The following is a 456,215-nucleotide window of genomic DNA, read 5'->3' on the forward strand; positions in this document are numbered from 1 at the left end:
AATTGAGACCGCAAAAGCCGGTCCATCGCTCGCCGTCATCGGTTGCGGTTACTGGGGCGCAAAACACATCCGTGTTGGCCACGATATCGGCGCAAGGGTGTCGATGGCCGCCGACATGCGGTCTGACAGACTGGAATACGTGAAATCACAGTATCCCAATGTCGCTGTTTCGCGTGATTTCGATGCGATCCTGAATAGCTCGTCTGTCGACGCGGTGATTATCGCGACCCCCGCCGTGACGCACTTTGAGCTGGCGCGGGCAGCGCTCCAGGCCGGAAAGCACGCGCTCGTCGAGAAGCCGTTGGCCATGACGAGCGCGCATTGCCGCGAACTGATTGCGATAGCCGAAGAACGGAATCGCGTGCTGATGGTCGGGCACACGTTCGAGTACCATCCGGCGGTGGGTGTCATGCGCCAGATGATCCGAAGCGGCTCTCTCGGCGAGCTCTACTACATCGATTCGCGGCGCCTGAATCTCGGTCTCTACCGGCCCGATGCCAATGTCCTTTGGGATTTGGCGCCGCATGACCTCTCGATCATCTTCTTCCTGCTCGAGGAGGTTGCGCACAACATCGGCGCTTGGGGTTGCGCGCACGTTCTGCCGGATGTCGAGGATGTCGTTTACGCCAAGTTGGGCTTCAAGAGCGGGCCGACCGCCCATGTGCATGTGTCATGGTTGGACCCCGTCAAGGTGCGCCAGATCACGGTCGTCGGCAGCGATGCGATGCTGGTGTTCGACGATGTGGAGCCGTCCGAGAAGGTTCGCGTTTACCAGAAGCGCTTCAGGCCACGGATCAACGGCGATTCATACGCCGACTTCCAGTCGGCCTACCATCATGGCGATGTTCATATCCCCGCGATATCCAGCAGCGAGCCGCTGAAGCTCGAGTTGCTCGATTTTGTCAACGCAATCAAGACCGGGACGCAGCCCGTTGCGAACGGTGCGCATGGCCTGCGCGTCGTCGAAGCGCTCGAAGCTGCATCGGACTGTCTGCGGCTCAACCAGGAGCACCGTGGCAACGGAACACGTCAACCGGCGTTTCTGCGGCGGAACGCGTCGGCGGGGGCTGCGGAAATTGTCGTTAGATGAAGCCTTGCGATGGAAGGCGAGCCCGCGGGAATCCGTTAAGCGGGTGCTTGACATCGCTGTGAGCGTCTCCGCGATCCTCTTGCTGGCCCCGTTCCTTGTCGCGGTGTGGGTCGCGATCCGCCTCGACAGTCCCGGGCCGGCGTTCTTTTGCCAACGCCGGGTCGGACGATACGAGAAGCCATTCAATTGCTTCAAGTTCCGGACGCTTCGTCACAAGGCCGACGAGAACGTCCATCGCGACGCTATTCGCAGGGTTTGGGCGAAGGAGGTTCTCTCGAACGACCCTGATGCCCCATATAAGCTGACAGATGATCCTCGCGTGACGCGCGTGGGGCGGGTGCTGCGGAGAACCAGTATCGACGAGCTGCCGCAACTCCTCAACGTATTGCGAGGCGAAATGAGCATCGTCGGTCCGCGGCCCGCGATACCTTATGAACTCGAGTACTTTCGCGACTGGCATCATCAACGTCACATCGTGAAGCCCGGCATCACCGGACTTTGTCAGGTTCGCGGCCGTGGTCGCCTGGGCCCGGACGCGATGCTCGAGATGGACGTCGAATATGCAATGAACTGGACCTTGTGGACCGACCTGAAGCTGATTGCCCTAACGGTTCCCGCGGTGCTGCGGGGCCACGGTGCTCGATGAGATTCTCGGGCAATGGATATGGAATCTGGTGAGGTTTGAAAAATGAAAATTCCGTTCGTAGATCTCAAGGCACAATATGCGACGCTAAAGGATGAGGTGGCCGAGGCGATTCGAGGCGTTCTCGAATCCACGCAGTTCATCGGCGGCGAGGCAGTTGCTTCGTTCGAACGAGATTTTGCTGCTTATTGCCAGGTGCCCTATGCGCGCGGTGTGGCGAGCGGCACGGACGCGATTCATCTGGCGCTGCGGGCGTTGGGTGTTGGCCATGGTGACGAGGTGATTACAACCGCCCATACTTTCATCGCCACGGCCGCGGCGATCGTGGCGGCAGGAGCGCAGCCGGTATTCGTCGATATCGATCCCGATACCCACACCATCGATCCGAGGATGATCGAGCGGGCGCTGACAAGCCGCACGAAGGCGATCGTTGCGGTCCATCTGTTTGGTCAGCCGGCTGACATGGGCCCAATCAAGGACATCGCACGACGGCGCGGCCTCTTCGTGATTGAAGACGCGGCCCAGGCGCATGGAGCGGAGTATCAGGGGATCCGAACCGGGGCGCTCGGCGATGTAGCCTGCTTTTCGTTTTATCCGGGGAAGAACCTCGGTGCATATGGCGATGGAGGAGCGGTCACCACCAACAGTGCAGCGATCGCCGAGCGGATCGAACGGTTGCGCGACCACGGTCGAACCACCCATTACAACCACGCCGAGGTCGGGTTCAACAGCCGGCTCGATGCTCTCCAGGCCGCAGTTCTCCAGGTCAAGCTCCGACGCCTGGATGAGTGGAACGACAATCGGCGGCGGGCCGCGGAGTGGTACACCGCGGAGTTGAGACACTCGGGCATCAAGACGCCGTTCGTCCGAACGGGATCCACGCACGTCTACCATTTGTACGTGATCACCACGGACGAACGGGACGCAATGCGCAAGAGGCTCGACGAGGTCGGCGTGGCGAGCGGAATCCACTATCCGTTGCCATTGCATCTCCAGCCTGCGTTCGCCTATCTCGGCTACAAGCAGGGCGATATGCCGTGCAGCGAAGCGATGGCCGCTCGATCATTGTCCCTACCCATGTTCCCGGAGCTCACGCGCGACCAGGTGCGCGGCATCGCCGCGATTGTGCGTGGTGTTGCGGAGCGCGAAAGCCACCAGGAACCGCAGCGGAAGCCCGTCGCGATGCACGCCGACGGCGGGAAGGCGTGACGATGAACCGAATTAGCGCACGGGCGGTGGTCGAGACCGAGGCGATCGGTGCGGACGTGACGATCGCTGAGTTCGCCGTGGTGCGGTCAGGTGTCACGATCGGCAACAGGGTGGTCATTCACCCGCATGTCGTGATCGAGAGTGGCGCGAGAATAGGGGACAACGTCGAGATATTCCCGGGAGCCTATATCGGGAAGGTGCCCAAGGGGGCCGGCGCATTGTCGCGGGCTCCGCATTTTGAGGCATGGATCGATATCGGTGCCGATTGTTCAATCGGACCGCATGCGGTCATTTTCTACGACGTCTCGCTCGGCGCGGGGACCTTGATCGGTGATGGCGCCTCGATCCGTGAACAATCGCGGATCGGCTCGAAGACGGTTGTCGGACGTTACGTTACGGTCAATTACAATACGCGTGTTGGCGATCGCGTTCGTGTGCAGGATCATACCTGGCTGGCCGGCAATATGACGATCGAAGACGACGTGTTCATATCGGGCTGCGTCGGCACGTCGAACGACAACGCGATCGGCCGGAACGGCTACGATGGCTCGCCGATGCTCGGGCCCACCATCGCGCGCGGCGCGGCGATCGGCGTGGGAGCCAACCTCCTGCCGGGTGTCAGAATCGGTATTGGCGCTATCGTCGGCGCCGGCGCGGTGGTGACGAAGGACGTGCCTGACAACACGCTCGTGACGGGCGTCCCCGCGGAAATTCGACGGAAGCTCAACGGGGCCGGCGGCACTGCCGAAGCCTCAAGGGAATAATCGTGAGGATCCTCTGTGTCACCAATATGTATCCGAGCCCGGAGCGACCAGGGTCCGGAGCCTTCGTGTACCAGCAGGTAGAGCAGCTGCGTCGGTTCGGCCATACGGTCGACGTGATCAATATTGTCGGGTCCCAGTCGAAGCTGAACTATCTGAAGGGCAGCTTTGATGTCATGCGAATGACCGGCGTGACGACATACGACATCGTCCATGCGCACTACGGATATTCGGCCTATCCCGCCATGTTTCGGTTGCGGGCGCCGCTCGTCATCACGCTGCACGGGACCGATGTACTCGGGAATATCCTTGAAAGGCTGTCGACGCGGCTTGTCTCGCATTTCGCCGATGCCGTTATCGTCGTGTCAGAGGAGATGCGGAAGTGGATTCCCGGAACCGTGATTCCCTGTGGGGTCAACCTCGACGTATTCAGGCCGTACGACCGCAACGAAGCGCGAGCACGGCTGCAGTGGCCCAACGATAAATTCGTCGTTCTGTTTCCGTTTGATCCGACACGCCCTGAAAAGCGATATGATCTGGCGAGAACGTCAGTCGACCGACTGGTGCAGGAGGGCGTCGACGCGCAGTTGATGACGGTCACCAATGTGCCGAACGAGGATATGCCCTGGTATTACAGCGCGGCAAACGCCCTGCTTCTCAGCTCGGATTATGAGGGGTCACCGACCTCCATCAAGGAAGCTCTCGCGTGCAACCTTCCGGTGGTGTCGACCAATGTCGGCGACGTCCGTGAACAGCTAAATGGCATCGCGGGGACGTGGATATGTCCGCCGGACGCCGGCACGATTGCGCGCAGCCTTCGAGAGGCCTTTGATTGGTCGCTGAACGGCGAGTTTCAGGGGCGTGCGGCAGTGGCGAGATACGACCAGGCGCTCACCGTGGAGCGAATCGTCGGAGTATATGCCGACGTCCTGTCGAACTTCAGGGCAAGTACGGTAGGCAGGCGTTTGCTACGGAGCGGACGATAGCAATGCGCTTCGTGGAGAAAACGTCGTCGCCGGGATCATCGCTTCGGCCGGCGGAGGCGTGCGGTCATGGTTCTTACGGTGAGCTAGAGTGAAGCAGCTCCTCACGAACAGCGTAATCGAAATTGCCCGTTGGTCTGGCCTGATGCCGGCCGTCCGCAAGATCCTTGCTGGCCGGGCGGCTATCCTGATGTTCCATGAGATCCAGCAGGATGGACGCTCGGAATTGATGACCGGGACTTCAGTCGGCCTCTTTGAATACTCGCTCAATTGGCTCAGGCAAGAAGGCTGGGAGATTGTGAGTCTGGCGACATCTCTCGAGCGTTTGGCGTCGGATTCCGGGACGGGCGGCCGCTATGCGGTGCTTACCTTTGACGACGGCTACCGGGATAACGTCGCGACCGCGCTTCCAATCCTCGAGCGATACAACGCTCCGTTCACGATCTACGTTCCCACTGGCGCTCCCAAGCGGACATTGCAGGCGTGGTGGCTGGGCTTGCGTGAAATGTTTCGCTCAGGCGACACGGTAACGATCGACGCGATGGACAGGCGATTTCATTGCCCGCGGCTGCGCGAAAAGATAGCGGGCTTGAACGAGGTCACTGAGTGGATCCATCAGGATTATCACCGGATCGCAACGCTTGCTCCAACGTTCAACAAGGCAGGTTTGTCATTGTCGGCCTTGAATGAGGCATACTTTCTGGATGAGCGCGAGCTTCAAGACCTGGCGCGGCATCCTCTCGTGTCAATCGGCGGGCACACCGACTCGCATGCCGTCTTATCGTGCCTTGATAGTGAGACCGCACGGGCCGAAATGGCAGATAACCGCCGCTATCTGGAGCAGTTGCTGCAGCTTCCGGTTCAGCACTTTGCTTACCCTTACGGTGACTCCAAAGCATGCGGCCCCAGGGAAGCGGGCCTTGCAAAGGACATCGGCTTTTCAACTGCGGTGACTACCCGGCATGGGCAATTGTCGGATCTCAGATCAGATCATTTTACGCTTCCTCGTATCGGCGTCGGCGGGCCATTCGATACGACAGCCAGGTTCGAGGCGCGCATCAGCGGCATTCAGTCGGCAGCTCACATGCTGTTGGGGTCCCAACGTTGAATGTAACGCCGAACCAATCACTGCGAGGTGGCCTGAATCAGGTCACTCGGGAGGGCGTTGAGATGCGCATATTGCACGTTATCGAACGTCTTGGCCCGGGAGGAAAGGAACGACAAATCGTCGAGTTGCTGAAAGGCCTTGCCGCTCACAGTGACATAAGATCATTCGTCGCTGTTATGGACAAGGACGAGGTTCGCCTCGAGATTGACCGCGAACACGCGCAAATCATTCAGCTCTCTCGCAGAGGCAGAAAGGATTTGCGCCTTTTCAAGAGCCTCTACGAACTGGTCACGGACCTGAAAATCGATATCATCCACTCGTGGGGCTCGATGTGCTCCATCTATGCAGCGCCGGTTGCGAAAGTGTGCGGTACGGCTTTCGTAAATGGGTTCGTGCGGGATGCGCCGGCGCATATGACGCTGCGGACTGAGGGGTACCTGAGAGGCAAGCTGACGATCCCGTTTTCGGACGTTGTCGTTGCCAACTCGTATGCGGGCCTGGCTGCCTACGGTATTCCCGAGCGCAAGGGTCTTTGCATCTACAACGGGTTCAGTCCTGAAAGGGTCTCGAACCTAAAGGATAAGACCGAGCTTCGCAGCAATCTGGGGATTGTGACGCCCCACATTGTCGGGATGGTCGCTAACTTTACGCCGAGAAAGGACTATGAAACCTTCGTTGAGATGGCATGCGGCATCTGCCGTCTAAGGGACGACGTCACTTTTTTGGCTATCGGTAGCGGTGGAACGCTGGAGCAGGTGCGCGACAGCATCCCGACTGAACATTCGCCGCGCATAAAGCTTCTGGGGCGGCGGAACGACATAGAGAGCATCGCCAATCTCTTCACTGTCGGCGTTCTCACCACCAATAGCCATTTGCATGGGGAGGGTATTTCCAACGCGATAACCGAGTGCATGGCATTGGGTAAGCCAGTTGTGGCAACAGACGATGGCGGCACTTCTGAATTGGTTCTGGAGGGCCAGACCGGATTTCTTGTGCCGAGCCATGACGCCGGCGCCTTGACCGATCGCGTGCTCAAGCTGCTCGACAATGCTGAACTCGCCGATCGTTTTGGTGCCGCAGGACGTCGGCGCGTCGAAACAGCATTCTCACTGGATGCGATGTGCGATGCATATCTCCGCCTTTATCGGAAAGTGGCGCGCAAGGGATCGCGCGCGACATGGCAAGGCGCGACCACGAGCGATATGGTCGATTGATCGTTTGGTCGTTCGATCTCATTCCTGGCAACATGATGTGCGATTGGAGTTTTGCCGGATGAGTAGTGATAGTCATTTCGGTTGAGCCACCTCCAGGGCAACGTGTGATGCTGCCCACGTCGTTCGCTCGCGTCTGGCCGAGCCCCAGTCGTCGCCTTGGGCGTTCAAATCGGTTCCGGAACGGAATGCCTCGCCAGAGTTTCCAGACTCGACGGCTTGAAGGCTCGCAGGAACAGCTCCAGGTTGGCCAGAGACCAAAGCACCTTTTCGTGGTTTTGACGGCGGGCGAGATGCTCGTTGACCAACTGCCTCAAGACATCCTTGTCGCAGAATGATGCCACACGGGCACCGTCGCAAACCAACAAATCGGAGATAAATTCGCGATGGGGACCGCGAAACCACTCCTCGATTGGCACGCGGAATCCGATTTTCTTGCGCGTCAGAGTCCCCGGTGGAAGAGTGTGCTGCATCGCTGCTCGCAATACTGACTTGCCGCCGCTCCGACCGACCAGGAAATTGTCCGGAAACCGCGCCACAAGCTTGGCGAGACTGGTGTCCATGAATGGCATCCTGCCCTCAATTGAACCTGCCATCATCATTCGGTCCGCACGTTCAAGGAGGTTGTCGGGTAGCCACGACGTCTGATCGAAGAACAGCGTGCGCCGGACATTCGACCCGACGGCCATCGAGAAAGGATGGGAATCCGGCGGCGTTACGGGCAGGGGGCGTCCGATAATGCGATCCCGTTCGTTAAGGGATACTCCGCCAAACCAGAGTTGCATCCGGCTCGGCCAATCCCGCTCGCCCGCTGCATTAGACAGGACCTTGGCGCGACGCATATCGTACGGGAGTGCACGCATTGCGGGCGATATGATGCGGTCGTGAATGGCCTGCGGAACCAGCCGTTGGTAGAGCTCGATCCACAACTCGGCTCGATGCTTGGGATAGCCGCCCAGAAGTTCGTCTGCTCCTTCTCCGGTAAGGACCATTTTCACCTTGCTCGCCGCCATATGCGACAGCATCATAACCGGAATATCGGCCGGTTCGGCCGCTGGGGCGCCACGACGCAGCACAGCGGTCGGCCAGCTTTTCAGGAAGTCGTGCGGCTCCAGCACGATCTCCTCGTGATTGGTGTCGAATTGACGAGCTATGGTGCGGGCGTGATCGAGCTCGGAGTAGCCGGCTTCACGAAAGCCAACCGAGAACGTGCGCACGCGCTCAGAGCTATGGCGGACCATGGCGGCCACAACCGCGGACGAATCGATGCCGCCAGACAAGTAGGCTCCAAACGCAACGTCACTCCGCATGCGAATTCGTACGGCATCATCGAATGTCGCCTTGAACATCCGGACTGCCTCGCCGAAGTCCGTGATGTCAGGCTCTGCCGATGCCAGCGGTGGTACGAAATACCGGGTGATGTTTGTGCGTCCTTCGCGCCACACCAGGTGGCAGCCCGGGGGAAGCTTGCGTACGGCTTGAAAGAACGTCCTGGGGCCGGGGACATACCGATTGAGCAGATAATGCTCGATGGCATGCGGGTCGATCCGGGTATCCATGCCCGGGAACTTGAGCAGGGGCTCGATTTCCGACGCGAACAAAAGGCCTGAGTTCTCGGCGATGAAGAGCGGCTTCTTGCCGAACGGGTCGCGCGCGAGAACAAGCTGTTGGGTCCTCGCATCCCATAGTCCGAACGCGAACATGCCACGGAACCGCTTGATCGAGTCCAGTCCCCAAGCCCGGTAGGCTTCGATCAGCACTTCCGTATCGGAGGACGTGCGAAAAGCATGTCCCAGTGAGACGAGTTCCTCGCGCAACTCAACGTAGTTATAGATCTCTCCGTTGAATACGAGCCCGATCGCGCCATCAGCGCTCCACATCGGCTGGGCTCCGCCCTCGAGATCGATGATCGAGAGACGCCTATGCCCCAAGCTGACCTGATGGTGCCCGCCGGCAGTGTCGCCTTGCCAGTAGCCAGCGCCGTCGGGGCCCCTGTGCTTCATGAGGTTGGTGAGGCGGACAAGGGTCTCGTAATCTTGCCGGTGCTTTCCCCGAAGTGCCCAGCCCAAAATCCCGCACATGGCCCCTGCCAGCTTCTTGTTTCCGGACAATGCTGTGGCCACGGATGTCCCTCAATGGGGCAAGCGGGTTAATCCTTGGAGATTGCGTCATCATGTCCTCTCGACTTGCTCGCGAGGTGGCGCGCGCATCACGCGACGTGCGGCGTTCAGCCAGCATGGGGAGTCAAGCTGCTGAAATTCAGCACTCGGGCCCGTCAGCGGCCAAGGCGGCATGCGTGCCCGGACTACTTGGCCATTCCTTTTATGGCTGTCTTCCTGTGACGATGCGGAGCGTTGCCGATGCGAGAGGCGGTCGACTGCGGCGGGCTGCTGGAGCGCCCGACCATTCGGATCTGGTCACCAATCCTGGTCGTCAATTGCTTGATGTGAGCGACCTGTGTCTCGGCCTTCACCAGCTTCGGAATTGACAGCTTACTCATCCGAAGAGAATTCCCAAGCTGCGCAGCACGCTGACACTTTGCATCGGCAAGCTTGGTCACCTGCGGCCATGTGCAGGAAGGGCTGCATTCGTCGGGATCAGGGATCGCTCACGATGGCGAGCGCCTCATTGGCAATATCAGTGGAGAACTTTTTTGCTCCTGCTGTGAGGATCACGCTGAATTTAGCTGCAACGGCAAACACATATCGCAGGCGCCGGCCGGTTGGACGTTTCAAACTATCGCCATCCTAAATAACTTTTTTTGCCATACTCCCTAATTAACCACCGACTCAGCAGTTGGGGATGGGCGATTCGCACTGCATTGGAATGTGCGCGCAGTTGATCCTGTGATGCATTGAAATCCGCTCGTGGCGCAAGGCGTTGCGAGCGCGTGGTATGTCGCGCGCCTTCGCGATGCGCGGCCGTAAATTCCCTTGTACGCGTCAAAGAGAAGCATCTCTTGACCCATGGAGGCCTGAATTGGATACGACCGGGACAATTACATCGTTTTCTTCCGCACCGATGACGAGGTTTTCGATCGGTGGCGACAGCTACGGAGTGCAGGATGCGAGCACGAGCTACAGCCTGACCAATCCTGACCCACAAACTCTGCGCTTCGAAGTCAAGCAGGGTGATTATGCCTGGTACGATAGCTCATCTGTCGATCGCTCGGAGGTTTCAGGCGTTAACAACATTCCCGGCGGCACTCCCATCGCCTTGAACTATCAGTTCATGGTGGAGGCAAATGGCGCCAACGGGTCATTTACGAATACGGCAGATGGCTGGTTCATCGTCGGCCAGATGCACAATGATGACTGGTCGAGCGGCGTGGGCACCTCGCCGCCGTTCGCGATCCAGCTTGTCGGCAATCATCTGCAGATTGTCGCCAGATATGTCCAGCCGGGTCAGGACCCGAGCAACGGGGCTGGCAACGTGCAGATGCTCACGCTCTGGACCGATCCCAATCCGATCCAGACGGGCGTGTACAACAACATTCAAATACAGGCCGACGTTTCGAACACCGGTGGCGGCTATTTGAAGGTCTCGATCAACGGGACACAGGTTGTGAACTACAGCGGCCCCTTGGGTTATGGGCAGGCCACCAATTGGGAATACGGAATCTATCGGTCGTCGGCGCCCGAGACTGTCGCGGTCGATTACCGAAATATGACGCTGTTGACGGGGGCGGCGGCGACGTCGACGCAGCCGACGACACCGACACAGCCGACCACACCGACCACGCCCACCACCCCGAACGTCGCGCCGACAGTGACGCAGGCGTCCGCTTCGCCGGGGACCGGGACCGAGCATGTCGGCGATGTCGTCACGTTGACCCTCACCTTGAGCGAAACCGTGACCGTCACAGGTACGCCGACGCTGTCGCTCAATGATGGTGCCAGCGCCACCTATGTTGGCGGCTCCGGGACAAATACGCTCACCTTCCAGACGAAGGTCGCGTCGACTGATACGAACACCTCGGCGCTCGCCATCACCGGCGTCAATCTCGCGAACGGCGCGAGCATCAAGGATTCCGGGGGGCTTGCCGCCAATCTCTCGGGTGCGGTGAAGACATTCTCCGGTCTTCAGATCTCGAACACGCCCATCATGCCGACGCAGCCAACCACACCGACGACACCAACCACGCCGACAACTCCGTCGACGCCGACGGTGACTACGCCGGTGCTCTCCGTCGCGGACAGCTCGCTATGGGTCGCCGGCAGAGGCGGTCACGTCGATCTGGGGACAACGCTGTCCACGACCGATCCCAACGATAAAATCAGCCTGAACATCAAGGGGCTGCCGAAGTATGAGACGATCACGACCGGCGATGGCACGACGTTCAGGGGAGGCGACATCACTCTGAGCTCTGCGCAGGTCGCCAGCGGATTGACGCTGACATCGTACTACCGGGGCAATGCTCATCCGGTCGCGACTCTTACCCTGACCGCGAGCGCCACCGACCCGGTGACCGGCGCTGTGACGTCGGCGACGCCACAGACCATCACCGTCACGGATCCTCGGCCGTCCGCAACCTCAGGGAGCACGGCAAACCAGGGCCATGGGCTGCACCATCACCTTGGGTCGGGCAGCAGCACGCTGGCAGCTACCGTGCCGCAGACCACCTCCTTGGCGAATTACGATACGGCCAAGGGGTCCCATGCGAGCCATAGCTTCGCGCTGCTGAACCAGTATCTGGCGGGTGGCTCTGGTCGGGTCGACGGGGGGCAGATCGCGGCAGCCATTTCGAATGGCACCGCCTGGATGCAGAACTCGTTCCTGACGAAGCCGCACCACTGACGACCTGCCGCACCCGGGCACCTTGCGCCCGGGTGCGGCACCGTCAATTTTTGGGACGTCACGCGGCAAAGTGGTCGGCCAGCAGCCGCGACGGGGAGGTTGAAAAGCCAATCCGCAACGGAGGGTTGCCGGCTGCCGCCGATTGACGGACAATCGCCGTAAGAATTCTGATTCGATAGTTCGTTGTGAGCGTAAAACGCCTGAGTTTAGGTCAGTTTCCGGGCACAACTTGCATGTGTATAAATCCACAATTCGAAAGTTTTTTCGCCATTTTTGCTCGTTAACCAACCTGCTCAGCCAGTCGGGGGGGCAATTTCAATATCCCGTCGCGCTGAAATCTCCTCGCGGTTCGAGGCCCTAACGCTCTGATGATTGCTTGCGCCGTTTTGGCTGCAAGCACGCGTATGTCGCGTATCCTCGGATAGGCGTCATTGGAATTCCATGTGCATGCAAAGGACCACAAACGCAGGCGGTAGCCGCGAAGGGTAGAGTAACGAAATGGCGATCCAGAACGGAAATGCCCACGCAACTCCAGATCTAGGGTTTCGAGCGCTGGCTCTGTTCCTGCGCCTTCATGGCGTGAACACCGAACCCGATCAGCTCCGCGATCGTTGCGGAGACGATGGGATAGGCATCCGCGGAATGCTTCGTTGCGCGCGCGAATTCGGGGTCAAAGTCCGTGCGACAACAATGGATTGGCCGCGGCTGGCGGGCATCCAGCTGCCTGGCATCGCTTCGCTGCATGACGGCGGATTCTTGCTTCTGGGAAAAATCGAGGACCAGGTAGCGCTTGTGCTGCACCCCACCTCGTCGCATCCGCGGCGGATGACGCGTGCGGAATTTGAGGCGATCTGGGATGGCGGCTTGATCTCGCCCGGCTCACAGAGCCTCACACACGGCGCACGTCATGCGATTACCGACATCGGGGCTCGAGCAGTTGGTCTCGGTGCCGGCCTGATCCGCCACACCGGTGGCCTGCTGACGCATGTCCGCGACGGCTTGGCAAAGGCCCGCGATACCTTGTTGACGAAGGCGTCCGGCATGCGGGCGCGCTTTGCCGCTTCCGGCGATGTTGCGAACGAGACCGCGGATACCGGATCCCCGGCTGCGAGCGCCGATCCCGACGACGTCGACGAATCCGGGCTCATTGCGCTCGCGATCTTGCTGCGTTGCCACGGAATTGCTGCCGACCCCGCCCAAATCCACCACCGGGTTGGCGCGGCGCGCCTCGGCGTTACTGAAATCTTGCGCTGCGCCAAGGAGTTCGGACTCAAGGCAAGGGTGCAGCGGACCAGTTGGGACAGGCTTGCAGTCACGCCGCTGCCGGGAATTGCACTGCTGCGCGACGGCAGCTTCCTGATTCTCGGCAAGCTGATCGACGGCAAGCTTCTCGTTCAGCGCCCGTTGTCTCCGCGCCCTGAAACCCTTTCCCAGGCCCAGCTCGAGGCCATCTGGGATGGTGGCCTCATTCTGATGGCCCGGCGCGCCAGACTGACCGATCTCGCGCGACGCTTCGATATCGGCTGGTTCGTCGGCGCCATGCAGAAGTATCGCCGCCTGCTCAGCGAGGTGCTGGCGGCGTCGTTCTTCCTTCAGATCTTCGCCGTTGTCTCACCGTTGTTCTTCCAGGTGGTCATTGACAAGGTGCTGGTGCATCGAAGCATGAGCACGCTCGATGTTCTGGTCATCGGCCTTGTCGTGCTGACTGTGTTCGAGGCCATTCTCGAGACACTGCGCGTCTATCTGTTCGCGCATACGACAAACCGTATCGATGTCGAGCTCGGTGCCAGGCTGTTTCGCCATCTGATGGCGCTGCCGATCGCCTATTTCCAGACGCGCCGCGTCGGGGATTCGGTGGCACGCGTCCGGGAGCTGGAGAATATCCGCCAGTTCCTGACGAGTTCGGCGCTCACGCTGGTCATCGACCTTCTTTTCACGGTCATCTTCCTTGTGGTGATGTTCTACTACTCGACGACGTTGACCTGGATCGTGCTCGCGTCCTTCCCATTCTACATCGGCATATCGGCGGGAGCGGCGCCGCTGTTCCGCGCACGCCTCGATGAGAAGTTCAATCGCGGCTCCGAGAATCAGGCCTTCCTGGTCGAGAGCGTCACCGGCGTCGAGACCTTGAAGGCCATGGCGGTCGAGCCACAGATGCAACGCCGCTGGGAAGAGCAGCTCGCCGGCTATGTCGCCGCAAGCTTCCGCGTGCTCAGCCTGAACAACACGGCGAGCCAGGCAGTTCAGATGATCAACAAGCTGGTCATCGCCGCGACCCTTTACTTCGGCGCGCGGCTGGTCATTGGTGGGGAGCTGACCGTCGGCGAACTCGTTGCGTTCAACATGCTGGCCGCGCGCGTCAGCACGCCGGTGCTGCGGCTTGCACAGGTCTGGCAGGACTTCCACCAGGCCCGTCTGTCGATCGATCGTCTCGGCGACATCCTCAACACCATTCCGGAGCCGAGCTTCACTCCGTCCCGCGCGGCTTTGCCGCCGATCCGCGGCCAGGTGAGGTTCGAGCACGCGACTTTCCGCTATCGCATCGACGGCCCTGAGGTGCTGCACGACGTGTCGTTCAGCATCGAGCCGGGCCAGGTCATCGGCATCGTCGGCTCGTCGGGGTCGGGCAAGAGCACCGTCACCAAGCTGATCCAGCGTCTCTATGTTCCGGAGAGCGGACGCGTGCTGGTCGATGGCGTCGACCTCGCAATGGTCGACCTGAGCTGGCTACGGCGCCAGATCGGCGTCGTGTTGCAGGAAAACGTGCTGTTCAACTGCACGATCCGGGACAACATTGCACTGACCGATCCGACCATGTCGATGGAACGTGTCATCGAAGCAGCAATGCTGGCCGGCGCGCACGACTTCATCCTGGAACTGCCCGAGGGTTACGACACCATCGTGGGCGAGCGCGGCAGCAGCCTGTCTGGGGGACAACGCCAGCGTATCGCAATCGCGCGCGCGCTGATCACCGACCCGCGCATCCTGATTTTCGACGAGGCGACCAGCGCGCTGGACTACGAAAGTGAGCGCGCGATCCAGCAGAACATGAGGCGGATTTCCGCCGGCCGGACCGTGATCGTTATCGCTCACCGGCTGTCGACTGTACGTAATGCCGACCGGATCATCACGCTCGAGCATGGCCGCATCGTCGAGGACGGCAGCCATGATGAGCTGATCCAGACCAACGGCCGTTACGCCAATCTTCATTACCTGCAGGCCGGTATCCATGACATCCGCTAGTCGCAACATCGTCCCGTTTCCGAGACGCGAACTTCGGCGCCGGGAGCACGAGCTGGCATTTCTGCCGGCGGCGCTCGAAATCGCCGAGTCGCCGCCGTCACCGATCGGGCGTGCGATCGGAGCGAGCATCATCGCGATGTTCTGCATTGCGCTGCTGTGGGCGACGCTCGGCAGCGTTGATATCGTCGCCACGGCGACCGGCAAGATCGTGCCCGGCGGCCGCACCAAGCTGATCCAGCCGTTCGAGACGGGTGTGGTCCGCGCGATCAAGGTCCGCGACGGCCAGAGCGTCAAGGCCGGCGACGTTCTGATCGAGCTCGACCCGACGATGACAGAGGCCGACCAGGAGCGCCAGAAGAGCGATCTGCTTGCGGCCGAACTCGACGCAGCGCGATTGCGGGCGGCACTTACAGCCGATCCGCTCGCCGCTTTCCGTGCTCCGCAGAACGCAAGCGCCGCCGAGATCGAGATGCATCGCCAGTTCCTGATCAGCGAGCGCGCCGAGCAAAATGCCAAGCTTTCCGAAATCGAGCGGCAGCAGGGGCAGAAGGAGGCGGAGCGGGAGACCACATCGGCGAGTGTTGCCAAGCTGGAAGCTACCATTCCCGTGCTGCAGGAGAGGGTCGATATCCGCAAGGGCCTCGTCGAAAAGGCACTGGCTTCCAAGGTCGTCTATCTAACCGAGTATCAGGAGCTGGTCGCCATGCAGCAGGATCTTGTGCTGCAGAAGAGCCGGCTGCGCGAAGCCGATGCGGCGATCGCGCTACTGAAGGAAACCAAGGAAAAGGCTGCCGCGGAGTATCGTCGCGCGACCTATGACTCACTTGCGAAGGCCGAGCAGAAGGCCGCCAGTGCGGCGCAGGAGGTGATCAAGGCGGACCGGCGCACGAAGCTCCAGCGTCTGACCGCGCCAGTCGATGGGGTCGTGCAGCAGCTTGCCGTTCATACGGTGGGCGGCGTTGTGACCCCGGCTCAGGCGCTCGCGGTGGTGGTCCCCAGCGAAAGCCAGCTCGAGATCGAGGCCATGCTCTCCAACCGCGATATCGGATTCGTCCATCCGGGGCAGGAGGCGGAGATCAAGATCGATACCTTCAGCTTCACGCGCTACGGACTGCTTCACGGCGACGTGCTCAGCGTGTCGACGGATGCCATCACGCGCGACAGAACGCAGGGGTCGAATGACCGCGCATCGGGCGCCACGATGAGCAGCAGCGAGCCGAAAGGTCAGGAGCTGGAATATGCCGCGCGCGTGTCGCTCGACCGGACGCACATGCAGGTGGAGGACAAGCTCGTCAAGCTCGGCCCGGGCATGGCGGTGACGGTCGAGATCAAGACCGGTACGCGCAGGATCATCAGCTACCTGCTCTCGCCGCTGGCGAGGTACAAGCAGGAAGCGTTGCGGGAACGGTAAGCAGCCGTCTTGCTTGGGCGAGGCCTTGTGCCGCCGGACTAAGCCGGGCGCCACGCAGGCCCAATGCGGATGTTGGAAAGGCCCGGATCGCCAGTGATGCGATCCGGGTCGGCACATCGCCGCCCAGATGTGGCAAGGCCCTGAGGCAACAGCTTTGCGGTCGTCGTTGAGCGGTCCAGCGACCAGGCATTCTCGTCTGCGGGCAATCGAGGCGGGGCCTCATCCACCATCCCGGAGATCACTGGATCTGTTCGGACACCCCTGACACATGGACGCGGCGTGAGGTATCCGCCGCCGACCATCTCTGCGCCACGCCGGGGCCACCGCGCTCCACCGGGACGTCCGTCGGCATCGTCCGCCGTATACCGATCACACTGCCGCTCTGAGGGCGCAACTCGGCGCTTACTTCCAGGCAGCCTCTCAACGCATTCTGGTTACTTCGGATGGTGCGCTGTTCAGCTAGCGAATTCAATGCCACTGTTGGGCATTTCAGTTCAATGCAGGCGCTGATCGTCGCGGGATAGATCGGCCAGCATGCGGAAGGGTTAATCACCTTGTGCGGCTTCGTTGGCATATTCGAATTTACAGAGTCGTTTGAATCGGCGCGCAGCCGGGCACTGGAGATGGCAAAGACGGTTAGGCACCGTGGCCCGGACTGGAGTGGCATTTATTCCAGCGAACGCGCGATGCTCGCGCACGAACGCCTTTCCATTGTCGACGTAGAGCACGGCGCCCAGCCGCTTCTCGACCTCACCGCGGGGCGGGCGCTGGCTGTGAACGGAGAGATCTACAATCATGTCGCTCTGCGCGACGCACTGAAGCGGCCGCACGCCTGGAAAACGAAATCAGACTGCGAGATTATCCTGTATCTCTACGACGAGTACGGACCAGCTCTGTGCAAGATGCTGAGTGGCATTTTTGCGTTTGCCCTCTTCGACGAACGTACCGGTGATTTCTTCGTCGCCCGGGACCACATCGGTATAGTGCCGCTTTATATTGGATGGAGCGGCGACGGCGTAACTTATGTCGCCAGCGAAATGAAAGCGCTTGATCCGGTGTGCGAGACGATCCAGGAGTTTCCGCCGGGACATTACTATAACGGCAAGGCCCGCGAATTCGTCAGATGGTATGATCCTGAGTGGGCGCATGCATTTCCAACCAAGAAGGTGTCGCTGCACGAGCTCCGGACTTCACTCGAGACCGCAGTCAAACAGCAAATGATGTGCGATGTGCCTTACGGGGTACTTATTTCTGGTGGGCTCGATTCCTCGCTCATCGCAGCGCTCGCAGCACGACACCGCTTCAAGCGGATCGAGTCTGGAGAGACCGAAGAGGCCTGGTGGCCAAGGCTACACTCGTTCTCCGTGGGTTTGGAAAATTCACCCGACATGAAGTATGCGCGAAAGGTGGCGGCTCACATCGGCACGGTCCATCATGAAGTTGTTTTCACGGTGCAGGACGGATTGGACGCGTTGCCCGATGTCATCCGGCATCTGGAAACCTTCGATGTCACCACCATTCGTGCTGGCACGCCGATGTATCTCATGGCGCGCAAGATCAAGGCAATGGGCATCAAGATGGTGCTGTCTGGAGAAGGCGCTGACGAGGTATTTGGCGGCTATCTCTACTTCCACATGGCCCCATCGGCAGAAGAATTCCACGAGGAGACTGTTCGAAAGCTCTTTGCGTTGAGCAGGTACGATTGCTGTCGCGCGAACAAGGCAACCGCTGCCTGGGGGGTGGAAGCCCGTGTGCCCTTCCTGGACAAGGAATTCCTGGATTACGCGATGTCGATAAACCCGGCCGAAAAAATGTGCCCCGGCGCGAAGATCGAAAAGGGCATATTGCGGGAAGCTTTTACCGACCTGTTGCCGCAGGAGATCTTGTGGCGTCAGAAGGAGCAGTTTTCGGACGGAGTGGGGTACAGCTGGATTGAGTGCTTGCGGAATCATGCCGAGGGTAAAGTCTCGGATCAGATGTTCGCAGAGGCGGGTAAGCGCTTTCCGAAGCAAACGCCGACCTCGAAAGAAGGCTACTTCTATAGAACCATCTTTGACAGCATTTTCAAGAATCCGACGGCCTGCCTAACTGTCCCCGTCGGTCCCTCGATCGCGTGTTCGACGCCGACCGCGTTTCTCTGGTCCCAGCAATTTGCGAGTATGGATGATCCATCCGGAAGGGCAGTGAAGGGCGTACACATCGAGGCCATTGATAACATGTGAGCAGTCGGCAACTGCGGCCGCGAAGGCGCCGCCCGGGCCATCAGGCTGCTGCGGACCAGGCTGAGGGGATCGCGGCCTCCACGACAGCGTCGGTCCGAACTCGGCGGCCAGTGCGCCTGCACGAGCCTCTATGGCTGGATCTGGACGCCTGGACCGGGAGCAGACCGCGATCTTCCCATGTGCCTGGCAGTTCGGAAGGCGCCGCGGCCAATATCTCAATTTGCGTTTGCTGCCCCGAAGAGCCGCAGCTTCTTTTTTGGAAGGTTCATAGCGATCGTTCGCAGCGTTCGTTTGGCATCGCGGAGCTTGGCCTCGATGTGGCGTTCTGGACCGTCTCTGCCAATTGCGATCCACTTCATCGCATACTCGCTGTTTGCAAGATGGGCCTTGTGTCCAGCCCCACCAGCCAGGAAGTCGTAGCCGCTTTCCCCGCGTGAGATGCTGTCCTCAATAGCCAGCACGTGGCTCACGAGCCCGGGCTTAATGCGGCCATCGCTCTCGTAAAGAAAGCCGCTTTGGTAGTTCAGGACACGGCCGTCATGCACGAAATTGTACACGACCCCGATCGTCTGGTCGCCAACCAGCGTCCGTGAGATGCGGACCGCTCCTGTGGGAATCCCGCGCGCGATCAACTCCTCGTGGAACGGACGGAAGCCCGGATTGGCGAAAGCCCCTTTGCGCCCCCATCGCGACCGATGAAAGTCGCTCAGCAAATCGAACGCAGCCAGGGCCTCCGCCGTCGTTTCCATGATCCGGAATTCAAGGGGGCCTCGTTCGGCGTACAACCTCATGGCACGGCTCACGGCCTGGCGCGTACTGCGGCCCAGTGTGGCGCGGTAATCCTTCTTTTGCTCACGGGCCTTGGCGAAATCAACCCATAAGGCCGTATCGGCCTGCTTCACCTCGCTAACGAGCCCAGCCTTGCCCGCGGCGCGGCAAGCGGCCAACTCGAGGTCCGCATCAATTCCGGAGAGCACCAGCTGATCCGCGCGGCGCAAGCGGGACGTCAAAGCGTCGAGACCTGCCGGAATAATGGTGTCCGGTTGTTCTGCAAGGATACTATTGCACTCGATGAACAGCCGGTCGAAGCGGGTATCTCCGGATTCATTGAGCAGCCAGCGTGCCCGCGCATGCGGCCCAAGTCTCCAGGCTCTCCGCCGGCAGATGATCGCCAATCCGACGATCTTGCCTGACGACCGAGCTACGAGGACATGCGGTTGCGTGCCATCCGGAATATGCCGTAGCCAGGTGCCGATCCAGAGCCAGGACAAGAAGAACGAGTGAGTGGCCCGAGCTTCGAGCTCCTTCCACGCGGTTTCAAGCCAGGCAATGCTCTCCAGAGCCTCCAGGCTGACATCGGTGACGGCATCAGGCATGCTCATTCTTGTTCAACGCCAGAGGACCGCAAGCGCGCTTTGATGAGAGAACAAGGATCGTGCTGCAATGATCGCGCATAATCCCATGATCGGGCGGGCCTGCTCACACACGAATCCTTCTGGCGGCCACGCCATTGGGCGTCTGTGACCGTCGCCTCGGCCGGGCGGATGGCGGTACTATATCTGGAATTCGACCTATGTGCGGACCCTTTCTGGTTACCCACTCCTGCGACTTGTGCCTTCGGCGCGACTGTGCCGAGGGAGGCTGTGACCGGCCAGCTTTCGGCTGGCGCCGGCGCTCCGACTTTGACTGCGCCCTCTCACCGTGACCTGCCATGTCTGCCCGTTACGTGCTGCCAGCGGCGGCGCGGCCGGCACGATACGCTCGGGCGGCTATCGCGCTTCGATCGCGCTATTTCCGCAATTGTGAGATAGAACGACTACGATGGTCGGGATAGAGCCTGGACCGATGCCAGGAACGCTCCGAGCTGCTCGACCAAATCCGCGGCGATCGACTTGTCGACCATCAGAATTGTGGTGCCCGGTGTTTTGTCGGATGACCAGGCGCCCTGAGCGGAGATCGCAGCATGATCGGAACGGACCTTCACAAGCACGCGAACTCTCTCTACGTTGAGACGCTCGCCGACGAGATTGGTTCCTTCCACAGAGCCGCCAGCAGTTTGCCTGCCGACTGCGACGGGCGAGACCTCTAGTATCGCCTGGGCCAACCAGATCGCATGCTTGTAGGGAATCGTCCAAATTGCCGAGCCATGATCGGCGTCAACGTCGACTCTAAATGCCAGTCCGTCATCGGAAGTCTCAATCCCGCGAAAACCCGTGATGGTTTGTCGGTCAAGCGTGCCGTCTCGATTGGTCAACGCGGGCCTCAATTTTGCTTTCGCGATAGTGAGCGTTGCTATTCCGAATTCAACCTGTTTTCGAGTGAGCTGATCGCTCCGTAATTGGGCGGGACCGTCGCTCCCTAGGCTGGAGCGGCGATCCCTTATCGCACGATAAGTTTGGCCGGGGTGTGGGTGTCCGCCAATCCGCACGACTGAGGACACGGTAAATCGGCAAATGCCTGCGGCAAATTGCCATTCTGAACTAGTCCTAACTAAGAGGTTCAACAGGACGTAGCCTCTTGGGGCAAAGGTATTAGCGCGCTGCAAAAATTGCGAAATCCTGGTGACGAAATTCAAGGGAGAGACGTAAAGTCATTGGTCGAGGTTGACCGCTACAACCTCCGAAGCCCCATAGCCCCAGCCCCCCTGAACTAGGGCTCCCCGCGCCACGGACGTCGCTGCTTGGTCCACCGTGGGCGCATTTTGACCCTGGCGACGCCCGCGAGGATCCAGTCGTCGCCTGGCCGCGACAATGAAGAGGCCGCCAAGTGAGGCGACCTTACATTCCCGCGCAAATGCAGCTTTCAACCACTCCAGCACGATGGCTGAAATACGGACAGCGCCCCGCTCGGTGCTGTCCAAGTTAGGTCACTCGCACGAGCGGATTAGGCCATTGGCGCACCATCATTGGAACAACAATACCCCGTGTAACTCCGACGGGGTGAGTTCAGGCCCTAAGCCTTGCACCCCGGTAACGGCCCCGGTCTATCGCCCAGATCGGGGCTGTTTCTTTTCGGCGGAGCAGCGGCGTAGCCGCCCATCGCGGCATGTGCACGCTATGGGCGTCGAATTCTCTCCATCGCGGGCAAAGGGGCGGCATCTGCAGAAAGAGAGAGCAGGGGCGTGGGGCTGGTCGGCTCCGGCTCCAATTGGCTCGCAGCGCAAAGCTGCGTCGCCGGCTTCGAATTGGTCGCGGCGCCTCGATCGTTAGTAGAAGCGCAATCTTTCTCCCGCAGCATCGTTCAAATTTGCATTGGTTATTGATGGGCTCGGAAATGATTACTTTTCCCGACAGGCGAAAGTCTGTGCGTAATCCATCGCTGGACAACGCCTTGATCAGGTTTGGTGACTTGGCGCTGTGCTGTATCGTTGGTGACATCACGGAGAACGGTGCGGCGCTGAAGGCGGATGATCCGCCATCACCTCTTCCCGACCATTTCACGCTGATCGTTCCACCTAGCAAGACTTACTCGTGCAACGTCGTTTGGCGAAGAGGTGCATGGGTTGGTGTCGTGTTCGTTACTGAATGAAGCGAGCAACCACGACTTCAGATATCCTGGGCAATTTGCGGAGAGCTGACAGCGCCGCTCGTCTCAGCAAAGGCAGTCATGCCAGCCAGAGGCTGAGGTAGGCGCGACCAACGTAGGTGATGAAGCCTCGGCATAGAGTACCGGGCGGAACCAAATGAAGAAGGCCGCCAAATCAGGCGGCCTTACCCTGCAGTCCTAGGATTGGTTTCCGACATTCAATTGGGCGCTAGTCCCGGCGAGGACAGCCTGCCGCTCAAATGTGCACTTGTCTCTGCGTATCGGGCGAGCTTTAGCAGCGCTTCCTTGGCTGCACACGGGGCAAGGGCTGCGGCCTCGTTCCGCAACTCTCTAGCTCGCTCTGCGAGCCGTGCCTCGAGAGTATCCCTCTGAACCACGCGTTGGCGTAATTGTCCCATGCGCTTTCCCTCGACAGGTCCCCACCCGGAACTTACGATTCCAAGCTTTAACAGCGCGTAAAAGCTCCCCTGGAGGAAGGCGTTCTGTGACGCCAAGACGGCGCCAAGAGGGCACCAAATGGGATAAATTGCGAATTGCCTGGCAAAGCACAGATTTTGCTGAAGGCCGAGGGGGAGGGGGCGAGCGCTACACGTCTCCGGACCTTTCAAGCCAGCTAAATGTCTCTGTTCTGATACGGCATCTGGCGGTTGAGAGCGTGCTCCATGACCCAGCGAGTCATTCCGGCGCGGGAGTTGTCGTTTTCATGCCGAATCAAGCGTCGCTCGCGCCTGCTTTGAATTACGATACCCGGGCGATGGAGTTCGTTACACATGGGTGTGTCGAACTCGCAACGTCTCAATAGTTTCGCTGGGTATCGGACGTGTTTGGGCTTCACGTCGTTGCTAATTCATCGTCTAATGATGACGGACCTTCGGCGGCGATTTTATTTCCAAGACGTTCATTTGAGATCGGGTCCAGGAGGTCGCTGTCCAGCGCCAGCGGCCTCTTCGTTTTGCTTCATTGAATTGCAAAGGACCGTCCGATGCCGATACAGGTGTGGGCCGTTGCCGCTTCGATCGGCTGGACAGCCGTTGTGGGCACGATGCTGCTGTATATGATTTTCGGCCCCGGCTAGTTCGACGACGCTGCGATGGGTCGCGTTACTGGTGTACGACCGTCGGCAGGGGGCACTACCGCGACATGGCAGTGTGTGGATCCCGCTCTTGAGCTTGCTTCAGCGCTGGCACCGGCCAAAATGCTCAGGCCTCTCGATTATCCGCGGAATTTTAGCCTAACGGCAGGCATGGGCCGTGCTTCTCATTGTCGCCATGCTAGCTCATTTTTTTCGCCATACTCCCTAATTAACCAATCAAGCCTAGCAGTCGGGGGGCAATCCCACTGCAACGATATGTGTTGGCGGTCACCGCGATACATCGGAAGTCTGCTCGCGGCACAAGGTGTTGCGAGCATGTGGTATGTCGCGCGCCTTCGCGATGCGCGGCAGTGGAATTCCCTTGTAAACGTCAAAAGAGAAGAATCTCTGCGACCCACGGAGGTCTGAATTGGATACGACCGGGACAATCACATCATTTTCGTCCACACCGATGACGAGGTTTTCGATCGGTGGCGACGTCTACGGAGTGCAGGATGCGAGCACGAGCTACAGCCTGACCAATCCTGACTCACAAACTCTGCGCTTCCAAGTCCAGCAGGGTGATCATGCCTGGTACGACAGCTCATCCGTCGACCGCTCCGAGGTTTCAGCCGCGGTCAACATTCCCGGCGGCACTCCGCTCAACTTGAATTATCAGTTCATGGTGGAGGCAAATGGCCCAAATGGGTCATTTGCGAATACCGCAGATGGCTGGTTCATCGTCGGCCAAATGCACAATGATGATAACGCGAGCGGAGTGGGCACCTCACCGCCGTTTGCGATCCAGCTTGTTGGCGATCATCTGCAGGTTGTCGCCAGATATGTCGCTCCGGGTCAGGATCCGAGCAACGGGGCCGGTAACGTGCAGATGCTCACGCTCTGGACCGACCCCAATCCAATCCAGACGGGTGTCTATAACAACATTCAAATACAGGCCGACGTTTCGAACACCGGTGGCGGGTATTTGAAGGTCTCGATCAACGGGACACAGGTCGTGAACTACAGCGGTCCCTTGGGTTATGGGCAGGCCACCAATTGGGAATACGGGGTCTATCGGTCGTCGGCGCCCGAGACCGTCGCTGTCGATTACCGAAACATGACGCTGTTGACGGGGGCGTCGGCGACCGTCACGTCGCCGTCAACTCCGACACAGCCAACCACACCGACCACGACCCCAACTACGGTCACCAGCCCGACCACCATTGTCGCGCCTGCTGTAGCACAGGACACCACTTCGCCGGCGGCCGCGATAGCCGCCCCGGCGGCAGCCGTTACAGCGGCCGACCCCAGCGCTCTAGGCGCCATGGGAGCCATGGGAGCTATGGGAGCCATGGGAATGGCGCCGACGTCGGCGTCCGGTTGGTCGACGCCAACGACCGGCGTACCCACTGGAAGCCCGGCAGGCCTGGATCTTACGCGTTTTGGATTTGACGCCGGTACGCTGGCAACCGCCGCGCCGCAGACGACCAGTTGGTGGGGAGATCAAGGCACGGCCGCCGCATCTCAGGCAAGCAACAGCTATGCGCTGCTGAACCAGTATCTGGCGGGTAGCTCGGGTGGGGCCAATGGCGGCATGATCGCTGTAGCGATGAGTGGCCCTGCCTGGACACAGAACTCGTTCCTGACCAAGCCTCAGAGCTAAAGGACTGCCGGTCCGCGCGGGGTTTATCTGCGCGAGGCCGGTTCTCCTACGCGGCGCCTCAGGCAAATCGGCCGTTCTTGGCCCAACGGGTTCGCATGTGAGACCCGCTCTCGCGGTCTTGCCCGTGATCTTTTTGCGTACCACAGGCCGGCCCGATGTCCGGCCTGTGTCACTTGGCCCTGGTGAAGCATTGGTCGTCGATCTTCTCGATGTCGATCCGCTCGTCCCGACGGGCTCGAATGTTCGAGAGTGGGGTGGTCGCGCCGGCGCGAGCGGTCCCTGAAGCGTTCTTCAGTTTTTCGCGAGGCGAAACAGCAAGGGCCGGGGGCGATACTGAAGCAAAACGTTTGCCGGCGACCGCAGCAAGTGAAGCGCGTTGCCCAACCGTCCAGCCTCGTTGTTCGGCGTCCTTCAGTGCGGATCTTCGATTACCAAAATGAGTACCGCATATTAGGTCAGCAAAACTTCCCGAAAGCAGTCAAACCTCGCTGCTGACCTGGAGCATCCCTGGAGAGGACTGTGGATCGGCTGGCTATCATCGCACTCGCGATCGTAATCGCGGGGCTTCTGAGCGGCGGCGTCTATTCGGTGTCGAGTTCAGGCCTCAGCACTGCAATAGTCATCAATCGCTTCACCGGCGCAGCGTGGTCGTGCAGCGTCGTTTGCGAACTCATCGAAACACGCCGGAATTCAAAATGAGGCATTTTGGCCTCGACGCGCGCATGATCTGCTGCGCCAGGCACGCCGGACTGATTTCGCCGATGCGGAGAGCTTACACGTCATCGTAGGTTGGGGCGCGGATCTGGGCTGGGGCCAGCGTCTTGACAGGTCTGGCCTAAATCACGAGGCAGGTTATGGCTCAACCTGAGAACGGCATAGCCGCGCCTACGGCGGTCGCTGGCTCGTTTTATCACCGGACAGACAATTCCTTCGGGAAACGTTGGTTGTGGCCATTGGCTGCCTCCGCAAGAGAGACGATAAGCCGTTCCTCGACAAGACCGACGACAACGTATCCTCAAACCACGCCGAACTGTCCTCGGCTTTCAGGAGGGCCCCGGAAGAGGGACGCTCGGCAGGACCAAGCGGCAGCGCGAGGCCGCCGCCCCGGGCGGTCTGGAGGCGACACGGCCGGCCTGTCAGGCCGCTGTACCGCGCCTGCACCCGACGACCCCGCGGAATCCGGCGTGGTGACGACTATTCGGGTCCCAGAGAGGCTCTTGCCATCTAGCTGCCGCGATAGCCGTTCGGGTTCTGCATCTGCCAGCGCCAATGATCTGTACACATCTGTGTCAGTGATCGCCTTGAGGTCCAGCCCAGCAGATTTTTGGCGAGCGTCGGATCCGCGTAACAGGTGGCGACATCGCCGCTCCTGCGTTGGTCAATCACATACGGAACTGGCCGGCCACTCACGGTCTCGAACGTCTTGATCACCTCCAGGACGCTGCTGCCGCTTCCTGTTCCGAGATTGACGGTCAGAATGCCGGGGTGTCTCAGCTCGCTCAAGGCGCTCAGATGTCCGGATGCAAGATCGACGACATGAATGAAGTCGCGGATGCCGGTGCCATCCGGAGTATCGTAGTCATCTCCCCAAACTTGCAGCTTCTCACGTCGCCCGATGGCGACTTGCGCCACAAGCGGCAACAAATTGTTGGGCACGCCGAGCGGGTCTTCTCCGATAAGCCCGCTTTCGTGTGCGCCAACGGGATTGAAGTAGCGCAGGATGGCGATCCGCCAATCGCTGTCGGACCGATAGAGATCCCTTAGGATCTCTTCGACAAAATACTTTGTGCGACCATACGGATTTATTGGTCCTACGGGATGTTTCTCGTCCAGCGGCAGGTATGCGGGCGTGCCGTAAACCGTTGCGGACGAACTGAAGACCAGCGTTTTCACATCGGCACGCGACATCGCCGACACGAGCCGCATCGTCCCCACGACGTTGTTTTGGTAATACGTCATGGGTTGAGTGCCGGACTCACCGACCGCCTTGAGCCCGGCGAGGTGAATGACCGCGGTCACGCCGTGGGTGCGCAGGATCTCGTAAATCGCGTCCTCATCGCAGATATCGATCTGCCGGAATACGAGCGATCGCCCGCAGATGGCCTGTACCCGTTCGAGCGATGCGCGATTGCTGTTGCAGAGATTGTCGACCGCAACGACATCCAGCCCGGAGTCGAGTAGGGCGACCGCAATATGGGACCCGATATAGCCGGCGCCTCCGGTCAACAGGATCATTCTGATTCCATTTCCATTCCGCGTCTGCCCGCGAAATCTGAGATCGCGACGACGACTCCAGCCCGTGGTGACAGACCGAAATCAAGACGATACGCGCACGATCACCGGGGATTTGTAGTTGTAGTTGTAGTTGTCCTGGCAACGCCCGCGTCAAGCGTTTGCGCTGACACCAAAGCGGCCGGCACCAATGGTGCCGATCGCCACATCGATGAATGCCGCATCCAACGATGTGGCACGGACTTCAGCTCGAGATATCCGGCTATTTCCGCAGTCGGATCGCCCCGTCGGCCTTCGAACCAATATCCTTGCGGGCGTGGCCGTTCGTAAGAGGCACTTCGAAGAAGTTCACCGCATGGTCAATTGAACCGAGCGGCGCGGGCCGGCCTGTCCTCGCGATTTTGGGAAGTTCTCGCTTCGGTGGGAGGAGGCGCTCGGTTGCGTCAGCGGCCGGGTACGCCGTCCCGCTTGATGGCCGAGCTGTAGGTCGATGGTTCAGCCCCCAGATCGCCGCCTGTGTTCTGTTCTGAACACGAATCTTGCGGAGGATCGCCTTGATGTGAACCTTCACCGTAGCTTCCGCGATGTCGATCTTGCGTGCGATGCACTTGTTGGAATCGCCTTCGATCAGACACTGGAGAATGGAGATTTCTCGCGGCGAAAGCTGCTGTGCGAGCCTACCATCCGCGTTCGCCGTGGCATGACTATAATCGAGGCGTGGAGGGACACCGTCCGCGTCACGCTTTTCGGCATCAAGAGCCGACGTCAAGAAGTCGGTCGGAAATACCGTTCCGCCCATCATGACGAGCTCGATGGACTTGATGAACGCATCGCAGTTCATCACGTCGATGAAATATCCGGTGACGCCGGCTCGGATCGCAGCAGTCAACTCGCTCAGTCGATAGTGATCTGCGACGACAGCAATGCGTCCATCCGCGTGACGGCGCTTGAAACACTCGATCTGCTCGATCGTAGGGCCGAAATCGTCGCCACTGTGAACGACCAGGAACAGTGCCGGACAGACTGAACCGCTCCCGACATTGACCTTGCCAGACAAATCGTCTGCATCGGAAATTGAAGGAAAGACTTGAAAATTTTCGGAATTTAGAATTCTGGCGAGACCTTCTTTCCGAAGACTGCTTTCACCACCAAGCACAATAGAAAAAGAATATTGTCGTCTCATGGAACTCTCCTGGACGCTACAAAAAATATGAAACAGGCTCATCGGTTTAACCCGACTCGTTTCTTGGATGGCTTGCCAAGCCAAAACAGCCGACGCATTGAAAATTGCTTCTTCAAATTCCGGTCGCTTGGGCAGAAATTTGGGGCGAAAAAAGCCCTAAGCATGCGTCAAAAGATTTACTAACATTAGATGCTAATCCCCAATATCCCTATATACCGTTGGTTATAGACATTCCTTGGGATGCCGCCCGTAATATCACGCCCGTGTTTTGACGGAGATTTGTCGAACAACGCTCGCTTAGGGCGGCGTCGATACTAAAATGCTATTTAAGATTGTAAGACTGCCGGAATTCGGCCTAGTCGCGATGAGAAAATTTGACTTGAATGCCTCAAATTGAAGTAGCTTGGGAGGATATTGGGGTGCCGATTTGAACTGGGGGGACCGAGGATTGGCCGAAAATGCATTTCAGTCGTGTGGTCATTGCTAGCAGATATCCCGTTGTTTTACTGGGTCTGAACTGTCTGCTGGAAGCAGAACGTGATTTCAGGGTTGCTGCTCGATGCAGCGATAGTGCGAGTTGTTTGAATGCAATTCGCGCGCTCGTGCCCGATATCGCCATTTTGGACATATCGATGCCTGACATTTTTGGGCAGGCATTGCTCGATATCGCAAATTCCCGGACTCCTGCTGTTCGGCTCGTGTTCCTCGCAACCTCCGTTGAGGATCGCGACCTCACCATGTTGGCGGAAGTGGGCGCCTTTGGTGTTATCCTGAATGACGAGGAGCCCGAAACTCTTCTCCAGACATTGCGGCAAGTCGCGGACGGCCACAGGATGCTGCCTGCGCCTTCGAGCGAGGTCGCCATCTCTTCTGGGCAGTCCGCGATTTTGGAGAAGCATCTTGCCGTGCTGACGGACCGGGAGCGTCAGATCATGCGTCTGGTATCGGAGGGATTGTCAAACAAGGAGATTGGCCGTCGTTTGAAGGTAACTGACGGCACCATCAAGGTTCATCTCCACCACATCTTTCGCAAGCTCGAGATCGGCAACAGGACAGCTCTTGCTACGCTCGCGGTCTCATACGCTGGGCAAAGCGGCCTGCCTTCCGATTAGCACGCAAGCTTTTTGACTTAGGGCGATATCAACCGACCTGGCGCTCGGGTGCGCAGGGTATTGGATGAGCGGTGACGGGAAGCACCGCTTCGCCGCATGAGTCGCGCTTGACTGTCGATGGCGCCATTCAACGTCCATCGCATCGGAACTGCTCCCTCGCGGGCACGCTTTGTCCCCAGGGCATGCCCCAAATGGGCCATGTCGGGATCGATAGGGTCTTTCCGCAGTGACTAGCCCAAGACAGACGTTCATCGAGACAGACGTTCATCGAGACAGCGCGCGAACTCCGTCGGCGCGAAAATTAGGCAGGAAGCCAAAGCGTACGAACGTCAGGGGGCCTAGGTCTTTTGATGTAGCCCATCCATACTTCTAAATATCCATCAGGGCTCCTTGTTTTCGCACCTACGTGATTGTTCAATCGAAGAAATCCGCGTGAACGGGAGCTGCCGCTCCAGAAAGAATGCTCCGGTGCGCACGAGCGCTCCTGCGATCGGAATCCAGGTATGACGCTTGACTGGCCTGAGCTCGACCTTACCCGACTTTCCGGCGCGGGCGGGGCCGACGGTCGTGGTGCGTCGGCTTTGAGCCAGAATTTTCATGTTGCCTTGGCCCGCTCGGGGCCTCGATTGTTGCAGCCCGCCGAATTCGACGTCAGTCAGACTCTTGTCGAGCCAGCAGCGTCCCTTCCAAGCTTTCTTGATAAGGCAGCTGAGCCGAGGGCCGGGATCATCGTGCCGGTTCTCGAGGATGATGGCTTGGAGGTCCTCGCATGCATGCTCGATGTGAAGCACGACATCATTCGCGGGCTAGGCGCCTTCCTCAACGAGGCGGAGCGTAGGCGCGGTGAAGGATTGAAGTCGGAGCGGGATCGCCGCCGCTTTATTGTTTCCCGTGGACAGCTGCGCCAGATCCTTGCTTCCAGGTTAGGAGTCTCGCCGTCCGATGTCGAACTGGAATACGGACGGCTGGGTAAACCCCAGCTCTCGCACCGCATGCCTTCTCGCAATTTGCACTTCAGCGTCTCTCGATCCGAAGATCTGGCAGTCGTCGCGCTCTCGACCGGGCAAGAGATCGGAGTGGACATCGAGGCAGTTCTCCCCGTGCCCGAAGCGGACGAGATCGCCGCGCTGTGCTTTTCCGCCTCCGACTACGAGTCTTATGCCGCCCTCGGTCCGGACGACCAGCTGGAAGGCTTCTTTCGGCGTTGGACCCGGCTGGAGGCCATTTCCAAGGGCCTGGGATGCGGCTTGGGATACCCCAGCTCTTGGGATGAAAAGGATTGGGTTGTCCGAAGTTTCGTACCTAAAACGGGGTATCTCGGGAGCGTGGTTGTTCGGAAATGAATGGTCGTCCGGACTGGAGCTTCCGCGATGTAATCATTCACTAGCGGGGAGCCCAGCCCACTTGTTGGAAAGGCATGCAAGTTCATTCCAAGCCGCGCTTGTTCGAGATGCCTCGCGGTCGCAGTCGAGAATACGGAAATAGCCTATGCAAGCGCAGGTGACGCAGTTTTCGGAACTGCTCGCAGACCTCGCGGTCAAGGACATCAAGGTCTGGGTCGAGGGCGATCGGCTCCGGTGCAGCGCACCGGCCGGCGCGATGACGGCCGAGCTTCGCGATCAATTGCAGGGGCGAAAGGGTGAGATCATCGCCTTTCTGAACATGGCCACCGCCGCGGCCACACAGCAGCCTGCAATCATTCCCCTGCAGTCGCGCGGAACGCGCACGCCCATTTACGCCGTACCGGGGCATGTCGGAGCACCGTTCTCATTCTCGGACCTGTCGAAGCACCTGGGTGGCGATCAACCGTTCTATGCACTTCAACCGCCTGGCTTCGACGGAGAGAGCGAGCCAATGGACCGCGTCGAAGATATCGCCGAGTACTTCGCTGGCCAGATCGTTCAGTATCAGCCGGTCGGTCCGTACATCATCGCTGGATACTGCTCCGGCGGTCCCACAGCCTTCGAACTGGCCAAAATCCTCAAGAAACGCGGGGCGGCGGTTCCGTGCGTCGCCCTCTTTGGTCCACTTCATCCCGCCACCCATCAGGAATTGCTGCGTTTGCTGTACTTCTCTGCCTGGGGGACGATCCGATCGGTCCGGAGATCGATGGCGAAGTTGCCGACATTTGGCGCTCGTCTCCGATATTTCGGCAGTCGCCTCCGCGAGCGCGCCTTCATGCCCCTCGTTCGCAAGGAGCCTGTCACGACAGATCCGGTGCTAGCCAGCAGAGCTCTGCTCAAATCCACGGCGATGGCGGCATTTCGGCGGTACACTCCGACTCCGTATTCGGGCCGTGTGTGCATATTCCTTCCGAACAAGGCCTGGCTGCGATCGGGCGCAGCACCTCATCGATGGCGGCTCGTGGCGCCCGATGCTGAATTTTATTTCGGCCCCGAGGACTGCGACGAAGTCTCCATGCTGGAAGAGCCTGACGCACCTGCCGTCGCAGAACTTTATCGCCGGGCAACTCAGAAGCTCAGAGATTGACGTGATCCGATTTTTAAACTTGCCGGATGGGAGCGCATTTCATGAATGAGGTCCTGCCTATCGTGGCGGAGAGCGTGGCGCTTCCTCCGCTGCAAGATGCCGATCATCGGGCGCTCGTCGTCGATTACAACGCCACGTCGGCGCGTTACCCATCGGACAGGACAATCATCGATCTCTTTCATGATCAAGTGACGCTCAGTCCTGATGCTGAAGCGATCCGCTTTGGCGATGCCATGCTGACATATCGGCAGCTCGACGAACGCTCCAACCAGATGGCCGCGCATCTGGGCTCACAGGGCGTGGGGCCGGGTCGGATCATCGTTGTCTTCATGGAGCACTCCATCGAAGTCGTCGTCGCGATCCTGGGTGTCCTCAAAGCCGGCGCAGCCTATGTGCCAATTGATGCGGCGACGCCGAAAGGACGCATTGCGACAATCCTGAAAGACATTTCCAACGGGACCGGTGGGCAAACGCCGGTGGCGATCACTCAGGCGCGTCTGCAATCCGCCATCTCGCCGGAGCTTGCCGACATTTTCGTGCTCGATGCCGATTTCGGCTCGATTTTGGATCAGCCTGCCTCGGCCCGACCGTCCGCCGCCAAGTCGAACGGCGTCGCCTACATCATCTTCACTTCAGGCTCGACCGGCACTCCCAAGGGCGTCGAGATCGAGCATCGCAGCCTCGTGAACTACATCTGGTGGGCCGCGCGGGTGTACAGTGCCGGCCAGCCGCTCGCATGGCCACTCTTCTCGTCTCTTGCGTTCGACCTGACCGTCACAACGCTCTTCGCGCCACTCATCACGGGCGGCCGGATCGTGGTCTATCTTGGTGATCCGGGGGTGAAGAACATGGTCGTGCTCAAGGTGGTCGACGACAATGCCGTCGATATCATGAAGCTGACACCGGCGCATCTTGCGATGATCCGCGACCGCAATCTTGAGGCCACGAGATTGCGCAAGTTCATTGTAGGCGGGGAGGACTTCAAGACCGAGCTGGCCCGCGACATCACCAAAGCCATCCCTCATCCTGTCGAGATCTACAACGAGTACGGACCGACCGAAGCCACAGTGGGCTGCATGATTCATCGGTTTGACGTAGACCAGGATCGCTCTGCATCGGTGCCGATTGGCGTTCCGGCTGCTAATGCGGGAATTTACGTCCTCAGCAAGGAATATCGGCCGACCGGCCCCAACGTCATCGGCGAGATGTTCATCGCAGGCGATGGTCTCGCGAGAGGTTATTTTAATCGCCCCGACCTGACCGAGGAGCGCTTCCGCACGGCTACAGATCCTCGAGATGGCTTTTCGAGGCTGCGGCTGTACAAGACCGGCGATCTTGCCCGCTGGAGCTCGGAAGGGCGCCTGGAATTTCTCGGCCGCGCGGATCATCAGGTGAAGGTTGGCGGCACGCGTATCGAGCTGGGTGAGATCGAAGCGCGGCTTCTCAAGCAGCCCCATGTTCAGGAATGCGCGGTCGTTGCCATTCCCGCTCCAGTGGGAAATGCTGAGGAGGGCGCAATCACGCGACTTGTAGCCTACTATGTCTCCTCGAAACCTCTGACCGTGCCGGAGCTGCGCGCCCACCTCGCCGAAGAACTCCTGGAGTCCATGATTCCGGCGCACTATGTCTGCCTCGAACGGATGCCGCTCACGTCCAACGGCAAGATCGACCGCTCCTCGCTTCCCGAGCCGACGGCGGATAGCATTCAGCCGGCGCACGAGTTCGTCGCCCCATCAACAGAGACCGAGAAGACCTTGGCTGCCCTGTGGTGCAATCTCCTCAAGGTCAAGTCGATCGGACGGTACGACAACTTCTTCGACCTGGGCGGGGAGTCGCTCCTGGTCGTGAGAGCGGTGGCGCGCATGCGAAAGATCTTCGGCGTCGACGTGCAGCTCCGCAACCTGTTCGAGCGCCCGACCGTGGCCGAACTGGCGGAAGTGATCGACGGGATGCGCTGGGTGGCCGATTCCAGAGCTGCTTCACTCTCGGGCGGACCGCGAGAGGAAATCGAACTCTAGTCGATCGGAAGGTCCGCAAGTGGTTGCAAGGGCACCGATACGGTCTAGACCTCGAGCGTTGGGCTCATAGCGGAGCGGACGAAGATGATGGACAAAGCTTGGGTATCGGCGCAAGGACCGGAGCTGCCTTGGGCGGCGGCGGAATATGAGCTCTTACGGGACCAGGTCCGCCGCTTTGTCGAGGAGGAAATCAAGCCCTGTGCAGATCGCTGGGAAGAGGAGGGCGGCGTTCCGCGTCCGGTCCTGCGTCGGATGGGCGAACTTGGCTTCTTCGGCATCCGCTATCCGGCCGAGTACGGCGGTGCCGAGATGGACGCGGTCGCATCGACGGTCTTCGCGGAGGAACTCGGGCGCTCCACCTATGCCGGCGCCGCGGACGCAATGCTGGTCCATGCCGAGATGGCTTCCGGTTATGTCTTTCACGACGGGACCAAATCCCAACGGGCTCGGTGGATGCCGGGCATTGTGAGCGGCGAGGTGATCACCGCGATCGCCATCACGGAGCCGGATGCGGGCTCGGACGTGAAGGCCATCCGCACGCGCGCGCGCCGAGACGGCGACTCCTACCTGCTCGATGGTACGAAACTGTACATCACCAACGGCGTCTGCGCGGATCTCTACTGTGTTGCGGCCAAGACTGATTCCGCGGCAGGGAGCAACGGGATCACGATGTTCCTCGTCGAGAAGGGCACGCCAGGCTTCAGCGTGGCTCGCGAGCTGGACAAGCTCGGCTGGCGCTCCTCCGATACGGCCGAGCTCGTCTTCGATGGCTGCCGCATTCCTGCCGAGAACGTGCTCGGCGCGGAGGGGCAAGGCTTCTACTCCATCATGCGCAACTTGCAGAACGAGCGCCTGGTCCTCGCCGCCATGGCTATCGGGATGGCCGAGGCGGCGATCGATATGACCCTCACTTACGTGAAAACGCGTCGCGCATTCGGAGGCGTCCTTTGGGACATGCAGGCGATCCGCCAGCGTCTTGCGATGCTCTCTGCCAAGATGGAGGCAAGCCGCGCGTTTCTCTATGCCACCGCCTGGCGCATGGCGGCGGACGACGACTGCATGCGCGAGATCTCGATGTTGAAGGCCATCTGCGGCGAACTCGTCAACGAGGTGGTGTATGCATGCGTGCAGTTCCACGGCGCCATGGGCGTCATGCGGGAGAGCCCGATTGAGCGCATATCGCGCGACGCCCGCATCCTCTCCATTGCCGGCGGCGCGACGGAGGTGATGCTGGATGTGGTCGCGTCAATGTCGTGAGCCTGATGCGGAAGAGTGGCATATCTGAACGTTCGTGGTGATGAAGCAGTAAATCCTCTGCAACATTCGCACTGACCGCAATTGGGCTTCGAACCCGACGGGCGTCTGGCCGATCACCCAGTCTGATATCCGAGGCGGCGTCTGCGCACTGTCTTCGGACAGGTCGACCACAGTGCATTCGCCTAATGGGATACGAGGACTGGAATTTTGGAGGACCGCAGCACGGACTTGGTTGTGCCGCCAAGAATGAACTCCAGCCACATCGGGTGCGAGTAGCCACCCATCACCAATAGGTCATAACTAGCCTTTTCTGTCTGTTCGCGAAGCGCTGCAGCTTCGTCGCCGGTTTCGATTGCGACTGGTTCTAGCGAAATTACGCCGTAACGAGCGAGGTGTTCCCTCAACTGGTTGGTGTCCTCAGCTTGTTGCGCGGCCGGCGACGGATTGATGGTTATGATCTCAACGGAGCCGGCCAGACCCAACAGCGGTAGTGCATCGTGGACCGCCCTGACGGCCTCGCGGCTTCCATCCCAGGCGATGCCAATGCGCGCGAACTGACACGGTCCGACATTCGCGGGCACGACAAGCACCGGCCGGCCGCAATGCACGACGACCGAGTGAGCAATCGGCAGGGGGTGAGAGACGTGGGGCCCCTGCCGATCATGCTGGCCAAGGATCACCAAATCGGCGTAGCGCGCCCTGTGGCCGATCCCCTGAACAATATCGCCCTCCGCCGCGAACCAGCGAGCGTCTATCGGGCCCATCGCTGTTTCGTCTGCAAAGATCGTTTCTGCGCAGCATGCATCCTCGGCGAGCGTACGCGCTAGGTTGGCAACCGCCTGGTCCAGCTGGCTGGGCTTGTACAGCGGCTCAACATCCGGAGGGGGCGTGACATGCAGCCCGGTCAGCCGGGCTCCAGCGCCACGCGCCAGCCCGATGGACAGCTGAAGCCGTCTGCGGCCAGCTTCGTTGCCATCGATATGCACTAGCAGGTCCCTAAGCATGTCCTGGCCCAGGTGACGAATTGACACAATAACGGAGGCGAACCCTTTCAAATTGCGACAAATCAAAAGTTCGGCCACCACGCGGGTCGCTCTTCCCGTGGACCTCCGGCCCCGAGCAGCCGTAGATGACTCGTATTCATCAGCTTGGCTGTATGGTACGGGTGTTGAAGCCCCCGCAAGACTCAGGTTGTGGTCGTTGAAAGCCCGACGGCGCTGCATATGCGGCGAATGAGATCGCAGCACTATTGGCAATCTCGTCGGCCGCGTTCATTGGAGATCGGGCGAGCGGGCAACTCTGAACGTCCCAATGACCGCATGGCCCATCGCGTCATTTGCCAGTTGCACACACGCGGTCGGTATCGGAGCGGAGCGGACGTTGACGGAGATTTATGAGTACGCGCCCTAATTGTCGCCGAGCCATCGGCCAATTTCTCTAGATCCGACGACGCGTTTTGGCTGGTGCGGGTTGATCGTTCCGGCCGAAAGGCCTTTGACACGCCGGTCCTGCGCCAGCGTCCTGGTGAACTGCTTTGCTTCCTGCTCGGATTTGAAGGTCGTAGTCCTTCGCGCATGCCTTTCGGGTGGAGCGTCGCGTTCGTCAACGAAGGAGACGTACCAGACGTGATTTTGCGTCATGTGGCGACCTCCGAGATTGGGTCCAGGTGCGAAAACAGGGCTCTGCCAACCTAAAGCGAGTCGGTGGCCGGGTTCACGGATAAGGGAGGAAAATACGGCTTCCGTTCAAAGTGTCCCTAGGGTCTTTCTAAGTAATTCTTCTGAGCAGCAGGTTTTCAGGCCGCCCGGGACGACATGGGGCATGATTGACTTCGGCCTCCGCGCTGATGGCCTTCCTTTCGCGCTGCAAGCAGCGTTCCTCCATGGGTTCGCGCGTCCACCGTCATCATTCTCCAAACCACAAGGTCGATGGCCGTCCAAGACGAGCCGCGAGGCGCCGGCACGCAATATCGATCGCGATGTTGCGAGGTGTCTTGCCGGCGATGTACTCGACGAAAATGCGGGTGCACGATGTCGGCCTCGGCCTCGATGATCTCTAACTCGCTCGGTTTTGCCGACGGCGGTGGGAATGCTCGATCGCCGGCGTCGCGCCCGTCGCGGATCACGCGTTCAAGCCGCGCGACGCCGCGGCAGGACCGGGAGCCGCAACCGCCGATACTCACGATTGACAGGCAATTATTACATGTATAAAAATATGCAAATTCATATAATATGAGATGCCCGAATGGACGCGCATCCGCTCAAGCTCAGAGTGCAGTCGATCGTTGCGGAGACGTCGGTCATTCGCAGCGTCGTGTTTGGCGTGGAGGGCGGTGCCGTGCCGGAGTGGCACGCGGGTGCGCACATTCGCGTGTTGCTGCCGGGCGGGGCAGACCGGCCGTATTCGCTGATGGCATTGCCGGACCTGCCTGAAGGCGCCGTTGCGCTGGGGGTGCTGCGCGAGGAGACGTCGGCCGGCGGCTCGCAGTTCATGCATGCCCTTAAGGTCGGCGACGTCGTCAGCGCGACCGCGCCGGTCAACAATTTCAGTCTTCACGAGGGCGCCGCGCCGGCGTTGCTGTTTGCCGGCGGCATCGGGGTTACGCCGATCCTGTCCATGGCGGCGGTGCTGAAGGCGCAGGGAACCTGGTTTCGCCTGCACTATGCCGGGCGAATGCCCGGGCTGCTGGCGTTCCTGCCGCAGTTGCAGGCGATCTGTTCAGACGGCCTGGCGGTTCATTACGACAGCGATGCGTCCCGCCTCGATATCGCGGCAGCGGTTGGCGATGCGCCCGCAGACGCCCACGTCTATGTCTGCGGGCCTGCCGGCATGATTGACGCGGTGAAGACAGCGGCGCTAGCCAGGGGCATCCCGGCAGACCGCATCCATTTCGAGCTGTTCAAGGCGGAGCCGGCCGGTTCCCCGAACCAGCCGTTCGAGGTCGAGCTCAAGTCGACGGGGCAGGTCATCACGGTCGCGACCGATCAGAGCATCATCCAGGCGCTGGAAGCGGCAGGGCTCGACGTGCTCTATGATTGCCGGCGGGGCGATTGCGGCATCTGCCAGTGCGGCGTGATCGCAGGCGTGCCCGATCATCGCGACGTCATTCTCAGCGACGACGAGAAGGCGTCCAACAAGGTCATGCAGATCTGCGTGTCGCGTGCGAAGTCGGACCGGCTGGTGTTGGATCTCTGAGAGGAGGCAAGAGGCGCCATGGCGAAATACGGAAAGAATCCCCGCGCGATCGGCGGGCTTGTGCGCGACGCCGAGGTGCATCGCGATGTCTATATCGATCCCGAGGTGTTCGAGCTCGAGATGGAGCATCTGTTTCCCAACAGCTGGATCTATGTCGGGCACGCCAGCCAGTTGTCGAAGGCCGGCGATTTCATCACCGCCAATATCGGCCGGCAGCCGGTGGTGGCCAGCCGCCATACCGACGGCTCGATCCACCTGTTCTACAATCGCTGTCCGCACAAGGGCGTCAAGATCGCCTCCGAGCCGTGCGGTAATACCGGAAAGTTCTTCCGCTGTCCCTATCATGCCTGGTCGTTCAAGACCGACGGCTCGCTGCTCGCGATCCCGCTGAAGAAGGGCTACGAGGGCACCGGCTTTACCGACACCCAGGCCAACGACGGGCTGTCGCGGATCAAGAACGTCGTCGTCTACCGGGATTTCATTTTCGCGCGCCTGAGCGAAAACGGCGTCGGCTTCGAAGACTATTTCGGTGAAAGCCTCTCGACCATCGACAACATGGTCGATCGTTCGCCGGAGGGGAAGCTGGCCGTCGAGGCCATGCCGATCCGCTACATGCACACCTGCAATTGGAAGATGCTGGTCGAGAACCAGACCGACACCTGCCATCCCATGGTGGCGCATGAGAGCTCGGCCGGCACCGCCATCAAGGTCTGGCAACGCGAACAGGGCGATTCCACCGAGAAGCCGATGGCGGTGCAGCTCTATGGGCCGTTCATGAGCCCGTACGAGTTCTACGAGCAGAGCGGCATCCGGATCTGGCCCAACGGCCACGGCCATACCGGCGTCGCCAATTCCATCCATTCGAACTATTCGGACGTTGAGGGCTATCTCGGCCAGATGGTCGCGGCCTATGGCGAGAAGCGGGCCCACGAGATTCTCGGAGAGGTCCGGCACAACACCGTCTATTTCCCGAACATCATGGTCAAGGGCGCGGTGCAGATCCTGCGCAATTTCATCCCGATCGCGGTGGACAGGACGCTGGTGGAGAGCTGGGTCTATCGTCTGGTCGGCGCGCCCGACAAGCTCTACGAGCGTGCGCTGATGTACAATCGCTTCATCAACGCACCGACCTCGATCGTCGGGCACGACGATCTCGAAATGTATGAGCGGGCCCAGGAAGGGCTGAAGTCGAACGGCAATCAATGGGTCAATCTGCGCCGGCTCTACGAGAGCGGCGAGGAGCCTGACGTCACCGCGGTGATCAACGGCACGTCGGAGCGCCAGATGCGGAATCAGTTTCATGCCTGGGCCAAATTCATGACCGTGGACATGGACCAGCCGGTCGAGGCCGCGGAATGATCAGCGAAAAGACCATCACCGATTTCATCTATCGGGAAGCCGACCTCCTCGACACCATGCAATGGCAGGCGTGGCTCGACCTGTTCCACCCGGAAGGGCGCTACTGGATGCCGCTGGAATGGCAGCAGCAGGATCCGGTGCTGCAGCCGTCGCTGATGTACGAAGACCTGTTGCTGATGAAAGTGCGCATCGAGCGATTGGCCGGCGAACGCACCTTCAGCCAGAAGCCAAAGAGCCGCTGCCATCATCTGCTGCAGGCGCCGCAGATCCTCGCGTGCGACCCGGCGGCCGGCATATTCAAGGCGCGGACGTCCTTTCTCTACACCGAGACGCGCGGCGACACGCTGGAACGCTTTTCCGGATGGGCGTCGCACGATCTCGTTCAAGTCGGCGATGACCTCAAGATCAGGCTCAAGCGCATCGACCTCGTGAATTTCGACGCGCCGTTCGGCAATATCCAGCTTTTCATGTGAGTGCGCCTTGACCACAGCGACCACCGTCTACGCCCGCTTTCGCGAGATCGCCCTCCGCCGGGGAGAAGCCTGCTTTCTCAACGTGCTGCCCGAGACGGCCGATATCTACGGCATCGCCGCCGGCGAGATCTCGTATCGCGCCATGTTTGAGCGGGTGGAGCGCTGGCGCGCGGCGTTCGCTGGCCACGGCTATGGCAGAGGCCATCGGGTCGGGCTGCTGCTGCAGAACAGGCCGGTCTTCGTCGAGCTGTGGTTCGCCTTGAACGCGCTCGGTGTGTCCGTGGTGCCGATCAACCCCGATCTGCGGGTCAGCGAGCTCGAATACATCATCGCGCATTCCGAGATGAATGCCGCGTTCGTCCTCGCCAAACGACGCGACGAGGTCGAGACGGCGGCACGCCAGGCCGGCCGGCCCATTCCGGTTGCGACCGACAGCGGCGAGATTCCGGCCCCGTTCGGCGGCGCGCGGCCGGCGAACGCCGGCGACGGTTTGAGCGAATGCGCGCTGCTCTATACCTCGGGGACGACAGGCCAGCCCAAGGGCTGCGTGCTGACCAACACCTATTTCCTGTATTCCGGAGACTGGTATCGCGATGTCGGCGGATTGATCGATCTCAGGAACAATGGCGAGCGCATGATCACGCCGCTGCCGCTGTTTCACATGAACGCGATGGCGGTGTCGCTGATGGCGATGCTGTCGGTCGGCGGCAGCCTGACGATGCTCGATCGCTTCCATCCGCGAAGCTGGTGGAAATCGGTGCGCGACAGCCGGGCGACCTGCCTGCATTATCTCGGCGTCATGCCCTCGATGCTGATGAGCGCGCCGCCGACGCATGAAGATCGCGCGCACACCGTGCGGTTCGGCTTCGGCGCCGGCGTCGACAAGCTGCTCCACGCGCCGTTCGAGGAGCGCTTCGGTTTTCCGCTGCTCGAGGCCTGGGCGATGACCGAGACCGGAAGCGGCGGCGTGATCGCCGCCCATGTCGAGCCGCGCAAGATCGGCACAAGCTGTTTTGGACGTCCGGCGCCCGAAGTCGACGTGCGGATCATCGACGACGGCGGCAACGATGCGCCGGTCGGAACGCCGGGCGAGCTGTTGGTGCGGCGGGCGGGGGATGATCCCCGCTACGGATTCTTCAGCGAGTACCTGAAGAACGAGGAGGCCACCGCCGAGGCCTGGAAGGACGGATGGCTGCATACCGGAGATATCGTGTCGCGCGATGCCGATGGCGATCTGCATTTCGTCGATCGCAAGAAGAACGTGATCCGCCGCTCCGGCGAGAACATCGCCGCGGTCGAGGTCGAATCCGTGCTCAACCGCCATCCGGCGATCCGGCAGGCCGCGGTGGCGGCGACACCGGATCAGGTGCGCGGCGACGAGGTCGCGGCTGTCATCATCGCGGAGCAGCCGGGGGCCGACCGCGCGCTCGCCGAGGACATCGTGCGCTGGAGCCTGGAGCAGATGGCCTATTACAAGGCGCCGGGCTGGATCTCGTTCGTCGAAAAACTCCCGCTGACCGCGACCGAGAAGATCCAGCGCGCCGGATTGAAGGAGTTCGTCGCGAAGCTGATGCGCGATGGCGCGTTCTTCGATCTTCGCGACCTCAAGCGGCGGCAGGAGTGATCATGAGCCAGACCCGCACCACACTCATCACCGGAGGCAATTCCGGAATCGGCGAGGCCTTGGCGAAGAAACTCGTCGGCGAGGGACAGCGGGTCGTCTCGGTCGGCCTCGAGAAGCCGGACTGGACGCATGATCTGCTGAGCGCCTATCGCGCGGACTTGACCAGCATCGCGGAGACCAGGGCGATTGCACAGGAGATCCGCCGGGATCATGCGGTCGATTGCCTCGTGCACAATGCCGGAATCATCCTGCCGAATCTGCTGGCCGACGCGAAGCCGGAAGACATCCTGACGCTGGCGCAGCTGCATCTGGGCGCACCGATGCTGCTGACCCAGGCGGCGATGGAAGGGATGCGTTCACGGAAGTTCGGGCGGATCGTGTTCGTGAGCTCGCGCGCCGCGATGGGCGCGGCCACGCGCTCGGCCTATTCGGCCACCAAGGCCGGCGTGCACGGCATGGCGCGGACATGGGCGCTGGAGCTGGCATCGAGCGGGATCACGGTGAACGTGGTCGCACCGGGTCCGATCCTGACCGACAATTTCTGGGGCGTCATCCCGAAGGACTCCGAGCAGCAGGAGAAGATGGCACGCAACGTTCCGGTCGGGCGGCTCGGCTCACGCGAGGACGTGGCGCACGCGATCCGCTTCTTCCTCGACGAGCGCTCCGACTTCGTGACCGGACAGGTGCTCTACGTCTGCGGCGGCACCAGCCTTGCCGGCCTCAGTCCATGACCGCGTGCGGATCAGATCTGATTCTGGCGGATGTTCTCGACCATCTTGGCCAGCACGCGGGCGCACACCTCGATCTCGTCGGGATCGATACCGACGGTCAGCCGGTCGTAATTTTTCTCCATGATCGGCCAGATCTTGCGCAGCAGGGCCTCGCCGTCCGCCGTCAATCCGACGACGCGGCGACGCTGGTCTTCCTCGGCGATCTCGCGCTTGACGAGACCCGATGACACCATCGACTCGACCATGCGGCTCGCGGTCGACTGCTCGGTGACCGCCAGCACGGCGATCTCGTTGACGGTCAGGGTCTTGTAGATGAACAGGACCGACAACGTCCGGAACACGACGTTGTTGATGTTGTGCTCGCTGAGATCGCGGTTCTGATCCAGGTTCCAGCGATTGGCGAGCCGGTTGAAGAGATAGGGAATGTAGCTTTGCAGCTGGTCCCGTGTCCGCGGTGGACCGGATTTCCATCTGCTCCTGGAGTCTTTGGCCATTATGTCCTGCGACCCTGCTTCTTGCTTTCGCTGCCAAGTTTCGAGGAGAGGGACCGCAACACCGACAGTGCAGTCTCCAGCTCCTGGGCGGGAATATTTTCAAGCCGTTCGCTGAGATGCCGCTTGTGCACGTCAGCCGCCTTCCTGAACAGTGCTTCGCCTTTCGGCGTCAGGCGCACGATGAACGACCGGCGGTCCTCGCTCGACATTTCCTTGCTGATCAGGTCGTCGGCCAGCAGTCGCTGCACCAGGCCCGAGACGTTGCCGCCGGACACTTTCAGGTTCTGCGACAACTGCCCGAGCGCCATTCCGTCCCTGTAGCGATCGAGCTGAGCCAGCACGTCGAACTTGGCCAGCGACAAGCCGAACTCCGAGCTCAGCATGGAATTCAGCGACGCAAACAGCTCGCCGTGCAGGGACAGCAATTGCAGCCAAAGCCGGGTTTCAATCTGCCCGAATACGGGAGCCGTGCTCTCCTTGAGTGCTGCCGGCATCATGCAAAACTCTTGATGGTCTGGATCACGCCGTCGAGCTCCTTGCCTTCGCTGTCCTTCAGCGCGGCCTCCCGCAGTCGGCGCGCCCAGTCGGCGGCATCGTCACGCGGTGCGACCAGTCTGATCGCGGCCAGCGTCTTGTCGAATTTCGACAGGCCGCGGCTGTGGGTGTCGGAATAGCCTTTGACAAGGCGCCGGCATTGCAGGACCTCGACGCCCAACTGATAGTTTGCTCGCACCGCCTCTGTCGCGGCGTTGAGCCATTGGTCCCGATGAGCGGTTTCGATGGCGTGACGCAGCGAGCGGCGGCGTATGCCGCGGAGGCCGCCGACGACATAGAGCGCGAGGAACCAGGGCAGCGAGTAGGTCCGCACCCGGCGCCCCTTGTTGACGCGCCGATCGAGCCAGCCGAGGAGGCGCGGCCTGGCGCCAAGCCAGCGGCCAAGGCCCACTGGGAGCATGCCCATGACCTCTTCCATGCGGGGATGCATGAACTCGGTGGTCTGCAGCACCTGATCCTGCGACAATTCGAGCTCGTCCTCGATCCGCGCGCGGCGGCTGGATCTGGTCTTGAGGTCGGCAACGCGGATGACGTCATCATAGGCCATGGCGTTGGCGAGATATTTTGCGGCGGCCTGGGTGAAGGCAAAATCTCGCCCGGCGCCACCGCAGCTCCGATCGGCGGCGTGGAGCTTGCCGAGGATGTCGAGATATTCATCGCCATAGGCGACGTCCTGGAAATCGACGACCTTCTTCAGCCCGGCGCGGCCCATGGCCTGCACGGCGTCGGGCAACTCTTGCGTCAACCGCGCGGCGAGGCCGGCAAGACGGGGATCCAGAGCTGCCGGGGAGGGAGCGGTGTCAGCCGCCTCCGATTGGGCCGGCGGCACCGGGTCGGGGGATTTCGACTGCACCCGGTCAAACGCAGCCTCGAACGCGCGGACGCTGGCTTGCGCGCCTTTGTCGCCGGCGCGGATGACGTCGAGATAGCTCTCGCGGCTGAAGCTCAGCACGCCGGCGCCTGCGAGCGCGCCGAACATCGCAGCCGAGATCACGCTGCCATTGGCGATCGCCAGCGCGTTCATGTCGAAGATGATCTCGGTCTTGGCGGCGATTCCGATGGCGCCGGTCACCGCCTCCCCGTCGGCGATACCGTTGCCCGGCGCAATCTTCTCGCCGATCGCGAACGTCCGGTGATTGGATGCGATCAGCGTGGTGCGATCCGGCGTCACCAGGCCGCGCAGGATCGAGCGGCCGGCTTCCATGAATTCCGCCGCCATCACTACGTCGACGTCGCCGGGCGTCGGCATCAGCGACAGGATCGGCTTGCGGCCATCGAGCGGCGGCATCGCCTCGATATAGTAGATCGTGGCGCCGGTGCGCTGGGCGACGCCGGGCACCGAGGTCGACTGCGCGACCCAGCCATGGTTCTCGGCGAGCTGGACGATCCAGTCGGTGAGGACGCCGCCGCCCTGGCCACCCATCGCGACGATCGCGATCGAGATCGGCCGCTCGGTCGCGTCACCTGCGGCAGGAAGCGCCAGCTGGACCGTCTCGTCTCTCATGACAAGGCTCTCATGCCAAAGCCTCGAGCGCCGGACGCCGGCGATCGCGCCGCCGCTGCAGCCAGCCGATCACGGCCATCGCGACCCTGGATTTGAACTTGTCCCAGCCGGTCGGATTGTGAATGACGTCGGCGCGATAGAATGAGGGACACAGCACCGCTGCGTCCGCGACCTCGCCGCAATTGCCGCAACCGACGCAGGAATTGTCGATGGCCGCAACGGGATCGTCGCGCAAGGGATCATCGAGCTGCTTGACCGAGAGCGACGGGCAGCCGGAGAGGCGGATGCAGGCGTGGTCGCCGGTGCAGACGTCCTCGTCGACGCCGAAGCGTTCCTTCACAGTGCGAACGCCGTCCTTGATCGCCTTGCTGATCTGCGGCTTCACGCGGCGCTGCTTGTTCAGCATGCATTCGGAGGACGCGACGATGACCTTCGGGCCTTCCTCCTTGGTCGTCAGCGCTTCCTTCAGCGTGTCGCGCATCCGGCCGACATCGTAGGTGCGATCGATCTGCCGGACCCATTGCCCGCCGATGCCCTTCACGGCCTGCACGATCGAGTTGTTGGTGTTTCGCCGCTTGCTCGTCGCGCGCGACGACAGGATGTCCTGACCGCCGGTCGCCGAGGTGTAGTAATTGTCGACGATGATGAAGACGCCGTCATGCTTGTTGAAGACGGCGTTGCCGATGCCGCTGGTCAGCCCGTTGTGCCAGAAGCCGCCGTCACCCATCACGGCGATCGAGCGCTTGTCGGCCTTGACGTTGAAGGCCGAGGTCGAGGCCGGGCCAAGGCCAAAGCCCATGGTCGTCGCGCCGATGTTGAACGGCGGAAGAATCGAGAACAGGTGACAGCCGATGTCGGCGGAGACGTGGTGCAGGCCGAGCTCGCTCTCGACCAGCTTCATGGCGGCGAAGATCGGCCGCTCCGGACAGCCGGTGCAAAGCCCGGGCGGACGCGCCGGCACGACGTGCTTCAGCTTCTCGACCTCGGGGTGGTTGAGCACGGGGCTCGCGTCAGGCGCCGGCGGCCGATTGCCGAGCAGCCTCGGCTCGGTCTTCTCGATGAATTCGCGCACGCCGCCGAGCAGCACCTGCGCGGTATAGTCGCCACCCATCGGCAGCACGTCCTTGCCGTGGATGCGCGCCTGGATATCTCTGCGGCGTAGCACCGTGTTGATCGCCTGCTCCAGATATTCCGGCTGGCCTTCCTCGACGATCAGGACGGCGTCCTTGTCGAGGCAGAACTCGGCGACCTCGGTGTCGATCACGGGGTAGGTGACGTTCATGACGTAGAGCGGAACCTGCGTGTTGCCGTAGGCATCGGACAGCCCGAGATATTGCAGTGCGCGGACGACGTTGTTGTACATCCCACCCTGCATGATGATGCCGACCTTGCCCTGCTTCGGCCCCATCCATTCATTCAGCCTGTGGTCGCGGACGAAGTTGATGGCTGCGGGCATCCGCGTCTTGATCTTCTCCTGCTCATGCTCGTAGGCCGCCGGCGGCAGCACGATGCGGCCGACGTCGCGCTTCGGATTGTTCAGGGCGTCCTTGATGGTGTGAGCCGGCCTGACATTGTCCTTGCAGGCAAAGCTTCCGTGCATGTGACAGGCACGGACGCGCACCTCCAGCATGACCGGGGTGTTCGAGACCTCCGAGAGCTCGAAGCCCTTCTCGATCAGGTTGACGATGCATTCATGGTCAGGGCGCGGATCCAGCAGCCAGATCTGCGATTTCATCGCAAAGGCATGGGTACGCTCCTGCATGATCGAGGAGCCTTCGCCGTAATCCTCGCCGACGATGATCATCGTGCCGCCGGTGACGCCGCCGGAGGCGAGGTTGGCCAGCGCGTCGGAAGCAACATTGGTCCCCACCGTCGACTTCCACGCGACCGCGCCGCGCAGCGGATACATCACGGAGGCAGACAGCATCGCCGCCGCCGCCGCTTCATTGGCGGAGCTCTGGAACACGACGCCGAGATCGTCGAGCACGTCCTTGGCGTCGGCCAGCACGTCCATCAGGTGCGAGATCGGCGAGCCCTGATAGCCGCCGACATAGGCGACGCCCGATTGCAGGAGTGCCTTGGTGATGGCGAGGATGCCTTCACCGCGGAAGGTGTCGCCGTCGCCGAGCCGGAGATCCTTGACCTCACGAGCAAAAGACCGTTCAGCCATTGCACCCTCCAGAAATATGCGATAGCATACGTTTACATGTAAAGTAAGTCAAACGCTGCGCCCCGATTATGAGCCGGCGACAGGGTAGGGCCAATGCTGAAGCTGCCGCGCTTTAGAGCCGCCGCCGTCCAGGCTTCACCTGTCTATCTCAACGCCAGCGCGACCGCCGACAAGGCCGCCTCACTGGTGCGTGAAGCGGCGGCGAACGGCGCGAAGCTGGTCGCATTCCCCGAAGTCTTCGTGCCCGGCTATCCCTATTGGAACTGGATCACCGATCCTGTCACGGGCAGCGCCTGGTTCGAGAAGCTCGTCAAGGCGTCGGTGCTGGTGCCGGGTCCCGAGATCGACATTGTCCGCAAGGCGGCGCGCGATAGCGGGTGCTACGTCGTACTCGGCGTCAACGAGCGCAGCCCGGTGTCGCTCGGCGCAATCTACAACACGCTGGTCTTTATCGGCCCGGACGGAGCGCTGCTCGGCAAGCACCGCAAGCTGGTGCCGACCTGGGCAGAGAAGCTGACCTGGACCGGCGGCGACGGGTCGAGCCTGCGCGTCTATGACACCGAGATCGGGCGCCTCGGCGGGCTCGCCTGCGGTGAGAACACCAACACGCTCGCGCGCTTCGCGCTGCTCGGGCAGGGCGAGCTGGTTCACGTCGCGAGCTATATCTCGCTTCCCGTCGCGCCGCCGGACTACGACATGGCGGAGGCGATCAAGTTGCGCGCCATTGCTCATTCCTTCGAGGGAAAGATCTTCACGATCGTTTCCTGCTCGACCGTGTCGGAGGAGATCATTGCGGCCATGGAGAGCGTCGTCCCTGACGCGCGGGCGCGCCTGCAGCGCAAGTCGAGCGCGTTCTCCGGCGTGATCGGACCGGACGGCCGTCTCGTCGGCGAGCCACTGATCGACGATGAAGGCATCGTCTATGCCGATATCGACCTCGAGCGCTGCATTCAGCCAAAGCAGATGCATGACATCGTCGGGCACTATAATCGGTTCGACATCTTCGATTTGCGGGTCAACCGCCGTCCGCAGGCGCCGCTCGGCCTTGCGGAAGGCGAGCGTCTGGCGGCTGATGCCGCGGAGCAGGCGAACTTCGTCTCAATTCCAGGCAGGACGGAATGATGGGACGTGTCGATCCAACGACGCCTCCTCACCGTCGTCCTGGCGAAAGCCAGGACCCATTACCCCGAATGGTCATTGTCGAGCGATCTGCGTCCACGATCCCTTTCACAATTGAATGCGGTGGTTATGGGTCCTGGCCTTCGCCAGGACGACAGTTTTGGATGTGGCGACAGGAGTCGATTTTCCGACGCCACGAATCGCGAACTCTCCTCACCGTCGTTCTAGCTTCCGCCAAGACGACGATGTTACGCAAGGACCCACAGCTGTCATCGCCCGGCCTGTGCGCAATTGCGCACATGGACCGGGCGATCCAGTACGCCGCGGCCTCTCGGCTCAAGCACAGACGTCTCTGGAATACTGGATCACCCGCTTTCGCGGGTGATGACACCGCGTGGTGCGGCAACTTGAATCGACAGCCAGCTTCACCGTCGTCCTGGCGAACGCCAGGACGATAGTCCCATGCATGTGGCGACAGGACGTCATCAGATAAGACTTGAAGGACAGGATGGGTGAAAACGTCATCGGCCGGGCCAACGTCGAGGATACCCCGGAGCTCAAGGCCTACTACAAGGACCTCGAGAAGTTCGAAGCGGCCGCGCTGTGGACGGTCGCCAACCAGATCGAGCCGTGGCAGCCGCAATCGGCGTCCGTTCCCGTTCTCTGGCGCTATAGCGATCTGCGTGAGCACGTACTGCGCTCGGTGGAGCTCGTCTCGCCGGAGAAGGCGGGACGGCGGGTGATCTATCTCAACAATCCCGGTCGCCGCGACGTGTCGGCCGCTGTCGGTTGGCTCTATTCAGGCTTGCAGGTGATGCACCCGGGCGAAGTGGCGTCGGCCCACGCGCATTCGGCCTCCGCCCTGCGCTTCATCATGGAAGGGACGGGCGCCTACACCATCGTCGATGGCCACAAGATGACACTCGGCGCGCGGGATTTCGTGCTGACGCCGAACGGCACCTGGCACGAGCATGGCGTCGAGGGAAACGGCTCGGTCTGCATCTGGCAGGATGGGCTCGACATTCCGCTCGTCAATGCGCTGGAGGCGAATTTCTTCGTCGTGCACCCGAAGATCCAGCAGGAGGAGTCGGGCTATCCCGTCGACGACATGACCAAGACCTGGGGCAATCCCGGTCTTCGGCCGGCGGGTTCGCGATGGTCGAACGGCTATTCACCGATGTTCAAATATGAGTGGGAGCCGACTTACGAGTCGTTGCGAAAGTATGCCGCCGCGACCGACGGATCGCCCTATGACGGCATCCTGATGAACTATGTCAATCCGATCACCGGCGGACATGTGATGCAGACCATCGGCGCGAGTATGCAGTTGCTGCGGCCGGGCGAGACCACCAGGTCGCACCGGCACACCGGAAGCTTCGTCTATCAGGTCGCCAAAGGACACGGCTACTCCGTGATCGGCGGTAAGCGGTTCGAGTGGCAGGAGCGCGACATTTTCTGCGTTCCTTCCTGGGCTTGGCATGAGCACGGCAACGCCTCGGCGAGCGAGGACGCTTGCCTGTTCTGCTTCAATGACCTGCCTGTCATCGAAGGGCTCGGTCTCTACCGTGAAGAGGCCTATGGCGACAATGCCGGCCATCAGCCGGTCGCGGCCTGACATTTCCCCGCAGAATTCAACCCGAATAATCGGATCAAGCTCTCATGCGTCTTGTTACCTACACCTTGGGCTCCGGCGGCGCCCGGCTTGGGGTTGTCGTCAACGGTTTGGTTGTCGATGTCGAGCGTCTCGGTGCGTCCCGCGGTCTGGTCTGGCCGGGCGATATGCTCTCGTTGATCGATAACGCCGTCACCTTGCTGCCGGCGTTGAAGGAATATCTGGACAGCGCCAACGGGGCGCTGCCGGTCGGCGCCGCCGTTCCGCTCGAGGACGTCAAGCTGCAGGCACCGATCCCGCGCCCGCGCAAAAACATCTTCGGGATCGGGCTGAACTATCGCGCCCATGTGGTGGAGTCCGCCAAGAGCCTCGACACCGACAAGGATCTGCCGAAGCAGCCGGTGGTGTTCTCCAAGCCGCCGACCGCCGTGATCGGACCGGGAGCGGCGATCCAGCACAATGCCCGCATCACCCGGCAGCTCGACTGGGAAGTCGAGCTCGCCGTCATCATCGGCAAGACCGCGACGCGCATCCCGGTCGAGAAGGCGATGGATCACGTCTTCGGCTATTCCGTGATGATCGATATTTCCGCGCGCGACAATCGTCGCGCCGGGCAGTGGATCTTTTCCAAGGGCATGGACACCTACGCGCCGTTCGGCCCCTGCATCGTGACCGCGGATGAGATTCCCGACCCGCATGATCTCAGGCTTTGGCTGACCAAGAACGGCGTCGTGAAGCAGGACTCCAACACCAAATACATGATCTTCGACATTCCGGCCCTGATCTCCGACATCTCGTCCGGCATGACGCTCGAGCCCGGTGACATCATCGCGACCGGAACGCCCGAAGGCGTGGGCGCCGGCATGAGCCCGCAGGAATGGTTGTGGCCCGGTGATGTGGTCGAGGCGGGCATCGATGGCGTCGGCGTCATCCGGCACCCCGTTGTTGCGGTCTGATGACGCCATTCTCGTTCGATCGCGAGCTGAGGTTCGGGGATTGCGATCCATCGGGGATCGCCTATTTCCCGTCCTACCTGAACATCCTCAATGGCGTGGTCGAGGAGTTCTGGGCTGTGATCGGATTTTCCTGGCCGGAGCTGATCACGATCCGCAGGATCGGGACCCCGACCGTGCATCTGGCCTGCGACTTTTCGCGGCCGTCGAAGTTCGGCGACCACCTGACGTTCGGTCTGCGCATCGTTAAGATCGGCCGCGCCTCGCTCGATCTGGCGCACGTCGTGACGGGAGCCGATGGCGTGCGCTGGCGCGCGCGCCAGATCCTTGCCGCGACGTCGCTGGTCGATCATCGCGCGATTCCGTGGCCCGACGACGTTCGTGCTGCGCTCGAGCTGCATCGCCAAGCAGACGAAAACACGCAGGTGGTGTCGCTATGATCTCGCTGTTCATGACGTTCTCCGATCCGAAAGGCGAGCGGCGAATTCACGCAGGCGATCTTGCGGCTGCGGCTGCCATGGTGGGGTCTACTCCGGGGATGGCCGAAGGCCTGCTGTTTACGCCGCTGGAGCAATTGGTCGATCATCCCTACAAGGCTGACGGGACCGGGCCGGTGTTTGCGCTCCAACTGCGTTTTCCGAACCTGTTTGCGTGCGAGGCCGCGATGGATCGCGGTGGCGTGCTCGCAGGTCTTGCGGCAGGTCGCGGACTGCCGAGCCTTGCCGGATTGGACGTGACGCATCAGGCGATGGTGACGCGCGTCTTTCCGGTCGACGCCGCCACGCATGCGAACGGCACGGTGATGCCGTGCAGCTACCTCGTGCATTATCCCGGGCCGGCCGACGATATGAATGCCTGGAATTTGCATTACCTGGAGCATCATCCGTCGATCATGCGGACCTTCCCTGACATCCGCCAGATCGAGATCTACACGCGCATCGATTGGGTCGACCGGCTGCCGTCGCGGCGGGTCGAGTACATGCAGCGCAACAGACTGATGTTCGACAGCCCGCAAGCTCTTGCGCTCGCGCTGAGCTCCGACGTGATCAAGCGCATGCGCGCGGACTTCGTCCGGTTTCCGCCGTTCGCGGGCGGCAACAAGCATTTTCCGATGCTGACGAGGATCGTCCCGACCGGGGAGATGGGCGAGGGCGGAACGCCGCGATGATGGCATCGTAGCGAGAACATTGGGCGCGGATCACCGCTCGGGGGCAGCCCACCTCTGGACACTGACATCCGCCAGCGCCTCGAATATAGCCGGCGTGCGTTCCAGGCGGGCGATCGTTCGCGCGCCTTCGAGGGCGGCTACCAATGCGGCTGCGGTAGAGGATGCGCGCGCGGGAGCGAAACCGCACCCTCTGAAATGCTCCGCAACAATCTCGGTCGAATCAACAAATCCGCGCGCTACCCGTTTGGTCAGCTCAGCGTCGAGCGCGGGCAGCTCATTCGCCAGATTTTGCATGAGACATCCGTACTGGAAATCTGAGGCGACCATTTCGGCCGCGAATGTGCTGAAAATCTGATGAACGAAATTCAGAGCATCGCCCGTCGTATTCGCCGAGATATTCCGCAATACCGCGATTCTAGCCGCAACGTAATGATCGATTGCTTCCTCTGCGAGCTGTGCCTTGCCCCGTGGAAAGTGAAAGTAGAACGATCCTTTGGGCGCACCGCTTTCTGCAATGATCTGGGTCAATCCAGTCGCCGTGTAGCCTTGGATGCGAAACAGTCGTTCGGCGGTGGCAATCGCGCGAGCGCGGGCGTCAGTCTTGCGTGGCATGCCGTGAACGTAACACGTTCTGCTTGACGCTTCTATGGCGATTGCCATACTATGGTGATCACCATAGTAGGAAATCCGGTGATGCCCCTCGGCCAAGCGCCTGCACGCGGACGGTGCGTTCCGTCATGAGTCATCCAGTTGGTTTCAAGTCATCGGCGTCCCGACGAGCCGTCCTGGCGATGGGCGCGGCCGGCCTGGTTGCGGCTTCGCTTCGACCGGCCCGTGCAAACCCCATAGGAGGAACTGATTTGATCACATCAGCATATGGCGATGGAACGCTTCCCAAGGGGGTCCGCTCGCGCATGATCCATGGGGTCAACGGCCTCGATGTCCATATTCTCGAGGCCGGCTACGAAAGCCCCGGCCGGCCGCTCGCGCTGCTTCTGCACGGCTTTCCGGATTTGGCTTACGGCTGGCGACACCTGCTCCCGCTACTTGCTGAGGCCGGGTACCATGTGGTGGCGCCCGACCAGCGGGGTTTTGGCCGCACCACCGGTTGGGTGAACAGCTATGATGCCCCGCTAGAACCGTTCAGCCTCTTGAACATGACGCGTGACGCCCTCGGATTGGTTTCGGCGTTGGGGTATCGGCGCACGGCCATGCTCGTCGGGCACGACTTCGGCTCGCCCGTGGCGGCTTATTGTACGCTGGCGCGACCTGACGTCTTTCCCTCGGTGGTGCTGATGAGCGCACCGTTCCCCGGTCCGCCGGCGTTTCCTTTCAACACTGCGGAAAGCGAGGCATCGTCGGTCCAACCGAACACTGAAAATCAAAAGTTGGCGGCCGCGCTGGCGGCGCTCGATCCGCCGAGAGAGCATTACCAACAATACTTGAGCACACGGGGGGCGAACGATGACATGTGGCACCCCCCTCAAGGTCTACATGCGTTTCTTCGTGCATTCTTCCACGTCAAGAGCGCTGACTGGCGGGGAAATAAGCCGCATCCGTTGAAGGCGCGAACCGCCATCGAACTTGCACAAATGCCCACCTATTACGTCATGGATCTTGGCAAGACGATGCCCGAGACCGTTGCTCCATTCCACCCTTCCGCCGCCGAGGTCCAGGCCTGCAAATGGCTCACCGAGCCGGAACTTGGCGTGTACACCGAGGTGTATGGCCGCACCGGGTTTCAAGGCGCTTTGCAGGCTTATCGCGTCTATTCCGATCCTGACCTGAACGCTGAGCTGCGCCTGTTTTCGGGCAAGACGATCGATGTCCCGTCGCTCTTCATCGGCGGGAAGAGCGATTGGGGCACCTATTCGGCGCCGGGCGCGGTCGATCTGATGAGGACGAAGGCGGCAGCGCGGATGGACGGCATCGAGCTGATCGACGGCGCCGGTCACTGGATCCAGCAGGAGCAGCCGGTTCGGCTCAGCACGCTCCTGCTCGCCTTCATGAAGGAGGTGGGCGTGCGCAGCGCCGGGCCGACAAGCCATTGATGTTGCTGTTGCCGACTACTGTGCATGGGGTTGTTTTCGATGTTTTTGGTGTGCGGCTCGCCGGGGCCGACCCAAACTGGACTCAGTGTCCGCCGAGATAGGCGGTGATTAGCCGGGGATCGTGGATCAGATCCTTGGCAGGGCCGGACTGCACGATCTCGCCGGTCTCCAGCACGTAACCATAGTCGGCGGTCTCGAGCGCGGCGCGGGCGTTCTGCTCGACCAGCAGGATGGACACTCCCAAATCGCGCAGTGACGCGATGGTGCGAAAGATCTCGCGCACGATCAGCGGTGCGAGGCCGAGGCTGGGTTCGTCGAGCATCAGCAGCGCGGGCTTGGCCATCAGCGCGCGCCCCAGCGCCAGCATCTGGCGCTCGCCGCCGGACAGCGTGCCTGCGGCCTGGCGTTGCCGCTCCTTCAGCCGGGGGAAGCGATCATAGACCTCGTCCAGCGTCTGTCGGACGCCGGAGCGGTCGCGCAGGCTGTAGGAGCCGAGCAGCAGGTTGTCGGCGACCGACATGTCCGAGAACAGCTCGCGCTTCTCCGGAACCAGGCAGAGCCTGCGCTCGACGCGATCCTCGACGGACATCTTACGGATATCGCTGCCGCGGAATGCCATGCGGCCACGCGATCCGAGCAGCCCGATGGCGGCCATCAGCAGCGTGGTCTTGCCGGCGCCATTCGGGCCGATCACGGTGACGATCTGCCCCTCGTCGACCGACAGCGAGACGTTGCGCACGGCTTCGACGTTGTCGTAGCAGACGGTCACGTCGGTCATGGAGAACATCTCGCTCACGCGACGCCCCCGAGATAGGCCTCTTGAACCCGCTCATCGCTGCGGATCGCGCTTGGGACGCCCTCGCAAAGCTTGGAGCCGAAATCGAGCACCACGATGCGGTCGACCAGCGACATCACGAACTCCATGTCGTGCTCGACGATGAGGATGGTCAGGTGATCCGCGCGCAGCGCGCGGAGCAGCTCCGCGAGTCTAAGCTTTTCCTGGCGGCGCAGGCCCGCGGCCGGCTCGTCCAGCACCAGCAGGGCGGGATCAGCGGCGAGCGCGCGCGCGATCTCCAGGATGCGCTGGTTGCCAAGGGGAAGATTGCCGGCGAGCTCGAACGGCTTGTCGCCGAGCCCGACGCGCTCGAGCTGCATCAGCGCCTCGTGCCGGGCGCTGGCTTCCTCGCGCTGATTGAGGCGAAAGGCGCCGGCGAACAGGCCGGTGCGGGTTCGGCTGTAGGTGCCGAGCATGACGTTCTCCAGCAGGTTCATGCGCGGCCGCAGCTTCACATGCTGGAAGGTCCTGGCGACGCCGGCCTTGGCGATGCGGGATTGCGGATCACGCGTGATCAGGCGTCCCGCAAAGACGATTTCGCCCTTGTTGACCCGCAGCGCGCCGGTCAGGCAGTTGAACATCGTGCTCTTGCCGGCGCCGTTCGGACCGATGACCGCAACAATCTCGCCGGACCTCACCTCGAAGCTGACATTGTTGACCGCGACGAGGCCGCCGAACCGGCGCTCGGCGCCATCAACCTTCAGAAGAAGCTCGCCCGGTACCGGCTGCGGACGGCGCGGCAGCGGCGGCGCCGGCTGCGGCCGCTCGCGCCTGGTCTTCGGCAGATAGCGGGCAATGGAAGGGACGATACCCTGCCGCGCCCATTGCAGGAACAGGATGAACAGCGCGGAGAAGGCAACGATCTCGAGCTGACCGGATGCGCCCTTGGCGATCAGCGGCAGATAGTCCTGCACGCTGTTCTTGAGCAGGGTCACGATGGCGGCGCCGACGACACCGCCAAGCAGGCTGCCCGCGCCGCCGACCATCGTCATCATCAGATACTCGATGCCCATGCTGGCATCGAACGGACCCGGGCTGATGAAGCGGCTCATATGCGCGTAAAGCCATCCGGAGAGCGAGGCCAGGAATGCCGCGATCACGAAGGTCACGAGCTTGATCCGGAAGGCGTTGATGCCGAGGCTCTCGACCAGCGTATTGCCGCCGCGCAGGGCCCGCATGGCGCGGCCGAGCCGCGAGTCCAGGAGATTGTAGCCAAGCAAGAGCACCAGGGCGACGATGCCCCAGATCAGATAATAGATCTGCGCGCTGGAGACGAGCGCGAACGAGCCAACAGTGATCGGCGGGATCGACGAGATGCCGTTGAAGCGGCCGAGCCCCTCGACATTGCCGAACAGGAAGCCGATCGCAAGGCCCCATGCGACGGTCGAGAGCGAGAGGAAATGGCCCTGCAGGCGCAAGGTGACGACGCCGAGGATGGCTGCGACGCCGCAGGTCAGCGCTACCCCAAACAGCAGGCCGAGCCAGGGCGATTGCCCGTTCAGGGCAGAGACCCACGCCGTCGCATAGGCCGCGATGCCGACGAACGCAGCCTGTCCAAACGACACGATGCCGCCGACGCCGGTGAGGAGCGCCAGGCCGATCGCGACCAGCGAATAGATGCCGATATAGTTCATCAGCGTGATGCTGAACGGGCTCAGGACGAGGGGCGCGAGTGCGAGGCACGCCAGTGCTGCTGCCGAAGCGAGCTGAACATGGAAGCGCGTCATTCCTCGATCTCCTCCTCGGAATGCAGCGAGGCGAGGGATCGCCAGATCAGAACCGGGATCAGCAGCGAGAACACGATCACGTCCTTCAAGGCACTGCTCTGGAAGGATGCGAAGCTCTCGAGGATGCCGACCCCGACCGCGCCGATCGCGGCACCGGGATAGCTAGTCATGCCGCCGACGATGGCGCCGACGAACGCCTTGAGTCCGATCAGGAAGCCGGAATCGTAGAACACGGTATTCACCGGCGCGATCAGGATGCCGGATACGCCGGCCATCAGCGAGCCCAGCAGGTAGGCGATGGTGCCGGCCCGCGCCGGCCGGATCCCCATCAGCCGCGAGCCGGTCCGGTTCACCGCCGTGGCGCGGAGCGATTTGCCGACCAGCGTGAAGTCAAAGAAGAGATAGAGGAGGCCGCTGAAGACCAGCGCTGCGATCACGATCAGCATGGTCTGGCCCGAAATCAGGACGCCGGCGAACTCCGTCGAGAACGACGTCAGCGGTTCGGTCCGGACTCCCTCGGGGCCGAAGAACAGGAGGCCAAGGCCGACCAGCGCGAAATGCAGCGCCACGGAGACCGTCAGCAGCAGGAGCACGGTGCCGTCGGCGATCGGGCGGAAGACGATCCGGTCAAGCAGAGGGGCGATCGGCGTGATCAGCATCAGCGCGAGCACGAGCCGGACGGCGAGCGGCGGGTCCATCCGTATGGTGAGCCAGGCGATGCCGACCACTGCCAATGGAACGGCGAGATAGAACAGAAGCGCACGTGGCAGCAGGCGAAGCTCGCCATTGCGAATGAGCGAAATGATCTCGATCAGCGTCGCAAGGCACGCCAGCACCACGACCAGCGCGCCGGTTCCCGGAAAGCGCTTGGCATCGAGGGCGGCAAGCGTCAGCGCGGTGAAGGCGGCGATGTCGCCGAACGGAATGAAGATGACCCGTGTCACCGTGAAGATGAGCACGGTTCCGATCGCGACCAGCGCGTAGACCGCGCCGGTGGCGATCCCGTCGATCGCAAGGATGGCCGCGATGTCGCTCGTCATTGAGACGCCGTTCCCCCGTTCTGACCGCCGGCCATCTTCCGCTTACGGCGCGTACTTCCAGGCGCCGCCGGTCAGGCGGACCACCACCAGCGAGCGCTCGTCGACGCCGGTGACTGCACCTGGTTTGAAGTTGTAGACGGCATGCACGCCGGGCAGTTCCTTGGTGCTGAGGATGGCGTCTCGCAGCGCCGTGCGGAATTCCGTCGTCCCGGGCTTCGCGGTCTTGAGCGCCCGCTCGGCGGCGTTGGCAAAGATCAGCCAGGCATCGAAGGAGTAGGCGGAGAATCCGTCGGTGGTCGGAATGTTGTGGGTCTTCTGGTAGACCGCGCGGAAATCGAGCGCGATTTTCTTGGCGAAATGCTCGTCCGGAAGCTGTTCGGCCACGATCACGGGGCCGGCGGAGACCTGAATGCCCTCGGCGGCCTTGCCACCGACCGTGACGAAGTCCGGATTGACCAGCGCCACGGTGCCGTAGGTACTGCCCTTGAAGCCGCGCTCGGAGAGCGTGATGAGCGGCAACGCGCCTTGCGTGCCGGAGCCGCCGATCAGTACCGCGTCGGGACGTGCGGCCATGACCTTGAGGATCTGCGCGGTCACCGAGGTATCGGTGCGGGCATAGCGCTCGTTGGTCTGGACCTTGATGTCGTCGATGGGCTCGGCGGCCTTGGCCCCGTTGTAGACGAGGTCGCCCCACGCATCGGAGAAACCGATATAGCCGATGTTCTTCATGCCGTCGCGCTTCATCCGGTCGGCGACGATCTTGACCAGGAGCGAAGCCGGCTGCGGCACGGCGACGACCCATTGCTCCGGCGAGTCCGGTAGCTTGCCGACCGGTGAGATCGAGATCATCGGCACTTTCAATTCGCTGGCGACGGCCGCCATGGCGATGGTCGAGGGGGTCGTCGCGGTGCCGATCAGGAGGTCGACCTTCTCCTCCTCGACGAGCTTGCGCGCGTTGCGCGTCGCGGCCGACGGATCGGAACCGTCGTCGAGCTGGATCAGGCGGATGGTCTCGCCGTTGATCGTCTTCTTGTATTCATAGGCGGCATTGATGCCGCGCCCATAGGGGATGCCGATCGACGCGCCGTTGCCGCTCAGCGAGGTGACGAAGCCTATCGTGATGTCGGCTTGCGCAGCCGGTGCTGCGAAGACGCCGGCGACAAGCGCGAGTAAGCCCAGGGTTTTCTGCCGCATTTGCGTTGTCCTCCGTTGATGCTGGATACGAATGTCTGGAAGCCGGGCAGGAGCCCGAGCTGTGCACGAACCGATTGAAGGCATTGCTGCAGCGCCAGACGCCGGGCGCGGCGAGAGGGAAGTTCGCTTGGCCGGGGCGTCAGCGGCCATGGCGAGATGTGCCGCTCGAATAGCGGGCGGGTCTGCGGCAACCGGCGTGCATCTGTCGAAGCCAAAGAAGGCGAATGCCGCAGCCGCGATGCGCGACCGGCGATGTTGCTGCCGGCCATTCGGGCCCGACGATAGTCCACGCGATTGAGTTTCTCAAAATCGGTGCCCTGCAACATCATCGCCATGGCCACCGGCATGGACCGATGGTCGATTACTTAAAGCCTAAAGTATTCTCCGTGGCGCCGTCAACACGTGTCGCAGGGCTGCCAGAAAAAAATGTTGCTGCATACAATTCCGTCAGAGTGCGCCATTTCCTTCATCGCTTTGTCTTGGAAAACGGACCTTCTTGGTGCGACGAAGAGGCCCCCTTGGCGGGCCCCGCCATGCGCATTTGACGCGTCAATTAGTTTATGGTTGAAATATCTCTGTCGGCAGGCCGACAGCCGATGCTCCCGTCACCGTTTGAGGAGAAGGGCGATGCGCATCTTCTGGCAGAGTTTCGTCGATGCGAGCGTGAACGCGCCCTATATGGCGCGGCTGTCGGAGTACCTGAACAAGATCGCCGCGCCCGGTACGACGGTTCACGTCGAGGGCATTTCACCGCCGGATCGGGAGTTCGGCCGTCTTGCCGAATTGCGCTGCGCCGTCCAGGCGATCGACAACGGCATCGCGGCCGAAGAGGCCGGATTCGATGCCTTCGTGATGGGCCATTTCCAGGATCCGGGACTTTATGAACTCCGCTCGACGCTCGACATTCCCGTGATCGGGACCGGCGAGGCGACGCTGCTCGCGGCCTCGCAACTCGGCCGGCGCCTCGGCCTCGTGACGCTCGATCCAGTCTTCGAGGTTTGGCACTACGAGCAGGCCGAACGTTATGGCCTCGGTGATCGCGTCGTCCATGTGACCGGCCTCGGCTGCAAGCCGGAGGATTTCGCGGCTGCGTTCGCTGGCGATCAGGCAGCCCACGCCCGGATGATCGAGGATTTTCTGGCCTGTGCCCTTCCGCTGGTGGAGCGCGGCGCCGACGTGGTGATCCCTGCCGGTGTGCTGCCGGGCCTCTTGATCGGGCGTGAGCACGGTCTGAAGGTCGGGCACGCGCCGGTCGTGAACTGCGCAGCGGTGGCGTTGAAGAGCGCCGAGATGTGGGTACAGCTCAGGCAGCTCAACGGCACCGAGCCGAGCCGCGGGCCGAGCTTCAGGCGTGCCAGTGCACTTGCACGTGACGATTTCCGGTCGATGCTCGCGCGCAACAAGCGTTAGCGCCCGAACAGCCGACCAGCTTGGAGAGCCAGATGTGACGAGACCCGAGAAGGTGACCCTGTTCGAATACGACTCGTGGCAGTATCGATATGAAGCTGACGGTGATCTGAGGCGGGCAGGCAAGGCAGGCGGCTGGTGAAAAATTCGCTGCGCACACCGTATGACGGCATCGTGATGGCGGCTCCCGTCACGATCCCCTATGCGCGCTATTCCATCGAGAGCGCGCAATGGTGGATCGGCCGCGCGCTGAGCGCGCTGGTCGCGCGGGCGGGCATCAAGGCTTCCGACATCGACGGTCTGTGCGTCTCCAGCTTCACCATGGGGACCGACAGCGGGATCGGACTGACGCAGCATTTCGGGCTGTGCGTCAGATGGCTGGACACGATCCCGCTCGGCGGTGCCAGCGCCATCGCGGCGTTGCGCAAGGCGGCGCGCGCAGTGCAGGCACACGATGCCGACATCGTGGCTTGCGTCGCCGGCGATACCAACCACGTCGATTCCTTCCGCCTCACGCTCGAGAATTTTTCGCGCTTCAACCAGGACGCGGTCTATCCCTATGGCGCAGGCGGCGCCAATGCGAGCTTCGCGCTGATCGCGCGCAACTACATGCGGACGTATGGCGTCACGCGCGAGGACGTCGGCAGGATCGCGGTCGCCCAGCGCGCCAACGCGCTACGAAATCCGCATGCGCTGATGAAGGCGCCGCTGACGATCGAGCAGTATCTGGCGGCCCGTCCCATTTCCGACCCCATTCACCTGTTCGATTGCGTCATGCCCTGCGCCGGTGCCGAGGCCTTCCTTGTGATGCGGGACGAGACCGCGGCATCGCTTGGCTTGCCGGCTGCACGATTGCTGTCGACGATCGAGCGGCACAACGCCTTCGCCGACGATCCGATGCAGGTGTGTGGCGGCTGGGCGATGGATGTCGGTGAACTCTACGCGATGGCCGGCGTGAAGCCTGACGATCTCGATATCGTCCAGACCTATGATGACTATCCGGTCATCACGATGATGCAGTTCGAGGATCTCGGCTTCTGCAACAAGGGCGAGGGCGCGGCTTTCGTTCGTCAGCACGATCTGACGGTTGACGGCGACTTTCCGCACAACACCTCGGGCGGCCAGCTCTCGGCAGGGCAGGCCGGCGCCGCCGGCGCTTATCTCGGGCTCGTCGAAGGATTGCGGCAGGTTCTGGGCGAAGCCGGTCCCACGCAGGTGAAGGATGCAAAGCTCGGTTTGGCCTCGGGCTTCGGGATGATCAACTATGACCGCGGCCTGGCCTCGGGCGCCGTGATCTTTGCAGGGCCCGCGCGATGATCGATCCGATCGAGCCACCCCGACGCAAGAACCCGCTGCTGCGGACGCGACTTCCCGCGTCGCCGCCGCGGGCGCGCAGCAGGACATCGCACGGGTTCACACGCGCCGCCGCCGAAGGACGCTTCATGCTGCAGCGCTGCGAGGTTTGCGGTGCCTTCGCCTATCCGGCACGCGAGGCGTGCCCCGCCTGCCTGTCGGCGGGTCTGGTGTTCGTCGACGCGCCGCGCCGCGGCGCGCTGCTGGCCGAAACGACGGCGCGGGTGCCGAGCGACGTCTATTTCCGCGAGCGGGCGCCCTGGCGGATTGGTCTCGTCAAGATGGACTGCGGCCCGACGATGGTGGCGCATCTGCATGCCGACTGCGTCGAAGGCGCGCCCGTCTTGATGTCGTTTCAGCTCGACAAGAGCGGTCAGGCGGTGGCCTTTGCCCGACCTGAGGGGGAGACTCGCAACATGGCAGACGACAGGCAGTGGCGGGAAATGACGGCTGATCCGAAATTCCGGCGTGTGCTCGTGACCAACGGCCGCAGCCTGATCGGCCAAGAGGCCGTTGCAGCGCTGAAGGCCGCGGGCGCAAAGACGGTGTTCGTGGGCGTTGCCGAAACATGGCGGCCGTTTGCCGGCGAGCAGCTGTTGCGCGGACAGCAGGGGATCGAACTCGTGACGCTCGACGCGGCCGACGAAAAGTCGGTGACCGATCTTGCGGCCGACATCGGCGGCAAGGTCGATATCCTCGTCAACACGACGGAATATGTGCGGCCCGGCGGTCTCCTTGATCGCAGAGGCACGAGCATCGCGCGGGACGAGATCGACCAGGCTTATCTCGGCTTCATCAACCTCGCGCAGGCCTTTGGTCCCGCGATGCGGATGCGGGGTGCGGACGGCGTCAACAGCAGTGCCGCCTGGGTCAATATCCTGTCGGTCCATGCGCTGGCGAACTGGCCCGCTTTCGGCGCCTATTCGGCATCGCAAGCCGCTTGCCTGTCGCTGTCGCATTGTCTTCGCGCGGAAATCAGGCCCGGCGGCGTCAAGGTGCTGAACCTGTTCACGGGGCCTGTCGACAACGAGTGGTTCCAGACGGTGCCGCCGCCCAAGGTCGCGCCGCGCGCCGTGGCACAGGCGATCGTGTCCGGGCTCAGAGGCGGACTCGAGGAGATGTATGTCGGAGACGTCGCCGAGGAAATCAGGCAGCGTCTTGCCGCCAATCCGAAGGCGCTGGAGCGCGAGCTCGACAGATAAGATCAGGATTTCAACCAAGCGGGAGGACGTGACGATGCAAAGCAAGAATCTCCTGGAGCTCGCAGGTGCGGTTTCCTCCGGCGCGGTGCGCGTCGTCGATCTGACCTTCACGCTCAGTCCGGATTTTCCGGTCATCGTGCTGCCGCCGGAGTTTGGCCAGGCAGCTCCGGTCCGGATCCAGGAGATTTCACGCTATGACGGTCGCGGTCCGGCCTGGTACTGGAACAACGTGACCTTCGGCGAGCACACCGGCACGCATTTCGACGCGCCGATTCACTGGTTCACCGGCAAGGATCTGCCGAACAATGCCGTCGATACGATGCCTGCGAAGGACATGATCGCTCCGGCGTGCGTCATCGACTGCTCGGCCGGCGCAGCGCAGGACCCGGATTTCCTGCTGACCGTTCCGCTCGTCGAAGCCTGGGAGGCGAAGCACGGGCGGATTCCCGAGCGGAACTGGGTTCTGCTGCGCACCGATTGGTCGAAGAAGGGCTGGCGCGACTACGCCAACCTCAGGGACGACGGCGCGCACACGCCGGGCCCGAACGCGGCTGTCATGAAATGGCTGGTGGAGGAGCGCGGCATCATCGGCTTCGGCACCGAGACGATCGGCACCGACGCGGGGCAGGCCGGCCATTTCGAGCCGCCTTATCCGGCGCATCACTTCCTGCACGGCGCCGGCCGGTATGGCCTTCAGTGTCTTTGCAATCTCGATCAGCTTCCTGCCACCGGCGCCGTCATTGTCGCTTCGCCCTTGAAGATCCAGAACGGTTCCGGCAGCCCGCTGCGCGTGATCGCACTGGTTTCGGCGAACTGAAGCGAGCGGATGGCGCTTGCCGGATAGAAGAAACGCAAATCAAGAAAGACAGGTGCCATGATCTCGATGAAGACCCTGCTGGCTTCGGCCGTGCTGCTTGTTGCCTTTCCGCAGGTCGGGCAGGCGGAGATCCTAGTCGGATTCGTCACCGGCCTCAGCGGGCCGGTGTCGTCGATCGGGATCCCGAACGCAAAGGGACTGGCGGCCGGTGAAGCCTATATCGGCGAAGTCGGCGGTGAGAAGCTCCGCGTCATCCAACTCGACGACGCTTCCGATCCGACGGCATCGGCGCGCAATGCGCGCAAGCTCGTCGAGCAGGAGAAGGTCGACATTCTGATCGGCACGTCGGGCGCGCCGCAGACGCTGGCAATGGCGACTGCCGCAATCGAGATGAAAACGCCGATGATCGCGGTCTCGCCGATCGCGCCGGTGCCGCCGGGCGATGGCGGGCCCTGGGTCGTGCAGACGCCGCAACCGACACCGCTTCTGGTTCAGGGCATCGTCGACCACATGAAGGCGCGCGGGTTGAAGACCGTCGCGTTCATCGGCTTCTCCGATGCCTTCGGCGACCTCATGTACGATTCGTTGTCGCAAAGCGCCAAGGCGGCCGACATCAAGGTGATCGCCAACGAACGATACGCTAGGTCGGATTCATCGGTGACCGCCCAGGTGCTGCGCGCGTTGGCGGCCCACCCCGACGCCATCATGCTCGGCGGCACGGGAACGCCGGGTGCGCTGCCGGTGATCGCCTTGTCGGAGCGTGGATACAAGGGACCGCTCTACGGCAACCACGGACTCATCAGCGCCGATTTCCTGCGGCTGGCCGGCAAGGCCGCCAACGGAATCATCTGCCCGACCGGGCCGGTGACCGCGGCCGAGCAGCTGCCCGCCAGCAATCCGATCCAGAAGGTTGCCTTGGCGTTCCGCGCGGCCTTCGAGAAGGCGAATGGCGAGGCGCCGACCGACTCGTTCTCATCCTATTCCTTCGACGGCTGGCTGGTGTTCGTCGATGCGGCCAAGCGCGCGCTGGCGACCGGCGCCAAGCCGGGCTCGCCGGAATTTCGCACCGCGCTTCGCGAGGCGCTGTTCACCACCAAGGAACTGGCCGGGACGCAGGGCGTCTACTCCTACACGCCGGCGGATCGCCACGGCGTCGATGCGCGTGCGCGGATACTGGTTCAGATCGAGGACGGGAAGTACAAGCTGCTGCCCTGATTGAGCGGCATTGCGCCGGAGCGCGACGTGCAATGTGGGATCGCGAGGCGGCCGGCATTCGGGTTCGGCGCTAGCCGCAGCATCAGCTCACGGCTTCTGCATCGCATCCCTGACGGCGCCCTTGAGCTCGTCGAGCTCGCTGGTCAATCCATCGAGTCGAGCAGCCGGGAATCCCGCCAGCAGCTCGGCCAGCCATGAGCCATGGCTCTTGGCCATGCGCCGGAAGGCCTTGCGGCCCTCGACCGTCATGCAAACGATCTGCACGCGCCGATCCAGATTGGAGGGTGTGCGGGTGATGTAGCCGTCCTCGACCAGACGATCGACGATGGGTGTGAGATTTCCGGCGGAGACCATCAGGCGCTTCGGCAGCTCTCCCAGCACCAATCCACTCGGCTCCCGGTCAAGCTGGGCCAGGACGTCGAAGCGCGGCATCGTGAAATCGAATTCCTCGCGGAACCGGCGTCGCAGCTCGCCCTCGATCAGGGTCGTGCAGGCAAGCAGCCGAAGCCAAAGCCGTGTCTGAGCCCGGTACTCGGCCTCCTGATCGACCCCGCTCTTGGGCGAAACAGGCGGGGACTCCTTCGCGACTGCCAAATCAAATCTCCTGCGGCATCCGGCCCCGCTGAAGGCGACGACCTCGATGTCGCCTACAAGATAGTTCGTGCCAAAAGTAAATTCAAGGTTCGTTCAAGGCGCCGCGAGCCCGCTTGCCGATGCAACGGAATTTGCGGAGCTTGGCGCTCCGAAAGGCGATCTCCGCGGGTTTTCAACATGCGCCTCGGCGATCCTTTGGTAGCAGTAATACTTTATACTTAAAATAAATGAGAAGTCGGTGACTTGCGAGCGGAACCGGCGTGCGCGCCCGCGTCCTAGCGCAGCTGCGCTTGAGTCCAAGACGGGTTCGGTCCGGTAGGTCTATCTGATGGCAACGAAACGTCGTCGGGCAGCAGTTTGTCGTCCGGCTCGACGACAGCGCGGGCGGCATCGGGGGCGAAGCGCACACATGCGATTCAGTGGACGAACGGCCTTGGTCACGGGTGGTGGCACCGGAATAGGGGCGGCCGTTGCACGGCGGCTTGCGTCGGAGGGCGCCAACGTTGCGGTCATGGGGCGGCGGCGGGAGCCGCTGCAGGCGTTGGCCGACGAGACCGGTTGCTTTGTGGTGCAGGCTGACGCTGCCGACAGCGTCGCCGTACGGGCAGCCTTGACGGAGATCCACGGCAAGTTCGGCAAGGTGGATATCCTGATCGCCAATGCCGGAGGCCACGGCGTCGGTCCGACAATCTCGATGACCGACGAGACGTGGTCGCTGGCGACCCGGCTCAATCTCGACACAGCCTTTGTCTGCGCGCGCGAAACCCTTCCCGATCTGATCGCGCAAAAAGGCGCCGTCGTGGTTGTTGCCTCGATCGCCGGCCTGTTCGCGGGCCCCGATGCGGCCGGCTATGTGACGATGAAGCACGCCTGCATCGGCTTCGGCAAATCGCTGGCGCGCGACTACGGCCGCAAGGGTGTGCGCACCAATATCGTCTGTCCTGGCTGGGTCGCGACAGCGATGGCCGACGAGCAGATGCAAGTCGTCGTCGAGAAGCACGGGCTCGCTTCGATCGAGGAGGCCTACCGGCTGGTCACCAAGGATGTACCGCTTGGCCGCCCGGCAACATCGGAGGAGGTCGCAAACGTCATCTGCTTCCTCGCCTCGGATGAGGCGTCGGCCATGAATGGTTCCATCCTGACCGTCGATGGCGGGGCGGCCGTGGTCGATTTGCCGACGTTGGCATTCGTCGAGTGAGCGGGAGACAAGAGATGCAGGGCAACGACAGACCCGCTGATTGGAAGAATTTTGATGACTTCGCCGCGGGTATCGCAACCAACCGGCTGCCGATCACGGATGCGCTCGCCGGCCAGCGCCTGACGATCACGTTGAAGGACGGCCGTGCCATCGACTTGGTTTTTGCTTCAGTCGATCGGCTCGAATGGCGCGAGGGCGAGGCGACCGGTACGGACTGGTACGAGGCCATCAACGTGGCGCCCGACGTGGTCTTCATCAACGTCACCTTTGCCGCGCGTGCGACTGAGGATGAAGCGTTCATCGTCAACACCGGGACCCGCCGGGTGCTGTCGATCCGCGAGCGCGTCCGCGCCGTCGGCGAATCTCCGGGAGAACCGCGGGTTGCGCAGGTCTACACGCCGGGTGTCGTCGGCGATCCCGCGATTCCGCCGGCGGGTTTCGAGCCGGCGCCATCGCGGGATCTGGTCGGGATGACGGCCCATTACGAATACAGTCCGCAGCACCTTTACGAGCACGTCTATCTCAGCTCGCAGCGCTATGCCTGGCAGAATCTGGTCGGCGTCCAGCGCGGCCATGGCGACGTCGACCTGACGACGACCTACAAGTTCGATCACAACCAGTACGTCTTCGGATTCCGCGAGTTCATCATCCCGGTCGCGTCGATCTTCTTCTACAACTGGGATGCCATGCGCTCGACCGGAAAATTCCTCGGCGTGACGAGCGAGGGCCGGGTCGAGAACAAGCCGGCCGGCGCCTTCATCAAGATCAAGTCCAGAACCAGCTACGACCCCGGCAAGGAGCCGGTGTAATCATGGGAGCAGCGACGTGAGCCGGAACTACGACGCGATCAAGGCGCATTATGCCGGATCGGATCGCGGTGATCTTGCCGCCATGATGGCGCCGATCACCACCGAGACCAGGTGGACCGAGATGGCGGGTTTTCCTTATGCGGGAACCTATGTCGGCCAGGACGCCATCATCGCCGGTGTGTTCAAGCGCATTGGTGAGGAGTGGACCGGCTACACGTTCACGCTCGAGAGATTGATCGACGGCGGCACGACGATCGTCGGGATCGGAACCTATTCCGGGCACTACAAGCCGACCGGCAAGGCAATGCGCGCTCGTGTCGTGCATGTCTGGGACGTGGATGAGGGGCGGGTGGTGCGCTTCGAGCAGTTCACCGACACAAGGCTCGTCGCTGACGCGATGAGGTAACGGGGCGACCGCGTGCGCCGGGGCTGGGAGGCATCGGTCACTCGGCGCACGCGGGCTTCGGGCACACACATTGCTCGTTTGTGTCCTAGGCCGACTGCGTTCGAGTCCAAGACGCGCCGGATCGTGCCCGCCTAGTATCGAGATCAATTCGGCCGAACAACGCGCCGCTATTGCATTGCACGGCGCGCAAGGGGACGCGCGGCGGAACAACGAAACCCACGCGACATCTGGGGTATGGAGGGGAACGCATGAAATCGAGACAGACGATTCTGGCTGCCGTCATCGCAATGCTCGCGGTCTGCATCGGCAGCGCTGCCTACGCGGCTGATCCAAAGTGCGGTGCCAACACCGGCAAGGCGGCGACCGGCGAGCCGATCGTCGTCGGCGGCATCGTCAGCATCACCGGGCCGGACAATTTCAGCTCGTCGGGGCTCGCCGCGGCGGCCTATTTCAAGTGCCTGAATGCCAATGGCGGTGTGAACGGCCGCCCGGTCAAATATCTGCTCGAGGACGACGCCTGGAATCCGGAGCAGTCGTCGCAGGTCGCGGGGAAGCTGATCCGTGACCAGAAGGCGGTCGCGCTGGTCGGCAACATGAGCTTCGTCGATTGCGGCGCCAATCAGGGGATCTACGAGAAGGAAGACATCATGGTGATCGCTGGCGTCGGCGTGCCACGCGATTGCTTCTTCCAGAAAAACTATGCGCCGACCAATGCCGGCCCGCGCGTCAGCAACACCAAGGCCGTGATGGATGTCGCGCGGACCTATCCCGGCAAGATCAAGCGCGTGGTGTGCATCGCGCCGAACATTCCCAATGTCGGTGAGTGGTCCTGCACCGGCGCGGTCGCCTGGATCAAGAAGCAGGGTGGCGACGGCAAGATCATCGCGTTCGATCCGGGCTCGCTCGATGCGACCTCGATCGTGCTCGAAGCGATGGCGTTCAAGCCTGACGTGATCAGCGTCGGCACGCCCAAGGGGCTGGCGGTTCCGATCTTCGCTGCGGCGGAAGAGCAGGGGCTGGCCGACAAGGTGCATTTCGCAGGTCCGGCCTCGCTCTACAATCCGGACTTCCCGCACGCGATCGGCAAGTACTGGGACGGCAAGGTCACGGTCGACATGGAGCTGAATGCCGCCACTGCCGGAACGCCGGATACGCAGAATTGGCTCGCGGTGCTGGACAAGTATGGCCAGGCCTCCGATCCCCGGGATACCTTCTCGCAGGCCGGCTACCTCGCCGCACGCGTCACGGCGGAAACCCTGCTGAAGATGGATCCGGCCAAGATCGACCGTGCCTCGGTCACGGCTGCGCTGCGCAACGTCAACCGGTTCGAGAGCGACATGTTCTGCTCGCCCTGGTACATCGGCTCGGGACCGCGTCACAACGCCAACCACGCAGGACCGGTGTCGCAGGTCAAGGACGGCAAGCTGGTGCCGAAGCCGGTCTGCATCGAATCGGAAGATCCCGAGCTCGACGACGTGCACGCCTTCGAGAAGACGATCGGCATCGCGAAATAGACAATGCCCGATTTCACGCCCTTTCTCGTTGCGGGCCTCGCGACGGCCGCCACCTACGTACTCTCCGGTGTCGGCATCGTGGTGCTCTACCGGGCATCCGGCGTGGTCAACTTTGCCCAGGGCGCGGTCGGCGCCCTGGCCGCCTTTATCTCCTGGTCGATCGTCGAGCGCGGCGGTCCGGCCGAATGGTCGTGGATCGGCGGGATCGCCGCCGCGGTCGCGGTGTCATTCCTCTATGGCCGCGTGATCGCACCCCGGCTCTCCTATTCGGATCCGATCATGCGCGCCGTTGCGACGCTCAGCTTCGCACTCATTCTGTTGGGGTTCATGGGATATGTCTGGGGCGAGGCACCGCGCAGGCTTCGGCTGCCGACCGACACGATGAGCTTCGACCTGATGGGCGTTCGCGTCACGATGACGCGCGCGGTCGCATTCGCGCTCGGCTTGCTGGTCACCTGTGCGGTGATGGCATTTCTCTCCTACAGCCGCGTCGGCCTTCAGATGCGGGCGCTGGCCAGCAGCCGCGAGCTCAGCGCGATGCTCGGCGTTCGCGTGTTCCGCGTCGATGGCTGGGCCTGGGTGATCTCCGGCGCGCTGGCCGGTGTCAGCGGCGTGCTGCTCGCCGATCTGCAGCGGCTGAGCGGCCAGGCACTGACATTCGCCGTCATTCCGGCGATCGCCGCGGCAGTGGTCGGGCGTTTCGCATCGCTGCCGGCGACCGTTGCGGGTGGCCTCGCAATCGGCGTCTGCGAAGCGCTGCTGACGCCGGTGCCGATTGTCGGCCCGTTCCGGACCGCGGTGCCGTTTCTGTTTGCGGTCGGCGCGCTGCTGTGGATGCAGCGCAAGGTCGTCTTCGTGTACAGGTGAGCTGACGTGACCGATCAAAGCCTGGAGGGAGCCCCGCCCATTCGTGCCGCCAGAGTTCCGCTCCGCGGGATCGCCCTCGGCGTGGCCGCGCTGATCGCCCTGTATGTCCTGCCGGACGCGCTGAGCAATTATTGGCTGCGCACGTTTATCTCCGCCGCGGCGCTGACGATCGCAAGCCTCAGCGTCAGCGTGCTGTTCGCGCAGGTCGGCATGGTGTCGCTGGCGCAGTTCGGCCTGCTAGGCGTCGGCGGCTGGTTCGCGCTGCGTGTCTCCCACGGCCTCGGCGTGCCGTTCGAGATCGCGCTGCTCTCCGCGGGCGTCTCGGCGGCGCTGGTCGGGCTGATCGTCGGGCTTCCGGCGCTCCGCATGCGCGGGCTTTATCTCGCGATCATCACCTTGATGATGGCAGGCGCGATCCAGGTGCTGATCAGCGCATTCGGTTTCCCGGACGGCGGACCCGGTATCCTCGGCAAGAGCACCGGCGCGCGGCTGATGATGGTGCGCCCGTTCGTCGCGCAAAGCGATGAAGCCTATCTGCGCTACGCGATCGTCGTCACCATGCTGTGCTATCTGCTGGTGCTGGCGCATATTCGCGGGCGGCCGGGCCGCGCCTGGGCCATGATCCGCCGCAGCGAGGTCTGCGCACTCGCCGGAGGCGTCGACATCGTGGCCTACAAGGTGTGGGCCTTCGCGCTGGCCGGTTTCCTCGCCGGCGTCGCGGGAGCGGTGCTTGCCGGCGGCGTCGGGCAGCTCGACGGCAGTGCGTTTCCGGCGAGCCAATCGATCATGCTGTTCGCACTGACGATCGTCGGCGGCGCCTATTCCTGGTTCGGTCCGATCATCGCCGGGCTGATGTTGCGCGCCTTTCCGGCGCTGCTCAACGATTTCCGCGTCGACGGCAATATCGCGACCATGGTGTTCGGCATTGGACTGCTGCACGCCCTGATCACTGCGCCGCACGGCATCGCCGGCCAACTGTCTGACCTGGCCGGGCGCCTGCGCCGGGCCTTGCGTGGCGAACGAAAGGCCGGTCCATGATCGAGATCGACGATCTGACGGTGCAGTTCGGCGGCGTGCGTGGCCTGAGCGAGCTGACCGCACGTCTGCCCGAGCCGGTCACCGGCCTGGTCGGGCCGAACGGCGCCGGCAAGACGACGCTGATCAATGTCCTGTCCGGATTTGTGCGCCCCACCACGGGACGGGTCGGCATCGACGGCCAGGACCTGAGGGGCATTGCGATTCACAAGCGGGCCGCATTCGGAATTCGCCGCACGTTTCAGAATGAGCAGGTGGTCGAGAACCTCACCGCGGCCGATAACATCAATGCCTTTCTCGACAATGTGCCGACCGATGGGCAGCCGCGCGCTGCGCTGGTTGCGCAAGCGCTGGAGTTCGTCGGCCTTGCCGCCAAGGGCAACGTGCTCGGCCGCGACCTCAACGCCTATCAGCGGCGGATGCTGGAGATCGCCCGCGCCATGGTCGGCCGCCCGCGGCTGATCATGATGGACGAGCCGGGCGCGGGCCTCGCCCAGCATGAGAGCGATCATCTGCGCGACGTCATCCGGCAGCTTCACGGCCATTGCGGGGCGCAGGTGCTTTTGGTCGACCACGATGTCGACCTGATTTCGGCGACCTGCACGGCAACGCTGGTGCTCGATTTCGGCTCCGCGATCGCCTATGGGGCGACGGCAAGCGTGTTGGCCGAGCCGAAGGTCCGCGCGGCCTATCTCGGTGTTCTGGAGGATGCGACGTGAGCGCCGGCCTTACAGTGCGGGGCCTCGATCTCGCCCGCAGCGGCAAGGCGGTCCTGCGCGGCATTGATCTCGCGCTCGCGCCTGGCCGGATCATTGCGCTGCTGGGCGCGAATGGCGCCGGCAAGAGCAGTCTCGTTCTGGCGATCGCGGGCGTCCTGCCTGCGACCTCGGGCGAGATCACCCTCAATGGCCGCTCGATCAAGGGCTTGCGGCCGGAGGCCATTCGCGCGAGCGGGCTGGCCGCGGTCCCTGAAGGACACCAGGTCCTGAACGAGCTGAGCGTCGAGGACAATCTCAAGGTCGCCGCCAGCCATCTGTCGCGCGCCGAGATGAGATCGGCGATCGATGTTGCGCTCGGCACCTTTCCCGAATTGCGTGAACGCCTTCAGGCCAGGTCAGGCAATCTGTCCGGGGGACAGCAGCAGATGGTGGCGCTTGCGCAGGCGATCATTGCCAAGCCACGCTATCTGCTCGCCGACGAGTTGTCGTTCGGTCTCGCCCCCGTTGTCGTTGCTCGACTGGTGCCGGTGTTGCAGGACCTGGCCGCGCAAGGCATCGGCGTGCTGCTGATCGAGCAGTTCACGCACATCGCCCTCAAGATCGCCCATGCGGTCTATGTCATGGAACGCGGCAAGATCTGCTTCTCCGGTGAGCCGCGGCAATTGATCGACAATCCTGCCATCCTGCACAGCGCCTATCTCGCATGAGCAAGCCGTCGCTGGGCGACCGCTGGTCGCGGCGCGATGCCCGCTCTCCATGCCGGAAAGCCGTTGACACGGCAAAGGAGGTGCTTAACATGTTATCAAAAGCGCCGCCCGACGGCGTTTCCCAGGGAGGAGCGCATGCAGCTCCAGGAGTTTAGCAGCTGGACTCCCGAAGTCTGGGGACAGCCGCCTTTGGAGGAATGGAGGGACAAGCTCCGGTCCGTGTGCGGACGGTTCAATCCGTTCGGCCAGGAGGAGCGCGGCTTCGTCAATGGCGGCGTTGTGCTGCGCGACGCCGCAGGGATGGAGATCGTCCAGGTCGCAACCGACGTCGACGTGGTTCGCCGCGCCGAGCGCGACATTCGCCAGGACTATGGCGAGCACTTCTTCCTGCTGGTTCAGTTGCAGGGGGTGTGCGGGGTCGAGCAGCAAGGGCATCAGAGCATCATCTCGCCCGGCGACTGCATCCTGGTGGATTCCTCGTTGCCGTCGAATTTCTTCTTCAACGGCCAGTTCAGCAATCATCTGTCGGTGCATCTGCCGCGGCAATTGCTGCTGTCGGAGAAGCCGAACGATTTCGAGGTGTCACGGCGGCTCGGCGCCGAGGACCCGATGTCGACAATGCTACGGGCATTGGTTGCCAAGATGTTGCAGCTGCCGTCGAGCCACAAGCGGTCCGGCGAATTGCGGCAATTGCTGCTGCAGGCGACCCGGCAGGCGTTCGCCGCGGATTCGCCGGACACCCCGCTCTGTCCGAAGGAGCGGGCGTCCGGCCGGCTGGAATTCGCGCGGGCGCTGGTGGACCGCCATCTCACGGCGGAGTGGCTGACCGCGCAATGGCTCGCCAATCGTCTCGGCGTCTCGATGCGCACGTTGCAGGAGGATTTCAGCGCGGTCGGAACCACGGTCACCAGCTTCATCCGCGATCGCAGGCTGCGGCTGGCCAAGGATCGCCTGCTGGAACGGCGGCGCGGCTCTGACGGCGGCACCATCGCCGAGATCGCCTATTCGTCCGGCTTCAACGACATTTCCTATTTCAACCGCTGCTTCAAGCGGGCCTTCGACTGCTCGCCGACCGACGTCACGCGCCGATAGCCTGCTGCGCTCCCGTCCAAGCGAAACCGCGCTCCTTTCCAAGACATTGGCCGTGCGATGGCTTTTGCTGAAGCCAGTCGTTGTCGCGAGGAGAAGATTGCATGCAGCGCTGGAGCTTGCTTATCGACGGGCGCCGGATCGAAACGGATCGTTTCCAGGACGTCCTCAACCCGTCGACCGGCGCCGTCGTCGGCGGAATGCCGCTCGCGGCTGCGTCCGATCTCGACGCCGCGGTTGCGGCCGCCTCCAAGGCGTTTGAAATCTGGAAGGACCGGCCCGATGCCGAGCGTGCCGACGCCTGTCGCACGATCGCCGATACGATCGAGCAGCATGCCGAGGAGCTCGCGCGGCTCCTGACGCTCGAACAGGGCAAGCCGCTGAACGGGTTAGGTTCGCGCTTCGAGATCGGAGGCGCCGTGGCCTGGACACGCCATACCAGCGGTCTGTCGCTGCCGGTGGAAGTCCTGCAGGACGGTGCCGAAGGACGGGTCGAGCTGCACCGCAAGCCGATCGGTGTCGTCGGTTCGATCACGCCGTGGAATTGGCCGGTCATGATCGCGTGCTGGCATATCATCCCGGCGATCCGCGCCGGCAACACCGTGGTCATCAAGCCGTCGCCATTGACGCCGCTGAGCACGATCCGTCTGGTCGAGCTGATCAATGAGAAACTGCCGCCGGGCGTGGTGAATGTCGTCACCGGCGACAACGAGATCGGCAGCCTGATGTCGGCACATCCCGGAATCGGCAAGGTGACGTTTACGGGATCGACGGCGACCGGCCGCAAGATCATGCAGAATGCGGCGAGCAGTCTGAAGCGCCTGACGCTCGAGCTCGGCGGCAACGACGCCGGAATCGTGCTGCCGGATGCCGACCCGAAGAAGATCGTCGAGGGGCTGTTCTGGGGCGCATTCATCAACGGCGGGCAAACCTGCGCGGCGCTGAAGCGGCTTTATGTCCACGACAGCCTCCATGACGAGCTGTGCCGCGAGCTCGCGGCCTATGCGAAGCAGATCGTGGTCGGCGACGGTCTCTCTGAGACCTCGACACTTGGCCCGGTGCAGAACCGCCGGCAGTTCGAGATCGTCTCGGCTTTCGTCGACGAGGCGCGCAAGAAGGGCGGTCGCGTGCTGGTCGGCGGCGACCCATCCGGTGGCCCTGGTTACTTCTATCCGGTGACGCTGGTTGCCGACGTCGATCACGGCTGCAGGCTGGTGGACGAGGAGCAGTTCGGGCCGGCTCTGCCGATCATCCGTTATTCCGACGTCGAGGATGCGATTGCCAAGGCCAATGCAAGCGCGATGGGGCTCGGCGGCTCGGTCTGGGGGACCGACCTCGCGCGTGCGAAGGCGGTCGCGCAACGCATCGAATCCGGATCGGTCTGGATCAACAAGCACGGCGCCATTCAGCCGAACGCGCCGTTCGGCGGCGTCAAGCAGTCAGGCTTCGGCGTGGAATTCGGGGTCGATGGGCTGAAGGAGTTCACCACGGTCCAGACCGTGTTTGTTTAGCCGGGGGAACAGGTCGGAATCGGCCGCGTCGTAGGGAGTGACATGCAGGAGTATGACTATATCGTCGCCGGCGGCGGCTCCGCAGGCTGCGTGCTGGCGGCCCGCCTGTCTGAAGATCCGCGCAATCATGTCTTGCTGGTCGAGAGCGGACAGCGCGACACCGACCGGTTCATCCATATCCCCGCGACCTTCTTCAAGGTGCTCGAGAAGGGACGTGATGCCTGGGTCTATGCGTCCGAGCCCGAGCGGGGCCTGAACGGGCGCCCGTCGATCGTACCCCAGGGGCACGTCCTCGGTGGCGGCAGTTCGGTCAACGCGATGGTCTACATCCGGGGATCGCGGCGGGATTACGATACATGGTCGCAGATGGGATGCCGCGGTTGGAGCTACGATGAGGTGCTTCCGGTTTTTCGCGATCTTGAAGCCAACCAGCGGCTGTCCGGCGAATATCATGGCACGAGCGGCAAGCTCAATGTCTCCGATCGTGCCTACGGTCATCCATTGTCCTGGGCGTTCATCCGCGCCGCGCAGGAGGTCGGCATCCCCTACAACGAGGATTTCAACGGCGCGCGCCAGGAGGGCGTCGGCTTCTACCAGACGACCACGAGCCGCGGCCGCCGCCGCAGCGCCGCCGAAGCCTTCCTGCGCGAAGCAGAGCGCCGCGCCAACCTGACCATCAGGACCGCAACGCGTGTCCACAAGGTGGTGTTCGAAGGCAAGCGGGCGAGCGGTGTGCTGCTCGAGGACGGTTCGACCGTCAAGGCGCGGCGCGAAGTGATCCTGACCGCCGGCGCGCTGGCGACACCGAAAATCTTGCAGCTGTCGGGGATCGGACCCGCTGCGCATCTGCGCGAACATGGAATCGAGATCGTTTCCGACCTGCCCGGGGTCGGCGAGAATTACCAGGATCATCTCGAGGCGACCGTTCAGTGCGAGACGAAGGATCCGATCTCGATATTCGGCGAAGACAGAGGCGTTCGCGCCGCATCGCACATGATGCAGTACTTTCTGACCAAGACCGGGCTGCTGACATCGACGGTGGTGGAGTCCGGCGGCTTTGCCGATACCGCCGGAACCGGCGAACCGGATATCCAGTTTCACGTCTTGCCGACGTTCAACGGCTTTGCAGATCGGCCGTCCGAGCCCGGGCACGGCATCTCGATCGGCCCCTGTGTCCTGCGCCCGCAGTCCCGTGGAACTGTTCGCTTGAGATCGCCGAATCCGGCCGACCCGGCGCTGTTCGTTGCCAATTCGCTCGCAGAGCGAGCAGACGTCGATACTCTCGTGCGAGGCGTCCAGCTTGCCATTCGCATTTCCGAGGCGCCATCGCTGGCGCGTCTAATCAAGCGGCGCGCTCTGCCAAAGCCCGGCGTGGAGCACGACGTCGATGCGCTCGCCGACTATGTCCGCGCGATCTCGAAGACCGTGTTTCACCCTTCCGGAACGGCGAAGATGGGCGCCGCCGGCGACCCGATGGCGGTTGTCTCGGAACAGCTTCTGGTGCGTGGCGTCGAAGGCCTTCGGATTGCCGACGCCTCAATCATGCCGCGGCTCGTCTCCGGAAATACCAACGCACCGACGATGATGATCGGCGAGCGGGCGGCCCGCTTCATCCTGGGAGAGGCGGACTTGACAAGAGCCTCCTGAGACAGTTGGGGTCCGTGTCGCCGAGCACGCGGACGAATGCGCCGCGGTCGAAACAGGCGTCGGCGCATCCGCGCGCGCAGCCCGGAGCTGTCCGGCGCGGCCTCGATCTCGACCGCGCCGAGCAGGTCGAGGGCAGAGCGCAATCTGCTTCCGGGACAGCATCATTGGACATCCTCCGGGCGACGCGCCGCTATGTGTGCGCTGCGCGTGCACTGGCAGGTCAAAACGGGTACAAGCGTGCGCAAATTCGGCCTAGTCTGAAGCGCACATGTTTATGGGCATCCCCTGAATTCCAAGGTAACTCGTTGAAATCGCAAGATTATCGCTTTTCCGTGGCCCCGATGATGGACTGGACCGACCGGCATTGCCGGGTCTTCCATCGTCTGATGTCGCGGCGGGCGCGGCTTTATACGGAGATGCTGACGACCGGCGCCATCATCCACGGCGACCGGGTGCGGCTGCTTGGCTTCGATGCCAGCGAGCATCCGGTGGCGCTGCAGCTCGGCGGTTCCGATCCGCGCGATCTGGCGGCCGCCGCGCAGATTGGCGAGGACTTCGGCTATGACGAGATCAATCTCAATGTCGGCTGCCCGTCCGATCGTGTGAAGGACGGCCGTTTCGGCGCCTGCCTGATGGCGGAGCCCGCGCTGGTCGCCGAGGGCGTTGCGGCGATGAAGCGCACGGTGAAGATTCCTGTCACGGTGAAGTGCCGGATCGGCATCGACGACCAGGATCCGGAAGTCGCGCTCGATACACTGGCGCGCGGCGTGATTGCCGCGGGCGCAGACGCGCTCGTCGTGCACGCGCGCAAGGCCTGGCTCAACGGATTGTCGCCGAAGGAGAACCGCGACATTCCGCCGCTCGACTACGATCGCGTCTATCGCCTCAAGGCGGCGCTGCCGGAGGTGCCCATCATCATCAACGGCGGCATCACGAGTATGGCCGAAGCGAAGCAGCATCTGGCTCATGTCGATGGCGTGATGCTGGGGCGGGCGGCCTATCAGGAGCCGTGGCGGCTGCTGACAGTCGATTCCGAGCTGTTCGGTGAAACGCCACCGCACGCCACGATGAAGGACGTCTTCGCGGCGATGCTGCCCTATATCGAGCGGCAACTGGTCGAGGGCACGCGGCTGCATTCGATCACGCGCCACTTCGTCGGTGCTTTCCACGGCGTGCCCGGCGCGCGCGCCTTCCGCAGGCATCTCGCTGAGAACGGCGTTCGGCCGGGTGCCGGGACCGACGTGCTGCGCGATGCGATCGCACGCGTCGACGACCGCGCGCCTGCGGCGGTCGCGGCCTGAGGTTATTGCTTGCGCTGACGCCGCACGACGTCTTGTGCGACCTTCAGGAAGTTGAAGAGGTGCGGCATCCGGTTGTCGCGCCGGTAGTTCAGCGACAGCGCGGTGCCGGGATTATGTCCCTCATAGGCGCGATAGGCGACGCCGGGGCGTTCCGCTTGCGAGACGGATTGCGGCACCAGCGCGATGCCGACGCCAACCGACACCAGGCTGATCGCGGTCTGGTAATCCTGGGCCAGCACCTGCGATTTCGGAATGAAGCCCTCTTCGAGGCAGATGTTGAGGATATGGTCGGCGAAGCTCGGGCGCGGCTTGCGCGGGTAGAGCACGAAGGTCTCGGCCTTCAGCGCAGCCAGCCGCGTGACCTGCTGTTCGAGCAGCGGCGAGGTGTCGGACAGCGCGAGGATCAACGGCTCCTGCAGCAGTGGCTCCGACTTCAATTCCTCGTCGTCGAGCGAGGGCCGGGCGACGGCGATATCGATCTCGCGCTGGATCACGGCGCGCTTCTGCTCGGCGTTGTTCATCGCCGACAGCGCGAGCTCGACGTCAGGGTAGGCCGAGCGAAACGCCTTGATCACGTTGGGCAGCACGCCATAGGTCGCCGATCCGACGAAGGCGACACGCAGGTGTCCCGAAAAGCCTTCGCCGATCCGCTTGATCTCGCGGTGCGTCCGATCGAGCCGCTCGAGCACATCGCGTGCACGTTCCAGCAGAACGCTGCCGGCCTGGGTCAGTCGGATCTGGCTTCGGCTCCGGTCAATGAGCACGACGCCGAGATCGCTTTCCAGCTGCGCGATCTGCCGGCTGAGCGGCGGCTGGGCGATCGCTAGCCGTGATGCGGCGCGGCCGAAATGCAATTCCTCGGCGACGGCGACGAAGTAGACCAGTCGCCTCAGATCCATGACGTCGTCGCGATCGGTCACGGTCAGCCGAACGTTTGTCCGCGCGCTTCCGCGGAAGCTGCGGGAAAGGCCTGCCAGGTTTGATATCGCGTGGTCATCGGCGCACGTTCGAGACGGTGGTTCCAGTGCGAAGACTGAGCGTGGGTCTCTGGATTGTCAATTGTCCGCGGGGACGACGCCACCTGGCTAGTCCTTCCGGGCGAAGGCGCGGATCTTGTCCTCGTCGACCTCGACGCCGAGGCCCGGGCCATCGGGCACGCAGATCTCGAACGCGTCGAATCTGATCGGGTTGACGACGAGGTCTTCCACGAGGATCCGCGGACCAAAATGCTCGCTTCCCCATTCGAGCCTGGGCAGGGTGGCGAATGCGGCGAGGTGCGCGGCCGCGCCGATGCTGCTCTCCAGCAGGCAGCCGCCGTAGAGCTCGAGGCCGTGCGCGCCGGCGACCGCGGCGGCTCGCTTCATCTCGAACAGGCCGCCGCTCTTCACGAGCTTCAGCGAATAGACGCTGCCGCAACCCATCGTGGCGACGCGGGCGATCTCCTCCTTGGTGAAGGCCGCTTCGTCGACAAGCAACGGGATGGAGGTGCGCGCCGCTACACGCGCCATGGTTTCCAGCTGCAGCGCCGACACCGGCTGCTCGACCAGAGCGACGTCCAGTTCCTCCAGCGCGGGCATGAAGCGGATGCATTCGGCTTCGGTCCAGCCCTGGTTGACATCGACGATCAGGCGCACCTCGTCGCCGAGGCCGGCGCGCAGCGTCTGCAACCGCTTCAGATCGGCCGGTGGGCGGTTGAAGCCGAACTTGATCTTGAACTGGCGGTGTTCGCGGCGGCGCAGCTTCTCCTTTGCTTCCTCCAGCTCCTGTCCGCTGTCGCCGGAGGCCAGCGCCCAGATCACTTCCATGCGCTGGCGAACCGCACCCCCGAGCAGCGCGCTGGCGGGGAGGCCGAGCGTCTTGCCGGCGGCGTCGAGCAGGGCGGATTCGATCGCGCCCTTGGCTGCGAAATTGCGGGTCGCGGCCTTGCTCATGCGCAGTGCATTGGCTTCGAAGGCGAGGGCTGGCTGCCCGAGCAGCGCCGGCGCCAGGTAATTCGTGACCGCGGCCTTGATCGATTCCACGCTCTCCTCGGCCCAGCGCGGCCCGCCGAGCGTCGAGGCTTCGCCGATCCCCGTCACGCCGTTGTCGAGCAGCACGCGCACCAGCACGTAGCCCTGATGCGTGACTTCCGTGTTCGAAAGCTTGTGCCGCCGGCGGGTCGGCGCTTCCACGATGGTGGCGCGGATACTGCGGATCGCAGTGTCCCTCGCGAGGCTCCGCACTTGCTCCACGGGCTCGGCGATTTCGATCACGGCACGACTCATAGGTCCTCGCAGGTCAGTTCAAGGTGAACCCTGCCGGGCTTTCCAGGCCTAGCAGGGCGTGGTGCGTATCACTCGGCCGCGACGAGGCGCTCGACCGCCGCCTTCTTGAGCTTGAAGTCGAAATCGAGAACGAGATCGGTGTCGGCGCCGGCCGGTGCCTTGGCGAACTTGCCGATCAGGCTCTGCTTCACGGCGAACACCGAGTCGTTGTCGAGATACTTGGTCTCGGAATCGTAGATCTGCGAGATCAGCGATTGATAGCCGTCCTTCGAGAGCATGAAGTGGATGTGACCCGGACGCCAGGGATGGTGGCCCATGTATTTCAACAGTTCGCCGCCGGCGCCGTCATAGGGGATCGGGTAGGGCTCGGGACGGAGCGCAACGAAGGCGTATTCGCCGTTGGCATCGGTCGTGAACCGTCCGCGCAGATTATAGGCCGGCTGTTCCGGATCCTGCAGATCGTACAGACCGTTCGGAGCATCTTCCCAGACGTCGATGGTAACGCCCTCGATCGGCCGGCCCGCGGTGTCGCTGATGCGCCCGCTGACCTTGACGGTCTGCGCATTGTCGAACGTCTTCTTGATGATGGAGGCGCCCTTCGGCAGCACCGGCGGGTTCTCCCGGTAGAACGGCCCGAGCACGGTGGACTCGCTCTCGCCGTCGGTGACCCGGTGGTCGAGCATGTCGACCAGCACCTCGACGCCGAGAATGTCGGCGATCAGGATGAACTCGTTGCGCTTCTCGTCCGAGATGTCGCCGGCGCGCCGCAGGAATTCGCAGGCGGCGAACCACTCGGCAAAGGTCAGGTCGACCTCCTTGCAGAAGGCGTGCATGTGGCGGATCAGGCTCGTCATGATCTGACGGTTGCGATCCGGAATGTCGTTCGAGAGCGCGGCGATCACGTGGTCGGTGATGGTGTCCTTGTTGACGTTCAGCATGGTCGTTTCCTCCTTTTCTTGCAGTTTGGATCAAACTTGCATCCCCGTTTTCGGGAATATCTTCTGGCGGTCTCACCAGACAAATTCGTAGGCAGCATTCTCCAGCATCGCGGGCGCGGGGTGCGGGTCGGCCAGGCCGCCGAAGCGGCCGCGGCAGAACAGCAGCGGCTTCTTGCCGGGCTCCAGCGACATCTCACGGACATGGCCGAGGAAGATGGTGTGGTCGCCTGCGACGATCTCATCGGCAAGATCGGTCACGAAGTACGCTGCTGCGTTGGCGATGACGGGCAGCTCGTTGCGGCGCTCGAAGACGTCGCAGAGATCGAGCCTGGGCTTGCCCGCGAAATGCCAAGCAAGATCCTCCATTCCCTCAGCCAGAATGCTGACTGCGAAGCGGCCGGTGTTCTGGATGTTGCAGAGCATCTTCGCGCTTTTCGCGATCGAGATCGCGACCAGCGGCGGATCGAGCGAGACCGACATGAAGGCATTGGCCGTCATGCCGTGGTCGCGTCCCTCGCAATGCGTGGTGATGATGGTGACGCCGGTGCCGAACTGGCCACAGGCATTGCGCAGCTCGCGCGGATCGATGGCGGTCATGGGCTGATGACCTCGAGTTGGGCCAGGCCGGATCGATTGGCAGGTGACGCGGTCACGCTGTCCCGCCAGTTTTCCAGCGCCGACGCGGCCGCTGCAAGGCCGGATCGCCGAAGCGTGCGGATCCGGCTGCTGGAGACGATCTCGCCATTGCCGCAGCGCACCGGCGGCAGGATGCGGGTGTCGAAGTGGCGCCGCAGCAGCTGCGCGGTGCCGCCCTTGCAGGACCCGAAGCGGAAATCCTCGCCGACGATCACTTCACGCGGCTGCAGACGCTGCAACTCGGTGAGGAAATCGGCCGCGGTGCGGCGGACGTAGATCTGGTTGAAATCGGCGATGACGACATGATCAGGTGCGAATGTTGCGATGCGCTCGAGCTTTTCGTTGAGCGAGATCAACGCCTCGGCCTGGCCGAAATACACCTTCGGCGGTGGATCGAAGGTGTAGACCACGGCCGGAACGCCGCGGCGTCGCGCTGCCGCAATGGTCTGCCGGAGCAGTTCCTGGTGGCCGCGGTGGACGCCGTCGAACGCGCCGATGGTCACGACGCAGGCGTCGAGGGCCAATTCGCCATCGCGATGAAAAGCGACAGCGGCGCCGTCAAAATCCTTGCCCAGACCTTTGCCCAGATCCTTGCCCATGGCTCGCTCCGGTTTTCGCTCCCTTGCCGTGCTGCGCGATTCTTGCGTCAGCTGCGGCATTGCGTCGGCTGGACGATCGTGCGCCGTCCGGTCCGTGCCACCAGAGTCATAGCCCGAGCCGCGGCGGTTCGCGCGGTATGGTGTGATACCTTTCGCCCGCTCAGGGTGAGCGCGTAGCTTTTCCGCCGATGTCACGCCGACCAAGAGCGTGACGGGATGGTCCGGGCCGGTGTGGCAACGCCCGCCGGTCCCACGACACAAGCGGAGGAGAAACCCATGACTACAGCAGCTGCCTTGCGGGCCGATGCGCCTGCGTCAACCACCAGCGTCTATACCGGCGCGGAATTCCTGGACAGCATCCAGGATGGCCGGGAAATCTACATTTACGGCGAGCGCGTCAAGAACGTCACCCAGCATCCCGCCTTCCGCAACTCGGCGCGGATGGTGGCGCGCTGGTACGACCGCTTTCACGAGAAGAAGGATCAGATCGGCGTCCTGACCGATACCGGCTCCGGACAGTTGACCCATCCGTTCTTCCTGGGCTCGCGAACGGCCGACGATCTGATCAAGGGCCGCGACGCGATCGCCGAACTGCAGAAGGTTGCGTATGGCTGGATGGGCCGCTCGCCGGACTACAAGGCGGCGTTCCTCGGGACCTTGGGCGCGAATTCGGGCTTCTATGGCGAGTACGCAGGCAATGCGAAGAGGTGGTATGCCCGGACCCAGGAACGGCTCGACTTCTGGAATCACGCCATCGTCAACCCGCCGATCGATCGCGATCGCGCGATCGAGGACGTGCGCGACGTCTTCATGCATGTCGAGAAGGAGACCGATGCCGGCCTGATCGTCTCGGGCGCGAAGGTGGTTGCGACCGGCTCGGCGCTGACGCACTACAATTTCATCGCCCACTACGGCATCCCGATCAAGGACAAGTCGTTCGCGCTGATCTTCACGGCGCCGATGGACGCCAAGGGCGTCAAGCTGATCGCTCGCTCGTCCTACGAGTTCACGGCGGCCGCGACCGGCTCGCCGTTCGACTATCCGCTGTCGAGCCGCTTCGACGAGAACGACTCGATCCTTGTTTTCGACAAGGTGCTGGTGCCCTGGGAGAACGTCTTCATCTATGGCGACGTCGACAAGATCAACCAGTTCTTCCCGGCGTCGGGCTTCATCCCGCGGTTCACGCTGCATGGCGTGACGCGGCTGGCCGTCAAGCTCGACTTCATCGCCGGCCTGTTCTCGATGGCGGTGGAGGCGACCGGATCGAAGGATTTCCGCGGCGTGCAGACGGCGGTGGGCGAGGTGATCGCTTGGCGCAATCTGTTCCACGGCATTTCCGATGCGATGGTGAAATCGCCGATCGCCTGGCAGGGGACCGAGGGCTACAATCTGCCCAACCTGAATTACGGGCTGGCCTATCGCGTGTTCGCCCCGATGGCCTATCCGCGGATCAAGGAGCTGATCGAGCGCCACGTCGCGAGCGGCCTGATCTATTTGCCGTCGAGCTCGGCCGACCTCGAGAGCGAGGCGATCCGGCCTTATCTCGACCGCTTCGTGCGCGGCTCCAACGGTTACGCTGCGATCGACCGGATCAAGCTGCTCAAGTTGCTCTGGGACGCGATCGGCTCCGAGTTCGGCGGCCGGCACGAGCTCTACGAGCGCAACTACGCCGGCAATTACGAGAACCTTCGCGTCGAGACGCTGATGGCCGCGAGCGCCACCGGCGACCTCGGCGCCATGCAGGATTTCGTGCGCAATTGCATGAGCGACTACGACGTCTCCGGTTGGACGGCGAAGGATCTTATCAATCCCGATGACATCAACCTCGTCAGCCGCGGTCTGGTGCAGGGCTGATTACAAGGCTGACGACAGGGCTGACGATCTGGTAGACCGAGCACTGGAGCCGCCGCGATCGCGTGGCGGCTCCATTCCGTTTTCGCGCTACCGCTTCATCGCTTGCAAGGAGAGTTGATCATGCTGTTTCACGTCGAAATGGACGTGCGGATTCCGCACGATCTCCCGGCCGAAAAGGTTGATGCGCTGAAGCAGGCCGAGCGTGCCCGCGCCATGGAGTTGCAGCGCACGGGGGCCTGGCGCCATCTGTGGCGGGTGGCCGGACGCTACGCCAATGTCAGCATCTTCGACGTATCCGGCGCGCAGGAATTGCACGACATCCTGTCTGGCCTGCCGCTGTTTCCGTTCATGGAGATGAAGGTCACGCCGCTATGCCGGCATCCGTCGTCGATCCACGACGACGACCGCTAGGGCTAGTCGACAACCGTGCGCGGGCGCCGGTGACGGGCCGGGGTGTTGATGCTGCCGGTGACGTCCGGGTATCCGGTGAGGCTCAGCGTGTCGGAGCGGACCCCCCAGCTTTCGAGCCGGTCGAGGAAGCTCATGCCGAGCAGGTTGGTCTTCATCTGCCCGCGTTGCACCACGAGCGCCGGCACCGATTTCTCGACCAGCTTGCCGACCGCGAGACGGTCGAGCGTCAGCCGCGCCGCCTTGGTGTGACCGCCGGCGGTCTCCAGGTCGACATTGTATTCGAGCATGTCGGTCGGCAGCCCGATCGCCTTGGCGGTTTCCCAGGTCAGCACGACCGAGGTCGCGCCGGTGTCGATCACCATCGGCGCGCTGACGCCGTTGATCTTGGCGCGGAACGCGAACTCGCCGCCCTGGCTGCGCGCAATCTGCACCGCGGGGGCAGGGGCGGAGGCCGGCGCGGCGATGCTGTGGCCGAAGATCTGGGTCAGATTCTGTCTGGCGCGCGCGATCTGGTCGGGATCGCCGTACGTGACAACGGCGCCCGCGGTTGCCATCAGCAGTACGATGACAAGGAGGATGCGGGTCACGGTGCGGCTCCGGTCGCTCCGGTGGTCACGCGCGCTTCGGACGCGGCTCCATGCGCTCGAGCCCGGCCTCGGCCATCCGCGCCGGCAATGTCGTCATGACAGACAGCCGCTCCGCGCGGTCCATCTTGTGCCAGCGTGCGATCTCCGGGAGCGTGCGACCACAGCCGAAGCAGAGCTTCGTCCTGGGGTCGATCATGCAGACTGCGATACACGGCGTTTCTGAGCTCATTCTTCAACTGTTGAACCGTTTCAGCCGCCGGTGCAAGTCGGTCGAATCGGGATGCGCCATCACGCCCCGGCTTTTTGTCGCGAGCATGGTCTTGGCGCGAACGCCTCGGATTCATTGGCAGCGAAAACCGCGTCACCCGCGACATGCTCTACAATCCGGTGCCGGCACTCATGATGGACTTGCGGCGCACACGTTTCCGGTCGGCGCCCATCGAGGGCTCGGCGGGCTCCGGCTGCATCGGCGGCGCTTCTTCCGTCATCGGCGCCAGCGCGCTCATCACCCGCTCCGGCGGCAAGGTCACGATCACCTCGGTGCCGATGCGCAGCTTCGATTTCAGCGTGAAGGTGCCGCCATGCATGTCGATCAGGCTCTTGGCGATCGGCAGTCCAAGGCCCGCACCCTGTTCCGCCGACTTGATCGAGTTGGAGCCCTGGCCGAACGAGGCCAGCACGACCGGGATCTCGTCCTCGGCGATGCCGCTTCCGGTGTCCTTCACGCTCAGATATTGCCCGCCCGACGCGGTCCAGCCGACCTTCAGCCAGATCTCGCCGCCCTGCGGGGTGAACTTGATCGAGTTGGAGAGCAGGTTGAGCACGACCTGGCGGATGGCGCGCTCGTCGCCCCAGATCCTGGGCATGCCATGCTCGAACACCTCGTGGATGGTGATGCCGCGGCTGGAGGCGCGCAGCTTCAGCAGATGGTGGCAGTCGGCGACGACATGCACCAGCGCCACGGCCTCTTCGTTCAGCTCATAGCGGCCGGCCTCGATGCGCGACAGGTCGAGGATCTCGTTGATGAGATTGAGCAGGTGCACGCCGGAATTATGGATGTCGGCGGAATATTCCTTGTAGACCGGCACCGCGTGCGCACCAAAGATCTCGCTCTTCATCACCTCGGAGAAGCCAAGGATGGCGTTGAGCGGCGTGCGCAGTTCGTGGCTCATCTGGGCCAGGAAGCGCGACTTGGCGACGTTGGCGGATTCGGCGCGGTGCCGCGCCTCGTCGGAGATCGCCTTGGCCTGTTCCAGCTCGCCGATCAGCGCGTCCTTTTCGGCGCGGGCCTCCAGCGTCGCCAGCGTGGTCGAATGCAGGCGATGGGCCAGCAGCGCGAAATAGCCTTCGGCGGCAAGCGCGAGCAGCGCCAGCACGTAATTGTCGAACGCGCCGTTGAGCACGAGGTCGAGCGCGATCCCGACCGTCACCGGAACGGTCGCCGCGAGTGCTGCGATCGGCAGGCTTGCCGCCAGCATGCTGGAGACCGCGATCACCAGCAGCATCAGGAACATCATCAGCGTGTTGGAAGAGAGATCGCGCCCGGCGGGGTGGATCAGGATCGCGGTCCAGCACAGGCCGTACAGCAGGTCGAGCAGCACGAAGCGCGTCCGCCATTTGCGGGTCACCGCGACCGAGGTGGGTTCGGCGAGGAAGCGGGCGCAGCTGCGGATGATGGCGAGATGGACGCCGAGGATGCCGACCGTCCAGGCGCCGGCCACGATCGGCTTCATCCAGAGGCCAAACAGGACGCCGGTTGCCACCACGAGCAGCATCACGACGTAGGACGCCGAGATCCGGGTCTGGGCATACTGCCGGAGCAGTTCGGCGTCGAACGCCGGGCGGGTTCCACTGGTTGACGTTAACCGATCCCGCGCCTCACGCACCCGCTGCGCTGCGACGCGCCGGCTGTTCACCGGCGCCGTCACCTGAGGTCCTGCCGGAAGTTGTACAACCTCAGGCTTTTCTGCGGGATTACTCATCAACAACACAAATCCTGCCCGCGAACCGCGCGGGCTTTTTGCATTGTCTATCTGTGACGCCAATTCATTAAGCGTTACCTTAAAGAGCTAAAGAAAAGCGTTAACCGGAGGTTAAATTAACTGTTGCGCTGGGCGCCGCGCCGTTGGTCCGAGGAGAGCCACGGCTTTCGAGGACTGCAACGAAAGGCGGCATGTTTCGGCATACAGCTATTGCGTGACCGCCTGTGAACCCCAGACGCTGGCCACGTCCACATGATTTCGGAATAATGGAAATGTGCGCCTGATTTGCCCGACATGTCAAGTTGCCAAATCGAATGCCGGCGGCGGGCTACTTTGCATGGGGTTGTTTTCGATATTTTGGCAGCGCGCACCTTCTAAGGGGAATGCTCCTTCGCGAGACGACGCTGCATGGCACGGTGGCCCGCCGACGCGGTTCACCGTGCCAATGCGAGGAGCTAGCGCTGCAGGCGCGCGAGCAGGCTCGACGTATCCCAGCGCTTGCCGCCCATCTTCTCGACCTCGGCATAGAATTGGTCGACCAGCGCGGTGGCGGGGAGGGTGGCGCCGTTGCGGCGGGCTTCCGCCAGCGCAATCGAGAGGTCCTTGCGCATCCACTCGACCGCGAAGCCGAAATCGTACTTGCCCTCGTTCATGGTCTTGTAGCGGTTTTCCATCTGCCAGGACTGCGCTGCTCCCTTGGAGATGGTTTCGATCACGGCGGCGACGTCGAGGCCGCTCTTCTTGGCGAAGTGGATGCCCTCGGACAGGCCCTGCACGAGGCCGGCGATGCAGATCTGGTTGACCATCTTGGTCAGCTGGCCGGCGCCTGCCGGTCCGAGCAGCTTGCACATCCGCGCATAGGCGCCGGTGATAACAGGCTCGGCGCCAGCGTAGGCGTCTGCGCTGCCGCCGCACATCACCGTCAGCACGCCGTTCTCGGCGCCGGCCTGGCCGCCCGACACCGGCGCGTCGACGAACTTGAAGCCGGCCTTGGTGGCGGCGGCATCGAGCTCGCGGGCGACCTCGGCGGAGGCGGTGGTGTGGTCGACGAAGGTCGCGCCCTTCTTCATGCCGGCAAAGGCGCCGTCGGGGCCGATGGTGACCGCGCGCAGGTCGTTGTCGTTGCCGACGCAGCACATCACGAAATCCTGGCCTTCGGCGGCGGCCTTCGGGGTCGGCGCCGTCTTGCCGCCGAACTTGTCGGCCCATTCCTTCGCCTTCGCCGCGGTCCGGTTGTAAACGGTGACCTCATGGCCGCCCTTTTTCACGAGGTGTCCCGCCATCGGGAAACCCATTACGCCGAGACCGAGGAAAGCGACTTTAGCCATGTCTGTTACCTTGTGATTTGCCGTGGTGATCGCCCTTGAGACCGCCGGAAAACGTCGCGGCGGGCAGGGCATTCCGTCCATGGAAGGGAGCCGCACCATACCCCCTGCGCAGCGGAGGGCAACGGCTTCGTTGGATGGCAGACCCCGGTTTTGTGCTAGGATCGCCCGACCAAAGAACCTCACAAAAAAGGGAGTGTATCGCATGGGCATGAGCGTCGGTGTGCTCGATCATTTCAATATCCGGACCCGGAATCTCGCCGCCACGGTGCGGTTCTATGAGGACATTCTGGGCCTGGAAAAGGGGGCGCGGCCGAACTTCGCGTTCCCCGGTGCGTGGATGTACAGCGAGGGCAAGGCGGTCGTGCATCTGGTCGATATTTCCGCGACCGACGAGGCACAAAAGCCTGACTCGGGCGTCGTCCATCACGTCGCCTTTGCCAGTCAGGGCTTTGACGGGATGCGGAAGCGGCTTCAGTCCAAAGGCATGGAATTCGACTCGCGCCAGGTTCCCGGCGGCGATCTCTGGCAGATCTTCGTCAACGACCCCAACGGGGTCATGATCGAGCTGAACTACGAGGCCGCCAAGGAAGGCGGCGCCGCAGCGCCGGCCGAGCGGCGGGACGACGTCGGAGCGAGGTAGCCTTTTGCGCTGCAACGCTCTATGGGAGGTCTCTTGAACTTTCCGGGAGATGCGCGGTGAGCGTGACGCAGCAACAGGTTCTCGATTGCCTTGCCAAGGTGATGTCGCCGCGCGGCACAGCCTTGACCAACGCCAATGTGCTGTCGGCGATCGCGGTCACCGACGGCAAGGTGTTCTTCTCGATCAATGTCGACGCCGCGGAAGCCCGCGCCTGGGAGAGCGTGCGTGCGCAGGCCGAGAACGCCGTGCGCGCCATTCCCGGTGTCAGCGTCGCGATGATCGCGCTGACCGCAGAGCGCAAGGCCGGCGGTGCGGCGCCTGCGCCGCGGCCGGCCGGCGGTGTCCAGCCTGCGTCCGCGCACCGTCATCCGCACCCGCCTGGTGCGCAATCGCCGATGGCCCGGCAGGCCGAGATCCCCGGCATCTCAGCCGTCATCGCGGTTGCCTCCGGCAAGGGCGGGGTCGGCAAGTCGACCACCGCGCTCAACCTTGCGCTCGGTCTGCGCGACATCGGCCTGCGCGTCGGGCTGCTCGACGCCGACATCTACGGCCCATCGGTGCCGCGGCTGACCGGCATCCGCGAGAAGCCGAAGCTCAACGACGACAAGAAGATGATCCCGCTGCAGCGCTTCGGCCTGTCGATCATGTCGATCGGCTTCCTGGTCGAGGAGGACACCGCGATGATCTGGCGCGGGCCGATGGTGATGTCGGCGATCACCCAGATGCTGCGCGACGTCGTCTGGGGCACGCTCGATGTGCTGGTCGTCGACATGCCGCCCGGCACCGGCGACGCCCAGCTCACGCTGGCGCAGAACGTCCCGCTTAAGGGCGCCGTCATTATCTCGACGCCGCAGGACCTCTCGCTGATCGACGCGCGGCGGGGACTGGCGATGTTCAAGAAGGTCAATGTGCCGGTGCTCGGCATCGTCGAGAACATGAGCTATTTCCAGTGCCCGCATTGCGGCACGCGCTCGGACATCTTTGGCCATGGCGGCGCCCGCCACGAGGCCGAGAAGCTCGGGGTGCCGTTCCTCGGCGAGATCCCGCTGCATATTGCCATCCGTGCCGCCTCCGATTCCGGCAACCCGGTGGTCGAGAGCGAACCGGACGGCCCGCACGCGGCGATCTACCGTGCGATCGGCAGCAAGGTCCGTGAGCAGCTGCAAGGCGTCATCGCCGCCGCCTGAGCCCGCGCTGTTGTCCCGGTCTGCCGGTGGGCTTCAAAGGCCGGGATCCGGGCGGCCTTTCTTCACAGGCCTGTCGCCCTGGGACGATTGCTGAATCGCGTCCGGCCTGTATGTTTGTCCAGCACTGGCCGAATCGTACCGCCGTGCCGTCAATTGAAGGCGGGCACGGGTAGCCGTAATGCGGGGAGGGGCCGTGAGGCGACCAGCGACATGGCAGCATCACGCGAAGCAAACAAGCAACGCCGCAAGCATCTGACGCGGGAGAAGCGCGAAGAGGCCTCCCGGGCGGCGTTCAACCTTGCGAAGAAATCCGACTCGATCGGCGAGGCCGCGATCGCGATCGCCAAGACCTTTGGCGTCAGCAAGACGACCGCGCAAAGCTGGATCCGGCGTGGGCGGCATTTGGCCGATAAAGCCAAGAAGGCGCGAGAGGCGACGCGGCGCTGATTGCCACGGAGCCCGGTGGCTGAGTGCCGGCCGGGCGGCCCGCACGCGGCGATTTACCGCGTGACGGCGGCGAGGTCCGCGAGCCGCTGCAAGCCGTCGTCGCCGCCGCCCGAGCCAGCATTTTCCGGTAGATTTCCCGCATCATCAGACTTTCGTTTAATTGGTGCGGTCATGCCATTGTCGCGTTTCCGTGAGGCCGTCATCCGTGTTAAAGGGCCGACCCAGAGCGTCCCGGCTGGCCTCAAGCCTCCTGCCGGAGAACTGCTTGCGGTCACTGGGAAACGCCCCTCAAGGAGAAGCCTTACGATGAAGCGTCGTGATTTTTTGAAAGTGTCTGCGGCCGGTGCTGCCGCGACGGCGGTTGCCGCGCCGGCGATTGCGCAGTCCTCGCCTGAAATCAAATGGCGCCTGACCTCGAGCTTCCCGAAGTCGCTGGACACCATCTATGGCGGTGCCGACCAGGTGGCGAAGTATGTCGCCGAAATGACCGACAACAAGTTCCAGATCCAGGTGTTTGCGGCGGGTGAGATCGTCCCCGGCCTGCAGGCGCTGGACGCGACCTCCAACGGCACGGTCGAGATGTGCCACACCGTGTCCTACTACTATGTCGGCAAGGACCCGACCTTTGCGATCTACGCGTCGGTGCCGTTCGGCCTCAACGCCCGCATGCAGAACTCCTGGTGGTACCAGGGCGGCGGCGAGGCGCTCGGCAACGAGTTCTTCAAGAAGTTCGGCGTGATCGGCTTCCCCTGCGGCAACACCGGCACCCAGATGGGCGGCTGGTTCCGTAAGGAGATCAAGACGGTCGCCGATCTCTCCGGCCTCAAATTCCGGATCGGCGGCATCGCCGGCCAGGTGCTGCAGAAGGTCGGCGTGGTGCCGCAGCAGCTTGCTGGCGGCGACATCTATCCGGCGCTGGAAAAGGGCACCATCGACGCCGCCGAGTGGGTCGGTCCCTATGATGACGAGAAGCTCGGCTTCCAGAAGGTCGCCAAGTACTACTACTATCCGGGCTTCTGGGAAGGCGGCCCGACCGTGCACGCCTACTGCAACCTCGAAAAGTGGAATGCGCTGCCGAAGAACTACCAGGCGATCCTGACCAACGCGACCGCCAACGCCAACACCTGGATGGCTGCGCGCTACGACATGCAGAACCCCTCGGCGCTGAAGCGGCTGGTTGCCGGCGGCACGCAGCTGCGTCCGTTCACCAACGAAGTGCTCGAGGCCTGCCTCAAGGCGACCAACGAGCTGTGGGGTGAAATCTCGGCCAAAAATGCCGACTTCAAGAAGTCGATCGACGCCATGCAGGCGTACCGTTCCGACCAGTATCTGTGGTGGCAGGTCGCCGAATACACCTTCGACAGCTTCATGATCCGCTCGCGCACCCGCGGCTGATCGCACTCCGAGCGTTCGCGAGAAGAGAACGCGCCAAGAGCTTCGAGCTAACAAGAGCTTCGACTTAAGTAGCCCGGCCCCCGCAAGGGGGCCGGGTTTTTTGCGTCTGGCATTCGCCGAGGGGATGTTCCATGCTCGCGTCCGAAGCCTCGGCACGAAGGCGGGCGCGTGATCGGTCACCGGTCATGACGGCAAAGAAACGCAGCGCGACGATCGCAAGCAGTCGACGCTCGGACAAACACAATCATACAGGGTGGGATTCAAATGAAGCGCAGAGATTTCATCAAGGTCACGGGTTTAGGTGTCGCAGGCGCGGCAACGGTCGCAGCTCCCGCGATCGCGCAGTCGATGCCTGAGCTCAAATGGCGCCTGACGACAAGCTGGCCGAAGTCGCTCGACACGTTGCACGGCGGCGCCGAGCTGATGGCCAAGGCGGTCGGTGAAGCCACCGACAACAAGTTCCAGATCCAGACCTTTGCCGCCGGCGAGATCGTGCCCGGCCTGCAGGTGCTCGACGCCGTGCAGAACGGCACGGTCGAGATGGGGCACACCGCGCCCTATTACTATTTCGGCAAGGACCCGACCTTCACCTTCGGCTCCTCGGTGCCGTTCGGCCCCAACATGCGGCTCAATCAGGCCTGGTTCATGCTGGGCGGCGGCAAGGAGCTGCTCAACGAGTTCTACAAGAGCTACAACGTCACCTCGCTGCTCGCCGGCAACACCGGCTGCCAGATGGGTGGTTGGTTCCGCAAGGAGATCAACAGCGTCGACGATCTCAAGGGCCTCAAATTCCGCATCGGCGGCTTTGCCGGACGGGTGATGCAGAAGCTCGGCGCGGTGCCGCAGCAGCTCGCCGGCGGCGACATCTATCCGGCGCTGGAAAAAGGCACCATCGATGCGGCCGAGTGGGTCGGTCCCTATGACGACGAGAAGCTCGGCTTCTACAAGGTCGCGCCGAACTACTATTTTCCCGGCTGGTGGGAAGGCGGCCCGATGCTGGTGGCGATGATCAACCTCGACAAGTGGAACGCGCTGCCGAAGCACTATCAATTCGTGCTCGAGCAGGCCGGCCATCTCGCCAACAACTGGATGATGGCGCGCTACGACCAGGCCAACCCGCTCGCACTGAAGAAGCTGCTCGCGGCCGGCACCAAGCTGCGCCCATTCCCGACTGCGGTGATGGAAGCGTCCTTCAAGGCCGCCAAGGAGCTGCATGCCGAGGTTTCGGCGACCAATGCCAATTTCAAGAAGGTCTATGACTCGCTGACGACGTTCTCCAACAACGGCTATCAGTGGTTCCAGGTCGCCGAAGTCGGCTACGACAATTTCATGGCGCGCCACTCTCAGGCCTGACGCCACTGACCTTCAGCGCAAGCAGAACCCCGGGGCAAAGCTCCGGGGTCTTTTGCTGGGAGCCAGCGAGGGGCCCGCCAAACGAATGCTTTTCGGCACGATTCATGCTAGCATTGCTCAGGAGCGTGAATCAGGGCGCCATATGCGTTTCCTCGGTCTTATCCTGCGGACGCTGTTTCTGACCCTTGTGGTGGTCATCACTGCTCGCGTCGCAAGCCCGCAAAACGAAACCATCTGGTCGGCCTACGAGACGCCATCGGATCTGTTTCGCATCATCCTGGGCGCCGCGGTCTGCCTTTTCGTCGCCGTCCAGATCTTCAGGTATTCCAGAGATCCCGCTGATATGCGCAGGTGGGTCGTGATCGGGGGCGCCGCGGTGCCGTTGGCGTTGGTTTGCGCGGTCGTCATCTGGTAGGCGCGGTCGCTGATCGCGTCGGCCCAGAAATCACCGTGCAAGCCCCGTCGATCAAAATGGAAACGGCAATGAGCGCACGGGAAGGCGGCTTTCGAAGCTCAATCCGGTGGCCGGTCCGGTCCGGTAATGGCCGTTATAGTGCCCTCCATTTGGGCAGTAATTCGGATCCTGACGCTCCTGATCGTCGATTGTCCGGCGATAGCTTCGCTGCTGATAGCGCGTCTGCCAGCAATGGCAGTTCTGGTCACAAGCGAGTCGTGCCCGAACGACGCTTGCGGGGCCTTGCGGCGACAGCCGCGTGACCTGAACAGGCGCAGCGCAGGCTACCGACGCCATCATGGCACCGGCCGCAGCGATGAGAAGCAGACGCGTTGTATTTTTCATATGGGTCTCATCGAGCCGATCAGCGTGAATCCCGGAAGCCAATTCAATTGCCGGAGCGTGCCGCTATTTCCTTGGCGATCGCTTTAGCGGCGATGCTGGAGGCGTTGATACGGCAGCCGGCGTCGTGCGAACCACCGGGTTCTTCTGCTCGTTGGGACCGCCGAGATTGCTTGGCTTTTTCGGACCGCCGACCGCGCTTTGTGCGGCCGCGGATCCCGCAGAGACCGCAAGGAGAACTGCCGCCAGGATGAGCATGTTTTTCATTCGTCGGTTCCTCCAGTCAGTAGCCTCGTACGGCGCTTCTCAGCGGGCGGGCGGCCCGTTTTCGCTGACGCGCTGCGGGGCGCTGGCGGGTAAATCCTCCAGGGCACATTTGCGCCAATCGTCGGATGTGCAGTTGATCGGCCAGCCGCCGCCAAGCGCCATGAAAAGGGCGGCGCTGTCCGAGAGGCGCGTCGCCTGCGCCTGCACGCGGACCACCGCCGCCGTCAGATAGACCTGCTGGGCATTGAGCACGACCACCTGATTGACTTGCCCGAGAGCAAGCTGCTTCTGAATGATGTCGAGACTGGCCTTGGCGGCGAGCTCGGCCTTGACGGCAGCCTGCAAGGCGCGCGCGTCGGCCTGCAGGCTGCGCAGGGCGTCGGCGACGTTCTGCATCGCCGTGACGACAGCCTGGCGATAGAGCGCGTCCGCCTGGTCCACCGCGGCCTCGGCGGCCTTCTGCTTGTGATACAGCGTCAGGCCGTCGAACAGCGGCTGCGTTGCGCTCGCCGCGATGACGTAGAAGCTGGTCCCCGGCGTGAACAATTCGGCCAGGCTGAAGCCGGCGGCGCCGGCATTGCCGGTGATCGTGATGTTGGGCAGCCGCGCCGCGATCGACACGCCGACCTGGGCGTTCGCCGAGTGCAGCAGCGCTTCCGCGGCCCTGACATCCGGACGCTGGGCGATCATCTTGCTCGGCAGGCTCACCGGCAGGTGTGCGGGAAGCACCAGGCGGTCGAGCGTGAACTTCTGCAGGATTTCGTCGGCCGAGAATTGCCCGGCCAGCGACGTCAGCAGGTCGCGCTGAACGGCGAGCTGCTTTTCGAGCGGCGGCAGCAGTTGCTCGGACTGGGCCAGCGCGGCCTCCTGCGCCAGCACGTCGACCTGGGCGGCGCCGCCCGCGTTAAACTGGTTCTTCACGATCTCCAGAATGCCGCGTTCGATCTTCACGACGCGCTGGATCGCGGCAATCTGGCCGCGAAGCGATGCTTCCTGGATCGCCGCGGTGACGACGTTGGCCGTCAGCGTGAGGTAGGCCGCTTCCAGCTGGAACAGTTGTTGCTCGGAAATCGCGTCGAGACTCTCGACGGCGCGAACATTCTGGCCCCAGATGTCCGGCACGAAGCTGACGTTCAATTGCGCGGTGTGAAGCGAAAATACCGAGGGCGACTGGCCGCCCGGGCCCGAACTCGATGCGCCGGAAATCTGCTGCTGGGCGGGCGTGTAATTTGCGCCGAGCTGCGGGAAGAACAGCCCGCGCTGCGCCAGCGCGTTGTATTGCGCAATCCTGATCGACGCCTCGGCCGCCTGCAGGGACGGGTTGTGCTCGACCGACATCTTGATCAACTCGTCGAGCGGCCTTGAGCGAAATGCCGTCCACCACCGCAGCGACACGTCCTCTCCGCTGACGAAGTGCTGCTTGGGCACGCTAGGACCCCCGGCACTTGTGCTGGGGGAAGCCAGCTTTTCCGGCGTGTAGCGATCGACGTCAGGGGCGGGCGGCGGCACGAAATTCGGGCCGACGGCGCAGCTTGCCAGCAACAGCCCGGCGGCGCCGGCGCCAAGCACCGGAGGCATGGCGCGCCTTCCGCGCCGCGCGAGCGCGGCAACAATCCTTGCGACGATCCCGGACATCAGGCGCCCCCTTCATGCGCCGCTTCGGGCGGTGCCGTGGCAGCCGCCTGGTCGGGAGAGGCGACAGGCTCGCGCGACAGGAAGATCTTGCGCAGCGCAGGCGCCACGATCAGCAGCAGCAGCGGGCCGATGAACATGCCGCCGACCACCACGGTCGCGAGCGGACGCTGCACCTGGCTTCCAATGCCGTGCGATAGCGCCGCCGGAAACAGGCCGACGCCCGCGGACAGCGCGGTCATCAGCATCGGCCGCATGCGCTGCTCGGCGCCGTTGAACACCGCCTCCGCGATGCTCATGCCCGAGGCTCGCAATTCGCGGAAATAGGTGATGTTGAGGATGCCGTCCATGACCGCGACGCCGAACAGCGAGATGAAGCCGATCGCGGCCGAGATCGAGAAATCGAGCCCGGCGAGGTACAGCGCGATCAGGCCACCGCCGACTGCGAAGGGTATGCCGGCCAGCGCCAGCAGGCTGTCGCGCAGCGAGTTGAACAGGCTGTAGAGCAGCACGAAGATCAGCAGCAGCGTCACCGGCACCACGATCATCAGGCGCGCCTTGGCGGCTTCGAGATTGTCGAATTCGCCGGACCAGATCATCCGGTAACCGGTCGGAAGGTGCACGGCCTCGGCGACGCGCGTCTGTGCCTCCGCCACCGTGCTGCCGAGATCGCGGCCGCGCACGCTGAACTTGATCGGGATGTAGCGCTGGCTGCGCTCGCGGTAGATGAACGACGCACCGGTATCGAGCGAGATGTCGGCAAGCTCGCTCAGGGGGATGTAGGCGTTGGTGCCGGACGACGTCTGGTAGGCCACCTTGATTTCGCGCACCTCGTCGATGCTCTGGCGGAACTTCGGATCGAGCCGCACCACCACGCCGAACTGCCGGTCGCCCTCCAGCACCGTCGTCGCGCTGGTGCCGCCGAGCGCCGCCTGGACCACGGTCGTCACGTCGCCGGTATTGAGACCGTAGCGCGCGGTCTTCTCGCGGTTCACCTTGATGTTGAGGTTGGGCTGCCCGACCAGATGGAAGATGCCGAGATCGGCGACGCCGCGGATCTTGGCCATCTCCTGCGAGACCTTGGTCGCGAGCTGTTCGAGCACGGCGAGGTTGGGGCCGATGATCTTGACCGAGTTCGCGCCCTTGACGCCCGACAGCGCCTCCTCGACGTTGTCCTGGATGTATTGCGAGAAGTTGAAGGTGACGCCGGGCAGTTCCTCGTCGAACTCCCGCTGCAGTTCCTCGGTCAGCTTCTCCTTGGCCAGGCCGGGCGGCCACTGGTCGAACGGCTTGATCGGCGCGAACAGCTCGACATTCGAGAATGGAGAGGCGTCGCTGCCATTGTCGGGGCGCCCATGCTGCGACACCACCGTGATGATCTCAGGGTGACGCAACAGGATCTCGCGCATCTTGCGGGTCGGCTCGGTGCCTGCGTCGAGCGACATGGTCGGCGGCATCGAGGCGCGGATCCAGAAATTGCCTTCCTCGAGCGCGGGCAGGAACTCGCTGCCGAGCTGGCTCGCAGCAAGGCCGCTCAGTCCGAGGAAGATGATGCCGGCTGCGACCGCGACCCTCAGATGCGTCAGCGACCAGCGCAGCACCGGCGTGTAGGCCTTGCGCAGCGAGCGCACGATGATGGTTTCGGTTTCCTCGATATGCCGCGGCAGCAGCAGCGATGCCAGCACCGGCGTCACGGTGAATGTCGCCAGCAGCGCGCCGGCGAGCGCGTAGCCGTAGGTTCGCGCCATCGGTCCGAAGATCTGGCCTTCGACGCCCTGCATGGTGAACAGCGGCACGAACGCGGTCACCGTGATGGCCGCGGTGAAGAACACCGCCTTGTCGACCTGCAATGCGCTGACGAAGATCATCCGCAGCCGCTCGGTCCAGCCCGGCGCGGGTTGGCCGTTTCGCGTCGTGGGATCGCCACCCCAGTATCCCTCGGCGAGGTTTTGCAGCACCCGGAGCCGGTTCTCCGGACTGGACTGGAAGTTGCGGAAGATGTTCTCCATCATGATGACGGCGGAATCGACGATGATCCCGAAGTCGACGGCGCCGAGCGACAGCAGATTGGCGTCCTCGCCCTGCAGCACCAGGATGATGATCGCGAAGAACAGCGCGAACGGGATGTTGGCGCTGACGATCAGCGCGCTGCGCAGGTCGCCCAGGAAGACCCACTGGATCACGAACACCAGCAGGCAGCCGAACATCAAGTTGTGCAGCACGGTGTGGGTCGTGACGCTGACCAGCGAGGTGCGGTCGTAATAGGGGACCACTTTGACGCCGGCAGGCAGGGTGCCGTCGCTGTTGATCTTGGCGACTTCCTCCTCGACCTTTGGCACGATGTCGTTGGTGTGCTGCGTGCGTCCCATCACGACGATGGCTGCGGCGACGTCGTCGTTCCTGTCCTTTCCGGCGATGCCGAGCCGCGGCACATAGCCGACTGAAACCTTGGCGACGTCCTTGATCTGGATCGGCAGTCCGTTGGATTGGGTCAGGACGACGTTCTCGATGTCCCGGACCCGGTAGCCCTTGGTGATGTCGTCATCGCCGCCTGAGTTGATCAGGCCGATGCCGCGGATGTTGACGGATTGCTGGCCGATCGCGATCTCGCGGCCGCCGACATTGATGTTCGCGTTGCCGAGCGCGCTGATCAGCTGCGGCACGGTGATGTTGTAGGCTTCGAGCTTGGCGAGATCGGCGTCGACATTGAACTGCTTGGTGGTGCCGCCCCAGGCATTGATCTGCACCACGCCTGGAAGCGTCATCAGCCGGCGGGCGACGACGTAATCCTGCAAGGTCCTGAGATTGGTCAGGCCGAAATTCGGCGGACCGACGAGCTGGTAGCGGTAGATCTCGCCAACCAGGCTGGACTGCTGGATTTGCGGGATCTGATTGCCGGGGAGCTGGACGTTCTGCGTGAGGTTGTTGGTGGCCTGCGAGAGCGCGAAGTAATAGTCGACGCCGTATTTGAAGGTGACCCGCACGAACGACAGGCCGTAGAACGAGGTCGAGCGGATGTTGACCACGCCCGGCGTCGAGTACAGCCCGACCTCCATCGGGATCGTATAATACTTCTCCATCTCCTCGGCGGAGAGGCCGGCGGCCTGTGCCGTGATCTCGAGGATGACGGGCGCCGGGTTCGGATAGGCCTCGATGTTCAGCTTGGTGAACGCGGCGAATCCGGCGGCGCAGAACACGGCGAGGCCGAGCACGATGACGGCGCTTCGGGTCAGACCGAATTGAAGGAGGCTCTTGATCAAGGTGCTGCACTTACTCTTGAGCGGACGAGGGCGCGGTCAGCGTTGCGGCTGGCGCGCTAGCCGGTGGCCGCGTTGGCGAACTTGTTGCTGAGGAAGATCGCGCCGGTGGAAGCGACCTTCTCGCCGGCTGCGAGGCCGCTGAGGATTTGCCGCCAGCCGTCCTGCTCCATGCCGATCGTCACCGTGCGGCGGTCGAACTTGCGGCCGTCGCTCGTGACCCACACCGTCATCGTGCCGTCGCCCTCGCGCACGATGGCGTCCAGCGGAACGCTCACCGACAGCTTTGGCGGTTCGGTTTCGATGGTGAAGCTCGCAAGCATGCCGGCGCGCAGCTTGTGCTGGGGATCATCGATCACCGAACGCACCAGCTGGCGGTGCGAGTTCGGATCGATGTTGAGGCCGAGCGTCGTCACGCGGCCGCGAAACACCTCATTCGGATAGGCCGGCACCCGCACCTCGACCGGTTGGCCGATCCGGTAGGCGGGGGCATCGGTCTCGATCACATTGGCGACCATCCACATCGTCGAGATGTCGGCCAGCGAATAGGGCGCCGGTGCGTTGCCGGGCTGCACAAAGAGTCCCGGCGCGGCGTTGCGCGCAATGATCCGGCCGGAGATCGGGCTCGGCACCACCAGGATGGAATCGACCTTGCGGTCGGCGACGATGCGGTCGATCTCGGCGTCGGTCTTGCCGAAGATGCGCACCGCGTCGCGCCCGGCCTTGTAGTTGCCCTCGGCGGTCTGCTGATCCGACGTCGCCTGGTCGACGTCCTTCTGCGCGCCGCCGCCGGTCTTCAGCAGCTGCCTGACCCGGGCCAGCGTCCTGGTCTGCAGTTCGAGCACGCCGGCCGCGGCGAGCAGCGACGACTCGGCCTGCAACAGATCGGGGCTGTCGATCGTGAACAGCCTGTCGCCCTTCGCAACCTCGTCACCGACATTGAGCGGCGTGTCGACGATCCTGCCGGGATTTGATGTAAACGCCTGCACCAGCATGTTCTGATTGAAGTCGATCGAGCCGACCGCGTTCTTCAGGGTCCGGAACGAACGCTGCTCCGCGGCCATGGTCTTCAGGGAGGCCGCCTGCTTGTCGCTCAGCGCGACGTATTGCTGCTCGACGTTGACGTCCTGCGGCGCGGTCTCCTGCGCGGCCTTGGCGTTCACGACACCATCGGCGCGCGTCGTGAGCCACGCGCCGGCGAGAAGCGCCGCCAGCACCGGCATCGCCGCAAAGCCCATATACTTCATTCGAAATGACATCGCCCGCCGCCAATACTGCATGAAAGTCTCGCGCGAGAGACGAGGTCCTGCCGCATGGCGGGCCGTCGTCCGATCTCCCGGTGAGAGCAGATGAACGATTATCAGGGCTAGCTGACGCCAGCCTTACATTTGCCCTTTCAAGAGCGCGCCCGGCGCGCGAATTTGATTGCGGCGGGGGCCGGTTTATCTATTTTGCGTGGGGACGGGAGCGGTCGCGCATAGCCAAAATATAGCGCGTTAGCGGCAATCCGGGCGTTGTGCTTAGATGCGTATCGTTTGCACATCGGGATTGCTCAACGCGCGATCTGTTGCGGAATTGTCGCTTGGCTGGCGCATCGCAACAAGGTGTGCGATCGGAAGACCGATCGAATGAAAACAGGACTGCTGCGATGCGCCTTCTGATCGTCGAGGACAATCTCGAGCTCTCGCGGCTGCTCGCGAGCGGGCTGGTGGTGGCGGGATATGAGTCCGATATCGTCAACAGCGTTGCCGAGGCGCGTGATGCGCTGCGCAGCGTCACCTATGCTGCCATGATCCTCGATCTCGGTCTGCCTGACGGTGATGGCCTGTCGGTGCTGTCGGAGCTGCGCCGCAAGACCGACCCGCTGCCGGTCCTGGTGTTGACCGCGCGCAACGGCCTGCAGGATCGGGTCAACGGCCTGCGGAGCGGTGCGGACGATTATCTGGCGAAGCCGTTCGCGCTGGAAGAGCTGGTGGCGCGGCTCGAAGCCATCCTGCGCCGGCCCGGCCAGCTGCTCGGCTCGTCGCTGAAGCTCGCCAATCTGGTCTACGACACCGAGAGCAAGCAGGTATTCGTCGACGGTGCTCCGCACGTCTTTTCCGCGCGTGAAACCTCCGTGCTCGAGATCCTGCTGCGGCGGCAGGGGCGGGTGGTACCGAAGAAGAATGTCGAGGACCACATCTTCGGTCTGTCGGGCGAGGTCGCCTCGAATGCGGTCGAGGTCTACGTGTCGCGCCTGCGCAAGCTGCTCACCGAGCACCGCGCAAAGGTCATCATCCACACCATTCGCGGCGTCGGCTATCTGATGGCGGAGGAGAAATAGGGGTGTTCCGCTTCACGTCGCTGACCTCGCGGATCGTGTTCCTGCACATCGTGGCGGTCGCGGTCGCCGCGATCTTCCTGCCGCTGCTGCTGCTGTGGTTGCTGAATTCGGAGATCAACCAGCTACATCGCGAAGCGATGCGCGATCAGGCCGCCGATCTCGGCCAGAACCTCGTGGTCGATTCCGCCGGCAAGGTACAGCTCAACCTGCCGGACAGCCTGAGGGGGCTCTATTCCGACGCCTATGGGCGCTATCGCTACGACATCTACGATGCCGACGACAATCTGCTGTTTTCGTCGCATCGCGGAGCGCCGCGACTGCCGGCCTTGGCCGACCGGATTTCCGGCGCCAGCGCCACCAAGCTCGTCGGCGGCCAGACGCTGCGCATCCAGGTCGCCGAGGACCTGTCGCATCGCGACGTCATCATCGATGACATCGTTTCCAACTTCTTTCGGCGGGTCGGCTGGATCACCATCCCGATCCTCCTGATCCTGCTGGCGACCGACATCCTGATCTTCCGCCGCGCCGTGATTCCGCTGCTGCGGGCTTCGGAGGAGGCCAGGAGCATCGGACCGGCCAGGACCGACATCCGTCTGCCGACGGAGGGGATTCCGAGCGAAATCCTGCCGCTGGTGACCGCCGTCAACCAGGCCTTCGATCGTCTGGAGGACGGGTTTCACGTGCAGCGCCAGTTCACCGCCGATGCCGCGCACCAACTGCGCACTCCGCTTGCGATCCTGAGGACCCGGATCGAGACGCTGGATGTAGCCAGGGGGACCAAGGAGCTGCATGCCGACATCGAGAGCATGAGCCGTATCGTCAGCCAGCTGCTCGAGATTGCCGAGCTCGATACGCTGGTGCTGGACCCCGGCGAAACCGCGGATCTGCGCGCCGTGTGCGCCGAGGTGGTCGGCTCGATCGCGCCCTATGCGCTGGCGCAGCAGAAGGACATCGCGCTGCGCGGCACCGACGGTCCGGTGCGGGTCAAGGGCAATGCCGAGATGCTGCAGCGGGCGATCTTCAATCTGGCGGAGAACGCCATCAAGTACACGGCAGACGCGACCTCGGTCGATGTCGAGGTGCACGAGGACGGTTCGGTGCAGGTGCGCGACTGCGGGCCAGGGATTGCGCCGGCCGAGCAGGGCCTGGTGTTCCAGCGCTTCTGGCGCGGCGATCGTCAGCGCCAGCGCACGGACGGGGCGGGGCTCGGGCTCTCGATCGTCCGCGGCGTCGTCGACGACCACGACGCGACGATCAAGGTCGAGAACCTGCCGTCGGGCGGTGCCCAGTTTACGCTGAGCTTCCGCCTCGCCAGGGCAGAGCCGGCGACCGCGTGAGAGGCTCGGCCTGCGGCACCTGTCGTGCCGCGGGCCGGCCGGCTTACTTCAGCTTGCCGTCGGACAGGTCCATGATCATGCGCGCGGTCAAATACAGACGCGGCACGATGCTGTTGATCTGCACGTACTCGGCATCGTTGGAGTGTGCACCGAAGCCCGAGAGGCCCATGCCTTCAACCACGGCTCCCTTGGTCTTGAGGGCGGCAAACGCAGCGTCGGTGCCGCCGCCCGTGGCCCGCTCGGCCACGTTCAGCGGCATGCCGAGTTCCTGATAGATCGTCTTGCCGTGGCCGGCCACGCGGCGCGAGGCGTCGTTGGCTTCGAGCGGCGGGCGGCGTACCTCGAACTTCACGTCCACCTTGGAATCGGGCAGCAGACGGTTCTTGATCTTGTCCTGCAGCGCCGTCTCGAGTTCGTCGAAGTCGGACACCTTGAGCGCACGCGCGTCGGCCTGCGCAGTGGCTTCGGCGGGGATCACATTGCGGTTGGTGCCGGACTTCGAAACCGTCCAGTTCAGCTTGAGGCCCTGCTCGGGCTTCGACAGGTCCTTCATCTGCAGCACCTGGTGTGACAGCTCATAGAGCGCATTCACGCCGCCTTCGGGCCTCGCGCCCGCATGCGACGACTTGCCATGCACCGTGAGGTAGGCCGAGCCGATGCCGCTGGTGGCGAGGCGGAGCGTGCCGCTGGCGTCGCTACCTTCGAACGAGAACACGGCATCCTGCTCCGCGGCGACGCGGGTGATGGTGCTGCGCCAGCCGGGCGAAGAGATCTCCTCGTCGCCATTGATGAGCACCGTGAGCGTGCCGTAATCCTTGAAGTTCAGCTTCTGCAGCAGTGCGACGCCGTGGATGATGGTGGCGATGCCCTGCTTGTCGTCGGCGATGCCGAGGCCGTAGGCCTTGTCGCCATCGACGCGGAAGGGTTGGTCCTTCAGCATGCCCCTGAGATACACCGTGTCCATATGCGCGATCAGCATGATTTTCGCGCTGCCCGTGCCCTTGAAGACGGCCTGCACTGCAGGGCCGATCTTCTCCGGCGTGTCGTCCAGCCGGTAGATGTCGGTGGTCTGCAGGATGTCCACCGCGCCGCCGAGTTCTTTGAGCTGGCCGGCGATGCGCGCGGCGATCTGGTTGAGGCCTTCGATGTCGTTGCTGCCGGATTCGATCTGCACGAGGTCGCGCAGGGTGTCGAGCAGCGGCTGCTGCTCCTGTTGCGCCAGTGCGCGAATGTCGGCCGCCGGCGCCGCGTGTGCTGTGGCAGCGGCAAACGCCAGGCTGAGGGAAGCGATGAGCGGGCGAACGAACGAGCGGGCGGGATGCGATTGGGGCATGGCGGCGGTCTGTGAGTTGGAGGGCGATCCGTATCCCCGCGTCTTCACAGGACTTGACGCCGCCGTCAACGGTTCCAGCGTGCCCCGCTTCCGCAAGGGCACGCTGAAGAAGCTGGGGCCGGTTACTGCTTCGGTTGCCCGAAATCGAGCGGCGGCAGTTCGATCTGCGGCACCTCGATCTTGACCTTGTTGAGGTCGACATCGAGCGGCTTGTCGAGCAGTCCGGTGACGACGACCGGGAATGCGATCACCAGCGCCACCATGATCGCCTGCAGCCCGATCCAGGGCATAGCGCCCCAATAGATGTCGGAGCTCTTCACTTCCTTCGGCGCCACGCCGCGCAGATAGAACAGCGCGAAGCCGAACGGCGGATGCAGGAACGAGGTCTGCATGTTGACGCAGAGCATCACGCCGAACCAGATCAGCGCGGCGTCGGGGCCGACCACCGGCGCCAGCACCTTCTGCGCGATCGGCGCGATCATCGGCAGGATGATGAAGGCGATCTCGAAGAAGTCGAGGAAGAACGCCAGGAAGAAGATGAAGAGGTTGATGAAGATCAGGAAGCCCCAGACGCCGCCGGGCAGCGAGGTCAGAAGATGCTCGAGCCAGACGCCGCCGGAGACGCCGAGGAACACCACCGAGAAGCAGGTCGAGCCGATCAGGATGAAGGTGACCATGCAGGTGATGCGCATGGTGGTCTCGTAGCCCTGTTTGATCAGGTCGCGCAGGTCCGGAATCTTGACGGCCTCGAGGCAGATCCAGACCACCGCGAGATAGGTGATCGCGAACGCGAGTCTGAAGATCAGGTTCTCGCTGTAGAGCATCGCGATGATGGTGCCGATGCCGCCGGCGATCACGCCGACGATCAGCACCTTGCGCCCGGTCGCGCTGAAATCCTTGTGGTGGATGGCGGCGAGCACGATGGCGCCGACCGCGCCCATGGCGCCGGCTTCCGTCGGGGTCGCAAGGCCCATCATCATGGTGCCGAGCACGACGAAGATCAGCACCGCGGAGGGGATGATGCCGAGCAGGCACTTCTTCCACAGCGCCCAGCCGGTCAGCGTGCGCGCATCGATCGGCACCGCGGGCACATGGCTCGGCTTGAAGATGCCGAGCAGGAAGGTGTAGCCGGCGAACAGCAGGATCTGGAACACCGACGGGCCCCAGGCGCCGAGATACATGTCGCCGACCGATTTGCCGAGCTGGTCGGCGAGCACGATCAGGACGAGAGAGGGAGGAACAAGTTGCGTGATGGTGCCGGAGGCAGCGAGCACGCCCGTGATGTAGCGGATATTGTAGCCGTAGCGGATCATCACCGGCATCGAGATCAGCGCCATGGCGATCACCTGCGCTGCCACCGTGCCGGTGATGGCGCCGAGGATGAAGCCGACGATGATCACGGAATAGCCGAGGCCGCCGCGGATCGGGCCGAACAGCTGGCCCATCGAATCCAGCATGTCCTCGGCAAGCCCGCATCTCTCCAGTATCGCGCCCATGAAGGTGAAGAACGGGATCGCGAGCAGGAGCTCGTTGGACAGCACGCTGCCGAAGATGCGGCCCGGGATCGCCTGCAGGAAGTTGAGGTCGAAGAAGCCGAGATAGATCGAGAGAAACCCGAACGACAGGCCGACCGCGGCGAGCGTGAACGCCACCGGATAGCCGATCAGCATTGCAATGATCAGGCCGCCGAACATCAGTGGCGGCATCATCTCCAGCGTAATGGTCATTGCGTCGGCCTCTCGTACTTCGCGTCGATCGTCACATAGCCCTGCAGCGCGGCGATCCGCTTGATCACCTCGGAGACGCCTTGCAACGCGAGCATCACGAAGCCGGACGGGATAACGAATTTGATCGGCCAGCGCAGCAGACCGCCGGCGTTGCCGCTCATCTCGCCGACCGCGTAGGCTTGGTGGAAGAACGGCCAGGACAGATAGGCGAGCAGCAGACAGGAGGGGATCAGGAAGAACAGGGTGCCGATCAAGTCGAGCCAGAGCTGGCCGCGTTCGGACAGCATCAGATAGAGGATCTCGACGCGGACATGCTCATTGCGCTTGAAGGTGTAGGAGGCGCCGAACATCACGAGGATCGCGAACATGTACCACTGCGCCTCGAGCCAGCCGTTCGAGGAGTAGCTGAACGCGTAGCGGATCATGGCATTGCCGGCGCTGACCAGGCAGGCGAGCAGGACGAGGAGGTTGCAGACGTATCCGATCTTCTCGTTCAGTCGGTCGATGGCCTGACTGAGTGCCAACAATGGGCGCATCACGATCTCCACGGCCGCGCGATCTGCGCGCCGAATATCTTTTCAAGCATCATCTGGCCGCCGCACGCACGCGCACGGAGCCACGGCTCACCTTCAGGAGCAGTTGCAAACGTTCATCCTCCCCCGAAATCCGCTTCCGCCGTTGTTAGGTGCTCTTGGCTACCGGATCGTCAGCAAGTGCCGACAGGGGGCAGCGGCCTATCCGGCCGGGCGAGCGTGAAAGCCGGGGCACCAAATCAGCGCCGTCGAACGCCGTCAATCGGAAAATGGGCAAATTGACGGCGCGGCAAATCGTTGTCCCGCCTTGGTAATCGGGGGACGGCGCAGGCGTCGGCAGCGGGCTTTGAACTAGCCGCCGGTGACGCTCATGTGGCGGCTGACGCTCGGGCGATTGTGGCGGCGGTCGATGATGAAATCGTGCCCCTTCGGCTTCAGCCCGATCGCCCGGTCGATGGCCGCCGACAGCAGATCGTTGTCGTCGGAGGCGCGCAGCGGCCGGCGCAGGTCGGAGGCGTCCTCGTGGCCGAGGCAGGTGTGCAGCGTGCCGGTGCAGGTGATCCGCACCCGGTTGCAGGATTCGCAGAAATTGTGGGTCATCGGCGTGATGAAGCCGAGCTTGCCGCCGGTCTCGGCGATCCGGACATAGCGGGCAGGGCCGCCGGTGTCGTCGGCAAGATCGGTCAGCGTGTAGTGCTTCTCGAGCCGCGCGCGCAGCAGCGACAGCGGAACGTACTGATCGATGCGGCCCTCGCCGATGTCGCCCATCGGCATCACCTCGATCAAGGTCAGGCCCATTCCCTTGCCATGCGCCCATTCCATCAGCGCGGGAATCTCGTCCTCGTTCATGTTCTTCAGCGCGACCGCGTTGATCTTGACCGCAAGGCCGGCCGATCGCGCCGCCTCGATGCCCGACAGCACCTTGTCGATGTCGCCCCAGCGGGTGATGGCCCGGAATTTTACGGGGTCGAGCGTGTCGAGCGAGACGTTGACGCGGCGCACGCCGCAATCGGCCAACTCCTGCGCGAAGCGCGCGAGCTGCGAACCGTTGGTGGTCAGCGTCAATTCGTCGAGCGCGCCGGTCGAAAGATGGCGCGACAGCGAACGCACCAGGCCCATCACATTGCGGCGGACCAGCGGCTCGCCGCCGGTGAGGCGGATCTTGCGTACGCCCTTGGCGACGAAGGCCGAGCACAGGCGGTCGAGCTCTTCCAGCGTCAGCAGATCGGCCTTCGGCAGGAAGGTCATGTCTTCCGACATGCAGTAGAAGCAGCGCAGGTCGCAGCGGTCGGTGACGGAGACGCGCAGGTAACGGATCGTCCGGCCGAACGGATCGGTCATCGGACGAAACAGCGTGTCGGAATGCGCCTGCGTGGATCCGTTCATTCAACCCGAGCCTTCAAGCCAAGCCTTCAAGCCGAGACCTTAACTCAAGACCTCAACTCAAGTCTTGAAATGTGTCCCTGTGTGCGGAGCCGAGCTCGGCTCCAGGCCCACAATCTATGCACGTTGGCGCGCCGTCACAATGCGTCCGTAAGGATGATCCGCAACATGCAACGCTGATCGCGCGCGATAGGTGAGACAGATCGCGCGATGCATGATCGCAATCGCCGATGTGTCTCCACGAAATACAAAAACCCGGCTTTGGGCCGGGCTCTTGTGCAGTGCAATCTCGATCAAACGCGCGCAGCGTTGCGCATCAGCGTGTGGGCGCGGCGGCCGGCGGCGGTGCCGCGCTCGGAGCAGGGAACGCCGCGTCCGGAGCGGCAGGAGCCGCAGCGGCAGCCGGCTTCGGCTTCTTCTTTTTCGGCCGCATCGCCTTATGCCCGCGCGGCGGCGGGCCGGCGGGCTGCAGCTCGGCGAACACCGGGCTCGGATCGAGCGTCGTGGTGGCCGGGCTGGTGAAGTCCCCCGGCGAGCGGGTGACCGTCACCGGTACCGTCGCCGGCTGGAACTTCGGCATGTTGAAGGTGACGGTGAAGTTGGCCTCCGGCGCCGGGATCGACACCGAGCAGGGCGTCTTGCAACCCGGTCCGATCGAGGTCACGGCGTCGGCGCCTTGCGGTGCCGAATCCAGCTGCACCTGCATCGGCGGCGGTGCCGACTTGAACGAATCCAATGAGAACGAAGAGCAGCCGGCCAGGCTCAGCCCGGCGGCCGCAATCACGATGATACGACGCATGATCCACACTCTTACTGCGGCAATCAGCCACAATCCCCGGGCCGACCATAGGAGCGTCGGAACAGAGGTGCAACAGGGGGAGGTCTGCTCGTTAAAGGATGGTTAACGAAAAATTCGCACGGAAAAATATTGCCAAGCAATATCAATGCGTTGCGGAAATCTTATGCGCCGCCGAGGCTGGCGACGGCGTCCGGCAGATCGCGCATATGGCTGATCAGCCGGTCCGGCTTCAGCTCGGTCATCGGGACGTCGGTGTAGCCGAAATCGACGCCGATCACCGGAACGCTGGCGCGCCGGGCGACCCCGACATCGGGACCGGCATCGCCGACCATGATGGCGCCGGGCAGCTTTCCGCCGGCGCGCGCGACGGTCTCGCGCAGGAACGCCGGATCGGGCTTGGCGACGCCGAATGTGTCCTGGCCGCAGATCGCGGCAAAGCGCGGCGTCAGGCCGAGCCGGTCGAGCAGCAGCTTCGATAGCCATTCCAGCTTGTTGGTGCAGACCGCGAACCGATGGCCCTTGGCCCCGAGCCGGTCGAGCGCGGCTTCGAGCCCGTCGAACGGGCGCGAGCCGTCGGCGATGTGCTCGGCGTAATAGTCGATGAAATCCTTGGTCAGGCGATCGAGGTCCGCGAGGCTGACCACGCGTCCGTCCACCTCGAGCCCGCGCTCGAGCAGCTTGCGCGCGCCGGCGCCGATCATGTTGCGGGCGGCCGACAGCGGCACCGGCCGCAGACCCTCGCGGTCGAGCACATAATTCAGCGCGCTGATCAGGTCAGGCGCGGTGTCGACCAGCGTGCCGTCGAGATCGAACACGATGATGGGGGGAGAGGAGGCGGACATCACGCTTTTGGCTATCGGGCCGCGCGCCGCGATGCAAGAGTAGATGTCGGCGCGTCATGAAATTGGGGGGCCGGGATGCGGGAACTCGCGGGAAAGGCCGCTTTTGTCACCGGAGGAGCCAGCGGAATCGGCCTCGCCATGGCAACCGCGTTCGTCCGCGAGGGCATGAAGGTGATGCTCGCCGACATCGAAACCGGCGCGCTGGACAAGGCCGTCGATGCGCTGCGGGCCGGCGGCGCGGACGTCCATGGCGTGGTCTGCGACGTCGCCGATCCCGCAAGCGTCGACCGTGCGGCAGAGGCATCGTTCCGCGCCTTCGGCAACGTCCATGTCGTCTGCAACAATGCCGGCGTCGCGGGTGGCGGCGGCATCGACCAGATCTCGGTCGACGACTGGCGCTGGGTGATCGACGGCAACTTGATGGGCGTCGTGCACGGCATCAGGAGCTTCCTGCCGCACATCCGCGCGCACGGCGAGGGCGGCCATATCGTCAACACCGCCTCGATGGCCGGCATGAATGCCGGGCTCGGCGTCAGCCCTTACTCGGCGACCAAATTCGCCGTCGTCAGCCTGTCCGAAGGGCTTTCGGCGCAACTGAAGCCGCTGGGGATCGGCGTCAGCGTGCTCTGTCCGAGCTATGTGCGGACCCGGATCGGCGAGAGCGAGCGCAATCGCCCGGCGCAGTACGGGCCGCCCCGCCAACTCGATCCTGGAAGCCCGATGGCCGCTGTCGTCGCCGAGATCGCGCGCCGCCTGGAAGCCGGTCTCGATCCGGCGTCGGTTGCCGCCCGCGTGCTGGCCGCGATTCACGACGACCAGCTCTATGTTTTCACCCATCCCGGGATGCGGGCCGAGGTCGAGGACCGTTTTGCGGCGATTTTGGCCGCGATGGATGCCGTTTCGGCCTAAAGACGGGCCCGGATGGCGCTATTCCTGCCCGTGAATCGAGGCTAGATATGCGCCCGCCGGGCCGCCCGATGGCGCGCCCGTAACGGACAACCGAGGGGCTATCGGCCGTGGACATGGACGCACTGAAACGCCAGGCGGCGGCGCGCGCGCTCGAAGAGGTGCGCGACGGCATGAAGCTCGGGCTCGGTACCGGGTCGACCGCCAAGCATTTCGTCGAGCTGCTCGGCGAGAAGGTCCGATCAGGCATGAAGGTGATCGGCGTGCCGACCTCGGAGGCGACCCGGGCGGACGCGATCCGCTGCGGCGTCCCGCTGACCACGCTGGACGAGGTCGATCATCTCGACCTCACCATCGACGGCGCCGACGAGATCGACCCCGCGCTCAATCTGATCAAGGGCGGCGGCGGCGCGCTGCTGCGCGAGAAGATCGTGGCGGCCGCCAGTGATCGCATGATCGTGATCGCCGACGACAGCAAATGGGTCGAGGTGCTCGGCCGCTTTCCGCTGCCGGTCGAGGTGATCCCGTTCGGGCTCGCCGCGACAGAGGCCGCGATGGCGCGGGCGTTCGCCGAGGCCGGCGTGTCCGGCCAAATGATCATCCGTAAGGGCAAGGACGGTCACGTTTTTGTCACCGATGGCGGCCACTGGATCGTCGATGCCCATCTCGGCCGGATCGGCGACCCGCCGCGTCTCGCCGGTTTGCTCAGCATGATCCCGGGCGTGGTTGAACATGGCCTGTTCATCGGGCTTGGCAGCGTCGCCGTTCTGGCCGGCGCACAGGGAATTCGGGTTGTTGAACGGCGCTAACGCCGCAAGCAAGGAGACTTGGAATGAAGCGTTTTTCGGGACTTTTGTCGGCAGTGGCCCTGGCGGCTGGCCTCGCGCTCGCGGCCGCACCGGCCATGGCGCAGCAGCAGCTGCCCCCCATGCCCAAGGTCAAGCAGTCGACCCCCGCGGCGATTGCGGCTGCCAAGGAAATCCTGACGATGAAGAACGTGGCGGTGATGTATTCCGGCGCCGTTCCGGGCATCATCGAGAAGACCAAGACCGGTCTGCTGCAGCAGTACTTGAACTACCAGAAGGATCTCGACGAGGTGGCGCTGGTCGTCGCCAAGCAGTTCGCGGGCGGCGAGAAGGAGATCGGCGAAGGCATGGCGCAGATCTACGCCGCCGAGTTCACCGAGCAGGAGCTTAAGGACCTCGTGACGTTCTACAAGACCCCGCTCGGTCAGAAGCTTTTGACCGCGGAGCCCACGGCAATCAACGGATCGCTGCAATATATGCAGCAGTGGGCGCAGCAGTTTGGCGTGATCGTCAACGGCCAGTTCAAGGCCGAGATGAAGAAGCGCGGCAAGGACATCTAAGAGTCTTGTCACCTCGCCCCGCTTGCGGGGAGAGGTCGACACGTAGTGCCGGGTGAGGGGGACTCTCCGCGAGTCGGATTCGTGGAGGCGGGCCCCCACCCCAACCCTCTCCCCGCAAGGGCGGGGCGAGGGAGAAGGAAGAAAGAGGGTTGCCATGGCCGAGTTTGACGTCGACCTGTTTGTCATCGGTGGTGGTTCGGGCGGCGTTCGTGCCGCCCGCATCGCCGCCAACTATGGCGCGAAGGTCATGGTCGCCGAAGAGTACCGGATGGGCGGCACCTGCGTGATCCGCGGCTGCGTGCCGAAGAAGCTGTTCGTGATCGGCAGCCATGTCCACCAGGAGATCGAGGACGCGGCCGGCTTCGGCTGGAGCATCGGCCAGGTCTCGTTCGACTGGGCGACGCTCGTCGCCAACAAGGACAAGGAGATTGCCCGGCTCGAGGGCGCCTACACCACCAATGTCGAGAAGTCGGGCGCCAGGATCGTCAAGACCCGCGCGGTGCTCGAGGATGCCCACACCATCAGGCTCGCCACCGGCGAGAAGGTGACGGCGAAATACATCCTGATCGCCACCGGCGGCGCGCCCAATCACGGGCCGGCGGTTCCCGGCATCGAGCACGTTATCTCCTCCAACGAGGCGTTTCACCTGAAGGAGCTGCCGAAGCGGATCGTGATCCAGGGCGGCGGCTACATCGCGCTGGAATTCGCCGGCATCTTTGCCGGCTACGGCTCCGACGTGTCAGTAGTCTACCGCGGCGACAACATCCTGCGCGGCTTCGACGAGGACGTGCGCAAGCATGTCCGCACCGAGATGGAGAAGCGCGGCATCACCATCATCACCGGCTGCACGGTGGCGAAGATCGACAAGCACGGCCGCGATTTCACCACCCATCTGTCCAACGGCTCGAGCATCGCCTCCGACCAGGTGATGTTCGCGATCGGCCGGCATCCCAATGTCAGGAGTCTCGGGCTCGAGGCCGCCGGCGTCGCCATCAATCCCGCCAATGGCGGCATCCAGGTCGACGGCTGGTCGAAGACCTCGGTCGACAACATCTACGCGGTCGGCGACGTCACCCACCGCACCAATCTGACGCCGGTCGCGATCCGCGAGGGCCATGCCTTCGCCGACACTGTGTTCGGCAAGCGCCCGGTGCAGGTCGACCACGCGACGATCCCGACCGCGGTGTTCTCGCAGCCGGAGGTCGGCACCGTCGGCCTCACCGAAGAAGAGGCGCGGGCGCAGTACAGCCACGTCGACATCTACAAGACCGATTTCCGCCCGATCAAGGCGACGATGTCCGGCCGCGACACCCGCGTGCTGATGAAGCTCGTGGTCGACGGTTCGAGCGACCGCGTGCTCGGCTGCCACATCGTCGGCGATGCCGCCGCGGAAACGATCCAGGCGATCGCGATCGCCGTGAAGATGAAGGCGACCAAGGCCGATTTCGACGCCACCGTCGCGCTGCACCCGACCGCGGCGGAGGAACTGGTGACGATGCGGACGCCAACCGCGCGCCACGTGCGTCAGGCCGCGGAGTAGGGCGCGCCACCGGGGTGTTCCTGCGTCCCGGAGGGAGAGCTTCCGATGTGGTTTCTGGCGCTCTTGCCGATCATGCTCGCGGCGCCGGATCTCGCATTTGCCGAGGACGCCGCATTCAAGGTCGGTGTCACCACGCGCGATTTCATTCCGGCCGAGCCTTACGACTGGCGCGGCGCCAGCGCGCATGTGCTCCGCGCCGTGATTTGGTATCCGGCTGCAGCTGATGCGCACGAGCAGCCGCAATGGATCGGGCCACGCCTCGTCCCGCTGGTCAGCACTGGACGCGCCGCGCCCGACGCGGCGCCGGCAGAGGGGCCACCACGTCCGCTCGTTCTGCTGTCGCATGGCTTCGGCGGCATCGCGACCGATCTCGCCTGGCTCGGCGCGGGGCTTGCGGCGCACGGCTTCATCGCCGTTGCGGTCAACCACCCCGGCAACAATCGATCCGAGGACAGGACGGTCGACGGTTATGCGCTGAAGTGGCTGCGCGCCGTCGACCTCAGCCGGGTGATTGACGCCATGCGCACCGACCGGACCTTCGGCGACCGGATCGACCCGGCGCGGATCGGCGCTCTCGGCCATTCGTACGGCGGCTACACCGTCATCGCCATCGCCGGCGGCATCACCGATCCGGAGCGGACCGAGGCTTTCTGCCGCTCGCCCGCCGCTGACGCGTTGTGCACGTCACAGTCTGGCGCGACGGAGTTGCGCCAGCAGAGCGCGATGCGCCTGACCACCGATCCCGATTTCCGGCAGCGCTACAGCCTTGGTGGCCAGTCCTATCGCGATGAGCGCGTTCGCGCCGTGTTCGCGATGGCGCCGGTGCCGGTGCCGGCCTTCACGCCGGAGAGCCTTGGCGCCATATCGATCCCGGTCGCGATCGTCGCGGGAAGCGCCGACGAGATCACGCCGCCGGCCTCGGGCGCCGAGGCGCTCGGCAAGGCTATTCCCCATGCGACGCTGAAGCTGTTTCCGCACGCGGGCCACTTTGTCTTCTTCGACACCTGTACCGCGGTAGGGCGTCTGGTGATCGGGGCGGTCTGCCGCGATCCCGATGGCGTCGACCGCGAGGCGGTCCATGCCGAGACGATCGGCCTTGCGCTCGATTTCTTCACCGCAAGCTTGCGCTGAGCAGCCGCGGTGGCCTGGTGCGGATCTGGCGATCGGGAGCCGGGGAACGAGCCTGCCTGAAAAGTCCAACGCCGCCCGCTTAAAATACATGCGAGCGGCGTTGTCTCTAGCCCCAGGAAGGTCATTGCAAAATCCTGATAACCTTAAGTCTGTAGAAGCGCGCAAAGGTTTCATACCTCAGAAGGGGTAGGTTGCTTCCGCAAGACCGGCGCACTGCCGACGGCCGCTGCTGGTGCCGGGGAATTAGGGCACCTTTGTTGACGTGCATATCCACTGGGGACTTTTCCCCTTGGGCCGCTCTTCGCGCGCGCTCAAATCAGATCGAGCTTCCGGCAAACGGCCTGTGCAGCGACGCTTGTGCACAGATGGCGCGCCATGGACAGCGCAGCGATCTCGCGCGCCTTGGAACCTTGCGCTATGCTGGCAGTTCCACTCCAAACAGTTTGATGTCTCAAATTGAGGGAGCCGCCCATGACAGGCCCAACCGAGCAGGAGATTCGGACCCGCGCCTACGAATTGTGGAAGGACGCCGGTGAACCGCCGGGCCAGATGGATCAGCTCTGGTACAAGGCCGAACGGGAACTGCTGGCGCGCAAGGCCGCCAACGGCGAAGCGCCCTGCGGAATGAACGGACACAACGGGCCGACGACGTATCCGGAGAAGTTGAGGGGCGTGCATTGAGTGTGTCGCGCGGCTGAGCTAACGAGCCCGGCAAGCTGGCCCGGACCCGGAGGCATCATGAGCGACGCGATCGACCTTTCGCAGAAACTATCGACATTCTCCGATCACTGGTCGCCGCGCACCGTCGCGCAATTCAACGCCTGCGACGTCATGGTGGTGAAGGTGCAGGGCGAGTTCGTCTGGCACAAGCACGACGACACCGACGACTTCTTCCTGGTGCTGAAAGGCGTGCTCGACATCGAGCTGCGCGATCGGACAGTGACGCTGCATCCCGGTCAGATGTACATCGTGCCGAAGGGCGTCGAGCATCGGCCCGTCGCGCGGGAAGAGGTGCATCTGTTGCTGATCGAGCCGACGGGCACGCCGAACACGGGCGATGCGGCGACGGCGGCGGCGCGGAAGGTGGTGTGAGGCGGTCGTCTAGAAGCAACTTGTCCCGAGCGCCCTAGTAGATGCAAGCTCCTTACGTTTTATGCGTTTGCGTCGTAAAGTTCATGCGCAAGCACGCGGACATCCCCGGTTGCAGAATCTCCTAGGTCCTTCAAATAATCTAAGAACTCTTGCGGATTGCTCAGCGAGAAGATGCGAGCCTTGAAGTTGAGTTCGTCTCGGAGACGCCCCTGTCTCAACAGGGAAGCGCACTGCTTATCTACGAACATTGCGTCTACGTAGGGGGCATAAGTCGATATTGCGGAGAAGTCATTCAAGATGCTGGCGTCCATTTCTGGACGCTGCCCAGAGGAGATTCGCCAGCCGAGCGCGGCGAACAGGTAAGCGAAGATTCTGTGTGCTGGCTGGTGCTGATTCCCGGGCCAATCCAAAAATCTAAGTACTTCGCTGAATGCGTCTTTCGCAGGTACACCATTGCGTGCGAACAGCTCAGTCAACTCCCTATATCGGCTGATCAATCCAAAGCGCATATCCAAAACGCTTGTCGGATCATTCGATGCAAATGCTGCCTGCGTCTTCGCTATCTGCTCCCTTAAGGCTTGCCTCATTGCTGAGCCGTAGCTCGATAGCTCGTGCTTTAACAGATCATCGAACGTCGGCCGGGCGCGCACCCAGCCATCAGCTAGCTGCTTGAGGCTTGCCTCGGCGATCGCTTTGTCTTGTCGGAGTCCCGGCGCGAACATCGAATAATTGGTGTTTACGCTGATGTGATAGACAGGCAGCCACGCGTTGCGTGTCCCCAATATGACTTGGTCGACGTCTGTGCTCATCGTCGGCCGCGTGTCGCCCTTCAGAAACGCCCTCGCGAACTCCCACTCTTGTCGCGCGGCAATGGCATCGGTCCTCTCGAAAGACGTTTCCCCGCTGAACATTTCGTGTGCGAGTCGCAGGTCTTCCGGGGAATGCCAGACAATCGTCTCATCTGAGTGAAGGTTCGACGCCGGAAATATTACCTGCTGCCTCAGGTAGGCTAGATTTCCGAGTGAGTAGCAATCCTGCCAGAATTGTTCATGAGGGGCACCGGGCCTCCGCTTTTTGGCTTTGGTCTTGTAGAGTTCGCTGACCGCAAACTGATCAAGATAAATGACACGCTTCTCAACGGCGGGGAGCACCTCGCTATGCGAGTATCTGCACTCACTACAACGTTTCGTCACGGAGTTGCGACCGACAGAAAGGGTGCCGAATGACTCTCCTTTGCAGCGAGGACATTTCCGAAACGGTGGAAGTTCAAACATGGTGCTTTCTTGTGACGCGTATCCTGGGCGACGGTCTCTTGGGGGCGTGAGGCAATCCGTCTCCGAATAACTTAACGCCGAGTGGTTCCGCAGCTATGCAAAACGGATTCCCAGCGATTCTGTATTGCCGTTGCATATATCCTAAAGCGTATCCTAAAGCGGGCGACAGGGTCCTGCGCCAAAGCACGAAATTCCCTAACCCAATCAACGCGATCACCTCTGTCCAGTCCTCGTGCGGAAAATATTCCGCTTGGCGTTTGACCCAACTCAGATGTTCAATTGGCCCGTCTCACCCGATCGAGGGGCGCTGCGCATCGTCAGGAGTGTTGCGGTGAGATGCGGTGGACGCCGGGCATGCGAGAGACGACATGCATGCGAGGCGGACGGCGAAATCGTGTGGTCCTGACGCCCTAGCGGCAGGTGTCCTCGTGCAAGACGCGTTGCGTCATGCACGGGCGGTGACAAGCAAGCCCAGTCTCGCCGGGGAGAGCACGTATAAGCCGTAACCCATCGCGCAGGGAAAGCCGGGATGTTTCCGGTGACACCTGTGGTCCGACCTCCGGTGCTTTTGTTGCACCGGACCCATGGGTGCGATCGGCACCCGGCTTTCCCTGCGCCCTCTGTTTCGAGAGAGCGCGAAACGAAGAGCAGAGCTCGGACGGATCGTGTCGCGAGAATGCGGAGCTGTGTCCCCACGCACATCTGTCATCGCCCGTGCATGCGGGCGATCCAGTACGCCGCGGCCTCTCGGTTCAGCAATGACTGCCTCTGGAATACTGGATCGCCCGGTCGAGCCGGGCGATGACACCGAGATGAGGTCCGCAATAGCGGTGTGTCGTATCGCGCGGGAGCCATCCTCATCGTCGTCCTGGCGAAGGCCAGGACCCATTACCCCAAATCTCAATTATTGCGCGACGCTGGGGCGGCGTTCCCGTTCACAATCGAATGCGGTGGTTATGGGTCCTGGCTTTCGCCAGGACGACGGATGGAGACGATCGCGCCTATCCCTCCGCCTCGAGCCACTCCGCGGCGCCGCGCCACAGGGCGTCGCGGTGTTCGCTGCGGAAGAAGCCGAAATGGCCGATCGCTTTCGCGCCGGCATCCGCGGGGCGGATCGAGATGATTTCCGGCGTGATCGACGTGAAGGCGGAGCACAGCAGCTCGACCGCCGGCCGCGTCGCCCAGGTGTCGTCCGTGACGACAAGCGCGCGGAGCTTGCCCTTGAACTTCGGAAAATTTTCGCGCGCTGCGAGCGCCGGATCATCGAGCAGATAGCGCTCGCGCATCACCCAGCCGCGCCATTGCTCGAACACGCCCCGCGGCAGGTCCATGCCGAGGCCGGCCCAGCCGGGCACATAGCCGAGCGTGCGCGCCAGCGGCAGGCCGATGCCGTTCATGAAGGCGACGACGCGGTAGCGCTCGGGCGAGGCCATCAGCTTCCAGGTGGCGGCCTGCGAGGCGACCAGCAGTGCGCGCGGAATTTCAGCGTTGTTGGCAAGGAGCCCTAGGTGGTGTGGACACTTATCGCATCCATAAGACGATGGCTGCGAGAGTGACGACGGCCAGGTAATTTCGGGCGGTCTTTTCGAAGCGGGTTGCAACGCGGCGGAACTGCTTGAGCTTTGAGAAGCAGCATTCGACGAGATGACGCTGGGCATAGAAATGCTTGTCGAGTGGATATTTGAGCGCGCGTGACGGGTTGTTGGGGATCACTGCGAGCGCGCCTTTGGCGGCGATAGCTTGGCGCAAGTGATCGGCGTCATAGGCCGTATCGGCCATGACGACCTCGGCGGATAAGCCTTCGATCAATGCGGCGGCTTGCGGTGCATCGCCCTTCTGACCTGCGGTGAGCTTGAACCGCACCGGACATCCCAAGCCTCGAACGGCCATGTGTATCTTGGTGCTCAGGCCGCCGCGCGAGCGGCCGATCGCTTGATCTTCCGCTTGATCTTCAGACCCCCCTTTTTGGCGCCGGCGGCGTGCTGATGCGCCCGAACAATGGTGGAATCGACGATCAGATATTCGAAGTCCGGATCATCGGACATCGCCTCGAAGATCCGCCACCAAACACCCTTGATGCTCCATCGACTGAAGCGCCGGAACACGCTGTTCCAGTCCCCAAACACCTCCGGAAGATCGCGCCAGGGAGACCCCGTACGCACGATCCACAGCACACCTTCCACGAACATCCGGTTGTCGCGCCCGGTGGAGCCCTTCTGATCGGGGCGCCCTATGATCAGCGGCGCTATCCGCTCCCACGCCGCGTCGCTCAATACCAAACGGTCCATCACACCCAAGGCGGCCTCCCCAAAAGCAGCCTTGAATCTGATTTGCTCCTAAAAGGGAACCCTTAGAGTCCACACCACCTAGCGCCTGGCCGCCGAAGGAGTGGCCGACATAGGCGAAGGGCAGATCGCGGTAGCGGTCGCGCATCCAGCTCACCGCGGCGGTGGTGTCGAGCGCGGCCCAGTCCGCCATCGTGGCCTTGAAGCCGGCCAGCGACTTCGGCTTGTTGAGGCCGGTTGCCGCCATTGGCCTCGAGTCGCCGGTGCCGCGGTAGTCGTAGGTCAAGACCGCCGCGCCGCGGCGGGCCAGATAGCCGGCAAAGCCGCGATAGACCTTGCGGGGCACGGCGGTCGCCGAGTTGATCAGGACGGCGTGGCGCTTCCTGCCGCGCGGCAGGAACAGCGTCGCGGCGAGCGGATAGCCGTCCGCGGCCGGCACGACGATGTCGTCGCTAAAAACGTCGTCCAGCGCTGTGGCGGCTGCGGCAATTTCCCTGGCATTCATGGTATGGTCCAGCAAATGCGAATTCGTATTTTCCTGCAAGAGTTTGACGGGATTGCAGGAATCCTTCTAGCGGCGGGGCGGGCGGCTGTGTATAAGCCCACCTTTCCCGTCGATTAAGTCGCGGTTTTTGCTCAGGAGTTGACCTCATGTCCGAGCGGTGGACACCCGATAGCTGGCGCGCCAAGAAGGTGCTGCAGGTGCCCGATTATCCCGATGCCAAGGCATTGGCCGATGTCGAGGCCCAGCTTGCGACCTTTCCGCCGCTGGTGTTCGCGGGCGAGGCGCGCAACCTGAAGAAGGCGCTGGGGCGGGTCTCTGCCGGCGAGGCCTTTCTGCTGCAGGGCGGCGACTGCGCCGAGAGCTTTGCCGAGCACGGCGCCAACAACATCCGCGACTTCTTCCGCGTGCTGCTGCAGATGGCCGTGGTCATGACCTATGCCGGCGCGCTGCCGGTGGTGAAGGTCGGCCGCATCGCAGGCCAGTTTGCAAAACCGCGCTCGTCGCCGACCGAGAAGCAGGGCGATGTCGAGCTGCCGAGCTATCGCGGCGACATCGTCAACGACATCGCCTTCACGCCGGAAGCGCGGATTCCCGATCCGCAGCGCCAGCTGATGGCCTATCGCCAGTCCGCGGCGACGCTGAACCTGCTGCGCGCCTTCGCGACCGGCGGCTTCGCCAATCTCGGCAGCGTGCATCAATGGATGCTCGGCTTCCTGAAGGATTCGCCGCAGTCCCGCCGCTACAAGGAGCTGGCCGACCGCATCTCGGACGCGCTGAATTTCATGCGCGCCTGCGGCCTCGACCTCGAGAGCCATCCGGAGCTGCGCGCCACCGATTTCTACACCAGCCACGAGGCGCTGCTGCTCGGCTACGAGCAGGCGATGACGCGGGTCGATTCCACCACCGGCGACTGGTACGCGACCTCCGGCCACATGATCTGGATCGGCGACCGCACCCGGCAGCTCGATCACGGCCATGTCGAATATTTCCGCGGTATCAAGAACCCGATCGGCCTGAAATGCGGTCCGTCGCTGAAGCCGGACGAGTTGCTGAAGCTGATCGACGTGCTGAACCCCGACAACGAGCCGGGACGCCTGACGCTGATCAACCGCTTCGGCGCCGACAAGGTCGGCGACCATCTGCCGGGCCTGATCCGCGCCGTGCAGCGGGAAGGCCGCAAGGTGGTGTGGTCGTGCGATCCGATGCACGGCAACACCATCACCTCGACCTCCGGCTACAAGACGCGGCCGTTCGACCGCGTGCTGTCGGAGGTGAAGGCGTTCTTCCAGATCCACGCCGCCGAGGGCACTCATGCCGGCGGCGTGCATCTGGAGATGACCGGGCAGGACGTCACCGAATGCATCGGCGGCGCCCGCGCCATCACCGATGAGGATCTCAACGACCGCTACCACACGGTCTGCGATCCCCGCCTCAACGCCGAACAGTCGATCGACATGGCCTTCCTGATCGCCGAGCTGCTGAAGCAGGAGCGCGCCGGCAAGGTCAAACCGATACCGGCGGCCGCTGGGTTGTGATTTGGGGGCCGTGACTTGAGGGCAGTGACTTGCTGAGGTTCTGGCGAGCCACCATCAACTCGCGCAACGGGCTGGCCTTCGCCATTCGCTCGGAGCAGGCGATTCGCGAGGAGGTGGTGGCACTGGTGCTGTCGGTGCCGCTGGCCTGGCTGGTCGGCGCCACCGTGATGCGGCGGGTCGAGCTGATCGCGACCGTGGTGCTGGTGCTCGTGATCGAGCTGCTCAACACCGCGATCGAGAAGCTCGCCGACCGCCTGACCATGGATCACGATCCGCAGATCGGACGGGTCAAGGACATGGGCTCCGCTGCCGTCGGCGTCGCGCTTGTGATGGCCGGGCTGTTCTGGCTGTTCGCCCTCGCTGAGCGGATGGGTGCGTTCTGAGCATGATCCGGAAAAGTGGGAACCGGTTTTCCGATCAGATCATGCTCAAGGAGCAGGAGTCGTGAGCGCCAACAAAGCGATCAAGCTTGCGGTGATCGGACGTGGTCTGATCGGGTCGGCGGCCGCGCGACACCTGAGCAAGATGGGCCATGAGGTCACGCTGATCGGGCCCGATGAGCCGGCAGATTTCTCGCAGCACAGCGGCGTTTTCGGCAGCCACTACGATGAGGGCCGCATCACGCGCGTGTACGATCCGCAGCCGTTCTGGCGGCAGATGAACCGCGCGGCGATCGCGCGCTATGGCGAGATCGCAGCGGAAAGCGGTGTCGAGTTCTACCGCGAAGCCGGTGCGCTTCACATCGGCGATCGCGAGACCACCGATGTCGCATCGGTCGGCAAGGTCTGCGCCGAGGAGAGGATCGCGTGTGAAGCCTATCAGGATGCGGCGCTCGCGGAGCGGTTTCCGTTCCTGAAATCGACGGCAGGAATGCTGGGCTATTTCGAGCCGCGCAATGCCGGATACATCTCACCGCGCCGCCTGGTCCGGGCGCAGACCATCGCGGCGGAGCGCGCAGGCGCCCGGATCATCGACGAACCAGCGCTCGGGATTTCGGAAAGCGGCTCCGGTGTGACGATCCGGACGCGATCGGGCAGTGTGGAGGCCGAGCGTGTGCTGGTTGCGGCCGGTGGGCACACCCAATCGCTGCTCGGCCGATCGCTGGGCTTTACCGTCTATGCGCGGACTGCGGCGCTGTTTCGGCTCGGTGCGGCGGAGGTGCAACGCCTGGCCGGCATGCCGTCGATGCGCTGTCTCGGGCCCAAGGGCGACAATCCCTACATCCTGCCGCCAATCCTCTATCCGGATGGCCAGACCTGGCTGAAGCTCGGCGGCGATCCGGTCGATCGTGCGCTCGAGAGCGAGGCTGAAATCAAGGACTGGTTCCGGTCGGGCGGATCGGTTGACGTCGCTGACCGGCTGCAAAGCCAGATCCTTGACCGCATTCGCGACCTCAAATTCGAGGAACGCCGCGTCGTGCCCTGCATGACTACGTTCGGCGACACCGGCTTGCCCAGCATCGGACCGCTTTCCGAGCGGGTCACGGTCGCATTCGGCTGCTATGGCAAGAGCGCGAAATGTTCGGACGAATTGGGTCGGCTGGGTGGCATGGCGCTGCTCGGCGAGGTGAGGGCAGAACTTGCACCCTGACCGGCGCCTCAGATCCCAGTGCGATTTCTGCAATCGCACCATGATCGGACGACCATTGCAGTTTGCCGTTGTGCGGGACAACATAAAGCTATGAGCGAACAACAGATCAAGATCACCCTGGCGCAACTCAATCCGACGGTCGGTGACGTCACCGGCAACGCCGCGAAAGCGCGTGCCGCGCGCGAGAAAGCGAAGGCCGATGGCGCCGACCTCATGGTGCTGTCGGAGCTGTTCGTCGCCGGCTATCCGCCGGAGGATCTGGTGCTCAAGCCGGCGTTCCAGTCAGCCTGCCGCGCCGCGATCGAGGAACTGGCGCGCGAGACCAAGGATGGCGGCCCGGCGATGCTGATCGGCACGCCCTGGGTCGAGGACGGCAAGCTCTACAACGCCTGCGCGCTGCTCGACGGCGGACGTATCGCCGCGCTGCGCTTCAAGGCCAACCTGCCGAATTACGGCGTGTTCGACGAGAAGCGGCTGTTCGCGCGCGGCCCGGCATCGGGCCCGGTGACGGTGCGCGGCGTGCGCATCGGCGTGCCGATCTGCGAGGACATCTGGCTGGAGGAATCCGAAGACTACGAGAACGTCGTCGAGTGCCTGGCCGAGACCGGCGCCGAAATCCTGATCGTGCCGAACGGCTCGCCCTATGCTCGCGACAAGACCGATCTCCGCCTGTCGATCGTGGTGGCGCGCGTCACCGAGAGCGGGCTGCCGCTGATCTATCTCAATGAGATGGGCGGCCAGGACGAGCTGATCTTCGACGGCGCCTCGTTTGCGCTCAATGCCGACCTCACCGTGGCGGCGCAGCTTCCGGCGTTCGAGGAGAACATCACGACGCTGACCTGGCGCAAGACCGCGGACGGCTGGCGCTGCAACGGGCCGATCACGCCGCAGCTCGAGGGCGACAAGGCCGACTACGCGGCCTGTGTGCTGGGCTTGCGCGACTACGTCCGCAAGAACGGTTTTCCCGGCGTGCTGCTCGGCGTCTCCGGCGGCATCGACTCGGCGCTGTGTGCGGCGATCGCGGTCGATGCGCTCGGCGCCGACAAGGTGCGTGGCGTCATGCTGCCGTTCCGCTACACCGCGCAGGTCTCGCTCGACGATGCCGCCAAGCTCGCCGCCGCACTCGGCATCCGCTACGAGATCCTGCCGATTGCCGACGCCGTCAACGGCTTCGAGACGATCCTGGCGCCGGTGTTCAAAGGGCTGGAGCGCGACATCACCGAGGAAAACTTGCAGGCGCGCGCCCGCGGCACGCTGTTGATGGCGATCTCCAACAAGACCGGCGCCATGGTGGTGACGACCGGCAACAAGTCGGAAATGTCGGTCGGTTACGCCACGCTGTACGGCGACATGAATGGCGGCTTCAATCCGATCAAGGACATCTACAAGACCGAGGTGTTCCGCCTCTCGAGCCTGCGCAATGAATGGAAGCCGGACGGCGCGCTCGGGCCAATGGGCGAGGTGATCCCGGTCAACATCATCATCCGGCCGCCGACGGCCGAATTGCGCGAGAACCAGACCGACCAGGATTCGCTGCCGCCCTATGAGGTGCTGGATGCGATCCTCGAGCGGCTGGTGGAGCGCGAGGAGCCGCTGGCGACCATCATCGAGGCCGGTTTCGACCGCGATGTGGTGACGCGTGTCGATCGCCTGCTCAACATCGCCGAATACAAGCGGCGGCAGGCCGCGCCCGGAGTGAAGGTGACGCGGAAGAATTTCGGCCGCGACCGCCGCTATCCCATCACCAACCGCTTCCGCGATTTCGGCAAGGCGCTGCCGGCGCCGGACGAGACGCTGGTGACGCGCGGCTCGCGCGCGTCGGCGGAAGCGTTCGAGGGGTGAGCCTTACTGCTTCTTCGGGATGAAGGTCGGGCCGACCGTGCGGATCTGGCCGTCGCTTGCGGGCGCGGCAGGTGCTGCCGTTGCATCAGCGGCGGCGGCGGGCTGCTGCGGTTGAGCCGCCGCGGCTGCGGGCGCGCCCTTCTTGCCGGCGGCGGCCTTGGTCTGCGCGCGCTGCTGCATCTTCCGCGCGCTCTCCTCGGTGACGATGATGTCGCCCTGCTGCGCGGCGGACGCCTGGTCGTCGACCGCCTTCAGCGCCTCCGCCCAACTCTGGCCGGCCGCCTTGCAGGAGCAGGACGGATTGAACTCGGTGCGGTACTTGAAGGCGTTCGGCAGCGACGAGTAGGACTGGCCGTTGATCGAGACCGCCTGGTTGATGTCTTCGCCGGGATTGCGGTAGGCGAACAGGCTGGCTTCCGCGGCCGGGCACTGCGCCTTGCAGATCTGCTCGTCGGCGGCAAAGCGCGCCTGCGAGGTCGCGAACGAGATCGGGAAATAGGCGCCGTCGCAGGTTCGGACGCAGACGGTGCGGAAGGTACCGGACTGTCCGCCATATTGCGCGTCGGGCGGGGGCAGCGGATTGTTGGGATTGCCACCGCCGCCGCCACCGCCGAACAGGTTCTCGATGAAATTGCCGGGGCCGCGCGCGGCGGCCGCGTATTGCGGGCCGCAATTGTTCTGCGCCAGTGCGGTCAACACCGAGCGGCGCTGGTTCTCGCGATCGGCGCCGCCAAGCCCGCCGGTGCGCAGCCGCTCGAGATTTCCGGTCATCTGGTCGAGATTGGCGCGCATCTGCTGGATCTGGTTGTTGACCGGTCCGCACTGCGCCGAGTTGTTATTGAAGAGCGACAAGAATCCGGAGCTGTCGCAGCCCATCCGCCGGGCCTGCGCCGTCACGCGATCCAGCTCGCCCTGCTGCCGGGTTGCCGCATCCTGATAGCGGCGGATCTGCTCGTCCTTGGCCGGATCGCCGCCGCCGCGATCGATCGCCGCCAGCTGGCCTTCGAGCCGGGCGCACATCGGATTGGCCTGCGCGCCCTGGGGGGCCGGGCCGGGCGGGCCCGGAGGCACCTGCGCCAGGGCATCCGTGGCGGGCAGGGCGATGCCGGCCAACACGGCGCAAGCCAAGAACCAGCGGGAGAAGCGAGAACGGGAGCTATGGGGCATATCCGGCCATTAAAACGACGCCGCGCGGCGATCAACGCCAAAGCGCGCAGGCAAGGCCGCTGCAATAGCCGTTTCTCGGGGCAGCGTCACGTCGTTTCCGGGGCGCCGGTGTGGCAATAACCCCCGTTTGTCCAGCGGCTTGGCTCAGCGCTGGCAGGTGATGGCGACGTATTCGCCGCAGCTATTGCCGGTGCAGGTCTCGTTTGCGGCGTGCGGAACCGCGCCGGTGATCTCGTCGGGATCGACGCGGCGGTAACTGGTGGCCTGCGCAAAATCGCGTGACCGGCAATAGGCGCGGGCGGCGGATGCACCGCAGCGGTCGCCGTGGGCGAGGCACTGGTCGATGCCGTAGCCGTCGGCCTGGTTGGCGACGATGAAAACGCGGCTGTCGGCCAAGGCGGCCGAGGAGACAAGGACGAACGTAGAGGCAATCAATGCTGAAATGGGCCGCATGGTGCACCAGTGAAAATGGCGGGAATCCGCAGGCCCCTCCCGTACGCCCAATTCCTTAATAATGATTAACCATGAGGGCGTTGGCGTGATTTCGGTTCGACGCGAGCTGCATAACGCCCGAAAACAGCCCCTTGACGCGATAAGGGGGCCGTGAGACACGATGGAACCATGAACGGCCACCTCGCCATCTGCAGCATTTGCCGCGAGATTATGAGCTAGCGATTCGCTGGCTGAGGCCGTCTTTTCTCAATCACCCTGAGATCACTGGACGCCCGGCCGCAAGGGATGGGTACCCATGGATTTGCGCCTCTACGATACGCTGACCCGGGAGAAGCGGCCCTTCGTGCCGCTCGATGCCGATAACGTCCGCATGTACGCCTGCGGACCGACGGTCTACGACTTCGCCCATATCGGCAACGGCCGGGCCGCTATTGTCTTCGACGTGCTGTTCCGCGCGCTGCGCCATCGCTATGGCGCCGATCATGTCACCTATGTCCGCAACATCACGGACGTCGACGACAAGATCAACGTTCGCGCTGCGCGGGACTATCCCGGCGTGCCGCTGAACGAGGCGATCCGCAAGGTCACCGAGCAGACCTATCAGCAGTACCAGGACGACGTCACGGCGCTCGGCTGCTTGCCGCCGACCGTGCAGCCGCGCGCCACCGAGCACATCCCGGAGATGCGCGCGATCATCGAGAAGCTGGTCGCCGGCGGCTTTGCCTATGTCGCCGAGGATCACGTGCTGTTCTCGCCGCAGGCGATGAACGCGGCTAACTCCACACTGCCGCGCTACGGCGCGCTGTCGAAGCGCTCGCTCGACGAGATGATCGCGGGCGCGCGCGTCGATGTCGCGCCCTACAAGCGCGACAACACCGACTTCGTGCTGTGGAAGCCGTCGAAGCCGGGCGAGCCGTCCTGGCCGTCACCGGCAGGCATCAAGGTCGAGGGCCGGCCCGGCTGGCACATCGAGTGCTCGGCGATGGCCTGGAAGCATCTCGGCGAAAAGTTCGACATCCATGGCGGCGGCATCGACCTGGTGTTCCCGCACCATGAGAACGAGCTCGCGCAGACTTGCTGCGCGTTCCACACCGACCGCATGGCCAATGTCTGGATGCACAACGGCTTCCTGCAGATCGAAAGCGAGAAGATGTCGAAGTCGCTCGGCAACTTCTTCACGATCCGCGATCTGCTGGCCGATTGGCCGGGCGAGGTGCTGCGGCTCAGCATGCTGAGAACGCATTACCGCTCGCCGCTGGACTGGACGCTGAAGAGCGCGGAAGAAGCCGCAAGGACGCTCGACGACTGGTATGCGGTCGCGGCCGACGCCGAGTCCGGCGCGCCGTCGCCGGCGCTGGTCGAGGCGCTCTACGACGATCTCAACACGGCGCAGGCCATGGCCGTGCTGCACAGCTTGCGCAATGCTGCCGCGAGCAATGAAGCGAGCCGCAAGGAATTTGCCGGCTCGCTGCGGCTGCTTGGCTTCCTCTCCGAGAGCGCGGCGTCGTGGAAGGGCCGCAAGGAGCAGGCCAGCGGCGTCAATGCTGCCGCGGTCGAGGCGCTGATCGCCGAGCGCACCGCGGCGCGTGCGCGCAAGGATTTCAAGGAGTCCGATCGGATCCGCGATCAGCTCGCGGCGATGGGCGTTGCGATCAAGGATGGCAAGGATGCCGAAGGAAAGCCGATCACGACCTGGGAGGTTGCGCGATGAGCCGATCCGCACCCGCGTTGCGCCCGTATCTGCCCGACGATGCGCCGCTGCTGGCGGCGATCTTCGCGGCGTCGATCATGGACCTGACCGGTGACGATTACAGCGAGGCGCAGCAGGAAGCCTGGGCGATGGCCGCCGACGATGAGGAGGCCTTCGGCAAGAAGCTCGCCGGGCAGCTGACCCTGGTCGCGACATTGCAGGGCGCGCCGGTCGGTTTCGCCTCGCTGAAGGGGGCGGACCATATCGACATGCTCTATGTGCATCCGAGCGCGGTCGGGCAGGGTGCAGGCAGCGCGCTGTGCGATGCACTGGAGAAGATCGCGAGCGCCCGCGGCACCAAGGCCCTGAAGGTCGATGCCAGCGACACCGCGCTCGAATTCTTCCGCAAGCGCGGCTACGTCGCGCAGCAGCGCAATACGGTCACCATCAACGACGAATGGCTCGCCAACACCACGATGCAGAAGACCCTCGACGGTGTTGCTATGCCCGGAGGCCACGCATGAGCCGCGAGCGCCTCTATCTATTCGATACCACGCTGCGCGACGGTGCGCAGACGAACGGCGTCGACTTCACGCTGCAGGACAAGCAGGTGATCGCGGGGATGCTCGACGCGCTCGGCATCGACTATGTCGAAGGCGGCTATCCCGGCGCCAATCCGACCGACACCGAGTTCTTCAGCAGGAAGCCTGCCTTCGATCACGCGCGCTTCACCGCGTTCGGCATGACGCGGCGGCCGGGTCGCTCGGCGTCGAACGATCCCGGGCTCGCCGGCATCCTCGAGGCCAAGGCCGATGCGATCTGCTTCGTCGCCAAATCCTCCGCCTATCAGGTCCGGGTCGCACTTGAGACCACCAACGAGGAGAACCTCGCCTCGATCCGCGACAGCGTCGCGGCCGCCAAGGCGCTCGGCCGCGAGGTGATGGTCGACTGCGAGCATTTCTTCGACGGCTACAAGGAGAACCGCGACTATGCGCTCGCCTGCGCGACGGCGGCCTATGAGGCTGGTGCGCGCTGGGTGGTGCTGTGCGACACCAATGGCGGCACCATGCCGCATGAGATCGAGACCATGGTCGCTGACGTCGTCAAGCAGGTGCCCGGCGCCCATGTCGGCATTCATGCCCACAACGACACCGAGCAGGCGGTGGCGAATTCGCTCGCCGCGGTGCGGGCCGGCGCACGGCAGATTCAGGGCACGCTCAACGGCCTCGGTGAGCGCTGCGGCAACGCCAATCTCTGCTCGCTGATCCCGACCCTGAAGCTGAAGCAGGAGTTTGCCGACAAGTTCGAGATCGGCGTCACCACGGAGAAGATGGCGACGCTGATGAAGGTGTCGCGCACGCTTGACGACATGCTGAACCGCGCGCCGAACCGCCATGCAGCCTACGTCGGCGAGAGCGCTTTCGTCACCAAGACCGGCATCCACGCCTCCGCTGTCATGAAGGATCCGCAGACCTATGAGCACGTGCTGCCGGATGCCGTCGGCAACCACCGCAAGGTGCTGGTCTCGGACCAGGCCGGCCGCTCCAATGTGATGGCCGAGCTCGACCGCGCCGGCATCGTCTACGACAAGGGTGATCCGCGGCTGACGCGCCTGGTCGAGGAGCTGAAAGAGCGCGAAGCCGCGGGATTTGCCTATGAATCGGCGAACGCCTCGTTCGACCTGCTGGCGCGCCGCACGCTCGGCAAGGTGCCGGAATATTTCAAGGTCGAGCAGTTCGACGTCAATGTCGAGCAACGCTACAACGCCAACGGCCAGCGCGTCACGGTGGCGCTCGCGGTGGTGAAGGTCGATGTCGACGGCGAACGGTTGATCTCGGCCGCCGAGGGCAACGGTCCGGTGAACGCGCTCGACGTGGCGCTGCGCAAGGATCTCGGCAAGTACCAGAAATACATCGACGGCCTGAAGCTGATCGACTACCGCGTGCGTATCCTCAATGGCGGCACCGAGGCGGTCACGCGCGTGCTGATCGAAAGTGAGGACGAGACCGGCGAGAGCTGGACCACGGTCGGCGTCTCGCCCAATATCATCGACGCCTCGTTCCAGGCGCTGATGGATTCGGTGTTCTACAAGCTGGTGAAGTCGGGCGCGCAGGCTTGAAGAAGAAGTAGCCTGGATGAGCGAAGCGATATCCGGGGCCATGTGAATTTTCCCCGGATGTCGCTTCGCTCATCCGGGCTACAGATTTCAGAGGAGGGCGCTTTCATGATCGACCACGTCTCCGTCGGCGTCCGCGATCTCGAGCGCGCCGCGCGGTTCTATGAGCCGACGCTGTCCACGCTCGGTCTGAGCCGTCTCGTCACGCGGCCGGCCACGATCGGCTTCGGCAAGGCCTATCCCGAATTCTGGATCAATCTGCGCGCCGCGATGACGCAGGTCGCGCATGAGAGCGGAACCCATATCTGCCTGCGCGCGAAAACCACCGCCGAGGTCGATGCCTTCCACGCCGCTGCGCTGGCCTCCGGTGGTGCATCCGATGGTGCGCCGGGCCTGCGCCCGCACGACCGCGTGCGCTACTACGCCGCCTTCATCCTCGACCCCGACGGCAACCGCATCGAGGCCGTGACGTTTCCAAGCGAGTAGGGCCTCGATACAGGGTGAAGCTGCTGAACCCGTCATCCCCGCGCAACGGCTTCGCCGTTGTCGCTGGAGGTGCGAGCGAAGCGAGCCTCGAAGGATGGACGGCCACCAGCCGGGCCGTGCATGCTTCGAGACGCGCGTTCCGCGCTCCTCAGCATGACGGTGATGGAGCTGAAAGCGTGGTGAACGCTTACAGCCGCCGCGCCACTTCGGGCGCGAGCTCCTTCGCGGCCGCCGGCTTGCCGGCCACGGCGGAACGCAGCCGCGGCAGGATGTCGTCGACGCGGTCGGCCATCAGCACGTTGATCGGCAGCGTCGCGCGGATGAACTCGGTCGTGCGCATGTGGCTCAGCAGCGAGAGCAGGGGTTCCCAGAAACCATCAATATTGGCGAGCAGGATCGGCTTGGAGTGACGGCCGAGCTGCTGCCAGGTCAGCTGCTCGACCAACTCCTCCAGCGTGCCGATGCCGCCGGGCAGCGCGACGAACGCGTCCGAGCGCTCGAACATCAGCCGCTTGCGCTCATGCATGTCGGGGGTGACGATCATCTCCTGAACCGAGGTCAGCGCATTCTCGCGCGCCCGCAGGAATTCCGGAATGATGCCGGTGACGGAGCCGCCGTGATCGAGGGTGGATTTGGCGACCGCGCCCATCAGGCCGATCGAGCCGCCGCCGTAGACCAGGCGCACGTTGTTTTCGGCAAAGGCCTTGCCGAGCGCGACGGCAGCTTCAACGAAACGGGGATTGTTACCGGGGCCGGAGCCGCAATAAACACAGACAGTCTTGATTTGGTTCATACGATCCTTGTGGCACTGCAGCGTAAACAGGGTCAAGACTCGCATATGGGCATTGAGGGCCAAAATATCCCGTAAATTCCCGCGAATCGCGAACAATTTTCGCCATAAGCCTGTACGCCACGTTGAAACGATCTATATGACGGGCACAATGGCAAATCGTGGAAAAGATGTGGCCGCGGACCGCCGCGCCATGACGGCAAGAGCGGGCTCCTGATGGTGCCGCCGCAACAGACTGTGACCGCGGCCGATCAGCCCACGGCCACGACGCCCGCCGCCGAGAGGGGAACGCTGCTCGGCACTCTCGTTCATCTCTGGCCCTACATCTGGCCCGGCGATCGCGCCGATTTGAAGATGCGCGTGATCTGGTCGGTGGTGCTGCTGCTGTTCGCCAAGCTCGCGACGCTGTCGGTGCCGTTCACCTTCAAATGGGCGATCGATGCGCTGAACGGCACCGGATCGGCGCCGGTCGCCACCTCGAACTGGATGGTCTGGCTGATCGCCTCGCCGGTGCTGATGACGATCAGCTACGGCGCGGTGCGCATCATCATGGCGGTGCTGACGCAGTGGCGCGACGGCATCTTCGCCCGCGTCGCGATGCACGCGGTGCGGCGGCTCGCCTACATCACCTTCGTGCACATGCACGAGCTGTCGCTGCGCTTCCATCTCGAGCGCAAGACCGGCGGCTTGACCCGCGTGCTGGAGCGCGGCCGCTCCGGCATCGAGACCATCGTGCGGATGGTGATCCTGCAGCTGATCCCGACCATCGTCGAGGTCACGCTGCTGGCGGGGGTGCTGCTCTGGCAATTCGACTGGCGCTACGTGCTCGCGGTGCTGATCACGGTCGTCGTGTTCATGTACTACACCTACATTGCGACCGAGTGGCGGATCGAGATCCGCCGCAAGATGAACGATTCCGACACCGAGGCTAACACCAAGGCGATCGACTCGCTGCTCAACTACGAGACGGTGAAATATTTCGGCGCCGAGGAGCGTGAGGCGCGGCGCTACGACCGCTCGATGGAGCGTTACGAGCAGGCCAGCGTGAAGACCTATACCTCGCTCGCGGTGCTCAACACCGGACAGGCGATCATCTTCACCGCGGGGCTGACCGCGACCATGTTGATGTGCGCGTTCGGCATCCGCAACGGCACCCACACCGTCGGCGATTTCGTGCTGATCAACTCGATGATGATCCAGCTGTACCAGCCGCTGAATTTCATGGGCATGGTCTATCGCGAGATCAAGCAGGCGATCATCGACATCGAGAAGATGTTCGACGTGCTGGCGCGCGATCCCGAGGTGAGGGACGTGCCGGGCGCCAAGCCGCTCGTGGTGTCCACAGGCAGCGTGCGCTTCGAGGACGTCCGCTTCGCCTACGAGCCCGACCGGCAGATCCTGAAAGGTCTGAGCTTCGAGGTGCCAGCCGGCAAGACGGTCGCGATCGTCGGCCCCTCCGGCGCCGGCAAGTCGACGATCTCGCGGCTCTTGTTCCGGCTCTACGATGTCTCGAGCGGCCGCATCCTGATCGACGGCCAGGACATCAAGAATGTGACGCAGACCTCGCTGCGGTCGGCGATCGGCATGGTGCCGCAGGACACCGTGCTGTTCAACGACACCATTCGCTACAACATCCGCTATGGCCGCTGGGATGCCGGCGACGATGAGGTGGAGGAGGCGGCGCGGCTGGCGCAGATCGACGGTTTCATCCGGATGTCGCCGCAGGGCTACGAGACCCAGGTGGGCGAGCGCGGCCTGAAACTCTCGGGCGGCGAGAAGCAGCGCGTCGCGATCGCGCGCACGGTGCTGAAGGCGCCGCCGATCCTGGTGCTCGACGAGGCGACCTCGGCGCTCGACAGCCACACCGAGCACGAGATCCAGGGGGCGCTCGAGCGGGTGTCGCGCAACCGCACCTCGCTGGTGATCGCGCACCGGCTGTCGACCATCGTTGGCGCCGACGAGATCATCGTGCTGGACCAGGGCCGGATCGCCGAGCGCGGCACCCACGCGCGGCTTTTGGCCTCGGGCGGCCTCTATGCCAGCATGTGGAACCGGCAGCGCGAGGCCGAGGAGGCCCGCGAACGGCTCGCCCAGGTCGATGACGACGGCGGCGCGCCGAATCGCCTGCCGCCCGTGGCCACCGATTCGTCTGATGATTCCACCCCTGACGCGGGTGAGAAACCCTTGCCGACCGCCGCGGAATAGTCGATTTAGGGCCTCTCCCGCCAAACGGGGCGGGGAAACGCAAGCGAGCTCTGATGTCGATCGCCAATTCCATCCGCGCGCAGATCCCGCCGATCCACCCCGAGGGCTATCCGTTCATCGGCGGTTTCGCCCTGGCGAGCCTGATCCTGTTCTGGATCTGGACGCCGCTGGGCTGGATCGGAACACTGCTCACGGTCTGGTGCGCGCTGTTCTTCCGCGATCCCGTCCGCGTGACGCCGCTGCGCGACGGCATCGTGGTGTCGCCGGCCGATGGCCGCGTCTCCATGGTGGTGCAGGCGCTGCCGCCGGCCGAGCTGGGTCTCGGCGACAAGCCGCTGCCGCGGGTCTCGGTGTTCATGAGCGTGTTCAACTGCCATGTGAACCGCAGCCCGGTGGCCGGGCGCATCGACCGCATCGCCTACCGGCCCGGCGCCTTCATCAACGCCGAGCTCGACAAGGCGAGCGAGGACAATGAGCGCAATTCGCTGGTGATCTCGGGCGCCAATGGCCGCATCGGCGTGGTCCAGATCGCCGGTCTCGTGGCGCGCCGCATCGTCTGCTTCGTCAAGGAAGGCCAGTCGATCGGCGCCGGCGAGCGCTTCGGCCTGATCCGCTTCGGCTCGCGGCTTGATGTCTACCTGCCCGAGGGCACCAAGGCGCTGGTCTCCGAGGGGCAGACCGCGGTTGCCGGCGAGACGATTCTGGCGGATTTCCGCAACGCCGACCCGGGCCGCACCTACCGCGCCGATTAACTCTGTTTCGCGAGCCTGGAGCTCCCGTTCCGCTCGGAATCGGAACGGGAGCTCTGGTTTGCTATTTTGACGCGTTTTCTTAACGCGAGCCGGTATCCGCTTCGCTGGAAACGCTTAGCCCGCCGGTTCCCGCCGCGATGGCGGAGCCGGGCCATGCTTGCTATATTGCAAGACCATGATGCCCTTTGATCCCAACTCCACCGAGTCTCGCCGCCGCCGGTTCCGCCCGATCCCGGTGCGGATGCTGGTGCCCAACATGATCACGCTGCTGGCGATCTGCGCCGGCCTCACCGCGATCCGGCTGTCGACGGAAGGGCGGATGGAGCTTGCGGTCGCCGCCATCGTGTTCGCCGCGATCCTCGACGGCATCGACGGCCGCGTCGCCCGCATGATCAAGGGCCAGTCGAAATTCGGCGCCGAGCTCGACAGCCTCGCCGACTTCGTCAATTTTGGCGTCGCGCCGGGCCTGATCCTGTATTTCTGGCAGCTGCATGAATTGAACAATGGCGGCTGGATCGCCGCGATGGTGTTCGCGATCTCCGGCGGCCTGCGGCTGGCGCGCTTCAATGCCTCGATCGACGATCCGAACAAGCCGGCCTTCGCCGCGAATTACTTCACGGGCGTGCCGGCACCGGCCGGCGCGATCACCGTGCTGCTGCCGATCTATCTCGCCTTCCTCGGCGTGCCGATGCCGCCGGCGACGCTGACGGCGTTCTACACGCTCTTGATCGCCTTCCTGATGGTGTCGCGGCTGCCGGTGTTCTCCGGCAAGACCGTGAAGATGCGCGTGCCGCCGGAGATGGTGCTGCCGGTGTTCGTCTCGGTGGTGTTCTTCGTCGCGCTGCTGATCGGCTATCCCTGGCATATCCTGTCGGCGGGCTCGGTCGCCTATTTGATCAGCCTGCCCTGGGGCTGGAAGTCCTATCGCGACCAGGAGCGCCAGCTTGCGGCGCAGACGCAAGGCGCAAGCGCGCCGGCGCCGGCATCGCCTGCGGCTCCCTATGCGGCGCCGGTCGCGGATGCTGACAACGACGATCGTCCGACGCATCTGCACTGAGGCTCTGTGTAATCCGTCATCCCCGCGCAAAGGCTTCGCCTTTGTCGCTGGAGGAGCGCGCAGCGCGTCTCGAAGGATGCACGGCCACCAGCGGGGCCGTCGACCCTTCGAGGGCCGCTGAAGAAGCGGCCACCTCCAGCGACAACGGCAAAGCCGTTGCGCGGGGGTGACGGTGGTAGAGTTCACTTCCGTCCTCTTCTCCCAAATATCAGCCATGAGCGTGGCTCGGTTGGGTTCGCCTGCGATCTCGGCTATAGGCTGAGACGGCCCAGCGAACGCCAAAAATCAGGAGAGAAACGCCGTGACGACATCCGCTTCCGCCCCGCTGCCTGCGTCCGTCCTCGAGGCGTTGGCGCGCTACGACACGCCGACGATCTGCAATGCGATGGAGATCGTCGCGCCGGAGCGCCGTCTGATCGGCTACACCGTGAAGCCGCTGGTCTGCCCGTTCCCGTCCTTGCCGCCGATCGTCGGCTATGCGCGCACGGTCGCGATCCGCTCGGTGCTGAAGTCTGGGCTCTCGGCCGAGGAGCAGTCGAAGCGCCGCATCGAATATTATGAATATGTCGGCACCGGTTTCGGTCCGCGCATCTCCGTGATCCAGGACATCGACGGTCCCGACGTCGGCTACGGCGCGTTCTGGGGCGAGGTGCAGAGCGCCGTGCACAAGGCGCTCGGTTGTCTCGGCGTCATCACCGATGGCTCGATCCGCGACATCCCGCAATGGGCGCCGGGCTTCCAGGCGCTGGCCGGCTCGATCGGCCCGTCGCACGCCTGGGTGCATGCCGAAAGTTTTGGCGGCGAAGTCCGCGTCGCCGGGATGACGGTGCGCTCCGACGACCTGATTCACGCCGACAGCCACGGTGCGATCGTGATCCCGTATGAGATCGCGGCCAAGCTGCCGGAGGCCGCCGAACTCTGCGGCCGCCGCGAGACCCCGATTCTGGATATCGCGCGTTCGAAGGACTTCTCGCTCGAGAAGCTGAAGGACGCGCTGAAGCGCTCGGCGGAAATCCACTGACGCAACGCGCCTCTTCGAATTGCGGAACGGCGGGCCGAAAGGCCCGCCGTTTTGCTTTCGATCGTCAGCCCGGCGCGACCTTCGCGATCTCGGATGCGCCGCGAATGGTCATGTCGACGGCGACGTAGAGGATCACGGCGAGGCCGACATAGGCGATCCAGCGGTGGTTCTGCAGCAGTTTTGCGATGAAGGTGGCGGCCGCGCCCATCATCGCGATCGAGAGCGCAAGGCCGAACACCAGCACGATCGGCTGCTCGCGCGCCGCGCCGGCCACCGCGAGCACGTTGTCGAGCGACATCGAGACGTCGGCGATGATGATCTGCGTCGTGGCCTGCCACAGCGTCTTGCGCTGGCCTCCTGCGCCATCGGCGGCGTGCTCGGCCGTCGTCTCATGTGCGGTGGCGCGCAGCTCGCGCCACATCTTCCAACACACCCATAGCAGCAGGATGCCGCCGGCCAGCAGCAGGCCGACGATCCGCATCAATTGCGTAGTGAGAAGCGCGAACAGGATGCGCAGCAGCGTCGCAGCGGCGATGCCGATCAGGATCGCCTTGCCGCGTTGCTTCGCCGGCAGGCCTGCCGCGGCAAGGCCGATCACGACGGCGTTGTCGCCGGCGAGCACGAGGTCGATGACGACGACTTGCAGCAACGCGCTGAGGGCGTCGAGTGAAAACAGTTCGGACATAAGCAGCAATGCTCCCCTTGAGGTCGGGGAGTGGACCGTTTCGACGAAACGGGATGTTGCCGTCCGGCGGACAGCAAGCCCACCGCGGCGCATGTCCGCGTCGCGGGTCGAAGCAGGGCCACTCCAACTGAGTTCCAGTCCGACATCGCAGCTTGTGGCTGCCAGAGGGGCCCGGCCTGGGATTTACGGTCGCTCAAGCGCGATGAGATTTCGATGGATCGTCATCGCGCTTTCGCTTCTTGCTTGAGCATGATCTGTTCGGAAAACCGCTTCACACTTTTCCGGATCATGCTAGTCCGGACGCAGCGCGGCCTGTTCCTCGAAGAACAGCGCCGCCTGATCCGGCTCGCCGAGGATCGCCGCTGCACACCCCATGAAGGTGAATGCGCCGGCAAAATCCCACAGCGTGAGGTTCGCCACGCTTGCACGCATGTGGATCACGCGCGCCGCAAGCGCGGCAATGGCTGCCTCCGCGAACAACACCAGGCTGAGCGCGGGCAGCACGAGTGCGGGCTCAACCAGACGAACGGTCAGGATGATCGGCAGCGCGGTCAGCACCGCAAACAACAGAAGCATGCCGAACGGCTCCAGCGAGGGAGCCTTCCGCGAGAACCTGTCTGGAATGGTCGAGGACATTCCGATTCTTGCCTTGTCGTTCATCCCGACGATATCAGAACGTGTTCACGTTGAGGCGTGGCGCGGCGCCGCGCGACCGCAAGCCGCGCGACAGACTGTACACTTGGGGCCGTGGAAGAGGGCCGTGGGCGGGCCATTTCGGCGCCGTTTTGGGGCTGATCGCGCCGCGGCATGCCATGGCAAAGTCCAGGCTGTGCATTTATCTTTGGTCGTAGCGCTGGGCGAACGAGCGAAGGGCGATGTCCATGAATATGTCAGGCAAGACGGTGCTGATCACCGGTTCCACCGATGGCGTCGGCCGCTACGTTGCGATGAAGCTGGCGTCCGCCGGCGCCCGGGTCCTGATTCATGGCCGCGATACCAAGCGGGCGCAGGTCCTCGCCGACGAGATCAAGCGGGTCTCCGGCCGCGAGCCGATGTTCTATCAGGCCGATCTGTCCTCGCTTGCCGAGGTCCGCGAGTTCGCCCAGCTGGTGCTCGACGACCAGGAGCGCCTCGATGTGCTGGTCAGCAATGCCGGTATCGGGTCGCAGAACGACGGGCCGGCGCGGCAGACCAGCAAGGACGGCCACGAGTTGCGCTTTGCGGTGAACTATCTCGCCGGCTTCCTGCTCGCGCATCTCTTGCTGCCGCGGCTCAAGGCGAGCACGCCGGCGCGCATCGTCAATGTCGCATCGCTCGGCCAGCACCCGATCGATTTCGGCGACGTGATGATCACGAAGAATTACAGCGGCGCCCGCGCCTACGCGCAGAGCAAGCTGTCGCAGATCATGTTCACCATCGACCTCGCCGCCGAGCTCGAAGGCTCCGGCGTGACCGTCAATTCGCTGCATCCGGCGACCTACATGAACACCACCATGGTGCGCGCCAGCGGCGCGACGCCGATCTCGACCGTCGAGCAGGGCGGCGACGCCATCCTGCGTCTGGTCCAGGATGACGACGTCGCGGGCCGGAGCGGGCTGTTCTTCGACGGCAAGCGCGAGGCCCGCGCCCATGCCCAGGCCTATGACGCCGAGGCGCGCAAGCGGCTAAAGGCGTTGAGCCTTGCGCTCACCGGGCTGCGGATTTCCTGACGCGGCGCGCGGCCGGCGCGCCCTGGATGCGGATGCGACCTTGGGCACGGATCGCCTCGAACAGACGCTTGCAGGCGGCCTGCACGCCGCGATCGGGCATGGTTGCGATACCGAGCAGCAAGCCCGGCTGCGCCCGCTTCGGTGAGAGATACCAGGGCGAGAGCGGGGCGGGTGCCAGCCCATGCGCCAGCACCTGCCGCGCGATCGCGACATCGTCGGCCTTGTCGGGCAGCGTCAGCATCACGGCGAGGCCGGCAACCCGCGCGTCGTTGCTCCATGGCCGCAGCGCAGCCGTCAGCGCATCGCGGCGCTCGCAATAGGCCCGTTTGGTTCGTCGGAGATGGCGGATGTAGTGGCCGTCGCGCATGAACTCGGCGGTGGAAAGCTGCACGGCTGGTCCCGGAGCAGGGGCAAGGCACGTCGCGACATCGGCGAACTGCGTTGCCAACTGCTCGGGTGCAACCAGGAAGCCGAGCCGAAGCGTCGGCGAGATCGTCTTGCTGAAGGAGCCGAGATGGATCACGCGGCCGGCGCGGTCGAGCGAGGCAAGCGCGGGCGCGGCGCGGCCATCGAGCCGCAACTCGCCGAGATAATCGTCCTCGATGATCCATGCGCCGGTTTGCGCCGCCCAATCGAGCAGTTGCGCGCGACGCTTCGCTGACAATGGCGGACCGAGCGGCGCTTGCTGTCCCGGCGTCACGACCGCGAGCGCCGCGTCGGGCGCGTGCTTGAGGCCGTGGTCGACATCGAGGCCGCCGCCGTCGACAGGGATCGGGACCAGCTCCAGCCGGGCGAGCTCGAGCCCCTTTCGGGTCAATGGAAATCCCGGGTCCTCCATCCATGCACGGCGGCCTTCGAGGCCGAGCACGCGCAGCGTGAGGCCAAGTCCGCCGCTGAAGCCCGACGTGATGACGATCTGCGCAGGCGAGCATTCGAGCCCGCGCGCGATCGCGAGGTGCGCGGCGATCTCGCGCCGCAACTGGAGCTCGCCGCGCGGATCGATGGTGCGGGTCACCGCGCTCAACTCCGCCCGCACGGCGCGCGCGCGGATTCGCGCCAGCAGCTTTGCAGGGAGAGCGTCCTGCGCCGGGACGCCCATCCGGAAGTGTCCCTGGCCGCTCAGGTCATGAAACATCTCCACGACCGATCCGGGAACGATCGGCGCATCGGGTTTTGCAGTTGTCCTCGGCCGCCTGGCGACGGTGGTGCCGTTCGCCTTCGACGACACGATGTGCTGGGCATCCGCCAACTTGTCGTAAGCGGCGCGCACGGTACCGCGCGCGACGCCGAGCTGCGCGGCGAGGTCGAGCCATGACGGCAACCGGGCGCCCGGCACCAGTACGCCATTGTCGATCGCCGCCGCAATCGCCTTGCGGATCTGCTCGGAGAGCGGCGTCCTGGCCGAGCGATCGAGCGCGATGGGAAGCGGGGTGGGCATGGCCCGTGGTACACCAATTCGGTTCATTCTTGGTGCTTCTTTTCAGTCCGGCGTGCCCGCATTTATCCGTCAGCAATGGAGGCACGAGATGAAGACCTTATGGATGCTGCTGCTCGCCTGCGCCGCGCTTGCGACGCCGGCAAAAGCGCAATCGGTGACGCCGAAGTTCGAGCACGCCATCACCAACATTCCCGGCAAGTCGCTGATCGCGGTCGAGGTCAATTTCCCGCCGGGCGAGCCGTCGGCGCCGCATCATCATGCCAAATCGGCCTTCCTCTATGTCTATGTGCTCCAGGGCGCAATCGAGAGCCAGCTGGAGGGCGAGGCCGCGCACATCTATCGGGCCGGCGACAGCTTCTTCGAGCCGCCCGGCGCCCATCACGTGCTCGGGCGAAACGCCAGTGCGACCGAGCCGGCGAAGCTGCTTGCGGTGTTCGTCGTCGACAGCAACGACAAGGCGTTGACCGTCTTCGACAAGGAAGGACACAAGCCATGAGCATGCGCATCGATTACAACAAGGTCGCGCCCGCGGGCATCAAGGCGCTCGGTGGCGTCTATGGCTACCTCACGCAATGCGGACTCTCGGCAACGCTGATCGAGCTGGTCTATCTGCGCATTTCGCAGATCAACGGCTGTGCCTATTGCCTCGACATGCATACGCGCAGCTTGCAGAAAATGGGCGTTGCGATCGAGAAGCTGGCGCTGTTGCAGGTTTGGCGCGAGGCGGAGGTGCTGTTCGACGCCGAGGAGCGCGCGGCGCTGGCCTGGGCCGAAACCGTCACCCGCGTGGCGGAGACCGCGATCCCAGACGGGGATTACCAGGCGGCCCGCGCGGTGTTCAGCGAGAAGCAGCTGGTCGACCTGACGATCGCGATCGGCCTGATGAACACCTACAACCGGATCGCAATCGGCTTCCGCAATCCGCCGCAGGCCGTGCGCGAGCATTCCGCCGCGGCGTGATCGCGGAGTTTGTAGGGTGGGTTAGCCGCCCACGAGTGCGGTCGTTCGACGAACGAAGGTGCAAGGCGTAACGCACCATTTATGCCGCACGCAAGATGGTGGGTTACGCCTTCGGCTAACCCACCCTACGGACTGACGAGCTAGCTCTGACGCTGCGCGAGATAGAATCCGGCCAATACCGTGACCAATCCGGCTGCCTGTAGCGTGGTCGGCGGCTCGCCAATCAGCAGCCATCCCAGCAGCAAGGTCAGCACCGGCACGGTCGCGGGAAATACGGCGGCGCGGGCTACGCCGAGCCGCTGGATCGACAGCGCGAACAAATACATGGCTGCGGGCCCGGCCAGGATGCCCTGGGCGACGGCCTGCAGCGCATTCTCATTCAGGCCGATGGCCGCATCGCGCGCGAGCCCGCCCGAGGCGGCATACAGCGGAAACAGCGAGAGCGACAGCACGCTGATGACCGTCGCCACCGAGAACGCGGACACGCGCCAATAGCGTACCAGCGTGGCGAAGCCTGCAAACATCAATCCGGTCGTGACGAAGATCAAATCGCCCATCACGGCGCTCAATCCCATATGGCCGATCGACTCGCTCCCGATCACGGCAAGCCCGATCACGATGACGACGGCGCCGACGACCCGAGAGGATGAGATCTGTTCCTTCAGCAGGGCGACCGCGAGGAACAGCCCGCCCAGGGTGGCGCAGGAAGGCTGGATCACGCTGCCATGCCCGAGGGGCACGAACACGAAGCCGGCATAGCTGATCAGCGACATCACCGGTCCGCCCAGCATCATCAGCGCCATGCCGCGGCCCCATCCGATGCCGCAGAGGTCTTTCAGGCCGGCGCGCACAACGAGCGGGATGAACACGATGCCCGACCACAGGAAGCGATGCATCAGAAGGTCCACAGGCGTGAACCCGACTTTCAGGCCGTGCCGGGTCGCCACGAAGCCGAGAGCCCAGCATAGCGCCGCGCCGAGACCGCATGCGACGCCGAGCAGAATGGCTTTCTTGTCAGGAAGGGCTGCCGTCTTGGGGCCGGCCGCATGTCTGTTCATGCCGGACGACTACGTGAGCTGCCAGGACGGATCAACCCTTCGCGATGCAGGGCTGATTGGCGCAGCAGCCGATTGCGAAGTTCTTCTTTAGCGACGAACGTACAGGCTTGCCGCGGTCTGCTTGTACTATTGGTCTCGTGCAGCTGCGCGCCATGCCCGCGCCTTGGCGGTGGTCTCCTGGACGAAAGCATCCCTACCGGTTCGATAGGCTTCGATGTCGTCTTTTGAGCAGGCGGCGAGGGCCCGCTTGATCTCGGCATAGGCGCGTGCCGTCTCGCCGTGCGCGCGCAGATAATCGCGAAACACCAGGCGAGCCTCCCAACGCGGATGCGACGGCTCCATCATATGCAGATGGTGGGTCCACGGACCCGGAGGTCCCTTGCGGAAGAACAGCTCGCCGGGGATCCACGACGCGTAGTCCGGCACGGTTTACAGAGTATCACGCGGGCGGCACTCGTAGGGTGGGTTAGCCAAAGGCGTAACCCGCCGTCCTTGTTGGCATAGCTGGTGGGCTACGTTTCGCTAACCCACCCTACGATTCCTGCTTCACCTCGACAGGCTTTTTCGCGAACTGCGGAAATGTCTCCGCCACGACGGGTCCGTCCAGCCGCCACGAGTAGCAGCCGCCGACGAAGAACGGCGGCTCGGTGACGCCCTGCTGGTGATCGAGCGCGCCGCGGCCCTGCGGGTCCTTGCCGGAGGTCGCAGTCTGGAACAGCGTCGTCACCGCGGGGCCCAGCAACTCGGCGAGATGGGTGCAGGTCTCGAGCTTGCCGATCTTGTGGCGGACCAGATCGCGCCAGCCCTTACCGATGCGCTCGCCGACCAGGCGCTGCAGGATGCCTTCGACGTCGAGGCAGGACGGGTAGGGCGTCGAGGCCATCGTGGTGCCGGTCTCGCGGATCGTGAAACTGTCGTCGACCGCGAGGCGCAGCCTGATGTCGTGCACGGGATCCTCGGGCTGCTGCAGGCCGCGATGCTTGTCCTGCCGCACATACGGCTTGGTGTCGACCAGCCGCGCCTCGACCTCCCACAGCCCGTCGTCACGGAGATAGCCGAGACATTCGACGGAGCGGCGGTGCATCAGGCGGCGGGACTTGCCGTCGGCGTTGGTATCGGGTGCGGACATCGGAACTCGCTGGATTGAATCTGGAAGCGATCCAATCGGCCGCTTGCTCCGATGTCAACGGCCGCTGTCTGCGCGGCGCCATGCAGTGCGTAGGGCGGGTTAGCCGACTACGTCCGCCGTAGCTCGACAAGCGAAGGCGGAAGGCGTAACCCGCCATGCCGCGGGGAAAGAAGTGGTGGGTTACGCTTCGCTAACCCACCCTACGGTTCTGCGACGTCGGCGTCAGCTCACGCGCCGCTCGCGGTTCTCCCAATACGGCTTGCGCAGCTCGCGCTTCAGGATCTTACCGGCGCCGGAGAGCGGCAGCGGAGTTGTCGTGATGTCGACGCTGCGCGGGCATTTGTAGCCGGCGATCAGCGCCTTGCAGTGCTCCATCAGCTCTTCCGGCGTTGTGCTGGCGCCGCTCTTGATCACCACGACGGCGTGGACCTGCTCGCCCCAGCGCTCGCTCGGGATGCCGATCACGGCGCATTGTGCCACCGCCGGATGCTGGGCCAACGCGTTCTCGACCTCGGCCGAATAGACGTTCTCGCCGCCGGAGATGATCATGTCCTTGACGCGGTCGACCACGTAGACGAAGCCGTCCTCGTCCATGTAGCCGCCGTCGCCGGTGTGCATCCAGCCGTCGATCACGGCGCGCGCGGTTTCCTCCGGCCGCTCCCAATAGCCCATCATCACCATATCGCCGCGCACCGCGATCTCGCCGACGGTGCCCGTCGGCACCACCTTGTCTTCCGCATCGACGATCTTGACTTCGGCGCCAAGCGTGGCGCGGCCGGCGCCGCGATGCCGGCCCTTGGCGCGGCCGTCGCCGATATGCTCCTTCCAGTGCAGCAGGGTCGCGATCGGCGACAATTCGGTCATGCCATAGGCCTGGGTGAATTCGACATGCGGCAGCGCCTTCATGGCGCGCATCATCACGGCGTCGCTGATGACCGAGGCGCCATAGGAGATCCGCTTCAAGGACGACAGGTCGTAACTGCCGAGCGTCGGATGATCGACGAACATCTGGATCATGGTCGGCACCAGCAGCACGTCGGTGATGCGTTCCTTCTGCACCGCGGCCGCGACGCCGTCGGGCGTAAAGCCCTGGATCACGACGTTGGAGCCGCCGGACAGCAGCACCGAATACATCGCCGCGCCATTGGCGAGGTGGAACATCGGCGCGGCGTGCAGATAGATCGTGCTGCTCGGCCACAGGCCTTCGCCGAGCGCATTCAGCGCATTGGCCATCAGATTGCCGTGGCTCAGCATCACGCCCTTGGAGCGGCCGGTGGTGCCGCCGGTGTAGAAGATGCCGGCGAGATCGTCACGGGTGCGCATCGCGTCCGGTATAGGTTCGCTGCGCGCGATCAGCGTCTCGTAATTCTCCATGCCCGCGGGCATCTCGCCTTCGTCGGCATAGATCAGCTTCAGGCCGGGGATGGCGTTCGCCAGCGTCGTGCCGACCGGCGCGAACGCCTTGTCGACGAACAGGATCGTGGCGCGGCAGTCGCGCAGCGCGTCCTCGTTCTCGATCGGAGACCAGCGGATGTTGAGCGGCACGATCACGGCGCCGGCCCAGCCGACGGCCAGATAGAGTTCGAGATAACGGTCGGAGTTCAGGGACAGGATCGCGACGCGGTCGCCGTTGCCGGCGCCAAGCGAGCGGATCGCGGCGGCGAGGCGCGCGACGCGGGTGCCGACCTCGCGCCAGTTGCGCCGCCGCTCACCGCAGACGACCGCGAGCCCGTTTGGATTGACCTGCAGCGCCCGCCGCAGCCCGTGTGTGATGTTCACTCCCGTCCTCCCTTGATGCGTTTCCCACGTTTGCCTTGCGAGGCGGTTTGTCCGCCTTCTTGCGCGTTGATGTCGTGGCAATCCCCTCGGTGAGGCGGATCGCGAATTCTTCGGCGACGGCGTGTCCGGTCATCTCACCGCTGGGCTGGAACCAGTGGCCGATCCAATTCAGCGAGCCGGCGATGGCGAACGCCGCGAGCTTCGGGTCGCAGGGTTTCACCGAACCGTCCGCGATACCAGAAGCGATATAGTCGCGGAAGGCGCGGTCGATCCGCCGCTTCGCGGTCTGCACGATCTTGCGGTTGTGCTCGCTGAGATCGCGGAGATCGAACCGGACCAGGCTCTTGCCGTAGTCCGTTGTCATCAGCTCGGCGTAGCGGATGGTGAGCTTGCGCAGCTTGCCGAGGCCGCTGCCGGCGCCGGCCGAGGTCTCGGCAATGCAGTCGTCGACCAGTTCGTGGCCGATCGACCAGCACTCGAACAGGATCTCGTCCTTGCTGCGGAAGTAATTATAGAGCGCGGGCTTGGTGATGTTGAGCCGCTTGGCGACATCGTTCAGCGTGGCGCGGTGATAGCCCTGTTCGAGGAACAGCTGCACGGCGGCGCGCAGCACGGCTTCGCGCTTCTCGTCGCGGGCGCGGCGCCGGCTCTCGAACGGCAGCCAGGGCGACTCGGTGTTGGAAAGGGGGAAGCGGGCGTCCATCGCGTGGCTGTTGTCGCATTGACTCCGGAAGGTTGCCCGTATATTACCCATGGGTAATAAATAGTCCAGTGGGTAATTTCCGGGAGGATCCGCGATGACGTCACGCACCTATGTTGCCGGGGTCGGCATGATCCCGTTCGTCAAGCCCGGCGCCAATGCGCCGTATCATGTGATGGGTGCGGAGGCGGCCAAGCTCGCGCTCACTGATGCCGGGCTCGATTACGGCCGGGTGCAGCAGGCCTATGTCGGCTACGTCTATGGCGACTCGACCTGCGGCCAGCGCGCGCTCTATCCGGTCGGTATGACCGGCATCCCGATCGTCAACGTCAACAACAACTGCTCGACCGGCTCGACCGCGCTGTTCCTGGCGCGGCAGGCGATTGAATCGGGCGCGGCCGATTGCGTGATGGCGCTCGGCTTCGAGCAGATGAAGCCCGGCGCGTTAGGGGCCGTGTTCACCGATCGCCCCAGCGCGTTCGACGATTTCGACGCCGCCGCCGACAAGCTGGTCGATGCGCCCGGCGTGCCGCTGGCGCTGCGCTATTTCGGCGGCGCCGGCCTCAGCCACATGAAGAAGTACGGCACGCCGCTGTCGGCGTTTGCAAAAGTGCGCGCCAAGGCGAGCCGTCATGCCAAGAACAATCCGCTGGCGCTGTTCCGCAAGGAAGTGACCGCCGACGACGTGATGAACGACCAGGTGATCTGGCCCGGCGTGATGACGCGGCTGATGGCGTGCCCGCCGACCTGCGGCGGCGCCGCAGCGATCCTGGTCTCGGAGAAGTTCGCCGACCAGCACGGCCTCAACAAGAGCGTCCGCATCGCGGCACAGGCGATGACGACCGACACGCCCTCGACCTTCGGTGCCTCGGACATGATGCAGGTGGTCGGCTACGACATGGCGCGCGACGCCGCGAACAAGGTCTATGAGGCCGCCGGCATCGGGCCTAACGATCTCGACGTCGTCGAGCTGCACGACTGCTTCGCCCATAACGAGCTGATCACCTATGAAGGGCTCGGCCTGTGCGGACAGGGCGAAGCCGCGAAATTCATCGACGACGGCGACAATACCTACGGCGGCAGGATCGTCACCAATCCGTCCGGTGGGCTGTTGTCGAAGGGCCATCCGCTCGGCGCCACGGGTCTCGCGCAGTGCTACGAGCTGACGCGGCAGCTGCGCGGCACGGCAGCGGCGACGCAAGTGGAAGGCGCGCGGCTCGGCTTGCAGCACAATCTCGGCCTTGGCGGCGCCTGCGTCGTGACGCTCTACGAACGCGTCTGAGGCATCCATGGTCGATCAATCCGCCGTCGGGCGTACGTTTACGCCCGTGACCGCGCGCGTCGAGCCGGGGCGCCTGCGCTTCTTCCTCGATACGCTCGGCGAGACCAATCCGGTCTATCGTGATGGGGCGGCGGCGCCGGTGCCGCCGACCTATCTGTTCTGCCTGGAGATGATGGATGCGGCCGAGCCGTTCGAGTTCCTGACCGCGCTCGACATCGATCTCGCTCGCGTGCTGCATGGCGAGCAGCGCTTCGACTATCACGCACCTGTTGTCGTCGGCGACACCCTGACGTTCCGGCCGCGCGTCACCAGCGTGACCGAGAAGAAGGGCGGGGCGATGACGCTGATCGTGGTCGAGACCGCGGTCACCAACAAGGCCGGCGTGCATGTCGCCGATACCTCGCGCACCATCGTGGTGCGCAATGCGAGGCCGTCATGAGCGGCAGCGTTCCCGCGGTCGGCGACCGCATCGTCCACAAGGAATTTCCGCCGATCACCCGGCATCGCCTCGCGCTGTACTGCGGCGCCTCCGGCGATCACAACCCGATCCATGTCGATATCGATTTTGCGAAAGCGGCCGGATTTCCCGACGTGTTCGCGCACGGCATGCTGGTCATGGGCTATCTCGGCCAGGCGCTGACGGACGCGGTCGCACCGTCACAGATCCGCTCGTTCTCGACCCGCTTTGCCGCGATCACCCAGCTCGGCGCCGCGCTGACCTGCGAGGGCACGGTGACCGAGCTGATCGAGCAGGGCGGCGAGAAACGGGCAAAGCTGGCGTTGACGACGAAAGATCAGAACGGCGAGATCAAGCTCGCCGGGGAAGCGGTTATCGCGCTCTGATTGGTCGAGCTGCTACCGCAACGGCACTGGGGCTCCCTCCCCCGCAAGCGGGAGAGGTGAAGAAAGAAGATCATCTTGCTTAAGGGAGAAACCATGTCGAAACTGCAAGGCAAAGTCGCGCTCGTCTCAGGCTCCGGCCGCGGCATCGGGCGGGCGATTGCGCTGAAGCTCGCGAGCGAGGGCGCGAAGGTCGTGGTCAACGACCTCGACGCCGAGCCGGGCAACGCCGTCGTCGCGGAGATCAAGGCCATGGGCGGCGAGGCGATCGCGGTCAATGGCAGCGTCGTCGAGACCGGCTTTGCCGATCGTTTCGTCGGCAGCGCCATCGAAACATTCGGCGGCCTCGACATCATCGTCAACAATGCCGGCTACACCTGGGACTCGACGATCCAGAAGATGTCGGACGAGCAGTTCCAGGCGATGCTCGACGTCCATCTCGTCGCCCCGTTCCGCATCCTGCGCGCGGCGTCTGAGCCGATCCGGGTGATGGCGAAGAAGGAGGCGGAGGCCGGCCGCGAGGTGTTCCGCAAGGTTGTCAACATCTCCTCGATCGCGGGTCTCTATGGCAATGCCGGGCAGGCGAGCTACTCCTCGGCCAAGGCCTCGCTGATCGGGCTGACGCGCACGATGTGCAAGGAGTGGGGCCGCTACAAGGTCAACGTCAATTGCGTGGCGTTCGGCCTGATCAACACCCGCCTGACCCAGCCGATCGAGACCCAGCAGAAGACCATCGACGTCGCCGGCCGCGACATCAAGGTCGGCGTCCAGCCGCAGATGCTGGAGGCGATGGGCCGGATGATCCCGCTTGGCCGCGGCGGCACGCCAGAAGAGGCGGCGGACGCGGTCTATCTGTTTTGCGCGCCGGAATCGAACTACATCAGTGGTCAGGTGATCGTCGCCGGCGGCGGTTTGATCGTCTAGTCTGGTTGCGTCACAACGCGTCGTGGTGCCTCCCCGTCATTGCGAGGAGCGATAGCGACGAAGCAATCCATTCTTCCGCGCAAGCGGTGAGATGGATTGCTTCGCTTCGCTCGCAATGACGGGGATAGGTCGTGGTTGTCGGCACAAGCCGTTTATGACGCATAGAACTAACAAAGAGGGAATGATGCACTACCGATCGTCCTGGATGACCGAGGAGCTGGACACCTTCCGTGACCAGTTCCGCAAATTCCTCGCCAAGGATCTTTTGCCGCACGCCGAGAAATGGCGCGAGCAGAAGCTGGTCGACCGCTCTGCCTGGCGCGCGCTCGGCGAGATGGGCGCGCTGCTGCCGAGCGTGCCGGAGGCCTATGGCGGCCTCGGTGCCAGCTTCGCCTATGATGCCGCCGTGCTCGATGACCTCGAGAGCACGGTGCCGGAGCTGACCACCGGCGTTTCCGTGCACAGCGCGATCGTCGCGCACTACATCGTCAATTACGGCTCGGAGGAGCAGAAAAAGCGTTGGCTGCCGAAGATGGCGTCGGGCGAGATGGTCGGCGCCATCGCGATGACCGAGCCCGGCACCGGCTCCGACCTGCAGGCCATCAAGACCACGGCGAAGAAGCAGGGCAATTCCTACGTCATCAACGGCCAGAAGACATTTATTACCAACGGCCAGGCCGCCGATCTCGTCATCGTGGTGGCGCGCACCGGAGCGCCGGGCGCGAAGGGCATCTCGCTGATCGTCGTTGAAACCACCGGCGCCGAGGGCTACCGGCGTGGCCGCAACCTCGACAAGATCGGCCTGCACGCGTCCGACACCTCGGAGCTGTTTTTCGACAATGTCACGGTGCCGCCGGAAAACCTGCTCGGCAATGAGGAGGGCAACGGCTTCGTCCAGCTGATGCAGCAATTGCCGCAGGAGCGGCTGTCGCTCGCGATCGGGGCGGTCGCCTCGATGGAGCGCGCGGTCAAGATCACCGCCGAATACACCAAGCAGCGCACCGCGTTCGGCAAGCCGCTGATCGAATTCCAGAACACCGCGTTCACGCTCGCCGAGCGCAAGACCGAGGCGATGATCGCGCGCGTGTTCGTCGACTGGTGCGTCGAACGCCTGGTCGCCGGCGACCTCGACACCGTGACGGCGTCGATGGCGAAATGGTGGTGCTCGCAGAAGCAGGTCGAGACCGCCGACGAATGCCTGCAGCTGCACGGCGGCTACGGCTACATGCAGGAATACCCGATCTCGCGGATGTTCATCGATTCCCGCATCCAGAAGATCTATGGCGGCACCAACGAGATCATGAAGGTTTTGATCGCGCGCTCGCTGTAGGCAAGCGCGCGACCTCAGCCGCATTACATCGCGCGCACGTTCTTCAGGAACTTGTCGACCTGGACTTCCAGCTCGAACGCGTTGCTGGCGAGCTCGCCGGAGGCCGCCAGAACGTTCTCGGCGGCCTTGCTGGCATCGTCGATCGCCTTGGTCGTTCCGTTGATGTTGGCGGTGACCTCCTTGGTGGCCGCGGCCTGTTCCTCGACGGCGCTGGCGATCACGGTCGAGATCTCGCTAATCTGGACGATGACCTGCGAGATCGCCTTCAGCGCGGTGGCGGTGTTGCCGGTCGCGGTCTGCATCTCGTTGATCTGCGCCGAAATGTCTTCCGTGGCCTTGGCGGTCTGGTTGGCCAGCGCCTTCACCTCGGATGCGACGACGGCAAAGCCCCGGCCGGCCTCGCCGGCACGCGCGGACTCGATCGTGGCGTTGAGCGCGAGCAGGTTGGTCTGGCCGGCGATCTGGCTGATCAGCGCGACGACGTCGCCGATCTTCTGCGCCATGGTCACGAGACCCGAAACCAATCTGTCGGACTTCTCCGCTTCCTCGACCGCCATGCGGGCGATGCGGCTCGCCTCGGTCACCTGGCGGCTGATCTCGTTGACCGAGGACGACAACTCTTCGGACGCAGACGCAGCACTTGCCGTACGCTGATTCACGAATTCGGCGGTCGTCGTCAGCGATCGCGCGGTGCCCTGCATCTGCGTCGAGGCCGACGCCAGAATCCCGGCAAGGCCCTTTACATCCTTCTCGAAATCGTCGGCGAGCTTCACATTGCCTGTCACTACCGACCAGCTCAGCATCGCGCCGGTATAGTTGCCGCGCTTGTCGGTCAGGCCGGAGACCCGAAGGTCGAGCGTTTCCGGGCCGAGCCTGATCTTGGCCGCGTGCGGCAAGTTCTTCGGATCGCCGACGATGCGGCGCTGGTGCGCCGGGTTCTTGTGGAAGATGTCGAACGAGTTGCCGAGGATATTCTCCGGCGCCACCGGGAGCAAATGCTTCACGGTGTCGAGCGTCTTGAGGCTGGTTTGGTTGATATAGGTGATGTTGAAATCGGTATCGCACATCATGATGTTGATCGGCATGTTGTCGAGCATTTGCAACAGCCGCTCGGTCTGAGTTTCAAGCCGCGCCTTCTCGGTCGCGAGCTCCCACGTCAGCATCGGCCCGCTGTAGCGACCACGCGAGTTGGTCATCGCCGTCACGGTGAGATCGAGCGTCTCGCCGCCGATGGTGATGCGCGCCTTGTGCGGCAGGTTCTTCGGATCGGACAAGAGTCGGCGCTGATGCTGCGGGTTCTTGTGAAAGATGTCGATCGATTGTCCGATCAGCGCGTCGACCTTCACCGGCAGCACGTGCTCGATCTTCTTCAGATTGTGCCGCGTCGACTCGTTGATGTAGGTGATCCTGAAATTGTTCAGCTCGCAGAGCATGACACTGATCGGCATGTCGTCGAACAGCCGGTAAGAACTGTCCGCGCCGACCACGCTTGCGACGCTCTTCATCCCCAACATGCATTGCCTCCAGCATTGATATCAATCGGTCAACTGAAAACGATGCACCTGATCGGCAGCAGAACGCCTTCCGCCGCGGGACGGCGGGCAGGTGCGATACACGATTTACAATTTGTGACTGCACGAAACCGTAGGCGATTCGAGTTCCATCAAGAAGTGCATGCAGTGTGCCGCGCGCGATCGCGCAAGACCGAACGCGCGATGCGTGCAATGAGTGCAGCCGAAATCGACGCGCTGGACTGCGATTTTCCGCAAAATCCGCGCGATCCTGCATCGAACAGTGCGAAGCGACCGATCGCTGCACCGTAGTCTTACGGAAGCACACGCGCGCGCTTCGAACGATTGCTATCGTGCATATGACGCGATGGTGCATGCAGTTTGTGCCACGCTGTTGTCACGCGCGCCGCAGCGCGCTGGCTTTCTCGCGTCCCGTGCGGCGGCCGAGCGCCGTCGGTCTTTGCGATGCCCGTGGATCGTCTCTCATGTGTGCGCGCTGCTGCGACGGTTGGTGCCGCGTGACGACCACGAGGCTGCCGCGTCGCCGATGGGTTACTGTTGAAAGAAACACGCACAGGTTGATTCAGGCGCCGCGATACCCGATCGAACTTGCGACCGGCGACGGAACATGTCGTGCGCAAGCTGACGGCGAGGGCGTCCTGAAGTCGGCGGAAGTTACCTACCCGCTCTCCGGCCGGGCCGCGCGGATCCCGCCGGCGATCGTCCGCTCTGCGGAAATCGACGACGAAAGCGCGATGCCCATTGCCTATCGCATGGCTTGCGCCCGCTTCGCTCGCCAGAGGGGGCTTCGGCCTTGCGCCATAATCCCGTCTATCATACCCCCGTCGGACCACGTTCCGCGCGAGCCGCAAGCGCGCCCCAATGCCGCAGGGAGCCCTCATGACCAAAAGCAACGCCCGCACCGGAGGCCAGATCCTGATCGACCAGCTGGTCGCGCAGGGGGTGGAGCGCGTCACCTGCGTGCCGGGCGAGAGCTATCTGGCGGCGCTCGACGCCCTGCATGACAGCCCGATCGACGTCGTGATCTGCCGCGCCGAGGGCGGCGCGGCGATGATGGCGGAGGCCTACGGCAAGCTCACCGGGCGTCCCGGCATCTGCTTCGTCACCCGCGGCCCGGGCTCGACCAACGCCGCGCATGGCGTGCACATCGCGATGCAGGATTCCACCCCGATGATCCTGTTCGTCGGCCAGGTCGACACCGGCATGCGCGAGCGCGAGGCGTTCCAGGAGCTCGACTACAAGGCGGTGTTCGGCACCATGGCGAAATGGGCGGTCGAGATCGATCGTCCGGACCGCATTCCGGAACTGGTCGCGCGCGCCTTCCGCGTGGCGCTGCAGGGCCGCCCCGGTCCGGTGGTGATCTCGCTGCCGGAGAACATGCTGACGGAAACCGCAGCGGTCGCCGACGCGCCGAAGGTTGAGCCTGCGCAGAGCTGGCCGGCGCCGTCGGATCTCGAACGCCTCGGCAGCATGCTCGCCGGCGCCAAGGCGCCGATCGTGGTGCTCGGCGGCTCGGCCTGGACGCCTGAGGCGGCCAAGGGCATCGCACGCTTTGCCGAGCGCTTCGACCTGCCGGTCGCGACCTCGTTCCGCCGCGCCTCGCTGTTCGACGCCGACCATTCGCATTATGCCGGCGATCTCGGCATCGGCCCGAGCCCGAAGCTCAGGGATCGCTTTACCGGCGCCGACGTCATTCTCCTGATCGGCGGCCGCATGTCGGAGATGCCGTCGTCGTCTTACACGCTGCTCGACATTCCCACACCGAGCCAGAAGCTCATTCATGTGCATCCGGGCTCCGAAGAGCTCGGCCGCGTCTACCAGCCGGCGCTGGCGATCCAGGCGACGCCTGCGGCCTTCGCCGCCGCGGTCGAGAGCATGAAGCCCGCAGCCGCGCCCGCCTGGAAGGGCGAGGCGGCCAAGGCGCACGCGGATTATCTGGCCTGGACCGACAAGCCGCGCGAGCTGCCGGGCCACTTCCAGTACGGCGAGGTCGTGACCTGGCTGCGCGATCGGCTGCCGAAGGATGCGATCGTCTGCAACGGCGCCGGCAATTACGCCGGCTGGATCCATCGCCACCATCGCTTCCACACGTTCGCCGCGCAGCTCGCGCCGACCTCGGGCTCGATGGGCTACGGCGTGCCGGCGGCGGTGATGGCCAAGCGGCAGCATCCGGATCGCGTCGTCGTCGCATTCGCCGGAGACGGCTGCTTCCTGATGAACGGGCAGGAGTTTGCCACCGCCGTGCAGTATGACGCGCCGCTGATCGTCGTCGTCATCGACAACGCGCAGTACGGCACCATCCGCATGCATCAGGAGCGCGACTATCCCGGCCGCGTCGTCGGCACCCAGCTCAAGAACCCGGATTTCGCGCTCTATGCCAAGGCGTTCGGCGGCCATGGCGAGCGGGTCGAGCGCACCGAAGACTTCGCGCCGGCGTTCGAGCGGGCGCTGGCCTCCGGCAAGCCAGCAATCCTGCACTGCCTGGTCGATCAGCGCGCGCTGTCGGTCGGCAAGGATTTTGTGCCGCAGGCATGATCCGGAAAAGTGTGAAGCGGTTTTCAGGAGAGATCATGCCCAAGCAAGAGGCCGCGCGCTGATGGCAGAGTCCGCCGGCCGTCACGTCGCGATCATCGGCGCCGGCGCGGTCGGCGTGATCAGCGCCATCGAGGCGCTGCGCGCGGGCCATCGTGTCACGCTGATCGATCCGGGCGAGCCCGGCGGCACCCAGGCGGCGAGCTATGGCAATGCCGGCTGGCTGTCGTCGCATTCGGTGATCCCGCCGGCCGAGCCGGGCACCTGGAAGAAGGTGCCGTTCTATCTGATGGACCCGCTCGGGCCGCTTGCAATCCGCTGGTCGTATCTGCCGAAGGCCTTGCCGTGGCTGATCAAGTATCTGCTGTCGAGCCGGACCGAGGCGCAGGTCGAGGCCACCGCGCGGGCGATGCGCGATCTCTTGAAGGACGCGCCGCTGCTGCACCGGCAGCTCGCCGAGGAAGCCGGCGTGCCCGAACTGATTGAGCGGCGCGGGGTGATGCATGTGTTTCCCTCGCGTGCGCCGTTCGACCGCGACCTCGGCTGGCGCATCCGCAAGCGCGTCGGCATCGAATGGCTGGAGCTCGATGAAGACGAGATGCGCCAGCGCGAGCCCGATCTGCATCGGCGCTACAAGTTCGGCGTCGTGGTGGAGGAGGCCGGCCGCTGCCGCGATCCCGGCGCCTACGTCGCAGCGCTCGCCGCGCACGCGATCGCGAACGGCGCCGTGCGCGTTGCTGCCAAGGCCACAGGCCTCAAGCTCGCGGGCGACCGGCTCGTCGCCGTGGTCACCGAGAGCGGCGAGATCGCCTGCGATGCGGCGGTCGTCGCGGCCGGTGCGCGCTCGAAGCAACTGACCGCATCGATCGGCGACCCGCTGCCGCTCGAGACCGAGCGCGGCTATCACGTCATGATCGAGAATCCGGAATCCGGACCGCGCAGTTCGATGATGGCCTCGGACGCCAAGATGGTGGTCAACTGGACCGACAAGGGCCTGCGCGCCGCCGGCACGGTGGAGATCGCGGGGCTCGACGCCGAGCCCAACTGGAGGCGCGCCGAGATCCTGCGCGAGCATCTCTTCAGCATGTTCCCGAAGCTGCCGAAGGACATTCCACCCTCGTGGATCAAGACCTGGTTCGGCCATCGCCCGAGCATGCCGGACGGGCGCCCCTGCATCGGCCATAGCCGCGCCTCGCGCGACGTGGTCTATGCGTTCGGCCATGGCCATGTCGGCCTGGTCGGCTCGGCCCGCACCGGCCGGCTGGTCGCGCAATTGCTCAGCGGCAAGGTGCCGGAGATTCCGCTGCAGCCGTTCGCGCCGTCACGCTTCCTGTAGGGGACGCAAGCCTCAGCTCTCGCCGGCCCAGGCCGCGATCGCAGCCGGTGCGATCACGCGTCTCGGCGTGTGCGGGTTGATCGTTCCGGCGCTGACGTCTTGAGTCTGCACAAGCAGGGTGCGGGCAAACGCCTTGGCATCCTGCTCGGTCGTGAAGGTGCGGGTCTGGCGCGCGAAGCGGTGGTGTCCGGCGTCAGGGGTTCTGATGGCGAACGAGACGTACCAGGTGGCCTTGTCCATCTTCATCGCGCGTCTCAGGCGACGGCGGTTAGCCCGCGCGATCGGGACGTGGTACTGGATGTTCGATATGCAAAAAGTGCCAAGGGAAGAATCCTGAAACACAACAGATGACGGCTAATTGGCTCTTCGGCGGACAGGAATGCTACAGGATCGGCGCGGATACCGATACGGGCGGCATATTACCTCTCAACCGATGGGTGAACTGTCAATGCACCGCAGCGGTGTTGGTTCCTGCGATGCAATGGCAGCGTTGGGACGGCGCGCTCGGGTGACCCAAGGGGCCGTGCCGGATCAGGAAATTGTAGGATGGGTAGAGCGCAGCGAAACCCATCAATTCCCTTCCGCGGCGCCAGTGATGGGTTTCGCTTTGCTCTACCCATCCCACGAGTTGCGAAGCCATGGTTTGGATCGTTCGGCTTTTCAGAATTTGACTTGACGCCGGACCCAACTCAGATGTTCAATACGCCCGTCTCACCCGACACGAGGGGCGCTTCGCGGTCGTCACGAACGTGGGTTGAGATGCGGTGGACGCTGAGTGCGCAACTGACGAGTGCGCGTGACGCGGACGGTGAAGTCGTGTGGTCCTGACGCCCTAGCGGCCGGTGTCCTCTCGCAAAACGCGTAAGCGTTTTGCGAGGGCGGTGACAAGCAAGCCCAGTCTCGCCGGGGAGAGCACGAAATAAGCCGTAACCCATCGCGCAGGGAAAGCCGGGTTGTTTCCGGTTACACCTGTGGTCCTACCTCCCGCGTTTTTTACTACGCGGGACCCATGGGTGCGATCGGCACCCGGCTTTCCCTGCGCCCTCTGCGAGAGGAGAGGGCGGAATGAAGCGCAAGCCTCGGACAAATCATGTCGCGAGAACGCGGAAGTATGACTCACAGGCCGTGCAACAAATTCAGCGTCGTCCCGGCCTTGAGCCGGGACCCATAACCACGAATGCGAATTGGATTGCAGAGCTGTGGCCGCAGCTCATCTCAACAACACCACTCTGTGGTTATGGTCCCTGCTTTCGCAGGGACGACAGCGAGGATGAGGCGATAGCGGTGCCTCTCTCACGATCCGATCCGCACCACCATCTTGCCCAGCGCCGCGCGGGTCTGCATCGTCGTGAACGCCGCGCGGAAATCTTCAAGCTCGAACACCTTGCCGACGACAGGCGTCAGTCGGCCGTTGTTCAGCCATGCCGACAATTGCGTCATCACGCGCGCCTGTGCCTCGGGCTCGCGGCGCGCGATCTGCGCGGCGTCGACGCCGATCAGGAGGCCGCCCTTCAGAAGCGGCAGATTGAACGGCAGAGCGGGGATCTGGCCTGCCGCAAAGCCGACCACGACATGGCGGCCGTTCCAGGCGATCGAGCGGAACGCCTGCAGCGAGACCTCGCCGCCGACCGGATCGAAGATCACGTCGGGACCATGGCCGCCGGTTGCCTCCTTCAGCGCATCGCGCCAATCGGGCTTCGTGTAGTCGACGACAGCATCGGCGCCGAAGCTTGCGGCGAAGCTGCGCTTCGCGTCCGTCGAGGCGGCGGCGATGACGCGCGCGCCGAGCAGCTTGCCGACCTGGATCGCGGCGATGCCGGTGCCGCCGGCGGCACCCAGCACCAGCAGCTGCTCGCCGGCCTTGAGCGAGCCGCGCTCGGCGAGCGCATACAGCGCGGTAAGGTAGTTGGTGCGGAAGGCCGCGGCGGCCTCCATCGACAGGCCGTCGGGCATGACCTCGACAGCGGCAGGCGGCACCACGATGTACTCGGCCAGCGCGCCCGAGCGCGCCGCGCCCATCACCCGCATGCCCGGCGTGATGCCGGCGACGTCGCCCGCGACCTCGTCGACCACGCCGGCGAATTCCGCACCGGGCGTAAAGGGCAGGGCATCCTTGGTCTGGTAGCGGCCCTCGACCTTCAGCCCATCGACGAAGCCGATGCTGGCGGCGTGGACCCGGACGCGGATCTGTCCGGGGCCGGGTTCGGGCGTGGCGATCTCCTTCAGCCCGATCTGATCGATAGGCGCATATTGCTCAACGACGACCGCCTTCATCCTGTCCTGCTCATTGGTTCGTTTCCTCTGGAGCCTTATCCATTCCGATTGAATCGGAACGGAGCTCCAGATTCTTGTGTTGACGCGTTCTCTTCACGCGAACCGGTACCCACTTCGCTCGAAAACGCTCTTGGCAAACCTATCGCATCTCCGTTGTTCTACGGGGAGGCCTTTTGCGCATGCAGCGGCGGCGTCCCATGCGGAAAGCCAGCATCTTCAACGACATCGCGAAAAGGCGGACGTTTACCCGTTGTTATCCCTACCAAATTCGGTAACGCGTCCTTAATGGCGTTAACGTTAGGGTTTTCCACGCGGCCCGCACTGGGCTGCGCGCCGTCCAGGACGGGCAGGTTGCGTACGCGTTGGAGTCTCCTATGGATATCATGACTGGCGCCGGGCTATTGGCTGGCATCATCGTCATCGCGGTGATGATGTTCATGGGCGGCGACCTGCACATGTTCATCTCCGAACATGCCATGATCATCATCTTCGGCGGCTCGATCGCGGCGACGATGATCCGCTTTCCACTCGGCGTGATGCTGCACGGGCTGCCGCTCGGCGCCAAGTTTGCCTTCACCATGAGCCGGCTGTCGGCCCGCGACCTCGTCGACGAGCTCGCCCGCATCGCCGAGATCGCCCGCAAGCAGGGCCCGGTCGGCCTGGAGAAGGTCGAGACCGACGAGCCGTTCCTTGCCAAGGGCATCCGCTACGTCGCCGACGGCTACGACCTCGAATTCATCCGCGACAACATGGAGCGCGACCGCGACAATTTCCTGATGCACCTCGACGAGGGCAGCAAGATCTATCGCGCGATCGGCGACTGCGCGCCGGCCTTCGGCATGATCGGCACGCTGATCGGCATGGTGCAGATGTTCGCCAACATGACCGACCCTTCCAAGCTCGGCCCGTTCATGGCGACCGCGCTGCTCGCCACGCTGTACGGCGCGCTGGTGGCCAACCTGTTCTGTCTTCCGATCGCCGACAAGCTGCACGGCAAGCTGCTCGACGAGGAGACCAACCGCACGCTGATCATCGACGGCATCCTGATGATCCGCGATTCCAAGAGCCCGGCGCTGGTGCGCGAGATGCTGCTGGCCTATCTGCCGGAGAAGCATCGCAACGAGGAGGGTGAGCCGGTTCCGGCCTGACGGCCCCGACTGGCGCTCCCGGGACAGCAGCGATGGCCAAGAAAAAGCGCGGCGACGCCCATACCGGAGGTCACGGCTGGTTCGTGACCTTCGCCGACCTGATGGGCCTGATGATGAGCTTCTTCGTGATGCTCGTCGCGTTCTCCACCATGGACAACAACAAGCTGAAGATCGTCGCCGGCTCGATGCGCGACGCCTTCGGCGTGCAGACCAATGTGCGCTATTCCGGCATCGTCGAGTCCGATGGCCTGCCGACCCGGCCGAAGCTCAAGAATGTCGAGCACATCTCGCCGGAAGAGTCCTCCGCCAATCCGACGCCGGACGAAAAGGAACGCAGCCAGATCAACGGCGCGCGGCTGAAGATCGACCGCGAATTTGCGCTCGCCTCCGCCTCGCTGCGGCAGGCGCTGCAGGACATGCCGGAGCTGACCGAGATTTCCAAGAACATCATGTTCGAGGAGACCAAGGAGGGGCTCAACCTCGAGATCGTCGACCAGGACGGCCGCTCGATGTTCGCCGACGGCTCCAGGGAGCCGTATGAGCGCACCCGCCGGCTGATCCAGAAGCTCGCCGCGCCGCTGAAGGCGACGCCGCTGCGGATCGCGATCGTGGGGCATACGGCCGCAGGCTTCGTGCCGGCGCGCAGCGATTACGACGCCTTCGACCTGTCCGCGGACCGCGCCAATGCGGTGCGGCAGATACTGGAGCGGGAAGGGCTGCCGCCGTCCCACATCTTCGCGGTTTCCGGCAAGGCGGACGGCCAGCCGCTGTTTCCCGACGATCCGACGCTGCCGGCGAACCGTCGCGTGACCATCACGTTGATGCGGGAAAATCCGCCATTGCCGCCGGATCTGAAGCCGTAGCTCCGGGTTACCATGCTACCGTCGCTCGCCGTGCTGCTTGGTTGACAGGCGAGGCGGAAGCGTCGATAGCCGCGCGGATCAAAATCAACCGATCGAGCGTTCCAACCTCGCTATGGCTGTCAGCGTCTCATCCACCGAAGCTCAGGAGACCCAAGGCACGGGGCAAGGCAGGGGCCAAGGCACCTCCGGCTTCTGGGCCCTGACACTGGGCAGCATCGGGGTGGTGTTCGGCGATATCGGAACTTCGCCGCTCTACGCATTCCGCGAGGCGGTCGGCGGCGCCGCGCACGGCCAGCCGGTGACCCGCATCATGGTGCTCGGCGTGCTCAGCCTGATCCTGTGGGCGCTGTTCACCGTCGTCACCGCCAAATACGTCCTGCTGCTGCTGCGCGCCGATAATAACGGCGAGGGCGGCACGCTGTCGCTGATGGCGCTCGGCCAGCGCGCGATCGGACGGCGCAGCTGGCCGCTGCTCGCGCTCGGCGTGGTCGGCGCCTCGATGTTCATCGGCGATTCCATGATCACGCCGGCGATCTCGGTGCTGTCGGCGGTCGAAGGCCTCAAGCTCGCCACGCCGCATCTCGAGCACTATGTGGTGCCGCTGACGATCCTGATCCTCGTGCTGCTGTTCTCGGTGCAGCGCACCGGCACCGCGCGCGTCGCCTCCGCCTTCGGGCCGGTGATGGTGGTGTGGTTCGCCTCGCTCGCGGTCATGGGGGTGGTCCACATCATGGACGATCCGTCGGTGCTGGCGGCGATCAATCCGTATTACGCGATCCAGTTCCTGCTGACCCACGGCACCGTTGGCTTGGTGACCTTGGGCGCTGTGTTTCTCGCGGTGACCGGCGGCGAGGCGCTCTATGCGGATCTCGGGCATTTCGGCCGCAAGCCGATCCAGTCCGGCTGGCTGTTCTTCGTGCTGCCGTCGCTGCTGCTGAATTATTTCGGGCAGGGCGCGCTGGTGCTGTCCGATCCGGCCGCGATCGAGAACTCGTTCTATCGCATGGTGCCGGAGGTGCTGCTGCTGCCGCTGATCGGGCTCGCCACCGCTGCCACCGTGATCGCGAGCCAGGCCGTCATTACCGGCGCCTATTCGCTGATCAGCCAGGCGGTGCAGCTCGGGCTCTTGCCGCGCTTCGAGGTCCGTTACACCTCGGAGACCCATGCCGGCCAGATCTACCTGCCGCGGGTCAACCGGCTGCTGCTGATCGGCGTGCTGCTGCTGGTGCTGCTGTTCCGCACCTCGAGCGGGCTCGCCTCGGCCTACGGCATTGCCGTCTCCACCACCATGGTCGCTGATGGCATCATGGGCTTCATCGTGATCTGGAAGCTGTGGAACTGGCGCGTGGCGTCGGCCGCCGCCTTGATCCTGCCGTTCGTGATCGTCGACATGACCTTCTTCAGCGCCAATCTCTTGAAGCTGTTCGAGGGCGCGTGGGTGCCGCTGCTGTTCGGCGTCGTGATGGCGACGATGATCTGGACCTGGCGTCGCGGCGCTGCGATCCTGATTGCCAAGACCCGCCGCATCGAGGTGCCGCTGCGCGACCTGATCCACAGCCTGGAGAAGCGGCCGCCGCATTTCGTCAAGGGCACCGCGGTGTTCCTGACCAGCGACCCGAGCTTCGTGCCGACCGCGCTCTTACACAATCTCAAGCACAACAAGGTGCTGCACGAGCACAATGTGATCCTGACCATCGAGACCGCACCGACACCGCGCGTCGACCTGTCGGAGCGCGTCACCATGGAGAAGGTCAGCGACAAGTTCACCGCGGTGCGGCTGCGCTTCGGCTACATGGAATCGCCGAACGTGCCGAAGGCGCTCGCGGTCGCGCGCAAGCTCGGCTGGCAGTTCGACATCATGTCGACCTCCTTCTTCGTGTCGCGCCGGTCGCTGAAGCCGTCCGCCCAGTCCGGGATGCCGCAGTGGCAGGACCACCTGTTCATCGCGATGAGCCGGTCCGCCAACGACGCCACCGACTATTTCCAGATCCCGACCGGCCGGGTGGTTGAAGTGGGTACCCAGGTAACTATTTGATGCGGCAACGGATTCTACAGTTGAAAAGCCGTGATCTATGCGTGATATGCATGGCGGAGGCCTGAATCCGGGCTAACCTATGCATTCCTGCCGGGAGTATAGGCCTGCGACCCGGCATTGTGCGGTGCGGCAGAAGACAGAGGCGCAGCTTCCCATGTCATCCGAGAGTGCGATCACCGCGGCGGAAATGCCCGCGGCAAACGGCCATGGCGAGGCGCATTCAACCGCCACCTTCAAGGCGCTGATGCTCGGCAGCATCGGTGTCGTCTATGGGGACATCGGCACCAGCCCGCTGTATGCGCTGCGCGAAGCCGTCGTCGCGGCTGCCGGCGGCGAGGGCGCCGTGACGGCGCATGCGGTGCTCGGCGTGCTCTCGCTGATCCTGTGGGCGTTGATCGTGGTCGTGACGCTCAAATATGTCGTGATCCTGCTGCGTGCCGACAACAATGGCGAGGGCGGGACGCTGGCGCTGATGGCGCTGGCGCAGCGCGCAGTCACCAAGGGCGGAGCCGCGATCGTGCTGCTCGGCATCATCAGCGGCGCGCTGTTCTATGGCGACGCCGTCATCACGCCGGCGCTGTCGGTGTTGTCGGCCATCGAGGGCATCAAGCTCGTCACCTCGACATTCGATCCCTATGTCGTCCCGCTCACGGTGGTGATCCTGGTCGTCCTGTTCGCGGTGCAGTCGCGCGGCACCGCGCGCGTCGCCGCGTTCTTCGGCCCGGTGATGTGCGTGTGGTTCGCCGTGATCGCGATCGCGGCGCTGCCGCAGATCGTGCGGCACCCCGAGGTGCTGTACGCGTTCAACCCGATCCTTGCGGTGTCGTTCATGCTGCATCACGGCGTGATCGGCTTCATCACGCTCGGTGCGGTCTTCCTCGCGGTGACCGGCGCGGAGGCGCTCTATGCCGACCTCGGTCACTTCGGCAAACGCCCGATCCAGACCGCGTGGCTGTTCATCGTGCTGCCGTCGCTGGCGCTGAACTATCTCGGGCAGGGCGCGCTTCTGATCGGCGATCCCAAGGGCATCGAGAACCCCTTCTTCCTGATGTTCCCTGAATGGGCGCTGATCCCGATGGTCGCGCTTGCGACCATGGCGACCGTGATCGCGAGCCAGGCCGTCATCACCGGCGCCTACTCGCTGACCCGGCAGGCGATCCAGCTCGGCCTGATGCCGCGGTTCGAAATCCGCCACACGTCGGAGGCGCATTCCGGCCAGATCTACATGCCGCGCATCAACCGGTTGCTGTTCATCGCGGTCATTGTGCTGGTGTTGATGTTCCGCTCGTCGAGCGCGCTGGCCTCGGCCTACGGCATCTCCGTGACCGGCACCATGGTGGTGACGGCGATGATGGGCTTCGTGGTGATCTGGAAGGTCTGGCGCTGGTCGCCGATCGCCGCCGCGGCGTTGGTCGCGCCGTTCCTGTTCCTGGACGTCACGTTCCTGGCCGCCAATCTCCTCAAGGTGTTCGAGGGCGGCTGGGTGCCGCTTGCGCTCGGCGGGGTCATGATCGTGGTGATGTACACTTGGCGGCGCGGCAGCCGGCTGTTGTTCGAGAAGTCACGCAAGCTGGAATTCCCGCTTGCCGATCTCGTCGCGATGCTGGAGAAGCGGCCGCCGCAGCGCGTCTCCGGGACGGCTGTGTTCCTGACCAGCGATCCCGTCAGCGCGCCGACCGCGCTAATGCACAGCCTCAAGCACTACAAGGTGCTGCACGAGAAGAACGTCATCCTCACCATCGAGACGGCGCCGACGCCGCGCATCGATCCGTCCGAACGGGTGCGGATGGAGCAGCTGACCGAGACCTTCTCCAAGGTGACGCTGAAGTTCGGCTTCATGGAGCAGCCGAACGTGCCGAAGACGCTGGCGATCGCCCGCAAGCTCGGCTGGCAGTTCGACATCATGTCGACCTCGTTCTTCCTGTCCCGCCGTGCGCTGAAGCCGGCGGCGCATTCGGGCATGCCGAGCTGGCAGGACCATCTGTTCATCGCACTGAGCCGCTCCTCGAACGATGCCACTGACTATTTCCAGATTCCGACCGGCCGGGTGGTCGAGGTCGGCACGCAAGTCACGATCTAGGGGCCGCGACCCAGCGTTTCCGCGCGGCATCTAACCCGTTTCGGGTGCTTGATTTTCTCCGCGCGAGAGGCGACTTTGCGGCCCGGACCGGCGAGCCGCGCGACGCTCGCCCAAGCAGATGTCGGGAGGATATTTCCGTGGCGGACCACAAGGTGGAAGATTTGTTTCCGGATGAGGTGTCGAAGGGCATAGCGGAAGGCCGCTATCTCCTGGTCGACGTGCGCGAGCCCAATGAGGTCGCCGTCGAGGCCTATCCCGATGGCGTCGTGGTGCCGCTGTCGACGTTCGATCCCGCGGCGATTCCCGATCCGCAGGGCAAGCAGGTGGTGTTCGCCTGCCGCTCCGGCAAGCGCTCGGTGACGGCTTCGCTGGCGGCTCAGGCCGCGGGCCTGCCCTACGACAAGCATTTGGCGGGCGGCATCATCGGCTGGAAGGCGGCAGGACTGCCCACCAAGACCGGCGGCTGATCGCTGACATGACCTCCATGAACAAGGTCTTCGCGGACCTTCCCGTCACCATCTTCGAGGCGATGTCGCAGGCTGCGCGCGACAACAACGCCATCAATCTCGGCCAAGGCTTTCCCGACGATCCCGGACCGGAGGACATCCGCCGCGCCGCCGCGGACGCGTCCATCAACGGCTACAACCAATATCCGTCGATGATGGGCATTCCGGAACTCCGTCAGGCGATCGCATCGCATTACGGCCACTGGCACGGGCTCAAGCTCGATCCGATGACCGAGGTGATGGTCACCTCCGGCGGTACCGAGGCGCTGACCTCTTCGATCCTCTCCGTGGTCGAGCCGGGCGACGAGGTGGTTTGCTTCCAGCCGGTCTATGATTCCTATCTGCCGATCATCCGCCAGGCCGGCGGCATTCCGCGGTTGCTGCGGCTCGAACCGCCGGCGTGGCGGCTGAACGAGGAGATGCTGCGCAGCGTCTTCAACCACAAGACCAAGGCGGTGCTGTTCAACAATCCGCTCAACCCGGCGGCGGTGGTCTATCCGCGCGGGGACCTCGAACTGCTGGCGCGGTACTGCCAGGAGTTCGACGTGGTCGCGATCTGCGACGAGGTCTGGGAGCACGTCGTGTTCGACGGCCGCGAGCACATCCCGCTGATCACGATCCCGGGCATGCGCGACCGCACCATCAAGGTCGGCAGCGCCGGCAAGATCTTCTCGCTGACCGGATGGAAGATCGGCTTCGTCTGCGCCGCGCCGCCGCTGCTGCGCGTCGCTGCCAAGGTGCACCAGTTCCTCACCTTCACGACGGCGCCCAATCTGCAGGCGGCCGTCGCGTACGGCCTCAGCAAGCCGGACGATTATTTCCTCGACATGCGCAAGGACATGGCGCGTAGCCGCGACCGCCTCACCAAGGGGCTCGAGAGCATCGGCTTTCCGGTGCTTAAGTCGCAGGGGACTTACTTTCTCACCGTCGATCTGTCGCCGCTTGGTTTGAATGAGACCGACGCGGAGTTCTGCTGGCGAATTGTGCAGGATTACAAGGTCGCGGCTATTCCAGTGTCGGCGTTTTACGAGCAGGATGCGGTGACGTCGGTCGTGCGTTTCTGTTTCGCCAAGAAGGACGCGACGCTCGACACCGCGCTGGAGCGGTTGTCCGACGCCGTTCACCGCCGCAAGAGGTAGACCAGAATGCAGAATCAGAGCCGTGGTCTCGTCAACCTTGTTGGTACGGTCGCCACGGTTCTGTTGTTCGCTGCCTCCGCCAGCGCGGAGGAGCGCACGGTCAACTTCTACAACTGGTCGAACTACATGGCGCCGGGCGTCCTCGAGGACTTCACCAAGGAAACCGGCATCAAGGTGGTCTACGACACGTTCGACGCCAACGAGACGCTGGAGACGCGGCTGCTCGCCGGCAAATCGGGCTACGACGTCGTGGTGCCGACCGGCTATTTCCTGCAACGCCAGATCACCGCGAAGGTGTTCCTCAAGCTCGACAAGTCGAAGCTGCCGAACCTTGCCAATGCGTGGCCGGTGGTGACGGGTCAGCTCGCGACCTACGATCCCGGCAACAATTACGGCGCCAACTACATGTGGGGCACCACCGGCATCGGCTACAACGTCAAGATGGCGGAGAGGATTCTCGGGCCCGACGCCAGGATCGACAGCTGGGACATGGTGTTCAAGCCGGAGAATCTCGCCAAGTTCAAGGATTGCGGCATCCACATGCTGGATTCCGCCGACGACATCCTGCCGGCGGCGCTGAGCTATCTCGGGCTGGATCCGAACTCGACCAAGCAGCCTGACCTCGAGAGGGCCGCCGATCTCGTCATCAAGATCCGGCCCTATGTGCGCAAATTCCATTCATCCGAATATCTCAGCGCGCTGGCCTCGGGTGAGATCTGCTTCGTGGTCGGATGGTCGGGCGACATCATGCAGGCGCGCAGCCGGGCGGCGGAAGCCAAGTCCGGCGTCGAGATCGGCTACACGATCCCGAAGGAGGGCGCGCAGATGTTCTTCGACAATCTCGCGATTCCGGCGGACGCGAAGAACGTCGCTGAAGCCTATGAGCTGATCAACTACCTCTACCGTCCCGACATTGCAGCAAAGAACTCGAACTTCCTGTCCTACGCCAACGGCAATCTGGCGAGCCAGAAGCTGATCGATCCGAAGATCTTCAACGACAAGAACATCTATCCCGACGAGGCGATGCAGAAGAAGTTGTTCGTGATCACGGCGCGCGATCCGGCGACGCAGCGGATCATCAATCGGCTGTGGACGCGGGTGAAGACCGGGAAGTGACATTCTCGTCGCGGTAGCGTGCCGTCATTGCGAGGAGCGTCAGCGACGAAGCAATCCACGGTTCCGCAAGTGGCGAGATGGATTGCTTCGCTTCGCTGGCAATGACGAATGACAGTCTCCGCCTACCGCCAGCGCCGGTGTAGCCAGAGCCACTGATCCGGATATTCGCGGACCCAGCCCTCGACGATGTCGGTGATCGCCTGCATCGTGCCCTGGATATCGATCTGGCCGGACGCGTCGAACACCGGCTTCACTTCCTCGGTGACCTCGCCGCGGAAGCGGCCGTCGGGCAGGCGGATGATCCGGGTACCGTGGATCGGGCAATCGATCTGCCGGCGCAGGCGCGCCAGCAGCGGATTCGCGGTGGTCTTGCGGCCGAAGAAGGTGACGGGAACGCCGTTGGTCAAATACTGGTCGACCAGCATCGCGACGTGCTGACCGTTCTTCAGCGCCTGCGCCAGCTTGAGCGGCGCGTCGCGGCCGGCCGGGACTAGCGTGCCCAGATTGACTGCGCGGATGCGTTCGATGGCGCGGTCGGCGGCCTCGATGTTCGGGCGCCGGAACAGGATCGTAGCATCGAGCCCATGTGCCGCCGCGGCAATCGGAGAGAGCTCCCAGTTGCCGAGATGTGCGGCAAAGAACAAGGCCGGCTTGCCGTCGTCACGCAACTGGTCGAACAGCTGCTTGCTGCGCGCCGAGAATTCGACGCGGCCCGGCCTGTCGGGATTCCGGGGATCGTGGTCCCAGATGCGGTCGATGTGCGCGAATTCAGCGCCGATGCGTCCGAGGTTGTGCCAGACGCCGGTCAGGATCTCTTCGATCTCCTGCGGTGACTTTTCCGGGAAGGCGGCCGTGAGATTCTCGCGGCCGATGCGATCCTCACGCAGCCGGCGGCCGATGAAATGCGCGGCGCGGCCGAAGAACCGTGCGGTCTTCTCCGGATCGAAATAGCGCGTGGTGCGCAGCAGGCCGATCGTCAGCCCGCCGATCGCCGCATCGGTCACAGGCTTGGCGGCATCACGCAGATGCGCGCGGGCGCGAAGGAGCAGGCGTTTCATCTGATGAGGCGAGGGCGCTAGGCCGGCTCGCGCGTCAGGATCAGCGAAGCGTTCTGCCCGCCGAACCCGAACGAGTTCGACATCACGGCGGTCACCTTGGCGTCGCGCGCCTTGTTGCCGACCACGTCGAACGGGATCGCGGGATCGGGCACCTCGTAATTGATGGTCGGCGGAATCCGCTGATGCTCGAGCGTGAGCAGCGAGAAGATCGCCTCGACCGCACCGGCGGCCGAGATGGTGTGGCCGACCATCGATTTGTTCGATGACACCGGAATGTTTTTGGTGTGTTCGCCGAACACCGCCGCGGTCGCAAGATATTCCATCTTGTCGTTTTCCGGCGTCGAAGTGCCGTGCGCGTTGATGTGATCGATTTGCTCGGGCTCCATGCCCGCGTCAGCAAGCGTCTTGCGCACGCAGCCGATCGCCGGCTTGCCGTCCGGGGCAGAGCGGGTGCGATGGAAGGAGTCGGTGAGCTCACCGCAGCCGGCGACGACGCCCAGGATGCGCGCGCCACGCGCCATCGCGGCGTCGTAGCTCTCCAGCACCAGTGCGCCGGCGCCTTCGGCCATCACGAAGCCGTCGCGGTTCTTCGAGAACGGCTTCGAGGCGCCCTGGGGCGGATCGTTCTGTGTGGAGAGCGCCGACAGCAGCGAGAAGCGCACCAGGGCTTCCGGATTGACCGAGCCGTCGGTCGCGACGCACAGCGTTGCATCGGTTTCGCCGCGGCGGATCGCCTCGACGCCGAGCTGGATCGCAGTCGCACCGGACGCGCAAGCCGTCGAGAGCGAAATCGGCGACCCCTTGGTGCCGAAGGTCTCGGCAAGGTTGAGCGCGACCGAACCGAAGGTGAAGCGCCGGTGGAAGTGGGCGAACTTGCCGCCGCTGCAGGTCGCCAGATAGTCGATGATGCCAAAGTCCCTGGTCGGAACCTCGCGGGCCACTTCGAGCCGCTGCGGCCACTCGGTCTCGATCGGCGCGACCGCCAGAAACAGCGGGCCGGGGAAGTCGCCCTTGCTGCCGATGCCGGACTGCTCCAGCGCTTCTTCGGTCGCGATCTCCGCCAGGCGCTGCGACAGGCTGGTCGAGGAGAACGGGTCGACGGTGACGAAATCGACGGCGCCGGCCATCGTCGTCTTCAGGCTGTCGAGCGGGAAGCGCGTCACCGTCTTGATGCCGGACTCGCCCGCGCTGAGGCGCTTCCAATTGTCGGTCTTGCCGCCGCCGAGCGACGTCACGATTCCCATGCCGGTCACGACGACGATCGGTCGGCCGAATTTATCGCGTGGTGCAGTCATGGTGTCCCCGTCGGTGCTTGCGCCGAATTACTTGACGGCCTCGACCAGTGCCATACCTTCGCCCTGCCAGTGGCCGACCCCCAACACGACAATCTGGGTTGGCGCTTCGGTCTTTTCAACCTCCAGCCCGGTCGGGTCGTTGGCCGGATAGAGCGCGCCGCGGGAAATCGACAACGCGGCCAGCGCGAGCCCGAGCGGGAACTGCGCCTCCATGGTGTGCCCAAAGGTCGTTCCGGTGGCGCGCACGGCAAGGCCGGGATGCTGACCGAGGAATTCGCGCTCCTCGGCGGTCGCAGGTTCGGCGCCGGTCGCGCCCGTTATCAGCATCGCGTTGTCGTTGCTGACCCCGAGCTGCGGCCACATCGCCTGCAGCGACTTCGTCACTGCGCCGGGCTGCTTGCGCTTGGCAAGATCGGCGACCACCTTGGTCAGCTTGGCGTACGGCTTGGCGCCGCGCGCCTCGGCGTGCTCGCGCGATTCCATCACCAGAAATACGCCGGCAGAGCCGATGGCGAAGCCCGGGTTGTTTCGGCGGGCCCAGACCGAGGCGTATTGATCCTTGAGGGCGAAGTCGCCGAACGAATAGAGCATCAAGAGGTCACCGCGATCGCCATTATGGGCCGCGCCGACCAGCGCGATGTCGCTCTGTCCGGCCCCGATGCGTGCGACGGCGATCCGCGCAGCGTCGATGCTCGAGGCTTCCTCGCCCATGAAGGTGCGCGACGTCCCGCACACGCCGTGAACGATCGCGATGTTGCCGGCAAGCAGGTTGGAGAGCTGCGCCAGGAACAGCGTCGGGCGCAGCTCGTTCATCAGCTTTTCGTTGAGGGCGGCAGGCGGCAGCTTGCCCTGCGCATCGGCGTTCATGATCGCCAGGTCGACGTTGAGGTCACGCTCGCCGCCACCGGCTGCGATGATCATGTCCATCCGCGACAGGATTTCCTGATTGCCTTTGACGCCGGCGGAATCAAGCGCCAGCCCGGCGGCGTAGGTGCCGATCCGCTGCCACGTCTCCATCTGACGCTGATCGCCCTTCTTCGGGATCTGCGCGTCGAAGCTGACGGGGGCGATCGGATGGATCACGTACGGCGCGAGACGCTTCTCGTCGGCATTGACGCGCTTGGCGCCGAGCGCCTCCCAATGCGCATCCAGCCCCTCGCCGAGCGAGGAGAGCAGGCCGACGCCGGTGATCCAGACTTCCTTCTCAGCCATGACTCATTGCCTGCAGCGGAAACCCGATCTTGTTGGCGAGCGCATCCATGTGCACACGCAAGTCCGGGCTCGGGAAGGGGATATGACGGAAGGTCAGCTCGGCGTTGCACTTGAGCTCCTTGCCGACGCGGACCTTCGCCGAGGTCACGGTGAAGCCTGAACCTTCGTGTTCGATCCTGGCTTCGATCGTCAGTACCGAGCCGGGGCTGACGAAGCCACGCATCTTGGCTTCCTTGACCATGGCGAGGAAAGGCATGCGCTCGAACTTGGTCAGACCGAGGATCAGCCAGCCCGAGCTCTGGGCCATTGCTTCGGTGAGCAACACGCCGGGCATGATCGGGTAGCCCGGGAAGTGCCCCGTGAACACAGAGTGGCTGTCCGGCGGGACATCCGCCTCGACGACAATCGTCTTCGCGTCGAGGTTGAGGTCGACAATCCGATCGATCAGCTGAAAAGTTTCAAGCTGCATGATGGGCGATTACGAGGCTGAGCCCGTGCCCGCGTTTTTGGCGGCAACCAGCTCGTCGATGCGGTCGGCGAGATTCTGCAACACGAAGTACTGCTCCGTCGTGGCCTTGCCGTCGTTGACCTCCTGGGTCCACTTCTCAAGCGGCATCTTGATCCCGAAGGCCTTGTCGATGGCAAAGGCGATGTCGAGGAAGTCGAGGCTGTCGATTCCCAGATCGTCGATCGCGTGGCTCTCCGGCTTGATCGTATCGCGCGGGATGTCGCAGGTCTCCGCGATAATGTTGGCGATCTGCTCGAATGTGGATGACATCATTAAGCCTTTGATATATTGAAGGTAATTCCGGGTCGGCTCGGAGGAGGCGGGCGCGGTGCCCCGGATTGCCTGATTGCTGCTGCCGGAGTCGTGTGCCCGTATATCGGAGCAGGGCCGTTAGTTCAATGGAGCTTGGCCGGCCCGGCGAGGACGGTTTTTGGGTACGGTTCCGGCCTGCCTAAGTGCGTGGCATCACCGTAATCTTCGCGCAATCCCGGCGTCCCATCAGCACGCAATCCTGGGTCTTGCGCAAATCGGCGATGCTCATGGCGAGCCAGATACCAATCGCGGTGAGCGCCACGGTGAAGGCGAAGGCGGCGATGTTGGCCAGCATGCGCTGGCGGAAATCGTCCGGCTCCTCGCGCGGCTTCTCATAGCGGGAGAGGTCGTTGGCGACGGAAACAGGAGCGACGGAAGTCGAGCGGGTCGATCGGACCGCCTCCTCGCGCTTGCCGGGCGGCTGCACCGAGGTACGCGGCCGGAATTTCAGCACCACGTGCTCATCATCCGAGGAAATTGGCCGCTGCGTCTTCACTGTTGTCAGTCCGGTCGCGTCGCCGCTTATGTTTAGCATGTTCGCTGCGCTTCACACCTAAAATCTTGATGCGCGCAGAGGTGGTATTTATCCTTCGATGGTTTCGTGGAACCGACTGTAGTCGATGCGCAGACGGCCGTCGTCGGTCGCCTTCAGGATCTCGGCATAGCGATGGCCGAAGCGGACGTCGGAATGTTCGTAGGATTTTCGCGCATGCACAGTTTGCGCTGCAACGTCGTCATAGCCCGACACGAAGAGACCGAGCCCGGCATTGACGGCTTCCAGCTCCGCGGCGTCGAGACCGTAGAGCGGGCTGTCCTGGTCGATCACATGAAACAGGGTCCAGCTCAGCGCGAGCGCCGGGCTCTCGCTGCGCAGCAGCGGCAGTTCGTAGAACCGGCGGTATGGCATGCCTTCCTTGCTGACGCCGTTCTTGAACAGCCACAGCCGCGCGGTGGCATTGGCGATGATGTTGTGCCGCTCGTTGGCCAGGCGGATCATCAACGTGAGCTGGCCCTCATGGTCCGAGATCACGGGATTGTCGACGAACAGCAGGCGCGCGCTCGGCCGCGAGAAGCGGGCGAAGATCAGCCCGGTCATCAGCGACATCGAGAAGATGCCGGTGAAGAGTTCGATGGCGGCGATGAAGTGCCCGTAATGCGTCTGCGGGTGCATGTCGCCATAGCCCGCGGTCGAAAGTGTCTCGATGCTGAAATAGAGGTAGTCGATGTATTGGCCGTCAGGCACGTTGGCGATCGGATGATCGCCAAGCCAATACATCAGGGCGAAGACGGCGTTGAAGGTGATGAACACCAATGCTGCACCGCCAATAAAGGCGGGCCAGGATGCCGTCATGCAGCGATGACTGATGTCTGCCCAGAAACTGAGCTCCAACCCCTCGGTCACGACCTCGCGGTTGCCGAAACGGATCGTGCGCGCCTTCACGCGTTCGCTTGCTCTCAGTGCCATTCCGACGAACCGGCTCTTCCGCCTGCCTGTGACATCATGTCATAATGGAACCCATTCCGGAGTGCCGGTCAAACGGGAGCACAAATCATGGCCCATACGCGCGAGCCCTACGTCAAACCGGTCCCGATCATGTCGCTGCGACCAACCCAGATGACGGTCGGCATGCAAGAGGTGAAGGAGAAGCGGAAGCGCTGGCGCGAGCATAAGTCGGACAAGAAGCGCGCCGAACTGCTGGGCAAGCACATGATCCCGGTCGTCCACGGTCCCGACGATCGCTACTACGTGGTCGATCACCATCATATGGCGCGGGCGCTGCACGAGGAGGGCGTCAAGGACATCCTGGTCACGGTGATCGGCGATCTCACGATGGTCGAACGCGACGTGTTCTGGGGCGTGATGGACAACAAGCGGTGGGTCTATCCCTACGACTCCAAGGGCGAGCGCCGGCACTTCAGGGACATTCCGAGGTCGATCAAGGATCTCAAGGACGATCCGTTCCGCAGCCTCGCCGGCGAAATGCGCCGGGCCGGTGGCTTTGCCAAGGACACGACGCCATTCAGCGAATTCCTGTGGGCCGATTTCCTGCGCCGCCACATCCCGCGCAAGACGGTGGAGAACAATTTTGCCAAGGCGCTGGAGAAGGGCTTGGCGCTGGGCCGCAGCAAGGACGCGATCTATTTGCCCGGCTGGTGCGGGCCGGCATCTGACGACTGACCGGGCGCGGCCTCCGGTCCGTGTTGGTCCTCCTTGCCGCCGAGCGCGTGGTGCAGCCACCGCTCGGTGCCCTTGCCTAAGGTCAGCAGCAGGAATGCCAGCGCGAGCGCGGTGACGACGATCGGCCAGTGTCCGGCGCCGCAGACAATCCCGACGCAGGCGGCGAAGAACGCGCATGCGGCGCTGGTCAGGCCGTGGACGTGATAGCGGTCGCCCCGCCGGACGATCACGCCGGCGCCAAGAAAGCCGATTCCGGTCAGCACACCCTGGATCACGCGGCTGACCGCATCGGTGAATTTCCCGGGATCGACCGCCTGCAAGGCCAGCAGCACGACCGTGGCCGTCGAGAGGCTGACGAGACCCAGTGTCTTCAGCCCGATCGGCTTGCCGCGCAGATCGCGGTCGAGCCCGATCGCGCTGCCGGCAAGAGTAGCTGCGCCGAGACGCAGGATGATCTCGCTCCAGTCTACCAAGGCGTCCTCTATTTCGGCTGCCGGCCGAGCATGTAGAACTCGGCGTTCGGCCGCATGCCGGTGACGTTCGCAAGCCGGTTCGAAAGCGCGAAGAAGGCCGCGACCGCGGCGATGTCCCAGACGTCGTCGTCGCTGAAGCCGTGGCCGGCGAGCGCCGTAAAGTCCGCCTCCGAGACTTCCTCGGCCGCGCGGCCGACTTTCATGGCGAAGTCGAGCATCGCGCGCTGCCGCGGCGTGATGTCGGCCTTGCGGTAGTTGATCGCGATCTGGTCGGCGATCTCAGGGTTCTTGGCGCGGATGCGCAGGATCGCGCCATGGGCGATCACGCAATACTGGCACTGGTTGGCGGCGCTGGTCGCGACCACGATCATCTCGCGTTCGGCCTTGGAGAGGCTGGAGTCCTTTTCCATCAGCGCGTCGTGATAGGCAAAGAACGCGCGAAACTCGTCGGGGCGGTAGGCCAACGTGAGGAATACGTTCGGCACGAAGCCGGACTTCTCCTGCACCGCCAGGATGCGAGTGCGGATATCCTCGGGGAGCTTGTCGAGAGCGGGCGTCGGGAAGCGTTTTGCGGTCGGCTGCGTCATGAGATGGTTCCGGCGTGCCGCGGGGACGCGGCGTCACGCGAAACCATAGTGGATGACGGCTTGGGCGCAAGGCGCATCGGCGCCCTGCCATAATGACGTCAGCGCAGTGGCTTCTTCAGGAGCGAGAAGCGGTCAGGATCGAGGCCCAGTGACGGCTGCAGCATCGGCGCTTCGGCGGGCGCTACCGTGCGCGGCGGTGCGGGAGGGTTGAAGTTGGCCTCGCTCTGCGTGTCGCGATGCGAAGTGGCGCCGCGCCAGCGCTCCAGCACGGCGCTGACGAAATGCATGTCATGGCCGGCGGTGACCGACGGCACCGTTGCGATGGTGGCTTCGCCGCGCGGCAGCTGGTGCGGCGGCACCTCCTTGAAGCGCAGCCGGGTCGGCAGCGCCACGCCTTCGCCGAACGCCAGCACTTCGCGGGTGCCGAGCGAAGGCACGAACGACAGCAGGTTGGCTGCGGCATCCGACACTGCGGAGCGCAGCAGCGCCTGGTCGCGGTCGTTGGCGAGGCGCATCGTGAACAGCGTGTTGCACTGGGAGATGATGGTCGCGTCGAGCTCGGCCGGACGCTGGGTGATCAGGCCGAGATAGACGCCGTATTTGCGGCCTTCCTTGGCGATGCGCGACACCGCCTTGCGGGTCGGCCCGAAGCCGATGTTGCGGTCCGCGGAGGCGTAGCGGTGCGCTTCCTCGCAGACGAACAGCATCGGCGAGACGCCGTCGCTCCACAGCCCGAAATCGAACGCCATGCGGCACAGCACCGACACCACGGAATCGACGACCTCGGCCGGGAAGCCCGCGAGCTGCATGATGGTCATCGGCTTGCCGTTGGCGGGCAGGCGGAACAGATGGCTGATCACCTCGGCCATGGTATCGCCGCCGACATTGGCATTGTCGAACATGAAGGCGTAGCGCGGATCGTTGCGCACCGCGTCGATGCGCGAGATCAGCTTGTGATAGATGATGCGCGAGGAGCGGTTCTCGAGCTTGCCCATGCGCTCGTCGATCAGCGAGATCAGGTCGACGAGGCGATAGGGCACCGGCGTATCGACGGTGTAGCCGACCTGCTTGGGGTCGACCCGCTTGAGCCCGAGACCGACCCGGTCGGAGTTCTGGTACTGGGTGTAGATGCCCTTCGCCATCGGTATCACTTCGGCGAGGATGTCGAGCTCTTCGGGCACGCCAGGCCGGCCGCCGAACAGCACGTCGACGATCTCTTCGAAGTTGAACAGCCAGAACGGCAGCTTCAGGTTTCGCGGGTTGAGCACCTGCGCGCGCTCGCCGAAGCAGCGGCCGTATTCGTTGTGCACGTCGAGCAGGAAGATGCGCAGGTTCGGCCGCGACTTTAGGATCTCGTTGAGCAGCAGCGACACGCCGGTGGATTTGCCGACGCCGGTCGAGCCGAGCACCGCGAAGTGCTTGGAGAGCATTTCCTCGACGTCGACATAGGCGATAACCGAACGGTCCTGCTGCAGCGTGCCGACATTGATCTGGTCCGAGCCGCTCGGCGCATAGACCGTGCGCAGCTCCTGGTTGGTGATCAGATCGGTGCTGTCGCCGATGGTCGGATAGTGGGTGACACCGCGCTGGAATTTCGGGCGGTCGCCGCCGAGGATTTCGCCGAGCAGGTCGACCGAGGCGGTCGCCATGTATTCGTCGGACGCCGCCAGGTTCTCGCACGATACTTCGGTGATCATGGCGACGATGACCGAGCTCGCGCAGCGGATACTGACGAACCGACCGACGGTCGCGCGCATTTCTGAAAGCTGTATCTGGCCGCCCGTCAGCAGCCCAACCCGGGCCTGCGAGCCGCGCACAGAGATCACACGTCCAAAGGATGTCACAGTTCCAGCCTGGCTCGTTCGCAAAATCTAAATGTCCGGACCAATATGCGCGCCCGGGTTTGGAAAAACCGTTAAATCGCCGAGGTTGCGCATCGGCTAAATCTACACCTTCCCGGTGACGATTTGTTTCTATCGTGCAGCGAGATTGCGCTCGGTCGCGCCCATCGTCGGCGAAATCGTCGCTTTCCGGCACAGCCGGGTTTATTTCGCGGTTTTTCCGTTAAGGCGGGATTCACCATCTTCGAGGAGTGCATCGGCAGCTCCGTAGGTTTACGGAGGTTTCGGCGCGATGTGTTATGCCCTGTCTCCAGGTATCGCGTAACCGATTGCTAACTGCGAGTTGTAACGACCTTTCCACCAGTGCTGCGTAACGATGCCGCGCCCGGGAGAGATCAGCGTGCGCATCGAACACCGCAATTCATCGTCAGGAAATGCCGACGCCGGCTCGACCAAGGGGCTGGCGTTCTGTGCCGGCCTGCTCGTCGGCAGCCTGTTCGGAAGCGTGACCGCGCAGTGGAGCGAGCGCGAAGGCCTGTTGATGGCGGCCTTCGCGATCATGGCCGTGATCGTCTTCCTGTTGCTGAAGCGGCATGAAATCTCCGACGCGCGGCTCGCCACCGAACGCCGCAATCTCATGACCGCCGTGGACAACATTCCACAGGGGCTCGTGCTCTACGATGCGTCGGCGCGCATCATTATCTGCAACCGTCCCTACATCGAGATGTTCGGGCTCTCGCCCGATGTGGCGAAGCCCGGCTGCACCATGCAGCGGCTGATCGCGCACCGGCAGGAGACCGGCTCGTTCGATGGCGACGTCGACGAATTCTGCGATGCCATCATCCGCAATGTGAAGCTCGGCCGCGGGACGCGTCAGCTGACCGAGGCGCCGGGCGGGCGCGCGATCGAGATCGTCAACAAGCCGCTGCCGGAGGGCGGATGGGTGGCGACCATCGAGGACATCACCGAGCGGACGCGCACCGAGAACAAGATCGCGCATATGGCGCACTATGATGCGCTCACCGATCTGCCCAACCGCCTGCTGTTCCGTCAGCGCCTCGAGCAGGCCCTGAAGACGATCGGACCCGATGAACAGATCGCGGTCATGTATATCGACATCGACGAGTTCAAGAGCGTCAACGACGCGCTCGGCCATCAGATCGGCGACGAGCTGCTGAGGGCCATCGCCGAACGCCTGCGCTCCTGCTTCGGGGGGACCGATGTGGCGGCGCGGCTCGGCGGCGACGAATTCGCCGTGATCCAGACTGCGGTCCGCGATCAGACCGAGACCATGCAGCTGCTGGCCTCGATCTATCAGACCATCCGCCAGCCGATCGATTGCAGTGGGCACCTGATCACGACCGACGCCAGCATCGGCATCGCGGTCGCGCCCGCCGACGGCCTCGACCTCGATCAATTGCTGCGCAACGCCGACCTCGCGCTCTATGGCGCGAAGAGCGATGGCCGCCGCACCTACCGGTTCTTCGAAACCGGCATGGACGCGCGTGCCAAGGCGCGGCGCAGCCTCGAACTGGAATTGCGCCAGGCCATCGCCGACGGCGGCTTCGAGCTGCACTATCAGCCGTTGCTCCATCTCGAGGACGGCCGGGTCAGCTGTTGCGAGGCACTGGTGCGCTGGCGGCATCCCGAACGCGGCACCATCTCGCCGGCAGATTTCATCCCGGTCGCCGAGGATACCGGCCTGATCAACGATCTCGGGCACTGGGTGCTCAACACCGCGTGCCGGGAAGCCGTGAACTGGCCGGATCACATCAACGTCGCGGTCAACGTGTCTCCGATCCAGTTCAAAAGCCAGACGCTGGCGCTGAACGTCGCCGCCGCGCTCGCGGCGTCGGGGCTCGCGCCCTCGCGGCTCGAGCTCGAGATCACCGAAGCCGTGCTGATCCGTGACGACGAGGCTGCGCTCGATATCCTGCATCAGCTGCGCGAGCTCGGCGTCCGGATCGCGCTCGACGATTTCGGCACCGGCTATTCGTCGCTGAGCTATCTGCAGCGCTTCCCGTTCGACAAGATCAAGATCGATCGCGCCTTCATCAAGGATCTCGCCGGGACCGGCGCGTCGTCCACGATCGTCCAGGCCGTCGTGAACATTGCTGCCGCGAGCGATATGACGACGACCGCGGAGGGCGTCGAGACCGAGCAGCAGCGCAACCTGCTCCGCAGCCTCGGCTGCACCGAGATGCAGGGCTTTCTGTTCAGCCGGCCGGTGCCGGATGTCGAAATCCGCAAACTGCTGTCGTTGCATCGCGAGAGGGCCGTCTCGGTCGCCTGACCGCCGGCCCCGGCCGCTTTCAATATGTGATTTCAGCCACGGAATGCCGCGCGAGCGCCGGCCATCTTGTCGATACGCAACAAGAGGGCTCCGCCATGTACATTCTCGTGAACGCGCTTCTCGTTCTGGCGATCGCGTTCTTCTTCTTCCTGCCGATGACCGATCGCCGTACCGCGCGGATGAAGCTCTGCATGGTGTGCGCGCTCGCCGTTGCGCTGACGGTGTCGGCGACCCTATCCCGGCCGCACGGTCCGGCACCGGTGATGGTGTCGAAGGGCTAGGCACGCATGCTGGCCTCAACGGCTGCCGCAATTTCCAGTCTCAACATTTTGTTGACGGGACCTAATCCTTTGTACACTAGTACAAATCGACGCACCGAAGCTCGCGCGCCAGAGCGGCAAGCCGTCGATCGGGCGTCGTCGTCGTGGAAGGAGCCCGCCCCATGCAGCCGGAACCGATCTTCGATCTCGCGCATCTCGGGCACATGGAGCTGCTGACGCCGAAACCGGACGAGAGCCTGAAGTTCTTCGTCGACGTCATGGGCATGACCGTCAGCGGCAGGAAGGGCGGGTCGGTCTATCTGCGCGGCTGGGACGATTACGAGCGCTACTCGCTGAAGCTGACCGCGTCGAACACCTCCGGCATGGAGCACATGGCGCTGCGGGCCCGCAGCCCGCAGGCGCTCGAACGCCGCGTCGCCGCGCTGAAGGGCTCGGGCTTCGACATCGGCTGGATCGATGGCGACATGGGGCAGGGACCGGCATTCCGCTGCCGCGATCCCGACGGCCACGTCATCGAGCTCTATTACGAGACCGAATGGTACGAGGCGCCGGCCGAGCTGAAGCCCGCGTTGAAGAACCAGGCGCAACGTTTTCCGGCGCGCGGAGTCAATGTCCGCCGGCTCGACCATCTCAACTGCCTCGCGGTCGACATCAAGGCCAATCGCTTGTTCTTCGAGACCTACCTGGGGTGCCGCACCACCGAGCAGATCGTGCTCAACGACGGCACCGAAGCGGCGATGTGGATGACGATGTCGAACAAGAGCTACGACTTCGCCTATACCCGCGATCATTACGGCAAGATGGGCCGCTTCCATCATGTGACCTATGCGCTCGACAGCCGCGAGGAGATCCTGCGCGCGGCGGATGTTTTTCTCGAGAACGGCGTGCATATCGAAACCGGACCGCACAAGCATGCGATCCAGCAGACGTTCTTTCTCTATGTCTATGAGCCCGGCGGCAATCGCGTCGAGGTCGCCAATGCAGGAGCCCGCCTGATCCTCGCGCCGGACTGGAAGCCGATCGTGTGGACCGAGGAGGAGCGCAAGAAGGGCCAGGCCTGGGGGCTGAAGACGATCGAGTCGTTCCACACCCACGGTACGCCGCCGGTGATCGACTAGATGCTCGACCGCCGCAAGCAAACTGATCCCGCGCGTCGATACGTCGCCTCGAACACGCGCGGTCGGACGACAACATGGATGCGTAGCCGGTATAATCCGCTTTGAGAGGGCGGACGCTGCGTCGCGCGCGGCGCGTGAACGGTGAGAACAGGCACAATGGCTGGCAGGACGCCCAAGACGTCGGCGAAGAGCGCAAGGAAGGGAGCTGCGAAGCGCGGGGCTGCAAAGCCGCGCCTGCTCGCAGGCGGCAATCCGCAGATCGCAAAGGGGTATGGTGACGCTCCGGTGCAAGCCTTTATCGCGGCGATGCCGGGGTGGAAGCGCGACGTCGGACGCAAGCTTGACGCTCTCATCGTGCGTACCATCCCCGGCGTGCACAAGGCGGTGAAATGGAACTCGCCGCTCTACGGCATCGAAGGCGATGGCTGGTTCCTCGGCATCCATGTCTTCACGCGCTATGTCAAAGTGGCATTCTTTCGCGGCGCATCGCTGCACCCGATGCCGCCGGGCGAGTCCAAGCAGCAGCACACGCGTTATCTCGATATTCATGAGAACGACGAGCTCGACGAAACCCAGTTCACCGCCTGGGTGAAGCAAGCCAGTCAATTGCCCGGCGAACGGATGTGAATGGCCACGCAGGTCAGGATCGGCGGGCAATGGCCACGACGCGCCGTCGATGCAGCCCTGCGCGCGCGAGCGTTGCCTCGCCTCGGGCATTTGGTGTTAGGCTGCACTGAAGCACGATGAATCGTCATCGTGCTTCAGGTTGTTGTCCTGGCATGATCCTCTCGGAAAAACTGCTTCGCACTTTTCCGGATCATGCTCTGGTAACGTCAGAGGGAAACGTCGATGAGCGAACACACGACGGACAAGCGCGTGCGAGAGGCGTCTCGCAGGCGGTTTCTTCAGGCGGGCGCAGCACTGGCCGGTGGCTCCGCGATATCTGGAGTTGCCGGTTCTACCGCGCTTGCCGAACAGGGGAATAATCTTCCGCCCAACGTGCCGGAATGGATGAAAGCGCCCGGCGATCCGATGGGAAGCCAGCCCTATGGCACGCCGTCGGTTCACGAGAAGGGCGTCGTCAAGAACATCTCGAAGACGCTGCCGCAATATATCTCCGCGTCGGGCCGCACGCCGTTGCAGGAGCTCGACGGCATCATCACGCCGAACGGCCTGTTCTACGAGCGCCATCATGGCGGCGTGCCGACCATCGATCCGGCCGAGCACCGGCTGATGTTGCACGGCATGGTCGATCGCCCGCTGGTGTTCACGATGGAGGACATCCGCCGCTTTCCGTCGCAGTCGCGCATCCACTTCCTCGAGTGTTCCGGCAATCCGGTCTACACCAAGCCCTACGGCAAGACGGCTTCCGACCTCGTCGGCCTGCTGAGCTGCGCGGAATGGACCGGCGTGCCGCTGAAGACGGTACTGGACGAAGCCGGCCTGCAGGCCGGCGCCAAATGGATCGTGGCCGAAGGCGCCGACGCCGCCGCGTTGACGCGCTCGATCCCGATCGAGAAGTGCCTCGACGACGCCATGCTGGTCTACAGCCAGAACGGCGAGCGGCTGCGTCCGCAGCAGGGTTATCCGCTGCGCCTGTTGCTGCCGGGCTTCGAGGGCAACATGAACGTGAAATGGCTGCGGCGGCTCAAGGTCGTCGCCGAGCCGGCGTATTCGCGCGAGGAGACCTCGAAATACACCGACCCGATGCCGGACGGTACGTCGCGCGAATTCACCTTCTACATGGAGGCCAAGTCGATCATCACGCGGCCGTCCGGCGGCCAGAAGCTGACCACGCACGGCTTTCACGAGATCACCGGGATAGCGTGGAGCGGCCACGGCAAGATCAAGAGCGTCGAGATCTCGCTCGACGAAAGCAAGAGCTGGCAGCAGGCGGAGCTGCAGGAGCCGGTGCTGACGCGCGCGCTCACGCGCTTCCGTTTGCCCTGGCACTGGGACGGCACCCCCGCAGTGATCCAGAGCCGCGCCATCGACGAGACCGGCTACGTGCAACCGACGCTCGCGGAATTGGTGGCGGTACGCGGTCTCAACTCGTTCTACCACAACAACGCGATCTGGCCCTGGCGCATCGATGCGAATGGCGAGGTGACCAATGGCCAGGCGTAATCTGAAGGCCGCCGCGCTGGTGAGTGCGGTCGCGATACTCGGCGCAGCTGTTCATGCCGAGGAGCGCTACGGCATCGGCCGTGTGGCTACGCCGTCGGAGATCGCCGGCTGGAACATCGATATCGGCCGTGACGGCGCGGCGTTGCCGCCGGGCAGCGGCAGCGTGGAGCGCGGCCGCATCGTGTTCGGCGAGCAATGCGCGGCGTGCCATGGCGACAGCGGGCAGGGCGGCGTCGGTGACCGCCTGGTCGGCGGGCAGGGCACGCTGGCGAGCCCAAAGCCGATCCGCACCGTCGGCAGCTACTGGCCCTATGCCCCGACGTTGTTCGACTATATCCGACGCGCGATGCCGCAGAACGCGCCGCAGTCGCTGAGCAATGAGGACGTCTACGCGGTGTCCGCCTACATCCTCAGCCTCAACGGCATCGTCCCCGCCAATGCGGTGCTTGATGCGAAGTCGCTCGCCGCCGTCAAAATGCCAAACCGCGACGGGTTCGTCTCCGACCCGCGGCCTGACGTGCATAATCGGTGAAGCGCAGTCCGCGCGGCCGCCGCGCGCCGCGGTCGTCGCACCACGCCGGCGGCTGCCTCGCGGCATTGTGACCTGGTTTGCCCCTGCATCGGGAGTTTGGCCGTCACCACATCAGTTCTGGGCACAGGGACGGCGCTGCCGCCCTTGCGTAGTTTCTTGGACAAATTTCAATTGATCCATCGGAGAGGTCCTATGGCCGCACTCAAGGCCGTTGCAGCCGCTGTGCTGCTCGTGGGAATGACGTTCACGCCAGTCTCGGCCCAGATGTCGGAGCCGGCACTTTTCGACGCGCAGAATCCCGGGCGGAGTGCGATCAACGGCGGTGCCCTGACGCCGTGGGGCGAGGCCCAGCAGGCGGCGCAACGCGGCGGCAACCCGGCGAATGCTTATGGCGCCATACCGGCGGCGCCATCGTCCTCTTGCGCGCGCTATCGTTCGTTCGATCCTGCGTCCGGTACCTTCCTTGGCCGCGACGGCCGCCGCCATCCCTGCCAATAGGGCCCCGCATCCGCGCTTGGCCGTCGTTCTTGGCGGTGGATAAGCTCGCGGGCGGTCGCCCGGTGCGCGAACGCCTGGACGCCCGGCGCGTTATAGTCCGCTGATCGTGTCGGGTCCCGCCGGGCCCGAGCGGCGGAGGCAGCTGGCGTGACAGACACCTTGGCCGGTTTCTGGGACCGAAAGTCGACCGCTGAGCTGTTGCGGGAAGCGGCGCGTGCCGACGGCGACGCGGAGACGCCGGTCTTCAAGCGCTCGCTCTCGGCGTTGCAGCTGGTCACGCTCGGCATCGGCGGCATCATCGGCGCCGGCATCTTCGTGCTGACGGGCCACGCGGCCGCCGCCAATGCCGGACCCGCCGTCACGCTCTCCTTCATGCTTGGCGCCGTCGCCTGCGCCTTCGCCGGCCTGTGCTACGCCGAGATGGCGTCGACCGTGCCGATCTGCGGCAGCGCCTACACTTACGCTTACGCCACGCTCGGCGAACTGATCGCCTGGATCATCGGCTGGGACCTGATCCTCGAATATGCGGTCGGCGCGATCGCGGTCTCGGTCGGATGGTCCGGCTATTTCGTCAGCCTGATGCGCGATTTCGGCATCAACCTGCCGCAGCAATTCACCTCGGCGCCGCTCGCCTACGACGCCAACACCGGTGTGTGGTCGTCGACCGGCGCGGTGATCAACATCCCGGCGATGGCGATCATCGCTTTCGTCGCCGCGCTGCTTGTGGTCGGCATCCGCGAGTCCGCGCGCTTCACCAGCTTCGTCGTCGTGGTCAAGCTCGTCGTCATCGCATTGTTTCTCGCGACCGCAGCCTCTTCGGTATCGCTGGCGAACTGGGTGACGGCAAGCAATCCGTCAGGTGCGCTGATCCCGCCGAATGCCGGTCCCGGCGTATTCGGCTGGTCCGGCGTCGTCCGCGGCGCGGCGGTGGTGTTCTTCGCTTATATCGGCTTCGACGCGATCTCGACCGCCGCGCAGGAGGCGAAGACGCCGGAGCGCGACATGCCGATCGGCATTCTCGGCTCGCTCGTGATCTGCGCCGCGCTCTATGTCGCGGTCGGCTTCGTGCTGACCGGCATCGTACCGTACGACAAGCTGAGCGTGCCCGATCCGATCGCCGTCGGCATCGATGGGGTCGGGATCGGCTGGCTCGGTCCCTTCATCAAGCTCGGCATCCTGTTCGGGCTGACGTCGGTGATCCTCATCATGCTGCTGGCGCAGCCGCGGATCTTCCGTGCCATGGCGCATGACGGGCTGCTGCCGGGCATCGCCGCAAGGATCCATCCGCGCTTCCAGACGCCCTATGTCTCGACCATCTTCGCCGGCAGCGTCGCTGCTGCTCTCGGCGGGCTGCTGCCGATCGGGCTGGTCGGCGAACTCGTCTCGATCGGCACGCTGTTCGCATTCACGGTGGTCTCGATCGGAACCCTGGTGCTGCGTCTGCGCGATCCGGACTTGCCGCGTCCGTTCAGGGCGCCGGCGATCTGGCTGGTGGCGCCGGCTGCCGCGGGAACGTCGCTGTTCCTGATGTTCGGCCTGCCGCCCGACACCTGGATCAGGCTCGCGGTGTGGCTCGTGATCGGGCTTGTGATCTATGCGGCCTACGGCCGACGCCACAGCCGGCTGCGGGCGAGGGGTGGGGTGTAAGCGCGGCGAGGATTCGCCTTGTGCGGGATAGTGCGAGCCTGTCTCCGCCAAGAGACTGTCGTCCCTGCGAAAGCAGGGACCCATACGCCGCGGCGCGGTGTTGTGGGTGGGATTCGTTGTTCCAGCGCAGCAACTAATCAACATTCGTGGTTATGGGTCCCAGCTTTCGCAGGGACGACACCGAATTTGTTGCGGCATTGAAAGTCAAACGTCCGCGGCCAAAGGTTCACTCGATCGCCTGCAACGCGCGGCGGATCGCCGCGAAGATCGCCTCGATCTGCTCCTCGGTGATGATCAGGGGCGGTGAGATCATCAATGTATCGGCGGCGGCGCGGAGCAGGATTCTCTCGTCGTCGTAGCATCGCCGGGCGCATTCGGGACCGCGCATGCCGACCGCGCCGTCGCGCGGCTTCAGATCGATCGCGGCCGGGCAAGCGGCCGCGCGCGTCGGGCTGACGGGAAGTCAAGGCCGACGCGGCGCGCGACGAGCCTATAGTGCGCGGGCGCGCGGCCTGTTACACTTGCTCGCTCCGATAGAAGGAACATACGCCGCACCCAAACGGCGCAATCGGGGGAACTCCAATGCGAAATCCACAAACGGGCGCGCGATGGATGGTCGCGGCCATTGTCGCGATCGGCCTCACGGCGTCAGCACCTGGCCACGCCGCGTCGGTTGCGCCGGTCGCCGCCGAGAACGGCATGGTGGTATCCGCGCAGCATCTCGCGACGCAGGTCGGCATCGAGGTGTTGAAGCGGGGCGGCAACGCGGTCGACGCCGCGGTCGCGGTCGGTTACGCGCTGGCGGTGGCCTATCCCGCCGCCGGCAATCTCGGTGGCGGCGGGTTCATGACCATCCAGCTCGCCGACGGCCGCAAGACCTTCCTGGATTTCCGCGAGACCGCGCCGAAGGGCGCCACCGCCAACATGTATCTCGACAAGGACGGCAACGTCATCGCTGGCCTGTCGACCAAGGGGCATCTTGCCGTCGGCGTGCCCGGCTCGGTGGCCGGCATGGAATATGCGCGCGAGAAATACGGCACGATGAAGCGCGCGGACGTCATCGCGCCGGCGCTGCAACTCGCCGAGGACGGCTTCGTGCTAGACCAGGGCGACGTCAGCATGCTGCAGACCTCGACCAAGGATTTTCAGGACGATCCGGCTTCGGCCGCGATCTTCCTCAACAACGGCAAGCCGTTCCAGGTCGGCGAGCGGCTGACGCAGCACGAGCTCGCCGAGACGCTGCGCGAGATCAGCAAGCGCGGCACCGACGGCTTCTACAAGGGCTGGGTGGGGGCGGCGATCGTCGCCTCGAGCCAGGCCGGCAAGGGCCTGCTCACGCAGGAGGATCTCGATGATTACAAGGTTCGCGAGCTCGCGCCGGTCGAATGCGATTATCGCGGCTACCACGTGGTCTCGGCGCCGCCGCCAAGCTCGGGTGGCGTGGTGATCTGCGAGATCCTGAACATCCTCGAGGGCTACCCGCTGAAGGAGCTCGGCTACCACTCCGCGCAGGCGGTGCACTACCAGATCGAGGCGATGCGCCACGCTTATGTCGATCGCAACAGCTATCTCGGCGACCCCGACTTCGTGAAGAATCCGCTCGAGCGTCTGCTCGACAAGAATTACGCCGCGAAGATCCGCGCCGTGATCGACCCGGCCAAGGCCGGCGTGTCCAAGGACATCAAGCCCGGCGTTCCGCCGCACGAGGGCAGCAACACCACGCATTATTCGATCGCCGATAAGGACGGCAACGCGGTGTCTGTGACCTACACGCTCAACGACTGGTTCGGCGCCAAGGTGACCGCGGCCAAGACCGGCGTGCTCTTGAACGACGAGATGGATGACTTCACCGCCAAGGTCGGCGTGCCGAACCTCTATGGCCTGGTGCAGGGGGAGGCCAATTCCATCGCCCCCGGCAAGCGTCCGCTGTCCTCGATGAGCCCGACCATCGTCACCAGGGACGGCAAGCCGGTCATGGTGGTGGGGACGCCGGGCGGCAGCCGCATCATCACCGCCGTGCTGCTGACGATGATCAACGCCATCGACTACGGCATGAACGCACAGGAAGCCGTGGACATGCCGCGCTTTCACCAGCAATGGCTTCCGGAGGCGACCAACCTCGAGGACTTCACGCTATCGCCGGATACGCGGAAGATTTTGGAAGGCATGGGCCACAAGTTCGGGCCGCCGCAGCCTGCCAATCACCTCGCAGTCATCATCGTCGGGGCGCCGTCGCTGGACGGCAAGCCGGTCGGCAACAATCGCTTCTATGGGGCGAACGATCCGCGCCGCAATTCGGGGCTTGCCGGTGGCTACTGATTGCCGTTGCGCGATTGCATGCGGACGGCTGGGCAGGGACCGCTCGCGAAGCCGGTCGTGCGTCAGGCGACGGCCGTCGACCTGCCGTCGTCGTGCCCGCTCGTGAGCAGCAGGCGCCGGCGGATCGCATCCTCGACCAGGGCCAGCGATTGTTTGGCTTCACGCGCCTCGGCTTCGGCGGCCTGGGCCCGGAACTCGGCGGCATCGAGCTGCTCCTGCTGGGACTCGATACGCCGTCGGGCCTCCTCGAGTGCCCGGGACGCGTCCCTCAACTTGCGCTCGGTGGCGGCGATGATTTCGAGCTGCGCCTGTTCGGCGGCCTCGGCGCGTGCCTCGCCGGCACGGGCTCGGTCCTCGATGCTGCGGAACAGATCCGCCGCCTGATAGACCAGGTCCAAGGCTTCGGTGCCCATCGCTGAAGTGGGAGGTCTCGGAAATCCGAGGACATTCGGGTCGGCCGCAAAAGGCCGTCTAAATCCGCGCAGTGCCATGCAGACCAGCCCTCGCGAGTCGCGTGTATGACAACAACTTGCGGTAGTTATGGTTAACAAACCATTGATCCTGTCGGCCGCCCGGCACTGTCCACCGGTTTCTGACGACACCGCGCCTCGAACGGCAGCCGGGTAGTGCAAGCGCTCGGTCCGGCCTGCGCTTTGCTTTCGCAAGCGGCTCACCGCGCAAGCGCAGCGAGTGGTGACCGGCGTGCCGTCTGCCGAGCGCGCAGGCGAATCGAGGCACGGAGGGCCCGAGGTCGATGCGGTTCTGCGGAGCATCCGAAGCGCGGGGAGGGGCTGATTTGGCTGCGCGCGGGAGCCGGGCTCTATGGCATAAGTTTGACGCCTGGCGCGCTTTAATTCTCCTGTGTTGAATTGCAGGTCCATGGTGCGACCGATATACCGGGCGGCCTAAGTGGCACGCAGCGCACTCAGAACGAGCGACGTATTCGCCACGGAAAATCTGGTCGATGAAATTTCTGTTGCGGTTCTTCGGGTTCCTGTTCACCGCAGGAACCATCCTGTTCCTGGCTGGTCTCGCCGCGGTCGCAGGGCTGTTCTGGCATTTTTCCAAGGACCTGCCCGACTATTCGCAGCTCCAGAACTACGAGCCGCCGGTGATGACCCGCGTGCACGCGGCCGACGGATCGCTGCTGGGCGAATTCGCCAAGGAGCGCAGGCTCTATCTGCCGATCCAGGCCGTGCCGAAGCTCGTGATCAACGCGTTCCTCGCGGCCGAGGACAAGAATTTCTACGAGCACGGCGGCATCGACTATACCGGCATGGCGCGCGCCGGCGTCTCCTACATCCAGAACTTCGGCTCCAACCGCCGTCCGCAGGGTGCTTCCACGATCACCCAGCAGGTCGCCAAGAACTTCCTGTTGACCAACGAGGTGTCGTTCACCCGCAAGATCAAGGAAGCCCTGCTGGCGATGCGAATCGAGCGGGCCTATTCCAAGGACAAGATCCTCGAGCTCTATCTCAACGAAATCTATCTCGGCCTCGGTGCCTACGGCATCGCGGCGGCCTCGCTGGTCTATTTCGACAAGTCCGTCAACGAACTGACGGTCTCGGAAGCGGCCTATCTGGCGGCGTTGCCGAAAATGCCGGCCAGCCTGCATCCGGTGCGCAACCGTGCGCGCGCCATCGAGCGGCGCAACTACGTGATCGACCGCCTGCAGGAGAACGGCTGGATCACCGCTGCCGACGCCGACAAGGCGCGCAAGGATCCGCTGACCGTCACCAACCGCAGCAACGGCGCGCACACCTTCGCCGGTGAATATTTCTCCGAAGAGGTCCGCCGCGACATCTTCGAGCGCTACGGCGAGAAGAAGCTCTATGAGGGCGGCCTGTCGGTGCGCACCACGCTCGACCCCAAGGTCCAGGTGATGGCGCGCAAGGCCATGGTGGCGGGGCTCGTGAACTATGACGAGCAGCAGGGCTATCGCGGCGCGATCCAGAAGCTCGACCTCACCAGCGACTGGGGCGTTCCGCTCGCCGAGATCAAGTCGCTCACGGACATCTCGCCGTGGCGGATGGCGGTGGTGCTGGAGAGCAACGACCAGTCGGCGCGGATCGGCTTCCAGCCCGGCCGCGAACTCGGCGGCGCCGTCAGCAAGCAGCGCGAAACCGGCATCATCACGATGGACGGCGTGCGCTGGGCCAGGACCAAGGGCAAGACGCCGACCGCGGTCTCGCAGGTGCTGCAGCCCGGCGACGTGATCTACGCCGATCCGCTGTTCAAGGACGGCAAGGCGGTCGAAGGCCAGTACCGGCTGCGCCAGATTCCCGAACTGTCGGGCGCGATGGTGGCGATGGATCCGCACACCGGCCGTGTGCTGGCGATGGTCGGCGGCTTCTCATTTGACCAGAGCCAGTTCAACCGCGCGACGCAGGCCTATCGGCAGCCCGGCTCGACCTTCAAGCCGATCGTCTATTCGACGGCGCTCGACAATGGCTACACCGGATCGACCGTGATGATCGACGGGCCGATCGAAATCGACCAGGGGCAGGGCAACATCTGGCGGCCGGAAAACTTCTCCACCGGCAAGTATCAGGGCCAGGTCACGCTGCGCAACGCGCTCCGCCTGTCGCTCAACACCGTGACGGTGCGGCTGGCGCAGGAGATCGGCATGCCTGTCATCGGCGAGTATGCCAAGCGCTTCGGTGTCTATGACGAGCTGCCGAACTATCTCGCCTACGCGCTCGGCGCCGGCGAGACCACGGTGATGCGGATGGCTACGGCCTATTCGATGATCGCCAATGGCGGCGTCCGCGTGAAGCCGACCCTGATCGACCGCATCCAGGACCGCTACGGCCACACCATCTTCCGGCACGACCAGCGCGAATGCCGCGGCTGCGACGCACCGGAGGGCTGGAAGAACCAGCCCGAGCCGCAGCTCGTCGACCGCCGCGAGCGGGTGCTCGATGCGATGACCGCCTACCAGATCACCTCGCTGATGGAGGGCGTGATTCAGGCCGGTACCGGCACCGCGCTGAAGGACGTCGGCAAGCCGCTCGCCGGCAAGACCGGCACCTCGAACGAGGCCAAGGACCTCTGGTTCGTCGGCTTCTCGCCGGACCTCGTGGTCGGTCTCTATGTCGGCTACGACAAGCCGCGCTCGCTCGGCCGCAACGCCCAGGCCGGCCACACCGCGGCGCCGATCGCGCGCGACTTCCTGAAGCTCGCACTGGCCGACAAGCCCGCCACTCCGTTCAAGCAGCCGGTCGGCATCCGGCTGGTGCTGGTCGATGCCAAGACCGGCCTGCGCGCCTCGTCCGGTCAGAACCGGGGCGTGGTGCTCGAAGCCTTCAAGCCGCGCCAGGCGCCGCCGTTCTATGATCCGACGTTGGTCGCCGGCACCGACGTGATCGACGGCACCCAGCAGGCAATCCCGCCGGACGCGGGCCGTGCCGTCATGCAGTCCAGTCCGAGCGGGCTGTATTGAGGCCAAACGGCAGGGCATTTGCGGTTGGGGTGGTGCGGCGCTTTGTCAGGGCGCATCACGCCGCCGTGGTTGAACATGCCGCGCGCGGCGCCGACCCAAGAATGGAGTCCTCGACCGGAGAACCACCGAAGCGCGACGTTTCCATTCGCGTCCGCGCGTGTCGAGCCGTGGATCGCGATGATCAAGGCGTTGCTTGCCGTAATGCGGCTGATCTGGACCGTTCTCGTGGTTGGGGCCGCAACCCTGATGGGCGCGGTCCTTGGATGGGGGTGGCACGGCTGGATTGGTGCCATCTCGCTCGGCATCGTAGGATTTGGCCTTGGATCCCTGCTTGCAGCCTGCCCCGAAGTGCTGCTTGAACTGGTCGCTGAAATGTAAACCTCTGGCCGAACGCTGATCGCTCGTCCCGGCCGCGATTTTCACCCCCATTCCCCGCCAACAATGCTTGCCAAGCGTGGGACCAAGCGGGTAGAAGGTCGCACTCGCGCGGGCGCTGATTTGGCAGGCGAACCCGCTGTACCGAGATGTCCAGTCATCCAGCTAAGCTGTTGATACCACGGACAATTCTTGGGGAATGGTGTAACGGTAGCACAACAGACTCTGACTCTGTTTGTCTTGGTTCGAATCCAGGTTCCCCAGCCAATCTGCCTCCGTGGCCCCGACCATCCTCTGAAATCCCGATGATTGCTCGTCGCGGCCGGCTCCCGATGGCGTGCCGGACGTGAGATGGCTTGTGCCATCACGGCGTCCAGTGTGGATTAGCCCGGCATAATCCACCATGGTCTCGCGCCTGCGGTGCGGCCTGTTGCGACAAAGGTTTAAGGTAATGGACGAAATTCTTTATGCCCGCGAGTCGTCGATTGGCGTCGACGAGTTCATCGAGGTGCTGCGCCAGTCGGGCCTCGGCGAGCGGCGGCCGCTGGCGGATGCCGACCGCATGGCGCGCATGATCGCCAATGCGAACCTGATCGTGACGGCGCGGAAGGCGCGCCGGCTCGTCGGCGTCTCGCGTGCGCTGACCGATTTCGCCTATTGCTGCTATTTGTCGGACCTTGCGGTCGATCGAGCGTTTCAGGGCCACGGCATCGGCAAGCGCCTGATCGCGGAAACGCGGCGCCACGCCGGACCTGAATCGATGTGCCTGTTGATGTCGGCGCCCGACTCGATCGGGTTCTACAAGACCATCGGCATGCCGCAGCCGGACAACGCGTTCCACTACAAGCGCGAGCGATAGCGGCCGGCGCTATCTAATCTCGGCCTTCAGCAGCAGCGCGAGGCAATCGGCCAGCCGCTGCTCGATCTCCCTGTCGCGGAGCGACAGCGGGCCGGGATCGTTGAGGATCGCGTTGACAAGCGTGCCCAGCACGACCTGGAAGCCGAAGGCGATGGCGCGGGTCTTCGCCGCCTTGCGGCCCTTGCCCATCGCTGGGAGCAGCAGCGGGGTGGCGTGTTCGGTGGTCGCGCGCGCAAGGCTCTTGAACGTGGTCCACTTGTCCGGCCGGGTGTCGTCGTGCTGGAGGGCGGCGCGCAGCACGCCCTCGTGGGCGCGGATCCAGCCGATGACGCCCGACACGACGCGGCGGCAGAGGTCGTCGAGCGCGGCATTGCCGGCGGGACTGTCCATCCGGGCGAGATGCCGCGCGCCATCCTGCGCGGCGAGTGCGATCAGGGCGTTGAAGTAGGCTTCCTTGCTCTCGAAGCGGCTGTAGAAGGCGCCGACCGTGGCGCCGACCTTGCCGCAAAGGGCTTCGATGGATAGCTCCGCGAAACTCCTTGTCCGCAACAGCTCGGCGCCGGCTTCAAGCAGCGCCAGCGTCGTCTCGCGGCTGCGCTTCTGGCGCGAGGGGGTGACGCCGGGAAGGTCGAACTGGGCTGAAAGCCGCGGCATTTGCGCTTGCGTCTCCTGGTTTTCATAATCATAATTCGGATTATCATTTGAAGCAATCCGGCCGCACCGTGCCGGTACGGGCCGCAGGCCAACCGCGGCGAGGACAGGGAGAACGCCATGAGCGAGCATCGCCAGCCGCCGTTCGGCGGCAGCATCGGCAAGACGGTTGCGACCTCGAAGCCATGGTGGCCCGACACGCGCCAGCCGCCGGCTGGCGCGCCGAACATCCTGGTCGTGCTGTTCGACGATGTCGGCTTCTCCGATTTCGGCTGCTACGGCTCACCGATCCGGACGCCGACCATCGACCGGCTCGCCGCCGAGGGCCTGCGCTATAGCGGCTTCCACACCACCGCGATGTGCTCGACCACGCGCGCGGCGCTGCTCACCGGACGCAACCACCATTCGGTCGGCGTCGGCTGCCTCGCCAATTTCGATTCCGGCTACCCCGGCTATCGCGGCAAGATCGCGCGCGAGGCGGGGACGCTTGCCGAGATGCTGCGGCAGCACGGCTATCGCAACTACATGGTCGGCAAGTGGCACGTCACGCCGCTGACCGAGAGCGGCGCCACCGGTCCGTTCGACGGCTGGCCGCTCGGCCGCGGCTTCGACCGCTTCTACGGCTTCCTCGACGCCGAAACCGATCAATATGCGCCGGAGCTCGTATCCGACAACACCCAGATCGATCCGCCGGGGACTTACGAGAGCGGCTATCATTTGACGTCCGATCTGGTCGACCAGTCGATCCGCTTCATCGCCGATCACGTGGCCGATCGCCCCGATCTGCCGTGGCTGACCTGGCTTGCGCCCGGCGCCTGCCACGCGCCGCATCAGGCGCCCGCCGATATCATCAAGAGCTATGACGCAACCTTTACCCATGGCTGGGACGTCGAGCGCGAACAGCGGATGGCGCGGCAGAAGGCGATGGGGCTGGTGCCGGAAGCCACCAGGATGCCGGCGCGAAACGACGGCGTGAAAGCGTGGGACGCGCATTCCGCCGATGAGCAGCGCGTGTTCACGCGGTTGCAGGCGGCCTATGCCGGCATGCTCGATCACGCCGACCGGCATCTGGCGCGGCTGATCGCTTTCCTCGACACGGCCGGTATCCGCGACAACACGTTGGTCATCGTGATGTCGGACAATGGAGCGAGCCAGGAGGGCGGCCCGCTCGGCTTCGTCAACGCGATGGGGCCGTACAATTTCCGGCCCGAGCCGCTGCCGGTGAAATTGCAGCGGATCGACGACATCGGCGGGCCGGACACGCACTCCAACTTTCCGCATGGCTGGGCGATGGCCTCGAACACGCCGCTGCGGCGCTACAAGCAGAACACCCATGGCGGCGGCATCCGCGATCCCTTCGTGATGAGCTGGCCGAAGCGCATCAAGGCCAAAGGTGAACTGCGTCATCAATTCGTGCACGCCTGCGACCTGACGCCGACACTGCTCGATCTGATCGGAGTTTCAGCGCCGGCGGAGATCGCTGGCTGTCCGCAGATGCCGCTGGAAGGCGAGAGCTTTGCGCGCTCGATCGACGACGCCGCGGCGCCGTCGAAGACATCGGCGCAGTATTTCGAGATGTTCGGCCATCGCGGTCTCTGGAAGGACGGCTGGAAGGCGGTGTCGTTTCATCCCTCCGGCACGCCGTTCGAGAACGACACATGGGAGCTGTATCATCTCGATCAGGACTTCTCCGAGGTCGATGACCTCGCAGCGAAGGAACCCGAACGTCTGGAGCAGATGACAAAACAGTGGTGGCGCGAGGCCGAGGCGCACAACGTGCTGCCGCTCGACGATCGTTTCGGGCCGCGCTTTGCCGAGAACGCGGCGCGCTTTCACGGCGCGCGGACGAAGTTCACCTTTCATGCCGGCATGGGGCACGTGCCGACCGACGTCGCACCCGATGTCCGCAGCCGCAGCTACACCCTCGAGGCGCATGTCGAGATCGACGAGGGCGCGAGCGGCGTGCTGATCGCGCATGGCGACGCGACCTCGGGCTACAGCCTCTACATCAAGGACGGCTTTCTGGTGCACGATTTGAATGTCGGCGGCGGCCATGAGCTCGTCACCTCCAGCCGCAAGGTGCCTGCGGGCGCGCAGCGGCTCGGTGTGCATGTCGAACGGCTGCTGCGCAAGGAGCCGCCGGCCAAGGGCGCGCGGACCGGCGTTACCGAATACACGCTGACGATCGACGGCGAGCCGGTGGGATCGATGCAGACCCAGCTCGGCTTCCACAATTTCATCTCATGGTCCGGGCTCGACATCGGCCGCGATCGCGGCAGCCCGGTCTCGCACTACGCGGCGCCGTTCGAATTCACCGGCAGGCTGTTGCAGGTGACGGTCGTCATGCATGACGACCAGAAGCTCGATGGCGACGGCGTCGGGAATGCGCAGATGGCGCGGCAGTAGGCGACGACCGTGGCAGCGCGGCGAGTTGGCGCAGCGTAGGGTGGATTAGCGAAGCGTAATCCACCATTTCTCTCGAAGCAGGACGGCGGGTTACGCTTCGCTAACCCGCCCTACGACGTCACGACGATCGCGCCGCAAGCTACTTGATCTTGTCATACACCGTCGCGAAATCTGCGAGCGGCATCGGGATGCTGATGGTCTCCTTGCCGAGATTCTGGAACGACACCTTGAGCTGCTTGCCCGATTTCAGCTGGGTGAGGACATCGGCCGCGATCGGCGCATTGATGTAGCAGCCGCGCGCCTCGCAGGTCTGGATCGGCACGTCGACGGCCTTGCCGTCGTCGACCTGCAGCTTGGCGCCGACGGGCAGGTTCAACCCGAGCGGAAGCTGGATCAGCGCAACCGGCGCGCGGGTGTCGCCGGGAACGCGGATATTGACCAGCACGATGACCTGGCCGGTCTTGGTGAGCACGGCGGTCTGCTCCATCGCGCATTCGAGCGGCGCGTCGCGGCTCGCGCTGGTGCAGCGCGCGACCCAGCCGGTATTGTTGGGGGCGGCGGCGTCGCCTTGCGGAGCAGCTGCCGGAGCCGGCGCGGGTGAATTCTTGGCCTTGGGGGCCTGGGCGTAGCCAAGGCCGACCACGCCGAACACGGTGAACAGGACGAAGAGCGACTTTGCGACAATCTTCACGATACCGGCTCCCAAATGAACATCTTTCGGGTGTGCCGGTATGCGGGCAAAAGTCAAGTCACTCGGCGGCCTGCTTGACCGACCGATCCTCGCCATCGTCGGCATCGTGGTCGACGGGCGGCGAGCGGCCCCAGTTCGCAAACGCGTTGGAGAGCCTGTCGAGATAGAGATAAACCACGGGCGTCGTGAACAGCGTCAGCGCCTGGCTGACGATCAGACCGCCGACCATCGCGTAGCCGAGCGGCTGGCGGATCTCGGAGCCGGTGCCGGTCCCTAGCATCAGCGGCACGCCGCCGAGCATCGCGGCCATCGTCGTCATCATGATCGGGCGGAAGCGGAGCAGGGCGGCCTGGCGGATTGCCGCCACCGGCTCCATGTGCTGATCGCGCTCGGCGGCGATCGCGAAGTCGACCATCATGATGCCGTTCTTCTTCACGATGCCGATCAGGAGGATGATGCCGATCAGCGCGATCAGCGAGAAGTCGAAGCCGGCCGCCATCAGGATCGCCAGCGCGCCGACGCCGGCCGAGGGCAGCGTCGACAGAATGGTGATCGGATGGATGTAGCTCTCGTAGAGAATACCGAGGATCAGGTAGACGACCACGAGCGCCGCCAGGATCAACAGCGGCACGGTCGACAGCGATTGCTGGAACGCCTGCGCGGTGCCCTGGAAGCTTGAGCTCAGAGTCGGCGGCGCGCCGAGGTCGGTCATTGCCTTCTGCACCGCTTCCGTCGCCTGGCCGAGCGCGACACCCTGCGCCAGGTTGAACGAGATGGTGATCGCCGGGAACTGGCCCTGGTGGCTGATCGACAGTGGCCGTACCGGAACGGTGGTCCACTTCGCAAAGGTCGACAGCGGCACCTGTTCGCCGGTCAGCGGCGACTTGATGTAGATGTTGTTGAGCGTGTCGATCGAGCCCTGCAACTCCGGCAGCACCTCGAGAATGACGTGGTAGCTGTTGAGCTGGGTGAAGTACTGCGTCACCTGGCGCTGGCCGAACGCGTCATAGAGCGTGTCGTCGATCAGCTGCGGCTGAATGCCATAGCGCGAGGCGGTGTCGCGGTTGATCTTCAGCTCGACCGTGGTGCCGTTGGTCTGCTGGTCGGTGGCGACGTCGCGCAACTGCGGCAACGTCTGCATCTTGCCGAGGATCTTCGGCGCCCATTCGTTCAGCTCGGCGAGGTTGGCGTCCTGCAGCGTGAATTCGAACTGGGTGCGGGTCGGGCGGCCGCCGAGGCGGACGTCCTGCGCGGCCTGCATGAACAGCCGGGCGCCGAGCACCTTCTCCAGCTTCGGCCGCAGGCGGGCGATGATCTGCTGCGCGTTGGCATCGCGCTGGTTCAGCGGCTTGAGCGTGATGAACATGTTGCCGTTGTTACCGGCCCGGCCGCTGCCGCCGATCGCCATCGCCACCGTCGCCACGCCGGGATCCTGTATGACGATCTTGCTGAGCTCCTCCTGCTTCCCCTTCATTTCAGCGAACGAGATGTCCTGGCTGGCTTCCGAGGTCGCGGTGATCAGGCCGACGTCCTGCTGGGGGAAGAAGCCCTTCGGGATGATGACGAACATGTAGATCGACAGCGCCAGCGTCGCGAAGAAGATCATCAGGGTCGTGAACTTCCAGCGCAGCGCGAGGTCGAGCCCGCTCTGATAGCCGCGCAGCATGGCGTCGAAGCCGCGCTCGCTGAGCTGGTAGAACCGGCCGTGCTTCTCCTCGTTGTGGGCGCGCAGGAAGCGCGAAGCCATCATCGGGGTCAGCGTCAGCGACACGAACATCGAGACGAAGATGGTCATCGCCAGCACGACCGCGAATTCGCGGAACAGGCGGCCGATGATGCCGCCCATCAGCAGCAGCGGGATCAGGACCGCGACCAGCGAGATGCTGATCGAGACGATGGTGAAGCCGATTTCCTTGGAGCCCTTGAAGGCGGCGGCCATCGGCCGCTCGCCTTCCTCGATGTAGCGGCTGATGTTTTCGAGCATCACGATGGCGTCGTCGACCACGAAGCCGACCGCGATCGTCAGCGCCATCAGCGACAGATTGTCGAGCGTGTAGCCGAACACCCACATCAGCGCGCAGGCGCCGAGCAGCGCCAGCGGCACCGTCACGGCAGGGATGACGGTCGCCCAGAAGCTGCGCAGGAAGGCAAAGATCACCATGACGACCAGGAAGATGGTCAGGAGCAGGGTGAACTGGACGTCCTCCACTGCGGCGCGGATCGTGGTGGTGCGGTCGGAGATGACCTCGATCTTGATCGCCGGCGGGATCGCCGCCACCAGCCGCGGCAGCGTCGCCTTGATCTTGTCGACGGTGTCGATGACGTTGGCGCCGGGCTGCTTGAACACGACGAGGAACACGCCGCGCTTGCCGTTGGCCCAGGCGGCCTGCTTGGCATCCTCAGGTCCGGTCACGGCCTGGCCGACGTCACGGATGCGCAGCGGCCCGCCATTGCGGTAGGCGATGATGACGTCGTTCCACGGGTCCGCCGTGAGCAGCTGGTCGTTCGCATAGATGGTGTAGGCGCGGGTGGCGCCGTCGATATTGCCCTTCGGGCTGTCGACGGTTGCGATGTTGATCGCGGCGCGGACGTCCTCCAGCGACAGGCCTTTCGCGACCAGCTTGGCCGGGTCGATCTGGACGCGAACCGACGGCTTCTGCTGGCCGCCGATGATGACCTGCGCGACGCCGGAAATCTGGCTGATCTGCTGGGCAAGCTGGGCGTCGACGGAATCGCTGACCGTGGTCAGCGGCAGCGTGTCCGATGTTGCCGACAGCAGCATGATCGGCGCGTCCGCCGGATTGACCTTGCGATAGGTCGGCGGCGAGGGGAGATTCTTCGGCAACTGGCCGCTGGCGGCGTTGATGGCGGCCTGCACGTCGTTGGCGGCGCCGTCGATTGAGCGGTTGAGGTCGAACTGGATCGTGACCGACGCCGTGCCCAGATAGCTCGTCGAGGTCATCTGCGCGATGCCGGGGATCTGCGCGAACTGGCGCTCCAGCGGCTGGGCGACCGAAGTTGCCATTGTCTCCGGGCTGCCGCCCGGGAGCGTCGCGGTGATCTGGATGGTGGGGAAGTCGACCTGCGGCAGCGGCGCGACCGGCAGCAGCGGATAGGCCACGAGGCCGACGAACAGGATGCCGGCCATCAGCAACGAGGTGCCGATGGGGAAGCGAATGAATGGTGCGGATATTCCGGCGCTCATTCCTGCGTAACCTTCGACTGGGACTGGTCCGTGCTCGCCACCGCCGTTGTCACCAGGGTTCCCGGCGAGACCTTGTACTGGCCCGCGGTGATCACCTGCTGTCCCGGCGACAGGCCCTCCTCGATCACCGACTTGCCGTCGATCGACTGGCTGACCTTGAGCTTGCGAAGCTCGGCCTTGTTCTCCTGGTTGACTGAATACGCGTACAGGCCTTCGGTGCCATGCTGCACCGCGTCATCCGGGACGACGGTGGCATCCTTCAAGATTCTGACCAGGAGCCGGGTCGAGACCGACTGGCCCGGCCACAGCGCATGGTCCTTGTTATCAAACACCGCCTTCAGCCGGACAGTCCCGCTGGTGGTGTCGACCTGATTGTTGATCAGCGCCAGGGTTCCGGTGGACAGCACCCGCTTGCCGTCGGTGGTCAGGGCAATGGTCTTGGGCGGCGCCACCGCCAGTGCCGCCTTGATATCGGGCAGCTGGTCTTCCGGCGCGGTGAAGATCACCGTGATCGGCTCGATCTGGGTGATCGTCACGATGCCGGTCGCCGCCGAGGCGTTGACGATGTTGCCGACATCGACCAGTCGCAGGCCGACGATGCCGTCGATCGGCGACTTCACGGTGGCGTAGTCGACCTGGGTCTGGGCATTGAAGATGGCAGCGTCGTCGGCCGCGATCTGGGCCGTGAGCTGGGCCACGGTGGAGCGCTGGGTGTCGAGCTGCTGGCGCGTCGCGAACTCGCCGAGCTTGGTGTAGCGCTGCAGGTCGAGATTGGCGTTGGCGATATTGGCCTCGTCCTGGGCCTTCTTGGCCTTGGCCTGGTCGAGCGTCGCCTGATAGGGCCGCGGATCGATCTCGACCAGCGTGTCGCCCGCCTTGACGAACTGGCCTTCCTTGAACGCGATCCTGGTGATCTGGCCGTCGACCCGGGTGCGGACCTGGACGGTGTTGAATGCCTGCACCGTGCCGAGGCCGGTCAGGTAGACCGGGAAGTCGGCCTTCTCGACCGGCGCGATCTTGACCGGCACGGCCGGGCGCTGGGCGGCACGCTTCTGCGCGGCTGCTGCCGCCAGCTGATTGTCCGTGTGCTTCTGCCAGCCGAAATAACCGGCCCCGCCGACCGCAGCGATCACTAAAACCCAACCGATGGTGCGTGACTTTGACATGCGGACTCTTGGGTTCGACGTAACAAGAAAGGGTGATCGAAACGGTTCACAGAGCTTGCGGATATAATATGCGTGCACTTAATGTGTAAACACACCAAGGCTTGAGAATCCTAAACATTTGGAAAGGTTTAGGCCAGAAACGAGCAGAAATATTCCGTCTGGGAAACGCACCGAGGACCCCTATGTCGCTCGATCTCAAACGCCAGTTCATTGCGCAACTCGTCGAGAGTTCCAGGCTGCTGCGCAACTATATCGATCATCGCGCCAAGGCGCGAGGCACCACGCGGGCCCAATGGATCGTGCTGTTCCGCCTGCGCGAGCAGGAAGGACTGTCCCAGGTCGACCTTGCCGACGTGCTCGAGTTGCAGCCGATCTCGCTGGTGCGGCTGCTTGACCGGCTCGTCGAACATGGCCTGCTCGAACGCCGTCCCGATCCCCGGGACCGCCGCGCCAATCGGCTGTTCCTGACGAAGAGCGGGCGCCGTCTCGTTGACGATCTCGACAGTCTGCGCGATGCGATCGCCAGCGACGTGCTCCGTGACGTATCGGACAAACATGTCGAGAGCGGACTGGCCACGCTGCGCGAGGTCAAGGATCGCATCAAGGCGCTCGGCGAGGATGCCGCGCACATCGCCGCGAAATAGCGCGAGCCTCGCCGCGACCTGCTCTCCATCCGCTCACCTGATGCAATTTGCGCGACGCGGTTGAAACGCCGCGGGATGTCGTTCATATCGCGCAGCGACGATGCGACAGGATGAGGGTAGCGATGGATGAGTTGAACGGGCGCATGATGGCGTGCCAGATCCTGGTCACCGGGTTGATCGCGCGCGTCGCCAACGAGCAGCGTGACCCGCTGCGCTTTCTCACCGACTTCCGCGACGAGATCAAAGCGGTCGTCGACGGCGTCAATATCGCCGGCCTCGAGAACAGCGACCGCGTGCGGCAGGTCGCGCAACGGACCATCGATGAGCTGTTCTCGCTGATGAAGCCACCAAGCGCCGAGTGATTGGGTAGGTGCGTTGGCACCAATTTAGAACGACTATTAGAACACTTAAAAACTGAGTTTAGAACGATTTCAAACCACAGATTAGAATCGCTTTGATTTGGGGCGATTCAAGCCAACTGTGGCGCTGATCGCATTGATAAAAAAAGTCGCGCTCGATAACCGAAAGAGACAGTTCGTCGCACGGTGATTTCGCGAACGGATTTGGTTTTCTGGGGGCGTGCAAGAAATGAGCAATGTGAAGGCGCCGAGATCGCTGCGCTTCGATGCCGCGATCGGTTCGGCTGATGATACCGGTTATTCCGCCACGAAGGTCTCCGCCGTCGCGAGCTTGATCGCGGTGGCCTCGTTCTCGGGGGCCGAAGCGCAGCAATCCAACCTGCCGCCGGTGAATGTCGATGCCCCGGTCGCGCGTCCGCGGCCCGTCACGTCAAAGCCCACAGCGGACCAGGTCCGCGCCCGCAACGCGCTGCGCCGCGCCGCGCGCCGCAGCAATCAGCAGGCCCAGCAGGCGCCGGTGCCGTTTCCCAACGCCGGCGGTCTTCCCGCTGACCGCGATCGCTACGCGGATCCGGCCGCGCCGTACAAGGGCGACCGTTTGCAGGCATCGGGAAAGTATCCCGAGCCGATCCTAAACACGCCGAAGTCGGTCACGGTGCTGACCAAGGACGTGCTCGAAGACAAGAACGCCACTTCGCTGAAATCGGCGATCCTGTCGACGGCCGGTGTCACGCTCGGCACGGGCGAGGGCGGTAATGCGTTCGGCGACCGCTTCTTCATCCGCGGCTTCGACGCGCGCAACGATGTCTTCATCGACGGCGTACGCGACGCCGGCGTCAGCGTCCGCGAGAACTTCTTCACCGAGCAGGTCGAGATCCTGCGCGGCCCGGGCTCGTCTTTTGCGGGCCGCGGCACCACCGGCGGCGCGATCAACATCGTCACCAAGCAGGCGACGACGGAGAACAGCTTCTACAACATGGACACCTCGTTCGGCACCGATCGCACCAAGCGGGTGACGCTCGATGTCAACCAGGTGATCAGCCCGACGCTGGCGATCCGCGCCGGCGGCCTGTTCCAGGATGCCGGCGTCGCCGGCCGCAGCTATGTTACCGACAATCGCGACGGTGCGTTCGTGGCCGGAACGTGGAAGCCGGTCGATGCGGTGAAGATCAGCGGCAACTACATCCACACCGAGCTCACCGGCATCCCGGATTTCGGCGTGCCGTATTACCGGCCGAGCACCGCGAGCACGGCCGGCGGCCCGTTCCCGGACTTCGGCGTCAACCGCAATAATTTCTACGGCTTCGTCAATCGCGACTTCTTCAGGACCGGGCAGGACATCGGCACGATCAATGCCGAGGTGCAGATCACGCCGGACCTGACGATCAGCAACAAGATCCGGGAATCGCGTTCGACCCAGAACTACATCGGCACGCTGCCGGAATCGCCGACGCTGGCCGCCGGCGCGCCGTTCACGAGCTATACGCTCACGACCAACCCGCAAAGCCGCTACCAGGTCACCGACGTGTTCGCCAACCAGACCGAGGCGACCTACAAGTCGGTCGACGGCCTCGGGTTCAAGCACACCACGACGGCCGGCGTCGAATACGACAACGAGCGGTCTTCGATCGATAGCTACACCGGCCTCGCCTCCGAAATAACCACCGGCACATCGGCCTTCACGGGGGGCGGCTCGCTCTCCGGCGTCAGTGTCTTCAATCCGGTCAACACCAATCAGCCGTTCGGAATCCCGTCGCTCATGGGACGACCGACCAAGATCGGTATCGACACCGTGAGCGGATACGTGATGGATTCCGCCAATTACAACGACTTCGTCATCCTCAATGGCGGTGTCCGTTACGACGACTACAACATCAACACGTCCGCGTTCGCGACGAATGGCACGCTCGGCCAGCAGTCCGCCGAGTTCGGGATGCCGAACTTCAACGTCGGTCTCACGCTGAAGCCGCTGCCGAACGGCAGCGTTTATGCGGCATACGCGACCTCGTCCAACCCTGTCGGTGCCGAGTTCGACGGCACCAGCACAGCCTATGGCGGCATCAATCCCAACCTTGCCGGCGGCAACACCCAGATCTTCGGGCCGGAAAAGAACAAGGCCATCGAGGTCGGCACCAAGTGGGAGCTGTTTGATCGCCACTTGCTGGTGACGGCGGCGCTGTTCCAGACCGAGAAGGAAAACGCGCGCGAAGCGCAGAACGTCAACAACGCAGCCGCGGCTTCAGCGCTCGGATGCTCCTATCCAACCGGAACGACCGGCAACATCTCCTGTATCACGGCCGGCGCCGCCTATCGCATCCGCGGCATCGATCTCGGCGTCGGCGGCAAGATCACCGACAAGTGGAGCGTGTTCGGCGGACTGGTGCTGATGCAGTCGGTCGTGACGAGGTCGCTCGCGCCGCCGGCCAACACGATCCTGTACTCGAGCAACGTCGGACTGCCGCTCGCCAACGTCGCGCATCAGTCCTTCAGCATGTTGACGAAATATCAGCTCACCGACATGTGGGAGCTGGGCGGGCAGGCAGTGTATCGCTCGAAGGTCTATGGCGGCACGCTGCTCGCGGCCAACCAGGGCACGTCGATCCCGAGCTATTGGCGCTTCGACGCCTTTGCCGAGGCGAAGATCGACAAGCACTGGACCATGAAGCTGTTCGTCAACAACATCTTCGACAAGCGTTACTACGACGCGCTGTACCAGAGCGCAGCACCGTTCGTGCTGGAAGCGCCGGGGCGCGCTGCGTATCTGGTTGTGTCTGCGCGTTACTGACGGAGGCTTCGCGGTACAAGATGCTGGTCTGTATTCCCGACGTATTGAGCAAGGCTGATGTGGCGGAATTTCGCCGCATCATGGATGCCAGTGATTGGGAAGACGGCCGCTCGACCGCGGGTGCCGCGTCCGCAATGGTCAAGCGCAACGAGCAGCTGCCGCCCGACAGCGAGGTCGCGCGGCAGCTCGGCAACCGGATCCTGTCGGCGCTGTCGGCAAGCCCGCGCTTCATCTCGGCGGCGATCCCGCTTCAAATCTTTCCACCCTTGTTCAATCGCTACGCCGCCAGCGACGGGCACCATTTCGGCCTGCATGTCGATAATGCGGTGCGGGGCGACAAACTGACGGGCTTGCGGATCCGCACCGACCTCTCGGTCACGCTGTTTTTATCGGAGCCGGAAGACTATGATGGCGGCGAGCTCGTCATCGAGGACCTCTACGGATCCCATGAAATCAAGCTGCCGGCAGGCGATCTCGTCGTTTATCCTGCTTCCAGCTTGCATCTGGTCACGCCGGTCACGCGGGGGACCCGGGTAGCGTCTTTTTTCTGGCTGCAGAGCATGGTACGGGATGCCCACGCGCGCAGTCTGATCTTTGATCTCGATACTGCGATCCAGGCTCTGGTGGAGCGGCTGGGCCGCGATGACCCTGAAACGGTCAAATTGACCGGGATTTATCACAACCTGATCCGCCACTGGGCTGAAGTGTAACTGATGATGACATTCAAGTTCCCCGCTGCATCCGCCATGATCGCCTCGCTGGCGATGCTGATGCTGGCTGCGCCGTCTTCGGCGCAGCAGCAAACGGCGCCTGCCGCGCAGCCCGCGCCGGTGACCCGAGCTCAGTCCGCACCCGTCGCCCAACCGCCGGCTGCGCAGGCCCAGCCAGTGGCAGCTGCCCAGACCGCGCCGGCACCCGCCGCAGCGGCTCCTGCACCGACGGCGCTCGATGCGTCGCCGGCCGTGCCGGCGAACGGCGACGGCAAGGTGCTGAAGTCGACCAGCACCGGCCTGCACGAATTGTCGCCGTGGAACATGTTCCTGAACGCCGACATCATCGTGAAGGCGGTGATGCTCGGTCTCGCTTTCGCCTCGCTGGTGACCTGGACTGTGTTCATCGCCAAGATGGTCGAGCTGACCGTGGCGCAGAGCAAGCTGCGCGGCGCGCTCGCCAAGATCGCTGAATCGCGGTCGCTGGCGGAAGCGCAGTTCGCACTCGGCGCCAAGGGCAGCGTGCTGTCGTCGTTCATTGCGGCCGCGATGCGCGAGGGACGACTGTCGGCGGGCATCTCCAGCGACGCCGGCATCAAGGAGCGCGCCGCGTCCAGCTTTGCCGAGATCGTGCGCGCCGAAGCCCGCAAGATCCGCGTCGGCATGGGCCTGCTCGCAACTATCGGCGCGACGTCGCCCTTCGTCGGCCTGTTCGGCACCGTCTGGGGCATCATGAACAGCTTCATCGGCATTTCGAAGTCGCAGACGACGAACCTTGCCGTGGTGGCGCCGGGCATCGCGGAAGCGCTGCTCGCAACCGCGATCGGCCTCGTCGCGGCGATCCCCGCCGTCATCATTTACAACCATTTCTCGCGCGTTACGAAGGTCTATCTCGAGCTCGTCAACCGCGCCTCGGGCGCGGCGGGACGGCTCCTGTCGCGCGATCTCGATCGCACCCATGGCGACGTTCCGCGCACCGCGCTTCCGCGCGCCGCGGCGGCGGAGTAGGCGATGGCAGTCTCGATCTCCGAGAACGATGGCGACGACGATTTCGCGGAATCCCACGAGATCAACGTCACGCCGTTCATCGACGTGATGCTGGTGCTGCTGATCATCTTCATGGTGGCGGCGCCGCTCTCGACCGTCGATCTGCCGATCGATCTGCCGACCTCCAGCGCGACGCCGCAGAAGAAGCCGGACAAGCCGACCTATCTCAGCATCAAGCCCGACCTGACGCTGGCGATCGGCGAGAACGCGGTGAAGCGGGCCGACCTGGTCAATTCGCTCGATGCGGTGCCCGACATGAGCAGGGACAAATACGTGTTCCTGCGGGCCGATCGCATGGTGCCCTATGGCGAGCTGATGGGCGTGATGGAGCTGCTGCGCGCCGGCGGCTACACGCATGTCAAGCTGGTCACGCTCGAGGGCGTTCCGGGAGCGCCCGCGGCGGCGCAGGCCGAACCGGCCAAACCCTGACGGCGAACAGCGATGTCCACCAACCCCGATCTTGACCTGCGGACGTCGAAGCGGCTCTGGGTGATCGCCGCGGTGACGGCGGTCGGGCTGCATCTGGGCGGCGCGGCGCTGGCGCTGGCGAATTTGCGCGGCGACGACGGTGGCGAGGGGCTCGGTGCTGCTGGTGCGGAATACGCTGTCGAACTCGCCTCTCCTGACGTGCCCGATGATGCAGCACCGCCCGGCGCGCCGGCCGACGAGCAGCAGGCCGTGCAGGAGATGGCGCAGCAGAAGGCAGAGGTGAAGGACACCGACCTGCCTCAGGCCAAGCCGATGGAGGCCGACGACCCCGATCGCATCGTGACGGAGGACACCGCCAAGAAACAGAAGGAGGACGAGGCCAAGGTCGCCAAGGTCGAGACCAACGCCCAGGAAGCGCAGCAGGCTTCAGAAGCGGCCGCGCCAACCAAGCTGGAGGACACGCGTCAGTCGGAGACGATGAAGGCGCCCAATCCCGGGATCGGCAAGGACAAGCTCGCGCTGACGGCCAAATGGGACAAGAAGATCATTGGCATCATCGAGAAGAACAAGCGTTACCCGAAGGTCGGCAAGGGCAAGGAAGCACGGGTGGTGCTCAGCTTCGTCCTGAACCGGCTCGGCCGCGTGATCGAACTCGCCATCGCCGAATCGTCAGGAGATCCCGTCTATGACGAAGCGGCGTTGGCGCTGCTTCGCCGCGCTAGTCCGGAGTTGCCACCTCCGCCTGCGGAGCTGACCGAAGACACGTTCAGCTACACTGTCCCGATCGTCTATAGCAAGCCGAAGCAGTAGTTGTTGTCGTTCCGGGGCGCGACAAAGTCGCGAGCCCGGAATCCATTGTGCCGCATGCTCGACGGATCGATGAATTCCGGGCGCTCGTGTCGCGAGGCCCGGAAGGACGGCGTCTCAGCTCTTCTTCACCAGCGGGCAGACGCTCTTCTCGAGCGGCAGGAAGGCTTCATCCGCGGGGATGGTCGCCACCAGCTTGTAATAGTCCCACGGATACTTCGATTCCGACGGCTTCTTCACCTCGAACAGATAGGCGGGGTGGATCTTGCGGCCGTCGATCCGGATCGACCCCTTGCCGAACAGCGGATCGTCGGTCGGCAGCTCCTTCATCTTGGCCACGACGGCGCGGCCGTCATGTGGATTGCCGCCGAGCGCCTCCAGCGCCTTGAAATAGTGGATCAGCGAGGAATAGACGCCGGCCTGCACCATGGTCGGTGGGTTCTTCTTGAAGCGCTCCATGAACCGTTTGGTGAAGGCGCGGGTCTGGTCGTTCATGTCCCAGTAGAATGTCTCGGTGAAGTTCAGGCCCTGCGCGACGTTGAGGCCGAGCGCGTTGATGTCGGTGATGAACAGCAGCATGCCGGCAAGCCTCTGACCGCCCGAGACGATGCCGAATTCGGCGGCCTGCTTGATTGCGTTGGTGGTGTCGCCGCCGGCATTGGCAAGACCGACGATCTTGGCCTTCGAGCTCTGCGCCTGCAGCAGGAAGGACGAGAAATCTGCGTTGTTGAGCGGGTGCTTGACGCTGCCGAGCACCTTGCCGCCATTCGCAGTGACGACCGCTGAGGTGTCTCGCTCGAGTGCCTGGCCGAACGCATAGTCCGCGGTGAGGAAGAACCAGCTGTCGCCGCCGGATTTCACCAGCGCCTTGCCGGTGCCGTTGGCGAGCATGTAGGTGTCGTAGACCCAGTGCACCGTGTTCGGTGAGCACTGCGCGCCCGTGAGGTCGGATGAGGCGGAGCCCGAGTTGAGGTTGACGACGTTCTTCTCCTTGGCGAGGTTGGCGATCGCGAGCCCGACATTGGAGGCCGCGAGATCGACGAACACGTCGACCTTCTCGACATCGATCCACTGCTTGCCGATGTTGACCGCGACGTCGGGCTTGTTCTGGTGATCGGCCGAGATCAGGTCGATCTTCCAGCCCTTCGCCAGCAGCCCGGAATCCTCGATCGCCATCTGCGCCGCCACCGTCGAGCCGGGACCGCCGATGTCCTGATAGAGACCGGACTGATCGCCGAGGGCGCCGACCTTGGCGACCTTGTCCATCGTCTGCGCCGACGCGCTGCCGACGAACACGAGGCTCGCGGTCATCACCAAGGCTGTCTTGACGGCGGCTGCAATGGAACGCTTCATCTTCCCTCCAGTATGATTTTTGTTTTTGAGTTCCTCATTATGCCCGGCATCGGGCGTATCGCCTAGGGCGCAGGCGCGATCGATCGCGCGCGATATTCCACGCTGCGGCGATTGAGCGGCCATTGACGCGCGACGCGACGCCGCAGCGTCCGCATGTCGGTGATGAGAGCGGGAATGGATTGCAGCGCGGACCGTGCTATTTCCAGTAGTAGCGGATCGCGACGTAGACCACGACGAGGCAGGCGAAGATCAGCGCCACCGGCATCGGGCGCTTGGCGTTAGGGGCAGCGGCGGCCGTCTTCTTGGCGGGCAGGCGGCGGAACGCGGTGACGTTGCCGGTGTCGGCGGCCGGTTCGCGCGAGCGTGCCGGAACCTCGGGTGCTTTGCCGGCGCCGCCCATCTCCGCATAGTAGGTGCGGTACATCTCTTGGATCGTCGCCTCGCTGGCGTCGGCGTCGCTCATCTGGTCCAGCAGTCTCTTGTGGATGGCCAGGAAATTCTGCGCCTCCGGCGGCAGGGCGGAGGCGCCGTTCAGCTTCGCCATCATCTTCCAGGTCGCAAAGTCGGCCCGCGCGCGGGTGTCGGCGCGTCGTGCAATCAGCATATCGGCAGCTTTGATCACCATGGCCTCGAAGCGTTCCCGTCCCTGCGCGTGAGTAGGAAGATTGGGTTCCGATGTTGCGATCGGGTCATCCGCAAATCAAGGCTATGTGTTTCCGGTAATGAGGAGAAGGGCGTTGATTACATAGCCGGTCAGAGTTCGCAGTATCGTTGAAATAACATCAAGATTTAGGCCGATCTGCCGGCCGATTACGGGCAGCAGGATCAACAGCCCGATCAGGATCAGCATGCCGTAGGGCTCCAGCCGGGCGAGCGGGACCGCCAGCGGCCGCGGCAGCAGCCCGACCGCGACCCGGCCGCCGTCCAGCGGCGGGATCGGCATCATGTTGAAGATTGCGAGCACGATGTTGATCAGGAAGGCGTTTTTCAGATTGTCCGCGGTCCATTTTGCCGCATCTGCGGGAACCAATGGCAGCGCGTGGAATGCCAGCGCCGCCGCGGTCGCCAGGATGATGTTGGTGACCGGGCCGGCGAGCGCCACCCACACCATGTCGAGCTTGGGATGGTTGAGCTTGCGGAAGTTCACCGGCACCGGCTTGGCGTAGCCGAACAGGAACGGCGAATGCGCGAACAGCAGTACCGCGGGCAGGACCAGCGTGCCGAACGGATCGATGTGCTTCAGCGGGTTAAAACTGACGCGGCCGAGCTTCCAGGCGGTGTCGTCGCCGAGCCGGTGCGCGACGAAGCCGTGCGCCGCCTCGTGGAACGTGATGGCGATCACCAGCGGCAGCACCCAGACGGAGACGTCGTAGAGGGAAATGTTCAATGGCGTGCCGCCTCGGGTTCACTTGGACCGGACCCTCAGGCTAGCACGGATTCGCTGACGGCTTTGCGGGGGCGTGGCCGCGGGTCAGTGTGTGTCCAGCGCGACCACGCGGGCGCGTTGCGGCTGGGTCGTCGCGATCCAGATGCCGGCAAACACCGTGACGATGCCGGCCATCAGATTCCAGCTCAGCGGCTCGCCGAGTAAGGCTGCGCCGACCAGCGAGGCGGCGATCGGATTGACGGTGACTGATATGGCCACCCGGGTCGGCGTCGTCCGCTCCAGCGCGAAGGCCCAGAGATAGAAGGTGAGTGCTGCGCCGAAGGCGCCGAGATAGGTCGCGCCGAACCATTGCGGCGCACCGAACTCCGCAACCGGCGCGAAACTGCCGCGCAGCAGAGAGCCTGTTATCAGGACCGCAGCCCCGGCCGCCATGGCCAGCGTGGTGAAGGGGATCGGGCCGGAGCGGCGGATATAGGGCTTCGACCAGATGCTGTAGAGCGCCATGCACAGCGCGGCCGCGACCATCAGCAGATCGCCGCGCCAGGCGCCTGGCGGGGCCGCGGCGAGGCCGGAGAGCAGCGCCATCGAGACGCCCAGGATGGTGACCAGCACGCCTATCGTCTTTCGCGCCGTGAGCGGTTCGGCACCGAGCGCCGCGCCGACCAACATGGTCAGTAGCGGCAGCGTCGAGAGCGCGAGCGCACCGCGGGCGGCCGTCGTGAAGATGAGCGATGCATTGAACAGGACCGGAAACGCCGCAAAGAACAGCAGGCCGAGGCCGGTGACACCAGGCCAGTCGCGCCGCGGCGGCCAGCTTCCACGCTGCAGCAACGCCAGCGGCAGCAGCAGCAGGACGCCGATGCCGAAGCGGAACGCGCCGATCGCCAGTGGATCGATGGCACCGACCAGAAACCGAGTCGCCCCGATCGAGGTTCCCCCGAGCCCGCTCGACGCCACCGCGGCCAACACCCCCCAGATCTCGCCCATCCCGCTTCGACCCCTCTTTTTTGCTTGCGCAATCTAGGGAAGGGTCGATATTCAGTGAATGGAATAAACTTGATCGACTAAATCACGGATTATGATGAGTTCGCCCGTCCTGGACCCGGACCTTCTGCAAGCCTTTGTCGCGGTGGCGGACCATCGCTCCTTCACCCGCGCCGCCGCGGCGCTGAACCGGACCCAATCCGCCGTCAGCATGCAGGTGAAGCGGCTGGAGGAGCGGCTGCAGGCCGAGCTGTTTCATCGCAGCACGTCCAGTGTCGATCTGAGCGCGGCTGGAGAGGGGCTGCTCGGCTACGCCCGCCGTATTCTGAGTCTCAACGCTGAGGCGGTCGGCCGGGTGCGCGAGCACGGCATCGACGGGCGGGTGCGCCTTGGCGTGATGGACGATTACGGGACGCTGATCGTCCCGCCGCTACTCAAGGAGTTCATCGCCAATTATCCACTGATCCATGTCGAGATGGAGACCGGGCTGACATCGTCGATGACGGATCGGCTTGGCGAAGCCTATGACCTCGTGATCGCAATGCACCCCGAAGGACGCGGCGAGGGCGAATTGCTGCGTACCGAGCAGGCGGTGTGGGCCGCCAGCGCCACGCATCGTGTCGAGGAGCTCGACCCGCTGCCGGTCGCGCTCTATCCGCAGGGCTGTCTGTTTCGGAGCTGGGCGATGCAGGCGCTGGATGAAGCGAGCCGGCCGTGGCGGCTCGCCTTCGTCAGCCACAGCCTGTCCGCGGTCGAGGCGATCGCGGCGCAGGGTCTTGCCGTGACGGTCGTGAAATCGGGGACCTTTCCGCCGACGTTGCGGCGCCTGACCGCGCGCGACGGCATGCCGCGGCTGCCGCGCGCAGAGATCCGATTGCACCGCGCGCCGAATCTTGCGCGCGCGGCGTCACTGCTCGCAGATCATCTCGTCGCAGCGCTGCGACAACCCGCCAAGCGGGGCGCGGCAGCTTCGGTTCTGATTGAATCAGAACCGAAGCTTTAGCTTCTTATTTTGACGCATTTTCTTCACGCGAACCGGCGTCCACTTCGCTCGAAAACGCTCTAGTACGTCGCCCGTCCGCCGGAGATGTCGAACACTGCGCCGGTCGAGAACGCGCAATCTTCCGACGCCAGCCAGGCCACCATCGAAGCAAGCTCCTCGACCTGCACGAAGCGGGCTTTTGGAATCTTCGACAGCATGAAGTCGATGTGCGCTTGCGTCATCTGGTCGAAGATCGCGGTCTTCGCCGCGGCCGGCGTCACCGCATTGACCAGGATGTCGTGCTGCGCGAGCTCCTTGCCGAGCGATTTGGTGAGCGCGATCAGGCCGGCCTTCGACGAGGAATAATGCGCGGCGTTCGGGTTGCCTTCCTTGCCGGCGATCGAGGCGATGTTGACGATGCGGCCGTACTTCTGGCCGATCATGGTCGGCACGATCGCTTTGCAGCAGATGAACGGCCCCTCGAGATTGAGCCGTATCACCCTGCGCCAGTCGTCGAGATCGGTTTCCCATACCGGCTTGTTGGCTCCGGTGATCCCGGCGTTGTTGACGAGGATGTCGATCTTGCCGAACGCCCGCAGCGTCTGATCGCGCGCGGCGTCGACCGCGGCGGGATCGGTGACGTCGGTCTTGATCGCGATCACGTTCTCGCCGATCGCCCTGGCGGTTTTCTCTGCCAGCGGCTGGTCGAAATCCCAGATCGCGACCCTGGCGCCTGATGCGACAAAGCGCTCGGTGATGGCGCGGCCGAACCCTTGCGCGCCGCCGGTGACGACGGCGCAGCGGCCGTTGAGATCGATCTTATTCATGCCAGATGCCTTTGATCGCGTGAACGTCAGAGCATGAAGCCGCCGTCGACGACCATGTCGACACCGGTGGTGAATGCGGCTTCGTCGCTTGCAAGATAGACTGCCATCGCCGCGATCTCCTCGGCGGTGCCGAGCCGGCCCATCTTCTGGCGCGCGACGAACTTCTCGCGTCCGTCCGGTCCTGCAGCGGCTGCGCGCTCCAGCATCGAGGGCGTCTCAACGGTGCCGGGGCAGATCGCGTTGCAGCGGATGCCCTGGGTGATGAAGTCGAGCGCAACCGCGCGCGTCAGCAGCGAAACTGCCGCCTTCGACGCGCTGTAGACATAACGGTTGACCGGCGGCCGCAATGCCGCGCAGGACGAAATGTTGACGATGCTGCCGCCGCCGCCTTCCAGCATCGCCGGCAGAAACGCCTTGATGGTCCGGTGCATCGACTTGACGTTGAGGTCGAACGAGAAGTCGAAGTCCTCGTCCGAGCACTCCAGAATGGTGCCGTGATGCACGAAGCCCGCCGCATTGAGCAGGATGTCGATCTTGCCGACGCGCTTGGCGAAGCTGTTGACCTCGGCGGTGTTGCGCACGTCGAGCCGCGCGGTCTCGGCGACGCCGTCCTTGCCGAGGCTGGCGATGCCGCTCTCATTGATGTCGGTGGCGATTACGGTCGCGCCTTCACGCGCGAATGCGATCGCGCATGCGCGCCCGATGCCCGCCGCCGCGGCGGTGACGACGGCGCGCTTTCCCTTCAGTCTGTCTGACATGGAAGTCTCCTCGAAGTTCTAACTGAATTTGCTGCCGCCGTCATTGCGAGGAGCGAAGCGACGAAGCAATCCATACTTCCGCTGTGGGGAAATGGATTGCTTCGCTGCGCTCGCAATGACGATGCGGAGCTAGTGATTGTCCCGCGCCACGCCGACCTTGCCGGCGATGTCGTGGTAGCGCGTCGCGAGCTCGAGGCAGGCGCCGGTCGCGTGCTGGCCGACGGTCTGGCGGTAGAGCTCCTGCCACGGCGTCTGGTTGGCCGGGTGCGGGAAGCCGCCCTTGGCCTTCAGCTCTGCGCGGCGGGTGCGCAGTTCATCCTCCGAGATCATGATGTTGGCGCTGCCCTTGTTGAGGTCGATGCGCACCTTGTCGCCGGTCTTGAGGATCGCGAGCCCTCCGTCGGCCGCCGCTTCCGGTGAGGCGTTCAGGATCGACGGCGAGCCCGAGGTGCCGGACTGCCGGCCATCGCCGATGCAGGGCAGGGACAGGATGCCGCGTTTGATCAGCGCCGCCGGCGGCTGCATGTTCACGACCTCGGCGCCGCCGGGATAGCCGATCGGGCCGGTGCCGCGAACGAACAGGACGCAGTGCTCGTCGATGTCGAGCGCGGGATCCTCGATCCGCGCGTGATAGTCCTCCGGGCCCTCGAACACGATGGCTCGGCCCTCGAAGGCGTTGAGGTCCCTCGGGTTGGACAGATAGCGGTCGCGGAATTCCTTCGAGATCACGCTGGTCTTCATGATCGCGGAATCAAAGAGATTGCCGCGCAAGACCAGGAAGCCGGCGTCCTTCACCAGCGGCTTGTCGTAGCCCCAGATCACGTCACCGTCGGGCGCCGGCGCTTCCTTGCAATTCTCGCCCATGGTGCGGCCGTTGACGGTGAGGGCGCCTTCATGGATGCGCTTGTGCTTGATCAGCTCGCGTACCACCGACGGCACGCCGCCGGCGCGGTGATATTCCTCGCCGAGATAGAAGCCGGCCGGCTGCATGTTCACCAGTAGCGGCACGTCATGGCCGTATTTCTGCCAGTCGTCGATCGACAGCTCGACACCGACATGGCGCGCCAGCGCATTGATGTGGATCGGCGCATTGGTCGAGCCGCCGATCGCGGAATTGACCACGATGCAGTTCTCGAACGCCTCGCGGGTCAGGAAGTCCGACGGCTTCAGGTCGTCCCAGACCATGTCGACGATGCGCTTGCCGGTCTCGTAGGCGATCTGGCCGCGCTCGCGATAGGGCGCCGGGATTGCCGCGCAGCCCGGCAGCGAGAAGCCGAGCGCCTCGGCGAGCGAGTTCATCGTCGAGGCGGTGCCCATGGTGTTGCAATGGCCGACCGACGGCGCCGAAGAGGCCACGATCTCGATGAACTGCTCATAGTCGATCTCGCCCGCGGCGAGCCGCTCGCGCGCCTTCCAGACCACGGTGCCGGAGCCGGTGCGCTGGCCTTCGTGCCAGCCGTTCAGCATCGGGCCGCCCGACAGCACGATCGCCGGCAGGTTGACGGTCGCCGCCGCCATCATGCAGGCCGGGGTGGTTTTGTCGCAGCCGGTGGTCAGCACCACGCCGTCGAGCGGATAGCCGAACAGGATCTCGACCAGGCCGAGATAGGCGAGATTGCGGTCGAGCGCCGCGGTCGGGCGCTTGCCGGTCTCCTGGATCGGATGGGTCGGAAACTCCATGGCGATGCCGCCGGCGGCGCGGATGCCCTCGCGGACGCGGTGCGCGAGTTCGAGGTGATGGCGGTTGCAGGGCGACAGGTCGTTGCCGGTCTGGGCGATGCCGATGATCGGCTTGCCCGACTGCAATTCCTCGCGGGTCAGCCCGTAGTTCAGGTAGCGCTCAAGATAGAGCGCGGTCATGCCCGGATTGTGCGGGTTGTCGAACCATTCCTGGGAGCGGAGCCGGCGGCCCTTGCCCGTCTTGGTCTCGCCTGCGGCGCTATGCCCGTTGGTGTGGGGTTTTGTCATTGGTTTCTCCCGCAATGCAAACTCTTGATGGGCCCATTCAAGGGCTCTGGTTCAACGCTGTTCTACCTTGCGCAAATCGTCGCGCATTACAAACCTCGACGATCACGCACAGGTGTTTCACTGGATGGATTGGACCTTAGTTCAAGGCGCTTGGTTGCGCTATCATTTTGTCATCTTTTGCGTCCCTTGTGACGGGCTGGTGTCGGGTGGATGTCAGCTGCGCCGTGCCGAGCTCTGCCGTTCCATGACACTGAAGCCGAGATCGACGATGGGCTCGCCGGGCCGGCGTCCTTCGAGCGTCTCGATCACCATCATGGCAGCGTTTCTGCCCATTTCGTAGCGATTGGTGCGCACGCTGCTCAGCGTCGGCTCGCTCGATGCCATGAATTCGAGGTCGTTGAAGCCGACGATCGCCATCTGCTCCGGCACCGCCATGTGACGGCGCTTGCATTCGAACAGCGCGCCGAGCGCCAGGTCGTCATTGACGCAGAACACCGCGTCGATGTCGGGCGTCTTGGCGAGCAGGTCGGCAAACAGCGTCCCACCCAATGTCACCGAGGTTGGAATCGCCGTCGTGACAATGAGCTGCGGATCGAACAGCCCGGCCTCGGTCATCGCGGCGCGATAGCCGTCAAGCCGCCGCTGCACCCGCGGATCCATTCGCGCGCCGAGGAAGCCGATCCGCCGGTTGCCCTGCGCGAGCAGGTGGGCGATTGCGGCTTTTGCCGCGTCAAAATGCGAGAATCCGATCATCATGTCGATCGGGGAGGGCCCGACTTCCATGATTTGCACGATCGGGCAATCGACCGTTTCCATGATGCGGCGGGAATCGGCGGTCTGGTTGATGCCGGTAATGATCAGCCCGGCCGGCTTCTGTGCCAGAAAAAGACGCAGCAGGCGCTCTTCCTGCAGGATGCTGTAGCGGGTGTTGGCGAGCTGAATGCTGTAGCGGCTGCCGTCGAGCGCGTCATAGATGCCGCGCAGCACGTCGGCGAACACGTTGTTGGTCAGCGACGGGATCAGGACACCGATCACCTCGGTGCGCTGCGACGCAAGCGCGCGTGCCGCGAGATTGGGCACGTAACCGAGTTCTTTTGCCGCACTTTCGACCCGGGCGCGCTTGCCGGCCGAGAGTGCATCCGGATTCCTGAAGAAACGCGAGGCCGTAATCGGACTGACGCCGGCAAGCTTCGCGACTTCGGCGAGCCGGATCTTGCCTGGCGTGATGTGCTTTCGGGCCATTTGCCGCTCATATCACGACGTTCGTCGCAGACAAACCGATATTGACAGCGCTACCAAGCGATTGCTAATCGAACGATTGCCAAAACCGGATAAACTGCGGACAATAACGCAAGTCCAACAGAGCCGCGCACCCAGCGTGGCCGGAACAAAACAGAGCGGTGGCGGCACTCGTCGTACGCCGTCGGGAACTTGAGGGAGGGAAGTGGATGTCGTCGGTCCAGATTCGCGACGTGCGGAAGTCGTTCGGCAATTTTGAAGTCCTGCACGGCGTGTCGATCCCGATCGAGGACGGCGAGTTCGTCGTCCTGGTTGGCCCTTCCGGCTGCGGCAAGTCGACCCTGCTGCGCATGCTGGCCGGACTTGAGAACATCACCTCTGGAACAATCTCGATCGGCGACCGCGTCGTCAACAATGTCCAGCCCAAAGAGCGCGACATTGCGATGGTGTTCCAGAACTACGCGCTCTACCCGCACATGACGGTCGCCGACAATATGGGCTTCTCGCTGAAGCTGCGCGGCGCCAAGCCCGAGGAGATCTCGAGCGGGGTCAAACGCGCGGCGGAAATCCTCGCGCTGACGCCGCTGCTCGAGCGCTATCCGCGCCAGCTCTCCGGCGGCCAGCGCCAGCGTGTCGCGATGGGCCGCGCCATCGTGCGCGATCCGCAGGTGTTCCTGTTCGACGAGCCGCTGTCGAACCTCGACGCCAAGCTGCGCGTTGCCATGCGCACCGAGATCAAGGAATTGCATCAGCGGCTGAAGACCACGACCGTCTACGTCACCCACGACCAGATCGAGGCCATGACCATGGCCGACAAGATCGTGGTGATGCATGACGGCATCGTCGAGCAGATGGGCTCGCCGCTCGAGCTCTACGACAAGCCGGAGAACCAGTTCGTGGCCGGTTTCATCGGCTCGCCCGCGATGAATTTCCTCAAGGGCAAGGTCAAGGTGAACGGTGCCGCCTATTTCGAGGGACCGAACGGCGTCAAGCTGCCGCTGAAATCGGCGCCGGCCAATTCCGACGGCAAGCCCGCGGTCTACGGCGTGCGGCCCGAGCATTTCACTATCGCCGATGACGGCGCCGAAGCCGAGATCGTGGTGGTCGAGCCGACCGGCTCGGAGACCCAGGTGTTTGCCAAGCTCGGTGGCGAGCAGGTCGTCGCCGTGTTCCGCGAACGCCATCAGTTTAACCCGGGCGATAAGGTTCGGCTCAAGCCGGATCCGGCGCTGGTCCATCTGTTCGACGATTCGACGGGGAAACGACTGAATAGCTGACCGATTGATCGATCCGAATGGCCGACCAACAGGCCAGATCAAAAACAAGAAAAACACAGTCATTTGGGAGGAAGGACGATGCACGATTTTACTCGCCGCTCGCTACTTCAGGGCGGCACCGCGCTGGCCGCAACCGGGATGCTGACCGGGCCGGCGTTGTTTGACTTCGCCAAGGCCTGGGCGCAGAGCGCGCCCTGGAAGGTGGAGCCCGGCGCCAAGCTCACCGTGATGCGCTGGAAGCGCTTCGTGCCCGCGGAAGACGATGCCTTCAATGCCATGGTGGCGGCCTTCAAGGCGGCAACCGGCACCGAGATGAACGTGTTCAGCGAGTCCTTCGAGGACGTGCAGCCGAAGGCCTCGGTCGCCGCCAACACCGGCTCGGGTCTCGACCTCGCCTGGGGCCTGCACACGCTGCCGCAGCTGTTCCCGACCAAGGTTCTCAAGATGAACGACGTTGCCGATTATCTCGGCAAGAAGTACGGCGGCTGGACCGAGGCCGCAGCCAAGACCTGCAAGCAGGGCGATGACTGGCTCGGCATTCCCGTCGCGACCATCGGCGGCTATCTGACCTATCGCAAGTCGGCGGTCGAGAAGGCCGGCTTCAGGCAGGTGCCGTCCGACTTCCCGGCCTATCTCGAACTCTGCAAGGCACTGAAGGCGAATAACACGCCGGCCGGCTTCGCGCTCGGCCATGCCACCGGCGACGCCAATGCCTGGGTCCACAACATCCTCTGGGGCTTCAACGGCTGGACCGTCGACAAGGACGACAAGGTCATCATCAACTCGCCGGAGACGATGAAGGCGCTGGAGTACGCCAAGGCGCTGTCGGATACCTTCATTCCCGGTGTCGCATCCTGGAACGACTCCTCCAACAACAAGGCGTTCCTGTCCGGCGAACTGTACCTGACCTCGAACGGCATCTCGATCTACGTCGCCGCCAAGGACGACCCGAGCAAGAAGGAGCTCGCCGAAGACATCGACCATGCGCTGTGGCCGGTCGGCCCGATCGGCAAGCCGACCGAGCTGCAGCTCGCGGTGCCGATCCTCGCCTTCAACTTCTGCAAATATCCGAATGCGGCGAAGGCGTTCATCGCCTTCATGCTGGAGAAGGAGAATTTCGAGAAGTGGCTGTCGGGCGCGCGGGGGTATCTTACACACACGCTCAACGCCTACGACACCGCGCCGGTCTGGACCGCCGACCCGAAGAATGCGGTGTTCGGCCAGGCCTCGAAGCGCGCGCTGCCGGCCTCCGGCATCGGCACGCCCGGCGAGAAGGCGGCGACCGCGATCGCCGACTTCATCGTGGTCGACATGTTCGCGAACTACTGCACCGGCGCCAAGGACGGCAAGACCGCGATGGCGGAAGCCGAACGGCAGCTGAAGCGGATCTATCGCTGATGTGATGGCCGCGGGCGGCGGAGAACCGCCGCTCGCGCCGTCATTGGAATGCCATCACTGGAATATTGCGTAGTCATGCTCAATCCTTTGAGCAATCGGGACATCGCCTATGGCTGACATCGCCCTTGCGCCGCGACGTGCGAAGACTGAAATCCGCGAAGCGACCGCCTGGGATCAGCTGCGCCACAACAAGAACTGGCTCGGCTTCTGGTTCATGGTGCCGGCGATGGCGTTCCTGATCTTCTTCCTGGCCTATCCGCTGGGCCTCGGGATCTGGCTGTCCTTCACCGACACCCGCATCGGCCGCGTCGGTCATTTCATCGGCACCGAGAACTATGAGTGGCTGTGGGACGATTCCATCTTCTGGCTGTCGGTGTTCAACACGCTGCTCTACACCTCCGTCGCGAGCGCGGTGAAATTCGCGGTCGGGCTCTATCTCGCGCTGCTGCTCAACGAGCGCATGCCGTTCAAGGCGCTGCTGCGCGCCGCGGTGCTGATCCCCTTCATCGTGCCGACCGTGCTGTCGGCGTTGGCGTTCTGGTGGATCTTCGATTCGCAGTTCTCGATCATCTCCTGGTCGCTGAAGCATCTTGGCCTGATCACCCAGAACATCAATTTCCTCGGCGACACCACCTGGGCCCGCATCTGCGTGATCTTCGCCAATATCTGGCGTGGCGTGCCGTTCGTCGCGATCACGCTGCTGGCAGGCCTGCAGACCGTGCAGCCTTCGCTCTACGAGGCGGCGACGCTCGACGGCGCCTCGCGCTGGCAGATGTTCCGCTTCATCACCTATCCCTTGCTGACGCCGATCATCGCGGTCGTGATGACGTTCTCGGTGCTGTTCACCTTCACCGATTTCCAGCTGATCTGGGCGATGACCCGCGGCGGCCCGGTCAACGCCACCCATCTGATGGCGACGCTGTCCTACCAGCGCGCGATCATCGCCGGACAATTGGGCGAGGGGGCTGCGATCTCGAGCGCCATGATCCCGTTCCTGCTCGCCGCGATCATGGTGTCCTGGTTCGGCTTGCAGCGCAGGAAGTGGCAGCAGGGAGAAAGCAATGACTGACCTTCCTGCGCCCAAGGTCGATCTCAAGTCCATCCTGTCGACGCCGGCGCGCGTCGACAACAGCGAGGGCATGAGCTATTTGCAGTCGGTGCCGCGGCGGATCGTGACGCTCTACATTCCGCTGTCGATCATCGTCATCATCCTGCTGTTCCCGTTCTATTGGATGGGGCTGACCGCGATCAAGCCGGACGACCAGCTGCTCGACCTCGACAAGTACAATCCATTCTGGACCTGGAATCCGACCTTCAAGCACATCCACAAGCTGCTGTTCGAGAGCTACTACCCGCACTGGCTCTGGAACACGATGTATGTGGCGATCGGTGCCACCGTGCTGTCGATCATCGCGAGCGTGCTCGCGGCCTACGCGATCGTGCGGCTGCGCTACAAGGGCGCCAACGTCGTCGGCGGCCTGATCTTCCTGGCCTATCTGGTGCCGCCGTCGATCCTGTTCATTCCGCTCGCCACCGTCGTGTTCCAGTACGGCCTGTTCGACTCGCCGATGGCGCTGATCCTGACCTATCCGACGATCCTGATCCCGTTCTCGACCTGGCTTCTGATGGGCTATTTCAAGACCATCCCGTTCGAGCTCGAGGAGTGCGCGCTGATCGACGGCGCCAGTCGCTGGCAGATCCTGATCAAGATCGTGCTGCCGCTTGCCATTCCCGGCCTGATCTCGGCCTTCATCTTCTGCTTCACGCTGTGCTGGAACGAGTTCATCTACGCGCTGACGTTCCTGCAATCGACCCCGAACAAGACCGTGCCGGTCGCCATCGTCAACGAATTCGTTGACGGTGACATCTATCGCTGGGGTTCCCTGATGGCAGGGGCGCTATGCGGCTCGCTGCCGCTGGTTATTCTTTACGCCTTCTTCGTTGAGCATTATGTCTCGGCGATGACGGGTGCCGTGAAGGAATAAGCGCGCAAGGCCCGCAGCTGAATTCGAACAAGAGAAGAAAAGGAGCAGGGTCGTGCACATTCTGATTCTGGGCGCCGCCGGCATGGTCGGCCGCAAGCTGACCGAGCGTTTGCTGCGCGAGGGCCGTCTCGGCAAGCAGGACATCAGCAGGATGACCTTGCAGGACGTGGTCGCGCCGGCCAAGCCCGCCAACGCCTCGGTCCCGGTCAATGTCGTCGCATCCGATTTTGCCGATGCCGGCGCCGCGGCGCCCCTGATCGCCGAGCGCCCGGACGTGATCTTCCATCTCGCCGCAATCGTCTCGGGCGAGGCGGAGGCCGAGTTCGACAAGGGCTACCGGATCAATCTCGACGGCACCCGCTACCTGATCGACGCGATCCGCGCCGTGGGTGGCGGCTACAAGCCGCGGCTGGTGTTCACCTCCTCGATCGCGGTGTTCGGCGCGCCGTTCCCCGAGAAGATCGGCGACGAGTTCTTCCATACGCCGCTGACGAGCTACGGCACGCAGAAGTCGATCTGCGAGCTGCTGATCAACGATTACACCCGCAAGGGCCTGCTCGACGGGATATCGATCCGCCTGCCGACGATCTGCGTGCGGCCGGGCAAGCCGAACAAGGCGGCGTCCGGTTTCTTCTCCAACATCATCCGCGAGCCGCTGGCGGGCGAGGAGGCGGTGCTGCCGGTGTCCGAGGACGTGCGGCACTGGCACGCCTCGCCGAAATCGGCGGTCGGCTTCCTGGTCCATGCCGGCACGATGGATCTCAACGCGATCGGGCCGCGGCGCAATCTCAGCATGCCCGGGATGTCCGTCAGCGTCGGCGAGCAGATCGCGTCGCTGGAGCGCGTTGCCGGCAAGAACGTCACCGCGCGGATCAAGCGGGTGCCAGATCCGACCATCATCGGCATCGTCTCGGGCTGGCCGCGCGATTTCGTCACCGACCGCGCGCTGAAACTCGGCTTCACGACGGCCGAAAAGACGTTCGACGACATCATCCGCATCCACATCGAGGACGAGCTGGGCGGCAAGTTCGCCGCCTAGCTCCGCTCAGGCACGCGGGTCTTGGTATGACCAGGGTCGCCAGCATCGGCGAATGCATGATCGAGCTGCGCCAGGCTCCGGGCGGTCAGCCCGGAGGCCTGTATTCGCGCTCCTATGGCGGCGACACGCTCAACACCGCCGTCTATCTGTCCCGGCTCGGCGTCCACATCGATTACATCACGGCGCTCGGCGATGATGCGCTGAGCGATGAGATGATCGCGGGCTGGGCGAGCGAAGGCATCGGCACCAAGCATGTCGCGCGATTGGCAGGCAAGCTGCCGGGGCTCTATCTGATCCAGACCGACGACAAAGGCGAGCGGTGCTTCTTCCACTGGCGCGAGAGCGCCGCGGCGCGCGAGCTGATGGATTTGCCCGAGACGGACGACATCCTCAACTCGCTTGCGACCTACGACATCGTCTATCTCTCGGCGATCACGCTCTCGATCCTGCGCGAGGACGGACGCGAGCGGCTGATGGCGGCGCTCAAGCGCGCGCGGCTGCTGGGCACGCGCTTTGCGTTCGACACCAATTTCCGCGCCCGCGGCTGGCCGGACCTGGCTCTTGCACGGAAGGTCTTCAGCAGCGCATTCGAGACCGCCGATATTGTGCTTGCCTCGACGGAAGATCTGGCGCCGCTTTATCCCGGCGAGAGCAACACGGCGTTGCTCGCCGGCATCTCGAGCCCCGAGGTCGTGCTGAAGCTCGCCGAGCCCGCCTGCATCGTGCGTTCGGCCGGGGGAACGCGCGAGGTGAGAGCGGAGCCGCTGCCGAAGCCGGTGGTCGATACCACGGCGGCCGGCGACAGTTTTGCCGCGGCCTATCTCGCCGCGCGGCTCGGCGGCGCCGAGCCCGGGGAGGCGGCACGCGCCGGCCATCGTCTGGCCGGGGTCGTGGTGTGCTATCCCGGTGCGATCATTCCGCGCTATGCCATGCCGCCGAAGAAGGCGCCTCGTCCCCCACCATCCCGCAAGGCCTCGCAATGACAACGACATCGAAGCAGGACCGGATCGCCGAGCTGATCCGCCAGGCCACCGTGATCCCGGTGCTGACCATCGAGCGGCTGGCCGACGCGGTCCCGCTCGCCAAGGCGCTGGTCGCGGGCGGCGTGCGGACGCTCGAGGTGACGCTGCGTACGGCGGTTGCGGTCGATGCTGCCAAGGCCATCATCGCCGAGGTGCCCGATGCGGTGGTCGGGATCGGCACGATCCTCAATGCCGACGATCTGGCGCGCGCCGAGGCGCTCGGCGCCAAATTCGGCATCAGCCCGGGCGCGACGCCCGAATTGTTGAAGGCGGTCGCTGCCAGCGGGCTGCCTTTCGCGCCGGGGATCGCAACCGCGTCGGAGTTGATGCAGGCACTGGCGCACGGCTTCGACGTCGTCAAATTCTTCCCCGCGGAGCAGGCTGGCGGTATCAAGGCACTGCGCGCGTTGGCCGGTCCATTCCCCAACGTCAGGGTCTGCCCGACCGGCGGTATCGGTGAGGCGAATGCGGCGATCTGGCTCGCCGAGCCCAATGTGCTGGCGGTCGGTGGTTCCTGGCTGTGCCCGGCGGCCGATATCCGCGCCAGCAACTGGGCGGGCATAACCGCCATGTGCGCGAAGGCGATGAAAACGCTGAAAGCCGGCTAGAACTCCGTTCCGATAGGAACGGGGTTCTAGATTCTGGTTTTGACGCGTTTTCTTTACACGAACCGGTATCCACTTCGCTCGAAAACGCTCTCGAGATACGCTACATAACTCCCGAACAGGAACAGGGAGATACGGCCATGACAGCAGCCAGCATTGTGGGTTGGGCGCACACGCCATTCGGAAAGTTTGACGCGGAGACCGTCGAGGGCCTCGTCGTCAAGGTCGCCAACGAGGCGCTCGCCGATGCCGGCATTGCCGCATCCGACGTCGACGAGATCATGCTCGGCCATTTCAACGCCGGCTTCTCGCCGCAGGATTTTACGGCGTCACTGGTGCTGCAGGCCAATCCGGCGCTGCGCTTCAAGCCGACCACCCGCGTCGAGAACGCCTGCGCCACCGGATCGGCCGCCGTGCACCAGGGCATTCGTGCCATCGAGGCGGGCGCTGCGAAGATCGTGCTGGTCGTCGGCGTCGAGCAGATGACGAAGACGCCGGGCCCGGAGATCGGCAAGAACCTCCTGAAGGCGTCGTATCTGCCTGAGGACGGCGACACGGTCGGCGGCTTCGCCGGCGTGTTCGGCAAGATCGCGCAGGCTTATTTCCAGAAATACGGCGACCAGTCGGATGCGCTGGCGATGATCGCCGCCAAGAACCACAAGAACGGCGTCGCCAACCCCTACGCTCAGATGCGCAAGGATTTCGGCTTCGAGTTCTGCCGCGCCGAGAGCGACAAGAACCCGTTCGTCGCCGGTCCCTTGAAGCGCACCGATTGCTCGCTGGTGTCGGACGGCGCCGCCGCGCTGGTGCTGACCGATGCCGAGACCGCCAAGACCATGGGCAAGGCGGTGAACATCCGGGCCACTGCCCATGCGCAGGATTTCCTGCCGATGTCCAAGCGCGACATCCTGCAGTTCGAAGGCTGCACTGTTGCCTGGCAGCGCGCGCTGCAGAAGGCTGGACTGCAGCTCTCCGATCTCTCCTTCGTCGAGACCCACGACTGCTTCACGGTCGCCGAGCTGATCGAATATGAAGCGATGGGCCTGACGCCGAAGGGGCAGGGGGCGCGCGCGATCATGGAAGGCTGGACCCAGAAGGATGGCAAGCTGCCGGTCAATCCGTCCGGCGGCCTCAAGGCCAAGGGCCATCCAATCGGCGCCACCGGCGTTTCCATGCACGTGATGAGCGCAATGCAGCTCGCCGGGCAGGCGCCCGAGGGCATGCAGCTCAAGAACCCGCAGATCGGCGGCATCTTCAACATGGGCGGCGCTGCGGTCGCCAATTACGTCTCGATCCTCGAGCCGGCGAAGTAGCTTGAACATTGCCGAATGGCTGGCGGCGACGGCACGGGCGCGTCCCGATGCGCCGGCGCTGCTGACCGGGTTCGACCTCGACGCTGACTATGCAACCTTTGCCCGCCGCGCCGCGTCGATCGGGGCGACGCTGGCGCGCGATCACGGCATTGCCGCTGGCGACCGCATCGCGCTGTTTGCCGGCAATTGCACGCAATATCTCGAATGCCTCTATGGCATCTGGTGGATCGGCGCCGCGGCGATCCCGATCAACGCCAAGCTGCACGGCCGCGAGGCGGCATGGATCTGCGGCAATGGCGGCGCCAAACTGGCTTTCGTGTCCGACGACACGATCGGTGCGCTGCTTGAGGCGAAGGACGACTGCCCCGCCGGCATGACCATGCTGTCGGTCGATAGCGACGCTTACAAGGCGATGCGAAGCGGCGAGGGGCCAGCTGCGCCATTGCCGCGCGAAAGCAACGATCTTGCCTGGCTGTTCTACACCTCGGGCACCACGGGTCGTCCCAAGGGGGTGATGCTCAGCCACGGCAATCTGGTTGCGATGTCGCTGTGCTATCTCGCCGACGTCGACGCGGCGACGCCGAACGATGCCTCGCTTTATGCGGCGCCGATCTCGCATGGCGCCGGCCTCTATAATTTCCCGCATGTTCGGATGGGCGGCCGGCACGTCGTTCCTGAGTCCGGCGGATTCGATCCGGACGAGGTGCTCAACCTCGGCCGCCAGCTCGACAATGTCGTGGTGTTCGCGGCGCCCACCATGGTGCGCCGTTTGGTCGATGCCGCCAAGAAGCGCGGCGAGAACGGCGAGGGACTGCGCACCATCATCTATGGCGGCGGGCCGATGTACACCGCCGACATCACCGATGCGATCGCGACCATGGGGCAGCGCTTCGTGCAGATCTATGGCCAGGGCGAGTCCCCGATGACGATCACGGCGCTGTCGCGCGACTGGCACCGCGCGAGCAATCATCCGCGCTATCTCGAACGGCTGGCTTCGGTCGGCACCGCGCAGAGCGTCGTCACCGTGCGCATCACCGACAAGGACGGCAAGCTGCTGCCCGCAGGCGAGACCGGCGAGATCGAGGTCAAGGGTGCGACCGTGATGCTCGGCTACTGGAACAATCCGAAAGCCAATGCCGAGACGCTGAAGGGCGGCTGGCTGCGCACCGGCGATGTCGGCCGGCTCGATGCCGACGGCTTCCTGACGCTGTCCGACCGTTCCAAGGACGTGATCATCTCCGGCGGCACCAATATCTATCCGCGCGAGGTCGAGGAAGCGCTGCTGACGCATCCTGATGTCCGCGAGGTCTCGGCGATTGGTGTGCCAGATCCGGAATGGGGCGAGATCGTCGTCGCCTGCATCGTGCTCAAGGACGGCGCCGCCGCCGACGACGGCAGGCTCGACGCGCATTGCCTTGCCTCGATCGCCCGCTTCAAGCGGCCGAAGCGCTATGTCTATCTCGATGCCCTGCCGAAGAACAATTATGGCAAGGTGCTGAAGACCGCGCTGCGGGAGATGATGGCCAAAGGATCGGTTAAGGGATAGGCCGCCGCCTCCCGTCGCGCTAAGCTTGCGTGTGCCTTGTCACCGGGAGAACGGACCATGGGAATCGAGACGTCTCTGTCGCTGTCGGAAGTGAACGATCGCATCGCAATCCTCCGGGACAATATCAGGCAGCTGATCGAGCAGGCCGCAGGTGCCGCTGGCGCCGAAGTCGAGGAGCGCATCGCCGAGCGGCTCGAGCAGCAGAATGCGGAACTGGAAAAGCTCCTGAAGGCGCGCGAGGCGATGACCGGGCAGTAACCGGCATCGGGCCGGCGGCGGGCTTCGTCTTTGCCCGCCCTGCGTTCCGCCGCGCGGAAACGATCCGGCCGCCGCCGCGCATACGCCCATACGCCCGGCGCAGCTTGATCTCGGCGAACAGCTCCCGTTAGTAGGCATGATCCGGAAAAGTGCAAAGCGGCTTTCCGGAAAAGCTCATGCTCAAAAGACGCCAAAGCGCGATGACGCTCGCCTGATCTCATCACGCTTTAGCTGCGTAAACAGGACATCCGGGAGCGAACAGGACGATGGGACCACTGCAGGGTATCAAGGTCGTCGACATGACGACCGTGCTGATGGGACCCTATGCCACCCAGATGCTTGGCGACTACGGCGCCGACGTCATCAAGGTGGAATCGCCTGACGGCGACGTGACGCGGCAGATCGGTCCGACCCGGCATCCGGGCATGGGGCCGGTGTTCCTCAACACCAACCGCAGCAAGCGCTCGGTCTGCCTCGATCTGAAGAAGCCGGCGGGGCGCGAGGCCGTGCTGCGGCTGATCGCGCAGGCCGACGTGCTGGTCTACAATGTGCGCCCACAGGCGATGGCGCGGCTGCAACTCGGTTACGACGTCGTCGCCAAGGTCAATCCGCGGCTGATCTATGCCGGCGTGTTCGGCTTCGGCCAGGAAGGGCCCTATGCCGCAAAGCCCGCCTATGACGATCTGATCCAGGGCGCCACCGCGCTGCCGGCCCTGATGGCGCAGACCTCGGACGGGGTGCCGCGCTACGTGCCGAATGCGCTGGTCGATCGCATCGTCGGGCTCACCGCGGTCGGCGCGATCTGCGCGAGCCTCGTGCATCGCGACCGCACCGGGCAGGGCCAGCGCGTCGACATTCCGATGTTCGAGACCATGGCCGGCTTCGTCATGGGTGACCATATGGGCGGGCTGACCTACGATCCGCCGCTCGACAAGGGCGGCTACGCGCGGCATCTGTCGCCGGACCGGCGACCCTACAAGACGCTGGACGGCTATATCTGCGTGATCGTCTACAACGACAAGCAGTGGGAGAACTTCTTCAAGGCGACCGGCCGCGACGATCTGCGCAGCGATCCGAAATTCGCGACCTTCGCCGGCCGCGCCACCAATATCGATGTCGTTTACGCCGAGCTTGCGCGCATCCTGCAGACCAAGACCACGGCCGAGTGGAACGAGATCCTCGAAAAGGCCGACGTGCCCGTGATGCCGATGCACGATCTAGAGAGCCTGCTGGAGGACCCGCATATGGTCGCGACCGGCGTCTTCCCCGTGATCGATCATCCGACCGAGGGCCGCATCCGCAGCATGACGCCGTCGGCGCGCTGGTCGGAGACCAAGGTCGAGCCAAGCCGGCTGGCGCCCAGGCTCGGCGAGCACAGCGCGGAGATTTTGCGCGAGGCGGGTTTCTCCACTGACGAGATCGCGGCGATGGTGCGCGACGGCGCGGCCAAAGTGGTGAAGGCATAGGAGCACGACAGATGGATTTCGCACTCTCCGCCAACCAGGAATCGATCCGCGACGCCGTCGCCAAGATCTGCACCCGCTTTGACGAGGCCTACTGGCTGAAGAAGGACAAGGAGGGCGGCTATCCCGCCGACTTCCATCGCGCGCTGGCCGATGCCGGCTGGCTCGGCATCTGTATCCCCGAGGAGTATGGCGGCTCCGGGCTCGGTATCACCGATGCCGCGATCATGATGCGCACGATCTCCGAATCCGGCGCCGGCATGTCGGGCGCGTCCGCGGTGCACATGAACGTGTTCGGGCTCAATCCGGTGGTGGTGTTCGGTACCAAGGAGCAGTGCCAGCGCATGCTGCCGCCGATCATCGACGGCCGCGACAAGTCCTGCTTCGCGGTGACCGAGCCCAACACCGGCCTCAACACCACGCAGCTCAAGACCCGCGCGGTGCGCCAGGGCGACAAATACGTCGTCAACGGCCAGAAGGTGTGGATCTCGACGGCGCAGGTCGCCAACAAGATCCTGCTGCTCGCTCGCACCACGCCGCTGGAGGAGGTGCACAGCCCGACCCATGGCCTCAGCCTGTTTTACACCGACTTCGACCGCAAGCGCGTCACCGTGCACGAGATCGAGAAGATGGGCCGCAAGCCCGTCGACTCCAACGAGCTGTTCTTCGAGAATTTCGAGATTCCGGTCGAAGACCGCATCGGCGAAGAGGGGCGCGGCTTCGAATACATCCTGCACGGCATGAACCCCGAGCGCATCCTGATCGCAGCCGAAGCGGTCGGCCTCGGCCAGATCGCGCTGAAGCGGGCGTCGGAATACGCCAAGGGCCGCATCGTGTTCAACCGCCCGATCGGCATGAACCAGGGGATCCAGCATCCGCTGGCGAAGTGCTGGATGGAGCTCGAGGCTGCCTGGCTGATGGTGCTGCGCGCCGGCTGGCAGTATGACCAGAACCTGCCCTGCGGCCCGGCCGCGAACGCGGCAAAGTATCTCGCGGCGGAAGCCGGCTTCCACGCCTGCGAGCAGGCGGTGATGACGCATGGCGGCTTCGGCTATGCCAAGGAGTATCACGTCGAGCGCTATTTCAGGGAATCGCTGATCCCGCGCATCGCGCCGATCAGCCCGCAGCTCATCCTCAGCTTCATCGGCGAGAAGGTGCTCGGCCTTCCGAAGTCGTATTGATGGTCGGGAATTTCCACAGCGTCATTCCGGGATGCGCCGTCAGGCGCCGGCCCGGAATCCATCGGGCCACATGCGAAGCCGGTGAAATGGATTCCGGGCTCGCCGCTTTGCGTCGCCCCGGAATGACGACGGAGAGAGTGGAGACAAGATGAGCTTCGTCACCGGCGTCGGCCTCACATCCTTCGGCAAGCATGAGGGCCTGTCCTCGCTCGACCTGATGAGCAAGGCGGCCGAGCTTGCGATCTCCGGTGCCGGGTTGAAGCGCTCCGACATCGACGGCATTCTCTGCGGTTATTCCACGGTCTCGCCCCATATCATGCTGGCCACCGTGTTCGCCGAGCATTTTGGTATTCGTCCGTCCTATGCCCACGCCGTGCAGGTCGGCGGCGCCACGGGCCTCGCGATGACTATGCTGGCGCATCACCTCGTCGACGCCGGTGTCGCAAAACACGTGCTGGTGGTCGGCGGCGAGAATCGCCTGACCGGGCAGAGCCGCGACGCCTCGATCCAGGCGCTGGCCCAGGTCGGCCATCCCGACTACGAGGTGACGCTGGGGCCGACGATCCCGGCCTATTACGGCCTGGTCGCGACGCGCTACATGCATGAATACGGCCTCACGCAAGAGGACCTTGCCGAGTTCGCGGTGCTGATGCGCAAGCACGCGCTGATGCATCCCGGCGCTCAATTCCACGAGCCGATCACGGTTTCCGACGTGATGGCTTCGAAGCCGGTGGCGATGCCGCTCAAACTGCTCGACTGCTGCCCGGTCTCCGACGGCGGCGCCGCCTGCGTGATCAGCCGCGAGCCGACCGGCGCGCGGCGGGTTCGCATCCGCGGCTGCGCCCAGGCGCACACCCATCAGCACGTCACGGCCGCGCCCGCGCTGAGTGAGCTCGGCGCGGAGATCTCGATCGCGAAGGCGAAAGAAGTGTCGGGTGTCGCGATATCAGACGTGCGTTACGCCGCGGTCTACGACAGCTTCACGATCACGCTCGCGATGCTGCTGGAGGATCTCGGCCTCGCCAAGCGCGGCGAGGCGGCCGCGCGGGTGCGCGCCGGCTATTTCAATCAGGATGGCGAGATGCCGCTCAACACCCATGGCGGGCTGCTCAGCTATGGCCATTGCGGCGTCGGCGGCGCGATGGCGCATCTGGTCGAAACCCATCTGCAGATGACCGGCCGCGCCGACAATCGCCAGGTCCGCGACGCCTCGGTTGCGTTGCTGCACGGCGACGGCGGCGTGCTGTCCTCCCACGTCAGCATGTTCCTGGAGCGCGTGCGATGAGCGAACCGATCGCTGACTGGACCAGGGGCGCGGAAGCCATCGCCTATCAGACCTGCAACGCCTGCGGCGCGCGGCAATATTTCCGCCGCAGCTTCTGCGCGGCCTGCGGCTCGCCTGATCTTGCCGAGCATCGCGCGAGCGGAGCAGGGACGGTGTATGCGGCGTCACTGGTCTGCCGCGCTGCGACGCCGGAGGCCCGGGCGCATGTGCCCTACAATATCGTGCTCGTGGATGCCGACGAGGGCTTTCGCATGATGGCGCATGGCGACAACGACCTCGCCATCGGCGACAAGGTTTTGGCGCGCTTCACGCAATTCGCGGGACGGCTGGTTCCGTATTTCGCAAAGGCGAAATGAGGGGCTGAACGATTCAGTCAGAACGCGAAACCAGGCTGAATTGGTTCGCTCTTGCCCCTCATAGTTTACGGATACTATCGCCAATAAAAGACAAAGCTGGCGATGACGAGCATCGCCGTCACCGCCAGCATTTGCGCAAGCGCTTCCGAGGCCGCCCTCTTGGTGGCTTCCTTCATGCGTTTCCCCTAGACTTGGGCGTGACTCATCGTTGCGCAAATTGCGCGCACGACGGCCAGATTTTGTACTCGGAACACCCCGCGTCGAGCATTCGCTTTTGATGAGTCCCCACTCAGCGAACATCGACTGTGTCAGGGTTGTCTGGGAATGCGGCGGCAATTTGACTCGCGCGTGTTGCTCCTGCGACGGGCGGCGGATACTGTTTCGGAACCCGACAGAAACGACAGAGATCAAGGTTAGGAAATGGCCCGTATCGACTACTCCGATCCCGCGAAGGCAAGCCCGCGCACCCGCGAGATCCTCGACAAGAACCGCAACGCCAACATCTTTCGCATGATGGCGCATTCGCCGAGCTACTTTGAACAATATTGCCGGCTCGGCGGCGCGATCCGCCACAAGGGCGAGCTCGATCCGATCGTGCGCGAGCTCGCGATCACGCGCACCGGCATTCTCTGCGAGGCGCCCTACGAGATCGTCGCGCACAAGCGCATCGGGAAGAATATCGGCGTCACCGACGAGCAGAACGCAGCGCTGGAGAACTGGCAGTCCGCGAGCTGCTTCAACGAGGTGCAGCGCGCGGCGCTCTCCTTCACCGATGAGGTCGTCAAGCTGAAGAAGCCGACGGACGCGACCTTCAAAGCGATCGCGGCACTGTTGACGCCGGCCGCGCTGATCGAGTTGCAGCTCTCGGTCGGCTTCTACGTCATGACGTCGAAATTTCTCGAGACGTTCGAGATCGATATGCAGCCAGTGACGGAAGTGGTGAGCTAGGCGCGATCCGCACTCTCTTGCCTCGCCCCGCGCCTGTCCCGCCGAAGCCTTGGCGAAGGCGGATGCGGGGAGAGGCCGGACTGCATGGAGCGAAGCGGAATGCGGTCCGGGTGAGGGGGCTCTCCGCGAGTTCGTCTCTCGGTCATTGCGCGGATGCAGACCCTCACCCCAGCCCTCTCCCCGTAAGAACGGGGCGAGGGGGAAACAGCAACTACCCCGACGTCAGCAGATCCACCTTCGCATTCGCCACGATCAGCCGGTCGGCGAGGATTTGCGCGAGGTTGCGCATGATCCGTTCGCTGGCGCGCGGGTGCTGCTCGCGGAAGCGCTCGAAATCCCTGATCTCCACCTCGTAGGCGGTGGCCGACATGTCGGCGAGCACGTCCGCCGAGCGCTTGGGCTCCAGCAGCGCCATCTCGCCGAACGCCATGCCGGCGGTCAGGGTCGCGAGCCGGATGCCGTCGGGCAGGGTGACGTGGACGACGCCGCTGCGCAGGAAGAACAGCGAGGTCGCCTCACTGCCCGCGGCGATGATCTTCTCGTTGGGCTGGTAGGTCCTGACCGTGCAAAGCGTGGTGAGATCGGCGATCTCAGCCTCACTCAATCCCGCGAGCAGCGGCTGCTCGGCAAGCTCTGTGGTCTCAAGGAAGTCGATCGAGCCGCCATAGCGGTAGACGATCTGGTCCTCGGCCCATTCGATCGCGGTGTCGAGCAGATAGAAATCCCTGATGTTGCCGAGCCGGTTGGTCCACTCGCTGATCGTGGTCCATTCGCGCGAGGTCCGCTTGATGCCGGAGAGGATCACGGTGACGCCGAGCTCGGCCAGCTCGTGGAACGCCTCCGCCACCAGCCGGGCACCGGCGCGGGTCGTCGCGGTGACACGGCGCAGGTCGAAGATCACGAACTCCGGCCGCGGGCTGCCGGCGAGGCGGCGCGAGACATAGTCGACATTGGAGAGCGACAGCGTGCCGACCAGCTCGATCACGCGCACCTCCTGGAAGTGCTTTGCCAGGATCTCCTGCTCCTGCGGCCGGCGCACCCGGCGCGACGGGTTCTTGCCGATATTGTAGTCGGCGATGATGCTGTGGCGGGCGTCGTCGCTGCGGTTCAGCATGTGCAGGTCGTAATGCCCCGACAGCGCCTCGCAGACCTTGATGCCGCGCACGCTGTTGCCGTGCTTGTCGAGCTTTGGCGAGTAGCTGCCGAGCCCGAGCCGCGCCGGCAGCGCCGCCAGGATGCCGCCGCCGACGCCGCTTTTGGCGGGGATGCCGACGCGGTAGATCCATTCGCCAGCGTAGTCGTACATCCCCGACGAGGTCATCACCGACAGCGTGCGCGCGATCGCGTAGGGCGTCACCACCTGCTCGCCGGTCAGCGGATTGATGCCGCGGTTGGCCAGCGTCGCCGCCATCACGGCGGTATCGCGCGCGGTGACGAGGATGGCGCATTGCCGGAAATAGACATCGAGCACCGCAGGCACGTTCTCGGTGATCACGCTGTTGGTGCGCAGCAGATAGCCGATCGCCCGGTTGCGGTCGCCGGTGGCGCTCTCGGAGGCATAGACCGCCTCGTCGACATCGAGCTCGCGGCCGGCGAAGCGGCCGAGCGCCTGCCGGATGTAGTCGAATGCGCCGTCGCCCTTGTCGGCATGGAGCAGGCCGGAGCAGGCGATCGCGCCGGCATTCACCATCGCATTGAACGGGTGGTTATCAGCATTGAGCCGGATCGAATTGAAGGGGTCGCCGGACGGCTCGACGCCGATCACGCTCTCCACCCGTTCGGCGCCCAGCGTGTCGAGCGCCAGCGCGAACACGAACGGTTTTGACATCGACTGGATGGTGAAGGGCACCCTGGTGTCGCCGACCTCATAGACATGGCCGTCGAGCGTCGCGAGGCTGATGCCAAAATGGGCAGGGTCCGCCTTGCCCAGTTCGGGAATGTAGTCGGCCACCGCGCCGCCGGCCTCCGGCAGGAAGTCTGCGTAACAAGCGTGCAGAAACCGCAGCAGCGGCGGCTTCGAGCTGGACCAGGCCGTGGTGGTGGCGGTGACGGGAGGAGGCGATCGTTTCATCGCCTCCTGTTGTGCAACGCAATCAGGGCGCGCGCAACTGAGCGCGCACCGACGTCAGGTGTGAGGCGACCGGTCCGGATCGGACGCCGTTCGACGGCTGCGCTCTCCGAACCGATGATCCCAAAGCGAGCGATTGCTCGGTATTTGTTTCGTTATACGAAACGTTTCGCCCGGAAATGTTTCGCAAGCAAGACAGCGTCCGACGCAGCGCTGCTCCAAAGGGGTGGCCGTCGGAGGACGAAGTACGCGGGAATTTGGTCCGCGCGCGCGGCCGGACGGTGCGCGGTCAGGTCTCGACGATCGCGACGGCCTGGCCCTCGGCGATGACGTCATCAATCCTGACCAGAATCGACTTGATTTTGCCTGCTGTCGTCGACGTGACCGGTATTTCCATCTTCATCGCTTCGACGAACGCGATCTCGTCGCCATTGCCGATATTGCTGCCGGCCTCAACAGGAAGCGCGCAAACGCGCCCGGCAACTTCGGTCACAACCTTGATCTCTGGCATTCCACTCTCCGATACCGTCTTGCGGAAATTTCATCCGGCGAACGGCTTTTTGTTGTGGCGGCAGATTGCCTGAGGTAGCTTCTTCTGCAAGTGGAATTTTATTCCGCAAGACGGAATGGAGCCAAAACAAATGGGACGGCGCTCGGAACGGCTTAGCCGGCAGGGAATGCTCGCCAGCGAGACTGGCGATGGCGATGTCATCCAGGTGGTGTCGCGCGCGTTTGATGTGTTGCGGTGCTTCGAAGGGCACGAAGCGCGACTCGGCAATCTCGAAATCTCGAACCGCTGCGGCCTGCCGCGTTCGACGGTGTCGCGCTTGACGCATACGCTGACGCGGATGGGACAGCTCGTCTATCTGCCGCGCGATCAGAAATATCGCATCGGCCCGAGCGCGGTCGCGATGAGCACCTCGATGATGAAGGGGCTACAGCTGCGCAACCTGATCCGGCTGCGTTTGCAGGATGTCGCCGATCAGTTGCCGGGCACCGTGGGCTTCGTCATCCCCGACCGCTTTCAGCTGGTCTATCTGGAGTTCGCCCGTGCGGCGAACGCGCTCGGCCTGCATGAAGCCACCGGCAGCCGCATCTCGATGGCGACCACCGCGGCAGGCCACGCCTACACTGCGGCGCTCGATCCCGCGATCGGTGATGCGCTGATATCAGAGATGGAAGGCGAACTGCCGGACAGCGCCAAGATGCTGACGCCGCGCATCGCGGCCAACCGCCGTCATCTGCAGGAGCACGGCTACGTCGTCGCCTGCGGCCTGTGGAGCCCGCACATCAACGGCGTCGCCGTGCCGCTGTGGTCACCGCAATACCAGACCTATGTGGTCACCACGATCGGCCTGCTCTCGGCGATGTATGACGAGCAGCGGCTGCATCGCGAGGTCGCGCCGCTGATGGTCGACCTCGCCGCCGCGGTCGGCAGCCTGCTCGAAGGCGCCGACGGCGACATCTTCAGCAATCGGATCGAACGCAAGTCGCTTCCGGTGGCCGCCCATAACAACAACAAAATCATCAAGACGGAGGCAATGAATGAACTGGAAGCCGGAACTCGACGACCTCGCCCGGCGCGAAGCGTTCGCGCGGGAGATGGGAGGCGTTGACAAGGTCAAGCGGCAACGCGACCAGGGCCGGCTCACGGTTCGTGAGCGTATCGACAAGCTCGTCGACCAGAACAGCTTTCATGAGGTCGGTGCCATCTCCGGCATCGCCGAATACGACGAGAGCAACGAACTCAAGCATCTGACGCCGGCGAATTGCGTGTTCGGCCGCGCCCGGGTCGATGGCCGCACCGTGGTCGTGGTCGGCGACGATTTCACCGTGCGCGGCGGCTCGGCCGATGCATCGATTTCCGCCAAGCCGTTGATGGCGGAGGAGATGGCGCACGACTTCCGCCTGCCGATCGTCCGCGTGATCGAAGGCTCGGGCGGCGGCGGCTCGGTGAAGACGATCGAGACCAGGGGCGCAGCCAATCTGCCCGGCGGTGTCGGCGGCACGCGCTGGTACTGGTACACGACCGCCAATCTGGCGCGCGTGCCGGTGGTCGGGCTCGGGCTCGGCTCGGTCGCAGGCCTTGGCGCGGCGCGGCTGGCGGCCACGCATTACTCTGTGATGACCAAGAGCTCCGCGATGTTCGTCGCTGGCCCGCCGGTGGTGAAGCGCCTGGGTCAGGATCTGACCAAGCAGGAGCTCGGCGGCGCCGACATCCAGACCCGCGCCGGCGCGATCGATCAGGCGGTCGAGACGGAAGCGGAGGCGTTCGACTACGCGCGGCGCTTCCTATCCTATCTGCCGGCGTCGGTCTACGATCTGCCGCCGACCATTCCCTGCACCGACGATCCGGAACGTGCCGAGGAATCGCTGCTGAAGGCCGTGCCGCGCAACCGCAAGCAGGTCTACAAGATGCGGCCGATCATCGATGCGGTCGTCGACAAGGGCTCGTTCTTCGAAGTCGCCGCCAATTTCGGACGGCCTGTGATCACCGGACTGGCGCGGATCGAGGGCAGGGCAGTGCTGCTGCTCGCCAGCGATCCCTTCCACTACGGCGGCTCGTGGACCGCGGACGCCTGCCAGAAGGTGGTGCGCTGGGTCGACTTCGCCGAGACCTTCCATCTGCCGGTGGTCTATCTGATGGACTGTCCGGGCTTCATGATCGGGCTCGAGGCGGAGAAGTCGGCGACCATCCGCCACGGCGTGCGCGCGATGGCCGCGGTCAACCAGAGCACGGTGCCGTGGTGCACCATCATCATCCGCAACGCCTTCGGGGTTGCCGGTGTGGTGCATCAGCCGGCCAACCGCTTCTCGATGCGCTATGCCTGGCCGTCGGCCTATTGGGGCTCGCTGCCGCTCGAGGGCGGCATCGAGGCCGCCTATCGCGCCGAGATCGACGCGGCCGCCGATCCCGCGGCCAAGTTGCGCGAGATCGAGGATCGCCTCAACAAGCTGCGCTCGCCGTTCCGCTCGGCCGAGAAGTTCTGGGTCGAGGAGGTGATCGATCCGCGCAAGACCCGCTCGCTGCTCTGCGAGTTCGCGCGTCTCGCCGAGCCGATCCGCAAGGCCGGGCCGCCGAGCAACATGTCGACGCGGCCGTAGGAGCTCTCCCAATCGTCATTGCGAGGAGCGCAGCGACGAAGCAATCCATATCTCCGCAAGCGGTGATATGGATTGCTTCGCTTCGCTCGCAATGACGGTCGAAGGAGCGACCTTATCTATTCCGCTTCGCGATGCACGTCGTGGATCACGATGCCCATGCCGTTCTCCGGCATCTTGATCCAGTCGCGGCGCTTCAGCGAACGCTTGGTGTCCTCGTGTCCGCTCCCCCAATGCTCGCGCATCGAGGTGCCGGAGAATTCGTGGTCCTTGGCGTCGCCCTCATAGGCCTTCTGCTGATAGATCAGCTGCAACAGCGTGATCCCGGGCAGCCGGCTGTTTGCTTTCTTGAGCTGGCGTTCGTCTTCCGACAGATGGTCATCGGGAATCTTTGACAGCGCGTTGTGCAGGGCCGTGCGCAGGTTGTAGGTCTTGCGGTAGACGTCGGTGTTGTAGCGGGTGCGCGACGAATACATGATGTCCTTGTGCCGGGCCATCACGTCCTGGATGTCGCGCGGCAGCGCACCGCGCGCCGAGAACAGGTCGACCTGGAACACCAGCGAGTTCATGTTGTCCTCTTGGTCGAGCAGGTGCTGCAGCGGCGTGTTGGAGACGATGCCGCCGTCCCAGAAATGATCGGTCCCGACCTTCACCATCGGCAGCGCCGGCGGCAGTGCGCCGCTCGCCATGATGTGCTCGGGGATGATCTCGTCATGGGCATTGTCGAAATAGATGAAGTTGCCGGAGAGCACGTTCACCGCGCCGACCGCAAAGCGCATCTTCTTGGAATTGATGCGGTCGAAATCGACCAGCTCGAGCAGCGATTCACGTAAGGGCGTGGTGTCGTAGTAGCTCGTGGCGGTGCGCGCGCCGGCGGGGCTGAGCCACGGATTGCTCTGATGCGGGGTGAAAAAGCCGGGCTGTCCAAGCGTCGTCGTCAGCCATGAACTGGTGAAATTGCGCGCCTTGCGGAAGATGTCGCCGTCCGGCGTGTAGTGCCAGATTTTGCGGGAGGTGATGCGATCCCAGAACGTGTGCAACCGCTCCAGCCGCCTCTCGGGCGGATTGCCGGCGATGATCGCCGAGTTGATTGCGCCGATCGAGACGCCGCAGACCCAGTCGGGCTCGATGTTGGATTCGTGCAGCGCCTGATAGACGCCGGCCTGATAGGCGCCGAGCGCGCCGCCGCCCTGCAGCACCAGCGCCACGCGATCGCACCCTTCGGGACGCCAGCCGGGCGTCGCGTGTTCGATATCGTCGACATGAGGGGACCGCGCGTCCATATCAGACACTCCAAAAAATTGCGGCGAGAATTCAGGGTGCCGATGACGCCGTGATGACAAATGCAGCGCCAGCGCACGGCGCGTCCGGCATGGCTGCCTGCATGGTTAGCATTGGCCTCCACGGCAAGACGCAGGTCATGCCCGTGACGGAAATCCCTCATATCGCTGTCAATCTCGGCCGCTAGCCTCCGCGCAATATTTCCGATCAGGGGGTTATCGCGATGCGCAGGGAAGATCTGCTCAAGCTTCCGTCCATGCCGGCTGCCGGTCCGAGCTATCCCGCCGGTCCTTACCGCTTCATCGATCGCGAATTCCTCGTCATCACCTATGAGACCGATCCGGAATTGATCCGCGCCGGCCTGCCTGAGCCGCTGGAGCCGATCGAGCAGGCGATCGTGCATTACGAATGGATCAAGATGCCCGACAGCTCCGGCTTCGGCAGCTACACCGAGTCTGGCCTCGTGATCCCCGCGCGGCTGCACGGCGAGGAGGTCAACTTCGTCTGCCAGATGTATCTCGACGATGATCCGCCGATCGCGGCCGGCCGCGAGATCTGGGGCTTTCCGAAGAAGTACGCCCATCCCAAGCTCGAGATCGTCAAGGACACGCTGACCGGCACGCTGGAATATGCCGGCCAGCTCGTCGCGATGGGCACGATGGGCTACAAGCACGAGAGCATGGCGGGCAATGGCGACATCACCCGCGCCACGCTGTCGAAGACGCAAGTCAATCTGAAGATGATCCCCGGTGTCGACGGTCATCTCGAGATCTGCCAGCTGGTTGCGATCAACCTGACCGACATCGTCGTCAAGGGATCGTGGATCGGGCCGGGCCGACTGCATCTCGTGCCGCACGTCAACGCACCGGTCGCGGACTTCCCGGTCAAGCGCGTCGTCGGCGCGCATCATTACATCGCCGATTTGACGCTGCCGTTCGGCCGCGTCCTGCACGACTACAACAAGGACGTCGCAGAGGCGGCGGCACCGACCGGTCTCGCTGCGGAGTAGCAGCGAGGCTCGATCAGGCCGCGACCGGCTTCGCCTCCGGCGCGACCTTGGGCTGCGGCCGCGAGATCGCCAGCACACTCAGCGCGGCGATCACGCAGAGCGCGCCGGCGATGAAGAATGCCGGCAGATAGCTCGCATAGAGCGTGCGCGACAGCCCGGCGCCGAACGCGGCGGCGCCGGCGCCGAGCTGATGCCCGGCGAAGATCCAGCCGAACACCAGATTGGCGCGCTCGGCGCCGAAGCGCTGTGCGGTCAGGCGCACCGTCGGCGGCACGGTCGCGATCCAGTCGAGCCCGTAGAACATCGCAAACAGCGACAGGCCGTAGAAGGTGAAGTCGGAGTACGGCAGATACAGCAGCGACAGCCCGCGCAGGCCGTAATACCAGAACAGCAGCCGGCGATTGTCGAAGCGGTCCGACAGCCAGCCCGAGATGATGGTGCCGAAGAAATCGAAGATGCCCATCGCGGCGAGCAGGCTCGCGGCCTGCACCTGCGGAATGCCGTAGTCGAGGCACATCGGGATCAGGTGGACCTGGACGAGGCCGTTGGTCGAGGCGCCGCAGACGAAGAAGGTCGCGAACAGGATCCAGAACACCGACGATTTCGAGGAGTCGCGCAGCATGCCGAGCGCGGCCGCCATGATTGGCGCGTTGGCCGGCGGCGGCGCGGGGAGCGGCGCGGTGCCCTCGTCGCCGAACGGACGCAGGCCGACATCGCTCGGCCGGTCGCGCATCACCATCAGCACGGCAAAGGCGGCGACGCCGAGCATGACGCAGACGAGGCCAAGCGCGACGCGCCAGCCGTAGCGATCGGTGATGGTCGCGAGCAGCGGCAGGAAGGCGAGCTGTCCGGTCGCGACGCTCGCAGTGAGCATGCCGATCACGAGGCCGCGTCGCGCAACGAACCAGCGCGTCGCGATCGTCGCGCCGAGCACCAGCGCGGTCATGCCGGTGCCGATCCCGATCACCACGCCCCACAACAGGATGAGCTGCCAGACCTGCGTCATGGCGAGCGAGGCCAACAGTCCCGACACCACGATCAATTGCGCCGCCAGCGTCACGTTGCGCAGGCCGTAGCGGTTCATCAGCGCCGCGGCGAACGGCGCCATCAGCCCGAACAGGATGAAGCGGATCGACAGCGCCGAGGAGATTTCCGCGGTGGACCAGCCGAATTCCTTCTGCAAGGGCACGATGAAGACGCCGGGCGCGCCGACGGTGCCGGCCGAGATCAGCGCAGCCAGGAAGGTGACGGCGACCATCACCCAGCCGTAATGGATGTTGCGGCGGGCGAGGGTGGAAGCAAGCCGGTTCGAGATCATTGGGCCCCGGATGAAATGCGATGAGGGTTCTATTCGTGACGCACAATATGCCACGAGGGAGCTATGGCTAAAATGCCAAAGTTCCCTCGTTTTCGGACTCGGGCGTGGGGCCGTTTTTAAACTTAGTGCGTGACCCGCTCGACGGCGATTGCGGTGGCTTCGCCGCCGCCGATGCACAAGGCGGCGACGCCGCGCTTGAGGTTCTGCGCCTCCAGCGCGTGCAGCAGCGTCACGATCAGCCGCGCGCCGGTGGCGCCGATCGGATGGCCGAGCGCGCAGGCGCCGCCATTGATGTTCAGCCTGTCACGCGGAATTCCGAGGTCGCGCTGCACCGCCATCGCGACCACCGCAAACGCCTCGTTGATCTCGAACAGGTCGACATCGCCGACGCTCCAGCCGACCTTGTCGAGCAGTTTTCTGATCGCCGGGATCGGCGCCGTGGTGAACCATTGCGGCTCCTGGCTGTGGGTGGCATGACCCTTGATCTCGGCCAGCACGGGCAGGCCATCGCGGTCGGCGAGCGAGCGCCGCGCCAGGATCAGCGCCGCGGCGCCGTCGGCGTTGGCCGAGGAGGCGGCCGGCGTGATGGTGCCGTTGGCGCGGAACGCCGGCTTCAGCCCGGGGATCTTTGCCGGATCGACCTTCAGCGGGTGCTCGTCATTGGCGATGATGCGCGGACCGGCCTTCTCGCTAAGCGTGATCGGCGCGATCTCCGCCTTGAAGGCGCCGCCCTCGACCGCCTTGCGGGCGCGGCTCAGCGTCTCCATCGCGAAAGCGTCCTGGTCGGCGCGGGTGAACTGATAGGCTTCCGCGGTGGCCTCGCCGAAATCGCCCATCGAGCGGCCGGTCTCATAGGCGTCCTCGAGCCCGTCCATCATCATGTGGTCGATGATCCGGTCATGGCCGGCACGATAGCCGCCGCGGGCCTTTTGCAGCAGATAGGGCGCGTTGCTCATGCTCTCCATGCCGCCGGACAGCACGATCTCGGCCGAGCCGGCCTTGATGATGTCGTGGGCCAGCATGGTCGCCTTCATGCCGGAGCCGCAGACCTTGTTGACGGTGGTGGCGCCGGTGGCGTCCGGCAGCCCGGCGCCGCGCGCGGCCTGGCGGGCGGGGGCCTGGCCCTGGCCGGCGGGCAGCACGTTGCCCATGAACACCTCGTCGATGCGCTCAGGCGCAAGCTTGGCGCGCTCCAGCGCCGCACCGATCACATGCGAGCCGAGCTTGTGCGCCGCGAGCGGCGTGAGCTCGCCCATGAAGCGGCCGAGCGGGGTGCGGGCGGCGGAGAGGATGACGACGGGATCGGTGCTGGTTGCCATGGCAGGATTCCCTTCAATGCCGGGGATTTGATTGAATTATTCTCATCATATGATGCGCTGCAAAAAATGCAACTCCACGTCCTATGACAAAATGTCGTGTTCGCATGAGTTGGAGGGGCCGGGATGGTTCCGCAATCACCACCGTCGTCCCGGCGAAAGCCGGACCCATAGCCACCGCACTTGATGACGAACGGGATTGTGGCCCCAGCGTCGTGCAGCAAATCCTATTTCGGGTAATGGGTCCTGGCTTTCGCCAGGACGACGATGAGGATGAGGCGCAATTCAAGAGTCGAGCCGGGCGATGACAGTTGAAGATGAGGACGCAGCTTCGCGTTCTCGCGACATGATTTGTCCGAGCTTTGCTTGTCGTTCCGCCGCTCTGAGGACAGAGGGCGCAGGGAAAGCCGGGTGCCGATCGCACCCATGGGCCCCGAGCAATGGGTAGGAAGCTCGGGGGTAGGACCACAGGTGTAACCGGAGCAATCCGGCTTTCCCTGCGCGATGGCTTACGGCTTACTTCGTGCTCTCCCCGGCGAGACTGGGCTTGTTTGTCACCGCCATCGCAAAACGCTTTCGCGCTCTACGAGAGGACACCTGCCGCTAGGGCGTCAGGACCACACGACTTCACCGTCCGTCTCATGCGCACTCGTCAGTTGCGCAATCAGCGTCCACCGCATCCCACGCCGCGTTCGTGACGACCGCGAAGCGCCCCTCGATCGGGTGAGATGAGCGAACCATACACTGAGTTGCAATTCGGATAAAGCGAAATATTTTTGCCGCGGGGGCTTGCGCCGTCGGGCAACTCAGTGGCAGGGGCCGCGCTTCCATCCACCTGTCATTCCGGGGCTCGCGAAGCGAGAACCCGGAATCCATTCCACCACCAGCATGCGGCGCAATGGATTCCGGGCTCTCGCTTCGCGAGCCCCGGAATGACGAGTTGAGAGATCGGTGCGAAGCTGGTTACCAACAATCCGAGGAGTTGATGCAAGCTCCTAAGCACTTGAACACGCAAGCCGGTCTAGAAGGAGTTGCATTGACCCAGGAACGCCCATGACCACGCTTCGTATCCACGACGGCTGCAACGGCGCTCTGGCGCTCGATCTTCGCGATCTGATTAATCTGCTTGCTCCGCGCTCGCTCGAAGCCAGCTGGACGGTTTCGCCGGTCGTGCTGCATGATCCGGCGCTAGACCATTCCTTTGATGAATTCATGATCGCGGGGCGGGGCGCGCCGGGAGAGGATTTGCTCGAGAAGTTCGCAGCCGGTGGTTCGCCTGTCAGTGGTGCGCTGCTTTCAAAAGCCGCACACGAAACAACTCAAGTGATCTGGGGGCAGTTTGTTGGCACCCTTCCAGGGAAGAGCGACACATGGATTATGATCCGTGCGATCGACAGCACGTTCTTTGAGGTTACGTCCTCTGATGGAGCGGTCCTCAATGCAATCCGCTCGGTTTACAAAGACGTACAGATGGCTTCCGGCCCGGTCACGTCAATTCCGATTGCGCCAGCCTGATGGGGTGCCGGCCCATCTGTTCGCTGGCGCTGCAGGCCTAGTCCGACCGCCACGCGCCGAGCAAGAACCGCCGCTTCGGTGTCGAGCCTGCCTGCTTCTGCACGTCGGGCAGGTCGACGGCGTAACGCTTCATCAGCAGCTTGATTGCCATCCCGATGATCACAAACGGCGTCACGTAGATTGCGAAAACTTCGAAGGCGTTCATGGCGTCCTCCGCGGTTTCGGAGCAGGCATGCTAGCACAATCGCCGGGCGGAGGGGGACGGCGATCCGGGGTGCGCGCCGGACGAAATCGGGCGGGCAGTGCAACACGCTGCCGCTGATGCCGTCGCGCATGGCCGCATGCGGCGGCTTCGATCGACAGCGGCGGGCTCGGCGCTACGCTCTCGGAAGAGGACGTTTTCTCAAGAGAATCAACGGCCGAAGCAAGACCCAGAAGCAAAGACCCAGAAGAACCAAGAAAAGGGCAGGACACGCCGTGACACGCGTCATCGCGTCTTGAGCGGGACCACGCGGACTTCCGCGCTCGCGCCATTTCGCATCCGCAGCTATCGCTTTCAATGGCCGTCCGACCTGCTCACCTCCTGGGCGTTCGAGGTCGAGACGCTGGTGCTCGGCTGGTACATCATGGTCGAGACCGGCTCGGTGCTGCTGCTGACCGTGATGGCCTCGTTGCAATATGTCGGAACGCTGGTCGCGCCCGTCGTCGGCATGATCGGCGACCGCATGGGGCATCGCGATCTGCTCGCCGTGATGCGCTTTGCCTATACCGCGCTCGCCGGGACCATCATGATTCTGGCGCTGACGGGCCACCTGGCGCCGCTGAATGTCATGATCATCGTCGCGCTGATGGGCGTGATCCGTCCGTCGGACCTCGGCGTGCGCGGCGCGCTGCTCGCCGACATCATGCCGCCGGCGCAGCTGGTCGGCGCCATCAGCCTGGCGCGCACGACGCAGGACTCGGCGCGAATCGCCGGCGCACTGAGCGGAGCGGGATTGTTCGCCGCGCTCGGCATCGGCTATGTCTATGTCGGGATCGCGAGCTTCTATTTCGTTGCCGCGATCCTGATGCTCTGCATGGGCCGTCCGGCCCAAGTGCACGGCGCGGCCGATCAATCGGCAAACGACTTGCCCGGTTCGGCGCTGCTGCGCGACCTCAAGGAGGGCATCGTCTATGCCTGGAGCGGTCCCGGCATGCGCGCGGCGCTCTGCGTCGCGTTCCTTGCCAACCTCACCGCGTTTCCGCTCACCAACGGCCTGCTGCCCTATGTCGCGCGCGACATCTTCCATACCGACCAGACCGGGCTCGGCTATCTCTCCGCGAGTTTTGCATTCGGCTCGCTGATCGGCTCGATCACGCTCAGCATGGCCGGCGGCGTGCGCATCGCACGGCTTTTGATCGGCGCGACGCTCGCCTGGTATGCGATGCTTCTGGTGTTCGTCGAGCTCAGGACCATGCCGGTGGCGATGGCCTGTCTGGTGCTGGCCGGGATCGCGCAGAGCATGTCGATGATCTCGGCCGCCGTTATGCTGATGCGCAATGCCAGCGCGCATCTGCGCGGCCGCGTGATGGGCGTGCGCATGATGGTGATCTACGGCCTGCCGCTCGGCCTGCTCGCGGCCGGCAGCCTGATCGACCTGATCGGCTACACCGCGACCGGCACGCTGCTGGCGGCGGCGGGCTTCATCGCGATGCTGGCGATCGCGCTGCACTGGCGGGCCGATCTGTGGCCGGTGCATGCGCCGGCGAATGCAAGGTGAGTGAGTAGGCGTAGCCCCGATTTCGCTAGGTAGCCCGGATGAGCGAAGCGATATCCGGGGCGAATGGTCCCGCATGTCGCTGCGCTCATGCGGGCTACAAGCGACGTCATTAGGAAGACTTGCGGGCAGCCTCAAGTTGGCTGCACAGCTCGGAAGCGATCTCAGATTCATCCTGCTCGCGTATCGGGCCAAGCTTGCTCGCGAGCTCCCTTGCGCCTTGGACAGTTGCTCCGGCGGGAGTGAAGACATGAAGATAAGTGTCGTGCCAAGCCGGTCCATTGATAAGCACGGACCAGCGCCACTGATCATCGTGGCAAATTCCGAAGATGCGCCGTCCGTTGATCGGGTGCGTGACGCATAGTGGCCCTTCCCACCATGTTTCCTCTTGCACAGCACAGTCCCTCTGTTGGCATCAGGTTATCATGCCACATTCCGTATCCGGGTCGAGTGGTCCCGCATGTCGCTGTGCTCATGCGGGCTACGTTCTTGCATCCAAGCTACGAGGCCGCCGCCGTCAGGCGATCGCGCATGCGATCGACCGCCTCTGAGAATCGCCCAAACTCCTCCCTGGTGAACGCGACATACTGGGAATTTCCGCCGCTCAGTTCTGCAAGCACGACGTAGTACTCGCCAGATCCACTCTCTTGTTTGAGACGCAGGGACATCGTCGTGAAGCCGCCATTGGCTCGCGTTTCCATCTGCTCAACGACTTCTCCGGTTACGACCCTCTTGATCGACTTGAAGGCGGCAAAGAGCGATCCCATTTCGAGCATTCCAGATTGGTTGTCTGGGCGGAAGTATAGCTAATGTAGTAAGCAAGCGTAGCCCGAATTTCACCGCGCTCCGCGGGCTATAAGCGACCACGTAGCACAGAAGCGATGATCTCCCGCAAAGACATCATCAAGTACGTCATCTGGGTAAGCTTTGTTCTGACCCTGATCGCATTTTGCGTGACGTTCCTTGCACCGCGTGCAAGCCACTCCCAGACTGCGACAGCGCTCAAATTAATTGCGGCCGGCGTAGCCCGCATGAGCGAAGCGATATCCGGGGCCGCTGGTCCCGCATGTCGCTGCGCTCATGCGGGCTACGTCCTGCGATACGGTCGCTACGCCGCCTGAGCCGCTCGCCTGATATGCACCGGCACCGACTTGTACGACGGCGTGCCGCTTTCCTTGTCCTGGTAATCCAGCGGCACGAGGCCGTTGGCTTCCGGATAGTAGGCGGCGACCGAGCCGCGGGCGATGTCGTAGACGATCGCGGTCAGGGTGAGGCGGCGCGGCGCGCCAGAGGGCAGCGCGGTCTCGATCTCGACGAGATCGCCATGGGCCAGGCCGCGCGCGGTGAGGTCCGCCTCGTTGGCGAACAGCACGTCGCGCCGCCCGAACACGCCGCGATAGCGGTCGTTCAATCCATAGATCGTGGTGTTGTACTGATCGTGGCTGCGGATGGTGGCGAGCTTGAGGATGGTTTCATCGGTCAGCACCGGGTCCTCTTCGAGGCCGTCGAAGATCAGGAATTCGGCCTTGCCTGATGGCGTCGTCCATTTGCGCTCGGTCGGCGGCAGCGGCAGGCGGAAGCCGCCGGGAATCCGGATCCGCGCGTTGTAATCCTTGAAGTCGGGGAACACGCCCTCGATGGCGTCGCGGATGCGGTCGTAATCGGCGATCAGCTCAAGCCACGGCACCTTGCTCGCCGGCAAGGTCGCCATCGCCATGCCGGCAACGATGGCCGATTCCGAAAGCAGGTTTTCGGAGGCCGGGGTCAGCTTGCCGCGCGAGGCGTGCACCATCGACATCGAATCCTCGACCGTGACGACCTGCGGCCCCGAGGCCTGGATGTCGCGCTCGGTGCGGCCGAGCACCGGCAGGATGATCGATTGCTTGCCGACCAGGAGATGCGAGCGGTTGAGCTTGGTGCCGAGATGCACCGCAAGCTCGAGCTTGCGCATGCCGGCCGCGCAACGCTCGGGATCGGGCAGCGCGATGGCGAAATTGCCGCCGAGGCAGATCAGGACCTTGGACCGGCCGTCGTCGATCGCCTCCATCGCCGCGACCGCGTCATGGCCGTGATGGCGCGGCGGCTTGAAGCCGAAGGTGCGCTCGATGCCCTCGAACATCGGGATGTTGGGCTTCTCGGTGATGCCGACGGTGCGGTTGCCCTGCACGTTGGAGTGGCCGCGCAGCGGGCAGATGCCGGCGCCGGGCTTGCCGTAATTGCCCTTCAGCAGCAGCAGGTTTGCGATCTGTTGGACATTGTCGGTGCCGCGGCTGTGCTGGGTGATGCCCATGCCGTAGGTGATGATGGTGGCATTGGATTTGGCATAGGCGGCGGCGACCTCGCCGAGTTGGGCGCGGCTGAAACCGGAGACGGTCTCGATCGCCTGCCACGACGTGGCACGCAGGTCGGCGGCGAACGCGGCAAAGCCGTTGGTGTGCTCGGCGATGAAGGCATGATCGAGCACGTCGTGTGTTGCGTCATCCTTCTCGATCAGTGCCTTCATGACGCCTTTCAGCACCGCGGCGTCGGCGCCGACCTTGGGCTGATAATAGGTCGAGGCGATCCGCGTCGAGCCAAGGGTCGCCATCTCGATCGGGTCCTGCGGATCGGCAAAGCGCTCCAGCGCGCGCTCGCGCAGTGGATTGAACACGATGATCGGCACGCCGCGGCGCGAGACCTCCCACAGGGTGCCCATCATGCGCGGATGGTTGGTGCCGGGGTTGTGGCCCATCGCGATGATCAGCTCGCAATGGTCGAAATCGTCCAGCGACACCGTGCCCTTGCCGATGCCGATCGATTGCGGCAGCCCGACACTGGTCGCCTCGTGGCACATGTTCGAGCAGTCGGGGAAGTTGTTCGTGCCATACTCGCGCGCGAAGATCTGGAACAGGAACGCAGCCTCGTTCGAGGCGCGGCCCGAGGTGTAGAACTCGGCCATGTTAGGATCGGGCAGGCTGCGCAGGCTCGCGCCGATCCGCGCAAAGGCGTTATCCCAGCTGATCGGCTGGTAGGTGTCGCTTGCGGCGTCATAGGCGAGCGGCTCGGTCAGCCGGCCCTCGTTCTCCAGATGGAAATCGCTCCAGGTCAGCAGCTCGGTGACGGTATGGTCGGCGAAGAATTGAGGCGTGACGCGCTTGCTGGTCGCCTCCCAGGTCACGGCCTTGGCGCCGTTCTCGCAGAACTGGAAAGTGGAGGTGTGCTCCTTGTCCGGCCAGGCGCAGCCCGGACAGTCGAAGCCGTCCGGCTTGTTGGTGCGCAGCAGCGTGATCGGCGCCTCGACCAGGTCCATCTGGTCGCGAACCGCGATCGCCGTGGCCTTGAGGGCGCCCCAGCCGCCAGCCGGAGCATCATAGGGTCGGATACCGGGAACGTCGCGCTTTTGGACCATATGTCCTCCTGCAGCTCTTGAGTTCTGACCTCGTGCGTCTGTCCCGAAAATGATTGTTGTTTGGTCGCAGACTGGCGACGGCGTTCCGATCGACGTTCTCGATCCGGTGCGTCTGTCTCCCGACGGAGGTTAGACTAATCGGCTGAAGCCTGTGGTCAACAGTCTGTCAGGTTGCCGTCGTAGCCCGGATGGAGCGAAGCGCAATCCGGGGCAATTCGTCCCGCGGATGACGTGCCCCGGATTTCGCTGCGCTTCATCCGGGCTACAGGCGCCTACCGCTTGCGATCCAGAAACCCCTGCAACAGGCGCTGCGGCTCGCCGGTCTGGAAGGATTTTCCGAACACGCCGACGCTCAGATTCACCGACTCGGTCAGCGGCAGCTCTTCCCATTGCCGCAGCAGGTCCTTCTGGATCCGCAGCGCTTCGGGGCCGCATTCCAGCAGCGCCTTCACGGTGTGCTCGACGGCCTCATCGAGGCCGCCGGGTTTTGCCACGGTGTCGACCAGGCCCCAGGCGAGCGCGGTTTGGGCGTCGATGTTCTCCGCTGTCATCATCAGCCAGCGGGCGCGGCCCCAACCGATCAGGCGCGGCAGCAAAGCGGCATGAATCACCGAGGGGATGCCGACGCGCACCTCGGGCATGCCGAACATCGCGTCATGCGCGGCGACGCGGACGTCGCAGGCGGCCGCGACCTCAAGGCCGCCGCCGAGGCACCAGCCGGGCAGGCGGGCGATGACAGGCGCGGGGAATTTGCGCACGGCCTCGCAGAGATCGCGCAGGCGGCTGATGAACGCTTCGGCTGACGTCTGGTCGAGCTTCGCCATCTCCTTGATGTCGGCGCCGCCGATCATGCTGCGCTCGCTTTCGCCGGCCAGGATCACGGCGCGGATGGTCGGATCGGCGGCGAGGTGCTCAAAGCCTTCGCGCACGCCGTTGGTCACGGCCGAGCTGACGATGTTCAGCTTGCCGGCGTTGCAGATCGTGAGGCGGACGACGCCTCTGCTGTCGCGGTCGATGCCGCAGTGGGGATTGAGCATGTCCATGGAAAAAGTCCCGGCGCAGGAATTGATCGCGCCATGTCCCGGACAAAGCCTGTCTCTGTCAAGACACTGGCCGGCAGTTGCGCCGGGGGACGCGGATATATAGAATTATACGTATCATATAAATGGAGCCGTCATGACCGCCGCCGAGACACCAGACCTGCATTCGCCCGAACTGACGCGCACGCGCGTGGTGGAATGGCAGGCGCCCGGGCCGATCGCCAGGGCGGCGATGCCGATGTCCGGGATCGAGGCGATGCGCGCGATTCGCGACGGCCGTTTGCCGCCGCCGCCGATGGCAAAACTGATCGGCTTCCGCATGGCGGTTGTCGACGAAGGGCGGATCGTGATGGAACTCGAGCCGCATGAGAGCCTGGAAAACACCATCGGCCTCTTGCACGGCGCGACCGCCGCGGCGCTGCTCGATACCGCGATGGGCTGCGCGATCTCGACCCTGCTGCCGGCCGGGCAGACGTCGGTGACATTGGACCTCAAGCTGACCTATCTGCGCCCGCTCTCGGCGCGCTCGGGAACCATCTCGGCCGAGGGCAAGGTGATCAAGCTCGGCCGCCAGACCAGCTACACCGAAGGTTTTGTCCGCGACGGCAAGGGCAATCTTGCGGTGCACGCGACCGCGACGTTTTCCATGCTGGGCGGGGAACCAAAAGCGAAATAACTGCAGCATTCCGGACGCAAATCTGTTATTGTATGATTAGAAACATTCCATGAGAGCGGCATGCGCTATTCGAAAGAACACAAGCAGGAGACCCACGCGCGGATCGTGAAGAAGGCCGCGACGCGGCTGCGCGAGAAGGGCGCCCATGGCATCGGCGTCGCCGACCTGATGAAGGACGCCGGCCTGACCCATGGTGGCTTCTACGCGCATTTCGACTCGCGCGAGGCACTGGTGATCGAGGCCTTCAACTACGCCATGGACCGCGCCAATGAGCGCTGGCGCAAGGTCACGGCGGAGGTGCCGCCGGAGAAGCGGCTTGCGACCATCGTCGACGGCTACCTGTCGGCGGTGCATCGCGACGACCCCGGGCAGGGCTGCGCGGTGCCGGCGCTCGGCGCCGAGATCGCCCGCGAAAGCCTGAAGACCCGCAAGGCCTTTGCGCTCAAGCTCGACCAGATGATCGACATGATCACCGACCAGATCCAGGACATGCCGCGCAAGACCGCGCGCAAGCACGCGATGGCCACGCTCGCGACCATGCTGGGCACCATCGTGATGTCGCGGATCGCAGGCAACGGCGAAATGTCCGACGAGATCCTGAGCGCGGGCCGCGAGGCGGTGCTCGGCCGGGCGGCGGTGACGAAGAAGCCGCGTGCGAGAGCGAATTAGGCGAGTTCCTGCGACGAGGCGCCGGATCTCCCGGTTTGGTTTTCGTCGGCAACGAAGGCATGAGGCACCCTTGGGAAGGCCTCAGCCCTGCGAGGCTTCCGGAGTGATGGCCCTTCGCATACTCCCACTGACCTTGATGGCCGAGGCGGTAATCAATAACGACCACCATCGCGCTTTTGCTGTGTGAGCCATTCCGACAGCGTCCTCGTTTTTGATCGTGGATCGCCCGACGACCCTCGTCTGATACTGGTTCCGGAGCGATCCGACCGAAGCTTGGCTGATTCGGTTTCCACGATCGCGTCTGCGGAAGCCGACGATCTCTCGGCAGCTTCTCTCTCGAGGCGCAGCTTCTTCAATCGCGCCATTTTGTCCCGCTCGGCCTCTGTCTCAGCTCCGTCGGACAACAGCGTCTTGTGGTGAGCAGTCTCTGCTGAACCCCGGACTCCGATGACGGTTGTCTCGCCAAGCGCCTTGCAGGCCTCGAGCCGATGTAACCCCTCGAGCAAAACGAGGCGGCCCTCATCAGGCCGAACGAGAATGGGGACTTGTTGCCCAACCTCCAAAATACTCGCCGCGATTTCTTGAACGAGCTCAGGCCTGAGCGTTTTCCGTTTCTTAACGGGCACGTAAATCTGATCGATCGGAAGATTTTCCGGGTCGGGCACAGTGTTACTCCCTACTCAGGATCCGTCCAAAATGCGGTATAAGGATGAAGCGCTACACCGCCAAGGCATTTCTCAAACTGAGCTCGAGGGCCAGCGCTAGTCAGGTCGCCCCGGCAAACAGCGCGCGCTCGGCTTCCACCGTCTCGTAGACACAGTCCGCCACGGCGCTGCTACGGGGCGGGCCGCGAACTGGCGATCAGTCCGGAAGCCCCGCTTCGCGAAGGCCCTTGGCAAAAAGCGCAAGATGCTCTGCCCGGCGGAATGGGGCCAGATCCCCCAGATTGGAGATGCGCAAATCGGGATTGCGTTCGCGTACGCGTGCGATGCCTTCCCGTGCTCGCTCGAGGCGTCCAGTGAACGCATTGCTGGCCGCGAACATGCAGATTGCCAGCAGGAAATCCGGATTGTCGCGCAGCGCTTTCTCGGCCGATGACAGCGCCATGTCGTAACGGCCCGAGAGAAAGTGAGCATAGGACACGGCTGCGTGCATTGTGTGCATCGCCGGATCGAGCGGGCTCAGGCGCATGGCGCGCGCAGCGTAGTCAAGCGCGAGGTCGGGCTCGCCTCCAAAAGCTCTCACCCAGGCACCAAGATTCCAGGCTTGCGCCAGGTTCGGATTGATCGCCAGTCCGCGATCGACGAATGCGATAGCATCGTCGAACTCATGGGCGATAAAGGCGAGCACGTAGGCACCCATGCACATCGCTGCCGGGTCATCTGCTCCCAGATGCACTGCTTTCCGGCCGAGCCGCGTAGCTTCGGCCGATTCCTGGACAGTATCGATCATCCAGCGGCGTGCCTTGCGTTGGATGTAGCACCACCCGGCCATGCCATAAGCGCACGCCAGACCGGGGTCGAGCTCGATCGCCTTGCGAAAGAGCAGGAGCGCTTCGTTGTTGGTTTCTCTGGTCCATCGACGAACGCGCGCCAGGCCACGCAGGTAATAGTCGTATGCATCCAGATTCTCGGTTGGCTTGCGCCTGGCCCGCTTGATTTCCTCGCGTTGCAGCATGGGCGCGATTGCGCCGACGACGGTCGAGGTCACCTGGTCCTGCAGATCGAAGACATCTTCGAGCGCACCATCAAAGCGGTCAGCCCAGAGATGTGCGCCGGTCTCGGCATCGATGAGCTGGCCGGCGATGCGAATGCGATTTCCGGCCTTGCGCACGCTCCCTTCGAGGACATAGCGCACCGCGAGTTCGCGGCCAACCTGTTTGACGTCCACGGACCGGCCCTTGTAGGTGAAACTCGAATTGCGCGCGATCACGAGCAGCCAGCGAAACCGCGACAATGCCATCGTGATGTCCTCCACGATGCCGTCGGCGAAGTACTCCTGCTCCGGGTCGGCACTGAGGTTCTGGAACGGCAGCACGGCAATGGATGGCTTGTCGGGAAGCTTGGGGAGCGCCTGCGGTGGTTCGGCCGGGGCGCCGGCCGTCGCCGCGCCTGCCGGCGCGTGCTCCTCGCGGACCGCACCGACGAACCGGAAGCCTCTGCGCGGCAGGGTCTTGATGAGGCGCTGCTCATCGCCGGAATCGCCGATTGCGCTGCGCGCGGCGTTGAGGCGCGTGGTCAGGGCTGCGTCCGACACGCTGCGTCCGTTCCAGATGGCGTCGATGACGTTGTCCTTGCTGACGACGCGCTCCCGGTTGCGGATCAGGAAGTCGAGCAGGTCGAATACCTGTGGCGCGACGGCGACCATGTCCGTTCCGCGATGCAACTCGCGGCGGCCCGTGTCGAGTGCGTACTCCTCAAAGAGATAGCGCAAGCTGCGAATCCCTTGGGTGTGCCTCCGACGATCGTCGTGAGGCGCCTTGGCACCGCTTGGAGTGCCAAGAATAAGCCGCTGGTGAGGAAAATGTAAGCAGCGTGTTAAGCGCGCGCGTTCATGCCGCGGCACCTTGTCTGGGTGGATGAACGTATCCTGGAGGTGCTGCAATGAGCACGATCTACGGTCCAACGAGTTCAGCCCAGGCGGTCGCATCGACGCCGCGGATATTCAGTGCTTTCAAGGGCTTTTGGGATGCAGTTCAGGAATGGCGCAAATGGGAGCGGCTTCGTTCCGATCTCTGCAGCCTGAGTGATCGGGAGCTAATGGACATCGGGATCTCGCGTGGTGAGGTCGACTATGTAGCATCGAACCGGGATACGGACCCGCGAGGCATTCGATCCGTCTGACGATGTCGGTGAGCCCTACGCCCCGCTGAACAGCGCGCGCTCGGCCTCCACGGTCTCGTAGATGTAGTCCGCCACGGCGCGGATGCGGGCGAGGTCCTTGCTGTCGGCGTGCATCAGGAGCCAGAAGGTGCGCGAGATCCGCACCTCGTCGCGCAGCACCGGCTGCAACTCAGGGTGGGCGGACGCCATGAAGTGCGGCAGCACGGCGATGCCGAAGCCGGCGATGGTGGCGTTGAGCTGTGCGATCAGGTTGGCGCTGCGGAATTTGGCCGAGATCTTCGGCGAGACCAGCGGCAGATAGTCCAGTTCCGGCGTGAACAGCAGTTCCTCGATGTAGCCGACGAAGCGGTGCTTCGGCAGGTCGGCACGCGCGGCGATCTTTGGCGCCTGCGCCAGATAGCCGGGTGCGGCATAAAGCCCGAGCGTGTAGTCGAGCAGTTTGCGGCCGACGATGCGGCCCTCCTTCGGCATGGTCAGGCTGATCGCGATATCGGCCTCGCGCTTGGAGAGCGAGAACAGCCGCGCGGTGGCGACGAGCTGCAGATCGAGATCGGGATACCGCTCGGTGAACTTGACCAGCCGCGAGGCCAGGAAATGGCTGCCGAAGCCGTCGGGCGCGCCGATCCGCACCGTGCCGGTGAGATGCGCGCGCGAGCCGCCGACCGCCTCCTGGTTGGCGACGATGGTCGATTCCATCGCCTCGGCGCTGTCCGCGACGCGCTGGCCGGCCTCGGTCAGCAGGTAGCCGGTCTTGCGGCGATCAAACAGTTTTGCGGAGAGGTGGCGCTCCAGCCGGTCGACACGCCGGATCACTGTGGCATGATCGACGCCGAGCTGCTTGGCGGCAGCCGACACCGACCCGCCGCGCACGATGGACAGCACGAAACGGAAGTCGTCCCAGTCGATCGTGTCGCCGCCTTGATCCTGCATTTCCGCACATCTAAGGTGCAATTTATCGGACTTGAATCCTATAAAATGCAGGGTCATTAGGGTTTGTAAAGCGATCTCGCCGCGAGGAGCGGCGATTCACGTCTCCAAGGGAGGATATTCATGCGCTCGATCGGACATTTCATCGGTGGCAAGGAGGTCAAGGGCACCTCGGGGCGTACAGCGGACGTCTTCGAGCCGATGACCGGTGACGTCCAGGCCAAGGTGGCGCTGGCCTCCAAGGCCGAAGTTCGCGCCGCGGTTGAGAACGCCCGCGCGGCGCAGGGTGAATGGGCCGCCACCAACCCGCAGCGCCGCGCCCGCGTGATGATGAAATTCGTCGAGCTGGTGCAGCGCGACTATGACAAGCTCGCCGAGCTTTTGGCGCGCGAGCACGGCAAGACCGTTCCCGACGCCAAGGGCGACATCCAGCGCGGCCTCGAGGTCGCCGAGTTCGCCTGCGGCATCCCGCATCTGATGAAGGGCGAATACACCGAAGGCGCCGGCCCCGGCATCGACATCTATTCGATGCGGCAGCCGCTCGGCGTTGTCGCCGGCATCACCCCGTTCAACTTCCCGGCGATGATCCCGATGTGGAAGTTCGCGCCCGCGATCGCCTGCGGCAATGCCTTCATCCTCAAGCCGTCGGAGCGCGATCCGGGTGTGCCGATGATGCTTGCCGAACTGATGATCGAAGCGGGCCTGCCGGCCGGCATCCTCAACGTCGTCAACGGTGACAAGGAAGCGGTCGACGCCATCCTCGACGATCCCGACGTCAAGGCGATCGGCTTCGTCGGCTCGACCCCGATCGCGCAGTACATCTACGAGCGCGCCGCGCAGACCGGCAAGCGCTGCCAGTGCTTCGGCGGCGCCAAGAACCACGCCATCATCATGCCGGACGCCGACATGGACCAGGCGGTCGACGCGCTGATCGGCGCCGGCTACGGCTCGGCCGGCGAGCGCTGCATGGCGGTGTCGGTCGCGGTGCCCGTCGGCAAGACCACTGCCGACCGGCTGATGGAAAAGCTGATCCCGCGTGTCGAATCGCTCAAGATCGGCACCTCGGTCGATCCGTCGGCCGACTACGGTCCGCTGGTGACCCGCGAGGCGGTCGAGAAGGTCAAGAGCTACATCGACATCGGCGTCAAGGAAGGCGCGACGCTCGCGGTCGACGGCCGCGGCTTCAAGATGCAGGGCTACGAGAACGGCTTCTATCTCGGCGGTTCGCTGTTCGACAACGTCACCAAGGACATGCGGATCTACAAGGAAGAAATCTTCGGCCCGGTGCTCTCGGTGGTGCGCGCCAAGGACTATCACGAGGCGCTGGCGCTGCCGTCCGACCACGACTACGGCAACGGCGTTGCGATCTTCACCCGCGACGGCGACGCGGCGCGCGATTTCGCGGCCAAGGTCAATGTCGGCATGGTCGGCGTCAACGTGCCGATCCCGGTGCCGATCGCCTATTACACCTTCGGCGGCTGGAAGAAGTCCGGCTTCGGCGATCTCAACCAGCACGGTCCGGACTCGGTACGCTTCTACACCAAGACCAAGACGGTGACCTCGCGCTGGCCGTCCGGCGTCAAGGACGGCGCGGAGTTCTCGATCCCGACGATGAAGTGATTTCCTCAACCGTCATTGCGAGGAGCGCAGCGACGAAGCAATCCATTCTTTCCCGGTGCGGAGACGTGGATTGCTTCGCTTCGCTCGCAATGACGAGGAGGTAGCAATGGCAGGCGGCGAGATGCAGTTCGCTCTCAACGAGGACCAGATCGCAGTTCGCGACATGGCGCGAGCGTTTGCGGCGGAGAAGATCGCGCCGCACGCGCTCGAATGGGACGAGAAGAAGCACTTTCCGGTCGACGTGATGCGCGAGGCCGCTGGCCTCGGCATCGGCGGCATCTACATCAAGGACGATGTCGGCGGCTCGGCGATGACGCGGTTCGACGCCGCGCTGATCTTCGAGGCCTTGGCGACGGGCTGCCCGACCACGTCGGCCTTCATCTCGATCCACAACATGGCGTCCTGGATGATCGATGCCTATGGCAACGACACCCAGCGCCACAGATGGCTGCCGAAGCTCTGCACCATGGAGCTGCTCGCCAGCTACTGCCTCACCGAGCCGGGCGCCGGCTCCGACGCCGCTGCGCTGCGCACCCGCGCGGTGCGCGACGGCGATCATTACATCCTCAACGGCCAGAAGCAGTTCATCTCCGGCGCCGGCAGCACCGACCTGCTGGTGGTGATGGTGCGCACCGGCGGCGACGGCCCCGGCGGCGTCTCGACGATCGTCGTCGACGGCAAGACGCCGGGCGTGTCGTTCGGCGCCAATGAGCGCAAGATGGGCTGGAATGCGCAGCCGACCCGCGCGGTCGTATTCGAGAACGCGCGCGTGCCGGTCGAAAACCGGCTCGGCGAGGAGGGCATCGGCTTCAAGATCGCGATGGCCGGCCTCGATGGCGGCCGTCTCAACATCGCAGCGTGCTCGCTCGGCGGTGCGCAGACGGCGCTCGACAAGGCGCTGGCCTACATGAAGGACCGCAAGGCGTTTGGAAAGCGGCTCGACGAGTTCCAGGCGCTGCAGTTCAAGATCGCCGACATGGCGACCGAGCTGGAAGCCGCACGCACTTTTCTGTGGCGCGCAGCCGCGGCGCTCGACCGCAAGGATGCTGACGCGTCCATGCTGTGCGCGATGGCGAAACGGTTCGGCACCGATGTCGGCTTCGAGGTCGCCAACCAGGCGCTGCAATTGCATGGCGGCTACGGCTACCTCAGCGAATACGGAGTCGAGAAGATCGTGCGCGATCTGCGCGTGCATCAGATCCTCGAAGGCACCAATGAAATCATGCGGCTGATCGTGTCGCGCAAGTTGATTGAGGGCGCGCGATGAATGATGTGGCCGCTGCCGAAGGCGACCTGATTGCGCGCAAGGAAGGGGCGGCCGGCATCATCCGGCTCAACCGGCCGAAGGCGATCAATGCCGTGACATTGGAGATGTTTCACGACATCGACAGGGCGCTCGACGCGTTCGAGGCCGATCCTGATGTCGCGGTCATCGTGCTGGAAGGGGCCGGCGAGCGCGGCCTGTGTGCCGGCGGCGATATCCGCGCGCTCTGGGAAAGCTCGAAGGTCAAGGGCGACCTCGGCAAGATCCTGTGGCGCGACGAGTACATCCTCAACGCGCGGATCAAGCATTTCCCAAAACCCTATGTCGCCTTCATGGACGGCATCGTGATGGGCGGCGGCGTCGGCCTGTCGGCGCACAGCCGGCACCGCGTGGTGACCGAGCGAACCAAGCTGGCGATGCCCGAAGTCGGGCTCGGCTTCTTCCCCGATGTCGGCGGCACCTATCTGCTGTCGCGTTCGCCCGGCGAGGTCGGCACCTATTTTGGTCTCACCGGCACCACCATGAACGGCCCTGATGCGATCTATGCGAAGTTTGCCGATGCGGTGGTGCCGAGCGCCAAGCTCCCGGCGCTGCGGGAGGCGCTGACCAGGGTTGCGCCGGGCACCAACTCGGCCGCGATCGACAGCCTGATCCGCGGCTTTGCCACCGGCGAAAAATCCGGCCCCGTGGCCGCGATGCAGGCCAGGATCGACGGCTGGTTTGCGCGCGGACGGATGGAAGACATCCTTGATGCGCTGAAAGCCGATGGCTCAGAGCTGGCACAGGCCACACTGAAGACACTCGGCGAGAAATCGCCGCGCGGCATGGTGGTGACGCTGAAGCTTCTGCGGCTGGCGCGGGCGACCGAGACGCTGGAGGAGTGCCTGGTGCGCGAATATCGCGCGGCGCTCGAGGTGTTCGCCAGCGACGATTTCCGCGAGGGCGTGCGCGCCGCCGTGATCGACAAGGACCGCGATCCGAAATGGCAGCCCGCCCGGATCGAGGACGTGACGCCGGAGATGCTGGCGCCTTACTTCGCCGAGATCGGCGCCGACGAATTGAAATTTCCCGACAGCAAATAGAAACGTCGCAAGCGGAGGACTTCCCATGGCAAACGTCGCATTCATCGGGCTTGGCAATATGGGCGGGCCGATGGCGGCCAATCTGGTCAAGGCCGGCCACAAGGTGACCGCGTTCGATCTGGTCGCGGCATCGCGCGATCAGGCCAGGCACGACGGCGCTGCGATCGCCGAGAGCGGCGTCGGCGCGGTGAAGGGCGCCGATGTCGTCATCACCATGCTGCCGGCCGGCAAGCACGTGCTCGGCGTCTGGAACGAGGTGCTTCCGGCGATGGGCAAGGGCGCGCTGATCATCGACTGCTCGACCATCGACGTCGAAAGCGCCAAGCAGGCGCATGCGCTTGCCGCCAAGCACGGCATCGCCTCAGTCGATGCGCCGGTTTCCGGCGGCACCGGCGGCGCCAAGGGCGCGACGCTGACCTTCATGTGCGGCGGTGAGGCGAAGGCGTTCGCGGCGGCGCAGCCGATGCTGGCCAACATGGGCAAGAAGATCGTGCATTGCGGCGGCGGCGGCGCAGGGCAGGCGGCCAAGATCTGCAACAACATGATATTGGGCATTTCGATGATCGCGGTCGGCGAGGCCTTCGTGCTGGCCGAAAAGCTCGGCCTGTCGCATCAGGCGCTGTTTGACGTCGCCTCGACCTCGTCGGGGCAGTGCTGGTCGCTGACGACCTATTGCCCGGTTCCCGGCCCGGTGCCGACTTCGCCGGCCAACAACGACTACAAGCCGGGTTTCGCCTCCAACCTGATGGTCAAGGACCTGACGCTGGCACAGGACGCCGCCAACGCCGCCGGCGCGGTGACGCCGCTCGGCAAGCATGCGCAGGAGCTCTATAAGACCTTCGACGCGTCGGGGCACGGCGGGGTCGACTTTTCCGGAATTATCCAGCACGTTCGGAGCCTCGCTGGAAAGTAGCGGATCACTCGTAGCCCGGATGGAGCGCAGCGAAATCCGGGACTGCTTTATCTACTGGCGCGACCGCCCCCGGATTGCGCTTCGCTCCATCCGGGCTACGCTTGACGGTGACGCTGGTTGCCAATCAACGGGCTCGGAAGAAGATGACCACATTTCAGGACGCACGCGCCTTTCTGCTCAAGCACCGGACCGATTACGACGCGGCGGTGAAGGGATTTCGCTGGCCGGATCCGACGCCCTTCAACTGGGCGCTGGACTGGTTCGACGCCGAGCTGGCGCACAATGCCGACAGCCGCGACCGGCCGGCGCTGTGGATCGTCGATGCCGCCAGCGGCAACGAAACCAAGCTCAGCTTTGCCGAGCTGTCGCGCCGCTCCAACCGGGTCGCGAACTTCCTGCGCGCGCAGGGGCTGAAGCGCGGCGATCATCTGCTGCTGCTGCTCGGCAATGTGGTGCCGCTGTGGGAGACCATGCTGGCGGCGATGAAGCTCGGCGTGGTCGTGATCCCCGCGACCACGCTGTTGACGGCGGACGAATTGCGCGACCGGCTCGATCGCGGCAAGGCGAAGGCGGTGGTCGCCACGCAGGATCAGGTCGCGAAGTTCGCGGGCCTCGGCGGCGACAGACTGGCGCGCATCGTGGTCGGCGCGACGCAGCCGCAGAACGGCTGGCTGCCGTTCGAGGATGCGGCGAAGGCACCCGAGGCGTTCACGCCCGACGGCCCGACCAAGGCCGACGACCCGATGCTGCTGTATTTCACCTCGGGCACCACGGCAAAGCCGAAGCTGGTGCGGCACAGCCAGCGCAGTTATCCGGTCGGCCATCTCTCGACCATGTACTGGATCGGCCTGCAGCCCGGCGACATCCATCTCAACATCTCCTCGCCCGGCTGGGCCAAGCATGCCTGGAGCTGCTTCTTCGCGCCGTGGAATGCCGGTGCGACGATCTTCATCGCCAACCAGCCACGCTTCGAGGCCAAGGGATTGCTCTCGATCATCGGCCGCTGCGGCGTCACCACGCTGTGCGCGCCGCCGACGGTGTGGCGGATGTTCATTCAGGAGCAACTGTCGGACTTCAAGGTGAGCCTGCGTGAAGTGTGCGGCGCCGGCGAACCGCTCAACCCTGAAATCATCGACCAGGTCAAATCGGCCTGGGGCCTGACCATTCGCGACGGCTATGGCCAGACCGAGACCACGGCGCTGGCCGGCAATTCGCCGGGGCAGAAAGTGAAGGTCGGCTCGATGGGCCGGCCGCTGCCGGGCTATCGCGTGCAGGTCACCGACAATGACGGCCACGCCGCGAAGGAGGGCGAGGTGACGCTGTTGCTCGGCGCTGAGCGGCCGGCGGGCCTGATGCAGGGCTATCAGGGCGACGACGGCAGACTGATCGGCACCGACGGCGAGATTTATCGCAGCGGCGACGTCGTGTTCACCGATGACGAGGGCTATCTGACTTTCGTCGGCCGCACCGACGACGTGTTCAAGTCCTCCGACTACCGCATCTCGCCGTTCGAATTGGAGAGCATACTGCTCGAGCATGATGCGGTGGCGGAAGCCGCCGTGGTGCCGAGCCCGGACCCGATCCGGCTGGCGGTCCCGAAGGCCTATGTGCTGCTGGTCTCCGGTGTCGAGCGCAGTCCGGAGACGGCACTGTCGATCTTCAAACATTTGCACACGCGGCTCGCACCGTTTAAACGCATCCGCAAGATCGAGCTGGTGACCGAACTGCCAAAGACGATTTCTGGAAAGATCCGTCGCGTGCAGTTGCGCCGGCTCGAACATGACGATGTCAGAAGCGATGCGTTGCGCGGAGCCGAGTTCCGCGAGGAAGAATTTCCGGAGCTGCAGAAGGTGCGGACCTCCGGTTAGCAGAGGTTAGCCAATGAACGAAGTCTGGACGAAGCCGCCGGTGTCGCTGGAAACCTACCAGGGCATGGTCGGCAAGGAGATCGGCGTGTCCTCATGGCACCTGCTGGATCAGGGCCGCATCGACACCTACGCCGACGTGATCGAGGATCATCAGTTCATCCACGTCGATCCCGAGCGCGCCAAGAAGGAGACCGCCTTCGGCACCACGATCGCCCATGGCTTCCTGACGATGTCGCTGCTGTCGATCATGTCCTACGAGGTGATGCCGGTGCTCGAGGGCACCGCGATGGGCGTCAACTACGGCTTCGACAAGCTGCGCTTCATCTCGCCGGTGCGCTCGGGAAAACGCGTTCGCGGCCGCTTCGTGCTGGCCGAAGCCACGCTGCGCAAGCCGAAGGAACTGCTGTCGCGCACCAATGTCACGGTCGAGATCGAGGGCGAGGAGAAGCCGGCGCTGGTCGCCGACTGGCTCGGTCTGATCTATTTCAGCTGAGGGATGGTTGAGTAGCTCCACTTTTTCCGCAAGCGGGAGCGGTGGAGCGAGCCCGCCTCGACCCGCCTTCACAGGTTGTGCGTTGCACCGCTCATCCACATAGCGCATTGACGGCTTTGATCCCTGGTGTCCATCATGCCCCCGTTGAGGCGGTGCGGTCCCGGGAGTGGCAGCCATGGTGCAGAACATCGTCGCCGGACTTGTCGTGGTCGGTTTGATTTTGATTGGCTCGATGAGCTACGCCCAGGAGCATCACGAGTGCTGGAGCGGGCACCTGCTCAAAAGCCTGAAACCCTGCGGGTCGATGACCCCAGACGTCTAGCGCCCCCTGGTGGCCGCTTGGGTCCTGGCCGGGCTTGACCCGGCCATCCATCGCTGCTCAAAAGCGGCCAATCGCGAGCGTTTTCGCCCTCTCCCCCTGTGGGAGAGGGTGGCTTCGCGGAACGCGAAGCCGGGTGAGGGGTCTGTCTCTACGCAAAGACACTCACGTGCGCTCGCGGAGACAGACCCCTCATCCGGCGCTTCGCGCCACCTTCTCCCAAAAGGGGGGGAAGGGAAGTAAGAGCAGGAACGACAAGCATGGCAATCAGGTTTGACGGACGCGTCGCTATCGTCACCGGCGCGGGCAATGGTCTTGGGCGGGCGCATGCGCTGGGGCTCGCCAGCCGCGGCGCCAAGGTCGTGGTCAACGATTTCGGCGGCGCGCGCGACGGCACCGGCGGTTCGCTGTCGCCGGCCGAGACCGTGGTCGAGGAGATCCGCAAGGCCGGCGGCACCGCGATGGCCGACGGCGCCGACGTCTCGAACTTCGAGCAGGTCACCGCGATGGTCGAGCGCGCCACCAAGGAGTGGGGCAGCGTCGATCTGCTCTGCGCCAATGCCGGCATCCTGCGCGACAAGTCGTTCACCAAGCTCGAGGTTGCCGACTGGGCCAAAGTGCTCGACGTGCATCTCACCGGCACCTTCTATTGCTGCAAGGCGGTGTGGGCCGGCATGCGCGAGCGCAACTACGGCCGCATCGTGCTGACGACGTCGTCGTCCGGCCTGTTCGGCAATTTCGGCCAGGCCAATTACGGCGCAGCGAAGGCCGGCATGGTCGGCCTGATGAATGTGCTCGCCGAAGAGGGCCGCAAGAACAACATCAAGGTCAACACCATCTCGCCGACGGCTGCGACCCGCATGACCGAGGAACTGCTGCCGCCGCAGGCGCTGGCGCTGATGAAGCCGGAAGCGATCACGCCGGCGGTCGAATTCCTGCTCTCGGAGGATGCGCCGACCCGCACCATCATGGGCGCCGGTGCCGGTTCGTTCGCGGTGATCCGCGTGCTGGAGACCGAAGGCGTCAACCTGCCGCAATCCGAATGGACGCCCGACGGCGTCGCCGCGCACTTCAACGCGATCAGCGACATGTCGACCGCGAAGGCGTTGCAGGGCGCGTTCGAGCAGACGCAGAAATACGTCGCCCAGGCCGCCGCGCGGGCCGGGATCAAGCTCTAAGCATGAGCGTCGCCGTCATCGGAGCCGGTCCCGCCGGCCTGATGGCGGCGGAAACGCTTGCGGCGGGCGGGGCGCACGTCACCGTCTATGACGCGATGCCGTCGGCCGGCCGCAAGTTCCTGATGGCCGGGCGCGGCGGGCTCAATCTTACCCACAGTGAGCCGTTGCCCGATTTTCTTGCGCGCTATCGCGAGGGGATGACGCACCTGAAGGCCGCGGTCGAGGCGTTTCCGCCGGACAGCTTGCGCGCCTGGAGCGAAGCGCTGGGGCAGCCGACCTTCGTCGGCAGCAGCGGCCGGGTGTTTCCCAAGGCATTCAAGGCATCACCTCTCTTGCGCGCCTGGCTGCGGCGGCTCGATGCCGCGGGCGTTGCGTTCGCATTCCGGCATCGCTGGATCGGTTGGGACGTGCGCGGCGGACTGCTGTTTGAGACGCCGGACGGCCCGCGCGCGGTCAACGCTGACGCAGCCGTGCTCGCGCTCGGCGGCGCGAGCTGGCCGCGGCTCGGCTCGGACGGTGCCTGGGCGGAGCTCCTCGCGGCGAAGGGCATTGCCGTGGCTCCGATGAAACCGGCCAATTCCGGCTTCACGGTCGCGTGGTCGAATGTCTTTCGTGACCGGTTTGAGGGCCAGCCGCTCAAAGGCGTCGCCCTCACGATCGGCCCGCACACCGTGCGCGGTGAGGCGATCGTCACCCGCACCGGCATCGAAGGCGGCGCGATCTACGCGCTGTCGGCGGAATTGCGCGAGGCGGTGCTCGCCAAGGGAACGGCGACGCTCAGCGTGGCGCTGCGGCCTGATGCTGCACATGACGAACTGATTGCACGCCTGTCGGCGCCGAAGGGCAAGCAGTCCTTCTCCAACTTCCTGCGCAAGGCCGCGCAGCTCTCGCCGGTCGGCATCGGGCTGTTGCAGGAGGCGGCCGCCGTCTCCGGCCGATCGCTGGCCGCGCGGCCGCCGGCTGGACTGGCCGGGCTGATCAATGCGGTGCCGATCGAGATATCGGGCGTGGCGCCGATCGCGCGCGCGATCTCGAGCGCCGGCGGGATCAGGTTCGACGAGCTCGACGCGCACTTCATGCTGCGTCGGCTGCCCGGCGTTTTCGCCGCCGGCGAGATGCTCGACTGGGAGGCGCCGACCGGCGGCTATCTGTTGCAGGCGTCGTTTGCGACGGGGGGCGCTGCGGGGAAGGGCGCGTTGCGATGGCTCGCGCAGAAATCGTAGGATGGGTAGAGCGAAGCGAAACCCATCGACTTCCTTCCGCGCGGAAGCATGATGGGTTTCGCTGCGCTCTACCCATCCTACGCGGTGCCACTCATTCCGATCCTGTCTTCGTCGCGATGTCGGTGATGAACCCGAGCACACCGAACGTGGCAGCCACCGCGCAGACCGCCGTCCATCCACCATAACTCCACGCCGCCGACGCAGCCGCCGCGCCAACCGCGCCGCCGATGAAGAACAACGCCACGAACAGGCCGTTGATCCGGCCGCGCGCCTCCGGCTGCAACAGATTGACGGCGCGGCGGCCGAGCGTCTGGTCGGTGGTGATGCCGAAATCGAGCAGCACGGCGCCGACGCCAAGCAGCGCGAGGGCCGTGATCCGCGATTCGGTCATGCCGGCCCAGGCGCACAGCGCGAGCGCACCGACGATGAGAAGGTGCGAGACGATTAGCAACGGCCGCGCGAAACCTCGGTCGCCCCAGCGTCCGGCGATCGGGGTTGCCGCTGCCCCGGCCACGCCAATCAGCGCGAACAGCGCGATCCCCTTGGCGTCGAGCTTGAACGGCGCATCCGGCAGCCGCAGCGCCACCGCGGCCCAGAATGCGGTGAACGATGCCATCACCAGCGCGGCGGTCCAGGACCGAACGCGCAGCACCGGCTCCTCGCGCAGCAATCTCGGAAATGAACGCAGCAGCCCACCGTAGCTGACCTTCGCCGCGGGCTGCAGCGTCGGCAGATAGCGCGCCAGCGCGCAACCGAGCACGGTCATCAGGACGGCCGAGGTGAGATAGTAGCCGCGCCAGTTCCAGCTGTCCGCGATCAAGCTCGCCATCGGCCGTGACAGCAGGATGCCGATCATCAGGCCGCTCATGACATCGCCGATCGCTTGTCCGCGGCGCTCCGGCGGTACCATCGAGGCGACCAGCGGCACCACCATCTGGATCGCGGCGCAGGAGGCGCCGAGGATGAAGGTGGCGGCCAACAAGATCAGCGGCGTCGGCGCCAGCGCGGTGCCGATCGCGGCCACGATGGCGCAGGCAAGTGTGCGCAGGATCAGCCGCTTGTTCTCGGCGAGATCGACCAGCGGCACCAGCAGCAACAGCCCGAGCGCGTAGCCGAGCAGGGTCAGCGTCGAGATCAGGCCGGCCTGCAGCGCGGTCATGGCGAGCGATCGGCTCATCAGGCCAACCAGGATCTGCGGCGCAAACAGATTGGTGACGACGGTGCCGGTCGTGATGGCGCCGATCCAGATCAGGGGACGCACGGAGACGGCGCGCGCCGGGGAGAGCTTGGTGGCTTCGGAAATCGTCATGGGACCTCGCGATGGAGTGGCGAGACCCCTTTAGGGGATCGGTGTAATATGCTACAATTCAAATAAGTTGATGAAGAATATGCGAGTTTGTTATGAACACCCACGACCTTGTGGCGTTCGTCGCCGTGGTGGAGACCGGATCGATCGTCGCTGCCTCAGCGCGGCTGAACCTGACCCAGCCCGGCGTGACGCGGCGGATCCAGAATCTCGAGGAGATGCTGGGCGCGCAGCTGCTCGACCGGCTGTCGAAGCCGCTGAAGCCGACGGCGGCGGGGATCGAGGCCTATGAGCAGGGCCGCCGCGTGCTGCGCATGCTCGACGACCTCAAGTCAGGCGTCGCCAATGACGGCGTGGTGCGCGGCGAGTTCAGGCTCGGCCTGACGCCGTTCTTGTCGGAGGCGGGGCTCACCGGTCCGCTTGATGCGGTGCGCGGCGAATTCCCTGCGCTCGCGGTGCGCGTCGTCTCGGGCTGGTCGCCCAACCACATGGAGCGGGTCAGCCGCAACGAGCTCGATGCCGCCGCGATCTGCCTGCCCGACGGCACCCCGCCGCCCGAGGATCTCGCGGCCTCCGATCTCGGCGCACAGCCGGTGGTGTTCGTCGTCGCGCGCGAGATGAAGACGCCGGAATTCGTCGACCTCGAATGGCTGTCGCGGACCGGGTGGGTGATCAACCAGGACGGCTGCGGCTTCCGCCAGACGCTGAAGCGCCATTTCGACGCGGCGCATCTGCCGTTCACCATCGCGGTCGAGGCGCTCGACAGCGAATTACGCCTGTCGCTGGTGGCGCGCGGGCTCGGCATCGGCCTCGTCACGCCGGTGGCGTTGAAGCGAAGCCCGATCCGCGGCCGGCTCAAGACCGTGAAGATCGCGGATTTCAATCCGGCGGTGCGCGCCTGGATCGTGCATCGCCCGCCCGCCGGCCGCCTGGCGCGGCCGATCGAGGTGTTTCGCGATGCGCTGGACCGCGAGCTGCAGGCGCTGATCCGCGGGTAGATTCGTAGGATGGGTAGAGCGAAGCGAAACCCATCGATTTCGATCCACGCGGAAGCATGATGGGTTTCGCTGCGCTCTACCCATCCAACGGATCACGGCTAACGCAGCTTGCCGCGCGCCGTCACCGGCAGCGCGCCGATGATCTCGTCGCCGCGCACCATCACGACCTCGTCCATCATGTTGACGACGACGCAGACGTGATTGGGCACGATCCGCACGACGTCGCCGACGTTGGGGCGGGTGTTGCTGCGGGAGAGGTCGAGGAAGCCGTGCTCCTCGGCAAAGCGTGCGATCTTGGCCTCGGGGTGTTCGAGGATCAGGCCGTGGCCTTCGAGGCCGCCGGTGTCCGAGGTCAGCGTCTTGGAGCCGGCATCGAGGATGCCGCGCTCGGGGCCGGCACGGCTCACCACGGTGGAATAGATATGCAGCGCGCAGTCATCCCAGGTGGCGACGCCGGCCGCGACCTGCATGCGGTCGTTGTAGATATAGGTGCCGAAGCGGTGCTCGGTGCCGCCCTTCAGTTTGCCGAGATTGACGAGGTTCGGCGTGCCGCCGGTGGAGACGATGGTCGCATCGAGGCCGTGGGCGCGCACGCCGGCCAGCGCCTCGTCGTAGAATTTCTGCGCATCCGCCCAACCGGTCTCGGTCGGGTACAGCATGAAGCCGGCGAAGCTCAGGCCCTTCGAACCGGCGATCTCGCGCGCCAGCGCGATCGCCTCGGCCGGGGTCTCGACGCCGGCGCGCTTGCGCCCGGTGTCGCATTCGACCACGACCGAGAGCGGGCGGCCGGACGCGGCTGCCGCCTTCGGCAGATCGCCGACCACGACCGAATTGTCGGCCGCGACGGTGACGTTGGCCTTGCCCTGCAAGGCACCGAGCCGGGCCATCTTCTCGTCGCCGAGCAGATTGTAGCTGATCAGGATGTCGTCGATGCCGCTATCGGCCATGATCTCGGCCTCGCCGAGCTTCTGGCAGGTGATGCCCTTGGCGCCGGCCTTGATCTGCAGCTGTGCCAGCATCGGGTTCTTGTGGGTCTTGATGTGCGGCCGGTTGGCGATGCCGGCCTCGTCGCAGGCTTTCTGGATGCGCGCGATGTTGCGCTCGACCCGGTCCATGTCGATCACGGCGCAGGGCGTGCCGTATTCCTTGGCGATCTTGGCGGCGAGGGGCGTGGTCATGCTTTTCTCTCTTCTGCCTCGTAGGATGGGTAGAGCGCAGCGAAACCCATCGAATTTCTTCGTTGCGTCATGATGGGTTTCGCTGCGCTCTACCCATCCTACGCATCATGCCTGTTCGATCTCTTCGCGGAGCACTTCGAGCTCGAGCCAGCGGTCTTCGGCGGTGGCGAGCTCGTCCTGCGCCTTGGCGATCGCGGCCGAGGCGGCGTCGAACTTTTTGCGATCCTTCGCATAGAGATCGGGATCGTCGAGCAGCTTCTGCTGCTTTGCGATCTCGGCGTGCAGCCTGTCGATGGTCTTCGGCAGCGTCTCCAGCGCGTGCTTCTCGTTGAAGCTGAGCCGACGCCTCGGGGCCGCTTCGGGTGCCGCGGCCCTGGCTTCCTTCTTCTCCTCGATTGCGGCGTCCGCCTTCACCGTCTCGCGCTTCACGTCGGCGCCGCGCTGCGCCAGCATGTCGGAATAGCCGCCGGCATATTCGATCCAGCGGCCCTGGCCTTCGGGCACGATCACCGACGTCACCACGCGGTCGAGGAAGTCGCGGTCGTGGCTGATCAGGATCACGGTGCCGTCGTAATCGCCGAGCATGTCCTCGAGCACGTCGAGGGTTTCGAGGTCGAGGTCGTTGGTCGGCTCGTCCAGGATCAACAGGTTCGACGGCTTGGCCAGCGCGCGCGCCAGCATCAGCCGGCCGCGCTCGCCGCCGGAAAGGGCTTCCAGCGGCGTGCCGCGCTGTTCCTGCGCGAACAGGAAATCCTTCATGTAGCCGATGACGTGCTTCGACTTGTCGCCGACCATGACGTGATCGCCGCGGCCACCGGTCAAAGCCTCGGCCAGCGTCAGCTTCGGATCGAGACTCTCGCGATGCTGGTCGAGCGTTGCCATCTCGATATTGGCCCCGAGCCGCACCGAACCGGAGTCGGGCGGATCGTTGCCGATCAGGAGATGCACCAATGTGGTCTTGCCGGCGCCGTTCGGGCCGACGATGCCGACGCGGTCGCCGCGCTGGATCCGGGTCGAGAAGGTATCGACGATCGTGCGCTCGCCATAGGCCTTGGTGATGGTCTTCGCCTCGATCACGAGGCGGCCGGATTTCTCGGCCTCGGCGGCGGCGAGCGTGGCATTGCCGGTGGCGCCGCGATAGTCGCGGCGCTGGTCGCGCAGCGCAAAGAGATTGCCGAGCCGCTTGACGTTGCGCTTGCGGCGGCCGGAGACGCCGTAGCGCAGCCAGTGCTCCTCGTTGACGATCTTGCGGTCGAGCTTGTGCTGCTCGCGCTCTTCCTCAGCGAGCACCTCGTCGCGCCACGCCTCGAACGCGCCGAAGCCGCGCTCGATCTGCCGGATCTGGCCGCGGTCGAGCCAGGCGGTGGTGCGCGACAGATTGGTCAGGAAGCGGCGGTCGTGGCTGATCAGGACCAGCGCGCAGCGCCGACTCTCCAATTCGCCTTCGAGCCATTCGATGGTCGGCAAATCGAGATGGTTGGTCGGCTCGTCCAGCAGCAGAATGTCGGGCGAGGGCGCCAGCACGCGTGCCAGCGCCGCGCGGCGCGCTTCGCCGCCGGAGACATGCGCGGGATCTTCCTCGCCGCTGAGGCCGAGCTGTTCGAGGAGATAGCGCGCCTGGTAATGGTCGTCGCCGGGGCCAAGCCCGGCCTCGACATAGGCCAGTGTCGTCTTGTGGTCGCCGAAATCCGGCTCCTGCGGCAGATAGCGGATGGTGGCGCCGGGCTGCACGAAGCGGCTGCCCCCATCAGGCTCGACAATGCCTGCCGCGATCCGCAGCAGCGTCGACTTGCCGGAGCCGTTGCGGCCGATCAGGCAGACGCGCTCGCCCGCGGAGACCGACAGCTCGACGCCGGAGAGCAGCGGCGTGCCGCCAAACGTCAGGCTGATGTCCTTGAGCTGGATGAGCGGTGGGGCCATCGCGCTAAACTCCGTTCGCCGGCGCCTGCTCGGCGCGGCGGCGCTGGATGCGGCGGATGGTCTGGTCGAGCATCGACAGGAAATTCGAGCGGTCGCGCGGCGAGTAGGATTTCGGCCCGCCGGTGATCTCACCCGACGAGCGCAGATCGGTCATCAGATTGCGCACCGCGAGCGTCATGCCGATCGATTGTTCGGTGAACGGCTTGCCGTTCGGCGCGATCACATCGGCGCCGGCCTTGACGCAGCGACTCGCCAGCGGAATGTCGGCTGTTATGACGACGTCGCCCTCATGCGCGCGTTCCGCGATCCAGTCATCGGCCGCATCCATGCCGGAACCGGCGGCGATGCGCTCGATCAGGGGATCCTGCGGCACGCGGATGAAGTTGCCCGCGACCACGCTGACGGGCACGCCGAGCCGGATCGCGACGCGATAGATTTCGTCCTTCACCGGGCAGGCGTCGGCGTCGACATAGATGCGGGTCTGGGCGGGGGTTTCAGTCATCGATTCATTGGTTGGCAGGCGCGGCCTGCGTGTACTCCATGGTGCGGAAAATTGCGAGCAAAACGAGAGGCTTGCCATGCCTTTTCGTTCGACTACCATTGTCACCAGAAAAACAACGGAAATAAGGGAAAACCCCATGAACTCGCAGACCGGATCGCAGGTCTACCGCGTCTCGGCGTACAACACCTCGAAACTGTCGGAGAACAAGATCCACGACGACACGGTGGCGCGGAAGTTCGGCTTTTCCGGTGGGCTCGTCCCCGGCGTCGATGTGATGGCCTACATGATGCACCTGCCGGTCGAGAAGTGGGGCCGCGATTTCCTGGAACGTGGCCTGATCGAGGCTCGCTTCGTGAAGCCGGTCTATGACGGCGAGATCGCCGAATTGACCGGACGGGAGACCGGCAATGGGTTCACGATCGAGCTCACCAGCCGCGGCGAGCTCTGTGCGACCGGCACCGCGTCGCTGCCGGCCTCTGCACCGAAGTTTGTGCTCGACGATTACAAGCAGGTTGCGGCCGTCGCCGAGCGCAAGCCGGTCAGCGCGTTGTCCTATGAAGAAGGCAAGTGGCTCGGCACGATTCCGCGCGACTGGTCCGGCGACGCCGCGAAGGAGTATCTCGCCGATATCCGGGAGACCGACCCGATCTATCTGCGCGAAGGTCTCGGCCATCCCGGCCTGCTGCCGCGGGTGATGAACAAGGTCCTGGTCGACAATGCGATCCTCGGGCCTTGGATCCACGTGGGCACCCGCATGCAGCTGTTGTCGGCGGGCAAGATCGGCGACGAGTTGACCGCGCGCGCCAAGGTGACCGGCAATTACGACAAGAAGGGCCACCGCTTCGTCGAGCTCGACGCGCTGGTGCTCGGCAACGGCGTGCCGCTCGCGCATTGCCACCACATCGCCATCACCCAGCCGCGCGAGCAGGCGGCGGCGTAGGGGGCTCCGTCATTGCGGGGCTTGACCCGGTAATCCATCGCCTTTGCAAGAGTCGTTTCAAGTCGATGGATGCCCGGGTCAAGCCTGGGCATGACGAATGTGAGGTGGGCTGAGCTCTCGCATCGCCTACAACTGTCATCCCCCGCGCATGCGGGGGATCCGGTACGCCGGGCCTTTCGGCTCAAGCACAATCGTCTCTGGGATACTGGATCGCCCGCCTTCGCGGGCGACGACAGCGGTGTTGGCGGCGACAGCGTTGTTTGTGGCGACGGCGCCTGCTTCAAGCCGCCGCCTTCGCCTTGGCATCCTGGATCGCGCGCCAGACGCGTTCGGGCGTCAGCGGCATGTTGATGTGCTTGATGCCGTACTCCGACAGCGCATCCACCACGGCATTGACGATGCAGACGAGGCTGCCGGCGCAGCCGGCTTCGCCGCAGCCCTTGGTGCCGAGCGGGTTGGACTTCGCCGGCGAGGGATGATCGCCGACCAGCATCGACGGCACGTCGCCGGCGCGCGGCAGCGCGTAGTCCATGAACGAGCCGGTGATCGGCTGGCCCGAGCCGTCGTAGCTCACTTCCTCCATCAGCGCCTGGCCGATGCCCTGCGCCACGCCGCCATGCAACTGGCCGGCGACGATCATCGGATTGACCACGGTGCCGAAATCGTTGACCGCCGAGTAGCGCACGATCCGCGTCACGCCGGTGTCGGGATCGATCTCGACCTCGGCGACGTGACAGCCGTTCGGGAAGGTCGACGCCGTCTCCTTGGTGGCGTGATCGACGTCGAGCGTCTCAGGCGTGCCCTCCGGCATCTTGCTGTCGCGCATCCGCTCGGCGAGCTCCATGATGCCGATCGAGCGGTCGGTGCCGGCGATGGTGAAGCGGCCCTGGCCGAATTCGATGTCGGCCTCGGAGGCCTCCAGCATGTGCGCGGCGGCCTTCTTGCCCTTCTCGACCACCAGCGCGGAAGCCTCGACGATCGCCTGTCCGGTCGCGGTGATCGAGCGCGAGCCGCCGGTGCCGTTGCCGAAGCGCACGAGATCGCTGTCGCCCTGTTCAAGCGTGATCTTCTCGAAGGGAACGCCGAGCTGGTCGGACAAAACCTGCGCGAACGGCGTGGCGTGGCCCTGGCCGTAGTCGAGCGTGCCGGTGGTGAGCTTCACCGAGCCGTCGGGCTCGAAGGTGATCTTGCCGAGCTCGCCGCTCGGCGGCGCGGTGACCTCGAGATAGGAGCCGACGGCGATGCCGCGCAGCTTGCCGCTCTTTTTGCTCTCCTTCTTGCGCTTGGCGAAGTTCTCGTAGTCGGATATCTCCAGCGCCTTCTGGAACACGCCGGCGAAATCGCCGCTGTCATAGGTGACGCCGGAGGCGGCCGGGAACGGCAGCTGCGACGGCTTGATGAAGTTGCGCTTGCGCAGCGTGAAGCGGTTGATGCCCATCTCGTCGGCGGCGGCGTCGATCAGCCGCTCCATGTAGTAATTGGCCTCGGGCCGGCCGGCGCCGCGATAGGCGCCCATCAGCGTGGTGTTGGTCACGACCGTCTTGATGTCGACGCCGAGCAGCGGCGTGCGATAGACGCTGGCGAGGTTCTTGCCGGTGTTGAGCGACAGCGGGCCCGGCGCGACGCCGGTGATGTAGGCGCCGAGATTGCCGTAGCCGGAGAGCCGCACCGCGAGGAACGTGCCGTCGGCATCGAGCGCGAGCTCGGCATGGATCAGCTGCGCGCGGCCTTGGCTGTCGGACAGGAAGCTGGTCGAGCGCTCATCCAGCCACTTCACCGGGCGGCCGAGCTCGCGCGCCGCATGCGCGATGCAGGTGTATTCGGGGTAGTTGAGGTTCTTCATCCCGAACGAGCCGCCGACATTGCCGGTGAGGATGCGGACCTTGTCGGCGGGCACGTTGAGCAGGCGCGCCAGGATCGCCTTGTTGCCGGAGACGCCCTGGGTCGGCACCTGCAGCGTGAAGCGCTCGGTCTTCTTGTCGTAATGCGCGAGCGCGACGCGCGGCTCCATCGAGACCACGGCGACACGGGTGTTGACGATGTCGAGTTTTGTGACGTGCGCGGCGGCGGCGAACGCCGCCTCGATCCTGGCGGTGTCGCCATAATGATAGTCGAGCGCGACGTTATCGGGGATGTTGTCATAGAGCTGCGGCGCGCCCGGCTTGGTCGCTTCGGCCGCGTCCGTCACCGCGGGCAGCGGCTCGATGTCGAGCTCGACGGCCTCAGCCGCATCGCGAGCCTGCGCTGCGGTTTCCGCGACCACGAAGGCGACGGGATCGCCGACGAAGCGCACCTTGTCGGTCACGAGCGCCGGGCGGTTGGTCTGCTTGAGCGGCGAACCGTCGCGGTTCTTCAGCGGCAGGCCGCAGGTGAAGGGGTTGTAGCCCGCGGCCGCAAGGTCCGCGCCGGTCCAGACGCCGAGCACGCCCGGCATCGCCTTGGCGGCTTCCGTATCGATCCCCTTGATGATGCCGTGGGCGTGGGAGGAGCGGACCATCCAGCAGGTGGCCTGGCCGGGAAGGGAGAAATCGTCGGTGTATTTGCCCTTGCCGCGCACCAGGGTGTCGTCCTCCTTTCGTCGAACAGGCTGTCCGACACCGTATTTTTGCAGTGCGATAGCGTTTTCGAGGGAGGCGGGCGGCGTATGATCTTGCATCGAAAATGACCTGAAATGCCCGGATTTGCTGGAGTTTGGGGGCGCAGACGAGATAACGCACGCCCCCCTTAACGACAACGCCCGATTGGGCATGGACCCAATGTGAACGGAGTTTGCGTAGGGCTTTGACGCTGCTAAAGTTTCCGTGAACGGACAATTATTCGGCGGGCCCATGGATTGCCCTTGGGGTCCTGCGGAAAGACAGTGTTTTGATGAATGACTATGTGCGGCTTTGTGACGGCCCTCCGGCCGGCGAAGCCCCGTCAGGGCTGATTGCGGCGGCCGCGGAAAGCGGCGTCTACGCCGCGCTCGACCTCGGCACCAACAATTGCCGGCTGTTGATCGCCTGTCCCACCGGCGACGGGTTCCGCGTGGTCGACTCGTTCTCGCGGATCATCCGGCTTGGCGAGGGCATCGCCGCGACCGGCTCGATCAGCGAGGCCGCGATCGAGCGGGCGATTGCAGCGCTCGCCATTTGCAGCGACAAGATCCGCTATCGCAAGGCCCGCCGGCTGCGGCTGATCGCCACCGAGGCTTGCCGCGCCGCCGGCAATGCCGAAAGCTTTCGCGCGCGCGTCGCAGCCGAGACCGGCATCGAGCTCGAGGTGATCGATCGCGAGACCGAGGCAACGCTCGCCGTGATCGGCTGCTCGCCGCTGCTCGACCCGAAGGGGCGCGGCGCCATCCTGTTCGACATCGGCGGCGGCTCGACCGAGCTGGTGCGGATCGAGCGCGATCCCGGCGTGCCCGATGCGCCGCCGCGCATCAAGGCGTGGATGTCGATCCCGCTCGGCGTCGTGACGCTCGCCGAACATTTCGGCGGCAAGAACGTCACCAGGGACATGTATGCGCGGATGATCGATGAGGTCGCCCGCCACGTCGCGCCGTTCGCGGCCGAGCACGGCAAGGATCTGCGCGACATGCACATGCTCGGCACCTCGGGCACCGTGACCACGCTCGCCGGCGTGTTCCTCAATCTGTCGCGCTACGATCGCCGCCGCATCGACGGCATCTGGATGAACGATGGCGACGTCACCGCGACGATCCAGAAGCTGCTCGGCATGAGCTATGAGGCGCGCGTCAACAACAACTGCATCAGCGTCGAGCGGGCCGACCTCGTGCTGGCCGGCTGCGCGATCCTCGACGCGATCCGCAACGCGTTCCCGATGCCGCGGCTCCGCGTCGCCGATCGCGGCCTGCGCGAGGGCATGCTGGTCGAGATGATGCGCGAGGACGGCGCGCTGCGGGCGTGCTAGAGCTGCCTTAGCCTCGCCCCGCTTGCGGGGAGAGGCCGGATTGCATGTCAATGCAATCCGGGTGAGGGGGACTCTCCACGGGCGCATCTCTCACCCTCATTGCGGAAGCGGCCCCTCACCCCAACCCTCTCCCCGCAAGAGCGGGGCGAGGGAGTAGAGAAGCAATATGGCGAAAGACACCACCGGGCGGCTGCACGTCACGGTCAAGAGCGGCGGCAAGCGAAAGCTGTCGTCAAAACTCTGGCTCGAGCGCCAGCTCAACGATCCCTATGTCGCCAAGGCCAAGGCGATGGGCTACCGCTCGCGCGCGGCGTTCAAGCTGCTCGAGATCGACGACAAATACCGCCTGCTCAAGCCGGGTATGACGGTCGTCGACCTCGGCGCTGCGCCCGGCGGCTGGAGCCAGATCGCGGCCAAGCGCACCGGTGCCGCCGACGGCAAGGGCAAGGTAGTCGCGATCGATCTGCTCGAGATGGGCGAGATCCCCGGAGTGACGTTCGCGCAGCTCGACTTCCTCGACCATGACGCGCCGGACGAGCTGATCGCGATGATGGGCGGCCGCGCCGATTTCGTGATGTCCGACATGGCTGCCAACACCACGGGCCATCGCAAGACCGATCAGCTACGCATCATCGGCCTGGTCGAGACCGCCGCGCATTTTGCCGGAGAGGTGCTCAATCCCGGCGGCACGTTCCTGGCAAAAGTGTTCCAGAGCGGCGCCGACGCCGAGCTGGTGGTGCAGTTGAAGCGCGATTTCGCCAGCGTGCGTCACGTCAAGCCGTCCGCCAGCCGGCAGGATTCGTCCGAGCGCTATGTGCTGGCGACGGGGTTTCGTGGACAGCAGCAGCCGTCATCGTAGAGATTGTCATTGACGGAGGGAGACCGGACTCACCCCAGCCGCTGATCTCGCGCGCGGCACGACATTTCAGTGCGACCGGTTGGAACCTTGGCGCCTGGCCGGAGTCGACTCCATTGCTCCCGGCCAATGCCCCCCCAAGCTCACCGGGAGAAAACCCCCACCGGGTTGGCGGCCTTGGTGCAGCGTCGGGTTTCGCGCACTGGGGCCGTTTCTTGCCAGGGCTGGAAAATCTGATATCGCAGGCGCATATCTCTCATATGGCGACCATTGTTCAATGCAATTGCGGCGCTGAGTACAGACGCACTGAAGAGAAGTTCTTGGTGCCGCATACGGGTGACGCGATCTGCACGGTCTGCGGAGCTGCGCTGGAATCGTGGCTGGAGGCGACCCACGTTCCCACATACGAACTTGTTGAACGTCCGGATCGAGGACAGCCAGGCGGAATGACCGGCCACCCCTGAGGGCCTGGCCGTGACCGGACGGCGGCTTGCAGTGTCCGTGCTTCGGAAACGGCTCGTTCGATCAACTAGCCGAGCCGTTGATCGCGCGCGTTCTGGGTGTCCTCGGTCGCTGCCTTGACGGCGTCAGCCGCGGCGCGCTTTTCGGCGCCCTTGCGGCTCGAGATGTCGATCGCCTTGCGGCCGGCGATTTCGTTGCCGGCGTCAACGGGCATTTGCCAGAAGAACCAGGCGGAGGCTGCCGAGATCAGCGACACTACGATGAACGCCGGTCCAAACACATCGGCGGACAGCTCGGTCTGGTGATGCAGCGCCAGCGTGGTTTCGACCGAGAACGCGCCGACCGCGACGCCCGCGGACACCGCGAGCTGCTGGTTGACGCTGACGAGGGTGGTGGCGCGGCTCATCTGCGGCGCCTCGACCTCGGCATAGGCCACGGTGTTGATCGCGGTGAATTGCAGCGAGCGGAAGAAACCGCCGACCACCAGGATGGTGAAGATCAGCATCAGCGGCGTCGAGATCGTGAACAAGGCGCAGGCGGCGAGGAAGGCCGAGCTGACCACCGCGTTGACGGTCATCATGTTGCGGAATCCGAAGGCCTTGATGATGCGCGCCGCCAGGGTCTTCATGCCCATGGCCCCGACTGCGGAGGCAAAGGTGACGAGACCGGATTGGAACGGCGACAGGCCGAAGCCGACCTGCATCAGCAGCGGCAGCAGGAACGGCAGCGCGCCGATGCCGAGCCGGAACATGAAGCCGCCGACGATCGACGCCCGCATGGTCGGCAGCCGCAGCAAGCCGAAATCGAGCACCGGCGATCCGGTGCGCCGCGCGTGCAGGATGTAAAGCGTCATCGACACCGTGCCGACCCCGACCAGGGCGGCGACGATCGGCCACGGCAACAGATTGAGGCCCGCGACCGACAGCCCGAAGGCGATGCCGGCGAGGCCGATGCCGGCCAGCACCAGTCCCACCAGATCGAAGCGTTCGGGATCCTCGCTCTTGATCGGGTCGATATATCTGAGCGCCAGGAAAATGCCGAGCAGCCCGATCGGGATGTTGATCAGGAAGATCCAGTGCCAGGAGAAATAGGTGGTGATGAAGCCGCCGAGTGGCGGCCCGATCACCGGACCGATCAGCGCCGGCACCGTCACCCAGGCCATCGCGTTGACCAGCGCGCTCTTGTCGACAGAGCGCAGCAGCACCAGCCGCCCGACCGGGGTCATCATCGCGCCGCCGAGGCCCTGCAGGATGCGGGCGAACACGAAATCGGTCACCGAGGAGGACAGCGCGCAGCCGATCGAGCCCAGCATGAACACGGCGACGGCGCCGGCAAACACGATGCGGGCGCCGAAGCGGTCCGCGGTCCAGCCGCTGGCCGGGATGAACACCGCGAGCGACAGCAGATAGGACGTGATCGCAAGCTTCAGCGTCAGGGGGCTGGTGCCGATATCGGCGGCGATCGCCGGCAGCGAGGTCGCGATCACCGTGGAATCCATGTTTTCCATGAAAAGCGCGGTGGCGACGATGAGCGGGATCAGGCGTTGCTTGTTCATCAAAATGGGACAGCTTTGCTGAAAAAGGCGAGCGAGGGGGCCATATCATCCTGCCCCGGACCACGCTATTGCGGAACCGGGCAAACGCCCTAAATCCTGCGTGACGCTGCTATGCATCCGCCAGCGCCCGAGGTGTGCGCCGTGATCTACGTCCTTGCCGCTCTGCTGCCGCCGATCGGGCTGCTCCTGAACGGACAGCCGTTTTCGGCGATCTTCAATCTGGTCCTGATCGTGTTTTGCGCGATTTTCGGGCTGTTTTTCCACGTCTTGCTGCTGGTACCGTCGGCTCATGCGGTGATCGCGGTCCACATGAAGCGCGAGGACCGGCGCCACCGCGAGGTGGTCGAGGCGATCCGCCGGCACGGGCCGCCGCAGGGATATCGCTAAGCGGGCTACAGTGCCCTGAACCGGCCCGTAAAAAGCCTGTGCATGGCTGGCAAACACTTTGATTCGTCATGCCGCCATGCTATCGACCAGCGTCAACCCCACCGATGGGCGCCGATTCGACGGTGACGCAGCGAGCGTCGCCGCAGGTAGCGTTCATCCGTAAGACCCTCGCGGCTGAGGCCGCAGATAAGGAGTTGGCAATGGCCACGGGATTTCAGGCTATCCGCGAAGCCTACACGTTCGACGATGTGCTTCTGAAGCCCGGTCTGTCCGACGTTCTCCCCTCGGAAGTCGACATTCGCTCGCGCGTCACCCGCGCGATCCAGCTCAACATCCCGATCATGGCGTCCGCGATGGACACCGTCACCGAGGCGCGGATGGCGATTGCGATGGCGCAGGCCGGCGGCCTCGGCGTCATCCACCGCAATTTCGACCCCGAAGGCCAGGCTGCCCAGGTGCGGCAGGTCAAGAAATTCGAATCCGGCATGGTGGTCAATCCGCTCACCATCGGTCCCGAGGCCACGCTGTCGGACGCGCTGACGCTGATGAAGGATCACGGCATCTCCGGCATCCCGGTCGTGACCGGTGCGGGCAAGAACGTGCCGGGCAAGCTGGTCGGCATTCTGACCAACCGCGACGTGCGCTTCGCAACCGATCCGCGGCAAAAGGTTTCGGAGCTGATGACGCACGAGAACCTCGTCACGGTGCGCGAGGGTGTCAGCCAGGACGAGGCGAAGCGGATGCTGCACCAGCATCGCATCGAAAAGCTGGTCGTGGTCGACGACCAGTATCGCTGCGTCGGCCTGATCACCGTCAAGGACATGGAAAAGGCGGTCGCCCATCCGCTGGCCTGCAAGGACGCGCAAGGCCGGCTGCGTGTCGCCGCCGCCACCACGGTCGGCGAGACTGGCTATGAGCGCACCGAGCGGCTGATCGATGCCGGCGTCGACGTCGTCGTGGTCGACACCGCGCATGGTCACTCGCGGCATGTGCTCAATGCCGTCAACCGCATCAAGCGGCTCTCCAACGCCGTGCAGGTCGTGGCAGGCAACGTCGCGACCGAGGGCGGGGCGCAGGCGCTGATCGATGCAGGCGCCGACTGCATCAAGGTCGGCATCGGCCCGGGCTCGATCTGCACCACGCGCATCGTCGCCGGCGTCGGCGTGCCGCAGCTCACCGCGATCATGGATGCGGTCGCGGCGGCGAAGAAGGCCGACGTGCCCGTGATCGCCGACGGCGGCATCAAATATTCCGGCGACCTCGCCAAGGCGCTGGCCGCCGGCGCCGACATCGCGATGGTCGGCTCGCTGCTCGCCGGCACCGACGAGACACCCGGCGAAGTGTTCCTGTGGCAGGGCCGCTCCTACAAGGCCTATCGCGGCATGGGCTCGGTCGGCGCGATGGCGCGCGGCTCGGCCGACCGCTACTTCCAGCAGGACATCAAGGACACGCTGAAGCTCGTGCCCGAAGGCATCGAGGGCCAGGTGCCCTACAAAGGCCCGGTCGGCAACGTGATGCACCAGCTCGCCGGCGGCCTGCGCGCGGCGATGGGTTATGTTGGTGCGAAGGACATCAAGGACTTCCACGACAAGGCCGAGTTCGTCCGCATCACCGGCGCCGGCCTGCGCGAGAGCCACGTCCACGACGTGACCATCACGCGCGAAGCTCCGAACTATCCGGGCGGGGTGTAAGCACCTCGTTCGTCATTCCGGGTCGGTCCACAGGACCGATCCCGGAATCTCTTGACAGGGGACCCAGGTGACATGGTGAGCGACACGAACGTTCGGGCCGGCCAGTGCCATTGCGGCGCGGTGCGCTTCGAGGCGACGCTCAGCGACGGTTTCAATTCGATCCGCCGCTGCACCTGCTCTTACTGCCGGATGCGCGGTGCCGTCGTCGTCATGGCGGAGATGGGTGGGATCAAGTTCCTGCAGGGCGAGGAGGCGCTGACAAGCTACCGCTTCCACACCGGATCGGCACAGCACTTCTTCTGTTCTCGCTGCGGAATCTACACGCATCATCAGCGACGATCGAACCAGAGCCTGTATGCCGTCAACGTGGCGTGCCTCGACGGCGTAAGCCCATTCGATTTCCCTGAGGTGCCTGTGATGGATGGCGTCAATCATACCAATGACACCGGCAAGCCAACGCGTCGCGCAGGCACCCTCCGTTTCATCCCGGCCGACTAACGATCGCGCGGAAGCCAGGCGGACTGCCCCGCAATGACGGGTCCGCCGGGCGGTATGCTTCCGGCATGACACTCGTCATTTCAAACAACATTTCAAACAGGCGCGCGCGAAACAGCAAATCCATCTCCCTTGCGGGGAGCTGGATTGCGTGACTACGTGTGCGCCACGAACCAATCACCTCAAGAGGAAATCAGCATGTCCCAAGGAAACGCCCAAGGAAAGCGCATCGTTCTGGCCTCGCGCCCGCATGGCGAGCCCACGCCGGCCAATTTCAGGCTTGAGGACTACACGCCGCCGACGCCGGGCGCGGGCGAGGTGCTGCTCCGCACCATCTGGCTGTCGCTCGATCCCTATATGCGCGGCCGCATGGCCGACGGTCCATCCTATGCCGCACCGGTGCCGGTCGGCGGCGTGATGGAAGGCGGCACGGTGAGCGAGGTGATCGCGTCCAACAATCCCGCCTTTGCCAAGGGCGATATCGTGCTGTCGCGCGCGGGCTGGCAGACGCATGTGCTGTCCGACGGCAAGGGGCTCGCCAAGATCGATCCGAAGATCGCGCCGATCTCGACCGCGGTCGGTGTGCTCGGCATGCCCGGCATGACCGCCTATACGGGACTGCTCGAGATCGGCAAGCCGCAGGCGGGTGAGACGGTGGTGGTTGCTGCCGCGTCCGGCGCCGTCGGCTCGGCGGTCGGCCAGATCGCGAAGATCAAGGGCGCACGGGCGGTCGGCATCGCCGGCGGCAAGGACAAATGCGCCTACGTCAAGAACGAGCTCGGCTTCGACGAGTGCCTCGATCATCGCGATCCCAACCTTGCGGCGAAGCTCAAGGAAGCCTGCCCGAAGGGCATCGATGTCTATTTCGAGAATGTCGGCGGCGCGGTGTTCGACGCGGTGTTTCCGCTGCTCAATGCGTTCGCGCGCATCCCGGTCTGCGGCCTGATCGCACACTACAACGACACCGAAGCGCACGCCCCGAAATGGGCCGGCGCGATGATGCGCAACATCCTGACCAAGCGGCTGACCTTCCGCGGCTTCATCGTCAGCGACTTCGCCGCCATGCATGGCGACTTCCTGCGCGACATGTCGCAGTGGGTGCGCGAGGGCAAGGTCAAGTACAAGGAGTTCGTGACCGAGGGCCTGGACAGCGCGCCGGAGGCCTTCATGGGCCTGCTCAAGGGCGCCAATTTCGGCAAGCAGCTGGTCCGGATCGGGCCGGACAAGGCCTGAGCGATAGTGCTTTCGAGCGAAGCCTGTCCCGGACTTGATCCGGGATGGGCACCGGTTCGCGCGAAGAAAACGCGTCAAAACGAGGCATTCCAGCTCCCATTCCGCGCAACAAGTATCAAAAACGCCACAATGGCGGGCTTTTGGGGGCTTTTAGGCCCCCAATTGCTTGACGGGGACCCGGCGCAGTTGATTCAATATGGCTATATTTCAGGTGTAGCCATGGTTTTTGAAGCTATTGTTTCCGGGGTCATTCTCCTCGCCCTCGGCTATTGGGCGACGATGTTCGTCATGGGCCGCCGCGACGACGTCTTGCATGGAAAATTTGTCGAGGACGAGCCGGCCGCCGAGCCGGTCCGCTTCATGCCACGCATGCAGCCCGCGCCGCAGCCGAACAAGGACTCGCTGCAGGCGCTGCTTACCGTCATCAAGCGGGACCTGAACGACGCGGCGCGGAGCTGAGACGGCTCACGCCGGTTGCTTGCCGAGCAGCATGTCCAGGTCGACATCGACCTGACCCTTGGCCCTGATGTGGCGGACTTCAAAGCTGTCCGGCTGGAAGCGGTACTCGACCAGGCCGGTTTCCTTGATGCCGATCACTTCCTGTCTCGCGTCTGAGATGATGAAGCCGGCCGAGGGCGCCCAGATCTGTCTGACATGCTCGAACGTGTAGTCGCGGCGCTGGTGCACATGGCCGCTGCCGACCAGGCGCCAATCGACCTTGCCGAACATCTCGATCAGGCGGCGGCGCGCCGGCTGCGGCACGAAGCGGATCGCGGTCTCGACGCGTTCGGCATCGTAGGGCACGTCGAGATAGAGCGGCTTGTGCAGGAACAGCGCGACCGGTCTGCCGACGGCCTTGTCGAGCGCTGAGGCGAGCCAGTCGAACTGCGCGGCCTCGCTGTCGAGGCCGGTGTTCATGATCAGCGAATTGAGGCCGATGAAGCACCAGCCGGCGGCGTCGAAATGCCAGCGATCCTCGCCGAGCACCGAGGTGAAGGCGCGGCGCGTCTCTTCGGTCGGCAGTTGCGCCGGCACCGGGCCGACCGCGGTCGGATTGTCGCCGATGTCGTGATTGCCCGGCAGATAGAGGCAATCGACCGGCAGCGCGCTGTGCAGTTCCTTGGCGAACACCAGATCGTCGCGGCTGGTCGGACCATCGAACGCGACGTCGCCGGAGTTGAGCACGAGATCGGGACGTGTCGTGTCGATGTGTTCGCTGACGCGATGAAAGTTGTCGACGAGCGGCTTGAAGCGACGCGCGAGGTGGGTGTCGGAGATTTGGGTCAGACGAAATTGGGGCATGCATCGATCCTTTCGGCCGAATTATAGTGTCGGCGCGAAGTCGGAACGATGACGATTTCAGCGTGTTCTTCGCTGCTCTGTTTGATGCGTTGTTTGATGTCTTGTTTGATCCAGCGTCGCAAGCCGCTAGATCGCAAGCTGCTTGCCCGCGCGGATGGGCAGGGCAGGCGGACCGCCCCGACCTCCGAGCAGCCCGGTGTTCGGCGGGCTTGTTCCCGTCACGGCCGGCGATGCGTTGAGCCCGAGATAGGCAAGCGCATCGTGCCCGATGTCGTAGGCCGCATAGCCGAGCAGGCTGAGCACCAGCGCCGTGGCGAGGCTGTGCCTGAGGATGTCGCGCGTCGAGCGATAGCCGCTGCGGAAATAAACCGAGAGCAGGATGCCGACCAGGAGCGCGGCGGCGACGCCGGCGAGCCCCGACAGCACCATGCCGAGCCCGCCATCCGCCGCGTCGTCGAACCAGCCGATGCCGGGGTCGATCGCCTTCAATTGGGAGGTGACGAGATCGCCGAGGCCTGCGGCCGCCAGGGCCGCGCCGTCCAGGATCGGGGTGATGATGCCCATCGCGTCAGCCGTGAGGAACTGAAACCGCCATTATTCTCGGGAGTTGGTCACCCGGGCTCGGAAGATGGTTCAACGGGTTACCCAAGCGCGTTATTGGCGCGCTTCATTGTATTGCGCGGCCGTGGCGGCTAAGAGGGCGGCCGGGCGCCCGGCTTAAGGGAGATTCTTGATGTCGGTTCAAATGGTTCTGCTGCCGGTCTTCATCCAGATTGGCCTCACCTTCGTGCTGCTGTTCGCGATGGCGACGGCACGGACGAGGACGCTGGCGAGCGGCGAGACCAAGATGGCCGATATCGCGTTGCGCCAGCCGAACTGGCCGGAGCGCGCCACCCAGCTCGGCAACTGCTTTGCCAACCAGTTCGAGCTGCCGGTGCTGTTCTATGTCCTGATCGCCATTGCGCTGCCGCTGCGCCGTGCCGATCTGTTCATCGTGCTGATGTCCTGGGTTTTCGTGGTGACGCGGTTTGCCCATGCCGGGATATTCGTCACCTCCAACGACGTGCGGCCGCGCTCGCTCGCCTGGTTCGCCGGCGTGCTGGTGCTGGCGGCGATGTGGCTGTATTTCGCGCTCAAGCTCCTGCTGCTGATTTGATGCGCCCAACCGAAAGAGATCGATGACCCCCGCTGCCCGGCTTTCCGCCGCGATCGAGCTGATCGCTACCATCGACGCACAGCGCATTCCCGCGGCGAAAGCGCTGAAGGAATGGGGCACCGCACACCGCTATGCCGGCTCCGGCGATCGCGCCGCGATCTCCGGCCTGATCTGGGACGTGCTGCGCCGTCAATCCTCCGCCGCCTGGTTGATGGACGATGCCAGCGCCCGGTCGCGGGTGCTCGGCATGCTCAAGCTCGAGCGCGGCATGGACATCCCGACGATCTCGGCGCTGTGCGACGGCGGCCGCTTCGCGCCGGATCCGCTGACCGCGACCGAGGAGGCTGCGTTGGCCTCGCGCTCGCTCAAGGATGCGCCGGCGCATGTCGCGGGCGACTATCCGGACTGGCTCGACTCGCATCTGGCAAAGGTGTTCGGCGACGACCGCGCAGCGGAAGCGACCGCGATGGCGAGCCGCGCGCCGCTTGATCTGCGCGTTAACACGCTGCGCGGCAAGCGCGAGAAGGTGCTGCCGCGCCTGTCGCATCTCGGCGCCAGGGAAACGCCGTGGTCGCCGCTCGGCCTGCGCATCGAGCTCGGCGCCGACGCGCGCAACCCCGGCATCCATGCCGAGGAGGATTTCATCAAGGGCGCCATCGAGGTCCAGGACGAGGGCTCGCAGCTCGCCGCTTTGTTCTCGGCGGCCAAGCCCGGCGAGCAGGTGATCGACCTCTGCGCCGGCGCCGGCGGCAAGACGCTGGCACTTGCCGCCATGATGGACGGCAAGGGCCGGCTGATCGCGACCGACAGCGACAAGCGCCAGCTCGTGCCGATCCATGAGCGGCTGTCGCGCGCCGGCGTGCACAATTGCGACGTACGCACGCCGCGCGGCGAGGACGAGGTGCTGTCCGACATCAAGGCCTCCGCCGACCTCGTGCTGATCGACGCGCCGTGCACGGGCACCGGCACCTGGCGCCGCAATCCCGACGCCAAATGGCGGATGCGCCCCGGCGCGCTCGAGGTGCGGCTGAAGGATCAGGCCGAGGTGCTGGCGCGCGCCGCGCCGCTGGTCAAGTCCGGCGGCCGGATCGCCTATATCACCTGCTCGGTGCTGGCCGAGGAGAACGGCGAGCAGGTCAAGGCGTTCATCGCGCGGCATCCGGAGTTTTCGGTGCAGCCGCCGGAGCAGACCGCATCGGTGCTATGGGACAAGGCTGAGCCATTCGCGGAAGCCGCGCTGCAATCGGCGGAGGGCCTGCTGATGACGCCGCGCCGCACCGGCACGGATGGGTTTTTTGTCTCGGTGCTGAAGAAGGCGTGAGGCTTTCTCCGCCGTCATTGCGAGGAGCTCGCGACAAAATTGCAAAACAATTTTTGCGCTGAAGCGACGAAGCAATCCACGGCTCCGCACATGCGGCACGATGGATTGCTTCGCGGAGCCTGTCATCCGGCGGCGCTTTGCGCCGACCGGGTGGCTCGCAATGACGAGTTGAGTACCCTACGCTTCGGAGCACACGCCCGCCGGCGCCGGCGTCCTGCTCACCACGATGACCCAGTACAGCAACGCGCAGGCGCTGATCGCGGCGCCCAGCGCGCAGACGCCGAGCCAGCCAGCGGCCGCATAGGCCATCGTCGAGCAGATCGCGCCGAGCCCGCTGCCGACCGAGTAGAACACCATGTAGACGCCGATCAGGCGGCTCGACGCTTCGGGGCGGGCAGCTACGATCAGGCTCTGGTTGGTGACATGGACGGCCTGCACCGCGAAGTCGATCATGACGACGCCGGCGAGCACCAGCCACAGCGACGCATGCAGGCAGGCGATCGGCGCCCAGCCGGCGAGCATCAGCAGCAGCGACAATCCGGTGGTGCGCTGGCCCCAGCCGCGATCGGCGAGGCGGCCGGAATTGCGCGCCGCCAGCGCGCCGGCGAGGCCGGCAATGCCGAGCATTCCGATCGCGGTGTGCGACAGCGACAGCGGCGGCGCTGAGAGCGGCAGCACGACCGCGCTCCAGAACGCGCTGAAGCTCGCGAAGATCAGCAACGCGAACACGGCGCGTTCGCGCAGCACCGGCTCCTCGGAGAACAGCGCGGCCGTCGAGCGCAGCAGCTTTGCATAGGATGATCCGGTCAGCGCCCGCGGCGGCTGCCGCGGCAGCACATAGGCGAGCAGCGCGGCCATCGCGAGCATCAGCACCGCCGAGGTCAGGTAGACCATGCGCCATCCGCCGATATCGGCCAGCGTGCCCGACGCAAAACGAGCCAGCAGGATGCCCGACACGACGCCGCTTTGAATGGTGCCGATGGTCTGTCCGCGCTCGGCCGGCGAGGCCGATGTCGCGGCGAAGGCGACGATCACCTGGATCACGACAGCGAGCAACCCGACCAGCGCCATACCGCCAAACAGCACGATCGCATTCGGCGCGGTGCCGACCACGACGAGCGCGACCGCGGACAGCATGATCTGGCCGACGATCAGCTTGCGGCGGTCCCAGAGGTCGCCGAGCGGCACGATCAGCATCAGGCCGAAGGCGAGGCCGACCTGGGTCAGCGTCACCACGATGCCGATCGCGGCGGGGGTAATGCCGAGATCCTGCGCCATGGTGTCGAGCAGCGGCTGGGCGGAATAGATGTTGGCGACGCTGAGCCCGCAGGCGACCGCAAACAGCAGCACAATCGCGGGCGATAGCGCGCCTGCCTTCATGTCGCGGGGCTTGTCGTCGGTCTTGTGATCGCCCTTGGCCGGTCCGGCCTCCGTCATGGTCTGGTTCGTCATCTTGCCTCCGCTGCAATTTTGCAATCCGGTCTTATAATGAGACCAGTTGCGTCGCGGCCTGTCTAGTCCTATTTTAGGACCGGTTCGGAATCGTGATCGAAGAGAGGTGGAGCGCGATGCAGCGGACCGGATTCGCAAAGGCGGAATGCCCGGTGGCCCGCGCGCTGGATGCGATCGGCGACTGGTGGTCGCTGTTGATCGTGCGCGACGCGTTCGACGGCCTGCGCCGGTTCGGCGACTTCCAGAGGAACCTCGGCATCGCCAAGGGCATGCTGACGGCGCGGCTGCGCAAGCTGGTCGAAACCGGCGTGCTCGAGCAGGTCGCCGCCTCAGACGGCAGCGCCTACCAGGAATATGTGCTGACGAAGCGGGGACACGACCTGTTCCCGATCGTGGTCTCCTTGCGGCAATGGGGCGAGGCGCATCTCTACGCGCGGGGCGAGCCGCATTCGGTGCTGCTGGACCAGGCCGGGCAGGCCGTCGGCCAACTCGTGCTGCCGTCGAAGAGCGGCAAGCCGCTGAGCTGGGCGGATACGAAGGTGAAGAAGGTCGCGGCGCGGAGGCGGTGAGCCTGTGCCCCCATGCACTGGCGTCATCCTGAGGTGCGAGCTCTTGCGAGCCTCGAAGGATGGGGATGGAGCCGGGCCGTCGCCCTTCGAGGCTCGCTCCGCTCGCACCTCAGGGTGACGGGACGAGTAGATTGCCCACTCAATCCACAATAAACAGGGTCGCACCCGTCGCTGTCGACGAGCGGTGCGCGGCGTCGCCGAAATCGGAGACCTGGTAGCTCATGCCCGGCTTCAGCGTGAATTTGCGGCCGTCGCGCAGCTCGGTGTCGAGCTCGCCCTTGACCACAAACAGCACATGGCCGCGATCGCACCAGTGATCGGCGAGATAGCCGGGAGAATACTCGACCATCCGCACCCGCAGCTCGCCGATATTGAGCGTGCGCCACAGCGCTTGCCCGGTCTCGCCGGGATGCACTGAAGGTTCGACGTTGCTCCAGTCGGTAACGGTGAAGGGCAGGGTCGGGATTTTCATCGGCGGCGTCCTCAAGCTCGGTATCGTAGGGTGGGTTAGCCGAAGGCGTAACCCACCAGCTTTCTCGTCGTGTGACTCGGTGGGTTACGCCTTGCGACTTCGCTCGTTGAGCAACCGCCGACGCAATCGGCTAACCCACCCTACGATTCGACGGCGCCTCCACCCACCAGATGGTTCGCCGAGCCTTGCCGGATCTTGCCTTCGACATCGAGCCGCAGATATTCGCAGATCTTCTTGCCGCGTTCGTTCTGGTAGAACACCACGACGCTGTCGGGCGAGACATAGAGGTCGATCAGCTCGAAATGCAGCTCGGGCAGCTCGGGCAGCTTGGCGAGCGCGGCGCTCCAATAGGCCCGCAGCTGCGCCTTGCCGCGCACGGTGCCGGAGGCGCCGAAGCCGAGTGCCGGGATCCGGTCCGAGGTCATCTCGGTGTCCTCCGAATACATCGCCAGCACGCGCTCGAGGTCGCGCGCGTTCCAGGCGTCGACCCAGTCGCGGCCAAGCGCTGCGAGGCGGGACGGTTCGTGAAAATCCGGCATTGGTATCCTCCCACTGGTTATGGCCAAATTAGGTCAATAATACTTACCTATATCGATTTGTCCATGCCCAAAGAAGAATGTGGGCGCCCCGCGCTGCGCGGTTGCGGGGGCGGGCGCCGTCGCGTATCTGCTTGCCATGACAGCCCAGCACACAGCCCATGACTCGTCGGCGCCCACGGTGGCTTCGGCGCATGACAAGATTCTGATTGTCGATTTCGGCAGCCAGGTGACGCAACTGATCGCCCGCCGCGTCCGCGAGATGGGCGTCTATTCCGAGATCGTGCCGTTCCAGAAGGCCGAGGCCGCCTTCAAGGAGATGAAGCCGAAGGCGGTGATCCTCTCCGGCGGCCCTGAGTCCGTGCACGAGACCGGCTCGCCGCGCGCCCCGCAGCTGATCTTCGAGTCCGGCGTTCCCGTGCTCGGCATCTGCTACGGCCAGATGACGCTGGCCGCCCAGCTCGGCGGCGAGGTCGAAGGCGGGCACCACCGCGAATTCGGCCGCGCCGACGTCGAGGTGAAGACCGACAGCCAGCTGTTCGACGGCGTCTGGGGCCACGGCGAAAAGCACCAGGTGTGGATGAGCCATGGCGACCGCATCACCAAGATGCCGCCCGGTTTCTCGGTGGCCGGCACCTCGCCGAACGCGCCGTTCGCGATCATCCAGGACGAGAAGCGGAAGTACTACGGCCTGATGTTCCATCCCGAGGTGGTGCACACGCCGGACGGCGCAAAACTGTTGCGCAACTTCGTCCGCAAGGTCGCAGGCCTCACCGGCGACTGGACCATGCGCGCCTTCCGCGAGGAGGCGATCGAGAAGATCCGCGCCCAGGTCGGCCGGGGCAAGGTGATCTGCGGCCTGTCCGGCGGTGTCGATTCCGCCGTGGCGGCGGTGTTGATCCACGAGGCGATCGGCGACCAGCTCACCTGCGTGTTCGTCGATCACGGCCTGCTGCGGCTCGACGAGGCCAAGACCGTCGTCGACCTGTTCCGCAACCACTACAACATCCCGCTGGTCCATGTGGACGCGTCGAAAGAGTTTCTGGGCGAGCTCGAAGGCGTCACCGATCCCGAAGTGAAGCGCAAGACCATCGGGCGGCTGTTCATCGACGTGTTCGAGGCGGAAGCGAAAAAGATAGGCGGCGCCGCATTCCTGGCGCAGGGCACGCTCTACCCCGACGTGATCGAGAGCGTCTCCTTCACCGGCGGCCCGTCGGTCACCATCAAGTCGCACCACAATGTCGGCGGCCTTCCGGCGCGCATGAACATGAAGCTGGTCGAGCCGTTGCGCGAGTTGTTCAAGGACGAGGTGCGCGTGCTCGGACGCGAGCTCGGCCTGCCCGAAGTCTTCGTCGGCCGCCACCCGTTCCCGGGCCCCGGCCTCGCGATCCGCTGCCCTGGCGACATCACCAGGGAAAAGCTCGACATCCTGCGCAACGCGGACGCGGTCTATATCGACCAGATTCGCAAGCACGGCCTCTATGATGCGATCTGGCAGGCCTTCGCGGTGCTGCTGCCCGTCAAGACCGTCGGCGTGATGGGCGACGGCCGCACCTACGAATACGTCGTTGGCCTCCGCGCCGTCACCTCGACCGACGGCATGACCGCCGACTTCTACCAGTTCGACATGAAATTCCTTGCCGAGACCGCCACGCGCATCATCAACGAGGTGAAGGGCGTCAACCGGGTGGTGTACGACGTGACAAGCAAGCCGCCGGGGACGATCGAGTGGGAGTAGGATTGGCGAACTGGCGCGAGGCTCTAGCTTTGGGCAGGGATGTACCGAACGCGTTGTATTTAGCGTGTTGAGCCGTCGCTCAGCAAACTTATTGATGGCCACCAGTCGGCGAGTTGCTTCGCTCCGCGAGTCGTCGTCACGTGGAGGTGACGGTGATCCGTAGCCAAGCAGGTCGCGGCCGCGTCAGTTTCGAGACCCTTGAGCAGCAGAGCGTGGATCAGCCGGAGGCGTGATCCACCGCATCCGCTCATCGAGCCATGGATGATCTATGCCGGCAGGAGACCGGCGGCGCGATAGCCGTCAATTAACGAATCGAACAGCGAAATGTCAGAGCGGCTCCTTGCTATGAGCTGCGCGCCGACGCTGATTGGCGGGACGCCGCGCGAAAAGGGCGTGATCCACACGATGAGCAAGCGCGCCGAGCTGGAGTTGCTCGACGCCATCAGTGACTATTTCCACCACGCCACACCGGGGCTTGGGCCTCATGTCGAGGTTTATCAGAACGCCGAGTGGGGGCGCCGTCAGCGCGACAAGGCCCTCAGGGGGATGCGTTACTTCGATGGCATTCTGAAAAGACAGTCGTTCGTCACCGGCGAGGTGTTCACGATGACCGATATCACCGTCATGGGCGGCTTGATCTTCGCGGCGCTCGTGAAGGTGCCGGTGCCCGCGGAGTGCGAGGCTCTGCTTGCCTGGTACGCAAGGATGCAGGAGCGTCCCAGCGTCAAGAACCGGATAACGATGTCCGAAACCACCGAGGCATCCGCTTGAAATCGTTGTCTGTGAACGACGGCCTTCTTGAGTTTGGCCGACAGCGTTGATCGGCCGGAGCGTAATCCGCCGTATCCGCTCGCCGGCCACTGCACGGGAAGGGCGGGCTACACTTCGCTGACCTGCCCAACTGCTGAAAGTGCTGATCGCCTTGGCGAGAATGGCAGCGCGGGTCCGTAACCGAAGCGGATCACGATATCTGGCCTCCGGGTCTCGCCGACGATGGCTGCGAGCTCGGCGCGCAGGTGAGCGACTTCGACCGGCTGGTTGATGAAGGCGATTTTGAGCCCCACATGGGTCGCGGCGAGAGCGAAGCGCTGGCATGCCTGGCCGACCCGGATCCAGTGGTCAGGGGCAGACCGTTCGCCGAAAAAGATCGCAATCCCGGCGGAGGAGTCGATCTGGCGCGCGTACTTGCGATCCTCCTCCGCGACATTGAACATCGTGTCGAACGCAAACCGGCCCAAGCCCGTCGGCAGAACGGGGTTGCCGCTTGCGGCAGAGAACAGCCCGTCTCCGGTTGCCATCGCGCTGCGCGGATTGAATCTGATCCATTGCTTCAGCTCACGCATGAAGGCGGGGTTGTTCATCTGATCCTTGTTGCCGGCAAGGACAAGATCCCGCACCCGGTTTATCCGCGCCCGGTCGGTGACGAGCGCGAGGCCCACACCCGGCGTCGCCGCCGCGCGCTCGATCTCGGCGAGGAGGGCTGCCGGAATTGTGCGACCATCATATTCGGCGCGCGTGCACTGACGTTTCGGTATGGCGCCGACGAGCGGATCCAACTTGGGCTCACCCGGGAGGTAGTCGTAACGGACTCTTCCAGCGTCTGCGGCGAACGACAACTCACCTGGACGGCCGGTCGCCGCTGCAGCGAGGGCGAGGTTGGCCGCGGCGCATCCGAGGCTGACATAGAGGTGATGGTCGTCGGGGTCCACGACAGGCGTTCGCCGCCGCACGTCCGGCCGAATCTCTATTGCCTGTGTCTCAAGGTGAAACGTCCACGGCTGCGTATTGTGACCGTTGGCCGCCAGGGTGGCGTATCGCACCACGGCCTGCAAATCCGGCGGCGCCAGGTCGCTGCGTAGGCGGGCAGCGTAGGCCGCATAGTCTGCCATCGAGCCGGCAGCGGCTCGCCAACCGGCCATGCCGGCACCGGCGGTGACGAGCGCGGCGCCGACGCCGGTAAGCATTGTTCTCCTGTTCATGCGGCCTCGCGCGGAAATTCGTGGTCAAGGTACAGCCGTGCGGGAGATTCCCCTTTGATGCCGGTCAAGGTCCTTCCATCCGTCTTGCACGATAAGAGGAGCGCAAGCTGACGTTTCGGCCAAATGAGCGGCCCGAGAAAGGACGAAGCAGGTGTCGAGGAGATTTCGAGGGGCAAGAAAGGAGGAAATTGACGTTCGTTCGCACTTGGCGTCCGGCTGCGATACGATCTCCGTATCGCCGACGCCACATGATCGACCGCAAGCTGCCATTCAGGATGATGCCCTTCACGCCGTTCCTCGGCAACCAGTTTCGCCGCTCCAACCTCGAAGCTCCAATTGGCGCCTGATCGAGGCGGCAGCAGCCTATTGGGCGATCGTGTTCCTATGCGGCTTTGCCCTGGGTGCCATACGTGTATTCCTGGTCGTCCCGCGCGTCGGCGAAACTGCGGCCGTGCTGTTGGAGGCGCCGCTGATGTTGGCCGTAAGCTGGTTCGTATCTGCCTGGTGCGTGGAACGCTTTGGGATCAGCGACGCTGCAGGACCTCGGATAGTCCTGGGCATGGCGGCCTTCGCCTTGATGATGGTGGCGGAACTCGGTCTGTCCCTGACTGTTTTTCATCGCTCCTTGTCTGAGCATTTGTCTGCGTACGCGACCATCTCAGGCAACGTCGGTCTGGCTGCCCAGTTCGCCCTCGGCTTGCTTCCATACTTTCAGGCGCGCCCCTTGACCGCTGTGCGCACCATTCACACCGCTATCTATGTCGTGATGACGGGGGCGACCTGTTACATCCTTTACGCCGTCATCGCGGGTTCGCACGGCCGGCTGGTCTGGTTTGCCCTGGCGCTTTTGGGCGTGGAGAGCGCCATATTCGTAGGAAATGGTCTAAAATGTCCCTTGACCGCCATCGCGGTTCGATACGGCGCCGGCAAGGGTCCGTTGTTCGACTCGTTCTTGCCGGAGCGGATCACGCGCTACACTCTTGAGGTCTTTGCGCCGTTGATCCTGCTGGGGGTTGGCCTGCTCGCCGTGCGGTGGCTTACGTTCGGCGAGTGCTCGCGCTGGATATGGCTGTGCTGAGCCAACGCAGCCCGGACGAGCGTAGCGATAGCCGGGGCTCGTCCATCAGCGCATTATGACTTACTGCTCATGCCGTTCCACGCACGCTGATTTACCCCGGCGCAAATCAAATCCCGCTCTTCCATCTGCGACAAATCACCCTAGTGGCCGGTGTCCTCTCGCAGAGCGAGAAGCGCCTTGCGAGGGCGGTGACAAGCAAACCCAGTCTCGCCGGGGAGAGCACGAAGTAAGCCGCACAACCATCGCGCAGGGAAGGCCGGGATGTTCCCGGTTTTGCTTGTGGTCCTACCCCGCGCTTATCTCACTGCACGGGGCCCATGGGTGCGATCGGCACCCGGTCTCCATGCGCCCTCTGTTTCGAGAGAGGGCAGAACCAGACACAACGGCCCGGGCGGTTTCCGTCGCGGAAATGTGGACGCATGTTGCCGAGGCTCGCAGAGCGCAGGATCCCGCAAATAATGACGCGCATCATCAACGAGGGTGAAGGGCGTGAACCGCGTGGTCTACGACGTGACGAGCAAGCCACCGGGGACGATTGAGTGGGACTGAAGGGGGTACCGTAGAGTAGTATCGGATAGCAGAGGACACTGGCGCGAATCCTCGGCCATCGATAGCAGTCGATAGCGACCCGCAGACCTGCCGCTCGGCCGGGCGCCTCCCCATTCTTCGAACGGCGCCCATACGCCGTCAGGCCCACCCAACCCCTTCGCGACTTTGTGCCCTTCCAATATTCGGTCGCGCGCTGCTCGCGCGCGACCGGTTCTCGGCGTCGATCACATTGTCCCAGATCGATCACTGCTCCTTCTTGAACAAATCCTGGAAGATGAGCTGGCCCCACGTCCTGCCGCGTGCGTGCACCAGCGCGCCACCCTCGTTGAGCTTTCCCAGCTTGACGGGTGCGAACCCGAGTTGTTTGGCCAGGGCCGCCACGGGAGCGGTCGCGTCCTCGTCGTCACCAGACAGAAAGATCACCCGGTGGCCGCCCTCGACGATCGGATCGGCAGCCAGCTTGGCCGCAATCAGGTGATTGAAGCCTTTCACGAGCCTGGCGCCGGTGAACGCCTTCGCGACGAAGGCGGAGGACAGCAGACCGTCCAGCTCCTCAAGGGGAACTAGCGCGTTCATCGCGTCGATGACCGTCTTGCCTTGCCAACTCGGCAGGGCCTTCGCGACCTCGCGGTGCTCCTCGAACGGGACCGCCAGGATGATCGTGTCGGCCTCAAGGGCATCCCGCAGCGATCTGGCAACGACCGTGGGCCCAATCGCCTGAGCCTGCGGCGCCAGCTTCTCGGGCGAGCGTCTGCTCGCGACGGCCACCTCGATGTTCTTGCGGGCGAAGGCGCGGGCGAGGGCCTGGCCTATCTTGCCGAATCCTACAATGGCATAGCTCATCATGCTTCTCCGATCCGTGTTGATATTGATTTCCCGGCCTGTCAGATCGCCGAGAAGCCGCCGTCGACCGACAACTCCACGCCGTTCACGAAGCTCGAATCGTCTGAGGCGAGGAACAGCGCAGCCGCCGCGATTTCTTCGGGCAGACCCATTTTCCCCCGCGGGATCAGAGACTCGAACATCCGCTTCGCTTCCTCCGTGAGAACCTGGTCCTGCATAGGCGTGGCGATCGGCCCGGGGCTCAGCACGTTCACCCGGATGTTCCTGCCCTTCAGTTCGTTGAGCCAGGTGCGCGCGAATGAGCGCAACGCCGCCTTGCTCGCCGCATACACGCCGTAACCGGGAAAACCTTTCACCGAAGCAACCGACCCGGTCATGAAGATCGATCCGCCATCGTTGAGCAGCGGCAACGCCTTCTGCACCGTAAACAGCGTGCCGCGCGTATTCAGGCCGAAGGTCGCATCGAAATGCTGCTCGGTAATCTCGCCCAGCGGGACGGCTTCGCCGATGCCGGCGCTCGCGTACAGGACGTCGATCGTGCCCTTTTGCCGCTTGACCGTGTCGAACAGACGGTCGAGGTCGTCGAGATTGGCTGCGTCGCCGCGCACGCCGGTCACGTTCCGGCCAATCAGCCTGACGGCTTCGTCGAGCGCCTCCTGCCTTCGGCCCGTGATGAAAACATAGGCGCCTTCTTCAACGAACCGCCTGGCGCTCGCCAGCGCCATGCCGCTCGATCCACCCGTGATGACTGCAACCTTACCCTCAAGCTTTCGCATGACTTCTCCTTCAAATTCCGTCTTTGGTCGTTCGGGGATGCCCCCGAGAACCTCGAGATGGGTCTGCCGGCATCAGGCGTTGAGTGCGGAGGCGCGCACATCGGTGGTGCGAAATCGATCCGGCTGGACGACGACGCCAGCCGCGACGATCGGTGTCCGCCGTCCGGAATTGGGCTGCGCTTGTCGGCATGGGCTATGATAACCGCCCGTGCTACCCACATACGAGATGCCGTTCGATGTATTGGAGACGGGGTTTGGAAGGCGCACCCCAGCGGTGCTGGAATGCACCATGATCGACTGGGATGACGTTCGCTACTTTCTTGCCGTCGCGCGCGGAGGCTCGGTGCGGGCTGCCGCCGAGCGCCTCGGTGTGAACCACTCGACCGTGCTGCGACGCATCGCCCAGCTCGAGGAACGCCTCGGGGTGCACATGTTCGAGAAGCTGCCTTCGGGCTACCGCCTGACGGCTGCGGGCGAGGAGGTCCTCGCGTTCGCGGAGCAGATGGAAGCGTCGTCGCACCTGCTGGAGACGCGCGTCTTCGGGCGCGACCAGAGCGTGCGCGGGCTTCTGCGGGTGACGCTGGCACCGCCGCTCGCGACACACCTGCTCATGCCGGACTTCGCCGATTTCGCGGGTCTGCATCCGGACATCGAGATGGAAATCTTGTCGTTCGGCGAGCTGGCAAATCTGACCAACCGAGAGGCCGACGTCGCGATCCGCGTCGTTTACGACCGCAAAACCCTGCCGCTCAACCTGCACGGCCTGAAGGGACCGGAGCTGTTCGGTGGCATCTACATATCCCGCGATCGACTGGCCGCGTGGCGTGCGGGCGCGCCTGATCCCATCCGGTGGATCGTCATCAGCATTCATGGGATCCCGGACTGGGCCCACGAGGGTGAGGTTCGCACCGCCGAGGTTCCGTTCAGGGTTACGGATGCCGAGGCGCAGATCGTCGCGGTGCGGCAGGGGATCGGGATGACGACGCTGCCGTGCTTCGTCGGCGATGCCGACCCCCAACTGGTGAGGGTGCCGGGCACCGACCTGCACATGTACGGAACGCTCTGGCTTCTCACACAGGGCGAGACACGCAAGACGAAGCGCGTGCGGCTCTTCACCGAGTTCGTTTCCCGCAGGCTCGCCGCGTACGCGCCGCTTCTCGCGGGGCTGTCGATATCGCGCGACTGACGCCCGGCAGGTCGGCGACGGGAGTTGCAAGTGTAGCCCGGATGAGCCAACGGGTCGCGCGAACGCGCGCCCGATGACAGGCTCCGCGATATCCGGGGCATTTTTTATCCGCGTGTCGCGCGGTGTCCCGCATATCGCTGCGCTTATGCGGGCTACTCGCTGTTTCGCGAGATGTCGCGATGGCACACCACGCCGGTCAAGCGGCTAGGGGGCAGCTCGTCTGTTCGCTGCGCGATCAATACGGACCCGGTTCGCAGGGGACATTGCCGCCGGTCCAGGGCGCAGTCGCGAATGAACCGACACGCGGCGCCGGAATGCAGGCGCGGCCATCGACATAGACGGGCTCGGCCGGCGCGGCGGCATTGGCTTCGGCAACATGCCTGGAAACAGCGTGGATTTCACGTGCCATCGCCGGTGACGCGATCATTGCAACCGCGATGAAAGCAGCCGACAACAGTTTGACGTTCGTCATTGAGTTTCTCCGTTTTGCTTAAGGGGCCAAGGAGCCTGGCCTCGTCAGATAGATGTGCGCAGAGCATGCGCACTTAAATGCAATCCTTGCTCACGCTGGCTCAACGCTGCGTGAGGGGTTCGAAGCGTCATCCGGCGCGTCTTGAAGCTGTGCTCGCGATGGCGGGGTTCCGCGTTCGTTGGTCCCCTCTGGCCCGGTGTTCTTCGATCCGCTATCGCTCCATGGGAATGAGCGGGCGAGATGACAATGATGACGCTGCTTTCCGCACGAACTTCCAATGACCGAACTTTGAAACAAACAGTAACGGTGATTTCACTCGCGCTGGGAGAAATTGTATGAGAGTATGCAACCAAAGGTCAACATTGTGCATCTTCACTGGGAGAGAGCGAAATGAGCGACCAAATGATCGAAGCGACGACAAGTCCGGCACAGATCGTTCAGCAGGCGGCCGCAAGTTATCTCGGTATCAGCAACGCGCCTGGCTGCTGCATCGCCGTCTACGACGAAAAGTCGTTCGGCACCAAGGGCTACGTCTATCCCAAGGGACTGTCAGGCGTGCCCGGCTCTTCGCCCACGCCATTTGCTGTCACGACAGACACGGTGTTCGAGATCGGATCGGTGACCAAGGTGTTTACCAGCACATTGCTGGCGGTGGCGGTCAAAGCGGGTGGGCCTAGTCTTGATGACGCGATCGGCCCGTATCTGAACGCTGGCCACAACCTCAGCCCGAACCCGATCGGAACGCCGGTGCTGGACGCCATCCAGCTCGTGCAATTCGCCACCCATACCTCCGGCATGCCGGAGCAGCCGGGGGACGGCTTGACCGGCTACAGCCAGCAACTGTTTGCGGATCAGCCGCCCTCCAGCGAACTCGTCGCCTGGTGGAATCAATACGATACGCCGCCGCCGAGATGCTGGCAGTATTCCAATATCGGTTTCGTGACACTGGGTTTTGCGGTTACGCAGATGTACGGAAAAGACCCGGGCCACAACTACAACGAGATCCTGGCCGAATACGTCACCGGTCCGCTCGGCATGAAGCAGACCGGAGCCGTGCTCAATTCTTCCTGGAAGATCGCGCAGGGATGTATCGGGCATTGGAGCAAGAGCTCTGTGCCGCCATATTCGATCGTTTTCGACCGCAATACGCCGACCGGCGGCACTGCCTTTGATCTGAAATCTACCGGCGACGATATGCTCAGGTTTCTTGCGGCGCAGATTGCGGCCCCGAAGGGACCGCTCGGCTCGCAGATCGCGCTCACGCAGCAGAACCAGGGGACATTCCCCGTCTGCGGGCAGAAGAACAGCGTCACCATGGGGCTCGGTTGGCAAATCACCACCGACCAGCAAGGCCATACCGTCTTCACCAAGAACGGCGCGACGAGCAAAGGCGGGTTCGAGGCAATCGTGATCGTTGTGCCGGAACTGCAATGCGGTGTCGCGATGCTGAGCAACCAGTATTTCGATGCGTCGGGCGTGCATCCCGCGGGGATGGCACCCGGCAGCACCGCGCTAAAGATTATCTCGCAGCTTCATCCAGGATTCGAGCTGACCGAGCCGCTGGCAGAACCCGAGCCATTCGACTAGCGCGTTTTCGAGCGAAGCCTGTCCCGGACTTGATCCGGGATGGACGCCGGTTCGCCAACCTCAGCGGGTCGGTTGCTAGCGCGTGTTGACCGCCAGCTGAGCGTCGAAGGCCCTCTTGTACGCCGGTCGCGCTTCGCCGCGCGCCACGTAGGCGGCGAGGTTCGCAAACTCGTTCAGGATGCCCGATAGTCTCAGCCTGAGCAGCACCGACACCATCATCAAGTCGCCCGCGCTGAACGCGCCATCGAGCCAGTCGGCATCGCCGAGCTGCTTCAGCCGGTCGCGGACGCGATCCACGACCAGAGGCATGCGCTCCCTGGTCCATGGCTTGTCGCTCTCCAGAATTCTGGCGGTTGCGAGCTCGAGGATTGGCGGTTCCACCGTGTTGACCGCGGCAAACATCCAGGTGATCGCGCGGGCGCGGGCATTGGCATCATCAGGCAGCAGGCTCGCATGACGCTGGGCGATATGGAGCACGATCGATCCGGTCTCGAACAGCGCGAGATCGCCTTCCTCATAGGTCGGTATCTGGCCGAAGGGATGCAGCGCCAGATGCGCCGGTTCCTTCATTGCCTGGAACGAAACAAGGCGAACCGCGTAAGGCCGGCCCACTTCTTCCAGCGCCCAGCGAACCCGCGTATCGCGCGCCAGCCCCTTGCCGCCGTCGGGTGACCGTTCGAAGGCGGTGATGGTGGGGGTCATCGTTTCACTCCATGTCGTTGCCTGGTGTCCCGAGGACGAGCGGGCGGTGCGTTTCACGACAGCCGATCCCGGAATCTTTCGACTGCGTTTCGCGAGCCTGCCTCGGTTTATGGGTCTCCCGAGTTCCTCCTGGCTTTCGCCAGGAGGACACTGTGCGTCTAGCGGCGGAACTGTGACAAACACCAATCATGCAAATTATTTTCATAAGCCTGTCGTCGTGCTGTCGGCTGGCGCCTCGGCCAAGCGTCCTCCGCATAAACCAGGAGACTGTAAATGACCGACCTCGTCACATGCCTTTGGTTCGATCAGGGCCAGGCGCGCGCAGCGGCGGAATTCTACGCCGCGACTTTTCCCGACAGCCATGTCGATGTGGGGCATGTTTCGCCGATACCGGGCATCGGACAGGGTGATGAATTGACGGTAGAGTTCACCGTGCTCGGCCGCCGCTTCGTCGGGCTGAACGGCGGCTCCAACTACGCGCCGAACGAGGCGGTCAGCTTCATGGTGCTCACCGACAGCCAGGAGGAGACCGATCGTTACTGGAATGCGGTCACTTCGAACGGCGGCAGGGAACTGCCGTGCGGCTGGTGCCGGGATCGCTGGGGATTTACCTGGCAGATCACGCCGCGGCGGCTGCTCGAGCTCGTCAACGGATCCGATCGCGCCACAGGACGGCGCGCGATGGAGGCGATGATGACGATGAAGAAGATCGACATCGCCGCGATCGGGCGGGCGGCGATGAATGCGTAGAGGCGTAGGGTGGATTAACCGACGGCGTAATCCACCATGCTGTTGCCCTTGCTCCTTGATGGCGGGTTACGCTTCGCTAGCCCGCCCTACGCACTGCGGCGTAAACCGCTGGCTGGAAATATTTGGCCCGGACGCGACAGTCATGTGTCGGATCGAGCTGTTATGTGCGGCGCACGGTCATTCACGTCGCAGCATGCGCTCGCCGCGACGGTCACCCCGGCGCAAACGTGGGATGTGCCCCTTACTGCTGCGTGATACGGATTTCGCATCGCAGCTCTGGAGCCAGCCTTGATGTCCGTCGCAGCCGCCGCCACGCAACAAACGCCCACCGCCGCCGAGTCCGATCCCGAGACGCTCGGCTGGATGCAGGGCTTTCCGCCGCCGCAGGACAAGACGATCACCTTCCGGGACGGCTCGTTCCGCAGCTTCCCCGAATTGCGCTGGGCCTGGAGCAACATCCGCCAGCTGGTGCCGACCGTGAATGTCTGGCGCGGGGCAGGGCCGGCGTCGGTGCTGCCGCGTGCAGATCACGACATCGGAGCGTCCGCGTCGGTGACCATGGACGGCCGCTCGCAGACGTTCGCGCGCATGCTCGAGGAGAGCTATGCCGACGGCATCGCCGTGCTGCACCGGGGCAAGCTGATCTACGAGCGCTATTTCGGCGCGTTGAGGCCGCACAAGCCGCATATCGCGATGTCGGTGACGAAGTCGTTCACCGGCGTGCTCGCCGGCACGCTGGTCGCCGAAGGCAAGATCGATCCGCAGGCGCCGGTCACCGACTACGTACCGGAGCTGAAGGCAAGCGCGTTCGGCGATGCGCGCGTGCACGAGGTGATGGATATGACCACGGGGCTCAAATACACCGAGGTCTATACCGACAAGAATTCCGACGTGTGGGGGCTGCGGCGCGCCAACGGCATGGCGCCGATCCCGGCAGGCTATGAGGGCGCGACCAACATCTTCGATTTCCTCTGCGCGCAGCGGAAGCAGGGCGAGCACGGCAAGGCCTTCGCCTACAAGACCGTCAACACCGACGTGCTGGCCTTCATCTGCCGGCGCGCCAGCGGCATGACCTTGTCTGACCTGCTCTCCGAGAAGGTCTGGGCGCCGATGGGCGCGGAGGAGGATGCGCATTATCACGTCGACCGCATCGGCACCGAAAGCGGCGGCGGCGGGCTGTCGACGACGCTGCGCGATCTCGCCCGGTTCGGCGAGACGATCCGCAATCACGGCCGTTTCAACGGCCGGCAGATCGTGCCGTCCACTGTCGTCGAGGACATCGCGCGGGGCGGCGATCCCGAAAAATTCAAGCCGGCCGGCTACACCACACTGCCCGGCGCGTCCTACCGCAATCAGTGGTGGGTGACGCACAACGCGCACGGCGCCTACATGGCGCGCGGCGTGCACGGCCAGGGCATCTATATCGATCCGAAAGCCGAAATGGTGATCGCGCGCTACGCCTCGCATCACGCCGCCGGCAACGCTGCCAACGACCCGGTGACGCTGCCGGCCTATATGGCGCTGGCGAAGGATTTGATCGCGGGAGGGTAGAGACGCAGACCAATTTGTTCGGTGGCGTAGGGTGGATTAGCCGGAGGCGTAATCCACCAACTGGCCGCCGCGATCGTTGCGGCGGGTTACGCTTCGCTAACCCGCCCTACAAATTACCCGCGCGCGATCTTCTCATACCGCTTGATCAGCCGCTCCCGCTTCAGGCGGGACAACCGCCGGATCCAGAACACGCCGTCGAGCTGATCGATCTCGTGCTGATGGCACACCGCGCGCGGCCCGTCGGACTCCTCGGTCTCCACGTTGCCGTAAACGTCCTGATAGCGGATCCGGACTCGCGCGTGCCGCTCGACCTCGTCGTTGACGCCGGGCATCGAGACGCTGCCCTCCTTGTGCAGGATCATTTCCGACGAGGTCCAGATGATCTCCGGATTGACATAGGCCCGCGGTCCTTCGCTGGCGTCGAGCTCGAGCACCACGACCCGCAGCGGCACGCCGATATGCGGCGCCGTGATGCCGATGCCTGGTGCCGCATGCATGGTCTCGAGCAGGTCGGCTGCCAGCTCGCGCAGCGCGTCGTCGAACATGGTCACCGGCTCGGCTGGGAGCGCAAGCCGCGGATCGGGATAGCGGACGATGGGACGGATGGTCATGCCGGTGTCTTAGGCCAGCGCATCGCGCCGGACAACACGCCGATGCAGAGCCCGCGCGCGGCGCGCCGCTCAGAGATGCTTCTCGAAAAACAGGTCAGGGTAGGGGTCGTCGTTGAAGCGCGGGATCTCGGTCCAGCCGCTCCGGCGGTAGAGCTGGCCGGCTTCGGCCAGCGCGCTGTTGGTGTCGAGCCGCAGCACCGCGATGCCGAGCTCGCGCGCGGCCTTCTCGGCTGCGTCCATCAGGCGACGGCCGAGGCCAAGCCCGCGCGCAGCGGGCGCGACCCAGAGCCGCTTGATCTCCGCGAACTCGCTGCTGCTGCCCTTCAGTCCGACGCAGCCGATCGGCAGGCCGTCCGACATCGCCACGACGAAGCTGCCGCGCGGGCGGACCATGTCCTTCGCGTTAGGGTCGCGCGACAGCTTGACGTCAAATCCCTGTTTGAAGCGCCGCGCCAGCTCGGCGTAATATTCGCCGAGGCAGTAGCGCGCCGCATCGCTGTGCGGGTCCATCTCCTGCAGTGCCGTGCCGTCGCGCCCGAGCGCCGAGGCAATCAGATCCATCGCCGAAAGCAGCGCCTCGCGCTGGGTGTGATGGCTAAGGAAGTCCTTGGCCTGCCGGTTGGAGATCGCCTCATAGGCGTTGAACTGGCGCTTGCCCGCCGCCGTCAGGTGGGCGATGCGGCGGCGCGCATCGTCGCCATGCGCCGTGGTCTCGATCAGCCCTTCGTCCTCGAGACTGCGCAACAGGCGGCTCATCAGGCCGGAATCGAGCCCGAGATAATCCCTGATGTCGCCGACGTCAGTGCGGCCGTGCCCGATCGCGTTCAGCACCCGCGCCGCGCCGAGCGGCCGGCCGCGGCCGAGGAACGAGGTGTCGAGCGCGCCGACGGCGGAGGTCACGGCACGGTTGAAGCGGCGGACGCGGGAAACCGGATCGAGCATATATCTGACTTTAGTCAGATATCGTCGCTGCGTCAATCGGCGGCCGATCCCGTTGATGGAGCCGGTGCGAACCTGCTGCGAGCCGGATATTGCTGGAACCTAGCCCCGCGCCAGCACCAGCAAATTGCCGGCAAGGATCGCGGCGGCGCCGGCGAGCACCGGCCAGCCCAGCGCGAGGTGCTCGAACAACGCCGACAACACGAGGGCGACAAGCGGCACCAGCGCGAGCGTGTAGGCGGCGCGGCCGGGACCGAGCCGGCGCACCAGCTCGAAATAGAGCATGAAGGTGATGCAGGACGCGGCGATGGCGAGATAGAGGAAGCTCGTCAAATAGGAGAGCGAGACGTCGGCGGCAAACGGCGTGCGGGTCGCGACGGCCCAGAGCGCGCTCGCCGCCGCGCCGACGAATGCGCCCCAGGCGAGCACGGAGACCACGGGCAGCCCGGCGCGCTGGTTGCGCGCGCCGACCGTCGTCCCGGCGCCGGTCGCGACCGCCGCTGTGAGCGCCCAGGCCAGCCCCGCAAGCGGCGCAGCGCCATGCGCGGTGGCGCCGGGCAGGAAGATGATCGCAAGGCCAAGGATGCCGCACAGCGCGCCCCACACGAAGCTCGGGGAGATCGTGACGCCGAGCGCGGCCCGCGCGATCACGGCCGCGAACAGCGAGGATGTCGACAGCACCAGTGCCGCAAGTCCGCTCGGCATCCGGGCGGTCGCTTCATAGAAGGCGATGAAGGCAATGGCGAAGAACAACAGGCCCTGCAACACGACGGCCAGCCGGTCCTTGCGCGGGATCCCGAGCGGCACGCCGCGCAGCCGGCCATAGCCAAGCAGGATGAGGCCGGCGAGCACCATGCGCAGCGCGACCGACCACGGCGCGGGCGTGACGCCGGCCTGCATCGCGGTGGCCAGTGCGCCGCCGCCCCACAGCAGTGCGGTCAGCGCGAACAGTGCGGCTGTCATGGCGTTGTGGCATCGTCGAGCAGCCCGCGCCAGCCGCCCGCGTCGATCCGCGCGCTCTCTCCCTCGAGCCGGGTGAGCGCGGAATCGAGTGTTGTCCGCTCGCTGTCCGAGAGGCGCGTGAGCAGCCGCGCTTCGATCGCACTGCCCAGTGCGGCGATCCTGTTGAAGGCGATCCGGCCGCTGCGGGTGATGCTGACCGCGGCGAAGCGGCGATCGGTCTTGGCCGGCCGCCGCATCGCGAAGCCGAGCTCTGTGAGCTGGCCGATGCCGCGGCTGACCGCGAACGGATCGAGCGCGCAGGCGCGGCCGATTTCGGAGGCATTGGCCGCATCGCGCTCGGCGATGACGGCGAGGATACGCCAGCCGGCCTGGCTCAATCCGAACGTCTCGCTGTAGAAGCTCTCGAGCGGGCGGGCGACCTGCGCCGCGACGAGGAACAGGCGATAGGGCAGCCAGGCGCTGAGCTTCAGGCCATCGTCGGATGCGGGGGCAGCGGATTGCTTCATGGCGGCGAGGCTCGCACATGTAATTGCAAAGTGCAAGTATTGTGCAAGAGATTGAAGCGATCGGAGCGCATGCGCGGAAATCCCGACACACTTGTCACTCCCATCATCCGTTGCCGCCGCGCCAGATTGCGGCATGGCCAATGACGAACGGCCTCGGCGCGGGAACTGCGCCGTGGTCGCGGAGTTCGTCCAATTCGAAAGATGGAGATCATCATGAGCAAATCAGCTGAAAACGATCGCGGCGGACTGGCGGCAATGCAGACCCCGCCCGTGGTGTCGCGGGAGGCGTGGGAGGCGGCGCGTCTGGAGATGCTGGTGAAGGAGAAGGCGCAGGTGCGGGCACGTGACGCGCTTGCCGCCGAGCGGCGGCGGATGCCGTGGATGGCGGTCGAGAAGGCGTATGTCTTCGAAGGACCGAACGGCAAGGCGAGCCTGCTCGATCTGTTCGAAGGCCGCCGGCAACTGATCGTCTACCGCGCGTTCTTCGAGCCCGGCGTGTTCGGCTGGCCGGATCACGGTTGCCGCGGCTGCTCGCTCGGCGCCGATCAGGTCGGCCATCTCTCGCATCTGAACCAGCGCGACACCACGCTGGCCTACGCGTCGCGCGCGCCGCAGGCCGACATCGCGCGGCTGAAGGCGCGGATGGAGTGGGAGATGCCGTGGTACACGATCACCGACAGTTTTGATGCCGACTTCGGCGTCGCCGAATGGCACGGCCACAACGTGTTTGTCCGCGACGGTGAGCGGATCTTCCGCACCTATCTCGTCAACAGCCGCGGCGATGAATCGATGGGCACGGTGTGGAGCTATCTCGACATCACGCCGTTCGGCCGTCAGGAGCTCTGGGAGGACTCGCCCAAGGGCTATCCGCAGGGGCCGACGTACAAATGGTGGAACTGGCACGACAATTACGAGGCCGAGGCCGCGCCGAACGCGAAGTGGGCCGCCGTGACCGACGCCGGCGAAGCTGCGTTCCGCAAGATCGCCGAACAGGAACGCAAGGCGACTTAACGGGGCGGAGCAGGGAGGACGCACGCAGCGTCCTCCCTACCTGCGGTTGTCCTTCGCGGCCGAGAGTGCCTTCAGCGCCGACAGCGTCTGCCGCAGCCCGCGGTCGAGGCGCTTGTCGCGCCGGATCACGACCGCGAGCCGGCGGTGGAGCTTTGGCGACAGCGACCGGACGATCAGGTCGCGCTGCTTGGTGTTGGCCGGCACGGCCATGCCGGGCAGGATCGCGCAGCCGAGGCCGGCGCGCACCATCTCCTTGATCGCCTCGACGCTGCCCAGCGACATCAACGGCTTCAGCGACACGCCGCCCCGCGCCAGCCACTCGTCGGCGGTGCGCCTGGTGTTGCCGCCGGGTTCGAACAGCAGAACCGGCCTGGTCGCCAGCACCTCCGGCGTGATCCGCGGCGGCAGCATCATGTCGCGCGGCGCGATCAGCACGAACTCGTCATTCATGACCGGAGTGATCTCGAAGCTGCGCCCCGACACCGGCAGCGTGACCAGGGCGATGTCGATCGTGTTGTCCTCGACCGCCCGCGCGATCTCCGCGGTGTTGCCGGTGGTGACCGTGATCTCGAGCGAGGGCAGTGCGGCGCGCAGCTCCTTCAGGATCGGCGGCAGCAGGAAGATGCAGGCGGTCGCACCGGTGCCGAGCCGCACGCGGCCTGCCGTTCCCGCCGTCTGCTGCGCGACGGCGTCGACCGCCGACGTCACCGCCGCGCTGATCTGCTGCGCGTGTGAGAGCAACGCGACGCCGGCGGCCGTCGGCCTCGCCCGTCGCCCGACCCGCTCGATCAACGTCGCATTCAGGCTCCTCTCGAGCTGGCGCACCTGCAAGCTCACCGCCGGCTGCGTGAGTTGCAGCCGCTCGGCCGCTGCAGAGAAGCTGCCGCAATCGATCACGACGGCGAAGCTTTCGAGATAGTCGAGGTTGAGATTCTTCATCAAAGTATCTCTTATGCTGTGCATAACCAACCAAAGCTTCATTTATATAACGCGCGGATGCATGCTCGGGCAATATTGACGGCTCGGGTGAGAGACGGAATGGCGATAGGCAACAACGGCGTCGTCGTGCGCGACGCAGCGGATGACGACATGGCCGACGTGCAGGGCATCTACGCCCATCACGTGCTCAACGGACTGGCGACCTTCGAGGAGGTGCCGCCGACGGTGGACGAGATGCGTAGCCGCCGGAATGCGGTGGTAGCGGCGGGGCTGCCGTATCTCGTGGCAGATGTTGATGGACGCGTGGCCGGCTATTGCTATGCGACAGCGTACCGGCCGCGGCCGGCCTATCGCCACACCATCGAGGACTCGGTCTACGTGTCCAACGGGCTGCACGGCCGCGGTATCGGCGTGGCGCTGCTTCAGGGATTGATCGTGCGTACCGAAGCGGGGCCGTGGCGGCAGATGCTGGCCGTGATCGGCAACAGCGGCAACGCCGGATCGATCGCGCTGCATCGTCGCTTGGGCTTCGAGATGGTCGGGACGCTAAGATCGGTCGGCTTCAAACTGGGGCAATGGGTCGACACCGTGCTGATGCAGCGGCCGCTTGGACCGGGCGCCTCCACGCTTCCCGCGGAGAGGGAATTGCCACGGTGATCGCCCGCCGCGTCGTGGCCGCGCTCGGGCTGGCTCAACTGATCTCGTGGGGCGCGACCTACTATCTGATCGGCGGCTTCGGCGAGCAGATCGCCGCGGATCTCGGCTGGGGGCGCGACATCGTCTACGGCGGATTCGCCGCGGCGCTGCTGGCGATGGGCGTGGCGTCACCGCTTGCGGGGAGGTGGGTGGACCGCCGTGGCGGCCGGGAGGTCATGGTCGCAGGCGCCGTGATCAACGCGCTCAGCTGCGCCGGTCTCGCGGTCTCGCATCAGATCTCGACCTATTTCGCATCCTGGATCGTGCTCGGCCTCGGCATGCGGCTGACGCTGTACGATGCAGCGTTCGCGGCGCTGGCCCGGATCGGCGGACCGGAGGCGCGCCGCGCGATGTCCGGGATCACCTTGCTCGGTGGCCTGGCGGCAACCGTGTTCTGGCCGCTCGGCCATATGCTTTCGGAACAGTTCGGCTGGCGCGTCGCGGTGCTGGTTTATGCCGGGCTCGCACTGCTGACTGTCCCGCTACACTTGCTGATCCCGAACAAGCGGTTTGCCGGCGTGCCGAGCTCCACGGCGCCGGCATCCAAGCAACCACGCGCCGCCAGCCGCCGGCAGCTTGCGGCGGCAGGCGCCCTCTATGCCGTCATCATGACCGGAGCGAATTTCCTGAATGCCGGCATGTCCGCGCACATGATCGCGGTGCTCGCCGGGCTCGGGCTCACCGTCACGGTGGCAGTATGGATCGCAACGCTCCGGGGCATCGGGCAATCCGCCGCGCGTCTCTGCGAAGTCCTGTTCGGTGCACGGCTCGATCCACTCGCGCTCAATTTGATGGCCTGCCTGATCATGCCGCTGTCGTTCATCGCCGGACTGTTCAGCGGAACGGCGAAGGAGATGGGGATTGCCTTCGCGCTGCTCTACGGCGCATGCAACGGCATTCTGACCATCACCAGGGGAACGCTGCCGCTGATCCTGTTCGATCATCGCAGCTATGGCACGCTGGTCGGCCGGCTCATCGTTCCGAGCTTCATCCTGCCCGCGGCGGCGCCGCTGGTCTATGCAGTCGTGATCGACCGGTACGGCGATGCCAGCGCGCTCTATCTCTCCACCGGCCTTGCCGTGACGACGTTGCTTGCGGCTGCGATGTTGAAGGTGATGTTCCCCAGAACTTCTTGAGCTCAAGGACTCGCTGCGGTGAACGGCGCAAGTTATCCTGTTTCAAAACCAGATAAGGGAGGCAGAAGAACATGGTGCCGTCGATCAAGACCCGCGTTGCTACATTAGCCCTTGCCGCGCTGCTGTCCTGTGCCGGAGTGGGACACGCGCGCGCCGAGCAGCCGGGCGATCGGACGGTTGCGCTGCTCAAGAAGCTGATCTCTTTCGACACTTCGAATGGCCCGGGCGATACGCGGGCGCTCGCCGAATATCTGAAGTCGCAATTCGCGCCGCTCGGCGCCGAGGTGGACATCTTCGTCGCCCCGAACGGCAAGGCTGCGCACTTCATTGCGCGGCTGCGCGGCGACGGTTCGCGGAAACCGGTGCTGCTGGCCGCGCATGCCGACGTCGTTCCGGTCGAGCGCGAGAAATGGACAGTGGAGCCGTTCGCGGGCGTCGAGAAGGACGGCTTCGTCTACGGCCGCGGCGCGATGGACTTCAAGGGTGGGCTCGCCGTCTTCGCCGGCGCGGTGATGCGGCTCGCCGAGGAGAAGACGCCGCTGTCGCGCGATGTGATCTTCCTCGCCGAAGCCGACGAGGAGCAGGGGCAGTACAGCACGGTATGGCTGGCGAAGAACCATTGGGACAAGATCGACGCCGAGTTCGCACTGAACGAAGGCGGCTATGTGCTGCAGGAGCGCGATGGCGCGGTGCGCCAGATCAATGTCACGACGGCGGAAAAGCTCTCGGCGACGTTCGCGCTGAAGACGACCGGTCCCTCCGGTCATTCCTCACGACCGTTCCCGGCGGGCGCGATGGCCAACGATCGCCTGATCGCGGCGCTGGCCAAGCTCGCGGTGCATGATCCGGCCGTCAAGCTGGTGCCGGCGACCGAAGCCTATTTCAAGGCGTTGCTTCCGATCAGTTCGGAACAGACGGCAGCCGATATCAAGCAGCTATTGGCCGCCAAGGACCAGGGCGATCTCGACGCGACCGGAAAGAAACTGGTCGCCGACAATCCCAAGGACAGCCTGCTGCTGCACGCGCTGCTGCGCGATACCATGGTGATCACCATGATCGATGCCGGCATCAAGCCCAATGTGATCCCCGGCGACGCCAAGGCGGTCGTGAACACGCGGCTGCTGCCGGGCAGCACCACGGATCAGATGATCGAGGAGATCAAACGTGCGATCGGCGATCCCGGCATCGAAGTCAGCATCGTCACGTCGTTGTCGCAGCAGGACGCGCGGGACGCTTACCTGACGCGCTCCAAGATCCCGGCGTCGCCCATCAATACCGAGCTCTATGCGGCGCTGGATCGCAACGCAAAGCGGGTCTGGAAAGACGCCGTCCTGGTGCCGACGATGTTCGAAGCGGGGACCGACGCCATCGCCTGGCGCGAGCGCAACGTGCCGGTCTACGGCATCTATCCCTATCCGCTCGACGACGACATCCTGAGCCGGATGCATGGCAACGACGAAAGGATCGGCGTCGAGGCCATCAAGCAGGGGGCGGAGTGGGTCTACACCACGCTTCGCGAAGTCGCGAAGAAATAGAGCTCATTACGAGAGGTATTTGCCGAGGAAGTCACGCTTGCCGAGCGTCACGCCGCGATGGCGCAGGATCGCGTAGGCCGTCGTGACGTGGAAGAACAGGCTCGGCAGCGCGAAGCCGTACAGATAGCGCGCTGCCGGCATTGGCGGAACGCCGAACGGCAAGGTGATGGTGCGTTCCGCCGCTTGGTCGAAGGCCCGAACCGGGACCGTGTCGATGTAGTCGCGCGTTCGCGAGATCCGGGCGTAGGCCTCGACGAGGCTCTGTTCGTCGTCGGCAAAGGGCGGCGGCTCGAGGCCGGCGAGCCGCCCGGCAGCGCCCTTGGCGTGATCGCTGGCCCGTTGCACCTGGCCGACCAGCGTCAGCATGTCCGGCGCCAGCCGCGCCGCGAGCATGGCGTCGGGATCGAGACCGCGTTCGCGGGCATGAGCCTCGCCCTTGCGCAGGAGATCGGCAAGCGCGTCGAGCATCTGCCGGAACACCGGAACGGAGGCGTCGTATAGCGGGGCGTTCATGGAATTGTCCTCGTCTCAACTCAAGCTGCCGGCTCGCGCGGCAGCCACAGCGATAGCCAGCCGCCGAGCGCCAGCAGCGCGACATTGCAGCCGAGCGCGACCGTGAAGGCGTGGGCGTAGTCGTCGGCCTGCGGGTGCGGCCCGAGCAGGCTGTAGAAGACGCCGCCGATGATTGCGACGCCGAGTGCGGCGCCGATCTGGAAGGTCGAGATCATCATCCCCGATGCCAGCCCGGCATGGCGTGGATCGATGCTACCGATCACGGCCTTGATGACCGACGGCATCACGGTGCCGAAGCCGAGCCCGCCGCAGATTAGGCCGAATTCAAGGCTTTGGGGCAGTGCGCCACTGACCGAGAGCATCACGACACCGAAGCCGATGACCTGGAGCGCGAAGCCCAGCGTCAGCGTGCGCGCGCCGAGCCATTGCATCACCAGCGACGACACCAGCGAACTCACGAAGAAGCCGGTGGCAAAGGGCAGGGTGGCGAGGCCGGCCGCCAGCGGTGAAAAATGCAGCCCACTCTGTAGGTAGACCGCAAAGGTGAGGTAGAACGACGACAGCATGTAGAAGGCGAGCGCCATCACCAGCCCGATGACGAAATCGCTGTTGCGCAGCAGATGCAGCGCGACCAGCGGGTCGCCGCCGCGGGCTTTCAGGCGCGCCTCGAAGCGGACGAAGGCGGCGAGCATCAGCGGAGAGGCCAGCAGCATTGCGACGATCCAGGCCGGCCAGCCGGATTCCCGTCCCTCGATCAGCGGATAGACCAGGAGGCCCAACGTGAGCGACAGCAGGATGACACCGCCGATGTCGAGCCTTTGGGCATGCTCGGCACGCGAATCGGTCAGGTACAGCAATCCGCCGATGAAGGCGGCGAGGCCGATCGGCACGTTGATGAGGAAGATCGCCTGCCAGGCCAGTCCGAACGGATGGGCCGAGACCAGGACGCCGCCGAGCACCTGGCCGCAGATGTTGGCGAGGCCGAACGTCGCGCCGTAGAAGCCGAGCGCGCGGCCCTGTTCGGCCGCCGGAAACAGCACGCGGATCGAGGCGAGCACCTGCGGCGCCATCACGGTCGCGGTGAGGCCCTGCAGGATCCGACCGGCGACCAGTACGTCCGGCGACCATGCGATGCCGCACAGCACCGACGCGATCGTGAAGCCGGCGACGCCGGTCAGGAACATGCGCCGGCGGCCGAGCAGGTCGCCGAGCCGGCCGCCCGTGATCAGGAAGACCGCGTAGGTCGCGGCATAGGCCGAGATCACGAACTGCACCTGGCTCGCTGTAGCGCCGAGATTGTCGCGAATGGCCGGCAGCGCGAGGTTGACGACGTTGAAGTCGAGGATCGGCAGGAAGGCGCCGGTGAGCAGCACGGGCAGCGCCAGCCATCGCCGCGGGTCGACCGTTGCCGGCCTTGTGTCGTGCAATTGCAACGTCTCGGTGGTCTCGCTTGTCACCTGCCAGCTCCTCTGCGTCGCCGGCGCGGCACACGAGGTGCGCCTGTCGGCCGAACTTTTCGGGAAGATGGCCTGTCTGTTTGTGATAAGATATTCGCCAGCCTTGCGAACCGAGTTTGCAAAAATGCACAGCGCGCTTGACTGGAATGATCTTCGCCTCGTCCTCGCGGTTGCGCGCGAGGGCAGTCTCTCCGGGGCAGCGCGCAGACTGGGTGTCACGCATTCGACGGTGTTTCGCCGGCTCGGCGCGATCGAAGCAGCGATCGGCACGCGCCTGTTCGAGCGCTTCCGCGATGGTTATGCGCCGACACCGGCCGGCGAGACCGCGGCGGCGTCGGCGGCCCGGCTCGAGGACGAAGTGCTTGCGCTGGAGCGCAGGCTCGCGGGACAGGACCTCAGGCCGTCAGGCCCGGTGCGGATCACGACGACCGATACGCTCGGCGCGGTGCTGATGGGGCATCTGCCCGCGATGCGCGCTGCGCATCCGGAGATCCAGCCGGAAATCATCATCTCCAATGCGATGGCGAACCTGACCCGCCGCGAGGCCGAGATCGCGATCCGGCCGACGCCGGCACCGTCCGAGCTGCTGGTCGGGCGGCGCGTCGCCGAGCTTGCCCATGCGGTCTACGGATCGCGGGCCTATCTCGCCCGGCGTGACGACAAGGATCTGTCCGCACACGACTGGGTCGGGCTCGACGATGCGCTGGCGGGAACCGTGATCGCCGGCTGGATGCGCGCGAACCTTCGCTCGGCGCGCTTTGCTTGCCGCGTCGACGCGCTTCCGGCGCTGCGCGATGCCGCGGCTGCGGGACTGGGGCTTGCGTTGCTTCCCTGCTATGTCGGCGATCTCGCGCCCGCGCTGCGCCGGCTGATGCCGAAGACGCTCACCGAGCCGCGATCGGCGCTGTGGCTGTTGACGCATGACGATCTCAAGCGAACCGCGCGCATCCGCGCCACGCTCGATTTTCTGGCCAAGGCGCTCGCATCGGACCGGGCGCTGTTCGAGGGAAAGCGGGCCGGCCGCGTGCGGCGATAGCCGGCCGGCGCGCGGGCCGCTCACATCTCGAGAACTTCGGCCGGGATGTTTGCCACGCCACTCTCAGGCAGCTGATGATGTTCGCGAAACGCACGGGCGATCGTCTTCAGTGCCGCGCGGGATCGCGCATCCGAGAGTGCGGACAGCAGCACGATCTCGGAGGGCGGAAGGGCAGGCAGGCCAAACCGCCGGCTGACCTCGATCGTTCCGGCAGGTGCAAGCCGGCAGGAGAACACCGAGGTGGCAAGCCCGGCGGCCACCGCGTCGGCGACCGCAAAGGATCCGCAGCCGAGGAAGCTTTCCGTCCACGTGATGCCCGCGGCCGCGAGCGCGCGGGTCGCAATGTTGAGCACGCCGCAGGATGGCGAGGAGGCGGCCAGGCGCAGCGGTTCGCCCGCGCGACGGACAAAGTCCGGCGTCGCGAACCAGCCATAGTGGTCCGTCGTCAGCATCTCGCCGTCGCGGCCGTCGTCCTCGCGGCGGATGATGGCGGCATCGATGTCGCCGCGATCGAAGGCGGTGAGGAGATCGCGGGAATCGTCGAGCCGGACCTCGATGGTGAGCGCCGGATCGTGCGCGTGGAGTCGCGCCAGCAGGGTTGGAACCTCGGCGCCTCCGACATGGGTGGCAATGCCGAGCGAGAAGCGGCGTGGCCGCGCGGGCGACAGCCCCGCGACGGCCCGATCATGTGCGGCGAGCAGGTCGCGTGCGGGCACGACGAACGCCGCGCCCTGTGCCGACAGGCGCACCAGCCGCGGTGTGCGCTCGATCAGCCTGTGGCCGACCTGGCTCTCGAGACGCTTCAGCTTAACGCTGATCGCGCCTTGCGTGGTGCCGAGCGTTTCGGCTGCACGCGTAAAACTCCTGAGGTCGGCAATGGTCACGAAGGTCTTCACGGCGTCGATGTCGAGCGTGGTCATGTCAGTCATCCGGAATTGTTGTCTCTGAAATATCTAGTCATCCAATTCACCAATGCTCAAGCCGTGACTAGCTTTCTGCTGTGAAGCGCCGTGGCCACCCGATTCCTGCCGCTGCTGCCTCAATACATCGTGAGTCGATCGACCGACGCTGCTGCCAGCACCCTGGCAACAGCGTGCGGTATGCCGTTGGCTTGCCACAACAAAAGGCCTGATCATGTCCACTGAACTGAGTCGCCGCGGCGCCGTCGTGTTGTCCGCCGTATGCCTTGCCTGCCTAATGTTTGGATTGGAGATATCCAGCATTCCGGCGATCCTGCCGACGCTGGAGCGGGTGCTGCATGCCGACTTCAAGGCGCTGCAATGGATCATGAACGCCTACACGATCGCGGTGACCACGGTGCTGATGGCGATCGGGACGGTGGCGGACCGCTATGGGCGCAAGCGCATCTTCCTGGTCGCGATCGCCGCGTTCGGCATCACCTCGCTGATCTGCGGCGTCGCCTCGAGCGTCGAAATGCTGATTATCGCCCGGTTGCTGCAGGGGCTGAGCGGCGGCGCGCTGTTGATCTGCCAGATCGCCGTGCTGTCGCACGAATTTCAGGGCGGCCGGGTGCGCGCGGTCGCATGGGGCTGGTGGGGCGTGATCTTCGGCGTCGGCCTCGGCTTCGGGCCGATCATCGGCGGTGCCGTGGTCGCGCTGCTGAGCTGGGAATGGGTCTTCCTCGTCCACGTGCTGTTCGCAGCCGTTGCGTTCGTGCTCACGATCGGCGGCGTGCATGAATCGAAGGATCCGAAGGCGAGCAGCCTCGATGTCGCCGGCATCGTGACGATGTCGCTCGCGGTGTTCTGCCTCGCCTTCTACATCACGCAGGGACCGGATCTCGGCTTCGTCAGCGCCAAGGGGCTCGCGATCCTCGGCGTCTCCGCGCTGAGCTTCATCGCATTTCTCGTTGCCGAGAGAATCAGCCGGCGGCCGATGTTCGACTTCTCGGTATTTCGGATCCCGGCTTTCTCCGGCTCGATCGTCGGCTCGGCCGCGATGAACCTCAGCTACTGGCCCTTCATGATCTATCTGCCGATCTGGTTTCACGCCGGCCTTGGCTATGACAGCGTGTCCGCCGGCCTCGCGCTGCTCGCCTACACGCTGCCGACGCTGGTGATGCCGCCCTTCGCCGAGCGCCTGTCGCTGCGCTACCAGCCGGGCCTGATCATTCCGGCCGGCCTGTTCACCATCGGCATCGGATTCATGCTGATGAAGTTCGGCAGCGCCGCCGCGCAGCCCGACTGGCTGACGATGCTGCCGGGCTGCCTGCTTGCCGGCATTGGCCTCGGCATCACCAACACGCCGGTCACCAACACGACGACGGGCTCGGTCTCGAGCGACCGCGCCGGCATGGCCTCCGGCATCGACATGAGCGCGCGGATGGTTTCACTTTCAATCAACATCGCCCTGATGGGTTTCATCCTGGCGAGCGGCGTGCTGGCGCATCTGAAGGCCGTAATGCCTGCGCTGGACGGCGGGCAGCTCCGCAGCATCGCCGAACGGATCGCGGCAGGTGATGCCGCATCCGCGCCGGAGCTGACCGGCCCTGTCGTGCATCAGGCGCTCGCGAACGGCTTTGGCTGGGTGATGCTCTATGGCGGCATCGGCGTGTGGATCATGGCCGCGTTGAGCTTCCTGATCTTCAACGCGCGACCGGTGCGGCAGGCCGAAGTTCAATGCACCAAGTGAACCTGAGGTCGCCGCGCCTGCCCCGGGACAGGGGCGGGCAGGCGGCATCGGTCACTTCACGAGGGTCAGCAGCGGCTTGTCTTTCTCGACGATATAGGTCGCAAGCTCGCTGGCGGTGACATTGCCGACGTTCCTTGCCGCATGGATCGTGCCTGCGGGGATGAACAGCACGTCGCCCGCCTTTAGCGTTGCCGGCGGTCTGCCGTCGACATCGTATTCGAGCGTGCCGGCGAGCACATAGATGATCTCTTCGCCGGGATGCGTATGGCGGCCGAATGCCTTGCCGGGCGCGATGTCGACGCGCACCTGGACGGCTTCGCGTCCGGGCGCGCTGAGGTCGTGGCGCTGCAAATCGGTTCGCGCGAAGCCGGCCGGCTGCTGCGCCTGAGCCGTCGGTATCGTCAGGAAACTTCCGGCGATCAGGGCCGCTCTTGCGAGCAGGCGCGTCGCGGTCATCAGCTTGCTGGTCATCTTGAACTCCGGGGCTGTCTTCTGGACTTGTCCGACCGCGGACCGGCAGGCGGCCGGTCCGCGTCGGAGGTTGTCATGCGATGGTCTCAGACGAGGGTGGTGGTGACGTCGATGTTGCCGTGGACTGCCTTGGAATAGGGGCAGATGCCGTGCGCGGCTTCGATCAGCTCTTGCGCAACCTCGCGCTCGACGCCGGGAACGTGGACGTTGAGGCGCGCACTCAGGAAGAAGGCGCTACCGGCCTGGTTGAGATCGATCTCGGCGTCGACCTCGGGCTCGCTCGCGAGCTTGACCTTGCGCTGTCCGGCGGCAAGCTGGATCGCGCCGATGTAGCAGGCCGACCAGGCGGCGGCGAACAGGTTCTCGGCGGCGGGGTGCGGCTGCGGCAGCTTGACGTCGAGGAAGCCGTCGCGCGAGAGGGCGGCGCCGTTCGGGCCGGCGGTGACGTGGGTCTTTCCGGTGACGAGAACCTTTGCATTGGCGGTCATGGCGAGCTCCTTTGGTTGAATATAGATCGCATCCGATCTAAGCGGATGCGCGGTGAAATAGACCTCGCGTTTGACCATGTCAAGCACTTCCGATTTAATCGGATACGATTTATATTGGCCGAGACTTCACAAACTCCGGAGACGCCCGTGACCCGCACCGCCAAGGCCGAGACCAAAGGCCGAAAACTCTCGAATTTTCTGTGCTTTGCGGTCTATTCGGCCAATCTGGCCTTTGGCCGCGCCTATAAGCCGATCCTGGACGCGGTCGGCCTGACCTACACCCAGTACATTGCCATGATTGCGCTGTCGGAGGCCGACGAGCAGACCGTGAGCGCGCTCGGCGAGAAGCTGTTCCTGGAATCCAACACGCTGACGCCGATCCTCAAGAAGCTGGAGCAGAGCGGCTACATCAGCCGCGTCCGCGATCCCGCCGACGAGCGGCAGGTGCGCGTGAGCCTGACGGCGGTGGGCCGGCGCCTGCTCGACAAGGAGATCAACGCGTCGCTGGTCGACGCCACCGGGCTCGGCGACGAATTTCCCATCGTGCAGAAGAGCGTGGTCAGGCTGCGCGACAATCTGCTGCACCACACGCGCGGCGATTCGAAGAAGGGCTGATGCTGAGGCAGCGGCGCGCTGGTACGCCACGACGTGCCGCCGGATCAAATTGTAACGGGCTGTATCCGAGCCGCGTCGTTCCGCATTTCCGCCACGGCGCAACCGGCAACTCCGCTCCGCTTCTGGTTGACGCGGAGGAGAGTTCGACTTGCGTAGAATGTTGCCATCCGTCTGCGGGGTGATCGCGATGGCGAGTTTGCTTTGTACGGCGGTGCCGATCGCTCTGGCCCAACCGGCTTCACCGGATCGAGCAGTGCCATCGCCGCGCGCAGGCGGCGATCGTTCGCCGGCGGTCGCGGCCGAGATCTGGGACGCCAATCATGATGGCGTCTACACCTGCGACGAGTGGAAGGCCTATCTCGGGCGGCTGTTCGATCGCGCCGACCGCAATCGCGACGGAAACGTTACTCCGTCGGAGTTCGAGGGCGTTCGTCGCGCCGGCAGCGCGCTCGCCGACGCGGATTTCGGCTATTTCGACGAGAACCAGGATGGCAAGATTACCCGCCGCGAGTTCGTCGAGAAGCCGAACGAGTTCATCCTGCAGAACGACAAGAACGGCGACTGCCGCGTCACGCCGGAGGAGCTCAAGGGGTCGCCGACCGAGCAGAAGCAGCCTGGCGGCAGGGGCAAGCGATCCTGAGGTTCGATCTAGCCGGACACGAGCTCCGGAAGCGCGGGGCGAGTCGGGCTTGCCCCGCTCCGATCCGATCCAAGATGCACCGCCCCAGGCAATCTGATCCGGACAAGCAAGCCGTGCGGTGCGTTGTCATGCAAGGACAACTCGCCGCCGTGGCCGCACACCATGGCCTGAGCGATCGGCAGGCCGAGCCCGAAGCCGCTTTTCTCGTCCATGGTGCGGGCCTCGTCGCCGCGGACGAAGGGCTTCAACATCTCGGCTCGGCGATGCTCCGGAATCCCCGGACCGTCGTCCGATACGTCGATGGTGGTGTGATCGGCGGATGCGGTCAGCCGGATATCGACCTCGCTGCCGAACCGCAGGGCATTTTCCACCAGGTTCGTCACGGTCCGGCTGATATCGCTGGGGCGGATCAACAGCGAAGCCCTGAGCGGGCCGTGGTAGCGCACGACATGGCCGCAATCGGAGAACTGCTCGCTGATCGTCTGCAGCAGGGCGGCTACGTTCACAAGGGTCGGCTTCGCCGCGCTGCCGCCGCTCAGGAATGACAGCACCGATTCCAGCATGGCCTGCATCTGGTCGAGGTCGTGCAGGGTCTCCGCACGCTGGGTGTCGTTCTCGATGTATTCGGATCTGAGCCGCAGCCGGGTGATCGGCGTTCGCAAATCGTGACTGATGGCGGCGAGCATGCGCGTGCGGTCATTCATCAGCGTGGTGATGCGTTCGCGCATCCGATTGAGTGCGACTGCGGCGGCGCGGATCTCCTCCGGGCCGGTCTCGGCAAGCGGAGCGGCCGCCTGGCTGATGCTGAAATTCTCGGCGGCACGGGCAAATGCCGAGAGCGGAGCACTGAGCGCGCGGCCGGCCCACACGCCGAGCAGCGTGACGCTGACGAACAGGAACAGGAATGTGCTGACCCAGAATACGCCGAAGAAGGGCGGCATTTTCGCCGGGCCGATTGTCGCTTCGAACAGGGCGCCACCCGGCAGTCGAACCACCGCCGGCGCGGTCTTCGTGGAAAACTCCAGGTCGACATCGTCGACGCCTGATACTCCGGACGAAGCATCGTCAGACACGCCTGGACCTGCGTCGCGCAGTGCGAAATGCAGCCGGGGGAAAGCCTGGTCGGCAGCCTGCAACAGCATCGCGCGATCGGCCGCAGGGGTCTCGGCGAGAAGCCTGGCAACCAGCTGGAACTGATGGATCGGCCTGTCCGCGAACGATCTCGGCTTCTGGCTGGTGAAATAAAGCCCGATCAGCGCGTGGATCAACACCAGCGAAAACAGGACCAGCGCGGCGATCTGGCCGCTGATCCGGTGGAAGCTGAAGAGCGCGGCAATCCTGCGGGTCCAGCTCATGCATCCTCCACATGCGGCGTGAAGATGTAGCCGCCGGTGCGCACCGTCCTGATCACCGATGGTCCTTCGCCGGCATCGAGCTTGCGGCGAAGCCGGCTGACCAGCACGTCGATGCTGCGCCCGAACGGGCTGGCCGGCCGGCTGCGCGTCATGGTCAAGAGGCCGTCCCGCGTCAGGATCCGGCCGGGCCGCTCGCAGAAGGCCTGCAGCAGGTCGAACTCCGCGCTGGTCAGCGGGACCTGGGCGCCGTCAGGATCGCGCAGTTCGCGCAGGCGAAGATCGATGGTCCAATCCTGGAAGCGCAGGCGCGCGGCGCTCTGGCCGGAGCGTCCCGCGAGGCCAGCCTGGGCCTGGCGGCGCAGCACCGCGTTGATCCGCGCCAGCAGTTCGCGCGGATTGAAGGGTTTGGCGAGATAGTCGTCCGCCCCCATCTCGAGCCCGAGGATCCGGTCGAGGTCCTCGCCCTTCGCCGTGAGCATGATGATGGGAATCGTCGAGTCGCTGCGAAGGCGCCGACACAGCGTTAGTCCATCCTCTCCCGGCAGCATCAGGTCGAGCACGACGAGATCGAGCGAGTGTCCGGCAAGGTAACGATCCATTTCCTTGCCGTTCGAGGCGGTGGCCACCAGGCACGATTGGTCGCGCAGGTAGCGAGCAATCAAGTCTCTGGTCGGCAGGTCGTCCTCGACGACCAGGATTTTTGGCGTATGAGCGAGCATGGTTTGCGACTGGACCTCGTCATCAGGGCATTTGCGCGCATTGGAGCGCGCCGGCTTAGCCACCAATCGACCAGCATGCGCATCGCTTGTGGGCGGCATTGCGCCTTTTCGTCAGCATAGTGTTTCTGAACTGTAAGCGGCGCTCGCGGCTGGAAACAAAACCGGGACGGCGGCCGCGTCGCAGAGCGCTCACAGTCCCCAATCACTGGAAATAATCCCGCAATCCAGCAGCCACACCGCAGCCATCACCATCCCGCCACAACGGGCGACTGGTTCGCGAGGTGTGGAATGAAGACGTGGCGAAGCTTTGTCGCGGCGATTGTGCTGACGGGATTTGCGATCCCGGCGACGTCGGTGAACGGGCGAGTGACCTGGCTGTTGTTGGCACCGGCGGCGGCCCAATCGGTTGATGCGATCACGATCGAAGGCAACCGGAGAGTAGAGGCGGAGACCATCCGCTCCTATTTCAGGCCGGGGCCGGGCGGTCATCTCGATCAGGCTGCGATCGATGACGGGCTCAAGGAGCTGGTCGGGACCGGGTTGTTCCAGGACGTCCAGATCAATCACGCGGGTGCGCGGATCGTCGTCTCGGTCGTCGAGAACCCGGTAATCGACCGTGTCGCGTTCGAGGGCAACAAGAAGGTCAAGGACGAGCAGCTCTCGGCCGAGGTGCAATCCAAGCCGCGAGGCACGCTGTCACGACCAATGGTGCAGTCGGATGCGCTGCGGATCGCCGAGATCTACCGCCACTCGGGCCGCTACGACGTGCGCGTCACGCCCGAGATCATCGAACGTTCGAACAACCGCGTCGATCTCGTCTTCACCGTCGACGAGGGCGCCAAGACCGGTATCAAGACCATCGCGTTCATGGGGAACAACAGCTTCACGGCCGCGCGCCTGAAGGATGTGATCAAGACCCATGAGACGAACTTCCTGAGCTTTCTCGGCAGCGCCAACATCTATGACCCCGACCGCGTCGAGGCCGATCGCGACCTGATCCGCCGTTTCTACCTGAAGCATGGCTATGCGGACGTGCAGGTGGTGGCCGCGCTCGCCGAGTATGACCGCGAGAGCAAGGGTTTTCAGGTCACCTTCAAGATCGATGAGGGACAGCAGTACCGCGTTGCGACGGTGAGCTTCCGCTCGACGATTACGGGCTTCGATCCAAGCATCCTGCGCTCGCTTTCGCGGGTCAGCGAAGGCTCGCTCTACAATGTCGAGGCGATCGAGAAGTCGGTCGAGGATATGCAGATCGAAGCGTCGCGCCGCGGCTACGCGTTCGCGGTGGTCCGTCCGGACGGCGACCGGAACTTCGAGGCCCACACGGTGGGAATCATGTTCCGCTTGGAGGAGGGGCCGCGCACCTATATCGAGCGGATCGACGTTCGCGGCAACGGCCGCACGCGCGATTACGTGATCCGGCGCGAGTTCGATCTCTCCGAGGGCGATGCGTATAACCGTGCGCTGGTCGATCGCGCCGAGCGGCGGCTGAAGAATCTGGACTACTTCAAGACGGTCAAGATCACCACCGAGCCCGGCTCATCGAGCGATCGGGTGATCCTGATCGTCGATCTGGAGGAGAAGTCGACCGGCGACTTCTCGGTCTCGGGCGGTTACTCGACGACCGACGGCGCGCTCGCCGAGGTCAGCGTCTCCGAACGCAATTTGCTCGGCCGCGGCCTGCTCGCGAAGGCGACGGTCAGCTACGGCCAGTACTCGCGCGGCCTGTCGCTCTCCTTTGTCGAGCCGTATCTGCTCGACTATCGCGTCGCGCTCGGGCTCGATGCGTATTACAAGGAGCAGCTGCCGACCGACTACACGACCTATGGCGTGAAGACGATCGGGTTCTCGCCGCGGCTGGGTCTCGCCTTGCGCGAGGACCTGACGCTCCAGCTGCGCTATTCGCTCTATCAGCAGGAAGTCTCGCTCGATAGCGCCTATAACAACTGCAACAACAATGCCTCCAACACATCGCTCGCGTTCAATCCGACGCCTGCTTACATCAAGAATGTGCTCGGCGGCGTCGATCCGACCAACTCGGTCTCATCAGGACTCAATGGATATGGTTGCTACGGCGACAGCGAATCCACCTTGCCCGTGCGCAAGGAGCTGGCTGCGGGCGCGACCTGGACCTCGCAAATCGGCTATACGCTGACCTACAACACGCTCGACAACACCAAGAACCCGACCGACGGCCTGCTGATCGACTTCAAGCAGGATTTTGCCGGCGTCGGCGGCGACGTGACGTATCTGAAGAGTGCGGTCGATGCGAAATACTACACGCCGCTGGTGTCCGACCTCATCGGCCTGATCCATCTGCAGGGCGGCGTGCTCACCAAGGTCGGCGACAACGATCTGCGCATGCTGGATCATTTCCAGATGGGGCCGAACCTCGTGCGCGGCTTTGCCACCAACGGCATCGGGCCGCGTGACATCACCTATGCGAGTTTCGGGGCGGTCGGCGATGCGCTCGGCGGCACCAAATATTGGGGTGCGTCGATGGAGCTGCAGATGCCGTTCTGGTTCCTGCCCTCGGAGGTTGGGCTGAAGGGGGCGGTCTACGCCGATGCCGGCTCGCTCTGGGGGTATCAAGGACCGACATCGTGGACCGCGACCGGCGAGGTCAACACGCCGGCGTGCCCAACCTGCGGCCTGCAATACGACGATCAGAACGTCGTGAGAACCTCTGTCGGTGTCGGCCTGATCTGGGCGTCGCCGCTCGGGCCGCTGCGCTTCGACTACGCCGTGCCGATCACGAAAGGCAAGTACGACATTGTGCAGGAGTTCAGGTTCGGCGGCGGGACGTCGTTCTGATCTGGCAAGCCTGCCACCTACCGACGAGGCCGCGGAGTGACGCTCTGATCAGTCTATCGATGTCACTCAGCCGCCGAGCATCGCTAGAACGAAGTCGGCGCGCTCCTCGCGAGGGCCGCCGAAATACGCCCGCAACCTCTGAATGTCAAGTGGTGTGCGCGAGCGGTTGGTGTGATCGCGCCGTGCTTTCACGATGTGGAGCGATTCCGCATTCCGGGTGGCGCGGCCGGCGGTACTGGAGCAGGGCGGTGTCGACGCTTTGGAAAAGCGACGATCCCTTATGTAGTTTGTCGTTTAACACTGCTATTTAGGGTTGTTACCGGACACCCGGTCCAATTCATGATCAAGAGGGGCGCGCTTGTGCAAAAGGTGATTTCCATCGCTGCCATCATGTTGGCGGTTCTGTTCGGGGCGCTACCTGCATTCGGGCAGAGCTCGCCGCCAAGTGAAGCCGCACGAAAAGCCGAACTGGTGGCCGCCTGGCAGGCTGCGAGCCAGGCCGGCACCGCTGGTCCCGCAGACGTGACGCTGATCGATCAGGCCAAGCTGAAGCTGCCGGAGGGATATTTCTTCGTCCCGAAGACCGAGGGGACACGCGTGTTGCGGGCGCTTGGCAATCTCGTCAACGATGCGACCTTTGTCGGCCTCGTCGTCGGCAAGCGCAAGAACGATCAGTGGATCGTGGTCATTCGCTACGTCAAGGAAGGCTACATCAAGGATGACGATGCGAAGAACTGGAACGCCGACGAGCTCTTGAGCAGCATCAAGGAAGGCGTGGAGGAGAGTAACAAGGATCGTGTCGCGCGCGGCTTCCCCGAGTTGGAAGTGGTCGGATGGATCCAGCCACCGGCCTATGATGCCGCGACGCACCGCCTGGTGTGGTCGATGCTGGGCAAGGACAAGGGGCAGCCCGATAACCTGCCCAAGGGCGTCAACTTCAACACCTATGCGCTCGGACGAGACGGCTACTTTAGCCTGAACCTGCTGTCGCAGTCCGATCGCATCGAAAGCGAAAAGCCGGTCGCGCGGGAATTGCTCGGCGACCTGTCCTACAATGAGGGCAAGCGTTACGAGGATTTCAGCGCCGGCACCGATCGCGTTGCCGCCTATGGCCTCGCTGCCCTGATTGGCGGCGTCGCCGCCAAGAAGCTCGGGCTGCTGGCGATCGCGACGGCCTTTGTCCTGAAATTCGCCAAGGTGATCCTGATCGCCATAGCGGCATTCGGTGCCGGCATCATGAAGTTCTTCCGTCGCAAGCCGCGCACCGATGTGGGCGGTGATGTGACGTGAAGGCGCTGCTGCTTCTTCTTCTCTCGGGTCTCAAATGGGGCAAGCTGGCTGCCAGCGGCGGCAGCATGCTGCTGTCGCTCGTGGTCTACGCGACGATATGGGGCTGGCGCTACGCCGCGGGCTTCATTGCATTGTTGTTTGCGCATGAGATGGGGCACTACGTTGCCGCGCGGCAACGCGGCCTCGATGTTGGAGCGCCGGCTTTCATTCCGTTCATGGGCGCCTTTATCGCACTGAAGGACCATCCGGAGGATGTCGAGACCGAGGCCTATGTCGCAATCGCAGGTCCCGTGGCCGGAACGGTCGCAGCGCTAGCGGTCTATCTATGGGCACGATCCGAAGACAGCGGTCTTCTGTTGGCGATCGCCTATTCGGGTCTATTCCTCAATCTGTTCAATCTGCTGCCGGTGTCGCCGCTCGACGGCGGCAGGGTGACGGTGGTGCTCAGTCCCCGGATCTGGTTCGTCGGCGTGCCGATCCTGCTGGCATTGATGCTTTACCGGCCGAGCCCGATGCTGCTGATCGTCGCGATCCTTGCCGCGCCCCAGTTGCTGCAGGCCTGGCGATACGATCCTCACGCTCCGGAGAACATCGCCTATTACGGCGTTCCGCTTCAGACCAAGCTCGAATACGGCGCCGCCTATCTCGGACTTGCGGCGCTGCTTGCGATCATGACCTATGACGTGCACGAGATGTTGAGCCGGTTCGCCCATCCGGCATGACAGGAGCAAGATGCGTATGCCGCGACGATCGATCATCTGCATGGCGTGGGTGCTTCTCCTCGGCTTCGCGGGCGTCGGTTCGCCGCGCGCTGCCGAATCCGGCGCACCTATTCGCTTCGGCGCGGTGCTGCCGTTTTCCGGTGGTGTCGAGCTCTACGGCCAGCAGGCCAGGCTCGGGCTCGATCTCGCCGCTGGGGATATCAACGCGGCGGGCGGCATTCTCGGCAGACCGGTCGAGGTGATCTATGCCGACGACAAGACGCGGCCGGAGGCGGCCGCTGAGGCCATGCGTTCGCTGGTCGAGCGGCAGGACGTGCTGGCGGTCGTCGGTCCGATCACCTCGCGCAATCTGAATGCGCTGGTGCCGCTCGCCGAGAGCTCGAAGACGCCGCTGCTCTACGCCACCAATTACGAGGGCGGCAAATGCAGCCGCTATCTGTTTTCGTTCGGCACGGTGCCGAACCAGGAGCTTGGCCAGCTGCTGCCCTACATGACGCAGACCTTCGGCAACACGTATTTCCTGCTCGGCGCCGACCGGGTCTGGCCGCATCAGATGTTCGGCATCGCGCAGCCCTTGATCGAGAAGCTCGGCGGCAGGGTGGTCGGGACGAAGTACACGCTGGGGACCGAGACGGACTTTTCTCCGCTGATCAAGGAGGTCGCGGCGAGCAAGGCCAAGGTGCTGCTGTTCGCGCTCAAGGGTGACGGGATGGACTTCATCCGGCAGGCCGACGAGGCCGGATTGCTGAAGGAGATCACCGTCGCTTTCCTCGGACTGTCCGAGGTCGATCTCGGCATCTTCCGCGGCAAGGGCCAGAACATGGTAACGGTGGTGCCGGCGGTCGCGGCGAGCGAGGATCCGGCCGTGAAGGCGTTCGTCGCAAAGGCGCGCGCCGCCGCGAACCCGGGCGTCGCAGTGTCGAACTATGTGATGACGCACTACAACGCCCTGATCGCACTCAAGGCGGCGGCGGAGAAGGCTGGCAAGCTCGACAAGGAGGCCATCATCGACGCGATGGCTGGCCTCACCATTGCGTCGCCGACCGGGCCGGTGACGCTCGCCCAGGATCACCATGCGGCGATGAACATGTTCATCGCCAAGACGCAAGGTACCGAGCTGGTGGAGGTTCGGCCGCTGGGCGTGATCGCGCCGCAGCCCGGATGCAGTTTGGCTGGACGCTGACGCTCGGCCGGGTATGAGCCTTGAAGGCCGCCACGCTCGCAAAAAAAGTGAGCCAGGGCGGTCGTCCGCTGTCGGTTCCAGCCCGGTTCGTTCGTCTTTGAGCAAGAACGCACTGCATGGGAGTTCCGGAATGACCAATTCAGCCTATCGCTGGGTGATCGTCGCGGCCGGCGGCCTGCTTGGCTGTGTCGCGATCGGCGGCATGTTTTCGCTCCCGGTGTTCCTGCAGCCGATGGCGCGGGAGACCGGTTGGTCGGTGACTGGCATCTCCAGCGCGATGACGATCGGCTTCCTCGCGATGGCCTTCACCAGCATGATCTGGGGCACGCTGTCCGACCGCTTCGGGCCGCTCCCGGTGGTGCTGACCGGATCGGTCGTGCTGGCGGCAAGCCTTGCGCTCGCAAGCCAGGCACCGTCGCTGCTGGCATTTCAGTTTCTCTTCGGCGCGCTGGTCGGCGCGGCAACGGCCGCGATCTTCGCCCCGATGATGGCCTGCGTCACCGGCTGGTTCGACACCCATCGCAGTCTTGCCGTTTCGCTGGTGTCGGCCGGCATGGGCATGGCGCCGATGACGATGTCGCCGCTCGCGGCCTGGCTGATCTCCCACCATGACTGGCGGACGTCGATGCTGATCGTCTCAGGCGTGGTCGGCGCGATCATGATCCCGGTCTCTTTCCTGGTGCGACGCCCGCCGGCGCTGCAAGGCGGTCACGCCGAAGCGGCGAGCACGAACGGTGAGCCGTCGATGTCGCTGGCGCAGGCGCTGCGCTCGCCGCAATTCATCATCCTGATCGCGACCAATTTCTTCTGCTGCGCCACCCATTCCGGACCGATCATCCACACGGTGAGCTACGCGGTCACCTGCGGCATTCCGATGGTCGCGGCGGTGACGATCTACAGCGTGGAAGGGCTCGCCGGCATGGGCGGCCGCATCGCCTTCGGCCTGCTCGGCGACCGTTTCGGCGCCAAGCGCGTGCTTGTGCTGGGGCTGCTGGCGCAGGCGTTCGGCGCGCTCGGTTATGTCTTCGTGCGCGAGCTGGCCGCATTCTACGCGGTCGCGGCGATCTTCGGCTTCATCTATGCCGGCACCATGCCGCTGTATTCCGTGCTGATCCGCGAGAATTTCCCGCTGCGGATGATGGGCACCGTGATCGGCGGCACCGCGATGGCCGGCAGCCTCGGCATGGCGACCGGACCTTTGGCCGGCGGCCTGATCTACGACACCTTTGCGAGCTATACGTGGCTCTATGTCGGCTCCTGGGCCGTCGGCCTCGGCGCGTTCCTGATCATGATGACCTTCCGGCCGATTCCGGCGGCGCGGCCCTCGGCGGTGCCCGCGCCGGCGTAAGTCCGGTGCGCGCGTGAAGTCATCTGCTTCACGCGCGGCTGCGCTTCGGCCGCCGGATCGCGCGCACCTTGTTGTTGGTCGAGCCGCTGCCGCAGAAGAACCGGTCCTTGCCGTCGGACTCGAGTCCGGAGACGAACACGCCCTGCGGCATCTCGAGCCGTTCCATCACCTCGCCGCTCTGCGGATCGATACGGCGGACGTCGCTCTGGTCCTCTTCCCAGGTGCCGTGCCAGAGTTCGCCATCGACCCAGGAGACGCCGGTGACGAACCGGTTGCTTTCGATGGTGCGCAAAACCTTGCCGGTTTCTGGATCGACCTGAACGATGGTGCGGTCGCGATACTGGCCGACCCACAGCGAGCCTTCCGCCCAGGCAAGCCCGGAGTCGCGGCCGCCGCCGGGCGAGGGGATCGTCGACACCACGCGTCCGCTGTTCGGCTCGATCTTCAGGATGCGGTCCTCGGCAATCTGATAGAGATGCTTGCCGTCGAAGGCGGTGCCGGCATGGGCCGCGATGTCGAGGGTGCGGGTGGTGTTGCCGCTATCGGGATCGAAGGCGACCAGCCGGCCACCGGCCGCGAACCAGACCTGCTCGCCGTCGAAGCTGACGCCGCCCACGCTCTCGACGCCCTCGAAAGCATATTCCCGGATGATCTCGGCTTCGGACTTCTTCATGCGGCGCTCCTGGTCCTTGTTTCGACGCGTTTTCTCGACGCGAAGGGTATCCACTTCGCTCGAAAGCGCGCTGATTGCTCCCTGATGCTAGCCGTTCGGCAGCGGGGCAGGGAGTAACAACGTCGTCGTGAATCCCGGCACCGGCGGCGTCATCCAGCGCCTTGCGCGGGCGCGGCCGACCGACTGCACCTTGCCCGTGGCGGCCAGGACGTCGAGCGCGCGCTGCACGGTGCGCTGGCTTGCCCCCAGCGCGACCGAGAGCGCCGAGCTCGACCAGGCCTCGCCGTCGGCGAGGAAGGCCAGCACTGCCGCATGTTCCTCCTCGATCGGCAGCGCCAGCACGGTGACCTCGCGGCGGCCATGTGGCTCCAGCACAAAGCCGTCGGGCGTCGCGCTGAGATCGGCGAACGGCTGCAACGCCCGGCGCAGCCGTCCGATCTCGACCCGCAGCCGTGCACGGTGCGATTCATCGGCGTGCTTGCCGCGAAACGCGCGCGCGATCAGCGTGCCGCGCGACACGTCCTGCGGCCAGGCTTCGCCGAGCGCACGGGCGAGCGCGAACAGCACCGGCCGTCGTGTCAGCGAGACCGTGGTGCCGCTATCGCGCACGACGTAGCGGCAGGCATCGACGACGAGCGCCTTCGATCCCATCAGGGCCTCGACCTCCGCGAGCAGCAGCGGCCGCTCGTGGCCGCGCGCGATCAGGCGCGCCGCCGGCGTGGCGAGCAGGTTCGCGGTGCTTTCGACCTCGGCCGCAAGCTCGGCGATGCCGGCTCGGCGTGCGGCATCCCTTGCCCGTGCCAGCGCTTCGCGCGCCGGCTTGGTCCGCAGCCGCCGCATCGCGATTCCGGCGACGACCAATTCATGGCCGACCCGCAGCGCCGGCGGGAAGGGCGCCGGGTCCAGGTCGTCAAGCATGCGCTCGGCGGCATCGAGGCTCCCGATCAGCAGCAGCCGGCGGATCTCGAGATAGCCGGCATGGGCGGCGTTGAGCGCGTCGCCACGCGCCGCGAGCGTCGCGCGCGCCGCAGCAAGGCTCTTGCTGGGAAAGGAAAGGTCGCGCGACACCAGCGCGATTTCCGCTTCGGCCACCACGCAGCGGGCCCGCGCGATGGCTTCACGCGGACCGAAGGCGCGGCCCGCGCGCCGCAACAGCTCCTTGGCGCGGGTGAAATCGCCGAGCCGGGCCATCGCGATGCCGCGCAGCGCCAGCGCCGGCGCATCGTCGCGCAGGGCTACCCGTTTCAGTGCGCCGAGGGGATCACCCGCCGCGAGCGCGCGCGCCGCAGCCGTAATCAGCGAGTCCATTCGAATCCCGACACACTTGTCACTCTCGCCCCTCCGAGGCCCGCTCCTAACCTAGCACATGACGACATGGATCATCTCCAGAGAGATCGAATGATGACCGGAATCGAGACACATGAGGATTGGTTGAAGGGCCGCATCAGTGGCCGCGGTGCCATGGTCGCGCGCTGGTTGTCGCTGGCGGCGGCGCCGACGTTCGCTGGGATGGCGCTGGTGGCCGCGCTGGCGCCGGCCGACATGATCTGCGGCGCCATGCAGGGACCGCTCTCGTTGCAGGGCATGGTCCCGATGTACGCGCTGATGAGCGCATTTCATCTGGCGCCGTGGTTGCGCCTGTTCCGATGACCAGATCATTCCTCGGGCAGGGTGAAGACCGCGCAGGGCCGTGCGATGCCGCGCAGCTCATGGGTGCCGAGCGCGACCAGCGCCATTTCGGTCTCGGCGGCGAGTGCGCCCGAGACCAGCACGGTCTGCTCCAGCGGCTTGCACAGGCCTTCCAGCCGGCTGACCAGATTGACCGCGGCGCCGATCGCGGTGAAGTCGAGGCGGTCGGCGGCGCCGATATTGCCCCAATGCACCTCACCGAGATGCAGCGCTACGCCGAATGGCAGTGGCGGCAGGCCGTGCTTGCGCCGCTCGGTGTCGAGATGTGCCATGCCGACGCGGGCCGCCGACACCGCGCGCAAGGCCGCCTCGCATGCGCTGCGCGCGGTCGTTGTGACCGGAAAGATCGCGAGCAGCCCATCGCCGATAAACTTCAACACCTCGCCGCCGAAGGCGTGGATCGCGCCGGCGATGCGGTCGAACCAGGCATCGAGGGCGGCGATCACCTCGGCAGGCGGGTGGCTTTCGGAGAGCGCGGTGAAGCCGCGCAGATCGGCAAACAGCAGCGCCGCGCGGATCGTTTCACCGGTGTTGCGCCGCAACGGCGATGCCAGGACGCGTGCCGCGCTGCGCCGGCCGAGATAGGCCTCCAGCGCCGCCGTCAATGTCGCGCGCGCCGCGAGCGCGGCGAGCGGTGCGGCCGTGAAACGCGCCGCCTCGCGCAATTGATCCGCCTCGGTCGGCGTGAAGGCGCGGGTGCCGATCCAGCCGAGGGTCGGGCCATCCGGTCGCGTTCCAATCGTGTCCTCGTGGATCGGGCCGGGCGCGAGGCTATTGAGCCAACGCCGGCCGGCGTCGCCGGATCCGATCATATCAGGCATTGCAAAGGGTTGTTCCGGCGCGAAGCCGAGCGCCTCGATGACCTCGCCATTGCCGGCGCGCCACAGCCAGGTGCGCCGGGCGATCAGCGGGTGCGGAACTTCGAGCGTCAGCGCACCGCCGGCAAGCGGCAGGCCATCCGTGATAAGATGACTACCCAGATCCGCCAGCAACCGGTTGGCGCCCGCGGTCTCGGCGGCGGCGTCGACCAGCCAGCTCAGAGTCGAGGACAATTGCATCGCCGCATCATGGGGTTGATGCGCCACCCTTGTCACGAATTATCCCTGAAGACCCACCGTCAATGGAGGAAGGATCGATGACTGAAGCCTTCATCGTTCAACGCGAGATCCAGATCGCAGCGCCGCCGGCAACCGTGTTCGCCTTCCTGACCGATCCGCAGAAGATCGTGAGCTGGATGGGGCTCGAGGCCGAGACCGAGCTGCATCCCGGCGGGCTCTATCTGCTCAAGGGCCTCGGCAACGACCGCGACCGCGCCGCGCGCGGCGCGTTCCGGGAGGTCGTGCCGGTGCATCGTCTTGCCTACAGCTTCGGCTGGGAAGGCGGCGCGGAGGTCCCTCCGGGATCGAGCCTGATCGAGATCGACCTGATCAACAAGGACAGCGGCACGCTGTTGCGGATGACCCATAGCGGCCTGCCGAACGCCGAGCAGTGCGCGAGCCATAGCAAGGGTTGGACGCACTACCTTGCCAGGCTCGCGCTCGCGGCAGCGGGACGAGCTCCAGGCCCCGACCGCGGTCCGCACGGCTGAACCGGCACGCTGGTGCGGTTCAGTCGGTTCGCTCATTTGACGTCAAGCGTCGCACGCAGCATCCAGGCATGCTTCTCGTGTGCGGTGGTGCGCACGTTGAGCATGTCCATCGTCGCCTGATCGCCGGCGGACTCGGCGACTGTGAAAGCATCGCGGATGGTCCTCACGGCCGTCTCGTTGTCGTGGAGCAGTTCGGCCACCGTCGCCTCCGAGTCGAGGCTGGCATAGCCGTCCTTGATCGCGGTGAGCTTGGCGAATGCGGAATAGGTCTGCGGCACCAGTTCGCCGAGGGCGCGGATCCGCTCGGCGATGTCATCCAGCGCCTGCCATTCCTCCCGATACTGCCCTTCGAACAGCGTGTGCAGGGCCTGGAACGTCGGACCCGTGACGTTCCAGTGGTAGCCATGAGTCTTCAGATACAGCGCATAGGTGTCGGCGAGCACCGTCGAGAGCGCCGCCGCGATGCTGGTCCGCTCGGCCTCGGCGAAGCCGGTGTTGACGGCGATGGTCATGGTGTTCTCCTTCGCGGTTCGGATTGAAATTCGGCGCGCGGTCATGTCGGCCATTTCGAACCGAGGATGATCGAGCAGAAGTTCACCCGTGTGTAGTTCATGTCCTTCAGCGCCAGCACGTCGGCCTTGACGTTGCCGAAGGTGGTCAGCGGCTTCTTGATGGTGCCGGCCGCGAAATGATCGATGATGTTCTCCTTGAAGTTCGCCTCGCGCGGATGATGCGCGCAGACATGGTCGCGGTGCTCGTGCGAGAAATCGTCATAGGCGATGCCGAGCACGTCCATCTCGACGCCGGCGATGACCAGCGCGACGGTCGGACGCATATGCTCGGGGATGCCGGGCGTGGTGTGCAGCGCGATCGAGGCCCAGACGTCATCGATGTCGCGCTCGGCGACGCCGTAGCTCTTCAGGAAGTCGCGCGCGGCGTTGGCGCCGTCGACCTCGAAGCGCAGATCGGGGCTCGCATGCCTGGCGGTGAGGCCCATGTCGTGGAACATGGCGCCGACATAGAGCAGCTCGGGATCGAACTTCAGCTTGCGGCGATTGCCGGTCAGCGCGCCCCAGAAGAACACGCGGCGGCTGTGATTGTAGAGCAGGTCGTCCTCGGTATCGCGCACCAGCTGCGTGGCTGCACGGGCCATGGCGCTGTCGGGTACATGGATGCCGGCGATGATCTCGGTCATTTCAAGACGCTCCTCGATATGGCAAGACGATGCCGTGGCGTGCGAAACACGCGGGGCGCGCCGGCGCTCGTCTCTCTGGTGTGTTCGGATCATCTGGTGGCGTGATCCGTGGTCGTTTGTCACCCGTCTTGGCCTGATCCCGCAACGATCGTGCGCCGCCGGATCGGGCCAACGAGACATCGTTTCGCGCCAGCGGGCAGGGAGAGGGTATGGCGGTTCAGAAGGTGGCAATCGCGATTCACGAAGGGGTGCAGGCGCTGGATGTCGCCGGTCCCGTCGACGTGTTCGCGGAAACCAACGGCTTTGTCGCTAGTGGCGACGGCTATGAGACGGTGCTGGTCGGCGCTAGCCGCGAACCGCTGCGCGCATCGAACGGCATGAAGATATCGGCCGACCTCAGTTTCGACGAGGCAAACGAGAAGTTCGACATCCTGCTCGTCGCCGGAGGGCCGGCATTGCCCGATGCCGAGCCGGATCCGGCGCTGACGCAGTGGCTGCGCGGGGCGCCCGCGCGCGCCGAGCTCTACGGTTCGATCTGCACCGGTGCCTTCGCGCTCGGCCATGCCGGCTTGCTCGACGGGCACAAGGTGACGACGCATTGGCAGAACGCGCAGCGGCTGGCGGCGTGCTTTCCGGATGCCGAGGTGATCTTCGACCGGATCTACATTCGCGACGGCAGACTGATGACCTCCGCCGGCGTGACCGCGGGTATCGATCTCGGATTGGCGCTGGTCGCCGAGCGTCATGGGCCGCAGGTCGCGGTCGCGGTGGCAAAGCGGCTGGTCGTGGTGGCGCAACGCCAGGGCGGGCAGTCGCAGTTCAGCCCCTATCTCACAGCGCCGGTCGACGAGGATTCGCCGATCGCGCGCGCGCAGGCGCATGTCATGCAGCGTGTCGGCGAGCGCCACACGCTGCAATCGCTGGCCGAGGCTGTCGGTATGAGCGTGCGCAATTTCGGCCGCGCCTTTGCGCAGGAGACCGGCATCACGCCGCATGAATTCGTCGAACGCGCGCGGGTCGACGCCGCGCGCCGGCTGCTCGAGGGTAGCGATCGGCCGCTGAAGGCGGTTGCGTTCGACTGCGGCTTCGGCTCGGCCGACCGGATGCGTATCGTGTTCACCGAGCGGCTTGGCGTGTCGCCGGCGCAGTATCGGTCGAGTTTTCGCAAATTGTGACGCCGTTCATGAAGCGGACGCCTGATCGGGGATAGGATCAACCTGTCCGAAATTATTTCCAATCATGCAACTGTTCCGCGAGGCTGCCATGGACGCGCTCACGCTCTTCATCATCCGTCACGCCGAGAAGCCGGGCGAGTCCTGGCCGGGGCCCGGTTTCACCGCGGACGGCGTGTCCGATACCGAGTCGCTGGTGCTGCGCGGCTGGCAGCGTGCGGGCGCGTGGACTGCGTTGTTCGGCACCGATCTCACCGGCGGTGACTATGCCAAGCCCGATGCGATCTACGCCGCGACGCCGGGAACTGAGCCCAATCAGCCACCGTCGAGCCGTCCGGCCGAGACGATCTCGGCGCTCGCTGCGCGCCGCGAGCTGACGCCGAACATAGGCTTCGGCAAGGGTGACGAGCCGGCGCTGATGCAGGCGGTGCTGGCGCTGAAGGGCGTCGTGCTGCTGTGCTGGGAGCACAAGGCGATCATCGCCGACATCCTGCCGCTGATCCCGGTCAGCAAGGGCAAGCCGCCCACCAAATGGGAGAGCAGCCGCTTCGACGTCGTGCTGCGCTTCGAGCGCGCCAAGGGCGACGACAAGTTCGCCTTCAAGGAGTTGTTTCCGAAATTGCTGTCGGGCGATTCCGACAAGCCGCTGGGTGGCTGAACCGCGTCACGCTGCGCCGATCAGTCGAGCCCGAGCGCCTTGCGCGACTTCCGCGTCAGCTTGGCTGCGATCAGCGCATGCGCGTGATCGAGATAGGCCTTGAGCTCGGCGTCGGGCAGGGCGTCGTTGCCGATCAATTGCACCCATTTGGCTCGCGCCAGATACGGCGCCGGTCGCGCCAGGCCCTGCTCGATCAAGAGCTGATAGGCCATGTTCGAGGTCTTGAACATGAAGCCGCCGCTGCTCGCGACGAAGCCGCCGGCCAGCGCGAACATCTTGCCGCCGACCTTGAACACCGACGTGCCTTCCCATTGCACCACCTTGGTGGCGGCGGGCAGGCGCAGGCAATGAGCTTCGAAGGTTTTTGGACGCATGGATCGGAGGGGTTGGAGGGCTTCAAAGCCATAAGCCAGCCGCGCGAAGACGGGCAAGCCCAGCGTGAATCTTCGATCCCGGGCTGGTTCCGGTCGCTGCTTCGTTGGCGGGAGCTCACGAAAACGTGGGTTGGCCCCATATCATCTTTAGATATATCGTAAGATATGTTTTCAGTAAGGAATGACCAATGAGACGATCGATGTTTGGCGGCCGGGACGATGACGGATTCCGGTTTGGGTTCTTCGCCATGGGGCGGCACGGCCGAGGTGGCCATCGCTTTGGCCGCGGCGGCCATGGCTTCTTCGGGCGGGGTGGCGGCGGCGACTTTCCGGGATCGCGGCGGCTCTCGTCGCAGGATCTGCAACTCGTCATCCTGGCGCTGCTCGGCGAGCAGCCGGCGCACGGCTACGAGTTGATCAAGAAAATCGAGGAGCGGTCGGACGGCTTCTACAGCCCGAGCCCGGGCGTGATCTACCCGGCGCTGACCTTCCTCGAGGAGATCGGCCATGCCAGCGTCACCCAGGATGCGGCGCGCAAGCTCTACAGCATCACCGAGCAGGGCAAGGCGCATCTCGCCGAGAACCGCGCCACCGCTGACACCATTCTCCAGGCGCTGTCGCGGATCGGCGGCCGCATGGAGGAGGTGCGCGAAGCCTTCGCCGGCGTGAGCGATCTCGATGGCGAATCCTCCGACGACGTGCACCGCGCCCGTCACGCCCTGAAGAGCGCGCTGCGCCAGAAGCGCGGCTGCGATGCCGCCGAGGCGCGCCGCATCGCGAAGATCCTCGACCGCGCCGCCGCTGAAATCCTGCAGCAATGACGCAGTCGCAAGGGAGACCCTTCATGTACAACGCTGAACCGCACAGCGCGATTGCCGATGCCCGCGTCGCTGCCGTCATCGCGCGCCTGCAGGCCACGCGCCGCAGGCCGGCCGCCGGCGGTCCGCGCGGCAATCCGACGATGAGCCGCGATCCGCTCGACTATGCAGAGCAGGGCTTCTCAATTCATCCCGAGCAAGGTGAATTGATCTATCTGTTGTGCCGCGGCCTGCGCGCCAAACGCGTCGCGGAGTTCGCGACGTCGATCGGAATGTCGACGCTGTATTTCGCTGCCGCGATGCGCGACAATGGCGGCGGCACTGTGATCGGCTCGGAGATCGTGCCGGCCAAGGTCGCAACCGCGAAGCGCAATCTTGCCGAGGCCGGCCTTGCCGACTATGCCGAGATCCGCGAGGGCGATGCGCGCCAGACGCTGCGCGATCTCGGTGGTCCCGTCGACTTCATCCTGATCGACGGCTGGCCGGGCGAGAAGGGACCGACGCTCGCCCGCCAGGTGATCGAGATCGTTGCTCCGCAGCTTCGCGTCGGCGGCTATGTCATGAACGACAATGCCGAGGCGGATTTTCTGGAGTTCGTGCGCGATCCCAAAAATGGCTTCGTGTCGATCACGCTGCCGCTCAAGGGCGGTACCGAGCTCTGCCTGAAGGTCGCCTAAGGATCGGTTCGGCACGACGAAATCCTGCTGGCGTGATTGTGAGCCGCAACGACATCACGCCACGCTGGATTTTGTCGGCGCTTCTTGCTCTGTTCGAGGAAAATCAGGAGCGAAGCGCCGCATGTCCGAAGTCCCGCCGATCCATCCGCTTGATCGCCCAATCTGGAGCGCACTGACCACGAGGCAACGCGACCTTGCGGAAGGCGGCGCCGAGGCAAGGCGCTTTCCGGTCGCGATCGCCCCCTTCGCCGACATGGTCGACATGTCGCCGGAAGGCTTTGCCGCGCTCGGCGCGCTGCTGTCGGGACCTGATATCGCGGTGCTGTTCACGCCCGATCCTGTCCCGGTGCCGCCGGAGTTCAAGCTGCTGCTGGCCGAGACCGGCGAGCAGATGATCGGCCCACCGGGGGAGTTTTGTCTGCCCGGCGTCGAGATCGTCACGCTCGGCGCCGCCGACGTTCCCGCGATGATGGCGTTGACGGAACTGACAAAGCCCGGACCGTTCAGCGCGCGGACGCATGAGCTCGGCACCTTTCTCGGTATCCGCGTTGGCGGCGAGCTGGTCGCGATGACCGGGGAACGGATGAAGCCGGGGAATTACACCGAGATGACCGCGGTCTGCGTGCATCCGGACCATCGCGGCCGCGGCTATGCGCAGGCGCTGCTATCGGCGGTCGGCCGCCAGATCGTGGCGCGCGGCGAGGTTCCGTTCCTGCACGTCTTCACCAACAACGTCTCGGCGATCGCGCTCTACCGCCGCCAGGGCATGGAGATCCGCCGCCGCCTGCACATCACGGTGCTGCAGAAACAGGGGTAGGGCAAAGTCCGGGAACGATGCTCTGAACGGCGTCGCACTCGCTCACGCCAGCCTGTTGCCGGCAAGATGCACCGTGCGCTTGTCGCAGCTCGGATCGATCGCGACGGCATTGGTCGCGATCCGGCCGTGTGCGGCGACGTTGTTGCTGATCTCGACGTTCCTGGCGCGGCCGACGAAGATCGCGCTGTCGGGCTTGATGTGGAAGAACTCGCCAGCCCCGAACACGCTACCGCGCAGGAAGGTCTGGCCGATCACGTTGCCGGCGATTTTGACGCCGTCGGCATTGCTGACGAAGATCGCGTAGATGTAGGAATCGTCGATGTGATTGCCTTCGATGATAACGCGCCGGTTCTGGAAATTGTCCTGAAATCCCTTGGCGCCTTCCGGCGGCACCATGCCGACATAGATGGTGCCGAGCGTGCCGCTGCCGCTGGTCAGCTCATTGGCGCCGTTAACGCAATGGCTGAAGCGGTTGTTGCGGAACACGAGGTTCTCGGCAAATCCCGACTCCGACCAGAAGCCGATGTCGCTGCCCGCCTGCAGCGCCACGCCGGTCGAGAATGTGAACTGGCAGTTCTCGACGATAGCGTTCGGCGCCTTCATCAGCACGCGGCCGCAGGCGTGGAAATCGCAGCGCAGCACCGTCGCGCCCGATCCGATGTGCGTCAGCGAGGTGATGGCATCACCGGTCTTGAGCGGCAGGTCCTGCTGCAGGACCACGTCGTAGATCAGGTCCGGCAACGTGGTCGGGCTCCGGTTCTTCCAGAGCTGGGCGATTTTCACCTTCAGTTCGGGCGCGTGGCGCTTGGCCAATTGCTCGATCTTGCCGCGTCCGAGGGAGCGAAACGTCGCATGGTCACAGCTCTCGATATCGTCGCCGGCCGCGAGGCCGACGTCCCATTTCGGGCTGAGCAGAAACCGCCGCGGCGCGGTCTTCGCCACGACGTAGTAGTAGAAGCCGTGCACGTTGACGGCATCGTCGGAGGTATTGGCGAAACTGCAGTCCTCCATGGTCGGACCGCGCGCGACCACGGTGAAGTGCGAACCGTCGGAATTGGTCGAAATCAGGCGGTCGGTCGTCGCGCCCTTCGGCCGCGGTCCCGGAATGACCGAGACTTTCTGCAGCATCATCGAGCCTTCGCCGCCGTTCTCGATGATGCCCATGCCCGGCGACGCCAGCAGCTTCAGGTCGATCAGGCTGGTGGCGACGCTGGAGTCCACCGCGATGGCATGCGCGCCGCTATTTGCGATGGTGACGACGTCACCCACCGTGATCGGCAGCTGGCTCGGGAAACGATCGTTCGCGCCCCACCGCAGACGCACCTTGATCTGACTGTCGCCGAGGCGCGTGGCATGGGCCGGTGAGAGGAAATCCCTGGCGCCGGTCTTCAGCGCCCGGTTGCGGCGGTCCATCACCTTGAAGAAGCCATCCGTGAAGGTGGCCAGCAGCGCGGCATCATCGGGATAGCCGGGGTCGACCTTCATCGTGATGTCGACCGCTTGTTTGTCGAACGCGGTGATCGTTCCCTGGGTGAAGGGCAGCGGATCGTAGTCGATGGCGAGATCGCGGATGGTGAGGCGGTTGCAGCCGGAGATCGCGAAGGTCCCGCTGCGTGCCGTGTTGATCAGCTGCGCGCCGTTGCCGTTGAGCTCGAAACCGTGCAATTGCCGGAACGCGAGCGGCCGCTTGATCCGGTAGCTGGCGTTCTTCTCCAGATTGAGGACGATGTGAACCGGCCCCGCCTTGCTCGCATCAGCCGCTGCCTTGGCGATGGCGGCCAGCGCCTTGGCAAAGGCCGCGTCGGCATCGCCGCCGGAGGTGGCTGTGAAGGTGGCCATGTCAAACGTGGCCGCGCCGGCAACAGTCGTCTGTTCGGCATGGCTTTCGCTGCCGAGCAGCGGGCTCGCCACAAAAAACGAGGCAAGCGTCAGTGCTCGCCGGCGGCTGATCGGCATGGTGCGCGGCTCCTTGCGAGATTGGGATCGGTCGCGCGCACTATCGGTCTGCGGAGATGAACCGCAGCGAAATGGCGGGCAGCAGGCGCGAGGCCTCTCGACGTCGTGATGTGAGATCGAGGATTGGGGCGCTTGCGAACGGACTGCAGTGGGAGCGCGCAGCAGCCGCGGTTCAGTGTTTCTTCGCCGCCCTCGCCCTGATCTTCTGCGTAGGCATGCGCGCGGCGATCCGCGTCAGCGCATCCGCGAATGCACGTGCGGCGGGGCCGAGCGGTTCGTCGAGCCGGTGCGCGAGATAGGCCTCCATCGCGAGCGCCGCGTTGCGGCCGAGTGCGCCGGTTTCGACCCGCACCAGGCGGCGATCCCTGAGGTCGCGCGCGACCTGCCAGAGCGGCAGGCGGCCCCAGCCGAGCCCCGCCAGGATCATGGCATGCTTGGTGTCCTGATTGCTTACCCTGCAAATCTGCGGCGAGAGCACGCCGAAGCTGCGGCCTTCCGACAGCGGCGTCGGATCCGACAGCACGATCTGCAGATGATCGGCAAGGTCGGCCACGCTCTTGCGGCCGCGGCGCGCGAGCGGGTGGCTTGCGGAGGCGACGGCGACGATCTGCACGGCGCAGATCGCGTCGAGCGCGAGGCGGGGATCGCGAAAATCCTCCCCAACCGTGACGGCGAGCGCGCTGCGCCGTTCGGTCAGGGCGGCGATCGGCCCACCCATCGGTTCGACCGCGAGCCGCACGCTCACAGACGGATAGGCTGAGCGCATTTCCGTCAGCGCTGCGCCGACCGCGGCAATCGGAAACAGCGTGTCGACCACCAGCGAGAGTTCCGGCTCCACCCCGTCACCGAGGCCGTGCGCGCGCGCCCGCATCGCGTCGACGCGGAGCAGCAGGTCGCGGGCGTTACCGAGCAGTGCCTTGCCTTCCGCCGTCAGCGCCGGGCGATGGCCGGAGCGGTCGAACAGCATGAGACCAAGCTCGGCCTCGAGGTTGGCGACGGCATGGCTGACCGCGGACTGCACTCGCGCCAGCTTGGTCGCCGCGGCGCGAAAGCTGCCGCTCTCGGCGATGGTGACGAAGACCCGGATCTGGTCGAGCGTGAGGTTATCGAGCATGATCTACGAAATCGATCAAATGGATGCAAAACATATCACTCCTGTCGATGATCGGGAAACGCTATCTGTGGTGGCTTGAACTGGACGGGTGGACGCATGACGATCGAGACGGCCGTGGTGCAGCAGAGCGAGGCGAAGCGATGGGCGACGGTCGCCGTCGTGACCGGTTGCGGGATCGGCGCCGCTCTCCAGGTCGGGAAGGTGCCGATTGCCGCGACGATGCTGCAACAAAGCTTCGGCATCGACCTCGCTGCTGTCGGAACCGTCGCCGGCATCTTTGCGGTGCTGGGGCTTGTCGGCAGCGTGCCCGCCGGCGTCGTGATCGCCGCGGTCGGCGCACGCCGGGTGCTGCTGTGCGGGCTTGCCGCCATCACGCTCGGTGCCGCTTCGGGCGCGCTCGCGCCGCAGCTTGCGGTGCTGCTGGGATCGCGCCTGCTGGAAGGGCTCGGCTTCCTGCTGGTGATGGTTTCTGCTCCTGCACTGCTCAATCGCGTGGTCGATGTCGGTGCGCGCGACATCACCATGGCGGTGTGGAGTTGCGTGATCCCGTTCGGGATCGCGCTGGCGCTGGTCGCGGGTCCGATGTTCGGCGGCTGGCGCGCGATCTGGTGGGCCAGTGCCGCGTTTGCCGCCCTGCTGTTCGTCCTTGCCGGCGTCATCGTCCCTGAAGTGTCATCGCGGACCGGGCCGGCGCGTGCGGGCTTGATGCAAGAAGCATTCGCGCTGGCGCGGCGCCGCACCCCGGCGCTTCTGATGGTGCTGTTCGGGCTCTACAGCCTGATGTTCTTTGCGGTGTTCAGCTTCCTGCCGATCCTTTTGACCGAGCGGCTCGGCGTCTCCAGCCAGAGTGCCGGCGGGCTCAGCGCGCTGGCGGCGGCCGCCAACGTCGTCGGCAATCTCGCCGCCGGCAATCTGCTCGCGCGCGGGGTGAGCCGGACTGGGTTGATTGCAGTTGCGGCCGTCGTGATGGGCGTGTCCGCGCTCGGCATCTTCCTGCCGGTGCTCGGCGGCTGGGGCGCATTCATTCTGTGCCTGCTGTTCTCCGCGACCGGCGGCCTGATCCCGGCGACGTTGCTGGCGACCGCGCCCGCGGCGGCGCGTTCGGCGGCGATGGTGCCGGTCATGATGGGTCTCTTGATGACGGGCAGCAATTTCGGCCAGGTGACCGGACCGATCGCGGTCGGCACGGTCGTTTCGGCGTGGGGCTGGAGCGCGGCCTGCGTCATGGTGGTTGCGGCTGCGATCCTCGCCGGTCTTGCGGCATGGATGCTGGCGCGCGGTGATCACAACAGCGTCAGCGAGGCGAGGGACCCGGCTTGACGCCGCGCGCGCGGAGGGCGAAGGAGTGAAAGTCTCTCACGCCCACGACAACAGGAAAGTTTCATGACACGCGTGCGCTGCATCACCGAAATGGGCATGGGCGTCGACGTCCACGGCCGCGATGCCACCAAGGCCGCCAAGCGTGCGGTTTCGGATGCGATCCGCCATTCCAGCCTCGGCTTCTTCCGCATGCTCGGCAAGACCGCCAACGACATGTTCGTCGACGTCACGATCGCGGTGCCGAATCCCGAAGCGGTCGATACCGACGCCGTCGCCAGGGAATTGCCCTATGGCACCAAGACCGTGAAGGCGATCGCGGGCGGGCTCGAGATTCCGTCGGATATCGGCAACGACCCGATCCTGATCGCGAATGCCGCTGTCATCGTCAGCTTCGACGACGGGAAGAGCGGCTGATCAACCGCGCTGAGCCGGTTGGACCCTCACGTCGTCGTCCTGGCGAAAGCCAGGACCCATAACCACAAACGCCGATTGTTGTATGCGCTGGGACGACGATCCTTCACCCAACAGACGCTGGTGGCTACGGGTCCTGGCTTTCGCCAGGACGACGGATTTGGAGGCGTCAATCGCCGCCTCGAAAGTAGTCGGGCTTGCCGGTGGTCCAGGTCTCGCCCCAATGCTGGCCGCCGCCGTCGACGGTCAGCGTCTCGCCGGTGATGAACTTGCCGGAGGGCGCGGCGAGATAGACCGCGGCCTCCGCGATGTCCCAGGGCGTGCCCGGATGCATCATCGGGTTGGAACGCGGATAGGCGGCGCGCGCCGCCTCGCTGTAGACGTTCCAGCCCTCGGTCTCGATCGCGCCGGGCGCGATGCAATTGACGCGGATGTTCAGCGGCGCCCATTCGACCGCGAGCGCGCGCGACAGGCCGATCACGCCGGAGCGCGCGGCGATCGTGTGCGCGATGCCGTAGAGGCCGTGCGTCGTGACCACGACGATATTGACGATGCTGCCGGGATGTTTGCAGTCGCGCCAGCGCTGCGCGGCGGCCTGCATCATGTACCAGGTGCCGTTGAGGTTGGTGTTGATGACCGCGTTCCAGCCCTTGATCGAGAAATCGATCGCGGCTTGCGGGAATTGGCCGCCGGCGCTGTTGACGAGGTGATCGATACGGCCATGCGCGGTCCACAGCGCGTCGAACATCGCGTTGACCGCGTCGGGATCCCTGATATCAGCAACATACGCCGACGCTTTCAGGCCGTTACGAACGAGATGATCGACCAGCGCATCGAGCTTGTCGGCATTGCGTCCCACGATCACGACATGCGCGCCGAGCCGGGCGAACAGCCATGCGATGGCGCGGCCGATGCCACCGGCGCCGCCGGATACGACGACCACCTGACCGGCCAACGCGTCCGCCGCAAACACGGTCGGATGTACTGCGAGTTCGTCGTCGGAGGGGCCGAGCGTTGCGTCTGTCTGTTGATCGTTCATGGCCGGTTGCAGACCTTGCGGCTTTCAATGAGCTCCGTACATTAGCCACCCAACAACAACCGTGCAAAGCAACAACCTGCAAAGAATGTCGACATGACCGATCTGTCCGCCTTTCCCATTACAAAACGCTGGCCCGCCCGGCATCCGGACCGCCTGCAGCTCTATTCGCTGCCGACGCCGAACGGCGTGAAGGTCTCGATCATGCTCGAGGAGATCGGGTTGCCCTACGAGGTCCATCTCGTCGACTTCAACAAGGATGATCAGAAGACGGCGGAGTTCCTGTCGCTGAATCCGAACGGCAAGATCCCGGCGATCCTCGATCCCAACGGTCCCGGCGGCAAGCCGCTGCCGCTGTTCGAGTCCGGCGCGATCCTGCAATATCTCGCCGAGAAGACCGGCAAGCTGTTGCCGGCGGATGCCGCGCGCCGCTATCAGGCGATCCAGTGGGTGCAATTCCAGATGGGCGGCATCGGACCCATGTTCGGCCAGGTCGGCTTCTTCCACAAATTCGCCGGCAAGGATTATGAGGACAAGCGGCCGCTGCAGCGCTATGTCGCCGAGTCCGCGCGCCTGCTCGGCGTGATGGAAACGCATCTCGCCGGGCGGCAATGGTTCATGGACGATGAATACAGCATCGCCGACATCTCGATGCTCGGCTGGGTGCGCAATCTGATCGGCTTCTACGGCGCGCGCGAGCTCGTCGAGTTTGACCGGTTCACCCATGTCGCGGCCTGGCTGGAGCGCGGCCTCAAGCGGCCGGCCGTGGAACGTGGGTTGAACATTCCGAAGCGGCCTTAAGCAGCCCGCTTAAGCAACTCATAGACGATCGGATTGTCGGCGCAGGCACTGAGGCCGCATTCGAGCAACGTTGAAAGCACGTTCAGCGCCGTCAGCCCGACCACCAGCCACACCGCACCTTGCGCGAATTTGCCGGGCGAGACGGCCGGCGCCGTGCGGTGGTCGAACTGGCGGTCGAACAGCAGCATGGCGGCGAGCAGCACGATCGCCGCGATGAATCCGATCAGCGCCCACGTATAATAGTGATAGCCGAGCAGCGCCGACCCATAGCCGGCGTCGCCGGGGAGAATGTGCAGCAGGACCTGCCGGGTCGAGACCGACGCGCCGAGGACAGCCGTCAGCAGCGACAGGGCATAATGGCTCGGCCGCAGTCCGAAGCGGATGTTCAGGATCGGGCCGATCGCCAGCAGAGCGAAAAGGATGCGCTGCAACAAACACAGCGGGCAGGGCAGTTCGTGCAGCACGAGCTGCGCCGCAAAGGCTGCGGCCAGCACCAGCGCGAGGCCATAGAGCGCGAGGGCATTGAGGGTCACTGCCTGCGTGTCGGTCATGGCTGGCCTCAGAACGACAGAGTGAGGCGGTCGGTGGCGTGGTGCAGCAAGGTCGCGACGCAAGCGACCAGGATCACCGCGAACAATCCGATCGCGACCGGACGCGGGCCACGCCAGGCCACCAGCATGGCGATGGTGATGGCGAGAAACAGTGCGGTGAATTCCATCTCAGCCTCCGGATGCGAGCCGGCCGTAGTCTATGACAGATTCGTGTGCGCGCGCGGCGGGCGCGAATGGCCATTGTCGCTTGCGCGCGGCTCCGCCAAGATGGCATCACCAGTTGAGTTCATTCCAGCCCGGGGCACCTCATGACCACAGACGCGATCAAGCCCGCCGTCCATCACAAGCATCAGCCCTGGTACAAGATCCTCTATGTCCAGGTGTTGATCGCGATCGCCGCCGGCGTCTTGATCGGTCATTTCTATCCCGGCCTCGGCAAGCAGTTGAAGCCGCTGGGCGACGGCTTCATCGCGCTGATCAAGATGATGATTGCGCCGGTGATCTTCTGCACCGTGGTGCACGGCATCTCCTCGATGGGCGACCTCAAGCGCGTCGGCCGGGTCGGGCTGAAGGCGCTGATCTATTTCGAGGCGGTGTCGACGGTCGCACTCGCGGTCGGCTTGCTGATCGGCGAGCTGCTGCAGCCCGGACGCGGCTTCAACATTGACCCTTCCACGATCGATCCGAAATCAGTCTCCACCTACGTGACGCAGGCGAAGGAGCAGGGCATCGTCGCCCATTTGATGGCGATCATTCCCGACAGCTTCTTCGGCGCGCTTGCGCGCGGCGACCTGCTGCAGGTGCTGCTGATCTCGATCCTCTCGGGGTTTGCCATTGCCTTGATGGGCAAGCCCGGTGAGCCGATCGCCGAGGCCATCGACAAGGCGTCCAAGATGTTCTTCGGCATCATCCGGATGATCGTCCGCGTCGCGCCGCTCGGCGCGTTCGGCGCGATGGCCTTCACGGTCGGCGCCTACGGTCTCGGCTCGCTGGTGAATCTGGCGGCGCTGATCGGCACGTTCTATCTCACCAGCGTGCTGTTCGTGCTGATCGTGCTGGGCGCGATCGCGCGGCTGGCGGGTTTTTCGATCATTCGCTTCATCGCCTATATCAAGGACGAGCTCCTGATCGTGCTCGGCACCTCGTCGTCGGAGACGGTGCTGCCGCAGATGATCCAGAAGATGGAGCATCTCGGCGCCTCGCGTTCGGTGGTCGGCCTCGTGGTGCCGACCGGCTACAGCTTCAATCTCGACGGCACCAACATCTACATGACGCTGGCGACGCTGTTCCTGGCGCAGGCCACCAACACCCATCTGACGATCTGGCAGGAGCTCGGCATCCTCGGCATCGCCATGATCACCTCGAAGGGCGCTTCCGGCGTCACCGGCGCCGGCTTCATCACGCTCGCCGCGACGCTGTCGATCGTGCCCGACATTCCGATCCAGTCGATCGCGATCCTGGTCGGCATCGACAAGTTCATGAGCGAGTGCCGCGCGCTCACCAACCTGATCGGCAACGGCGTTGCCTGCGTCGTGATCAGCCTCTCCGAGGGCGAGCTCGACAAGGACGCGCTGCACCAGACGATGGCGCATCCGCTGGAGCTCGGCGAGGCGCTGGAGCCGGGTGGCTCCGGCTAGAGCAATGTGAAGTTATGGGGCCGTCGCAGGGGGCGCTGCCAAAATATCGAAAACAACCCCATGCAAAGTAGCCGGCGGCGGCCGGCGTTCGACCAGGCAACTTGACACGTCGGGCAATTCAGGGGTATGTTTCTAATATACAGAAATATCCAAAATGTCCCCTCGCGCCAAGGCTGTCGCATATGGCATTTGCGGGCTTTTGCACCTGAGGCTTCCACGTCGCAGGCGGGAGAGGGAACGCGCCGTATTCGCGCCCGCAGCCCAGGCCGTGAACTCATAAAGTGGGAAGGGCCCGCACGGTAGATGACGAATATGCGCCAAGCCTTGCGTGCATGATGCGCCGTCGATAGTCCGTTGCGCGGCTGGCTTACCTCTGCGAGTTAGTACATCCAGCCCAATCCAGGATGCTTAACTATGCTCACCGTCTATGGCGAAGGTCGTGGCTTCCGCGTTGTTTGACTGCTCGAGGAATTGGGATTGGCTTATCGGCTGCGCCCGGTCGATCTGTTCGCAGTCGAGAATGATCGCGATTTCCTCGCGATCAACCCCGCCGGCTTCGTTCCCGCACTGCAGGACGGCGAGACGATCATGGTCGAATCGATCGCCATTCTTGAGTACCTGCTCGCCAGCCACGGCTCAGGTTCGCTTGCCGTCGCCCCGGACGATCCCGCCTTCGCTTCCTATCTGCAATTTCTCCACCTGGGCGAGGCCGGGCTCGCCGGGCCGATGAACGCCGTCATTGTTGGTCGCCAACTGGCGCCCGAAGCCGAGCGAGATGCCAGGGTTACCTGCTGGGCGCTCGAGACCTTCGAGAGCCGGCTGCGGTTGGTTATCCGCCGCCTCGCGGATTGCCCCTATCTCGCCGGCGACCGATTCACTGCCGCCGATATCTCGGTGAGCTACGCCCTCCTGCTCGGCATGCGAACCGGCAACTACGTCCCCGGTCCTACCGAGCGGGACTATCTCGCCCGGACGACGTCACGCCCCGCCTACGTCCGAGCGATGGAAAGCTGCCAGGCCACCAAGGCCTGGGCGGCGAGATCACCGGGATTGTAGTGCTCGCTTCATCGGAGCGGCCAAGCGACTGGAGTAGTCCTGCGTAAGCCGTGTACTCATTGAGCGGCCGGCGCCTGATGTCCGCTTAACCGCAACAGCGGCGGAAAAGCGGACATCTCCCGAGATCGCCGAAGGGCCAGAAGGAGACATCGTGGCCTCACTCGTCTATCAAGTCGAACAGAAAAATTCCCGTACTCCTTGGGAGCTGAGACCCATGAGCTTCGCGTTGCAAGCAGCCAGCAGTCCGGATCGAGATGCGTTGGTTACGGAAATCTGGTGGAACGACCAAATGGTCGCGGAAATGCGTCGAGGGTCTGACGGCAACCGCTACATCGACCTCTATCCTAGTCCGTCGCGAACGCCTTGGTCGTTCAAACTAGAGGAATGGCTTGCTGCGATGAAAGAGGCGGAAAGTCAGCTAGGCTGATAGCGCAAAATCTCACAAGTGCATTTCCGCTTTGGGTCAAACTCGACAAAACTCAAGGTGAGTATAATGCGTCCGCTTCCGGGCACATCGCGACCGCTCCCGTCGGCACGGGCTCATTGAGGCTGACTGCCGAGCCATGATTCAAATCTTTGACCGAAGCGGGCCGAATCATGCGCTACGAACTCTCCGACGAGGAATGGACTGCCATCAGGCCGATGCTGCCAAACAAGCCGCCCGGCGCACCACTGGTGAGTGATCGTCGCGCCCCCTGAGCAGCATCAATCCGGGACGCCGGCCGCCTTGAGGGTTTCACGATAAGTCGCGGACATCGCTTCCACCGGGAAGGGAATCCGCGCCAGGAATCCGGAGATCGTGAACTCCGGATCGACCTTGAGCAGTTCACGCGCGATCTGGGTCGCGCGCTCGGTCTCGCCGGTCTTCACCAGCGCCACGATCAAGACGCGCAGCGCGACCGCGAAGCGGCGGTTCTGCGCCAGAGCCTTGTCGGCCCACGTCACCGCTTCGGCAAAATTGTTATCGAGCACCGCGCAGATCGCGAGCGCCGCGGAGGCGAACCAGCCGCGCGGGTCGCGCGGGTTGAGCCGCTGCGCGCGCTCGATCATGGCGCGGCCGGTCTTCTGATCGCCGCGCATCGCCTCGATCCAGCCGCACAGGACGAGCGCCATCGCCGAATTCGGGTTGATCGCAAGCGACCGCTCGAACAATTCGCGCGCGGGTTCGATCTCGTCGGCCATGTTCCAGATCGCGAACGCCGCCATCCACAGCACCTGCGGGTCACCGGGGGCGAGCTCGACCGCGCGCCAGGCCTGCGCGACCGCGCGTTCCCGGTAGGCGTCGTTCGGCTTCAGCCAGCCCTGGACATGACGCATCGCGTGGCAATAGGCCGACGCCGCCAGCGCCGGCGCGTAAGCCGGGTCGAGCGCCAGCGCCTGGTCGAGGCAATCGAGCGCGGCAACCATGCTCTCGGGCGTGAACTGGTAGCGCAGGCTGTAGGCGCGCAGCAGCAGGTCGTAGGCGTCGAGCCGGTCCGGCGGCGCCGCCCGCACCCGCTCGGCTTCGGCGACGACCAAGGTCGGCTCGATCGCGCCGACCACGTTCTCGGTAATGCGGTCCTGCAGGTCGAACACGTCGGTCGCCGCGCCGTCGAAGCGGTCGGCCCACAGATGCGCGCCGGAGACGGCGTCGATCAGCTGCCCTGTGATGCGCAGGCGGTCGCCGCCGCGGCGGACGCTGCCTTCGAGCACATAGCCGACGCCGAGATCGCGCCCGACCTGGCGGATGTCGACCGCCTTGCCCTTGTAGGTGAAGGCGGAGTTGCGCGCGATCACGGTGAGGCGGCTGCAGCGCGCCAACGCCGTGGTGATGTCCTCGGCGATTCCGTCGGCAAAATAATCCTGCTCGGGGTCGCCGCTCATATTGGTGAAAGGCAACACCGCGATCGAGGGACCCTCGCTCGGCCGCGGCGGGGCGGCCTTATCCGCAAGCAGATGATCGGGCGCGCTGCGCTCCCTGACATCGCCGACAAAGCGCAGGCCCTTGCGGGGCAGGGTGCGGATCAGCCGCTGCTCCTCGCCATTGTCGCCGATCGCGGTCCGCGCCGCATTGACCCGGCTGCTTAGCGTCGCTTCCGAGACGATCCGTCCGTGCCAGACCGCCGCCAGCACCTCGTCGCGGCTGACCACGCGGTCGCGGGCGCGGATCAGGAACTCGAGCAGGTCGAAGACCTGCGGCTCGACGGCCACCAGGGCATCGCCGCGGCGCAGCTCCCGGCGCTCGGAGTCGAGGGTCAAGTCGTTGAAATGGTAGGTCAAATCGAAGAGTCCGGCGGCCGGCGGCTGAATTCGGGGCGGAACCTAGCACAGGCGGCGTGGGGCCAAAATCACGACGCTCTGAAGGACAAATCCACGTCCTCTGAAAGCGGGCGGGGTCGGTCTCTGCGATAGTCGGTGCCGACACCAGACGCAGGAGATCGCCATGTCGCAATCCATCAATCAGCAACGCCGCCGCTTCCTTGGCATCGCCGGCGGGATCCTCGCCGTTTCCAGGCTCGGCTTCATCGGATCGGCTCAGGCCCAGTCCAAGGCGGCGCTAACAGCGGTCAAGGCCGGTAGCCACACCACGATCGGTCCGGTCAAGCAGATCAATGCCGGCGTGCTCGATACCGGTTATGTCGAGATGGGCCCGGCGTCGGGTCCGGCAGTGATCCTGCTGCACGGCTGGCCGTACGATATCCACAGCTATGCCGACGTCGCGCCGGCGCTGGCCGAGGCCGGCTATCGCGTGATCGTGCCGCATCTGCGCGGCTACGGCACGACGCGCTTCCTCGCGAGCGACACGGTGCGCAGCGGCCAGCCCGTCGCAGTTGCCGCCGACATCGTTGCGCTGATGGACGCGTTGAAGATCGAGAAGGCCGTGCTCGGCGGCTATGATTGGGGCGCGCGCACCGCCAACATCATGGCGGTGCTCTGGCCCGAGCGCTGCAATGCCATGGTGTCGGTCAGCGGCTATCTGATCGGCAGCCAGGCGGCCGGCAAGGTGCCGCTGTCGCCGAAGGCCGAGTTGCAATGGTGGTACCAGTTCTATTTCGCCACCGAGCGCGGCCGCGAGGGCTATGCCAAGAACCGGCACGATTTTGCAAAGCTGATCTGGCAGCTCGCCTCGCCGCAATGGAAGTTCGACGACGCCACCTATGACCGCAGCGCGGCCGCGTTCGAGAATCCCGATCACGTCGATATCGTGATCCACAATTACCGCTGGCGGCTTGGTCTCGCCGAAGGCGAGGCGAAGTACGATGCCTTCGAGAAGACGCTGGCCCAGGCGCCCGTGATCGCGATCCCGACCATCACGATGGAGGGCGATGCCAACGGCGCGCCGCACCCGGAGCCTGCGGCCTATGCCAAGAAGTTCTCCGGGCATTACGAGCATCGGACTCTGGCCGGCGGTATCGGCCACAATCTGCCGCAGGAAGCGCCGCAGGCGTTCACCCAGGCCATCATCGATATCAGCAAGGTCTAGAGCGTTTTCGAGCGAAGTGGATACCGGTTCGCGTGAAGAAAACGCGTCAAACAAGAATCGAGAGCGCGGACAATTGATCATGAGACAGGTTGTGAAATGGGCAGCTGCCGCGATCGCGGCAGCCTGCATCAGTGCGTCATTGCCGTTTGCCGTCGGGCACGCCGATGATGCGGCGCTGGCATCGCCGATCTTCGGCGTGAAAATTCCCGCAGGCTATCGCGACTGGAAGCTGATCGCGGTCGGTGAGGAGACCGGGCTCGACGAACTGCGCAGCGTGCTCGGCAATGCGACAGCCGTGAAGGCCTATCAGGACGGCGCCGCGCGATTTCCTGACGGCACCGTGCTGGTGAAGCTCGCCTGGAAGCGCAAGCCGGTTGCGGGCCTCAACGGTGCGTTCATCACGGGACCGGCGACAACCGTCCAGGTCATGGTCAAGGACTCCGCCAAATATGCCTCGACCGGCGGCTGGGGCTTTGGCCGCTTCATCGACGGCAAGCCGGTCGATGCCGCCCAGCACGAGACCTGTTTCGCCTGCCACGAGGCCCACGCCAGCGATCACGATTTCGTCTTCACGCACTACGCGCATTGAGTGCGATCGACCACCCTCATCGTCGTCCTGGCGAAAGCCAGGACCCATTACCCCAAATCTCAGTCATTGTGCGACGCTGGGGCCGCGATCCCATTCACAATCAACTGCGGTGGTTATGGGTCCTGGCTTTCGCCAGGACGACGGCGGTGTTTCTGGCGAGCGCCATGCACCGATCACGGAGATGCCGCGGCGTACTGGGTCCCCCGGTCGAGCCGGGGGACGACACCGAGTATGGGCACTACGCTGTCTTCACGTCCTCGCGGCGCGTTCTGATCTGGCGCTGCCGTTGCGGTGAGGCTAGTTTCCCGCAGCAATCGCATGCGGGGAACGGCTTTGACCATCACCATCTATGGCATCAAGAACTGCGACACCATGAAGAAGGCGCGCGCCTGGCTCGACGATCACGGCGTCGGCTACGACTTCCACGACTACAAGACCGCCGGGATCGCCAAGGACAAGCTCAAGCAGTGGAGCGACGAGGTCGGCTGGGAGACGCTGCTCAATCGCGCCGGCACGACCTTCAAGAAGCTGCCCGATGCCGACAAGGAAGGGCTGAACGAGCGCAAGGCGCTGGCACTGATGGCCGAGCAGCCGTCGATGATCAAGCGTCCGGTGCTCGATCTCGGGCCGAAGCGCGTCGTCGGCTTCAAGCCGGACATTTACGCCAAGGAAGTGCCGGCAAAGGCGCGCAAGAAAGGCTGACGCGTTCCGCGCGAACCCTGGTTGGGGAATTTGAATCACGGGAGCCCGGCCAGACGGGACAATTCTGCTCGGCTCCCGGTTCGAGGCTTACGGACAGGAGCGGACATCAACCTGCTGACTATCCCCGACCAATCCATCGAAATGACCCAATGCAGAAACCGCAATCGCCTCATTCATCCTTTAGCACGCCGATCTATAGTGGTTGATGAAACGGCTTGATACAACCTACCGCTAAGCGTCGATACTCGCGCAGGGCTGACGGCCATATGCCTTACCTTATCGACGCAGTCGTTATCTTCTTGTATGCGATAACTGCTTGCGCGATGTGCGGTGCGACGATAGCTCAGGTGAAATTCGTACCCGCGGCCGGGTTGCCGCTTTCAACCTTTATCAGAAGACCGTGGACGGGGATGGCGTTGATGGCTGATCACCGCAAGGTCTTTGCCGCCCCCGGTCAGATTAAAAGGTTCGTGATCTACGGATTGTTGTTGTTCACGGCCTTTGCCGCGTTGGTGATCGGACGATCTATTCAGTTAGGTCATTCACCCTTTTGAAGCGCGTCATGCCGCGCAACCCTTACACTAAGTCCACTCAATGACTGCTTCTGGACCCTTTTCGGAAGTGCCGCGTTGGCTATCGAAAGTCCGGTGTCGGCGGTGAAGCGGACCTCGCGGTTGTGCGTTCCGGCTTCCGAGTTTGACCATTTCATAACTCGCAACCTGTTGGCTGAATTCCGGTCAGATCGCGAACTGCTCGTAGGTTTGAGATTGACTCAGATCAAAAATAGGCTCGACGCGGCGCGTTAAATGTAAATGTGGGGTACCTGTCGACATTCAGGGAGATGCGCGAATGGTTACGCAAAGCAATATTCACTTCTTTACAATTTGGGCCAAGGAACGTCTCGACGAAATGGACGCAACGATGACGTCGCTTGAGGGCAGGGCTGCAGAGGTGCAGGCCGATGTCCGCGACAAGGCCAAGAAGGTTCTTGCTGACCTGCGCAAGCAGCGTGATGACTTCCGGGACACCATGAAGAAGCAGTCGGAAGCTAACGAGTCGGCCTGGACTCAGGCAAAAGCAAAGCTAGATGGTGACTGGCGCGTGTTCGAGGTCGAGGTCAAGAAATATGTCGATAGCTTCGGCAAGCAGATCGAGCACCAGCAAGCGACGTTCAAGCTTCAAGCCGATGCCCAATTGAAAGCGTGGCGTGAAGCAGCCGACAAGCTTGGCGGCGATGCCAAGAAGTTCGCTTCTGAGCGTCGGGGCGATGTCGACGCCGCCATTAAGCGTATGATCGCCGATGCGACCGAGGCAGAGAAAAAACTCGAGAAGTTGAACCAGGCAGGGAGCCAGTCATGGTCCGTGCTCATGGCGGCTTTGACCGAAACGCGAGCTGCCTTTGATCGCGCTAATGAAGCTGCGCGGGAAGCATTCAAGCGAGCTGCTTGATCGAGCATCGGTTGGATTCGGATAGACCGCCTCGTGGCGGTCTTTCCTTTTTTTGCTCGGACGAGCATCAAGAACATCTGGCGGACTTCCGAAATTGGGCCCTTTGCCGACATTCACTTAGGCATCGTCGATGTCTGCTTTTGAGGGCAACTCGGACATCGCATCCCGCGCACGTGCGTGCCGGATTTATGACACGCTCTAGATCAACTCGACCGAATCCTGGCTGGCCGGACGCTCCGCCGGCACGAACCTGCGGTCGATCACCGCCCGCACCGTGACGATCGGCACGGCCTTCGCCTTCACGCCCATCAGATTGTGCAGCCGAAAGCCGCCCTCGATGCTGATTGCCTTGTACGAGCCGATGATGTGCTCGACGGTATCGCCGCGTCCGAACGGCAGCAGCAGCCGTTCATAGGAGACGTCCTTGCCGTCGGCGTCGGTGAGCTCCGCAACCGTGTAGGTCGGACGCTTGCGCGCCAGGCAGGCACGATAGGACAGGATCACGCCGGCATAGCGCTCCGGGCCGATCGCGTCATCGAGATAGCGGTTGGTGCGCAGCCGCGGCTCGACGTGCTCGTTGCCATAGGCCGTCGTCAGCCGCGCGCCTTCCTGCGTGATCAGGAAGCGTGCGGCGTCACCGCTGCCGACCACGTCAAAGCCCATCATGTCGGCCCGCTCGTCGGCGGTGCCGTCGGTGTGGAAATCGCACAGCAAGGGAAGGGCGTCCGGCATGCGCAGCGCGCGCAGCCAGGCGTTCAGCAGCACCCGCTGCGTGATCGATTTGACCACCGATGGATCGGCACTCCTGAATGGCATGGGCTAACCGAATTCAAGTGGCTGCGGCGGATGTGCTGCCGTGTCGACGGTCTGGCCACGGGCATAAAGTCGCAGCCACGTGTTCAGGAAATCACGTTGCCGGATCGACTTGATGACCGAGGAATTGGCGCTCTCGAAATGCAAGGCTCTAACCGCCCTTAATACAATGGCGGGAGCTTCGGCGAGAGGCGGAAATATTCTATGAAAAGGAAAGACCGGAGCAAAACACCCTTAACGGCAGCTTTCCGAGGCGCAAAGCGCGCTCGAAGGCCATTCGACTAAGGATCAACCGGAACTGGTCGAGCCAATACTGCACTGCACAGCTTTCCACCTTGCGTAACCGCCGCAGATGACGGCATATTCCGGCCCGGAGGCGACAGGCCCCCGGACGGTTTCCAAGACGTACGGACAACCTGTCGAACACGAAAAAAGCTGGCCACGCGGGCGACGGGCTTCGCGGCGATGGCGTATGGGGGAATCTATTTGGCCGATGAGTTCATTCTCGAAACCAGCGGATTGACCAAGGAATTCGCGGGTTTCTTTGCCGTTCGCGACGTTGCGCTGAAGGTGCGTCGCGGCAGTATCCATGCGTTGATCGGGCCGAACGGCGCCGGCAAGACGACCTGTTTCAATCTGCTGACCAAATTCCTGAAGCCGACGGGCGGGCAGATTCGCTACAAGGGCCAGGACATCACCGCAATGCCGCCGGCCGACGTGGCGCGCCTCGGGCTGGTGCGCTCGTTCCAGATCTCGGCGGTATTTCCGCACATGACGGCGCTGGAAAACGTCCGGGTGGCGCTGCAGCGCCAGCACGGGTCGTCATTCGATTTCTGGCGCTCGAAAACCGTGCTCGACCGCTTCAATCCGCGCGCCCATGAACTGCTGAACGACGTCGGCTTGAGCGAGTTCGCCAACACGCCGGCGGTCGAGATGCCGTACGGCCGCAAGCGCGCACTCGAAATTGCAACGACGCTTGCGCTCGACCCCGAGATGATGCTGCTCGACGAGCCGATGGCCGGCATGGGCCACGAGGACATCGACAAGATCGCGGCGCTGATCAAGCGGATCTCCGCCAAATACACCATCCTGATGGTCGAACATAACCTCTCGGTGGTGGCCAATCTCTCTGACATCATCACCGTGCTGACGCGCGGGCAGGTGCTGGCGGAGGGCAACTACGCCGACCTCTCCAAGGACGAGCGCGTGAAGGAAGCCTATCTGGGAGCGGGTCATGGCTGAGGCGAAACTGGCGGAGAGGCCCGTGGCTGCGGCCGGCGCCGAGGTGCTGACGGTCAGCGATCTGCAGGCCTGGTACGGCGAATCCCACATTCTTCACGGGATCAATTTCAACGTGAGGGCGGGCGAGGTGGTGACGCTGCTCGGCCGCAACGGCGCCGGCAAGACCACCACGCTGAAGTCGGTGATGGGCGTGATCGGCAAGCGCACGGGCTCGATCCGTTTCGACAACAAGGAGATCATCCGCACCACCTCCGACCGCATCGCGCGGCTAGGGATCGCATTCTGTCCCGAAGAGCGCGGCATCTTCGCCAGTCTCGACGTGCGCGAGAATTTGCTGCTGCCGCCGGTGGTGCGCCCGGGCGGCCTGCCGCTCGACCAGATCTTCACCCTGTTTCCCAACCTGAAGGAGCGGCTCAACAGCCAGGGCACCAAGCTCTCGGGCGGCGAGCAGCAGATGCTGGCGATTGCGCGCATCCTGCGCACCGGCGCGCGCTTCCTGATGCTGGACGAGCCGACCGAAGGGTTGGCGCCGGTCATCATTCAGCAGATCGGGCACACCATTGCGCGCCTGAAGTCGCAGGGATTCACCATCCTGTTGGTCGAACAGAATTTCCGCTTCGCCTCGACCGTTGCCGACCGCTACTACATCGTCGAGCACGGCAAGGTGATCGACGGCTTCGCCAATTCGGAGCTGTCGGCCAACATGGACAAGCTGCATACCTATCTCGGCGTTTGAAGTCGCCGGAGCCAGAAAATTTAAGAACTGAGGGAATACGCCATGAGGAATACGATTTCAGCGCTTCTGCTTGGCACCGCGATGGTGCTCTCCGTCGCAGGCGTCGCCGCCGCCGACGACAAGACAGTGAAGGTCGGCGTGTTGTCGGATCAGTCCGGCCTCTATGCCGACCTTGCCGGCCCCGGCTCGACGCTGGCGGCGCAAATGGCGATCGAGGACTCCGGCCTCAAGGCCAAGGGCTGGACCATCGACCTGATCTCCGGCGATCACCAGAACAAGCCCGATATCGGCACCACCATTGCCCGCCAGTGGTTCGACGTCGACAAGGTCGACACCATCGTCGACGTGCCGAATTCCGGCGTCGCGCTCGCGGTCAATAACGTCGTGAAGGAGAAGAACGGCGTCTACATCAATTCGGGCGCGGCGACTTCCGATCTCACCAACGCGCAGTGCACGCCGAACACGGTGCACTGGACCTACGACACCTACATGCTGGCGCACGCCACCGGCCAGGCGCTGGTGAAGGCGGGCGGGGACACCTGGTTCTTCCTGACCGCCGACTACGCGTTCGGCGCGGCGCTGGAGCGCGACACCACCGCCGTCATCACCGCCAATGGCGGCAAGGTGGTCGGCGGCGTCAAGCACCCGCTCAACACCGCTGACTTCTCCTCGTTCCTGCTGCAGGCGCAGGCTTCCAAGGCCAAGATCATCGGTCTCGCCAATGCCGGCGGCGACACCACCAACTCGATCAAGCAGGCTGCCGAGTTCGGCATCGTCAAGGGCGGCCAGAAGCTCGCGGCGCTGCTGCTGTTCCTCACCGACGTCAAGGCGATCGGGCTGGAGACCGCGCAGGGCCTCAACTTCACCGAAACGTTCTACTGGGACCTCAACGACAAGACCCGCGCGTTCTCGAAGCGCTTCTCGGAGAAGATGAAGAGCGGCGCTCCTCCGACCATGGTGCAGGCCGGCGTGTATGCGGGCCTCACGCATTACTTCAAGGCACTCGAAGCGCTCGGCGGCAATCCGCATGACGGCGCCAAGGTGGTCGCGAAGATGAAGACGATCCCGACCGACGATCCGCTGTTCGGCAAGGGCGAGGTCGAGGCCAACGGCCGCGTCACCCACGACGCCTATCTGTTCGAAGTGAAGAAGCCCTCGGAGTCCAAGGGTCCGTGGGACTTCTACAAGCTGGTCGGCACCGTGCCGGGCAACCAGGCCTTCACGCCGCTCGACAAGAGCACCTGTGCGCTCCTGAAGAAGTGACGATCATGCCCGCCGGCCGTGGGCGCGGCCGGCGGGCTTCATCTATCCAGTGAAAGCTCATTCGATGCAGGCTCTCTACGCACAGCTTCTGGTGGGACTGATCAACGGCTCGTTCTACGCGCTGCTCAGTCTGGGGCTCGCCGTCATCTTCGGCATGCTCAACATCATCAATTTCGCGCACGGCGCACTCTACATGATGGGCGCCTTCGTGGCGTATTTCCTGCTCAATCTGGGCGGCATCAACTACTGGTGGGCGCTGCTCATCGCACCTGTCATCGTCGGCATCTTCGGCATGATCCTCGAGCGGACCATGCTGCAATGGCTGGCCGGGCTCGACCATCTCTATGGACTGCTGCTGACGTTCGGCATCGCGCTGATCGTGCAGGGCGTGTTCCAGAACTATTTCGGCTCCTCGGGCCTGCCTTACTCGATCCCGGATCAGCTCAAGGGCGGCGTCAATCTCGGCTTCATGTTCCTGCCGATCTATCGCGGCTGGGTCGTGATCTTCTCGCTGGTGGTGTGCCTTGCCACCTGGTTCCTGATCGAGAAGACGCAGCTCGGCGCCTATCTGCGCGCCGCCACCGAGAACCCGACGCTGGTGCGGGCCTTCGGCATCAACGTGCCGCGCATGATCACGCTGACCTACGGGCTCGGCGTCGGTCTCGCCGCGCTCGCCGGCGTGCTGTCGGCGCCGATCAACCAGGTCCGCCCGCTGATGGGCGCCGATCTCATCATCGTGGTGTTCGCGGTGGTCGTGATCGGCGGCATGGGCTCGATCATGGGCTCGATCATCACCGGCTTCGCGCTCGGCGTGATCGAGGGACTGACCAAGTATTTTTATCCCGAGGCCTCCAACACCGTGGTGTTTGTCCTGATGGTGGTGGTGTTGCTGGTGAAGCCAACGGGACTGACGGGACGGGCGGCCTGATATGTCAGCATTGACCGACGATACACTTCCGGTGACGCCGCGCGCGATGCGCGACGAGATGATCGTATTCGCCGTGATGGCGGTGCTGCTGGCAGTGGTGCCGTTCACGGGGATCTATCCCTTCTTCGTGATGCAGGCGTTGTGCTTTGCGCTGCTCGCCTGCGCCTTCAACCTTTTGATCGGCTATGGCGGCCTGCTGTCGTTCGGCCACGCCATGTTCCTCGGCACCGCCGGCTACGTCTCGGCGCATGCGCTGAAGGTGTGGGGGCTGCCGCCGGAGCTCGGCATCGTGGCCGGCACCGCCGCGGCGGCCTTGCTCGGCCTCGTCACCGGCTTCATCTCGATCCGCCGCCAGGGCATCTACTTCTCGATGATCACGCTGGCGCTGTCGCAGCTGCTCTATTTCATCTATCTGCAGGCGCCGTTCACCCATGGTGAAGACGGCATCCAGGGCATCCCGCAGGGGCACCTGTTCGGGATCTTCGACCTGTCGAAGCCGACGGTGCTCTACTACGTCGTGCTGGCCGGATTCCTTGCCGGCTTCCTTTTGATCTACCGCACCATCAACTCGCCGTTCGGTGAGGTGCTGAAGTCGATCCGCGAGAACGAGCCGCGCGCGATCTCGCTTGGCTACAAGACCGACCAGTACAAGATGCTGGCCTACATCCTGTCGGGCACGCTGGCGGGCTTTGCCGGCTCGCTGAAGGTGTTCGTGGCGCAGAACGCCTCGCTCACCGACGTGCACTGGTCGATGTCCGGCGAAATCGTGCTGATGACGCTGGTCGGCGGTCTCGGCACCATCTTCGGACCGGTGGTCGGCGCATTCGTGATCATCGCGATGCAGCAATATCTCGCCGGGTTCGGCCAGTGGGTGACGGTGATCCAGGGCGTGATCTTCGTGGCCTGCGTGCTGCTGTTCCGGCGCGGTCTGGTCGGCGAACTGGCCCACCTGTTGCGGCGGTCGCTGTAGGGCAGGGCACGCGATTTGCTGCCGACTTAGCGGTGGACGACCGCCCGTTCGGGCGGTCGATCCGGGTATTTTCCCCGCCAGATGCTCTATGACAGTTCTGTGACAGTCGCTAAAAGGGCTGTCCCGGAATGATGGAATTGAGACATGCTGCGCTGGTTTCGCGCCTTTCTGCCCAAGGAAGAGCGATTTTTCGACCTGTTCGCCCGCCACGCCCAGACCTCCGTGCGGTGCGCGCTGGCGCTGCAGGACATGCTGAAGGGCGGCGAGGAGACTCCCGTCTTCTGCCAGCGCGTCAATCAGTTCGAGAACGACGCCGATAGCGTCACCCGCGAGGTGCTGACCGCGGTTCGCCGCACCTTCATCACCCCGTTCGACCGCGGCGACATCAAGAACCTGATCACCGCAATGGACGACGCGGTCGACCAGATGCAGGCGACCGCCAAGGCCGTGATGCTGTTCGAGGTACGCGAGTTCGAGCCGCCGATGCGCGAGATCGGCACCTTGATCGTCGAATGCGCCAATCTGGTCGTCCGCGCGCTGCCTCTGTTGCAGGCGATCGGCCAGAACGTCTCGATGCTGACCCAGATCACCGAGGAGCTGACCAAGCTCGAGGGGCGGGTCGACGATCTCCATGATATCGGGCTCAAGGAATTGTTCCTGAAGCACCGCGACGCCAACACGATGGACTTCATCGTCGGCGCGGAGATCTACGATCATCTCGAGAAGGTGGCCGACCGCTTCGACGACGTCGCCAACGAGATCAACTCCATCGTCATCGAGCAAGTGTAAGTCGGGGACATCACGTGGACGCCACGCTGGGTCTTCCGGTTCTGACCATCCTGATCGCGGTCGCGCTGCTGTTCGACTTCCTGAACGGCCTGCACGATGCCGCGAACTCGATCGCGACCATCGTCTCGACCCGCGTACTGCGGCCGCAATATGCGGTGTTCTGGGCGGCGTTCTTCAACTTCGTCGCCTTCGCGGTGTTCGGTCTGCACGTCGCCAACACCATCGGCACCGGGATCATCGACCCGTCCGTGGTGGACGCGACCGTGATCTTCGCGGCGCTGGTCGGCGCGATCGTCTGGAACGTGATCACCTGGGCGCTGGGCATTCCCTCGTCGAGCTCGCATGCGCTGATCGGCGGCCTGGTCGGCGCCGGCATGGCGAAGGCGGGCATCTCGGCGGCGGTGTGGAGCGGGCTCACCAAGACCTTGCTTGCCATCGTCCTGTCGCCGCTGGTCGGCTTCCTGCTGGCGCTGGTGCTGGTTGCGATCGTGTCCTGGCTCTCGGTGCGCTCGACGCCGTTCGCGGTCGATCGCGCCTTCCGCATCCTGCAATTCGCCTCGGCGTCGCTCTATTCGCTCGGCCATGGCGGTAACGACGCACAGAAGACCATGGGCATCATCGGCGTGCTGCTCTACTCGCAAGGCCATCTCGGCGACACCTTCGAGATTCCGTTCTGGGTCGTGCTGGCCTGCCAGAGCGCGATGGCGCTGGGCACCCTGATGGGCGGCTGGCGGATCGTGCGCACCATGGGGCTGCGGATCACCAAGCTGACGCCGATGCAGGGCTTTTGCGCCGAGACCGGCGGCGCGGCCACGCTGTTCATCGCGACCTATCTCGGGGTTCCGGTATCGACCACCCACACCATCACCGGCGCCATCGTCGGGGTCGGCGCGGCACGGCGGCTGTCCGCCGTGCGCTGGAACGTGGCGAGCTCGATCGTCTATGCCTGGGTGATCACGATCCCGGCCTCGGCTGCGGTTGCAGCCGCGACCTATTGGGCGGTGCAGATATTGAAGTGATCAGCCGACCAGCTTCAGCCCGACGATGCCGGACACGATCAGCCCGATGCTGGCAAGCCGCATCGCGGTCGCGGGTTCGCCGAGCAGGATGATGCCGAGCGCCGCGGTGCCGACCGCGCCGATCCCGGTCCAGACCGCATAGGCGGTTCCAATCGGCAGCGTCTTGAGCGCGATGCCGAGCAGGATCACGCTGCCGGCCATCGCCGCGAGCGTCAGCACCGACGGCACCAGCCGCGAAAAACCCTCGGTGTATTTCAGCCCAATTGCCCAGCCGATCTCGAGCAGGCCTGCGGTGAACAGAATGGCCCAAGCCATAACGAACCCTCCGGATAAGGCAGGGTCGTCCCCGCGGATGGTATGGTGAGGTGAAGGTCGTCCTTCCGGTGCCTATATGTGGGTGGCGCGGCCAGTCCGCATTGCGACAAAACGCCCTTGATTGCGCCCGTTTTCCCTGCCAAACGCTGCCCCGCCATGTCTGATACCGCTGTTCCAACCGAATCGCCGTCGCGCTCGCCGCTTTCACAGGAAGTGGCGCGACGGCGCACCTTTGCGATCATCTCGCACCCGGACGCCGGCAAGACCACGCTGACGGAAAAGCTGCTGCTGTTCGGCGGCGCCATCAACCTCGCGGGCCAGGTCAAGGCCAAGGGCGAGCGGCGCAACACGCGCTCGGACTGGATGAAGATCGAGCGCGAGCGCGGTATCTCGGTCGTCACCTCGGTGATGACCTTCGAGTTCAACGACCTCGTGTTCAACCTGCTGGACACGCCGGGCCACGAGGACTTTTCGGAAGACACCTACCGCACGCTGACCGCGGTCGATTCCGCGGTCATGGTGATCGACGCCGCCAAGGGCATCGAGGCGCGCACCCGAAAGCTGTTCGAGGTGTGCCGGTTGCGCGACATCCCGATCATCACCTTCATCAACAAGATGGACCGCGAGAGCCGCGACACGTTCGAGCTCTTGGACGAGATCGAGAAGACGCTGGCGCTCGACACCACGCCGATGACCTGGCCGGTCGGCCGCGGCCGCGACTTCCTCGGCACCTATGATGTCGTCAATGGCGGCGTACGGCTGCTCGAGGGTGGCGGCGCCAAGACCGGCGCCACCGAGCAGATCGACATCGCCGATCTCGGCAAGCGCAATCCCAATCTCGACGTCGCCGAGGTCAGGGATGAGCTCGCGCTGGCGTCCGAGGCCTGCAAGCCGTTCGAGCTCGCGGCCTTCCGCGAAGGCCATCTGACGCCGGTCTATTTCGGCAGCGCGCTGCGCAATTTCGGCGTCGGCGACTTGCTCGAGGGCCTCGGCAAGTTCGCGCCGGCACCGCGCGCACAGGATTCCGATCTGCGCAAGGTCGAGGCCGCGGAGCCGCGCATGAGCGCGTTCGTGTTCAAGATCCAGGCCAACATGGATCCGAACCACCGCGACCGCATCGCCTTCGCGCGGCTGTGCTCCGGAAAACTTAGCCGCGGCATGAAGGCCAAGCTGGTACGCACCGGCAAGAACATGAGCCTGTCGAGCCCGCAATTCTTCTTCGCCCAGGACCGCTCGGTGGCGGACGAGGCGTTCGCCGGCGACGTCGTCGGCATTCCGAACCACGGCACCCTGCGGATCGGCGACACCCTGACCGAGGGCGAGGATCTGACCTTCGTCGGCGTGCCGAGCTTCGCACCAGAAATCGTCCGCCGCGTTCGGCTGACGGATGCGATGAAGGCGAAGAAGCTGAAGGAGGCCTTGCAGCAGATGTCGGAGGAGGGCGTCGTGCAGGTGTTCCGCCCGCGCGACGGCGCGCCGGCGCTGGTCGGCGTGGTCGGCCCGCTGCAGCTCGACGTGCTGAAGGCGCGGCTCGATGCCGAATATTCGCTGCCGGTCGAGTTCGAGATCTCCGAGTTCTCGCTGGCGCGCTGGATCTCGTCCGACGACCGCAAGAAGTTAGAGGCCTTCGTCGCCGCCAACAATTCGGGCATCGCCGACGACGTCGACGGCGATCCGGTGTTCATGGCCAAGAACGAGTTCTATCTCGGCTACACCCGCGAGCGCGCGGAGGGTATCACCTTCTCCAACGTCAAGGACGTGAAGAAGAAGGCGTAGCGCCGCATCCTCACTGTCGTCCCCCGGCTTGACCGGGGGACCCAGTACGCCGCGGCGTCTCGATTGATGACTGGTGTCTCTGGAATATACTGGATCGCCCGGTCGAGCCGGGCGATGACAGGTGAAGCTGATCCGCGAGCGGGCCGAAGGCATCACCTTCTCCAACGTCAAGGACGTGAAGAAGAAGGCGCAAGGCCGCATACTCAGTGTCGTCCCCCGGCTCGACCGGGGGACCCAGTACGCCGCGGCCTCTCGATTGATCACTGCTGTCTCTGGAATACTGGATCGCCCGGTCGAGCCGGGCGATGACAGTTGAAGCTGACTCGCGAGCGCGCCGAGGGCATCACCTTCTCCAACGTCAAGACGTGAAGAAGAAGGCGTAAGGCCGAATACGATAGCGCCACATACTCAGTGTCGTCCCCTGGCTTGACCGGGGGACCCAGTACGCCGCGGCCTATCGATCGATCACTGCTGCCTCTGGAATACTGGATCGCCCGGTCGAGCCGGGCGATGACGGCGGGGTGTGAGGCGGAAAGCGCGAGGACGTGAACCGGCCCCCGCTTGCTCCGGTCCGCCGCGGTACCATTTTCCCCGGAGCGCATCCTGGGTCCGATCGCATGCTCCGACGCGTCCTCATCTGCCTCGCTTTTGCCGTGCTTGCCATCGGCCTCACGGGCGCTGCCTCCGCGCGGCAGCGGCACCAGACGAACCCGGTGCCGTTCGCGCACACACCCTGCAGTGTGCTCGACAACGGGCCTTGCATCCCGTCCTATTGCAGCGTGTTCAACCATGGGCCGTGCCTGCCCGAAATCGATTATCCGTACGGCGAAAATCTCCAGCTCACGATCCTGACGGTGCCGCCCGAGGGGCAGGCCGAGAAGTACCGCAAGCCGGATCATGATCTCGATACCATCGGCGATCTGTTCGCCGCGCTACGTTCCTGCTGGGCGCCGCCGCCGGCGGACGATGCGCGCGAGGGCATGCAGATGTCGGTGCGCTTCAGCTTCAAGCGGACCGGCGAGATGATCGGCACGCCGCGCCTGACATTCGCGACGCGGGGCATCCCGCCGGATACCCGCACGACCTATCTCAACGCAATCAACGCCTCGCTCGGAGCCTGCCTGCCGCTGAAATTCACCGGCGGGCTCGGCGGCGCGCTGGCCGGCCGTCCGATCATGATCCGCTATGTCGACAATCGCGAGCTGGCCAAGCCGGCCGGCAATCAATGATCCACGCCCCGGCGTGACGCATTGCGTCCCGCCCGGCGAAGATGTTACGCGAAGACAGCAATCAATCAGGGAGGAACATCGTGGGACTGCTCGTCATGATCCTGGGTCTCGTGCTGTTCCTCGGCATCCATGTGCTGACCAGCCTGCGCGACCTGCGCGCCGGCATCGTCAATGCGATGGGCGAGGGGGCCTACAAGGGCGTCTATTCGCTGGTGTCGTTCGCCGGGCTCGCGCTGATCATCTGGGGCTTCGGCCATTACCGTGCGACCGGCTGGATCGACGTCTGGACGCCGCCGACCGCGTTGAAGCACATCGCGGTGGCGCTGATGCTGCCGGCCGTTATTTTGGTGGTGGCCGCCTATATCCGCGGCCGCATCTACACCACGCTGAAGCATCCGATGCTGGCGGGCGTGAAGCTGTGGGCGTTCGCGCATCTGCTCGCCAATGGCGACCTCGGCTCGATCATCCTGTTCGGGTCGTTTCTCGGTTGGGCGGTCTATGACCGCATCTCGCTGAAGCGCCGCGCGGATGCGGGCGGGCCGCCGATCCCGGTGGGCGGCCCGACCAACGACCTGATCGCGATCGCGGTCGGTGTCATCGTCTATCTGGCGCTGGCGTTTGCGTTCCACCCGGTCGTGATCGGCGTGCCTGTCATGGGAGCCTGACTATGTCTGTTCAATCCGCCATCAAGCGCAAGACCGCGCCCGATCTCCGCGCCCGCAAGAATGGCGAGCCGATCGTGATGCTGACGTCGTACCATGCGCACACCGCGGCGCTGGTCGACCGGCACTGCGACGCGATCCTGGTCGGCGATTCCCTCGGCAACGTGATGCATGGCTTCGAGACCACGGTGCCGGTCACGCTCGACATGATGATCCTGCAAGGCCGCGCCGTGATGCGCGGCTCGCAAGCCGCGCTGGTCGTGGTCGACATGCCGTTCGGCTCCTATGAGGGCTCGAAGGAGCAGGCGTTCCAGTCCGCGGTGCGGATCATGAAGGAGACGCTGTGCGGCGCCGTCAAGCTCGAGGGCGGCGCGCGGATGGCAGAGACGGTGGCATTCCTGTCCGAGCGCGGCATTCCCGTGATGGGCCATATCGGCCTGACGCCGCAATCGATCAACACGCTCGGCTCGTTCCGCGCACAGGGCCGCGAGGAGGAGACCTGGGCGCCGATCGAGAACGACGCGAAGGCGATCGCGGAGGCGGGCGCCTTCTCGATCGTGGTCGAGGCAGTCGCCGAGCCCTTGGCGCGCAAGATCACGCAATCGATCGCCGTTCCCACCATCGGCATCGGCGCCAGCGCTGCCTGCGACGGCCAGGTGCTGGTGCTGGAGGACATGCTCGGCCTGTCGCCGCGTGCGCCGAAATTCGTGCGCCGCTACGGCAACCTCGGGCCGATGATCGAGGAAGCGATCGCGGGCTATGCGCGCGATGTGAAGAGCCGCGCCTTTCCGGGCCCGGAGCACGTCTACGGCATGAAGAAGAGCTGACGAGGCGCGCATGGACTGGTCGCAACACGCACTTCCGCTGATGCGGCTCGAGCCGCGCTTCGGCGACCGCGTCGTGCCTGCCTTCGCCGAGCGGCCGGCCAGCCTGTGGGCGATGATCGCGGACGCCGTCGCGCAGAATGGCGACGGCGAGGCGCTGGTCTGTGGCGAGAGGCGCCTGAGCTGGCGTGAGGTCGCCGACCAATCGGCGAAGGTCGCAGCCGGCTTTGCAAAGCTTGGTCTCGCGCCGGGCGACCGCGTCGGGATCCTGCTCGGCAACCGCATCGAGTTCGTGCTGACGATGTTCGCCGCCGCCCATGCTGGCCTCGTCACGGTGCTGCTCTCGACGCGCCAGCAGAAGCCCGAGATCGCCTATGTGCTGAACGATTGCGGCGCGAAGTGTCTGGTCCACGAGGCCGCGCTTGCCGATCGCATCCCGGACGCTGCCGATATTCCCGGCCTCACACATCGCATCTTGGTCAGCGACGACGGCGCATCGCAATTCGCCGGTCTGCGCGACAACGCTCCGGCGCAGGCGCCGGCGGAGGTGAGGGAAGAGGACACCGCGATGATCCTCTACACCTCAGGCACCACGGGGCGGCCGAAGGGCGCGATGCTTGCTCATTGCAACATCATCCATTCCTCTGACGTGTTCGTGTCCTGCCTGAAGCTGACCAGGGCCGATCGCTCGATCGCCGCGGTGCCGCTCGCGCATGTCACCGGCGCGGTCGCCAACGTCACCACCATGGCCCGCTGCGCCGGCGCGCTGATCATCATGCCGGAGTTCAAGGCATCGGAATATCTAAAGGTCGCGGCGCGCGAGCGCGTCACCTACACGGTGATGGTGCCGGCGATGTACAATCTGTGCCTGATGCAGCCGGATTTCGGCAGCTACGACCTGTCGAGCTGGCGCATCGGCGGGTTCGGCGGCGCGCCGATGCCGGTCGCGACCATCGAAAAGCTCGACGCCAAGATTCCCGGGCTCAAGCTCGCGAATTGCTATGGCGCGACCGAGACCACGTCGCCCTCGACCTTGATGCCGGGTGAATTGACCGCGGCGCATATCGACAGCGTCGGCCTGCCGTGTCCCGGCGCCGAGATCGTCGTGATGGGCGCCGATGGCCGCGAGGTGCCGCGCGGCGAGATCGGCGAGCTCTGGATCCGCAGCGCCTCCGTCATCAAGGGCTACTGGAACAATCCGAACGCAACCGCCGAGAGTTTTACCGCCGGGTTCTGGCATTCCGGCGATCTCGGCTCGGTCGATGCCGACAACTTCGTCCGCGTGTTCGACCGCCAGAAGGACATGATCAACCGCGGCGGCCTGAAAATCTATTCCGCCGAGGTCGAGTCCGTCCTGGCGAGCCATCCGGCCGTGGTCGAGAGCGCGATCATCGCAAAACCGTGCCCGGTGCTCGGCGAGCGCGTCCATGCCGTGATCGTGACCCGCACGGAGGTCAATGCGGAGAGCCTGCGCGCCTGGTGCGCCGAGCGCCTCTCCGACTACAAGGTGCCGGAGACGATGGCGCTGACGTCAGAGCCGCTGCCGCGCAACGCCAACGGCAAGGTGATCAAGCGCCAGCTCAGGGAGAGCCTCTCGGCAGCCGGCACTTAGTTTCTTCCATTTCCGTCTTCGTCATGGCCGGGCTTGTCCCGGCCATCCACGTCTTTTCCTGGCGTGGAAGCAAAGACGTGGATGCCCGGCACAAGGCCGGGCATGACGAGTTTGTGGAGGGATCGAGCGCATCCCCCGCAAGCGGGAGAGGGAGCCCACGCAGTCCCGTTGCGGCCCATGGCAAACTTCCCCGGTTAACGCTTTGATCCGCCTCGCTTTGCCTTGCCTCTGCCACACCGTTAGGGTAACGCCGCCGCGATGTGGGGATCAGGTAGGGGCCAGGCTCCACCGAGATTCGCGGTCCCGAGGGGATGGGATAGCCTTAAGTGTCTGAATTATTTGACGAAGTCGACGAGGAAGTCCGTCGCGATCAGCTCAAGAAGCTGTGGGACAAGTACTCGCTTTTCATCATCGCGCTGGCGATCCTGGTGGTCGCGGGCGTCGGTGGCTGGCGCGGCTACCAATATCTCGAGGGCAAGAAGGCCGCCGAGGCCGGTGCGGCGTTCGACCGCGCCGTCGAGCTGTCGGACCAGAACAAGCACGCCGAGGCCGAAGCCGCGTTTGCCGACCTGATCACCAAGGCGCCGTCCGGCTACCGCAATCTGGCGCGGCTGCGCATGGCCGCCGAGGTCGCGACCCGCGATCAGCCGGCCGCTGCGAAACTCTATGACGCGATCGCAGCCGACCGCAGCGTCGGCGGTCCTGATCAGGATCTGGCGCGGATCCGTGCCGCGCAGATGGTGATGGACACCACGACCTATCCGAACATGGTGCAACGGCTCGAGGCGATGGCGACGTCGAAGGACTCGACGTTCCGCCACTCCGCGCGCGAGTTGCTGGCGCTGTCGGCCTGGCGCGCCAACGATGCCACCGCCGCGCGGCAGTGGCTCGACCAGATTGCCAATGACGGCGAGACGCCGCCGAGCCTGCGGTCGCGCGCCGAAGCGCTGCAGGCGCTGTTGCCGCCGGTCGCGAAGAGCTGACTTGGCGCGCGAAACCCGAGTTTGAGTGAGAGATCGACCATGCGCCGCTCGCAACGCCTGATCGCAGCCGCAGTTCTGACAGCGCTTTGCAGCGTGCTGGCGGGCTGCGGCGGTGGCGGCATGTCCAATTTCGATCCGAGCGATTTGCTCGACTTCCTCGACACCAAGAAGAAGCTGGCCGGTGACCGCAAGCCGGTATTCCCGGAAGGCGTGCCCGGCCTCGAGCAGGGCGTGCCGAAGGAATTGTACAAGGGCTCGCAGCAGGAGCAGCTCGACCAGCAGAACGCCGCGGCAGCCGCCGCCCAGCCGGCTCCGCCAGCGGAGCCGCCGAAGGGCGCCAAGAAGCACAGCAAGCGCGCCCCTCCGGCTGCCGATCAGGCGGCTGCCCCCGACGCCGCTGCGCCGGACGAGGGCGCGCCCGCCGCGCTGCCGCCGGAGCCGAAGCCGAAGAAGATCGTCCGCCGCCGCACCACCGCGCCGCCTGCCGACGACCAGCAGGCGCAGCCTGCGGCGCCGGCCCAGCAGACCCAGACCACGCAACAATCCGGCGGCGCGTTCCCCGCGCCGCTACCGAGCGGTGGATTTAGCCGCTAGCATGATCCGGAAAAGTGCGAAGCGGTTTTCCGGAAAGGTCATGCTAAAATAAGAAGCTAAAGCGCGAGGACGATTCAATCCGATCTCGTCGCGCTTTAGGCTCCTGCTTCAATTCATTAGACGCGCGCCGCGCCGCGGCGCCGGGATGATCCATGTCTTTTACCATCGCCATTATCGGCCGGCCCAATGTCGGAAAGTCGACGCTGTTCAACCGGCTGGTCGGCCAGAAGCTCGCGCTGGTGGACGACGAGCCCGGCGTGACCCGCGATCGCCGCGAGGGCCAGGCCCGGCTCTACGATCTCGACTTCACCATCATCGACACCGCAGGCCTCGATGAGGGCGCCAAGGGCTCGTTGACGGCGCGGATGCAGGAGCAGACCGAAACCGCGATCGCGCTCGCCGACGCCCTGATGTTCGTGATCGACGCCCGCGTCGGCCTGACGCCGACCGATCGCGCCTTCGCCGACTTCGCCCGCAAGGCCAACAAGCCGGTGGTGCTGGTCGCCAACAAGGCCGAGGGCAAGCATGGCGAGATCGGCGCGATGGAATCCTACGCGCTCGGCCTCGGCGATCCCGTGCAGATCTCGGCCGAGCACGGCGAGGGCATGGGCGACCTCCATGAGGCGCTGAGCGCGCTGGTGCCCGCGACACCAGAGGAAGACGACGAGGTCGAGGACGACGAGGACATCTCGGAGGAGGAGGCCGCGCAGCGCCCGATCCGCGTTGCCATCGTCGGCCGGCCCAACGCCGGCAAGTCGACGCTGATCAACCATCTGCTCGGCGAGGAGCGGCTGCTGACCAGCCCCGAAGCCGGCACCACGCGCGATTCCATCGCGGTCGAGATCACCTGGCAGGGCCGCCAGTTCCGCGTGTTCGACACTGCGGGCCTGCGCCGCCGCTCGCGGATCGAGGAGAAGCTGGAGAAGCTCTCGGTCGCGGATGCGTTGCGTGCGGTGCGCTTCGCCGAAGTCGTCGTGATGATGATGGACTCGCAGAACAAGTTCGAGGAGCAGGATCTGCGGATCGCCGACCTGATCGAGCGCGAAGGCCGTGCGATCGTGCTCGCGGTCAATAAATGGGACCTCGTCGAGCGCAAGCCCAACCAGATCTCGCAACTGCGCACCGATGCCGACCATTGGCTGCCGCAGGTCAAGGGCGCGCCGATCGTCGCCGTCTCCGGCCTGATGGGCGAGGGCATCGACCGCCTGATGATTGCGATCCAGGAGGCCTATGCGGTCTGGAACCGGCGCTTGCCGACCGCGGGGCTTAATCGCTGGTTCGAGCAGGCGATCCAGGCCAACCCGCCACCGGCCGTCTCGGGCCGCCGGCTGAAGCTGAACTACATCACGCAGGTCAAGGCGCGCCCGCCGAGCTTCGTATTGTTCTGCTCGCGCGCCGATGCGATCCCGAGATCCTATCTGCGTTATCTCACCAACTCGCTGCGCGAGGCCTTCGATCTGCCGGGCACGCCGATCCGGATCACGCTGCGCGAGAAGGCCAATCCGTTCGCCTACAAGCGCAAACGGCCGTCGTGAGCGGAGAGGCGGGAGCTGACGCAATGTCGGTGCCGCAGGCACGCAGCGGCGCCGTGATCTTCATCTTCATCACGCTGCTGCTCGACATGCTCGCGCTCGGGATCATCATCCCGATCCTGCCCAAGCTGATCGAAGGCTTCGTCAACAACGACACCGCGAACGCGGCACGCATCTTCGGCGTGTTCGGCTCGATCTGGGCCTTGATGCAGTTCGTCTGCTCGCCGATCCTGGGCGCGCTGTCCGATCGCTTCGGCCGCCGGCCGGTGGTGCTGCTGTCGAATTTCGGCCTTGCCGCGGACTATGTGCTGATGGCGCTGGCGCCGAACCTGATCTGGCTGTTCGTCGGGCGGGCGATCTCGGGCATCACGTCGTCGAGCATCTCGACGGTATTCGCCTATATCGCCGACGTCACCGCGCCGGAGCAGCGCGCCGCGATGTTCGGCAAGATCGGCGTCGCGTTCGGCGCGGGTTTTATTCTGGGACCGGCGCTGGGTGGTCTGCTCGGCCAGATCGATCCGCGGCTGCCGTTCTGGGCGGCGGCGGGCCTGAGCTTCGTCAATGGCCTCTATGGCCTGTTCATCCTGCCGGAATCGCTGCCGGTCGAGCGGCGCGCGCCGTTCAAATGGAAGAGCGCCAATCCGATCGGCGCGCTGCATTTCCTGCGCGCGAACCGGACGCTGGCCGGCCTGTCGCTGGCGACGTTCTTCGGCCAGCTCGCGCATGTCGTGCTGCCCTCGGTGTTCGTGCTCTACGCCACCTACCGCTATGGCTGGGATACCGGCACCGTCGGCGCGACGCTCGCGCTGGTCGGGCTCTGCGGCATGATCGTGCAGGGCGCGGCGATCGGCCCGATCGTGCAGCGCCTCGGTGAGCGCAACGCGCTGTTCCTCGGTCTCGTCTGCGGCGCCTTGGGCTTCGTGATCTTCGGCGCGGCGCCGACCGGGCAGCTGTTCTGGATCGGCATTCCCGTGATGGCGTTCTGGGGCATCTCGGGCGCCGCGACGCAGGCCCTGACGACGCAACTCGTCGCCGCCGATCAACAAGGCCAGTTGCAGGGCGCGACATCGAGCGTGCAGAGCATGTCGGAATTGATCGGCCCGTTCCTGTTCGCGCTGACCTTCGCCTATTTCATCGGCGACAACGTGCCGGTGAAGCTGCCCGGTGCGCCGTTCTATCTGGCCGGCGCGCTGCTGCTGCTCGCGCTCGCCATCGCCTGGCGGGCAACGGCGGCGAAGAAAACGTAGCTTCGTAGGGTGGGTTAGCGAAGCGTAACCCACCATTGCCTCCGCGGTAAGAAAGTCGGTGGGTTACGGCTTCGCCTAACCCACCCTACATCCTAGTCGGTCGCCGGCACCGAATGGTGCTCGTGCGTGATCCGCCAGCTGCCGTCGATCTTGCGCAGTCCGATCGTCAGGCGAAACTGGAACGTGGCGTCGGGCGCGCCGCACCGCATTACTGCGACGGCGAAGGCCACGTCATCGCCGGCCGTGATCGCGATGTCCTCGATATTGAAGGCGTAGGACGGGCGCTGACAGCCGAAGAACAGATCCCAGGTCTTCCTGTATTCATCAAGTCCGCGTGACTGGAACGGCGGCGGCACGTCGAACATCACGATGTCCTGATCGTGATGGTCCAGAACGCCCGCATAGTCGTGTCTGCGGACGGCGTCCGCCCAGGCTTCGATGATTGTTCTGACTTCGGTTTCTGCCGTGTGGCTCTGCTGTGTCATTGCTCGCGTGCTCCGAGTGCTGGCTGATCGATGCTTCGAGGACGAATGCGAGGGCACCGATCCGACACGCCGATACGTCCGGGCCGGATCTTGCGGATTGCGTCATCTTGCCTATTTACAAACCATCTGGTTGGTTTGTATAAGGCGGATACTGATGAAGACGCGCGCCTCGCCCGGAGGCCGCCTCGGCAGGAGGAGCATGGTGGACGACGAGGCCGTTGATATCTGCGATGAGTTGACCCGCTTCAGCGACGCGCAGGCGGCGCTGCTGACGTCGCGCGGCCTGGTTTATCTCACCGACCTGAAGCTCGATGGCAACAGGTACGGCACGATCGTCGCCGCCAGCTATGCCGACGCGGAATCTGTTGCCCGCCAGCGTGGCCTGGGAGAGAAGGTCATCGGCCGAATGGCTCACGGCTTCCTTCACGGCCTGCGCCGCCGCGTGCTGCAAACGGTGCGCGACACCGGGAGCTGGTGTGCGCGAGCGACCGGGTAGCGCGATGATTGATTCCTCAAAGTGATGTGTGACCCGGAGCCGGCATTGGCTTTCCGGAATGTCGTTTGCGCTGCCAGGCGAGCTCCGATCCAGCGCTTGAGATTGACTGATGCCGCTGAGATACTGTGATCTCACGCGACTCCTTGCTGAGTAATTCCATGGATAATCCTTCCCGCTCGGAACGTTCCCGCAACGCCGCACTCGACGCCGCGATCACCATCGTGACGCGCGATGGTCCGGGGCGCCTGACGCTGGACGCGATTGCGCGCGAGAGCGGTCTCAGCAAGGGCGGCGTAATGCATCAGTTCCGCACCAAGGAAGCGGTGCTGCGCGCCTTGCTCGAGCAGCAGATGGCGCATTTCGAGGAGTTCTCGAGCCGCTACCTCGAAAAAGCACGCGAGACCACGGATCAGCCGGAACTGGCGGCGCAGATCGCAACGCTGCGGGAAGCGATCTCGACGCCGCGGGCCGGGGCGTTCGCACTGCTGGCTGCGATGAACGAGAATCCCGAATTGATGGCGATGCCGCGCGATGTCGACATCGAGAAGGTCGCGCTGATGAAAGCCGAGGCGCGCGATCCGGATCTCGCGCTGCTGCGCTGGGCGGCGGCGAGGGGGCTGCTGCTGAGCTCGTTGTTCGGCCTGTCGTCGCTGACCGATGCCGAGCGGGACCGCCTGTTCGAGCGATTGCTCGACGACAGCAAGTGGACTGCGATCGAGCAGGGCGCGCCGGCGGCCGCAAAGCCATCCAAGGCGACGGCGACACGCACGGCATCGCCGCAGCCTGCCGGCGCACGCGCCGCAAAGCCGGCATCGGCGCGCAAGCGTGGCTGAATCTCCGGCGCGATCCGAAAGCACAACGCCGCCCAAGCGGAATATGGATCGCTTGGCGGCGTTGGGTCGGCACCGGGCCCCTGAAATCCCCCGGCAATTGGTGCGTTAGCACGAGAGATATCGCGGGTTTGTGACAGCGCGAGGCCGTCATTTCGCGACGCAGCTCACCGGTTTTCCACGACGTTTCGATCGCCGGATTTTTCTGACGCGGTTCCTGCGATCGCAACTTTACAAACCAACTGGTCGGTTTTATAGTTATCGCACTGAGGCAAGATCTGGCGGCGCCGCGACGGCGAGCCAGGTCGGCAGTGACGGCCGCAGCCGCACTTCAGCCCCGGACGCGGCTGCGGCCGAGCTGCTCTTCCGCTTTAGGGTCCGATGAGGAGATTGGAATGGAGAGCTCGATCGCCGCGCGCGGTCTGGGAGCGATGGCGCTTTGCGTCCTCGCCGGAGGATGTGCCGCCGTCACGCCGGTGGCTTATTCGGACGTGGCCTCGTCGGCCTACATGACGCCTGATACGTCCGACTCGTCGAGGCGTGTGCCGTTTCGCTATGCGCCGCCGGTCGACTGGCGGAGCTACAACAAGGTGATGCTCGATCCGGTCGTGATCTATCGCGGCGCGGATCATCAGTTCGGCGACATGTCCGAGAAGGACAAGGAGACGCTCGCCGCCTACATGCAGACCCGCTTCGCCGACAAACTGCGCGGCCGCTTCACGCTGGTGAATACGCGCGGGCCGAACACGTTTCGCGTGCGGCTGACGCTGACCGGCGCGGTCGCCAATACGCCGGTGCTCGGCACGTTGTCGCGCTTCGACATGGCCGGCGCGATCTATAACGGCGTGCAGGCCGCGCGTGACGGCGAGGGCACGATGACCGGCTCGGTGATCTATGCCGTCGAGATGTTCGACAGCTCGACCGCGCGCCTGCTCGGCGCTTACGTCAGCAAGCAATATCCCAACGCCTACGACATCAAGGCCAGCGTCGGCGATCTCGCCGCGGCCACGGCCGGCATCGACAAGGGTGCCGATGCCTTCATGGCGCAACTGAAGTGAGGCGCGCGTCGCGCCTCCCGCAATCATCCCGACAATGAAAGGTGCTGTCGAATGAATTACATGGTTCGCCTGTTCTTGCGCGGCCTGGTCGCCGCCATTCTGATGAGCTCAACCGGCCATGCCGAAGTGATCGCATCGAGCGATCCGAGCGGCACCTGGCTGACCGAGGACGGACGTGCGCGCATCCGCCTCGAGCGTTGCGGCACGGCGCGCGACCGCATCTGCGGCTTCATCGTGTGGATGAAGGATCCGCTCGATCCGCGCGGCCAGCCGTTCCGCGACAGCTTCAATCCCGATCCCGACAAGCGCACGCGCGCGCTGCTCGGCCATCAGCTGATCCTGGGATTGAAGCTGTCGCCGGAGGGCCGGTTCGACGGCGACATCTACAATGCCGAGGACGGCAAATCCTATTCGGTCTCGCTGTGGCGCGACGCGTCCGACCGGCTGAAGCTTAGGGGATGCCTGCTCAAGCTGCTGTGCCAGACCCAGACCTGGACGCAGACCTTCGACGCTCAGCCCGGACAGCTCGTCGGCCTGACCGGCGACGCCGGCGGCCCGCGTGCCGACAGGGAGTGGGCATCGCTGCCGGCACCGGCGAAGGCGAAGTCGGCGGCGAAGTGACGAAGAGTAGGGCGGGTTAGCCGACTACGTCCGCCGTAGCTCAACCAGCGAAGGCGGAAGGCGTAACCCGCCGACTTCGTGCCGTGGAAAAGATGGTGGGTTACGCTTCGCTAACCCACCCTACGCAGTCACTTCTTCACCAGCGGACAATCGCTGGCCTCGAGCGGCTTGGCGGCGTCCTCCGGCGAGATGGTGGCGATCAGCTTGTAATAGTCCCAGGGATATTTGGACTCTTCCGGCTTCTTCACCTCGAACAGATAGGCCGGGATGATGCGGCGGCCGTCGATCCGCAGCGGGCCCTTGCCGAACAGCGGATCGTCGGTCGGGATCTCCTTCATCTTGGCGACGACCTTGGCGCCGTCATGCGGATTGCCGCCCATCGCGTCCAGTGCTTTCAGGTAATGCAGCACGCCGGCATAGACGCCGGCCACCGTCATCGAGGGCATCGAGCCCTTGGGCGAGACCTTCTGGAATCGCTTCGACCAGGCACGGGTCTGGTCGTTCATGTCCCAGTAGAACGACTCGGTGAAGGTGAGGCCCTGCGCGATCTTCAAGCCGAGCGCGTGCACGTCGTTGACGAACAGCAACAGCGCCGCGAGCTTCTGCCCGCCCGCGGTGATGCCGAATTCGGACGCCTGCTTGATCGCGTTGGTGGTGTCGCCGCCGGCATTGGCAAGGCCGATGATCTTGGCCTTGGAGGCCTGCGCCTGCAGCAGGAACGAGGAGAAGTCCGCAGTGTTGAGCGGGTGCTTGACGCCGCCGAGCACCTTGCCGCCATTCGCGGTGACGACCGCCGAGGTGTCGCGCTCCAGCGCATGGCCGAAGGCGTAGTCGGCGGTGAGGAAGAACCAGGTGTCGCCGCCGGCCTTGGTCAGCGCCTTGCCGGTGCCGTTGGCGAGCATGTAGGTGTCGAACGTGTAGGAGATCGTGTTGGCGTTGCAGGCCTTGCCGGTGAGATCGGCGGTCGCCGCGCCCGAGTTGAGCACGATCGAGTTCTTCTCCTTGGCAAGGTTGCTCACCGCCAGCGCGACGCCGGAGTTCGGCGTATCGGTGATGATGTCGACCTTGTCGTTGTCGATCCAGTTGCGCGCGATGTTGACGCCGACGTCAGGCTTGTTCTGGTGGTCGCCGCTGACCACCTCGATCTTCCAGCCCTTGGCGCGCAGGCCGGAATCTTCCACCGCCATGTTGGCCGCGGCCACCGAATTGGGGCCGCCGATGTCGGCATAGAGGCCCGACATATCGTTCAGCACGCCGATCTTGACGTTCTTGTCCTGAGCAAAGGCAGGGGTAGCAAGGCCGAGTGCAGCGCAAGCGAGAAGCACGGCGTGGCGCCGTGCGAGCGTCGTCGTCATGAGACATTCCCTCCACTGTCAATTTTTTCCGCAACGGCCCTCTTGTGGAGCCTTGTGCCGGTCGTTCGCGTTCCCGCTTACCCTTTCCTTTGGCGAGCGGCAATCCGCATAAAGCCGGATGAGCTGCGTCGAAGCGTCATCCTGCCGTCATGCCTACTTGAGCGCATCCGAGGTCAGCTTGAATTTCTGGATCCGCTTGCCCTCGACCTCGCCGGTGTAGACGTTGCCCTTCTGGTCGACCGCCATGACGTGGAGCAGGGCGAACTGTCCGGCATTGCGGCCGCTATGGCCGAAGGTGCCGACCACGCTGCCGTCGTCGCGCTTCAGCACGCGGATCTCGTTGTTGGCGCCGTCGGCGTTGAGCAGATAGGTCTGCTTCGGATCGGGCCACAGCGCGAGGTCGAACACCGCGCCGTCGCCGCGAGTGTTCTTCTCGTAGAACCATTCCCTGACGAAGGTGCCGTTCTTCTGGAATACCTGGATGCGGTCCTGGCTGCGGTCGCAGACATAGACCAGCCCGTCATTGGCGATCTTGATGCAATGCACGGGATTGCCGAACTGCTCCTGCACCGCGGCGCTTGGATCATAAGGCGGCTGCTTGTCGTCGGTGGGCAGCTTGCCGTAGCCGCCCCAGTGCCGCTTGTAGGCCAGCGTGGTGGCGTCGAACACGATGACGCGGCGGTTGCCATAGCCGTCGGCGATGTAGAGCTCGTTGGCATCCTTGTCGATCGCCATCTCGGCGGGGCGGCCGAGCTGGGTGGTGTCGTTGCTGTTGGTGCGGGCTGCGATCTTGCCGATCTGGCCGAGATACTTGCCGTCGAGCGAGAACTTCAGGATCGCGCTGTCGTCATCGGCATTGCCGCCGATCCAGACGAAGCCGCGTTCGTCGACCTCGATGCCGTGCTCGCGGCCGACCCATTGATAGCCGTCGCCGGGGCCGCCCCAGGCCCGCAGCAGATTGCCGTCGACATCGAATTCGAGCACCGGCGGCGCCGCCACGCAGCATTTCGCGCGCGGCGGGGTGAGGCTCGCCGCCTTCTCGCCATCGGTCAGCGAGCGCGGCCGGTGCACCACCCAGATATGCCCCTGCCAGTCGACGGTGATGCCGCCGACCTGGCCGATGATCCAGTTGTTCGGCAGCTGCTTGGGCCACGACGCGTCGACCGCGAAGGTCGGAACGTCACCGGCATGGGCGGGCTTTGGCTGAGCGAAAAAGGCTGCTGATGCGATGCCGGCGGAGAGAAACAATCCGGACAGAATGGAGCGCGCGCGATTGAACGTCGGCGTCATGATGCCTCCCGAGATTTTTCTTGGCGGGGCGTCCCGCTTGAGGAGGGCAGTCAATCGCGGGGCGGGGAGGGTGTCAACGGGTACCACCGTCATTGCGAGCGCAGCGAAGCAATCCATTCTTCCGCGGATACGGGCGCATGGATTGCTTCGTCGCTGCCGCTCCTCGCAATGACGGCGGCCGGATATGGTTACGCAGGCGGCTGAAAGCTCCGCAGCGTGCGCGCCTTGTAGTCGTAGAGCTTGCCAGTTTGGGTCCATGCGGGCGAACACATCGGCACCATGAATTCGGCGGCCATGTCGGGCGTATCCAGCGTCATCGGGTCTTCGCCGGGAAACACCTGCGCGCGCATCCGGGTGCGGATCGGGCCGGGGCTGAACAGGTTGACGCGCAGCGCCGTGTTGGCGGTCTCGTTGGCCCAGGAGCGCACCAGCGCATCGAGCGCGGCCTTCGAGGCGGCATAGGGGCCGAGATACGCGTTGGCCTTGTGCGCCACGCCTGATGTCACGAACACCGCACGGCCGGCGTCGGACTGCCGCAGCAGCGGGTCCATGCAGCGGATCAGCTGGAAATTGGCGGTGACGTTGATCGCGAACACGTCGTTCCACGGCTTCAGCTCGATATGGCCGAGTGGCGAGGACGGGCCGGCGGTGCCGGCGTTGCCGACCAGGATATCGAGCTTGCCATGGCGTTCATGCAGCGCGAGCCCGAGCCGCGCGATGCCGTCGTAATCGGTCAGCGAGAGCGGCACCAGCGTGGCGCTGCCGCCGTCCTTGCGGATCTCGTCGTCGAGCTCTTCCAGCCCGCCTTGCGTGCGCGCCACCGCCACGACATGCGCGCCGGCCTTGGCCAGCGCGACGGATGTCGCATAGCCGATCCCGCGCGAGGCGCCGGTCACGAGGGCAATACGGGAGGCGAGGGGTTTGGTCATGAACGTAACTCTATCGTCGTCGTCCCTGCGAAAGCAGGGACCCATACGCCGCGGCGGCTGTGCTGTGCAAAGGTGTTCGTAACCGATACCGCCCGAAAAAACGAGGGCCGATGGGTATGGGTCCCTGCTCCGGAGCGCAATCGCGCCCTAGGCAGGGACGACACCGTGGATGGGGCGTCAGCTCGCCTCGGCCAGCAACGAGAGCTGGCGCGGCGGGGCCTCGGTTTCGTTCTGGTCGGTGAGGTGGGTCGGATAGGCGCCGGTGAAGCAATGGTCGGCGAATCTCGGATTGGCCGGGTCGCGCCCCTCATACCCCATCGCGCGGTACATGCCGTCGATCGACAGGAAGGCGAGCGAGTCGGCGCCGATGATGTCGCGCATCTCCTCGAGCGAATGGGTCGCGGCGAGCAGGCCGCCGCGGTCGGGCAGGTCGATGCCGTAATAGTCGGGATAGAGGATCGGCGGCGAGGCGAGGCGGAAATGCACTTCGCGGGCGCCGGCGTCGCGCATCATGCGCACGATCTTCTTCGAGGTGGTGCCGCGCACCAGCGAGTCGTCGATCAGGATGATGCGCTTGCCTTCGATCGCGGCGCGGTTGGCCGAATGCTTCATGCGCACGCCGAGCTCGCGCACGGTCTGGGTCGGCTGGATGAAGGTGCGCCCGACATAGTGGTTGCGGATGATGCCGAGCTCGAACGGCACGCCGGAATACTGGCTGTAGCCGACTGCGGCGGGCACGCCGGAATCCGGCACCGGCACCACGACGTCGACCTCGGGATGGCTCTCGCGCGCGAGCTGGGCGCCGAACGCCTTGCGCACGTCGTACACCGAGCGGCCGCCGACGATCGAATCCGGCCGCGCGAAATAGATGTACTCGAAGATGCAGGGTCGGGCCGGCTTCGGCGGGAACGGCTTGTGGCTGTGCGCCCCCAGCTCGTCGAACACGATGATCTCGCCGGGCTCGATGTCGCGGACATACTTCGCGCCGATCATGTCGAGCGCGCAGGTCTCCGAGGTCAGGATCGGATGGCCGTCGAGATCGCCGAGCACCAGCGGACGGATGCCGAGCGGGTCGCGGGCGCCGACCAGCTTCTTGTTGGTCAGCGCGACCAGCGCGTAGGCGCCCTCGATCGCGCGCAACGCCTCGATGAAGCGATCGATGAAGCGCGCGCGCTTCGACTGTGCCACGAGATGCAGGATCACCTCGGTATCGGTGGTCGACTGCATCAACGCACCGCCCTTGACCAGCTCGCTGCGCAGGGTCAGGCCGTTGGTCAGGTTGCCGTTGTGGCCGACCGCAAAGCCGCCGGCATTGAGCTCGGCGAACAGCGGCTGCACGTTGCGCAGGCCTGTGCCGCCGGTGGTGGGGTAGCGGACATGGCCGACCGCGGCGTTGCCGGGCAGGCGGTCGATCACCTCGCGGCGGGAGAAGGCGTCGCCGACCAGGCCGAGGCGGCGTTCACTGTGGAAGCGGGCGCCGTCGAAGGAGACGATGCCGGCGGCCTCCTGGCCGCGGTGTTGCAGGGCGTGCAGCCCGAGCGCGGTGATCGCCGCGGATTCGGGATGGCCGAAGACGCCGAACACGCCGCATTCCTCGCGGAGCGTGTCGCCATCGAGATCGGGGTGGTATCTGAAATCGTTGTCCCGGAGATGGTCTTGTCGAAGATGGTCCTGCATTTCGATCGGGCCCAAATCGAGATCCATTTGGGCGGCGTGATCGGAAGGGGTTTGCATCTCGTTCATCGCCTCTCGTAAGGGGCCCAAATAAGTTATCGGCCCGCGGGTTTCTCGATCAGCTTTTTCAAGCTGTCACGCGCAGGTTTGCTATAGCCATCGCCCGACGCCGGCGTTGCCTGATCGTTGGTATCAGCCGCAGAATCGTCGTCCGGCTTATTCTTCTTGAACTTCTTTAAGATGGTGTTCTCGGGGTCATCAGGCAAGAGCGCCATCAGCCAATCCCCGGTTCCCTGCAGCACCACCCGGGACTTCGCGCCGGTCACCCAATCGGGCCGCTGCTTGTCCGGAACCAGCCAAGTGAAGAACATGAACGCCACAACCACGATCAGCAGGCCGCGGGCGAGCCCGAACAGGAAGCCGAGGGTGCGGTCGAGCGCGCCGATCCGGGAATCCAGGATCATGTCCGAGATCCGCACGGTGATGATCGAGACCACGATCAGCGTACCGATGAAGACGCCGGCCACCACCACCACGGCCGCGACCGTGTCGTTATTGAAGTAAGTTTTGGCGGTCGGCAGCAGCTTCGAGAAAGCATACAGCGTCACCAGCGCAGCGGCGCCCCAGGCCGCGATCGACAGGATCTCGCGCATGAAGCCGCGCACCATGGCAAGCAGGCCCGAGATCAGCATCACGCCGAGCAGGACGAGATCAAGTATCGTTATGGGCATCGGCTGGTCAGGTCCGCTGGTACGTTTGGGTCCGCTGTTAAGGGCTCGCGAATCGGCAAAGTCGGTGCCGTCCTAACTGAGGCGCATCGAGGGCATTCGGCAAGGCCGCAACACCACCAGTCCCGCGCGGCGGATGTATAGCGGCGGGGGGCTGATACGTCACGCCTGCTTTAGCTGGTCTCGCGACGGAATCGGGCCGGTGTGGCATTTTTCTCAGCCGCATCAGCGCCCCTGGAGCCGCTTTGGTCGTCCCTTGGCGCAGCCCGGCCACCTCGCGGCGTACCGCGCGCGGCAATTTCGGCGACCAGCGTGGTCAGATTGCCGACGCTGTTCAGCGCGAGCCCGCTATCGCCGCCGCCGTCGCCGCGGGCCGATTCGGGCAGGATGGCGCGGCCGAAGCCGAGCTTGAGGGCCTCTTTCAGCCGAGCCGGGGTCTGCGCCACCGGGCGGATCGCGCCGGATAGCGAGATTTCGCCGAAATAGACCGCGTCCGTCGGCAAGGGCGCATTCACCAGCGAGGAGACCAGCGCGGCGGCAGCTGCGAGGTCCGCGGCCGGCTCCTGGATGCGCAGGCCGCCCGCGACATTGAGATAGACGTCATGTCCGGACAATTTGACGCCGCAATGCGCTTCCAGCACCGCCAGCACCATCGACAGCCGGCTCGGATCCCAGCCGACCACGGCGCGGCGCGGCGTGCCGAGCGAGGTCGGCGCCACCAGCGCCTGCAACTCGACCAGCACCGGGCGGGTGCCCTCGATGCCGGCGAACACCGCAGTACCGGGACTGCCGAGCTCACGTTCGGAGAGGAACAATTCCGAGGGGTTGGTGACCTCGCGCAGGCCGAGCCCGGTCATCTCGAACACGCCGATCTCGTCGGTCGCGCCAAAGCGGTTCTTCGCCGAGCGCAGGATGCGGAACTGCTGCGAGCCTTCGCCCTCGAACGACAGCACCGCATCGACCATGTGCTCGACCACGCGGGGGCCGGCGATCTGGCCGTCCTTGGTCACATGCCCGACCAGGATGATCGTTGCCCCCGTCTTCTTGGCGAAGCGAATGAGCGCCTGCGCCGAGGCGCGGACCTGGGTTACCGTGCCGGGCGCGGATTCGACCGTGTCGGTCCACATGGTCTGGATCGAGTCGATCACGATCAGCCGCGGCACCGCGCCTTCCGACAGCGTCGAGACGATGTCCTCGACCGAGGTTTCGGAGGCGAGCTGCACCGGCGCGTCCGCGAGCCCGAGACGCTCGGCGCGGAGCCGCACCTGGGCGACCGCTTCTTCGCCTGAGATATAGACCGCGCGATGGCCGGCCCGCGCCATCATGGAGGTTGCCTGGGTCAGCAGCGTGGATTTTCCGATGCCGGGATCGCCGCCCACCAGGAGCACCGAGCCGCGGACAAAGCCTCCGCCGGTGACACGGTCGAGCTCGGCCATGCCCGACGACAGCCGCGGCGCGTCCTGGGTTTTGCCGGACAGCGATTCCAGCGCGAACGTCCGCCCCTTGCGCTTCGATCGGATCGAGACCGGCACCGAGCCCGTGGTGTCCTCCTCGGCCAGCGTGTTCCACTCGCCGCAGGAGTCGCACTTGCCCTGCCAGCGATTATACGCCGCGCCGCAGTTCTGGCAGACGAAGGAGAGGGTTGATTTGGCCATGGATGGGATTGGTTCAGCGGTGGTTTCGAATCCGCGTCACCCATTAGCACGGAATGAGGAATGCGGGGTGTTTGATGCGCAGTGGGGCGGATTCTACGACGTCACCGCCGACCACAGCAGCGACACGCCTGCCGCCAGCATGATGCCGTCCATGATCAGGCGGAATGACTCCGGCTTCAACTGCAGCACGAAGCGTTTGGCGATGAAGGCGCCGGCCATCAGCGAGGCGCCGGCGATCAGGCCCTTCAGCGCGATGTCGGGTGTCAGCGCGCCGAACCGCTCGAAGGTCACCGACTTGCTGACATAGAGCCCGAGCGAGCTTGCCGCTTCGGTGGCGAGGAACGCGCCCTTGCTGAGGCCGTAAAACAAAAACAGCGGCACGCTGAGCGGACCGGTCGAGACCACGATGCCGGTGAGATAGCCGATCACGGCGCCGCCGATTGCGAGATGCCAGAGATTGGCCTTCAGTTTGTGCTGCGCCAGCCAGTGCCGCACCGGCACCATCGCGATCAGGAACACGCCGATCGCAATATCGACCGCGCGCGAAGGCAGAGCGAGCAGGGTGCGCGCGCCAAGTGCTGCGGCCGGAATGCCCGTGATCGAGTAGGCGGCGCAGGCGCGCCAGTCGACCTCGCGCCACCAGGCCAGGATCCGCGACAGATTGGCCATCACGGCCGCGACCGCCATGATCGGCACCGCCTGTTTCGGCCCGTACTGATAGACCAGCACCGGCATCAGCATGATCGACGAGCCGGTGCCGACGATGCCTGAGATGGTGCCAGCGACCAGGCCGACGATGAGGACGAACAGGAAGCCCACGCGCACTCCGGAACGTGATCCCGAGCCACGCCGGACGCGTGTCTCGAAAGCGAAGGCTCAGTGTGACCTCATGGTTCGAGACGGCGCAAGGGCGCCTTGAACCAGGGCGTGTCGTCGCGCGCAGCGTCAATACTTCGCGACGACCGGGCTGCCGAAGCGGTAGTTGACGCGCACCGTCACCATGTCGACGTCCTGGCGGATGCGTTCGTCATGGTTGAGCTGGGCGATGAACACCGGATCGTAGGTCATGTGAACATTGTTGGTTCCCATGAACAGATGATCGTATTCGAGCGCCAGCGACCAGTTGTGCGCGATCGCATATTCGGCACCGGCGCCGATCGCACCGCCCCAGCGCGTCTCGCTGCCGCGGTCGGCGATGAAGCCGACCGGCACGCCGGGTCCGAAGGCCGGCGTGATGAAGCTCTCGTAGCGATCGCGCACGACGGCCGCGCCACCCTTTGCGTACAGCAGGAAGGCGCCCCAGGAATAGCCGACCTGCCCGGTGAACAGGCCGATGGCATCGATCTTCGAGCGGTTGGCGAAGCCTGCAAACAGCGGGGCTGTGGACGGGTTCGAGCCGGAAAGGTCGGCCCAATTGCCCTGCGCTTCGACGCCGAACACCCAGGCCGCCTGCTGCCAGCGATAACCAATCTGGCCGCCGGCGGTCGCGCCGCTCGCGGTGTGGCAACCTTCAGGGCCGGTGAAATTCACGACGCCGAGCGCCGGATTGGTGATGGCGAAGGGCACGATGTCCCAGCACTTTCGGCTCCAGCCGCCGCCGCCATTGGCGCCGAGGTAGAAGCCGCTCCAGTCGGTGGTGGCGGCGACGATCGGGGGCGCCTTGGTGTACGGGCGGGCGGCGAGGTCGGCAGCGGACGCGCTTGCAATGCCGAGCATGAGCACGGAGGCGGCGACGAAATATGTCTTCATGGGCAGATCCAATGCATGAATCAAATCGATGTCAGGCTAGTCGATTTGCACCACCTCCGGCTGTACCCGGTCCGCCACATCCGGCCGCATTCGCGTGTACCGCAGGCTCCCGTGCCGCGAGAATGCGGATGTTTGACTCGCACGCCGTGCAACAAATTCGACGTCGTCCTGGCGAAAGCCAGGACCCATTACCCCAAATCTCAATTGTTGCACGACGCCGGGGCCACGATCCCGTTCACAATCGAATGCGGTGGTTATGGGTCCTGGCTTTCGCCAGGACGACGGTGGTGTGTGCGGCATCATCCGATCCGCGTCGCGACCAACAATGCTGATTGTTACGAGGCGCAAGTCCGCCATCGATCACTTCAGCACCACCCACGCCGGCGCATGATCGCTGGCGCCTTCCTCGCCACGAACATCGCGGTCGACGCCGGCTTTCGCCAGCCGCGCCGCCACGTCGGGGCTGAGCAGGAGATGATCGAGCCGGAGGCCTGCATCGCGCGGCCAGCGCTGGCGCTTGTAGTCCCAGAAGGTGAACATCTGTTGATCCGGATGCAGCGTGCGGAGCGCATCGCACCAGCCCTGATCGACCAGCGCCTTGAACGCGGCGCGGCTCTTCGGCTGGATCAGCGCATCCTTGTCCCAGGAGCGGGTCGGATAGATGTCGAGAGGCGTCGGCGCGACGTTGTAGTCGCCGGCCAGCACCACCGGGACCTCCTGCTTGAGCAGCTTGGCGGCGTGGGCGCGCAGCCGCTTGAACCAGGCCAGCTTGTAATCGAATTTCGGGCCGGGCTGCGGATTGCCGTTCGGAAGGTAAAGGCTGGTGACGACGATGCCGCGCACCGCGGCCTCGATGTAGCGCGCCTCATGGTCGCCGGCGTCGCCGGGCAGGGCGGTGCGGATCAAGACCGGCTTGGCCCTGCGCGCGAGGATCGCGACGCCGTTCCAGGTCTTCTGTCCCTGCCACACCGCGCCGTAGCCGGCCTTCTCGAGCGCGGCCGCGGGAAATTCGGCGTCGCTCGCTTTCAACTCCTGCAAGCTGACGACGTCGGGCCTGGCCGATTTCAGCCAGCGCAGCAGGTTCGGCAGGCGGCGGTTGACGTTGTTGATGTTGAAGGTCGCGATCTTCATGCGCAATCGCGAACCTCGATCGCGTCAGGCGGAGGGCGCCGTAGGCTCGGCGGGCAATGGCGGTGGCGCAGCCGGCGTTGTCGGCAGCGTGGGCGGCACTACAGGTGCGGCGGCTATCTCGCTCTTCTCGGCGACCGCGTCGCTTGTCGCGGCGACGGCCTCGCCGCCCTTATAGATGCGTACGAAGCGACGGCCGAGGCTGGTCAGCACCTCATAGCCGATGGTGCCGAAATGATGCGCGACCTCGTCGACCGTGATGCCTTCGCCGATCAGCGTCACCATGTGGCCGCGCCGCACGGCATTCTTGTCGAGGTCGGTGACGTCGACCGCGATCAAATCCATCGAGACGCGGCCGGCGATCGGGCAGCGCTTGCCGGCGACCACGACCTCGGCGCCACGGGTGCCGTCATTGGCGCTGGCGGCGCGGAAATAGCCGTCCGCATAGCCGGCGGAGACGATCGCAAGCCGGGTCGGCCGGCGCGCGGTCCAGGTGCCGCCATAGCCGACGGTCTCACCGCGATCGATGTTGCGGATCTGCACGATGCGCGCCTTGAGGTCGACCACCTGCTGCATCGGGTTGTCGGCCTCCGGCGTCGGGTTGACGCCGTAGAGCGCGCAGCCCGGCCGCACCATCTCGAACTGGAACTGCGCGCCGAGGAACACGCCGGAGGAGTTCGCGAGCGAGGCCGGCACGCCGGTGAACAGGCTCGCGATCTCGCGGAAGCTCGCCAGCTGTTTGGCGTTGGCGGGGTTGTTGAGCAGTTCGGCGGAGACGAGGTGGCTCATCACAAGCGTGATGCCGTGATCGCCGGCATTGATCCGCGGGATGATGCCCTGGGCTTCGCTGACCGTCAGCCCGAGCCGGTTCATGCCGGTGTCGATATGGATGGCGGCGCCGCCGGACCAGCCGGAGCGGCGGCAGAACACGTCCCATTCGGCGAGCTCGTTGAGATCGCCGATCACGGGCTTGCAGTCGATCTTCGCGTAGGCGTCGCCGGTCTGCTGGAAGAAGCCGCCGAGCGCATACACGGTCGCCTGCGGAACTGCCGCGCGTACCACGGCGGCCTCCTCGACGGTGGCGACGAAGAAGGTCTTGCAGCCGGCCTTGGCCAGCGCCCGCGACACCTGCTCGGCGCCGCAACCATAGGCGTTGGCCTTGACGACGGCGGCGCATTCCGCCGGGACCGCGGTCTTCTCGAGCTTGCGCCAGTTGGCGATGATGGCGTCGAGGTCGACGGTCAGGATGCCAGTGGCGGTCGGATGGGCCGCCAGCAAACTGGCTTCGGGCGTCAGCTGCGATTTCGCGTCGGTCACGATGTTCATGGCTTATTTGTACGCGCGGGGCATGCGGCCTTCAACTGTGCCCGACCATTAGTAGGAGGGGGGGCGATCCGGGACCAGTCCGTCCGATGCGAGGTCGCCGAACCGGGTGACGCTGGCTTCGAAGTGCAGTTCGACGGTGCCGGTCGGACCGTGGCGCTGCTTGCCGATGATGACTTCGGCCTTGCCGAGCGCGCGCTCCATTTCGGCTTGCCAGGTGGCGTGCTCCGGGGTGCCGGGCCGTGGTTCCTTGTTCGCGAGATAGTATTCCTCGCGGTACACGAACATCACGACGTCGGCGTCCTGCTCGATCGAGCCGGATTCGCGCAGGTCCGAAAGCTGGGGCCGCTTGTCGTCGCGGTTTTCGACCTGACGCGAGAGCTGCGACAGCGCGATCACGGGGACGTTGAGCTCCTTCGCCAGCGCTTTCAAATTGGTGGTGATCTCGGTGATTTCCTGCACGCGGTTGTCGTTGCCGCGCTTGCCCGAGCCCTGCAACAGCTGGATGTAGTCGATCACGATCAGGTCGAGACCCTTCTGCCGCTTGAGGCGGCGGGCGCGCGCGGTGAGCTGCGAGATCGAGAGACCGCCGGTTTCGTCGACGTAGAACGGCAGCGACTGCAACTCGATCGAGCAGTCGCGGATTTTCTCGAAATCGAGCTCGGAGATACCGCCGCGCCGGATATGGCTGGAGGGAATGCCGGTGCGTTCGGCGAGAATACGTGTGGCGAGCTGTTCGCCGCTCATTTCGCAGGAGAAGAAGCCGACCGCGCCACCGTTCACCGCCTTGGTGGTGCCGTCCGCCTGCACCTCGGGGACGTAGGCCCTGGCAATATTGTAGGCGATGTTGGTGGCGAGCGAGGTCTTGCCCATGCCGGGACGGCCGGCGAGCACGATCAGGTCGCTTGGCTGCAATCCGCCCATCTTGGTGTCGAGGTCGCGCAGCCCCGTTGAAATGCCGGACAGTTTGCCGTCGCGCTGGAACGCCTTGGCCGCCATGTCGACGGCGACCGTGAGCGCATCCGCAAAGCGTTGGAAGCCGCCATCGTAGCGGCCGGTTTCGGCGAGGCTGTAGAGCTGCCGTTCGGCGTCCTCGATTTGCGCGCGCGGGGCAAAATCGACCGGAGCGTCGTAGGCGACGTTGACGATCTCCTCGCCGATCTGGATCAGGTTGCGGCGCAGGCTGAGATCATAGACGGTACGCCCGTAGTCCTGTGCGTTGATGATGGTGGTCGCTTCGGCGGCGAGTCGGGCGAGGTATTGGTTGACCGTCATGCCGCCGAGGTCCAGCTCGGCAGGCAGGAACGTCTTCAAGGTCACGGGATTTGCGACCTTGCCCATCCGGATCAGGCTGCCGGCCGTTTCATAGATCTGCTGGTGGATGGCTTCGAAGAAGTGCTTCGCCTCCAGGAAATCGGAGACCCGGTAGAAGGCGTCGTTGTTGACCAGTATCGCGCCCAGCAGCCCCTGTTCCGCTTCGATGTTGTGCGGCGCGCTCCGATAGGTCGGGGACGCGGCGTCGGGCGCGAGCTTGTGAACGTTCGAATCAATCAAGGCCATGGACAAGCTTATTCTTCTGATTTCGTCGTTACTGAGATTTTCGGCTGTGGGGTCGCGATCAAGCGCCAGCCCGGCACGAAGCGAAAGGACGGATGTTTCTTATGCACGATTCACACAACGCAATGTGTGAATCCGGGACGGCCGGATGCATTCCGCTTGACGGGGTTTTGCTCGAAAGGAGGGGGGCGCGACCGATCGGAGATGTGGTCGGCAAAAATTCGGGGCGGCCTGAACCTTTTTCCGGGCTGCCGCGCCCAACCAGCGGCGAGGTTGGTGCTGGCCTCGGTTCCTCAGACCAGGATGAGGAAAGCCAGCGCGATCAAGGCGGCAGCAACGCCAGTTGCGATCAAGGCGTAGTCGGTCACGAGGTCGCGTTGCGGGTCCAACATCGTCTGGTGCGGTTCTCGGGTCATTCCGGACCACTACGACAGCCCGGAACAGATTTCTGTGAAGCAGATCACACCTGTCGCACTTTCTTTGCGGCAGGTTCGCGGGAACGACCCGGCGGATTCCGGGTTGTCTCCGCTCAGGGAAGATACGGTGACGATGGCTCGAGAGTTTCAGACAGTGCGACCAAGGCTTGGCCAGGCAGGCGGCATCGACCGCCGCTGGGTGGCGTCGCTTGTCGAGGCCATGGAGCAGGCGGCGCGTCCGGAGGTCCGGAACGTTCCCTGCGACGTCAGCCTGATTTCAGCCGCCGCGGCTCACCTGGCGCGTCCGGCGCCGACCTTCGCGCATTGCGGCTCGGTCTACAGCCTGCGCAACTAGCAATACCGGTTCTTTCAGGCCTATTCGCCGGCGAGTTGCAGCCGGGGTTTTGCAGCGCCGGCTTCCTTGAGTCGGAGGCGGCCTTCCTCGCGCCCGATGTAGTCGCGGGTCATCGGCACGACGCCCTGGCGCTTGGTCAGTTGCAGCTGGAAGTTCATCATGTTCTGCACCCGGAACGACATCTCCGAGGCCGCCAGATAGAATTCCCACATCCGGGCAAAGGTCTCGTCGTAGAGCCGGACGGCCTCCTCGCGCCGCGCCATGAAGCGGTCGCGCCACGCCTTCAGGGTCTCCGCATAGTGCAGGCGCAGGATCTCCATGTCGCAGATCAGCAATCCGGCCTTCTCGATCGCCGGCATGACCTCGGAGAGCGCAGGAATGTAGCCGCCGGGGAAGATGTATTTCCGGATCCAGGGGCTGGTGACATCCGGACCGGTCGAGCGGCCGATCGAGTGCAGCAGCATGACGCCGTCATCGCTCAGCAGCTCGGCGCAGCGCTTGAAGAAGGTTTCGTAAAAGGTGACCCCGACATGCTCGAACATGCCGACCGACACGATGCGGTCGAACGGGCCGGGGATGTCGCGGTAGTCCTGCAGCAGGAAGCGCGCCGAATGCGCCAGATTCTTCTCCGCCGCCCGGGCGTTGGCGATCTGCAGCTGCTCGGTCGACAGCGTGACGCCGGTGACGTCGGCGCCGCTCATCTCGGCGAGATAGAGCCCTAGGCCGCCCCAGCCGGAACCGATGTCGAGGACGCGGTCGCCGGGCTTGATCAGGAGTTTTGCGGCGAGGTGGCGTTTCTTGGCGAGCTGGGCGTCGTCCAGCGTCGAGTCCGGCGCCTCGAAATAGGCGCAGCTGTATTGCTTGTCAGCGTCGAGGAAGAGGGAATAGAGGCGGCCGTCGAGGTCGTAATGGCGGGCGACATTGCTCCGGGACCGGCCGCGCACATTGAGCTGCTGGGCGCGCCGCCCGAGGAACCGAACCCAGGCCTGCATCCTGGCAAAGTTCGGCAACATGGCCGCCTGGCCCATCAGGACAGCCAGCACGTCGGCGATGCTGCCTTGCTCCACCACGAAGGTGCCGTCCATGAAGGCTTCGCCGAGGTAAAGCTCGGGATCGACCAGAACGCGCACTTCTGCGGCCCTGGTCATGAATCGTGCGGCGACGGGAATGCCCGTGCCGTCACCACAGGTGAATTTGGCGCCGCTCGCGGTCGTGAACGTGATCGAACCGCGGCGGATGAAGCGCCCCAAGAAAAATCGCAACAATCGGTCCATCGAAGCACCAACGGAACGGCAAGCTGCACACTGACACCACCGGAGTGATCACTCCAATGTGTCCCCGACCCAAACATAGGCAGGGAATTGGATCGCGCTATTGCGTTGTGGTCAAAGCCGATATTCCAAAATGTGACAATTGCGTGGATGCGGCACGCGCGCGCTTCCATTCGCGCGATAATCGGCTAAAAGGTGACCGCCGCGGCCGAACCATGAGGCGCAGGCGGCGATTTTTCCGGAATCTGGAGAGTTAAGGAATGTTGAGCCGAGCCCTCAGTCTGGCGACGGTGACGCTTCTGATTGGCTGCCTGTCAGCCGTATCAGCGCAAGCGCAAAACCTCGAGGCCGGCAAAAGCCCCTCCCAGATCTTCGCCAACACCTGTACGGCCTGCCACAAGAGCCCGCGGGGTCTCTTGAAGACCGTGCCGGCCGGCTCGCTGCCGGGTTTCCTGCGCCAGCACTACACGACGTCGAGCGACATGGCCGGCGTGCTGGCGTCCTATCTGATTTCGAACGGTGCCAACGATCCGCGCTACCAGGCCAAGGATCAGCCCAAGGGGGCCAAGGGCCGGGACGGCCGCCAGGAGGCAAACCAGTCTCCGGAGCAGCCGGCCGAGCGCCCGTCCCGCCGGCAGCATCAGGGTGCCGCGCCGCAGGAAGGGGCCAAGGAAGGCGTCAGGGAAGCCGCGAAGCCCGACGCCGACGGTTTGAATCCCGAAGCACGTCCCGCCCACCGCGGCCGGCGCATGGCGCGTCCGAGCGAGACGCCTGACGGTGCCAAGCCGGACGACGGCCAGACCCCGCAGGCCGCGGGCGAAGGCAAACCGGCGCGCCAGAAGCACGGCCGCCGCGGCAAGCCGGTCGAGGAGCCGAAGTCCGACGAGGCGCCCAAGAGCGAGGCGGCGGGCGACGAGCCCAAATCCCAGACCGCCGTCAAGCGCGAAGACAAGGGTGAGGCCGAGAAGCCGGCGAAGCCTGCCGGTCAGCCCGACACGGCCAAGGTCGATGCGCCCAAGGGCAATGCAGGCAGCGAGCCGGCTGCCGTGCGATCGGACCCGGTTCCGCAGGTCACGCCCGCGGCTCCCGCCGCTTCCCCGGCGCCCGAGCCGGCCGCTGCCGCATCGCCAGCACCGGTGCCCGCCGCGCCGCCGGTAACCGCGGCCGCGCCGCCTCCGCCGCCCCCGACGACGCCGGGCTCCGGTCCGCCGGAAGCGCCGACCTCGAAGTAATCGCCAACGCCGGGCCGTGAGGTCCGGCGTTATCATTTGACCGCCACTAGAGTAAAACTCTAGAGTAATGGTCTAGTCAGGAAGGGAGCAGGGGTGAGTACGGCACGCGAAGATCTGCTGGCGGCGGGACTGGCGGTGTTCGACCGCGACGGGTTCGAGGGTGCGACGGTGGCCGAGATCCGCTCCCGCGCCCGCGCGTCCAACGGCAGCTTCTTCCATTTCTTCACCTCGAAGAAGCAGCTCGCCGGAACCTTGTTCCTGGAGATCCTGCAGGCCTACCACGCCGCGATCATCACCGCGGTCAACGACACGCACGGCGCCGGCGAGGGCGTTGCGCGGCTGATCCGCGCTCATCTCGATTGGGTCGTGACCAACAGGCGCGAGGCGCGCTTCCTGTTCGAGATTTCGCGCAGCGAGTGGAGCGAGGAGGTGCGCGGCGCGCAGCGCTCCGAGAACTCGCGGCTCACCGATGGCATCGAGCGCTGGCGCGTGCCGCTGCTCGCGCGCGGCGAGTTGCTGCCGATGAGCGCGACACTTTTCTTCAGCCAGATCATCGGGCCGGCGCAGATCTTTTGCCGCGCCTATCTGTCGGGCCGCCATCAGAGCGACCCGCGCGAACAGGTCGAGACGCTGATCGCCTGCGCGATCCGCGCGGTGGTGGCGCCGGGTGCGCCGGAGCGAGCAGGAGGGACGTCATGAACGAGACCGATCCGGACTTTGCGCCGATCGCGACGCGAATTCGCGACAATGTCGGCCGTCAGGGCTTCATGGGACTCGTCGGTGCTGAGGTGGCCGAGCTGTCGCGCGGCGCATGCACGCTCGCGGTCGACCGCCGGCCGGAGCTGCTGCAGCAGCACGGCCTGTTTCACGGCGGGGTGACGGCGTTCCTGGTCGACAACGCCACCACGATTGCGGCGGCGACGTCGCGTGGCCAGCCGGCGCTGACGGCCGAGTACAAGCTGAACCTGCTGTCGCCGGCATCGGGCGATCGCCTGATCTGCCGCGCGCGCGTGATCAAGCCGGGACGCCAGGTCGCCGTCGTCGCCGCCGACGTGTTCTGCGTCATCGACGGCAAGGAGAAGCATACCGCGACGGCGCTCGCGTCGATCGCGATGCTCGACGATCAGGCGGCGGCACGAATCCAAAGCCCGGCCTGATGGGGCCGGGCTTCAGTTGGCGGAGGGATGAAGAGACGCTTACTTCTCTTCTGCAACCGGAGCCGGCGCGGCCTCGTCGTCGTGCTGCGCTTCCGGATCGAAGAATTCGCCGGCGGCGGCGAGCGCTTCGGCGGCAGCGTCCTGGTCTTCCTGACGGGTCGAGATGTCCTCGCCGCGCTTGATCCGGTCGGCCTCTTCGGCGGAACGGGCGACCGTCACGGTGACGCTGGTCTCGACCTCGGGGTGGACGGCGATGGTCACCTTCTGCGCGCCGATCACCTTGATCGGCGAGTCGAGCCAGACCTGCGGACGCGCAACCGTGATGCCATCGGCGGCCAGCGCAACGACGATGTCGCGCACCGTGACCGAGCCGAACAGCTGGCCGGACTCGGAGGCCTGGCGGATGATGATGATGTCGCGGCCGTCGATCTTCTCGGCGACCACGGTGGCTTCGCCCTTGGCCTTGATGTTGTTGGCCTCGAGCTCGGCCTTCATGCCGTCATACTTGGCGCGGTTCGCATCGGTGGCGCGCAGCGCCTTGCCGCGCTTCAGCAAGAAGTTGCGGGCGAACCCGTCCTTGACGCGCACGACTTCGCCCATCTGACCAAGCTTGGCAACGCGTTCCAGCAGAATGACTTCCATTTTTGTTCTCCTTTAGAGGCTAAGTATCGGGTTGAGTGGTGGATTGAATGTCAGGCCGCAGGCAAAGGCGGCGGTCTGGTTTGCAGATAGCGCTGGCGCAGGCCGAACACGGCGTCGGCGATGCCGAGCGCGAAGATTGCGACGATCGGCCAGCCGAACATGACGACGACGGCGTAGATGCCGCCGAGCCAGAAGCCGCGATTGCCGAGCGACAGCGTCAGGGTGTGCAGCACGGCGAAGCCGACCAGCGCATAGGCGATCACGAGCGCCGTGGTGACGATCTGCGCCAGCAGTGCAAGCATGCCGCCGACGAAGCTGGCGGCGACCGCCACCAGCAACGCGACCAGCGTCATGGCGGGGAGCGCGGTGGTGCGGAAATCGGGCCACGGTCGGTTCAACCGCCCCGAGGTTTGCGTGATCTTGCCGGCGAGCCACAGGTTCAGTGTCAGCGTGACCATCGCGAGGATCGTTGCGGCGAGGGGCGCGAGGATCACCAGCGCGTCGACCAATCGTTCGATCTCACCACTGGGCAGCCCTTCGCCGGCGCTCAGCACCTTGAGCAGGCCGCGCCGCAAGGCACCGGTGACCGTATCGGCATCCGAGCCGAGCGTGAGCAGCGCGGCGGTCGTGGTGAGGATGGCGAAGGCTGCGATCCAGAGCAGGAGACGGCCGACGGGATACCATTCGAGCGCAGGCGGCTGCTGCGTGGCGCTGTCACCGGCTGCACCTGCGATCGGCCGTCCGAGCAGCGCGAGGTGGCCGAGCCACCAGCCGGGCAGGGCGACGATCATGGCAAACGCGATGCCGTAGGGAATTCCGAAGAGCGTGCCGAGAACGGAGGCGGCAGCGACGCCGCCGATGGCCGCGGCAAGCGGTCCCCAGGCGAGTGCCGACACCATCAGCGGAAGCGGCGCGAGAAAGTACAGCAGCAACGAGACCAGCGCGCCCGAACTGATCGAGGCGAACATCAGCGCCGACGCGGCGCCGGCGGCAAGTGCAACAATGAGGATCGCGATCATCAGCTGTCCCGCTCCTTTCGAGCGGTTAGAGGCACTCTGTCGAGAACCCCAACCATCGGCGACCGGACGACCCGGAAGCCTTATGAGAATGAGCGGCCGGCGGCGCGTGCCGCCGGCCGGAAACGGTTAGCGAATAACGTAGGGCAGCAGGCCGAGGAAGCGCGCGCGCTTGATGGCGCGGGCGAGCTCACGCTGCTTCTTGGCGGACACGGCCGTGATGCGGCTCGGCACGATCTTGCCGCGCTCGGAGACGTAACGCATCAGCAGCTTGGAATCCTTGTAGTCGATCTTCGGCGCATTCGCGCCCGTGAACGGGCAGGACTTGCGACGACGGAAAAACGGACGGCGGGCACCAGCATCAGCCATGATTCATTACTCCTCGGTCGCAGCTTCTTCTTCGCGCGGACGGCGCGGGCCGCGATCGCCGCGGAAGCCGCCGCCATCGCGATCACCACGGAAGCCGCCTTCGCGGTCGCCGCGGAAGCCACCGCCACGGTCATCGCGCTCGCGGTCACGGTCGGCCTTGCGCATCATCGCAGACGGGCCTTCCTCGTGCTCTTCGACGCGCACGGTGAGATAGCGGATGACGTCTTCGCTGATCCGCTCCTGGCGCTCGATCTCGGTGACGACAGCCGACGGTGCGTCGATGTTCATCAGCACGAAATGCGCCTTGCGGTTCTTGTTCATGCGGTAGGTGAGGGAGCGCACGCCCCAGCTCTCGGTCTTGGTGACCTTGCCGCCGCCCTGTTCGACGATACCCGTCATCTGGGCCGTCAGTTCATCCACCTGCTGGGTGCTCGCATCCTGACGCGCGAGAAAAACATGCTCATAAAGAGGCATGGTTGTCCTTTCCTGTGTTGGCGCGGGTTCCGGCGACAAGCCCTTCGAGACCTTCGGAAAGGACTCGAGCTGCTCAGAAGGCGGGAGCACGGGACGACGGGCCGACTGGCCCTGTCACATCAAAATCAACGGGTGAAATTGCTGAGACCGTCCGTTCAGCTCCCGGCCGGAGCCCACGAATGGGGCGCTTATACGGATTTTGGCCGCGAAGGCAAGGGTCCGCAGAGGGGTCTTGGCCCCCGGATTTGCGACGGGTTCGGCGCAACTTCGCGCTGTTTCGGGTTGATTTCTTTGTTTGTATGTCATACAAATATTTCAGGGAGGATGATCGATGGGTTCGGAGACCGCCAGCGGCATGCCTGCGCCCGATCCGAAGCACGCGGTCCGCGCGACGCGGTCGGCGGGGCGCAAGATGCGCTCGCTGTTGCTCGATGCCGCCAGCCGCCTGTTCAAGGAGCGCGGGCTCTCGGGCACGTCGATCTCCGACATTGCCGCAGCGGCGGACGCCTTTCCGAGTCAGATCACCTATTACTTCCGCACCAAGGAGGCGCTGTTCGTCGAAGCCGCCAGCCGCGACATGCTTTACCTGGCGCGTGCGACCGAGCAGGCCGCCCTGAACGCTCATACGCCACGCGATTACAGCCACGCTTTGGCCGAGACCGTGACCGCGACCGACACGGTCGCCTTCTTCGCCGAAGCCCTGACGCTGACACGGCGCCGGCAGGACCTCGCGCCTTTGGTCGAGCGCACCATCGAGCGTCTGCACAGCGAAGGCGCGCGCGCCTATGCGGACCAAGTCGAACGACACGGCTGGCGCTCGCTGCGGGCGCCCGAGGAGAGTTCGCGGCGCTTCTGGGCGATTGCGATCGGCGTGATCGTCGAAGGTTTTGCGATGGGCCGAGGCGCCGAGGAGATGTGCCGCGAATTGCTGCGCGCGCTCGGCGAGCAGGCGACATCGACGTCGGCCAATGATGGATCGCGGCTGCGCCTGGTCGGCGATCGCGATCATTCACCCTCGACGGACGGGGAGACCAGCTCATGACCGCACTACGCATGCGTGCCCGCGATTTCCTCACCGAGGACGAACTGGTGGCTGTGCGGGAGCGCACGACGTGGAAGGGCGCAGCGCTGATCGTGCATGCCTGGGCGCTGATCCTGGGCGCGATCGCGCTGGTTGCGTGGTGGCCCAATCCACTGACCTATCTGCTGGCGGTTGCGATCATCGGCTCGCGCCAGCTCGGGCTCGCCATCCTGATGCATGACGGTGCGCATGGCTGTCTCTCCGCGAACGAGAAGACCAATCTGACGCTGAGCCAATGGTTCTGCGCCTATCCGATCTTCGCGGAAACCCGCGGCTATCGCCGCTATCATCTGCAGCACCATGCCCGGACGCAGCAGGAGGATGATCCGGATCTGGTGCTGTCCGCGCCGTTTCCGATCACGAAGATGAGCTACCGTCGGAAATTCTTCCGCGATATCACCGGGCAGACCGGCTACCAGCAGCGCAAGGCGCAATTGCTCAATGCGGTCGGGCCGAAAGAGTGGCCGCTATCGCAGCGCGCCGCCAATTTCTGGCAGAAGCTCGGGCCGCAATGCGTCACCAACGCGCTGCTGTTCGCGGGACTCGCCGCCGCGGGCGTGTGGTGGGCCTATCCGCTGTTGTGGCTGGTGCCGCTGCTGACCTGGATGATGGTGATCACGCGGATCCGCAACATCGCCGAACATGCCGTCGTGCCCGATAGCGCCGATCCCTTGCGCAACACCCGCACCACGCGGGCCAATGTCCTCGAGCGGCTGTTCATCGCGCCGTACTACGTGAACCATCACCTCGAGCATCATCTGCTGTTCTACGTGCCCTGCTACAACCTGCCGCGCGTCCACCGCATCCTGAGCGGAAGCCGCTATGCCGACCGGATGGAAGTCCAGCCGGGCTATGCCGCGGTGCTGCGGCTGGCGACCGCCAAGCCCAACCGGGAAGACCGCCCGGGCCAACTGGTCAACAGCGCCCGCCGGGCGCGTGCCGGCGCCGAGGTTAACGCCGACCAGAATGCCGGTGGATTCTAGGCGGAGCCGGCCCCGGCATCCCCAGGGTTCCGCGCGCGCGGCTTGACATCGCGCCCCCCATCAGTGTCTTACGGCCCGGTCCGAGGCCGGTTGCAAGACTTGGTTGCAGGGAATTGGTCCGGACCCGCTGTGGCGCGTTTCGCGCGACGGGATACCGTTTTCCCCTGCGGCAAGTGCGCAGCGCTTGCGCGGGGATCACGCTCAACAAGGTAGGGAGCGCCGATGACGGCAGCATTCACGTTTCCCGGGCAGGGCTCGCAGGCAGTTGGCATGGGCAAGGCCCTGGCCGACGCCTTTCCGGTCGCCAAGGCCGTGTTCGACGAGGTGGATTCCGCGCTGGGCGAGAAGCTGACCGCGATCATCTGGGATGGTCCGGGCGAGACATTGCAGCTGACGGAAAATGCCCAGCCGGCGCTGATGGCGGTCTCGATCGCCACGTTGCGCGTGCTCGAGAGCGAGGCCGGCTTCTCGGTCGGCCGCAACGCGGCCTTCGTTGCCGGGCACTCGCTCGGCGAGTATTCGGCGCTTGCCGCCGCCGGCAGCCTGACCGTCAGCGACACCGCGCGACTGCTGCGCACCCGCGGGCTCGCCATGCAGAAGGCGGTGCCGGTCGGCGCCGGCGCGATGGCCGCGCTGCTCGGCCTCGATTACGAGGCGGCGGTCGCGGTCGCCAATGAGGCGGCGCAGGGCCAGGTCTGCCAGGCAGCCAACGACAACGGCGGCGGCCAGGTGGTGGTCTCCGGCGACAAGGCGGCCGTCGACCGCGCGGTGGAGATTGCGAAAACCAAAGGGGCAAAACGCGCCATGCTGCTGCCGGTGTCGGCGCCGTTCCACTGCAAGCTGATGCAGCCGGCGGCCGATGCGATGGCGCAGGCGCTGTCCGGCGTCACCATCAAGGCGCCCGCGGCGCCGCTGGTCTCCAACGTGCTGGCTTCGGCGATCACTGATCCCGACGAGATCCGCCGCCGCCTGGTCGAGCAGGTCACGGGGACGGTTCGCTGGCGCGAGTCGGTTGCCTATATGGCAGGCCAGGGCGTGACGCGGTTCTTCGAGATCGGCGCCGGCAAGGTGCTGAGCGGCCTCGTCAAGCGCATCGCCGATGGCGCGGTCGGCGTGTCCGTCGGCGGCCCGAACGATATCGCTGCAGCCAAGGACGCGCTGGCAGCTTCGGCCTAATGCAGCCGGAAGGAGAATTCGATGTTTGATCTGACTGGCAAGACGGCGCTCGTGACGGGCGCAACCGGCGGCATCGGCGGCGCGATCGCGCAGGCGCTGCACGCGCAGGGCGCGACGGTCGCGATTTCGGGGACACGGCGCGAGGTGCTGGACGGCTTCGCGGCCAAGCTCGGCGAGCGCGTTCATGTGCTGCCGTGCAATCTCTCGAGCAAGGATGACGTCGAGGCGCTGGTGCCGGCGGCGGAAGCTGCGATGGGGCAGGTCGACATCCTGATTGCCAATGCCGGCATCACCCGCGACAACCTGTTCGTGCAGTTGCGCGACGAGGATTGGGACGACGTGATTGCGGTCAACCTGACCGCGACATTCCGCCTGGCGCGCGCGGCGACCAAATTGATGATGCGCAAGCGCTTCGGCCGCATCATCGCGATCACCTCGATCGTCGGCGTCACCGGGAATCCGGGGCAGGGCAACTACACCGCGTCGAAGGCCGGCATCATCGGCCTGATCAAGACGCTGGGCGCCGAATACGCCAAGCGCGGCGTGACCGCGAACTGCATCGCGCCTGGCTTCATCAAGACGCCAATGACGGATGCGCTCAACGACAAGCAGCGCGAAACCATCCTGGCGAAGGTTCCTGCGGCGCGGCTCGGAACGCCCGAGGATATCGCTGCGGCGGCGGTCTATCTGGCCTCGAACGAGGCCGCCTACGTCACCGGACAGACGATTCACGTCAACGGCGGCATGGCTATGATTTGAGCTGGTTGCTGGCTCTCGCAATGCGGCGAAAAGCCGTTTTCGGGAGCCGGTTCAGGCGTGTAGTCAAGGCTTGGGAAGTATGATAGCTGAACCCCCCATGGATGGGCAAAGAACGCCATTGCAGGATTTTGAAACCCTGTATATTGGCGTGGCGACGCCTGCCGTTCGCCGGGGCTTTAGTCGGCTACGACCGGGCCGAATCAAGACTATGCGCGACTGAGTAATCGAGACGACCACGATGGCTCGTATCGTCTTGGGGTCGGGTCCAATGGAACAACGAGGTTGAACGATGAGTGAGATTGGCGAGCGGGTTAAGAAGATTGTGGTCGAGCACCTTGGTGTCGAACCCGAGAAGGTGGTCGATAGCGCGAGCTTCATCGATGACCTCGGCGCCGACAGCCTCGACACGGTCGAGCTCGTGATGGCTTTCGAAGAAGAATTCGGTTGCGAGATTCCCGACGACGCTGCGGAGACGATTCTGACCGTGGGCGACGCGACCAAGTTTCTTGAGAAGAACGCGAAGAGCTGACGCCGATCGCGAAGTTGACGGGGCCGGACGGACCGTGTTCGAGCGGTCCCCCGGCTTCTTATTATTAGCCGCGCATTGCCGGCCGGAGACGTGGAAATGAGACGAGTTGTCGTCACGGGGCTGGGCATGCTTACACCGCTCGGCTGCGGCGTTGACGCAACTTGGACGCGCATCCTCGCCGGAGAGAGCGGCGGCAAGAAGATCGACACCTTCGAAGTGTCCGACCTGCCGAGCCAGGTCGCCTGCTACATTCCGCGCGGCGACGGCTCCAACGGCACCTTCAATCCCGATCAGTGGATGGAGCCGAAGGACCAGCGCAAGGTCGACGACTTCATCCTCTACGCGATGTGCGCGGCCAGGCAGGCGCTCGACGACGCCAACTGGCATCCGAAGTCCGATGAGGACCAGTTCGCCACCGGCACGATGATCGGCTCCGGCATCGGCGGCCTCACCGGCATTGCCGAGACCGCGGTGCTGCTCAAGGAACGTGGACCGCGCAGGGTCTCTCCCTTCTTCATTCCGGGCCGCCTGATCAATCTGGCGTCCGGCTACGTCTCGATCGAGCACGGCCTGAAGGGCCCCAATCATTCGGTCGTCACGGCGTGCTCGACCGGCGCGCACGCGGTCGGCGATGCAGCGCGGCTGATCGCGCTCGGCGACGCCGACGTGATGCTCGCAGGTGGCGCCGAATCGCCGATCTCCCGCATCGGCATCGCCGGCTTCTGCGCGGCGCGTGCGCTGTCCACCGGCTTCAACGACACACCGGAAAAGGCATCGCGGCCCTACGACAAGGATCGCGACGGCTTCGTGATGGGCGAGGGTGCCGGCGTCCTCGTGCTCGAGGAATACGAGCACGCCAAACAGCGTGGTGCGAATATCTATGCCGAGGTCACCGGCTACGGCCTGTCGGGCGATGCCTTCCACATCACCTCGCCGCCGCCGGACGGCAATGGCGGCTTCCGCAGCATGAGCATGGCGCTGAAGCGCGCCGGCCTCGTCGCATCCGATCTCGACTACATCAATGCGCACGGCACCTCGACGCAGGTCGGCGACGAAATCGAGCTCGGCGCGGTCGAGCGTCTTCTCGGCAATGCGGCTTCGAAGGTTTCGATGTCGTCGACCAAGTCGGCGACCGGACATCTGCTCGGCGCGGCCGGTGCGATCGAGGCGATCTTCGCGGTGCTGGCGATTCGCGATAATGTGGTGCCACCGACCATCAATCTCGACAATCCGTCGGTGCAAACGGCGATCGATCTTGTGCCGCACACGTCGCGCAAGCGTGACGTGAATGTGGCGCTGTCCAATTCCTTCGGTTTCGGTGGCACAAACGCCTCCGTGATCGTGCAGCGCGTGACCAATTAGTAGGTCGTTAGAGCGTTTTCGAGCGAAGTGGGTACCGGTTCGCGTGAAGAAAACGCGTCAAAATAAGAATCTAAAGTCCCGTTCCGATGCGATCGGAACGGGACTTTAGAACTAGTCCACCGTTTTGCCGTATTCCGCGGTGACTCCTAATAGCGGGCGTATGCTATTGGCCGGGCAGGGGTTTGTCCGGCCACGATTCAACCGGCAGGATATTGGTTTGCATCGATGAGTGAGAGGCCGCCCATTTCACCGAGGAGTCCACGTGCCGCGCTGGAGCCCGAACAGGTTCCGCCGCCGCCCAAGCGCTCGGATCGTGCCCGCAATCCCTTCGTGATCGTCGGCAATGCCATCTTCACCATCCTGATCATCCTGATGATCGGCGCCGGCGCCACCTATTACTACGGCAAGCAGACGCTGGAATCGCCGGGGCCGCTGCAGGAAGACAAGATCGTCAACATCCCCGCGCGCGCCGGCAAGCGTGACATCGCCGACGTGCTGTCGCGCGAGGGCGTCATTAACGTCAATCCGTGGGTCTTCATCGGCAGCGTGTTTGCGCTGAAGGCGAGCTCCGATCTCAAGCCCGGCGAATACTCGTTCCAGAAGAACGCCAGCCTGCGCGACGTCATCGCCACCATCGTCGACGGCAAGGTGGTGCAGCACGCCATCACGATCCCGGAAGGTCTGACCTCGGAGCAGATCGTGACGCGGCTCACCGACAACGACATCTTCACCGGCTCGGTGCGCGAGATTCCGCGCGAGGGCACGCTGTTGCCGGAGACCTACAAATTCCCGCGCGGCACCACGCGCGACCAGGTGATCCAGCGCCTGCAGCAGGCGCAGAAGCGCGTGCTGGCCGAGATCTGGGAACGCCGCAACACCGATTCGCCGCTGAAGTCGCCGGACCAGCTGGTGACGCTGGCCTCGATCGTCGAGAAGGAAACCGGCCGCGCCGACGAGCGCAGCCGTGTCGCCGCCGTGTTCGTCAACCGCCTGCGGCAGAGGATGAAGCTGCAGTCCGACCCGACCATCATCTACGGGCTGGTGGGCGGCAAGGGAACGCTGGGGCGTCCGATCAAACGCAGCGAGATCACGCAGCCGTCGCCCTACAACACCTATGTGATCGACGGCTTGCCGCCGGGACCGATCGCCAATCCCGGCCGCGCCTCGCTGGAGGCGACCGCCAATCCGGCGCGCACCCGCGACCTGTTCTTCGTTGCCGACGGAACCGGCGGCCACGCCTTTACCGAAACCTACGACCAGCACGCCAAGAACGTCGCCAAGCTGCGCGCATCGGAAAAGCAGATCCAGAACGACACCGTCGAGCCCGCGGATGATCCGGCGCCGGCCGCCGCGGCGCCGGGCGCGGCCGATACCAATCCCACGGCGGCCACGCCGCCGAAGCCCACCAATCAGAAGAAACCGCCGCGCAGCGGTCGCCAGGGCGCAGCCCAGCAGACCACTTCGCCGCCTGTTGTGCAGCGCTAAAGCGCGATGCGATCATCGCGCTTTAGCTTCTTGTTCGAGCATAGTCTTTCGGAAATCCGCTTCACAGTTTTCCGGACCATGCCGTAGCTCTGCATTTCCCGAAGGTGGACGTAATTCCACTTTCACGGAATCCGTTTTAAGGTTGCACCGGCTGCCCGCGAGTCTCGTCGTCTCCGGGTCAGTCCCATATCCTTCTGTTGGAGAGTTCACGCGATGGCGCTATCGAGCATGACTGGCTTTGCCCGAAGCCATGGCGCGAGCGGTCCCTATACGTTCGAGTGGGAGCTGAAGTCGGTCAACGCCAAGGGCTTTGATCTGCGCTTGCGGCTGCCGCCGGGCTGGGACGAGCTGGAAGCCCTCGCCAAGAAGCGGGCCGGCGAGTTGCTGTCGCGCGGCACGGTCTACGCCAATCTCAGCGTCAAGCGCACCGATGCGGCGCAGACCATCCGGATCAATGAGGACGTGCTGGCCGCGGTCGTGAAGGTCGCAGGTGAGCTCGCGCAGCGGATCGACGCGGTGGCGCCGAGCATCGACGGATTGCTCGGCATCAAGGGCGTCATCGAGGTGGTCGAGCCTGACAGCAATGAGGACGAGGACAAGGCGGCGCGCGAGGCGGCGGCGAAGGCGTTCGAGCAAGCGCTGGGCAGCCTCGTCGAGATGCGCCGCCGCGAGGGCGATGCGCTGGGCCAGATCCTGATGCAGCGCATGGACGAGATCGAGCGACTCGCCAAGCGCGCCGAGACGGCTCCCGGCCGCAAGCCCGAGGCGATCAAGGCGCGGCTTGCCGAGCAGATCGCGGCACTGCTGGAGACCTCCGATCGCTTCGATGCCGACCGGCTGAGCCAGGAGGCGATCCTGATCGCCACCAAGGCCGATATCCGCGAGGAGCTCGACCGCATCGCCTCGCACATCGCCCAGGCGCGCGAGATGATCGGCAAGGGCGGCCCGGTCGGGCGCCGGCTCGACTTCCTCGCCCAGGAGTTCAATCGTGAGGTCAACACCTGCTGCTCGAAGTCGAACGACGTCGAGCTGACCAATACCGGGCTCGAAATGAAGAACGTGGTCGAGCAATTCCGCGAACAGGTCCAGAATCTGGAGTGAACGATGACGGCGCAGGGTTTTGATGGCGTTGAGCGGCGCGGACTGATGTTCGTCCTGTCGTCGCCCTCGGGCGCCGGCAAGACGACGCTGTCGCGCATGCTGATCGACCGCATGCCGGGGTTGAAAATGTCGGTGTCGGCGACCACGCGGCCGAAGCGGCCGGGCGAGGTCGAGGGGTGCGACTACTTCTTTGTCGACAAGACGAAGTTCGAGGCGATGGCCAAGCAAGGCGAACTGCTGGAATGGGCCACCGTGTTCGACAACCGCTACGGCACGCCGCGCGCGCCGGTCGAGGCGGCGCTGGCGGCCGGCGAGGACGTGCTGTTCGACATCGATTGGCAGGGTACCCAGCAGTTGCGCGAGAAGGCGCGCGCCGACGTCGTCAGCGTCTTCATCCTGCCGCCGTCGGCGGCCGATCTCGAGAAGCGGCTGCACACCCGTGCGCAGGATTCCGAAGAGGTCATCCGCGGGCGGATGAACCGCGCCACCCATGAGCTGAGCCACTGGGCGGAATACGACTATATCGTCGTCAACCAGAACGTCGACGACGCCTTTGCCGAGGTGCAGTCGATCCTGAAAGCCGAGCGGCTCAAGCGAGAGCGCCGCACCGGCCTTACCGAGTTCGTGCGCGGCCTGCAGCGTCAGCTCGAGAAGTAGCTTGCCGATGCGATCCGGGGATCGCATCATGTCTCATCTGCTTTCTTGAGCGCTCTCTAAAGCGCGATGAGATCAGGTTGAATCGTCATCGCGCTTTAGCTCCTTGTTTGAGCATGATCTTTTCGGAAAACCGCTTCGCACTTTTCCGGATCATGCTTTAGTTCGCCGCGCTGCGCGCCAGCCGCTGCAGCATCGCGGCGATCTGCTTGTTGTCCTGCTCGGTTTGATCCGCCTCGCGCGGCGTCTCGCGGCGAGCAGCCGGCGTCTCGGCGCGGCGCGGAACCGGTGTCTCCGACCGGCGCGGCGCAGCCTCCGACAGACGCAGCGGACGGTCGCGGCCGACCACGGCCATCGGCGGCGCCGGCTCGGTGTGGAGTGAATCCCAGGGCGCACGCCATTCATCGCTGATCTCATAGGGCGGCGTGCGGGTGCGGGTCAGCCCGAACACCAGCGCGCTGACCAGGCCGGCCAGCGCCAGCGCGCCGACCATCACGATCAGCAGCATCTGCGTCGAGGAGGACGACTTCTCGGCGGACGCCTCGGCCGTCACGGGGGCGGCTGATACTGGCGCGGCTGCCTGTTGTGGCATCGGATCGGCCTGCGCGACCACGGTCGGCTGGTCTGCTGCGTGCCGGGTTCCGTTGGTCCCGGCCATGCTCGATGCATCGAGCCATCTGGCATTCACCTCCGATGACTGGCCGTTCGCGCCGCTGGGCGCGGCGGACGCCGTCGGGGCGGTCGTTGCCGCGGTCCCGGCCTGACCGGCATCTGCGCTCGGTACCGGCGCGGCCGCCGCCTGCTGCGGCGAGGGCCATTCGGCGTGCGCATCGGCGACGGACTTGCGCATGGCCGGCTGCGGCGCCGGCTGGCTCCGTGGCGGCGTTGCATCGGCGGTCGCGGTGTCCGGCGCGGCGGCCGCTGGCTGCTGCTGCGTCGCCGCGGTCCTGGCGACGGTCTTGGTCTTGGCGTCACCGAGATACCAGCACTGCTTCTTGGTGCTGCGGTCGAGGTGATAGAACCAGTGGCTCCCCGCAGGCGCAGTTCCCTTCGGCGCGGACTGACAGCTATCCGCGGTCTTCGCATTCGCCGTAGTGGTACTCGCCGTGCCGGCGGCGGTCTGGGCCATGGCTGTGAAGTTGGCAGCGGCCAACATGCTGACGGCAAGCGCCGCAGCGAATTTCGCTGAACGATTTGACATACGCGTCCCCGGTATTCTTTTTTACGCAAACGCTGGTGCAGCCAATCTCGGTAAAGAGTTGGGTCGCAATACGCCGCAAATCCGGAACGGGTAGGGCTTAATTGAGGCTCGTGGCGGACCGCAATTGCGGCGGGCCGGTGGTCAGAACGCGTGCTGGCTTGGTCAGGGAGTGGACTACCGCTTTGACGCAGTCCAGTGGCCCTTGCATCCGTCAGATCGCACGAATGAGCCGGAACCGCTGCGGCCCGAGAAACGGCCCGAACTGGTCCAGCTCAAGCCGCCGGCGGACCCGCTGCCCGTCGTGGATCCGTTGGGGCTGACTTGCCCGGAGCTCAGCTCTCCCGAAATGCTGCCGGCGGAGATCACCAGTCGTTCGGTGCTGGAGCCGCAGGGCGAGCCCTCTGCGACAACCACCCACGCACCATCGAAATTGCCGCTGCCGCCACCGCCCTCGCTGCCGGTCTTCCGCGTGGCGCGGCGCGGCGCCTCCGAGCTCTTGCGTCGCGCCGGCGTTGACGGCGCGACGGCGCGCGGCGCTGTGCGGCTGCCGGACAGCGACTTCTCGTCATTGCCGATGCTACCGCCGCTGCTACCGGACTGCGCGAGCGCGGCCGTTGAACCCGCGAGGCAGAGCAGGGCAGAGAACAGGATCGTTCGGGCGTTCGGTTGAAACATCGTTTGCATGGTCGGGCGTGTCCAAATTCTTGGTTTGCAAATTCAGGGTCCGAGCGTCGCTATTGTTTTGTGGCGGTCCAGGTCCCGCTGCAGCCGTCGGAGCGGCGGAACGTTCCCGAGCCACTGCGGCCGGACAGACGGCCCGAACCGATCGAGGTCACGCCGTTCGAGCGCAACACGGACCGCGCCGCGCCACTCGGGCTGACGGATCCGGTGAGGCCCTCGCCGATGATCCTGCCGCTCGTGACCACGACCGCGCCGGAGGCGGTGCCACCGCAGCCCACCGAGGTAACCACCCAGGCCCCGTCGGTGCTGCCACCGCCGCCACCACCGCCGCTCCTGCGCGCGGTGTGGCGAGGCTCCTCCGATTCCGGCTTGCCGCGCCGGGCCGGCCGATCGGATTCGACGGAGCGCGGCGCGGCGCGCGAGCCGGACAGTGATTTCTCGTCATTGCCGATGCTGCCGCCGCTGCTGCCGGACTGCGCAAATGCAGCCGTCGAGCCGGATACGAAAAGGAGCAGGGCGGAAAACACGACGGGGCCTGGCGTTGAGCGAAATACGCTTTTCATTTTCGGCTCTATCCAATGTGACCAATTCAGTGCCCGGAGCCGTCGGCGCAGACGGCATCGATAATGCGACAGGATTTCCCGGCCTTGCCGCATTCGTCAAGCGCGGCGGTCTTGGCGCGATCGAGCGTGTCGCGCTGGATCAGCGACCAGGACTTGGCTGATATCGCGAACGCGCCGCAGCGCGAGCCGTAGAAGGAAAGCTCGAGGGTGCATTTGGCGCCGCCACATTTGGTGCGCGCGTCGTCGACCGCGGCACGCCGTGACGCATGCTTCCAGGAGATGCCCCATTTATCGATGTCCGGGCCGTAGACGATGGACCCCCAGGGTTGCAGGTCCTCCATCTTGCGCAGCCGCGTCAGGAGGCCCTCGGTCGCTTCGCCGGTCGGCGTCATCGCGACCTTCTCCTGGAATTTGCTGATCGCCGCACGCATGCCGTTCCTGCTGTCGAGCGGCTCGGGATCGAAATTGTGCTCATAGAGCCGATCGCTCAATTCGCGCAGCAGCGCGACGTCCTTGATCGGGATGCGATCGGGATCGGGCCGCAACGTGCCGGGCAGTTGCGGCTCGGGCTGCGGCGCGACCGCAACCTTTTGCTCGGCCACCGGGGGCACGAAATAGAACGTTCCGTCGATCGGCGACGACGAGACCCAGGGCTGTTGCGAGCCGCCGGTCTCGCGCTTCACCGCAAGTCCGACCTGGTTGAAGGTCTGGAAGATGTCGAGGCCGGCGAGCCTGATCGTGGCGGCCAGTGCCTTGGTGTAGGGGCTGTGGCCGCCGGTGCCGTCCTGCGCGACGTTGCCGGGCTGCGTGGCGTAGGAGATCAGAGTGCCCTCCGGGGCGCGCATTTGCGCCAGGCCGCCGTCTGCGGCGCGCAACCCGCGTCCACCGAACGGGTTGTTCCGGCAGGCATCGAGGATCACCATGTTGAGCCGTGTGCCGGAGCCTTGCATCTGCCTCAGCACCAGATTGACGTCGAGCATCTGGAAATCGACGTCGGCCTCGCGGGTGGCGTTGGCGCTGACCGGGACCAGGTAATTCGCGCCGGAGACCTGGACGCCATGGCCCGCATAGTAGAACAGCGCGACGTCAGCGCCCTGCACCTGCCGGCCGAAGCTCTGGACGGCGATGTCCATCGCCGGCTTGTCGAGATCGAGCTGGGCGCGGCCGCCGACCAGGGTGAAGCCGAGGCCTGCCAGCGTCTCGGCCATCAGGGCGGCATCGTTGCGGGGATTGTCGAGCCGCGTCACGTTCTGGTAGGCGGAATTTCCGATCACCAGCGCGACGCGCTTTTCGGTGGCGGCCTGCGCCGCGCCGACGAGTGCTTGCCATAGCAGCGCCAGCAGCGCCGCAGCCGCCAGGCTCCTGCCTTGCACTGCTCCGTGCATGCCCCGTACCCTCTCAGCCTCGCCGGAAGATTACCAGCGCGCGCGGCAGGACAAAAGCAGCACTCAGGCCCGCAAGGCGCGACCAAATGGGCTCATTAGGGGGATGCCCCGCCGGCGGTTGCGCGGCCGGCGGGACGTCTTCGTCAGTTCTTCAGCACGATGCGTCCGACGACCTTGCCGGCGCGCAGCTCTTCAATCCATTTCTGGACGTCGGCCATCGGCTCTTCCTTCATCGGCGTCGGCTTGATCTTGCCGGCCCGGGCGAGCGCCATCAGCTCCTGGCCCTCGGCCAGCGTGCCCACCATGAAGCCTTCGATGGTCATGCGCTTGTAGACCCATTGCACCATTGGCAGCGTGAACTGGCCGCCCATCAGGCCGGACACCACGATCTTGCCGCCGCGTGCGACCGTCGACACCGCGAACGCCATCGACTTCTCGTTGCCGGCAAAGTCGACCACGCCGTCGAAGCCGCCGTCGCTCTCCTTGAGCATGCGCTTGACGACATCGGGCTCCGCGGGATCGTAGGCCGCCGCCGCGCCATTCTTCAGGGCGGTCTCGCGCGCAGCCGGGCTGAGATCGGCAACCGCGATCGGCTGCTTGAACATCGCCTGCGCGAACGACAGGCCCATCATGCCGACACCGCCGAGGCCGATCAGCAGCAGGTTGCGCTGCCGCGGACGATCGACCAGGCGCTTCAGCGCGCCGTAAGCCGTGACGCCGGAGCACATCAGCGTGGCGGCCTGATTGACCGGCAGCGGATCGTAATCGAGCAGGTATTTCGCGTCGGGCACCAGCACGTGGGTGGCGAAGCCGCCGTCGATCGAGACACCGAGGAAGCGCTGCTTGGCGCAGAGATTCTCGTCGCCGGCGAGACAGTCACGGCACTGGCCGCACCCGATCCAGGGAAACACCGCCTTCTTCGTTCCGACCAGATCCTTCGGCGCATCGGGACCGACCTCGTCGACGACGCCCGCGATCTCGTGGCCGAGCGTGAAGGGCAGCGTCATGCCGCGGGTGGTGTCGAGCTTCTTGCCGCCGCCGAGATCGGCGTAACCGTCCTGAATGTGGAGATCGGAATGGCAGAGGCCACAGCGCTCGATGCGCACCAGCACTTCGCGTCCCTGCGGCTTGGGCGTGTCGACGATGGTTTCGCACAGCGGTGCATCGAATTTGACGAGGGATTGGCGAACCATACGCGCCATTACGTTTTCTCCTGATGTTCTATTTTGTGGACCGTATATCGGCCAATTCCCTGGCCATGGCAACAAAGCCCGTGACCGGAATGGTTTCGGCGCGCCGCGTCGTGTCAATATCGGCTGCGGCAGCAAGCCGCGCCGGATCGACCGACAGCGACTTCAGGCTCTGGCGCAGCATCTTGCGGCGCTGGCCGAAGGCGGCGGCCGCCACCTGCTCGAGCATGCGGCGGTCGCACGGCTCCGGCGCGGGGCGCGGTATCAATCGTACCACCGAGGATGTCACCTTCGGCTGCGGCACGAAGGCTGCGGGCGAAATGTCGAACAGGATCTTGGTCTCGGCGCGCCAGTTGGCGAGCACTGCGAGCCTGCCATAGGCTTCCTCGTCCTCATGGGCGACGATGCGCTCGGCGACCTCGCGCTGGAACATCAACACCATGGTGTCGTACCAGGGCGGCCACGGCTCGATCGACAGCCAGTCGACCAGGAGCTGGGTTGCGATGTTGTAGGGCAGGTTGGCGACGATCTTGGCCTTGCCGCCATCGAGCAGGGGACGCGGATCGAAGTGCTGCGCGTCGCCATGCACGATCTCGATGCGGCCGGGATAGCGCTTGACGATGTAGTCGAGCGCATCGATCGCGCGCTCGTCGCGCTCGATGGCGATGACGCGCTTGGCGCCCATCGCAAGCAGCGCGCGCGTCAGTCCGCCGGGGCCGGGTCCGACCTCGATCACGGTGGCCTCTTCCAGCGGGCCCGCGGCACGGGCAATGCGCGCGGTGAGATTGAGATCGAGCAGAAAGTTCTGGCCGAGCGATTTGCGCGCCGACAGCGAATGCTCGCGAATGATGTCGCGCAGCGGTGGCAGATCGTCGATCGCGCTCACTTAGCTTGATGCCGCGGCCATGCGCGCGGCGAGCCGGAGTGCGGCGATCAGGCTCGACGGATTGGCCTTGCCGGTGCCTGCGATATCGAAGGCGGTGCCGTGATCGGGTGATGTCCGGATGAAGGGCAGGCCCAGCGTGACGTTGACGGCGTCCTCGAACGCGACGGTCTTGATCGGGATCAGCGCCTGGTCGTGATACATGCAGAGCGCGCAGTCATAGGTTTTGCGCGCGGCTGCGTGGAACATGGTGTCGGCCGGCTGCGGACCGCGGGCGGCAATGCCGTCGCGGCGCAGGATCTCGACCGCGGGCGCGACGATCTCGATGTCTTCCATGCCGAGCGTGCCGTCTTCGCCGGCATGCGGATTGAGGCCGGCGATCGCAAGCCGCGGCGAGGCGAGGCCAAACCGCGCCTTCATGTCGGCGACCACGATTCGCGCGGTCGAGACGATCAGGTCGGTCGACAATTGCGCCAGCGCTTCGCGGACCGACACATGGATCGTCACCGGGACGACGGCGAGCGACGGCGACCACAACATCATCACCGGTTGCGGCGCGGGCCCGCCGCAGGCGGCAAGCTCGGCGAGGAATTCGGTGTGGCCGGGATGGCGGAAACCGGCGCGGTACAGCACGTTCTTGGCGATCGGATTGGTGACGACGGCGGCAGCCTTGCCCGAGGCGACATCGGCGACGGCCTGACGGATCGACGCCAGCGCGGCATCCGCGCTCGTTCCGTCCGGCTTGCCTGGTTGCGCCGTCGCCGGCTTGCCGGTCGCGACGACGGGCAGGGCCCGTGCAAATGCCGCAGATGCCTCCTCGGCGCTGACCTCGGCAAACTCGACGGCGAGCCCGAGCGTCCTGGCGCGCTCGGCCAGGGCCCCGCGGTCACCGAGCAGATAGAACGGCGGAAGGTCGAGGTCGCGCCGGCGCAGCCACGCGGCGAGCGTGATGTCGGGGCCGATGCCTGCGGGCTCGCCGCATGTCAGTGCGAGAGGTTGAGCCATGCGTCAACGATAGTCGATCATCGTCCGCCTGGATATTCGATCATCGCAGCTTTCCGGACTTCCTGCAGGTAGGCTTTCGACTTCGCCTCGTACTTCTGCACGTACATCTTGTCCCGCATCTCACGCTTCTTCGGCGTGTCCACGGTGGTTGCCTTCCGACCGCAGAGAGCGACCATTTCGACGCCCTGCTTGGTGAGTTCGGGAGGGGTGAGGTGGCCGACCGGGGTCTTGTCCAGGATGTCGCGCAGCGACTGCGGCAGGTCCGCCGACGTCTTGACGACGATCTCGCGGATCGCGGCGTTGCGCATCGACTTGAAAAAGGTGTTGGCTTCCTCGCAGGAGGTCACGCGCTCGCGCAGGGTGTCGGCCTCCTTGCGGCGGTTCTCGAACTCGGATTGCGGAGAGCCGCGCGGCACGATCAGAACGACCGGCTGCATCCGGTATTCGAACGCTTCGGCGTCGGGCGCGTCGCCGGTCTCCTTGACCGCAGTGGCGACGTCCTTTTCGCCGACCTGCAGGCTTTCCTTGAAGCGGCCGCGGACCAAGCTGGTCCAGACCATGTCGGCCCTGATGCGTTGCTTGAGCGTATCGGGGCGGATGCCCTTGCTCTCGAGGACCTTGGTCAGCTGGTCGTTGTTCAGCCGCATCCGTTGCGCCATGCCGCCATAGGATTGCTCGATATCGTTGGCGGTGGGATCGACGCCGAATTTCTTGGCTTCCTTGATCTTCAGCTTCTCGTCGATCAGGTCGTCGAGGATGGCCTTTCGATCGGGATTCTTGCCGCCGGTCAGGCCGTTCAGCTTGGCGCGCTGCTCGATGTCGAAATTGGTGATGGGTTCGCCATTGACCATCACGGCGATGGTCTGGGCATGCAGTCGCGCAGCGCCCCCAAACAGGAGGAAAAGAGCCAGCAGGGAACTCAACACCAGCGAATGGCAGCGCGTTGGGAGGCTAGCGGTCGTCATTGTGGTCATGTCAGCCGTTTAAACCAGTTCAAGCCGGGGCCACAGGCCCACGGGCAATACAAGCCCCCAATTCAAGCCCCTAATACAACCGCCTTGGCAGGCCCCTCGCTCGCTACTGCATGCCAGCCGAACTGCTGGTCGTGGAGGTCTGGGCGATGGTCCGCAGCCCGATCTGGAACATGAATGCGTGGCTGAGGACGGGCGGCTGCGAGCCGGCCTGATAGGTATAGGACGTGATGTAGTTGGCAGCCAGCACGAAGCAGTCGTCCACATAGCCCGCGCCGACGGCATACTGGTTGATCTTGTTCGCTTCAAGGTCCCAGCGCGCCGCGCCCTGAACCACCCAGTTCGACGCAACCTTGACCGATCCGCTGGTGAGGATGCCCTCGCGGCGCGTCAGGTAGCCGAGTTCCGGCTGCGCTGCATAATCGCCGTAGGTCACGGCAACCGACCAGCGGTCGAAATTCGCGCTCGCCGTGGCCTCGAAGCGGTTGATGTTCCAGGTCGCTTCATCCATCCGCGAGCGGACGCTGAAGGTGTAGGTACGGTTGGGCGAATAGGCGAGGCTCGCGACATAGTCCGAGCGCGGGTTCTGCAGGCCGGAATCGATGCCGGTGTTGGTGACGTCGGCGACCGCGAACGAGTTCATCCCGAACATCTGGTAGGACTGTCCGAACATCCCCTTGATGCTGCCGCCGCGGTCGAACTGCGTGGTGGCCTGCACGCCGACATTGGCGCGGCTGCCGCCTTCGACGCGGTCGTAGCCGGAGAACTTGTCGACCGCGAACAGGTTGCTGGTGTCGAACACCAGGCTCTGCGCGTCCTCGTTCGGAAGCTTGCCGGCATTGGGTTCGTTGGGCCGGATGATGACCTGCGCAATCGGCTCGACGGTGGTCGTGCCCCACGGCTGCACGTTGATGAAGGGGTAGCGGTATTCGAGGCCGACGGTCGGCATGAAGCGGACCGTCTGGGTATCGCCGACCGGCAGGAAGTTGGAAACGCCCGGCTGATTCGAGATGTCGGCGTTGATCGCATCGGCGCGGACACTGGCGAACGGCGTCCAGATCTGGCCGAGCGGGTCGGTGTAGGACTTGCGCCACTGCGCCTCGGCCGTCAGCCTTGTGTAGGTGCCTGGCATGCCGCGCAGCAGGCACTGCGACGGCAACCGCGCCATCGGATCGGCGGAGGCGGTCGTGCACAGGCTGTTGGTGTTGGCGGTCGTCGTGATCGGATCGAACACCGCGGTTTCGCGGGTCAGGTTGACGAAGTTCATCTTGTAGCTGAACTCGCCGCCCAGGACGTTGTTGTTGATCACGTTGTTGTAGTCGATCACGGGCGCGACCACCGGGACCTGGTTCTGGTTGCCCGAGTAGCTGAGGTAGTAGATCGCGCGCGCGTCAAAGAAGCTGCGATTGCCGACACCGGTCAGATAGAGCTGCGAGATCGCTTCGGTCGGCAGCGACAGGAACGAACCGAATGGATCCTTGTACTGGGCGAGCCGGTAGTCGGACATGAAGAAGTAGTCGGACAGCACGACGCCGTCCCAGCCCCAGACCCATTTGTCGTTCAGCGCGAACTGGCCCTTGGTGTCGACGCCCCAGCGGAACTGGCGGTCACCAGGCTGGCCCTTGAAGGCGTCCTGATCGATCTGGTCGATGCCGTAAAGCCGGATCTGATAGGAGCCGTCCGCGAAGCGCTGGCGGAATTCGGTCTGCAGCAGCACACCCTGCTTCGAGGTGATGCGCGGACTGAAAGTCGCGTCCATGTCGGGCGCGATCGCCCAATAATACGGGATTTCGACGCCGTAGCCGAACGCCGTGTAGCTGGTGAAGCCCGGCATCAGGAAGCCGCTCTTGCGCTTCACGGTCGGATCGGGCGTCGAGAAGTAGGGCAGATACGCCATCGGAACGCCGAAGAATTCGAGCTGGGCGTTCTCGAAATACAGCATCTTCTCGGTCTGATTATGGATGATGCGCGCGCCCTTGACCTGCCAGAGCGGCGGCTTCTTCGGATCATCCTTACAGGGCGCGCAGGCGGTATAAACGCCGTTGTCGAACACCGTGTAATTGCCGCTGGACCGATCGGCGCGGGTCGCCGCCATGCGGGTCTGGTCTTCGGTGTCGACGCGCAGCGAATCGACGAACCCGTCGCGGTAGTCGTCGCTGAGATCCAGGATGTTGGCGTAGGTGATCTTGCCTTCCGCATCGGTCATGCGGATGTTGCCTTCGGCATGAAGACGCTTGGTCTTCTGGTCGTAGATGACCTTGTCGGCCTCGACGCTGGTGCCGTTGTAGAACATCTGGACGTTGCCGACGGCCGAGATGCGGCTGTTGTTGTAGTCGTAATCGACCTCGGTCGCCTGAACGAGCATCTGCCCGTCATTCTTGGCCGGCGGGCGGACCGGCTTCGGCGGACGTGGATTGTAGGTGAATGCCTGCGCTGCAGCCGGCGTCGACGCGACGACGTCGAGCGCGCTGACCACGACGAACGCGGCAAGAAGAGCAGAAATCGAAACGCCAAACGCGGCCATGCGGCTCCGTTGACGGCGCAGGGCACTGCGCCGCCCGGATACAGGCGACCTCAACTGGCGGGCGGCGACGGTAGCCACTACCCGTCCTCCTGGTACAGCAAGGCTAAGAAACCGGTGAGGCTACCCACAACGACAGGCAACCACGCCGCAGCGATGGGATGCATCAACTCAGCCTTGCTCAAATCTTCAGTTACTTTCGACAGGACGTAGAGCAGAAAGCCTGCGCCCACGCCACTCAAAACCATCTTCTGCACGCCGCCCATCCGGAAGAAGCGGAGGCTCACAGAAGCCGCCAACATCACCATCGCAGCCAGCAAAAACGGCTGCGCGATAAGCTTGTGATACTGCAAGCGATAGCCAGCCGTCGCGAACCCTGAGCTCTCCGACGAACGGATGTAGTTCGGCAGTTGCCAAAAGGACACAGTTTCAGGGGTGGAGAAACTGTTGCGCACCTGCGCAGGGGTCAAGGTGGTGGTCAGGTAGAAGGTGTCCTGATCTACCGGAGCCTTGTCGAGGGTGTATCGGCGTACTCCCGTGAACGCCCAGCGGCCTTCTTCGAGCGTCGCTTCGCGGGCCTCGATTCGTTCCTTGAACTGCAGCGCCGTATCGAATCGGAACACGGTGAGGCCGGTCAGCCGGATGCCCTGCTGCTCGCTGCGGGCTGCATTGATGATAGCCTGACCTTCGTCGTTGATCTGGTTGAGCCAGAAACCGGACGCGTCCTGGATGCCGCCGCCAGGCGCCGAGCCGAACAGCTCGGCCTCCATCCGTTTGGAGAGCTCGCGCAGATTGGCCGACACCGGATTGTAGGCGGTGGTCGCGAAGATGCCGAGCACGATCGCACTGACCAGCGCCGGCGAGATGAATTGCCAGGCCGAAACGCCGGCGGCGCGTGCCACGACGAGCTCCAGCCGCCGCGACAGCGCGAGATAGCAGGTCATCGCGCCGATCAGCACGCAGAACGGCATCAGCTTCTCGAGCAGCTGCGGCACGCGGAACAGCGAGGTTTCGGCGACCGTGATTGCGGAGGCCCCGACGAGGCTCGACGTCTTGCGTACCATCTCGATGTAGTCGACCAGCACGAGCAGCACGAAGATGCCCGCAAACACGCCCACCGCCGCGACGACGAAGCGGCCGGCGAAATAACGCCCGAGCGTATTTGTGACCATGCTCATGCGGTGGCGGGCCTCCGGAAGAGGCGCGCAATGCGCTCGTTGTTCCTGTTGATGACTTCCATCAGTGCTGCCGGCGGTTCGACGACCACGCCGCCGACGATCATCCAGATCCCGACGCCGATGCCGGCGAACAGCATCAGGTATTGCACCAGGGCCGCCAGCGGCGTCTTCACCGCCATGACGGAGCAGGCGAATCCGACCATGCGCAGGCCGAACACCGCGAAGACCGAGCCGCCGATCGAGAAATTGCGGCTTTGGCGCGTGGTGCGCGGCGCGCCGAGGAAGGCAAAGGTGAGGGCCGCGAACGCGAACGGATAGATCGGCGCCATGAAGCGATCATGCAGCTCGGCGAAGAACTGGCCCGACAGCTGCTGATAGGTCTGGTCGTTCTCGTCCGGCCACATCAGTTCCCAGAGGTAGCGCTCGCGAATTCCGAGCGTGACGTCGCGGCCCTGCGAGAATTTCGACATGTCGAACGCGTAGCGCTGAAACACCACCAGCGTCGGATCGCGCTTGCCGACCTCGAATCGCTCGAGATTGCCGTCCTCCAGCACGAGGTATGAGCCGCTCTCGTTCTTCAGCACGGTGCCGTGGTCGGCCACGATGGTGACGCGCTGCTGCGGATCGCGCCGATCGTCGACGAAAACGCCGCCGAGCACGCCGCCGGGCAAGCGCTCGCGGATCCGAATCGTCAGGTTCTGATCGAGCTGGGCGAAGCGACCGGGCTGCAGGATGTTGGTCAGAACGTCGGCGGTGATCTCGGCATCCCACTGCTTGATTCGGCGCATGCCGTCGGGGGCGAGATAGGCGCCGATGAAGGCGACCAGCGCCGCCACCACGCAGGTGGCGAAGAAGAACGGCCGGAACAGCCGGAACGGCGAGAAGCCCGCCGCATTCATGACGATGATCTCGGAATCGGTCGCCAGCTTGTTCAGCGTGTGCGAGATCGCGATCATCAGCGCGATCGGGGCGATGATCAGGACCAGGGCAGGAATCACGAGGCCGGTGATGCCGAGGAAGGTGACGATGGTCTGACCCTGGCTGGTCATCAGGTCGATGCCGCGCAACGCCTGAGTAATCCAGATCACGCCGGTAAGGCTGACCAGGACAAGCGCAAACGACGCCAGCGTCGTTTTGAAGATGTACTTGTCGATCGACCCCATCGCTACCGCACGGCCCCCTTGGCGCAACCAAACGCACGGCTTTCGACCAATCCCGTCAACCCGGGTTCCCCTATGGTCGAGCCGCGGACTCGTCCGGCTCACTCTCTGTTCACAATCTCACTACCATCCCTTTGATCCGTCAACAAAATGGCCGGGCCAAGGCACGCTTAATTTATGGTTAATTAATCGCTTTTGTGGCCTTCCGGCCACTCCGGCGCTTGGCAGCGGCGCAGCCGGCAGGTCATAGTGTGCCACAAGCCCGGTCCGGGTCGCTCCGGACCGCCATCGCAATGCTCACCCCCGCGTGCCGGAAGGGCCGCCTCAGGCCCGAGCAACACCCTGAGTTCTGGAGGATTTTCCTATGTCCGACGCCGTCAAGGTCGGCTTCGTCCCGTTCTCCGCGTCCGCCCGCGGCATTCTGGTCGCCTTTTGCGACGAGCAATTGAAGCTGGGAGCCGCCACCCGGAAGGCGCTGGGAGCTGCCGCCGAGACCGTCAAGCGGGCCGCGGCCGCCAACCAGTTCAAGGGCAAGAGCGGGGCGGCGCTGGACATCCTGGCGCCGGAGGGAATCAAGGTCGACCGGCTGATCGTGATCGGCACCGGCAAGGTCGCCGACCTCAAGGAGAAGGATCTGCTCAAATTCGGCGGCGTGGTGGCCGGCAAGCTCAACGCCGGCAGCGGTGCGATGACCGTCCTCGCGGAACTGCCCGATGCCGCGATGACCGCCGGTCAGGCGGCGACGATCGCCACCGGCATCCGCCTGCGCGCCTACAAGTTCGACCGCTACAAGACCAAGAAGAAGGACGGCGAGGACGGCGCCGTGCGCGCCGACGTCTCGATCGCGGTCGACGATGTTGCTTCTGCCAGGAAGGCGTTTACGCCCGAATCGTCCATCGTCGACGGCGTGAACCTGGCGCGTGAGCTCGTCAACGAGCCGCCGAACGTGCTGTACCCGGAAGAGTTCGCGCGCCGCGCCAGCCAGCTGCGCAAGCTCGGCGTCACCGTCGAGGTCCTCGACGTCAAGGCGATGACCAAGCTCGGCATGGGCGCGCTGCTCGGCGTCGGGCAGGGCTCGGTGCGGCCCAGCCGCACCGTGATCATGCGCTGGAACGGCGGCAAGAAGAGCGAGGCGCCGGTCGCATTTGTCGGCAAGGGCGTCTGCTTCGACACCGGCGGTATCTCCATCAAGTCGGCCGGCGGCATGGAGGATATGAAGGGTGACATGGGCGGTGCAGCCTGCGTGGTCGGGCTGATGCACGCGCTCGCAGCGCGCAAGGCCCGCGTCAACGCGGTCGGCGCCATCGGCCTTGTCGAAAACATGCCCGACGGCAACGCGCAGCGTCCGGGCGACATTGTCACCTCGATGTCCGGCCAGACCATCGAAATCATCAACACCGACGCCGAGGGGCGCCTCGTGCTCGCCGACGTGCTCTGGTACGTCGCCAAGAAGTGCAAGCCGAAATTCATGGTCGATCTCGCAACGTTGACCGGCGCGATCATGGTCGCGCTCGGCACCGATCACGCCGGCCTGTTCTCCAACAATGACGAACTCGCCGAACGCCTCGCCAAGGTCGGCCTTCAGACCGGCGAGAAGGTGTGGCGCATGCCGCTCGGTCCCGAATACGACAAGCAGATCGACTCGCAATTCGCCGACATGAAGAACACCGGCGGGCGCAATGGCGGCTCGATCACGGCCGCGCAATTCCTGCAGCGTTTCGTCGACGGCACGCCCTGGGCGCATCTCGACATCGCCGGCACCGCGATGGGCGCGCCGAAGACCGAGATCAATCAGAGCTGGGGCTCCGGTTACGGCGTCCGGCTGCTCGAGCGGCTCGTCTCCGAATATTATGAAGCCAAGAAATAATAGAGTGTCGGCCGGCGCATGACCGAGGTTCTGTTCTACCATCTGCAGAACATGACGCTGGAAAGCGTGCTGCCGCCGCTGCTCGAGAAGTCGCTCGAGCGCGGCTGGCGGGTGGTCGTGCAATCGACGTCGCAGGAGCGCGCCGAGACGCTCGACGCGCTCCTGTGGACCTACAGCGACGATTCATTCCTGCCGCATGCGAGCTCGCGCGTTGCCGACGCACAGGACCAGCCGATCATCCTGTCGATCGAGGAGGGCAATCCGAATCGGGCCAATGTCCGGTTCCTGGTCGACAACGCGGCGCTTCCGGCCGACTGCGACACCTACGAGCGCCTGGTCCTCGTGTTCAACGGCGACGACCCCGACGCGGTGGCTTCGGCGCGGGAGAGCTGGACCGCCTGCAAGGCGCGCGGCTTCGAGGTCACCTATTGGCAGACCGACGAGCGGGGACGCTGGCAGCGGCGCCAATAGCGATATCGATGAATTAATGATAATTCGACGTTTCCTCGGGCGGGTCACGGTCATGCCGCAAAGTGATGTTCGGACAAGCCCTTAGCTAGAGGGGTTAGGAGCCTTGTCGATCGTGCGTGATGGAACATTCAGTCGGAAGTCGCTGCTGGCGTTACTGGTACTTGCGCCGGGCCTTGCCGGCTGCTCGGGCGCGTCCGACATCTTTTCGCGTGACGCGGATTGGTTCTCGCGCCCTGGACGGGTGTTCATCCGCAACATCTCGATTGAATCGCCGCCGCTGACGCCGGACAAACCGGTGACCAACGACGATCTCGTCAGTGCCGACGGAAGCTGTCCCGGCATGGCGCCGCCCGCGGGTGCCACTGACGCGAACGCGCAGGCTGGCGGTGCGCCACCGCCGCAGCCGACCGGCGGCAGTGTCGCACTCGGCCACACCGAATGCGACGTCGTGCGCGGCATCGGCGCCCCCGACAGCGTCAACCTGTCCAGCGGGCCGGGCGGCGAGCGCGTCGCGGTCGTGACCTGGTCGCGCGGCGCGCGCGCCGGCATCTATACGTTCTCCTCAGGACGCCTGACGTCGGTCGAGCGCGGCCCGGATGCTGCGCCGGAGCCGAAGCCCGCGAAGCCGAAGAAGAAAAAGTCCTCGCACGGTTAGGGCATTTTCGCCGCAGCGACAGCTCGATGCCTGCACGCGCGGGCATGACACCGCAAAGAATGAGAGCCCAGGCTCCCTCCGCACGTCGTCCCTGCGAAAGCAGGGACCTATAACCACAGATGGTTATTGTTGCGAGATCGTCGAACGACGAGTTCCCTTGACCACATCCGCCGCCGAGTATGGGTCTCTGCTTTCGCAGGGACGACAGCGTATCTGTGGCTGCGCCCGGCGGATCAAATCTAGTTCGCGGCTTCGTCGAGTTCGGCGCTCGCTTCCAGCCATTCTTCCTCGGCGCGTTGCAGCGCGCTCTCGGCGCCGGCGCGCGCCTTGGTCAGCTGTGCGGCCTGCTTGGGATCGCGCGCGAAAATGTCGGGCAGCGCCAGCGCGGTATCGATCTTCGCGATGATGCCGTTGATGCGCTCGATCTCGCTCTCCGCCTGCGCGACCCGCTGCCTCGGTGAAGCGCGCTTCTCATTGCGGTTGCGTTCCGGCTTTGCCGGCTCCTTGACGCGCTCGCGCGCGGCCGTCCGTCCGTCATTGGCCGACAGGATCATGCGTCGATATTCGTCGAGATCGCCGTCATATGCCGTCACGGTCTGGTTGGCGACGACCCACAATCGGTCGGCGCAGGCCTCGATCAGATAACGATCGTGCGAGACCATCATGATGGCGCCGGGGAATTCGTTGATTGCCTCTGCCAGCGCCGCGCGGCTGTCGATGTCGAGATGGTTGGTCGGCTCGTCCAGGATGATCATGTTGGGCGCGTAGAACGTCGCAAGCCCAAGCAGCAGCCGCGCCTTCTCGCCGCCCGACAGGCTCTTCACCAGCGTGTCGCCGGCCTTGCCGGAGAAGCCGATCGCGCCGACGCGGCCGCGCACCTTGCTCTCCGGCGCCTCGGGCATCAGCTTGCGGATGTGATCGTAGGGCGAGCCGTCGAGGTTGAGCTCGTCGACCTGATGCTGGGCGAAATAGCCGACCGACAGCTTGTCCGCCCGCGTGATCCTGCCCGCGAACGGCGCGAGCTTGCCTGCCAGCAGCTTGACCAGCGTCGACTTGCCGTTGCCGTTGGCCCCGAGCAGCGCGATGCGGTCGTCGGTATCGATGCGCAGCGTCACGCGATTGAGCACGGGCTTGCCCGGCTCGTAGCCGACCGAGACGTCATCGACCGCGATGATCGGCGGCGACAGCAGCTTCTCCGGTGCCGGAAAGGAGATCTCGCGAACGTCCTGGGTCACCAGCGCGGTGATCGGCTTCATCCGCTCCAGCATCTTGACGCGCGACTGCGCCTGCCGCGCCTTGGAGGCCTTGGCCTTGAAGCGGTCGACGAAGTCCTGCAGGCGCTTGCGCTCATCGGCCTGCCGCTTGGCGTGCTTGGCGTCGAGCAATTCGCGCGCGGCGCGCTGTTCCTCGAACGAGGAATAGGTGCCCTTGTAGAGCGTGAGCTTGCCGCGATCGAGGTGCAGGATCTGATCGACCGAGGTGTCGAGGAGATCGCGGTCGTGGCTGATCACGATCACCGTGCGCGGATAGTTGGCGAGGTGGTTCTCGAGCCACAGCGTGCCCTCGAGATCGAGATAGTTGGTCGGCTCGTCCAGCAGCAGGAGATCGGGCGCGGAGAACAGCGTCGCCGCCAGCGCGACGCGCATGCGCCAGCCGCCGGAGAATTCCGCGCACGGCCGTGCCTGGTCTGATGTCGAGAAGCCGAGGCCGGAGAGGATCGCCGCAGCGCGGGCCGGGGCGGAGTGGGCGTCGATGTCGACCAGCCGGGTCTGGATCTCGGCAATCCGATGCGGGTCGTGCGCAGTCTCGGCCTCGCGCAGCAGCGCGTCGCGCTCGAGGTCAGCCTTCAGCACGACATTGATCAGGCTTTCGGGCCCGTCGGGCGCTTCCTGCGCGAGGCTGCCGATCCGCCAGCGCGGCGGAAGCGCGATGCTGCCGCTCTCGGTCGGGAGCTCGCCCCGGATGGCATGAAACAGCGTCGACTTGCCGACACCGTTGCGGCCGACAAATCCGACGCGTGCGCCGGGCACGATTTGCACAGAACTGTGATCAATCAACAGCCGCCCGGCGATCCGGACTGAAATGTCAGTGATGGAGAGCATGCAGCGTTGTCACCGGACCCGCTGCCAAACGCAACCCGTCTGTCTGTAAAATCTCTCCTGAATTGGGCCGCTGGAGAGCCCGTAGTATCTAATGGCGCCCGGTTTCCTGGCGTTGCATTTCGTCGAGGAGCTGCTGCAGACGGGACGAAAGGGCGGGTTCTGGCCGCATGCTTTGCTGGAGCCGTTCACCCACGGCATCGCAGATGTAACGGCAGGTCTTGCGATCAATCCGATCGGGATCGTTGTCGGTCTGGGTCATCGTCATGGCTCTGACATTTCTCTTGGCGAGTTCCACCGCGCGTGTTTCGTCAATCCTTGCCAGGACAAGTCGCGACCCCCGACTTTGGTTTCCGTTCCGCCTTACTCTCGCCTTGAGGTAGCGAGGCGCATCATGCGGCCGGGTTCCCTGGCGGGCATAAAAAAGCCCCGGCGCAAGGCCGGGGCGAAAGCAAGTCAGGGGAGCAGTCGACAGAACAGAGGGATCAGTAGCAGCGGTTGACCAGGCGCCAGCGGGGACCCCACGGGGTCGGCACGACGCGGCGCACGTAGCAACCGCCACCGTAGCCGTATCCATAGCCGCCGTAGTAGGCCGGCCCTCCGACGATGACGCGCGGGCCGCCCCACCAACCGTGGTGCCATCCGCCGTGCCAGCCGCCATGCCAACCACCCCAGGCAGAGGCGGAGGTCGGGGCGAGCGCGGCGGCACCGAGCGAAATTGCGGCAACGGCAGCGAGCGATAATTTGCGTAACATGATCGTCTCCTCGAGGTATGGGCGCGCATGACGCGCCCGCGGTGACATCGTTTCCCGAGACGTCCTGTGAGGCTTGCGGATGGGGGGCCAGCAAGGCGTCCGATCGGTGCTGAGCCTAGGCGGCTGCAGCTGAACGGCAGCGACACGGCGCTGTCAGAATGGGTTCACCTAAGTGAAATCGCGGTAAGTTGGCCGCGCCTGTCTCTAACCGGAGACCGCCCGGATGACGGCTTTTGTCGTGAAAATCCATCAAAACTAAAGGCTAACGCGTCACAGGGTCGCTTGCCGTTACCCCATCGCGCCGATATAAGCCCCGGCAACTCCCAGCCACCGTTTACAAGGACGAAATCATGGCGATTGAACGCACCTTTTCGATCATCAAGCCCGATGCCACCGAGCGCAACCTGACCGGCGCGGTCAACGCGGTGATCGAGAAGGCGGGCCTGCGGGTCGTGGCGCAGAAGCGCATCCAGATGACCCGCGGCCAGGCCGAAACCTTCTATGCCGTCCACAAGGCGCGCCCGTTCTTCGGCGAGCTGGTCGACTTCATGACCTCCGGCCCCGTGGTGGTCCAGGTGCTGGAAGGCGAGGGCGCCATCCTGAAGTATCGCGACGTGATGGGCGCGACCGATCCGTCGAAGGCCGCCGAAGGCACCATCCGCAAGCTCTATGCGAAGTCGATCGGCGAGAATTCGGTGCACGGTTCGGATGCGCCGGAGACGGCGGTGATCGAGATCGCGCAGTTCTTCGCCGGCAACGAGATCGTCGGCTAGCGCCGAACAACAGAAAGTGACGCGGTCTCCTGGGGAGGCCGTGTCGACATGAACTGGGAGCGGCAGACCACCGCCGCCAGGGGCGGCCGCAAGGCCGAATAGGACTCGCTGTGGACTGGCTGTGGCAGATCTTTGATCCGGCGTACATCGGCGCGTTCTTCACCGAGTTCAAGAACGAGATGGCGACCCCGACCTTCTGGGTCGCCGTCGGCAAGATCATCTGGATCAACGTCCTGCTGTCGGGCGACAACGCGCTCGTGATCGCGCTGGCCTGCCGCGGGCTCGCGCCGCGCCAGCGGCTGTGGGGCATGATTCTCGGCGCCGCCGCGGCGGTGCTGCTGCGCGTCATCTTCACCGGCATCGTCGCCAGCCTGATGGCGCTTCCCTATCTGAAGCTGGTCGGCGGACTGGCGCTGATCGTGATCGCCGCCAAGCTCCTGGTGCCGGAGCAGGAGGACGAGGACAGCGTGAATACGGCCTCGCATCTGTGGGCCGCGGTTCAGATCGTCGTCGTCGCCGACATCGTGATGAGCCTCGACAATGTGATCGCGGTCGCCGCTGCCGCCAATGGCAGCGTGCCGCTGCTGGTGCTCGGCCTTGCGATCAGCGTTCCCCTGATCGTTGCCGGTGCGGCGCTGATCATGGCGCTGCTCACCAAGCTGCCGGTCCTGGTCTGGGCCGGCGCCGCGCTGCTCGGCTGGATCGCGGGCGACGTCATCGCGACCGATCCGGCCGTGCATCCCAGGCTGGATGCGCTGTTCGCCGGACCGCTCGGTGCCAGGCTCGATTCCTGGCTGACCTCGGTCGGCATGTCGCCGCAATTCGCCCATGGCGGCAACGGCGGCGAGATCACGCTCGCAGTGCTCGGCATCGTCGTGGTGCTGGTCATCGGATCGATCTGGCGTCGTCACGCACTGCGCAAGGCCAAGCACGCCGCCAAGGCGGCGTGAGGTCCCATAGCATTTTCGAGCGAAGTGGACGCCGGTTCGCGTGAAGAAAACGCTTCAAAGCGAGAGAGCTGGACGTCGTCGGTTCTGACTGAAATCAGAACCGACGACGTCTAACGCCGCACGATCGAGCCGGCGCGCCCGAGCAGCCGCGCCAATTGCTTGAAGCGGCTGCCGACGCGATCGGCGACCAGATCCACCATCCGATGCTCGAACACCAGCATCAGCTTGCGGCCCTGGGTACGGAAATGCGTCGCCGGCAGCACGCCGGTGCGCGCCGCCGTGATCAGATGTGCGACACGGAACGCAGCGCCGAGCACACGCGCCCGCTCGTCCATCGCCGGCGTCACCAGCGCGCGGATCTGCGGCGGCGGTTCGTTCTCCTCGCTGAGGCCGGCGTAGCGATAGAACACCGACAGTGCGACGAAGGCGCGGCCCTGATGCGTGATCGAGCCGAAATTGCCGTTCATGATCAGGCTGAGGGTTTCCTCGCCGCGATGATCGGGATGCACGCGCCAGCCGATATCGGAGAGCAGGCAGGCGACGTGACGCAGCCTGCGGTCTTCCTCGGTCTCGCGCAGCCTGACGACGCGCACCAGCCGGTCGGTCCAGGCGGTCAGCTCCTGGGCGTGTCGCGCCGAGCGCGACAGCAATTGGTTGAGGTTCTGTGCGGCGCAGACCAAGCCGTCCTTGGCGCGCTCGGCCTGCGGCAGCATCTCGTAGAGCAGGCCCTCGCGCACGCCGAAGGTCGAGAACACGATGGTCTTCGGCTGGGCGACGCGGATGATGTATTCGAGCACGAGCGCGGCATAGGCCAATAGCGGCCGCCGCGCATCGGCGACGGATTCGATATTGGCCAGCATGTTGGTGGCCGCCAGCCGCCGCAGCCGCTGCGCGAAGTCGAGGGCGTCCGCCGCCGGAATCGAATAGCCGTGCATCACCTTGAGCGGGTAGCCGCTCTGGATGATGTGGATGCGCGCCAGCGCGCGCCAGGTGCCGCCGACCGCGTAGAAGGTACGGCCGCGGCCGGTCTTGAGCTGAGCGACCCCGAGCAGCTCGTTCTTGACGATGCGTTCGGCGCGCTTGAGCGATTTGTTCGAGAGGTCCTGCAGCGCAAGGCTGCCGAGCGGCAGCGTCACGCCGCTGCGCACGCGGTTGCCCCTGACGTCGATCAGTTCGAGCGAGCCGCCGCCGAGATCGCCGACGATGCCGTTTGGATTGTGCACGCCCGATACGACGCCGAGCGCAGACAGCTTCGCTTCACGCGGTCCGGTCAGAATCTCGATCGTGGCGCCGCAGATGCGCTCGGCCTTGGCGATGAAGTCTGGACCGTTCTTGGCGTCGCGGCAGGCCGCGGTCGCGATCGCGTAGACGCGGCCGACCTGCTGGATCCGGCACAGCGCGCGAAAGCGGCGCAGCGCGGTGAGCGCCTTGTTGACGGCATCGGTTGCGAGCAGGCCGGTGCTCTGCACCTCGCGTCCGAGCCCGCACAGCGCCTTCTCGTTGAAGATGGTGATGAGGCTGCGCGCCATCGCCTCGTAAACCACGAGACGAACCGAGTTCGAGCCGATATCGATCACAGCGACGCTGGAAGCGCGCTTCCGCGGCCGCTTCACCGTAAGGCCCCCTTAAGACGATGGCTGCTGACGCTCGTTGCGACGCGTGAGACGGCGCGGTGAAGATTCCTTGAGAGACTTACCACGGCCGGACAGACTCGGATTTGTCATGAAATAGTCATGTAGATTGAACGGCTCTTCGCCTTTCGCGGCCTTCATACGCGTTGAGGACCCATCCGGCAACAATTGCCAGCTCTGCTCGGTGTCCTTCAGGTTCGCCACCATGATCTGTTCGAGAACCTGCTGATGCACCGTGGGATTTTGCAGCGGACAGAGCACCTCGACGCGGCGGTCGAGGTTCCGCGGCATCATGTCGGCGGACGAGATATACACAGCAGCTTTTGCGCTCGGCAGGCCCTGGCCCATGCCGAAGCAATAGATTCGGCCGTGTTCCAGGAACCGGCCGATCACCGATTTGACGCGGATGTTCTCCGACAATCCGGGCAGTCCGGGCCGCAGGCAGCAGATGCCGCGCACCACGAGCTCGATCGAGACGCCGGCCTGCGAGGCCTCATACAGCGCGTCGATGATATCAGGGTCGACGAGCGCGTTCATCTTCATCCAGATCGCGCCGGGCCGGCCATGCTTGACGTGAGCGATCTCGCCGTGGATGTGCTCGATGATCCGCTTGCGCAATGTCAGCGGCGACACCGCCATCTTCTCGATGTCGCTCGGCTCGGCATAGCCGGTGATGTAGTTGAACACCCGCGCGACGTCGCGGCCGATGATCGGGTCCGACGTGAAGTAGGAGACGTCGGTGTAGATGCGGGCGGTGACCGGATGGTAGTTGCCGGTGCCGGTGTGCACATAGGTCGTGAGATTGCCGCCCTCGCGGCGCACCACCATCGACAGCTTGGCGTGGGTCTTCAGCTCGATGAAGCCGTAGACGACCTGCACGCCGGCGCGTTCGAGGTCGCGCGCCCAGCGGATATTGGCCTCCTCGTCGAAGCGCGCCTTCAATTCGATCAGCGCGGTCACCGACTTGCCGGCTTCGGCGGCATCCGCCAGCGCGCGCACGATCGGCGAGTTGTTCGAGGTGCGATAGAGCGTCTGCTTGATCGCGACCACGTCGGGATCGCGCGCCGCCTGCTGCAGGAACTGCACGACGACGTCGAAGGATTCGTAGGGGTGATGGACCACGAGATCCTTCTGGCGGATCGCGGCGAAGATATCGCCGCCATGGTCGCGCACGCGTTCGGGGTGGCGCGGCACGTAGGGCGGGAATTCGAGGTCGGGGCGATTGAGGCGCGTGAGCTGCGACAGTTCGTTCATCGCGAGCACGCCGTCGACCAGGATCACTTCATCGTCCGCGGCCGACAATGCGTGCTGCACGAAGACGCGCAGTTCTTCGGGCATCGTGGCCTCGATCTCGAGCCGGATCACCGATCCGCGCCGGCGGCGCTTGAGTGCGGTCTCGAACAGGCGGACGAGGTCTTCGGCCTCTTCCTCGATTTCGAGTTCGGAGTCCCTGATGATGCGGAATGCGCCCTGACCCTTGACGGTGTAGCCGGGGAACAGGCGGCCGATGAACAGGCCGGTGGCCTGCTCGAGCGTGATCAGGCGGGCCGGCGCGCCTTCCTTGGTCGAGGGAATGCGGATGAAACGGTCGATCTTGCCGGGCATGCGGATCAGCGCGTTCATCGCCTTGCCGTCGGCGATCCGCGACAATTGCAGCGCGACCGTGAAGCCAAGGTTCGGGATGAACGGGAACGGATGTGCCGGGTCGATCGCGAGCGGGGTCAGCAGCGGGAAGATGTTGTGGAGGAAGTGATCCTCGATCCAGGTGCGTTCGGATTTGGTGACGTCGCGCCCGTCGACCAGCTGGATGCCGACCTTGGACAGGAGCTCGCGCAGGTCGCTCCAGATCGCCTGCTGATCGGAGGCGAGCTGCGACACGGTCTTGTTGATCATCACGAGCTGCTCGGCCGGCAGCAGGCCGTCCGGGCTGCGCTCGGCAATGCCCTCGCGGACTTGGGCCTTGATGCCGGCGACGCGGACCATGAAGAACTCGTCGAGGTTATTCGCCGAAATCGACAGGAAGCGGACCCGCTCCAGCAGGGGATGGCCGAGATTGACCGCTTCCTCGAGCACCCGGCGGTTGAAGTGCAGCCAGGACAGCTCTCGGTTGATGAATCTCTCGGGGCTGGTCGCGACCGCGGGGACGGGCGGAAGCTCCGCCTCTTTTTCTTTGATTTCAGGTGCTTGTGCCGAGTCCATCAAGTGCTGGTCCAATTCGGGGCAGGGGGCCGGAGCGGTCTAGCCGAGGGCCGCACAGAACATGTGATATTGCGATGACGTTTCGATGACATTGATGTTCCGTTGGCCTGCGCCGTCAAGCCGCGGGACTGCTCAGGCATCGCGCAACAGCTCTGCCGCCAGCGCCCGGGTCACCGGCCGGCCGAGCCGGAGTGCCTCGGTGTCGAGCAGGCCGACCGCCTGGCGGACGGCTGTATAGGACCGCTCGATCCGGTTGGTCAGGTAGCTGACGAGCGGCTCGTCCACGCTCATCTGGCGGTCGGCGCAGAACTTCACGATCAAGCCGCGGAACAGCTGGTCGTCGGGCGCCAGCAGCGTCACCGTTGGTACTGCGCGAAGCCGAGAGCGCAGATCGCGCAGCTCGATCTCGAACGCCGATGGCGGCACCCGCGCCGTGACCAGCACGAAGGCATCGTCCTGGCGGGCGAGATTCATCAGATGGAACATCGCGCGCTCGTCGAAATCCGACGGCCTCAGGTCCTCGACCACCAGTGCGCCGGTCGCAAGCGCCGTCGGCACCGTGTCGGCAGTCAGCGCATGCGCCGCGGTCGAGCGCGCGCCGGCGATCTCGGCCCAGATCGCGGCGAGGTGGCTCTTGCCGGAGCCTTCGGGCCCCACCAGCAGCATGATTCGGTTCGGCCAGTCGGGCCAGCCGTCGATCAGCGCCAGCGCCGCCTCATTGGCGGGCCCTTCGAGGAAATCGTCGCGGGTCAGTTTCTCCTCGTGCGGCAGGGCCAAGGCCAATTGACGAGGTTGAACGCTACCGGCCACGCAAGTCTCCAAACCACTTCATTTTAGCATGCGCCAACGCTTCGCGTTTGTCGCTGGAAAACCGGTTTCCACTTTTCGGGATCGTGCGCTACCGAGCCTCGATCGTGCTCATGTGCCGCACCCACTCCACGAGATAGAGGGACACCGAACCCAAAGTAAAGATCGTGACCAAGCCCATCAGGATCAGGTCGTAGGGGTGCGGCTGAAAGCCGAAGCCGAGCGAGGCCAGCACCAGAGCCGCGAACGCGACCTGTGCCACGGTGTTCAGCTTCGACACCATCAACGGCTTCATCTCGACCGGCTTGTCGAACAACCATGACACAATCACGGCGGAGACGATCATGATGTCGCGCGACACCACGAGAATCACGATCCAGCGCGGCACCGCGCCCCAGATTCCGAGCGCGACATAGATCGACACCAGCAGCGCCTTGTCGGCGAGCGGATCGAGCAGGGCGCCGAGCTCGCTCGCCATGTTGAAGCGCTTGGCGAGGAAACCGTCGACCGCATCCGAGACGCCGGCGATCACGAAGATCGCAAACGCGATCTCCATCTGGCTCGAGACGATGGCCCAGACGATCACCGGCACCAGGATGATGCGGCCGAGGGTGATGATATTCGGTATGCTCAACTTGAATCGCTTCCCGGCTAGAAGCCTGATTTTACTCGATATCCGGCTCTTTTGCGCGGCGGCCGGGTGTTATCTACATAGTATCGCGGCCGCATCGCCGCGAGCCATTGCGCGGGGGCGGAATTCCTCGTAACCAGCCCCTTATCATCTGGAATTGGGCATGACCGAGCGCAAAAACGGGCTCACTTACGCGGATTCGGGTGTCGATATCGACGCCGGCAATCGTCTGGTCGATCTGATCAAGCCGATGGTGCGGGCCACCGCACGGCCCGGCGCGGACGCCGAGATCGGCGGATTCGGCGGGCTGTTCGACCTCAAGGCCGCCGGCTTCAAGGATCCGGTCCTGGTGGCCGCGACCGATGGCGTCGGCACCAAGCTGAAGATCGCGATCGAGACTGGCATCCACAACGGCATCGGCATCGACCTGGTCGCGATGTCGGTCAACGACCTTGTCGTGCAGGGCGCGGAACCGCTGTTCTTCCTCGACTATTTCGCCTGCGGCAAGCTCCACCCGGAGGCCACCGCGCAGATCGTCGCGGGGATTGCCGAGGGCTGCCGCGAATCCGGCTGCGCGCTGATCGGCGGCGAGACCGCCGAGATGCCCGGCCTCTACAAGGACGGCGACTACGACCTCGGCGGCTTTGCGGTCGGCGCGGCCGAGCGCGGCACCCTGCTGCCGACGGGGGATATCGCGGCGGGCGACGCCGTGATCGGCCTGGCGTCCTCCGGCGTGCACTCCAACGGCTATTCGCTGGTGCGCAAGATCGTCGAGCAATCCGGCGTTGGCTATGATGCGCCGGCGCCGTTCGCACCGGTCATGACGCTCGGCGCGGCGCTGCTGACGCCGACCAGGCTCTATGTGAAGTCCTGCCTGCGCGCGATCCGCGAGACCGGCGCGGTGAAGGGGCTCGCCCACATCACCGGCGGCGGATTCACCGACAACATTCCGCGCGTACTGCCAAAGCATCTCGGCGTCGGCATCGATCTGGCGCGGCTGCCGGTGCTGCCGGTGTTCAAATGGCTGGCCGAGCAGGGCGGCATCGCCGAGCTTGAGCTGCTGCGCACCTTCAACTGCGGCATCGGCATGATCGCGATCGTCAAGGCTGATGCGGTCGATGCGGTGACCGAAGCGTTCGCCGCCGGCGGAGAGACCGTGACGCTGCTCGGTGAAGTCATCGAGGCTAAGGACGAGCATCGCGTGGTCTATCACGGCCATCTCGATCTCTCGCGATGAAGCGCCGGGTTGCCATCCTGATTTCCGGCCGCGGCTCCAACATGGCCGCGCTGATCGAGGCTGCGAAGGCTGCGGATTTTCCGGCCGAGATCGTCGCCGTGATCTCCAACCGCGCCAACGCTCCCGGGCTCGAGAAGGCGGCCGCGAGCGGCATTCCGACCGTCGTCATCGAGAGCAAGCCGTTCGGCAAGGACCGCGCCGGCTTCGAGGCGGTGCTGCAACGGGCGCTCGACGACAAGCAGGTCGAGCTGATCTGCCTCGGCGGCTTCATGCGGCTGTTCACCGCCGAATTCGTCCGGCACTGGTACGGCCGGATGCTCAACATCCATCCGTCGCTGCTGCCCTGCTTTCCGGGCCTCGATCCGCACGGCCAGGCCCTGCGTGCAGGGGTCAAGCTGTCTGGCGCGACGGTGCATTTCGTGATCCCGGAGACCGACGCCGGGCCGATCGTGATGCAGGGTGCGGTCACCGTGGCTGAAGACGACACGCCGGAGACGCTCGCTGCACGCGTGATCACCATCGAGCATCGCATCTATCCGGAGGCGCTTCGGCTTCTGGCGAGCGGCCGGCTCAAGCTCGAAGGCGACGTCTGCAGGACGCAAGGCAGCGCGGCAACCGACAGCACGCTGATCGCGCCGGCGCCTTAGCGCGCGATTGCACGAGAGATCACCGAGAACAATCCCCCGGGTGATGCGGCCGGGGGAGGCGTCCGGATGAATTCCGCTAGCCGCGGCGTTCAGTGAACCTTGAGGTTCTCTGCCGACGCCTTGCCGCGGTTCTCCACCAGCTCGTACTCGACGGTCTGGTTCTCGTTCAATGTGCTGAGACCTGCGCGTTCGACCGCCGAGATGTGGACGAACACGTCCTTGTCGCCGACGGCCGGCTTGATGAACCCGTAACCTTTGGTCGGGTTGAACCATTTGACGGTACCCTTCGGCATCGTCTCTCTCCCAGTCTAGACATAAAAAAGACGCGGCCACGTTCTCCACGTGCCACGCCACAAGCGGGCTTTCCGCTGTCTGTTCAATTCCCGGGTCTCTATATCCAAGGTCTTCAAGTCCGAAGTTTCGCCTCTCGAAGCCTTGGCTATCAACGTCGTGAAACGCACAGTCGAACGGCCGCAATCCGATTGTGAAGGGATTGCAACACGAAATCTGCGCCTTAGCAAGCGCGCTCGTTTCGCGTGACGCAACCTCAGCCTGTGCCGGCCGAACTCCGGCGCGGCGCGTTCAGCCAGTGGCCGACGGCCGGACATACCGGAACTTCGTTTATTAGCCCCGATCCACCCGCACCACGCGGCCCTTGTCGATCGCGAGCGCTAGCTGGCCGTGCTTGAGCTTGAGCGCCGCCTCGCCGAACAATTCGCGCCGCCAGCCGTGCAGGGCGCCGACCTCGGCCTCATCGCTGGCCGCGATCTGCTCGAGGTCGTCGACGGTAGCGATCACCTTGCTGGCGACGCCGTGACGCTCCGAGGTCATGCGCAGCAGCACCTTCAACAGCTCGACGGTCGCCGCACCGTTGGAATTGTTTCTCGGTTTTTCCAGCTTGGGGAGCGTCGCCTGGTCGCGGGCCAGCCCGCGCTGCACCGCGGCGATGATGTCGGCACCCCATTTCGAACGCTCGAAACCCTTCGGCAGCGAACGCAGATTGCCGAGCTTCTCCAGCGACGTCGGTGCATGGGTGGCGATGTCGCCGACCGCGTCGTCCTTGAGCACGCGTGAGCGCGGCACGTCGCGGCTCTGCGCCTCCTGCTCGCGCCAGGCGGCAACCTCGATCAGCACAGCGAGCTCGCGCGGCTTGCGCACGCGGGTCTTGAGCCGCTCCCAGGCGCGTTCGGGATGGAAGTCGTAGGTCTTCGGCGAGGTCAGGATCTCCATCTCCTCGCTGACCCAGTCGCTGCGGTCGCGCTTCCTCAAGTCGGCGTCGAGCGCCGCGAACACTTCGCGCAGATGGGTGACGTCGGAGACCGCGTAATGCAGTTGCTCCTCGCTCAGCGGGCGGCGCGACCAGTCGGTGAAGCGGTGGGTCTTGTCGGGTCGGTGGCCGGTGACGCGATCGACGAGCTGGTCATAGGCGATGCTGTCGCCATAGCCGAGCACCATGGCCGCGACCTGGGTGTCGAAGATCGGATGCGGGATCGTGCCGGAGAGGTGCCAGACGATTTCGATGTCCTGCCGCGCGGCATGAAACACCTTCAGCACGGCCTCGTTCGACATCAGATCGAAGAACGGCTTGAGGTCGATGCCGGGCGCCAGCGCGTCGACCACGACGGCTTCATCCGCGCTGGCCATCTGCACGACGCAGAGCAGGGGATAGTAGGTCGTCTCCCGCAGAAACTCGGTGTCGACGGTGATGACCTTGTGTTTGGCGAGCCGGTCGCAGGCGGCGGCGAGGTCGGGGGTCGTGCTAATCAGATCCATGAACAGTCCATGACGGCTTGACACCACGCGTTCTGCCGAAAGGGCAGCTATGTCAAGGGTCTTGCAGGGATTTTGGCCCTGCGCGGGGTGAGGGACAGGGCATTTTTGAATTGATCGGTCGCGATTCGCGGGCGTTTTCGGCCCAATTGCACCACGAATCCATCCGTCGTCCTGGCCTAGTGCGCAATTGCGCACTAGGCCAGGACGACGATGATGATGTTTGCGCGATGCAACGCGCCGTCATTGGCGACCCCATCGGTGTCATCGCCCGGCTTGACCGGGCGATCCAGTATTCCAGAGGCAGGGACGCTTGAACCGAGAGGCCGCGGCGTACTGGATCGCCCGGTCAAGCCGGGCGATGACAGTTGTAGTGGGGACGCAGCTTCGCATTCTCGCGACATGCGTTGCCCGAGCTTTGCTCTTCGTTTCGCCCTCTCTTGAGCAGAGGGCGCAGGGAAAGCCGGGTGCCGATCGCACCCATGGGCCCCGAGCAAAAGAGATAGGGGGGGTAGGACCACAGGTGTAACCGGAGCATTCCGGCTTTCCCTGCGCGATGGGTTACGGCTCATTTCGCGCTCTCCCCGGCGAGACTGGGCTTGCTTGTCACCGCCCTTCACAAGACGCGTCAGCGCCTTGTGAAAAGACACCTGCCGCTAGGGCGTCAGGACCACACGATGCGGCTCACCCGACAAGCGTCAAGCATGCGGGTGCGGCACTTGGACGGTGATGTCACGCGGGAGTATAAGGATGTCTATGGTCTTCGCCTGTCGATCCGGATTTGCCGTCGGCTAACGCATTCCAGCCCGACACGACTCAAGACTCCGACCGGTGCAGCTATCGCGATCTCAGAAGCAGCCGAGTGAGGATCGTCCCGATGGAGCTCCACCACGCGCACCAGATCGAGGAAACGATCGAACGCGATGTTCGGCTCGACCTGTTCAGAGGGCTCGGGTTGTGGATGATATTTCTGGATCACATCCCCAATGATGGAGCCATCGGCTGGATTACGCTGCGCAACTACGGCTTCAGCGACGCTGCGGAGTTCTTCGTTTTCATCTCGGGTTACCTTGCCGGTTTCATCTACGGCCCGATCATCGCTTCAGGTTTCTTGCTGTCCGCAGCGAAGCGGCTGTGGACGCGGGCCGCGCATATCTATGTGGCGCATATCATGCTGTTCCTGATCTTCACGGCCCAGGTCGCGAGAACCTCCCGACGGCTCGACAATCCGATGTATGAAAACGAATTCAATGTTTTCAATTTTCTGCAGCATCCGGATATCCTGATCGGGCAGGCACTCACCCTGCGATACAAGCCTGTGGATCTCGACGTGCTGCCGCTGTTCATTGTCTTGCTGCTCGCGTCCCCACTGGTCATCTGGGCCTTGGTGCGTCGTCCCAATCTCACCTTATTGGCTTCGATCGTTCTCTACGTGCTGGCGCGATGGTTCGATTGGAACATCGCCTCCTATCCACCGGGCACAACGTGGTACTTCAATCCATTTTGTTGGCAGTTGCTCTTTGTCTTCGGCCAGTGGTGTGGGGTGGGCGCATTGTCTCAGATCGCCAGAATCATCCAGTCGCGGATCGTCGCAGCGGTAGCGATTGCCTGGCTGATCTTTGCGTTCCTGATCGTGATGACGTGGCATTTTCATGCGCTGGAGATGTTCATACCGGGATGGATGATGAAGTTCATCTATCCGATCGACAAAACGGATCTGGATATGTTGCGCTTGACCCACTTCCTCGCGCTTGCGGTCGTTGTCCATGGCCTGATTCCGCGGGACTGGCCGCCGCTGAAATCCCGATCATTGCGTCCGCTGACCTTGTGCGGCGAGCATTCGCTTCCGATCTTTTGCCTCGGGGTCTTGCTTTCGTTCTCCGCCCATTGGGTCTTGACCCAATACAGCGGCGCGGTCATCGCACAGCTCGTGGTGAGCGCGGCCGGAATCTCGATCATGATCGCCGCGGCGTGGCTGTTGCACCGCGCCGACGACATCCCGAATTTGTTCGTCGATGTGACAAATGCAGAGCTTCGACGGAAGATTGGGCGACCGAACTAGATTGATGTTCCTGGACGAGGCGTTCCCGCGCCTGTGGGGGCTTGCGCCGCCGGGCACATCAGTGATTGGCAATCCGCCCGGCTTCGACCGGTGCGGCGATGTGGCCCGGATCGATCCGCCCTTCGCCCGCGCTACTCCGCGACGGCCATCCGTGGCGTGAGGCCAGCATCGTGAGCCTGTCCCTGACGAGATAATGCGCGGGGCTTTCGAGGAAGCGCCAGACGAACCATGCCAGCGCCACCATGCTTGCCACCACGAGCGCGGTCGATAGCGCGTCTGGCACTGGCGTCATCAGGAGCAGGATCACGTAGCCGAGCTGCAGATGCAGCAAATAGAGCGGATAGGTGATGCCGCCCACGGCCCTGACCAGGCTGTCCGGCAGCGGCACCGACTTGATCCGCGTGGCGGCGAACACGATGCTGAGTGAGACGATGCAGATCACGGTGACGACGCGCGGATCGAAGCTGCCATGGGTGTGGACGCCGAGCCGCTCCAGCTTGTGCACGGCCTGGAACGTCGCGGTGCCCATCGCCAGCGTCAGCAGGCTGTAGAGCCTGGTGTCGCGGCGTCCGCGGTAGTGTTCATAGATCAGGAGCCCGACGGCGAAGAAGCCGCTGTCGTCGGCCATGAACAGTTTCTCGAACAGCGGAACGTCCAGCGTCAGCTCGTTGGCGAAGGTGATGGCGATCCACGCCAGGATGATCGTGTCGATCTTCCGCGGGAAAATGCCCCAGGCCAGAAACAGCGCGACCCAGACGTAGAACACAACCTCGATCACCAGCGACCAGTAGGCGTCGTCCATATAGGGCTGACCGAGCATCGGCGCCGCGATGAACAGGTTTGCGAGCCATTGCCCCCACGTCACGTGGAAGTAGGTGTGGCCCAGCAGCAGCGTGGTGAGGAAGGTCAGCGTCATGCAGATGACGAAGGCCGGATAGATCCGGCTGAAGCGCGCGATCGCGAAACCGACCGGCGTGCGGCCTTCGGCTGAATAGGCGATGACGAAGCCGCTGATGGCGAAGAACACGGGGACGCCGAGGAAGCCGTATTGGGCGACCGGCGCAAGATACGGCATCGCCACCTTTTGAACGCCGTGCGATGCGGTGCCCCAGAAGCCGTAATGGTACAGGATCACGGCCCCGACAGCGGCGAGCCGCAGCAGGTCCAGCACGGGAACCCGGGTCGGATCCGGTTGTTTGGCTACGCTCGGCATACGCCCCGATCATGGCGGCGAGGCATGAAGGCGTTGTTAATCCGGCCGGCCGAGCGCCTGGGCGGCTGTTCACGATTGCAGGAGGCCGGTGGCGATGCCGGCCGCCGCGCTGAGGACGACCACCACGAGCGGCGGGGCGCGCCATGCCGTGAGCAGGACGAAGCCTGATAGCGCGATGCCGAAATCGAGCGGACGGTGCACGCTGCTGGTCCACACCGGATCGTAAAGCGCGGCGCCGAGGATGCCGACCACGGCGGCATTGACGCCGCGCATCATCGCCTGCGCCGCCGGCCGTTTGCGGAAGCCATCCCAGAACGGCAGTGCTGCGAGCAGGATGAGAAGTCCCGGCAAGAAGATACCGAGGAGGCCTGTGATCGCGCCCGGCACGCCGCCGATCACGGCGCCGAGATAGGCGGCGAAGGTGAACAGCGGGCCCGGTACGGCCTGCGCGGCGCCGTAGCCGGTCAGGAACGCGTCGTCGCCGATCCAGCCCGGCGTCACCACCGTTTCGCGCAGCAGCGGCAGCACGACATGGCCGCCGCCGAACACCAGCGCGCCGGAGCGGTAGAAGGCTTCGAACAGGCCGAGGCCGGGCCATGCGCGGGCGAGCAGCGGCAACCCGACCAGCAGGGCAAGGAACAGGATCAGTGCGCAGAGGCCAACGCGGCGCGACACCGGCATCGCGATGTGCGTGACGCCGTCGGCTGCTTGCGCCGCCTGGCAGAACCACAGCCCGGCGATGGCACCGAGCACGATGGCGCCGATCTGCGCGATCGACGAGGAGCTCGCGAGGATGACGAGTGCCGCGACCGTTGCAATGGAAGCGCGCGCGCGGTCCGGACAAAGCGAGCGCGCCATGCCCCAGACAGCCTGCGCTACGATCGCAACCGCCACCAGCTTGAGGCCATGCACGAGCCCTGCACCGGCCGGGCCGCTCAATCCGCCAGCGCCGAAGGCAAACAGCACCAGCGCAATCGCCGAGGGCAGCGTGAAGCCGGTCCAGGCCGCCAGTGCGCCGAGATAGCCAGCACGCATCAGGCCAAGCGAAAAGCCGACCTGGCTGCTCGCAGGCCCTGGCAGGAATTGGCAGAGCGCGACCAGATCCGCATAGGCCTGTTCGTCAAGCCAGCGCCGGCGGGTGACGAACTCGTCGCGGAAATAGCCGATGTGCGCGATGGGACCGCCGAAGCAGGTCACGCCGAGCCTGAGGAAAATGAACAGCACTTCCAGCGGCGAGTGTGCTGGCCGCGCGGTCGACGCGTTGGCGTGCTGGACGTCAGTATCGTTCAAGCGTCGTCAATTCCTTTGGCTTGCGTCCCGCGTCAGGACTCATCGGGCGAAGCATATCGCCATTCGATGACGCCCAGGCGCAATACTTCCGGTGGCGACCGTCAGCCGATCCAGCCGAGCAGCCGGAACCAGACGAGATAGAGCGGCGCCAGCACGACGAAGGAGATCGCGCCGACGACGAGGCACATCTTGACCGCCGCGCTGGTCGGCACGCGCGCCATGCCGGCGGCAACGACGATCGGCGCGGCTTGATACGGCAACAGCGGCGTCGCATAGGCGAACACCTGCGACATCAGCACGGTCGGCAGCGTGAGGCCCGTGTGCGCGGCGAGCGCGAGCGCGGCGCGGCCCGGCGATCCCTCCGCCAAACCGGCGCGATCGGCCAGCGCCAGGATGATCGGCATCAAGAGCGCGATGCGCCAGCGCATAGGTCAGCGCGATCACGCCGGCCACCATCCGAAACCAGGAGCCATTGAGATGGTCTGCGAGCAGCCGCGCGATCCGGTCGGCCAGTCCCACCTTGCGGATCGCCGTGCCGATCACGAAGCCGCCGAGCACCAGCCAGAACGCTTCCGATTGAAAGCCGGAGAACAGCACGTCCGGCGGCGCCGCGCGGAATACCGCCACCGCGGCGGAGAACAGCAGCGCGGTGAGAAATTCCGGCAGCAGGCTGGTGGCCCAGAGCAGGATGGCGATCGCGGCAAACCAGCCGGGATGGATCAGCGACGAGGCGGTCTCGGTCATAACGGGGAATCAGTGGAATGAGGGCTGGGCGTTGCGACCATAGCACCGCGCAACCCGGCTGCGTGGCCGTGATCGGGCAAGGCTGACGTGTCGGGATGGCGGGACGACCGGCGCGCAGCGCGAAGTCCGCGTCGCGCGTGATGCGGCGTTTACGCGAAGCGCCGATGGCAGACGGCTTCGATACGGTTGCCGTCGGGGTCGCGCAGAAAAGCGCCGTAGTAGTGGGGATGATATTCGGGACGCAGACCCGGCGCGCCGTCGTCCGATCCTCCTGCCGAAAGCCCGGCACGCCAGAAAGCGTCAACCTGGTCGCGGAATTGCGCCTTGAAGCACCAATGCCGCCCGTATGCTGCTTCGGGCACCGGTCCGGGGCGGATCAGCAAATAGGTCAGGTCAGGATGATCGGCGTCGCAGCGCTCGCCGTAGCTGATCCACGTCTCGCCGCTGCTCATCTTGGTGACGGCAAGCGCGGCCATCACGGCGTCGTAGAAGGGCTCGGCGTCGAGTATGTTGGATACGGTGATGGAGACGTGGTCCAACATGAACGATCTCCTGCGTTGACGACGACGGCCCTAGCGGGGCGTCTGTCTACCACACACCGATGCGCACGGCGCGCGCCGCGTCGGGCGTGTCACTCGTAGCGCATGTTCTTCGACGGCCGCCGTGCCGCAGGCATTGCCAGCACGACGAGACACAGCGCGATCATCGCCAGTCCCATGAATTCGAATGCAAATGCGTCCACGGGCCATTCTCCCCCATTAGAAACAGTTAGACTTGTTGGGGGAGCGTTGACGCGCTGTTAAGCCTTATGGTTACCGCCGCGAGCCTCCCGGCATGGTGGAGGGTGAGTTAACGCTCACGACGGGCGTCATGTGTGCTGTGCAGCGGATTCCGTAGGATGGGTGGAGCGAAGCGAAACCCATCATTCCGTCCGCGTGTGAGATCGATGGGTTTCGCTGCGCTCTACCCATCCTACGGGAGCTGTGCGCGCAGCGCTACGCCACGAGCTTCGGCAGCGTGGCTGCGAGCGCGTCCACCGCAAGCCGAACCTTCAGCGGCAGTCGCGGCGTCGGCAGCCACAGCGCATAGCAATCGTAGGGAAGCTCACCCTCGTTGCCGAGAACGCGGACCAGTGCGCCGCGCTCGAGGCGTTCGCGCACCAGCCAGGAGGGCAGCCACGCCAGCCCCATGCCGCGTGCCGCGGCGTCGGCGATGGCTTCGAGATCGTCGAGCCTGAGCCGCCCGGCCGGCCACACCTCGCGCGGCGGCTGGCCGTCGCGCGGGAACAGCCACGGGCGCGCGCGGCCGAGGCGGCGATAGACGATCGCCTGGTGCTGGCCGAGCTCATCGAGCGTGCGCGGCTTGCCGTGCGCCTTCAGATACGCGCGCGAGCCGCACACCACCATGCGCTGGCGCGCGATGCGCCGCGCGATCACGCCGGATTGCTCGTCGAGATCGCCGGTCCTGATCGCAAAATCGTAGCCGCCCTCCATCAGATCGGCGACCGGATCGCCGAACGAGAGATCGAGCTCCAGGGCAGGATATTTCTGCGCCAGTCTGAGCAGCAGCGGCGTCACGCAGTGCCGGCCCAACAGCGCCGGCATCGTCACCTTGAGCCGTCCGCGCGGCTCGGACAGTTGATCGGAAGCGAGCGCGTCGGCCGCTTCCGCTTCGGCGAGCACCGCGCGGCAGCGCTCGTAATAGGCCTGCCCGAACTCGGTCAGGCTCTGACGCCGCGTGGTGCGGTGGATCAGGCGGACGCCGAGCCGCTCTTCGAGGAACCGGACATGCTTGCCGACCATCGGGCCGGACATCTCGAGCGCCTCGGCGGCGGCCGCGAAGGAGCCGAGATCGACCGCCCTGAGAAACACGGCCATGCTGGTCAGGCGGTCCATCATTCGAAACCCTCAGTTTTGACTGTTCAGTCTGCGGGATGATTTATCCTCAGAACTGACCTTGGCATAGCTCATTCAATTGAACTGTTTTGCAATTCAACTGCTTTGGAGTGTTGCCGATGGCTCGCGTGGTTCGTTTTCATCAACATGGTGGTCCCGAGGTGCTGCGGATCGAGGATGTGGCGATCGCGCCGCCGGCGCGCGGCGAGATCCGGATCCGGATCAAGGCGCTCGGACTGAACCGCGCCGAGGCCCTGATGCGCAGGGGGACCTATATCGAGACGCCGGCGCTGCCGTCCGGCCTCGGCCTCGAGGCCGCCGGGCTTGTCGAAGCGATCGGCGAGGGGGTCGGCGGCTTCGCGCTTGGGGATGCCGTCAGCATCGTGCCGCCGATCTCGATGGCGCGCTGGCCGGCCTATGGCGAGCTCGCAACGTTCCCGGCCGCGCTCGTCGTCAAGCATCCGCCGGTGCTGGGTTTTCAGGAGGCCGCCGCTGTGTGGATGCAATACCTCACGGCCTATGGCGCCTTGATCGATATTGCCAAGCTTGCCCGCGCGGAGTTCGTCGTCATCACGGCAGCATCGAGCAGCGTCGGGCTCGCTGCGATCCAGATCGCCAATCGTATCGGTGCGATTCCGATCGCGGTGACGCGCACCTCAGCCAAGGCGCAGGCCCTGCGCGACGCCGGCGCGGCGCATGTGATCGCGTCCGCGGAGGAAGACCTGCAATCGAGGCTGGAGCAGATCGCAGGGCCAAACGGCGTTCGCGTGGTGCTCGATTCGGTCGGCGGCCCCGTCTTCATGCCGCTGACATCAGCGATGGCGCATGGCGGCATCCTGATCGAGTATGGCGGGCTCAGCGAGGCGCCGACGCCGTTTCCGCTGTTCACCGTGCTGAGCAAGAGCCTGATCCTGCGCGGCTACCGCGTGCACGAGATCGTTCAGGATCCGTCGCGGCTCGAGGCGGCGAAGGCGTTCATCCTCGACGGGCTTGCAGACGGCGCGCTGACGCCGATCATCGCGCGGACGTTTGCCTTCGAGGAGATCGTCGCGGCGCACCGGTATCTGGAGTCGAACGTGCAGTTCGGGAAGATCGTGGTGACGGTGTGAGAGGTTGCTGACGATCCCCACCGTCATTGCGAGGAGCGAAGCGACGAAGCAATCCATTGTTCAGCGCATGTGGCGCGATGGATTGCTTCGCTGCGCTCGCAATGACGATGTGGAGGCCTCACGTGCCGCAGAACGTCTGCGTCACCATCTGCTCGGGCAGCGGAGGATCGGCGTAAGCCGCGAATTGCGGCTGGTCCTCGAACGGCTTGGCAAGCACCGTCAGCAGCTCCTCGAAGGGCGTGTAGTCGTCGCTATTGACGGCGGCCGCAATCACCGCCTCGATGCGGTGGTTGCGCGGGATGAAGGCCGGATTGACGGCACCCATCGCGGCCTTGCGCTCGGCCGGCGTTTGCTGTTCCAGCGCGAGGCGGGCGCGCCAGCGGCCGGCCCATTCGTCGAAGGCTGCAGGATCGGTGAACTGCGCGCGGGCGTCGGCGGCGTCGCCGCTCGCTGCCTCGCCGAGATGGCGGAAGGTCAGCGTGAAGTCGGCCGCGTTCCTGGCCATCGCGTCGAGCAGATCCTGGATCAAGGCCTCGTCGCCGTCGCGCGCAGTGAACAGGCCGACCTTGGCGCGCAGCCCGGCCTGATAGGTCGTGGTGAACTTCTCCGGAAATTCGCCGAGGATCACTTGCGCCTGCTCGATGGCCTTCTCCTGCTCGCTGTCGAACAGCGGCAGCAGGCATTCGGCGAGCCGGGTCAGATTCCACAGCGCGATGCGCGGCTGGTTGGCATAGGCGTAGCGGCCCATCTCGTCGATCGAGGAGAACACCTGCGCCGGGTTGTAGGCGTCGAGGAAGGCGCAGGGGCCGTAGTCGATGGTCTCGCCCGAGATCGAGCTGTTGTCGGTGTTCATCACGCCATGGATGAAGCCGACCAGCAGCCAGCGCGCGACGAGGCTTGCTTGCCGCGCCACGACGCCGGCGAGCAGCGCGTGATAGGGCTGGGCGGCCTCCTTCAGCTCGGGATAGTGCCTCGCGATGACATGGTCAGCCAGCGCACCCACGCCGTCGGTGTCGCCGCGGGCGGCAAAGAACTGGAAGGTGCCGACGCGGATGTGGCTCGCGGCGACGCGGGTCAGCACCGCCCCCGGCAGCGCGGTCTCGCGCATCACGGGTTCGCCGGTAACGACAGCGGCGAGCGAACGCGTGGTCGGGATGCCCAGCGCGAACATCGCCTCGCTGACGATGTATTCGCGCAGCACCGGACCGAGCGCGGCGCGGCCGTCGCCGCGGCGGGAGAACGGAGTGGGGCCACTGCCCTTGAGCTGGATGTCGCGGCGGACGCCATCCTTGTCGATGACCTCACCGAGCAGGATGGCGCGGCCGTCGCCGAGCTGGGGCACAAAGTGCCCGAACTGGTGGCCGGCATAGGCCATCGCGATCGGGTCCGCCCCGTCGGGCAGCCGCTTGCCGGCGAGGATTTCGGCACCCTCCGCCGTCGAGAGCAGGTCCGGATCCAGCCCGAGCTGGACCGCGAGCGGCCGGTTCAGCTTGATCAGCCGAGGGGCGGCCACCGGGGTCGGCGCGACGCGGGCGAAAAAGTTCGCCGGCAGCGCCGAATAGGTGTTCTGGAAGGGGAAATGGATGGTCATGTCCAGAAAGATAGGCCGAAGGTGAGAATAGGCAAATGGTCGGCGCCGGAGGACCCGAAAATGTGCGTTTTCGAGCTAAAACTTGTGCTTCCGTTGGTTGCCGCCCCGGGCGGGCTCGGGTAAACCCAGCGCCTTCGAATAGGATAATTCCTATTGCGATTCCTCTCCGACCATCAGTTTTGGAACGAATATGCATCGCTACCGGTCACACACATGCGGCGCGCTCCGAGAGAGCGATATCGACCAGACGGCCCGGCTGTCAGGCTGGGTCCACCGTGTCCGGGACCATGGCGGCGTGCTGTTCGTCGATCTGCGCGACCATTACGGCATCACCCAGTGCGTGGCCGACCCGGACTCGCCGGCGTTCGCCGAGGTCGAGAAGTTCCGCTCGGAGTGGGTGGTCCGGATCGACGGCAAGGTGCGCCGCCGTCCCGCCGGCACCGACAATCCCGAACTGCCGACCGGCCTGATCGAAATCTACATCAAGGAGATCGAGGTGCTTGGTCCGGCGGCCGAGCTGCCGCTGCCGGTGTTCGGCGAGCAGGAATATCCCGAGGACATCAGGCTGAAGTACCGCTTCCTCGACCTGCGTCGCGAGAAGCTGCACCAGAACATCATGACCCGCGGCGCGGTGGTCGATTCCATGCGCAAGCGGATGAAGGAGCAGGGCTTCTTCGAATTCCAGACCCCGATCCTGACGGCGTCGTCGCCGGAAGGCGCGCGCGACTTCCTGGTGCCGTCGCGTATCCATCCCGGCAAGTTCTACGCGCTGCCGCAGGCGCCGCAGCAGTACAAGCAGCTGCTGATGATGTCGGGCTTCGACCGCTACTTCCAGATCGCGCCGTGCTTCCGCGACGAGGACCCGCGCGCCGACCGTCTGCCGGGCGAGTTCTATCAGCTCGACGTCGAGATGAGTTTTGTTACCCAGGACGACGTGTTCGCGGCGATGGAGCCGGTGATAACAGGCGTGTTCGAGGACTTTGCCAAGGGCAAGCCGGTCACGAAGAACTGGCCGCGAATTCCGTTCGCGGAAGCGGTGCGCAAATACGGCTCCGACAAGCCTGATTTGCGCAACAAGATCGTGATGCAGGAAGTCTCCGAGCATTTCCGCGGCTCCGGCTTCAAGGTGTTCGCGCGGATGCTGGAAGACCCGAAGAACCAGGTCTGGGCGATCCCCGGCACCGGTGGCGGCTCGCGCGCCTTCTGCGACCGCATGAACTCGTGGGCGCAGGGCGAGGGACAGCCGGGCCTCGGCTACATCATGTGGCGCGAGGGCGGCGAGGGCGCCGGTCCGCTTGCGAACAACATCGGCCCCGAACGGACCGCTGCGATCCGCGACCAGCTCGGCCTGAAGGAGGGCGATGCCGCGTTCTTCGTCGCCGGCGATCCCGAGAAGTTCTGGAAGTTCGCAGGTCTCGCGCGCACCAAGCTCGGCGAGGAATTGAATCTGATCGACAAGGACCGGTTCGAGCTCGCCTGGATCGTCGACTTCCCGATGTACGAGTATGACGAGGAGAACAAGAAGGTCGACTTCTCGCACAACCCGTTCTCGATGCCGCAGGGCGGTCTCGACGCGCTGAAGTCGCAGGATCCGCTGACGATCAAGGCGTTCCAGTACGACATCGCCTGCAACGGCTACGAGATCGCCTCCGGCGGCATCCGCAACCACAAGCCGGAAGCGATGGTGAAGGCGTTCGAGATCGCAGGCTATGGCGAGCAGGAGGTCATCGACCGCTTCGGCGGCATGTACCGCGCGTTCCAGTACGGCGCCCCGCCGCATGGCGGCATGGCGGCCGGCCTCGACCGCATCGTGATGCTGCTCTGCGGCACCAACAATCTGCGCGAGATCTCACTGTTCCCGATGAACCAGCAGGCCATGGACCTGTTGATGGGCGCGCCGTCGGAAGCCTCGCCGAAGCAGCTCAAGGAGCTGCACATCCGGACCAACCTGCCGGCGAAGAGCTGACGGCGGAGAGATTACCTAGCTCCGCTCTTGTCGAGTACGTAGCCCGGATGGAGCGAAGCGAAATCCGGGGCGGTCTCTCCTGCGGCGACATCTTTCCCGGATTGCGCTTCGCTGCATCCGGGCTACGGGATGGAGCGACCGCGTCACAGCCCCGTCGAGGCCTCGATCCGGAATTGCGCCAGCGCCGACTGTGGATCGGTCTTGAGCAGCTGCATCAGCTGAAGCGCCGGCGCTTTCGCGCGTGGGGTCAGCTTGATGACGAGCGTCTGTCCCGGCGTCTCGATGAACTGGCTGATCGCGGTGATGAGGGCCGTGGCATCCGGATTGGCGCCACCGATCGCTTCGCCCTGCGCCTTGATGCTGGTGAGAACGGCGTTGCGCGCCTCGTCGCGGCTGACGTTCTGGGTGCGCGCGTATTGGGCGATGGCGAGATCGATGACGCCGAGGTCGTGGACGGCAAGTTCGATCGTGCCGGCCTCGATCTGCGCGGCCGCGCCCATGGCTTCCGCGGCGCTGGTCGAGAATGCCTCGCGCGGCACGTTGGCGAGCGAGACCTTCGCCGACGCATTCAACAGGCCCGCCATGTCGAGCTTGACCGGCTCGAGCGCGAACGAGCGTGACGCCTCGGTCCAGACCGCGCCGAGATCGGCATCGACGGCCATCCGGTCGATCCCGGCGGCGACGAGTGCCTGTTGGCGCGGATCGGTCGCATCCAGCGGTGCCGCCATCTTCGCGACCAGCCGCAGCTTGCTCGGGATCGTTCCGACGAACTGGCCCCAGTCGAGGCTGAGGACGTCGATGTTGACCGGCTTGCCGGTGGCCTTGTAGGGCGAGGTGACACCCTTGATCTCGACCCCCTCGATCAGCGGGAACAGCGTGAGCGCCTGTTCAGGCGACGGCTTCTGCGCGGCGAACTGCGCCGAGAGCCGGATGAAACTGGCGACATCGAGCGACTTCAGCGCGAAGCGTCCGACCTTGAAGGGACCGTTCGGGGCATTGCCGTCAAGTCCGTCGACCGCAAGCTCGCCGATCTTGCCGTGTTCGAAGTTGAACCGCATCGAGGCAAGCCTGAGCGGGCCTTTCGGAGTCTCGACCGAGAGCCCATGCAGCTCGGCATTTCCGATGCTGGCACCCGAATAGAGGCCGGCGACTTTCTCCAGCAGTTCGCGCGCCTGGGCCGGAGACGGCGGTGGACTGCCCGGTGGCGGGACCATTGCCAGCAGCGCCGGCAGTTGCATCTTTGCCGGGTTGACCCTGACGTCGTCGATGGTCATCCCATCGATCCGCATGTTGAGGGGAGGCGTGGTCGTAGTGGTGATCACGTAGGGGCCGGCGGAAACGTGCCCCTGAACCCGGTACTCGCGGTCGTCATTGGCCTTGGCGGGATCGAATATCGCCGCCATCGCGCCGACGTCGATATCGGTCGCGACCATATTCGCAAGATCGCCGGTCGTCTTGATCGCCTTGCCCGCCGCCTGCGAGTTGATCGTGAACGCGACCTTGTCGATCTTGTTGGTGCCGATCTTTCCGTTCTTCATGTTTTCGATGGCAAGGCCCGAATAGGCGAATTCGCCACCGGCGCCGTCGCCGACATGTGCGGCGGCGCTGAAGGTCATCGTTCCAGTCAAGGTGGGCACGGTCACGGACGATGCGTTGATGCTCGCGAGCTGGGTGAATGCGAACCGGTACAGCTCGAAGATCGAGGACGAGGCCGGAAGCTGGGGCAGGCCGGCCGGACCGGAATAGTCCTTCACGGCGATGCGCGGCGCCTTGTAGGTCAGGGTGGCGATGGTCGGCGTCGGCCCCGTCGCGCCGATCTCGACATCATTGAATGCGATATTGTCAGCGGAGATCCGGCCCGCGTCGGTTTGACCGAGGCCCGTCATGGTGAGGCTGGCAATCCTGACGTTGACCGGAGATTGCGACCCCGACTCGGTGGCGATGTCCGAAATCGTCAGGGTGCGGCTCTTGGTGTCGAAGGTGATCTTGCCGTGGCTCGCCTTGGTGCCGGCGGCACGGACCTGCTCGAAGGCGGCCTCGACGTCGCGTGTGACCCGGCGCTGGGCATAGAAGTCGAAACCGAAGTAGCCGCCGGCCGCGACGACTGCGACGGCGACCAGGCCGAGCAGAATTTTCTTCATTCGGTCAACTCCGGATCATCAAGGAAAAAAATTGCCAATCGGCGGTCGGAAGGTGCAGCATCGATGAACGGGCCCGCCCGGGCCTGTTGACGGGGATAGTATCCGATGTTGCATCCAAGCGGCGGGACATGCTTCACATCCGGCTCGATTTGCCGGACAACTGACTTTTGCCTGGATTAGCACAGAAACAAGAAATTTGGGCCGGAAACGCGGGAAGCACGCATGTCGTCATCGTCTGAAGAACTCCATAACGCCGCGCTCGCCTATCACCGGCTGCCGCGGCCGGGCAAGCTCGAGATCCAGGCGATCAAGCCGCTCGCCAACCAGCGCGACCTGGCGCTGGCCTATTCGCCGGGCGTGGCCGCCGCCTGCACCGAGATCGCCAAGAACCCGGCCGAGGCGGCGACGCTGACCGCCCGCGCCAATCTGGTGGCCGTGGTCTCGAACGGCACGGCGGTGCTCGGGCTCGGCAATATCGGCCCGCTGGCCTCCAAGCCCGTCATGGAAGGCAAGGCGGTGCTGTTCAAGAAATTCGCCGGCATCGACGTGTTCGACATCGAGATCAACGCCAATACGATCGAGCGCGTGGTGGAGACCGTCGCGGCGCTGGAGCCGACCTTCGGCGGCATCAATCTGGAAGACATCCGCGGGCCGGAGTGCTTCGAGATCGAGGCGCAGCTCAAGGAGCGCATGAAGATTCCGGTGTTCCACGACGACCAGCATGGCACCGCCATCATCGTCGCGGCCGCGATCGTCAACGCGCTGCTGCTGAATGGCAAGAAGCTGCCTGACGTCAAGATCGTCTGCTCGGGCGCAGGCGCGGCGGCGATCGCCACGCTCAACCTGCTCGTGTCGATGGGCGCGCAGCGCAAGAATATCTGGGTCTGCGACATCGACGGCGTCGTCTATGAGGGCCGCAACACCACGATGGACCGTTGGAAGGCGGTCTATGTCCAGAAGACCGACGCGCGCGTGCTGGCCGATGTCATTCCGGGCGCGGACATCTTCATCGGGCTGTCGGCGCCGGGCGTGCTGAAGCCTGAGATGGTCAAGCAGATGGGGGATGGGCCGCTGGTGATGGCGCTTGCCAATCCGGTGCCGGAGATCATGCCGGAAGAGGCGCGCGCGGCGCGTCCCGACGCGATGATCTGCACCGGCCGGTCGGACTATCCGAACCAGGTCAACAACGTGCTGTGCTTCCCCTTCATCTTCCGCGGCGCGCTCGACGTCGGCGCCACCGCGATCAACGAGGCGATGAAGCATGCCGCAGTCGACGCGATCGCGCAGCTCGCGCGCGATCCGCCGTCGGATGCGGTGGCCCATGGTTTCGACACCGGCGAGACGCAGGGGTTCGGCCCGGGCTCGCTGATCCCGAGCCCGTTCGATCCGCGCCTGATCCTGCGTATCGCACCGGCCGTGGCCAAGGCCGCGATCGAGTCCGGTGTCGCGACCCGGCCGATCACCAATTTCGACGAGTACGCCGCCAATCTCGAACGTTTCGCGTTCCGCTCCGGCCTCACCATGAAGCCGGTGTTTGCCAAGGCGAAGACCCAGCCGGTGCGCGTGATCTACGCCGAAGGCGAGGATGAGCGCGTGCTGCGCGCGACCCAGGTGGTGCTCGAGGAAAAGCTGGCGCGGCCGATCCTGGTCGGCCGTCCGTCGGTGGTCGAAACCAGGATCAAGCGCTTCGGCCTGTCGATCAAGGCCGGCCGCGATTTCGATCTGGTCAATCCCGAGGACGATCCGCGCTACCGCTCCTATGTGCAGTCCTACATCGACGTTGCCGGCCGTCGCGGCGTGACGCCGGAGGCCGCGCGAACAGTGGTCCGCACCAACAATACGGTGATTGCGGCGCTGGCGGTGTCGCGCGGCGAGGCCGACGCGATGCTGTGCGGCGTCGAGGGCCGCTACATGAGCCATCTGCGCCATGTCCGCGAGATCATCGGCTTCCTGCCGGGGGTCAGCGACTATGCCGCGCTGGCGCTGATGATCACCTCCACCGGCGCCCATTTCCTCGCCGACACCCAGGTGCGGCCGAATCCGAGCGCGGAGGAACTGGCGGAAGTCGCATCGCTCGCGGCGATCCACGTCCAGCGCTTCGCCTTCAAGCCGAAGGTCGCCTTCGTGTCACATTCCGACTTCGGCAGCTATGATACGGACTCCTCCCGCAAGATGCGGCGGGCCACCCAGCTCTTGAAGGACAAGCATCCGGAGATCGAGGCCGACGGCGAAATGCAGGGCGACACCGCGCTGTCGGCGGTTGCGCGCAAGCTCGTCCTGCCGCAATCGCGGCTCGAAGGCGAGGCCAACATCCTGATCATGCCGAACCTCGATGCCGCCAACATCGCCTACCAGATGATCAAGTCGCTGGCCAACGCGTTGCCGGTGGGGCCGATCCTGATCGGTCCGGCGCGTCCGGCGCACATCCTCACCCCCGGCGTGACGGCGCGCGGCATCCTCAACATGACCGCGGTTGCCGCGGTCGAGGCCCAGGAGCGCGCCGGCCGCGCGCAGCCGACGCTGTTCGGCTGAGCAAGAGTTGTTTTCAGCATGATCTCCGCGCAAACGCATGGCGTTTGTCGCGGGGGAAAACCGCTAGGCACTTTGCGCTAGCGCGGCCCTTCGGGTCCGGATCATGCTCGAGACGGATTCGATTTGATCGAAGCAGGCGGGGCGGCCATACTCGCTCCGCCTGCTTCGTCCGATTTCTGCCATCCAGTGAGGCCGACCCATGCCAGCGTTCATTACCTTCGGGCGCATTCTGTTCGCCGTGCTGTTCCTCTATTCGGGGGCGAGCAAGCTGTTCGGCATCCAGGCGACGGCGGATCTGCTCACGGCCAAGGTGACGATCCCGGTAATCGTCGCGCCCTATACGCAGCAGATCGAAACCTTCGTCGGCATGCCATTCATGCAACTGCTGGCGATCACGATCGGCGGCTTCGAGATCATCGCGGGGCTGATGATCGCGGTGAACGTGCTGGCAAGGTTCTTCGCGATCCTGCTGATCATCTTCGTGTGCTTCACGACTTTCTATTTCCATGATTTCTGGAATCAGCCGGCGCCCGACAACGCCAAGACCCTGATCGACGCGCTGAAAAACCTGTCGCTGATCGGCGCGCTGTTCATCATCGCAGGCTACGGCCGCGGCCCGCGCCGCGACGACCCGGCGTATGGGGACGTGTAGGAAGATACGGCGTAGGATGGGTAGCTGCGTAGGATGGGTAGAGCGAAGCGAAACCCATCACCGTGCCGCAGGTTAGAAGTGATGGGTTTCGCTTCGCTCTACCCATCCTACGGGCATCGCCGCTTTCAACCCACTCGCCGCCATGGCGTGACGCTGACATCCTGCGCGGCGTCGATCAGTTGCGGCGCGCCGGCGTGAAGGCCGTGCGCTGACAGCACCTGCTGCGGGGTGCGGGCAGGGACGCCGGGAAAGCACGGCTCGCCGTCGGGGATGCGCACCTTGGGTGCGACCGAGAGCCAGAACGTGTCGTAGCGGTCCATGAACATGCCGAACACGCCGGGGCCGCCGATGATCGCGACCATGCCCGAGGTCACGCCGGCCTCGCGGCTCGCGGCCTCGAACGGGCAGCCGGCAGGATTCCACAACAGCGCCTTCGGATTGTCCGGGTCGGCTGCGATGGCCGCGACCTTGCCGGTCAGGATCAGGCGGCGCCGTTTCGGTGCGTTCGGCTGTTCTTCCTGGGAGTGGCGGCCATGCACCACGAGATCGGCACGGTCGAGGGCTGCGGTGAAGAACCGCTTGTCGCCCTCGACCTTGAGATCGTCGGGCATCACGTTGTGCGAGTTCGCCAGCCGGCCGTCGGCCGAGACGATGACAAAGCCCTCAATACGCAACGCAGACACCAGGATGGTCGCCGGCGCGGCTACTGATCGACGGTGGTGACGACGCTGTTCACCGGCCGCGAGCTTACCGTCGGCAGCTTGACGTCCTTGGCGAGCTCCTGCTCGTATTGCGGCAGCACGGTCGCCGGGAATTTGGCGCGCATCGCGACCACCTTGTAGCCGCCGGCCTTGAGCTGCGTCAGCAGCGTGGGCAGGGCCTCTGCAGTGTGCTTCTGGAAGTCGTGCATCAGGATGATGCCCTTGCCGAGCTTGGCGAGCTTCTTCATCACCGTGTCGATCACCTGTTGCGAGTTCTTCGACTTGAAGTCGAAGGAGTCGAGGTCGCAGGAGAAGATCGCGATGTTGCGGTTGCCGAGATAGGTGACCATCTCCGGCGGATGCTGCAGCGCCGGGAAGCGGAAGAACGGCGAGGGCGACGTCTCGAGCGCCCACTTGACCGCAGCCAGGCCGCGCTCGATCTCGTCCTTCTTCTGATCCTCGGTCAGCTTCTTGTTGTTCAGATTCTCGTGCGACCAGGTGTGCGAGCCGACGGTGTGGCCGGCGGCATAGACCTGGCGCAGGATTTCGGGGTGATAGGTGGCGTGCTTGCCGATCGGGAAGAAGATGCCCGTGGTGCACTCATCCGCGAGCGCCTTCAGCACCGCGGGTGTGTTTGCCGGCCACGGACCGTCGTCGAAGGTCAGCACCACCTCATGGTCGCGCAGGAAGTCGAGCTGCTTGAAATGCTCGAAGCCGAAGCCCGGACCGCCAGTGGTGTCGATCTCGACGGTGCGGGCGACGCCGAGCGCATTCGGATTGTTGCAGGCGGCACGTGCCGGCTGCGGCGGTTGCTTCGGCGGCACTTGAGCAGCCGTTGCGGCGGGCGCCGGTGCAGCGGCGGCAGGCGCCGCGGCCGCCGGCGCCGCGGCGGCGCCCTTGGCGGGCGGCGTCTGCGACCAAGCTGCGCTCGACGCGAGCAACGATACGGTCCCTGCGAAAATCAGACCTGCCGCAATGCGCATGGCGTGTTCCCTGCTGATCGCGCTCCCGGTGTCGGCACTGCCGCAACCAAGGCCGCTTCACCCCCAACCGATCGTACCCTAGTCACAGTGCCGACGCCAAGGCAATGAACGTGGCGCCCTCATGCCCAAAATCCCAGTTAATTCCGGGGATTATCGTGGCATCTCAGGCCGCCGCCAGTGCCCGTGCGATCCCGGTCTTGATGCGCGTGTCGTCCGGTGTGACCGACTCAGGGAAGACGTCGGCGATATAGCCGTCGCGGCCGATCAGGTATTTGTGGAAATTCCAGCGCGGCACGTCCTTCGGCCGTGCCTCCGCCGCCCAGCGGTAAAACGGGTGCGCGTTGGCGCCCTTGACCACGGCTTTCGCCGCGATCGGGAAGGTGACGCCGTATTGATGCTGCGCGGTCTCGGCGATCTCGGTCGGGCCGCCGGGTTCCTGGCCGCCGAAATCATTGGAGGGTACGCCGATGATGACGAAGCCGCGATCGCGGAATTCGGTCCACAATTGCTGCAGGCCGGCATATTGCGGCGTGAAGCCACAGAGCGAGGCCGTGTTCACGATCATCAGGGGATGGCCGGCATAGTCGGCAAGGCGGATGTCGCCGCCGGAGAGTGCCGGAAATGAGAAGGCGTAGGCGGTGATCCGGCTCATCGCCGGCTGCTCCGCATGCAGCGCACGGGATCCCGCGGCCGCGGCGAAGGCCGCCACGATCAGTGTCCTGCGGTCCATCATGGTCTCGTCCCCGGAACAGATGTCACTAACATCATAATCCAGCGGGCAGGCGCTGGCCTTCAAGAAGGCGTTATAGGTCGCGGTTAGCGCAGCGGCAGGATGAAGTCGGTGCCTTCGCCGGTCTCGCCCTGGTTCACGCCGAGGTCGGAGACGATGATCGATCCGCCGGTGCCGAGCGCTTCGTTAATCCGCGCCATCGCGTCGGCCGGGATTGAGATGCGGTCGAGCGCCTCGGTCGGGGTGTCGGTCGCCGGCTGCGGCTTGACCTCGGCCGGCGCTGCGGCCGCGAGCTTGCGACGATGCGCGGCACGTTCCTCGACATCGATGCGGAGGGCGTTGCGGGTCGGCAGCGTCACCACCGACCAGCGCAGCAGGTTCACATCGGTCTTGTCGGCCTCCGCGGTGAACACATGCGTGCCGAGCGGCCGGTCACTCGCCGCGATCGTCACCGGCGCCTCGAACAGCGGCGCAAAGTTCTGCCGCACATAGAGCTTGGAATCCTTGCGGCTGATGAATACCGCGATCTGTCCGGCGCGCTTCGGCGCGTCGATCTTGGCTACGCCCGGCAGCCGTGCTGGATCCTTGGCTGCGTCCTGCTTTGCATCCGGGGCATCAGCGGCGGTTGCGGCCTCGGCGGCCTCGTCCGCCGTCTTGACCGCATTCGCCGCATTGGCGGCGTCCTTGGCCGCATCAGCCTTCGATGCGTCGGCCTTGGGCGCCTCGACAACGCCAGGCTTGGCGGCGTCCGGCTTGGGCTCGTCGGCCTTGGCTTCGGCCTTCACCGGGTCGCTTGCGGACACCTCGGACTTCGGGGTGTCGGTGCTGCCGGTGACTTCGCCGACCGTCCTGTCGTCGTTGGCGACGCTGCTGTCGCCAGCAGCGGAGTTGGTCTCGGCCGGCTTGTCGGCCGCGGCAGTCTCGGTCGCGCTCGTCTCGGACTTGTCAGCCGCGATCTTCTCCGCAATGGCGTCGCGCGCGGTCGAGGAGGAGGCATCGGACATCGTCGCCGACGCGCTCGCCGCCGGCATCGCGCTGCTGGCGTCGGCGGTGTGGGTGTTGTCGCGCAGCGACGCGGCGGCGGCATGGCCGACGCTGGTGCGCAAGTCGAGACTGGATTGCTTGTCCGCACCCTTGTCGCTCTTCACGCCGAGCGGCGCATCCATCTTCAGGACTTCATCGGCAACCGGCTGCTGCGGGATGACCTTCTGCGTCACCAGCAGCGGATGCGAAAAACTCTCCGGCGAGATCGTGCCCGGCGTGACGAACACGCGGGCGCCCATCCGCGTCCAGTTGTACATCTTGACCGCAAACGACATCGGCATGCGGATGCAGCCATGCGAGGCCGGGTAGCCGGGCAGCACGCCGGCGTGCATGGCGATGCCCGACCAGGTGATGCGCTGCATGTACGGCATCGGCGCGCCGCTGTAGATGTTGGACTGGTGGTATTTCTGCTTCTGGATGACGCTGAAGACACCCATCGGGGTCGAATGCCCCTTCATGCCCGTCGATACCGGGCTCTCGGCGTAGAGGCCGTTGGCGTCGTAGATGCTGACGCGCTGCTGGTCGATCGAGACCGAGATGATCAGGGGACCCTGCGGCTTGCGGCCAGCCTCCTTCTCGATCGCCGGATTCTTCTTGGCCGTACTGCGCTTCGGCTTCGGCCGGGG

Annotated in this window: 421 protein-coding genes, 1 tRNA gene and 7 pseudogenes (2 of these 429 running past the window's edge); 244 read left to right on the top strand and 185 right to left on the bottom strand. The window is 64.5% G+C overall.

What is annotated here, in order from left to right; translation table 11 throughout:
• The 7 genes from AAFG13_RS00415 to AAFG13_RS00445 form a co-directional block, all read left to right on the top strand.
• Nucleotides 1-1,090, top strand: the 3' portion of a protein-coding gene (locus AAFG13_RS00415) for a Gfo/Idh/MocA family oxidoreductase (RefSeq protein WP_212315345.1). 71 nt of this gene lie to the left of the window's left edge; 1,090 of the gene's 1,161 nt are visible here — the last part of the coding sequence; the start codon falls outside the window, past its left edge; it ends in the stop codon at nt 1,088-1,090.
• Nucleotides 1,091-1,133: 43 nt separating this feature from the next.
• Nucleotides 1,134-1,736, top strand: coding sequence for a sugar transferase (locus AAFG13_RS00420; protein ID WP_312011299.1), 603 nt, complete (start codon nt 1,134-1,136; stop codon nt 1,734-1,736).
• A 42-nt stretch (nt 1,737-1,778) separates the two neighbouring features.
• Nucleotides 1,779-2,942: a DegT/DnrJ/EryC1/StrS family aminotransferase gene (locus tag AAFG13_RS00425; RefSeq protein WP_342710788.1), complete on the top strand. Its 1,164-nt coding sequence runs from the start codon at nt 1,779-1,781 to the stop codon at nt 2,940-2,942.
• A gap of 26 nt (nt 2,943-2,968) precedes the next feature.
• Nucleotides 2,969-3,706: an acyltransferase gene (locus tag AAFG13_RS00430; RefSeq protein WP_342710789.1), complete on the top strand. Its 738-nt coding sequence runs from the start codon at nt 2,969-2,971 to the stop codon at nt 3,704-3,706.
• 2 nt (nt 3,707-3,708) lie between these two features.
• On the top strand, nt 3,709-4,689 hold the full coding sequence (locus AAFG13_RS00435) for a glycosyltransferase (protein WP_342710790.1): 981 nt from the start codon (nt 3,709-3,711) through the stop codon (nt 4,687-4,689).
• Between the two features lie 88 nt (nt 4,690-4,777).
• On the top strand, nt 4,778-5,794 hold the full coding sequence (locus AAFG13_RS00440) for a polysaccharide deacetylase family protein (RefSeq protein WP_312011305.1): 1,017 nt from the start codon (nt 4,778-4,780) through the stop codon (nt 5,792-5,794).
• 62 nt (nt 5,795-5,856) lie between these two features.
• Nucleotides 5,857-7,008 carry a glycosyltransferase gene (locus tag AAFG13_RS00445; protein WP_342710791.1) on the top strand — a complete coding sequence of 384 codons (1,152 nt, stop codon included), beginning with the start codon at nt 5,857-5,859 and terminating at the stop codon, nt 7,006-7,008.
• A 164-nt stretch (nt 7,009-7,172) separates the two neighbouring features.
• On the opposite strand, the gene asnB (AAFG13_RS00450) is transcribed toward AAFG13_RS00445, so the two are convergent.
• Nucleotides 7,173-9,128 (bottom strand): asparagine synthase (glutamine-hydrolyzing), encoded by a 1,956-nt coding sequence (asnB, locus tag AAFG13_RS00450; RefSeq protein ID WP_342710792.1) that lies wholly within the window; start codon nt 9,126-9,128, stop codon nt 7,173-7,175.
• 474 nt (nt 9,129-9,602) lie between these two features.
• A complete protein-coding gene (locus tag AAFG13_RS00455; protein WP_342710793.1) occupies nt 9,603-9,740 on the bottom strand; it encodes a hypothetical protein in 138 nt (45 codons plus the stop codon).
• Between the two features lie 244 nt (nt 9,741-9,984).
• On the opposite strand from AAFG13_RS00455, the gene AAFG13_RS00460 reads away from it, so the two are divergent.
• The 4 genes from AAFG13_RS00460 (at nt 9,985) to asnB (AAFG13_RS00475) (ending at nt 18,678) form a co-directional block, all read left to right on the top strand.
• Nucleotides 9,985-11,802: a heparin lyase I family protein gene (locus AAFG13_RS00460; RefSeq protein WP_342710794.1), complete on the top strand. Its 1,818-nt coding sequence runs from the start codon at nt 9,985-9,987 to the stop codon at nt 11,800-11,802.
• 498 nt (nt 11,803-12,300) lie between these two features.
• The gene (locus AAFG13_RS00465; RefSeq protein WP_342710795.1) at nt 12,301-15,045 is read left to right on the top strand and encodes a type I secretion system permease/ATPase; all 2,745 of its coding nucleotides are present in this window, start codon (nt 12,301-12,303) and stop codon (nt 15,043-15,045) included.
• A complete protein-coding gene (locus AAFG13_RS00470; RefSeq protein ID WP_342710796.1) occupies nt 15,032-16,456 on the top strand; it encodes an HlyD family type I secretion periplasmic adaptor subunit in 1,425 nt (474 codons plus the stop codon). Before AAFG13_RS00465 ends, AAFG13_RS00470 begins: the two co-directional genes overlap by 14 nt.
• Nucleotides 16,457-17,010: 554 nt before the next feature.
• Nucleotides 17,011-18,678, top strand: coding sequence for an asparagine synthase B (asnB, locus tag AAFG13_RS00475; protein WP_212315330.1), 1,668 nt, complete (start codon nt 17,011-17,013; stop codon nt 18,676-18,678).
• 215 nt (nt 18,679-18,893) lie between these two features.
• Here the strand turns inward: asnB (AAFG13_RS00475) and AAFG13_RS00480 are convergent, their stop codons facing one another.
• A complete protein-coding gene (locus tag AAFG13_RS00480) occupies nt 18,894-20,054 on the bottom strand; it encodes a GNAT family N-acetyltransferase (RefSeq protein WP_342710797.1) in 1,161 nt (386 codons plus the stop codon).
• Nucleotides 20,055-20,494: 440 nt separating this feature from the next.
• The gene (locus AAFG13_RS00485; RefSeq protein WP_092125497.1) at nt 20,495-20,932 is read right to left on the bottom strand and encodes a hypothetical protein; all 438 of its coding nucleotides are present in this window, start codon (nt 20,930-20,932) and stop codon (nt 20,495-20,497) included.
• 1,019 nt (nt 20,933-21,951) lie between these two features.
• Between AAFG13_RS00485 and AAFG13_RS00490 the strand changes: the two genes are divergently transcribed.
• The 3 genes from AAFG13_RS00490 to AAFG13_RS00500 all read left to right on the top strand — a co-directional run bounded on the left by AAFG13_RS00490 (nt 21,952) and on the right by AAFG13_RS00500 (nt 25,658).
• Nucleotides 21,952-22,206: a PilZ domain-containing protein gene (locus tag AAFG13_RS00490; RefSeq protein WP_212315326.1), complete on the top strand. Its 255-nt coding sequence runs from the start codon at nt 21,952-21,954 to the stop codon at nt 22,204-22,206.
• A gap of 1,520 nt (nt 22,207-23,726) precedes the next feature.
• Complete coding sequence (locus AAFG13_RS00495; protein ID WP_342710798.1) at nt 23,727-24,959, top strand: heparin lyase I family protein; 1,233 nt, start codon at nt 23,727-23,729, stop codon at nt 24,957-24,959.
• 519 nt (nt 24,960-25,478) lie between these two features.
• Nucleotides 25,479-25,658, top strand: coding sequence for a hypothetical protein (locus tag AAFG13_RS00500; RefSeq protein WP_171948146.1), 180 nt, complete (start codon nt 25,479-25,481; stop codon nt 25,656-25,658).
• A 525-nt stretch (nt 25,659-26,183) separates the two neighbouring features.
• Here AAFG13_RS00500 and galE read toward each other — a convergent pair.
• Nucleotides 26,184-27,194, bottom strand: coding sequence for a UDP-glucose 4-epimerase GalE (gene galE / locus AAFG13_RS00505; protein WP_092125499.1), 1,011 nt, complete (start codon nt 27,192-27,194; stop codon nt 26,184-26,186).
• 259 nt (nt 27,195-27,453) lie between these two features.
• On the bottom strand, nt 27,454-28,374 hold the full coding sequence (locus AAFG13_RS00510; protein ID WP_342710799.1) for a response regulator transcription factor: 921 nt from the start codon (nt 28,372-28,374) through the stop codon (nt 27,454-27,456).
• Between the two features lie 458 nt (nt 28,375-28,832).
• On the opposite strand from AAFG13_RS00510, the gene AAFG13_RS00515 reads away from it, so the two are divergent.
• From AAFG13_RS00515 to AAFG13_RS00535, 5 genes are all read left to right on the top strand, one after another.
• On the top strand, nt 28,833-29,486 hold the full coding sequence (locus AAFG13_RS00515; RefSeq protein WP_244549908.1) for a response regulator transcription factor: 654 nt from the start codon (nt 28,833-28,835) through the stop codon (nt 29,484-29,486).
• Nucleotides 29,487-29,989: 503 nt separating this feature from the next.
• On the top strand, nt 29,990-30,829 hold the full coding sequence (locus tag AAFG13_RS00520) for a 4'-phosphopantetheinyl transferase superfamily protein (protein WP_342710800.1): 840 nt from the start codon (nt 29,990-29,992) through the stop codon (nt 30,827-30,829).
• A gap of 145 nt (nt 30,830-30,974) precedes the next feature.
• Nucleotides 30,975-31,976: an alpha/beta fold hydrolase gene (locus AAFG13_RS00525; protein WP_212315315.1), complete on the top strand. Its 1,002-nt coding sequence runs from the start codon at nt 30,975-30,977 to the stop codon at nt 31,974-31,976.
• A 41-nt stretch (nt 31,977-32,017) separates the two neighbouring features.
• Nucleotides 32,018-33,994 carry a non-ribosomal peptide synthetase gene (locus tag AAFG13_RS00530; RefSeq protein WP_342710801.1) on the top strand — a complete coding sequence of 659 codons (1,977 nt, stop codon included), beginning with the start codon at nt 32,018-32,020 and terminating at the stop codon, nt 33,992-33,994.
• A gap of 84 nt (nt 33,995-34,078) precedes the next feature.
• A complete protein-coding gene (locus AAFG13_RS00535; RefSeq protein WP_342710802.1) occupies nt 34,079-35,251 on the top strand; it encodes an acyl-CoA dehydrogenase family protein in 1,173 nt (390 codons plus the stop codon).
• Nucleotides 35,252-35,433: 182 nt separating this feature from the next.
• On the opposite strand, the gene AAFG13_RS00540 is transcribed toward AAFG13_RS00535, so the two are convergent.
• Nucleotides 35,434-36,336, bottom strand: a complete 903-nt coding sequence (locus AAFG13_RS00540; protein WP_342710803.1) for a universal stress protein — start codon at nt 36,334-36,336, stop codon at nt 35,434-35,436.
• A 321-nt stretch (nt 36,337-36,657) separates the two neighbouring features.
• Nucleotides 36,658-36,891 (bottom strand): hypothetical protein, encoded by a 234-nt coding sequence (locus tag AAFG13_RS00545; protein ID WP_212315310.1) that lies wholly within the window; start codon nt 36,889-36,891, stop codon nt 36,658-36,660.
• Between the two features lie 604 nt (nt 36,892-37,495).
• Between AAFG13_RS00545 and AAFG13_RS00550 the strand changes: the two genes are divergently transcribed.
• The 5 genes from AAFG13_RS00550 to AAFG13_RS00570 are packed head-to-tail and all read left to right on the top strand — an operon-like array spanning nt 37,496 to nt 42,633.
• Nucleotides 37,496-38,446 (top strand): PDR/VanB family oxidoreductase, encoded by a 951-nt coding sequence (locus AAFG13_RS00550; protein ID WP_342710804.1) that lies wholly within the window; start codon nt 37,496-37,498, stop codon nt 38,444-38,446.
• An 18-nt stretch (nt 38,447-38,464) separates the two neighbouring features.
• The gene (locus tag AAFG13_RS00555; protein WP_342710805.1) at nt 38,465-39,805 is read left to right on the top strand and encodes an aromatic ring-hydroxylating dioxygenase subunit alpha; all 1,341 of its coding nucleotides are present in this window, start codon (nt 38,465-38,467) and stop codon (nt 39,803-39,805) included.
• Entirely contained in the window at nt 39,802-40,278 is a 477-nt protein-coding gene (locus AAFG13_RS00560) for an aromatic-ring-hydroxylating dioxygenase subunit beta (protein WP_342710806.1), read from the top strand. Before AAFG13_RS00555 ends, AAFG13_RS00560 begins: the two co-directional genes overlap by 4 nt.
• A gap of 7 nt (nt 40,279-40,285) precedes the next feature.
• Nucleotides 40,286-41,902, top strand: coding sequence for an ATP-dependent acyl-CoA ligase (locus tag AAFG13_RS00565; protein ID WP_212315302.1), 1,617 nt, complete (start codon nt 40,286-40,288; stop codon nt 41,900-41,902).
• A 2-nt stretch (nt 41,903-41,904) separates the two neighbouring features.
• Entirely contained in the window at nt 41,905-42,633 is a 729-nt protein-coding gene (locus AAFG13_RS00570) for an SDR family oxidoreductase (protein ID WP_342710807.1), read from the top strand.
• Nucleotides 42,634-42,644: 11 nt separating this feature from the next.
• On the opposite strand, the gene AAFG13_RS00575 is transcribed toward AAFG13_RS00570, so the two are convergent.
• The 4 genes from AAFG13_RS00575 to AAFG13_RS00590 are packed head-to-tail and all read right to left on the bottom strand — an operon-like array spanning nt 42,645 to nt 47,356.
• Nucleotides 42,645-43,127, bottom strand: a complete 483-nt coding sequence (locus tag AAFG13_RS00575) for a MarR family winged helix-turn-helix transcriptional regulator (protein WP_212315299.1) — start codon at nt 43,125-43,127, stop codon at nt 42,645-42,647.
• Nucleotides 43,127-43,621, bottom strand: a complete 495-nt coding sequence (locus AAFG13_RS00580; RefSeq protein ID WP_212315298.1) for a MarR family transcriptional regulator — start codon at nt 43,619-43,621, stop codon at nt 43,127-43,129. The genes AAFG13_RS00575 and AAFG13_RS00580 overlap by 1 nt, the downstream gene beginning before the upstream one ends.
• Complete coding sequence (locus tag AAFG13_RS00585) at nt 43,621-45,186, bottom strand: indolepyruvate oxidoreductase subunit beta family protein (RefSeq protein WP_342710808.1); 1,566 nt, start codon at nt 45,184-45,186, stop codon at nt 43,621-43,623. The genes AAFG13_RS00580 and AAFG13_RS00585 overlap by 1 nt, the downstream gene beginning before the upstream one ends.
• 10 nt (nt 45,187-45,196) lie before the next feature.
• Nucleotides 45,197-47,356, bottom strand: a complete 2,160-nt coding sequence (locus tag AAFG13_RS00590; protein WP_342710809.1) for an indolepyruvate ferredoxin oxidoreductase subunit alpha — start codon at nt 47,354-47,356, stop codon at nt 45,197-45,199.
• A gap of 93 nt (nt 47,357-47,449) precedes the next feature.
• On the opposite strand from AAFG13_RS00590, the gene AAFG13_RS00595 reads away from it, so the two are divergent.
• From AAFG13_RS00595 to AAFG13_RS00615, 5 genes are all read left to right on the top strand, one after another.
• The gene (locus AAFG13_RS00595; RefSeq protein WP_342710810.1) at nt 47,450-48,478 is read left to right on the top strand and encodes a carbon-nitrogen hydrolase family protein; all 1,029 of its coding nucleotides are present in this window, start codon (nt 47,450-47,452) and stop codon (nt 48,476-48,478) included.
• A gap of 505 nt (nt 48,479-48,983) precedes the next feature.
• Nucleotides 48,984-50,090, top strand: coding sequence for a cupin domain-containing protein (locus AAFG13_RS00600; RefSeq protein WP_342710811.1), 1,107 nt, complete (start codon nt 48,984-48,986; stop codon nt 50,088-50,090).
• A gap of 44 nt (nt 50,091-50,134) precedes the next feature.
• The gene (locus AAFG13_RS00605; RefSeq protein ID WP_342710812.1) at nt 50,135-51,043 is read left to right on the top strand and encodes a fumarylacetoacetate hydrolase family protein; all 909 of its coding nucleotides are present in this window, start codon (nt 50,135-50,137) and stop codon (nt 51,041-51,043) included.
• On the top strand, nt 51,043-51,480 hold the full coding sequence (locus AAFG13_RS00610) for a thioesterase family protein (RefSeq protein WP_212315290.1): 438 nt from the start codon (nt 51,043-51,045) through the stop codon (nt 51,478-51,480). Before AAFG13_RS00605 ends, AAFG13_RS00610 begins: the two co-directional genes overlap by 1 nt.
• On the top strand, nt 51,477-52,208 hold the full coding sequence (locus AAFG13_RS00615) for a hypothetical protein (protein ID WP_342710813.1): 732 nt from the start codon (nt 51,477-51,479) through the stop codon (nt 52,206-52,208). Before AAFG13_RS00610 ends, AAFG13_RS00615 begins: the two co-directional genes overlap by 4 nt.
• 30 nt (nt 52,209-52,238) lie before the next feature.
• On the opposite strand, the gene AAFG13_RS00620 is transcribed toward AAFG13_RS00615, so the two are convergent.
• Nucleotides 52,239-52,820, bottom strand: coding sequence for a TetR/AcrR family transcriptional regulator (locus AAFG13_RS00620; protein ID WP_342710814.1), 582 nt, complete (start codon nt 52,818-52,820; stop codon nt 52,239-52,241).
• Between the two features lie 248 nt (nt 52,821-53,068).
• Here AAFG13_RS00620 and AAFG13_RS00625 point away from each other — a divergent pair, with 248 nt between their 5' ends.
• Nucleotides 53,069-54,259, top strand: a complete 1,191-nt coding sequence (locus AAFG13_RS00625) for an alpha/beta hydrolase (protein ID WP_342710815.1) — start codon at nt 53,069-53,071, stop codon at nt 54,257-54,259.
• 82 nt (nt 54,260-54,341) lie between these two features.
• Here the strand turns inward: AAFG13_RS00625 and AAFG13_RS00630 are convergent, their stop codons facing one another.
• From AAFG13_RS00630 to AAFG13_RS00650, 5 genes are read right to left on the bottom strand one after another with little or no spacing between them, the layout of a single operon-like run.
• The gene (locus tag AAFG13_RS00630) at nt 54,342-55,055 is read right to left on the bottom strand and encodes an ABC transporter ATP-binding protein (protein WP_212315286.1); all 714 of its coding nucleotides are present in this window, start codon (nt 55,053-55,055) and stop codon (nt 54,342-54,344) included.
• Nucleotides 55,052-56,821 carry a branched-chain amino acid ABC transporter ATP-binding protein/permease gene (locus AAFG13_RS00635; protein ID WP_342710816.1) on the bottom strand — a complete coding sequence of 590 codons (1,770 nt, stop codon included), beginning with the start codon at nt 56,819-56,821 and terminating at the stop codon, nt 55,052-55,054. Before AAFG13_RS00635 ends, AAFG13_RS00630 begins: the two co-directional genes overlap by 4 nt.
• Nucleotides 56,818-57,861 (bottom strand): branched-chain amino acid ABC transporter permease, encoded by a 1,044-nt coding sequence (locus tag AAFG13_RS00640; RefSeq protein ID WP_342710817.1) that lies wholly within the window; start codon nt 57,859-57,861, stop codon nt 56,818-56,820. Before AAFG13_RS00640 ends, AAFG13_RS00635 begins: the two co-directional genes overlap by 4 nt.
• Before the next feature lie 42 nt (nt 57,862-57,903).
• On the bottom strand, nt 57,904-59,055 hold the full coding sequence (locus AAFG13_RS00645) for an ABC transporter substrate-binding protein (RefSeq protein ID WP_212315282.1): 1,152 nt from the start codon (nt 59,053-59,055) through the stop codon (nt 57,904-57,906).
• Nucleotides 58,974-59,402 carry a hypothetical protein gene (locus AAFG13_RS00650; RefSeq protein ID WP_342710818.1) on the bottom strand — a complete coding sequence of 143 codons (429 nt, stop codon included), beginning with the start codon at nt 59,400-59,402 and terminating at the stop codon, nt 58,974-58,976. The genes AAFG13_RS00645 and AAFG13_RS00650 overlap by 82 nt, the downstream gene beginning before the upstream one ends.
• Nucleotides 59,403-59,682: 280 nt before the next feature.
• On the opposite strand from AAFG13_RS00650, the gene AAFG13_RS00655 reads away from it, so the two are divergent.
• The 5 genes from AAFG13_RS00655 to AAFG13_RS00675 all read left to right on the top strand — a co-directional run bounded on the left by AAFG13_RS00655 (nt 59,683) and on the right by AAFG13_RS00675 (nt 65,049).
• A complete protein-coding gene (locus tag AAFG13_RS00655; RefSeq protein ID WP_342710819.1) occupies nt 59,683-60,465 on the top strand; it encodes an aspartate/glutamate racemase family protein in 783 nt (260 codons plus the stop codon).
• A 135-nt stretch (nt 60,466-60,600) separates the two neighbouring features.
• Nucleotides 60,601-61,779 carry a thiolase family protein gene (locus tag AAFG13_RS00660; RefSeq protein WP_342710820.1) on the top strand — a complete coding sequence of 393 codons (1,179 nt, stop codon included), beginning with the start codon at nt 60,601-60,603 and terminating at the stop codon, nt 61,777-61,779.
• Nucleotides 61,776-63,017, top strand: a complete 1,242-nt coding sequence (locus tag AAFG13_RS00665; protein WP_342710821.1) for an SDR family NAD(P)-dependent oxidoreductase — start codon at nt 61,776-61,778, stop codon at nt 63,015-63,017. The genes AAFG13_RS00660 and AAFG13_RS00665 overlap by 4 nt, the downstream gene beginning before the upstream one ends.
• A 34-nt stretch (nt 63,018-63,051) precedes the next feature.
• The gene (locus AAFG13_RS00670) at nt 63,052-63,834 is read left to right on the top strand and encodes a cyclase family protein (protein ID WP_342710822.1); all 783 of its coding nucleotides are present in this window, start codon (nt 63,052-63,054) and stop codon (nt 63,832-63,834) included.
• Between the two features lie 57 nt (nt 63,835-63,891).
• Complete coding sequence (locus tag AAFG13_RS00675) at nt 63,892-65,049, top strand: ABC transporter substrate-binding protein (protein WP_342710823.1); 1,158 nt, start codon at nt 63,892-63,894, stop codon at nt 65,047-65,049.
• Between the two features lie 87 nt (nt 65,050-65,136).
• Here the strand turns inward: AAFG13_RS00675 and AAFG13_RS00680 are convergent, their stop codons facing one another.
• Nucleotides 65,137-65,643, bottom strand: coding sequence for a MarR family transcriptional regulator (locus tag AAFG13_RS00680; protein ID WP_342710824.1), 507 nt, complete (start codon nt 65,641-65,643; stop codon nt 65,137-65,139).
• 409 nt (nt 65,644-66,052) lie between these two features.
• Here AAFG13_RS00680 and AAFG13_RS00685 point away from each other — a divergent pair, with 409 nt between their 5' ends.
• The 12 genes from AAFG13_RS00685 (at nt 66,053) to dusA (ending at nt 78,446) form a co-directional block, all read left to right on the top strand.
• A complete protein-coding gene (locus AAFG13_RS00685) occupies nt 66,053-66,841 on the top strand; it encodes an SDR family oxidoreductase (protein ID WP_342710825.1) in 789 nt (262 codons plus the stop codon).
• Between the two features lie 14 nt (nt 66,842-66,855).
• Nucleotides 66,856-67,650 (top strand): MoaF C-terminal domain-containing protein, encoded by a 795-nt coding sequence (locus AAFG13_RS00690; protein WP_212315260.1) that lies wholly within the window; start codon nt 66,856-66,858, stop codon nt 67,648-67,650.
• A 16-nt stretch (nt 67,651-67,666) separates the two neighbouring features.
• The gene (locus tag AAFG13_RS00695) at nt 67,667-68,056 is read left to right on the top strand and encodes a nuclear transport factor 2 family protein (RefSeq protein ID WP_342710826.1); all 390 of its coding nucleotides are present in this window, start codon (nt 67,667-67,669) and stop codon (nt 68,054-68,056) included.
• A 248-nt stretch (nt 68,057-68,304) separates the two neighbouring features.
• Nucleotides 68,305-69,570: an ABC transporter substrate-binding protein gene (locus AAFG13_RS00700; protein ID WP_342710827.1), complete on the top strand. Its 1,266-nt coding sequence runs from the start codon at nt 68,305-68,307 to the stop codon at nt 69,568-69,570.
• A 3-nt stretch (nt 69,571-69,573) separates the two neighbouring features.
• On the top strand, nt 69,574-70,437 hold the full coding sequence (locus tag AAFG13_RS00705; RefSeq protein WP_342710828.1) for a branched-chain amino acid ABC transporter permease: 864 nt from the start codon (nt 69,574-69,576) through the stop codon (nt 70,435-70,437).
• A 6-nt stretch (nt 70,438-70,443) separates the two neighbouring features.
• Nucleotides 70,444-71,475: a branched-chain amino acid ABC transporter permease gene (locus AAFG13_RS00710; protein ID WP_342710829.1), complete on the top strand. Its 1,032-nt coding sequence runs from the start codon at nt 70,444-70,446 to the stop codon at nt 71,473-71,475.
• Entirely contained in the window at nt 71,472-72,191 is a 720-nt protein-coding gene (locus tag AAFG13_RS00715; protein ID WP_342710830.1) for an ATP-binding cassette domain-containing protein, read from the top strand. Before AAFG13_RS00710 ends, AAFG13_RS00715 begins: the two co-directional genes overlap by 4 nt.
• Entirely contained in the window at nt 72,188-72,898 is a 711-nt protein-coding gene (locus AAFG13_RS00720; protein ID WP_342710831.1) for an ATP-binding cassette domain-containing protein, read from the top strand. Before AAFG13_RS00715 ends, AAFG13_RS00720 begins: the two co-directional genes overlap by 4 nt.
• Before the next feature lie 135 nt (nt 72,899-73,033).
• The gene (locus AAFG13_RS00725) at nt 73,034-73,990 is read left to right on the top strand and encodes a helix-turn-helix domain-containing protein (RefSeq protein ID WP_342710832.1); all 957 of its coding nucleotides are present in this window, start codon (nt 73,034-73,036) and stop codon (nt 73,988-73,990) included.
• Between the two features lie 101 nt (nt 73,991-74,091).
• Nucleotides 74,092-75,498 carry an aldehyde dehydrogenase family protein gene (locus AAFG13_RS00730; RefSeq protein ID WP_342710833.1) on the top strand — a complete coding sequence of 469 codons (1,407 nt, stop codon included), beginning with the start codon at nt 74,092-74,094 and terminating at the stop codon, nt 75,496-75,498.
• Nucleotides 75,499-75,540: 42 nt separating this feature from the next.
• The gene (locus AAFG13_RS00735; protein WP_342710834.1) at nt 75,541-77,145 is read left to right on the top strand and encodes a GMC family oxidoreductase N-terminal domain-containing protein; all 1,605 of its coding nucleotides are present in this window, start codon (nt 75,541-75,543) and stop codon (nt 77,143-77,145) included.
• Between the two features lie 305 nt (nt 77,146-77,450).
• Nucleotides 77,451-78,446 carry a tRNA dihydrouridine(20/20a) synthase DusA gene (gene dusA, locus AAFG13_RS00740; RefSeq protein WP_342710835.1) on the top strand — a complete coding sequence of 332 codons (996 nt, stop codon included), beginning with the start codon at nt 77,451-77,453 and terminating at the stop codon, nt 78,444-78,446.
• Between the two features lie 2 nt (nt 78,447-78,448).
• Here dusA and AAFG13_RS00745 read toward each other — a convergent pair whose 3' ends face one another.
• The 5 genes from AAFG13_RS00745 to AAFG13_RS00765 form a co-directional block, all read right to left on the bottom strand.
• Nucleotides 78,449-79,345, bottom strand: coding sequence for a LysR family transcriptional regulator (locus tag AAFG13_RS00745; protein WP_342710836.1), 897 nt, complete (start codon nt 79,343-79,345; stop codon nt 78,449-78,451).
• Nucleotides 79,346-79,531: 186 nt separating this feature from the next.
• Nucleotides 79,532-80,710 carry a muconate/chloromuconate family cycloisomerase gene (locus tag AAFG13_RS00750; protein ID WP_342710837.1) on the bottom strand — a complete coding sequence of 393 codons (1,179 nt, stop codon included), beginning with the start codon at nt 80,708-80,710 and terminating at the stop codon, nt 79,532-79,534.
• 68 nt (nt 80,711-80,778) lie between these two features.
• Entirely contained in the window at nt 80,779-81,648 is an 870-nt protein-coding gene (locus AAFG13_RS00755; protein WP_176532048.1) for an intradiol ring-cleavage dioxygenase, read from the bottom strand.
• Between the two features lie 72 nt (nt 81,649-81,720).
• The gene (locus tag AAFG13_RS00760) at nt 81,721-82,245 is read right to left on the bottom strand and encodes a flavin reductase family protein (RefSeq protein ID WP_212315237.1); all 525 of its coding nucleotides are present in this window, start codon (nt 82,243-82,245) and stop codon (nt 81,721-81,723) included.
• On the bottom strand, nt 82,242-83,078 hold the full coding sequence (locus tag AAFG13_RS00765) for a hypothetical protein (protein WP_342713525.1): 837 nt from the start codon (nt 83,076-83,078) through the stop codon (nt 82,242-82,244). Before AAFG13_RS00765 ends, AAFG13_RS00760 begins: the two co-directional genes overlap by 4 nt.
• Before the next feature lie 81 nt (nt 83,079-83,159).
• On the opposite strand from AAFG13_RS00765, the gene AAFG13_RS00770 reads away from it, so the two are divergent.
• Nucleotides 83,160-84,737 carry a 4-hydroxyphenylacetate 3-hydroxylase N-terminal domain-containing protein gene (locus AAFG13_RS00770; RefSeq protein ID WP_342710838.1) on the top strand — a complete coding sequence of 526 codons (1,578 nt, stop codon included), beginning with the start codon at nt 83,160-83,162 and terminating at the stop codon, nt 84,735-84,737.
• A 120-nt stretch (nt 84,738-84,857) separates the two neighbouring features.
• On the top strand, nt 84,858-85,148 hold the full coding sequence (catC, locus tag AAFG13_RS00775; RefSeq protein ID WP_212315234.1) for a muconolactone Delta-isomerase: 291 nt from the start codon (nt 84,858-84,860) through the stop codon (nt 85,146-85,148).
• Nucleotides 85,149-85,150: 2 nt separating this feature from the next.
• Here the strand turns inward: catC and AAFG13_RS00780 are convergent, their stop codons facing one another.
• The 4 genes from AAFG13_RS00780 to AAFG13_RS00795 all read right to left on the bottom strand — a co-directional run bounded on the left by AAFG13_RS00780 (nt 85,151) and on the right by AAFG13_RS00795 (nt 89,045).
• The gene (locus tag AAFG13_RS00780) at nt 85,151-85,735 is read right to left on the bottom strand and encodes a TIGR02281 family clan AA aspartic protease (RefSeq protein WP_342710839.1); all 585 of its coding nucleotides are present in this window, start codon (nt 85,733-85,735) and stop codon (nt 85,151-85,153) included.
• Between the two features lie 25 nt (nt 85,736-85,760).
• Nucleotides 85,761-85,964, bottom strand: a complete 204-nt coding sequence (locus AAFG13_RS00785; RefSeq protein ID WP_212315231.1) for a DUF1289 domain-containing protein — start codon at nt 85,962-85,964, stop codon at nt 85,761-85,763.
• A gap of 148 nt (nt 85,965-86,112) precedes the next feature.
• A complete protein-coding gene (locus tag AAFG13_RS00790; protein ID WP_342710840.1) occupies nt 86,113-87,717 on the bottom strand; it encodes an ATP-binding protein in 1,605 nt (534 codons plus the stop codon).
• Between the two features lie 455 nt (nt 87,718-88,172).
• A complete protein-coding gene (locus tag AAFG13_RS00795; protein ID WP_342710841.1) occupies nt 88,173-89,045 on the bottom strand; it encodes an NAD(P)-dependent oxidoreductase in 873 nt (290 codons plus the stop codon).
• Nucleotides 89,046-89,247: 202 nt separating this feature from the next.
• On the opposite strand from AAFG13_RS00795, the gene AAFG13_RS00800 reads away from it, so the two are divergent.
• The 6 genes from AAFG13_RS00800 (at nt 89,248) to AAFG13_RS00825 (ending at nt 94,482) form a co-directional block, all read left to right on the top strand.
• Complete coding sequence (locus tag AAFG13_RS00800) at nt 89,248-89,685, top strand: VOC family protein (RefSeq protein ID WP_212315226.1); 438 nt, start codon at nt 89,248-89,250, stop codon at nt 89,683-89,685.
• Nucleotides 89,686-89,741: 56 nt separating this feature from the next.
• Nucleotides 89,742-90,872: an Mrp/NBP35 family ATP-binding protein gene (locus tag AAFG13_RS00805; RefSeq protein WP_342710842.1), complete on the top strand. Its 1,131-nt coding sequence runs from the start codon at nt 89,742-89,744 to the stop codon at nt 90,870-90,872.
• Nucleotides 90,873-91,025: 153 nt separating this feature from the next.
• Nucleotides 91,026-91,319 carry a hypothetical protein gene (locus AAFG13_RS00810; protein WP_249131174.1) on the top strand — a complete coding sequence of 98 codons (294 nt, stop codon included), beginning with the start codon at nt 91,026-91,028 and terminating at the stop codon, nt 91,317-91,319.
• 306 nt (nt 91,320-91,625) lie between these two features.
• A complete protein-coding gene (locus AAFG13_RS00815; protein WP_097672506.1) occupies nt 91,626-92,714 on the top strand; it encodes a TRAP transporter substrate-binding protein in 1,089 nt (362 codons plus the stop codon).
• Nucleotides 92,715-92,978: 264 nt separating this feature from the next.
• Nucleotides 92,979-94,067, top strand: a complete 1,089-nt coding sequence (locus tag AAFG13_RS00820) for a TRAP transporter substrate-binding protein (protein ID WP_212315223.1) — start codon at nt 92,979-92,981, stop codon at nt 94,065-94,067.
• 85 nt (nt 94,068-94,152) lie between these two features.
• Nucleotides 94,153-94,482, top strand: coding sequence for a hypothetical protein (locus AAFG13_RS00825; RefSeq protein ID WP_342710843.1), 330 nt, complete (start codon nt 94,153-94,155; stop codon nt 94,480-94,482).
• Between the two features lie 51 nt (nt 94,483-94,533).
• Here AAFG13_RS00825 and AAFG13_RS00830 read toward each other — a convergent pair whose 3' ends face one another.
• From AAFG13_RS00830 to AAFG13_RS00845, 4 genes are all read right to left on the bottom strand, one after another.
• Complete coding sequence (locus AAFG13_RS00830) at nt 94,534-94,866, bottom strand: hypothetical protein (RefSeq protein WP_342710844.1); 333 nt, start codon at nt 94,864-94,866, stop codon at nt 94,534-94,536.
• A 303-nt stretch (nt 94,867-95,169) separates the two neighbouring features.
• On the bottom strand, nt 95,170-96,708 hold the full coding sequence (locus tag AAFG13_RS00835; protein ID WP_342710845.1) for an efflux transporter outer membrane subunit: 1,539 nt from the start codon (nt 96,706-96,708) through the stop codon (nt 95,170-95,172).
• A 56-nt stretch (nt 96,709-96,764) separates the two neighbouring features.
• Nucleotides 96,765-100,022, bottom strand: a complete 3,258-nt coding sequence (locus tag AAFG13_RS00840) for a CusA/CzcA family heavy metal efflux RND transporter (RefSeq protein WP_342710846.1) — start codon at nt 100,020-100,022, stop codon at nt 96,765-96,767.
• A 56-nt stretch (nt 100,023-100,078) separates the two neighbouring features.
• A complete protein-coding gene (locus AAFG13_RS00845) occupies nt 100,079-101,278 on the bottom strand; it encodes an efflux RND transporter periplasmic adaptor subunit (protein ID WP_249131175.1) in 1,200 nt (399 codons plus the stop codon).
• Between the two features lie 389 nt (nt 101,279-101,667).
• On the opposite strand from AAFG13_RS00845, the gene AAFG13_RS00850 reads away from it, so the two are divergent.
• The gene (locus AAFG13_RS00850; RefSeq protein ID WP_342710847.1) at nt 101,668-102,342 is read left to right on the top strand and encodes a response regulator transcription factor; all 675 of its coding nucleotides are present in this window, start codon (nt 101,668-101,670) and stop codon (nt 102,340-102,342) included.
• A gap of 2 nt (nt 102,343-102,344) precedes the next feature.
• Nucleotides 102,345-103,679, top strand: coding sequence for a HAMP domain-containing sensor histidine kinase (locus tag AAFG13_RS00855; protein ID WP_212315217.1), 1,335 nt, complete (start codon nt 102,345-102,347; stop codon nt 103,677-103,679).
• Between the two features lie 43 nt (nt 103,680-103,722).
• On the opposite strand, the gene AAFG13_RS00860 is transcribed toward AAFG13_RS00855, so the two are convergent.
• The 6 genes from AAFG13_RS00860 to AAFG13_RS00885 form a co-directional block, all read right to left on the bottom strand.
• Nucleotides 103,723-105,012: a M20/M25/M40 family metallo-hydrolase gene (locus tag AAFG13_RS00860; RefSeq protein WP_342710848.1), complete on the bottom strand. Its 1,290-nt coding sequence runs from the start codon at nt 105,010-105,012 to the stop codon at nt 103,723-103,725.
• A 122-nt stretch (nt 105,013-105,134) separates the two neighbouring features.
• Nucleotides 105,135-106,739, bottom strand: a complete 1,605-nt coding sequence (locus AAFG13_RS00865; protein WP_229170963.1) for a TRAP transporter large permease subunit — start codon at nt 106,737-106,739, stop codon at nt 105,135-105,137.
• Entirely contained in the window at nt 106,736-107,275 is a 540-nt protein-coding gene (locus tag AAFG13_RS00870) for a TRAP transporter small permease subunit (protein WP_092127299.1), read from the bottom strand. Before AAFG13_RS00870 ends, AAFG13_RS00865 begins: the two co-directional genes overlap by 4 nt.
• A gap of 348 nt (nt 107,276-107,623) precedes the next feature.
• Nucleotides 107,624-108,658: a GTP 3',8-cyclase MoaA gene (gene moaA / locus AAFG13_RS00875; protein ID WP_342710849.1), complete on the bottom strand. Its 1,035-nt coding sequence runs from the start codon at nt 108,656-108,658 to the stop codon at nt 107,624-107,626.
• 313 nt (nt 108,659-108,971) lie between these two features.
• The gene (locus AAFG13_RS00880; RefSeq protein WP_212315209.1) at nt 108,972-109,454 is read right to left on the bottom strand and encodes a hypothetical protein; all 483 of its coding nucleotides are present in this window, start codon (nt 109,452-109,454) and stop codon (nt 108,972-108,974) included.
• Between the two features lie 161 nt (nt 109,455-109,615).
• Nucleotides 109,616-110,296 (bottom strand): HAD hydrolase-like protein, encoded by a 681-nt coding sequence (locus AAFG13_RS00885; RefSeq protein WP_342710850.1) that lies wholly within the window; start codon nt 110,294-110,296, stop codon nt 109,616-109,618.
• 75 nt (nt 110,297-110,371) lie between these two features.
• Here AAFG13_RS00885 and AAFG13_RS00890 point away from each other — a divergent pair, with 75 nt between their 5' ends.
• The 7 genes from AAFG13_RS00890 to AAFG13_RS00920 all read left to right on the top strand — a co-directional run bounded on the left by AAFG13_RS00890 (nt 110,372) and on the right by AAFG13_RS00920 (nt 116,331).
• Complete coding sequence (locus tag AAFG13_RS00890) at nt 110,372-111,205, top strand: SDR family NAD(P)-dependent oxidoreductase (RefSeq protein ID WP_342710851.1); 834 nt, start codon at nt 110,372-110,374, stop codon at nt 111,203-111,205.
• Nucleotides 111,206-111,312: 107 nt separating this feature from the next.
• The gene (rpiA, locus tag AAFG13_RS00895) at nt 111,313-112,011 is read left to right on the top strand and encodes a ribose-5-phosphate isomerase RpiA (protein ID WP_212315201.1); all 699 of its coding nucleotides are present in this window, start codon (nt 111,313-111,315) and stop codon (nt 112,009-112,011) included.
• Between the two features lie 23 nt (nt 112,012-112,034).
• Nucleotides 112,035-112,568, top strand: coding sequence for a DUF2059 domain-containing protein (locus tag AAFG13_RS00900; RefSeq protein WP_212315199.1), 534 nt, complete (start codon nt 112,035-112,037; stop codon nt 112,566-112,568).
• 154 nt (nt 112,569-112,722) lie between these two features.
• Nucleotides 112,723-114,108: a glutathione-disulfide reductase gene (gene gor / locus AAFG13_RS00905; RefSeq protein WP_342710852.1), complete on the top strand. Its 1,386-nt coding sequence runs from the start codon at nt 112,723-112,725 to the stop codon at nt 114,106-114,108.
• Nucleotides 114,109-114,153: 45 nt separating this feature from the next.
• Nucleotides 114,154-115,239, top strand: a complete 1,086-nt coding sequence (locus AAFG13_RS00910; RefSeq protein ID WP_342710853.1) for an alpha/beta fold hydrolase — start codon at nt 114,154-114,156, stop codon at nt 115,237-115,239.
• A 471-nt stretch (nt 115,240-115,710) separates the two neighbouring features.
• Nucleotides 115,711-115,920, top strand: a complete 210-nt coding sequence (locus tag AAFG13_RS00915; RefSeq protein ID WP_342710854.1) for a DUF2934 domain-containing protein — start codon at nt 115,711-115,713, stop codon at nt 115,918-115,920.
• A gap of 57 nt (nt 115,921-115,977) precedes the next feature.
• Nucleotides 115,978-116,331 carry a cupin domain-containing protein gene (locus AAFG13_RS00920; protein WP_342710855.1) on the top strand — a complete coding sequence of 118 codons (354 nt, stop codon included), beginning with the start codon at nt 115,978-115,980 and terminating at the stop codon, nt 116,329-116,331.
• 59 nt (nt 116,332-116,390) lie between these two features.
• On the opposite strand, the gene AAFG13_RS00925 is transcribed toward AAFG13_RS00920, so the two are convergent.
• The 4 genes and pseudogenes from AAFG13_RS00925 to AAFG13_RS00940 all read right to left on the bottom strand — a co-directional run.
• On the bottom strand, nt 116,391-117,482 hold the full coding sequence (locus AAFG13_RS00925; RefSeq protein WP_342710856.1) for a hypothetical protein: 1,092 nt from the start codon (nt 117,480-117,482) through the stop codon (nt 116,391-116,393).
• Between the two features lie 1,124 nt (nt 117,483-118,606).
• Nucleotides 118,607-119,113: pseudogene (locus tag AAFG13_RS00930) on the bottom strand (alpha/beta hydrolase); the annotation flags it as partial.
• Between the two features lie 13 nt (nt 119,114-119,126).
• A pseudogene (locus AAFG13_RS00935) lies at nt 119,127-119,902 on the bottom strand (IS5 family transposase).
• 67 nt (nt 119,903-119,969) lie between these two features.
• Nucleotides 119,970-120,395, bottom strand: a pseudogene (locus AAFG13_RS00940) (alpha/beta fold hydrolase); the annotation flags it as partial.
• Between the two features lie 146 nt (nt 120,396-120,541).
• Between AAFG13_RS00940 and AAFG13_RS00945 the strand changes: the two are divergent.
• From AAFG13_RS00945 to AAFG13_RS00960, 4 genes are all read left to right on the top strand, one after another.
• Nucleotides 120,542-121,930: a 3-deoxy-7-phosphoheptulonate synthase class II gene (locus tag AAFG13_RS00945; protein WP_342710857.1), complete on the top strand. Its 1,389-nt coding sequence runs from the start codon at nt 120,542-120,544 to the stop codon at nt 121,928-121,930.
• Between the two features lie 29 nt (nt 121,931-121,959).
• Nucleotides 121,960-122,313: a diacylglycerol kinase gene (locus AAFG13_RS00950; protein WP_342710858.1), complete on the top strand. Its 354-nt coding sequence runs from the start codon at nt 121,960-121,962 to the stop codon at nt 122,311-122,313.
• A gap of 61 nt (nt 122,314-122,374) precedes the next feature.
• The gene (locus AAFG13_RS00955; protein ID WP_342710859.1) at nt 122,375-123,520 is read left to right on the top strand and encodes an FAD-dependent oxidoreductase; all 1,146 of its coding nucleotides are present in this window, start codon (nt 122,375-122,377) and stop codon (nt 123,518-123,520) included.
• Nucleotides 123,521-123,610: 90 nt separating this feature from the next.
• Nucleotides 123,611-125,362: an NAD+ synthase gene (locus AAFG13_RS00960; RefSeq protein WP_212315179.1), complete on the top strand. Its 1,752-nt coding sequence runs from the start codon at nt 123,611-123,613 to the stop codon at nt 125,360-125,362.
• A 3-nt stretch (nt 125,363-125,365) separates the two neighbouring features.
• On the opposite strand, the gene AAFG13_RS00965 is transcribed toward AAFG13_RS00960, so the two are convergent.
• Together AAFG13_RS00965 and AAFG13_RS00970 are read right to left on the bottom strand one after the other, a co-directional pair.
• Complete coding sequence (locus tag AAFG13_RS00965; RefSeq protein ID WP_342710860.1) at nt 125,366-126,478, bottom strand: DUF2865 domain-containing protein; 1,113 nt, start codon at nt 126,476-126,478, stop codon at nt 125,366-125,368.
• A gap of 195 nt (nt 126,479-126,673) precedes the next feature.
• Nucleotides 126,674-126,982 carry a hypothetical protein gene (locus AAFG13_RS00970; protein ID WP_212315177.1) on the bottom strand — a complete coding sequence of 103 codons (309 nt, stop codon included), beginning with the start codon at nt 126,980-126,982 and terminating at the stop codon, nt 126,674-126,676.
• 295 nt (nt 126,983-127,277) lie between these two features.
• On the opposite strand from AAFG13_RS00970, the gene cysS reads away from it, so the two are divergent.
• The 4 genes from cysS (at nt 127,278) to AAFG13_RS00990 (ending at nt 131,274) form a co-directional block, all read left to right on the top strand.
• Nucleotides 127,278-128,693, top strand: a complete 1,416-nt coding sequence (gene cysS, locus AAFG13_RS00975) for a cysteine--tRNA ligase (protein WP_342710861.1) — start codon at nt 127,278-127,280, stop codon at nt 128,691-128,693.
• A complete protein-coding gene (locus tag AAFG13_RS00980) occupies nt 128,690-129,196 on the top strand; it encodes a GNAT family N-acetyltransferase (protein WP_342710862.1) in 507 nt (168 codons plus the stop codon). Before cysS ends, AAFG13_RS00980 begins: the two co-directional genes overlap by 4 nt.
• Nucleotides 129,193-130,791, top strand: a complete 1,599-nt coding sequence (gene cimA, locus AAFG13_RS00985; RefSeq protein ID WP_342710863.1) for a citramalate synthase — start codon at nt 129,193-129,195, stop codon at nt 130,789-130,791. Before AAFG13_RS00980 ends, cimA begins: the two co-directional genes overlap by 4 nt.
• 105 nt (nt 130,792-130,896) lie before the next feature.
• Nucleotides 130,897-131,274, top strand: coding sequence for a VOC family protein (locus AAFG13_RS00990; RefSeq protein ID WP_342710864.1), 378 nt, complete (start codon nt 130,897-130,899; stop codon nt 131,272-131,274).
• Nucleotides 131,275-131,461: 187 nt separating this feature from the next.
• On the opposite strand, the gene AAFG13_RS00995 is transcribed toward AAFG13_RS00990, so the two are convergent.
• A complete protein-coding gene (locus AAFG13_RS00995; protein WP_212315169.1) occupies nt 131,462-132,067 on the bottom strand; it encodes a TIGR00730 family Rossman fold protein in 606 nt (201 codons plus the stop codon).
• A gap of 213 nt (nt 132,068-132,280) precedes the next feature.
• Between AAFG13_RS00995 and AAFG13_RS01000 the strand changes: the two genes are divergently transcribed.
• The 4 genes from AAFG13_RS01000 (at nt 132,281) to AAFG13_RS01015 (ending at nt 137,099) form a co-directional block, all read left to right on the top strand.
• On the top strand, nt 132,281-134,269 hold the full coding sequence (locus AAFG13_RS01000) for an ABC transporter ATP-binding protein/permease (protein WP_342710865.1): 1,989 nt from the start codon (nt 132,281-132,283) through the stop codon (nt 134,267-134,269).
• 53 nt (nt 134,270-134,322) lie between these two features.
• Nucleotides 134,323-135,021: a phosphatidylserine decarboxylase gene (locus AAFG13_RS01005; RefSeq protein ID WP_092127222.1), complete on the top strand. Its 699-nt coding sequence runs from the start codon at nt 134,323-134,325 to the stop codon at nt 135,019-135,021.
• A 178-nt stretch (nt 135,022-135,199) separates the two neighbouring features.
• Complete coding sequence (pssA, locus tag AAFG13_RS01010; protein ID WP_342710866.1) at nt 135,200-136,078, top strand: CDP-diacylglycerol--serine O-phosphatidyltransferase; 879 nt, start codon at nt 135,200-135,202, stop codon at nt 136,076-136,078.
• Between the two features lie 301 nt (nt 136,079-136,379).
• Nucleotides 136,380-137,099, top strand: coding sequence for an RraA family protein (locus AAFG13_RS01015; RefSeq protein ID WP_212315165.1), 720 nt, complete (start codon nt 136,380-136,382; stop codon nt 137,097-137,099).
• Between the two features lie 64 nt (nt 137,100-137,163).
• On the opposite strand, the gene AAFG13_RS01020 is transcribed toward AAFG13_RS01015, so the two are convergent.
• Nucleotides 137,164-137,784: a TerC family protein gene (locus AAFG13_RS01020; RefSeq protein WP_342710867.1), complete on the bottom strand. Its 621-nt coding sequence runs from the start codon at nt 137,782-137,784 to the stop codon at nt 137,164-137,166.
• 291 nt (nt 137,785-138,075) lie between these two features.
• The gene (locus tag AAFG13_RS01025; protein WP_249131178.1) at nt 138,076-138,360 is read right to left on the bottom strand and encodes a hypothetical protein; all 285 of its coding nucleotides are present in this window, start codon (nt 138,358-138,360) and stop codon (nt 138,076-138,078) included.
• 305 nt (nt 138,361-138,665) lie between these two features.
• Here AAFG13_RS01025 and AAFG13_RS01030 point away from each other — a divergent pair, with 305 nt between their 5' ends.
• A complete protein-coding gene (locus AAFG13_RS01030; RefSeq protein WP_342710868.1) occupies nt 138,666-139,493 on the top strand; it encodes an SDR family NAD(P)-dependent oxidoreductase in 828 nt (275 codons plus the stop codon).
• Here the strand turns inward: AAFG13_RS01030 and AAFG13_RS01035 are convergent.
• Nucleotides 139,471-140,931, bottom strand: coding sequence for a PLP-dependent aminotransferase family protein (locus AAFG13_RS01035; RefSeq protein WP_212315158.1), 1,461 nt, complete (start codon nt 140,929-140,931; stop codon nt 139,471-139,473). The genes AAFG13_RS01030 and AAFG13_RS01035 overlap by 23 nt on opposite strands.
• Nucleotides 140,932-141,019: 88 nt before the next feature.
• Here AAFG13_RS01035 and AAFG13_RS01040 point away from each other — a divergent pair, with 88 nt between their 5' ends.
• Together AAFG13_RS01040 and AAFG13_RS01045 are read left to right on the top strand one after the other, a co-directional pair.
• The gene (locus tag AAFG13_RS01040) at nt 141,020-141,427 is read left to right on the top strand and encodes a cupin domain-containing protein (RefSeq protein WP_342710869.1); all 408 of its coding nucleotides are present in this window, start codon (nt 141,020-141,022) and stop codon (nt 141,425-141,427) included.
• Nucleotides 141,424-141,891 (top strand): carboxymuconolactone decarboxylase family protein, encoded by a 468-nt coding sequence (locus AAFG13_RS01045; RefSeq protein WP_212315154.1) that lies wholly within the window; start codon nt 141,424-141,426, stop codon nt 141,889-141,891. Before AAFG13_RS01040 ends, AAFG13_RS01045 begins: the two co-directional genes overlap by 4 nt.
• Before the next feature lie 140 nt (nt 141,892-142,031).
• Here AAFG13_RS01045 and AAFG13_RS01050 read toward each other — a convergent pair whose 3' ends face one another.
• From AAFG13_RS01050 to AAFG13_RS01070, 5 genes are all read right to left on the bottom strand, one after another.
• The gene (locus AAFG13_RS01050; protein ID WP_212315152.1) at nt 142,032-142,949 is read right to left on the bottom strand and encodes a DMT family transporter; all 918 of its coding nucleotides are present in this window, start codon (nt 142,947-142,949) and stop codon (nt 142,032-142,034) included.
• 126 nt (nt 142,950-143,075) lie between these two features.
• On the bottom strand, nt 143,076-143,375 hold the full coding sequence (locus AAFG13_RS01055; RefSeq protein ID WP_312011326.1) for a GrpB family protein: 300 nt from the start codon (nt 143,373-143,375) through the stop codon (nt 143,076-143,078).
• 106 nt (nt 143,376-143,481) lie between these two features.
• A complete protein-coding gene (locus AAFG13_RS01060) occupies nt 143,482-144,078 on the bottom strand; it encodes a DUF2889 domain-containing protein (protein WP_342710870.1) in 597 nt (198 codons plus the stop codon).
• A 222-nt stretch (nt 144,079-144,300) separates the two neighbouring features.
• Nucleotides 144,301-145,857 carry a long-chain fatty acid--CoA ligase gene (locus tag AAFG13_RS01065; RefSeq protein WP_342710871.1) on the bottom strand — a complete coding sequence of 519 codons (1,557 nt, stop codon included), beginning with the start codon at nt 145,855-145,857 and terminating at the stop codon, nt 144,301-144,303.
• A complete protein-coding gene (locus AAFG13_RS01070; protein ID WP_342713526.1) occupies nt 145,787-146,560 on the bottom strand; it encodes a TetR/AcrR family transcriptional regulator in 774 nt (257 codons plus the stop codon). Before AAFG13_RS01070 ends, AAFG13_RS01065 begins: the two co-directional genes overlap by 71 nt.
• A gap of 94 nt (nt 146,561-146,654) precedes the next feature.
• On the opposite strand from AAFG13_RS01070, the gene AAFG13_RS01075 reads away from it, so the two are divergent.
• The 5 genes from AAFG13_RS01075 (at nt 146,655) to AAFG13_RS01095 (ending at nt 150,933) form a co-directional block, all read left to right on the top strand.
• Nucleotides 146,655-147,839, top strand: coding sequence for a lipid-transfer protein (locus AAFG13_RS01075; RefSeq protein WP_212315147.1), 1,185 nt, complete (start codon nt 146,655-146,657; stop codon nt 147,837-147,839).
• Between the two features lie 7 nt (nt 147,840-147,846).
• The gene (locus tag AAFG13_RS01080) at nt 147,847-148,278 is read left to right on the top strand and encodes a MaoC family dehydratase N-terminal domain-containing protein (RefSeq protein ID WP_342710872.1); all 432 of its coding nucleotides are present in this window, start codon (nt 147,847-147,849) and stop codon (nt 148,276-148,278) included.
• Nucleotides 148,275-148,682, top strand: coding sequence for a MaoC family dehydratase (locus AAFG13_RS01085; protein WP_342710873.1), 408 nt, complete (start codon nt 148,275-148,277; stop codon nt 148,680-148,682). The genes AAFG13_RS01080 and AAFG13_RS01085 overlap by 4 nt, the downstream gene beginning before the upstream one ends.
• Nucleotides 148,683-148,775: 93 nt before the next feature.
• Entirely contained in the window at nt 148,776-149,603 is an 828-nt protein-coding gene (locus AAFG13_RS01090) for an SDR family oxidoreductase (protein ID WP_342710874.1), read from the top strand.
• Nucleotides 149,604-149,787: 184 nt separating this feature from the next.
• On the top strand, nt 149,788-150,933 hold the full coding sequence (locus AAFG13_RS01095) for an acyl-CoA dehydrogenase family protein (protein ID WP_342710875.1): 1,146 nt from the start codon (nt 149,788-149,790) through the stop codon (nt 150,931-150,933).
• Between the two features lie 23 nt (nt 150,934-150,956).
• On the opposite strand, the gene AAFG13_RS01100 is transcribed toward AAFG13_RS01095, so the two are convergent.
• Nucleotides 150,957-152,447 carry a methyl-accepting chemotaxis protein gene (locus AAFG13_RS01100; protein WP_342710876.1) on the bottom strand — a complete coding sequence of 497 codons (1,491 nt, stop codon included), beginning with the start codon at nt 152,445-152,447 and terminating at the stop codon, nt 150,957-150,959.
• Nucleotides 152,448-153,344: 897 nt separating this feature from the next.
• Here AAFG13_RS01100 and AAFG13_RS01105 point away from each other — a divergent pair.
• Both AAFG13_RS01105 and AAFG13_RS01110 read left to right on the top strand, forming a co-directional pair.
• Nucleotides 153,345-155,000, top strand: a complete 1,656-nt coding sequence (locus AAFG13_RS01105) for a thiamine pyrophosphate-binding protein (RefSeq protein ID WP_212315142.1) — start codon at nt 153,345-153,347, stop codon at nt 154,998-155,000.
• Nucleotides 155,001-155,061: 61 nt separating this feature from the next.
• The gene (locus tag AAFG13_RS01110; RefSeq protein ID WP_342710877.1) at nt 155,062-156,333 is read left to right on the top strand and encodes an FAD-dependent oxidoreductase; all 1,272 of its coding nucleotides are present in this window, start codon (nt 155,062-155,064) and stop codon (nt 156,331-156,333) included.
• Between the two features lie 12 nt (nt 156,334-156,345).
• Here the strand turns inward: AAFG13_RS01110 and AAFG13_RS01115 are convergent, their stop codons facing one another.
• Both AAFG13_RS01115 and AAFG13_RS01120 read right to left on the bottom strand, forming a co-directional pair.
• Entirely contained in the window at nt 156,346-156,579 is a 234-nt protein-coding gene (locus AAFG13_RS01115; protein ID WP_212315139.1) for a hypothetical protein, read from the bottom strand.
• A 1,047-nt stretch (nt 156,580-157,626) separates the two neighbouring features.
• Complete coding sequence (locus tag AAFG13_RS01120; protein ID WP_342710878.1) at nt 157,627-158,607, bottom strand: NADPH:quinone oxidoreductase family protein; 981 nt, start codon at nt 158,605-158,607, stop codon at nt 157,627-157,629.
• A 374-nt stretch (nt 158,608-158,981) separates the two neighbouring features.
• Here AAFG13_RS01120 and AAFG13_RS01125 point away from each other — a divergent pair, with 374 nt between their 5' ends.
• From AAFG13_RS01125 to AAFG13_RS01155, 7 genes are all read left to right on the top strand, one after another.
• Entirely contained in the window at nt 158,982-159,755 is a 774-nt protein-coding gene (locus AAFG13_RS01125) for a MotA/TolQ/ExbB proton channel family protein (RefSeq protein WP_029078588.1), read from the top strand.
• 32 nt (nt 159,756-159,787) lie between these two features.
• A complete protein-coding gene (locus AAFG13_RS01130; protein WP_097672457.1) occupies nt 159,788-160,618 on the top strand; it encodes a flagellar motor protein MotB in 831 nt (276 codons plus the stop codon).
• Between the two features lie 112 nt (nt 160,619-160,730).
• Nucleotides 160,731-162,653: a potassium transporter Kup gene (locus AAFG13_RS01135; RefSeq protein ID WP_212315135.1), complete on the top strand. Its 1,923-nt coding sequence runs from the start codon at nt 160,731-160,733 to the stop codon at nt 162,651-162,653.
• Between the two features lie 154 nt (nt 162,654-162,807).
• Nucleotides 162,808-164,733, top strand: coding sequence for a potassium transporter Kup (locus AAFG13_RS01140; protein ID WP_342710879.1), 1,926 nt, complete (start codon nt 162,808-162,810; stop codon nt 164,731-164,733).
• A gap of 137 nt (nt 164,734-164,870) precedes the next feature.
• Nucleotides 164,871-165,200 carry a rhodanese-like domain-containing protein gene (locus tag AAFG13_RS01145; RefSeq protein WP_016848419.1) on the top strand — a complete coding sequence of 110 codons (330 nt, stop codon included), beginning with the start codon at nt 164,871-164,873 and terminating at the stop codon, nt 165,198-165,200.
• Nucleotides 165,201-165,208: 8 nt separating this feature from the next.
• Nucleotides 165,209-166,378, top strand: coding sequence for an aminotransferase (locus AAFG13_RS01150; RefSeq protein ID WP_342710880.1), 1,170 nt, complete (start codon nt 165,209-165,211; stop codon nt 166,376-166,378).
• A 6-nt stretch (nt 166,379-166,384) separates the two neighbouring features.
• A complete protein-coding gene (locus AAFG13_RS01155; RefSeq protein ID WP_342710881.1) occupies nt 166,385-167,494 on the top strand; it encodes a polyamine ABC transporter substrate-binding protein in 1,110 nt (369 codons plus the stop codon).
• Nucleotides 167,495-167,616: 122 nt separating this feature from the next.
• On the opposite strand, the gene AAFG13_RS01160 is transcribed toward AAFG13_RS01155, so the two are convergent.
• The 7 genes from AAFG13_RS01160 to AAFG13_RS01190 all read right to left on the bottom strand — a co-directional run bounded on the left by AAFG13_RS01160 (nt 167,617) and on the right by AAFG13_RS01190 (nt 173,344).
• Nucleotides 167,617-168,552, bottom strand: coding sequence for a lipid A biosynthesis lauroyl acyltransferase (locus AAFG13_RS01160; RefSeq protein ID WP_212315127.1), 936 nt, complete (start codon nt 168,550-168,552; stop codon nt 167,617-167,619).
• Nucleotides 168,553-168,569: 17 nt separating this feature from the next.
• Nucleotides 168,570-169,847 (bottom strand): beta-ketoacyl-ACP synthase, encoded by a 1,278-nt coding sequence (locus AAFG13_RS01165; RefSeq protein WP_212315125.1) that lies wholly within the window; start codon nt 169,845-169,847, stop codon nt 168,570-168,572.
• Nucleotides 169,848-169,874: 27 nt separating this feature from the next.
• The gene (locus AAFG13_RS01170; RefSeq protein ID WP_212315123.1) at nt 169,875-171,059 is read right to left on the bottom strand and encodes a beta-ketoacyl-ACP synthase; all 1,185 of its coding nucleotides are present in this window, start codon (nt 171,057-171,059) and stop codon (nt 169,875-169,877) included.
• Nucleotides 171,052-171,528 (bottom strand): 3-hydroxyacyl-ACP dehydratase FabZ family protein, encoded by a 477-nt coding sequence (locus AAFG13_RS01175; RefSeq protein WP_092112914.1) that lies wholly within the window; start codon nt 171,526-171,528, stop codon nt 171,052-171,054. The genes AAFG13_RS01170 and AAFG13_RS01175 overlap by 8 nt, the downstream gene beginning before the upstream one ends.
• A 9-nt stretch (nt 171,529-171,537) precedes the next feature.
• Nucleotides 171,538-171,837: an acyl carrier protein gene (locus tag AAFG13_RS01180; RefSeq protein ID WP_021081038.1), complete on the bottom strand. Its 300-nt coding sequence runs from the start codon at nt 171,835-171,837 to the stop codon at nt 171,538-171,540.
• A gap of 181 nt (nt 171,838-172,018) precedes the next feature.
• Nucleotides 172,019-172,375 carry a hypothetical protein gene (locus AAFG13_RS01185; RefSeq protein ID WP_212315484.1) on the bottom strand — a complete coding sequence of 119 codons (357 nt, stop codon included), beginning with the start codon at nt 172,373-172,375 and terminating at the stop codon, nt 172,019-172,021.
• An 87-nt stretch (nt 172,376-172,462) separates the two neighbouring features.
• Nucleotides 172,463-173,344 (bottom strand): ion channel, encoded by an 882-nt coding sequence (locus AAFG13_RS01190; RefSeq protein ID WP_212315121.1) that lies wholly within the window; start codon nt 173,342-173,344, stop codon nt 172,463-172,465.
• Nucleotides 173,345-173,431: 87 nt separating this feature from the next.
• On the opposite strand from AAFG13_RS01190, the gene AAFG13_RS01195 reads away from it, so the two are divergent.
• Nucleotides 173,432-174,058 carry a ParB-like protein gene (locus tag AAFG13_RS01195; protein WP_212315119.1) on the top strand — a complete coding sequence of 209 codons (627 nt, stop codon included), beginning with the start codon at nt 173,432-173,434 and terminating at the stop codon, nt 174,056-174,058.
• Here AAFG13_RS01195 and AAFG13_RS01200 read toward each other — a convergent pair.
• The 3 genes from AAFG13_RS01200 to AAFG13_RS01210 all read right to left on the bottom strand — a co-directional run bounded on the left by AAFG13_RS01200 (nt 174,019) and on the right by AAFG13_RS01210 (nt 176,962).
• Nucleotides 174,019-174,531 (bottom strand): MgtC/SapB family protein, encoded by a 513-nt coding sequence (locus AAFG13_RS01200; protein ID WP_212315117.1) that lies wholly within the window; start codon nt 174,529-174,531, stop codon nt 174,019-174,021. The genes AAFG13_RS01195 and AAFG13_RS01200 overlap by 40 nt on opposite strands.
• An 8-nt stretch (nt 174,532-174,539) precedes the next feature.
• Nucleotides 174,540-175,118: a peroxidase-related enzyme gene (locus tag AAFG13_RS01205; protein ID WP_342710882.1), complete on the bottom strand. Its 579-nt coding sequence runs from the start codon at nt 175,116-175,118 to the stop codon at nt 174,540-174,542.
• Between the two features lie 98 nt (nt 175,119-175,216).
• Nucleotides 175,217-176,962 carry an ATP-binding protein gene (locus AAFG13_RS01210; protein ID WP_212315113.1) on the bottom strand — a complete coding sequence of 582 codons (1,746 nt, stop codon included), beginning with the start codon at nt 176,960-176,962 and terminating at the stop codon, nt 175,217-175,219.
• Nucleotides 176,963-177,476: 514 nt separating this feature from the next.
• On the opposite strand from AAFG13_RS01210, the pseudogene AAFG13_RS01215 reads away from it, so the two are divergent.
• The 8 genes and pseudogenes from AAFG13_RS01215 to AAFG13_RS01250 all read left to right on the top strand — a co-directional run.
• A pseudogene (locus AAFG13_RS01215) lies at nt 177,477-179,252 on the top strand (EAL domain-containing protein); the annotation flags it as partial.
• A 95-nt stretch (nt 179,253-179,347) separates the two neighbouring features.
• Nucleotides 179,348-179,533 (top strand): hypothetical protein, encoded by a 186-nt coding sequence (locus tag AAFG13_RS01220; RefSeq protein WP_212315109.1) that lies wholly within the window; start codon nt 179,348-179,350, stop codon nt 179,531-179,533.
• 161 nt (nt 179,534-179,694) lie between these two features.
• Nucleotides 179,695-180,651, top strand: coding sequence for a catechol 2,3-dioxygenase (locus tag AAFG13_RS01225; RefSeq protein ID WP_342710883.1), 957 nt, complete (start codon nt 179,695-179,697; stop codon nt 180,649-180,651).
• A gap of 156 nt (nt 180,652-180,807) precedes the next feature.
• Complete coding sequence (locus AAFG13_RS01230) at nt 180,808-181,278, top strand: DUF1801 domain-containing protein (RefSeq protein WP_342710884.1); 471 nt, start codon at nt 180,808-180,810, stop codon at nt 181,276-181,278.
• A gap of 222 nt (nt 181,279-181,500) precedes the next feature.
• Nucleotides 181,501-182,778 carry a sulfite dehydrogenase gene (soxC, locus tag AAFG13_RS01235; RefSeq protein ID WP_212315105.1) on the top strand — a complete coding sequence of 426 codons (1,278 nt, stop codon included), beginning with the start codon at nt 181,501-181,503 and terminating at the stop codon, nt 182,776-182,778.
• Nucleotides 182,765-183,310 (top strand): cytochrome c, encoded by a 546-nt coding sequence (locus AAFG13_RS01240; RefSeq protein WP_342710885.1) that lies wholly within the window; start codon nt 182,765-182,767, stop codon nt 183,308-183,310. The genes soxC and AAFG13_RS01240 overlap by 14 nt, the downstream gene beginning before the upstream one ends.
• Before the next feature lie 192 nt (nt 183,311-183,502).
• Entirely contained in the window at nt 183,503-183,808 is a 306-nt protein-coding gene (locus AAFG13_RS01245) for a BA14K family protein (protein WP_212315101.1), read from the top strand.
• A 147-nt stretch (nt 183,809-183,955) separates the two neighbouring features.
• Nucleotides 183,956-185,455, top strand: coding sequence for an amino acid permease (locus tag AAFG13_RS01250; protein WP_342710886.1), 1,500 nt, complete (start codon nt 183,956-183,958; stop codon nt 185,453-185,455).
• A gap of 226 nt (nt 185,456-185,681) precedes the next feature.
• On the opposite strand, the gene AAFG13_RS01255 is transcribed toward AAFG13_RS01250, so the two are convergent.
• Nucleotides 185,682-185,843 (bottom strand): hypothetical protein, encoded by a 162-nt coding sequence (locus AAFG13_RS01255; RefSeq protein WP_342710887.1) that lies wholly within the window; start codon nt 185,841-185,843, stop codon nt 185,682-185,684.
• A gap of 194 nt (nt 185,844-186,037) precedes the next feature.
• On the opposite strand from AAFG13_RS01255, the gene ggt reads away from it, so the two are divergent.
• Nucleotides 186,038-187,774, top strand: a complete 1,737-nt coding sequence (gene ggt, locus AAFG13_RS01260) for a gamma-glutamyltransferase (RefSeq protein WP_342710888.1) — start codon at nt 186,038-186,040, stop codon at nt 187,772-187,774.
• Nucleotides 187,775-187,836: 62 nt separating this feature from the next.
• Here ggt and AAFG13_RS01265 read toward each other — a convergent pair whose 3' ends face one another.
• Entirely contained in the window at nt 187,837-188,172 is a 336-nt protein-coding gene (locus AAFG13_RS01265; protein ID WP_244435761.1) for a hypothetical protein, read from the bottom strand.
• A 566-nt stretch (nt 188,173-188,738) separates the two neighbouring features.
• Here AAFG13_RS01265 and AAFG13_RS01270 point away from each other — a divergent pair.
• The 4 genes from AAFG13_RS01270 to AAFG13_RS01285 all read left to right on the top strand — a co-directional run bounded on the left by AAFG13_RS01270 (nt 188,739) and on the right by AAFG13_RS01285 (nt 192,450).
• Nucleotides 188,739-191,216 carry a penicillin-binding protein 1A gene (locus AAFG13_RS01270; protein ID WP_342710889.1) on the top strand — a complete coding sequence of 826 codons (2,478 nt, stop codon included), beginning with the start codon at nt 188,739-188,741 and terminating at the stop codon, nt 191,214-191,216.
• 177 nt (nt 191,217-191,393) lie between these two features.
• Complete coding sequence (locus AAFG13_RS01275) at nt 191,394-191,594, top strand: hypothetical protein (protein ID WP_212315091.1); 201 nt, start codon at nt 191,394-191,396, stop codon at nt 191,592-191,594.
• A 190-nt stretch (nt 191,595-191,784) separates the two neighbouring features.
• Nucleotides 191,785-191,858, top strand: a tRNA-Gln gene (locus tag AAFG13_RS01280).
• A 184-nt stretch (nt 191,859-192,042) separates the two neighbouring features.
• Nucleotides 192,043-192,450 (top strand): GNAT family N-acetyltransferase, encoded by a 408-nt coding sequence (locus AAFG13_RS01285; RefSeq protein ID WP_342710890.1) that lies wholly within the window; start codon nt 192,043-192,045, stop codon nt 192,448-192,450.
• Between the two features lie 9 nt (nt 192,451-192,459).
• On the opposite strand, the gene AAFG13_RS01290 is transcribed toward AAFG13_RS01285, so the two are convergent.
• The gene (locus AAFG13_RS01290) at nt 192,460-193,104 is read right to left on the bottom strand and encodes a TetR/AcrR family transcriptional regulator (RefSeq protein ID WP_342710891.1); all 645 of its coding nucleotides are present in this window, start codon (nt 193,102-193,104) and stop codon (nt 192,460-192,462) included.
• Nucleotides 193,105-193,221: 117 nt separating this feature from the next.
• Here AAFG13_RS01290 and AAFG13_RS01295 point away from each other — a divergent pair, with 117 nt between their 5' ends.
• Nucleotides 193,222-195,507, top strand: a complete 2,286-nt coding sequence (locus AAFG13_RS01295) for an arylsulfatase (protein ID WP_342710892.1) — start codon at nt 193,222-193,224, stop codon at nt 195,505-195,507.
• 139 nt (nt 195,508-195,646) lie between these two features.
• Here the strand turns inward: AAFG13_RS01295 and AAFG13_RS01300 are convergent, their stop codons facing one another.
• The 3 genes from AAFG13_RS01300 to AAFG13_RS01310 all read right to left on the bottom strand — a co-directional run bounded on the left by AAFG13_RS01300 (nt 195,647) and on the right by AAFG13_RS01310 (nt 200,569).
• Entirely contained in the window at nt 195,647-196,159 is a 513-nt protein-coding gene (locus tag AAFG13_RS01300) for an invasion associated locus B family protein (RefSeq protein ID WP_342713527.1), read from the bottom strand.
• Nucleotides 196,160-196,256: 97 nt separating this feature from the next.
• Complete coding sequence (locus tag AAFG13_RS01305) at nt 196,257-199,403, bottom strand: efflux RND transporter permease subunit (protein ID WP_342710893.1); 3,147 nt, start codon at nt 199,401-199,403, stop codon at nt 196,257-196,259.
• A complete protein-coding gene (locus AAFG13_RS01310) occupies nt 199,400-200,569 on the bottom strand; it encodes an efflux RND transporter periplasmic adaptor subunit (protein WP_342710894.1) in 1,170 nt (389 codons plus the stop codon). The genes AAFG13_RS01305 and AAFG13_RS01310 overlap by 4 nt, the downstream gene beginning before the upstream one ends.
• A 182-nt stretch (nt 200,570-200,751) precedes the next feature.
• On the opposite strand from AAFG13_RS01310, the gene AAFG13_RS01315 reads away from it, so the two are divergent.
• From AAFG13_RS01315 to AAFG13_RS01345, 7 genes are all read left to right on the top strand, one after another.
• Nucleotides 200,752-201,213: a MarR family transcriptional regulator gene (locus AAFG13_RS01315; protein WP_342710895.1), complete on the top strand. Its 462-nt coding sequence runs from the start codon at nt 200,752-200,754 to the stop codon at nt 201,211-201,213.
• Nucleotides 201,214-201,335: 122 nt separating this feature from the next.
• Nucleotides 201,336-201,575 carry a hypothetical protein gene (locus AAFG13_RS01320; protein ID WP_092112999.1) on the top strand — a complete coding sequence of 80 codons (240 nt, stop codon included), beginning with the start codon at nt 201,336-201,338 and terminating at the stop codon, nt 201,573-201,575.
• A gap of 226 nt (nt 201,576-201,801) precedes the next feature.
• On the top strand, nt 201,802-204,357 hold the full coding sequence (locus AAFG13_RS01325; protein ID WP_342710896.1) for a TonB-dependent receptor: 2,556 nt from the start codon (nt 201,802-201,804) through the stop codon (nt 204,355-204,357).
• A 20-nt stretch (nt 204,358-204,377) separates the two neighbouring features.
• A complete protein-coding gene (locus AAFG13_RS01330) occupies nt 204,378-205,067 on the top strand; it encodes a Fe2+-dependent dioxygenase (RefSeq protein WP_342710897.1) in 690 nt (229 codons plus the stop codon).
• Between the two features lie 3 nt (nt 205,068-205,070).
• On the top strand, nt 205,071-206,075 hold the full coding sequence (gene exbB / locus AAFG13_RS01335; RefSeq protein ID WP_342710898.1) for a tonB-system energizer ExbB: 1,005 nt from the start codon (nt 205,071-205,073) through the stop codon (nt 206,073-206,075).
• Between the two features lie 3 nt (nt 206,076-206,078).
• A complete protein-coding gene (gene exbD / locus AAFG13_RS01340; RefSeq protein ID WP_212315072.1) occupies nt 206,079-206,543 on the top strand; it encodes a TonB system transport protein ExbD in 465 nt (154 codons plus the stop codon).
• A 12-nt stretch (nt 206,544-206,555) separates the two neighbouring features.
• Complete coding sequence (locus AAFG13_RS01345; protein WP_342710899.1) at nt 206,556-207,353, top strand: TonB family protein; 798 nt, start codon at nt 206,556-206,558, stop codon at nt 207,351-207,353.
• 114 nt (nt 207,354-207,467) lie between these two features.
• Here AAFG13_RS01345 and AAFG13_RS01350 read toward each other — a convergent pair whose 3' ends face one another.
• The 4 genes from AAFG13_RS01350 to AAFG13_RS01365 form a co-directional block, all read right to left on the bottom strand.
• Complete coding sequence (locus tag AAFG13_RS01350) at nt 207,468-208,703, bottom strand: ABC transporter substrate-binding protein (RefSeq protein ID WP_342710900.1); 1,236 nt, start codon at nt 208,701-208,703, stop codon at nt 207,468-207,470.
• Nucleotides 208,704-208,899: 196 nt separating this feature from the next.
• Nucleotides 208,900-209,307 (bottom strand): hypothetical protein, encoded by a 408-nt coding sequence (locus AAFG13_RS01355; RefSeq protein WP_342713528.1) that lies wholly within the window; start codon nt 209,305-209,307, stop codon nt 208,900-208,902.
• A gap of 102 nt (nt 209,308-209,409) precedes the next feature.
• Nucleotides 209,410-210,090, bottom strand: coding sequence for a site-2 protease family protein (locus AAFG13_RS01360; RefSeq protein WP_342710901.1), 681 nt, complete (start codon nt 210,088-210,090; stop codon nt 209,410-209,412).
• Between the two features lie 84 nt (nt 210,091-210,174).
• The gene (locus AAFG13_RS01365; RefSeq protein WP_342710902.1) at nt 210,175-211,077 is read right to left on the bottom strand and encodes a DMT family transporter; all 903 of its coding nucleotides are present in this window, start codon (nt 211,075-211,077) and stop codon (nt 210,175-210,177) included.
• A gap of 94 nt (nt 211,078-211,171) precedes the next feature.
• Here AAFG13_RS01365 and AAFG13_RS01370 point away from each other — a divergent pair, with 94 nt between their 5' ends.
• The gene (locus AAFG13_RS01370; RefSeq protein ID WP_342710903.1) at nt 211,172-212,077 is read left to right on the top strand and encodes a LysR substrate-binding domain-containing protein; all 906 of its coding nucleotides are present in this window, start codon (nt 211,172-211,174) and stop codon (nt 212,075-212,077) included.
• A gap of 59 nt (nt 212,078-212,136) precedes the next feature.
• Here AAFG13_RS01370 and AAFG13_RS01375 read toward each other — a convergent pair whose 3' ends face one another.
• From AAFG13_RS01375 to AAFG13_RS01390, 4 genes are all read right to left on the bottom strand, one after another.
• Complete coding sequence (locus AAFG13_RS01375) at nt 212,137-212,883, bottom strand: SDR family NAD(P)-dependent oxidoreductase (RefSeq protein WP_212315062.1); 747 nt, start codon at nt 212,881-212,883, stop codon at nt 212,137-212,139.
• A gap of 26 nt (nt 212,884-212,909) precedes the next feature.
• A complete protein-coding gene (locus tag AAFG13_RS01380; protein ID WP_342710904.1) occupies nt 212,910-213,641 on the bottom strand; it encodes an SDR family oxidoreductase in 732 nt (243 codons plus the stop codon).
• Between the two features lie 129 nt (nt 213,642-213,770).
• Nucleotides 213,771-215,609 carry an IlvD/Edd family dehydratase gene (locus tag AAFG13_RS01385; protein ID WP_212315059.1) on the bottom strand — a complete coding sequence of 613 codons (1,839 nt, stop codon included), beginning with the start codon at nt 215,607-215,609 and terminating at the stop codon, nt 213,771-213,773.
• Between the two features lie 213 nt (nt 215,610-215,822).
• Nucleotides 215,823-216,851, bottom strand: a complete 1,029-nt coding sequence (locus AAFG13_RS01390) for a LacI family DNA-binding transcriptional regulator (protein WP_212315058.1) — start codon at nt 216,849-216,851, stop codon at nt 215,823-215,825.
• 206 nt (nt 216,852-217,057) lie between these two features.
• Here AAFG13_RS01390 and ugpC point away from each other — a divergent pair, with 206 nt between their 5' ends.
• The 15 genes from ugpC to AAFG13_RS01465 all read left to right on the top strand — a co-directional run bounded on the left by ugpC (nt 217,058) and on the right by AAFG13_RS01465 (nt 232,524).
• A complete protein-coding gene (gene ugpC / locus AAFG13_RS01395) occupies nt 217,058-218,125 on the top strand; it encodes a sn-glycerol-3-phosphate ABC transporter ATP-binding protein UgpC (RefSeq protein WP_092113040.1) in 1,068 nt (355 codons plus the stop codon).
• Nucleotides 218,126-218,203: 78 nt separating this feature from the next.
• Nucleotides 218,204-219,523 (top strand): ABC transporter substrate-binding protein, encoded by a 1,320-nt coding sequence (locus AAFG13_RS01400; protein WP_342710905.1) that lies wholly within the window; start codon nt 218,204-218,206, stop codon nt 219,521-219,523.
• A gap of 109 nt (nt 219,524-219,632) precedes the next feature.
• A complete protein-coding gene (locus AAFG13_RS01405; protein WP_212315055.1) occupies nt 219,633-220,592 on the top strand; it encodes a sugar ABC transporter permease in 960 nt (319 codons plus the stop codon).
• Nucleotides 220,585-221,508 (top strand): carbohydrate ABC transporter permease, encoded by a 924-nt coding sequence (locus AAFG13_RS01410; RefSeq protein ID WP_092113049.1) that lies wholly within the window; start codon nt 220,585-220,587, stop codon nt 221,506-221,508. The genes AAFG13_RS01405 and AAFG13_RS01410 overlap by 8 nt, the downstream gene beginning before the upstream one ends.
• Nucleotides 221,509-221,560: 52 nt before the next feature.
• Nucleotides 221,561-222,547, top strand: coding sequence for a D-erythronate dehydrogenase (gene denD, locus AAFG13_RS01415; RefSeq protein WP_342710906.1), 987 nt, complete (start codon nt 221,561-221,563; stop codon nt 222,545-222,547).
• A 26-nt stretch (nt 222,548-222,573) separates the two neighbouring features.
• Nucleotides 222,574-223,530, top strand: a complete 957-nt coding sequence (locus AAFG13_RS01420) for a sugar kinase (RefSeq protein WP_342710907.1) — start codon at nt 222,574-222,576, stop codon at nt 223,528-223,530.
• Entirely contained in the window at nt 223,527-224,177 is a 651-nt protein-coding gene (gene eda / locus AAFG13_RS01425) for a bifunctional 4-hydroxy-2-oxoglutarate aldolase/2-dehydro-3-deoxy-phosphogluconate aldolase (protein ID WP_342710908.1), read from the top strand. Before AAFG13_RS01420 ends, eda begins: the two co-directional genes overlap by 4 nt.
• 137 nt (nt 224,178-224,314) lie before the next feature.
• Nucleotides 224,315-225,487: an acetyl-CoA acetyltransferase gene (locus AAFG13_RS01430; protein ID WP_207837387.1), complete on the top strand. Its 1,173-nt coding sequence runs from the start codon at nt 224,315-224,317 to the stop codon at nt 225,485-225,487.
• A gap of 1 nt (nt 225,488) precedes the next feature.
• On the top strand, nt 225,489-227,033 hold the full coding sequence (locus AAFG13_RS01435) for an AMP-binding protein (RefSeq protein WP_342710909.1): 1,545 nt from the start codon (nt 225,489-225,491) through the stop codon (nt 227,031-227,033).
• A gap of 57 nt (nt 227,034-227,090) precedes the next feature.
• Nucleotides 227,091-227,291 (top strand): hypothetical protein, encoded by a 201-nt coding sequence (locus AAFG13_RS01440; protein WP_024582174.1) that lies wholly within the window; start codon nt 227,091-227,093, stop codon nt 227,289-227,291.
• A gap of 266 nt (nt 227,292-227,557) precedes the next feature.
• On the top strand, nt 227,558-228,757 hold the full coding sequence (locus tag AAFG13_RS01445; protein ID WP_212315046.1) for a CoA transferase: 1,200 nt from the start codon (nt 227,558-227,560) through the stop codon (nt 228,755-228,757).
• 11 nt (nt 228,758-228,768) lie between these two features.
• Nucleotides 228,769-229,935: an acyl-CoA dehydrogenase family protein gene (locus tag AAFG13_RS01450; protein WP_212315045.1), complete on the top strand. Its 1,167-nt coding sequence runs from the start codon at nt 228,769-228,771 to the stop codon at nt 229,933-229,935.
• A 148-nt stretch (nt 229,936-230,083) separates the two neighbouring features.
• Nucleotides 230,084-231,220 carry a thiolase family protein gene (locus tag AAFG13_RS01455; RefSeq protein WP_342710910.1) on the top strand — a complete coding sequence of 379 codons (1,137 nt, stop codon included), beginning with the start codon at nt 230,084-230,086 and terminating at the stop codon, nt 231,218-231,220.
• Nucleotides 231,217-231,576: an OB-fold domain-containing protein gene (locus AAFG13_RS01460; protein ID WP_342710911.1), complete on the top strand. Its 360-nt coding sequence runs from the start codon at nt 231,217-231,219 to the stop codon at nt 231,574-231,576. Before AAFG13_RS01455 ends, AAFG13_RS01460 begins: the two co-directional genes overlap by 4 nt.
• 420 nt (nt 231,577-231,996) lie before the next feature.
• Nucleotides 231,997-232,524, top strand: coding sequence for a carboxymuconolactone decarboxylase family protein (locus AAFG13_RS01465; RefSeq protein ID WP_342710912.1), 528 nt, complete (start codon nt 231,997-231,999; stop codon nt 232,522-232,524).
• Between the two features lie 211 nt (nt 232,525-232,735).
• Here AAFG13_RS01465 and glsA read toward each other — a convergent pair whose 3' ends face one another.
• Nucleotides 232,736-234,595 carry a glutaminase A gene (gene glsA, locus AAFG13_RS01470; protein ID WP_342710913.1) on the bottom strand — a complete coding sequence of 620 codons (1,860 nt, stop codon included), beginning with the start codon at nt 234,593-234,595 and terminating at the stop codon, nt 232,736-232,738.
• Between the two features lie 286 nt (nt 234,596-234,881).
• Nucleotides 234,882-235,103, bottom strand: coding sequence for an acetyl-CoA carboxylase biotin carboxyl carrier protein subunit (locus AAFG13_RS01475; RefSeq protein WP_212315041.1), 222 nt, complete (start codon nt 235,101-235,103; stop codon nt 234,882-234,884).
• 130 nt (nt 235,104-235,233) lie between these two features.
• Here AAFG13_RS01475 and AAFG13_RS01480 point away from each other — a divergent pair, with 130 nt between their 5' ends.
• Nucleotides 235,234-236,208 carry an IclR family transcriptional regulator gene (locus AAFG13_RS01480; RefSeq protein ID WP_212315040.1) on the top strand — a complete coding sequence of 325 codons (975 nt, stop codon included), beginning with the start codon at nt 235,234-235,236 and terminating at the stop codon, nt 236,206-236,208.
• A complete protein-coding gene (locus AAFG13_RS01485) occupies nt 236,138-237,697 on the top strand; it encodes a carboxyl transferase domain-containing protein (RefSeq protein ID WP_342710914.1) in 1,560 nt (519 codons plus the stop codon). The genes AAFG13_RS01480 and AAFG13_RS01485 overlap by 71 nt, the downstream gene beginning before the upstream one ends.
• A gap of 116 nt (nt 237,698-237,813) precedes the next feature.
• On the opposite strand, the gene AAFG13_RS01490 is transcribed toward AAFG13_RS01485, so the two are convergent.
• Nucleotides 237,814-238,977, bottom strand: a complete 1,164-nt coding sequence (locus AAFG13_RS01490; RefSeq protein WP_342710915.1) for a patatin-like phospholipase family protein — start codon at nt 238,975-238,977, stop codon at nt 237,814-237,816.
• 221 nt (nt 238,978-239,198) lie between these two features.
• On the opposite strand from AAFG13_RS01490, the gene AAFG13_RS01495 reads away from it, so the two are divergent.
• Nucleotides 239,199-239,984 (top strand): acetoacetate decarboxylase, encoded by a 786-nt coding sequence (locus AAFG13_RS01495; protein WP_212315037.1) that lies wholly within the window; start codon nt 239,199-239,201, stop codon nt 239,982-239,984.
• A 13-nt stretch (nt 239,985-239,997) separates the two neighbouring features.
• Here the strand turns inward: AAFG13_RS01495 and AAFG13_RS01500 are convergent, their stop codons facing one another.
• Together AAFG13_RS01500 and AAFG13_RS01505 are read right to left on the bottom strand one after the other, a co-directional pair.
• On the bottom strand, nt 239,998-241,302 hold the full coding sequence (locus AAFG13_RS01500; protein WP_342710916.1) for an MFS transporter: 1,305 nt from the start codon (nt 241,300-241,302) through the stop codon (nt 239,998-240,000).
• Between the two features lie 122 nt (nt 241,303-241,424).
• Nucleotides 241,425-242,621 (bottom strand): acetyl-CoA C-acyltransferase, encoded by a 1,197-nt coding sequence (locus AAFG13_RS01505; protein WP_342710917.1) that lies wholly within the window; start codon nt 242,619-242,621, stop codon nt 241,425-241,427.
• Nucleotides 242,622-243,671: 1,050 nt separating this feature from the next.
• Here AAFG13_RS01505 and AAFG13_RS01510 point away from each other — a divergent pair.
• On the top strand, nt 243,672-244,133 hold the full coding sequence (locus tag AAFG13_RS01510) for a hypothetical protein (protein WP_342710918.1): 462 nt from the start codon (nt 243,672-243,674) through the stop codon (nt 244,131-244,133).
• Between the two features lie 37 nt (nt 244,134-244,170).
• On the opposite strand, the gene AAFG13_RS01515 is transcribed toward AAFG13_RS01510, so the two are convergent.
• On the bottom strand, nt 244,171-244,338 hold the full coding sequence (locus AAFG13_RS01515) for a hypothetical protein (protein ID WP_342710919.1): 168 nt from the start codon (nt 244,336-244,338) through the stop codon (nt 244,171-244,173).
• 292 nt (nt 244,339-244,630) lie between these two features.
• Here AAFG13_RS01515 and AAFG13_RS01520 point away from each other — a divergent pair, with 292 nt between their 5' ends.
• Nucleotides 244,631-245,893, top strand: a complete 1,263-nt coding sequence (locus AAFG13_RS01520; RefSeq protein WP_212318009.1) for an MFS transporter — start codon at nt 244,631-244,633, stop codon at nt 245,891-245,893.
• A 497-nt stretch (nt 245,894-246,390) separates the two neighbouring features.
• On the opposite strand, the gene AAFG13_RS01525 is transcribed toward AAFG13_RS01520, so the two are convergent.
• The 3 genes from AAFG13_RS01525 to AAFG13_RS01535 form a co-directional block, all read right to left on the bottom strand.
• The gene (locus AAFG13_RS01525) at nt 246,391-246,657 is read right to left on the bottom strand and encodes a hypothetical protein (RefSeq protein WP_212318007.1); all 267 of its coding nucleotides are present in this window, start codon (nt 246,655-246,657) and stop codon (nt 246,391-246,393) included.
• Between the two features lie 341 nt (nt 246,658-246,998).
• Nucleotides 246,999-249,278: an FdhF/YdeP family oxidoreductase gene (locus AAFG13_RS01530; protein ID WP_342710920.1), complete on the bottom strand. Its 2,280-nt coding sequence runs from the start codon at nt 249,276-249,278 to the stop codon at nt 246,999-247,001.
• A gap of 272 nt (nt 249,279-249,550) precedes the next feature.
• The gene (locus AAFG13_RS01535; protein WP_212318003.1) at nt 249,551-250,321 is read right to left on the bottom strand and encodes an enoyl-CoA hydratase; all 771 of its coding nucleotides are present in this window, start codon (nt 250,319-250,321) and stop codon (nt 249,551-249,553) included.
• A gap of 133 nt (nt 250,322-250,454) precedes the next feature.
• Between AAFG13_RS01535 and AAFG13_RS01540 the strand changes: the two genes are divergently transcribed.
• The gene (locus AAFG13_RS01540) at nt 250,455-250,994 is read left to right on the top strand and encodes a PaaI family thioesterase (protein WP_212318001.1); all 540 of its coding nucleotides are present in this window, start codon (nt 250,455-250,457) and stop codon (nt 250,992-250,994) included.
• A 60-nt stretch (nt 250,995-251,054) separates the two neighbouring features.
• Nucleotides 251,055-251,663 (top strand): TetR/AcrR family transcriptional regulator, encoded by a 609-nt coding sequence (locus AAFG13_RS01545; RefSeq protein WP_342710921.1) that lies wholly within the window; start codon nt 251,055-251,057, stop codon nt 251,661-251,663.
• A gap of 152 nt (nt 251,664-251,815) precedes the next feature.
• Here AAFG13_RS01545 and AAFG13_RS01550 read toward each other — a convergent pair whose 3' ends face one another.
• Both AAFG13_RS01550 and AAFG13_RS01555 read right to left on the bottom strand, forming a co-directional pair.
• Nucleotides 251,816-252,328, bottom strand: coding sequence for a ParB N-terminal domain-containing protein (locus tag AAFG13_RS01550; protein ID WP_212317997.1), 513 nt, complete (start codon nt 252,326-252,328; stop codon nt 251,816-251,818).
• A 196-nt stretch (nt 252,329-252,524) separates the two neighbouring features.
• Nucleotides 252,525-254,096, bottom strand: a complete 1,572-nt coding sequence (locus tag AAFG13_RS01555; RefSeq protein ID WP_342710922.1) for a winged helix-turn-helix domain-containing protein — start codon at nt 254,094-254,096, stop codon at nt 252,525-252,527.
• Nucleotides 254,097-254,266: 170 nt separating this feature from the next.
• Between AAFG13_RS01555 and AAFG13_RS01560 the strand changes: the two genes are divergently transcribed.
• Nucleotides 254,267-254,506, top strand: coding sequence for a DUF1127 domain-containing protein (locus AAFG13_RS01560; RefSeq protein ID WP_342710923.1), 240 nt, complete (start codon nt 254,267-254,269; stop codon nt 254,504-254,506).
• Nucleotides 254,507-254,521: 15 nt separating this feature from the next.
• Here AAFG13_RS01560 and AAFG13_RS01565 read toward each other — a convergent pair whose 3' ends face one another.
• Nucleotides 254,522-255,436: a LysR family transcriptional regulator gene (locus AAFG13_RS01565; RefSeq protein ID WP_342710924.1), complete on the bottom strand. Its 915-nt coding sequence runs from the start codon at nt 255,434-255,436 to the stop codon at nt 254,522-254,524.
• Between the two features lie 120 nt (nt 255,437-255,556).
• On the opposite strand from AAFG13_RS01565, the gene AAFG13_RS01570 reads away from it, so the two are divergent.
• The 9 genes from AAFG13_RS01570 to AAFG13_RS01610 all read left to right on the top strand — a co-directional run bounded on the left by AAFG13_RS01570 (nt 255,557) and on the right by AAFG13_RS01610 (nt 265,393).
• A complete protein-coding gene (locus tag AAFG13_RS01570; RefSeq protein ID WP_212317989.1) occupies nt 255,557-257,053 on the top strand; it encodes a CoA-acylating methylmalonate-semialdehyde dehydrogenase in 1,497 nt (498 codons plus the stop codon).
• Nucleotides 257,054-257,174: 121 nt separating this feature from the next.
• Nucleotides 257,175-258,320, top strand: coding sequence for an isobutyryl-CoA dehydrogenase (locus AAFG13_RS01575; RefSeq protein WP_342713529.1), 1,146 nt, complete (start codon nt 257,175-257,177; stop codon nt 258,318-258,320).
• Nucleotides 258,317-259,399 (top strand): enoyl-CoA hydratase/isomerase family protein, encoded by a 1,083-nt coding sequence (locus AAFG13_RS01580; protein WP_342710925.1) that lies wholly within the window; start codon nt 258,317-258,319, stop codon nt 259,397-259,399. Before AAFG13_RS01575 ends, AAFG13_RS01580 begins: the two co-directional genes overlap by 4 nt.
• A gap of 25 nt (nt 259,400-259,424) precedes the next feature.
• On the top strand, nt 259,425-260,312 hold the full coding sequence (mmsB, locus tag AAFG13_RS01585; protein ID WP_342710926.1) for a 3-hydroxyisobutyrate dehydrogenase: 888 nt from the start codon (nt 259,425-259,427) through the stop codon (nt 260,310-260,312).
• Nucleotides 260,313-260,455: 143 nt separating this feature from the next.
• On the top strand, nt 260,456-262,180 hold the full coding sequence (locus AAFG13_RS01590; protein ID WP_342710927.1) for an AMP-binding protein: 1,725 nt from the start codon (nt 260,456-260,458) through the stop codon (nt 262,178-262,180).
• Nucleotides 262,181-262,193: 13 nt separating this feature from the next.
• Nucleotides 262,194-262,673 carry a MaoC family dehydratase gene (locus AAFG13_RS01595; protein ID WP_342710928.1) on the top strand — a complete coding sequence of 160 codons (480 nt, stop codon included), beginning with the start codon at nt 262,194-262,196 and terminating at the stop codon, nt 262,671-262,673.
• A gap of 175 nt (nt 262,674-262,848) precedes the next feature.
• Nucleotides 262,849-262,995, top strand: a complete 147-nt coding sequence (locus AAFG13_RS01600; protein WP_212317977.1) for a hypothetical protein — start codon at nt 262,849-262,851, stop codon at nt 262,993-262,995.
• A gap of 257 nt (nt 262,996-263,252) precedes the next feature.
• Entirely contained in the window at nt 263,253-264,170 is a 918-nt protein-coding gene (locus tag AAFG13_RS01605) for an SDR family NAD(P)-dependent oxidoreductase (RefSeq protein ID WP_028344663.1), read from the top strand.
• Nucleotides 264,171-264,172: 2 nt separating this feature from the next.
• Nucleotides 264,173-265,393, top strand: a complete 1,221-nt coding sequence (locus AAFG13_RS01610; RefSeq protein ID WP_342710929.1) for a TIGR03862 family flavoprotein — start codon at nt 264,173-264,175, stop codon at nt 265,391-265,393.
• Between the two features lie 91 nt (nt 265,394-265,484).
• Here the strand turns inward: AAFG13_RS01610 and AAFG13_RS01615 are convergent, their stop codons facing one another.
• Nucleotides 265,485-266,702: an MFS transporter gene (locus AAFG13_RS01615; protein ID WP_342710930.1), complete on the bottom strand. Its 1,218-nt coding sequence runs from the start codon at nt 266,700-266,702 to the stop codon at nt 265,485-265,487.
• Nucleotides 266,703-266,794: 92 nt separating this feature from the next.
• Here AAFG13_RS01615 and AAFG13_RS01620 point away from each other — a divergent pair, with 92 nt between their 5' ends.
• Nucleotides 266,795-267,697, top strand: coding sequence for a LysR family transcriptional regulator (locus tag AAFG13_RS01620; protein WP_342710931.1), 903 nt, complete (start codon nt 266,795-266,797; stop codon nt 267,695-267,697).
• A 98-nt stretch (nt 267,698-267,795) separates the two neighbouring features.
• Here AAFG13_RS01620 and AAFG13_RS01625 read toward each other — a convergent pair whose 3' ends face one another.
• From AAFG13_RS01625 to AAFG13_RS01635, 3 genes are all read right to left on the bottom strand, one after another.
• The gene (locus tag AAFG13_RS01625; RefSeq protein ID WP_342710932.1) at nt 267,796-268,875 is read right to left on the bottom strand and encodes a D-TA family PLP-dependent enzyme; all 1,080 of its coding nucleotides are present in this window, start codon (nt 268,873-268,875) and stop codon (nt 267,796-267,798) included.
• Nucleotides 268,876-268,980: 105 nt separating this feature from the next.
• Nucleotides 268,981-270,795, bottom strand: a complete 1,815-nt coding sequence (locus AAFG13_RS01630; RefSeq protein ID WP_342710933.1) for an ABC-F family ATP-binding cassette domain-containing protein — start codon at nt 270,793-270,795, stop codon at nt 268,981-268,983.
• Nucleotides 270,796-270,799: 4 nt separating this feature from the next.
• Nucleotides 270,800-271,297, bottom strand: coding sequence for a YaiI/YqxD family protein (locus tag AAFG13_RS01635; protein WP_342710934.1), 498 nt, complete (start codon nt 271,295-271,297; stop codon nt 270,800-270,802).
• 136 nt (nt 271,298-271,433) lie between these two features.
• Between AAFG13_RS01635 and AAFG13_RS01640 the strand changes: the two genes are divergently transcribed.
• Nucleotides 271,434-272,237 carry a hypothetical protein gene (locus tag AAFG13_RS01640; RefSeq protein ID WP_342710935.1) on the top strand — a complete coding sequence of 268 codons (804 nt, stop codon included), beginning with the start codon at nt 271,434-271,436 and terminating at the stop codon, nt 272,235-272,237.
• A gap of 280 nt (nt 272,238-272,517) precedes the next feature.
• On the opposite strand, the gene AAFG13_RS01645 is transcribed toward AAFG13_RS01640, so the two are convergent.
• Complete coding sequence (locus tag AAFG13_RS01645) at nt 272,518-274,893, bottom strand: xanthine dehydrogenase family protein molybdopterin-binding subunit (RefSeq protein WP_212317959.1); 2,376 nt, start codon at nt 274,891-274,893, stop codon at nt 272,518-272,520.
• A 212-nt stretch (nt 274,894-275,105) separates the two neighbouring features.
• On the opposite strand from AAFG13_RS01645, the gene AAFG13_RS01650 reads away from it, so the two are divergent.
• Both AAFG13_RS01650 and AAFG13_RS01655 read left to right on the top strand, forming a co-directional pair.
• Nucleotides 275,106-276,149, top strand: a complete 1,044-nt coding sequence (locus tag AAFG13_RS01650; RefSeq protein ID WP_092113181.1) for a Ppx/GppA phosphatase family protein — start codon at nt 275,106-275,108, stop codon at nt 276,147-276,149.
• Nucleotides 276,150-276,315: 166 nt separating this feature from the next.
• Nucleotides 276,316-277,008, top strand: coding sequence for an RlmE family RNA methyltransferase (locus tag AAFG13_RS01655; protein WP_342710936.1), 693 nt, complete (start codon nt 276,316-276,318; stop codon nt 277,006-277,008).
• 526 nt (nt 277,009-277,534) lie between these two features.
• Here AAFG13_RS01655 and AAFG13_RS01660 read toward each other — a convergent pair.
• A complete protein-coding gene (locus AAFG13_RS01660; RefSeq protein WP_342710937.1) occupies nt 277,535-279,022 on the bottom strand; it encodes a DHA2 family efflux MFS transporter permease subunit in 1,488 nt (495 codons plus the stop codon).
• A 141-nt stretch (nt 279,023-279,163) separates the two neighbouring features.
• Here AAFG13_RS01660 and AAFG13_RS01665 point away from each other — a divergent pair, with 141 nt between their 5' ends.
• The 5 genes from AAFG13_RS01665 to AAFG13_RS01685 all read left to right on the top strand — a co-directional run bounded on the left by AAFG13_RS01665 (nt 279,164) and on the right by AAFG13_RS01685 (nt 283,287).
• Entirely contained in the window at nt 279,164-279,409 is a 246-nt protein-coding gene (locus AAFG13_RS01665; protein WP_092125564.1) for a hypothetical protein, read from the top strand.
• A 200-nt stretch (nt 279,410-279,609) separates the two neighbouring features.
• Nucleotides 279,610-281,100 (top strand): IMP dehydrogenase, encoded by a 1,491-nt coding sequence (guaB, locus tag AAFG13_RS01670; protein ID WP_212317952.1) that lies wholly within the window; start codon nt 279,610-279,612, stop codon nt 281,098-281,100.
• A 72-nt stretch (nt 281,101-281,172) separates the two neighbouring features.
• Nucleotides 281,173-281,598 carry a GFA family protein gene (locus AAFG13_RS01675; protein ID WP_342710938.1) on the top strand — a complete coding sequence of 142 codons (426 nt, stop codon included), beginning with the start codon at nt 281,173-281,175 and terminating at the stop codon, nt 281,596-281,598.
• Between the two features lie 195 nt (nt 281,599-281,793).
• Nucleotides 281,794-282,828: an NADP-dependent oxidoreductase gene (locus AAFG13_RS01680; protein ID WP_212317951.1), complete on the top strand. Its 1,035-nt coding sequence runs from the start codon at nt 281,794-281,796 to the stop codon at nt 282,826-282,828.
• Nucleotides 282,829-283,047: 219 nt separating this feature from the next.
• On the top strand, nt 283,048-283,287 hold the full coding sequence (locus AAFG13_RS01685) for a hypothetical protein (protein ID WP_212318058.1): 240 nt from the start codon (nt 283,048-283,050) through the stop codon (nt 283,285-283,287).
• Between the two features lie 6 nt (nt 283,288-283,293).
• Here the strand turns inward: AAFG13_RS01685 and AAFG13_RS01690 are convergent, their stop codons facing one another.
• Both AAFG13_RS01690 and AAFG13_RS01695 read right to left on the bottom strand, forming a co-directional pair.
• Entirely contained in the window at nt 283,294-284,130 is an 837-nt protein-coding gene (locus AAFG13_RS01690; RefSeq protein ID WP_342710939.1) for a metallophosphoesterase, read from the bottom strand.
• A 126-nt stretch (nt 284,131-284,256) separates the two neighbouring features.
• Nucleotides 284,257-284,694: a hypothetical protein gene (locus tag AAFG13_RS01695; protein WP_342710940.1), complete on the bottom strand. Its 438-nt coding sequence runs from the start codon at nt 284,692-284,694 to the stop codon at nt 284,257-284,259.
• 169 nt (nt 284,695-284,863) lie between these two features.
• Here AAFG13_RS01695 and AAFG13_RS01700 point away from each other — a divergent pair, with 169 nt between their 5' ends.
• Nucleotides 284,864-285,286 carry an MAPEG family protein gene (locus tag AAFG13_RS01700; protein WP_342710941.1) on the top strand — a complete coding sequence of 141 codons (423 nt, stop codon included), beginning with the start codon at nt 284,864-284,866 and terminating at the stop codon, nt 285,284-285,286.
• A gap of 22 nt (nt 285,287-285,308) precedes the next feature.
• On the top strand, nt 285,309-286,607 hold the full coding sequence (locus AAFG13_RS01705) for an RsmB/NOP family class I SAM-dependent RNA methyltransferase (RefSeq protein WP_212317943.1): 1,299 nt from the start codon (nt 285,309-285,311) through the stop codon (nt 286,605-286,607).
• A 177-nt stretch (nt 286,608-286,784) separates the two neighbouring features.
• Here the strand turns inward: AAFG13_RS01705 and AAFG13_RS01710 are convergent, their stop codons facing one another.
• Complete coding sequence (locus AAFG13_RS01710) at nt 286,785-287,987, bottom strand: MFS transporter (protein ID WP_342713530.1); 1,203 nt, start codon at nt 287,985-287,987, stop codon at nt 286,785-286,787.
• A 188-nt stretch (nt 287,988-288,175) separates the two neighbouring features.
• On the opposite strand from AAFG13_RS01710, the gene AAFG13_RS01715 reads away from it, so the two are divergent.
• Nucleotides 288,176-288,628, top strand: a complete 453-nt coding sequence (locus tag AAFG13_RS01715; RefSeq protein ID WP_342710942.1) for a helix-turn-helix domain-containing protein — start codon at nt 288,176-288,178, stop codon at nt 288,626-288,628.
• Between the two features lie 139 nt (nt 288,629-288,767).
• Here the strand turns inward: AAFG13_RS01715 and AAFG13_RS01720 are convergent, their stop codons facing one another.
• Together AAFG13_RS01720 and AAFG13_RS01725 are read right to left on the bottom strand one after the other, a co-directional pair.
• Nucleotides 288,768-289,100 (bottom strand): DHCW motif cupin fold protein, encoded by a 333-nt coding sequence (locus tag AAFG13_RS01720; protein WP_342710943.1) that lies wholly within the window; start codon nt 289,098-289,100, stop codon nt 288,768-288,770.
• A gap of 140 nt (nt 289,101-289,240) precedes the next feature.
• On the bottom strand, nt 289,241-289,639 hold the full coding sequence (locus tag AAFG13_RS01725) for a nuclear transport factor 2 family protein (protein ID WP_342710944.1): 399 nt from the start codon (nt 289,637-289,639) through the stop codon (nt 289,241-289,243).
• Nucleotides 289,640-289,775: 136 nt separating this feature from the next.
• Between AAFG13_RS01725 and guaA the strand changes: the two genes are divergently transcribed.
• Entirely contained in the window at nt 289,776-291,374 is a 1,599-nt protein-coding gene (guaA, locus tag AAFG13_RS01730) for a glutamine-hydrolyzing GMP synthase (protein WP_342710945.1), read from the top strand.
• A gap of 266 nt (nt 291,375-291,640) precedes the next feature.
• On the opposite strand, the pseudogene AAFG13_RS01735 reads toward guaA, so the two are convergent.
• Nucleotides 291,641-291,733 (bottom strand): annotated as a pseudogene (locus tag AAFG13_RS01735) (TetR/AcrR family transcriptional regulator); the annotation flags it as partial.
• On the opposite strand from AAFG13_RS01735, the pseudogene AAFG13_RS01740 reads away from it, so the two are divergent.
• Nucleotides 291,693-292,145, top strand: a pseudogene (locus AAFG13_RS01740) (glutathione S-transferase C-terminal domain-containing protein); the annotation flags it as partial. The pseudogenes AAFG13_RS01735 and AAFG13_RS01740 sit on opposite strands and share 41 nt — an antisense overlap.
• Nucleotides 292,146-292,252: 107 nt before the next feature.
• On the opposite strand, the gene AAFG13_RS01745 reads toward AAFG13_RS01740, so the two are convergent.
• Nucleotides 292,253-293,353: a nitroreductase family protein gene (locus AAFG13_RS01745; RefSeq protein ID WP_212317930.1), complete on the bottom strand. Its 1,101-nt coding sequence runs from the start codon at nt 293,351-293,353 to the stop codon at nt 292,253-292,255.
• Between the two features lie 559 nt (nt 293,354-293,912).
• Between AAFG13_RS01745 and AAFG13_RS01750 the strand changes: the two genes are divergently transcribed.
• Nucleotides 293,913-294,431 (top strand): hypothetical protein, encoded by a 519-nt coding sequence (locus tag AAFG13_RS01750; RefSeq protein WP_212424041.1) that lies wholly within the window; start codon nt 293,913-293,915, stop codon nt 294,429-294,431.
• A gap of 792 nt (nt 294,432-295,223) precedes the next feature.
• Here AAFG13_RS01750 and AAFG13_RS01755 read toward each other — a convergent pair.
• Together AAFG13_RS01755 and AAFG13_RS01760 are read right to left on the bottom strand one after the other, a co-directional pair.
• Nucleotides 295,224-295,823, bottom strand: a complete 600-nt coding sequence (locus AAFG13_RS01755) for an NADPH-dependent F420 reductase (protein ID WP_342710946.1) — start codon at nt 295,821-295,823, stop codon at nt 295,224-295,226.
• 41 nt (nt 295,824-295,864) lie between these two features.
• Complete coding sequence (locus AAFG13_RS01760) at nt 295,865-296,599, bottom strand: SDR family oxidoreductase (protein WP_212317925.1); 735 nt, start codon at nt 296,597-296,599, stop codon at nt 295,865-295,867.
• A 289-nt stretch (nt 296,600-296,888) separates the two neighbouring features.
• Here AAFG13_RS01760 and AAFG13_RS01765 point away from each other — a divergent pair, with 289 nt between their 5' ends.
• Nucleotides 296,889-297,785 carry a LysR family transcriptional regulator gene (locus AAFG13_RS01765; RefSeq protein WP_212317923.1) on the top strand — a complete coding sequence of 299 codons (897 nt, stop codon included), beginning with the start codon at nt 296,889-296,891 and terminating at the stop codon, nt 297,783-297,785.
• 235 nt (nt 297,786-298,020) lie between these two features.
• On the opposite strand, the gene AAFG13_RS01770 is transcribed toward AAFG13_RS01765, so the two are convergent.
• Nucleotides 298,021-298,257 (bottom strand): hypothetical protein, encoded by a 237-nt coding sequence (locus tag AAFG13_RS01770; RefSeq protein WP_212317921.1) that lies wholly within the window; start codon nt 298,255-298,257, stop codon nt 298,021-298,023.
• A gap of 390 nt (nt 298,258-298,647) precedes the next feature.
• On the opposite strand from AAFG13_RS01770, the gene AAFG13_RS01775 reads away from it, so the two are divergent.
• A complete protein-coding gene (locus AAFG13_RS01775) occupies nt 298,648-299,844 on the top strand; it encodes a serine hydrolase domain-containing protein (protein WP_342710947.1) in 1,197 nt (398 codons plus the stop codon).
• A 75-nt stretch (nt 299,845-299,919) separates the two neighbouring features.
• Here the strand turns inward: AAFG13_RS01775 and AAFG13_RS01780 are convergent, their stop codons facing one another.
• A complete protein-coding gene (locus tag AAFG13_RS01780; RefSeq protein WP_342710948.1) occupies nt 299,920-300,546 on the bottom strand; it encodes a glutathione S-transferase family protein in 627 nt (208 codons plus the stop codon).
• 273 nt (nt 300,547-300,819) lie between these two features.
• Here AAFG13_RS01780 and AAFG13_RS01785 point away from each other — a divergent pair, with 273 nt between their 5' ends.
• Together AAFG13_RS01785 and AAFG13_RS01790 are read left to right on the top strand one after the other, a co-directional pair.
• Nucleotides 300,820-301,296, top strand: a complete 477-nt coding sequence (locus tag AAFG13_RS01785) for a VOC family protein (protein ID WP_212317917.1) — start codon at nt 300,820-300,822, stop codon at nt 301,294-301,296.
• Nucleotides 301,297-301,587: 291 nt separating this feature from the next.
• Nucleotides 301,588-302,847 (top strand): serine hydrolase, encoded by a 1,260-nt coding sequence (locus AAFG13_RS01790; RefSeq protein ID WP_342710949.1) that lies wholly within the window; start codon nt 301,588-301,590, stop codon nt 302,845-302,847.
• A gap of 113 nt (nt 302,848-302,960) precedes the next feature.
• Here AAFG13_RS01790 and AAFG13_RS01795 read toward each other — a convergent pair whose 3' ends face one another.
• The 4 genes from AAFG13_RS01795 to AAFG13_RS01810 all read right to left on the bottom strand — a co-directional run bounded on the left by AAFG13_RS01795 (nt 302,961) and on the right by AAFG13_RS01810 (nt 305,866).
• Entirely contained in the window at nt 302,961-303,458 is a 498-nt protein-coding gene (locus AAFG13_RS01795; RefSeq protein WP_342710950.1) for a peptide deformylase, read from the bottom strand.
• 69 nt (nt 303,459-303,527) lie between these two features.
• A complete protein-coding gene (locus AAFG13_RS01800; protein ID WP_342710951.1) occupies nt 303,528-304,400 on the bottom strand; it encodes a bifunctional helix-turn-helix transcriptional regulator/GNAT family N-acetyltransferase in 873 nt (290 codons plus the stop codon).
• Nucleotides 304,401-304,499: 99 nt separating this feature from the next.
• Entirely contained in the window at nt 304,500-305,360 is an 861-nt protein-coding gene (locus AAFG13_RS01805) for a DMT family transporter (RefSeq protein WP_342710952.1), read from the bottom strand.
• The gene (locus tag AAFG13_RS01810; RefSeq protein ID WP_342710953.1) at nt 305,357-305,866 is read right to left on the bottom strand and encodes a MarR family transcriptional regulator; all 510 of its coding nucleotides are present in this window, start codon (nt 305,864-305,866) and stop codon (nt 305,357-305,359) included. Before AAFG13_RS01810 ends, AAFG13_RS01805 begins: the two co-directional genes overlap by 4 nt.
• A 213-nt stretch (nt 305,867-306,079) precedes the next feature.
• On the opposite strand from AAFG13_RS01810, the gene AAFG13_RS01815 reads away from it, so the two are divergent.
• Nucleotides 306,080-306,877, top strand: coding sequence for a DUF899 domain-containing protein (locus tag AAFG13_RS01815; RefSeq protein ID WP_342710954.1), 798 nt, complete (start codon nt 306,080-306,082; stop codon nt 306,875-306,877).
• A 36-nt stretch (nt 306,878-306,913) separates the two neighbouring features.
• Here the strand turns inward: AAFG13_RS01815 and AAFG13_RS01820 are convergent, their stop codons facing one another.
• Complete coding sequence (locus AAFG13_RS01820; protein ID WP_342710955.1) at nt 306,914-307,816, bottom strand: LysR family transcriptional regulator; 903 nt, start codon at nt 307,814-307,816, stop codon at nt 306,914-306,916.
• A gap of 99 nt (nt 307,817-307,915) precedes the next feature.
• On the opposite strand from AAFG13_RS01820, the gene AAFG13_RS01825 reads away from it, so the two are divergent.
• From AAFG13_RS01825 to AAFG13_RS01835, 3 genes are all read left to right on the top strand, one after another.
• A complete protein-coding gene (locus tag AAFG13_RS01825; RefSeq protein WP_342710956.1) occupies nt 307,916-308,473 on the top strand; it encodes an N-acetyltransferase family protein in 558 nt (185 codons plus the stop codon).
• Nucleotides 308,470-309,648 carry an MFS transporter gene (locus AAFG13_RS01830; protein ID WP_342710957.1) on the top strand — a complete coding sequence of 393 codons (1,179 nt, stop codon included), beginning with the start codon at nt 308,470-308,472 and terminating at the stop codon, nt 309,646-309,648. The genes AAFG13_RS01825 and AAFG13_RS01830 overlap by 4 nt, the downstream gene beginning before the upstream one ends.
• 71 nt (nt 309,649-309,719) lie before the next feature.
• Nucleotides 309,720-311,183 (top strand): M20/M25/M40 family metallo-hydrolase, encoded by a 1,464-nt coding sequence (locus AAFG13_RS01835; protein ID WP_342710958.1) that lies wholly within the window; start codon nt 309,720-309,722, stop codon nt 311,181-311,183.
• A 6-nt stretch (nt 311,184-311,189) separates the two neighbouring features.
• Here AAFG13_RS01835 and AAFG13_RS01840 read toward each other — a convergent pair whose 3' ends face one another.
• Nucleotides 311,190-311,696 carry a DUF1993 domain-containing protein gene (locus tag AAFG13_RS01840; RefSeq protein WP_342710959.1) on the bottom strand — a complete coding sequence of 169 codons (507 nt, stop codon included), beginning with the start codon at nt 311,694-311,696 and terminating at the stop codon, nt 311,190-311,192.
• A 20-nt stretch (nt 311,697-311,716) separates the two neighbouring features.
• A complete protein-coding gene (locus tag AAFG13_RS01845) occupies nt 311,717-313,153 on the bottom strand; it encodes an MFS transporter (protein WP_342710960.1) in 1,437 nt (478 codons plus the stop codon).
• 124 nt (nt 313,154-313,277) lie between these two features.
• On the opposite strand from AAFG13_RS01845, the gene AAFG13_RS01850 reads away from it, so the two are divergent.
• Nucleotides 313,278-314,189 (top strand): LysR family transcriptional regulator, encoded by a 912-nt coding sequence (locus tag AAFG13_RS01850; RefSeq protein WP_342710961.1) that lies wholly within the window; start codon nt 313,278-313,280, stop codon nt 314,187-314,189.
• A 20-nt stretch (nt 314,190-314,209) separates the two neighbouring features.
• On the opposite strand, the gene AAFG13_RS01855 is transcribed toward AAFG13_RS01850, so the two are convergent.
• Entirely contained in the window at nt 314,210-315,118 is a 909-nt protein-coding gene (locus AAFG13_RS01855) for a LysR family transcriptional regulator (RefSeq protein ID WP_342710962.1), read from the bottom strand.
• A gap of 205 nt (nt 315,119-315,323) precedes the next feature.
• On the opposite strand from AAFG13_RS01855, the gene AAFG13_RS01860 reads away from it, so the two are divergent.
• Nucleotides 315,324-316,841, top strand: a complete 1,518-nt coding sequence (locus AAFG13_RS01860; protein ID WP_342710963.1) for an MFS transporter — start codon at nt 315,324-315,326, stop codon at nt 316,839-316,841.
• Nucleotides 316,842-316,892: 51 nt separating this feature from the next.
• Here the strand turns inward: AAFG13_RS01860 and AAFG13_RS01865 are convergent, their stop codons facing one another.
• The gene (locus AAFG13_RS01865) at nt 316,893-317,297 is read right to left on the bottom strand and encodes a cupin domain-containing protein (protein ID WP_342713531.1); all 405 of its coding nucleotides are present in this window, start codon (nt 317,295-317,297) and stop codon (nt 316,893-316,895) included.
• Between the two features lie 101 nt (nt 317,298-317,398).
• Nucleotides 317,399-317,800 carry an Ohr family peroxiredoxin gene (locus tag AAFG13_RS01870; protein ID WP_342710964.1) on the bottom strand — a complete coding sequence of 134 codons (402 nt, stop codon included), beginning with the start codon at nt 317,798-317,800 and terminating at the stop codon, nt 317,399-317,401.
• 147 nt (nt 317,801-317,947) lie between these two features.
• Here AAFG13_RS01870 and AAFG13_RS01875 point away from each other — a divergent pair, with 147 nt between their 5' ends.
• Complete coding sequence (locus tag AAFG13_RS01875) at nt 317,948-318,415, top strand: MarR family transcriptional regulator (protein ID WP_312011339.1); 468 nt, start codon at nt 317,948-317,950, stop codon at nt 318,413-318,415.
• A gap of 253 nt (nt 318,416-318,668) precedes the next feature.
• A complete protein-coding gene (locus tag AAFG13_RS01880) occupies nt 318,669-319,055 on the top strand; it encodes an EF-hand domain-containing protein (protein ID WP_342710965.1) in 387 nt (128 codons plus the stop codon).
• 8 nt (nt 319,056-319,063) lie between these two features.
• Here the strand turns inward: AAFG13_RS01880 and AAFG13_RS01885 are convergent, their stop codons facing one another.
• Both AAFG13_RS01885 and AAFG13_RS01890 read right to left on the bottom strand, forming a co-directional pair.
• Entirely contained in the window at nt 319,064-320,410 is a 1,347-nt protein-coding gene (locus AAFG13_RS01885; protein ID WP_212317883.1) for an ATP-binding protein, read from the bottom strand.
• On the bottom strand, nt 320,407-321,129 hold the full coding sequence (locus tag AAFG13_RS01890) for a response regulator (RefSeq protein ID WP_212318052.1): 723 nt from the start codon (nt 321,127-321,129) through the stop codon (nt 320,407-320,409). Before AAFG13_RS01890 ends, AAFG13_RS01885 begins: the two co-directional genes overlap by 4 nt.
• 288 nt (nt 321,130-321,417) lie before the next feature.
• Between AAFG13_RS01890 and bamA the strand changes: the two genes are divergently transcribed.
• The 5 genes from bamA (at nt 321,418) to AAFG13_RS01915 (ending at nt 328,486) form a co-directional block, all read left to right on the top strand.
• Nucleotides 321,418-323,943, top strand: coding sequence for an outer membrane protein assembly factor BamA (bamA, locus tag AAFG13_RS01895; protein ID WP_342710966.1), 2,526 nt, complete (start codon nt 321,418-321,420; stop codon nt 323,941-323,943).
• 171 nt (nt 323,944-324,114) lie between these two features.
• Complete coding sequence (locus AAFG13_RS01900; protein ID WP_342710967.1) at nt 324,115-325,233, top strand: DUF2167 domain-containing protein; 1,119 nt, start codon at nt 324,115-324,117, stop codon at nt 325,231-325,233.
• Nucleotides 325,230-325,955, top strand: a complete 726-nt coding sequence (locus AAFG13_RS01905; protein ID WP_212317879.1) for a site-2 protease family protein — start codon at nt 325,230-325,232, stop codon at nt 325,953-325,955. The genes AAFG13_RS01900 and AAFG13_RS01905 overlap by 4 nt, the downstream gene beginning before the upstream one ends.
• Before the next feature lie 16 nt (nt 325,956-325,971).
• Nucleotides 325,972-327,138, top strand: a complete 1,167-nt coding sequence (locus tag AAFG13_RS01910) for a substrate-binding protein (RefSeq protein ID WP_342710968.1) — start codon at nt 325,972-325,974, stop codon at nt 327,136-327,138.
• Between the two features lie 130 nt (nt 327,139-327,268).
• A complete protein-coding gene (locus AAFG13_RS01915) occupies nt 327,269-328,486 on the top strand; it encodes an MFS transporter (protein WP_212317875.1) in 1,218 nt (405 codons plus the stop codon).
• Between the two features lie 28 nt (nt 328,487-328,514).
• Here the strand turns inward: AAFG13_RS01915 and AAFG13_RS01920 are convergent, their stop codons facing one another.
• On the bottom strand, nt 328,515-329,159 hold the full coding sequence (locus tag AAFG13_RS01920; protein ID WP_342710969.1) for a glutaminyl-peptide cyclotransferase: 645 nt from the start codon (nt 329,157-329,159) through the stop codon (nt 328,515-328,517).
• An 87-nt stretch (nt 329,160-329,246) separates the two neighbouring features.
• Entirely contained in the window at nt 329,247-330,467 is a 1,221-nt protein-coding gene (locus AAFG13_RS01925) for a helix-turn-helix domain-containing protein (protein ID WP_342710970.1), read from the bottom strand.
• A gap of 153 nt (nt 330,468-330,620) precedes the next feature.
• Here AAFG13_RS01925 and AAFG13_RS01930 point away from each other — a divergent pair, with 153 nt between their 5' ends.
• Entirely contained in the window at nt 330,621-330,809 is a 189-nt protein-coding gene (locus tag AAFG13_RS01930) for a hypothetical protein (RefSeq protein ID WP_249131299.1), read from the top strand.
• Nucleotides 330,810-330,814: 5 nt separating this feature from the next.
• Here AAFG13_RS01930 and AAFG13_RS01935 read toward each other — a convergent pair whose 3' ends face one another.
• Nucleotides 330,815-331,906: an adenylate/guanylate cyclase domain-containing protein gene (locus tag AAFG13_RS01935; RefSeq protein WP_342710971.1), complete on the bottom strand. Its 1,092-nt coding sequence runs from the start codon at nt 331,904-331,906 to the stop codon at nt 330,815-330,817.
• Nucleotides 331,907-331,983: 77 nt separating this feature from the next.
• Here AAFG13_RS01935 and AAFG13_RS01940 point away from each other — a divergent pair, with 77 nt between their 5' ends.
• A complete protein-coding gene (locus tag AAFG13_RS01940) occupies nt 331,984-332,436 on the top strand; it encodes an SRPBCC family protein (RefSeq protein WP_342710972.1) in 453 nt (150 codons plus the stop codon).
• A gap of 32 nt (nt 332,437-332,468) precedes the next feature.
• On the opposite strand, the gene AAFG13_RS01945 is transcribed toward AAFG13_RS01940, so the two are convergent.
• On the bottom strand, nt 332,469-332,948 hold the full coding sequence (locus AAFG13_RS01945; protein WP_342710973.1) for a Dps family protein: 480 nt from the start codon (nt 332,946-332,948) through the stop codon (nt 332,469-332,471).
• Between the two features lie 41 nt (nt 332,949-332,989).
• Nucleotides 332,990-333,631, bottom strand: coding sequence for an HD domain-containing protein (locus AAFG13_RS01950; protein ID WP_342710974.1), 642 nt, complete (start codon nt 333,629-333,631; stop codon nt 332,990-332,992).
• Between the two features lie 209 nt (nt 333,632-333,840).
• Between AAFG13_RS01950 and AAFG13_RS01955 the strand changes: the two genes are divergently transcribed.
• Nucleotides 333,841-334,806, top strand: a complete 966-nt coding sequence (locus AAFG13_RS01955) for a GlxA family transcriptional regulator (RefSeq protein WP_342710975.1) — start codon at nt 333,841-333,843, stop codon at nt 334,804-334,806.
• A gap of 88 nt (nt 334,807-334,894) precedes the next feature.
• Nucleotides 334,895-335,461, top strand: coding sequence for a histidine phosphatase family protein (locus AAFG13_RS01960; protein WP_342710976.1), 567 nt, complete (start codon nt 334,895-334,897; stop codon nt 335,459-335,461).
• Nucleotides 335,462-335,481: 20 nt separating this feature from the next.
• Here AAFG13_RS01960 and AAFG13_RS01965 read toward each other — a convergent pair whose 3' ends face one another.
• Nucleotides 335,482-335,835: an MmcQ/YjbR family DNA-binding protein gene (locus tag AAFG13_RS01965; protein ID WP_212317855.1), complete on the bottom strand. Its 354-nt coding sequence runs from the start codon at nt 335,833-335,835 to the stop codon at nt 335,482-335,484.
• Nucleotides 335,836-336,035: 200 nt separating this feature from the next.
• Between AAFG13_RS01965 and AAFG13_RS01970 the strand changes: the two genes are divergently transcribed.
• The 3 genes from AAFG13_RS01970 to AAFG13_RS01980 all read left to right on the top strand — a co-directional run bounded on the left by AAFG13_RS01970 (nt 336,036) and on the right by AAFG13_RS01980 (nt 338,147).
• Nucleotides 336,036-336,656 carry a PadR family transcriptional regulator gene (locus AAFG13_RS01970; RefSeq protein ID WP_342713532.1) on the top strand — a complete coding sequence of 207 codons (621 nt, stop codon included), beginning with the start codon at nt 336,036-336,038 and terminating at the stop codon, nt 336,654-336,656.
• Nucleotides 336,657-336,679: 23 nt separating this feature from the next.
• On the top strand, nt 336,680-337,330 hold the full coding sequence (locus tag AAFG13_RS01975) for a class I SAM-dependent methyltransferase (RefSeq protein WP_342710977.1): 651 nt from the start codon (nt 336,680-336,682) through the stop codon (nt 337,328-337,330).
• Between the two features lie 121 nt (nt 337,331-337,451).
• Nucleotides 337,452-338,147, top strand: coding sequence for a GNAT family N-acetyltransferase (locus tag AAFG13_RS01980; RefSeq protein ID WP_212317852.1), 696 nt, complete (start codon nt 337,452-337,454; stop codon nt 338,145-338,147).
• 42 nt (nt 338,148-338,189) lie between these two features.
• Here the strand turns inward: AAFG13_RS01980 and AAFG13_RS01985 are convergent, their stop codons facing one another.
• The gene (locus AAFG13_RS01985) at nt 338,190-340,103 is read right to left on the bottom strand and encodes a right-handed parallel beta-helix repeat-containing protein (protein ID WP_342710978.1); all 1,914 of its coding nucleotides are present in this window, start codon (nt 340,101-340,103) and stop codon (nt 338,190-338,192) included.
• Nucleotides 340,104-340,275: 172 nt separating this feature from the next.
• Nucleotides 340,276-341,217, bottom strand: a complete 942-nt coding sequence (locus tag AAFG13_RS01990; protein ID WP_342710979.1) for a LysR family transcriptional regulator — start codon at nt 341,215-341,217, stop codon at nt 340,276-340,278.
• Nucleotides 341,218-341,313: 96 nt separating this feature from the next.
• On the opposite strand from AAFG13_RS01990, the gene AAFG13_RS01995 reads away from it, so the two are divergent.
• Complete coding sequence (locus AAFG13_RS01995; protein ID WP_342710980.1) at nt 341,314-342,537, top strand: MFS transporter; 1,224 nt, start codon at nt 341,314-341,316, stop codon at nt 342,535-342,537.
• 63 nt (nt 342,538-342,600) lie between these two features.
• A complete protein-coding gene (locus tag AAFG13_RS02000) occupies nt 342,601-342,951 on the top strand; it encodes a Lin0512 family protein (RefSeq protein ID WP_212317844.1) in 351 nt (116 codons plus the stop codon).
• A gap of 166 nt (nt 342,952-343,117) precedes the next feature.
• Here the strand turns inward: AAFG13_RS02000 and AAFG13_RS02005 are convergent, their stop codons facing one another.
• A complete protein-coding gene (locus tag AAFG13_RS02005) occupies nt 343,118-343,987 on the bottom strand; it encodes an SDR family oxidoreductase (protein ID WP_342710981.1) in 870 nt (289 codons plus the stop codon).
• A gap of 93 nt (nt 343,988-344,080) precedes the next feature.
• Here AAFG13_RS02005 and AAFG13_RS02010 point away from each other — a divergent pair, with 93 nt between their 5' ends.
• A complete protein-coding gene (locus AAFG13_RS02010) occupies nt 344,081-344,785 on the top strand; it encodes a glutathione S-transferase N-terminal domain-containing protein (protein WP_342710982.1) in 705 nt (234 codons plus the stop codon).
• Here the strand turns inward: AAFG13_RS02010 and AAFG13_RS02015 are convergent.
• A complete protein-coding gene (locus AAFG13_RS02015; protein ID WP_342710983.1) occupies nt 344,782-345,336 on the bottom strand; it encodes a disulfide bond formation protein B in 555 nt (184 codons plus the stop codon). The two genes, AAFG13_RS02010 and AAFG13_RS02015, sit on opposite strands and share 4 nt — an antisense overlap.
• Nucleotides 345,337-345,344: 8 nt before the next feature.
• Nucleotides 345,345-345,503, bottom strand: coding sequence for a DUF5993 family protein (locus AAFG13_RS02020; protein WP_176531827.1), 159 nt, complete (start codon nt 345,501-345,503; stop codon nt 345,345-345,347).
• Between the two features lie 141 nt (nt 345,504-345,644).
• Here AAFG13_RS02020 and AAFG13_RS02025 point away from each other — a divergent pair, with 141 nt between their 5' ends.
• From AAFG13_RS02025 to AAFG13_RS02035, 3 genes are all read left to right on the top strand, one after another.
• Nucleotides 345,645-346,973 (top strand): dicarboxylate/amino acid:cation symporter, encoded by a 1,329-nt coding sequence (locus AAFG13_RS02025; protein ID WP_212317836.1) that lies wholly within the window; start codon nt 345,645-345,647, stop codon nt 346,971-346,973.
• 459 nt (nt 346,974-347,432) lie between these two features.
• Nucleotides 347,433-348,029, top strand: a complete 597-nt coding sequence (locus tag AAFG13_RS02030) for a glutathione S-transferase family protein (protein ID WP_342713533.1) — start codon at nt 347,433-347,435, stop codon at nt 348,027-348,029.
• A gap of 151 nt (nt 348,030-348,180) precedes the next feature.
• Complete coding sequence (locus tag AAFG13_RS02035) at nt 348,181-348,456, top strand: hypothetical protein (RefSeq protein WP_342710984.1); 276 nt, start codon at nt 348,181-348,183, stop codon at nt 348,454-348,456.
• Nucleotides 348,457-348,734: 278 nt separating this feature from the next.
• Here AAFG13_RS02035 and AAFG13_RS02040 read toward each other — a convergent pair whose 3' ends face one another.
• Nucleotides 348,735-350,288 (bottom strand): winged helix-turn-helix domain-containing protein, encoded by a 1,554-nt coding sequence (locus AAFG13_RS02040; RefSeq protein ID WP_342710985.1) that lies wholly within the window; start codon nt 350,286-350,288, stop codon nt 348,735-348,737.
• A gap of 163 nt (nt 350,289-350,451) precedes the next feature.
• Here AAFG13_RS02040 and AAFG13_RS02045 point away from each other — a divergent pair, with 163 nt between their 5' ends.
• The 5 genes from AAFG13_RS02045 to AAFG13_RS02065 all read left to right on the top strand — a co-directional run bounded on the left by AAFG13_RS02045 (nt 350,452) and on the right by AAFG13_RS02065 (nt 354,232).
• Nucleotides 350,452-351,492, top strand: a complete 1,041-nt coding sequence (locus AAFG13_RS02045; RefSeq protein ID WP_342710986.1) for an alpha/beta hydrolase — start codon at nt 350,452-350,454, stop codon at nt 351,490-351,492.
• 79 nt (nt 351,493-351,571) lie between these two features.
• Nucleotides 351,572-352,081 carry a cytochrome P460 family protein gene (locus AAFG13_RS02050; protein ID WP_212317820.1) on the top strand — a complete coding sequence of 170 codons (510 nt, stop codon included), beginning with the start codon at nt 351,572-351,574 and terminating at the stop codon, nt 352,079-352,081.
• A 333-nt stretch (nt 352,082-352,414) separates the two neighbouring features.
• Nucleotides 352,415-352,783: an ArsC family reductase gene (locus AAFG13_RS02055; protein ID WP_212317818.1), complete on the top strand. Its 369-nt coding sequence runs from the start codon at nt 352,415-352,417 to the stop codon at nt 352,781-352,783.
• Between the two features lie 347 nt (nt 352,784-353,130).
• Nucleotides 353,131-353,337: a hypothetical protein gene (locus tag AAFG13_RS02060; RefSeq protein WP_212317816.1), complete on the top strand. Its 207-nt coding sequence runs from the start codon at nt 353,131-353,133 to the stop codon at nt 353,335-353,337.
• Nucleotides 353,338-353,632: 295 nt separating this feature from the next.
• A complete protein-coding gene (locus tag AAFG13_RS02065; RefSeq protein ID WP_212317814.1) occupies nt 353,633-354,232 on the top strand; it encodes a hypothetical protein in 600 nt (199 codons plus the stop codon).
• A gap of 198 nt (nt 354,233-354,430) precedes the next feature.
• Here the strand turns inward: AAFG13_RS02065 and AAFG13_RS02070 are convergent, their stop codons facing one another.
• Complete coding sequence (locus AAFG13_RS02070; RefSeq protein ID WP_212317812.1) at nt 354,431-355,048, bottom strand: hypothetical protein; 618 nt, start codon at nt 355,046-355,048, stop codon at nt 354,431-354,433.
• A gap of 483 nt (nt 355,049-355,531) precedes the next feature.
• Between AAFG13_RS02070 and AAFG13_RS02075 the strand changes: the two genes are divergently transcribed.
• The 7 genes from AAFG13_RS02075 (at nt 355,532) to AAFG13_RS02105 (ending at nt 361,992) form a co-directional block, all read left to right on the top strand.
• On the top strand, nt 355,532-356,287 hold the full coding sequence (locus AAFG13_RS02075; protein ID WP_173637121.1) for an ABC transporter ATP-binding protein: 756 nt from the start codon (nt 355,532-355,534) through the stop codon (nt 356,285-356,287).
• Complete coding sequence (locus tag AAFG13_RS02080) at nt 356,280-357,023, top strand: ABC transporter ATP-binding protein (RefSeq protein ID WP_212317810.1); 744 nt, start codon at nt 356,280-356,282, stop codon at nt 357,021-357,023. The genes AAFG13_RS02075 and AAFG13_RS02080 overlap by 8 nt, the downstream gene beginning before the upstream one ends.
• Nucleotides 357,024-357,065: 42 nt before the next feature.
• Entirely contained in the window at nt 357,066-358,286 is a 1,221-nt protein-coding gene (locus tag AAFG13_RS02085) for an ABC transporter substrate-binding protein (protein WP_212317808.1), read from the top strand.
• A gap of 64 nt (nt 358,287-358,350) precedes the next feature.
• Nucleotides 358,351-359,214, top strand: coding sequence for a branched-chain amino acid ABC transporter permease (locus AAFG13_RS02090; protein ID WP_050406473.1), 864 nt, complete (start codon nt 358,351-358,353; stop codon nt 359,212-359,214).
• A 1-nt stretch (nt 359,215) separates the two neighbouring features.
• Nucleotides 359,216-360,184: a branched-chain amino acid ABC transporter permease gene (locus AAFG13_RS02095; protein ID WP_212317806.1), complete on the top strand. Its 969-nt coding sequence runs from the start codon at nt 359,216-359,218 to the stop codon at nt 360,182-360,184.
• Between the two features lie 144 nt (nt 360,185-360,328).
• Complete coding sequence (locus AAFG13_RS02100) at nt 360,329-360,973, top strand: DUF47 domain-containing protein (RefSeq protein WP_342710987.1); 645 nt, start codon at nt 360,329-360,331, stop codon at nt 360,971-360,973.
• Nucleotides 360,974-360,987: 14 nt separating this feature from the next.
• Nucleotides 360,988-361,992 carry an inorganic phosphate transporter gene (locus AAFG13_RS02105; protein ID WP_212317802.1) on the top strand — a complete coding sequence of 335 codons (1,005 nt, stop codon included), beginning with the start codon at nt 360,988-360,990 and terminating at the stop codon, nt 361,990-361,992.
• Here the strand turns inward: AAFG13_RS02105 and sugE are convergent, their stop codons facing one another.
• The gene (gene sugE / locus AAFG13_RS02110) at nt 361,993-362,307 is read right to left on the bottom strand and encodes a quaternary ammonium compound efflux SMR transporter SugE (RefSeq protein WP_092113374.1); all 315 of its coding nucleotides are present in this window, start codon (nt 362,305-362,307) and stop codon (nt 361,993-361,995) included.
• 156 nt (nt 362,308-362,463) lie between these two features.
• Here sugE and AAFG13_RS02115 point away from each other — a divergent pair, with 156 nt between their 5' ends.
• From AAFG13_RS02115 to AAFG13_RS02160, 10 genes are all read left to right on the top strand, one after another.
• Nucleotides 362,464-364,083, top strand: coding sequence for a peptide chain release factor 3 (locus tag AAFG13_RS02115; protein ID WP_212317800.1), 1,620 nt, complete (start codon nt 362,464-362,466; stop codon nt 364,081-364,083).
• A gap of 121 nt (nt 364,084-364,204) precedes the next feature.
• On the top strand, nt 364,205-364,399 hold the full coding sequence (locus AAFG13_RS02120) for a hypothetical protein (RefSeq protein WP_342710988.1): 195 nt from the start codon (nt 364,205-364,207) through the stop codon (nt 364,397-364,399).
• Nucleotides 364,400-364,700: 301 nt separating this feature from the next.
• On the top strand, nt 364,701-365,312 hold the full coding sequence (locus tag AAFG13_RS02125) for a hypothetical protein (protein WP_342710989.1): 612 nt from the start codon (nt 364,701-364,703) through the stop codon (nt 365,310-365,312).
• An 80-nt stretch (nt 365,313-365,392) separates the two neighbouring features.
• Entirely contained in the window at nt 365,393-365,977 is a 585-nt protein-coding gene (locus AAFG13_RS02130; protein ID WP_212317794.1) for an NnrU family protein, read from the top strand.
• A 2-nt stretch (nt 365,978-365,979) separates the two neighbouring features.
• Nucleotides 365,980-366,801, top strand: a complete 822-nt coding sequence (gene panB / locus AAFG13_RS02135) for a 3-methyl-2-oxobutanoate hydroxymethyltransferase (protein WP_106322854.1) — start codon at nt 365,980-365,982, stop codon at nt 366,799-366,801.
• 10 nt (nt 366,802-366,811) lie between these two features.
• Nucleotides 366,812-368,410, top strand: coding sequence for a class I adenylate-forming enzyme family protein (locus AAFG13_RS02140; protein ID WP_342710990.1), 1,599 nt, complete (start codon nt 366,812-366,814; stop codon nt 368,408-368,410).
• Nucleotides 368,411-368,736: 326 nt separating this feature from the next.
• Nucleotides 368,737-369,393 (top strand): tetratricopeptide repeat protein, encoded by a 657-nt coding sequence (locus AAFG13_RS02145; protein ID WP_212317786.1) that lies wholly within the window; start codon nt 368,737-368,739, stop codon nt 369,391-369,393.
• A gap of 39 nt (nt 369,394-369,432) precedes the next feature.
• Entirely contained in the window at nt 369,433-369,987 is a 555-nt protein-coding gene (locus AAFG13_RS02150; RefSeq protein WP_212317785.1) for a hypothetical protein, read from the top strand.
• A gap of 152 nt (nt 369,988-370,139) precedes the next feature.
• Nucleotides 370,140-371,522, top strand: coding sequence for a ribosome biogenesis GTPase Der (der, locus tag AAFG13_RS02155; protein WP_212317783.1), 1,383 nt, complete (start codon nt 370,140-370,142; stop codon nt 371,520-371,522).
• A gap of 23 nt (nt 371,523-371,545) precedes the next feature.
• Complete coding sequence (locus AAFG13_RS02160) at nt 371,546-372,766, top strand: MFS transporter (protein WP_212317781.1); 1,221 nt, start codon at nt 371,546-371,548, stop codon at nt 372,764-372,766.
• A gap of 92 nt (nt 372,767-372,858) precedes the next feature.
• On the opposite strand, the gene AAFG13_RS02165 is transcribed toward AAFG13_RS02160, so the two are convergent.
• Complete coding sequence (locus AAFG13_RS02165; protein WP_212317779.1) at nt 372,859-373,251, bottom strand: nuclear transport factor 2 family protein; 393 nt, start codon at nt 373,249-373,251, stop codon at nt 372,859-372,861.
• Nucleotides 373,252-373,405: 154 nt separating this feature from the next.
• Between AAFG13_RS02165 and AAFG13_RS02170 the strand changes: the two genes are divergently transcribed.
• The 4 genes from AAFG13_RS02170 to AAFG13_RS02185 all read left to right on the top strand — a co-directional run bounded on the left by AAFG13_RS02170 (nt 373,406) and on the right by AAFG13_RS02185 (nt 376,256).
• Nucleotides 373,406-373,747: a hypothetical protein gene (locus AAFG13_RS02170; RefSeq protein ID WP_342710991.1), complete on the top strand. Its 342-nt coding sequence runs from the start codon at nt 373,406-373,408 to the stop codon at nt 373,745-373,747.
• Nucleotides 373,748-373,905: 158 nt separating this feature from the next.
• On the top strand, nt 373,906-374,580 hold the full coding sequence (locus AAFG13_RS02175) for a TetR/AcrR family transcriptional regulator (protein WP_342710992.1): 675 nt from the start codon (nt 373,906-373,908) through the stop codon (nt 374,578-374,580).
• 392 nt (nt 374,581-374,972) lie between these two features.
• Nucleotides 374,973-375,635, top strand: coding sequence for a DUF3313 domain-containing protein (locus tag AAFG13_RS02180; RefSeq protein WP_342710993.1), 663 nt, complete (start codon nt 374,973-374,975; stop codon nt 375,633-375,635).
• A 51-nt stretch (nt 375,636-375,686) separates the two neighbouring features.
• Nucleotides 375,687-376,256, top strand: coding sequence for a DUF2147 domain-containing protein (locus AAFG13_RS02185; RefSeq protein ID WP_342710994.1), 570 nt, complete (start codon nt 375,687-375,689; stop codon nt 376,254-376,256).
• Between the two features lie 128 nt (nt 376,257-376,384).
• Here the strand turns inward: AAFG13_RS02185 and AAFG13_RS02190 are convergent, their stop codons facing one another.
• The 12 genes from AAFG13_RS02190 to AAFG13_RS02245 form a co-directional block, all read right to left on the bottom strand.
• Nucleotides 376,385-377,611, bottom strand: coding sequence for an ABC transporter substrate-binding protein (locus AAFG13_RS02190; RefSeq protein WP_342710995.1), 1,227 nt, complete (start codon nt 377,609-377,611; stop codon nt 376,385-376,387).
• A 153-nt stretch (nt 377,612-377,764) separates the two neighbouring features.
• Nucleotides 377,765-378,901 carry a hypothetical protein gene (locus tag AAFG13_RS02195; protein WP_342710996.1) on the bottom strand — a complete coding sequence of 379 codons (1,137 nt, stop codon included), beginning with the start codon at nt 378,899-378,901 and terminating at the stop codon, nt 377,765-377,767.
• 188 nt (nt 378,902-379,089) lie between these two features.
• A complete protein-coding gene (locus AAFG13_RS02200) occupies nt 379,090-379,830 on the bottom strand; it encodes an SDR family NAD(P)-dependent oxidoreductase (RefSeq protein ID WP_342710997.1) in 741 nt (246 codons plus the stop codon).
• Between the two features lie 177 nt (nt 379,831-380,007).
• Complete coding sequence (gene purF, locus AAFG13_RS02205; RefSeq protein WP_249131302.1) at nt 380,008-381,507, bottom strand: amidophosphoribosyltransferase; 1,500 nt, start codon at nt 381,505-381,507, stop codon at nt 380,008-380,010.
• 92 nt (nt 381,508-381,599) lie between these two features.
• Entirely contained in the window at nt 381,600-382,235 is a 636-nt protein-coding gene (locus tag AAFG13_RS02210; RefSeq protein WP_050406454.1) for a CvpA family protein, read from the bottom strand.
• Nucleotides 382,236-382,405: 170 nt separating this feature from the next.
• On the bottom strand, nt 382,406-383,887 hold the full coding sequence (gene radA / locus AAFG13_RS02215) for a DNA repair protein RadA (RefSeq protein ID WP_342710998.1): 1,482 nt from the start codon (nt 383,885-383,887) through the stop codon (nt 382,406-382,408).
• 93 nt (nt 383,888-383,980) lie between these two features.
• The gene (locus AAFG13_RS02220) at nt 383,981-384,706 is read right to left on the bottom strand and encodes a sulfite exporter TauE/SafE family protein (protein WP_342710999.1); all 726 of its coding nucleotides are present in this window, start codon (nt 384,704-384,706) and stop codon (nt 383,981-383,983) included.
• 126 nt (nt 384,707-384,832) lie between these two features.
• Nucleotides 384,833-385,636: an outer membrane beta-barrel protein gene (locus AAFG13_RS02225; RefSeq protein WP_342711000.1), complete on the bottom strand. Its 804-nt coding sequence runs from the start codon at nt 385,634-385,636 to the stop codon at nt 384,833-384,835.
• 360 nt (nt 385,637-385,996) lie between these two features.
• Complete coding sequence (locus AAFG13_RS02230; RefSeq protein ID WP_212317755.1) at nt 385,997-386,767, bottom strand: exodeoxyribonuclease III; 771 nt, start codon at nt 386,765-386,767, stop codon at nt 385,997-385,999.
• A gap of 24 nt (nt 386,768-386,791) precedes the next feature.
• On the bottom strand, nt 386,792-388,090 hold the full coding sequence (gene alr / locus AAFG13_RS02235; protein WP_212317753.1) for an alanine racemase: 1,299 nt from the start codon (nt 388,088-388,090) through the stop codon (nt 386,792-386,794).
• A gap of 48 nt (nt 388,091-388,138) precedes the next feature.
• Nucleotides 388,139-389,647 carry a replicative DNA helicase gene (locus AAFG13_RS02240; RefSeq protein ID WP_342711001.1) on the bottom strand — a complete coding sequence of 503 codons (1,509 nt, stop codon included), beginning with the start codon at nt 389,645-389,647 and terminating at the stop codon, nt 388,139-388,141.
• Nucleotides 389,648-389,937: 290 nt separating this feature from the next.
• Nucleotides 389,938-390,060 (bottom strand): hypothetical protein, encoded by a 123-nt coding sequence (locus AAFG13_RS02245; protein WP_256437482.1) that lies wholly within the window; start codon nt 390,058-390,060, stop codon nt 389,938-389,940.
• Between the two features lie 133 nt (nt 390,061-390,193).
• Here AAFG13_RS02245 and AAFG13_RS02250 point away from each other — a divergent pair, with 133 nt between their 5' ends.
• The gene (locus AAFG13_RS02250; RefSeq protein WP_212318046.1) at nt 390,194-390,415 is read left to right on the top strand and encodes a hypothetical protein; all 222 of its coding nucleotides are present in this window, start codon (nt 390,194-390,196) and stop codon (nt 390,413-390,415) included.
• A gap of 20 nt (nt 390,416-390,435) precedes the next feature.
• Here AAFG13_RS02250 and AAFG13_RS02255 read toward each other — a convergent pair whose 3' ends face one another.
• Nucleotides 390,436-391,689 carry a cyclopropane-fatty-acyl-phospholipid synthase family protein gene (locus AAFG13_RS02255; protein WP_212317749.1) on the bottom strand — a complete coding sequence of 418 codons (1,254 nt, stop codon included), beginning with the start codon at nt 391,687-391,689 and terminating at the stop codon, nt 390,436-390,438.
• Between the two features lie 257 nt (nt 391,690-391,946).
• Between AAFG13_RS02255 and AAFG13_RS02260 the strand changes: the two genes are divergently transcribed.
• The 3 genes from AAFG13_RS02260 (at nt 391,947) to AAFG13_RS02270 (ending at nt 394,075) form a co-directional block, all read left to right on the top strand.
• Nucleotides 391,947-392,918, top strand: a complete 972-nt coding sequence (locus tag AAFG13_RS02260; protein ID WP_342711002.1) for a hypothetical protein — start codon at nt 391,947-391,949, stop codon at nt 392,916-392,918.
• A 93-nt stretch (nt 392,919-393,011) separates the two neighbouring features.
• Nucleotides 393,012-393,617 (top strand): TetR/AcrR family transcriptional regulator, encoded by a 606-nt coding sequence (locus tag AAFG13_RS02265; protein WP_212317746.1) that lies wholly within the window; start codon nt 393,012-393,014, stop codon nt 393,615-393,617.
• Complete coding sequence (locus tag AAFG13_RS02270) at nt 393,614-394,075, top strand: PaaI family thioesterase (protein ID WP_342711003.1); 462 nt, start codon at nt 393,614-393,616, stop codon at nt 394,073-394,075. Before AAFG13_RS02265 ends, AAFG13_RS02270 begins: the two co-directional genes overlap by 4 nt.
• A 39-nt stretch (nt 394,076-394,114) precedes the next feature.
• Here the strand turns inward: AAFG13_RS02270 and rplI are convergent, their stop codons facing one another.
• The 4 genes from rplI to rpsF all read right to left on the bottom strand — a co-directional run bounded on the left by rplI (nt 394,115) and on the right by rpsF (nt 396,576).
• Nucleotides 394,115-394,717: a 50S ribosomal protein L9 gene (gene rplI, locus AAFG13_RS02275; protein ID WP_342711004.1), complete on the bottom strand. Its 603-nt coding sequence runs from the start codon at nt 394,715-394,717 to the stop codon at nt 394,115-394,117.
• 50 nt (nt 394,718-394,767) lie between these two features.
• The gene (locus AAFG13_RS02280) at nt 394,768-395,736 is read right to left on the bottom strand and encodes a DUF2232 domain-containing protein (RefSeq protein WP_212317742.1); all 969 of its coding nucleotides are present in this window, start codon (nt 395,734-395,736) and stop codon (nt 394,768-394,770) included.
• 126 nt (nt 395,737-395,862) lie between these two features.
• Entirely contained in the window at nt 395,863-396,102 is a 240-nt protein-coding gene (gene rpsR, locus AAFG13_RS02285; RefSeq protein WP_016844287.1) for a 30S ribosomal protein S18, read from the bottom strand.
• A gap of 6 nt (nt 396,103-396,108) precedes the next feature.
• A complete protein-coding gene (gene rpsF / locus AAFG13_RS02290) occupies nt 396,109-396,576 on the bottom strand; it encodes a 30S ribosomal protein S6 (RefSeq protein WP_092113431.1) in 468 nt (155 codons plus the stop codon).
• A gap of 331 nt (nt 396,577-396,907) precedes the next feature.
• Here rpsF and AAFG13_RS02295 point away from each other — a divergent pair, with 331 nt between their 5' ends.
• The 9 genes from AAFG13_RS02295 (at nt 396,908) to gmk (ending at nt 405,709) form a co-directional block, all read left to right on the top strand.
• Nucleotides 396,908-397,618, top strand: coding sequence for a TetR/AcrR family transcriptional regulator C-terminal domain-containing protein (locus AAFG13_RS02295; RefSeq protein ID WP_342711005.1), 711 nt, complete (start codon nt 396,908-396,910; stop codon nt 397,616-397,618).
• Nucleotides 397,615-398,640: a fatty acid desaturase family protein gene (locus AAFG13_RS02300; protein ID WP_342711006.1), complete on the top strand. Its 1,026-nt coding sequence runs from the start codon at nt 397,615-397,617 to the stop codon at nt 398,638-398,640. Before AAFG13_RS02295 ends, AAFG13_RS02300 begins: the two co-directional genes overlap by 4 nt.
• Before the next feature lie 222 nt (nt 398,641-398,862).
• Complete coding sequence (gene fabD, locus AAFG13_RS02305) at nt 398,863-399,816, top strand: ACP S-malonyltransferase (RefSeq protein ID WP_342711007.1); 954 nt, start codon at nt 398,863-398,865, stop codon at nt 399,814-399,816.
• 21 nt (nt 399,817-399,837) lie between these two features.
• Nucleotides 399,838-400,575 carry a 3-oxoacyl-[acyl-carrier-protein] reductase gene (gene fabG, locus AAFG13_RS02310; protein ID WP_024581467.1) on the top strand — a complete coding sequence of 246 codons (738 nt, stop codon included), beginning with the start codon at nt 399,838-399,840 and terminating at the stop codon, nt 400,573-400,575.
• 289 nt (nt 400,576-400,864) lie between these two features.
• The gene (locus AAFG13_RS02315; RefSeq protein WP_002716125.1) at nt 400,865-401,104 is read left to right on the top strand and encodes an acyl carrier protein; all 240 of its coding nucleotides are present in this window, start codon (nt 400,865-400,867) and stop codon (nt 401,102-401,104) included.
• Between the two features lie 96 nt (nt 401,105-401,200).
• Complete coding sequence (gene fabF, locus AAFG13_RS02320; RefSeq protein WP_342711008.1) at nt 401,201-402,466, top strand: beta-ketoacyl-ACP synthase II; 1,266 nt, start codon at nt 401,201-401,203, stop codon at nt 402,464-402,466.
• Between the two features lie 225 nt (nt 402,467-402,691).
• Nucleotides 402,692-403,951 (top strand): endolytic transglycosylase MltG, encoded by a 1,260-nt coding sequence (mltG, locus tag AAFG13_RS02325; protein ID WP_207838903.1) that lies wholly within the window; start codon nt 402,692-402,694, stop codon nt 403,949-403,951.
• A gap of 213 nt (nt 403,952-404,164) precedes the next feature.
• On the top strand, nt 404,165-405,052 hold the full coding sequence (locus tag AAFG13_RS02330; RefSeq protein ID WP_092113443.1) for a YicC/YloC family endoribonuclease: 888 nt from the start codon (nt 404,165-404,167) through the stop codon (nt 405,050-405,052).
• 3 nt (nt 405,053-405,055) lie between these two features.
• Nucleotides 405,056-405,709 (top strand): guanylate kinase, encoded by a 654-nt coding sequence (gene gmk / locus AAFG13_RS02335; protein WP_342711009.1) that lies wholly within the window; start codon nt 405,056-405,058, stop codon nt 405,707-405,709.
• Between the two features lie 157 nt (nt 405,710-405,866).
• Here gmk and AAFG13_RS02340 read toward each other — a convergent pair whose 3' ends face one another.
• From AAFG13_RS02340 to lptF, 11 genes are all read right to left on the bottom strand, one after another.
• Nucleotides 405,867-406,907 carry a hypothetical protein gene (locus AAFG13_RS02340; protein WP_212317733.1) on the bottom strand — a complete coding sequence of 347 codons (1,041 nt, stop codon included), beginning with the start codon at nt 406,905-406,907 and terminating at the stop codon, nt 405,867-405,869.
• Between the two features lie 174 nt (nt 406,908-407,081).
• Nucleotides 407,082-407,591 carry a hypothetical protein gene (locus AAFG13_RS02345; protein ID WP_342711010.1) on the bottom strand — a complete coding sequence of 170 codons (510 nt, stop codon included), beginning with the start codon at nt 407,589-407,591 and terminating at the stop codon, nt 407,082-407,084.
• 50 nt (nt 407,592-407,641) lie between these two features.
• Nucleotides 407,642-408,151, bottom strand: coding sequence for a hypothetical protein (locus AAFG13_RS02350; protein ID WP_212317731.1), 510 nt, complete (start codon nt 408,149-408,151; stop codon nt 407,642-407,644).
• A 26-nt stretch (nt 408,152-408,177) separates the two neighbouring features.
• Nucleotides 408,178-409,536, bottom strand: a complete 1,359-nt coding sequence (locus AAFG13_RS02355; RefSeq protein ID WP_342711011.1) for a caspase family protein — start codon at nt 409,534-409,536, stop codon at nt 408,178-408,180.
• 143 nt (nt 409,537-409,679) lie between these two features.
• Nucleotides 409,680-410,738, bottom strand: a complete 1,059-nt coding sequence (locus tag AAFG13_RS02360) for an alcohol dehydrogenase (RefSeq protein ID WP_342711012.1) — start codon at nt 410,736-410,738, stop codon at nt 409,680-409,682.
• Between the two features lie 19 nt (nt 410,739-410,757).
• On the bottom strand, nt 410,758-411,612 hold the full coding sequence (gene rsmA / locus AAFG13_RS02365) for a 16S rRNA (adenine(1518)-N(6)/adenine(1519)-N(6))-dimethyltransferase RsmA (protein ID WP_212317727.1): 855 nt from the start codon (nt 411,610-411,612) through the stop codon (nt 410,758-410,760).
• Nucleotides 411,613-412,614 (bottom strand): 4-hydroxythreonine-4-phosphate dehydrogenase PdxA, encoded by a 1,002-nt coding sequence (gene pdxA, locus AAFG13_RS02370; RefSeq protein ID WP_342711013.1) that lies wholly within the window; start codon nt 412,612-412,614, stop codon nt 411,613-411,615.
• Nucleotides 412,615-412,631: 17 nt separating this feature from the next.
• Entirely contained in the window at nt 412,632-413,579 is a 948-nt protein-coding gene (locus AAFG13_RS02375; protein WP_212317723.1) for a SurA N-terminal domain-containing protein, read from the bottom strand.
• Between the two features lie 112 nt (nt 413,580-413,691).
• The gene (locus AAFG13_RS02380) at nt 413,692-416,109 is read right to left on the bottom strand and encodes an LPS-assembly protein LptD (RefSeq protein ID WP_342711014.1); all 2,418 of its coding nucleotides are present in this window, start codon (nt 416,107-416,109) and stop codon (nt 413,692-413,694) included.
• 77 nt (nt 416,110-416,186) lie between these two features.
• Nucleotides 416,187-417,284, bottom strand: a complete 1,098-nt coding sequence (gene lptG, locus AAFG13_RS02385) for an LPS export ABC transporter permease LptG (protein WP_092113464.1) — start codon at nt 417,282-417,284, stop codon at nt 416,187-416,189.
• A complete protein-coding gene (gene lptF, locus AAFG13_RS02390; RefSeq protein ID WP_212317719.1) occupies nt 417,281-418,447 on the bottom strand; it encodes an LPS export ABC transporter permease LptF in 1,167 nt (388 codons plus the stop codon). Before lptF ends, lptG begins: the two co-directional genes overlap by 4 nt.
• Before the next feature lie 361 nt (nt 418,448-418,808).
• Here lptF and AAFG13_RS02395 point away from each other — a divergent pair, with 361 nt between their 5' ends.
• The 3 genes from AAFG13_RS02395 (at nt 418,809) to AAFG13_RS02405 (ending at nt 421,437) form a co-directional block, all read left to right on the top strand.
• Nucleotides 418,809-420,311, top strand: coding sequence for a leucyl aminopeptidase (locus AAFG13_RS02395; RefSeq protein WP_342711015.1), 1,503 nt, complete (start codon nt 418,809-418,811; stop codon nt 420,309-420,311).
• 18 nt (nt 420,312-420,329) lie between these two features.
• Nucleotides 420,330-420,782 carry a DNA polymerase III subunit chi gene (locus tag AAFG13_RS02400; protein WP_342711016.1) on the top strand — a complete coding sequence of 151 codons (453 nt, stop codon included), beginning with the start codon at nt 420,330-420,332 and terminating at the stop codon, nt 420,780-420,782.
• 103 nt (nt 420,783-420,885) lie between these two features.
• Nucleotides 420,886-421,437, top strand: coding sequence for a hypothetical protein (locus AAFG13_RS02405; protein ID WP_342711017.1), 552 nt, complete (start codon nt 420,886-420,888; stop codon nt 421,435-421,437).
• 239 nt (nt 421,438-421,676) lie between these two features.
• Here AAFG13_RS02405 and AAFG13_RS02410 read toward each other — a convergent pair whose 3' ends face one another.
• The 3 genes from AAFG13_RS02410 to AAFG13_RS02420 all read right to left on the bottom strand — a co-directional run bounded on the left by AAFG13_RS02410 (nt 421,677) and on the right by AAFG13_RS02420 (nt 424,291).
• Entirely contained in the window at nt 421,677-423,539 is a 1,863-nt protein-coding gene (locus tag AAFG13_RS02410; RefSeq protein ID WP_342711018.1) for an ABC-F family ATP-binding cassette domain-containing protein, read from the bottom strand.
• Nucleotides 423,540-423,627: 88 nt separating this feature from the next.
• Nucleotides 423,628-423,798, bottom strand: coding sequence for a hypothetical protein (locus tag AAFG13_RS02415; protein WP_212317710.1), 171 nt, complete (start codon nt 423,796-423,798; stop codon nt 423,628-423,630).
• Nucleotides 423,799-424,021: 223 nt separating this feature from the next.
• Nucleotides 424,022-424,291 carry a sulfur globule protein precursor gene (locus AAFG13_RS02420; RefSeq protein WP_173643210.1) on the bottom strand — a complete coding sequence of 90 codons (270 nt, stop codon included), beginning with the start codon at nt 424,289-424,291 and terminating at the stop codon, nt 424,022-424,024.
• Between the two features lie 350 nt (nt 424,292-424,641).
• Between AAFG13_RS02420 and ndk the strand changes: the two genes are divergently transcribed.
• Together ndk and AAFG13_RS02430 are read left to right on the top strand one after the other, a co-directional pair.
• Nucleotides 424,642-425,064: a nucleoside-diphosphate kinase gene (gene ndk, locus AAFG13_RS02425; protein ID WP_050425938.1), complete on the top strand. Its 423-nt coding sequence runs from the start codon at nt 424,642-424,644 to the stop codon at nt 425,062-425,064.
• A gap of 110 nt (nt 425,065-425,174) precedes the next feature.
• Nucleotides 425,175-426,014, top strand: coding sequence for a TerC family protein (locus AAFG13_RS02430; RefSeq protein WP_212317708.1), 840 nt, complete (start codon nt 425,175-425,177; stop codon nt 426,012-426,014).
• 110 nt (nt 426,015-426,124) lie between these two features.
• On the opposite strand, the gene ppx is transcribed toward AAFG13_RS02430, so the two are convergent.
• From ppx to AAFG13_RS02450, 4 genes are all read right to left on the bottom strand, one after another.
• Nucleotides 426,125-427,627 carry an exopolyphosphatase gene (gene ppx / locus AAFG13_RS02435; protein ID WP_342711019.1) on the bottom strand — a complete coding sequence of 501 codons (1,503 nt, stop codon included), beginning with the start codon at nt 427,625-427,627 and terminating at the stop codon, nt 426,125-426,127.
• A gap of 12 nt (nt 427,628-427,639) precedes the next feature.
• Nucleotides 427,640-429,844, bottom strand: a complete 2,205-nt coding sequence (locus AAFG13_RS02440; protein ID WP_342711020.1) for an RNA degradosome polyphosphate kinase — start codon at nt 429,842-429,844, stop codon at nt 427,640-427,642.
• Nucleotides 429,845-429,976: 132 nt separating this feature from the next.
• Nucleotides 429,977-430,654, bottom strand: a complete 678-nt coding sequence (locus AAFG13_RS02445) for a chromosomal replication initiator DnaA (RefSeq protein WP_342711021.1) — start codon at nt 430,652-430,654, stop codon at nt 429,977-429,979.
• 88 nt (nt 430,655-430,742) lie between these two features.
• Nucleotides 430,743-431,285 (bottom strand): CDP-alcohol phosphatidyltransferase family protein, encoded by a 543-nt coding sequence (locus AAFG13_RS02450; protein WP_092113493.1) that lies wholly within the window; start codon nt 431,283-431,285, stop codon nt 430,743-430,745.
• 160 nt (nt 431,286-431,445) lie between these two features.
• On the opposite strand from AAFG13_RS02450, the gene purM reads away from it, so the two are divergent.
• Together purM and purN are read left to right on the top strand one after the other, a co-directional pair.
• Nucleotides 431,446-432,519 carry a phosphoribosylformylglycinamidine cyclo-ligase gene (purM, locus tag AAFG13_RS02455; RefSeq protein ID WP_342711022.1) on the top strand — a complete coding sequence of 358 codons (1,074 nt, stop codon included), beginning with the start codon at nt 431,446-431,448 and terminating at the stop codon, nt 432,517-432,519.
• Nucleotides 432,516-433,166: a phosphoribosylglycinamide formyltransferase gene (gene purN, locus AAFG13_RS02460; protein ID WP_342711023.1), complete on the top strand. Its 651-nt coding sequence runs from the start codon at nt 432,516-432,518 to the stop codon at nt 433,164-433,166. Before purM ends, purN begins: the two co-directional genes overlap by 4 nt.
• 89 nt (nt 433,167-433,255) lie before the next feature.
• Here purN and AAFG13_RS02465 read toward each other — a convergent pair whose 3' ends face one another.
• Nucleotides 433,256-433,459, bottom strand: coding sequence for a cold-shock protein (locus AAFG13_RS02465; protein WP_021079877.1), 204 nt, complete (start codon nt 433,457-433,459; stop codon nt 433,256-433,258).
• Between the two features lie 331 nt (nt 433,460-433,790).
• Complete coding sequence (rnd, locus tag AAFG13_RS02470) at nt 433,791-434,939, bottom strand: ribonuclease D (RefSeq protein ID WP_212317696.1); 1,149 nt, start codon at nt 434,937-434,939, stop codon at nt 433,791-433,793.
• An 874-nt stretch (nt 434,940-435,813) separates the two neighbouring features.
• Between rnd and AAFG13_RS02475 the strand changes: the two genes are divergently transcribed.
• Nucleotides 435,814-436,998 (top strand): OpgC domain-containing protein, encoded by a 1,185-nt coding sequence (locus AAFG13_RS02475; RefSeq protein WP_342711024.1) that lies wholly within the window; start codon nt 435,814-435,816, stop codon nt 436,996-436,998.
• Nucleotides 436,999-437,056: 58 nt separating this feature from the next.
• On the opposite strand, the gene AAFG13_RS02480 is transcribed toward AAFG13_RS02475, so the two are convergent.
• The 6 genes and pseudogenes from AAFG13_RS02480 to AAFG13_RS02505 form a co-directional block, all read right to left on the bottom strand.
• On the bottom strand, nt 437,057-438,211 hold the full coding sequence (locus AAFG13_RS02480) for an acyltransferase (protein ID WP_212317692.1): 1,155 nt from the start codon (nt 438,209-438,211) through the stop codon (nt 437,057-437,059).
• A 69-nt stretch (nt 438,212-438,280) separates the two neighbouring features.
• A complete protein-coding gene (gene chrA, locus AAFG13_RS02485; protein ID WP_342711025.1) occupies nt 438,281-439,501 on the bottom strand; it encodes a chromate efflux transporter in 1,221 nt (406 codons plus the stop codon).
• 101 nt (nt 439,502-439,602) lie between these two features.
• Entirely contained in the window at nt 439,603-439,905 is a 303-nt protein-coding gene (locus AAFG13_RS02490) for a hypothetical protein (protein ID WP_249131506.1), read from the bottom strand.
• Between the two features lie 73 nt (nt 439,906-439,978).
• Nucleotides 439,979-440,245 (bottom strand): annotated as a pseudogene (locus AAFG13_RS02495) (SLC13 family permease); the annotation flags it as partial.
• Nucleotides 440,246-440,394: 149 nt separating this feature from the next.
• Nucleotides 440,395-440,787 (bottom strand): VOC family protein, encoded by a 393-nt coding sequence (locus AAFG13_RS02500; RefSeq protein WP_212317688.1) that lies wholly within the window; start codon nt 440,785-440,787, stop codon nt 440,395-440,397.
• Nucleotides 440,788-441,240: 453 nt separating this feature from the next.
• A complete protein-coding gene (locus tag AAFG13_RS02505) occupies nt 441,241-442,140 on the bottom strand; it encodes a LysR family transcriptional regulator (RefSeq protein ID WP_342713534.1) in 900 nt (299 codons plus the stop codon).
• Nucleotides 442,141-442,259: 119 nt separating this feature from the next.
• Between AAFG13_RS02505 and AAFG13_RS02510 the strand changes: the two genes are divergently transcribed.
• A complete protein-coding gene (locus tag AAFG13_RS02510) occupies nt 442,260-443,249 on the top strand; it encodes a zinc-dependent alcohol dehydrogenase family protein (protein ID WP_342711026.1) in 990 nt (329 codons plus the stop codon).
• Between the two features lie 118 nt (nt 443,250-443,367).
• Here the strand turns inward: AAFG13_RS02510 and AAFG13_RS02515 are convergent, their stop codons facing one another.
• Entirely contained in the window at nt 443,368-444,840 is a 1,473-nt protein-coding gene (locus AAFG13_RS02515; RefSeq protein WP_342711027.1) for a YdiU family protein, read from the bottom strand.
• A gap of 190 nt (nt 444,841-445,030) precedes the next feature.
• Between AAFG13_RS02515 and aspS the strand changes: the two genes are divergently transcribed.
• Nucleotides 445,031-446,806 (top strand): aspartate--tRNA ligase, encoded by a 1,776-nt coding sequence (aspS, locus tag AAFG13_RS02520; RefSeq protein ID WP_212317682.1) that lies wholly within the window; start codon nt 445,031-445,033, stop codon nt 446,804-446,806.
• Between the two features lie 143 nt (nt 446,807-446,949).
• Here the strand turns inward: aspS and AAFG13_RS02525 are convergent, their stop codons facing one another.
• On the bottom strand, nt 446,950-448,947 hold the full coding sequence (locus tag AAFG13_RS02525) for a hypothetical protein (RefSeq protein WP_342711028.1): 1,998 nt from the start codon (nt 448,945-448,947) through the stop codon (nt 446,950-446,952).
• 222 nt (nt 448,948-449,169) lie between these two features.
• Between AAFG13_RS02525 and AAFG13_RS02530 the strand changes: the two genes are divergently transcribed.
• Together AAFG13_RS02530 and AAFG13_RS02535 are read left to right on the top strand one after the other, a co-directional pair.
• Nucleotides 449,170-451,479: an NADP-dependent malic enzyme gene (locus tag AAFG13_RS02530; protein WP_212317678.1), complete on the top strand. Its 2,310-nt coding sequence runs from the start codon at nt 449,170-449,172 to the stop codon at nt 451,477-451,479.
• A gap of 199 nt (nt 451,480-451,678) precedes the next feature.
• Nucleotides 451,679-452,131, top strand: coding sequence for a DoxX family protein (locus tag AAFG13_RS02535; RefSeq protein ID WP_212317676.1), 453 nt, complete (start codon nt 451,679-451,681; stop codon nt 452,129-452,131).
• A 125-nt stretch (nt 452,132-452,256) separates the two neighbouring features.
• On the opposite strand, the gene AAFG13_RS02540 is transcribed toward AAFG13_RS02535, so the two are convergent.
• The 4 genes from AAFG13_RS02540 to AAFG13_RS02555 all read right to left on the bottom strand — a co-directional run.
• A complete protein-coding gene (locus AAFG13_RS02540) occupies nt 452,257-452,814 on the bottom strand; it encodes a dihydrofolate reductase (RefSeq protein ID WP_212317674.1) in 558 nt (185 codons plus the stop codon).
• Nucleotides 452,815-452,834: 20 nt separating this feature from the next.
• Nucleotides 452,835-453,815: a polysaccharide deacetylase family protein gene (locus AAFG13_RS02545; RefSeq protein WP_212317672.1), complete on the bottom strand. Its 981-nt coding sequence runs from the start codon at nt 453,813-453,815 to the stop codon at nt 452,835-452,837.
• 163 nt (nt 453,816-453,978) lie between these two features.
• On the bottom strand, nt 453,979-454,548 hold the full coding sequence (locus AAFG13_RS02550) for a glutathione peroxidase (RefSeq protein WP_212317670.1): 570 nt from the start codon (nt 454,546-454,548) through the stop codon (nt 453,979-453,981).
• 83 nt (nt 454,549-454,631) lie between these two features.
• Nucleotides 454,632-456,215 carry the 3' portion of a L,D-transpeptidase gene (locus AAFG13_RS02555; RefSeq protein WP_342711029.1) on the bottom strand. It continues 180 nt past the right edge of the window, so 1,584 of the gene's 1,764 nt are visible here — the last part of the coding sequence; the start codon falls outside the window, past its right edge; it ends in the stop codon at nt 454,632-454,634.

The sequence above is a fragment of the Bradyrhizobium sp. B124 genome, assembly GCF_038967635.1.
Lineage (GTDB): Bacteria > Pseudomonadota > Alphaproteobacteria > Rhizobiales > Xanthobacteraceae > Bradyrhizobium.

Excerpts from the sequence above, each read along its gene's own strand:
- AAFG13_RS01025 (WP_249131178.1), bottom strand. The coding sequence starts at position 138,360 with ATGCTTCTGTTGTTTGCGGTGCTGACCGCGCTGCCGATCATCCTGACC.
- AAFG13_RS01080 (WP_342710872.1), top strand. The coding sequence starts at position 147,847 with ATGGTCGATCAATCCGCCGTCGGGCGTACGTTTACGCCCGTGACCGCG.
- AAFG13_RS01930 (WP_249131299.1), top strand. The coding sequence starts at position 330,621 with ATGGTCGCGCGCTGGTTGTCGCTGGCGGCGGCGCCGACGTTCGCTGGG.
- AAFG13_RS00910 (WP_342710853.1), top strand. The coding sequence starts at position 114,154 with ATGTGGTTTCTGGCGCTCTTGCCGATCATGCTCGCGGCGCCGGATCTC.
- AAFG13_RS00800 (WP_212315226.1), top strand. The coding sequence starts at position 89,248 with ATGGGCATGAGCGTCGGTGTGCTCGATCATTTCAATATCCGGACCCGG.
- sugE (WP_092113374.1), bottom strand. The coding sequence starts at position 362,307 with ATGGCTTGGGCCATTCTGTTCACCGCAGGCCTGCTCGAGATCGGCTGG.
- AAFG13_RS01970 (WP_342713532.1), top strand. The coding sequence starts at position 336,036 with ATGTTTGGCGGCCGGGACGATGACGGATTCCGGTTTGGGTTCTTCGCC.
- AAFG13_RS00750 (WP_342710837.1), bottom strand. The coding sequence starts at position 80,710 with ATGAGTCGTGCCGTGATCGAAATCGCCGAGCCCGTGGAGCAAGTGCGG.
- AAFG13_RS00690 (WP_212315260.1), top strand. The coding sequence starts at position 66,856 with ATGCAGGGCAACGACAGACCCGCTGATTGGAAGAATTTTGATGACTTC.
- AAFG13_RS01945 (WP_342710973.1), bottom strand. The coding sequence starts at position 332,948 with ATGACCATCGCCGTCAACACCGGCTTCGCCGAGGCCGAGCGGACCAGC.
- AAFG13_RS02500 (WP_212317688.1), bottom strand. The coding sequence starts at position 440,787 with ATGTTGGACCACGTCTCCATCACCGTATCCAACATACTCGACGCCGAG.
- AAFG13_RS01790 (WP_342710949.1), top strand. The coding sequence starts at position 301,588 with ATGTCCGTCGCAGCCGCCGCCACGCAACAAACGCCCACCGCCGCCGAG.
- AAFG13_RS02295 (WP_342711005.1), top strand. The coding sequence starts at position 396,908 with ATGGGTTCGGAGACCGCCAGCGGCATGCCTGCGCCCGATCCGAAGCAC.
- AAFG13_RS00870 (WP_092127299.1), bottom strand. The coding sequence starts at position 107,275 with ATGCGCCCATTGTTGGCACTCAGTCAGGCCATCGACCGACTGAACGAG.
- AAFG13_RS01870 (WP_342710964.1), bottom strand. The coding sequence starts at position 317,800 with ATGACCGCCAATGCAAAGGTTCTCGTCACCGGAAAGACCCACGTCACC.
- AAFG13_RS01295 (WP_342710892.1), top strand. The coding sequence starts at position 193,222 with ATGAGCGAGCATCGCCAGCCGCCGTTCGGCGGCAGCATCGGCAAGACG.
- AAFG13_RS00445 (WP_342710791.1), top strand. The coding sequence starts at position 5,857 with ATGCGCATATTGCACGTTATCGAACGTCTTGGCCCGGGAGGAAAGGAA.
- catC (WP_212315234.1), top strand. The coding sequence starts at position 84,858 with ATGCTGTTTCACGTCGAAATGGACGTGCGGATTCCGCACGATCTCCCG.
- AAFG13_RS00820 (WP_212315223.1), top strand. The coding sequence starts at position 92,979 with ATGAAGCGCAGAGATTTCATCAAGGTCACGGGTTTAGGTGTCGCAGGC.
- AAFG13_RS02440 (WP_342711020.1), bottom strand. The coding sequence starts at position 429,844 with ATGGACTCGGCACAAGCACCTGAAATCAAAGAAAAAGAGGCGGAGCTT.
- AAFG13_RS01410 (WP_092113049.1), top strand. The coding sequence starts at position 220,585 with ATGACTGACCTTCCTGCGCCCAAGGTCGATCTCAAGTCCATCCTGTCG.
- AAFG13_RS01255 (WP_342710887.1), bottom strand. The coding sequence starts at position 185,843 with ATGCGCGGTCCCGAATGCGCCCGGCGATGCTACGACGACGAGAGAATC.
- AAFG13_RS00830 (WP_342710844.1), bottom strand. The coding sequence starts at position 94,866 with ATGAAAAATACAACGCGTCTGCTTCTCATCGCTGCGGCCGGTGCCATG.
- AAFG13_RS01500 (WP_342710916.1), bottom strand. The coding sequence starts at position 241,302 with ATGATCTCGAACCGGCTTGCTTCCACCCTCGCCCGCCGCAACATCCAT.
- AAFG13_RS01120 (WP_342710878.1), bottom strand. The coding sequence starts at position 158,607 with ATGAAGGCGGTCGTCGTTGAGCAATATGCGCCTATCGATCAGATCGGG.
- AAFG13_RS01535 (WP_212318003.1), bottom strand. The coding sequence starts at position 250,321 with ATGGACATGCTCAATCCCCACTGCGGCATCGACCGCGACAGCAGAGGC.
- AAFG13_RS01750 (WP_212424041.1), top strand. The coding sequence starts at position 293,913 with ATGGCGGCCTTCGCCTTGATGATGGTGGCGGAACTCGGTCTGTCCCTG.
- mmsB (WP_342710926.1), top strand. The coding sequence starts at position 259,425 with ATGGCAAACGTCGCATTCATCGGGCTTGGCAATATGGGCGGGCCGATG.
- AAFG13_RS01915 (WP_212317875.1), top strand. The coding sequence starts at position 327,269 with ATGACCAATTCAGCCTATCGCTGGGTGATCGTCGCGGCCGGCGGCCTG.
- AAFG13_RS01400 (WP_342710905.1), top strand. The coding sequence starts at position 218,204 with ATGCACGATTTTACTCGCCGCTCGCTACTTCAGGGCGGCACCGCGCTG.
- AAFG13_RS02065 (WP_212317814.1), top strand. The coding sequence starts at position 353,633 with ATGGTTACGCAAAGCAATATTCACTTCTTTACAATTTGGGCCAAGGAA.
- AAFG13_RS00650 (WP_342710818.1), bottom strand. The coding sequence starts at position 59,402 with ATGCCGGTGGCCATGGCGATGATGTTGCAGGGCACCGATTTTGAGAAA.
- AAFG13_RS00700 (WP_342710827.1), top strand. The coding sequence starts at position 68,305 with ATGAAATCGAGACAGACGATTCTGGCTGCCGTCATCGCAATGCTCGCG.
- AAFG13_RS01525 (WP_212318007.1), bottom strand. The coding sequence starts at position 246,657 with ATGGGATCGCTCTTTGCCGCCTTCAAGTCGATCAAGAGGGTCGTAACC.
- AAFG13_RS01770 (WP_212317921.1), bottom strand. The coding sequence starts at position 298,257 with ATGACGAACGTCAAACTGTTGTCGGCTGCTTTCATCGCGGTTGCAATG.
- AAFG13_RS01370 (WP_342710903.1), top strand. The coding sequence starts at position 211,172 with ATGAGTTCGCCCGTCCTGGACCCGGACCTTCTGCAAGCCTTTGTCGCG.
- AAFG13_RS02480 (WP_212317692.1), bottom strand. The coding sequence starts at position 438,211 with ATGCCGAGCGTAGCCAAACAACCGGATCCGACCCGGGTTCCCGTGCTG.
- ndk (WP_050425938.1), top strand. The coding sequence starts at position 424,642 with ATGGCGATTGAACGCACCTTTTCGATCATCAAGCCCGATGCCACCGAG.
- gmk (WP_342711009.1), top strand. The coding sequence starts at position 405,056 with ATGACGGCGCAGGGTTTTGATGGCGTTGAGCGGCGCGGACTGATGTTC.
- AAFG13_RS02100 (WP_342710987.1), top strand. The coding sequence starts at position 360,329 with ATGCTGCGCTGGTTTCGCGCCTTTCTGCCCAAGGAAGAGCGATTTTTC.
- AAFG13_RS01240 (WP_342710885.1), top strand. The coding sequence starts at position 182,765 with ATGGCCAGGCGTAATCTGAAGGCCGCCGCGCTGGTGAGTGCGGTCGCG.
- AAFG13_RS01935 (WP_342710971.1), bottom strand. The coding sequence starts at position 331,906 with ATGCAATTGTCCTCGACTCTGAGCTGGCTGGTCGACGCCGCCGCCGAG.
- fabF (WP_342711008.1), top strand. The coding sequence starts at position 401,201 with ATGAGACGAGTTGTCGTCACGGGGCTGGGCATGCTTACACCGCTCGGC.
- AAFG13_RS01510 (WP_342710918.1), top strand. The coding sequence starts at position 243,672 with ATGACCACGCTTCGTATCCACGACGGCTGCAACGGCGCTCTGGCGCTC.
- AAFG13_RS00725 (WP_342710832.1), top strand. The coding sequence starts at position 73,034 with ATGCAGCTCCAGGAGTTTAGCAGCTGGACTCCCGAAGTCTGGGGACAG.
- AAFG13_RS01650 (WP_092113181.1), top strand. The coding sequence starts at position 275,106 with ATGAATGACTATGTGCGGCTTTGTGACGGCCCTCCGGCCGGCGAAGCC.
- AAFG13_RS01640 (WP_342710935.1), top strand. The coding sequence starts at position 271,434 with ATGAACTCGCAGACCGGATCGCAGGTCTACCGCGTCTCGGCGTACAAC.
- AAFG13_RS00615 (WP_342710813.1), top strand. The coding sequence starts at position 51,477 with ATGATCTCGCTGTTCATGACGTTCTCCGATCCGAAAGGCGAGCGGCGA.
- AAFG13_RS00470 (WP_342710796.1), top strand. The coding sequence starts at position 15,032 with ATGACATCCGCTAGTCGCAACATCGTCCCGTTTCCGAGACGCGAACTT.
- AAFG13_RS00670 (WP_342710822.1), top strand. The coding sequence starts at position 63,052 with ATGCAAAGCAAGAATCTCCTGGAGCTCGCAGGTGCGGTTTCCTCCGGC.
- rplI (WP_342711004.1), bottom strand. The coding sequence starts at position 394,717 with ATGGAAGTCATTCTGCTGGAACGCGTTGCCAAGCTTGGTCAGATGGGC.
- AAFG13_RS01765 (WP_212317923.1), top strand. The coding sequence starts at position 296,889 with ATGATCGACTGGGATGACGTTCGCTACTTTCTTGCCGTCGCGCGCGGA.
- AAFG13_RS01610 (WP_342710929.1), top strand. The coding sequence starts at position 264,173 with ATGAGCGTCGCCGTCATCGGAGCCGGTCCCGCCGGCCTGATGGCGGCG.
- AAFG13_RS01355 (WP_342713528.1), bottom strand. The coding sequence starts at position 209,307 with ATGCTGATTGCACGACGCGCCGACACCCGCGCGCGGGCCGACTTTGCG.
- AAFG13_RS02245 (WP_256437482.1), bottom strand. The coding sequence starts at position 390,060 with ATGACCCGAGAACCGCACCAGACGATGTTGGACCCGCAACGCGACCTC.
- AAFG13_RS01175 (WP_092112914.1), bottom strand. The coding sequence starts at position 171,528 with ATGCAGCTTGAAACTTTTCAGCTGATCGATCGGATTGTCGACCTCAAC.
- AAFG13_RS01840 (WP_342710959.1), bottom strand. The coding sequence starts at position 311,696 with ATGAACGCCCCGCTATACGACGCCTCCGTTCCGGTGTTCCGGCAGATG.
- AAFG13_RS01495 (WP_212315037.1), top strand. The coding sequence starts at position 239,199 with ATGCGCAGGGAAGATCTGCTCAAGCTTCCGTCCATGCCGGCTGCCGGT.
- AAFG13_RS01195 (WP_212315119.1), top strand. The coding sequence starts at position 173,432 with ATGGCCCATACGCGCGAGCCCTACGTCAAACCGGTCCCGATCATGTCG.
- AAFG13_RS01095 (WP_342710875.1), top strand. The coding sequence starts at position 149,788 with ATGCACTACCGATCGTCCTGGATGACCGAGGAGCTGGACACCTTCCGT.
- AAFG13_RS01380 (WP_342710904.1), bottom strand. The coding sequence starts at position 213,641 with ATGTCAGACAGACTGAAGGGAAAGCGCGCCGTCGTCACCGCCGCGGCG.
- AAFG13_RS00585 (WP_342710808.1), bottom strand. The coding sequence starts at position 45,186 with ATGAGAGACGAGACGGTCCAGCTGGCGCTTCCTGCCGCAGGTGACGCG.
- AAFG13_RS01540 (WP_212318001.1), top strand. The coding sequence starts at position 250,455 with ATGACCGCCGCCGAGACACCAGACCTGCATTCGCCCGAACTGACGCGC.
- AAFG13_RS01350 (WP_342710900.1), bottom strand. The coding sequence starts at position 208,703 with ATGAAGCGTTCCATTGCAGCCGCCGTCAAGACAGCCTTGGTGATGACC.
- AAFG13_RS00945 (WP_342710857.1), top strand. The coding sequence starts at position 120,542 with ATGTCCGAGCGGTGGACACCCGATAGCTGGCGCGCCAAGAAGGTGCTG.
- AAFG13_RS02400 (WP_342711016.1), top strand. The coding sequence starts at position 420,330 with ATGACCGAGGTTCTGTTCTACCATCTGCAGAACATGACGCTGGAAAGC.
- AAFG13_RS00515 (WP_244549908.1), top strand. The coding sequence starts at position 28,833 with ATGCATTTCAGTCGTGTGGTCATTGCTAGCAGATATCCCGTTGTTTTA.
- AAFG13_RS00665 (WP_342710821.1), top strand. The coding sequence starts at position 61,776 with ATGATCGATCCGATCGAGCCACCCCGACGCAAGAACCCGCTGCTGCGG.
- AAFG13_RS02200 (WP_342710997.1), bottom strand. The coding sequence starts at position 379,830 with ATGACCAAACCCCTCGCCTCCCGTATTGCCCTCGTGACCGGCGCCTCG.
- AAFG13_RS02050 (WP_212317820.1), top strand. The coding sequence starts at position 351,572 with ATGAGACAGGTTGTGAAATGGGCAGCTGCCGCGATCGCGGCAGCCTGC.
- AAFG13_RS00715 (WP_342710830.1), top strand. The coding sequence starts at position 71,472 with ATGATCGAGATCGACGATCTGACGGTGCAGTTCGGCGGCGTGCGTGGC.
- AAFG13_RS01160 (WP_212315127.1), bottom strand. The coding sequence starts at position 168,552 with ATGAAACGCCTGCTCCTTCGCGCCCGCGCGCATCTGCGTGATGCCGCC.
- AAFG13_RS02250 (WP_212318046.1), top strand. The coding sequence starts at position 390,194 with ATGGCTCGAGAGTTTCAGACAGTGCGACCAAGGCTTGGCCAGGCAGGC.
- AAFG13_RS00635 (WP_342710816.1), bottom strand. The coding sequence starts at position 56,821 with ATGACGCGCTTCCATGTTCAGCTCGCTTCGGCAGCAGCACTGGCGTGC.
- AAFG13_RS00960 (WP_212315179.1), top strand. The coding sequence starts at position 123,611 with ATGAGCGAACAACAGATCAAGATCACCCTGGCGCAACTCAATCCGACG.
- AAFG13_RS01085 (WP_342710873.1), top strand. The coding sequence starts at position 148,275 with ATGAGCGGCAGCGTTCCCGCGGTCGGCGACCGCATCGTCCACAAGGAA.
- AAFG13_RS01105 (WP_212315142.1), top strand. The coding sequence starts at position 153,345 with ATGACCAAAAGCAACGCCCGCACCGGAGGCCAGATCCTGATCGACCAG.
- AAFG13_RS00550 (WP_342710804.1), top strand. The coding sequence starts at position 37,496 with ATGGACGCGCATCCGCTCAAGCTCAGAGTGCAGTCGATCGTTGCGGAG.
- AAFG13_RS00755 (WP_176532048.1), bottom strand. The coding sequence starts at position 81,648 with ATGCTGAACGTCAACAAGGACACCATCACCGACCACGTGATCGCCGCG.
- AAFG13_RS00890 (WP_342710851.1), top strand. The coding sequence starts at position 110,372 with ATGCGGGAACTCGCGGGAAAGGCCGCTTTTGTCACCGGAGGAGCCAGC.
- AAFG13_RS00545 (WP_212315310.1), bottom strand. The coding sequence starts at position 36,891 with ATGACGCAAAATCACGTCTGGTACGTCTCCTTCGTTGACGAACGCGAC.
- cysS (WP_342710861.1), top strand. The coding sequence starts at position 127,278 with ATGGATTTGCGCCTCTACGATACGCTGACCCGGGAGAAGCGGCCCTTC.
- AAFG13_RS00980 (WP_342710862.1), top strand. The coding sequence starts at position 128,690 with ATGAGCCGATCCGCACCCGCGTTGCGCCCGTATCTGCCCGACGATGCG.
- AAFG13_RS02165 (WP_212317779.1), bottom strand. The coding sequence starts at position 373,251 with ATGACACAGCAGAGCCACACGGCAGAAACCGAAGTCAGAACAATCATC.
- AAFG13_RS01910 (WP_342710968.1), top strand. The coding sequence starts at position 325,972 with ATGCCGCGACGATCGATCATCTGCATGGCGTGGGTGCTTCTCCTCGGC.
- AAFG13_RS01925 (WP_342710970.1), bottom strand. The coding sequence starts at position 330,467 with ATGGACTCGCTGATTACGGCTGCGGCGCGCGCGCTCGCGGCGGGTGAT.
- radA (WP_342710998.1), bottom strand. The coding sequence starts at position 383,887 with ATGGCCAAATCAACCCTCTCCTTCGTCTGCCAGAACTGCGGCGCGGCG.
- AAFG13_RS01005 (WP_092127222.1), top strand. The coding sequence starts at position 134,323 with ATGTCGATCGCCAATTCCATCCGCGCGCAGATCCCGCCGATCCACCCC.
- AAFG13_RS01515 (WP_342710919.1), bottom strand. The coding sequence starts at position 244,338 with ATGAACGCCTTCGAAGTTTTCGCAATCTACGTGACGCCGTTTGTGATC.
- AAFG13_RS02260 (WP_342711002.1), top strand. The coding sequence starts at position 391,947 with ATGTTGAGCCGAGCCCTCAGTCTGGCGACGGTGACGCTTCTGATTGGC.
- AAFG13_RS01035 (WP_212315158.1), bottom strand. The coding sequence starts at position 140,931 with ATGCCCACCCCGCTTCCCATCGCGCTCGATCGCTCGGCCAGGACGCCG.
- fabG (WP_024581467.1), top strand. The coding sequence starts at position 399,838 with ATGTTTGATCTGACTGGCAAGACGGCGCTCGTGACGGGCGCAACCGGC.
- AAFG13_RS01745 (WP_212317930.1), bottom strand. The coding sequence starts at position 293,353 with ATGAACAGGAGAACAATGCTTACCGGCGTCGGCGCCGCGCTCGTCACC.
- AAFG13_RS01125 (WP_029078588.1), top strand. The coding sequence starts at position 158,982 with ATGGATATCATGACTGGCGCCGGGCTATTGGCTGGCATCATCGTCATC.
- gor (WP_342710852.1), top strand. The coding sequence starts at position 112,723 with ATGGCCGAGTTTGACGTCGACCTGTTTGTCATCGGTGGTGGTTCGGGC.
- AAFG13_RS01385 (WP_212315059.1), bottom strand. The coding sequence starts at position 215,609 with ATGACAAAACCCCACACCAACGGGCATAGCGCCGCAGGCGAGACCAAG.
- AAFG13_RS01780 (WP_342710948.1), bottom strand. The coding sequence starts at position 300,546 with ATGACCCCCACCATCACCGCCTTCGAACGGTCACCCGACGGCGGCAAG.
- AAFG13_RS01835 (WP_342710958.1), top strand. The coding sequence starts at position 309,720 with ATGGTGCCGTCGATCAAGACCCGCGTTGCTACATTAGCCCTTGCCGCG.
- AAFG13_RS00705 (WP_342710828.1), top strand. The coding sequence starts at position 69,574 with ATGCCCGATTTCACGCCCTTTCTCGTTGCGGGCCTCGCGACGGCCGCC.
- AAFG13_RS02160 (WP_212317781.1), top strand. The coding sequence starts at position 371,546 with ATGTCGGTGCCGCAGGCACGCAGCGGCGCCGTGATCTTCATCTTCATC.
- AAFG13_RS00920 (WP_342710855.1), top strand. The coding sequence starts at position 115,978 with ATGAGCGACGCGATCGACCTTTCGCAGAAACTATCGACATTCTCCGAT.
- AAFG13_RS01440 (WP_024582174.1), top strand. The coding sequence starts at position 227,091 with ATGGGAATCGAGACGTCTCTGTCGCTGTCGGAAGTGAACGATCGCATC.
- AAFG13_RS01545 (WP_342710921.1), top strand. The coding sequence starts at position 251,055 with ATGCGCTATTCGAAAGAACACAAGCAGGAGACCCACGCGCGGATCGTG.
- AAFG13_RS02210 (WP_050406454.1), bottom strand. The coding sequence starts at position 382,235 with ATGCCCATAACGATACTTGATCTCGTCCTGCTCGGCGTGATGCTGATC.
- AAFG13_RS01865 (WP_342713531.1), bottom strand. The coding sequence starts at position 317,297 with ATGACCGCGACGCGCCTGCTCGCAAGAGCGGCCCTGATCGCCGGAAGT.
- AAFG13_RS02045 (WP_342710986.1), top strand. The coding sequence starts at position 350,452 with ATGTCGCAATCCATCAATCAGCAACGCCGCCGCTTCCTTGGCATCGCC.
- AAFG13_RS00600 (WP_342710811.1), top strand. The coding sequence starts at position 48,984 with ATGGGTGAAAACGTCATCGGCCGGGCCAACGTCGAGGATACCCCGGAG.
- AAFG13_RS01205 (WP_342710882.1), bottom strand. The coding sequence starts at position 175,118 with ATGACGCAGCCGACCGCAAAACGCTTCCCGACGCCCGCTCTCGACAAG.
- AAFG13_RS00640 (WP_342710817.1), bottom strand. The coding sequence starts at position 57,861 with ATGACGAGCGACATCGCGGCCATCCTTGCGATCGACGGGATCGCCACC.
- AAFG13_RS00990 (WP_342710864.1), top strand. The coding sequence starts at position 130,897 with ATGATCGACCACGTCTCCGTCGGCGTCCGCGATCTCGAGCGCGCCGCG.
- AAFG13_RS01850 (WP_342710961.1), top strand. The coding sequence starts at position 313,278 with ATGCACAGCGCGCTTGACTGGAATGATCTTCGCCTCGTCCTCGCGGTT.
- AAFG13_RS02280 (WP_212317742.1), bottom strand. The coding sequence starts at position 395,736 with ATGATCGCGATCCTCATTGTTGCACTTGCCGCCGGCGCCGCGTCGGCG.
- AAFG13_RS01710 (WP_342713530.1), bottom strand. The coding sequence starts at position 287,987 with ATGAAGGCAGGCGCGCTATCGCCCGCGATTGTGCTGCTGTTTGCGGTC.
- AAFG13_RS00770 (WP_342710838.1), top strand. The coding sequence starts at position 83,160 with ATGACTACAGCAGCTGCCTTGCGGGCCGATGCGCCTGCGTCAACCACC.
- mltG (WP_207838903.1), top strand. The coding sequence starts at position 402,692 with ATGAGTGAGAGGCCGCCCATTTCACCGAGGAGTCCACGTGCCGCGCTG.
- AAFG13_RS02180 (WP_342710993.1), top strand. The coding sequence starts at position 374,973 with ATGGAGAGCTCGATCGCCGCGCGCGGTCTGGGAGCGATGGCGCTTTGC.
- AAFG13_RS02015 (WP_342710983.1), bottom strand. The coding sequence starts at position 345,336 with ATGACCGACACGCAGGCAGTGACCCTCAATGCCCTCGCGCTCTATGGC.
- AAFG13_RS02330 (WP_092113443.1), top strand. The coding sequence starts at position 404,165 with ATGGCGCTATCGAGCATGACTGGCTTTGCCCGAAGCCATGGCGCGAGC.
- guaB (WP_212317952.1), top strand. The coding sequence starts at position 279,610 with ATGGCCACGGGATTTCAGGCTATCCGCGAAGCCTACACGTTCGACGAT.
- glsA (WP_342710913.1), bottom strand. The coding sequence starts at position 234,595 with ATGAAACGATCGCCTCCTCCCGTCACCGCCACCACCACGGCCTGGTCC.
- AAFG13_RS01720 (WP_342710943.1), bottom strand. The coding sequence starts at position 289,100 with ATGAAAATCCCGACCCTGCCCTTCACCGTTACCGACTGGAGCAACGTC.
- AAFG13_RS01635 (WP_342710934.1), bottom strand. The coding sequence starts at position 271,297 with ATGACTGAAACCCCCGCCCAGACCCGCATCTATGTCGACGCCGACGCC.
- AAFG13_RS01775 (WP_342710947.1), top strand. The coding sequence starts at position 298,648 with ATGAGCGACCAAATGATCGAAGCGACGACAAGTCCGGCACAGATCGTT.
- AAFG13_RS01815 (WP_342710954.1), top strand. The coding sequence starts at position 306,080 with ATGAGCAAATCAGCTGAAAACGATCGCGGCGGACTGGCGGCAATGCAG.
- AAFG13_RS00645 (WP_212315282.1), bottom strand. The coding sequence starts at position 59,055 with ATGCGGCAGAAAACCCTGGGCTTACTCGCGCTTGTCGCCGGCGTCTTC.
- AAFG13_RS02090 (WP_050406473.1), top strand. The coding sequence starts at position 358,351 with ATGCAGGCTCTCTACGCACAGCTTCTGGTGGGACTGATCAACGGCTCG.
- AAFG13_RS01810 (WP_342710953.1), bottom strand. The coding sequence starts at position 305,866 with ATGAAGCAATCCGCTGCCCCCGCATCCGACGATGGCCTGAAGCTCAGC.
- AAFG13_RS01310 (WP_342710894.1), bottom strand. The coding sequence starts at position 200,569 with ATGTCAAAGTCACGCACCATCGGTTGGGTTTTAGTGATCGCTGCGGTC.
- AAFG13_RS02240 (WP_342711001.1), bottom strand. The coding sequence starts at position 389,647 with ATGGCCTTGATTGATTCGAACGTTCACAAGCTCGCGCCCGACGCCGCG.
- AAFG13_RS00970 (WP_212315177.1), bottom strand. The coding sequence starts at position 126,982 with ATGCGGCCCATTTCAGCATTGATTGCCTCTACGTTCGTCCTTGTCTCC.
- AAFG13_RS01615 (WP_342710930.1), bottom strand. The coding sequence starts at position 266,702 with ATGACGATTTCCGAAGCCACCAAGCTCTCCCCGGCGCGCGCCGTCTCC.
- AAFG13_RS00885 (WP_342710850.1), bottom strand. The coding sequence starts at position 110,296 with ATGTCCGCCTCCTCTCCCCCCATCATCGTGTTCGATCTCGACGGCACG.
- AAFG13_RS01630 (WP_342710933.1), bottom strand. The coding sequence starts at position 270,795 with ATGGCCCCACCGCTCATCCAGCTCAAGGACATCAGCCTGACGTTTGGC.
- AAFG13_RS00900 (WP_212315199.1), top strand. The coding sequence starts at position 112,035 with ATGAAGCGTTTTTCGGGACTTTTGTCGGCAGTGGCCCTGGCGGCTGGC.
- AAFG13_RS01985 (WP_342710978.1), bottom strand. The coding sequence starts at position 340,103 with ATGCCGATCAGCCGCCGGCGAGCACTGACGCTTGCCTCGTTTTTTGTG.
- AAFG13_RS00745 (WP_342710836.1), bottom strand. The coding sequence starts at position 79,345 with ATGGATCTGAGGCGACTGGTCTACTTCGTCGCCGTCGCCGAGGAATTG.
- AAFG13_RS00560 (WP_342710806.1), top strand. The coding sequence starts at position 39,802 with ATGATCAGCGAAAAGACCATCACCGATTTCATCTATCGGGAAGCCGAC.
- AAFG13_RS01705 (WP_212317943.1), top strand. The coding sequence starts at position 285,309 with ATGACCCCCGCTGCCCGGCTTTCCGCCGCGATCGAGCTGATCGCTACC.
- AAFG13_RS01230 (WP_342710884.1), top strand. The coding sequence starts at position 180,808 with ATGGCTGGCAGGACGCCCAAGACGTCGGCGAAGAGCGCAAGGAAGGGA.
- AAFG13_RS01090 (WP_342710874.1), top strand. The coding sequence starts at position 148,776 with ATGTCGAAACTGCAAGGCAAAGTCGCGCTCGTCTCAGGCTCCGGCCGC.
- exbB (WP_342710898.1), top strand. The coding sequence starts at position 205,071 with ATGATGACATTCAAGTTCCCCGCTGCATCCGCCATGATCGCCTCGCTG.
- AAFG13_RS01575 (WP_342713529.1), top strand. The coding sequence starts at position 257,175 with ATGCAGTTCGCTCTCAACGAGGACCAGATCGCAGTTCGCGACATGGCG.
- AAFG13_RS02175 (WP_342710992.1), top strand. The coding sequence starts at position 373,906 with ATGGATAATCCTTCCCGCTCGGAACGTTCCCGCAACGCCGCACTCGAC.
- AAFG13_RS02095 (WP_212317806.1), top strand. The coding sequence starts at position 359,216 with ATGTCAGCATTGACCGACGATACACTTCCGGTGACGCCGCGCGCGATG.
- AAFG13_RS02255 (WP_212317749.1), bottom strand. The coding sequence starts at position 391,689 with ATGGACCGATTGTTGCGATTTTTCTTGGGGCGCTTCATCCGCCGCGGT.
- purF (WP_249131302.1), bottom strand. The coding sequence starts at position 381,507 with ATGCAGGACCATCTTCGACAAGACCATCTCCGGGACAACGATTTCAGA.
- AAFG13_RS02010 (WP_342710982.1), top strand. The coding sequence starts at position 344,081 with ATGACCGATCTGTCCGCCTTTCCCATTACAAAACGCTGGCCCGCCCGG.
- AAFG13_RS01570 (WP_212317989.1), top strand. The coding sequence starts at position 255,557 with ATGCGCTCGATCGGACATTTCATCGGTGGCAAGGAGGTCAAGGGCACC.
- AAFG13_RS00685 (WP_342710825.1), top strand. The coding sequence starts at position 66,053 with ATGCGATTCAGTGGACGAACGGCCTTGGTCACGGGTGGTGGCACCGGA.
- AAFG13_RS01795 (WP_342710950.1), bottom strand. The coding sequence starts at position 303,458 with ATGACCATCCGTCCCATCGTCCGCTATCCCGATCCGCGGCTTGCGCTC.
- AAFG13_RS01285 (WP_342710890.1), top strand. The coding sequence starts at position 192,043 with ATGGACGAAATTCTTTATGCCCGCGAGTCGTCGATTGGCGTCGACGAG.
- AAFG13_RS01050 (WP_212315152.1), bottom strand. The coding sequence starts at position 142,949 with ATGAACAGACATGCGGCCGGCCCCAAGACGGCAGCCCTTCCTGACAAG.
- pssA (WP_342710866.1), top strand. The coding sequence starts at position 135,200 with ATGCCCTTTGATCCCAACTCCACCGAGTCTCGCCGCCGCCGGTTCCGC.
- AAFG13_RS01390 (WP_212315058.1), bottom strand. The coding sequence starts at position 216,851 with ATGGCCCGAAAGCACATCACGCCAGGCAAGATCCGGCTCGCCGAAGTC.
- AAFG13_RS01475 (WP_212315041.1), bottom strand. The coding sequence starts at position 235,103 with ATGCCAGAGATCAAGGTTGTGACCGAAGTTGCCGGGCGCGTTTGCGCG.
- AAFG13_RS02395 (WP_342711015.1), top strand. The coding sequence starts at position 418,809 with ATGTCCGACGCCGTCAAGGTCGGCTTCGTCCCGTTCTCCGCGTCCGCC.
- AAFG13_RS00580 (WP_212315298.1), bottom strand. The coding sequence starts at position 43,621 with ATGCCGGCAGCACTCAAGGAGAGCACGGCTCCCGTATTCGGGCAGATT.
- AAFG13_RS01590 (WP_342710927.1), top strand. The coding sequence starts at position 260,456 with ATGACCACATTTCAGGACGCACGCGCCTTTCTGCTCAAGCACCGGACC.
- AAFG13_RS01680 (WP_212317951.1), top strand. The coding sequence starts at position 281,794 with ATGTCCCAAGGAAACGCCCAAGGAAAGCGCATCGTTCTGGCCTCGCGC.
- AAFG13_RS02315 (WP_002716125.1), top strand. The coding sequence starts at position 400,865 with ATGAGTGAGATTGGCGAGCGGGTTAAGAAGATTGTGGTCGAGCACCTT.
- purM (WP_342711022.1), top strand. The coding sequence starts at position 431,446 with ATGACCGAGCGCAAAAACGGGCTCACTTACGCGGATTCGGGTGTCGAT.
- AAFG13_RS01365 (WP_342710902.1), bottom strand. The coding sequence starts at position 211,077 with ATGGGCGAGATCTGGGGGGTGTTGGCCGCGGTGGCGTCGAGCGGGCTC.
- AAFG13_RS01655 (WP_342710936.1), top strand. The coding sequence starts at position 276,316 with ATGGCGAAAGACACCACCGGGCGGCTGCACGTCACGGTCAAGAGCGGC.
- AAFG13_RS01320 (WP_092112999.1), top strand. The coding sequence starts at position 201,336 with ATGGATGAGTTGAACGGGCGCATGATGGCGTGCCAGATCCTGGTCACC.
- guaA (WP_342710945.1), top strand. The coding sequence starts at position 289,776 with ATGACAGCCCAGCACACAGCCCATGACTCGTCGGCGCCCACGGTGGCT.
- AAFG13_RS00570 (WP_342710807.1), top strand. The coding sequence starts at position 41,905 with ATGAGCCAGACCCGCACCACACTCATCACCGGAGGCAATTCCGGAATC.
- AAFG13_RS02170 (WP_342710991.1), top strand. The coding sequence starts at position 373,406 with ATGAAGACGCGCGCCTCGCCCGGAGGCCGCCTCGGCAGGAGGAGCATG.
- AAFG13_RS01600 (WP_212317977.1), top strand. The coding sequence starts at position 262,849 with ATGGTGCAGAACATCGTCGCCGGACTTGTCGTGGTCGGTTTGATTTTG.
- AAFG13_RS02350 (WP_212317731.1), bottom strand. The coding sequence starts at position 408,151 with ATGAAAAGCGTATTTCGCTCAACGCCAGGCCCCGTCGTGTTTTCCGCC.
- AAFG13_RS00620 (WP_342710814.1), bottom strand. The coding sequence starts at position 52,820 with ATGCCACGCAAGACTGACGCCCGCGCTCGCGCGATTGCCACCGCCGAA.
- AAFG13_RS01725 (WP_342710944.1), bottom strand. The coding sequence starts at position 289,639 with ATGCCGGATTTTCACGAACCGTCCCGCCTCGCAGCGCTTGGCCGCGAC.
- der (WP_212317783.1), top strand. The coding sequence starts at position 370,140 with ATGTCTTTTACCATCGCCATTATCGGCCGGCCCAATGTCGGAAAGTCG.
- fabD (WP_342711007.1), top strand. The coding sequence starts at position 398,863 with ATGACGGCAGCATTCACGTTTCCCGGGCAGGGCTCGCAGGCAGTTGGC.
- AAFG13_RS00675 (WP_342710823.1), top strand. The coding sequence starts at position 63,892 with ATGATCTCGATGAAGACCCTGCTGGCTTCGGCCGTGCTGCTTGTTGCC.
- AAFG13_RS02345 (WP_342711010.1), bottom strand. The coding sequence starts at position 407,591 with ATGCAAACGATGTTTCAACCGAACGCCCGAACGATCCTGTTCTCTGCC.
- AAFG13_RS02465 (WP_021079877.1), bottom strand. The coding sequence starts at position 433,459 with ATGCCGAAGGGTACCGTCAAATGGTTCAACCCGACCAAAGGTTACGGG.
- AAFG13_RS01755 (WP_342710946.1), bottom strand. The coding sequence starts at position 295,823 with ATGAGCTATGCCATTGTAGGATTCGGCAAGATAGGCCAGGCCCTCGCC.
- AAFG13_RS00605 (WP_342710812.1), top strand. The coding sequence starts at position 50,135 with ATGCGTCTTGTTACCTACACCTTGGGCTCCGGCGGCGCCCGGCTTGGG.
- AAFG13_RS01155 (WP_342710881.1), top strand. The coding sequence starts at position 166,385 with ATGCAGAATCAGAGCCGTGGTCTCGTCAACCTTGTTGGTACGGTCGCC.
- AAFG13_RS01695 (WP_342710940.1), bottom strand. The coding sequence starts at position 284,694 with ATGGGCATCATCACCCCGATCCTGGACGGCGCGGCCCTGGCGGCCGCA.
- AAFG13_RS00535 (WP_342710802.1), top strand. The coding sequence starts at position 34,079 with ATGATGGACAAAGCTTGGGTATCGGCGCAAGGACCGGAGCTGCCTTGG.
- AAFG13_RS01045 (WP_212315154.1), top strand. The coding sequence starts at position 141,424 with ATGAGCATGCGCATCGATTACAACAAGGTCGCGCCCGCGGGCATCAAG.
- AAFG13_RS00730 (WP_342710833.1), top strand. The coding sequence starts at position 74,092 with ATGCAGCGCTGGAGCTTGCTTATCGACGGGCGCCGGATCGAAACGGAT.
- AAFG13_RS02505 (WP_342713534.1), bottom strand. The coding sequence starts at position 442,140 with ATGGACCGCCTGACCAGCATGGCCGTGTTTCTCAGGGCGGTCGATCTC.
- AAFG13_RS02115 (WP_212317800.1), top strand. The coding sequence starts at position 362,464 with ATGTCTGATACCGCTGTTCCAACCGAATCGCCGTCGCGCTCGCCGCTT.
- AAFG13_RS02530 (WP_212317678.1), top strand. The coding sequence starts at position 449,170 with ATGTCGTCATCGTCTGAAGAACTCCATAACGCCGCGCTCGCCTATCAC.
- AAFG13_RS01445 (WP_212315046.1), top strand. The coding sequence starts at position 227,558 with ATGGGACCACTGCAGGGTATCAAGGTCGTCGACATGACGACCGTGCTG.
- AAFG13_RS01605 (WP_028344663.1), top strand. The coding sequence starts at position 263,253 with ATGGCAATCAGGTTTGACGGACGCGTCGCTATCGTCACCGGCGCGGGC.
- AAFG13_RS01975 (WP_342710977.1), top strand. The coding sequence starts at position 336,680 with ATGTACAACGCTGAACCGCACAGCGCGATTGCCGATGCCCGCGTCGCT.
- AAFG13_RS02025 (WP_212317836.1), top strand. The coding sequence starts at position 345,645 with ATGACCACAGACGCGATCAAGCCCGCCGTCCATCACAAGCATCAGCCC.
- AAFG13_RS01020 (WP_342710867.1), bottom strand. The coding sequence starts at position 137,784 with ATGTCCGAACTGTTTTCACTCGACGCCCTCAGCGCGTTGCTGCAAGTC.
- AAFG13_RS01305 (WP_342710893.1), bottom strand. The coding sequence starts at position 199,403 with ATGAGCGCCGGAATATCCGCACCATTCATTCGCTTCCCCATCGGCACC.
- AAFG13_RS00845 (WP_249131175.1), bottom strand. The coding sequence starts at position 101,278 with ATGTCATTTCGAATGAAGTATATGGGCTTTGCGGCGATGCCGGTGCTG.
- AAFG13_RS01405 (WP_212315055.1), top strand. The coding sequence starts at position 219,633 with ATGGCTGACATCGCCCTTGCGCCGCGACGTGCGAAGACTGAAATCCGC.
- soxC (WP_212315105.1), top strand. The coding sequence starts at position 181,501 with ATGAGCGAACACACGACGGACAAGCGCGTGCGAGAGGCGTCTCGCAGG.
- AAFG13_RS00610 (WP_212315290.1), top strand. The coding sequence starts at position 51,043 with ATGACGCCATTCTCGTTCGATCGCGAGCTGAGGTTCGGGGATTGCGAT.
- AAFG13_RS01150 (WP_342710880.1), top strand. The coding sequence starts at position 165,209 with ATGACCTCCATGAACAAGGTCTTCGCGGACCTTCCCGTCACCATCTTC.
- AAFG13_RS01130 (WP_097672457.1), top strand. The coding sequence starts at position 159,788 with ATGGCCAAGAAAAAGCGCGGCGACGCCCATACCGGAGGTCACGGCTGG.
- panB (WP_106322854.1), top strand. The coding sequence starts at position 365,980 with ATGTCTGTTCAATCCGCCATCAAGCGCAAGACCGCGCCCGATCTCCGC.
- AAFG13_RS01785 (WP_212317917.1), top strand. The coding sequence starts at position 300,820 with ATGACCGACCTCGTCACATGCCTTTGGTTCGATCAGGGCCAGGCGCGC.
- AAFG13_RS00490 (WP_212315326.1), top strand. The coding sequence starts at position 21,952 with ATGATTACTTTTCCCGACAGGCGAAAGTCTGTGCGTAATCCATCGCTG.
- AAFG13_RS02000 (WP_212317844.1), top strand. The coding sequence starts at position 342,601 with ATGACACGCGTGCGCTGCATCACCGAAATGGGCATGGGCGTCGACGTC.
- AAFG13_RS01690 (WP_342710939.1), bottom strand. The coding sequence starts at position 284,130 with ATGCCCCAATTTCGTCTGACCCAAATCTCCGACACCCACCTCGCGCGT.
- AAFG13_RS01270 (WP_342710889.1), top strand. The coding sequence starts at position 188,739 with ATGAAATTTCTGTTGCGGTTCTTCGGGTTCCTGTTCACCGCAGGAACC.
- AAFG13_RS00825 (WP_342710843.1), top strand. The coding sequence starts at position 94,153 with ATGCTTTTCGGCACGATTCATGCTAGCATTGCTCAGGAGCGTGAATCA.
- AAFG13_RS01000 (WP_342710865.1), top strand. The coding sequence starts at position 132,281 with ATGGTGCCGCCGCAACAGACTGTGACCGCGGCCGATCAGCCCACGGCC.
- AAFG13_RS02125 (WP_342710989.1), top strand. The coding sequence starts at position 364,701 with ATGCTCCGACGCGTCCTCATCTGCCTCGCTTTTGCCGTGCTTGCCATC.
- AAFG13_RS00860 (WP_342710848.1), bottom strand. The coding sequence starts at position 105,012 with ATGCCCCAATCGCATCCCGCCCGCTCGTTCGTTCGCCCGCTCATCGCT.
- AAFG13_RS01420 (WP_342710907.1), top strand. The coding sequence starts at position 222,574 with ATGACCAGGGTCGCCAGCATCGGCGAATGCATGATCGAGCTGCGCCAG.
- AAFG13_RS01860 (WP_342710963.1), top strand. The coding sequence starts at position 315,324 with ATGTCCACTGAACTGAGTCGCCGCGGCGCCGTCGTGTTGTCCGCCGTA.
- AAFG13_RS01760 (WP_212317925.1), bottom strand. The coding sequence starts at position 296,599 with ATGCGAAAGCTTGAGGGTAAGGTTGCAGTCATCACGGGTGGATCGAGC.
- AAFG13_RS02005 (WP_342710981.1), bottom strand. The coding sequence starts at position 343,987 with ATGAACGATCAACAGACAGACGCAACGCTCGGCCCCTCCGACGACGAA.
- AAFG13_RS01965 (WP_212317855.1), bottom strand. The coding sequence starts at position 335,835 with ATGCGTCCAAAAACCTTCGAAGCTCATTGCCTGCGCCTGCCCGCCGCC.
- AAFG13_RS01560 (WP_342710923.1), top strand. The coding sequence starts at position 254,267 with ATGAGCACGATCTACGGTCCAACGAGTTCAGCCCAGGCGGTCGCATCG.
- AAFG13_RS02420 (WP_173643210.1), bottom strand. The coding sequence starts at position 424,291 with ATGTTACGCAAATTATCGCTCGCTGCCGTTGCCGCAATTTCGCTCGGT.
- AAFG13_RS00915 (WP_342710854.1), top strand. The coding sequence starts at position 115,711 with ATGACAGGCCCAACCGAGCAGGAGATTCGGACCCGCGCCTACGAATTG.
- AAFG13_RS01110 (WP_342710877.1), top strand. The coding sequence starts at position 155,062 with ATGGCAGAGTCCGCCGGCCGTCACGTCGCGATCATCGGCGCCGGCGCG.
- AAFG13_RS01225 (WP_342710883.1), top strand. The coding sequence starts at position 179,695 with ATGCAGCCGGAACCGATCTTCGATCTCGCGCATCTCGGGCACATGGAG.
- AAFG13_RS00760 (WP_212315237.1), bottom strand. The coding sequence starts at position 82,245 with ATGACCGCCATCGATCCGCGCGAGCTGCGCAATGCCTGTGGCCAGTTC.
- AAFG13_RS01995 (WP_342710980.1), top strand. The coding sequence starts at position 341,314 with ATGACGATCGAGACGGCCGTGGTGCAGCAGAGCGAGGCGAAGCGATGG.
- AAFG13_RS00595 (WP_342710810.1), top strand. The coding sequence starts at position 47,450 with ATGCTGAAGCTGCCGCGCTTTAGAGCCGCCGCCGTCCAGGCTTCACCT.
- AAFG13_RS02510 (WP_342711026.1), top strand. The coding sequence starts at position 442,260 with ATGGCTCGCGTGGTTCGTTTTCATCAACATGGTGGTCCCGAGGTGCTG.
- AAFG13_RS01990 (WP_342710979.1), bottom strand. The coding sequence starts at position 341,217 with ATGCTCGATAACCTCACGCTCGACCAGATCCGGGTCTTCGTCACCATC.
- AAFG13_RS01100 (WP_342710876.1), bottom strand. The coding sequence starts at position 152,447 with ATGTTGGGGATGAAGAGCGTCGCAAGCGTGGTCGGCGCGGACAGTTCT.
- AAFG13_RS01480 (WP_212315040.1), top strand. The coding sequence starts at position 235,234 with ATGGGACGGCGCTCGGAACGGCTTAGCCGGCAGGGAATGCTCGCCAGC.
- AAFG13_RS01565 (WP_342710924.1), bottom strand. The coding sequence starts at position 255,436 with ATGCAGGATCAAGGCGGCGACACGATCGACTGGGACGACTTCCGTTTC.
- AAFG13_RS01190 (WP_212315121.1), bottom strand. The coding sequence starts at position 173,344 with ATGGCACTGAGAGCAAGCGAACGCGTGAAGGCGCGCACGATCCGTTTC.
- AAFG13_RS01455 (WP_342710910.1), top strand. The coding sequence starts at position 230,084 with ATGAGCTTCGTCACCGGCGTCGGCCTCACATCCTTCGGCAAGCATGAG.
- AAFG13_RS02020 (WP_176531827.1), bottom strand. The coding sequence starts at position 345,503 with ATGGAATTCACCGCACTGTTTCTCGCCATCACCATCGCCATGCTGGTG.
- AAFG13_RS00790 (WP_342710840.1), bottom strand. The coding sequence starts at position 87,717 with ATGAGTAATCCCGCAGAAAAGCCTGAGGTTGTACAACTTCCGGCAGGA.
- AAFG13_RS01135 (WP_212315135.1), top strand. The coding sequence starts at position 160,731 with ATGGCTGTCAGCGTCTCATCCACCGAAGCTCAGGAGACCCAAGGCACG.
- rpsF (WP_092113431.1), bottom strand. The coding sequence starts at position 396,576 with ATGCCTCTTTATGAGCATGTTTTTCTCGCGCGTCAGGATGCGAGCACC.
- AAFG13_RS01820 (WP_342710955.1), bottom strand. The coding sequence starts at position 307,816 with ATGAAGAATCTCAACCTCGACTATCTCGAAAGCTTCGCCGTCGTGATC.
- eda (WP_342710908.1), top strand. The coding sequence starts at position 223,527 with ATGACAACGACATCGAAGCAGGACCGGATCGCCGAGCTGATCCGCCAG.
- AAFG13_RS01460 (WP_342710911.1), top strand. The coding sequence starts at position 231,217 with ATGAGCGAACCGATCGCTGACTGGACCAGGGGCGCGGAAGCCATCGCC.
- rnd (WP_212317696.1), bottom strand. The coding sequence starts at position 434,939 with ATGGATCTGATTAGCACGACCCCCGACCTCGCCGCCGCCTGCGACCGG.
- AAFG13_RS01595 (WP_342710928.1), top strand. The coding sequence starts at position 262,194 with ATGAACGAAGTCTGGACGAAGCCGCCGGTGTCGCTGGAAACCTACCAG.
- AAFG13_RS01885 (WP_212317883.1), bottom strand. The coding sequence starts at position 320,410 with ATGAGCTGGACCCGCAGGATTGCCGCGCTCTTCAGCTTCCACCGGATC.
- AAFG13_RS02545 (WP_212317672.1), bottom strand. The coding sequence starts at position 453,815 with ATGCGCATTGCGGCAGGTCTGATTTTCGCAGGGACCGTATCGTTGCTC.
- AAFG13_RS00785 (WP_212315231.1), bottom strand. The coding sequence starts at position 85,964 with ATGAGCTCAGAAACGCCGTGTATCGCAGTCTGCATGATCGACCCCAGG.
- purN (WP_342711023.1), top strand. The coding sequence starts at position 432,516 with ATGAAGCGCCGGGTTGCCATCCTGATTTCCGGCCGCGGCTCCAACATG.
- AAFG13_RS01920 (WP_342710969.1), bottom strand. The coding sequence starts at position 329,159 with ATGAAGAAGTCCGAAGCCGAGATCATCCGGGAATATGCTTTCGAGGGC.
- AAFG13_RS01685 (WP_212318058.1), top strand. The coding sequence starts at position 283,048 with ATGGTTTTTGAAGCTATTGTTTCCGGGGTCATTCTCCTCGCCCTCGGC.
- AAFG13_RS02150 (WP_212317785.1), top strand. The coding sequence starts at position 369,433 with ATGCGCCGCTCGCAACGCCTGATCGCAGCCGCAGTTCTGACAGCGCTT.
- AAFG13_RS02360 (WP_342711012.1), bottom strand. The coding sequence starts at position 410,738 with ATGGCGCGTATGGTTCGCCAATCCCTCGTCAAATTCGATGCACCGCTG.
- AAFG13_RS01115 (WP_212315139.1), bottom strand. The coding sequence starts at position 156,579 with ATGAAGATGGACAAGGCCACCTGGTACGTCTCGTTCGCCATCAGAACC.
- AAFG13_RS00425 (WP_342710788.1), top strand. The coding sequence starts at position 1,779 with ATGAAAATTCCGTTCGTAGATCTCAAGGCACAATATGCGACGCTAAAG.
- AAFG13_RS01330 (WP_342710897.1), top strand. The coding sequence starts at position 204,378 with ATGCTGGTCTGTATTCCCGACGTATTGAGCAAGGCTGATGTGGCGGAA.
- AAFG13_RS02550 (WP_212317670.1), bottom strand. The coding sequence starts at position 454,548 with ATGATGGACCGCAGGACACTGATCGTGGCGGCCTTCGCCGCGGCCGCG.
- AAFG13_RS01485 (WP_342710914.1), top strand. The coding sequence starts at position 236,138 with ATGAACTGGAAGCCGGAACTCGACGACCTCGCCCGGCGCGAAGCGTTC.
- AAFG13_RS01490 (WP_342710915.1), bottom strand. The coding sequence starts at position 238,977 with ATGGACGCGCGGTCCCCTCATGTCGACGATATCGAACACGCGACGCCC.
- AAFG13_RS02515 (WP_342711027.1), bottom strand. The coding sequence starts at position 444,840 with ATGACCATCCATTTCCCCTTCCAGAACACCTATTCGGCGCTGCCGGCG.
- alr (WP_212317753.1), bottom strand. The coding sequence starts at position 388,090 with ATGAACATCGTGACCGACGCGAAATCGCAGCTGACGCCCGAAGCCAGT.
- AAFG13_RS00575 (WP_212315299.1), bottom strand. The coding sequence starts at position 43,127 with ATGGCCAAAGACTCCAGGAGCAGATGGAAATCCGGTCCACCGCGGACA.
- AAFG13_RS00655 (WP_342710819.1), top strand. The coding sequence starts at position 59,683 with ATGCGCATCTTCTGGCAGAGTTTCGTCGATGCGAGCGTGAACGCGCCC.
- AAFG13_RS00815 (WP_097672506.1), top strand. The coding sequence starts at position 91,626 with ATGAAGCGTCGTGATTTTTTGAAAGTGTCTGCGGCCGGTGCTGCCGCG.
- AAFG13_RS02230 (WP_212317755.1), bottom strand. The coding sequence starts at position 386,767 with ATGAAGATCGCGACCTTCAACATCAACAACGTCAACCGCCGCCTGCCG.
- AAFG13_RS01030 (WP_342710868.1), top strand. The coding sequence starts at position 138,666 with ATGAATATGTCAGGCAAGACGGTGCTGATCACCGGTTCCACCGATGGC.
- AAFG13_RS01220 (WP_212315109.1), top strand. The coding sequence starts at position 179,348 with ATGTACATTCTCGTGAACGCGCTTCTCGTTCTGGCGATCGCGTTCTTC.
- AAFG13_RS01315 (WP_342710895.1), top strand. The coding sequence starts at position 200,752 with ATGTCGCTCGATCTCAAACGCCAGTTCATTGCGCAACTCGTCGAGAGT.
- AAFG13_RS00865 (WP_229170963.1), bottom strand. The coding sequence starts at position 106,739 with ATGACCATTACGCTGGAGATGATGCCGCCACTGATGTTCGGCGGCCTG.
- AAFG13_RS01325 (WP_342710896.1), top strand. The coding sequence starts at position 201,802 with ATGAGCAATGTGAAGGCGCCGAGATCGCTGCGCTTCGATGCCGCGATC.
- AAFG13_RS02525 (WP_342711028.1), bottom strand. The coding sequence starts at position 448,947 with ATGAAGAAAATTCTGCTCGGCCTGGTCGCCGTCGCAGTCGTCGCGGCC.
- AAFG13_RS01890 (WP_212318052.1), bottom strand. The coding sequence starts at position 321,129 with ATGCTCGCTCATACGCCAAAAATCCTGGTCGTCGAGGACGACCTGCCG.
- AAFG13_RS02355 (WP_342711011.1), bottom strand. The coding sequence starts at position 409,536 with ATGCACGGAGCAGTGCAAGGCAGGAGCCTGGCGGCTGCGGCGCTGCTG.
- AAFG13_RS01980 (WP_212317852.1), top strand. The coding sequence starts at position 337,452 with ATGTCCGAAGTCCCGCCGATCCATCCGCTTGATCGCCCAATCTGGAGC.
- AAFG13_RS02375 (WP_212317723.1), bottom strand. The coding sequence starts at position 413,579 with ATGACGACCGCTAGCCTCCCAACGCGCTGCCATTCGCTGGTGTTGAGT.
- AAFG13_RS01940 (WP_342710972.1), top strand. The coding sequence starts at position 331,984 with ATGACTGAAGCCTTCATCGTTCAACGCGAGATCCAGATCGCAGCGCCG.
- AAFG13_RS02070 (WP_212317812.1), bottom strand. The coding sequence starts at position 355,048 with ATGCCATTCAGGAGTGCCGATCCATCGGTGGTCAAATCGATCACGCAG.
- AAFG13_RS01170 (WP_212315123.1), bottom strand. The coding sequence starts at position 171,059 with ATGGCTGAGAAGGAAGTCTGGATCACCGGCGTCGGCCTGCTCTCCTCG.
- AAFG13_RS01580 (WP_342710925.1), top strand. The coding sequence starts at position 258,317 with ATGAATGATGTGGCCGCTGCCGAAGGCGACCTGATTGCGCGCAAGGAA.
- AAFG13_RS02190 (WP_342710995.1), bottom strand. The coding sequence starts at position 377,611 with ATGACGACGACGCTCGCACGGCGCCACGCCGTGCTTCTCGCTTGCGCT.
- lptG (WP_092113464.1), bottom strand. The coding sequence starts at position 417,284 with ATGAGCATGGTCACAAATACGCTCGGGCGTTATTTCGCCGGCCGCTTC.
- AAFG13_RS01275 (WP_212315091.1), top strand. The coding sequence starts at position 191,394 with ATGATCAAGGCGTTGCTTGCCGTAATGCGGCTGATCTGGACCGTTCTC.
- AAFG13_RS02410 (WP_342711018.1), bottom strand. The coding sequence starts at position 423,539 with ATGCTCTCCATCACTGACATTTCAGTCCGGATCGCCGGGCGGCTGTTG.
- AAFG13_RS01075 (WP_212315147.1), top strand. The coding sequence starts at position 146,655 with ATGACGTCACGCACCTATGTTGCCGGGGTCGGCATGATCCCGTTCGTC.
- AAFG13_RS01620 (WP_342710931.1), top strand. The coding sequence starts at position 266,795 with ATGAACACCCACGACCTTGTGGCGTTCGTCGCCGTGGTGGAGACCGGA.
- AAFG13_RS01430 (WP_207837387.1), top strand. The coding sequence starts at position 224,315 with ATGACAGCAGCCAGCATTGTGGGTTGGGCGCACACGCCATTCGGAAAG.
- AAFG13_RS01375 (WP_212315062.1), bottom strand. The coding sequence starts at position 212,883 with ATGAATAAGATCGATCTCAACGGCCGCTGCGCCGTCGTCACCGGCGGC.
- AAFG13_RS00795 (WP_342710841.1), bottom strand. The coding sequence starts at position 89,045 with ATGGCTAAAGTCGCTTTCCTCGGTCTCGGCGTAATGGGTTTCCCGATG.
- AAFG13_RS01825 (WP_342710956.1), top strand. The coding sequence starts at position 307,916 with ATGGCGATAGGCAACAACGGCGTCGTCGTGCGCGACGCAGCGGATGAC.
- AAFG13_RS01645 (WP_212317959.1), bottom strand. The coding sequence starts at position 274,893 with ATGCAAGATCATACGCCGCCCGCCTCCCTCGAAAACGCTATCGCACTG.
- AAFG13_RS00510 (WP_342710799.1), bottom strand. The coding sequence starts at position 28,374 with ATGAGACGACAATATTCTTTTTCTATTGTGCTTGGTGGTGAAAGCAGT.
- AAFG13_RS00850 (WP_342710847.1), top strand. The coding sequence starts at position 101,668 with ATGCGCCTTCTGATCGTCGAGGACAATCTCGAGCTCTCGCGGCTGCTC.
- AAFG13_RS02185 (WP_342710994.1), top strand. The coding sequence starts at position 375,687 with ATGAATTACATGGTTCGCCTGTTCTTGCGCGGCCTGGTCGCCGCCATT.
- AAFG13_RS01245 (WP_212315101.1), top strand. The coding sequence starts at position 183,503 with ATGGCCGCACTCAAGGCCGTTGCAGCCGCTGTGCTGCTCGTGGGAATG.
- AAFG13_RS00995 (WP_212315169.1), bottom strand. The coding sequence starts at position 132,067 with ATGAACCAAATCAAGACTGTCTGTGTTTATTGCGGCTCCGGCCCCGGT.
- AAFG13_RS02270 (WP_342711003.1), top strand. The coding sequence starts at position 393,614 with ATGAACGAGACCGATCCGGACTTTGCGCCGATCGCGACGCGAATTCGC.
- moaA (WP_342710849.1), bottom strand. The coding sequence starts at position 108,658 with ATGAACGGATCCACGCAGGCGCATTCCGACACGCTGTTTCGTCCGATG.
- AAFG13_RS02535 (WP_212317676.1), top strand. The coding sequence starts at position 451,679 with ATGCCAGCGTTCATTACCTTCGGGCGCATTCTGTTCGCCGTGCTGTTC.
- AAFG13_RS01950 (WP_342710974.1), bottom strand. The coding sequence starts at position 333,631 with ATGACCGAGATCATCGCCGGCATCCATGTACCCGACAGCGCCATGGCC.
- AAFG13_RS02080 (WP_212317810.1), top strand. The coding sequence starts at position 356,280 with ATGGCTGAGGCGAAACTGGCGGAGAGGCCCGTGGCTGCGGCCGGCGCC.
- AAFG13_RS01165 (WP_212315125.1), bottom strand. The coding sequence starts at position 169,847 with ATGACTGCACCACGCGATAAATTCGGCCGACCGATCGTCGTCGTGACC.
- AAFG13_RS02225 (WP_342711000.1), bottom strand. The coding sequence starts at position 385,636 with ATGAAGACATATTTCGTCGCCGCCTCCGTGCTCATGCTCGGCATTGCA.
- AAFG13_RS02475 (WP_342711024.1), top strand. The coding sequence starts at position 435,814 with ATGGAGCTCCACCACGCGCACCAGATCGAGGAAACGATCGAACGCGAT.
- AAFG13_RS02195 (WP_342710996.1), bottom strand. The coding sequence starts at position 378,901 with ATGACGCCGACGTTCAATCGCGCGCGCTCCATTCTGTCCGGATTGTTT.
- AAFG13_RS01505 (WP_342710917.1), bottom strand. The coding sequence starts at position 242,621 with ATGGCAACCAGCACCGATCCCGTCGTCATCCTCTCCGCCGCCCGCACC.
- AAFG13_RS01345 (WP_342710899.1), top strand. The coding sequence starts at position 206,556 with ATGTCCACCAACCCCGATCTTGACCTGCGGACGTCGAAGCGGCTCTGG.
- AAFG13_RS02300 (WP_342711006.1), top strand. The coding sequence starts at position 397,615 with ATGACCGCACTACGCATGCGTGCCCGCGATTTCCTCACCGAGGACGAA.
- AAFG13_RS01290 (WP_342710891.1), bottom strand. The coding sequence starts at position 193,104 with ATGCCGCGGCTTTCAGCCCAGTTCGACCTTCCCGGCGTCACCCCCTCG.
- AAFG13_RS01625 (WP_342710932.1), bottom strand. The coding sequence starts at position 268,875 with ATGACCACGCCCCTCGCCGCCAAGATCGCCAAGGAATACGGCACGCCC.
- bamA (WP_342710966.1), top strand. The coding sequence starts at position 321,418 with ATGAAGACGTGGCGAAGCTTTGTCGCGGCGATTGTGCTGACGGGATTT.
- AAFG13_RS00735 (WP_342710834.1), top strand. The coding sequence starts at position 75,541 with ATGCAGGAGTATGACTATATCGTCGCCGGCGGCGGCTCCGCAGGCTGC.
- AAFG13_RS01800 (WP_342710951.1), bottom strand. The coding sequence starts at position 304,400 with ATGCTCGATCCGGTTTCCCGCGTCCGCCGCTTCAACCGTGCCGTGACC.
- AAFG13_RS01140 (WP_342710879.1), top strand. The coding sequence starts at position 162,808 with ATGTCATCCGAGAGTGCGATCACCGCGGCGGAAATGCCCGCGGCAAAC.
- AAFG13_RS02340 (WP_212317733.1), bottom strand. The coding sequence starts at position 406,907 with ATGTCAAATCGTTCAGCGAAATTCGCTGCGGCGCTTGCCGTCAGCATG.
- AAFG13_RS02380 (WP_342711014.1), bottom strand. The coding sequence starts at position 416,109 with ATGGCCGCGTTTGGCGTTTCGATTTCTGCTCTTCTTGCCGCGTTCGTC.
- pdxA (WP_342711013.1), bottom strand. The coding sequence starts at position 412,614 with ATGGCTCAACCTCTCGCACTGACATGCGGCGAGCCCGCAGGCATCGGC.
- AAFG13_RS02085 (WP_212317808.1), top strand. The coding sequence starts at position 357,066 with ATGAGGAATACGATTTCAGCGCTTCTGCTTGGCACCGCGATGGTGCTC.
- AAFG13_RS00465 (WP_342710795.1), top strand. The coding sequence starts at position 12,301 with ATGGCGATCCAGAACGGAAATGCCCACGCAACTCCAGATCTAGGGTTT.
- AAFG13_RS01060 (WP_342710870.1), bottom strand. The coding sequence starts at position 144,078 with ATGTCCGCACCCGATACCAACGCCGACGGCAAGTCCCGCCGCCTGATG.
- rpsR (WP_016844287.1), bottom strand. The coding sequence starts at position 396,102 with ATGGCTGATGCTGGTGCCCGCCGTCCGTTTTTCCGTCGTCGCAAGTCC.
- AAFG13_RS00590 (WP_342710809.1), bottom strand. The coding sequence starts at position 47,356 with ATGGCTGAACGGTCTTTTGCTCGTGAGGTCAAGGATCTCCGGCTCGGC.
- AAFG13_RS01040 (WP_342710869.1), top strand. The coding sequence starts at position 141,020 with ATGAAGACCTTATGGATGCTGCTGCTCGCCTGCGCCGCGCTTGCGACG.
- AAFG13_RS01955 (WP_342710975.1), top strand. The coding sequence starts at position 333,841 with ATGGCGGTTCAGAAGGTGGCAATCGCGATTCACGAAGGGGTGCAGGCG.
- ggt (WP_342710888.1), top strand. The coding sequence starts at position 186,038 with ATGCGAAATCCACAAACGGGCGCGCGATGGATGGTCGCGGCCATTGTC.
- AAFG13_RS00520 (WP_342710800.1), top strand. The coding sequence starts at position 29,990 with ATGACGCTTGACTGGCCTGAGCTCGACCTTACCCGACTTTCCGGCGCG.
- galE (WP_092125499.1), bottom strand. The coding sequence starts at position 27,194 with ATGATCCTGTTGACCGGAGGCGCCGGCTATATCGGGTCCCATATTGCG.
- AAFG13_RS00880 (WP_212315209.1), bottom strand. The coding sequence starts at position 109,454 with ATGCGTCGTATCATCGTGATTGCGGCCGCCGGGCTGAGCCTGGCCGGC.
- aspS (WP_212317682.1), top strand. The coding sequence starts at position 445,031 with ATGCATCGCTACCGGTCACACACATGCGGCGCGCTCCGAGAGAGCGAT.
- AAFG13_RS01070 (WP_342713526.1), bottom strand. The coding sequence starts at position 146,560 with ATGGACGCCCGCTTCCCCCTTTCCAACACCGAGTCGCCCTGGCTGCCG.
- AAFG13_RS01180 (WP_021081038.1), bottom strand. The coding sequence starts at position 171,837 with ATGTCATCCACATTCGAGCAGATCGCCAACATTATCGCGGAGACCTGC.
- AAFG13_RS01960 (WP_342710976.1), top strand. The coding sequence starts at position 334,895 with ATGGACGCGCTCACGCTCTTCATCATCCGTCACGCCGAGAAGCCGGGC.
- AAFG13_RS02415 (WP_212317710.1), bottom strand. The coding sequence starts at position 423,798 with ATGACCCAGACCGACAACGATCCCGATCGGATTGATCGCAAGACCTGC.
- AAFG13_RS01530 (WP_342710920.1), bottom strand. The coding sequence starts at position 249,278 with ATGGTCCAAAAGCGCGACGTTCCCGGTATCCGACCCTATGATGCTCCG.
- AAFG13_RS00480 (WP_342710797.1), bottom strand. The coding sequence starts at position 20,054 with ATGCCTGATGCCGTCACCGATGTCAGCCTGGAGGCTCTGGAGAGCATT.
- AAFG13_RS01715 (WP_342710942.1), top strand. The coding sequence starts at position 288,176 with ATGCAGCGGACCGGATTCGCAAAGGCGGAATGCCCGGTGGCCCGCGCG.
- AAFG13_RS02490 (WP_249131506.1), bottom strand. The coding sequence starts at position 439,905 with ATGCCGATCATCCTGGCGCTGGCCGATCGCGCCGGTTTGGCGGAGGGA.
- AAFG13_RS01465 (WP_342710912.1), top strand. The coding sequence starts at position 231,997 with ATGGCCCGTATCGACTACTCCGATCCCGCGAAGGCAAGCCCGCGCACC.
- lptF (WP_212317719.1), bottom strand. The coding sequence starts at position 418,447 with ATGGGGTCGATCGACAAGTACATCTTCAAAACGACGCTGGCGTCGTTT.
- AAFG13_RS01450 (WP_212315045.1), top strand. The coding sequence starts at position 228,769 with ATGGATTTCGCACTCTCCGCCAACCAGGAATCGATCCGCGACGCCGTC.
- AAFG13_RS01855 (WP_342710962.1), bottom strand. The coding sequence starts at position 315,118 with ATGACTGACATGACCACGCTCGACATCGACGCCGTGAAGACCTTCGTG.
- AAFG13_RS00555 (WP_342710805.1), top strand. The coding sequence starts at position 38,465 with ATGGCGAAATACGGAAAGAATCCCCGCGCGATCGGCGGGCTTGTGCGC.
- AAFG13_RS00530 (WP_342710801.1), top strand. The coding sequence starts at position 32,018 with ATGAATGAGGTCCTGCCTATCGTGGCGGAGAGCGTGGCGCTTCCTCCG.
- AAFG13_RS01805 (WP_342710952.1), bottom strand. The coding sequence starts at position 305,360 with ATGACAGCCGCACTGTTCGCGCTGACCGCACTGCTGTGGGGCGGCGGC.
- AAFG13_RS01675 (WP_342710938.1), top strand. The coding sequence starts at position 281,173 with ATGGTGAGCGACACGAACGTTCGGGCCGGCCAGTGCCATTGCGGCGCG.
- exbD (WP_212315072.1), top strand. The coding sequence starts at position 206,079 with ATGGCAGTCTCGATCTCCGAGAACGATGGCGACGACGATTTCGCGGAA.
- AAFG13_RS01660 (WP_342710937.1), bottom strand. The coding sequence starts at position 279,022 with ATGAACAAGCAACGCCTGATCCCGCTCATCGTCGCCACCGCGCTTTTC.
- AAFG13_RS00835 (WP_342710845.1), bottom strand. The coding sequence starts at position 96,708 with ATGCCTCCGGTGCTTGGCGCCGGCGCCGCCGGGCTGTTGCTGGCAAGC.
- ugpC (WP_092113040.1), top strand. The coding sequence starts at position 217,058 with ATGTCGTCGGTCCAGATTCGCGACGTGCGGAAGTCGTTCGGCAATTTT.
- AAFG13_RS01700 (WP_342710941.1), top strand. The coding sequence starts at position 284,864 with ATGTCGGTTCAAATGGTTCTGCTGCCGGTCTTCATCCAGATTGGCCTC.
- AAFG13_RS00525 (WP_212315315.1), top strand. The coding sequence starts at position 30,975 with ATGCAAGCGCAGGTGACGCAGTTTTCGGAACTGCTCGCAGACCTCGCG.
- AAFG13_RS02140 (WP_342710990.1), top strand. The coding sequence starts at position 366,812 with ATGGACTGGTCGCAACACGCACTTCCGCTGATGCGGCTCGAGCCGCGC.
- cimA (WP_342710863.1), top strand. The coding sequence starts at position 129,193 with ATGAGCCGCGAGCGCCTCTATCTATTCGATACCACGCTGCGCGACGGT.